Here is a 457,022-nt window from a genome sequence, read left to right on the forward strand (position 1 = left end):
ATGGGCCAACGCAGGACTCTCAGGCAGGTGGTCTGTGATGTCCGTGCTGATGAGACGGTGCAACGGGATGGCCGTGACAGGGAGGGCGGTGAGTCTCCATGTCTGACTTTGCCAGCCGCATGTGGGAGTCGATCAGGCAGGAGCGGTTCCTGGTCCAGGACCCGGAGCAACTGTGGGCCATGGTCGAGTCGGCCGACGGGGCGACGGTTAGCGGTCTCGGTGACCTGCTGACGGAGGCCGCCAAGACGATCAAGGAGATCGGTGGCGATCTGCTGAATCACAGTATGGCGGTCGAGTGGGAGGGCGAGGGTGGCGAGGCGTTCCGGACCTGGTGCCATCAAGCAGCGCTGACCACAGTGAGCCTGGGCGACTACAGCGAGAACGCGGGCAAGTGGCTGGGCCACGCGGCGGACACGCTGCACGAGGTCAAGCCGCAGCTTGAGATGCTGCGGAACCAGAGTGTCAGCGCGCGCTCGGTGCTTGACGCGCATGCGGCGAAGGCGACGGATGTCGGCAGCCACGACGGCGGTCCATCGGATTCCGCGGTGACGAAGGCCAAGACCCAGTACGCCAACACCCGTGCCGAGGCCGGCGGGCTGATGATGAAGCTCGCCCAGTCGTACACGGCGTCGACGGAGCAGATCCACGCGGTGGAGGCACCGAAGTTCCCGGAGTTGCCGGAACGGTTCGTGCCGCCCAAGATTTATGACGGAACGCACGTCTCCGCCCCGACCACACAGGGAAGCGCAGGTCCAGGGGCGGTTAGGCGGGTGAAGCCGAACACGCATGAGAGCGCCGCCGGCTCCCCTTCCGGCGGGACCGGCTCGGTGCCTCAGCCGTCCACGACGCATCGTCTGAAGGACTTGGTCGATGTCCCCCATCATGTGCCGCCGAGCGCTCATATTGATGTACCGAACACGGCGATCGACAGCACAGGAACCCTTCCGCCCGCCCCGACGGTGCCTTCCGAGCACTCGGCGCCGCCAGCTGGGCCGAGCGGCCCGGACGTAAGGACGCCGTCGGCGACAGGCGTGCTTCCACCCGTGTTCGGGGCTGGAAGAACACGGCCACCGAGTGTTCGGGAAGGTGGTGAGCGTCCCGTGTACAGAGGCCGGGGCCCAGTGCCCACACCATCGGGACCCGGCACCTCAGGGAGCCCGCGCATCCCGGGAAGCGGGCCTTTCGGTCCCAGCATGACTGGAAGCGAGCCCGCCCCTGAGCGCGGGCCGCTCAGCCCTGCCCCCGCCCGAGGCACCAACGGCATCACAGGCGGACGCCCGGTCTCACCATCGGCAGGACGGCCTGCTGGTGCGATTCCGCGCGGCAATGTCGTTGGCGGCGCTCCGAACCAGCAGCAGTCTCCAAGGGGTCGTGGTGCGGTGCCCGGAAGTCCTACTGCCAGGACGACGTCATCCCGTGGCGACAACTCCGCCGTGAACCGCGAGGGCGCATCGAGGGGGCGCATGCCTGCCACTTCCAACGGCATCGTGGGGGGACAGCCCAGACCATCTCGCGACCGTGGACGGGCAGGGACCACCTCGCGAGGCGTACGGTCCGCAAGTGAAGCAGCGGCAGAGGAGCCGCTGCCGCGCCGTGGTGGACGACCCCGCGGTGCTTCCGCCGCCGCCCCGAACCGCGACGACCGTCCCGCTCGCGACAAGCGCTCTGGCAGCCGCGCGACCGACCCGGCGGAGGACAAGGATCTCCAGGCAGAGGACAGGAACAACCGACCGGTCCCGCCTCCCCTGCCCAAAGGGCCTGATGGAGACATAGGACGAGAAGCATGATCACGCGCAACCGTAGCGAGCACGCCAGATGGCGCGCTCGAGCCGTATCCGCAACCGTCGGGGTCCTGTTGGCGGGCATCGCCGTCACACCCGCACACGCTGATACCGTCCGCGAGCGGCAGTGGCACCTCGATGCCATGCACGCCGATGAGATGTGGAAGACCAGCACGGGCAAGGGCATCACGGTCGCGGTGATCGACACCGGTGTCCAGGCCGACATCCCCGACCTGCGGGGCCAGATCGTGGCCGGCAAGAACTATTCCAGGCATCCCGGGGACGAACGCAGTGACTACGACGGCCACGGCACCGGCATGGCCGTCCTGATCGCCGGCACAGGCGACCGTGGCCCCGCCAACGGGTCCTACGGCCTGGCCCCGCGAGCGAAGATCATGCCGATCCGTATCCCGGACTTCATCGAGCAAAGCCGCGCCGATGGCAATCCGGATGATTACCCCACATACATGGCCAAGGCCATCCGGTTCGCGGCCGATTCGGATGCCCAGGTCATCAACATCTCGCAGGCGAGTACCGCACACTCCCAGGAGCTGACTGATGCTGCCGCCTACGCGCTGTCCAAGGGCAAGCTGATCTTCGCTGGTGTGGGCAATGATGGTGCTGCGCTCAACCAGGTGGAGTACCCAGCGGCTACACCCGGTGTGGTGGGTGTCGGAGCGATCGACAGAAACGCCAAGGCAACCCAGGAGTCCGAGCACGGCCCGCAGGTCGATCTGGTCGCGCCCGGCGAGGACATGGTCGCCGCGTGCATCGGCGGCACGGAACTGTGCAAGACGCACGGCACCAGCGACGCCACCGCCATCGCCTCCGCCTCCGCCGCCCTGATCTGGTCCGAGCACCCGAACTGGACCAACAACCAGGTCCTGCGGGTCATGCTCAACACCGCGAGTAAGCCGACGAGCGGCAAGGAGCGCACCGACTACCTCGGCTACGGCGCCGTCCGCCCCCGCATCGCGTTGACCAACCCCGGCGACCCCGGCCCGGCCGACGTCTACCCGCTGCCCGACTTCAAACAAGCGGCGTCCAAGGCACCCAACGGGTCCGCCACGGCCTCCGCGAAGGATGACAGCAGCCCATCGTCGGCAGCATCCACATCTGGGAGCGACGGCTCTGCACTGCCATGGATTCTCGGGGGTGCGGGAGTCGTCGTGGTTGCGGGTGGGGCTCTCGCCGCCGGGGCGGTACGCAGGCGCCGACGTGCAGCGGCGGTAGCCCAGGCGCAGGTAGCCATGCCGCCTGGGCCGGGGCAGACGCCGTGGTACGGCGACAGCGATTTCAGGGGGAGGCCCTGAGGTGGCGTGGGGCGAGTGGGAGCAGCTGAAGGCCGACGCGCTGGCCCGTCGGCAGAACGGGATGCGGCTGGACAGCGCTGCGGGTGCGGGAGTTCAGTGGCTGGCAGACCGGCTCCGGGCTGAAGGACGCCCACGCGGAATGGGAGTTGCAGGTCAAGAACCTGAAGGGGCGCCTGGGGCAGGACAAGGAGGAACTTCATCCCGGTTTACGGAGATGCTGCCCAGCGTGGAGCGGACGTGCTCACCAGCGCCTGGATCATGGATGAGCAGCAGCACCAGGCCGACAAGCTGACCAGCGACAGCCAGCAGACCTACCACCTGCGTCGCAATCAGCTCAATTCCATCGCCGATCAGTGGTATTCAGTCAACTCCGACTGGGCGTCCAGTCACGATCATCCCGGATGTTCACCCAATGACGGCGTGTACAAGCAAATCGAAGGCTGGGCCAATGATGGCGGTGCCCAGTTCCGTGGGATGGCGGGAATTCACTGATGGTGAAAACGTGGCACACTGAGCAATTGGCCCTTTGTGGGGCCGTTGTGCTCATGGTGGCGGGTTGCGGCAAAACGCAACCTGACATTCCAGCTAATTTCTGTCATGTCCCCGTCGATAATTCGGTCCTGGCGCCGCTGGTTCCGAATGGAGACAGTCTGGAGCAGAAATACACGCCCTTCGAGTCGCACCCCGGCGCACAGTGTGACCTGAGCGTGGACGGCCATGGTGTCCTGTCCGTCGCTGTGATGCGGATGGGATCGGGCGCCGGACCCGACGGACTGGAACAAAGTGGGGTCACCGTACAAGTACACTGCCCAACGAAAAGTCACATTCCCGGGACATGCGTCGATTGGAAGTGGCCGTGCGGTGGTCGAGGCGACGTGTAACACCAGGACCGCGTACGTGTCCGTCGTGGTGGACTTCTGGGGCGACCGCGTCGAGGACACTCTAACCGGCTACAAGAAACTCCAGCAATTCGTCAACGACGTTGTCCCACGTGAAACGAAGAAATTCGACTGCGTCAAATAGGTGACGTTGGGCGAAGTTCAGTAGGGATGCGTCGGTGGGTGACCTTATTTGATCAACCAGGAGAGATGGTCGTGAATGAGTGGGCTCAGGTATCGCAATCATCTGGTAAACCAGGTGGTGGGAAATTTCGGCGAGATGCTGACCATATGGAAAAGTGGTCGATGGTATGGGTGCTCGTGGCGATTTGCATGTGGGTTTGGTTTCTCTTCCTACTCCTTTTTGAATACAAGGCTGGCGGGGGAATAAAGTGCAAAGCGCCGCTGTTTCGCGACGCTGAGGGTTATGGGGCCTGTAACAGCGGCATGCGTCAGTGGCCCGCGCTCCTCGGCGTGCTTGCGCTGGCGGTGATTCCGACTGTACTTGCGGCGACCACAACGCTGTACTCAAGGCTCCTCTACCGTATGGCCGGTCTGGAGAATCAGAACGCGGATTCTTCTCCGGGGTCGTCTTTGTGACTTTACGGGAGGATGCTTGAAATCTCGCGGGACGCTGCTGCGTGGCAGGTGATGACGGAATTTTGGGAGACCAGTGGTGAAGTCGACGCGACGAGTCGTGGTGGCCGTGGTAGCGGCTGCCACGGCATTCTCGGCCACCGGATGCACCAGCAAGGGCCTGGACGTTCCCAAGACGTTCTGCGGTGCCACCGTCAAGAAGTCCACCTTGTCTCCGCTCCTGCCAGATGGTGACGACCTCAAGAACCTGCTGTTCGCGCCGACGCCGACCTCATTGGACTGTTCGCTGCACGTGGACGGGGTGGAAGTCCTGGACACGTCGGTCCGTTGGATCAATGAGCCGCTTGCGCCAGAGGACTGGAAGACCGCAGGGTCGATATACGCCAATGCATCGAAGCGAAGAGTTTCGCGAAGTGCGTGGGGGCGGTGCCGGACTTCCTGCTCTTCAACGTCATCTTCGATGGTGACCGTGTGGAGAAGTCCCAGGCCGGCGTCGCAAAACTCCAGCGCTTCCTGGAGAACTATGTGCCGGCCATGGCAAAGCATCTCGGCTGCACCAAATAGCGGGTCTTCGAACTCAGCGGGGAACGCCCAAGTCGGCATCCGGTTCGACGCGAACCCTCACCCCGGCCACCAGCCCCCACCCCACCATCACCCCGGCCTCCGCCTCCAGCACATGCCGTGCCCGCAGCCTCGGCCTGCCGAGCCGGCCCGGGTGCATGGTTCGTACGGCGATGACGCGCAGCCGCCGGTCGAGGTAGGCCACGTCGATCGGCATCCGCATCCGGAAGGTGTGTACCCCGCTCGCCGGTGAGAGCAGCATCGCCCCGTTGATCGAGTCGCGCCCCAGCAGGCCCTTCGTGCGGGCGCGGTACGAGACCGCGAGCTCCAGGGGCAGTGTGAGCGGCGTCCCGTCGCCCCGGTCCACGACCAGCCTCCCCGCACCGTCCCGCCAGCGCCGCCCCATGCCCGGCCCACCCCCGCCCTCCGCGCCGTAGCGCACGTCGACGAGCCGACCGTACCCACCAGCGCGCACCGGTGACCCGCCCTCGGCGTAAAGGAGTTGATCCATCCCGACGTGGCCGACTAGGAAGGCCCCATGACTGGACTAGGCGCGGTATTCCGACCCCAGCTGCCCCCCGAGCGGCTTCGTGACGTGGCCCGGCTCGCGGACCAGGTGGGGCTGGAGGAGCTCTGGCTGTGGGAGGACTGTTTCCTGGAGGGCGGTGTCTCCACGGCCGCTGCCGCGCTCGCCTGGACCGAGCGGGTGCGGGTCGGCATCGGACTGCTGCCCGTGGCGCTGCGGAATGTCGCCGCCACCGCCATGGAGGCCGCCTCACTGGAGCGCATGTTCCCCGGCCGGGCCGTCCTGACCGTGGGGCACGGGGTGCAGGACTGGATGGGACAGGTCGGGGTGCGGGCCGCCTCGCCTCTCACGCTGCTCGGTGAGCAACTCGATGCCCTGCGCGCGTTGTTGCGCGGGGAGCGGCTGAGCGTGCAAGGGCGGTACGTCCAGCTGGACGACGTCGGCCTCGACTGGCCCCCGCCGCAGGCGGTCGACGTGTTCGCCGGCGCCACCGGACCCCGTACGCTCCGCCTCTCCGGCGCCAAGGCCGACGGCACCCTCCTCACCGCCTCCACCTCGCCGGACGGCGTACGGCGGGCCCGGCGGCTCATCGACGAGGGGCGCAAGGAAGCGGGCCGCACCGAACCGCACAAGGTCGTCGTCTATCTCCTGGCCGCCACCGGGCCGGACGCCGCGTCCCGGCTGCGCGCCGAACTCGTCGCCGAGGGGCTGGAGTCGGCCACGGACGTCGGGGTCGCGGGCGACGCCGGTGCCGTGGCCGAGGCCGTGCGGCGGATGGCCGAGGCCGGCGCCGACACCGTCGTCCTTCAGCCGACGGCGGACGAGCCCGACCCGGAGGGCTTCGTGCGCTTCGTCGCGGAGGAGGTCCGGCCCCTGGTGCCGTAGAGGCCCAGGCGCGGTCGTGGAGGCAGAGCCGTTGTCAGTGGGCCCTGCCACACTCGCCACCATGACGGACGTGTACAGCGATGTGAGTCTGCGGCCGGTCCACGAGGAGGACCTGGAGCGCTTCCTCGCCTATGAGCACGACCCGGAAGCCGTCCGGCGGTCGAGGTTCACGCCCCGGCCGCGGGAGGACTTCCTGCGGCACTGGCGGGAGCGGGTGCTCGGCGATCCCGACTGTCTGGTGCGGACCGTCGTCGTCGACGGGGACGTGGCCGGGAACTTCGGATCCTGGACGCAGGACGGGCGGCGGTTCGTCGGGTACTGGCTCGGCAGACCGTACTGGGCCCGCGGCGTCGGCACCCGGGCCCTCGGTCTCTACCTGGAGCTGGAGCGGGTACGGCCCCTGTACGCCGACCCGTTCTCCGGCAACGCCGCCTCCGTGCGCCTGCTGGAGAAGCACGGCTTCGCGCGCTCCGGCACGGTCCGGTACGGGGAGGACGAGCATGTCGTGTTCGTCCTGGCCGAGCCCGACGGGTCCGGGCGGTGAGCTCCCCCCCCGAGCCGTGGCGGTTGCCCTTCGAGCTCGCCTGGGAAGCGCTGCGCGCCGGCAGCCGGCCGGTACGGATCTCGCGCACGCCGAGATCAACGCCCTGGCCCCGCTTCCGGCCGGCCGCCGCCACGTGGGCCACCGGCTTTGCACCATCCTCGAACCCTGTCCGCTGTACGGGGCTCGGGCGGCCCAGGAGCATCGGGGGCTGACCGTCGTCGTGCGGCTGCGGGCTGTCCGTGGCTCGTCGCGCAGTTCCCCGCGCCCCTGCGGACCTACGGAGTTTCCGCACAGCCCGCTCGAAAAGGCCGGTCCGCGAATCCCGCCGCCTCCTGGACGCCGGTCTCCTCGACGCGCCGGGTGTCCACGCGGCGTACGGTCTGATCAGTCCTTCTCCGCCTGCGTGACCGGCCGATGGGCCCCGGTCGCCCCGTCGATCAGCTCGCGCAGGATGTCCATGTGCCCGGCGTGCCGTGCCGTCTCCGCGATCATGTGGACGAGGACCCAGCGCAGTGAGACGGAGTGGTCGCGCCAGGTCGGGTGGCCCTGCGCGTCCAGGGGCAGCTCGGTGATCACCTGGTCGGCGGCGGCGCGGGCGCGGCCGTAGAAGGAGACGATCCGTTCCGTCGTCTCGCCGGGGGCGATGTGCATGTCCTCGCTCTCGTACGGGTCGAACCACAGGGGTTCCGGCTCGCGGCCGAACGTCTCCACGAACCAGCCGTACTCGACCGAGGCCAGATGCTTGACCAGGCCCAGCAGGGTCGTCCCGGTCGGTGTCATCGGCCGGCGCAGCTGCTCGTCGTCGAGCCCGTCCAGCTTCCAGAGCACGGCGTCCCGGTGCTGGTCCAGGCTCGTGTGCAGGATGTCCTTCTCTTCGGCGGTGTAGCCGGCGGCAGAGTTCCCAGAGGTCGTCATGCCCGCGGAAATTAGCAGGCCCCGCCGACAATGCCCTGCGATCATGACGTTCATGGCGGAGAACCGTTCCTTCGAAGACCTTGTGGCCGAGGGCGCCGCCGTGCCCACCGAGGGGTGGGACTTCTCCTGGTTCGAGGGACGGGCGAGCGAGGCACGGCCGTCGTGGGGGTATGCCCGGTCGGCGGGGGAGCGGCTGGCCCGGGCCGAGGCCGCGCTCGACATCCAGACCGGGGGCGGGGAGGTGCTCGACTTCGCCCTGGGCCGGGCCGAGCCGGATCGTCCGCCGCTGGTCGCGGCCACGGAGGGGTGGCCGCCGAACGCCGCCAAGGCGACCGCACTGCTGCGGCCGCGCGGTGTGGTGGTCGTCGCCGCTACGGACGACGCGCCGCTGCCGTTCGCCGACGGGGCCTTCGACCTGGTCCTCAGCCGGCATCCGGTGCGTCCCCGCTGGGAGGAGATCGCGCGGGTGCTGCGGCCGGGCGGTACGTACTTCGCCCAGCACGTCGGGCCCGCCAGTGTGTTCGAGCTGGTCGAGTACTTCCTCGGGCCCCAGTCGGACGCCGTGCGCGGCGGCCGTGATCCCGAGCTGGAGCGGGCCGACGCTCAGGCGGCGGGCCTGGAGGTCGTGGACCTGCGGGTGGAGCGGCTGCGGATGGAGTTCTGCGACATCGCCGCCGTCGTCCATTTCCTGCGCAAGGTGGTCTGGATGGTCCCCGGGTTCACGGTCGAGGCGTACGAGCCCCAACTGCGCGCCCTGCACGAGCGGATCGAGAAGGAGGGGCCGTTCGTCGCCCACAGCGCCCGGCAGCTCTTCGACGTCCGGAAGTGGACCCACTGAAGCACGGGGCGGAGGTGGCGTCGGCGCCGCTCGGTTCACCTGGAGTCGGCCCGCGGTTTCCACATCGTTATCGGCCGCGGTTCACATCCGTCTCATCCGTCACGTAAGTTCAGACCAAGGTAATTCACGCCAGCAAAGCTGTGCGGGTGGCACCGCGCAGTGGAGGGGGCTGCGCGGTGCCACGATGCCGCGCGGGTCCGTTCCGGAACCGTCAAGTCACCGTTCGCTGACCGGGTAGCCCTTCGGAGGGACCCCGGACAACTCGCCGACCGTTCCCCAAGACGGCGCAAACCCTCTTGATCTCTCCGTATGCGGACCGATTCCCTGGGAATCCGCTGTGAATCGGCCATGAAATGCCCCTGAATCCAGCGTTCCGTGCCCACCGGGGCGTCGTCGGCCGACTCCGGAGAGTAGTTGTGGCACGCCGATGCACCCACGATCCCTCACGAAGGGTTATGGTGGAAACCCCCCCTCGGGCCGGTCCGTCTCCCCCCCACGGACCGGCCCGTTTTTTCGTCCGCATCATCCGGGAACTTCGAAGCAGGGTCTCGGCGTCCTCACCTCCAGGGGTGCGGGGCTGTCGCGACATGCCGCTCCGCCGCGTGGGCGTGAGCAGCCCCCACCGGCCCGCACCTCTGCCGAAACCGCACCCACCCCGAACCCGGAACTCGGCCGAGCCCCCCGGCAGGGGTAGGCTCGGCCCCCGCGGTGACCGTACCCGCTCAATCCCGGAGGGCTCTGTGAACCTGCGCGAAACGCTGCGCAGCCTGCTCGTCAGGCTCTACGCACGCCGGGTGGAAGGCCACCTGGACCACGCTCAGGTGCCCAAGCACATCGGCGTCATCATGGACGGCAACCGCCGCTGGGCGAAGGCCGCCGGCTCCACCACGGTCCACGGCCACCGGGCCGGCGCCGAGAAGATCGAGGAGTTCCTCGGCTGGTGCAGCGAGACCGACGTCGAGGTCGTCACGCTCTGGCTGCTGTCCACGGACAACTTCGACCGTCCGCAGGACGAGCTGGTCCCGCTCCTCGGCATCATCGAGGACGTCGTGCGCACCCTCGCCGCCGACGGCCGCTGGCGGGTGCACCACGTCGGCACCCACGACCTGCTGCCGTCCGGGATGCAGAGCGTCCTCAAGGAGGCCGAGGAGACCACCGCCCACGTCGACGGAATAGTCGTCAACGTGGCCATCGGCTACGGCGGCCGTCAGGAGATCGCCGACGCCGTCCGCTCCATGCTGCTCGACGCGCAGGACAAGGGCGTGTCGATGGAGGACCTCGCCGAGTCCGTCGACACCGACATGATCGGGCGTCATCTCTACACCGGCGACCAGCCCGACCCGGACCTGGTGATCCGCACCAGCGGAGAGCAGAGGTTGTCCGGATTCATGCTCTGGCAGACCGCCCACTCCGAGTACTACTTCTGTGAGGTCTTCTGGCCGGCCTTCCGCAAGGTCGACTTCCTGCGCGCCCTGCGTGACTACGCGGCACGTCACCGCCGTTACGGCGGCTGAGGAACATCGCGAACGCCCCGTCGGTCACCAGGCCGACGGGGCGTTCGTTATATCCCTGTTGGGTTGGACGTAACAAGGAGTTCACCAGCGCGCTGTTGGCTGCTTTTGCATGGCAGTGCATGTTCGAGGGCATAAGGCAAGCAGGTCGATGCCCGAACCCCGGGCGTCGGATCTCAGCGGGCGGCACGGGGCCGTCCGCCCGGGAGGCCCTTTGCACCAGCCCGACCGTGCCGTCACTGCACGGAAGCAGCCGCGGAGGTCCGGTGTCCGGCCCGCCCTGCGCGGGGGCCGGGGACCGGTCGCAATGCTCCCGCCCTCCCGGCCCGGCTTCCACTTCGTCGCTCCCCGACCTCATCCGAGGGGGTACGTCCTTCCGTGGTGACCAGCACAAAGCGCCACAAGCCAGACCGGCGCACCTATGTTCTCGACACCAGCGTCCTGCTGGCCGACCCCAATGCCGTGACCCGCTTCGACGAGCACGAGGTCGTGCTCCCCATCGTCGTGGTCACGGAGCTGGAGGCCAAGCGGCACCATCCCGAACTCGGGTACTTCGCCCGCCAGGCCCTGCGCCTGCTGGACGACTACCGGGTGAAGCATGGTCGCCTCGACGCCCCCATCCCGATCGGGGAGCTGGGCGGAACCGTCCGTGTCGAGCTCAACCACTCGGACCCCAGCGTGCTGCCCACCGGCTACCGCCTGGGGGACAACGACTCCCGCATCCTCGCGGTGGCCCGCAATCTGCAGGCCGAGGGGTTCGACGTCACCGTCGTCTCGAAGGACCTGCCCCTCAGGATCAAGGCATCCTCCGTCGGCCTGCTGGCCGAGGAGTACCGCGCCGAACTCGCCATCACGGAGAACTCCGGCTGGACCGGAATGTCCGAGCTGACGCTCCCCGGCGAGCAGGTGGACATCCTCTTCGAGGAGGGGCATGTGTACGTTCCGGAGGTCGCCGACCTCCCCGTGCACACTGGCCTGACCATCCAGTCCGAGCGCGGCAAGGCGCTCGGCCGCATCACCTCCGAGGGCAACGTCCGCCTGGTGCGCGGCGACCGGGAGGCGTTCGGCATCAAGGGCCGAAGCGCCGAGCAGCGCATCGCGCTCGACCTGCTGCTCGACCCGGACGTCGGCATCGTCTCGATGGGCGGCCGGGCCGGCACGGGCAAGTCGGCGCTCGCGCTGTGCGCGGGTCTGGAGGCGGTCCTGGAGCGCCGCCAGCACCAGAAGGTGATGGTCTTCCGGCCGCTGTACGCGGTGGGCGGGCAGGAGCTGGGCTATCTGCCGGGCAGCGAGGCCGAGAAGATGAGCCCCTGGGCGCAGGCCGTCTTCGACACGCTCTCGGCGGTCACCAGCCGCGAGGTCATCGAGGAGGTCACCGCGCGCGGCATGCTGGAGGTCCTGCCCCTGACCCACATCCGGGGCCGTTCCCTGCACGACGCCTTCGTGATCGTCGACGAGGCCCAGTCGCTGGAACGGAACGTCCTGCTGACTGTTCTGTCCCGGATCGGCGCCAACTCACGGGTGGTTCTGACTCATGACGTGGCACAGCGGGACAATCTGCGCGTAGGCCGCTACGACGGTGTGGTCGCCGTCGTGGAGAAGCTGAAGGGGCATCCGCTCTTCGCGCATGTCACGCTGACCAGGTCCGAGAGGTCCCAGATCGCCGCCCTTGTGACCGAAATGCTCGAAGAAGGTCACATCTGAGTGGGTAGCTGAGCAGGCTCAGTTGGTGCCGTCCGGTGAAGGCGAAGAGCCTAGCCGGGCGGCGCCGTGGCGTGTGGGGCTTTCCAGAAATCCCCAGGGGCAAACGAGGTGTGAGCTTTCACACTCAACTCGGAATTGCCTCCCGGTGTCGGGTTACGGCAGAGTCTCAGTCCTGTCAGGCCCCGCATACGACACACCTGTACCCCCAGCGGTACGGCACCTCAGAAGCACCATCTTCAACTCCATAGAGTCGTCGTATGCCGCCCGAGCACCACACGGCCTCTCCCTCTCAGGAGTTGTCCACCGGGCCCGCGCCTCCCGTGACCCCGCAGTTGGGAGGCCAGTGCCAGGGGCACGATTGCGTCCGCCAGGGTCACCGAAGCGGGCGATGCTGGAAGGAAACCGTGTGAGCCGGATTTCGGTCCGGGGATTCGCAGTGGCCTCGGCCACCGCGGTCACCGCTGTCGGAAGCGTCGTCGGCGTTGCCTCGGGCAGCACCGCGCAGAACAACGACGCCGAGGCGACGGCAGCCGACGCCACGCTCCTCGCGGACATACCCGCGGGTCAGCAGGCCCAGGTGCAGACCGCGTCCCTGACTCAGCAGGCCGACGCACAGGCCATCGCCGCGGACGCGAGCGCCAAGAAGGACGCCGAGGAATCGGCCCGCAAGGCCGCCGCCGAGACCGCGGTCGCGAAGAAGGCCGCCGCCGAGAAGGCAGCCAAGGAAGCCAAAGAGCGCATCGAGGCGAAGTCCACGGCGGCCAGCCGCGACAGCACCCGTGACTCCTCCAGCTTCCCCGTGCAGACCAGCTACAGCGTCGCGCAGATCCAGGCGATGGCGCGTCAGATGGTCGCGGGCGGTCAGTTCCAGTGCTTCAGCAACATCGTGGACCACGAGTCCAGCTGGAACTACCAGGCGACCAACGCTTCCTCCGGTGCCTACGGCCTCTTCCAGGCCCTGCCCGCCGGTAAGTACGCCTCCGCGGGCGCCGACTGGCAGACCAACCCGGCCACCCAGATCAAGTGGGGCCTCAACTACATGAACGAGCGGTACGGCAGCCCGTGCCAGGCCTGGTCGTTCTGGTCGGCCAACCACTGGTACTAGGCGCTCCGCCGGGTTCGGCCGGCCGGGCACGTCCGGTGGGCCCTCTCAACCTTGCAAAGCCCCTCCCCGTCCTTAGGGGAGGGGCTTTCGCCCTGTACGGTCGTATGCGAACGGCTCCAGGGGGGAGTGGTGGCGAGCACGCGGGGACGCGGGGGAAGAGGACGGATCATGTCGCGAGTGCCAGGGTGGCTCGGCCGGCTCGGAGCCGGCCTCACCGAAGTGAGCGAGCGCCTGGACGAGCGTCGTGCCGAGGTGGAGAAGGAGACCGAGCCCGAGCCGGCCGCCCCGGTCGCCGTCGCGGACGAGGCGCCGCCCGCGCCCCGGCCCGCGCCGACGACCGGCCCCCGCCCCGATCCCGCCGAGGCCGTCCCCTGGGGTGTGCGGGTCGCGGCCGAGGCCGGGTGGCGGCTGCTGGTCCTCGCCGGCACCGTCTGGGTGCTGATGCGGGTCATCAGCGCCGTACAGCTGGTGGTCTTCGCCTTCGTCATCGCGCTGCTGATCACCGCGCTGCTCCAGCCGACGGTCGCCCGGCTCAGGCGCTACGGCGTGCCGCGCGGCCCGGCCACCGCGATGACCGCCATCCTCGGCTTCGTCATCATGGGCCTGATGGGCTGGTTCGTGACCTGGCAGGTCATGGAGAACATCGACAGCCTCTCCAACCAGATCCAGAGCGGCATCGACGATCTGCGCAACTGGCTCCTGAAGAGCCCCTTCCACGTCACCGACAAGCAGATCAACCAGATCGCCAAGAACCTCCGCGAGGCGATCGGCGCGAACGCCGACCAGATAACCTCCGCGGGCCTGGAGGGTGTTCAGGTCATCGTCGAGGCCCTGACCGGCATCCTGCTGGTGTTCTTCTCGACGCTGTTCCTGCTCTACGACGGCGAGCGCATCTGGCAGTGGTTCCTGAAGCTGGTGCCCGCCGCGGCCCGCCCGGGCGTGGCCGGCGCCGGCCCGCGCGCCTGGCGCACCCTGACGGCCTACGTCCGCGGCACCGTCCTGGTCGCCCTGATCGACGCCATCTTCATCGGCATGGGCATCTACTTCCTGGACGTGCCGATGGCCGTCCCGCTGGCCGTCTTCATCTTCCTGTTCTCCTTCATCCCCCTGGTCGGTGCCGTCGCCTCCGGCGCGCTGGCCGTGATCGTGGCGCTGGTGACGCAGGGCGTCTTCACGGCCGTCATGACCCTCATCGTGGTCCTCGCCGTCCAGCAGATCGAGGGCCACGTCCTGCAGCCGTTCATCCTCGGCCGCGCGGTCCGCGTCCACCCGCTCGCCGTGGTCCTCACGGTGGCGGCCGGCGGCATGGTGGCCGGCATCGGCGGCGCGGTGGTCGCCGTACCGCTGGTGGCGGTGACGAACACGGTGGTGGGGTATCTGCGGCAGTATTCGCTCGAGATGCAGAGCCGGCAAACGTCCGCGGCGGCCGAGGAAACGGCGGCCGAGCCGCATGCGGAAGACCCCGCCCACCAAGGGTGAGCGGGGTCTTACGGAAGCCGGGTCACTCGGAGAGGACCGCCTCGGCGTCGAGCGTGACGCCGACCGCCTGAACCACAGAGGCGATCTTGAACGCCTCCTGGACCACCTCACGGTCGACCCCGGCCTTGCGCAGCACCTGCTCGTGCGAGTCCAGGCACAGCCCGCAGCCGTTGATCGCGGAGACCGCGAACGACCACAGCTCGAAGTCGACCTTCTCCACGCCCGGGTTGCCGATGACGTTCATCCGCAGACCCGCGCGCAGGGTGCCGTACTCGTGGTCGGACAGCAGGTGACGCGTCCGGTAGAAGACGTTGTTCATCGCCATGACGGCGGCCGCGGCCTTCGCCGCGGTGTACGCCTCGGGCGTGAGGTTCGCCTTCGCCTCCGGCTCCAGCTCGCGCAGCACGATCGGGGAACGGGAGGCGATGGCGGTCGCCAGCACCGTGCCCCACAGCTGCTGCGCCGGCAGGTCGGAGTTGCCGATGACCGAGCCCAGGTTGAGCTTCAGGTCCTTGGCGTAGTCCGGGACGCGGGACTTGAGGGAGTCGAGGGACAACTCACTCACCGGCCAGCAGCGCGACCGGGTCCAGCGTCTCGTCGCCCTTGCTCCAGTTGCACGGGCACAGCTCGTCCGTCTGCAGGGCGTCCAGGACCCGCAGGACCTCCTTGGGGTTACGGCCGACGGAGCCGGCGGTCACCATGGAGAACTGGATCTCGTTGTTCTGGTCGACGATGAAGACGGCGCGCTTGGCGAAGCCGTCCTCGCCCTCGATGCCCAGGTCGCGCATGAGCTCGTGCTTGGAGTCGGCCAGCATCGGGAACGGCAGGTCGCGCAGGTCGTCGTGGTCCTTGCGCCAGGCGTGGTGGACGAACTCGGAGTCACCGGAGAAGCCGAGGACCTGCGCGTCGCGGTCGGCGAACTCGTCGTTCAGCTTGCCGAACGCGGCGATCTCGGTCGGGCACACGAAGGTGAAGTCCTTGGGCCACGCAAAGATGATCTTCCACTTGCCCTCGTAGGTCTTGTGGTTGATCGTCTCGAACTCCTTGCCCTTCTCCAGCGAGACACAGGCGGTCAGTTCGAACTCGGGGAACTTGTCACCGACAGTGAGCACGTGCTCTCCTTGCAGCGAAGAAAGACCCCTTTTGAGGGTATTTCTCGTATGGGTTGGACGCTGTCGATGTTGGCACAGGGTGCATTGATTAGGGAAATAGCTACACTTGGTCAAGTTGATCGGAGGTGGCTATCAGTGACCATCAGTAGCGGCAAGCGGAAGCAGCCCAGCCTGTCCCAGCTGCGAGCCTTCGCCGCCGTGGCCGAGCATCTGCATTTCCGGGACGCGGCGGCCGCCATCGGGATGAGCCAGCCCGCGCTGTCCGGGGCGGTCTCGGCGCTGGAGGAATCACTGGGCGTGACCCTTCTCGAGCGTACGACGCGCAAGGTGCTGCTCTCGCCGGCCGGTGAGCGGCTGGCCGTCCGGGCGAAGGCGGTGCTGGCCGCCGTCGGGGCGCTGATGGAGGAGGCCGAGGCGGTCCGGGCGCCGTTCACGGGGGCGCTGCGGCTCGGGGTCATCCCGACCGTCGCGCCGTACCTGCTGCCCACCGTGCTGCGGCTGGTGCACGAGCGTTATCCGCACCTCGACCTCCAGGTGCACGAGGAGCAGACCGCGAGCCTCATCGACGGCCTGAACTCGGGCCGGCTCGACCTGCTGCTGCTGGCCGTCCCGCTCGGCGTTCCCGGCGTCGTGGAACTCCCGCTCTTCGACGAGGACTTCATGCTCGTCACCCCGCTGGACCACTGGCTCGGCGGACGCGAGGGCATCCCGCGCGAGGCGCTGAAGGAGCTGAACCTGCTGCTCCTGGACGAGGGGCACTGCCTGCGCGACCAGGCCCTGGACATCTGCCGCGAGGCGGGGCGCAAGGACGCGCCGGTCACCACCACGGCCGCCGGACTCTCCACCCTCGTTCAGCTCGTCGCCGGCGGCCTCGGCTGCACCCTGCTCCCGCGCACCGCCCTCAAGCTGGAGACCACCCGCAGCAGCCAGCTCCTGACCGGCTCCTTCGCCGAGCCCGCCCCGAGCCGCCGTATCGCCCTCGCCATGCGCTCCGGCGCGGCCCGCGGCGCGGAGTACGAGCAGCTGGCGGCCGCCCTGCGCGAGGCGATGCGCCCGCTGCCGGTGCGGGTGTGGGACGGCAACGGCTGACAGCCCGGCGCCCCCATGTCGAAAACGTTCAAATGAGCTACGCGCAAAGCGAGTTGAACGGCATCAATCACCAACTTCAGCCAGCTGGGGACAGGTCGGAAAGACCTGGCTGAAACACGCCTGCGAACTGATACACATACCCCCTCAGTGCGACGCGTCAAGCGTCTGTGCGACCTGCCAAGGGGAGTGATGTCGGACGTTCGGGACGCCCTGGGCCGCGTCGGTCACGACCGGCTGGCGCACGCCCTCGCGGTCTGCGGGCAGGCGGAGTTCACCGGGGAGCTGCGGGTGTCCGGCCGGCCCGGCGGCGCCTTCCACCTGAGGGACGGACTCGTCGTCGCGGCCGAGAGCCCCGGCGCCCCCGGCCCCGACGTCCTGCTGCTGCGCACCGACCGCATCGACGCCGAGCGATGGGCCGGGCTGGTGCGGGAGTCCGGCGGGGCCCGCTGGCCGGCCGCGGCGCTGGTCGCCCGCGGCTACGCGGGAGCCGCTCAGCTCAGGGTGGTGTGCGTGATGGCGCTCCAGGACGCCGCCTTCGCCATCGCCGCGGGCCGGGTGGACGGCTGCGAACACCTCGCCGGCACCGAACCGCACGCCCCGGTCGCCGTCGGCGAGGCCCCCGCCCGGCTGATGCAGGACGCGGCCCGCAAGCTCGCCGCCCTCGCCGCGCTGCCGTACCCGGTGGGCCCCGAGCGGGAACGCCCCCTGCCCGCCCCGTCGGCCGCCCGCCCGCTCACGCCCCTGCAGCAGGAGCTGCTCACCCACGCCGACGGCCGCCGCACAGCGCGGGACCTGGCCTTCCGTGTCGGCCGGGGCGTCTACACCGTCACCGTCGAGGTCGCGCGGATGCTGGCCGAGGGGTTCCTGGAGTGTCCCGGCACACCGGCCACGATCCCCGTCCGGCTGCCGCCGGAGGTACGGGCCGTGCGGCACCGTGAACCGCCGCCGGAGTCACCCCCCATGCCCACTGTCCTGCCGCGCCGTGAACCCGGCGCCAGCGGCATCACCGAAGCCCTCGCCCCGCCCAGGCACGGGACGAGCTGGAAGGGGTTCTTCCGGCTGCGGCACCAGACCGCCGAGTGAGAAGGGCGGACGGCCCGCCGCGACGGACGGACCCGAACGGAGAAAGAGGGAGTTCCACCAGATGAATCGCGAAGCGCTGGCGCTGGAGATGCGCGGGCTGCGGGAACGGGTGACCGGTATCACCGATACCGCCGTCGCGGCCGCGGACGGTCTGCTCATCGCGTCCGACACCGCCGAATCGATCGACCCGGAGGGGCTCGCCGCCCTCGCCGCGGCCGGACTCGGCCTCGCCCGCCGCACCACCCAGGCCACCGCGCGCGGAGCGCTGCGGCAGACCGTGGCGTACGGCAGCCACGGCTGTGCCGCGTTCTACGCCGTGGGCGACACGGCACTGATGGTCGTGCTCGGCGACGAGGGACTCGACCTGGAGAGCCTGCACCGGGCGACCCGGCCGGCCCTCGACCGCATCGGCTCGATCCTCACCGAAAAGACCACCGAAGGAGTGTGAAGGGATGGCGACGAAGCGTATGACCCCGGGTTTCTCCGACCAGGTGATGAGCCTGGTCAAGTCGCTGCGATCGAACGCGCCCGACTGCGTCGCGGCCGGCGTGGTCGACATGTCCACCGGCATGCTGTTGTCGTACGAGACCGTCGACAACCACCCGCCCGAGGTCCTGGACCTGCTGGCCGGAGCCACCCTCGACCTGTTCCAGGGGCGTACGGTCGTGATGATCGAGGACATCTTCAAAGAACGCCGTGGGGTCAGCGACGACTCCCACTTCTTCCAGGAGATCCTCGTCAACAGCGAGAACCTCACCCACCTTTTCGTGCGGATGAACGAGCAGCAGGACGTCGTCGCGGTCGTCGTCTGCCGTAAGTCGGTGAACGTCGGCATGCTGCTGGCCCAGGCGCGCAGGGTGGTGCGCGAGCACAGCCTGTGAGGAACGGGACATGGGCCCTTCCCGGCGGGAAGGGCCCATGCGAGGGGTGCGCTATTCGGTGCGCAGGCCCTCCGCGCGCATCAGCCGCAGCAGCGGCGGCAGGCTGAGCAGGGTGACCGCGAGGACGACTGCCGCGCCGACACCGGCCATCGCCAGCACGCTCGGCCAGTCCACGCCCACCGTCGTGCCCACCATCTTCAGCAGCACCACGCCCAGCGTCAGCCCCACGGCCGAGGCGAGCAGCAGCCCGAGCGCGATCGGGATCGCCGTCTGCCACAGCACCGACAGGCTCAGGGTGCGCCGCCGGGTGCCGAAGGCCACCAGCGCCGACAGGAGCTTCTTGCGCTCGCGCAGCTGCTCCAGCTGCGACACCAGCAGGCTCGCGCCGATCAGCGCCAGCACACAGGTGGCGCCGACGAACACCCCGGTGCGGATGGAGTTGAACTGCTGGGACCGCTCGGTGGACGACCACACCATCGTGTCCGCCAGCGGGTCCATGGCCGCAGCCGTGTTGCGGACGTACTCGTGCGCGTCCTTCACCGAGTCGTCGAGCTTGACGAACACCGATCCGCCCACCACGTGGCTCATCCGGGCGGGCACGGCGGACGGTGTCATCAGCACGCCGCTGTCCGTGGTCCCGTTCGGGCCGACGATCGCACGGGCCGGCTTCAGGCCGCCCGGTACCGTCCAGAACGCCTTCGGGCCCGGCATCCTGCCCTGGCTCGTGTCGATGCGGATCCTGTGCCCCGGCCGGATGAGCTTGGCCACCTCGGCGTCGCCGTCCCCGCCCCTCGCCAGGAACATGTCCCCGTCGCGGCAGGACGCGAGCCGCGCCACCTCCCGCAGGTTGTCGCAGGTACCGACGGTCACCAGGACCGTGGAGTCGCCCTCGCCACCCAGTTCGGCGCTGCCCAGCACGGTGGCCTCGCGCACCCCGTTGGTGGCGGAGAACTTCTTGGCGGCCGGGCTGAAGTCGATGCCCTGCGACAGGTTGACCTGCATCTGTATGCGGCCGGGGTCCTGCCCGGTGCGCTTGGTGAAGTTGCCCTGGATGCCCGCGAACAGCATCTGGAGCGCGATCGCCCCGGCCACCGCGACCGCGATGCCGTTCACCATGCGGGCCGCCGATCCGCTGCTCAGCTGCAGCCGCCGTACGGCGAGTTGCCAGGCGACACTGCCCGGGCCGAGCCGCGCCACCACCGCCTCGACGACCCACGGCAGCAGCGCGGTGACGCCGATGAGCAGCAGCATGACGCCGCCGATCACCAGGTACTCGTTGAAGTCGCCGTTCGAGTCGCCCTGGCCGATCATCGGGGCGAGCATCGCGAGCCCACCCAGGGGCAGCAGCAGCCGCCACCACAGCCGGCGGCGCGCGGGCTTGGCCGTACGGACCACGCCCAGCGGCTCGATGACCACTCCGCGCAGCGCGAACAGCGTGACCAGCACCGCCGCCGCCGGAACCGCGAGGGCCACCAGGGCGGCCAGCTCGGGCGAGGGGTCGAGATCGCTGGGGAACACACTGACGTCCATGATCTCGACCGAGCCCGCCAGCTGCCGGCCGAGCAGGAAGAAGACGGCGCCGAAGACCAGTCCGACCAGTGAACCGGTGAGTGCCTCGCCCGCCGCGATCCGCCGGGTCATCCGGCTGTCGGAGCCGACCAGCCTGAGCGCGGCCAGCCTCCGGTCGCGCCGCTCGCCGCCGAACCGTACGGCCGCGGCGATGAACACGGCGACCGGCATCAGCAGCACCACGAAGGCGACCAGCACCAGCAGGAGCAGGACCGGGTTCATCGGGTCCGACGTCGTCTTCTGCTCCGGCCCGTACGTGTTGATGCGGGCCGTCCGCCATCCGTCGATGCGCGGGGCCAGGTCCTTCGCGCCGGCGTAGTAGGAGAGTTCGCGCGAGCCGACCAGGCCGCTCCGGCCGATCGTCCCGACGATCCGGTACGGCAGCCGCTCACGCAGCAGCTTGCCGTCACCGGAGTCCAGCAGGTTCTTCAGCTCGGGGGAGACGAGCATCTCGCCCGGCGCCGGGTACCTGGACAGGCCCGGCGGGACCGGTGCCCGCGGGCCCTCGGGCTCGACCAGCCGGCCGCGGATGTCCTTGCTGTGGTACGACGAGTCGGCGTCCGAGATCACCAGGGTGTCGGCGGCCTTGGGCCGGGACGAGACGAAGGTGTGGTCGGCGCGGGCCTCGCTGCGGTCGTTCCGCGTCGCCAGCGCGTTCGGGATCGCGGTGGTCAGCAGCAGCAGGGCCACGCCGAGGCCGACCCCGACCGCGGTCAGCAGCACCCTGACCCAGCCCTCGCGCCCGCCCGTGAAGGCGAACCGGGCCCCCATGCCCAGGTCGCGAGCCCATTGACGGGCATTCATACGATGCGCTCCATGTCCCGGGACTTGCCGTCGCGCACGACGATCTCGCGGTCGGAATAGGCGGCCACCCGGGCCTCGTGCGTGACGAGGACGACGGCCGCGTTGGTGGAGCGGGCCGCGTCCGTCAGCAGCTCCATCACGCGCTCGCCGTTGAGGGAGTCCAGCGCGCCGGTCGGCTCGTCGGCGAACAGCACCCGGGGGCCGGTGACCAGCGCCCGCGCCACGGCGACCCGCTGCCCCTGGCCGCCGGAGACCTCGCCGGGCCGCTTGCCCCTGAGGTCGTCGACCTCCAGGCGCTGCATCCAGCCCAGCGCCGCCTTCTCGGCCTCCTTGCGGGAGGTGCCGTTCAGCCGGAGCGGCAGCGCCACGTTCTCCACGCAGGTCAGCTCCGGTACGAGCTGCCCGAACTGGAAGACGAAGCCGAACTCGCTGCGCCGCAGCGCGCTGCGTTCGGCGTCGGACATGGTCGCCAGCTCGCGCCCGTTGTACGTGATCGAACCGGAGTCGGGCGGCACGATCCCGGCGAGGCAGTGCAGCAGCGTGGACTTGCCGGATCCGGAGGGGCCCATCACGGCGACGACCTCGCCGGGGTGGATGGAGAACTCGGCGCCGTCCAGGGCGAGCGTGGGGCCGTAGGCCTTGCGCAGGTTCTGGGCGGCGAGCAGGGTGCCCGGGGGAGGGGTGACGCCGGTCATGCGGTCACCTCCGTGCGGAGCTTGTCGAGGCGGGCCGCGGTCAGCTCCAGCCAGCGCAGGTCGGCCTCCAGGTGGAACAGCGCGTGGTCGCAGATCAGCTGGTCCGCGAGGTCGCCCCGGCGCTTGCGGTCGGTCAGGATCCGCATGCTGCGCAGGTGCTCGGCGCGCTGGGTGTCGAGGATGACGGCCGCGTCCCGGTGGGTCAGCAGCGCGAGGACGACCTTGGTGTACAGGGTCGACTGGAGGTACTCCTCCGGCTTCTCCGGGGTCTGGAGCCACCGCTCCACATCGGTGATGCCGGCGTCGGTGACGGCGTACCGCTTGCGCTCGGGCCCGCCGCCCGCCTCGATCCCGTCGACTTCCACGAGCCCGTTCTTCAGCAGCCGGGACATCGTCGAGTAGACCTGGCCGTAGTGCAGCGGCCGGTCGTGACCGAACTTCTCGTCGAAGGCCCGCTTCAGGTCGTAGCCGTGTCGGGGGCCGGACTCCAGGAGCCCTAGGAGGGTGTGACCGATGGACATGAGAAGCACTCTACACACGGTGTATACGCCGCATGTATACGCGGAGTGTGTAGATCATGGCGGGGTGTGCGGAGGTGCTGGTGGGGGCCGATTGTCAAAGTTCGGTAACGACCATCGGCCCGTCCGGCGAGGGAGGGCGAGCCGTTCAGGCCGACGGGGGTTCGGGGGTGGAGCCCCCGGGCGGCCGCCCGCGGCGCGGCAGCGGTCCCGTGTCCCGCGGCAGCCGCCCGGCGTCGGCCAGCGCCTTGCGCAGCAGGAACTCGATCTGCGCGTTCGCGGACCGCAGTTCGTCCCCGGCCCACCGCGCCAGTGCCTCGTACACCGAGGGGTCCAGCCTCAGCAGCACCTGCTTGCGCTGCTGAGGCCGACGCTGGGGGGCTGAACCCCCGGAGGGTGTCGTCACTGGTAGAGCGTTCCGGTGTTCAGTACCGGCTGCGGTGCCCGGTCCCCGCACAGCACCACCATCAGGTTGGACACCATCGCCGCCTTCCGTTCCTCGTCCAGCTCCACGATGTCCCGCTCCGCGATCCGGGCGAGAGCCGCCTCCACCATGCCGACCGCCCCGTCGACGATCTCCCGCCGCGCCGCGACGACCGCGCCGGCCTGCTGGCGCTGGAGCATCGCCGAGGCGATCTCGGGAGCGTACGCGAGATGCGTGAAGCGCGACTCGATGATGCGCACTCCGGCCGCCTCCACGCGCGCGTGCAGCTCGGCGGCGAGCTTCTCGGTGATCTCCTCGGCGTTGCCGCGCAGTGAGAGGCCGTCCTCCTCGTGGGCGTCGTAGGGGTACTCGATGGCGATGTGCCGTACGGCCGTCTCGGTCTGTGTGGCGACGAACTCCGCGTAGTCGTCCACCTCGAACACCGCCTGCGCGGTGTCCTGCACCTTCCAGACCACGACCGCGGCCAGCTCGATCGGGTTGCCGTAGGCGTCGTTGACCTTGAGGACGGCGGTCTCGTGGTTACGCACCCGCGTGGAGATACGGGTCCGCGAGGTGAAGGGGTTCACCCAGCGCAGTCCGTCCTGGCGGATCGTGCCCCGGTACCGCCCGAAGAGCTGGACGACCCGCGCCTCGCCGGGCGCGACCGTGTTCAGGCCGCGCATCGCGATCACGGCGGCGAGGAAGACGAGGACGCCGCCGACGACGAGGCCGGCCTTGGCGCCGGAGGCGGAGGCCGCGGAGGAGGCGGCGAAGAGGGTGACGGAGACGGCGAGTCCGAGCAGGCCGAGGAGCAGGGCGAGTCCGCCGCCGATGCTGTGCGCCTGGACCTCCCGCACGCGCGGGGCGGGCATCTCGGGTATGTCGGCGGCCGTGGACGTGTCGTGTGTGGACATGGGTGTCCCCCCGTTCTGCTGGGCTTAGCTTCGTTCTAGCTAAGTGATATCACTTTAACGCCGCAGGCAACCTGCAGCCAGCCATATCCGTCGGTTCCCTTGGGGTGGGTGCTGATTGTCACGTCCGTAAAAGAGCGGATCGGACGTCCTTTGTCATATAGACGGGTGTTAGCTTTCGGAGCTGACCCCGAGACGGAAGCGGAGTGTAGGGACCCATGGGACGAGCGGAAGAGAGACGAGCGCGACAGCGCGGTGGCCACCGCGCGGCGCCCAAGAGCCGCCGCTCGCAGGCCCCTGCGTCATCGCCCGCCGCCACGACGGCGGCGGATGCCACGACGGCGGCCCGGTCCGCGGACGGCGCGACGGTGGTCGGCGGCAGGTCCGCCAAGGCCGCCAAGCCCCCCAAGGGCCGAATACGCAGGCTCTTCACCTGGAAGAAGATGCTCGGCACGTTCCTCGGGACGTGCCTGCTGGGCATCGCGGGCTTCGTCGCGCTGTACATGTACGTCGACGTGCCCCAGGGCAACGCCGTCGCCCTCCAGGAGAGCAACGTCTACAAGTTCAGCGACGGAACGGTCCTGGCCCGCGTGGGCAAGACCAACCGCGAGAGCGTGGACCTGGCCAAGGTGCCCACGGAAGTCCAGCACACCTTCGTCGCGGCGGAGAACAAGAGCTTCTACCACGACTCCGGCATCGACATGAGGGGCCTGGCCCGAGGCCTGTTCAACACGGTGACCGGCCGTGGCACCCAGGGTGGCTCGACGATCACCCAGCAGTACGTCAAGAACTACTACCTCAACCAGGACCAGACCGTCTCCCGCAAGCTCAGGGAGATGGTCATCTCCCTGAAGGTGGACCGGCGGCTGACCAAGGACGAGATCCTCGCGGGCTACATCAACACCAGCTACTACGGCCGCAACGCCTACGGCATCCAGGCCGCGGCGCAGGCCTACTACCACACCGACGCGAGCAAACTCACCGTCCAGCGGGGCGCCTACCTCGCCGCGCTGCTCCAGGCACCGAGCCAGTACGACTGGACGGCCGCGACCCCCCTGGGCAGGAAATTGGTCGAGGCACGCTGGAACTACGTCCTGGACAACATGGTCAAGCAGCACTGGCTCGACGCCGGCAAGCGGCAGGGGATGTCCTTCATGAAGGACGCGAAGCCGAAGGAGCCCAAGGGCACGCCCGGTGAAGAGGGCCAGAAGGGCTACCTGGTCCAGCTCGCCAACCAGCAGCTGGAAGACCGGCTGATGAAGACGCAGGGCATGACCCGGTCCCAGGCGGAGGCCGCGGTGGTGGAGCGCGGCTGGACCATCACCCTGAACATCGACAAGAAGAAGCAGGCCGCGCTGGAGAAGGCGGTCAAGTCACAGCTGACCAGCAAGCTGAACCCGAAGAAGCGCAAGGTCGACGGCAACATCCAGGCCGGTGCCGCATCGGTGGACCCCAAGACGGGCAAGATCGTCGCCCTGTACGGGGGCCAGGACTACTTCAAGCACTGGATCAGCAACGCCACGCGCCGCGACTACCAGCCCGCCTCGACGTTCAAGCCGGTCATCCTCGCCGCCGCGCTGGAGCAGAACGCCACGACCCAGACCGGCAAGCCCATCACCGCGGACACGATCTACGACGGCACCAGCGGCCGCCAGGTCCTCGACCACGGCAGCAAGGTCGGCTTCGGCCCGCCGAACGAGGACCACGTCGACTACGGACCCATCACCGTCCAGAAGGCGATGAACCAGTCCGTCAACTCGGTCTTCGCCCAGATGGGCGTCGACGTCGGCATGACCAAGGTCATGGACACCGCCAAGAAGCTCGGCATGGACACCGAGGGCATGCAGGCGGTGCCCGCGCAGACGCTCGGCTCGATGGGGGCGAGCCCGCTGGAGATGGCCGGGATCTACGCCACGTTCGCCAACCACGGCAACAAGGTGACCCCGTCCATCCTCAAGTCGGCCGAGCAGAAGAACAACTCGGTCGACATACCCGGCGCGATCGGCGGACCGGTCATCAGCCGCACGGCCGCCGACTCGGTGACCTCTGTGCTGACCGGTGTGGTCGACGACGGTACGGCCAGCGAGAACGTGGCGGGCAACTCGCTGCGCGACGGCCGGCAGGTGGCCGGCAAGACCGGTACCTCGGACAGCAACAAGTCCGCCTGGTTCACCGGCTACACGCCCGACCTGGTCACCTCCGTCGGCCTGTTCGGCGAGGACAGGAAGAGCCAGGCCCACGTGTCCATGATGGGCGCCACCGGGCTGCTCAAGTACCCCGGCCGCGTCAACGGCGGCACCTACCCGGCCATGATCTGGGCGGCGTACACCTTCGGGGTCGCGGGCGATGCCAAGTTCGACCTGAACACCACCCAGGGCGCGGGCGTGGAGCCGACACAGACCCCGACGTTCAGCCAGAAGCCGTCCCAGACCCCGTCGAACACGCCGAGCAGCGCTCCGCCGTCGTCGTCCGCGCCCCCGTCCAGGTCGCCGTCGCAGTCGCCGAGCCAGTCGCCGTCGCAGTCACCCAGCCAGACGCCCACCGGGACCCCGAGCACCGGGCTGCCGACGGGCGGTACCCCGGAGGATCCGCTCAATCCCGACGGCGGGCCGGACTCCGGCCAGTAGGCGGCGGGAGCCGGCGCACGAAAAGGGCGCCCGGGGAATTCCCCGGGCGCCCTTCGCGTCCTCAGGCCCGGTTCAGCTCGAACCAGACCACCTTGCCGGTGCTCAGCCGGGTCGCGCCCCAGCGCCGGGCCAGCCGGTTGACCAGGTACAGCCCGCGGCCGCCCTCGTCGGTGGCCCGGGCCTGGCGCAGCCGGGGCAGCTGGGGCACGTCGTCGCCGACCTCGCAGCGCAGCACGTCCGTGCGCAGCAGCCGCAGCGTGACCGGGCGGGAGGTGTACCGCACGGCGTTCGTGACCACCTCGCTGACCAGCAGCTCCACCGAGTCCGTCAGATCCTCCAGGTCCCAGCGGGCCAGCGCGCGCCGGGCCAGCCGGCGGGCCTGGCCGGGAGCCGTCTCCTCCGGATCCAGGGTCCAGTACGCCACATCGCTCGGCGCGATCCCGTCGAAGCGGGCCGCGAGCAGCGCGATGTCGTCGTCCCGGTCGCCCGGGCCGAGCATGTCGAGGACCTCGTCGCACAAGGCTTCCAGCGGCGGGGGATGGTCGGGACCGGTCAACTGGGCGGTCGCGGCGAGCTTTTCGCGCAGCTGCTCTATGCCGGTCCACACGTCCCGCAGCCGGGACTCCACCAGGCCGTCGGTGTACAGGAGCAGCGTGGCCCCGGCGGGCGCGTCCAGCTCGACGGCCTCGAAGTCCACCCCGCCGACCCCGATGGGCGCGCCGGGCGGCACCCGCAGCACCTCCGCACGGCCGCCCAGGTGCAGCAGCACGGGCGGCGGATGGCCCGCGTTGGCGATCGTGATGCGGTGCGTGACCGGGTCGTAGACGGCGTACAGACAGGTCGCCATGCGGTCGGTGCCCAGGCGCTGCGCCTGCTCGTCCAGGTGGTGCAGCACCTCCTGCGGAGGCAGGTCGAGACCGGCCAGGGTCTGCGCCGTCGTGCGCAGCTGGCCCATGATCGCCGCCGAGGTCATGGAGTGCCCCATGACGTCACCGACGACCAGTGCGACCCGGCTGCCGGGCAGCGGGATCGCGTCGTACCAGTCGCCGCCCACCCGCGCGGTCTCCGCGGCGGGCAGATAGCGCGAGGCCAGCCGCACCCCGGTCGGGCGGGGCAGCGTCTCGGGCAGCATGGTGCGCTGCAGCTCGTCGGCGATGTAGGCCTCCCGGCCGTACAGCACCGCCTTGTCGATGCCGAGCGCGCTGTGCGTAGCGAGCTGGGCGGCGACCAGCAGGTCGTCCGCCTCGAACGCGAGCCGTTCCGGACGGCGCAGGAAGAGCGCCGCGCCGATCACCCGGCGCCGGCCGCGCAACGGCGCGAGGATCGCGTGCTGCGCGCCCGGTACGAGTGCCTCGCCGCCCTCGCCGAGCAGTTCGGGCAGCGCGGCCCGGGCGGCGGGCGCGTCCGCGAACACCGGCCGCACCCCGCGCAGTACCTCGTTCAGGGCGCCGCCCGGGCGCACCTCGCACAGCTCGGTCGTCAGCGACGACAGCTCCGTCAGGGGCGAGGGATCCGGCTCCGGCTCGGGGAACGGCGGGAGCAGCAGCCCCTCGGTGTCCCGTTCGTCCGGTATCCGGTCGGTCCGGCGCAGCCGCAGCACCACCGGACCGGTGGGGCGCTCGTCACCGACCGGCAGCGGGTCGCGCAGATAGACCAGGATCGCGTCCGAGAACGTCGGCACGGTGGCCCGGCACAGCCCCATGACGATCTCGTCCAGGTCGATGCCACGGGCGATCCGCCGGGTCGCCGCGCCCACGAATCTGAGCCGGTCCCCGTCGCGCCGCATCGGCATCGGCCGCCCCGGCGGCAGTCCGCGCCCGGTACGGCGCTCCTGACCGCCCGGCGCCTTCTCCTCCTCGGCACCCGCCTGCGGCGGAATGCCGTCCGGCGCGGGACGCGGCCGGTGGGTGTCGGGTTCGGCGGTGGCGGGCTGGGAGTGTTCCGGGCCGTTGACTGGGGGCTCCTTCCCCTGGTTCCCCATGCCGCGGGGCGTGTTCGTCACCGGGCCGGACGGCGTCCCGTCCGCCCGGGCCTGGGCCGGTAAGGCCGGGTTGCCGAGCGGTTTCGGGGTACGCAGGAGCGCCCCGCGGGCCTCCGCGGGGTCGACGCCCGGCTGGGGGCGTTCGAAGGAGGTGGGCTGCTCCGTCACGCGTGTCGCATCCGTCCGTCCGGGGCTGCGCGCCGGGCGCGCAGAAGGTCCCGCCGAAATGCCGATACCCGGAATACGTGCCCCAGGAACGGAATTCCCGCGTGGTCAGAGGTTGTTCCTGTGCCACCCGCGAACCCTGCCGGGTCCGCGGTGGTGTTGCCCTCGTACCCCTCGCTCACGTCCTGCCGCCCCTCGGTGACGTTCGGTCAAGCCCTGCGCATGTTCCGGAAGTTGCACTGATGCACCCTTGCGGAGGACGATCCTACGGTTGTGCACCGGGGGCGCATCAAGGGTCTCATGAGGACACGTGCGCGGGCGTACGGTCCCAGTCCTCGGGGAGAGACGGTACCGTCCAGGAGGGATCCGGGCGCCAGTGCTGCCAGCCGTCCGAGAACGGCGGGCCCCAGGCCTCGATCGCCGCCACCGCGGCCTGCCCGGCCTCCCGCACCCGATCGGCCGTCCTGGAGTCCATCAGCCCGTCCCGCTGGGCCTGTGCGAACTCGTCCTCGTCCCGCCAGTGCCAACTGCGGTCCGGGTTGACGGAGATGTCCAGGAAGTAGTCCACGGAGTCCACCCCGCCGCCCCAACGGAGCAGCGGCCGTTCAAGGTTGACGTACCAGTTCTTGAACCGCCAGCCCGGGTCCCAGAACAGCCACACCGACCAGGGCTCGCCGGGCCGGGCCAGCTTCAGCACGCCCGTGCCGAACCACCGGTCCCGCTGCACCGCGCGCGGCTTGGTGTAGCGGGTCTCCAGCGGCTCCAGGTGCACGGGCGTCCCGTCGGCCAGCACCGGTTTGACGCAATCGGTACCCGGCGCCATCCACACCGCGAGCAGTTCCTCGTCGTCCCGGACGACGGTGACGGGCCGCGCGATGTGGAAGCCCTCACCGGCGTTCTCGCGGTACCGCCACAGGATCTGTGTCCCGGGAGCCCAGTACGTCGCAGGTCCACCTGCCACTCGCCTCACCGCTCCGTCGTCCGCCATGCACAGATATTAGGTGCCGTAGGCATACGACGCTGCGGCGGGCGTCACGGTTCGACCCGGCGCCGATTGTTGTTACGGACGCGTCATCCGCAGGACATCCAGGGCCTCGTCGAGCTGCTCCAGGGTGAGCTGGCCGCGCTCCACGTACCCGCCCTCCAGCACCACCTGGCGGATGGTCTTGCGCTCCGCCAAGGACTTCTTGGCGACCTTCGCGGCCTCCTCGTAGCCGATGTACTTGTTGAGCGGGGTCACCACCGAGGGGGACGACTCGGCGTACTCGCGGGTCCGTTCGCGGTCGGCCTCGATGCCGTCGACGGTCCGGTCGGCCAGCAGCCGCGAGACGTTGGCGAGCAGCCGGACGGATTCGAGGATGTTCTTCGCGATGACCGGGAGCATGACGTTCAGCTCGAAGTTCCCGGAGGCGCCGGCCGTGGTGATCGTCGCGTCGTTCCCGATCACCTGGGCCGCGACCATCAGCACGGCCTCGGGGATCACCGGGTTGACCTTGCCCGGCATGATCGACGACCCCGGCTGGAGGTCGGGCAGCCGGATCTCGGCGAGCCCGGTGCGCGGTCCGGACGCCATCCACCTCAGATCATTGGCGATCTTCGTCAGCCCGACCGCGACGGTCCTCAGCTGCCCGCTGGTCTCCACGATCCCGTCCCGGGCGCCCTGCGCCTCGAAGTGGTCCCGGGCCTCGGTCAGCGGCAGCCCGGTGACGCGCGTGACCTCCTCGATCACGGCGGCGGAGAAGCCGGGCGGGGTGTTGATGCCGGTGCCGACGGCGGTACCGCCGAGGGGAAGTTCGGCGAGCCGGGGGAGGGAGGCGCTCAGCCGCTCGATGCCGTAGCGGATCTGGGCGGCGTACCCGCCGAACTCCTGCCCCAGCGTGACGGGTGTGGCGTCCATCAGGTGAGTCCGCCCGGACTTCACGACGTCCGCGAACTCCTCGGACTTTCGGGTCAGGGAGGCGGCGAGATGGTCGAGGGCAGGGATGAGGTCGTGGGTGACGGCGGCGGTGGCGGCGATGTGGATCGAGGACGGGAAGACGTCGTTGGAGGACTGGGAGGCGTTGACGTGGTCGTTGGGGTGGACGTCCCGGCCCAGCCGCTCACTGGCGAGGGTGGCGATGACCTCGTTGGTGTTCATGTTGGACGACGTGCCGGATCCGGTCTGGAAGACGTCGATGGGAAAGTGGTCGTCCCACTTGCCCTCGGCCACCTCGGCCGCCGCCTCCTGGATGGCCTCGGCGATGTCCTTGTCGAGCACTCCGAGCTGCGCGTTCACCTTGGCGGCGGCGCCCTTGACACGCGCGAGGGCCTCGATGTGGGCGCGCTCGATGCGCTGGCCGGAGACGGGGAAGTTCTCGACGGCGCGCTGGGTCTGGGCCCGCCACTTGGCCTCGGCGGGGACGCGGACCTCGCCCATGGAGTCGTGCTCGATGCGGTAGTCGCTCATGGCGGTTATAGCGATTGGGGGTGTGGGATTGTTCCCGGGGATTACGCTAAGTGAGGGAGTGATTGCAAGGGGGTGCACTGTGGGGACTGCGTACGGTGACTGGCTTCGGGAGCAGCGGGCGGCGGCGGGGCTGACGCAAGAGCAGCTGGCGGAACAGGCGATCATGTCCCGCACGCATATCGCGCATATCGAGGCGGGGAGGCGGGTGCCGTCGAAGGAGGATGCGCGGAGGTTGGATCAGGTGCTCAACACCGGGGGCGCGCTGAGCAACTTCCGGCCGGGGAATGATCGTAGGCCGGTGGCGGCGCACTTCGAGGCGGCGCTGGAGTTGGAGCAGCAGGCGTCGATGATCCGGGAGTTCGCGCTGTCGTTCGTGCCCGGCTTTCTCCAGACCGAGGCATACGCGGATGCCGTGCTTCGGGACGCCTCGTTCCCGCCGTTGGTCAAGGAGGAGCGTGCCAAGGCAGTTGCCACGCGGCTCGATCGGGGACGAATTCTTGAGGATCCCCGTAGCCCGATGGTCTGGGCGTTGCTCGACGAGATGGTGCTGCGGCGCCCGATCGGCGGACCGGAGGTGATGGCTCATCAGATCATCTACCTCGTACGGCTGGTGGAGGACGAGAGGATCCGTCTTCATGTAGTGCCGCTCAGTCACGGGGGCCATCCGCTTCTCGGCAGCATGGTCACGCTGATGTGGTTCGAGGACCAGCCTCCGGTGGCCTATGAGGAAGGCGCCTTCGCGGGCACGGTGCACGACGAACCCAATCTGGTCCAGCGTATCCAGGCCGCCTACGCTCTCGTGCTGGGAGAAGCCCTGCCGCAGAAGGAGTCGCTGGACCTGATGCGGTCGATCGCGGAGGAGTACGGCCACCATGACTGAGCAGCACATAATCGCTGACGCCTCCACGCTGGACGGCTGGCGCAAGTCCACGTACAGCGGCGGGAACGAGGGCAGCTGCCTCGAAGTACTCGACAACCAGCCCCACGCCGTCCCCGTACGCGACTCCAAGGCCCCACACGGCCCGGCGCTGGTGTTCGGAGCGTCCGCCTGGTCGTCGTTCGTGTCCGCCGTACGGGAACGGTTCAGCTGACCACCCGCTTCCGGAAGCGTTCCGGAAGCGGGCGACGACTGTCGGCGGAAGCGGCAGTGGGCCTTGGCTGAGGGAGTGAGCAGATCAACGTACCGTGGCGGGCGGCGAGACCAGGCCCCGCTCGTCCGCACCCTGGAGGAACGCCTCGACCGCCGACAGATCGGTCCGCTCCAGGTCGCCGGCGCGCAGGACGACGCGCAACTCGGTGGAGACGGCGGGATCCTGCCGAAGGCTCTGGGTGAAGGTCTCGACGATCAGCAGCAGAAGCTGGGTGCGGTCGAGTTCGACGATCCGGGACAGACCCGCGCCGATCAGCGGTATCGCCACCGGTTTGAACAGGCCGTGCCGGGCGACCGACGGCCACAGCCGTTCCAGGCTCAGCCGCAGGTCGGCCGGGCCGGACCGGGCGCGCAGGTCGTTGCCCAGGCGGGAGTAGGCCACGGCGAAGATCCGGCGTCGGCCGGCCGGCACCGCCACCACCGTGCCGATGGGATAGCGGATGCGCCGACCGCGCCGCTTCGCCCGGACGCTCTCCGTGGCCAAGGGGGTGAACTCGCCGAGACCGCGCCGCAGCTGGTCGTCGAGGAGCTTGTGCCGGCCCGCGAAGAGACGGTCGACCAGCTGGCCCTGCACGCTCTCCCGGCTGATCACGATGTCGTCGGCGAAGGTGTCGAAGGTGTCGGAGAACCCCACGACCAGGTTGGCGTCGTCCTGCTCGAACAGATCACCGCGCACCACGACGACGTCCACCCGCAGCCCGCGCAGGGTGTGGCGCAGCAGTTCGCCGTCGTGCCGTTCGCGCAGCCGGGTGTTCAGCCGCGCGAGGGCGGCGGCGGCCTCGGCGTCGTCGGGCCGTTCCAGGACCGCCTGTTCGGCCGCCGGCAGGGCGAGGTCGTAGCGGCCCAGCGCCGTGTGTCCGGCGACCAGTTCGCGCAGGGCGGTCTCCCTGAGCTGGGTCAGCCGCCTCACCGGTGCGCTCGCGATCTCCTCGTCGTGCACCTCGGTCAGTGGCCGGCCGCGCCACAGCCGCAGTGCGTCCGCGAGCAGCCGGACGGCCGACGCCGGTGCCGCCCGCAGCGCGTCGCCGACCAGCCGGGTGAACTCGGCGCTGTCCAACTCGTCCTCGGACAGGGCCAGTTGGTAGGTGCTCTGGGTGCCGTGCCCGGACGGCAGCTGTCCCGTCCGGATGATCCGGGCGCCGTGACCCGGCCCGGCGAGGTCGAACGCGCGCCGCAGCTCCGAGATCCGTTTCTGCACCTCGTTGCGGTTGCGCAGTCCCTGGCGGGGCAGTTCGACGGTCTGCTGCCAGACATCCCGGTACAGCCGGCGCGCGGTCACGGCCTCGCCCTCGGCGGCGACCAGACGGACCAGCAGCCGGGCCGTCAGCGGGGTGAGGCGTACCGGAGAGCCGTTCACGTCCAGCCGGGCGGGGCCCAGGACGCTCACGCGTACGCGCGGTGTACGGGTCTGCACGCGCCTCGCCCCCTCCGCCGCGTGACTGTGCGTCAGCGTACCAAGGGGTCCTGGAGGGAATCATGCGATTGACCGGTCCGCTCCCGTCGTTCCGCCCCGCGCGTTTCCGGCTTCCGGGATCGCGGCGCGGGCGGCGGATGTTCGCGGGCAGTGTGCTGGCGGCCTTCGGTGCCGTGTCGGCCGTCGTGCAGTTCGTCGGGCAGCTGTTCCCCGGTGCGGTCTCCCGTCCCGGGCCGGTCCTGGCCGGTTCCGTCGCCCTGTGTCTGGCCTGGGGTCTCGCCCGGTCGCGTCCGCAGTCCGCCGTACGGCAGGAGTTCGGGCGTCCCGGCATGACGGTGGTGGTCGAGGAGGGCGACCTCTTCGACCGGCCGGGGCATCTGGTGGTGGGGTTCACCGACACCTTCGACACCCTCGTGGACGACGGTGTCGTCATCAACGACGGCAGTGTGCAGGGTCAGCTGCTCGCCCGCCGCTACGCGGGGGACGCCCGGCGGCTGGACGCGGCACTGTCCGCCGCGCTGGACGGGGTGGCTCCGGTGACGCGGGAGAGCGAGCGGGACAAGCCGCGGGGCAAACGGGACCGGTATCCGATCGGGACCGTCGCCGCCCTGGGCAACCGGCCGCAGCTGGTCTTCGCCGTCGCCTACAGCCGGATGGGCAACGACTGCGTCGCCTCCTCCAGCGTCCACGACCTGTGGTTCGGCCTAGACCGGCTGTGGGACGCCGTCCGCCGGCACGCCCAGCTCGAACGGGTCACCATGCCGCTGACCGGCGCGGGGCTCGCCCGGCTGCACGACCTCGACGAGAACAGCCTGCTGCGGCTGATCCTGCTGTCCTTCGTCACGCACTCGTGGGAGCGGATGGTCTGCCGCGAACTGCGCGTGGTGGTCCGTCCCGGCGAGCTGGGCCGGATCGACCTGCCCGAGACCGGCGCGTTCCTGGCCGGCCTGGCGGCGGGTGCCCGGCGGCACGTCTGACACCGGGCACCCGCCGGGCGTTCCCCGGCGCGGTTCGCCGCCGGGGATCCGCCGGTGAGGTACGGGCCCGTCCCCCGGCCATCGGGCCCGTACCGCGGCTCAGCGGGCCGACGGCGCTCCGCGCCCCGTGCGGGCATACGCCGACAGATGGCGGTACGGCCAGGTCTGACGCCAGTCGGAGCCGGTGTCGTTGACCCGGCAGCCCGCCAGCTTCAGTCGCTCGACGATCTTGCCCAGGGCGGTCGCCGAACCGTCGAACCGGATGACGTTCATGCCCCCGATGTCGGAGATCTGGCGCAGTGTGCCGATCTCCACCATCAGGGTGCGCTCCGGGTAGGCCATCAGCACCATGCCCAGTTCGATCAGCACGTTCGGCCGGGGCTGACCGGTCGGTTCGCTCTCGTACGGCGGCTCGTTCGGCCCCCGCAGGTCCGGATGGAGCTGGACGACGTCGTCCGGGGTGAGCAGGACCAGCGCCGCCTGGGCCTGGGCGGGGGCCTGCGCGATGACCTCACCGAGGAACGGCGCCGTCTTCCCGGTGGCTCTGACCAGGTCCTCCCATTCCAGCGGACGCAGATCGAGCAGGCGCAGCAGGTCGAACACCTTCAACCGCGCCTCCTCGTCCCGTCCGTGGACGACGAAGACGTTGCGACTGCGGTCCGGGGAGGGACCGGGGGAGCCCTGGACCGGCGCGGCCGGGTGGGCGGCCGGCCCGGCGGCAGGGCGGGTGGCCGGGTGGGGCGCGGCCGGGGCGCCGTCGTAGAAGTTCTGTGTTCCCGAGTTGACGGTGCCGCTGTTGTCGTTCACGAAGTTGTTGTGGTGCCCGGTTCCGTTCATGAGGTTCCCGCCCCCTGCCCGCCGTCGGAGCCGCGGTGGAAGTTCTGGGTCCCCGAGTTGACGGTGCCGCCGTTGTTGTTGTTCACGAAGTTGTTGTTGTTTCCGTAGGAGTTGAGGATGTTCGTCTGGCGGGCCTCGTGCTCCGCCACATCCACGTTGTGCTCGTGCAGGAAGTCCCGGACGACCTGCAGCAGCTGGCGCTCGACGATCTGCGTGTACTTGATCGTGTCCGTCTCCTGGAAGAAGACGTGGAAGTCGTCGCTGGTGGCCATCTCCCGGATGCTGGTGAGCGCCCCGCGGTTCAGCACGGTGTCCGCGTAGCGGCCGAGGCGGAACTCACTGGTGTCGAGCGGCTGCAGCACCTGGATCCGGGTCTTTCCCCACCGCCAGGGCAGCAGGCCGGGCAACCAGGTGCGCAGCCGGGTGAGGGCGGGGCGCAGCGCGGCCTCGGGCGTGCTCCGCAGGGTGTGCCACGCGACCCTGAGCAGCAGCCGGCCGCTCAGCGCGGCGGGCAGCCGGTCCACCAGGTGGAAGCTCGCCTGGATCGGCGCCAGCACATACGAGTAGAACTCGGTGTGCAGGGTGTTTCCCTTGAGGTCGAAGCCGACGAACGCCGTGGTGACCAGCTCCTGGTTCCACGAGCCCACCCGGACGCACAGATAGGCGCGTTGCGAGCCGTAGCCGTCCTCCCAGCCGCCGTCGCGGTTGTCCCGGGCCGGCTCCCACCCCCCAAGACGGGTCGTGACGGCCGTGGTGAACGTGCTCAGCTCGACGGCGAGTCCGTCGATCCGCTCCGCCTCACGTGCCCGGTTGCGCAGGTCGGTGGTCATACGGTCGGCGACATACGCGCTGATCTTCTCGGCGGTGAAGGCGATGACCTCCTTCCGCTTCGGCTCCTGGCCGTTCGTGACGTCGGCCGGGGGCAGGCCGGGGATGAACTGGTGCTGTTCGACGGCGGGCTCAAGCGCTCCGATCAGCAGCTCGGCGGTGGACCAGCGCCGCACCGGTTCGCCCGCGCCCACGAACGGCTTGTATCCGCCGTAGCGGACCACGCTGCCGTCCGACATCTGCTCCCGGTCGATCTTGGCCACCAGTTCGGCCGTCAGCCGGGGATGCTCGGGATAGGAACCGTCGAACCCGTTCGCGCGCCCCGCCGCGTCGGTGCGGCCGCGCAGCCGGGATATCAGGGTCTGCAGGGTGACGACCCGCCGTAGATACGCGGTGACCCACACCAGCCACAGCGCCGTCAGCCACCCGGCGTACGCGTTCAGGACGCCGGTGTCCATGAGGACGAACGTGACGACGAGGCCCGCACCGAGGGCGGCCAGCCGGGTCCGGTGCAGCCGGCGCGCCGCCAGGGCGTGCGCCAGTACGGGAACCGCGTCGTACCCGTACGACGGCGCCACCACCCGGAACCGGTGGGTCAGCAGCTCGCGGATGACGGTGGCCCGGTACACCGGGTCGAGGTAGGTGCCGGCGCACAGCAGCCGGGTGGCGTTGCTCGTGGCGTCACCGGACGTGCGGCCCGGGAACGGCCCCTTCGGCTCCGGCGGCGGAGCGGGGAGAGAGGAAAGGATGTCACTCGCCATGTCTTCGCTGCTCCGCTCTGCTCAGCCGGTGGGGGTCATCGAGGCGCCGGTGATGACCCCGTCGACGACGGTGTACCGGCCGCTGTACGACTTCTGCGTGCCGTCGTCCCGCGTGGCGACCAGGGTCACCGAGACGGTTGTGCCGTCGACGGGGTCGACGGTGGCGTCGTCCCGCTCGGTGTGGGCGAAGCCGGACACGAACGAGGAGTAGGAGGAGCCGAGGTTCTTGCCGCCGAGGTTCCAGGCGGTCCGGAAGTCGCCGTCGTTGATGGCGGCGAAGTAGTCGGTGACGGTCGTGGCGGGATCGCTCGCGCCCGTCGTGCCGGCCGGGCTCTGCGTGGCTTGCGTGTCGACCGGGTCCGGGGACGGGCCGGTGGCCGCGTCGGTGCCGGAGGTGGGCGCGTCGGGCGTCGCGCCGTACGCCGTGGAGATGTCCGGTGTCGCCGGATCCGTGGCGGAGGGCGGGGAGGCGGGCTGGTAGGAGTAACCGCCCTGACCGTCCACGGCCGTGCCCGTGGATCCGCCGCCGTCCGGGGCGGGTTGGGGCAGGGCGCCGGTCAGCAGGATCAGCAGAAGCGGGACACCGGCGATGATCAGCGCGTACGTCCGTTCCAGGCCGGCGGAGGGTAACAAGCTCGGTGGCTTGTAGGTGTGGTTCATGGGTCCTCGCAGCTCCCGGCAGTCCGCCGGGTCTCGCTCGTCTCTTCGGTACGAACGGAGCTACCTTGCCCGACAACCACCGGGCCTGTGCCTGTTTCGCCGCTTCCGATGCGCTTCCGATCCGGGTGGCGGCGGGCCGGGCCGCGAAGGCGACCGGGCCGTTCGGCCGAGCCGGAACGGGCTGAGCCCCTGACCGAAGGGCCAGGGGCTCAGCTTGAGGGCCGGTGGAAGCCACCGTTCAGCCCGTCCGGCGTTCGAGGACGAAACCGTTCAGGCCGGAGCGGGGTCTGGAGCGGCGGGGGCGAGATCCGCCTCCCGCCGCACCCGAGGCACTAGGCCAGCCCAGGCCCCCGCACAGGGATCGAGGTGAACGTCGGCGCCGGGGCGGGGTCCTGGAAGAAGTCGTTGCCCTTGTCGTCCACGACGATGAACGCCGGGAAGTCCTCGACCTCGATCTTCCAGACGGCCTCCATGCCGAGTTCCTCGTACTCGACGACCTCGACCTTCTTGATGCAGTCCTGGGCCAGGCGCGCGGCCGGGCCGCCGATGGAGCCGAGGTAGAAGCCGCCGTGGCTGTCGCAGGCGTCGGTGACCTGCTTGCTGCGGTTGCCCTTCGCCAGCATCACCTTGGAGCCGCCCGCCGCCTGGAACTGCTCGACGTAGGAGTCCATGCGGCCGGCCGTGGTCGGGCCGAAGGAACCGGAGGCGTAGCCCTCGGGGGTCTTGGCTGGGCCCGCGTAGTACACGGGGTGGTCCTTCAGGTACTGCGGCATCTCCTCGCCCGCGTCCAGCCGCTCCTTGATCTTGGCGTGCGCGATGTCACGGGCCACGACCAGCGGGCCGGTCAGCGAAAGCCGCGTCTTGACCGGGTACTTGGTCAGCTCGGCGAGGATCGTGTCCATCGGCTGGTTGAGGTCGATCCTGACGACGTCGCCGGCCTCGTCCAGGTGCTCGTCCGTGGTCTCCGGCAGGAAGCGTGCCGGGTCGGTCTCCAGCTGCTCCAGGAAGACACCCTCGGCGGTGATCTTCGCGACGGCCTGGCGGTCGGCGGAGCAGGAGACGGCGATCGCGACCGGGCAGGAGGCGCCGTGCCGCGGCAGGCGGACGACCCGTACGTCGTGGCAGAAGTACTTGCCGCCGAACTGCGCGCCGATGCCGATCTTCTGCGTCAGCTCGAAGACCTTCTGCTCCAGCTCCTTGTCCCGGAAGCCGTGGCCCAGCTCCGAGCCCTCCGCCGGGATCTCGTCCAGGTAGTGGGCGGAGGCGTACTTCGCGGTCTTCAGCGCGTACTCGGCGCTCGTGCCGCCGACGACGATCGCCAGGTGGTACGGCGGGCAGGCGGCCGTACCGAGCGAGCGGATCTTCTCCTCCAGGAACTTCATCATGGAGGCCTCGTTCAGGACGGCCTTCGTCTCCTGGTACAGGAAGGACTTGTTGGCCGAGCCGCCGCCCTTCGCCATGAACAGGAACTTGTAGGCGCCGCCGTCGGTCGCGTACAGCTCGATCTGGGCCGGGAGGTTGGAGCCGGTGTTCTTCTCCTCCCACATGGTGAGCGGAGCCATCTGCGAGTAGCGCAGGTTCAGCCTGGTGTAGGCGTCGTAGATGCCGTGCGACAGGTGCTTGGCGTCCTCGCCTTCGGTGAGGACGTTCTGCCCGCGCTTGCCCATGACGATCGCCGTGCCGGTGTCCTGGCACATCGGCAGCACGCCGGCCGCCGCGATGTTGGCGTTCTTCAGCAGGTCCAGCGCGACGAACTTGTCGTTGCCCGACGCCTCGGGGTCGTCGATGATGCGGCGCAGCTGGGCGAGGTGGGCCGGGCGCAGGTAGTGCTGGATGTCGTGGATGGCCTCCTCGGCCAGCTTGCGCAGGGCCTCCGGCTCCACCTTGAGGAAGGTCCGCCCGTCGGGCCCCTCGACGGTTGAGACGCCCTCGGACGTCACCAGTCGGTACGGGGTGGTGTCCTCACCCTGGGGGAGCAGATCGGTGTACGCGAACTCAGGCATCTCAGCCCATTCCTCACTCTGACGGACGGCCGCCCGCCGACGCTGGCGGGCCTCACCAGCCTAGAACCTGCCGCCGACAGGGAACCTGTGAGGTAAGGCTCAGTCGCCGGACACGCGGGGTGGCCACCACCCCTAGTCGCGATCTATCGCGTTTCGGTACGCTGCTGCCGTGGACCTACAGAAGCACCCCCAGCCGCAGGGCAGCGCGCCGCACCTGGCCGAGCTGCGCGCCTCGGACTCCGATCGTGACCGTGTCGCCGACATCCTCCATGAGGCCATGGCCGAGGGCCGGCTGACCGCCGACGAGCACGCCGAGCGCGTGGAGGGGGTCCTGAGCGCCAAGACGGTCGGCGAGCTGGAGGTCTTCATCAAGGACCTGCCGGCCGCCCAGCGCCCGGAGCCCGCCTACACGGGCGTCCCGTCCCGGCCCGCGCCCGGCGCGGTCCCGGCCGAGGCCGACGCCAACGTGGTGGCCGTCCTCAGCAGCGCGGTGCGCCGGGGACGCTGGCGCGCGGGGCGCCGGCTGCACGCCTACTCGATCTTCGGCAGCATCGAGATCGACCTGAGCGAAGCGATCTTCGAGTACCAGCAGGTTGTCATCAAGGCCGTCTCGGTCTTCGGCGACATCCAGATCCGTGTCCCGGAGAACGTGTCGCTGCGGGGCACCGGCGGCGGCGTGCTCGGCAACTTCGAGGTGGACACGCTGGATTCGGCCGACTCCCAGGCTCCGGTGGTCTACGTCGACGGGTGGGCCGTGCTCGGTAACGTCGAGGCGCGGCCCAAGCGGGGCAAGCTCGTGTCGGACATCATCCAGCGTGTGCAGGACAAGGTCGACAGGAAGTTGCGCAAACACCTGGACCGTTGACGGTCGCGAATCGCCGGTGCCACAAGGGCTGTGAGCCGGCCGCGACGGATGTCCGGGGGCGCGAACAAGCCGCCGCACGCCTGCGGTTGGAAACGCAGTGCATAGGCGCGCGCACAGCGGGTAGGCCTTGCTGCATCGTCGCTCACTCGCGAAGCCGTCGTCAGGAGTAGACCGTGCTGCAACCGCCGCATTCGTCCCTGCAGGTAGCTGCCGTTCCGGCCCAGCGGGTGCCAGTGCGAGACAGGGACCAAGACGCACCCTGGCACACCGAAGCGGTGTGCCGGCGCGATGAGGCCGGCCTGTTCTTCGCCCCGTCCAAGGAGCCGACGGCTGCCCGCCTGTCCCGTGAGGAAGCGGCCAAGCGTGTCTGCGCACGCTGTCCCGTGATGGTCGAGTGCCGCGAACACGCCCTCCTCCAGCCCGAACCGTACGGCGTCTGGGGCGGCCTGACGGCAGCGGAACGCCGAGTGGTCCTGGCCAGGCGCCGCAGGCGCGAACTGGAACTGAAGAAGGCGACACGAGCGACGGCGAACCGCATAGCGGGCTAGGCGCGAGAATGGGCGCCCTCTCCGCACAGAGGGCGCCCATCGTCCTTCGTACCCCGCTTCGAACAGGCGCTACTTGGCCTTGTCGAAGTCGATCGCGCTGTAGGCCCGCAGCTTGCTCAGCCGGTGCTCGGAGTCGATCCGCCGCACCGTCCCCGACTTCGACCGCATCACGATCGAGTCGGTGGTCGCGGTCTCCGACCGGTACCGCACGCCCCGCAGCAGCTCACCGTCGGTGATGCCGGTGGCGACGAAGAACACGTTCTCCCCGGTGACCAGGTCCTCCGTGGTCAGCACCCGGTCCAGATCGTGCCCGGCGTCGATGGCCCGCGCACGCTCCTCGTCGTCCTTGGGCCACAGCTTGCCCTGGATGGTGCCGCCCAGGCACTTCACGGCACAGGCCGAGATGATGCCCTCCGGCGTACCGCCGATGCCGAGCAGCAGGTCGATGCCCGTGCCCTCGCGCAGCGCCAGGATCGAGCCGGCCACATCGCCGTCGGTGATCAGCTTGATGCGCGCACCGGCCTCGCGGACCTCCTTGATGATGCCCTCGTGGCGCGGGCGGTCCAGGATGACGACGGTGACGTCCTCCGGCGCGGACCGCTTGGCCTTGGCGATACGCCGGATGTTCACGGCCACGGGGGCGTCGATGTCGACGAAGTCCGCGGCCTCGGGGCCGGTGACCAGCTTGTCCATGTAGAACACGGCGGACGGGTCGAACATGGCACCGCGCTCGGTGGCCGCGAGGACGGCGATGGCGTTGGGCATGCCCTTGGCGGTCAGGGTGGTGCCGTCGATCGGGTCGACGGCGATGTCGACCTCGGGCCCGGTGCCGTCACCGACACGCTCCCCGTTGAAGAGCATCGGCGCCTCGTCCTTCTCACCCTCGCCGATGACGACGACGCCGTTCATCGACACGGTGGAGACGAGGGTCCGCATGGCACGCACCGCGGCGCCGTCGGCGCCGTTCTTGTCGCCGCGCCCGACCCAGCGGCCCGCGGCCATCGCCGCGGCTTCGGTCACGCGGACGAGTTCCAGGGCGAGGTTGCGGTCGGGAGCCTCGGAGGGGACGTCCAGCTCGGACGGCAAGTGATGATGCTCGGTCATCGGAGCGCACCTTTCTGATACGACGACGGCCGGATGAGGGTGTGACTCCGACTCTATCGTTAGGCCGACAAAATGAGCAGGGGACCCCACGGATGAGCGCTCCGGGCACCTGCGACGATAGAGGGCGTGGCAGGTTCGAACGGCAAGCAGAAGACGGTCCGGGACATGATCCTCTCCCTGGCCCTCATCGGGTTGGCGGCGGGGTTCATCTATCTCCTCGTCCCGCACGACGATCACGCTCCCGACATCAAGCGGGTCGACTACCGCGTCGAGCTGCTCACGGCGCGTCGCGCGGCAGGCTACCCGGTGGCCGCTCCCGAAGGCCTGCCGGAGGCCTGGAAGGCGACCTCGGTGCGCTACCAGGGCGAGGACTCCGACCGCTGGCACCTCGGCTTCCAGGATCCCGAGGGTCAGTACGTGCAGGTCGAGCAGTCCACTCAGAAGCGCGCCGACTTCATCGACCAGGCCAGCCAGGGTGCCTCGGCGACCAAGCGGACCGAGAAGATCGGCGACCACACCTGGACCCGCTACTCCGGCGGCCGCTACGACGCCCTGGTCCTGGAGAACACTCCCGGCTCCACGACGGTGGTGGCCGGCACGGCCTCCTTCGACCAGCTGACGAAGATGGCGGCGGCGCTGAAGATGCAGTGAGAGCTGCCCCGGCGCCCGCACGCGCCACGCGCGACCGGCCCCGGACACGCAAGAGGCCCCCAGCGACGCTGCTGGGGGCCTCTTGGCGTACGCGGGGCCGGCTCAGACGGTCGTGACGACCTCGTCGTAGGCCAGGCGCGGCGAGCGCGGGAACCAGGCGTCGGGGCCCGGGCGGCCGATGTTGACGACCATCAGCGGGCTGTGGTCGTCGTCCAGGAACTCCTTGCGGACACCCTCGAAGTCCAGGCCGGTCATCGGGCCGGCGGCCAGGCCCGCGGCACGGACGCCGATGATGAAGTACGCGGCCTGCAGGGCGGCGTTCAGCGCGGCGGAGCCCTCACGGGCCGGGCGCTCGCCGAAGAACACGTCCTTGGCCTGCGGGAAGTGCGGGAAGAGGGCCGGCAGCTCCTCGTGGAACTCGTTGTCCGCGGCGAGGATCGCGACCAGCGGGGCGGTGGCGGTCTTCGCCTGGTTGCCCTCGGCCATGTGCTTCACCAGACGCTCGCGGGCCTCGGCGGAACGGACCAGGGTGATGCGCAGCGGGCTCTGGTTGAAGGCGGTGGGGCCGTACTTGACCAGGTCGTAGATCGCCTGGACGTGCTCGTCGGTCACCGGCTCGTCGGTGAAGGTGTTCGCGGTGCGGGCCTCGCGGAACAGCAGGTCCTGGGCGGCGGGGTCAAGAACGAGAGACATTGCGTGAACTTCCTCGGGGGGGGGCGTCCGATACGGACCGCGGTCCGTATCTGCTGACGACACTGACCGTACGACATGGAAGTTCAAGGTTCAACGAAAATGGGGGTGTGGTGATCCGCTTCACAGAGGAGACGGCCGCCGGCGCTACCCGCGGCCCTCTTCTTCCCCGGCCTCCTCCTCGGCCAGCGCGGCGTCCAGCCTGGCCCGGGCGCCCTCCAGCCAGCGCCGGCACACCTTGGCCAGCTCCTCGCCGCGCTCCCACAGCGCCAGGGACTCCTCCAGCGACGTGCCGCCGGCCTCCAGCCGCCGTACGACCTCGATCAACTCGTCCCGCGCCTGCTCGTACGAGAGCGCCTCGTTCACCTTGCCGGTCATTCGCCCACCTTTACCGTGAATTCACCGTCGGCGACCCGCGCCCGCAGCGCCTCGCCCTCACTCACCTCGGCCGGATCGCGCACCACGTGCCCGTCGGCCTTCTGCAGCACCGCGTATCCGCGCCTGAGCGTGGCGGCGGGGGAGAGGGCCACCACGCGCGCGTGCGTGTGCGTCAGCTCCGAGTCGGCGCGGTCCAGCAGATGGCCGAGGGTGCGCCGGCCGCGCTCCAGCAGGGCGGCCACGTGGTCGGCGCGCTCGTCGATCATCCGGTGCGGATCCTCCATCGAGGGCCGGGCCAGCGCATGCGCCAGCCCCCGCTCCTCCCGCTCCACGAACGCGCCCACGCACCGCCGCGCCCGGTCCCGCAGCATCCGCACCCGCTCGACCTCCTCGCCCACGTCCGGCACGACTTTCTTGGCCGCGTCGGTCGGCGTGGAGGCGCGCAGGTCGGCGACATGGTCGAGCAGCGGGTTGTCCGGCTCGTGCCCGATGGCGGAGACGACGGGCGTACGGCACTGGGCCACCGCCCGCACCAGCTGCTCGTCGGAGAACGGCAGCAGGTCCTCCACGCTGCCACCGCCCCGGGCGACGACGATGACGTCCACGTCCTCCATCGCGTCCAGCTCCTTGACGGCCTGTACGACCTGCGGCACGGCGTGCACGCCCTGCACCGCGACGTTGCGCACCTCGAAGCGGACGGCGGGCCAGCGGTGCCGGGCGTTCTCCAGCACGTCCCGCTCCGCGGCGGAGGCACGGCCGCAGACCAGCCCGATCAGCTGGGGCAGGAAGGGCAGCGGCTTCTTGCGCTCCGGCGCGAACAGACCCTCGGCCGCGAGCGCCTTCTTCAGCTGCTCGAGGCGGGCCAGCAGCTCGCCCACGCCCACGGGTCTTATCTCGGCGGCCCGCAGCGACAGCTGCCCGCGCGGTGCGTACCACTCCGGCTTGGCGAGCACGACGACCCGCGCGCCCTCGCCGACGACATCGGCCACGGCGTCGAACACCTGCCGGTAGCAGGTCACGCTGACCGAGATGTCGTACGAGGGATCCCGCAGGGTCAGGAACACGACTCCGGCCCCCGGCCGCCGCGACAGCTGCGTGATCTGGCCCTCGACCCACACCGCGCCGAGCCGGTCGATCCACCCGCCGATGAGCCGGGAGACCTCACCCACGGGGAGGGGCGCTTCGGGGGTAGTGTTCGCGGCCATGTCGCGAGCGTAATGGGCGGCACCGACATTCCTTTCCCGGCCCGTCCGGGGGCACCCCCTCCGGGGGACCGCGAGGACGGGGCCCGCTCAGGGGCGCTCGGGGGTCCGGGTGCACAGCCCCTACGATGGGTCCCATGACCGCTTCGCCTGGCCGCCGTGTCCTGCTCGCCGCCCCCCGGGGCTACTGCGCCGGTGTGGACCGCGCCGTGATCGCCGTCGAGAAGGCGCTGGAACAGTACGGCGCCCCGATCTACGTCCGGCACGAGATCGTCCACAACAAGTACGTCGTGCAGACCCTGGAGAAGAAGGGCGCGATCTTCGTCGAGCGGACGGAGGAGGTGCCGCCGGGCAACATCGTGATGTTCTCCGCGCACGGCGTCGCCCCGGTCGTGCACGAGGAGGCCAGGCAGGGCCGCCTCGCCACCATCGACGCGACCTGCCCGCTGGTGACCAAGGTCCACAAGGAAGCCGTCCGGTACGCCAACGAGGACTACGACATCCTCCTGATCGGGCACGAGGGCCACGAGGAGGTCATCGGCACCTCCGGCGAGGCCCCCGACCACATCCAGCTGGTCGACGGCCCCGCGGACGTCGCCAAGGTCGAGGTCCGCGACGAGTCGAAGGTCGTCTGGCTGTCCCAGACCACCCTCTCCGTGGACGAGACCATGGAGACCGTCGACGCCCTGAAGACGAAGTTCCCGGGGCTCGTCTCCCCGCCCAGCGACGACATCTGCTACGCCACCCAGAACCGCCAGCTGGCCGTGAAGGAGATGGGCGCCGAGGCCGAGCTGGTCATCGTGGTCGGCTCGCGCAACTCCTCCAACTCCAAGCGCCTGGTCGAGGTCGCCAAGCTCGCCGGCTCCCGCGAGGCCTACCTGGTGGACTTCGCCAGCGAGATCGACGAGGCCTGGCTGGAGGGCGTCACCACGGTCGGTGTCACCTCCGGTGCCTCCGTGCCCGAGGTCCTGGTCGAGCAGGTGCTGGAGTGGCTCGCCGAGCGCGGCTACGGGGACGTGGAGCTCGTCAAGGCCGCCGAGGAGTCCATCACCTTCTCGCTGCCCAAGGAACTCCGCCGTGACCTGCGCGAAGAGGCCGCGTCCCTGGTCGCCGAGCGCGGCGGATCGGGTACGTCGGACGCGTGAGCGTCGCTTCGCCCGGGGCGTGACTGTCAGTCGTCCGTCGTAACGTGGAGCCATGCAGATCTTCGGCGTGGACATCGGCGGATCCGGGATCAAGGGCGCCCCTGTGGACCTGGAGAAGGGCGACCTGGCCCAGGAGCGGTGCAAGGTGCTCACCCCGCACCCCGCGACGCCCGACGGCGTGGCCGACGGCGTGAAGCAGGTCGTCGACCACTTCGGCTGGACGGGCCCGGTGGGCCTGACCTTCCCCGGAGTGGTCACCGGCGGCGCCACGGTCCGTACGGCGGCCAACGTGGACAAGAGCTGGATCGACACGGACGCGCGCACGCTGTTCGGCGGCCGGCTCGGCGGCCTGCCGGTGACCGTGGTCAACGACGCCGACGCGGCGGGCGTCGCCGAGATGCAGTTCGGCGCCGGCCGGGGCCGGAGCGGCACGGTCATCCTGCTCACCTTCGGCACCGGCATCGGCAGCGCCCTCTTCGTGGACGGCGCCCTCGTGCCCAACACCGAACTGGGCCATCTGGAGCTGGGCGGCCACGACGCCGAGAAGCGGGCCTCCAGCAAGGCCAAGGAAGACGGCGAGCTGACCTGGGAGCACTGGGCCCGCCGCGTCCAGAAGTACCTCGCCCACGTCGAGATGCTCTTCTCGCCCGAGGCCTTCATCATCGGCGGCGGAGTGAGCCGCAAGGCGGACAAGTTCCTGCACTTCATCGAGGGCATCAAGGCGGAGATCGTGCCGGCCCAGCTGCAGAACAACGCGGGGATCGTCGGAGCCGCCATGCGTGCGGCGCAGACCCAGCCGTAGCACGCGGGGCGGAAAGCCGCAGGTCAGCCCCGGCGCCGGCGGCTCCGCACCCATCGCACCCGACGTACCAGCACGATCACCCCGGCGATCAGCGTCCCCCCGTACAGCCAGCCCGCCTGCGTGGCGAGCCCGGTGACCAGCCCCATCAGCCGGCCGAGCACCCCCCCGCTGCCGTCGGCGACGGGCAGGAGACCCGCGGCGAACCCGATCGGTACGACCACGGGCGCGGTGAGCAGGTCGCCCCCGCGTACCCACAGCGCGGTCAGCACGCACACCGGCACGAACAGCACCCCGTACAGCGTCAGGGACCCCCCGAACAGCAGCTGGTCCACGAAGCCGAGCAGAACCATCGCGGCCGCGCAGAAAAGCCCCCCGCCGAGCCCGGTGAGCCGGGGACCCGGAAACCCGCCCGGCGACAGCTGCGGGGCGACCCGGAACGGCCGCCCGGCCCGCTCCGCCCCCGGCGCGGGCCTGCGCCCGCCCGCCCCCCGCCGCGCCTGAGGCGGCAGCGGTGTGCGCGGCGCGCCGCGCCGCCGTCCGCCATTCGGGGGTCGTGATCTGTGTTGCTCCATTGGACCAACTTAGGTCTGCTTATGTGCTCAATCGGCCCACAGACACGCCGGTGGAGAGAGCTTGGCCGGGCATTCGACGCTCCCGCGAGCCCGCCGGCCCGGACGCCGTAAACTGGGGGATCGGTCAGTGTCGGTCTCTGGCCCCTGGCACCCCCTGGCCCACTCATCTACGGGAAGTCGCAACGTGTCGCTCACGATCGGAATCGTCGGCCTGCCGAATGTCGGCAAGTCGACCCTGTTCAACGCCCTGACCAAGAACGACGTGCTGGCGGCCAACTACCCGTTCGCCACGATCGAGCCCAACGTCGGCGTGGTCGGCGTCCCCGACGCCCGTCTCGCCCAGCTGGCCTCGATCTTCAAGTCGGAGCGGATCCTCCCGGCCACGGTCGACTTCGTCGACATCGCGGGCATCGTGCGGGGCGCCTCCGAGGGTGAGGGCCTGGGCAACAAGTTCCTCGCGAACATCCGCGAGTCCGACGCGATCTGCCAGGTCATCCGTGCCTTCAAGGACGAGAACGTCGTGCACGTCGACGGCAAGGTCTCGCCGAAGGACGACATCGAGACGATCAACACCGAGCTGATCCTGGCCGACCTCCAGACGATCGAGAAGGTCCTGCCCCGGCTCCAGAAGGAGTCGCGGATCAAGAAGGACATCGCGCCGAAGGTCAAGGCGGTCGAGGAGGCCAAGGAGATCCTGGAGAAGGGCGACACGCTCTTCGCGCACGGCATCGTCCAGGGCACCGAGCGCAACGAGCTCCTGCACGACCTGCACCTGCTCACGACGAAGCCCTTCCTCTACGTCTTCAACGTCGACGAGGACGAACTGATCGACGAGGACTTCAAGAACGAGCAGCGCGCCCTGGTCGCCCCCGCCGAGGCGATCTTCCTGAACGCCAAGCTGGAGGCGGACCTCGCCGAGCTGGACGAGGAGGAGGCCCTGGAGCTGCTGGAGTCCGTGGGCCAGCACGAGCCGGGCCTCGCGACCCTCGCCCGCGTCGGCTTCGACACCCTCGGCCTGCAGACCTACCTCACGGCCGGCCCGAAGGAATCCCGCGCCTGGACCATCAAGAAGGGCGCCACCGCCCCCGAGGCGGCCGGTGTGATCCACACCGACTTCCAGAAGGGCTTCATCAAGGCCGAGGTCATCTCCTTCGCCGACCTGGTCGAGACAGGCTCGGTCGCCGACGCCCGCGCCAAGGGCAAGGCCCGCATGGAGGGCAAGGAGTATGTGATGCAGGACGGGGATGTGGTGGAGTTCCGGTTCAACGTGTGAGCAGGTGAAATAGCACCACGTCGGCGACCTGGCGAACATGCAGGTCAAGTGGGGTCGGCTCCTCCGGGTGCCGGCCCCTTGCTGTTTCCCGTGCTGGGATGGGCCGCGAGTGGTACGTTATTCGGTACCACTTGAGGTAGGGAGTCAGCTTATGTCGATAACTGCGAGCGAAGCCCGCAAGGCTCTCTTTCCGCTGATCAAGAAGGTCAACGACGACCACGAGGCCATCGAGATCGTCTCCAAGCATGGCAACGCCGTGCTTGTCTCGGCCGAGGACTACGCGGCGCTGCGCGAGGGCTCGTACCTGCTGCGCTCGCCTGTGAACGCACGGCGACTGCTCAAGGCGTACGAGAATGCCCTGAGCAACGTCAACGTGTCGGAGCGCGAGCTGATCGATCCAGATGCGGCGGATCCTGCTGCGGGTGACGCGTGAGGCTTGTCTTCGAGGATCAGGGCTGGGAGGACTACACGTCCTGGCTCAAGAACGACCGCAAGATGCTCGCTCGGATCAACAAACTCATCGAGGACGTCAAGCGTGACCCCTTCACGGGGATCGGCAAGCCCGAGCCGTTGAAGTACCACTTGCCCGGGGCGTGGTCGAGACGGATCGACGATGAGCACCGCCTTGTGTACCTGGTCACGGACAAGGAGATCGTGATCCTCGCGGCTCGCTATCACTACTGAACGCAGGGTGTCCGTTTTGCATTGCCGGTCTCGTGCGGGGTGGTGGGAGAGAGCTGCGCCACCCTCGGGCCTGCCGCCGACGGGCTCGGCGTTCCGTGCCAGACGAGGGTTAGTGGATCACACGGCAGCGAGGCTTGCGGTCGCGCCGGTCAGCTCCCGCAGCTTTTCGCGTGTCTCGGCATCGGTTGAGTACACCACCGTGCCGATCATTCCCCGCATCAGCAGCACCTTGTACGTGTTGCGGATCAGCCGGTCCACATCGGCGTCCGGGGTGGACTTCTTGAAGACCGGATCCTTGGACGCTGAACGATCGGTGACCCAGCGGTCGCCGCGCCACACCAGGTCGGGGCCTATGATGACGCCACTCCAGTCGTACTCGAAGCCCTGCGCGGTGTACACGCAGCCCACTTGCCCGAAACCGGCCGGATCGGTTGCCCACAGCGCGGCCGGAGGCGCGCCCCCGACGGACCGATCACCGAAGACGTTCCAGGGCCGTTCCCACTCCCCGATGACGACGTCCGCGGGCAGTGCCTGCCCGGGTGGCACCTTCTTCGTCCACTTCCAGCAGTAGCCTGCGGACATACGCGCGCTGTACCCCTGCGAGCGGCGGTTGTCGAGGAACGCCTCCAACTCCTGAGGGCTGTCCGCGACCGTGAGGTGCATCTTGTCGTCGGGTTCCCATTCCACCGGGCCGCCTGGCTCAAGGCCCAACAGCCGTACCACCCAGCGCAGATATGCATCGCTGCCACCGCACCGGAACTGGCTGTCCAGCGGCACCACCCGACATTGGAGCCCCTTCTTCGCGGCGGCTGCCTTGATCTCCGCGACCGTGCCCATTTCGCCGGGCCGAACGACCTGATGCTCGTCGAGTAGGAAGACCGGGACGCGTGCCGCGTCGATGAGTTCCTCGATCTGGGCTTTGCCGGTGCGGTTCGACGCCGGTGTGTAGCGGTTGGCGGATGTCTCCCGGATGCGATGGGCCTCGTCGCAGATCAGGACATCGAGGCTGTTGCGCTCGGCGGTCATGAAGCTGTTGAAGTATTTGAAGAGGTCCTGCACCTCACGCTTCCGGGCCCCAGCGACCTTCCTCATGGTCGTCGTGAACGAGTTGGAGCCCGTCGCGTGCAGCGCGGTGGTGCCCTGCCGGTACAGCTCGCCGAGGAGCGACAAGGCGATGACGCTCTTGCCGGTGCCGGGCCCGCCGGTGACGATCACGACCTCCTTGTGGTCGGATCGCCTGGCGCGGCGGACGGCGTTCAGGACAGTGCGGTACGCGATCTGCTGCTCGTCCAGCAGGACGAACTGCTCGCGTTCACGGACCTCTTGGGCGGCCACCGCCATGAGTTGCTTGGATGGCCCGATCTTCCCGTTGACGAGCTCGTCCGCGGCCGAAGCGCCTGACTCCGGCGCCAGCTTCGCACGCAGGTAGGCGATGAACTCGCTGCGTCGCGCACCGATGAAGAGCTGGCCGTACTGGTCTTGCTCCGCCTCGAAAAGCCCGCTGACGCCGAACTCGGTGGCGTTGTGCAGGTATGCGGCGCCGTTGACGCGTTCCGGGTGCTTGGCCAGGGCTCCGTTGAAGGAGACGAGGTACTCGCAGTAGCCGCGTACCTGGTCGACTGGATTCAGTACCGCCCGAGCGTACGAGTCGATGCGGCACAGCGACGGATCGTCGTCGTCCGGCTCCGCGCTGCTCCACTGCTTCAGCTCCACGATGACGTAAGACGGCAGCCCGGTCTTGGGGTGCACACCGGCCAGCACGGCATCGGCCCGCTTGCTGTTCAGCGGCAGTCCGTACTCCAGGAGCACCTCCACCTGCCCGAGACCGGCATCGTTGAGCGCGCTCGCGAGCACGGGGATGCTCCGCTCCCACGAGCGGACTTCGGACGGACCGGGCTTGTGGCCGTGCACGTGCACGAACTGCTCCGTCAAGCGGAAGAACAGGGCACCGGAGTGGCACTCGGCGGCGACCGCTGTGGCAGAGTCGCGGAACAGCAAGACATGCCCCCAGGCAGCACGAAGAAACTCGTGCGGGTGGGGGCATGTCCTTCGTGACTCCGCCAGGCGGAGCGGAAGCCCGGCGGGCCGCAGCTACGTCGGGATCAAGGTTACCTGTGCCGTCTGCGGTGGGCAGGTGGCAGCTGTGATCCTTCAGCGGTGAGCTTCGGCTGGGCGCCGTCGTAGTGCTGCATGCCGATGGCGCCCGTGATGAGCCGGCGCAGTTCGTTGTGTGTCGCCGGGTCGACCGCGTAGACCACGGTGCCGACCACGCCGCGGGTGAGGAGCACGTGGTAGGCGTTGAGGACGCACCGGGTGACGATCGTGTCGTCGATTGGATCCCGGAAGGCGGGATCGCAGGAAGCACTCCGGTCCACCTTGAACTTCCCCTCACGGAAGAGCAGATCGGGTCCGATGATGACGCCGTTCCAGTCGTACTCGAAGGTCTGTGCTGTATAGACGCAGCCGATCTGGTCGACACCACGGCGATCGGTCGACCACAGGTCCGACCGTGGTGCGTTCGGGACACTGTGCTCCGGCTTCACGTTCCAAGGCCGGCGCCAGTCCCCGATGTGTACGTCGTCGACAAGCTGTTCTCCGTCCGGGTTGCTCCACGGCCAGCAGAAGCCCGCGGTGATACGGGCCGTGGCCCCTTCCAAATGGCGTTCCCGGATGAACCGCTCCATCTGCTCGGGGGAGTCGGCGACCGTCAGCGTCATCCTCCCGTCCGGTCGCCAGGCCACCGGATCGGAGGCGTCAAGGCCCAGCAGTTGTTGGACCCAGTGCTGGTACCGCTTGCTGCCGCCCGCTCGGAACGTGCCCTCCAGATCGGTCACTTCGACATCGCAGCCCATGTCCTCGGCGAGCTCTTTGAGATACCTGGCAGTGCCCACCTCGTCCGGGCGGATCGACTGGTGATCGTCGAGCAGGAAGATCGGCACTTTCGCGGCTCTTATCACCTCGGTTGCCTGCGGCCGGTCGTCGTCTCGCAGAATCTTCGGCATCCAACGGTATGTCGAGCTGCGTCGCATGCGGTGCGCCTCGTCGCAGATGAGGACGTCGATGCTGTCCGGTGGGCTCTCGCTGAAGCTGTTGAAATAGCGGTACAGCCTGTTGGCTGCGCGGCGCTTGTCCGCTGTCTGCCCTCGGCGGGCCGTGCTGAGCATGATCTCGCGCAGAGTCTCCGTGTAGGCGTGAGAGCCGCTTGCCAGCACGGCTTCGCGGCCCTTGAGTCCGAGGGCACGCTGCAACTCGAGGGCCACTGCGCTCTTGCCGCTGCCAGGGCCGCCCCGCAGGATGTAGACGCGCTTGACGCCCGGATCGGGAGCCGGGCTGTGGGCGGCTTCGGCGTCGTAGAACAACCCGACGTCGAAACCGGTGAAGTGGGTGGTCTTCTCCAGGTGCCGGGTGATCCGGTCGACCGCGACGTACTGCTCGTCGAGGAGTGTAAGACCGCCACCGACGACAGAGCGCTGACGGGCCACATCGGTGACCTTGAGCAACGGGTCCTGGCGGGCCTGCTCCAGTGCGGATGCCGCCCGTTTCCCGGACGCGGCTGTGAATCTCGAAGTAAGTACTCGTCGGAAGCGATCCAGATCATCGAGCGTGTAGAGGAAGCCGTGGTCGGTCTCGGGCATACCGAACAGCGCCTCCACGTCCGCGTCACGTGCGTTGTGGAGCAGTGCCACACCCATCAACTGGTCCTCGTTCTCACGAAGATGGGGTAGGTAGCGCAGCATGTACTCGCAGTAGCGCTGGATCTGCCGCACCGGATGCAGCTTGTTCTTCCCGTCGCCGAACCCGAGATCGACGGCGATGGGGCACAGAGGGTCCACCGTGGCGTGCCGTACCTGCTTCAGCTCAACCGCAAGGTATGAATCCGTCCCCGTGCCGGGGTGTCGGCCGCACAGCACCAGGTCGACGGCGGAGTTGGTGTGCGGCAGGTCGACCTCGACCTGCACCTCGACTTCGTCGAGGCCGCAGTCCAGCAGAGCTTTGACCACTACGGGGACGCTGTTGTTCCAGGAAGCGATGTCTCCCTGGCCGGCCGGTCCTCCCTTGATCCGGGAATGCTCGTGAATCAGTTGCTCGGTGAGCGGAAGGTGCGCAGATCCGGCTCGGGCCACGATGAGTCGGCCGAGCTCGGCTGCGGACAGTTGCAGGAGCACGAAGGGTCCCCAGGCACGAGATGACTCGTGCGGGTGGGGGCATGTCCTTCGTTACTTCGCCGAAGCGGAGCGGAAGCCCGTCGGGCCGCAATGACGTTCTGCAGATTACCCGGCCGTAAATGAAGGAGGGCGGGCCCCTGGAGGCCCGCCCACCGCCCGGCTCAGCCGAGGCGGTGCACCACGACCTGCGCCAGAGCCCACGTCAGGTTCGAGCCGAGGCTCGCCGCGATGCCAACCAGGACATCACGGACCCAGGTGCGGCGCTTGGGCATGTACTCGACGGCAACCACAGGAATGCGTCCCCTTCGGTTTGATCGGTGACGGCGCCGGATGGCTCCCGCCGGGAGCGCACCATGGAGCTGAGTCACCGAACCGAAGGGCATTGCGTACTCCCCGGGGCACGTCGCGTACACCCTCCGGGGAGGGCACGCGGTGCATGGCAACGGTAGTCCACGACTGGACAGCGTGGGCAAGGAGTTAATACACAGGCACTGACGAGCCGGTGGTGCGAGGGGGATGGACGGATTGAGGAAGATCGGTCGGGCATCTGAGCTGCCCATGGTGCCGGGATAGAACGCCCGTGCCGGGATCGTGCTGGGATGACCCCCGTCAAACCCACGTTTCCGCAGGTGGGAGCTCTGCGCTACGGATTCCGCTTCAACGCGTGACCGCCAACAGCAGAAAGGGGCCGGGCTCGGCTGAGCCCGGCCCCTTCCGCGTTCCCGTGTTCACCCCGGTGGGCGGACTCGGGCGAGACGACCTCGATGACGAGCTGGACCTCTTCCGGCGCGTACCACGTGCGGGGCGAGGCGCCTCGGGAAGGCGGTCCAGGTCCTCCGCGAACCAGCCTTCCGCGCGCGGCGGGCGCATCCAGTCGGGCGGTGCGGTCATGGCTCGACCGTAGCGACTCGCCGAGGCCGGGGCCGCGAGATCGTCAAGGGCGTCACCCCCGTCAGAGGCCCGTCACCCGCGCCACCGTGAACGGCGTCTGAGGCACGCCCGGACCCATCGGGCCGCCCTTCTCGAACTGGGAGCGGACGACCAGGAGGCCCTGGGGGGTGTGGGCCAGGGTGGTCGGGGTCTGGAGTGCGGGGTCGGTCAGGCGTCGGTGGACGCGGGCCGTGGTGCCGGCCGGGTCCAGGTGCCAGCGGGTGAGGGTGTTGGTGGCGTTGTGCGCGGCCCACAGCGTGCGGTGGTGCAGTTCCAGGCCGTCGCCGTGGGTCAAGTCGCCGCCTTGCAGGGTGACTTGGCTCGTGGCGCCGGTGGCGGTGTGCACGCGGTAGAGGCCGCCGCCCGTCATGTCGACGACGAACAGCAGGCGTCCGGTGGCGTCCGCGACGATGCCGTTGAGGGTGTACGTGCCGGACGGGCGCGGGGGCAGGGCGTCGGTCAGGTCGTAGTGCGCGGTGAGCGGTGCGCGGCCGCCGCGGGCGCGGGTCACCTCGTCCGGGGTGACCCGGTAGATCACCGGCCGCAGGCTGTCGGTGGCGTAGGCCGTGCCGTCCGCGGCGATCACGAGGTCGTTCACGAAGCGCGAGTCGCCGCCCGGCACCTCGAAGCGGGCGACGAGGGAGCGGTCGCGCAGGTCGTAGACGTCGATCCCGGCGGTCGAGTCGATGACCCACAGGCGGCCCGCGCGGTCGACCTTCAGCCCGTTCGCCGTCGTACGGCCGTCCGTGCCGGCCGGGAGGTAGACCTCCGCCGCGCGGCTCCCGGCGGCGGCGCGGTAGACGGCTCCGGTCGTGTACGAGCCGACGTACGCGTCCCCCGTGCGCACGTCGAGGGCGATGCCCTCGGGATAGGCGCGGTCGCCGGGGAGGGTGAAGGCCGTGGAGATGCGGGGCCCGGTGGCCGCCCGGGCGGGAGAGGGGGCCACGGTGACGGCCAGGGCGGTGGCCGCGGTCGCGGTCAGGAACGTACGGCGGTGAATCGAACGGGACACGGCGGTGCCTCTCGGTTCGGCTACTCACTATATGGCAGGTTCGAATCTAGATTAGAGCTCTAATCATCGCCAACGCATTAATGTGGGCCAGGTGACCTCCATGCCCGCCTCCGAGCGTCTCGGTTCCCACCTCAAGCGGGCCGAGCAGGCCCTGAACGCGACCAAGACCGCGGTCCTGAAGCCGGCGGGCCTGACGGTCGCGCAGTACGCGGCCCTGCTTCACCTTGCCGGCAACCCCGGCATCTCGGCCGCCGCCCTGGCCCGGCTGTGCGGGGTCACCCCGCCCACGATGAACACGGTCCTGAAGAACCTCCAGGAGCACGACCTCATCGCCCGCACCCCGCACGAGTGGCACAAGAACGTCCTGGAGACCCGCCTCACGGACGAGGGTCGCGCCGTCCTCGCCGACGCCGACGTCCGTGCCGTACGCGTCGAGCGCGCTCTGGCCGCCGAGTTCACCGACGAGGAGCGCGACGCCCTGACCGGGCTGCTCGCCCGTTGTGTGAGGGTGCTCGAGGAGCAGCGCCCCTCACCATGACGGCCTGACGGGATACGGTGCCGGGTCCGTCACCCAGCCCGCCATCAGCACCAGCCGGGACTCGCGGTCGACCGCGAGGAAGCCGAAGGGGCGGTCGAAGGTCGCGCGGACGACCGTCGTCTCGTAGCGGTACTGGGGGGCGGCGCCGGCGCCGTACGGCACGAACGCCGTCACCGCCGCCGCCCGGAAGCCCAGCGCGCCGAACCGGGCCAGGACGGACTGGCGGGCCGCGCCCATGGCGAGCGGGAACGCGCTGACGCCGGGGAAGTGGGCCTGGCGCAGGTCCTGCGCCGTGGCGAGTCCGAAGAGGCCGGGCGTCTCCAGCAGGTCGTGGTCGGCCCGCACCTCGTACGCCACCGTCCGCACGTCCAGCGCGATCGGCTCCGGCGCGACGGAGGGCTGCCGTTCCACATGCAGGCCGGGGCCCACGTGCCCGAACGGGAGCGCGCCGCCCCCGGTGACCGCGAGCGCGCGCTCCACGACCCCGACTCCTGCGCCGAGCACCTGACCGGGCGTCATCCGCTCCTCGCCCAGCACCAGATGGACGTCGACGCCGTTGTCGCCGGGCACGGTCAGCGCGGTGACGAAGCCGCCCGGCGTACTCGTCAGGGCGATCCGGTCCGGCCGTATGCTCCTGCGATGCAGTCCGAGCAGCGAACGGCCCTGCCAGGGCCCGGCGTCCGGACGCAGCATCGTCTCGGTGAACGGCTGCCGCCAGTCCGTGCGCAGGGCGAAGGCACCGGCCAGCACCATCCGTGCCTCCCGGGTCAGCGTCACCGGCATGCGCTCCACGAGGCCGCCGGTCCGCTCGGCCGCCCAGGCGTCCAGCCGCTCCTGCGCGCCGACGAGGTCGTCGCCGAACATCCCGTGCGTCCGGGCCGGCAGTCCGGCCCGCCATTCCTCCCGCAACTGCAGCGTGTGGTGCGTCCACAGGCCGAGCGCCGCGTCCAGTCCGGAGACCGGCTCCAGCGCGGACAGCAACTCCCGTGCGGCGGCGGCCGCCCGGTCCGCGGGCACGCCGAGCGCCTCGGCCAGCTCCGCCCGCGCGGCCCCCGTCGCCCCGTCGGCCAGAAAGGCCAGCAGGGGCCAGACCCCGGCCGCCGAGAAGGCCGTGCCGTCCGGGGCCGTGTGTGCCGCCCACCGTGCGGTGAGCCCGTTCACCGCCCGTACGGTGACGCTGTCCACCCCGCTTCCCGCTCGGTGTTCCACCCTCATGACGCCCCCACTCGTGCCCCGCTTACGATGCGGCCAGTCGTACGTCAGTCCAGCCGCCGGGCCCTCGCCCGGCCTGCGCTGCCGCCGCCCTACCCAGGAGCACGGTACCGGTGTCCATACCTCCGCCCTCCGGCCCCCACCAGCCAGAAGGGCCGAACCAGTCGCCCCGGCCGCCGTACGGGCAGGAGCCGCTCGGGCTGCCGGCCCACCCACAGGGCTCCTACGGGCCGTCGGCGTACCAGCCGTGGGCGCAGGGCTACAGCCCCTACAACCGGCCGGCGTCCGTCAACGGCTTCGCCATCGCCTCCCTCGCGCTGGGCGTCGTGTGCTGTGTGCCGGGCGTGGGGCTGGTGCTCGGCCTCGTCGCGCTGCGGCAGATCCGTCGGCGCGGCGAGCGCGGTACCGGGCTGGCGGTCGGCGGTTCCGTGCTGTCCGGGATCGGGCTCGCGCTGTGGGCGCTGCTGCTCAGCACGGGCAGCGCGTCCGACTGGGAGTGGTTCCAGCAGGGCGCGCGCGACGGCGTGACCGGCTCGCTGGTCAAGGGTGAGTGCTTCAACGCGCCGGACGGTGAACTGAGCGGCGACACCTACGGCATCGACAAGGTGCCCTGCTCCGGCGAGCACGACGGCGAGGTGTTCGCCTCCTTCAGCCTGGAGAAAGGGGCCTATCCCGGCGACGACTCGGTGGCCGGCACCGCCGACAAGCGCTGTTACGGCCTCCAGGACAGCTACGCGATGGACACCTGGGCCGTCCCCGACGACGTCGACGTCTACTACCTCACGCCCACCGAGCTCAGTTGGTCGGGCGGCGACCGGAAGGTCATCTGTGTGTTCGGCAACGCGACCGAGGGCAGGGACCTGACCGGCTCGCTGCGCAAGGACGAGACGGTCCTGAACGCCCACCAGGTCGCCTATCTCAAGGCCGCGCACGTCCTCAACACGGCCCTGGAGTCCGTCCCGGACACGCGGTACGCCGAGGACGACCTGCCGGGACACAAGGCGTGGGCGGGCCGGGTCTCGGCCGCGCTGGCCGAGCAGCGGCGGCTGCTGCGGGCCCATGAGTGGCCCGCGGGTGCGCGGGAGCCGGTCGCGGTCCTGGCCGGACGCCTCGGCAAGGCGCGCGAACGGTGGGCCGAGGCCGCGAAGGCGCCGGACGTGAAGACCTTCTACGAGTACTCCGGGGACGGCGTGCGACTCATCGACCCGTCGCAGTCGATCACCGCGCGCAAGGCGCTGGGCCTGGACACCACCCCGCCCTCGGACGGCGGCGACACGGGCTCGGACGACGGCGACCAGGGCCCGGGCGGCGGCGGAGGCGACGTCGGCATGGAGGTGTGAGCGCGGCCATAGCGGGGAGAAAGTGCCTGGTAAAGACCTCCCCGGCCACTTGTCATCACATCGAGTGATTCTCTGGCCTCTACTTGCGTGGCACAACCCACGGTTGCCAGGCTGTTGCTGTCTGTACAACCTGATGGGAGCGGCCCGTGACTTTCGGTGAGCAGCCGGCGTACCTGCGTGTCGCGGGTGATCTCCGCAAGAAGATCGTCGACGGTTCACTGCCTCCCCACACCAGGCTCCCTTCTCAGGCCCGCATCCGCGAGGAATACGGAGTGTCCGACACGGTCGCCCTCGAGGCCCGCAAGGTGCTGATGGCCGAAGGGCTGGTCGAGGGCCGCTCCGGCTCGGGGACGTATGTGCGCGAGCGGCCGGTGCCCCGGCGGGTGGCCCGCTCCGGGTTCCGGCCGTCCGCGGGTGCCACGCCGTTCCGGCAGGAGCAGGCCGACGCCTCGGTGCGCGGCAGCTGGGAATCCAGCAGCGAGCAGGCCGAGGCCGGGATCGCCATCGCCGAGCGGCTCTCCATCGAGCCCGGCGACCGGGTCATGCGCACCAAGTACCTGTTCCGGGAGGCCGGGGAGCCGATGATGCTCTCCACCTCCTGGGAACCCCTCGCCGTCACCGGCCGCACCCCCGTGATGCTGCCGGAGGAGGGGCCGCTCGGCGGCATGGGGGTCGTCGAGCGCATGCGGGCCATCGACGTCATCGTGGACAACGTCACCGAGGAGGTCGGCGCCCGCCCCGGCCTCGCCGAGGAACTGCATGTCCTGGGCGGCGTCCCCGGCCATGTGGTCGTGGTCGTCCACCGCACCTACTTCGCCTCGGGGCGCCCGGTGGAGACCGCCGACGTCGTGATCCCCGCCGACCGCTACCGGGTCGCGTACCACCTGCCCGTGAAGTAGCGCACACCCTCGCACGCCCCTCGGGCGGGTGCCCCGTCCCGTGATCCATGTCCCGGCTCCGGGCGGTGCGCCGCAATCCGGCCGTTTTCCCAGGTGGCCCAAGGTTCGTCCGATATGCCCCGACGCACGACACCGGCATGCGGGGCGGCGCGTTCGTCATCGTGCGCCCCCCGAGTTCTGGCCGGTTGCGTACCTCTTTGTGAAAAGGCGTATTCGCTCCGTGAAGGTAGGGCGTACGCTCGGGCATATGCGGAATGCGGTTTCCTTAGGCGGGGCAGGGCGGGGGCCCAGGACGGGATGGGCGTCCCCCCGCGCTGGAGGTCCCTCGCGCAAGAACGCAGTCGACCGTGGGGGAGCAGCCGAGCGTGGAGGAGCAGTCGAGACCGGGGGAGGGCGGGGCAGTGCGAGAAGGAACGGTGGGGGCGATGGGTGAGGGCACGGTCTCCCTGCCCTGGATCGTGATACGGCAGGACGACAACGGCAATCGCTACCGTGTGGGGCGGTACGCGACCCGGGCCGAGGCTCAGAAGATCGCCGACAGCCTCGACGGCAGCGGTCACAAGCAGCTCTACTGGGTGGAGCGCATCGGCCAGAACGGGGACGGCACCCAGAACTGACCGGCGAACGGGGACGGCGGCGCGCGGAACTGACCCTCTGTGCGCTCCCGTAGGCTCCGCTCCATGACCGAACGGATCGTGGTGGTGGGAGCCGCCCTGCTCGACGACGGCCGACTGCTCGCCGCTCGTCGTAGCGCGCCCCCCGAGTTGGCCGGGCGCTGGGAGCTGCCCGGCGGCAAGGTCGAGGCCGGAGAGCGGCCCGAGGATGCCCTGGTGCGTGAACTGCGCGAGGAACTCGGCATCGACGCCGAGCCGGTCGAGCGCGTGCCGGGGGAGTGGCCCCTGGGATCCCCCTACGTCCTGCACGTGTGGACCGCCCGCCTGTGCCCCGGCTCCGCCGCCCCCCAGCCCCTCGAGGACCACGACGAACTGCGCTGGCTCACCCCCGACCGGCTCTGGGAGGTGCCCTGGCTCGACCAGGACGTCCCGGCGGTCCGTGAACTCGCGGCACGGCTGGGCGCCGGGGCGCACTGAGCGGGCTTGTCGGTGCGGGGTGGGAGCTCACCGAGCTTTCCATACGCCGTTCGTGCCACAGTGCGCCCTCGCGCACGGTAATGCTCCCCTGATACCGGGTATGTCCCCATTAACCCCATGAAACCGGACATGGGTGCGCTCGCTGGCCCGGGAAGTGATCGGCGTGATCGACACCGAAGGCGACTGTGTCGAGTGGACCTTTCCCGCGGAACCGGGTGCCGTGCGCACCGCCCGCGCCGCGGTCCGGGAACAGTTGCACGGCTGGGACCTGGACTCCCTCTGCGATCTCGCGGCCTTGCTGGTCAGTGAGTTGGTGACCAACTCCCTGCGGCACGCCACCGGCCCCATCGGTGTACGGCTGGTACGCCCGGCCGGGCTCGACGATGTGCTGCTGGTGGAGGTGTCCGACCCGCTGCCGGACCCGCCGCGCGAACGTGTCGCCCATCCCGAGGACGAGAGCGGCCGTGGTCTGCAGCTGGTCGCCGGCTCCTCGCGCCGCTGGGGCACCCGGCCTGGGGATACCGGAAAGACCGTCTGGTTCGAGCTCGCGGTGCCCGGGTGAGGCGGTGTACATCCCGCCGGACGGCGTCCACCGTGCGCCCCGGGCCGAAGGTGGGGTGGGGGTGCGTGATTCGAGGGCGTGTTCCCTGGTTAGAAGACTGGGAGTGTTGTCGCGGCCCGGTCCGAAAAACGCCTGGACCGAGCTGTGATCGTGAACACCGTGTCGTGCGGCGCCGTAGTGCTGGATACTGCGGGCAGCCGCCCCCGGTGACCGGTGCCGGGTGCGGTGAGCTGGAGGGGACGGTTCGCGTGAGCGAGATACCAGCGAAGGCCACGGAGTCCGAGGACCCGTCGGACGGCGCGAGGGACCAGGCAGTAACGGCCGCGGCCACGCCCGGCGACGCCATGTGGCAGAGCAGCCCGCCCGGCTCGATCTACGACTACATCAAGGTCGCGTCCTTCTCCATCGGCCCCGGCGGGCTGGTCGACCAGTGGAGCCTGCGTGCCGAGCAGCTCTTCGGCATCCCCGCCGAACGCGCCGTCGGCATGGACCCCATAGAGGCCTTCATCGACCCCGACCTGCGCGAGCGCGGCCAGCGGAAGATGGCCGAAATCCTCGACGGACGGGAGTGGACCGGGTCGGTCCCCTTCCGGATGCCGGACCGGCCCGACGGGGCGCGCGGCGAGGACGGTCTCGCCGAGGTCTACGTCATGCCCACCCGGACCGCGGAGGGCGAGAGGGCCGCCGTCTGCATCGTCGTGGACGTCCGCACCCTGCGCAGCATCGAGACCGACCTCGCCGCCTCGCAGGCCATCTTCGGCCAATCGCCCTTCGGTTTCCTGCTGATCGACCCCGACCTCAGGGTGCGCCGCGCCAACATGCGTTTCGCCTCCACCTTCGGCGGAACCCCGGACGACCACCGCGGCAAGGGAGTTCACGACTATCTGGCGCGTGGCGAGGCCGATCGGATTTCGGCCACCCTGCGCAGGGTCCTGGAGAGCGGCAACTCCATCACCGACATGCATGTGACGGGCTTCGTCCCCGGCTCCGAGGAACGACGGCACTGGTCCGTCAACCTCTACCGCGTGCACGGCGGCACCGGGCGCCCGATCGGCATCGCCTGGCTCGGCACCGACATCACCGCCCGCCGCGCCGCCGCCCGCGAGGCCGCGGCCGCACGGCGCAATCTCGCCCTGCTCAACGAGGCCGGCGCCCGCATAGGGAACTCCCTCGACCTGGAGACCACCGCACGCGAGCTGCTGGACGTCGTCGTCCCGGGCTTCTGCGATCTCGCCACCGTCGACCTCTACCAGGGCCTGCTCGCCGGCGACGAGACCCCGCCCGGCCTCGCCGACGGCAGCGCGGAACTGCGCCGCGTCGCCTTCGCCAGCGCCGTCTCCGACGCGCCCTTCAGCGGCTCCGACGAAGCCGTCGCGGTCGGCGCGGTCCACCACTTCCCGTTCAACTCGCCCTGCGCGGACGCCCTGCGCACCGCCCGCCCGCAGCACGTCCCCGCCGAGGACGGCGGGCTCGTGCAGTCCACGCTGGCCGTGCCGATGGTCGCCCACGACACCGTCGTGGGTCTCGCGCAGTTCGCCCGCACCAAGGGCAGCGAGCCCTTCGGAGACCGCGACCGTGACCTCGCGGTCGAGCTGGCCGCACGCGCCGCCGTCTGCATCGACAACGCCCGTCTGTACCGGCGCGAGCACGAGCGCGCGCTCATCCTGCAGCGCTCGCTGCTCCCGCCCGGCGATCCCGAGGCCTCCGGCCTGGACATCGCCTGCCGCTATCTGCCCGGCAACGCGGCCACGGAGGTGGGCGGCGACTGGTTCGACGTCATCGAACTCCCCGGCCATCGCACGGCCTTGGTGGTGGGCGACGTCATGGGGCGTGGCCTGCGCGCCGCCGTGGCGATGGGTGAACTCCGCACCGCCGTACGCACGCTGGCGCTGCTGGACCTCGAACCGGCGGAGGTTCTCTCCGCGTTGGACGAGATCGCCCGTGGCCTCGGTACCCCCGGCGGCGTCCAGCAGGCCACCCGCGCGGCCCGTCAGCCGCGCGACGCCGACCTCTCCGAGGTCTACCTCGCGACCTGTGTGTACGCGGTCTACGACTCCGTGACCAGACGTTGTACGTTCGCCAACGCCGGCCACCTGCCCCCGGTGCTGGTGGAACCCGGCGAGGCGGCCCTGATGCTCGATGTGCCGCCGGGGATGCCGCTGGGCGTGGGCGGCGAGCCCTTCGAGGAGGTGGAGGTCGAACTCCCCGAGGGCGCCCTGCTCGCCCTCTACACCGACGGGCTGGTCGAATCCCGCGACCACCCCCTGGACGAGGGCCTGCAGGCGTTCGTGGGCGCGCTGACCGATCCCTCCCGGCCCCTGGAGGACGTCTGCGACCACGTCCTCAACACCCTCGACACCCACCACGGCGAGGACGACATCGCCCTGCTGATGGCCCGTGTCCAGGGGCTGCCCGCGGACTCCGTCGGGGACTGGACGCTGCCGCGCGAGCCGCGCAGTGTGGGGCGGGCGCGGGAGTACGCCCGGGCGCAGCTGCTCAGCTGGGGCATGGAGTCGCTGGTCGACACGACGGAGCTGCTGGTCAGCGAGCTGGTGACCAACGCCCTGCGGTACGGCGAGGGCGAGATCAGGCTACGGCTGCTGCTGGACCGCACGCTGGTGTGCGAGGTGTGGGACTCCGGTCTCGTGCAGCCCCGACGGCGGCGGGCCCGGGACACGGACGAAGGGGGCCGGGGGCTGCAGTTGGTCGGGCTGCTCAGCGCGGCGTGGGGCTCTCGGCGGACCCCTCGGGGCAAGACGGTGTGGTTCGAACTCCCGCTGCCCGGCTGCGAGAGCGGCCTGACGGATCCGGCGGAGGCACTGCTGAGCCTCTTCTGACCAAGCCCCGCACACCCGGCTCGACCGGCTGCGAAAGTGCCGTCGAAGGACGTTCTGGCTGTGCGCGGCTGTCCGCCGGGGTCAGGTCACGGCAGGTGGCGGCGGGCTCGGGTTGATGGGCCGCCGTAGCTTGTCGGGGGGCCCGCGTCGGGGTCCTCGGCCAGGAGGATTCCGCCGAGGACGGCGCCCGCCAGGCCCACGGTGGGGCCGTCCTGGGCGTAGGGAGTCCCGTGCGCCAGTACGTCCCGTTCGGCCAGCTCGCGGGCCTGGCGGGCCGCTCGGTCCGCCTCGTCGGCGGCGTCCGAGCCGAGCGCCCGTATCGCCTCGGCCAGCCGAGCCCGCGCCTGCGCACCCACCGCCCCCCGGTGCACGCCGACGAAGTCCTCCGCCTCGCCGACCGTGCCGCGCGCCACCAGCAGTGCGGCCGCCCGCACCACCCCGGACCGCCTCACCTCCAGCCGCTCCACGGCCCGTGCGATGCGCCGCAGGGAGTCCAGCGGGTCGTACGGCCCTCCGGTCAGCTCCGTACGTACGGCGGCGAGCACGCCGTCGGCATGGGCGAGCCGGGCGTGCGACTCACCGGCGGTCAACGAGGCCGACCGGGCCTTGCGGGCCTCGGCGATCTCCGCCTCTCCTCCGGTCAGCGCGGCCGGCACCAGCACGGACGCCTCCCGCAGCTGTGCCGAGAGCCGCTCGACCCCGCGGATGAGGACACCGGCCTGGGCGACGGCACCCTCGGCCGCGCGCAGATGCCGGGCCGTCCGCGCCCCGTCCTGCGCATCGGCGGCCTGGCGGGCTTCGTTGAGCCGTGACGTGGCGAACACCAGCCGGTCCTTGGCCTGTTCGACATACCCGGTGACGGGGGCCGTGGCCGAGGGCGCGTACCGCCGGTGCAGCTCCGCCGCCGTGTCCTGGGCTTCGGCCGTTCGTGCGGTCAGTTCCCGGAACCGCCCCTCGGCGACCTGGAGTGCCGCACCCGCACCCTCCTCCTCCAGCCCCCGCAGCCGGTCCAGCGCCGGCGCCTCGGCGTCCAGTCGCCGCCCCGCCTCCGCACAGCGCCCGATCACCCCCACCAGCGCCTGCCGCCGGGCATCCTGGTCCCCCGGAATCCCCTCCTCGTATCGCCGCCAGATCGCGAACGCGGCCGAGAGCTCGGTCCGTGCGGCGAGCAGGGCATGCGTGAACGGCTCGATCGTCTCCTCGTCGAACAGCTCCACGACGAAGGAGAGTTCCTCCTCGCTGCCGCGCACACAGTCGTCGGCCAGCACCAGAGCGGCACGGGCCTGCCGCTCGGACTCCAGCGAGGTGGGCACCGGCGGCGCCGACGACACCACGCCAGGTGTCGTCCGGGTCCTGGCCCGCCGGGTGCGCCGCAGGTACCCGTATCCGGCCAGCGCCCCGGCCACGCCGAGCGCGACGAAGGGCATGACGAGGTCGGTCGCGGACGTCCCGTCGTGCTCCGCCGCGGCGGCACCGGCGACCGGCCCGACCGCACCCCCGGGAACCGGATCCCGCTCACCGACCGTCATCACCGGCAACATCAGCCACCCTGCCCCCACGAGTGCACCCACCACGGCACGCGCCACCCGCACCCGTATGCGGGCCGTGGCATGCCGGGGTCGGCCCCGAATCAGGGAGGACGTCACATTTTGGAGCGTATGGCCAGGTAGGCGCCTTCGCGAGCGGGATGGATACGGGTGGGGGAAGAGAAGGGCAGGGGGCAGAAATGGACGAGAATCCGAAGGAACGGCAGGAGCAGGGGCGGGGGCAGGAGCGCCCCGCACCCGCTGATGCCGAGCAGGCCGCCCCGACGCCACCCGCACCCGTCGGCGGCGAGGACGCCGCACAGAGGCCACTCGTACTCGACGACGAAAGCCGCACGGGTGGTGCGGGTGGGAACACGAAGGCTGATGGCGGAGCCGAGGCGAAACGCCGCCGCCCCCGCCGCCGCACGCTCCTCACCACTGCCGTACTCCTCCTGCTCCTCCCCTTCCTCAGCGCGGAGACAGCCCTCCGTCTCAACTACACCGGCACCCCGAAACCCGGCACCCACACCCGCCACAAAGACGCCCTCTGGCTCGGCCACGCCTGGCTCGACGGCCGCAAGACCGACGCGGACGTCAAAGCCCTGGCCCACCGTCTGAAAGACACCGGCATCCGAGACCTCTACGTCCACGCAGGCCCCTTGGAGCACGACGGGACCCTGCCGAAGTCGGCCTACCCCAAGGCACGTTGGCTGATATCGGCCCTGCACGGCGCGGCGCCCCGCGTCCGCGTCCAGGCCTGGCTCGGCGACAGGCTGGCGAGCGAGAGCCCCGACGGCCTGCACCTGGAGCGTGCCGCCACCCGCACCGCCATCGTCGCCTCGGCCCGCCAGATCCTCGCCACCGGCTTCCAGGGCACCCACTTCGACCTGGAACCCCTCCACTCCGGCGACCGCGACTACCTCTCCCTCCTGGACGACCTGCGCACCCTCACCCGCGCCCACCACGCCGCGCTCTCCGTGGCCGCCCACCAGATCGACCCGCTCCCGGCCTTCCACTCCTTCTGGGGCGCGACCACCGGCCACCCCAAGTGGTGGTCACAGGCCTACTTCGGGCAGGTGGCCCGCCGCGTGGACCAGATCGCCGTGATGTCGTACGACACGATGCAGCCGCTGCAGAGCCTGTACGGCGGCTATGTGGCAGAGCAGACCAGCCTCGCCCTGGAGGTCACCCCGCGGACCACCGACCTGCTGATGGGCCTGCCCTTCTACCACGACGACACCGTCGGCCACTGGGCCCGCGCAGAAACCGTCCCGGCCGGCGTACGCGGCGTCCGCCTGGGCCTGTCCCGCACGGACGCCGACCGTGCCCGCTTCGGCGTCGCCCTGTACGTCGACTTCGCGGCCACGGAAGCGGACTGGCGGGGGTACCGCGAGGACTGGGTCGGATGACTTCCGAGGCGGGCCTTCCGGTGGGACGATGATCGTCATGCACATGTACTTGGTGGTGGCGGCATGGCTGGCCGTGGGGCTGCTCGCGGCGTGCGGCATCGCGTCCGTCGTGGCGGAATGGGTGCCGTGGCCCGCCCGCCGCCGGGTGATGCGGCCGCGGCTGTTCGGGTACGGCACCCTGGTGAGCACGCTCGGGCTGGGCCTGTTCATGTTCCTGGGGCCGTTCGAGGACGCGGGGTTCAGTGTCGTCCCGATGATGGGGTGGTGCCTGTTCCTGGTCGGTTCGTTCGTCCAGCTCCTCGCCCAGCGCCCCGGCCGGGACACTACGAAGACCGCCTCCTGATCTTCGACCCCAGCCACACCAGCGGGTCGTACTTGCGGTCGACCGCGCGTTCCTTCATGGGGATCAGCGCGTTGTCCGTGATCTTGATGCCTTCCGGACAGACCTCCGTGCAGCACTTGGTGATGTTGCAGTAGCCGAGGCCGTGTTCGTCCTGGGCCGTGCGTTTGCGGTCCAGCCCGTCCTCGGCGGCCGCGTCCAGCGGATGCATGTCCAGCTCCGCCACCCGCATCAGGAAGCGCGGGCCGGCGAACGCCGTCTTGTTCTCCTCGTGGTCGCGCACCACATGGCAGGTGTCCTGGCACAGGAAGCACTCGATGCACTTGCGGAACTCCTGCGAGCGGTCCACGTCCTCCTGGAACATGCGGTACTCGCCGGGTCCGAGTCCGGGAGGCGGTACGAAGGACGGGACCTCCCTGGCCTTCTGGTAGTTGAAGCCGACGTCGGTCACCAGGTCGCGGATCACCGGGAACGTCCGCAGCGGGGTGACGGTGATCGTCTCCTCGCGCGTGAACACCGACATCCGGGTCATGCACATCAGCCGCGGCCGCCCGTTGATCTCCGCCGAGCACGAACCGCACTTGCCCGCCTTGCAGTTCCAGCGCACCGCCAGGTCGGGGGCCTGGGTGGCCTGGATACGGTGGATGATGTCCAGCACCACCTCGCCGTCGTTCACCTCGACCCCGAAGTCCTCGAGGCCGCCGCCCTCGACGTCACCCCGCCACACCTTGAAGCGGGCCTCATAGCTGCTCACTGGTAGAGCTCCTCCTCGGCGAGGTACTTGACCAGCTCCTCCTTCTCGAAGAGGGCGAGCAGGTCCGGGCGGATGGGATCGGTGGTCTCGCGGGTCAGGCGGATCTGGCCCCGGGCCGGGTCGGCCGCGGCGAGGCCTCCGCTCGGGTCGGCCAGCGCGCACAGCAGGTTCACGTTGCGCCAGGCGCGGTCCATCGTCGGGTGGTCCTCGCGGGTGTGCCCGCCGCGTGACTCCGAGCGCTCCAGGGCCGCCCGGGCCACGCATTCGCTGACCAGGAGCATGTTGCGCAGATCGAGGGCGAGGTGCCAGCCCGGGTTGAACTGGCGGTGTCCCTCGACACCGGCCCGGCGGGCGCGTACTCGCAGCTCGGCCAGCTTCTGCAGGGCCTGCCCCATCTCGCCCTCACGGCGGATGATGCCGACCAGGTCGTTCATGGTCTGCTGGAGTTCCTGGTGGAGGGTGTACGGGTTCTCCGGCGGGCCCGTCTCGCCCTCCGTCTCCGCGGAGAAGGGCCGCAGGGCCTCCGCGGCGGCCGTGTCGACCTCGGTGTCGGCGACCTCGGGGCGCGTGCCCACGCCCGCCGTGTACTCGGCCGCGTGCCAGCCCGCGCGGCGTCCGAACACCAGCAGGTCGGACAGCGAGTTGCCGCCGAGCCGGTTGGAGCCGTGCATGCCGCCCGCGACCTCACCGGCCGCGAACAGCCCCGGCACCCCGCGCGCCGCCGCCGTGTCGGACTCGACCGCGATGCCGCCCATCACGTAGTGACAGGTCGGCCCGACCTCCATCGCCTCCGCCGTGATGTCGACGTCCGCCAGCTCCTTGAACTGGTGGTACATGGAGGGCAGCCGGCGCCGGATCACCTCGGCGGGCATCCGGGTGGACACGTCCAGGAAGACCCCGCCGTGCGGCGAGCCGCGGCCCGCCTTCACCTCGGAGTTGATCGCGCGGGCCACCTCGTCGCGGGGGAGCAGCTCAGGGGGGCGCCGGTTGTTGTCCGGGTCCTCGTACCACCGGTCTCCCTCGTCCTCCGACTCGGCGTACTTCTCCTTGAAGACGTCCGGGATGTAGTCGAACATGAACCGCTTGCCGTCGGAGTTCCTGAGCACCCCGCCGTCCCCACGGACCGACTCCGTGACGAGGATGCCCTTCACCGACGGCGGCCAGACCATGCCCGTCGGGTGGAACTGCACGAACTCCATGTTCAGCAACGGTGCCCCGGCCAGCAGCGCGAGGGCGTGTCCGTCGCCGGTGTACTCCCAGGAGTTGGAGGTCACCTTGAAGGACTTGCCGATGCCGCCGGTCGCGAGGACCACGGCGGGGGCTTCGAGGACGAAGAAACGGCCGCTCTCGCGGTCGTACGCGAAGACCCCCGAGACCCGGTCTCCGTCCTTCAGGATCCTGGTGACCGTGCACTCCTGGAACACCTTCAGCCGGGACTCGTAGTCCCCGGTCTCCTTCTTGTCCTCCTGCTGCAGCGCGACGATCTTCTGCTGGAGGGTGCGGATCAGCTCGAGGCCCGTACGGTCGCCGACATGGGCCAGCCGCGGGTACTCGTGGCCGCCGAAGTTGCGCTGCGAGATCCGGCCGTCCTTCGTGCGGTCGAACAGCGCGCCCCAGGTCTCCAGTTCCCACACCCGGTCCGGGGCCTCCTGCGCGTGCAGCTCGGCCATCCGCCACTGGTTCAGGAACTTGCCGCCGCGCAGGGTGTCGCGGAAGTGCACCTGCCAGTTGTCGTGCTCGTTGGCGTTGGCCATGGCCGCCGCGATGCCGCCCTCGGCCATCACGGTGTGCGCCTTGCCGAAGAGCGACTTGCAGATCACCGCCGTACGGGCGCCCCGCTCCCGTGCCTCGATCGCGGCCCGCAGCCCGGCGCCGCCCGCACCGACCACGACGACGTCCCACTCCTGCCGGTCCACCACGGACATCAATCAGTTCCTCACTAGAAGAAGCGCGGATCGTCGAAGACCCCGGACGCGACCAGATAGACGTAGAAGTCGGCGAGCGCCACGCTCAGCAGCGACGCCCAGGCCAGCTGCATGTGGCGGGCGTTCAGCCTTCCGACGAACTGCCAGGCCCGGTAGCGCACGGGGTGCTTGGAGAAGTGCTTGAGCTTGCCGCCGACGATGTGCCGGCAGGAGTGGCAGGAGATCGTGTACGCCCAGATCAGGGTGATGTTGACCAGGAAGACGACCGTGCCGAGGCCCATGTGGCCCCAGCGGTAGTGCTGGTCGCGGAAGGACAGCACGGTGTCGTAGGTCAGCACGCAGGCGACCAGCAGGGCGGCGTAGAAGAAGTACCGGTGGAGGTTCTGCAGGATCAGCGGGAAGCGGGTCTCACCGGTGTACTTCGCGTGCGGCTCGGCGACCGCGCAGGCCGGCGGGGAGGCCCAGAAGCTGCGGTAGTACGCCTTGCGGTAGTAGTAGCAGGTCAGGCGGAAGCCGAGCGGGAAGATCAGGATGATGATCGCGGGGGAGATGCCCCACCAGCTGCCGAAGAGGTCGGCGTTCGGCCCGGCGTGCATGGTCTCGCAGTTCTGGGCCAGGCACGGCGAGTAGAACGGGGAGACGTACGGCGCCGCGTAGTAGTGCGCGTTCGCGAAGGCCCGCCACGTCGAGTAGACGATGAACGCGAACAGACCGGCCGCGGTGACGGCGGGCGCCAGCCACCAGCGGTCGGTCCGCAGATGCGGGACGGCGATCGCGGCGCGCGTACGGGCGCGTACGCCGCCGCTGTTCTGTTGATGTTCCGTACCAGTCGCCAAGGGAGCACTCCGGTCGGTTCAGGGTTCGGGGCGTGCCGGTCGCACGCGCCCGTCAGGGGGCGTGCCGGTCGCGGGCGCCCAGACCCTCGTCGTCCGAGTCCGTCCACAGGCTGATGTCGTACGGCGTGTCGGAGATGGTGACGAGGTCGGGCCGGTTCGGGGCGGCCCCGGTGGCCGCCGCTTCCCGCAGCAGCGCCACGCTCTCGCGCAGATGGTCGGAGTCCGTCCGGACCCGGCGCATCTCCAGGCCACCGCTGCCCAGCTGGGTCTCCAGGCGCCCCAGCGACCGGTGAAGGTCGTCGAGACAACGCTGGACCGATGTCAGTTCGTCGTGCACGGACATGACTTGCCCTCACTTCCACGGGTCTCGCGGGCCCTGGGTGGCAACGTTCATGCGCCTTGGAGTGTTGCGCCTCACACCTGTCGCTGTGAAGAGATGTGCACCGATTGGCCGAGGCGTACGGATGCACATTCGGGTGTGTTGCGCCGCACGGGTGGCTTACCGACCGTTGCCGCCGTGTCGCCCGCTCTCGCCGGATCCTTTCCTCTTCAGTGGGCGCATAGATCTGATCAGCTCCATATACCGCCAAAAGTGATCATAACGCCCGAGGGTTCCCGGAGGTAGCAGAGATGTCCCACCACGGCGTCGGACCTAACGCGGTGATGCGCTCGGTCGCCTTCCTCACCGCCGGCGCCCTCGTGATGCCTCTCCTCGCGGGCTGCGGGTCCGACGACGACGCGGCGGGACACCCTCTGGCCGGGCAGGACATCGTTCCCGTCGCGCGCGATCAGGTCGCTTCGGGCGGCACCCTGAAGTGGGCCGTGGACGCCGTACCGGAGACCCTGAACACCTTCCAGGCCGACGCCGACGCGGGCACCACCCGCGTCGCCCAGGCCGTGCTGCCGTCGATGTTCCGCATGGACCCCGCGGGGCGCCCGGTGGCGAATCCGGCCTACCTGGAGTCCGCCGAGGTCATCGAGACCGAGCCACGCCAGGTCGTCCTGTACAAACTGAACCAGCAGGCCGTCTGGAGCGACGGCCGGGAGATCGGCGCCGCCGACTTCGTCGCCCAGTGGCGTGCCCTGTCCGGCAGGGACAGCGCCTACTGGACCGCCCGCAACGCCGGCTACGACCGCATCGAGAAGATCGAGCGCGGTGCGAACGACCTCCAGGTCCGGGTCACCTTCGCCCGCCCCTACGCCGACTGGAAGTCGCTGTTCTCCCCCCTGTACCCCAAGGACGTCATGGGCACCCCGGACGCCTTCAACGACGGCGCCCGCCGCAAGCTGAAGGTCACCGCGGGCCCCTTCGACCTGCAGAAGGTCGACACCGCCGCGAAGGACGTCGTCCTCACCCGCAACCCGCGCTGGTGGGGCAAGCCCGCCAAGCTCGACGAGATCGTGCTGCACGCCGTGCCCCGCCAGCAGCGGGCCGCGGCGCTCGCCGACGCGAGCGCGGACCTGGCCGACATCGACCCGTCCGACGCCGAGCGGATCATCCTCGCCACCCGCCAGAAGGGCACCGGCACCCCGCTGCAGGGCGGCGGGAAGACCTCCGTCAAGAAGCTGCGCTCCTGGGCGCTCGCCCACGGCCTCGACTCCGACGAGGTGCACGCCGGCAAGAAGAAGCTGCGCAGGGCCATCACCCGGTACCTGGAGCAGCAGGAGGAGCTGCGCGCCTTCGACGTCCGCAAGTCGCTGGAGCCCGCCTACACCCAGCTCGCGCTCAACGGCGCCGGCGGCCCGCTCGCCGACGACCGGGTGCGCCGGGCCGTCGCCCGCGCGCTGAACCGCGAGGAACTCGCCAAGCTCGTGCTCACCCCGCTGGGCCTGCCCGCCGTCCCGGTCGGCAGCCACCTGGCCCTGTCCGGCCAGGCCGCCTACGCCGACGGCAGCGGCGCGCTCGGCGGCCAGGACACCGAGGAGGCGCAGGCGTTGCTCACGGACGCCGGCTGGGTGGCCGGGGGACCGGTGAAGCAGGAGAAGAAGGGCTCGAAGGCGGCCGGCGCCCAGAGCGGCGAGAAGGACGAGGAGGAGAAGTCCGAGGGCGGCACGGACGGCGAGTACATCGTCGGCGAGGACGACAAGGGCAAGCACCACGAGTCGGCCGAGGAGAAGCGGGAGAAGGGCGACGAGGGCGGCAAGCAGCTCGCGCGGGACGACCGGCAGTACTCCGGCGCCGACCCGAAGCGGGGCGGTGCGCCGGGTGCGTACGCGCCGAAGGGCACCGCGGCGCCGGCCGGCGCCGTGACCGCGCCGCTCGCCAAGGACGGCAAGGCGCTCGCGCTGCGCTTCGTGCTGCCGTCGGGGCCCGGCTCCGAGACGCTGAACACGGTCGCCGAGCGGATCTCCGCGATGCTGGAGAAGATCGGTATCGGCACGACGATCACCAAGGTCTCGGACGAGAGCTACTTCAAGGACCACATCGCCGCCGGTGACTACGACCTCGCCCTGTACTCGTGGCCGTCCACGGCCTTCCCCGCGACCGACGCGCGGCCGATCTTCGCGAAGCCGGTGCCGGCCGCGGACGGGTCGGTCAGCGTCGAGCAGAACTACACGAGGGTCGGTACGGATCAGGTCGACCAGCTCTTCGACCAGGCGGCGGGGACGCTGGACGAGGACGAGGAGCGGGATCTGATCCGGAAGGCGGACTCTCGGATCTGGGCCGCGGCGGGGTCCGTTCCGCTGTACCAGCGGCCTCAGCTGGTGGGGGTGCGGAAGAATCTCGTCAATGCGGGCGCCTTCGGCTTCCAGACGCCGATCTATGAGGACATGGGCTTCTTGAAGAAGGGGGCGAAGATCTCGCCGAGCCCGAGCAAGGGGTAGGCGGGTCTCGCGGTCGGGTGCGGGTGCGTTTTGGCTGGTCGCGCCCGCGGCGGAGCCGCATATCGATACGGCTCCGCGCCCCTTGAGGCTGGCCCGGGGAGCCCTCGCTGCGAAGTCCACGTACCATGGGGTGAGGCCGTGGCGTGTCAAGCCCGGCAGGCCCGCGTCACACGGACGTACGCAGTAGGGCCTTTCTCACCACTCCGGGAGTTCGCCGCACTATGGCCACGCGCCACGACATCCGCAACGTCGCCATCGTCGCTCACGTCGACCACGGCAAGACCACCATCGTCGACGGCATGCTGAAGCAGGCCGGCGCGTTCGCCGCCCACCAGCTCGACCAGGTCGACGACCGGGTCATGGACTCGAACGACCTGGAGCGTGAGAAGGGCATCACGATCCTCGCCAAGAACACGGCGGTCAAGTACCACCCGAAGGACGGCGGGGACCCGATCACCATCAACATCATCGACACCCCCGGCCACGCCGACTTCGGCGGCGAGGTCGAGCGCGGTCTGTCGATGGTCGACGGTGTCGTGCTGCTCGTCGACGCCTCCGAGGGCCCGCTCCCGCAGACCCGCTTCGTGCTGCGCAAGGCCCTCCAGCAGCGCCTGCCCGTCATCCTGTGCATCAACAAGACGGACCGTCCGGACTCCCGCATCGACGAGGTCGTCAACGAGACCTACGACCTCTTCCTGGACCTGGACGCGGACGAGGACCAGATCGAGTTCCCGATCGTCTACGCCTGCGGCCGTGACGGCGTCGCCTCGCTGACCAAGCCGGACGACGGCACGGTCCCGGCCGACAGCGACAGCCTGGAGCCGTTCTTCTCCACGATCCTGGAGCACATCCCGGCCCCGACCTACGACGAGGCCGCCCCGCTCCAGGCCCACGTCACCAACCTGGACGCCGACAACTTCCTCGGCCGTATCGCGCTGCTCCGCGTCGAGCAGGGCGAGCTGCGCAAGGGCCAGACGGTCGCCTGGATCAAGCGCGACGGGTCCATCAGCAACGTCCGCATCACCGAGCTGATGATGACCGAGGCGCTCACCCGCAAGCCCGCCGAGGTGGCCGGCCCGGGTGACATCTGCGCCGTCGCCGGTATCCCGGAGATCATGATCGGCGAGACCCTCGCCGACACCGAGAACCCGGTCCCGCTCCCGCTGATCACGGTGGACGAGCCCGCGATCTCCATGGTCATCGGCACCAACACCTCCCCGCTGGTCGGCCGCGGCGGCACCGGCAAGGGCGCCGACGCGAAGGCGGCGGTCAAGGACCGCAAGGTCACCGCCCGCCAGGTCAAGGACCGCCTGGACCGCGAGCTGATCGGCAACGTCTCGCTGCGCGTCCTGGACACCGCGCGTCCGGACGCCTGGGAGGTCCAGGGCCGTGGTGAGCTGGCGCTCGCCATCCTGGTCGAGCAGATGCGCCGCGAGGGCTTCGAGCTGACCATCGGCAAGCCGCAGGTCGTCACCAAGGATGTCGACGGCAAGACCTACGAGCCCGTCGAGCGCATGACGATCGACGTGCCCGAGGAGCACATGGGCGCCGTCACGCAGCTCATGGGTGTCCGCAAGGGCCGTATGGACAACATGTCCAACCACGGCTCCGGCTGGGTGCGCATGGAGTTCGTGGTGCCCTCCCGCGGTCTGATCGGTTTCCGTACCGAGTTCCTGACCCAGACCCGCGGCACGGGCATCGGCCACTCCATCCACGAGGGCTTCGAGCCGTGGTTCGGCACGCTGCAGACCCGTAACAACGGTTCGCTCGTCGCCGACCGCTCCGGTGCCGTCACCGCGTTCGCGATGACGAACCTCCAGGAGCGCGGCGTGCTGTTCACGGAGCCGGGCACCGAGGTGTACGAGGGCATGATCGTCGGCGAGAACTCGCGCTCCGACGACATGGACGTCAACATCACCAAGGAGAAGAAGCTCACGAACATGCGGTCCTCGTCGGCCGACTCGTTCGAGGCCATCGTCCCGCCGCGCAAGCTCTCGCTGGAGCAGTCGCTGGAGTTCTGCCGCGACGACGAGTGCGTCGAGGTGACCCCGGAGGCCGTGCGCATCCGCAAGGTGAACCTGGACGCCCGTGAGCGCGCCCGCGCCGCGAGCCGCGCCAAGCACGGCTGACCGAGGGCCGGATCCGGCCCCATAACACGGCCGGACTCGACTCCATAGCAACGCACCCGAGCCCGGGCACCCCCATGGTGGGGGTGCCCGGGCTTTGTGCAACCGGTTTTCGGGCCGTCGGCGACCCGGGATCGGCGACTCTTGTCCGTAATGCGGAGATCTCAGACCGATACCCATGTAACACGTCCGTTTCGCGGCCTTCTACCGGCGAACAGTTTGTCCAGTTATTGGAAGATGTTCGCTCCAGCTGTGACTGAATTGAGATTTAAAGACGGTGGTCGGCACCTGGCTCATGGCAGATAGTTAGCCGCGTAGCGCTCGGGTCAATGGGTCTCGCGCTGTGGGGACAGCGCCGACTCACGAGCACCAGGGGGTGTCTGACCCTCCGTCAGGGGTGTCGGAGGGAAGACGGAAACCCTCTCCTGTTGGTGAACACGTGAAGTCATGAGGAGGAACCCCCATGCGCGGTGTCACGCACACCAGATGGGTCAGTTCGTCGCTTCCAGCGGTGTGATTCGGCCGTAGAACTACGCGCGTCCGGCTGCGGATTCGCGCGTCTTCGGAGTACCCGAAAACTCTCACACCCATACCCGTGAAACGGACGAACCGTGACAAGTCCTATCGACATCGAGGGCGGCGGGGCTTCGGTCGTGGTCGACGGCGAACCAGGGCCGGAGACGCAATCCGAGGCCAAGAGGCTCCAGGGCCGGTCCCCCGGCCAGCTGATGTGGATCCGCTTCAAGCGCGACCGGACCGGCGTCATCTGCGCCGTCGTGGTCATCGGCTACTTCGTCGTGGCCCTGCTCGCACCACTGCTCGTGAAACTGCCGGGCACCGATCCGTACACGCTCTACGGCCAGGATCCCACCTACGCGGACAAGCCCGTGCTGGACCAATTCGGGCTGCCGCTCGGCTACTTGGGCGGCGTGTCGGGCGACCACTGGTTCGGCGTCGAGCCGCAGTACGGCCGTGATCTCTACGCCATGCTGCTGTACGGCATGCGGACCTCGCTGTACATGGCGCTCGGCATCACCGTCCTGGTCATGGTCACGGGTGTCGTCGTCGGCCTGATCGGCGGCTACTTCGGCGGCCGTACGGACTACTGGATCGGCCGGGCCACCGACTTCTTCCTCTCCTTCCCGCAACAGCTGTTCTTCATCGCCTTCATGCCCGTGGTGACCTCGTTCTTCGTGGACCCGCGGGAGGAGACCCCGACGTACTTCCGCGCCCTGGCCATGCTGATCGTGCTGTGGCTGCTGGGCTGGATGGGCATGGCCCGCCTGGTCCGCTCCACCGTACTGTCCCTGCGCGAGCGGGAGTTCGTCGAGGCGGCCAAGGTCTCCGGCGCCTCGCCCTGGCGGATCGTACGCAAAGAGATCCTGCCCAACGTCGTCACCCCGATCCTGGTGCAGTTCACCTACACACTGCCCAGCACGATCCTCAGCATCGCCTTCCTCTCCTTCGCGGGCGTCGGGTTCGTCGAGCCGACGCCGGACTGGGGACGCCTCTTCGCGGCCGGCGCCCGGTACGCCGAGCAGGACCCGGCGTTCATGTTCTTCCCCGGAGTGGCACTGGTGATCTTCGTCCTGTCCTTCAACCTCCTCGGGGACTCCGTACGGGACGCGTTCGACCCCAAGTCCGGGCGATAGTCCGTCCGTTGGGTGGGGGTGGCTGCCGCCCCCGCCGGCCCGTCAGGCCGGCTGCCGGCAGAACTCACGGATAACAACACCGACAGGTAGGTGGATTCGCCACATGTTGTCTCAGAGCACACGCAGAGCGCGCGCCGTCGTGATTGCCCTCGCGGCCGGCTCCCTGGTCCTGACGGCGGCCTGCTCGAAGAACACGGGCGGGAAGTCCGGGGAGGACTCCAAGAAGGACCAGAACCAGGCGGCGGTCCAGTCCAAGGCGGTCACCTACGTCGACGCCGCCGGTTCGACCGGCCCCGCCAAGGACGTCCCCGGTGCCCGGAGCGGCGGCGCCATCACGATCTACCAGGAGGCCGGCCTCTCCCATCTGGACCCGGGCCAGATCTACGTCTCCGACGCCGGCCAGGTCGCCAACCTGCTCTTCCGCCGGCTGACCCAGTTCCAGGAGGACGACAAGGGCAACGTCTCGGTCGCCGGCGACCTCGCCACCGACTCCGGGAAGTCCTCCGACGGCGGCAAGACCTGGACCTTCACCCTGAAGGACGGCATCAAGGACGAGAACGGCAACCCCATCACCTCGGCCGACGTCCGCCACAGCATCGAGCGCCTGTACGCGAAGTTCATCTTCGACGGCCCGACCTATCTGCAGACCTGGCTGAGCGGCGCCGACTACCGGAAGGCGCTGCCCGGCGGCGGCTTCGACGGCAAGCACCTGCCGGCCAAGGTGCTGGACACCCCGGACGACAAGACGATCGTCTTCCACTTCGACACACCGCGTCAGGACCTGCCGCAGACGCTCGCCATGGCCGGTTACGCCATCGTCCCGGCGAAGACCGACACCAAGGAGAAGTACGAGAAGAAGCCGGTCGCCACCGGCCCGTACAAGATCGCCGAGAACAAGGCCGGCAAGCTGCTGAAGCTGGTCAAGAACACCAACTGGGACCCGAAGACCGACTCCGTGCGCCACCAGTACGTGGACGGGTTCAACATCCAGTTCGGCGTCACCGAGTCGACCCAGACCAAGCGGCTCATCGCCGACGAGGGCGACAACAAGAACGCCATCCAGCTCACCAACGGCGTCGAGGCCACCCAGATCCAGGACGTCATCAACAACGCCGAGGCCAGCAAGCGCACGGTCAAGGGCTACCAGCCCTACGTCATGCAGCTGACCTTCAACCTCGACCGGGTCAAGGACATCAAGGTCCGCAAGGCCGTCGCCTACGCGGTCAACTCCAAGTCCCTCATCGCCGGCGAGGGCGGTGCCTACGGCGGCGACGTCGCCCCGAACTACTTCGCCCCGACGCTGCCCGGCTACGAGCCGGCCTACGACCCGTACGGCCGCCTGAAGACCCCGCAGGGCAACATCGCCAAGGCCAAGGAGATCCTCAAGGACGTCCCCGCGTCCGAGAAGAAGCTCGTCTTCGCCTACGCCAACAGCGAGGCAGGCCAGAAGCGCAAAGTCGCCATCGGGGACGCGCTCACCAAGGTCGGCTTCAACGTGGTCTCCAAGGAGGTCGACGCGGCCAGCTACTACGAGCAGATCGGCAAGCTCAAGAACCCGTACGACATCTACATCAGCGGCTGGGGCCAGGACTGGCCGTCCCCGGCCACGGTCGTCACGCCGATCTACGACGGTTCGCAGGTCTTCGACGGCTCCGCGAACTACTCGCACGTCAAGGACCCGAAGGTCGACGCCCTCATCAAGAAGGCGCTGACCCAGCAGCCGGCCGAGGCCGCCAAGACGTGGAAGGAAGCGGAGCACTACCTGCTGGAGAACGTCGTCCCGTCGGCTCCGCTGTGGTACACGAAGCAGTTCCAGATCTCCGGTTCCAACGTGGGCGGGGCCCGCTACGGCTCGGTGTCCAGCCTTCTCGACATCACCCGGGTGTACCTGAAGTCGTGACCCACGGCTGACGGCGGGGGCACGCACCACACGAGCGTGCCCCCGCGAGCGAACCCTCCCACCGTCCGACCAGAGAGCAGTCAGCCCGCCATGCTTCAGTTCATCATCCGGCGCACGGTCGGCGCCTTCGTCACGCTCTTCCTCATCGGTGCGGCGACGTTCTTCCTGTTCGTGGCCGCACCCTCCGACTACGCGTCCCTGGCCTGCGGCAAGGACTGTTCGCCCCAGCGACTGGCTGACATCCGGCAGGCCCTGGGCCTCAACCTTCCCCTCGCCCAGCAGTTCTGGCACTTCATTTCCGGCATCGTGACGGGCCGTGACTTCCCGACCGGCCACTGCTCGGCTCCCTGCCTGGGCGTGTCGTTCTACTCGGGGGACATGGTCTGGAGCACCATCATGGACCGTTTCCCGCTGACCCTCACGCTGACCGTCGGCGGCGCGATCGTCTTCCTGATCATCGGCATCGGCGCGGGCATGATCGCCGCCTACCGGCGCGGAACCGTCGTGGACAAGGTGGCCACGGGCACGTCCATGGTGCTGAGTTCCTTCCAGATCTACTTCCTCGGCCCGGTCGTGCTGACGATCCTCGTCTACAGCACCGGCTGGATGGAGGACCCGAAGTACGTCCCCATCACCCAGGACCCGGTCGGCTGGTTCGTCGGCATGTCGATCCCGGTCTGTGTGATGGCGACCATCTTCACCGCGCAGTACACCCGTATGGCCCGCTCCTCGATGATCGAGCAGCTGGCCGAGGACCATGTGCGCACCGCCCGCGCCAAGGGCATGTCCCGCAAGTACGTCTTCTTCCGCTACGCCTGGCGCGGCTCGCTCATCCCGATCGTCACCGTCTTCGGCATCGACCTCAGTTCCCTGATGGGCGGTGCCGTGGTCACCGAACTGACCTTCTCGCTGCAGGGAATCGGCCGGCTCGCCGTGGACGGCGCGGTCAACAAGGACCTGCCGCTGACGATGGGCGTCATGCTCTTCGGCGCCTTCTTCATCCTGCTCCTGAACATCCTGACCGACATCACCTACGCGTGGATCGACCCGCGCATCCGGCTCTCCTAGGAAGATCCAGCATTGTGACCACCATGACCAAGGCCGCGGGCACACCGGCCCCGAGCGGGCCGGACGGCTTCCTGGCGGTACGCGACCTGCAGGTGACGTTCTCCACGGAGGACGGGCCGGTCAAGGCCGTCGACGGACTCTCCTTCGACCTGCACCGCGGGAAGACCCTCGGCATCGTCGGGGAATCGGGCTCCGGCAAGTCGGTCACCAACCTGACGATCCTGGGCCTGCACGACCCGATGTTCACCACGATCGACGGCGAGATCCTGCTCGACGGCAAGGAACTCATCACCGCCACCGAGAAGGAGATGGAGAAGCTCCGCGGCAACCGCGTGGCGATGATCTTCCAGGACCCGCTGACCGCCCTCTCGCCCTTCTACTCGGTGGGCCGGCAGATCGCCGAGCCGTACATGAAGCACCGGGGCGCCTCCAAGAAGGAGGCGTGGCAGCGCGCGGTGGAGATGCTCGCCAAGGTCGGCATCCCCAACCCCAGGGAGCGGGCCCGGGACTATCCGCACCAGTTCTCCGGCGGTATGCGCCAGCGCGCGATGATCGCCATGGCCCTGGTGTGCGACCCGGACCTCCTGATCGCCGACGAGCCCACCACGGCCCTCGACGTGACCGTCCAGGCCCAGATCCTCGACCTGCTCAAGGACCTCCAGCAGGAGTTCGGCTCGGCGATCGTCTTCATCACCCACGACCTCGGCGTCATCGCCGACATGGCCGACGACATCATGGTGATGTACGCGGGCCGCGCGGTGGAACGCGGCACGGTCGGCGAGGTCCTCCGCTCCCCGCAACACCCCTACACCTGGGGCCTGCTGAACTCGATGCCCCGGCTGGACTCCGACCTCGCCACCCCGCTGTCGCCGATCCCGGGCTCCCCGCCCTCGCTGCTGACCCCGCCGCCCGGCTGCCGCTTCCACCCCCGGTGCACCTTCCGGGACCGGGTCGGCGGCACCCGCTGCGCGACCGAGCGCCCCCTGCTGGCACCGGACCGCGCCTCCGCCTGCCACCTCACGGCGGAGCAGAAACGGACCATCTTCGTGGAAGAGATCAGGCCCCGACTGGGCTAGGAGGACATCAAGATGAAAGAGGACCTGGTCCTCCCGGCCGGCCGCAGGGCCACCGAGGGCACGGCCGCCGGGCCGCTGCTCGAAGTCTCCGGCCTGACCAAGTACTTCCCGGTCAGGGGCGGCTTCCCGATCCGCCGTACGGTCGGCCATGTCCAGGCCGTGGACGGGATCGACCTGACCGTGCACGTCGGCGAGAGCTTCGGCCTGGTCGGCGAGTCGGGCTGCGGCAAGTCGACGACGGGCCGCCTGATCACGCGGCTGCTGGAGCCGACGTCCGGTTCGATCTCGTACCGCGGCCGGGACATCGGCCACGCCACCCGCAAGCAACTGGCGCCGATCCGCTCCGAGATCCAGATGATCTTCCAGGACCCGTACTCGTCGCTCAACCCGCGGCAGACGGTCGGCAAGATCATCTCCGGGCCGATGGAGATCAACGGGATTCAGCCGGAGGGCGGCCGCGAGAAGCGCGTCCGCGAACTCCTGGAGATCGTCGGCCTGAACCCCGAGCACTTCAACCGTTTCCCGCACGAGTTCTCCGGCGGCCAGCGCCAACGCATCGGCGTGGCCCGCGCACTCGCCCTGGAACCGAAGCTGATCGTGGCGGACGAGCCGGTCTCGGCGCTCGACGTCTCGATCCAGGCGCAGGTCGTGAACCTGTTGCAGGAGGTGCAGAAGGAACTGGGCATCGCGTTCCTCTTCATCGCCCACGACCTGGCGGTGGTCCGCCACTTCTCGCAGCGGGTGGCCGTCATGTACCTCGGCAAGATCATCGAGGTCGGCGACCGCGAGTCCATCTACGAACGTCCGCGCCACCCCTACACCCACGCCCTGCTGTCCGCGGTCCCCGAGGTGAGCCTCACGGAGGACGAGGACGCGCCCCAGCACGAGCGCATCCGCCTGGCCGGCGACGTACCGTCCCCCATCAACCCGCCTTCCGGCTGCCGCTTCCGCACCCGCTGCTGGAAGGCCCAGGACAAGTGCGCGAGCGAGGAGCCGCCGCTGGTCCAGATCTCCGGCAACCGCACCGGCCACCTGACGGCCTGCCACTTCCCGGAGGAACCGACGACGGAGGCCCGGGACGAGGACATCGTGCTGGATCCGGCGCTGGCGGCGCTGGAGGAGGATTCGGCCGACTAGCTTCGCTCGGCCACGGTGATGATCTCCGGGCCGGCGGGGGTGAGCGGCCCCCGCCCCCAGTCCCCGTACTGCTCCACGACCCTCAGGCCGGCATCGGCGAGGAAGGCGCCCAGTCTCGGGCGGTCCAGGAAGCGCAAGGTCGCCGTGCTGACCCGGGGCCGGTCCCAGCCCTCGCTCTCGAAGGTCTCGGTGAAGGTCACCCGGTCCCCGACGAGCCCGCCCCGGACCTCGTGCCGGACGCGTACGGCCTTGCCGTCCGCGTCCGTCACCTCATGCACCCGGTCCGGCGTCCAGCGCTCCCAGGCCCGGGCGGCCGGATTCCGCGTCTCGAAGACGAACCGCCCTCCGGGGGTGAGCGCGTCCCGGACGGCGGCGAGGCAGGTACGCAACTCCTCATCCGTGAGCAGTACTTGAAAGGCGTGCCCGGTCATGACGGCGAGGTCGAACTCGGCCTGCCACAGCCGTGACCGCAGGTCCCCGAGCACCCACTCGACGCCCGGCTCAGCCCGCCGCGCTTGTACGAGCATGGCCGCCGCCGGATCGAGCCCCATCAGCCGCCCCTGGTGCCCCTCGGCCCGCGCCTGCCGCAACAGCCGCCCGGTACCGCAGCCGACGTCCAGCACAGAGTCGGCGGATCTCACCAGCTCCAGGTAGAAGTCATCACCCGGACCCCAGGGATTGAGGCTGTCGTAGAGCGATGCGAGCGAGAGATCGGCGAACGAATGATCTACCACCGCGGCAGTGTGACACACGATGCTGAACGGTGCGTCAGTTTCCGGGCTACTTCATGAACGACTCTCAGGTTCCGGGGACTTGAGGGCTTCGACACAGGGCGCCCAAAGCCGGTTGAGCTGGTGCCCTGCGTTGGGGAAGGGTCTGTGGTCATGGAGTTCTTCTGTTACCACCGTGACCGGGTCGGCTCCGTGCCGCTGCGCGAGGAGTTGTTGGAAGAGCACTGGTCCTACATGGACCGGTACGCGGCGGAGATGATCGCCCGTGGGCCGACCTTCGCCGACGACGGCGAGACGCCCACCGGTAGCGTGCACATCGTCGACCTGCCCGATTCCGCCGCTGCCCGCGCGTTCGCCTTCGACGAGCCCAACTACCAGGCCGGCGTGTACCGGGACGTGCTCCTGCGCCGGTGGCGCAATCTGCTGGGGCGCACCATGTGGGATTTCCCCGGCGGCCGGACCGGCGGGAATCGGTACTTGGTTCTCGGTCTCGGCCCGGGGCAGGGCGCCGACCTCGCCGTGCCGCCCGACCGGGACGAACTGATCGCGTTCGGGCCACTGCTGTCGGACGACGCCGTCACCTGGCTGGGTACGGCGGCGCTGGTCCGGGCCCCGGACCCGGACGAGGCACGCGCGGTACTGGCCCCGGACCGGTACGCGGTGGTGGAGGTCCACGGTTGGGAGTCCGGCGGGCGACGGTGATGAACCGAGGGTGCCCGTGAGAAAGGGCCGCACCTGGGAGGTGCGGTCCTCGTCAACGGCTCTCAGCTTCCGGGGACTTGAGGGCCTGGATGAAGGGGGCGAAGGCTTCGGGCGGGAAGGCGAGGGTTGCCCTGGTCGGGGTTTTCGAGTCGCGGATGGCTATGTGAGAGTCCAGGTCTGCGACTTCGACGCAGGCGTCACCCTCGTCGCCACCGGAGAAGGAGGACTTCCGCCAGGAGTGGGGGGTCAGCATGCTCACAGCTCCTTCGCCAGCCGGTGGATGAAGTCCCGCGAATGGTCCGGGTCCAGTGACACTGTCTCTACCCTACGGAATCGCGTTCGATATCGGTTGAGCTGGACTTCGGTATCGATGTAGACCGGCCCGCCGGGGCCGTCGCGGACGACGGTGTCCAGCTGGGGGACGGAGCCGCCGGCATACACCATCGCGCTACCGGCCCCGCCGAAGCCGTCCAGATCGAAGGGGATGACGCGTACGGTGACGTGATCGGCTTCGGAGATTTCCAGGACACGGGCGAGCTGAGCCCGTGTCGTGGATCGGTCGCCGACCCTGATGCGCAGCGCTGCCTCGTGGATTACGGCCTCGTACGGGACCGGGTCCGGACGTTCGATGATGACCCGGCGCTTCATCCGGTGATCGACCCGCCGCTCGACATCGCTCGGTGGGAACTCCGGGTTCACGTACGAGAAGAGGAACCGAGCGTAATCCGCGGTCTGAAGAAGACCCGGGACATGCAGGAACTCCACGTCCCGGCGGAAACGGGAGTGATGCTCCAGCTCGGGCAGATCCATGAACGGCGCGGGCAGCTGATCTCGGTACTCCTCCCACCAGCCACGGGTGCGGTCGGTCGCCATGGTCACGAGCGCGTCGATCAACGCCTCGTCTGTACAGGCGTAGTGGGACGCCAGGCGTCGTACGCGCTCGGCGCTCACACCGGCGACAGCGGACTCGATCTGGCTGATCTGCACGGAGTCGACTCCGAGCAACTCCGCTGCTTCGCGAGCCTTCATGCCTGTCGCCTCGCGCAGTCTGCGCAGTTCTGTGCCCAGCCGCACCCTGCGGACTGTGAGTTGCCTTTTCGGCGGCACCGTCAGCCCTCCTGTCGCAACTGCCCCGTGGGTGTAGCTCGTTCGGGGCTCAGGATACGGCAACGGCTTGCGGCTTCCTAAGTTTAGGAAATACCGTCGGTGACGCGACGCACACACAGCGGAAGCGCACTGCTCCGTCCTGCCATGACGGCTGCGGCAATGCCACCGCACGCGCAATCCCCACTCACCGAATGGAGTTGAAGACGCATGCCCGAAAGCGAAGCCTGGGACTACACCCTCTACATCCCCAACGACCTCAGAGCCGTCACCGTCTGCCGCCGCACCCTGCGCCTGATCCTGACCCTGCACGGCCTGATCGGGCTCCTGGACACCGCTGAACTGCTGGCGACGGAGCTGGTCTCCAACGCCGTACGGCACACGAAAGGGCCCGCCGCACTCAGGGTGCGCCGCTCCCCGGAGGGCGTGGTCTGGATCGGCGCGTGGGACACGGATCCCGAGCCACCGGAGCCGCCTCGGCCGTTGGAGCAGGTGGGTGAAGTGGAGGAAGAGGGGCGGGGGCTGGGGCTGGTCAGGGCGTGCGCTGACTACTGGGGCTGGCAGCCGTCGGCGCGGTTCGGGAACCGGGGCAAGTACGTGTGGTGTGAGCTGGGGGCGGCGTGATGGCGGGCCCCGCGCCCGTGGGCGGCCATTTCAGGGCAGGGAATTCAATCACTCCGCAGAATAGCTCCGCCGCAGCGTCACTTCATGGCGAGGAAAGCGGTGGCCAGTATTTCGCTCATTCGGTCGATCATCGTGGGTGAAGGAGTGGCCGAAACGGGACGAGACTGCCGCTCGCCCACACGGCCAGGGAGATAAGCGGAGCTGGCATAATCGGAGGTATTGTATGAATGACCGCAAGGATTCCGGCGGGCTGCCTCGGCGTCAATTCGTCGCAATCTCCGGTGGAGTCGGTGCAGCGGCGCTCATGGCCGGTGCGGGAGCGGTCGGGAGCGCCGCAGCAGCAGCCCGTCCCGCGCACGGAGAACCCTCATCCGGCCCATGCCCCTGCTGCCCTCCAGGCGCAAGCCCGAACCCCTGCCCCCCAACTCGCCTCCAGGCCGTCTGTGGCGACCCGGCTGACAAAGAGCCGCTGTGGAATGACGTCCAGTACTGCACCCACGGGAAAACGCCACCGTCGCCGCAGCCCAAGCCGGACTGCCTGAAAACAGCTCCCAATTACGTCGTGCTGCACGGCAAGCCCGAGAACACGCACGATTATCTACTGTCTCCCAGTTGTCGAATCACGGGTATCGAATGCCCGTTTCTTGAGACCTCTGAGGCGGCGAATTACTGGAACGATGCATGGGAGAACGCGAGGCGTGGAGGCGGCGTCCCCGTGGTGTACCCCAATATCGGGTTGGGGATGAACTCACAGGCTGCCCGGCGCTTCAACCAGATGCACATTCATATGGCCGGCATCAGGGAGAGCACGCAGAAGCGGCTCCAAGGCCTCGAAACGGAGGGCCGCGTCGCTGCCCAGCCTTCACAATGGAATGAACCGCATTACCAGGTGGCCATCTCGGGACCCCAAGGCCAAGGGGATCGCACGTATCGAGCACTCATGCTGCCCAGCCTGGGGCAAAATCTTTTCGCCCTGTTGGATCGGTATGTGGTGGCGCCGTCCGGGCTGGAGATGGCGAAGCAGACGTTGATCGTGGTACCGAAGATGACAGCCGCGGGATTCGCTGGAACTTTCTATGTCTTGAACAGTGACGAGTCACTGCACGACGGTACGAACACGTGCGACTACTTGCTTGTGTACGACTGAGGCCGCCCCCATGCGAAGGGCCCGCACATGCAGAGATGTGCGGGCCCTCATTCCCCTGGATCGGACGTTCATGGGCTCGGGTCAATGGGCCGAGAAAGTCCGTTCCGTAAGGGGGCGGCTGACGGAAAGGGGTGCGTTATCTCACGACCCTAGGGTTGAGGCTGTCGCGAAGCATGGCAAGTGGGAGGCTGAACTACCACCGTGGTCGTACGGCAAAGGCGGCACGGGCGGCGGAATTTGTTGAAGCTCCGTTGAGAGGAGAGGGTCTGTGTCGTGGGGTCCGCTGGCGGCCCGTTAGTACCTTGGTGGAGTGCGGGCATGGTGGGACATCTAGTTGTGCAGTCCCTGGACACAGTTGCGAGTGCGGGCTCGCCGCCCGCCTGAGAGTGAGCCGTCCCGCTGGGGTGACTGGGGTGGGTACGTTTCCGGCCGCCGTACTGATTGCGTTGCTCAATGCTCGGGCCCCGGTGTGGCTGATCAGCGCGTCTGTACTCGGCCGTCGGCATCGTGAATTCCGTCTTCGGTATTCCTGTGACTGAGCGTGTGGCTTTGATTGGCCGGGCCGCCACGGTAGCCCTGTCCTCGGCAAGTGAACTTTCGGACAGTCCGAATGCAGCCTTTGGCGCGTCAAAGATCAGCGATGAAGCTCAGAACTACCTCAAATGAGTGATCGATTTAGTGCGGAGAGTGATTGGATGGTTTCGCCAGTCACTCCGGACTGGAATCGATGAAGCGGGGAGTTCATGAGGTTCGCTCGCAAATCGGGCGCCGTCGCTTGTGCGACTGCGGCGTCCATCATGTTCGGTGTCGTAGGTACCGCTTCTCCGGCGCAGGCATCTAGTACATTGTGGTTCAGGCTCAGGAATGTGACCACCGGTCAATGTCTGATGTACAACGGTGACGGCAAGGCAGTCACTCAGGCTAAGTGTCAAGTGGTCAAGAAACAGCTCTGGGCGCGAGCCGGGCAGAATATCGTAACCGCGAACGACCGGATCCCGGGCCTCACGTGCTTGACAAGTGCAAACGGGCACGAAAAGCCGGTAACGGTCATAGATTGCAGTAAATCCGATATCACCCACAATGGGTGGACGATCCGGACTACAACTCTGCATCAGAAGACCATTGTGGGGGGGCCTTCGTGCGGCTACCTCAAGGTAGTCTCCGGAAAGGTGATCTGCGGTAAGAGGATGCTTGATAGCGACAGGGACTACTGGGAGATCTACTAGCGGATTTCCGTCATTAGACCCGAAGGCTGCCCGGGCCCCCTCAGTCGATGACGCTCGCAGTACCCGCTTTCAGGGAAAGTGAAAGCCCGTGGCACGCAACTGCGCGCCACGGGCTTTCTTTTCCCCTGGATCGGACGTTCATGGGCTCGGGTCAATGGGCCGGTGAAGGTCCGTTCCGTAAGGGGGCGGCTGACGGAAAGGGGTGTGTCAGGCCGCCGCCTCGGGGTCCTTGGAGAGGCGGGGAGCCGGGACGGTCTCCGACGTCTCAGGGTAGTGGCAGGCGGTCAGGTGGCCGGGCTTGTTGCCGTCCGCCTCGACCAGCGGCGGGGCTTCCGTGGCACACTTCTCCGTCGCCTTCCAGCAACGGGTGCGGAAGCGGCAGCCGGAGGGCGGGTTGATGGGGGAGGGCACGTCGCCGGCCAGGCGGATGCGCTCGCGCGGCTCCTCGTCCACCGTCGCCTCGGGCACGGCGGAGAGCAGGGCCCGGGTGTAGGGGTGGCGCGGGTTCTCGTACAGGTCCTCGCGGTCGGCGATCTCGACGATCTTGCCGAGGTACATGACCGCGACGCGCTGCGAGAAGTGCCGGACGATCGCCAGGTCGTGGGCGATGAACACGAACGCGATGCCGAGGTCCTTCTGGACCTGCTGGAGCAGGTTGACCACCTGGGCCTGGATGGAGACGTCCAGGGCCGAGACCGGCTCGTCGGCGACGATCAGCTTCGGTTCCAGGGCGAGTGCGCGGGCCACGCCGATGCGCTGGCGCTGGCCGCCGGAGAACTCGTGCGGGAAACGGTTGAAGTGCTCTGGGTTCAGGCCGACGATCTCAAGGAGTTCGCGGACGCGCTTCTCGCGACCACCGGCCGGGTTGATGTCGTTGATCTCCATCGGGCCGGAGATGATCTTGCCGACCGTCTGCCGCGGGTTCAGCGAGGCGTACGGGTCCTGGAAGATCATCTGGATCTCGGAGCGGACCGGCGCCAGCTCCTTGCGGCCCGCGTGCGTGATGTCCTGGCCGCGGTAGGTGATCTTGCCGCCGGTCGGCTCCAGCAGGCGGGTGATCAGCCGGCCCGTGGTCGACTTGCCGCAGCCGGACTCACCGACGAGGCCCAGGCTCTCGCCCTCGGCCACCTGGAAGTCCAGGCCGTCCACGGCCTGCACCGCGCCGACGGTGCGCCGGATCGGGAAGCCGCCCTTGATCGGGAAGTGCTTGGTCAGCCCCGAGACGTCCAGGAGGGGGGTTGTGTTGCTCATGGTCGTGAAGTCCCGTCTCGTGTCCGTCAGTTGCGCCGGGTTCCGGCAAAGTCGGCGAAGAGGTCCTGCTTCTGCTCCTGGGTGAGGTGGCAGGCGGAACCGCGGCCCTCGACGACCTCAAGGGTGGGCCGATCGCTGGAGCACAGCCCGCCGGACACCTTCTCGGCGAAGGCGCAGCGCGGGTGGAAGCGGCAGCCGGACGGCGGGTTGAGCAGCGAGGGCGGCGAACCGGGGATCGGCGTCAGCGGCACGTCCACCGACCCGTTGAGGGTCGGCATCGAGTTCATCAGGCCCAAGGTGTAGGGGTGGTCCGGCGCGCGGAGCACCTCCTTCTTGGTGCCGCGCTCCACGCACCGGCCGCCGTACATCACCAGCACGTCGTCCGCGATGTCGGCGATCACGCCGAGGTCGTGGGTGATGAAGATGATGGCGGTGCCGAACTCCTGCTGGAGGTCCTTGAGCAGGTCCATGATCTGAGCCTGGACCGTCACGTCGAGAGCCGTGGTCGGCTCGTCGGCGATCAGCAGCTCGGGGTCGCAGACCAGCGCCATCGCGATCATCGCGCGCTGGCGCATACCGCCGGAGAACTGGTGCGGGTACTCGTCCACGCGGACGTCCGGCTGCGGGATGCCCACCCGGCGGAGCATCTCCACCGCGCGTACCCGGGCCTCCTTCTTGGTGCAGCCGGTGTGCTTGCGGTACGTCTCCGCGATCTGCACGCCCACCGTGTGGTACGGCGACAGGGAGGCCAAGGCGTCCTGGAAGATCATGGACATCTTGTTGCCGCGCAGCTTCTCCAGCGTGCGCTCGGACGCCGTCAGCAGCTCCTGGCCGTCGAGGATGATCTCGCCGTCCATGGTGGTGCGCTCACGGTTGTGCAGACCCAGGATCGACAGGTTGGTCACCGACTTGCCCGAGCCGGACTCGCCGACGATGCCGAGGGTCTTGCCCTTCTCCACGTCGAAGGAGAGCCCGTCGACGGCCTTGACCAGGCCGTCCTCGGTGGAGAAGTGCACGCGCAGGTCGCGAACGGAGAGGAAGGGGGTGCTCATGAGATCTCTCCTTACGCGAGGCGGACGCGCGGGTCGATGAGGGCGTACAGGGCGTCGACGATGATGTTGAAGACCACGATCGCGGCGGCGGCCACCAGAGTGACGCCGAGCAGCACCGGGAGGTCGTTGTTGTGTACGGCCTTCACCGAGACGGCGCCGATGCCGTGCAGGCCGAACGTCGCCTCCGTGATGATCGCGCCGCCGAGCAGCGTGCCGAGGTCCAGGCCGAGGATCGTCACGATCGGGCCCATCGCGCCGCGCCAGGCGAACCGGAAGAACACCGTGCGCGCGGACAGGCCCTTGGCGCGTGCCGTGCGGACGTAGTCCTCGCTCAGAGTCTCGACCAGCTGGGAGCGGGTCATACGCGTGTAGTTCGCAGTGAAGATGATCGCCAGTACGAACCACGGCAGCAGCAAGCCCGAGAACCAAGCCCCGGGGTCGTCCGTGAAGCTGGAGTTGTCGTTCGGGCGGGGGAGAATGCCCCACTCGTCGGAGAGGTAGAACATCGCCACGATGCCGACGATGTAGATCTGCAGCGACGAACCGATCAGCGAGGCCGAGGAAGCGATCTTGTCCAGCGCCTTGCCCTGCTTGACGGCGGCGATCATGCCGGTGCCGACGCCGAAGATGACGAACACGACCGCGCTGCCCAGGGCGAGCGAGATGGTGGTCGGGAAGCGGTCCTGGATCAGGCCGAGCACCGGCACGCGGTTCTGGAACGAGTAGCCGAGGCACGGCGCGTTGCAGTGACCGAAGGAGCCGTAGTCGCGGCCCACGAAGACGCCTTCGAGCCAGTGCCAGTACTGCACCGGCAGTGGATCGTCGATGCCCAGGTTGTGCTTGACCAGCGCCAGAGTCTGTGGCGTGCAGACCTTGCCGCAGGCGACCCGGGCGGGGTCACGCGGCGCGACATAGAAGAGAAGGAAGGTGATGGCACTGATGATCAGCAGGATCACCGCTGCGCCGAGTATCCGGCGGATGAGAAAGCGGAACATGGCGATGGGATTCCCTGGGCGACGCCGTGGTGGGGGCGGAAGGGGGGTGGGCGGGGCGCCGGTGTGCGGCGCCCCGCCCCTGGACTGGCTGGTGCTTACGCCTTCACGTACAGCTTGTACATGACGAACGCCGAGAACAGCGGGTCGAACAGCGCGCCGCCGACCTTCTCGCCGTACAGGTAGAACCGGCGCTGGAAGGTTTCGGGGATGATCGGCGCCAGCTCGGTCATGATCTTCTTGTCCAGCGCCTCCCAGGCGTCGCCGGCCGCCTTCGGGTCGGCGATGACCGCGTTCTTCTTGATCGCGTCATTGACCCAGCTGACGTTCAGCTGCGAGACGTTGTTGGAGCCGTTGGCGATCGTGCCACCGTCGAACAGCGGCTGCATGACGGTGTAACCGGTCGGCCAGTCCGGGGACCAGCCGAACCACATCACGTCGAAGCTGTTGTCGACCTGCTGAACCTGGTCGTAGTAGCTGCCCTGGTCCACCGGCTTCACGACCGGGTCGAAGCCCGCCGCCTTCAGGGCGTTGACGATGACGACCTTGGTCTTCTCGTAGGCGTCGTTGCCGCCCTTGGGGTAGGTGTAGACGATCTTCTGGCCGACCTTGCCGGCCTCCTTCAGCAGCGCCTTGGCCTTGACCGGGTCGCCCTGCGGCTTCTTCGCCTTGTCGTAGACGTCCTGGTGCGCGTAGCCGAGGATGTCGGGGCTGATGATGGAGGTCGCGTAGTCACCGGCCGACTCGCCGCCGTAGATGCGGCGGATCTGCTCCAGCGGCCAGGCGTAGTTGAGCGCCTGGCGCACCTTCGGGTCGGTGATGCGCTTGCAGTTGATGGCGTAGTAGTACAGACCGCTGAGCAGACCGTTGATGGTTCGCTTCTTCAGCTGGGCGTCGCCCAGCACCTTCTGCAGACGCTCGGCGGGCACACCGCTGTAGGCCATGACCGAGTACTGGTCGCCGCCGCTCTGGGCGATCAGACGGTCGGTGGCGGGCAGGGACTCGGTGCCGAACTCGAAGGTGAAGCTGTCCGGGTAGGCGTTGCGGATCGCGTCCGTCTTCGGGTCCCAGTGCGGGTTGCGGACCAGCTTCATCGACTTGTCGATGGAGTGCTGTGCGATCTTGTAAGGACCGGAGGAGACCGGGTCCTTGTCGTACTTGTCCTTGGTGTCGTGGCCGACGGGCACGGCGCCGTAGGAGTGCATCGCCATCGTGAAGTTGAGGTCCGGGCGGGCCTGCTTCAGCTTCAGCGTGATGGTCTTCTTCGCCTTGTCGGTGACGATGGAGTCCAGGTGCTTGCCGCTGAACGGGCCCTTGTACTTCGAGCGGAAGTCGGTGGAGCCGACGAGCGCGGTCTGGACGTACTGGGCGCCCTCGGTGGTGAAGCTGGCGAAGCCGCGCTCGATGCCGTGGCGGACGTCCTCGACGGTCAGCTCGCTGCCGTCGTCCCACTTCAGACCGTCCTTCAGGGTGAAGGTCCAGGTCTTGCCGCCGTCGCTCATGGTGCCGGTGTCGGTGGCGAGGTCACCGACCAGCTTCATGGTGCCGTCCATGGCGATCTTGTAGCCGGTCAGCGCACGGATGTAGAGGTTGCCGACGGAGGAGTTCCAGGCGAAGTAGATCCGCTGGGGGTCCAGGTGGGAGAAGTCGCTCGGGCCGAGGCCGGTGATGTTGCCGCCCTTGCGCGCACCGGGGATCTCGGGGGCGGGGCCCGTCGAGTCCTCCTTGGTGCCGACCGTCACGTGGCCCGTGTACTTGTCGGTGCCGGCGTGGCCGGTGTTACCGCTCTTCCCGCCCCCGCTGCTGCACGCGGAGAGGACCATGGAGCCGCCGGCCGCGACCGACGTGGCGATGACGAAGTTTCTGCGGGAAAGGGACATGGCTTCCTGCTCTGCTGGAGGAGGGATACGGACTGCTCCGGCGGGCCCCGTCGCCCGGGCCGGAAGTATGGAGAGGGAGGTTCAGCGACCGGCCTTGGGGTCCAGCGCGTCACGCACCGAGTCACCCAGGAGGTTGAAGGCGACGACGAAGATCACCATCGTCACGCCCGGGAAGAGCATGAATGTGATGTCGTCCTGGTAGGTCTTGGCCGCGTTCTGGACCATGACGCCCCAGTCCGGCGTGGGGTCGGACAGGCCGACGCCCACGAAGGCCAGACCGGCCTCGGTCGTCACGTACATGGGAAGAGCCAGGGTCGACTGGATGAGGATCGGCGTCCACAGGTTGGGCAGCAGCTCCTTGAAGATGATCCGGGCCGGGGACGCGCCCGTCACCTTGGCGGCCTCGACGAACTCCCGCTCGCGCAGGGCGAGTACCTCACCGCGCAGCAGACGGGCGATGGGGGCCCAGCCGAACAGCGTCATGATGACGATCAGGGAGATGACGATGAGCCAGGTCGGGGTCGCTTCGGTCGGCGCGACGAGGACCGTGATCATCACCGGGAAGAAGCTGATGAAGAACAGCATCTGCGGGAAGGCCAGCAGGATGTCGATGATCCGGCCGACGAAGTAGTCGGTCTTGCCGCCCAGGTAGCCGGCGGTGACGCCGATGACCACGCCGAAGAAGGCCACCAGCAGGGTCGTCGCCGTCGCGATCAGCAGCGAGTTGCGGATGCCGTAGAGCAGGAACGTGAAGACGTCACGGCCCAGCCCTGGGTCGATGCCGAACCAGAAGTCCCCGCTCATGCCGCCGTTGGGCGCGATCGGGAAGCCGAAGTCGTTCATCAGACTCGGGTCGTTCTGCCCGTACGTCGTGTACGGGTCCTTGCCGTACACCTTGGCGATCAGTGGTGCGCAGATGCCGGCGACGAAGAAGAAGATCACCACAAACGCGGATATGACACCCGTCCGGTCCCGCTTGAAGCGGGTCCAGGCCAGCCGTCCCGGAGAGCGGCTCTCGGTGCCCTTGAGGGTGGCGGGCTTCGCCGATGCGGCGCTGTCTTCGTCGGTCACCTCGAGTGGGGTGGCCTGGGAAGGAGTAGGGGGGGTCATGACGCTCCGTGCCCTGTGGTCAAGGCTCCGCAGGGCGGTCCCTACGGGCTACGCCGGACTTTTTCAACGCAATTCATTCAAGGTCAATAAATTCTCGGTCCCCTTGGTTGTCTATTTACCTTTTTTACTCTGGCTTGACCAATCTGTAGCTACGCGGGTAGCACGCCGTAATCATCTCGTGCTTCACATCGGACAAATGGAACTATTCGCGCAACGCGTTCGATATGCGGACGGTGGTGTGTCGAAATGCGTACATCGACCCGTCGTAATCCAACGTTTCAGCATCGTTGCGCAGAGATCCATTGCGCCGTGGGCGCAAGATCGCCAAGACCCCTCGCGGGGGCTGCCTGCATTCGGATGACGTGTCCCCCTAAAGGACCTTCAATCGGGCGGCGGGCATGCGATGTGCACCGTATGTGCGGATATTGACCGGTAACGGCTCGGTGACCACGGAGGAGGCACGCCATGCGGGGAACCACGCACGCCCTAGGGGCAGCAGGCGCGGTGGCGGTGGCGCTCGCGGCGGCCGGCTGCGGGGGCGGGGGTGGGGGCGGCGGTGGCGGCGCCGGGGTGCTCAGCTCCTCCTGGGGCGACCCGCAGAACCCGCTGGAGCCGGCCAACACCAACGAGGTCCAGGGCGGCAAGGTGCTCGACATGGTCTTCCGGGGCCTGAAGCGCTACGACCCGAAGACCGCCCAGGCGAAGGACATGCTCGCCCAGAGCATCGAGACCAAGGACTCCCAGAACTTCACCATCAAGATCAAGGGCGGCTGGACCTTCTCCAACGGAGAGAAGGTGACCGCCAGGTCCTTCGTGGACGCCTGGAACTACGGGGCGAGCCTGAAGAACAACCAGAAGAACGCCTACTTCTTCGGTTACATCGACGGTTACGACAAGGTCCACCCCGCCAGCGGCTCGCAGAGCGCCGATACCCTCTCCGGTCTGAAGGTCGTGGACGACCGCACCTTCACCGTCAAGCTCAACCAGAAGTTCTCCAGCTTCCCGGACACCCTCGGCTATGCGGCCTTCGCCCCGCTGCCCCGCGCCTTCTTCACCGATCACGCGGCCTGGCTGAGCAAGCCGGTCGGCGACGGGCCCTACACCATCGAGTCCTATACGAAGGGCTCGCAGATGGAGCTGAAGAAGTGGCCCGGCTACCCCGGCGACGACAAGGCCCTGAACGAGGGCGTGACCCTGAAGGTCTACACCGACAGCAACACCGCCTACACCGACCTCATGGCCGGCAACCTCGACCTCGTCGACGACGTCCCCGCCTCGCAGCTGAAGAACGTCAAGAAGGACCTCGGCGGCCGCTACATCAACACACCGGCCGGCATCATCCAGACCCTCGCCTTCCCCTTCTACGACCCGGCCTGGAACAAGCCGGGCCTGGAGAAGGTGCGCACGGGCCTGTCCATGGCGATCGACCGCAAGCAGATCACCGACACGATCTTCCGGCAGACCCGCACCCCGGCCACCGACTGGACCTCGCCGGTGCTCGGTCCGGAGGGGGGCTTCAAGGCCGGCCTGTGCGGCACCGCCTGCGACTACAACCCCACCGAGGCCAAGAGGCTGATCAAGGAGGGCGGCGGGCTCCCCGGCGGCCAGGTGAAGATCACGTACAACGCGGACACCGGCTCGCACCGGGAGTGGATCGACGCGGTGTGCAACTCCATCAACAACGCGCTCGGCAATGACAAGGCGTGCGTGGGGAACCCGGTCGGCACCTTCGCCGACTTCCGCAACCAGATCGGGCAGCACAAGATGCCCGGCCCGTTCAGGGCGGGCTGGCAGATGGACTACCCGCTCATCCAGAACTTCCTCCAGCCGCTCTACTACACGGGCGCCTCCTCCAACGACGGCAAGTGGTCCGACAAGGACTTCGACAAGCTCGTCGACCAGGCCAACGCCGAGACCGGCCCCGCCAAGGCCGTCTCCACCTTCCAGCAGGCCGAGGGCGTCGTACGGGACAACATGGCCGCCATCCCGCTCTGGTACCAGAACGGCAGCGCGGGCTACTCCGAGCGCCTGTCCGACGTGGCGCTCAATCCGTTCAGCGTCCCCGTCTACAACGAGATCAAGGTCAGCTGAGCCGGCATGGGGCGCTATGTCCTCCGGCGGCTGCTCCAGATGATCCCGGTGTTCATCGGGGCCACGCTGCTGATCTTCCTGATGGTGAACGTGATGGGCGATCCCATCGCGGGGCTGTGCGGCGAGCGGGCGTGCGATCCGGCGACGGCCGCCCAGCTGAAGAAGGAGTTCGGCTTGGACAAGCCGGTCTGGCAGCAGTACCTGACCTATATGGGGAGCGTCTTCACCGGAGACTTCGGTACGGCGTTCAACGGTCAGCCGGTCACCGAGCTGATGGCCACGTCGTTCCCCGTCACCGTCCGGCTGACCATCGTGGCCATCCTCTTCGAGATCGTCATCGGGATCACGCTCGGCGTCCTGACGGGCCTCAGGCGCGGACGCCCCGTCGACACGGGCGTGCTCCTCACCACCCTGGTCGTGATCTCCGTACCCACCTTCGTCACCGGCCTGCTGCTGCAGCTGCTGCTCGGTGTCCAGTGGGGCTGGATCAGACCGTCCGTCTCCCCGGACGCGGCCTTCGGCGAGCTGATCGTGCCGGGCCTGGTCCTCGCCTCCGTCTCGCTCGCCTACGTCACCCGGCTGACGCGTACCTCCATCGCCGAGAACAGACGGTCCGACTACGTCCGTACGGCCATCGCCAAGGGCCTGCCCCGCCGCCGGGTCATCACCCGGCACCTGCTGCGCAACTCCCTCATCCCCGTGGTCACCTTCATCGGCGCCGACGTCGGCGCGCTGATGGGCGGGGCGATCGTCACCGAGCGGATCTTCAACATCCACGGCGTCGGCTACCAGCTCTACCAGGGCATCGTGCGCCAGAACACCCAGACCGTCGTCGGCTTCGTGACCGTCCTCGTGCTGGTCTTCCTGATCGCCAACCTGCTCGTGGACCTCCTGTACGCCGTACTCGACCCGAGGATCCGCTATGCCTGAGCAGCCGTACGAGTCCGACCGGGCCATCGCGGGGACGGGGGCGGGCGGCGCCATGGACCTGGCGGCGAGCGAGGCGCAGACCCTGGAGAAGACTCCGGGCGGGCCGGAGGGCACGGGACCACAGGGCAAGCCACGCTCGCTCTGGTCCGACGCCTGGCGGGACCTCAGGCGCAACCCCGTCTTCCTGGTCTCCGCGCTCGTCATCCTCTTCCTGGTCTTCATCTCGCTGTGGCCCTCGGCGATCGCCTCCGGCAACCCCCTCAGCTGCACCCTGTCCAAGGCCCAGGACGGCCCCGGGCCGGGCGCCCCCTTCGGCTACGACGGCCAGGGCTGCAACGTGTACACGCGGACCGTGTACGGGGCCCGTACGTCCGTCACGGTGGGCGTGTGCGCCACGCTCGGGGTCGCTCTCCTCGGGTCCGTGCTCGGCGGGCTCGCGGGTTTCTTCGGCGGCGTCTGGGACTCGCTGCTGTCCCGGACGACCGACATCTTCTTCGCCATCCCGGTCGTTCTCGGCGGTCTCGTCCTCCTCTCGGTGGTGACGAGTAATACGGTCTGGCCGGTCATCGGGTTCATGGTGCTGCTCGGCTGGCCGCAGATCTCCCGTATCGCGCGCGGCTCGGTCATCACCGCCAAACAGAACGACTACGTGCAGGCGGCCCGCGCCCTCGGCGCCTCCAACTCCCGCATGCTGCTGCGGCACATCGCGCCCAACGCGGTAGCGCCCGTGATCGTCGTGGCGACCATCGCCCTCGGTACCTACATCGCGCTGGAGGCGACCCTGTCCTACCTCGGCGTCGGACTGAAACCGCCGAGCGTCTCCTGGGGCATCGACATCTCCGCCGCCTCCCCCTACATCCGCAACGCCCCGCACGCCCTGCTGTGGCCCTCCGGCGCGCTGGCGGTCACGGTGCTGGCCTTCATCATGCTGGGCGACGCGGTGCGCGACGCTCTCGATCCGAAGCTGAGGTGACGGTGCCATGCTGCTCGAAGTGCGCGATCTGCACGTGGAGTTCCGTACCCGGGACGGGGTCGCCAAGGCCGTCAACGGCGTGTCGTACGCCGTCGACGCGGGGGAGACCCTGGCGGTGCTCGGCGAGTCGGGCTCCGGGAAGTCGGTCACCGCGCAGGCCGTGATGGGCATCCTGGACATGCCGCCGGGGCGGATCACCGAAGGTGAGGTCTTCTTCCAGGGCAAGGACGTGCTGAGGCTGAAGGAGGAGGAACGGCGCAGGCTCCGGGGGGCCGGGATGGCGATGATCTTCCAGGACGCGCTGTCGTCCCTCAACCCCGTGCTGTCGGTGGGCGACCAGCTCGGCGAGATGTTCGTCGTACACGCGGGGATGTCGAAGAAGGGCGCGCGGGTCAGGGCGGTCGAGCTGATGGACAGGGTGCGCATCCCCGGCGCGGCCCAGCGGGTCCGGGACTATCCGCACCAGTTCTCCGGCGGCATGCGGCAGCGCATCATGATCGCCATGGCGCTGGCGCTGCAGCCGGCGCTCATCATCGCCGACGAGCCCACCACGGCCCTGGACGTCACCGTGCAGGCCCAGGTCATGGATCTGCTCGCCGAGCTGCAGCGCGAGTACCACATGGGGCTGATCCTCATCACCCATGATCTGGGGGTCGTGGCGGACGTGGCCGACCGGATCGCCGTGATGTACGCGGGGAAGATCGTCGAGACGGCCCCCGTGCACGACATCTACAAGGCGCCGGCCCACCCCTACACCCGGGGCCTGCTGGACTCCATCCCGCGCCTGGACCAGAAGGGGCAGCAGCTGTACGCCATCAAGGGCCTGCCGCCGAACCTGATGGACATCCCGCCCGGCTGCGCCTTCCATCCGCGCTGCCCGATGGCCCAGGACGTGTGCCGCACGGACGTGCCGCCGCTGTACGAGGTCTCCTCGGAGCGCGGCAGCGCCTGCCACTTCTGGAGGGAGTGTCTGCATGGCTGAGCCGATCCTGGAGGTCAGCGGCCTCGTCAAGCACTACCCGCTGATGCGGGGGATCCTCTTCAAGAAGCAGATCGGCGCGGTGAAGGCGGTCGACGGTGTCGACTTCACCCTCGGCAAGGGCGAGACCCTGGGCATCGTCGGCGAGTCGGGCTGCGGCAAGTCGACGGTGGCGAGGATGCTGTGCAACCTGGAGCGGCCGACGGCGGGCTCGATCAGGTTCAAGGGCGAGGACATCACCCGGCTGTCCGGCAGGGCCCTGAAGGCCGTCCGGCGCAACATCCAGATGGTCTTCCAGGACCCTTACACCTCCCTCAACCCGCGGATGACGGTGGGGGACATCATCGGGGAGCCGTACGAGATCCACCCCGAGGTGGCACCCAAGGGCGACCGGCGCCGCCGGGTGCGAGAACTCCTCGACGTGGTCGGCCTCAACCCCGAGTACATCAACCGTTACCCGCACCAGTTCTCCGGCGGCCAGCGCCAGCGCATCGGCATCGCCCGGGGGCTGGCGCTGCGCCCCGAGGTGATCGTCGCCGACGAGCCGGTGTCTGCCCTGGACGTCTCGGTGCAGGCGCAGGTGATCAACCTGCTGGACCGGCTCCAGTCGGAGTTCGATCTCTCCTACGTCTTCATCGCGCACGACCTGTCGATCGTGCGGCACATCTCGGACCGGGTCGGGGTCATGTACCTGGGCCGGATCGTGGAGATCGGCAGCGACGCCGAGATCTACGAACACCCCACGCACCCCTATACGCAGGCGCTGTTGTCGGCGGTCCCGGTGCCCGACCCGGAGGCCCGCGAACACCGCGAGCGGATCATCCTCACCGGCGATGTGCCGTCCCCGACGGCCATCCCCTCGGGCTGCCGCTTCCGCACCCGCTGCTGGAAGGCCCAGGAGCGGTGCGTCCAGGAGGTCCCGGCTCTCGCGGTCCCCGCGGAATTCCGGCAGGCGGGCGGCCCCGCGGCCCATGACTCGGCCTGCCACTTCGCCGAAACCCTGCCGATCGGGCGCTCGGCGCCGGGGCTGCCGCCGGCCCCGGAGGAGTCGCCGAAGCCCGCGCGGAACGGCAACGGGCCGGGATGACATGACGCATCCCGGCCCGTTCACGGCACCCGCACGGCCGTACGATGTTCAGCCTCGCGCGTCCGTATATCGGTGCCGCTTCCGTGAAGTTGCCTATGTGTAAACGCGGTTCACGATGGTTCGGCCTGTTGTGCCAGCGAACGCTTGAGGAAGTCCACCTGGAGCAGCAGCAGGTTCTCCGCGACCTGTTCCTGCGGGGTCATATGGGTGACGCCGGACAGGGGGAGCACCTCGTGCGGGCGGCCCGCGGCGAGGAGTGCCGAGGACAGGCGCAGGGTGTGGGCGGCCACCACGTTGTCGTCGGCCAGGCCGTGGATGATCATCAGCGGGCGGTGCGGTTCGGCGGGGGAGGACAGGCCCTCGTCGGTGACCAGGGAACTGCGCAGGTAGGCCTCGGGGTCCTCGCCGGGGTCGCCCAGATAGCGCTCGGTGTAGTGGGTGTCGTACAGGCGCCAGTCGGTGACCGGGGCGCCGGCGATGCCCGTGTGGAAGACGTCGGGGCGGCGCAGCACGGCGAGGGCGGCCAGGTAGCCGCCGTAGGACCAGCCGCGGATCGCCACCCGGGACAGGTCCAGCGGGTAGCGCTTCGCCAGGTCCTGGAGGGCCTCGATCTGGTCGTCCAGGGAGACCGTGAAGTCGCGGTGGACCGCCTTCTCCCAGGCCGGTGAGCGGCCGGGGGTGCCCCGGCCGTCGGCGACGACGACCGCGAAGCCCTGGTCGGCGAACCACTGCGAGGTCAGGTGCGCGTTGTGCGCGGCCACCACGCGGGGGCCGTGCGGGCCGCCGTAGGGGTCGAGCAGAACGGGAAGGGGCGTGTCACCGGGGTAGTCCGTAGGCATAAGCACGGCGCACGGAATTCGGCGTGCGCCCCCCTCGGTGAGTGTCACGCCGGGGGACAAACCAGGATCTTCGGCGTGTGACAGGACAGTCACCGCTGGTTTTCCGTCGTTTTCTTCACGCAGTACCTGGACGCGCGTGCCCGACCGGTCGAGGGTCGCGGACATCAGGACCGTCACGTCCCCGGCCCGCACCGCCGAGTGCACGCCGGGCTCCCGCGACACGCGCTCCACGCCGAGCTCGTTCACCCGGTAGACATGGACCTCGCCGGTCCGCGGGGACTCCGCCTCCTCGCCCGCCGAGGCCGTGACCAGCACATCACCGGGGCCCACGTCCAGCACCGCACGGATGTGCAACTGCGGCCCCGTCAGCGGGCGTTCGCCCACCGCGAGCACCCGTGCGCCGCCCTCGTCCACGATCCGGACAAGCTGCCCGGACGGGTTCCAGCAGGGCACACCAGCGAAAAGTTCCAGCCATGTTGGATCTTCATCGGCGTGCACCATCCGGGTCGCCCCGGAGTCCGGGTCCACCGCCAGGAACAACTGGCTGCGCTGGTCCCGCGCCTGCACCAGGAGCAGCGGCGCCCCCGCCTCTGACCAGTGCACACGTGCCAGATACGGATAGCGTGCGCGGTCCCAGACGACCTCCGTGCGCCCCCCGTCGAGACCGATCACGAACAGCCGTACGTCCGCGTTTTCCGTCCCCGCCGCCGGGTAAGCGATGTGGTTCGGCTCACGCTCGGGGTGGGCCGGGTCCGCGATCCACCACCGCCGCACCGGCGTGTCGTCCACCCGCGCCACGAGCAGCCGGTCCGACTCCGGGGCCCACCAAAAGCCCCGCGAACGCCCCATCTCCTCGGCCGCGACGAACTCGGCCAGTCCATGGGTGACCGTCTCCGACTCCGGCTCGGCCAGCGCCCGGTCGCTCTCGCCCTCGGCGCCGACCACCCGCAGCGCGCCCCCGGTCACATACGCCACGTGCCGCCCGTCGGGCGAGGGTCGCGGGTCGATCACCGGTCCCGGGACGCGGAGTTCGCGTGCCGTACCGGCCCGCAGCTCGGCCGTGAAAAGCCGCCCCGACAAGGCGAAAGACGCCAACTCCACGGCCGCGTCGGTGGCATAGCCGACGATGCCGGCGCCGCCCTCCCGGCTGCGCTCCCGGCGCGCCCGCTCCTCGGGCGAGAGCTGTTCCGAGGCGCCTTGCAGGAGAGTGAGCGGGTCGGCGGCGAGCCGCTCCGTGCCGTCCGCAGGATCAAGAATCCACAGGGAGTTGGCCCGGTCCGTGCCCGAGCGCGAACGCAGGAACACGACACGTGAACCGTCGGGTGCCACGGTGAACGCACGCGGCGCGCCGAGCGTGAACCGCTGCGTACGGGCGTGCCGACGGGGGAAGGAGTCAGCCTCGGTCGTCATACCCCTGACCATATTGGCCATGCGCCCCCTTGTGCGGCCGTGCGCCGAGCGATGCGCGAGTACGGATAGTTATGATCACTACCGCTGAGTGGGTATGAACCTGCTGGCGTATGCATGGACTTGCTGTGCTGATCTACAACCGAGTCACAAGCCCCCTAGTCCGAACCCCCCGAGTACCCGGGATCTTTGGAGGTGAGCCGCCGTGGCACTCTCGATTTCGGCGGTGGTGCTGCTGGCGATCATCGTCTCCCTGCTGATCAAGAAGTCAGGACTGAAGAGCGGCCACGCGGTCGTCTGCGTCCTGCTCGGCTTCTACCTCGCCTCATCGACCGTCGCACCCACGATCAGCCAGCTGACGACCAGCGTCGCCAGCATGATCAGCAACATCAAGTTCTGAGGGCCGACCCGGTGCGGACCTCGTAGGGTGGTCCCATGACGGAACTGCCAGCCCGGCGTCTGCTGCTGGTGCACGCGCACCCGGACGACGAGTCGATCAACAACGGCGCGACCATGGCCAGGTACGCGGCCGAGGGCGCCCATGTGACCCTGGTCACGTGCACCCTGGGCGAGCGCGGAGAGGTCATCCCGCCCGAGTCACGGCATCTCGCGGGCGCCGCCCTCGGCGCGCACCGGCGGGCCGAGCTGGCCGCGGCCGTGCGCGAACTGGGCGTGAAGGACTTCCGGCTGCTCGGCGGCGCGGGCCGCTACGGCGACTCCGGGATGATGGGCATCGAGGACAACGACGACCCGGCCTGTTTCTGGCAGGCCGACGTGGACGACGCCGCCCGGTCCCTCGTCGAGGTGATCCTGGAGATCCGCCCTCAGGTCCTGGTCACCTACGACGACAACGGCGGGTACGGCCACCCGGACCACATCCAGGCCCACCGCGTCGCCATGCGCGCCGTCGACCTGGCCGCCGAACGGGGTCACCGGATCGCCAAGGTCTACTGGAACCGGGTGCCGCGCTCCGTCGCCGAGGCGGCCTTCGCCCGCCTGGAGGACGAGCTGCCCACGCTGCCGTTCGAAAAGTCGGGCTCCGTGGCCGACGTGCCGGGCGTGGTCGACGACGAGCGGATCACCACCGCCGTGGACGGCACCGCGTACGCCGCCGCCAAGGTCGCCGCGATGCGTGCCCACGCCACCCAGATCGAGGTGGCCGAGCCGTACTTCGCGCTCTCCAACGAACTGGCCCAGCCGCTGTTCACCACCGAGTACTACGAGTTGGTGCGCGGCGAGGCGCGGCCCGGGGAGACCGACCTGTTCGCGGGCGTCGAGGAGGCGTCATGAGCACGGACGGACGCGGCTCCCTGCTCGCCCAGCCGCTGCGGCCCCCCTCGCCCGGGCGGGCGGCCGCCTACCTCGGGCTGTTCGTGCTCGGCGCGCTCGTGGCGCTCGCCGGGGCCCTCACGCAGGCCGCCTGGTTCCCGGGCGGGCTGCTGCTCGCCCTCGCGGGCGCGGCCGGGCTGTTCGTCGGCGGATCGTACGCGCTCGGCGGCCGGGGCGGGGCGGTGGCGCCGGTCGTCGGCTGGATCGTCACCGTCATGCTGCTCACCGCCAGCCGCCCGGAAGGCGACTTCCTCTTCGGCGCGGGAGGCGGCTCCTACCTCTTCCTGCTCGGCGGTATGGCCGTGGCTGTGATCTGCGCCACGCTTGCTCCGGGACGGCAACCCGGTGGCGGCTCCGCCCGACTTGGCAAGTGACGTACCACTTCGCCGTGCGGCGCAGGTGCGAGTCCGGTGTGGGTTTCCGCAGCGGTCATGGGATACGCACCAGACGCGGACAGTATGGTGGTGCGCGCCGCCGAGCTGCCCGCTGAGGTCGTAACGGGCGGCGGAGCCAACCGGGAGAACCTGCCTTGAGTCGTGAAACTGACACTCCGTCCTCCGGGCCCGACGGGCGCGGCGGAGCCGCATACCCCTCGGGGACGCCCCCGTACGGGACCCCCGTGGCTTCCGACGCCGGTACGGACGCGGGCCGTTCGGCCGCCCAGCCGGAGGAACGCAAGACCGAGACCACACTGACGACGCGGATCCGGATCAACATCCCCGGATCGCGGCCCATCCCGCCGGTCGTCGTGCGCACGCCCGTCGCCGAGAGCGAGGGCGCCGGGGACGACACGGCCGCCGAGCAGCGGCCGGCACCCGCCGCCGCACCGCCCAAGAGCGCGGCTGAGCCGCCCGCCGAGCCCGGGCCGCAGGCCGAGGAGAAGACCAGCGACTGGTTCGCGCCCCGCAAGTCCGGCGCCCCCAAGGGCGGTCCGGGCGGCGGCGGCCCGAACGGCGCCGGAACGCCGGGCGGTTCCGCGACCGCCCCGAGTACGCCGAGCCCCCGGCCGAGCAGTCCGGCCGGCTCCGGTGCCTCCAGCGGCCGCCCCGGCGGCGTGGTCGGCTCCATGAGCGCGCCGGGCGCCCGTCCCGGCGGTACGAACGGCTCGGGCCTGCCCGGCGCCACCGGCGGCCCCGTGGCCCCCGGCCACGGCGGCGGCACCGGCTCCTTCGACGTCACCGAGGCACTGGCGGCGGGCCCCCGCGGCGGATCCCGTCCCGGTGCGTCCGGCGGCGGCGAGCCGAGCCGCGACGATCTGCCCTACTTCGCGGAGAACGGCGGCCAGAGCGGCTTCGGCGGCGGTACCGGTGCCGCGACCGGCCAGGGCGGCCCCGGCGGCCCCAGCGGCTTCAACGGGCCGAAGGGCAACGGCGGCCCCGGCGGCCCGCAGGGCCCCGCAGGCCCGACCAGCGGCCCCGTCACCGGCGACGGACCGCTCGTCCCGCCGGTCAGCGCGCTCAGCGACCTCGTCGGCGAGGCCTTCGACGGCCCCGGCGGCTACGGCGGCCCCGGTGCGGGCGGACGTACCGGCCAGGGCGGCCCGCTCGCCCCTGGCGCCCTCGCGGGACCGGGCGCTCCCGGCGCCCCGGGCGGCGGACTGAGCGACGACACCGCGATCCTCACCCCGCAGAAGCCGGCCCCCGAACCGGTCGTGCCCGGATACCGCTCCCCGGACAACGTCTCCGGACATACCGTCACCAGCGGCATCCCGATCGTGCCGGCCGCCGGGAACTCCCCGTTCGGCACCGGTGCGAACTCCGAGGGACCGGTGCCCCACACGGCGCCCAAGCTGCCCGATCCGGCCCCGCAGCCCAAGGCCCAGGCCAAGCCCAAGAAGAAGGGCCGCAGCAAGCTCGTCCTGCTCGGCGTCGGCGTGTTCGTCGTCGTGGGCGGTGCCTACGGCGCCGGGCTGCTGATGAACCACACCGACGTGCCCAAGGGCACCACCGTGCTCGGCGTGGACATCGGCGGCGGCACCCGCGACGACGCCGTCAAGAAGCTCGACGACGCCTTCGCCAGCCGGGTGAACAAGCCGCTGAAGCTGTCCGTGGGCGGCCGGACCGTCTCGCTGACCCCGGACAAGGCCGGCCTGCAGTTCGACTTCCAGACGACGGTGAGCCGGGCCGCGACGAGCGACTACAACCCCGTCTCCGTGATCGGCTCCCTCTTCGGGCAGAACCGGGTGGTCGAGCCGGTGATGCCGGTGGACGAGGAGAAGCTCCAGGCCGCGCTCCAGCAGACCGGCGGCGGCTCCGGGTCCGGCTCGGTCACCGACGGCACCATCAAGTTCGAGGCCGGCAAGGCCGTGGCCGTCTACGGCAAGGCGGGCAAGGCCGTCGACGCCGCCCAGTCGACCCGCACGGTCGAGCAGGCCTATCGCACGATGGTGGAGACCGGCACGGCGAACCCGGTCACCGTGCCTACGGCCACCCAGCAGCCGACGGTGTCGAACGCCGAGGTCGACCGGGAGATGAAGGAGTTCGCCGAGCCGGCGATGTCGGGCAGGGTGACGGTGCAGGCCGACGCCGGGCACACCCTCCAGATGAGTCCGGAGAAGTCGCTGTGGAAGTTCCTCCGGGTGACGGCCGTCAACGGCAAACTGGTCGACAAGCCGGACTTGGCCGCCCTGAAGCAGCTGTATGGCAAGGCCTTCGACGGCGTACTCATCACCCGCGGTAACGGCGAGAAGACACCCGTCACCCCCGAGGACGTCTACGCCGCCCTCCGCCAGGCTCTGATCAGCAAGACCAACCGGGTCGCGGTCATCTCCACCAACCCGAGCTGACTCCGGGGCGCCCGAACAGCGAACGCGTGAAGGCCCGCCCCAGGAGGGCGGGCCTTCAGAGTTTCACCCAGTCACGGACGCGTGATGCGGTACAGGGCTACGTAGCCCTTGATGCCCTGGTAGTTGATCGGGGCGAGTCGCCGAGGTCGGCAGCCCCGGGCCGACACGTGCGGAGCGGTGCACGACATGACATCTGTCATCCGGCACTCAGGACCCCCGACACTGCCCGGTCAGGGGTCCTCTCCGCGAGCATGGTGGGCATGACAACGACAGCGGCACCGGCCACCACCACACCGGTGGTCGGGTTCGACCAGGTGACCAAGACGTACGGGAGCGTGCGGGCCGTCGACGGGCTCTCGCTCCGGCTGTACCCGGGGGAGACCGTCGCCCTCCTCGGCCCGAACGGGGCCGGCAAGTCCACCACCCTGGACCTGCTGCTCGGCCTCAAGCAGGCCGACACCGGCACGGTGAGCCTGTTCGGCGGCACCCCGCGCGAGGCGATCGTCGCCGGGCGGGTCGGGGCCATGCTGCAGAGCGGCGGGCTGATGGACGAGGTCACCGTGGCCGAGCTGGTGAAGCTGGCCTGCTCGCTGCACCCGAAGCCGTACAAGGCCGCGGACGTCATGGCCCGCGCGGGCATCACGCAGATCGCCGACCGCAAGGTCAACAAGCTCTCCGGCGGCCAGGCCCAGCGCGTCCGCTTCGCCCTCGCCACCGCGGGCGACAGCGACCTGATCATCCTGGACGAGCCGACCACCGGCATGGACGTCTCCGCCCGCCAGGCCTTCTGGGCCACCATGCGCGAGCAGGCCGACCAGGGCCGTACGGTCCTCTTCGCGACCCACTACCTCGAAGAGGCCGACGCCATCGCCGACCGGGTCCTGGTGCTGCACCGCGGCCGTCTCCTCGCCGACGGCACGGCCGCCGAGATCAAGGCCAAGGCGGGGGACCGCAGGGTCTCCTTCGACCTGGAGGGGGAGATCGACGAGACGGCCCTGCGCGGGCTGCCCTTCCTCACCTCGATCACCGTGTCCAACAGCGGCTCCGCCGCGGGTTCCGGCCAGACCGTGCGCATCCAGTCCTCCGACGCCGACGCCACCGTCCACGCCGTGTACGGCCTCGGTGTATACCCCCGCAACCTCGAAGTCGCCGGCCTCGGCCTGGAGCAGGCCTTCGTCGCCATCACGGAGGCCGAGGAGGCCAAGCAGTCATGAACGCCCTGATCAAGCTCGAACTCGCCCGCTCCCTGCGCAACAAGAAGTTCCTGTTCTTCTCGGTGCTCTACCCCTCGATCCTCTACCTGATCTTCTCCAGCAGCTCCGGCTCGAACGAGAAGGTCAGCGACACCGGACTGACCGTCGCCACCTACCTGATGGTCTCCATGGCCTCCTTCGGCGCCCTGACCGCCGTCCTGATGGGCAACAGCGAGCGGATCGCCAAGGAGCGCGAGAGCGGCTGGGTACGGCAGCTGCGGCTCACCTCGCTGCCCGGGCGCGGCTACGTCCTCGCCAAGACGGCCGGCGCGGCCGTGGTCAGCCTGCCGTCGATCATCATGGTGTTCGGGGTCGCCGCCGCCGTGAAGCACGTACGCCTGGACGCCTGGCAGTGGCTCGCCCTCGCCGGTGTCATCTGGGCGGGCAGCCTCGTCTTCGCCGCCCTCGGCGTCGCCATCGGCTACGTCGCCTCCGGGGACGCGGTCCGCCCCATCACGATGATCGTCTACTTCGGCCTGTCGGTCCTCGGCGGTCTGTGGATGCCGTCCACGAACTTCCCGCAGATCCTGCAGGACATCGCGAAGTGGCTGCCCACCCACGCGTACGCTGCTGTGGGACGGGCGATCGAACAGAGCCAGGCCCCCAGCGCGACGGACGTCGCCGTCCTCGCCGTCTACTTCGTCCTCTTCTCGGGCGGCGCGGCCTGGCTGTACCGGAAGGACACGCTGAAGGCGTGAGCACGATGACGGAAGACCCGCAGGCCCGTGAGCAGCGACCGGAGACGCAGGTACGGATCGGCCAGGGCCCCGGCAACCGGCGCGAGCTGCTGGTCAAGATGCTGTGGATCGGCGTCTGGCTGATCTTCCTCAGCTCTCCGATCAAGGATCTGACCTCGGGCACCCACACCACGGGCGCCACCGTGGCCGGCGCGCTCGGCCTGACCGCCTTCGTCGGCACCTACCTGACGCTGGTCTTCCGGAACATGGGCCGCCCTTTCGCGCCGCGGACCGTCATGTCGATGGTGTCGGTCCTCGCCGTCCTCGCCCCCGCCCTGGCCTACAGCCTGGGCAGCTCCTGGCTCGGGCTCTTCGTCTACCTCTCGGTCGCCTGCGGAGCCACCCTGCCGCTGCGGACCGCGGCCTGGGCGATCCTGTCGACGGCCGTGGCGTTGTACCTGGTCGCGGTGCACGACGGCGAGACGAGCTGGGACGACTCCCTGCTCCTCGTCCCGCTCATCGGGTTCGCGATGGTCGGCGTCGGTCAACTCGTGCGTACGACGAACGAGTTGCGCAAGGCCCGAGCCACCGTGGCCCATCTCGCCGCCAACGAGGAGCGCCTCCGCCTCGCCCGTGACCTGCACGACCTGCTCGGCCACTCCCTCTCCCTGATCACGCTGAAGAGCGAGCTGGCCGGCCGGATGCTGCCCGAGCACCCCGACAAGGCGGCCCAGCAGGTCGCCGACATCGAACAGGTCAGCCGCCAGGCCCTGGTCGACGTCCGGGAGGCCGTCACCGGCTACCGGCGCCCCCGGCTCGCCGCCGAACTCGCCGGCACCCAGGTCGCCCTGACCGCCGCCGGAGTCGTCGCCGAGGTCCCGGCCGAGCCCGACCTCACCGGCGTGCCCGAGGAGTCCGAGGCGGCGCTCGCCTGGGCGCTGCGCGAGGCGGTCACCAACGTGGTCCGGCACAGCGGCGCCGACAAGTGCCTCGTCCAGCTCACGCACCGCCAGACCCTGGACGGTCCGGTGCTCGAACTCTCCGTCGAGGACAACGGATCCGGCGGCAGCGGCAGCGGACCCGGCAACGGTCTGACCGGCCTCACGGAACGGCTGGAGAAGGCCGGCGGCACTCTGGACGCGGGCCGGATCAAGCATGGATTCCGGCTGGTCGCCCGCGTACCCACGGCCACTTCGGTGGACGTAGGATCCGGGGCATGACGAGCACGATCAAGGTTCTTCTGGCCGAGGACCAGTCCATGGTCCGGGAGGCGCTGGCCGCGCTCCTCGGCCTCGAGGACGACATCGAGGTCGTCGCCCAGGTCGCCCGCGGGGACGAGGTGCAGGCGGCCGTCGGCGCGCACGGCGTCGACGTGGCGCTGCTCGACATCGAGATGCCCGGCTGCACCGGCATCGAGGCGGCGGCCCGGGTGCGCCGGGAGTTCCCCGCGGTCAAGCTCGTCGTCCTCACCACGTTCGGCCGCCCCGGCTATCTGCGCAGCGCCATGGAGGCCGGCGCCGACGCCTTCCTCGTCAAGGACGCGCCGGCCGCGCAACTGGCCGACGCGGTCCGCAAGGTGCTGGCGGGGGAGCGGGTCATCGATCCCACCCTGGCCGCGGCCGCCCTGGCCGAGGGTGCCAATCCCCTCACCGAGCGCGAACGCGAGGTGCTGCGCGCGGCGGCCGACGGCTCCACCAACGCCGAGCTGGCCAAGGCCCTCCATCTCTCCCAGGGCACGGTCCGCAACTACCTCTCCACGGCCATCCAGAAGCTGGCGGTGCGCAACCGGGCGGAGGCGGTGCGGATCGCGCGGGAGAAGGGGTGGCTGTGAGCGGGTCCGCCGTCCGGTTCGGCCGGCGGTTCAGTTGAGCATCGCGCGCGCCGAGTGGGCCTGCTGCCGTATCCGACGGGCGGCCGGTTCGTCGACGACCTCGATCAGATGGGCGTACGCGTCCAGCTCCTCGGCCCCCTGCACGAACTCGCCCCGCTGCACCAGCAGCTGACCGCGCTCATAGCGCAGCCGAGCCGGATGCGCGGGCAGCAGCAGCGCCAGCTCCACGGCCCACAGCCCCACGTCCGAGCGCTCGGGCCGGGTCGCGGCCCAGGCCCGGATGTTGTTCAGGATCCGCTGCACGACGTCCAGCGGCGCCGCGGGCACCAGCATCGAGGGCTGCAACGGCGCCCCGGTCGCCCCCACCACGAGCAGCTCGGCATCGGTCCCGGTGAGCACCCGGCCCCCGTCGAACGGATCGGCCAGCACCTGCTCCTCGGCGGCCCCGAACCCGACCACGAAGTGCCCCGGCAGCGCGACCCCGTACACCGGTGCCCCCGCCCGCCGGGCGACCTCCAGCCACACCACCGACAGCAGGATCGGCAGGCCGCGCCGCCGCCGCAGCACCTCGTGCAGCAGCGAGGACTCCAGCCTGTCGTAGTCCCCGGCCGACCCCGAGAACCCGTAGCGCTCACCCAGCAGCCGGCTCAGCGCCCGGGCCCACGCCTGCGGGCCGCCCGGACGGTACGGCAGCTGCCCGGCCAGCTCGTCCAGCTCCATCTGGGCCGCGTCGATCCCGGCCTCGTCCAGCGAGCCGTCCGCCTCCGCGCCGATCAGCAGGCACAGCGCCGACAGATCCGGCCGCTCGGACCGCGCCTCCTCGGCGAACCGCCGCCGCACCTCGGCCGACCGCTCGGGCGGGGGCGGATACGGGGGAGGGAGACGAGGGTGCCGCATGCCTGGCTCATGCCCTTCCACGACGGTTCCTACGACCGTCCGGGGCCGCGGGAGGCGTCCGGCTCCCGGTAGTGGTGGTAGGCGTGGTGCGGGGCGAAGCCGAGCCCGGCGTACAGGGCCCGGGCGGCCTCGTTGTCCTCCTCCACCTGCAGCCAGGCCGCCGAGGCGCCCTCGTCCAGGGCACGCCGGGCCAGCGCGGCCATCACCTCGGTGGCCAGCCCCTGCCGGTGCCGGCCCGGATCGACCTCGACGGCGGCGAACCCGGCCCATCGCCCGTCCACGACACACCGGCCGATCGCCGCCACGGGCTCACCGGCGGCGGCGCCCGGCACGGTCGCGAACCACACCGACGGGCCTTCCCCGCTTCCGGCTTCGCCCGGACGGGTGGACCCCCGCCCGAGCACCCGCAGAGCCACCTCGCTCACCCCTTTGTGCCGATACCGGGCGAGCCACGCCTCGTCCGGTTCACAGGACAGCGTCACCCCCGCGCCTTCGGCCCGGTCCGCGACCGGCGCCAGGGCCCCGATCCACAGCTCGGCGGTCACCTCCCGCACCCAGCCGCGCCGCTCCAGCTCCGCGCACAGCAGCTCCTGCGTGCCCTCGGCACCGGTGGCGGCCTGCACATAGGCGGGCAGGCCACGCTCGTGGTACCAGCGTCGTACGGCATCCAGGGCCGCGTCGAGCGGAAGCCCCGGATCACCGAGCGGCAGCACACTGTTCGCCCGCCGCGTGAAGCCCACCCGCCGCCCGGCCGCCACCCCCCACGGGCGCGCTTCGCGCGGCACCTCCTGGACCGCGGCCCTCAGCTCCCACTCCCCGAGCCGCTCGCTCTCCACCGGACGCCACGCGCGCGCGGCGACGCGCGCCAGCTCCGGGTAGCTCGCGGCGGGGCCCCGGCGGCGCGCCGGAGCGGCCGGTACGACCTTGCCCGCGACCAGCGCGGACTCCGGGATCCGGACACTCCGCCCGTCCCGCTGTGTGATCATGAGCACGCCGTCGTCCCATGATGTGAGAACACCCACCGTGTCGGTGAACTTCTCTTCTGTCACCCCAGGTACGTTCAACCGCCGTACGGAGACCCGTTTGCCCACGTCAGCAGCGGTGATACGGACCTCGAGGCGTCCATGCGCCGATATTTCCACTGGTCAGTTCACCCCTCCTGTACGGATCATGCCCTGGAACGGAGATACTAGGGGCGGGCATCGACGACGCCGCGCTCCCGCGCGCCAGGCGGCGGAGCCTGAGGAGGCCCGCCAGCGCCCTATCGAGGAGGAACGACAGCGTGACCTACGTCATCGCGCAGCCTTGTGTCGACGTGAAGGACAAGGCGTGCATCGAAGAGTGCCCGGTCGACTGCATCTACGAGGGCCAGCGGTCCTTGTACATCCACCCGGACGAATGCGTCGACTGTGGTGCCTGTGAGCCGGTCTGCCCGGTCGAGGCGATCTTCTACGAGGACGACACTCCGGAGGAGTGGAAGGACTACTACAAGGCGAACGTCGAGTTCTTCGACGAGCTGGGCTCCCCCGGTGGAGCCAGCAAGCTGGGGCTGATCGAGCGCGACCACCCCTTCGTCGCCGCGCTGCCGCCGCAGGGCGAGTGACCGTATCCGCGGCCTAGCGGCGCGCATCCTCCCCCACTCTCGGCCTCGCCCGAGCGGGGGGACCCCCATCGCCTCGGTCCCGGACGGCCCGATCGTCTTGATCGCCGCCGTACGGGACCGAGGCGTTCGCCGTTCCGACGAAAGTGAGCCACTCCGTGTCCGCAGTCTCCGACCGTCTTCCGACCTTCCCCTGGGACAAGCTGGAGCCGTACAAGAAGACGGCCGCCGCGCACCCGGACGGCATCGTCGACCTCTCCGTCGGCACCCCGGTCGACCCGGTCCCCGAGCTGATCCAGAAGGCCCTGATCGACGCGGCCGACTCCCCGGGCTACCCGACGGTCTGGGGCACCCCCGCACTGCGTGAGGCGATCACCGGCTGGCTGGAGCGCCGCCTGGGCGCCCGCGAGGTCACCCACCGCCACGTTCTGCCGATCGTCGGCTCCAAGGAGCTGGTGGCCTGGCTGCCGACCCAGCTGGGCCTCGGCCCGGGCGACAGGGTGGCCTTCCCGCGCCTGGCCTACCCGACGTACGAGGTCGGCGCCCGCCTGGCCCGCGCCGAGTACGAGGTCTACGACGACCCGCGCGACCTGGACCCGGCGAACCTGAAGCTCCTCTGGCTGAACTCGCCGTCCAACCCCACCGGCAGGGTACTGGGCAAGCAGGAGCTGACGGAGATCGTCGCCTGGGCCCGCGAACACGGCGTGCTGCTGTTCTCCGACGAGTGCTACCTGGAGCTGGGCTGGGAGGCCGACCCGGTCTCTGTCCTGCACCCGGACGTCAACGGTGGCTCCTACGACGGCATCGTGGCCGTCCACTCCCTCTCCAAGCGCTCGAACCTGGCCGGCTACCGCGCCGCCTTCCTGGCGGGCGACCCGGCCGTCCTCGGCCCCCTGCTGGAGATCCGCAAGCACGGCGGCATGATGACCTCGGCGCCGACGCAGGCGGCGGCGGTGGCGGCCCTGGGCGACGACGAGCACGTCCGTGTGCAGCGCGAGCGCTACGCGGCCCGTCGTACGCTCCTGCGCGACGCCCTCCTCGGCCACGGCTTCCGCATCGAGCACAGCGAGGCGAGCCTCTACCTGTGGGCCACCCGCGACGAGTCCTGCTGGGCCACGGTCGCCCACCTGGCCGAGCTGGGCATCCTGGTCGCCCCCGGCGACTTCTACGGCGAGGCGGGCGGGAAGTTCGTACGCGTGGCGTTCACGGCGACGGACGAACGCGTCCGGGCGGCGGTGGCCCGCCTCACGGCGTAGGCGCCGACGACAGGACGACAAAGCGAGGGGGTCCAGGGAACTTCTCCCCGGACCCCCTCGCCGTCAGGTCAACGGCGCCGGACCTCAGTGACCCAGCGGCAGGCTGCTGGTCGACAGGCCGCCCGGCGCGAGGGAGCCCGTCGACAGGCCGCCCTTCGCCGTGTCGGCCGCGGCGTTCCCGATGACACTGCCCGCGGTTCCGGCGGCCTCTCCGGCGGCCTTCTGGACGGCGGGCGTCGTCTTCTTCACGGTGCCGGTACCGGTCTTGGTCGCGACCGGGGCCGCCTTCTTGACGGCCTGGGTGCCCGCGTTGCCCGCGAGGTCGGTGGCCTGCTGCGTGGCGTTTTCGACGGTGTTGCCGACGCTGTTCGTGTCCAGGGCGCTCACGCCACCCAGGTCCGGGGTTGCCGGCAGGTTCGTGGCCGCGCCGGCAGAGCCGGCCGCACCGACCCCGGCAGCCGCTCCCGCTGCGACAAGCAGCGCGGCACGAGCGATCCGGCGGGTCAGGGGGAGGGACATGATGCTCCATTCGACGGGTAGAGAACGTTGGTGTGTCCGACTCGGACGCCGTGACTACCGCTCGAAGCCGACGAAGGTTGCGGACGTCGAAGGTAAAGAATGGATAACGCATCGCATTATCGGTTGTGGATAAAAACGGGCAAAAGGCTCCCGCTTGACGCCCAGAAGAATCCTTACGGCCCTTGATTTTCCAGGGGTTTCGCAATCACGTCGAAACTCCCTGGAAAACACGCCCGCCCCGAGGCCGCGCAACCCGGTCGGGTGAGAGGCCGTACTACTGTCCGGTCACGATCCGGACCGTGCCCACGGATCTCTCCGCACCACCAGCCACTTCCGCGCCGGTAGTGCGCCACTTCCCGCCGCCGTTCCCGCCGGTCCACTCCCGGCCCGCGTACGCCACCCGGTCGATGTGCAGCGCCGAGGAGTTGGCCACGGCCCAGTGCGCCAGCTGCCAGCCCCGCTCCCGCTCGTCGCGCCCGGTCGCGTCCGTCCTCGCGCCCTGGGGCACCGGTACGGTCACCGTCCGCCCGCGCGCGGTCGCCGTCACACTCGGCGACGGGGACGGCGACGGGACCGCCGTACCGCCCACCTCCGCGCCGGTCTCCTGCAGGGCGTCCCGCCCGAAATCCCGTACCAGCGCGGCCCGTACCGCGTCGGGACCGGTCGCCGTAGCCGTGTGCTCCGGGCGGCCGTCACAGGTCAGCGTGGCCGCCGCGTGCCCGGTCAGGGCCGCCGCGAGCAGAGTGGCGTCCGGCTCGTGCTTGGCGTACGCCTCCGGATAGCCGCTGCGCTGCACCTGCTGCGCGGCCTGGGTCAACGGCAGATCGGTGTAGTTCGGCACCCTGGCCAGGTGCGCGTAGAACATGCCCGCCGCGTAGTCCGGGTCCATGATCTCCTGCTCGCTGCCCCAGCCCTGCGAGGGCCGCTGCTGGAACAGGCCCAGCGAATCCCGGTCGCCGTGCTCGATGTTGCGCAGCCCCGACTCCTGGATGGCGGTCGCCAGCGCGATGGCCACCGCCCGCTCGGGCATGCCCCGCCCGCTGCCGACGGCGGCGATGGACGCCGCGTTCGCCGCCTGCTCGGGCGTGAACTCGTACGACGTTCCGTCGCCCGTGCCGGAGACCACCTTGCAGCCGCGCGCACCCCCGCCCCCTGCGACGTACTGCACCACCAGGTAGGCGACGACGGCGGACAGGACCAGCAGCGCCGCACTGAAACGCAGGAGGCGGCCGCGGCGCTTGGGGCGAGTGGGGGACGGCTCTGGCACTCGTACAAGGTACTGGAGCCCTTCACGGGCCTCGCGCCCGGTCCTTGGAGCTGTGCGGCCCAGGTCCGCGCGAGCCGCGCGCTAGGGTCGAGGCCATGGCCGACACCTCGCTTGACCTCACACTCGACGCCGCCGAGCTCACCGCGCAGCTGGTCGACTTCCGCTCCGAGAGCGGCACAGAGAAGCCCCTCGCGGACGCGATCGAGACCGCCCTGCGCGCCCTGCCGCATCTCACGGTGGACCGGTTCGGCAACAACGTGATCGCCCGGACCGACCTCGGCCGTGCGGAGCGGGTGATCCTGGCCGGCCACATCGACACGGTGCCGATCGCCGACAACGTCCCCTCGCGGCTGGACGAGGACGGCGTGCTGTGGGGCTGCGGCACCTGCGACATGAAGTCCGGCGTGGCGGTCCAGCTGCGCATCGCGGCGACGGTCCCGGCCCCCAACCGCGACCTCACCTTCGTGTTCTACGACAACGAGGAGGTCGCCGCCGAACTCAACGGCCTCAAGCACGTCTCCGAGGCCCACCCCGAGTGGCTGCGGGGCGACTTCGCGGTCCTGCTGGAGCCCTCCGACGGGCAGGTCGAGGGCGGCTGCCAGGGCACCCTGCGGGTGCTGCTGAAGACCGCCGGCGAGCGGGCCCACTCGGCCCGCGGCTGGATGGGCTCCAACGCGATCCACGCGGCGGCCCCCGTCCTGGCCCGGCTGGCCGCCTACGAGCCCCGCCGGCCGGTGATCGACGGACTGGAGTACCGCGAGGGCCTGAACGCGGTGGGCATCTCGGGGGGAGTGGCGGGCAACGTCATCCCGGACGAGTGCGTGGTGACGGTCAACTTCCGCTACGCCCCCGACCGCACCGAGGAGGAGGCGATCGCCCACGTCCGCGAGGTGTTCGCGGACTGCGGCGTGACGGAGTTCGTGGTCGACGACCACAGCCCCGGCGCGCTGCCCGGCCTCTCCCACCCGGCCGCGGCGGCCTTCATCGAGGCGGTGGGCGGCACGCCGCTGCCGAAGTACGGCTGGACGGACGTCTCCCGCTTCTCCGCGCTCGGCGTGCCCGCGGTCAACTATGGACCGGGCAATCCGCACTTGGCGCACAAAAGGGATGAACGGGTGGAGGTTGCGAAGATCCTCGCGGGCGAGGAGCGCCTGCGGAACTGGCTCACGGCGTAAGGATCCCGTACGGCGCTTCATGGCGGACATGCGTACGTCCCCCCTACGTAACCCGCGTAGATCTAGTCTGAGGTCGAACTACCGGCAAGCGGAGGGAGCGCACATGGCTACCGGAAACCCCGAGGGGAAGAAGCAGCCGCCGGACGAGCAGCGGCTCGGACCGGTCCTCCGACGGCGTGGCCAGGTCACGGCGAGTACGACCGACCAGCGGCTGCTGGACGCCGGAGGACCCTCGGACTGGGTTCACACGGACCCCTGGCGTGTCCTGCGCATCCAGTCGGAATTCATCGAAGGCTTCGGCACGCTCGCCGAACTCCCTCCCGCCATCAGCGTGTTCGGCTCCGCGCGGACGACGGTGGACTCGCCGGAGTACGACGCCGGGGTGCGGCTCGGCCGGGCGCTGGTGGAGGCCGGCTGGGCCGTGATCACGGGCGGCGGGCCGGGCGCCATGGAGGCGGCCAACAAGGGCGCGTGCGAGGCGGGCGGCATCTCGGTCGGCCTCGGCATCGAGCTGCCCTTCGAGCAGGGGCTGAATCCTTACGTCGACATCGGCCTCAACTTCCGCTACTTCTTCGTCCGGAAGATGATGTTCGTGAAGTACGCACAGGGCTTCGTCGTGCTTCCCGGCGGCCTCGGCACCCTCGACGAACTCTTCGAGGCCCTCACCCTGGTGCAGACCCAGAAGGTCACGCGCTTCCCGATCGTGCTGTTCGGCAGCGAGTACTGGGGCGGGCTGGTGTCCTGGCTGCAGAACACGCTGGTGGCCCAGGGCAAGGCGTCCGAGAAGGATCTGCTCCTGTTCCACGTCACGGACGAGGTGGACGAAGCGGTGGCCCTGGTCTCCAAGGAGGCGGCCCGCTAGCGCAAGCCTCCTGCCCCCGCTTTCCCACCCACCCACCGCCTCGGCGAGCTGAGAAGTCAGGGGCGGGTTTGGTGGGTTGGGGGGCGGGGCCGGCCGGGGGGGTCAGGCCAGGCCCCGGCGAGCCACAGCGGGCGGACGGTGCCCGGCGATCGACGCCACCATCTCCAGCACCTGCCGAGTCTCGGCAACCTCATGCACCCGGTACACCTGCGCCCCGAGCCACGCCGACACCGCCGTGGTCGCCAACGTCCCCACCAACCGCTCCTTCACCGGCCGGTCCAACGTCTCCCCCACGAAGTCCTTGTTGGACAAAGACACCAGCACCGGCCATCCCGTGGCCACCATCTCGTCCAGCCGCCGCGTCGCCTCAAGACTGTGCCGCGTGTTCTTCCCGAAGTCGTGCCCGGGATCGATCAGCACCGACTCCCGCGGCACCCCCAGCGACACCGCCCGCTCCGCCAGCCCCAGGGTGACCTTCAGGATGTCGTCGACGACGTCGTCGTACGTCACCCGGTGCGGCCGGGTACGCGGCTGCACACCCCCCGCGTGCGTGCACACCAGCCCCACCCCGTACCGCGCCGCGACCTCCGCCAGCCCCGGGTCCACCCCACCCCACGCGTCGTTCAGCAGATCCGCCCCGGCCTCGCACACCGCCTCGCCGACCTCGGCCCGCCAGGTGTCCACGCTGATGATCACGTCGGGGAAGCGCCGCCGTACCTCCGCGACGAAACCGACCGTCCGCCGCGCCTCCTCCTCGGCCGTGACCTCCTCGCCCGGCCCGGCCTTCACCCCGCCGATGTCGATGATCGCGGCCCCCTCGGTCACCGCCTGCTCCACGCGTGCGAGCGCGGGCTCGTCGCGGAACGTGGCCCCCTGGTCGTAGAAGGAGTCCGGGGTCCGGTTCACGATCGCCATGATCACCGGCTCGTGCGGCCCGAATTCCCGCCTGCCCAGCCTGAGCATCCGCTGTGACCTCTCCTAGTACGTTTCTCGGTACGGCCGCCTGCGACCCTAACTGTCAGACTCGCATGGCACGATCGGACTCCGAGAGATTCAGCTTCCGGCACATCGAGCGTGGGGACCTCTAGCGATGGTTATGTTCTTGTTCCTGGTCGTCGCCCTCGCCGTCGTGGTGGCCGCGGTGACACTCGCCGTGGTGGGCGGCGGCGAGAGCGGCCCGCTGCCCGAGGTGGACCCGGAGCGGCTGCAGGACCCGCTGCCCCCGGACCGCCCGGTCCACAGGGCGGACGTGGAGAGCCTGCGCTTCCCGCTCGCCCCGCGCGGCTATCGCATGGCCGACGTGGACGACGCGCTCGGCCGTCTCGGCGCGGAACTGGCCGAGCGGGACGCCCGTATCGCCGACCTGGAGTCCGCACTGGCCGGCGCCCGCGCCGCCGCGGCGCACGCCCGGCTGGACAAGCACGGCCATGAGGAGCAGCGATGAGCGACGGAGCGGCCCTCGCCGGTCCCGACGGCGCCCTGCGCTGCCCGTGGGCCCTGTCCACCGAGGACTACGTCTCGTACCACGACGAGGAGTGGGGCCGTCCGGTCCACGGCGACGACGCCCTCTTCGAGCGGATCAGCCTGGAGGCCTTCCAGTCGGGCCTGTCCTGGATCACGATCCTGCGCCGCCGCACCGGCTTCCGCGCGGCCTTCGCCGACTTCCGGATCGAGAAGGTCGCCGCGTTCACGGACGAGGACCGCGAGCGACTGCTGGCCGACCCGGGCATCATCCGCAACCGCGCCAAGGTCGACGCGACACTCGCCAACGCGCGCGTGCTCGCCGACTGGGCCGACGGCGAGCTGGACGAGCTGATCTGGTCCCATGCCCCGGACCCGGCAACCCGCCCGGCCCCGAAGACCCTCGCCGACGTCCCGGCCGTGACCCCGGAGTCCACCGCCCTCTCCAAGACCCTGAAGAAGCGCGGTCTCAGATTCGTCGGCCCGACGACGGCGTACGCGTTGATGCAGGCGTGCGGCCTGGTCAACGACCACTTGGAGACCTGCGTGGCCAGAAGCGCCCTGTAGGGGCGCGGGGAACTGCGCGACCAGCCACAACGATCCCGCAGTCTCCCCGAGGCTCACGCCCCCCGGCTCAGCGCCCCGAATACTTCGGCTTCTCCTTGTTCACGAACGCCTGCACCGCGATGGTGTGGTCCTCGGACTGCCCCGCCCGCGTCTGCAGCTCGTCCTCCTTCTCCAGCGTCTCGGCGAGGGAGTGCGTCAGCCCATAGGCCACTGCCTCCTTGATCGCCGCGTACGCCACCGTCGGGCCCTCGGCCAGCGCCCGCGCCACCTTCTCGGCCTCGGCGCGCAGCTCGGCGGCGGGCACCAGCCGGTTGGCGATGCCCAGCTCCAGCGCGTCCTGGGCGCTGATGCTGCGCGGGAAGAGCAGCAGATCGGCGGCGCGGCCCGGTCCGATGACCCGGGGCAGCGTCCAGGAGATGCCGGAGTCCGCGGTCAGGGCGACGCCCGCGAAGGAGGTGTTGAAGGCCGCCGTGTCGGCGACCACCCGGTAGTCCGCGGCGAGCGCGAAGCCGAAGCCTGCCCCGGCCGCCACTCCGTTCACCCCGGCGACCACCGGCTTCGGTGCCCCGGCCAGCGCCTTCACGATCGGGTTGTAGTGCTCCTTGACCGTGGTCATCGTCTGCCTGGACCCGGTCTCGCGGTCGGTGGCGAGCAGCCCGATGTGCTCCTTGAGGTCCTGGCCCACGCAGAACGCCCGGTCCCCGGCGGCGGTCAGCAGGATCGCCCGTACGGCGGTGTCCCCGGCCGCGGATTCCGCCGCCTCCCGGAGAGCGGCCTTGGTCGCGATGTTCAGCGCGTTCATCGCCTCGGGGCGGTTCAGCGTGATCGTCGCGAGTCCGTCGCTCACCTCGTAGAGCACGGTGTCGGCCATGGCGCATCCTCTCCGGTTCACGGTAGGTGACGTACCGCTCAGTACGTCGCTGTCCGAGGACAGCATGGCGGAGATCGCCGGCCAAGGGCCGGACCGGACATGTGACCTGCGTCAAAGAAATCCGGAGCGGAGTCGGCCGGACGGTGTTCCGGGGGTGGCGCAGTATCGCAGTCACATCGCCGAATTGAGTGGTTTTGCTCGCGCGCGTTGCCCAAGCGATGCCGACTGATGTTGGTCATCGGGTCCTGTGATGCGGGATAATGGCTTGGAAGCAATGTGTTCGATGCCGGTGTCGCGTGTCCGTTGCGGACCGTGGGTGCCCTGCCAGGGGGCCGTCGGCAGACGATGAGCTGGTTTCAGGAAGGGGAACGAGCATGGCGGCCATGAAGCCGCGGACGGGCGATGGCCCGCTCGAGGTGACCAAGGAGGGGCGGGGCATCGTCATGCGCGTTCCGCTCGAAGGCGGCGGTCGGCTCGTCGTCGAGCTGACCCCTGACGAGGCCGAGGCACTCGGCGACGCCCTCAAGAAGGTCGTCGTCTGACGCGCCCGCGATCCTGTCATTCCGGCTGCCCCGGCATCGTCATGCGGTGCCGGGGCGGTCGCGTTCCCGGGCCCCGCCTTCCGAGGACGGCCGTCCGGCGACTTCGACGGCTTCGACGGCTTCGAGGGGTCACCGTTTGACGGCGCACAACAATCCGTCGCCCACCGGCAGCAGCGACGTCACCAGCTCCTGGCTCTCGCGCACCGTGCGCAGCAGCTCCCGCAGCCGCAGCACCTCGGTCGGCTGCGGCCCCGAGTCGACCGTACGGCCGTTCGCGAAGACCCCCTCGAAGACCACCAGGCCCCCCGGGCGCAGCAGGCGCAACGATTCAGCGAGGTAATCCGAGTACTCCTGCCGGTCCCCGTCGCAGAAGACGAGGTCGTAGCCGGCGTCCGCGAGCCGCGGCAGCACCTCCAGGGCGCGGCCCGGGATGAACCGGGCCCGGTTGCTGGCGAACCCGCAGGCCCGGAACGCCTGCCGGGCGAACTGCTGGTGCTCCGGCTCCGGATCGACCGTGGTGAGCACCCCGTCCGGGCGCATCCCGTGCAGCAGATGGATTCCGGACACTCCGCAGCCGGTGCCGATCTCCGCGACCGCCTTCGCGTCCACGGAGGCGGCGAGCAGTCGCAGCGCGGCGCCCGCGCCGGGCGACACCGAGCGCAGCCCTGCCTCCCGGGCCCGGTCACGTGCCCAGCGCAGTGCTTCGTCCTCGGCGACAAAGGCGTCGGCGAACGCCCAGCTCGTCTGCCGGTTGCCGGTAATGACCCTCTCCTGTCCCCCTATGGATGCCTGGGCGTGACTGTATCCGTTGGTGCCGGGAACCCGCAGATGGGACTGGGCGTTTAAAGGGATGAGCCGGTGGCCCGGGACGCGACGGGGGGTAAGAGGTGGATCAGGACGCCGAGCACATGCTGACGCAGCCGCATCAGCACGTATCAAATTCTCGTAAAACCGCTTATCCGGAGCTAACGGGCGAGGTGGCTATGGTAGGGGCTCCACTGGACACCACCAGAGCCGACAGGGGAGGTGCGGCCGCGCCTGTGGATCGGGGAGGAGTGCTACGGCGCTTTCTCGGATCGGCAGGGAAGCCGAAATCCGTGAACGACACCGCTGACAGCCACGCCACCGGTTTTGCCGCCGGCGACACCCAGACCGCGACCTTCTCCACCGACGCGGACGGGCAGGCATGGACTCCGCCCACGTGGGAGGAGATCGTCAGCACGCACAGCGGCCGTGTCTACCGGCTCGCCTACCGCCTCACGGGCAACCAGCACGACGCCGAGGACCTCACCCAGGAGGTCTTCGTCCGCGTCTTCCGCTCCCTGTCGACGTACTCGCCGGGCACCTTCGAGGGCTGGCTGCACCGCATCACCACCAACCTCTTCCTGGACATGGTCCGGCGCAAGCAGCGCATCCGCTTCGACGCCCTCGGCGAGGACGCGGCCGAGCGCCTGCCCAGCCGCGAGCCCACCCCGCAGCAGGTCTTCAACGACGCCCACTTCGACGCGGACGTCCAGCAGGCCCTCGACACCCTCGCGCCCGAGTTCCGCGCCGCGGTCGTCCTGTGCGACATCGAAGGACTGTCCTACGAGGAGATCGCCGCGACCCTCGGCGTGAAGCTCGGCACGGTCCGCTCCCGTATCCACCGCGGCCGCTCCCAGCTGCGCAAGGCCCTGGCCCACCGTTCACCCGAGGCGCGGAAGGCCGAGCGGCGTTCCTTCATCCCCCGTGTCCCCGCTCTGGGGGGAGGGGGCGCGACCGCGTGAGTGGATCACGACCGAAACCTGCTCAGGCGCAACTCGCGGAGCAGCACCTGGGAGACCGGCTCTCCGCCCTGGTGGACGGAGAGCTGGGTCATGAGTCGCGCGAGCGTGTCCTCGCCCACCTGGCCACGTGTGCCCGGTGCAAGGCGGAGGCGGACGCCCAGCGTCGGCTGAAGAACGTTTTCGCGGAGGCCGCCCCGCCGCCGCCGTCGGAGAGCTTCCTGGCCCGTCTCCAGGGCCTGCCCGGGGGCGGTGACGCCGACGGCGACGGCACGCCCTCCGCCGGGGGAGGACTCTTCGGACGAGGCCCGGACGCCGGGGTCTTCGGACTGAGGCGCGGCGAGCGCTTCGAGTTCGGCTATGTCCCCGTCGGCCCGCACGCCGGTGCCGCTCCCGCCTCCGGTGCCGAGGAACGCGGCTTCCGGATCCATCCCGTCGGCCGGTCCGACGCCGACCGCTCCGCCTCGCGCGGACTGCGGTTCGCGTTCGCCGCCGCCGGTGCGGTGTCATTGGCCGCCGTCGCCCTCGGCGGCGTGACCACCGCCATCCCCGGCGACATGGCCGCGGACGCCCGCGGCGGCTCCGGCTCCGGCAATGTGGTCCCGGCGCGCTCGTCGGGTACCGGCGCGGGGGCGGCCACGTCCGACACCCAGCGTCGCCGCCCGCTGGGACCGCTGCTCGCCCAGGGCAGCAGCCTGCTCGGCCAGACCCCGGTGGCGCCGACCTCCATGTCCGCGCCCCTGCTGCCCGGAGTGCCGGACCCGGGCAACGGGCAGGTCCACGACGCCGTGCACGACGTGACCACTCCGGTGATGGCCGGTGCGGCCGCGGTCTCGCCTCTGATACGTCCGCTGAGCGAGATCTCGCCGTTCTCCCTGACCTCCTGGACCGCGACCCCCGGGGCGACCGGCTCCGGCCCGCTGCCCGACCCCGTCCCCGACACAGCCTCCGCTCCCTCGGCCTCCCCTCCCGTCTCCTCCCACAAGACGCCCTGACCGGCCTCTGCGCCACGTTTCCGGAACCTGGTTGAATCCTGTGAGGCCGTGCCCGCGGCGGTGACCCGGGCACGGAGTTCGATGTTCCGTGGCCACCGCCGACGCGCGCGGCCGCGGCCAGCCGTGGGGAGAGCATGAACGAGGGGAACCCGACGCACGTCCCGCCGGGGGAGCAGCAGGAGTCGGCGTCGGCAGGGAAGGCGCCGCTCAGGCCCGCCGAAAGGGCCGAGCCGCTCGCCGACGGCGACTTCGAGCTGGCGAAGCCCGCGCCGGTCGCATCGGGAAGCGCGGAGAACGGTGTGCACGCGAGCGGCGTGGACGCGAGCGAGGCTGCCGTGCCGGGTACGGCCGAGCAGGTTGTAGCCGGGCCTGTGGTGGCCGAGTCCGGGCCGGACTCGCTCGGTGAGACGTGTGGGGCTGGTGTTCCGGGCGCGTCGGCTGCCGCGCGGCCCAAGCCTCTGCACGACCCCGATCCCTACAGCACCCCGCCCTACGGCGAACCGGGTCCCTGGGCGCCCGCGCCTCCGGTCCAGCATCCGGCGGCGGCCCCGGCGCAGGGGACGGCCCCGACGCCACCGGTGACCGCGCACGCACCGGCGCAGCCGACTCCGCCCGCGCCGGTGCATTCCGCCCCGCCTCAGGCCGTACCGGCCGCCGCCCCGGCCCCCGCGCCCGTCCCCGTGACCCCGCCCCCGGCAGGACCGGCCGAGCCGGGCGTCTCGACACCCGGGGCCGCGGGCGTGGCCGGGCCGGGACCGGATGCCGGTTCCGTTCCGTCGCCCGCACCGGCTGGCGACCCCTGGCAGGGCTATGACCCCTGGGCCGCTCCCTCGGCCGGACAGCCGCCCCTCGCGCCCGGACCGCTGCAGCAGACCGGTGCCGCGGTGCTCACCGAGCAGCAGCGCCGTAAGCGGGGACGGCGGATGCTCCTCGTCTGGACCCTGCTCGTCGCCGTCGTCTCCAGCGGCATCGGCGGGCTCGTGGGCGCCTATGTCGAGCGTGAGGGCGTGGGGGACGTACATCTGCCGCAGGCCGGAAAGGTGCCCGCCGACCGCGCGCCGAACAGCGTGGCCGGGATAGCCGCCCGGGCGCTGCCCAGCGTCGTGACGCTGCATGTACGCGGGTCCGACGAGGCGGGTACCGGCACCGGCTTCGTCCTCGACACCCGTGGGCACATCCTCACCAACAACCACGTCGTCCAGCCGGCCGCGTCCGGCGGCGACATATCCGTGACCTTCAGCAGCGGCGACACCGCCAAGGCCAGGATCGTCGGCCACGACAGCGGATACGATCTCGCCGTCGTCCAGGTCAGAGGTGTCCGCAGGCTCACCCCCATGCCCCTCGGCAACTCCGACGGAGTCCGGGTCGGCGACCCCGTCGTCGCCATCGGCGCCCCCTTCGACCTGGCCAACACCGTCACCTCGGGCATCATCAGCGCCAAGGAACGGCCCATCACGGCAGGCGGCGAGAAGGGCGACGGAAGCGATGTGTCCTACGTCGACGCCCTGCAGACCGACGCCCCGATCAACCCGGGCAACTCCGGCGGCCCCCTCCTCGACTCCCGGGCCGAGGTCATCGGCATCAACTCCGCCATCCGCTCCGCCGACGAGGGCTCCGACTCCGAGGACAGCCAGGCCGGCTCGATCGGACTCGGCTTCGCCATCCCCATCAACCAGGCCAAGCGGGTCGCTGAGGAACTGATCAACACGGGTCATGCGACCCACCCCGTCATCGGCGTCACCCTCGACATGGGCTACACCGGCGACGGCGCCCGCATCGACACCAAGGCCGGTGACGGCGGCCCCTCCGTCATCAAGGGCGGCCCCGGAGACCGGGCCGGCCTCAGGGCGGGCGACGTGATCACCGAGGTCGACGGGCAGCGTGTCCACTCCGGTGAGGAACTGATCGTCAAGATCCGCGCCCACCGGCCCGGCGACCGGCTGCGCCTGAAGGTCGAGCACGGTGACGAGCGGGAGGTCTCACTCGTGCTGGGCGCTTCGGAGCAGAACTGACAGAAGTCTCACCTCGGGACGGTACCGGTCTGCCTCGTACGCCGGGTACCGTTGAGCGACCGAGAGCATCGCAATGGGAGCGTCAGGTGTTCAATGACATAGGACCACTCGAGCTGGTGACGATCATTGTGCTCGCCGTGCTCGTCTTCGGTCCGGACAAACTCCCGAAGGTCATCCAGGACGTGACGCGCACGATCCGGAAGATCCGCGAGTTCTCCGAGAGCGCCAAGCACGACATCCGTAGCGAGCTGGGCCCGGAGTTCAAGGACTTCGAGTTCGAGGACCTCAACCCCAAGACGTTCATCCGCAAGCAGCTGGACAACGACGATCTGGGGCTGAAGGAGATCCGCAACGGCTTCGACCTGAAGAAGGAGATGGCCGAGGTCACGGACGCCGTCAACGGCCGCGAGAGCGAGACCTCGGCCTCCTCCGCGTCCCCCTCGTCCTCGGCGCCTTCGGCGGGCGGGCGCATCGACATGACCAAGCAGCCCGAGGAGCCCGGCAAGGACGACCGTCCGCCTTTCGACGCGGACGCCACCTAGCGGGTCCCGTCATGTGGGCCGAGCCGCCTACGTGACGCGTTTCATAGCGCGCGCCCACCGCACACGGCGCGAAAGGGCCGTCGGCGCGACCCACGCGCCGGGCGCTTTCCCTGCCGCTCTCAGCGGTGTGGATATGCTGCCGAGTTGTTGTGCGGACCGGACGAGTACGCCCGAAGGGGGGCGGGCCGCCCCGGTCCGACGAGAGCGAGGAGGCGTCCGGGCAGATGGAGACGACGAGTCGGGTGGGCGCGCAGACGCCGGCCGCGGAGGGTGGACAACCGTTTGCCTCCGTCCGGCGTACGGTCGACGGTTACCTGCGGGCGCCTTTCCCGTGGTACGGCCTCGACGAGGCGTTCACGGGGGCGCGCTGGCTGATGCAGGTCGGCACGGCGGCCGACGGTGCAGTCGAGCACGGTTCGATCGGGCACGGTGACGAGCCCTCCGTACGCAATGAGTATGTCGCCGGGTCCGCGGACGAACCGCGGGGGAAGTTCGCGGCCGTGGTGACCGTGGCCGCGAATCCGTCCCGCAGGAGTGCGGACGGTACGGGCCTGCTGGAGGCGACATCGGTGTCCTCGGCGGCGTGGCTGGCGGGGGTGGGACTGCTGTCGTTCACCTGGCCCGGGCAGATGGACCACAGCCTGCGGGACGACTGGCTGGAGCAGCAGACGGAGACCGCGTGGGCCCTGGCCGACGACCTCGAGGGGCCCGAGTGGTCCACGCTGTCCCTTCCGGTGGACGGGGTACCGGCCTCGTTCCATTACCGGGAGTCGGAATTCGGGTGGGTGCTGGCCGGTACCACCGAGGCGGGGGTGCATCTGGGGGCTTACGGGCGGGGGATGAGTGCGTACGGTCTCGGGTTCGCCGTGGTGAAGGACATCAGCGCCTACTCCTAGGGCACGGGTCTGTGAGGAGCGCCGCCGCGACGACGTGGCGGCGCTCCTTTTGTCTTTCTATTTGGGGACCAAGTCGCGATAGATGGCGGCAACGGCCGTGACTTGAGTAAGAAGCAACGCGATTTGTCCGGAGAAGCCTCGTACCTGGTAGAGCGACAGGAGCAGGGTGAAGCGACTGGGCCAGAACTCGCGCTCCTCACTGAAAGTAGCCGTATCCATCCAGATGCCGGTGAGCGTCAGGATGGTGAGCATGAGCAGGGAAAAGAGGAGTAGATACATGGAGCCCGAGTTGGAGAGGCGGATGAAGTCGGTGAGCCTGATGAACAGGAAAACCAGGCCTGCGGGCAGGGCGTAGGCAACGGTCACACTCCATGCGCGCACGGTACCTCGGCGGCCGGGCAGCAGCCGCCATAGTGCGCCAAGGACGAAGCCGGCGCCTGCCCACGCCACCTGATAGGAGATCGCACTCACGACGACCTCCGGAATCCTGACTGGCTCAAAGAGAATTCGTGTCCAATTAAAGGAACCCCGCACGTTCAGAAATACCAGGGAGGCGCTGGCCGGGAGTCCGAACCAGAATGCCAGGCGCGCGGCACGCGACGCGTTGGACCACCAATGGTCTTCTGGCCCCCAGGACAGGGCGACATCCAGTACCGAAATCTGGTTGGGTGGGCATTTCTTGGAGCCGCATCCGTCAACCAGCCACTGGCGTAGTTTATGGAGGCGATCCTCCAATTGGTAGGTCGTGATGCCAGTGGCGCGCCCGTGGTCCAGCAGGTAGGCCTGGTGATTCAGATTCCGGTACTGATGGGCTTTTGCCATCAGCTCTTTCCGATGCTTATCGGTGTCCAGCCTCTGAGTGTAGAAGTGCCGTCCCAGCTGTCTCAGCACTGACCGTTTCCTTCCCACGACAAGAACCATGACCAGCGAGCAGATGTTCAGCAGGAACCAGGCCGCGTACTGCGCGTTGACGCCCACGAACGTGGCACCCCTGAGCCCCACGGCGAAGGCGAAGATCGCTACCGTGAGTACCAGCTCTGGCCTGTTCGGTCCCAATGAGAACTGCTCCTGTTCATGGCCGGGTCGGGTGCGTTGGGCCTGGACACGAAAACGCAGCAGGGAGATGAGCATGATACCGGTCAGGAACCAGCTGCAGGAGAAAATCCAGAGGAGGTCGGTGAAGGAGAATCTGATCAGTCTGTCATCGATGTAATGGCGCTTCGAGGCTGGGCTCTGGTCGGTGAGCCAGTAGATGCGTTCCAACTGGCGTTCGATTGTCTTCCAGATGCACCAGAGCAAGGCTCCAGCAATTCCGCCCAACAACACCCCGACAGCTACGGTCCAGCGGACCGGCGCCTTGTCGTATTTCAGGACCCAGCGCGCGCGGACCAGCCCTCCCTCCCGCGCGAAGCGCCATGCCCACGCGACCATGGCTGCCAGCCACAACCACACTGTCGCCAGACCCTTCAGCGCGAGTCCGGTTCGGCCCAAGGCGAGCGATTCCCGTGGCTCCAGGTGCTGCGACAGGCCGAACAAGCCTGGGGACAGGACTACGAGCAATCCGATCGCTGCCACCGTCGATGCGGTGACGATGACGGCGCGAGCCTGGCGACGCTGGTCAGGGTCGGGGCCGGTGGCCTCGTCCGCCCTGACGTCGGGAGCTTGTGATTCCATGCCGCGTGACCACGGGCGGGCGACGAGGACCAGAGCCAGGCCGGCCAAGATACAGAGGAGTACGCGCCATCGTGGTTCGAGGAGTTTCGGCATCTTGATGAGCAGAATCAGCGTCAGGGCCACTGTCCCGCTGAACAGGGCCCACTGCAGAACTGCCCGCACAAGGCCTTCGTTGCGCCAACCGCCGATGAATCCGACTCGCCACCCTGATCCTCGCATGCCCGACGCCGGTGATGCATAAGCTCGTTGGGCGTAGAACGCGGCCAGTGCGATCGCAATCGAGGCACACACCCACCATGCGGCGACACCTACCGAACTCCAAGGAGACTGGTCGTAGCTGAGGATCCACCAGCGCTGCCACGGTAGTTCGACGTCGAAAAGGACGTGACTCGGTGGCTGATTAAGCCAGGTCAGACTTTGGTTTTCGATAGATGACGAATGGCTAGAGCTATCACTGAACTTGAGGTCGCTGAGATCGGCAGTGACCTTGGTCCAGGGAATATTTTGCAACGTCGACGGCGGCTTTAGGCAGACATTCCATGTATCTCCCTTGAACTTCTGGATCTCCCAAGGGCCGAGCTGGATGAGTTTGTAGCTCTTGATCCAGGCGTAGGATTCGTACTGCACCGTGACCTTGTCGTCCTCGGTGGTTACCTTGGGGCCATGGGAGCGCCATTCCTGGTCGTGTGGCTGATGTTTCTGCCCGCGCAGCAGACAACGCATCGCCTTCCGGTAGTCATCAGACTTCGTGCTGAACGTCAGGGGTCTTGCCAGACTCCATTCCATGGGTACTGACACGGTCATTTCTGAAACTACTCTGATGAATTCTTCGTCATGCGGCTTGAAATGGATCGTTGCTTCCGCGTGGCCGGTATCGAGTTGATCCGCCCGGCACTCGGTGTAGTGATTCTGCTGCGCCTGAGCCGTCGAGCATCCCCACCACATCACCGCCACAGCCACCAGCGACAGTAGCCGCCACCACCGGATCCCCGTCATTGTGTGTCGACACCTCCTGCCCAACTAATTTAGACAGGCGTTCTACGTGTCACACCCAGACACACAAGAGAACCCCGAACACCCACCCCATCGCCCCAGTCTGCGGAATTGCAGGAAAACAGTCAGTGGCTGATAATGGAATCCGATGACCGTCAACTATTTGCGACCGTCAACTATTTGACGGAGGGGTCATGACTGAAATAAACGTTTCCGCCCGGAGGGCGTCACTTCCCCGCTTCGAGGAAGCCGAAGGCCTGGGCCCCCGAGACGCGGAGTTCGTCCGGGATCTGGTGGCGGTGCTGGCCAGACACGGGAATCTGGACCGTTTCGGCCTGTGTCTGCTCCACGATCATTTCCCGCTCGCCGACGACGAGGTGCTGGTGGAGACGAACGACTCCGGGGCCCGCACGCTCCAGGCCCACGTGGAGAAGACGGACGGCACACGGCACACCAAGGCCTCGCAATGGCGGTTCCTGTCGCATGCCGAGGGCGGGCGGGGAGCGGAGCCCGACGACGCTGCCTACCAGGTGCTCCAGCTGTGCACCACGCTGGACCTGTGTCCGGGGCGCGAGCACGAGGAACCCATGGAGAACGACGGAGGGGGCGCCGTCCGTTGAAGACGGCGCCCCCTCCTCGTGGCAGTCCTAGAACTTGTTCTTCGGCGTGATCCCCAGCGACAGCCCGGAAAGGCCCCGCTGCCGCCCCCCGAGCTTCCCCGCGATCGCCCGCAGCGCGGACCCCGCCGGGGAGTCCGGGTCGGTCAGGACGACCGGCTTGCCCTCGTCGCCGCCCTCGCGGAGGCGGACGTCGATCGGGATGTTGCCGAGGACCGGGACCGTCGCACCCGTGGTGCGGGTCAGGCCGTCGGCGACCAGCTGGCCGCCGCCGGTGCCGAAGACGTCGACCATCTCGCCACAGTGCGGGCAGGGCAGGCCGGACATGTTCTCGACCACGCCGACGATCTTCTGGTGGGTCTGGACGGCGATGGCGCCGGCCCGCTCGGCGACCTCGGCCGCCGCCTGCTGAGGCGTCGTGACGACCAGGATCTCGGCGTTCGGGATCAGCTGGGCCACGGAGATCGCGATGTCGCCGGTGCCGGGCGGGAGGTCGAGGAGCAGGACGTCGAGGTCGCCCCAGTAGACGTCGGCGAGGAACTGCTGGAGGGCGCGGTGCAGCATCGGGCCGCGCCAGACGACCGGCGCGTTGCCCGGGGTGAACATGCCGATGGAGATGACCTTCACGCCGTTCGCGGACGGCGGCATGATCATGTTCTCGACCTGGGTGGGACGGCCGTCCACGCCGAGCATGCGCGGCACCGAGTGGCCGTAGATGTCGGCGTCCACGACGCCGACCTTCAGGCCGTCGGCCGCCATCGCCGCCGCCAGGTTCACCGTCACCGAGGACTTGCCGACGCCGCCCTTGCCGGAGGCGACCGCGTAGACCCGGGTGAGGTTGCCCGGCTTGGCGAAGGGGACCTCGCGCTCGGCCTGGCCGCCGCGCAGGGCCGTCGCCAGCTCCTTGCGCTGCTCGTCGCTCATCACGTCCAGCGTGACGTCGACGCGGGTGACGCCCTCGACCCGGGAGACCGCCTCGGTGACACGCTGGGTGATCGTCTCGCGCATGGGGCAGCCGGAGACCGTCAGGTACACGGTGACCGCGACCGTGCCGTCCTCCCCGATCTCCACCGATTTGACCATCCCGAGTTCGGTGATGGGTCGGTTGATCTCGGGGTCGTTCACCGTCGCCAGTGCCTCGCGCACCGCGTCTTCCGTAGCCATAAGGACGATGGTACGGCGCTTCGAGGGGCCTCCGGGTAGCCCCTCAACGGTCGTCTGTGTCACGTCCCGGCGACCGTTCCGCCCTTTCTGTCGGGAATACGACATGACCGTCGTGCCGCCGCCGCTCCTCCAGCTCCTTGGCCACGTCCTGCAGCTCGGAGCGGATCCAGTCGCGGGTCGCCACCTCGCCCAGGCCCATGCGCAGCGCGGCGATCTCCCGGGTCAGGTACTCGGTGTCGGCGATCGACCGCTCGTTCTGCTTGCGGTCCTGCTCCAGGTTGACCCGGTCGCGGTCGTCCTGCCTGTTCTGCGCGAGCAGGATCAGCGGGGCGGCGTAGGAGGCCTGCAGCGACAGCATCAGGGTCAGGAAGATGAACGGATAGGTGTCGAAGCGCAGGTTCGCCGGCGCGACGATGTTCCACAGCACCCACAGGATGATGACGACCGTCATCCAGACGATGAAGCGTCCCGTGCCCAGGAAGCGGGCGATCTTCTCCGACAGCCGGCCGAAGGCCTCCGGGTCCCACTCGGGCAGGATCCGGCGCCGGGGCGGGCGCGGCTGGTCCAGACGGGGTGTCCGGTGCCGGGTGGCGGCCGTGGCGCCCGCCGGGGTGCGCTCGCGGGCGCTCTCGCGCTCAGGAGCCATGGGTACGCGCCCCCTCGTCGGCCGTCCCGCTCTCGTCGTGCAGGTGGAACTCCGTCTCCCGCCAGTCCTCGGGCAGCATGTGGTCGAGTACGTCGTCCACGGTCACGGCGCCGAGCAGTGAACCGGACTCGTCCACGACGGGCGCGGCGACCATGTCGTACGTGGCGAAGAACCCGGCGACGACGGGCAGCTGGGCGTCGGGGTCCAGGGCCTGCAGATCGTCGTCGACGAGCGAGCTGACCAGGGTGTACGGCGGGTCGCGCAGCAGTCGCTGGAAGTGCACCGTGCCCAGGTACTTGCCGGTCGGGGTCTCGTCGGGCGGGCGGCAGACGTAGACCTGGGCGGCGAGGGCGGGGGAGAGGTCCGGGTTGCGGACCCGGGCGAGCGCGTCGGCGACGGTGGCGTCCGGGCGCAGCACGATCGGCTCGGTGGTCATCAGACCGCCCGCGGTGTGCTCCTCGTACGACATCAGGCGCCGCATCTCGGCCGCGTCGGCGGGCTCCATCAGGCTCAGCAGCCGCTCCTTGTCATCCTCCGGCAGTTCGGCGAGCAGGTCGGCCGCGTCGTCGGGGTCCATGGCCTCCAGGACGTCGGCCGCGCGTTCCTCCTTCAGCTTGCCGAGGATCTCGATCTGGTCGTCCTCCGGCAGCTCCTCCAGGACGTCGGCGAGGCGGTCGTCGTCCAGGGCGGCGGCGACCTCGGCGCGCCGCTTGGCGGAGAGGTGGTGCAGGACGTTGGCGAGGTCGGCGGGGCGCAGCTGTTCGAAGGTGGCGAGCAGGCTCTCGGCGCCCTGTCCGTGCTCCTCCAGCGAGAACCCGGTGACGGCCGACCACTCCACGGTCAGCGTCTCGCCCTTGGCCCGCCTGAAGGCCCCGCCCTTCTTCCCCCGGCGGACGAAGACGCGGTCGATCTCCCAGTCCCGGCGCGCGGGCAACTGCTGTACGGCCAGGTCGAGGACGGTGACCTCCTCGCCGGTCTCCACCAGCTTCACCCGGCGGTCCAGCAGCTCCCCGAAGACCAGCCGCTCGGTGGGCCGCTGTTCGAAGCGGCGGACGTTGACCACGCCGGTGGTGATGACCTGCCCGGACTCGATGCCGGTGACCCGGGTCATGGGCAGGAAGATACGGCGCCGGGTGGACAGCTCGACGACCAGTCCGAGGACGCGCGGGGGCCGTCGTCCGACGCGCAGCATGACGACCAGATCGCGCACGCGGCCCACCTGGTCGCCCGTCGGATCGAAGACGGGGACCCCGGCGACGTGCGAGACGAAGATCCGGGGGGCGCCGGCTGCCATGGCTGTGCTTCCTTTGCGTGAGGATCGTATGGATTGCTCGGATCTGACCGCTCGGGTGCGCTTCAGGCTAGCCCGTCCTGTTCGGATGCGCCCTGGTGGGCAGTCCGGACGGACCGGCTCCGCTGGGCGGCCGGGGCCCCGGTACGCTGCGGTACGCCGCTCAGGAACCGTCAGAAAGGCAGTGCCACCTGTGACTGCGATTCCCCAGGGCCGTACCCGCCGGGCCGCGCTGGCGACCGCGGCATGCGCGCTGGCCGCGACGGGAGCGATGGCGCTGACGGGGTGCAACGAGGATCCGGACGCGGGGACCAACGGGGTCGGCAAGCTGTCCGCCGACCGGATCCAGGCGAAGACGCGGGCCGCGGCGCAGGCGGCGCCCGCGGTGCGGCTGTCGGGGACCGTGGTCACCAGCGGCCGTACGTACACGCTGGACATGCGGCTCAAGGCCGAGGGCGGTACCGGATCGGTCACCTCCCAGGGGGCCACGTTCCGGTTGCTGCGGGTCGGCAAGCAGCTGTATCTGAAGGCCGACGCGGACTTCTGGAATCACGCGGACGGCAGCGACGGTGCCGCCGGCAAGCTGGACGGCAAGTACGTGAAGGTGCCGCAGGGGGATCCCGCGTACAAGAAGTTCAGCGGCTTCACGGACAAGGACGTGCTTCTCGGCGGTCTGCTCACGCTGCACGGCAAGCTGGCGGCGGACGGCCACCACGAGGAGTCCGGCACCCGCACGATCCGCATCACCGGCGACGCCGGCTCCGGCGGCACCCTGGACGTCTCCCTGGAGGGCAAGCCGTATCCGCTCAGCCTGGTGCGCGGCGGCAGCGCGGGCACGCTCCGCTTCTCGGACTGGGGCAAGGACTTCGCCGTGACCGACCCCGCGACGTCGGAAACAGTGGACTACGGCAAGCAGCTGCCGACGTCGTAAGGTCGCTGGGGCCCGGTCTACAGATTGGTGCTGTCGGCGGGGCAGTGAGGCCGGCGAGGCGGCGTGGCCGGCCGTCGCTGTTCTCCGGTCACGGGGCTTCTCTGCCGCGACGGTGATCGGCCGGCCTTCGTTTCCGGCGGTGCCGTACTCTCCTCGGCCCCCGGCCTCACTTCTTGCGGCGCTTCGCCAGCAGCTTCGGCAGGCCCGGCGGGATCGGGCGGCGGGTTGTCGCCGGGGTCGGAAGCGGGCGCTCGGCCAGGCTGTGGGAAGGCAACGGCGCGGAAGATCCCGCCGGCACCAGGCGGAGCACCCTGCACTCGCGGGCCCAGCGGTCCGGCATCTGCTCACCGTCGGGGGCGTTCAGCCGCTTGCCCTTCAGCTCGGCGACCGCCGCCTCCCACTCCGGCGAGCCCGGGGCCAGCTCCGACACGGTCGCCGGCCAGCTCACCAGCCGGCCCCCCTTGTCCTTGCTGCGTACGGTCACCTCGGCAAGGCCGCCGTCGGCCAGACCGGGCAGCGGCTGCTCCCCGGGCCCGTCGCCGACCAGGCACACCGCACCCTCGTGCCACACGTGCCACAGCGCACGCGCCGCAGGGGCTCCGGCGCCCCTGACCCAGATGAGGCCGGACTTCTTCGTGGCCTCCTCGACGAGGGCCTGGTCGAGAAGGGCCTGGCCGAGCAGCTCGCTTGTCATGCGTCCAGCCTATCCAGCCCCGCTCACAGCCAGCCGTTGCGCTTGAGCGTGCGGTGGATGCCCATGCACAGGACGACGGTGATGCCCATGATCACCGGGTACCCGTACTTCCAGTGCAGCTCGGGCATGTACTTGAAGTTCATGCCGTACACCCCGCACACCATCGTCGGCACGGCGATGATCGCCGCCCAGGCGGTGATCTTGCGCATGTCCTCGTTCTGCGCGACCGACGCCTGCGCGAGGTTGGCCTGGAGGATGGAGTTGAGGAGTTCGTCGAAGCCCAGCACCTGCTCCTGGACCCGGGCGAGATGGTCGGCGACGTCCCGGAAGTACTTCTGGATGTCCGGGTCGACCAGCCGCATCGGCCGCTCGCTCAGCAGCTGCATCGGCCGCAGCAGCGGGGCCACCGCCCGCTTGAACTCCAGTACCTCACGCTTGAGTTGGTAGATCCGCGCCGAGTCCACACCCCGCGAGACACCACCCCGGCGGCCCGGTGAGAAGACCTCGGTCTCCACCTCGTCGATGTCGTCCTGCACCGCGTCGGCCACCGCGATGTAGCCGTCCACGACATGGTCGGCGATGCCGTGCAGCACGGCCGAGGGGCCCTTCGCGAGCAGTTCGGGCTCGTCCTGCAGCCGGTGCCGCAGCGCCCGCAGCGAGCCCTGGCCGCCGTGCCGCACGGTGATGAAGAAGTCCCGGCCGGTGAAGCACATGACCTCGCCGGTCTCGACCACCTCGCTGTTGGCGGTCAGCTCGTCGTGCTCGACGTAGTGGATGGTCTTGAAGACGGTGAAGAGCGAGTCGTCGTACCGCTCCAGCTTGGGCCGCTGGTGGGCCTGGACCGCGTCCTCGACGGCCAGCGGGTGCAGCCCGAACTCGGCGGCGATACCCGCGAACTCCGCCTCGGTCGGCTCGTGGAGGCCGATCCATACGAACCCGCCGTCACGGCGCACCTGCCGCATCGCCTCGTGCGGGGTCAGCGGCTTGGCGCTCGGGACACGCGAACCGTCGCGGTAGACGGCGCAGTCGACGACGGCCGAGGGCGTCGCGGGGTCGCGCGTGGTGTCGTACGACGCGCTCGTCTCCTTGCGGAGCGAGGGACGGGACGACGTACGGACCACGGCGCGCAGGTCGCGGATCATCGACATGGGCAGGCTCCTTCGCGGGCGGGCAGCGACGGCGCGCGGCGAACGGGTGGAACTACCCGGAATGGGGACGTCCTGTCGGGTCTCCCCGCCCTTGGGGCAGGAAGGATGTTTGGCACGTCCACAAAGCGGGGAGCACCGCACCGTTGCGGTGGCGACTTCGCCGCTGATGCAGAAACTGATTCAGGTCAGACAGCTCAGGCAAAGCGAAACGAAGTGCTCTTCCGAACGGCGACGCGAACGGGAAGGTGGCAGCCAGCCGGGAACTACTTCAGCAGCCGGAAGAGCGAGTGGTACTGCACGGTCGACTTCGATCCATGACAGCCCCACCTCCTCCGGCCGGTCCCTCGTAAGGGAGTCTCATCGGCGTCGGGACTCGATCAGCGACGCTTCTGCGTGCTACCCCGAACCACCGGCTCAGCGTAGCAGTCACCCGAAGTGTCAAGGTGCCGCTTTGCCCGCTGCTGACGAGATCTATGCTCACGGCATGGTTGATGTTCTTCCTCTGGTCGAGGCACGGTTGAGCACCGCGCTGGGCGCACCGGACGCGCGCGCCGCGGTCACCTTCCTCGGCACGGACCGCATCGAGGTGCTCCGCTTCCGGGATTCCGATCAAGAGGGAGCCGTGGTCCGTTACGCCACGCTCGGCATGTCCGCGCACCCCATGACGGACCCCACGGCGATGCTCGCCGACCCCGTCAAGGGCCCCCGCGCCGAGCTGGTCCTGACGGTCCGCGCGGGCCTCGCGGAGACCGACAAGGTACTCCGCGCGCTCGCCGTACTCGCCGCGTCCCCGCAGGTGGAAGGCGTGGTGGTGGCCCCTGGCGCCTCCCTGGACGTGGGTGACCCACTGTGGCCCGGCGCCCCCTTCTCCTCGGTCCTGGTGGGCGAACCCGGCGGTCTCGTCGAGGACCTGGAGCTGGACGCGCCGATGGATCCCGTACGGTTCCTGCCGCTGCTGCCGATGACCGCGAACGAGGCCGCCTGGAAGCGGGTGCACGGCGCGCAGGCCCTCCAGGAGCGCTGGCTCACGAAGGGCACGGACCTGAGGGATCCGGCCCGCAAGTCCGTCCCGCTCGACTGACCCGGACGTGACCGATCTCACCAACGCGGGGACGGTATCGGCCAGTTGGCAAAGGCGGCGACACTGTCCTCGGCGGCGCCGTCTCCCGCTCCTCGGCTGCGGTCCTACCGATCCTCCAGCAGGCGTTGTACGTCCCGCGGGGAGGGGATTCGTGTGCCGTCGGACGGAGCGGCACAGCACGCGAGGCCCAGGTCTCCCGCGTGCGAACGATATTTCGGTGTGAGAACTGTTGCGCCTGCTTGTAATGGGCAACGCCCACCGGAGCCGGTGCGTGCGCCGGTCGGGTGATCGTCCTTGACGTAACGGGACAGGGGTAGGACCGTGGAGCCCTATGAGGGGCGAACCCAGTTGCCCGAAGTGTGGTGGCCGGGTCAGGGCTCCCGGTCTCTTCGCCGATACCTGGCAGTGCGATGTTCACGGGTCGGTGCATCCGCTGCAGCCCGTGATCCCGCCCAGCGTCGAGGCGCTCAATGTCGTGGTGCATCGCACGCAGGTCCCCGTGTGGATGCCGTGGCCGCTGCCGGTCGGATGGCTGTTCACGGGGGTGACCTACGCGGGCGACGACCGCAGCGGCGGCCGTGCCACCGCCGTGGCCTGCTCCGGGCCCGGCCCGCTCGGCGGCATGGGCGAGCTGATCCTGGTCGCCGAGGAGCTCGGCGTCGGCCTCGGAGCGCGGTACGCGGGCATCGACGGCCCGGATCCAGGGGCGTACATGAACGTCGAGAAGCCGCCTCAGGCCAAGGTCCTTGCCGCCGGCCGCCCGACCCCGCTCTGGCACGTCTACCGCACTCCCGACGACCGTGCCGTCTTCGCCGGTGAGGCGCTCGGGATGTGGCTGTGGGCGGTGATGTGGCCCGAGCAGGCGGGCTTGCTCATGTACGACGAGCTGGTGCTGACGGATCTGCGGGATGCGGGGGCGGAGTTGGATCTGGTGCCTTGTGGGGCGCTTTCGCCGCGCTTGCTCAAGCCGTGACGCCGCGCTCGCTTCGGCCGTAGTGCCCACTGGGGTGGGGCGTGCTGTCCGAGGGCGGGTGTGGGGTGTTCGGGGTTGCTCGTGCAGTTCCCCGCTCCCCTCAGGTGGGTTTGTGTAGGGGGCGCTGATCGGGTGCGGGTGTGACATGGCGTCGCTGTCCTGACGCTATCCTTAGGTGTCCCCTTCCGTCCGTCACCGCCTGGAGTACGCGTCGTGCGCATCGACCTGCACTGTCACTCCACGGCCTCCGACGGTACGGACACCCCGGCCGAGCTGGTGCGCCATGCCGCCGCGGCCGGTCTGGACGTCGTCGCGCTGACCGACCACGACACCACCCGTGGGTACGCCGAGGCGATCACCGCGCTGCCCGAGGGGCTCACGCTGGTCACCGGTGCCGAGCTGTCCTGCCGTATCGACGGCATCTCCATGCACATGCTGGCCTACCTCTTCGACCCCGAGGAGCCCGATCTGCTCGCCGAGCGCGAGCTGGTCCGGGACGACCGGGTGCCGCGGGCCCAGGGCATGGTCACCAAGCTGAACGCGCTCGGCGTGCCGGTCGCCTGGGAACAGGTCGAGCGGATCGCCGCCGGCGGTTCCGTGGGGCGTCCGCATGTCGCCAGCGCGCTCGTCGAGCTGGGTGTGGTGCCCACGGTCGGCGACGCGTTCACCGAGGAGTGGCTGGCCGACGGTGGCCGGGCCTTCGTGGCGAAGCACGAGACCGATCCCTTCGAGGCGATCCGGCTGATCAAGGGCGCGGGCGGCGTGGCCGTCTTCGCGCACCCGGCTGCCGCCAAGCGTGGCCGTACGGTGCCGGAGTCCGCGATCGCGAAGATGGCGGCGGCCGGTCTGGACGGCATCGAGGTCGACCACATGGACCATGACGCCGACGCCCGGGCCCGGCTGCGGGGCCTCGCGAAGGAACTGGGGCTGCTGGTCACGGGGTCCTCGGACTACCACGGCAGCCGCAAGAGCGTGTCGCTCGGCGAGTACACGACGGACCCCGAGGTGTACGGGGAGATCATCCGGCGGGCCACCGGCGCGTTCCCCGTCCCGGGGACCGGCGGGGCCTGAGACCCTCAGGGGTCGACTCCGCGCCACCTCACGCCCACTTTTCTTCTTCCCGCAAGGCTTGTACTTCCCTCATGTTCGACGTCGCTGTCTTCGGCTCCCTCTTCCTGACCCTCTTCGTCATCATGGATCCCCCAGGGATCACCCCGATCTTCCTCGCGCTGACCGCGGGGCGCCCCGCCAAGGTGCAGAAGCGGATGGCCTTCCAGGCCGTCTGTGTGGCGGGCGGGGTCATCGCGACCTTCGGTGTGCTGGGCCACCAGATCCTGAACTACCTGCACGTCTCCGTCCCCGCGCTGATGATCGCGGGCGGTCTGCTGCTTCTGCTGATCGCGCTGGACCTGCTCACCGGCAAGACCGACGAGCCGAAGCAGACCAAGGACGTGAACGTCGCCCTCGTGCCGCTGGGCATGCCGCTGCTGGCGGGGCCCGGTGCCATCGTGTCCGTGATCCTTGCCGTGCAGAAGGCCGGCAGTGTGGCCACACAGGTCTCCGTGTGGTCCGCGATCCTCGCGATCCACGTGGTGCTGTGGCTGGTGATGCGTTACTCGCTGCTGATCATCCGGGTCATCAAGGACGGCGGCGTGGTCCTGGTGACGCGGCTCGCGGGCATGATGCTCTCCGCGATCGCGGTGCAGCAGATCATCAACGGTGTCACTCAGGTGATCCGGGGGAGCTGAGACCTGGCCTCGGCTCCCCCGGAAAGCTTGAGTGTCGCCGCCCGTTACGAGGCCGGCGTGTGCTCGGCCGGGCGGATCCACAGGCGCTGTCCGATGGCGGCGGCCTGCTGAACTATCCGGTTGACGGAGGCGGCGTCCACGACGGTGCTGTCCACGGTGGTGCCGTTGACCTCGTCGAGTCGCATGATTTCGAAGCGCATGGCTTCTCCCTTCGTCTGGTCATCCTCCTGCGGAGAACTACTGGGTGTGACCTTGTGTCGTAGGAGTCAACGGCTTGCGTGTTACAAACATTCCCTACGCTAAAGAAATTTTTCGAACAGCTAATTACTGACCGGTAAGCGGGGGTGGCGGGACCGACCGGGAGCGGTTGTGTTCGCAGCGTGACCGCCGGGACAATGGAGGCGATGAACGACGACCTGGCGGCCCTCTCCGCCCGCATCGACCACACCAACGAGCTGCTGCAGCGCATGCTCGCCGAGGTCGCCAAGACGCCCTCGACCCACGCGATCTTCGTCGACGCGGGCTATCTGTACGCGGCCGCGGGCCGGCTGGTCGCCGGGACCGAGGACCGCCGGGCCTTCGACCTCGACGCCGAGGGCCTGATCGACGCGCTCATCGACAAGGCCCGCACGATCTTCGCGGACAGCCGCCTGCTGCGCGTCTACTGGTACGACGGCGCCCGCCGCCGTATCCATACCGCCGAGCAGCAGTCCATCGCCGAGCTGCCCGACGTCAAGGTCCGCCTCGGCAACCTGAATGCCAACAACCAGCAGAAGGGCGTCGATTCCCTCATCCGCTCCGACCTGGAGTCCCTCGCCCGGCACCGCGCGATCAGCGACGCGGCCCTGCTCGGCGGCGACGAGGATCTGGTGTCGGCGGTGGAGGCGGCCCAGGGCTACGGCGCGCGCGTCCACCTGTGGGGCATCGAGGCACCCGAGGGCCGCAACCAGGCCGAGCCGCTGCTCTGGGAGGTGGACAGCCAGCGCACCCTCGACCTGGAGTTCTTCAAGCCGTACGTCGCCCGCCGCACGGCCGCCGCCTACGAGGCCGCCGCCGGGACCCGTCCCACCCGCGACGACGTCCGCTTCGTCGGCGCCCAGATCGCGGCGAAATGGCTGGCCGCCCGGGGCCGCGAGTCCCTGGTCGAGCTGCTGCCCGGCCACCCCCGACTGCCCGGCTCCGTCGACCAGGACCTCCTGGTCGAGGCCGAACGCCTGCTCCAGTACTCGCTACGCGGCCAGGGAGACCTGCGTCACGCCCTGCGCGAAGGCTTCTGGGAGCACCTTCAGACGCAGTACTAGCCCGTCGGCCGCTACCGGCGTGCCCGGTCCGGACGCTCGTCCCAGAAGCCGGCTATCGCGCGTGCCGTGGCGAGCGGCTGGTCGGTGTTGGGCGAGTGCTCGGCGCCCTCGACGACCGTCCGCCGTGCCTTCAGCCGCCGCGCCATCTCGTCGAGCAGCGCGAGCGGCCAGGTGTCGTCCAGCGCGCCCGACAGGACGTGGAACGGCAGCGGTACGGCGGCCAGTTCGGCGACGCGATCCGGTTCGCCGCACAACTGGCGGCCGGTGGCGAGGAGTTGGGCGGGCTTGTTCCCCAGCCAGCGGCGGCGCAGATCCTCCCGGTCGTCCAGACCGCCGTCGAGTCCGCCCGCGTCGGTCTCCTCGGGTGCATCCATCGCCCGCATCGCGTCCCACACCTCGGCCATCGTCATCACGGCGAGCGCGTCCCGCAGCAGCTTCACGCGCTGCTGCTGGGAGGCCGAGATCTGCGCCGGGCCCGAGGCCATCAAGGTGAGCGACAGGAACGGGGAGTGGTCGATCAGCACGGCCGCGCGCGAGATCTGCCCGCCGAGGGAGTGTCCCAGCAGATGCACGGGCCCGCCGACGGCCTCCGCCTGTGCCAGCACGTCCCGCGCCAACTCCTCCTGCGCGTAAGCGGATTCGTCGTGCTCGGGACCGTCCGACTCGTACTGCCCGCGCCCGTCCACGGCCACGGTCCGGTACCCGCGCTCGGCCAGCGGCACATGCAGCGGATTGAAGTCCTCCTTGCTCCCGGTGAACCCCGGCAGCAGCAGAGCGACGCCCCTGGGCTCGACCCCGGCGGCCACGGGCGCGTCGACGACGGCGAATTCACCGCGCGCGGTGCGCAGGGAGTACGCACGGGCGCCGGGGGGCGGGACGAAGGTGGCAGGCCTGCTCATGGGGAGAGGCTATCGGGCCTGTCGAGCACGGGAACGAGGTGGGGATGCCGACGGCCCGGTCCCACCGAGGTGGTCCGGGCCGTCGGGGTGACGCCTTTGCGCTGTCCGGCCGGTGAGCCGAAGCGCCGATCAGGCTTCGGTGGCCTCCACGGTCGCCGTCGCGGCCTTGCGGGTACGGCGGCGGGGCTTGACCTCCGGCTCGTCGGTGGCCTGCGCCGGAATCTCCGCAGTGGCCGTCTTGGCAACGGCCTTACGGGTCCGCCGCGCCTTCGGCGCAGCCGCTTCGGCCCCGTCCACCGCGGCTTCGACGGCGGCAGCCGCCGTCTTGCGGGTACGGCGCGGCTTGACCTCGGCCTCGGCCTCCGTCGTCTCCGGGGCGGCGGCGGCCGTCTTCCGCGTGCGGCGCGGCTTGACCTCGGCCTCGGCCTCTGCCGTCTCCGGGGCGGCGGCGGCCGTCTTCCGCGTGCGGCGCGGCTTGGCCTCCGTGCCCTCGGCCGTGTCCGCGGCGGCCTCGGCAGCGGCGGTGGTCTTGCGGGTCCGGCGCGGCTTGGCCTCCGGCTCCTCGGCGGCCTCTGCCACGACCGTCTCCGGGGCGGCCGCGGCCGTCTTGCGGGTGCGGCGGGGCTTGGTCGCCGGGGCTGTCTCGTCCGTGGCCTCGGCCGTCGCGACCGCTGCTTCGGCGGCCGGTTCGGCCGTCTTGCGGGTACGGCGGCGCGGCTTGGCCTCCGCGGCCTCAGCCTCCACGGCCTCAACCTTTTCCACCGCTTCCGGAGCGGCGGCGGTCTTGCGGGTGCGGCGCGGCTTGGCCTCCGCGGTTTCGGCGGCGTCGACCACCGCCTCCGCGGCGGCCACGGCCGTCTTGCGAGTACGGCGGCGCGGCTTGGCCTCCGGCTCCTCGGCGGCCTCTGCCACGACCGTCTCCGGGGCGGCCGCGGCCGTCTTGCGGGTGCGGCGGGGCTTGGTCGCCGGGGCTGTCTCGTCCGTGGCCTCGGCCGTCGCGACCGCTGCTTCGGCGGCCGGTTCGGCCGTCTTGCGGGTACGGCGGCGCGGCTTCGGCTCCGTCGCTTCGGCGGTGGCCTCGGGCTCGGCGGCCACAGGCGCGGGCTCGACCACCGCGGTCGCCTCGGCCTGGGTCACCGGTGCCTCGGTCAGCGGCGCTTCGGTCAGCGGCGCTTCGGTCACCGGCGCCTCAGCAGCCTGCGCCGACTTGCGCGTGCGGCGGCGGCGCGGCTTCTCCGGAGTCTCCAGGGCCCCGGAACCGTCCACCGTGTCCACCGTCTCCACGGCGGCCTCGGGGGTCGCGGTCGCGGCAGCGGTCGTCAGCGCCTCGGAAGCGGCTCCGGCACGCGTACGGCGACGGCGGCGCGGGGTGCGGGCCGCCGTGGACTCCTCTGCGGTGCCGGTTTCTTCGGCCGGCGCCGTGGTGGCCGTAGCGGGGGAGGCGTCCAGCGGAGTACCGCCGCGCGTGCGGCGACGGCGGCGCGGCGTGCGCGCCGGGCGCTCGCGCTCGGCGGGCGCGTCGGCGGCGGACTCGGCACGGCCACCGCGGCCGCCCCGGCCACCACGACCCCGCGCACCACGGCCGCCGGTCTCGCCGAGGTCCTCCAGCTCCTCCGCGTCGAGCCCGGCGCGGGTGCGCTCCGAGCGCGGCAGGGTGCCCTTGGTGCCCTCGGGGATATCGAGGTCCGTGAACAGGTGCGGGGAGCTGGAGTACGTCTCCGTAGGGTCGTTGAAGCCCAGCTCCAGCGCCTTGTTGATCAGCTGCCAGCGCGGGATGTCGTCCCAGTCGACGAACGTGATCGCCGTACCCTTCGCGCCCGCGCGGCCGGTACGGCCGATGCGGTGCAGATACGTCTTCTCGTCCTCGGGGGACTGGTAGTTGATGACGTGGGTCACGCCCTCCACGTCGATGCCGCGCGCGGCGACGTCGGTGCAGACGAGGACGTCGACCTTGCCGTTGCGGAAGGCGCGCAGGGCCTGCTCGCGGGCGCCCTGGCCGAGGTCGCCGTGGACCGCGCCGGAGGCGAAACCGCGGCGCTGCAGCTGCTCGGCGATGTCGGCCGCCGTCCGCTTCGTACGGCAGAAGATCATCGCGAGCCCGCGGCCGTTGGCCTGCAGGATGCGGGCGACCATCTCCGGCTTGTCCAGGGAGTGCGCGCGGTAGACGAACTGCTTGATGTTCGCGACCGTCGCGCCCTCGTCGTCCGGCGCGGTGGCGCGGATGTGGGTGGGCTGCGACATGTAGCGGCGCGCGAGGCCGATGACCGCGCCCGGCATGGTCGCGGAGAACAGCATGGTCTGGCGCTTGGCCGGCAGCATGTTGATGATCTTCTCGACATCGGGCAGGAAGCCCAGGTCGAGCATCTCGTCGGCCTCGTCGAGGACCAGGCACTTGACGTGCTTGAGGTTCAGCTTCTTCTGGCCGGCGAGGTCGAGCAGGCGGCCCGGGGTGCCGACGACCACGTCGACGCCCTTCTTCAGGGCCTCGACCTGGGGCTCGTAGGCCCGGCCGCCGTAGATCGCCACCACGCGCACGTTACGGACCTTGCCGGCCGTGAGCAGGTCGTTCGTCACCTGCGTGCACAGCTCGCGCGTGGGGACGACGACGAGCGCCTGCGGGGTGTCGGTGAGGGCCTCGGGCCGGGCGCGGCCCGCCTCGACGTCGGCGGGGACGGTCACGCGCTCGAGGAGCGGGAGGCCGAAGCCCAGCGTCTTGCCGGTGCCGGTCTTGGCCTGGCCGATGACGTCCGTGCCGGAGAGGGCGACGGGGAGCGTCATCTCCTGGATGGGGAAGGGAGTGATGATGCCGACGGCGTCCAGGGCCTCGGCGGTCTCGGGAAGGATTCCGAGTTCTCGAAACGTCGTAGTCAGGGTTATGCCTCTTCTGTGTGCGCGGCGCGAGGCGAGCGCGGGGGTCATGTCTGACCGTGCCGGGGACGTCGGCTGCCGTACGGACGAACCACTCGGGCAAGCCGTATGACACGGGACCTCTGCCGACGCTCTAGCGCTCGTACCGCTGAGGGTGTCCCTCCGGTCGTCGTACGTACAGTCCGTACGGCCAGGGAGGGCTGTCGGGTCGGAGCCGATCGGGCCACCGACCGGGCATCCTCATGCGTGCGCCCTGTCGGAACACGTCGAACATCGTCGACGCACTCAGCAGGCGCATTACCACCATACCCCGGATTCACGCACATGCGATGGCCGATTTGGTCACGTAGTCGTGGTCACAGTGATCGGCCAGGCTCTTCCGAGGCACGCCAAGCGGGCTATTGTGCGCCTCATGACTAGCTCTGACAAGCCTGAGAACGCGTCCGCCGCATCCCCCGAACACACCGGTGTCGCCGCCCAGGACTGGGCGCAGGCCTCCGCCGACCCGCACTACCGTGCCGCGGTCGTGGACCTGCTCGGCGCGCTCGCGTACGGGGAGCTGGCGGCGTTCGAGCGGCTCGCGGAGGACGCCAAGCTGGCGCCCACCCTCGCGGACAAGGCGGAGCTGGCGAAGATGGCCTCGGCCGAGTTCCACCACTTCGAGCGGCTGCGGGACCGGCTGGCCGAGATCGGCGAGGAGCCGACCGCGGCGATGGAGCCGTTCGTCGCGGCCCTGGACGGCTTCCACAAGCAGACGGCGCCCTCGGACTGGCTGGAGGGCCTGGTCAAGGCCTACGTCGGCGACTCGATCGCCAGTGACTTCTACCGGGAGGTCGCGGCCCGTCTGGACTCCGACACGCGTGAGCTGGTCCTCGCGGTCCTCGACGACACCGGGCACGCCGGTTTCGCGGTGGAGAAGGTGCGTGCGGCGATCGACGCCGATCCGCGGGTCGGCGGGCGGCTGGCGCTGTGGGCGCGGCGTCTGATGGGGGAGGCGCTGTCGCAGTCGCAGCGGGTTGTCGCCGACCGGGACGCGCTGTCCACGATGCTCGTGGGGGGTGTGGCCGACGGGTTCGATCTCGCGGAGGTCGGCCGGATGTTCTCACGGATCACGGAGGCGCACACCAAGCGGATGGCTGCGCTGGGCCTGGCCGCGTAGCGCTCTGTGGGGCTGGGTTCGGCCGTCTCGCGGCTGTGGGTTCGTCGTGGCCGGGTCCGCCCACGCGGCGGAGCCGCGTATCGGACACAGCCCCGCGACCCTTCGCTACGCCGTCGCTGATCGTCGGCGCAGGCGGCCCGCCGGGCGCAGGAGCAAGGAGAGCGAGGCGGCCGAGACGATCGCGGCGCCCAGGAGGCTCAGCAGGGGGCTGCCGGGGCCCAGGGCGCTGTGGGTGACGAAGTCGCCGAAGAGGGCTCCGGCGATGCCGGTCGAGAAGACGAGCGGGCGGGCAGGCAGGCGGTGCGCGAACCGGTGCGTCGCCGCCCAGGCCAGGATCAGACCGAGCAAGGCGGATCCGATTGCTTCCAGGATCATGTCGGGGTCCCTCCCACGGCCGGCCCGTGCTTCACGGTCGTAGCCCGTCATACCCGTGACCTGCGGATTGCAATCCACCCCTGTGGGGGGTCTGTGCTCCGTCTGTGCGCACCCTCCACAGGCGGAAGGGCCCGGCGGCACAGTGCCGCCGGGCCCTTCTCCGGACTGTCCCTACAGCGTGCCGAAGCCCACCTTGCGGACGGTCGGCTCGCCGATCTCCACGTACGCCAGGCGGTCCGCCGGGACCAGGACCTTGCGGCCGCGCTCGTCCTCGAGGCTCAGCATCTGCGACTTTCCTGCCAGCGCCTCGGCCACCATGCGCTCGACGTCCTGGACGCTCTGACCGCTCTCCAGAACGATCTCGCGGGGCGCGTGCTGCACGCCGATCTTGACCTCCACGGCTATGTCCCTCCGACGGTCAGTGATGTGCGCGATCTTCCGCGCCGTACGCAGCACACATTAGCCCGGTGAGGGGACGTACACGCTGTGGGAGGGAACGCCAACAGCGAACACCCCACGGGAACAAACGGCCGTCAGTGGTGCTCGGTGCCGTGCAGCGGGAATCCGGCGATGCCCCGCCAGGCCAGCGAGGCCAGCAGCTGCACCGCCTGGTCGCGCGGCACGCTGCGGTCGCTGTGCAGCCAGGAACGGGCGACCACCTGGGCGAGGCCGCCGAGACCGGAGGCGAGCAGCATCGACTCGGCGCGCGAGAGGCCCGTGTCCTCGGCGATGACGTCGCAGATCGCCTCGGCGCACTCGTTGGTGACCTTGTCGACGCGCTCGCGCACCGCGGGCTCGTTCGTCAGGTCCGACTCGAAGACCAGGCGGAAGGCGCCGCCGTCGTCCTCGACGTACGCGAAATAGGCGTCCATGGTCGCCCGCACGCGCTGCTTGTTGTCCGTCGTCGAGGCGAGCGCACCGCGCACGGCCTGGATCAGTGACTCGCAGTGCTGGTCCAGCAGAGCGAGGTAGAGGTCGAGCTTGCCGGGAAAGTGCTGGTAGAGCACCGGCTTGCTGACACCGGCGCGCTCGGCGATGTCGTCCATCGCCGCCGCGTGATAGCCCTGTGCGACGAAGACTTCCTGGGCGGCGCCCAGCAGCTGATTCCGTCGGGCACGGCGCGGCAGACGGGTGCCACGCGGGCGTGCCGCCTCAGTTTGCTCGATGGCTGTCACGCCGCCTCCCAAAGTCGTCCACATGCGGTGTCGGCCGCGCGGCCATCGTACTTTTCGGTAACCGTGGTGTGCGCGGTGCGAGCGCAGAATTTCACGTACCGGACGGCGACGATAGCCGCGATGGCCGCCTTACGCGTTCGGACCAGCGGTCGGCGGGGTCCCGCGCCGTCAGCGGTAGTCGTCCTCATCGAGTGACACCACGCGCGCCTGTTCGATGAGATCGGCCTCGTTCGCTCGGCTCGGGTCCACTCCGGTCAGGGGGTCGTCGTGATCCGGTGCGATGCCGGCGTGCTGCTCGACGGCGTCCCCCTCGGGGGCCTCGACGTCGATCTCCGGGGTGTTCTCGGCCTCCCGCTCCTCGATCGTGTCGGGTTCGATGGGGTCATAGGCCATGGTGGGCTCCCTTCCTACGAACGTCCCTGGAATCGGCAGGGGCTACATTCGGGTGCCCTCTGTACGAGCCTAGGAGACAGCTGATTCGGACGCCATGCCGTGGACGCCTGTTCGCCGCGCGGTTCCGCCGCGCGCTCGAGCCGCGCGGTCACACGGTCCGGTGGGCGACACGGCGAGCCCCACCTGTGACGGCGAACACATGAATCACAGCGTGATCGTCTCGTAACATTGCCGCATGTCTTCGACCGAGTCACCCTCCGTACCGGCTGCGAGTGTGCTTCCCCGGGTGGGGCCCGTCCGGGTCGGTGAGGGTGAGCGGCTGCGGTCGGTGGGGCTGCCGGGGGTCACCCTGTCGGTGCGCTCGCGCCGCCCCGCGCGCGAAGGCCTGCCGCCCGCGTTGTACGTGCACGGGCTCGGCGGTTCCTCACAGAACTGGTCGGAGCTGATGGCGGAACTGGACGGCCTCGTGGAGAGCGAGGCCGTCGATCTGCCGGGCTTCGGTGATTCCCCGCCCCCGGACGACGGCGACTACTCCGTCACCGGGCACGCGCGCGCCGTCATTCGCTACCTCGATGCCGCCGAGCGCGGCCCGGTCCACCTTTTCGGCAACTCCCTCGGCGGAGCGGTCGCCACGCGCGTCGCCGCCGTGCGCCCCGACCTGGTCACCACGCTCACGCTGGTCTCGCCCGCCCTGCCGGAGCTGCGCGTGCAGCGGACCGCGGTACCGACGGCGCTGCTGGGTGTGCCCGGCATCGCGATGCTGTTCAACCGGCTCACCCAGGAGTGGACGGCCGAGCAGCGCGTGAGCGGCGTGATGGCCCTGTGCTACGGCGATCCCGGGCGGGTGTCGGCCGAGGCGTTCCGGCATGCGGTGGAGGAGCTGGAGCGGCGACTGCAGCTGCCCTACTTCTGGGACGCGATGGCACGCTCGGCCCGCGGGATCGTCAACGCCTACACGCTCGGCGGCCAGCACGGGCTGTGGCGTCAGGCCGAGCGCGTGCTCGCGCCGACCCTTCTGATCTACGGCGGCCGTGACCAGCTGGTCGGCTTCCGCATGGCTCGCAAGGCCGCCCGCTCCTTCCGTGACTCGCGCCTGCTGACCCTGCCGGACGCCGGGCACGTGGCGATGATGGAGTACCCGGAGGTGGTGTCCGGAGCGTTCCGGGAACTTCTCGCGGAAGTGGGGGAGTTGGGCGACGTGGGCGCGGCGCGGGGCGCCGGCGGGGCCACGGTGCCCGGTGCCGGTTCCGCCGGGGGTGGCGACGTCGCCCCCACGGGTGCGAGGAGCTGAGGGCACAGGTGGGACGCCACAGCCGCCGCGGACCGGCCCCCAAGGGCGACTCCTCGGACATAACGCACATAGCGGGACAGAGGGAAGAACGGGACCCGGCCTCCGGCCCGCCCCGTACGGCCCAGCGGCCCACCCTGCCCGGTCAGCGCCAGGCGCCGGGAGGCGGCACGCTCGACTACGGGCCACCGCGCACCGCCCGGAGCGCACCCGGGTTCCCGCCGGGCACCCCCGTACAGGGAGTGCCTCGCCTTCCCGACGGGACTCCGGCTCCTGGGGTGCCGCGGTACGCCGACGGCACGCCTGCCCAGGGCGTTCCGCTGCTTCCTGACGGCACGCCCGTGCGTGGTGTGCCCAGGCTTCCCGACGGCACCCCCGCTCACGGCGTACCGCGGCTCCCCGACGGCACGCCCGTGCACGGTGTGCCGGGGATCGCCGGTGGTGCTCCGGGCGCTCGCGGCGGGCATCCCGAGCAGCGTGAGGGCGGGGGTGGTTGGGGCGGGATCGCGGGACCGGCCGGTGGCGGGGACGGTGTCGCCTCCGGGGTGAGGCGGAGTGCGGGCGGGCCCGGCGTCACCCTTCCGCGGCAGCGGCAAGGGCAGGGTCGGCAGCAGGGCCGGACCGATGGTTCGAGCCGCGGACCTCGGCAGGACTACCTCGACGCCTTCGGGGAGGACGTCGACGTCTTCGCGCCCCGTTCCGGCGGCGGAAGCGCCGAGGTGCGGGAGTCGCGCAGCCCGGCCGTGGATACGGCTGCCGCCGGGGCCGGTGACGGCGCGCCGCCCGCCGGGGTGCCCGCGCAGCGCACGGGCGGCAAGGGGCGGGCCTTCACGGGTATCGCGGCCGCCGCCGTGACCACCGTGCTCGCGGTCGTCGTCGCCGGGCAGGTGGCCGACGACCGGGACGGCCCGGGCGCACGGTCGCAGTCCGCCACCGACCAGGCGCGGGACGCCCGTGGGCACGGGGAGGCGACCCCCTCCGCCCCGCCGAGCGTGGCGACACTGACCTACGAGCAGAAGATGGACCGGAAGTACCCGCTCGGTGCCACGCTGAAGGGCTCGGGGAAGTTCGAGGCCGTCCCGGGCTTCGACAAGGCGCCAGGCAAGGGACAGAAGTACACCTACCGCGTGGACGTCGAGCAGGGGCTCGGTCTGGACGGAGCGCTGTTCGCCGAGGCCGTGCAGAAGACGCTCAACGACCGGCGCAGCTGGGCCCACGGCGGCGCCCGCACCTTCGAGCGGATCTCCTCCGGCAAACCCGACTTCGTGATCACGCTCGCCAGCCCCGGCACCACCGGGAAGTGGTGTGCCAAGTCCGGCCTGGACACCACGGAGGACAACGTCTCCTGCGACTCGGCGTCCACCGAGCGCGTGATGATCAACGCCTACCGGTGGGCGCAGGGCAGCAAGACATACGGCGACAAAATGTATGCATACCGGCAGATGCTCATCAATCACGAGGTCGGCCACCGGCTCGGCCACGGCCATGTGACGTGCCAGAAGGACGGCGAACTCGCCCCGGTCATGCAGCAGCAGACCAAGTTCCTCGACCACGACGGAATCCACTGTCTGCCCAACCCCTGGCCCTATCCCGGGAGTTGACAGCTGCCGCTGACGCCACATTGACATGAGTCGATGGTTCATTCATATTTTTGCGCATGTGGTCTAGTCATGCCGTCTCCGGCAGCGCCGCCATCGAGCTGGCGCTGATCGGCGTGACCGCGCTCTGTGTAGCCGACGTCCACTGTCGCTGACGCCGCCTCCTGGCGTTCGCGTCGCGACTTCTTCTCACATCCCACCGTGACCGTGTCACGGGTTTTTCGACGACCCGACGCCGGGGCCCACGTCTGTTCACAGGCGTCTCACTCCTCGTCCACTTGTCTCAGTATCCGAGAGGTCGTCATTCCAATGCGTCAACCGTCCGTCATAGCGCGCCGTGTGGCAGCGGCATCCGTCAGCCTTGTCGTGGCAGCGGGTGCCGCCGCCTGCGGCCCGAAGGGCAACGATGCCAAGGGCTCCGGTGGCGACTCCGCGCCGCACAAGGGCGGCACGCTCACGGTTCTGAACTCCGAGCCGCAGACCGACTTCGACCCCGCCCGTCTCTACACCTCCGGCGGCGGCAACGTCCCCTCGCTCGTGTTCCGCACGCTCACCACGCGCAACCGTGAGAACGGTGCGGCCGGCGCCAAGGTGGTCCCGGATCTGGCCACCGACACCGGGCGCCCCAGCAAGGGCGCGACCGTGTGGACGTACACCCTGAAGAAGGGCCTCAAGTACGAGGACGGCACCCCGATCACCTCGGCCGACATCAAGTACGGCATCGAGCGCTCCTTCGCCCCCGAGCTCTCCGGCGGCGCTCCCTACCTGCGCGACTGGCTGGTCGGCGCGGCCGACTACCAGGGCCCGTACAAGGACAAGAAGGGCCTCCCGGCGATCGAGACGCCCGACGAGCGGACCATCGTCTTCCATCTGGACAAGCCCGAGGGCGAGTTCCCGTTCCTCGCCACGCAGACGCAGTTCGCCCCGGTCCCGAAGGGCAAGGACACGGGCACCAGGTACGAGGAGCACCCGGTCTCGTCCGGCCCCTACAAGGTCGTCAAGAACGAGAACGACGGCGAGCACCTCGTCCTCGAGCGCAACCCGAACTGGTCCGCCGCCGTCGACGCCGAGCGCAAGGCCTACCCGGACACCATCGACGTACGCTCGGGCCTCGACTCCTCCGTGATCAACCAGCGGCTGTCCGCGTCCCAGGGAGCGGACGCGGCCGCGGTCACCACGGACACCAACCTCGGGCCGGCCGAGCTCGCCAAGGTGACCGGCGACAAGGAGCTCGCCGCGCGCGTGGGCACCGGCCACTTCGGCTACACCAACTACATCGCCTTCAACCCGAAGGTGAAGCCGTTCGACAACCCCAAGGTGCGCCAGGCGATCGCGTACGCGATCGACCGCTCGTCCGTCGTCAACGCGGCCGGCGGCTCGGCGCTCGCCGAGCCCGCCACCACCTTCCTGCCCGACCAGAAGTCCTTCGGCTACACGCCCTACGACCTCTTCCCGGCAGGCGGCACCGGCAACGCGGCCAAGGCCAGGGAACTGCTCGCCCAGGCCGGTGACAAGAGCGGGCTCACCGTCACGCTCACGCATTCCAACGACAAGAACTTCGAGACCAGCCCGGAGATCGCCACCGCGATCCAGGACGCCCTGAAGAAGGCCGGCATCACGGTCAAGCTCCAGGGCCTGGAGGACAACGACTACCGGGACAAGATCCACAGTGTGAAGACCGAGCCCGGCTTCTTCCTCGCCCACTGGGGTGCCGACTGGCCCTCCGGCGGCCCCTTCCTCGCCCCGATCTTCGACGGCCGCCAGATCGTCAAGGACGGAGCGAACTTCAACACGGGCCTGCTGGACGACAAGTCGGTCAATGACGAGGTTGACGCGATCAACAAGTTGACCGATCTTGACGCGGCCGCCAAGCGTTGGGGCGCACTGGACAAGAAGATCGCCGAGCAGGCCCTCGTCGTGCCGCTGTTCCACCCGGTCTACAAGCGCCTGTACGGCTCGGACGTGAAGAACATCGTCATCAGCGACTGGACCGGCGTCCTCGACATCTCCCAGGTAGCGGTGAAGTAGCGCCGTGAGCGAGGCACTTGTCGCCTCCCGGACCCCCAGGACGGACACCGCCGTCCCGGGGGCTTCGGGGGCCCGTCAGTTCTGGCGGCGGCTGCGGGCGCAGCGCGCCGCCCTGGTCGCCGCGGCCGTCGTCGCGCTGCTCGTCCTGGTCGCGCTCGCCGCGCCGCTGTTCACCGCCCTGGAGGGCCAGGACCCGACCACGTACCACCCCTCTCTGATCGACTCCGCGCGCGGCGGCGTGCCCATCGGCTCCTTCGGCGGTGTCAGCGCCGACCACTGGCTGGGCGTCGAACCGCAGACCGGGCGCGACCTGTTCGCGCGGCTGGTCTACGGAGCCCGGGTCTCCCTGGCGGTCGCGCTGGGGGCCACCGTGCTGCAGGTCTTCCTCGGCATCGTGATCGGCGTGGCCTCCGCACTCGGCAGCCGATGGGTTGATCAACTGTTGAGCCGTGTCACGGACATCATCGTGGCCCTGCCGCTGATGATCATGTCGTTGGCGCTGCTGGCGATCGTGCCGTCGAGCTTCCCGCGGCCCGTGCTGGTCAGCCTGGTCATCGGCCTGATCGCCTGGGGCAACGTCGCGAAGATCGTGCGCGCCCAGACCCTCACGCTCAAAGGCCTCGACTACGTCTCGGCCGCCCGGCTGAGCGGCTGGGGCGCCTGGCGGATCGCCCGCCGCGAGCTGCTGCCCGGCCTCGCCGCACCCGTCATCACCTACGCAGCGCTGCTGGTGCCCACGAACATCTCCGCCGAGGCGGCCCTGTCCTTCCTCGGCGTCGGTGTGAAGCCGCCGACGCCCTCCTGGGGACAGATGCTCACCGCCGCCGACGTCTGGTACCAGGCGGCCCCGCAGTACCTGCTGCTGCCGGCCGGCGCCCTGTTCGTCACCGTCCTCGCCCTCACCGTCCTCGGCGACGGCGTGCGTACCGCCCTCGATCCACGCGCGGCTTCCCGCCTGCGCGTCGGCACCGGCAGAAGGAACGAGGGCGGCAGCGGCAAGGAGGAGACCTCATGAACGGCTTCGGCGGATTCCTGCTGCGCCGGGCAGTCGGCACGGTGGTCACCCTGCTCGCCATCTCGGTGCTCATCTACGTCGTCTTCTACGCCACCCCCGGCAACGTCGCCCAGATCACCTGCGGCCCGCGCTGCTCGCCGGAACAGGTGCGCCAGGTCGCCGGGCAACTGAAGCTCGACGACCCGCTCTACCTGCGCTACTGGCACTTCCTGGAGGGCATCTTCGTCGGCCGGGACTACTCGACGGGCACCTCGGTGGCGCACTGCCCGGCACCCTGCCTGGGGCTGTCGTACCAGAGCGACCGGCAGGTGACGGACATCATCCTGACCAAGCTGCCGGTCAGTCTGTCCCTCGTGCTCGGCGCGATGGTGCTGTGGCTGGTGATCGGAGTCGGCACCGGTGTGCTGTCCGCCTGGCGGCGCGGCCGGTTCTCCGAGCGCGTGCTGACCGCCGTCACGCTCGCCGGCTGGGCCACCCCGGTCTTCGTCCTCGGCCTCGTCCTGATGATCGTCGTCTGCGGCGAACTCCAGCTGCTGCCGTTCCCGCAGTACGTGAACTTCGCCGACGACCCCGAGCAGTGGGCGTGGAACCTGCTGCTGCCCTGGCTGTCGCTCGCCCTGATCGAGGCGGCCGCCTTCGCCCGGCTCACCCGCGCGTCGATGCTGGAGACGCTCGCCGAGGACCACATCCGCACCTTCCGCGCCTACGGCGTGGGCGAGCGCGCGATCGTCGGCCGGCACGCCCTGCGCGGTGCCCTGGCGCCCGTCATCGCACTGAACGCCAACAACGTCGGCTCGGCCGTCGGCGGCGCCGTCCTCACCGAGACCCTCTTCGGCCTGCCCGGCATCGGCCAGGAGCTGGTGCACGCGGTGAAGGTCGTCGACCTGCCGGTCGTCGTCGGCATGGTCCTGGTCGTCGGCTTCTTCGTGGTCATCGCCAATGCCGTCGCGGACGTCCTGTACGCGGTGGCCGACCGACGGGTGGTACTCGCATGAGCCTGGTGGAAGTCACCGACCTGACCGTGGAGTTCGGCTCGCTGCGGGCCGTGGACGGGCTCTCCTTCCGCTTGGAGGAGGGCGCCGCCCTCGCGCTCGTCGGCAAGTCCGGCTCCGGCAAGTCCACGGTCGCCGGCGCCCTGCTGGGCCTGCACCGGGGCACCGGGGCGCGGGTCGGCGGCTCGGTCCATGTCGCCGGCACCGACGTCCAGCGGGCCTCGGACGGGGAACTGCGGCGGCTGCGCGGCGCCGAGGCCGCCATGGTCTTCCAGGATCCGCTGTCCTCCCTCGACCCGTACTACGCGATCGGCGACCAGATCGCCGAGGTGTACCGGGTGCACACGCGCGCGTCACGCCGTGCCGCACGCGCGCGTGCCCTCGAGGTGCTGGAGAGGGTTGGAATTCCGGACGCACGACGCAGGTCCCGGTCCCGCCCGCACGAGTTCAGCGGAGGCATGCGCCAGCGCGCCCTCATCGCCATGGCCCTCGCCTGCTCGCCCGGGCTGCTGATCGCCGACGAGCCCACGACGGCCCTCGACGTCACCGTCCAGGCCCAGATCCTCGACCTGCTGCACACGCTGCGCGAGGAGACCGGCATGGGCCTGCTGCTCGTCACCCACGACGTGGGCGTCGCCGCCGAGAGCGCCGACGAGGTGCTGGTCATGCGGCACGGCAAGGCCGTCGAACACGGCCCGGTCGGCGCGGTCCTCGGGGCGCCCGCGCAGGCGTACACCCGCGACCTGCTCGGCGCCGTCCCGCGCGTGGACGCGCCGCGCGCCGTCGCGGCCGAGGCGTCCGAAGAGATCGTCCTGGAGGCCACCGGCCTCCGGCGCGAGTTCGGGCGCGGCAAGCAGGCCTTCACGGCCGTGGACGACATCTCGCTGACCGTCCGCCGGGGCGAGACCCTCGGGGTCGTGGGGGAGAGCGGCAGCGGAAAGACGACACTGGGCCGCATGCTGGTCGGGCTGCTGCGGCCCACCGCCGGGGACATCCGCTACGACGGGCGCCCGCACACCGACGTGAACCCGGCCGTGCAGATGGTCTTCCAGGACCCGGTCTCCTCCCTCAACCCCCGCCGCACCGTGGGCGAGTCCATCGCCGACCCGCTCCGCGCGCGGGGGGAACGCGGCGAGGAGCGCATCCGGGAGCGCGTGCTCGAACTGCTGGAGCGCGTGGGACTCGAGGCGGCGCACTACGCCCGCTACCCGCACGAGTTCAGCGGCGGGCAGCGCCAGCGCGTGGGCATCGCGCGGGCACTCGCCGCCGATCCGCGCGTCATCGTCTGCGACGAGCCCGTCTCCGCGCTCGACGTCACCACGCAGGCCCAGGTGGTCGCCCTGCTCGGCGAGTTGCAGCGGGAGCTCGGCCTCGCGCTCGTGTTCATCGCGCACGACCTCGCCGTCGTCCGTCAGGTCAGCGACCGGGTCGCGGTGATGCGCCGCGGGCAGGTCGTCGAGTCCGGGCCCGTCGACGAGGTGTACGACGCCCCGCGCGAGCCGTACACCAGGCAGCTGCTCGCCGCCGTGCCCGCGCTCGACCCGGAGCTGGCGGGCAGGCGGCGGGCCGCCCGGCGGGAGCCGGCCGTGACGTAACGTTTCGTAAGCGAACGATCGCTCTGTGATCCCCTACCGCGACGGAACGCGGTCCGCACGCGAAAGTTACGACCGTTCACCCCTTTTGGTGGTGCGATGGACAACCGTCCGTCGCGCCACCGCCTTGTCCGCATACGTTCTTCCCGCTGCGGAGCCGCCGGGACCAGGGCGGCTCCCACTCACGGGAGATCGGGGGTGCACACGTGCGCATCGGACTGCTTACAGAGGGTGGCTATCCATATGTGAGCGGTGACGCCGGACTCTGGTGCGACCGGCTCGTGCGCGGGCTCGCACAGCACGAGTTCGACCTCTACGCGCTCAGCCGCAGCCGGCAGCAGGAGGACGCGGGCTGGGTCCCGCTCCCGCCACAGGTCGGCCGGGTGCGTACGGCGCCACTGTGGACGGCCGAGGGCGACGCGGTCCCTTACGGGCGGCGCGCGCGCCGGCGCTTCACCGAGTGCTACGGGGAACTGGTCGCGGCGGTGTGCGCCGGATCCGACGCGGTGTTCGACGCGTCCTCCCGCGCGGCGTCCCCTCACCTGGCGGACCGTTTCGGCAATGCGCTCTACGGCCTCGCCGAACTCGCCCGCGACCAGGGCGGACTGGTCGGCGCACTCCGCTCCGACACCGCCGTACGCACCCTGGAACGAGCCTGCCGCGCCCCCGGCGCGCTGCGCACGGCGCGCGAGGCGCGCGTACCCGATCTGCTCACCGTCGCCGCGCATCTCGAACGCGCCCTGCGCCCCCTCTCCCTCGACTGGTACGGCGACGACGGCCTCGGCGCGGCCGACCTCTGCCACGCCACCGCGGGCGGCCCGGCCGCCCTGACCGGACTGCTCGCCCGGCACTTCTGCGAGGTACCGCTGCTGGTCACCGAGTACGGCGTACAGCTGCGCTCGCACTATCTGGCCCTCGGCCCGGACGCCGCGGCCCCCGCCGTACGCGCCCTGCTCGCCGCCTTCCACGGCCTGCTGGCCGCCGAGGTCTACCGGCGCGCCGCGATCCTCACGCCCGGCAACGCCCACGCCCGCCGCTGGCAGGAACGGTGCGGCGCCGAGCGCGCAAGGATCCGCACCGTCCATCCGGGCATGGAGGCCTCCCGCTTCGCGGAGGTCGGCGAGTCCCCGGACCACGCCGACCCCGACACGCTCGTCTGGGTCGGGCGCGTCGAACCCGCCAAGGACCTGGTGTCCCTGCTGCACGCCTTCGCCGAGATCCGCAAGGAGGAGCCCAGGGCCCGCCTGCGGATCGTGGGCGCACCCGCGGGGCCCGAGGGCGAGGCCTACCTGGGCCACTGCCGGGTGCTGGCCGCCCAGCTCTTCCCGGACGAGGCGGAGGGCGTGCACGCCGTGGGGGACAATCCGGTCTCCTTCGAGGAGATCGGCGACCCCGAGGCCCCGACCCTGCCCGACGCGTACGCCGACAGCGCCGTCGTCGTCCTCTCCAGCCTCGTCGAAGGCTTCCCGATCACTCTGGTCGAGGCCATGTTCTGCGGCCGCGCCACCGTGTCCACCGACGTCGGCGCGGTGGTGGAGGCCATCGGCGGCACGGGCCTCGTCGTGCCCCCGCGCAATCCGCGGGCGCTCGCCGAGGCATGCGTGGCGCTGCTGCGCGACCCCGAGCGCCGTGAGCGCCTGGGCGCCGCCGCCCGCGCCCGCGCGCTCGAACTGTTCACCGTCGAGCAGAACATCGCGGCGTTTCACTGCATCTACCTGGAGATCGTCTCGCACTGTCCGGTCCGCCGGGTGGTCCTGGACGCAGCAGGCGAACCCCTGCCGTTCGCCACCCCGCCCGAGGCCCACGTCCCCGGCCGCTGGACCGGCCCCACGGCCCCCGCACTGCCCCGGGGTGTTCCCCGCTGGGCAGCGGGCGGCCCGGTCCGTGCGACCCCGCTGGCGACTCCGGAGGGGGCGCGATGAACGGCTCCGGCGCGGCGGAGGGCGCCCGTGACGAGGGAAGAACGGCGATGAACGGGGCGGGTGGCCCGGGCGCCGTGCGCGAGCCGGGCGGACCGGAGAGCCCCGGCATGCCGATCGGCGCGGACGCGTGGGGCGCGTGGCCGGGACAATGGCCGACGGGGGAGCGCCGCGTGCCCGAGAGCGCTGCCGATGGCCCGGACCCCGGGCCCAGGGCGGCCTCCACGGCTCCCGCGGCCTGGGCCGCGCCGTCCGACGCGGGCGTTCCCACACCCGCGGACGCACCGCAGGCCTTCGCGGCGTCCTCGCTTTCGGCAGCCAAGGCTTCGGCGGGTTCCGTCGGCGGGATCCGGCCGCCGACGTCGGCGGCATCGGCGCGTTCCCGAGCGGCCCGGACGCCGGCGCCCTCGGCCCCGGTGCCTGGCGGAGCGGGCGCCGAGCCCGGCAGGAGCCGCAGAACCGCACCCCGGCGCGGCACCGCGGATCCCGTGAAGGCCCTGTTGCACCGTCACCGGAAGCTGTGCGAACGGGCCGTGGATCCGCTGGAGATCGCCGCCGGCCTCGAGGCGCTCGGCATGACCGACCGGACCGCCGCCCGCTTCCGCCACCGCGACGTCTTCTCGCTCGCAGAGGAGCTGTACGCGCGCGTGCCCCGCGACGGAGCAGCGCGTCCGCACCCCGAGCCCGTGTGCGCCCCCCGCGTCGGCGCCGACTGGATCCTGCTCACCCTCCTGCCCGGGGCGCTCGGCGCGGCCACCCTCGCCGGACTGCGCCTCGCCCACGGCCACAGCCGCCCCCTCGTGGCCCTCGGCGGACTCCTCGCCGTCGGCCTCGCGATCCGCGCGGCCCTGCGCCGCGGCCCCCTCGCCGCCACGCCCGGCGCACCAGCGTGGCGGACCGGATCGGCCACGCGCGCGTGGACCCTCTGTCTGCTCGGCTACGCCCTCCTGGGCGACGGACTCCTGCGGGCGATCCTGGCCGGAGGCCCCGACGCCCTGCCCACCGGTGCCCCGGACGGACCCTGGCCCGCTTCCGCCGCGCCCGTCCTGGCACTCACCCTGGCCTGCGCCCCGGCCGCCTGGTGCACCTACCTCTTCGCCGCGGGCGCCCGCCGCAGGCTCGCCGGCAGCCGCGGCCTGGAGGACTTCACGGCCGCCACCCGGCCGCTGCTGCTCGGCACCGTCGCCCTGTTCCTGGGCGCTCTCACCGGTCTGCTCGCCCTGTGCGGCGCCGCCCTGCACGAGAGCGCGCACTATCCGCAGACCCTCACCCTCGGCGCCCTGCTCCTGCTCGCCCGCCTCCTCACCGTGCACCACCGCCGGCACGCCCCAGCCCTCGTCCTCGGCGCGGCGGCGGCCACCGAGGCCGCGGCCCTCGCCCTGCCCCTGGCCGGCCGGCTGCCCGGCTGCGCCTTCCTGGCGACCCCCGTCCAGACCCTGGTGGACGCCTGGGGCACCGCCGGTGTCCCCGCGCTCGCCTGTGGCGCAGCGGCCCTGACCCTGCTGGTCCATGCCCAGCGCACGCTCACCCGGGCCTCGGCCCACGCGCCCACGGGAGCACCTGAGTGAACCTTCCGCCACCGGCCCCCGGCCGCAGCCGCTCGCGCCCGGCCCACCGCCGCGGGAGCCCGCACCACGCCTTTGACGCCGCAGGCAACTCGCACCACCCCTTTGAAGGAGAAGACCAGATGAGTACCTCCCGACACGGAGCGCCCGGAGCGTCCGGAGCCTTGGGAGCAGCCGGAGCGCACACCCCGGGAGCCGCACGATGAGGGTCCTGCTGATCGGAGCCAACGGGTACATCGGCCGCTTCGTCGCCGACCGCCTGCTCGCCGACCCGGCCGTCCAGCTCACCGCGCTCGGCCGCGGCGACGACGCCGACGTCCGCTTCGACCTCGCTACCGGCAGCCCCGGAGCGCTCACCCGCTTCCTGGACGCGGTCCACCCCGGAGTCGTCGTCAACTGCTCCGGCGCCACCCGCGGCGGCGCCCGCGAACTCACCCGGCACAACACCGTCGCCGTCGCGACCGTCTGCGAAGCCCTGCGCCGCAGCGGCTGCGGCGCCCGCCTGGTGCAGATCGGCTGCGGCTCCGAGTACGGCCCCAGCCAGCCCGGCTCCTCCACGGCCGAGGACGCCGTGCCCCGCCCCGGCGGGCCGTACGGCGTCAGCAAACTCGCCGCCACCGAACTGGTCCTCGGCTCCGGTCTCGACGCCGTCGTCCTGCGCGTCTTCTCACCCGCCGGACCCGGCACCCCGGCCGGCTCCCCGCTCGGCCGGCTCGCCGAGGCCATGCGCCGTGCCATGCAGTCCGGCGACGGGGAACTCAAACTCGGCGGCCTCGGCGTCCAACGCGACTTCGTCGACGTCCGCGACGTCGCCCGCGCCGTGCACGCCGCCTCCCTCTCCGCCGCACAGGGCGTCATCAACATCGGCTCCGGCCGCGCGGTCCGTCTCCGCGACGCTGCCGCCGTCCTCGCCCGGGTCGCCGGATACGGCGGCGCCCTCCACGAACTCGACGCCCCTCCCGTGCCGTTGCGCAGCCCCATCGGCCACCCCCGCGTCGACTCCGACCACGCGGCCCCGGTCGCATACCCGTACCCGGACGGCTGCGGCAGCTGGCAGCAGGCCGATGTACGCACCGCCCGCGACCGGCTCGGCTGGCGGCCCCGGATCAACCTCGAAGAATCCCTCGCCGACATCTGGATGGAGGCGGCATGCCGCATCTGACCAGCACCACAGCGCGCACCCCGCGCACCGGCACCCGTACCGCCCTGGGCATCCCCGGTTACGCCCACCCGCTCGTCGCCCCCGACCAGTGGGCCGAACTCGCCCGCCCCGGCACCCCACTGGACTGGGTCGTCCTGAACGTCGCCTCCGGACCCGGCACACGCCCCGACCCGCACTGCCTGCAAGCGGCCGCCCGGCTGCGCTGCGCCGGGGTGCGCGTCCTCGGTCATCTGGACCTCACCCACGGTGCCCGGGCCCTCGCCGACCTGCTCGGCGACGCGCACCGCTACCTCGACTGGTACCGGACCGACGGCTTCCTGCTGGACCGCTGCCCCACCGAGCGCACGGTCCTTCCCGAGGTCCGCCGCGCGATCACCACTCTGCGGTCGATCAGTGAGACCGCCCACATCGTCCTCGGCCACGGCAGCCACCCGCACCCCGGATACGCGGAGGACGCCGACCAGCTGGTGACCTTCTCCGGCTCCTGGTCCGACTACCGCTGGTCCCAGGTGGCCGAGTGGACCGCCGACTACCCGCCCGATCGCTTCTGCCACTTCGTGCACGGTGTGCCCGGGGGCCATCTGGAAGAGGCGCTGCGCATCGCCCGCTGGCAGGGCGCGTCGACGATCTACTTCACGGACCGCACCGACCACGGTGGCCGCACGGACCCGTGGGAGACGATGCCCGGCTACTGGGACGACATTGTCTCGCGTATCGGAACGGGTGTCTCGGAATGAAGAAGGCCGTGGCAGTGTTACGGACAGAACAACCGTAGTGATTGACCGACCAACGGAGTCCCCGTGTCGCTGCCACCCCTGGTCGAGCCAGCTGCTGAGCTCACCGTAGACGAGGTCCGCCGGTACTCCCGCCACCTGATCATCCCCGACGTCGGGATGGACGGGCAGAAGCGGCTGAAGAACGCCAAGGTGCTCTGTGTGGGCGCCGGCGGCCTGGGCTCGCCGGCGCTGATGTACCTGGCCGCCGCAGGCGTGGGCACGCTGGGCATCGTGGAGTTCGACGAGGTCGACGAGTCGAATCTGCAGCGCCAGATCATCCACAGCCAGTCCGACATCGGCCGTTCCAAGGCCGAATCCGCGCGTGACTCGGTCAAGGGCATCAACCCGTACGTGAACGTGATCCTTCACGAGGAGCGGCTGGAAGCCGACAACGTGATGGACATCTTCAGCCAGTACGACCTGATCGTCGACGGCACGGACAACTTCGCGACCCGCTACCTGGTCAACGACGCGTGCGTGCTGCTGAACAAGCCGTACGTCTGGGGCTCGATCTACCGCTTCGACGGCCAGGCCTCGGTCTTCTGGTCCGAGTACGGCCCCTGCTACCGCTGCCTCTACCCGGAGCCCCCGCCGCCGGGCATGGTCCCCTCCTGCGCCGAGGGCGGCGTGCTGGGCGTGCTGTGCGCGTCCATCGGCTCCATCCAGGTCACCGAGGCGATCAAGGTCCTCACCGGCACCGGCGAGCCGCTGGTCGGCCGTCTGATGATCTACGATGCGCTGGAGATGCAGTACCGCCAGGTCAAGGTCCGCAAGGACCCGAACTGCGCGGTCTGCGGCGAGAACCCGACCGTCACCGAGCTCATCGACTACGAGGCCTTCTGCGGCGTCGTCTCCGAGGAGGCCCAGGAGGCGGCCGCCGGTTCGACGATCACTCCCAAGCAGCTCAAGGAGTGGATCGACGAGGGCGAGAACATCGAGATCATCGACGTCCGTGAGCCGAACGAGTACGAGATCGTCTCCATCCCGGGCGCCAAGCTGATCCCGAAGAACGAGTTCCTCATGGGCACGGCCCTGCAGGGCCTGCCGCAGGACAAGAAGATCGTCCTGCACTGCAAGACGGGTGTCCGCAGTGCGGAAGTCCTCGCCGTCCTGAAGTCCGCGGGCTTCTCGGACGCCGTCCACGTCGGCGGAGGCGTCATCGGCTGGGTCAACCAGATCGAGCCGGAGAAGCCGGTCTACTAGGCCTACGCCGTCCACGGTCCCGGAGGGGCTCGGCACCACGGGTGCCGGGCCCCTTTCCGTTGCCCGCTGTCCGCGTGTCCGCCCTACGAGCAGACCTTGCCGTCCCTCGGCACCGTCCCCTGCAGCAGGTAGGCGTTCACGGTCGAGTCGACGCAGGCGCTTCCGTTGCCGTACGCCCCGTGTCCCTCGCCCTTCCAGGTGAGTTCGACTCCGACGCCCTTGCCCAGTTCGTCGGCCATCCTGCGGGCACCCTCGTACGGCGTCGCAGGGTCCCCGGTGTTGCCGACCAGCAGGATCGGTGCCGCACCCGGCGCGCCGGCCTCGGGGGTGTCGAACTGCCCGGGCACCGGCCAGTCGTGGCACCAACCGGCCGTGTCCCAGCCCAGGAAGTCGCCGAACACCGGTGAGATCCGCTCGAACTCGGGCAGCAGCCTCTTCGTCTGCGCGGGCGTGGGCCGCTGCTTGTCGTCCAGGCACGATATGACCCGTTGGGCGTGGCTCGTCGTGCCGTAGTGTCCCGAGGCGTCCCGCTCGTTGTAGTCGTCCGCGAGCGCCAGCAGTGGGGAACCGTCGCCCTTCTCCGCCGAGTTGAGCGCACTGGTCAGCCGCGGCCAGCCGGCCTCGCTGTACAGCGGCAGGATGATTCCGGTGACCGCGAGCGTCTGGGTCAGCTTCCGGCCGGACGAGGTGGGCAGCGGCGTCGCGTCGATCCGCCGCAGCAGGTCCACGATCTTCCGCGAGCCCTGCTTCGGGTCCTGGCCGGTGGACTTCAGATAGTCGTCCAGAGCGCGCTGGAAGCCACGGGCCTGGTTCTCGGCGTGGCCCACCGCGTCCGCGGTCGGGTCGACCACCGCGTCGAGGATCAGCCGGCCGACCCGCTTCGGGAACAAGTGGGCGTACACGCCGCCCAGTTCGGTGCCGTAGGAGATGCCGAAGTAGTGCATCGTGCGATCGCCGAGCACATGGCGCATCAGGTCCATGTCGCGTGCGGTGTCCGTCGTCGACACGTGGGCCAGCAGCTTGCCGGCGGCCTTCTGGCAACCCTTGCCGAAGTCGGTGGCGTCGCGCAGGTACGCCTTCTCCTCGGCAGGGGTGTCCGGGGTGGCGTCCACTGCTTCGGCCGCTTCGACGTCCCGGTCGCCGCGGCAGCGGACGCCCTCGCTGGCGCCGACGCCGCGCGGGTCCCAGCTCACCAGGTCGTAGCGCTCGCGCAGCTTGGAGACGGTGGCTCCGTAGTACGGCATCATCGACACACCCGAACCGCCGGGGCCGCCGAAGTTGAAGAGCAGCGAGCCGATCCGGTCGCTTCCGGTCGCCCGTGCGCGGATGAGGGCGAGATCGATCGTCGTCCCTCCCGGCTTCGACCAGTCCAGCGGCACCTTGAGCGTGGCGCACCGCCAGTCGTCGCCCGGCGCTGCGGAGTCTCCGGTGGCCTTGCAGCCGTGCCAGTCGAGCTTCTGCGAGGTGAGCGAGGAGGGGAGGTCCACCGTGGAGGGTGAGGCCGGCGCGGAAGCCGGCCCGTTCTTCTCGGCCGGGCCTGTTCCCTTGCCTTCGTCATGGCCCCCGCCCGACGAGCCGCCACCGCATCCGGCCACCAGCAGCGCTGCGGCCGCTGCGGCCGTCCACCGCAGGAATCGCGACATGTGCACCCCCCCTCGCAGGCCCTCCGCGTCGTGCCACGGCGGGCGTTCAGGCCATGGTAGGCGGAGCCGGCTCCGCCCATGACAGCCTGTGGATAACGCTCTGACCTGCGACTTCGCGGCGAATTCGCTAGGTGCAGACCGTACCGGCCTTCGGCACCTTCCCGTCCAGCAAGTAGCTGTTCACCGCGTTCTGCACGCATTTGTTCTTGCTGTCGTACGCACCGTGTCCCTGGCCCCGGTACGTCAGTTCGACGCCGACGCCCTTGCCGAGGGCCTCCACCATCTTCCTCGCGCCCTCGTACGGGGTGGCCGGGTCGCCGGTGTTGCCGACGACGAGGATGGGCGCCGATCCCGGTGCGCTGACGTCGGGATGGTCGGCGGCGCCCGACACGGCCCAGTTGGCGCAGCTGACCATGCCCCAGGCCAGGTAGTCCCCGAACAGCGGGGAGGCGGCGCGGAATTCGGGGAGCCTTCGCTGGACGAAGTCGCCGCTGTACCGCGGCTTCTCGTCGGCGCAGTTGATGGCGATGTTCGCCGCGGTGATGTTGCTGTACTCGCCGCTCTCGTTGCGGCCGTTCATCGAGTCCGACAGCAGCATCAGGACCCTGCCGTCGCCCTCGTACGCCTGCTGGAGTCCCTCGGTGAGGTACTCCCAGAAGTCCTTGGAGTACAGAGCCTGCGCGATGCCGTTGGTCGCCGCGGTCTGGGTCAGCTCACGCGGGACGATGCCGGGGATCGGCTTCTTCTCCAGGTCGTCGAGCAGTTTGGCGATACGGTCCTTCACGTCCTGCGGCGTGTCGCCGATCGGACAGTCGGTCGTCTTCGACGTGCAGTCCTCGGCGAAGTTGTCGAGCGCGAGCTGGAAGCCCCTGGCCTGCCCGAGCGCGCTCTGTTCCGGGTTCAGCGTGGGGTCGACCACCGCGTCGAGGACCGCCCGCCCGACGTTCTTGGGGAACAGGTGGGCGTAGACGCCGCCGAGTTCGGTGCCGTAGGAGATGCCGAAGTAGTGCAGCTTGGCGTCGCCGAGCACCTGGCGCATCAGGTCCATGTCGCGGGCCGCGTCGGTGGTGCGCACATGCGGCAGGATCGACCTGGAGTGCTTCTCGCAGGCGCCGTTGAACTGCTTGGTGCGCTCCAGCAGCTGGGCGCGCTCGGCGCTGTCGTCGGGTGTCGCGTCCTGCTGGAAGAAGTCGTCGAGCTGGGCGTCGTTCTCGCACTGGACCGGTTTGCTGCGACCGACCCCTCGCGGGTCGAAGCTCACCAGGTCGTAACGAGTGCGCAGGGCTGCGTAGTCCTCGCCGAACGCGGGCAGGGTGGTGACGCCGCTGCCGCCGGGGCCGCCGAAGTTGAACACGAGCGAGCCGATCCGCTTGCCGGGACCGCCGCTGGCCTTGGCGCGGATCAGGGCGATGCCGATGGTCTCGCCCTTGGGGTTGCTCCAGTTCAGGGGCGCCTTCATGGTGGCGCACTGCCACTGGGTGCCGCCCGGCAGCGGGGACGGGGAATCGCCGCCGCCCTCCGCCTCGGACGGCGCCGGGCAGTCCTTCCAGTCCAGTTTCTGTGCCGTGATGTCCCCGTCCTTGGCGCCGTGACTGCACCCGGCCAGCAGGGCGGCCAGCAGCATGACGCTGGTGGTCAGGGCGGCGGCACGCGGCCGGGAGGGGTTCGCCATGCTCCCATCGTGGGGGCGCGCCCGCCGGGGCGCTCGGGGCGCGGGCCGTACGAGGTACGTCCCCTGGCCCATGCCGGACCGGGCTACAGGGCTCCCTTGCGGGTGAGGTGGTTGAAGGCCAGCCAGCCCGGCAGCACCGGCAGCCACAGGGTCAGCAGCCGGAACAACAGAACGGCCGGGGCGGCGACCTCCTTGGGCAGGCCGAAGGCGATCAGGCCGAGCGTGAGGCTCGCCTCCACAGCGCCCACACCGCCCGGGGTGGGCGCCGCGGAACCGAGCGCGTTGCCGGCGAGGAAGACGACGGCGACGCTGGCGATGCTCAGCGAGGCCGTACCGTCGCCGAACGCCCGGATGGAGGCGTCCAGGCACATCACGAAGCAAGCGGTCAGCAGCAGCATGCCGCCGATGCCGGTGACGAGCTTCTGCGGACGCTGCAGCACGTCGAGCATGCGCGGTACGACACCGGCGAACAGCGACCTCACGCGCGTGACGACGAATTTCCGCAGGAACGGCACCGAGGTCACCACGAGGACGAGTACCGCCACGGTCAGCAGACCCGCGATGACCGTCCGGGACGGTGACAGCGAAGGCGTCTTCTCGGTGCCGGTCAGGTAGCCGAAGGACAGCAGCATCAGGATGTGACAGCCGAGCCCGAACAGCTGCGACGCGCCGACACTCGCCACCGCGAGTCCCGGGCGTACGCCGGTGCGCTGCAGGAAGCGCGTGTTCAGGGCCACACCGCCGACCGCGGCCGGCGCCACGATCTTCACGAAGGAGCCCGCGACCTGTGCCGCCACCGTACGCAGGAACGGCACCCGCTCCGGCACGAACCCCAGCAGCGCCATCGCGGCGGCCACGTAGCTCAGCGCGGAGAACAGCACCGCGCCGGCCACCCAGCCCCACTGGGCCTGCGCGAACAGCGTGCCGAACTGGATGTGGGTGAGCTGGGTCAGCAAGTAGTACGCGCCGATCGCACCGGCGATGAAGCTGATCAGCGTGCGCGGGCGCACCCGTTCCAGACGGGCCGGCTCCACGGGCGCCTGGGGCCTGATCCGCAGCACCTGGTGCCGGATCTGCGTGAGCAGGTCGTCCTCGCGTGCCTCTTCGAGGGCTTCGTCGATGGCCCGCCGCTCCGCGCGCTGCTCGGCGCGGACCGTTTTCTTGTCGGGCTTTTCGAGGACGGGCGTCGTCGTCTCGGAGGCATCCTCCAGGCGAGCCTGCTTGGCCTGCCGGGACGCCTCCAGGACCGCCTCTCGTTCGCGCTGCGCGCGCTCCCGGGCCAGTCGGCGCAGGGTCGCGCGCGTGGAGCGCGTCAGTGCGATGGGCTGGAGCATCGGCAGGCAGTCGGCGACCGCGTCCGGGCCGAGCACACCGACGGCCGAGGCCACGGCCCGTTCGGCGCCGACCCGCAGGCCGAGCGTGGTGACCAGCTGCGCGACGTCCATGCGCAGCAGCAACTCGCCGGCCGCGATCTCGCCGCCGCGCAGCTCGGTGAGAATCACCTTGCCGGAACGATCCACCAAAATCGCGTCACCAGCTAGCCTGCGGTGCGCGATGCGCCGTGACTGCAGCGCCTGCACCTGGTGCCAGGTATTGCGCAGCAACTCGTCGGTGATGTCCTCGTCGGCCAGTGAGTCCAGCGTGCGCCCACCGGTGTGCTCGTAGACGAGCATCACCGCGTCGGGGCCGAGCTCGGAGGTGGCGATCAGCTTGGGCGCGTTGGCGCCGGCCGCGATCGCCGCGTACGCCAGCAGCGCTTCCTGCTCCAGTGCCTGGCGCAGCGACTGGAGACTGGAGCGGGTGGCGAAGCCGCGCAGGGTCAGATTGCGCCACGCCCGGTAGAAGAAGCCCTGGGCCTGCTGTTCCCGGTCGACGACCGTGACGTCCAGGGGCGGGCCGTCCTCCAGGGTGACGAAGTAACGCCTGCCCCGGTCGCCGCTCTCCGTGTCCGAGACGTCCTCGCGGGCCGCGCTGACCGGGTGGAAGCCGACGTGCCTGAGGCCCGCCATCAGGGTCCGCCCGGTGGGCCGGATGTTGGGCGAGCCGACCGCGTACAGCGTGCCGTAGGCGATGGTCCAGCCGATCAGGACCGTCAGGATGATCGAGAACGGGGTCGTGTAGCCGGTGACCAGCATCGAGAACGCGTCGAGCAGCAACACGATCCACAGCACCGCACGCCACCGGGGTCTGCGGGACATGCCGACGGCCGTCATATAGGCGATGACGGGCGCCAGATAGCCGTGCACCGGGTCGGTCAGGGCGTGGATGTCACCTGGTGAGGGCTGGGTGAGCGCCTCCTGGATGGAGTCCGGGGCGCCTCTGGCGACCCACAGGTCGGTGGCGAGGGTCACCCCGTGCGCGAGGACGGCCGCGAGCACGCCGTCGGCGATCCGCAGCCCGTCCCGTTTGATCAGCCGCTCGATCGCGAAGGCGACCGGCACCAGGAGGATCGCGATGCTTGAGGCCAGTCCCGCGATCTTGATGAGCAGGTCGGGGGCCTGGCCGGTGCCCTTGTTGATGTCCTGTTCGAGGCCCGAGGTGGTGCCGTGCGCGAACGCGGCGATGGCGAGCAGGACGACGATGGCCAGCACGCCCACCAGCAGCCGCATGAGGTCGGAGGGACGGTGCACGCGCGCGGGAAGCAGCGGTTCGTCGCCCTCGACCTCGTCCGGGTGGAGCTCGCCGTCGCCGGTGCCGTCCGGCCCCGTCCCGGTGGGCGGGTTCTCGGGGACATGCGCCCCCTCGGCGGGCTCGGCCGCGTCCTCACGCGCGCGCGTGGAGGACCGCTGCGCACCGTCGTCCGCGTTCGCGGAGCCGGGGTCGCCCTGGCCCGCACGGGCGGTGTCGGGGCGCGCGGCCGCGCCAGGGGTGCCCTCCGCGTCATCGGGGTGCACGCCCTGCTGCTTCATGGTCTCTTCTTGGTCTCGTATCACCAGTCACCGCCCGCACGATGGTGGCATGTCCCACCGACACACACGGCCATCAGGGTGCGGATGCGCGGGCGGACAGTCTGCCGGAAGCGCCGCCCGAGGGCGAGGGGACCGCCCTGTGCCAGCCGTGCCGCGTTGTCGGCGGGGTGCGGCAGGATGGGGCGAATGAGCGAGCAGAGCCCTGCCGAGGACACCCGAGAGGGGTACGCGGACACGTTGCCGGAGTACGCCGAGCGGGTCCTGGAGGTCGCCGAGCGGATTCCGCCCGGACGCGTCATGACGTACGGCGATGTCGCCGAGTGGCTCGAAGAGGGAGGCCCGCGCCAGGTCGGCCGGGTGATGGCCCTGTACGGCGGTGCCGTCCCCTGGTGGCGCGTGGTGCGCGCCGACGGAGTGCTGCTGCCCGGCCACGAGCTGCGCGCGCTCGACCACTATCGCGCGGAGGGCACGCCGCTGAAGGGGGCGGTCAGGAGCGCCGAGGGCCATCTGCCGCGGCTCGACATGCGGCGGGCGCGCTGGGACGGCGGCGCGGGCACGGAGGGTCACACCTGACAGCTTCCGCCATCGGATGCCCTCGAGGGGAACCTGTGGCCCGTACGAGGGACACGGGGGACGTCCGTGGCATGACGTACGTTCGTGAGGTGAGGGACGCGCGTGGCGCGAGGGCCGTGAGCGCCGTGAGGGAAGAAACGGAAGCCCTGCTTCCGCACGGTGCGGCGGCGTAGCGTCGGCTGCACGTGTCCCCCTCACCCCGCGGCCACCGCCTCGCACGCGTGACCGCCCGCCCACCAGCACAACCACCAGGACCGGCGAACCACGTGAGCTCCTCTTCCTCCACCAGGCGCCTGCCGCACCCCCCGGTGCGGCAGGGGAACCGTGGCGCTTACCGACTGGTCCGTACCCCGCCTGCCGACGTCGATCCCCCTCGTCTGGACGCCACACAGCGCGCCGTGGTTGATCACCGGACCGGGCCGCTGCTCGTCCTCGCGGGGCCCGGCACCGGCAAGACCACCACCCTGGTGGAGTCCGTGGCCGCACGCATCGCCCGCGGCGCGGACCCGGAACGCGTCCTGGTGCTGACCTTCAGCCGCAAGGCCGCCGTCGACCTGCGCGACCGCATGGCCCTGCGCATCGGCGCGGCCCGCGCACCCCGGGCGACCACCTTCCACTCGTACTGCTACGCCCTGGTCCGGGCCCACCAGGACAGCGGTCTGTTCGCGGAGCCGCTGCGCCTGCTGTCCGGTCCTGAGCAGGACGTCACCGTCCGAGGGCTGCTCGCCGGGCACCCCGAGCTGGAGCGGCTCGGCCTCGACCACGTGCGCTGGCCGGACGAGCTGCGTGCCTGCCTGACCACGCGCGGCTTCGCCGACGAGGTCCGCGCCGTCCTCGCCCGCAGCCGCGAGCTCGGCCTGTCACCCGGTGCCCTGGACGCCTTCGCCCGCCGCATCGGCCGCCCCGACTGGCGGGCCGCGGCCGCCTTCCTCGCCGAATACCTCGACGTGCTCGACCTGCAGGGCGTCCTCGACTACGCGGAACTCGTCCACCGCGCGGTGCTGCTCGCCCGCCGCCCCGAGGTCGCGGCCCACCTCGCCGCCCGGTACGACGCCGTCTACGTCGACGAGTACCAGGACACCGACCCCGCCCAGGTACGGCTCCTGCAGGCCCTGGCCGGCAATCAAGGGATGCGGCCCGAAGGACCTTCCTACCCCGAAGGACCTTCTTACAAGGGTGGTGGCGGGCGGGGGGCAGGCCGGACCCTGGTCGCCTTCGGCGACCCCGACCAGTCGATCTACACGTTCCGCGGAGCCGACGTGAACGGCATCCTGGACTTCCCCGAGGCCTTCCCGCGCGCGGACGGCCGCCCCGCCCCCGTCGAGGTGCTGCGCACCTCCCGCCGCTCCGGCGCCGCCCTGCTGGCCGCGACCCGTCTGATCACCCAGCGCATGCCGCTGCCCCGGCTGCCCGCCGAGAAGGTGCGCGCCCACCGGGAGCCGGCCGCCGTACGGGACGGCGGCCGGATCGAGGTCTACACGTATCCGACGCCCGGCACGGAACTGGACAACATCGCCGACATCCTGCGCCGCGCGCACCTGGAGGACGGCGTCCCCTGGAGCGACATGGCCGTCCTGGTGCGCGCCGGCTCCCGGACCATCCCGACGGTGCGCCGCGCCCTCACCGCGGCCGGCGTCCCGCTGGACATCGACGGCGACGACCTGCCCCTGCGCCACGAGCCGGCGGTGGCACCCCTGCTGACGGCCCTCAGGGCCGTGGCCTCGGCGGAGGCCCACCGGCGTTCCGGCGAGGACGTGCCCGGCGAGGTGGTGGAGTCCTCGGCGGAGGCCGGCGGGCGTTCCGGCGGGGAAGTGTCCGGCGGAGCGGTGGAGTCTTCGGCGGAGACTGCCCGGCGACCCGTTGGGGAAGTGTCCGGCGGGGTGGAGGAGTCTTCGGCGGAGGCCGGCGGCGGAGCGGGGGAGTCTCCGGCGGAGACCGCCCGGCGACCCCTCGGGAAGGCGTCCGGCGACGCCGAGGAGCCCTCGGTTCTCGAAGCCGGCACGGAGGTGCCTGCCGGCGAGCAGGCCGCCGACTCGCACTGGCTCGACGTAGAGACCGCACTCACCCTGCTCGCCTCCCCCCTCGCCGGCATGGACGCCGCCGATCTGCGCCGCCTCGGGCGCGCCCTGCGCGAGGAGGAACGAGCCGCCGGGAACCCCCTGCCGCCGCCCTCCGACGAACTGCTCGCGCGGGCGCTCGCCGAACCCGAACGGCTGGTGGCGCACGACCCCGCGTACGCGCGCGGAGCGCAGCGCCTCGGCGCGCTGCTCCGCAAGGCCCGCGAGCGCCTCGCCGACGGCGGCACCGCCGAGGAGGCGCTGTGGGACCTGTGGGACGGCACGCCCTGGCCCGTGCGCCTGGAGCGCGCCGCCCGGCGCGGCGGCGCGGCCGGCCGCAACGCCGACCGCGACCTGGACGCGGTGTGCGCGCTGTTCGCCACCGCCGCGCGCGCGGAGGAGCGCACCGGAGGCCGCGGCGCACTCAACTTCCTGGAGGAGATCGAGGCCGAGGACATCGCCGCCGACACCCTCACCCGCCGCGCCGTGCGCCCCGACGCCGTCCGCCTGCTGACCGCCCACCGCGCCAAGGGCCTGGAGTGGCGGCTGGTCGTCGTCGCAGGCGTCCAGGAAGGCCTGTGGCCCGACCTGCGCCGCCGCGGCTCCCTCCTGGAGGCCGACCGCATCGGCCGCGACGGACTCGCCGAACCACTCACCCCGGGCGCGCTGCTCGCCGAGGAACGCCGCCTGTTCTACGTGGCCGCCACGCGCGCGCGTGAGCGCCTCGTGGTGACCGCGGTGCAGGCACCGGCCGACGACGGCGACCAGCCCTCCCGCTTCCTGACCGAACTGGGCGTCGAGCCCCGGGACGTCACCGGCCGCCCCCGTCGCCCGCTGTCCGTGGCCGCGCTCGTCGCCGAGCTGCGCGCCACCACCGTCGACCCGCGAGCCTCGGCCACCCTGCGGGAGGCCGCCGCCCGTCGCCTGGCCAGGCTCGCCGCACTCGCCGACGAGGACGGCCGTCCGCTGGTGCCGTCCGCCCACCCCTACCGCTGGTGGGGCATGTTCGAGCCGACCGAGAGCAAGGTGCCGCTGCGCCACCGGGACCAGCCCGTCGTGCTCTCCGGCAGCGCCCTGGACCAGCTCGCCAACACCTGCGCACTGCAGTGGTTCCTCGGCCGCGAGGTGAAGGCCGACGCGCCCGCCACCACCGCCCAGGGCTTCGGCAACGTCGTCCACGTCCTCGCCGACGAGGTCGCCTCCGGCCGCACCGCCGCCGACCTCGACGTACTGATGGAACGCCTGGAGTCGGTGTGGAACGCGCTCGCCTTCGACGCGCCCTGGAAGTCGGCGCAGGAGAAGGACAACGCGCGCGCGGCACTCGAGCGCTTCCTGAACTGGCACGTACTGGACCGCACCGGCCGCACGCCGGTGGCCAGCGAGCAGGACTTCGACATCACCCTCGCGACGGGCGACTACGAGGTGCGCATCCGCGGCCAGATGGACCGTGTCGAGACGGACGGCGACGGCCGCGCCTACGTCGTGGACTTCAAGACCGGCAAGCAGACGCCCAGCGGCGCCGAGGTGACCCGCCATCCGCAGCTCGCCGTCTACCAGCTCGCCGTCCGCGAAGGCGCCGTCGACACCGCCTTCGACGGCGTACGCCCCGACCCGGGCGGCGCCGAACTGGTGCACCTCAGACAGGGCGCGGCCAAGCGGGACGGCGGCGAGACCCTGCCCAAGGTGCAGGCCCAGGAGCCGCTCACGGGGGAGTGGGTCGGCGAACTGCTGGCCACCGCCGCCGGAAAGGTCCTCGACGAGCGGTTCACTCCCAGCGCCGGCCAGCACTGCACGCACTGCGCGTTCCGCGCCTCCTGCAGCGCGCGGCCCGAGGGGCGGCACGTGGTCGAGTGACCTGCCGAAGACCCCGGGACGACGTACTGCGGATACGGACGACGTACTGCGGATACAAGCGTGACGTACGGCACCACAGGTGCTGACCTGCGCATCTTCCACCCCGAGCGGTCGATCCGTCCTCGATTGTCAGTGCCCGCCGCTAGCCTCTGTCCACATGCCCGCCCGTATCACCGACCCCGAGCAGCTCAAAGAGCTCCTCGGCATCCCGTTCACCCCGGAGCAGACGGCCTGCATCACCGCGCCGCCCGCCCCGCAGGTGATCGTGGCCGGAGCCGGGTCGGGCAAGACCACCGTGATGGCGGCCCGAGTGGTCTGGCTGGTCGGCACCGGGCAGGTCGCCCCCGAACAGGTCCTGGGCCTGACCTTCACCAACAAGGCCGCAGGCGAACTCGCCGAACGCGTCCGCAAGGCGCTGATCAAGGCCGGCGTGACCGACCCCGATGCCATCGACCCGGACAACCCGCCCGGCGAGCCGGTCATCTCGACGTACCACTCCTTCGCCGGCCGTCTGCTGACCGACCACGGCCTGCGCATCGGCCTCGAACCCACCTCCCGGCTGCTGGCCGACGCGACCCGCTACCAGCTCGCCGCGCGCGTGCTGCGCGAAGCCCCCGGCCCCTACCCCGCGCTCATCCGTTCCTTCGCCGACCTCGTCAGCGACCTCCTCGCCCTCGACTCCGAACTCGCCGAACACCTCGTGGACCCCGCCCGGCTGCGCACCTGGGACGCCGGCCTGCTGCACACCCTGGAGGGCGCCAAGCTCACCAACGCCGACCTGCGCAAGGTCCCCGAGGCCGCGGCCGCCCGCCGCGAACTCGCCGACCTCGTCGTGCGCTACCGCGCCGCCAAACGCGAACGCGACCTGCTCGACTTCGGCGACCAGATCGCCCTGTCCGCCCGTCTCGCCGGCATCCCCGACGTGGGCCGGCTGCTGCGCGAGGAGTTCCGTGTGGTGCTCCTGGACGAGTACCAGGACACCTCCGTGGCCCAGCGCGTCCTGCTGTCGGGCCTGTTCGGCGGCGGTACGGGCCACCCGGTCACCGCCGTGGGCGACCCCTGCCAGGCCATCTACGGCTGGCGCGGTGCCTCCGTCGCCAACCTGGACGACTTCCCCGAGCACTTCGCCCACGCCGACGGCCGCCCCGCCACCCGCCAGGCGCTCAGCGAGAACCGCCGCAGCGGCGGCCGCCTCCTCGACCTCGCCAATGGCCTCGCCGAGCCCCTGCGCGCCCTGCACGCGGGCGTGGAGGCCCTGCGCCCGGCCCCCGGCGCCGAGCGCGACGGCACGGTCCGCTGCGCCCTGCTGCGCACTCATGCCGAGGAGACCGACTGGATCGCCGACTCCATCGCCCACCTCGTCCACACCGGCAAGGCCCCCGGCGAGATCGCCGTACTGTGCCGCACGGCGACCGACTTCGCCGAGATCCAGGCCGCCCTCGTCGCCCGCGACATCCCCGTCGAGGTCGTCGGCCTGTCCGGGCTGCTGCACCTGCCCGAGATCGCCGACCTCGTCGCCGTCTGCGAAGTCCTCCAGGACCCCGGGGCCAACGCCTCGCTGGTCCGCCTGCTGACCGGCCCGCGCTGGCGCATCGGCCCCCGCGACCTCGCCCTCCTCGGCCGCCGCGCCCGACTGCTGGTCGCCCACGCGCGCGCGGGCGACACCGACGACCCCGACCGCCGGCTCGCCGAGGCCGTCGAAGGGGTCGACCCGTCCGAGGTGATATCGCTCGCGGACGCCCTGGACACGTTCCTGGAAAGCCCCCTGGACGAGGACGCGGACGACGACGGGTTGCCGTTCTCCCCGGACGCGCGCGTGCGCTTCGCCCGCCTCGCCACCGAACTGCGTGACCTGCGCCGTTGCCTGTCCGACCCGCTGATGGACGTCCTGCACCGCGTCCTCGCGGTCACCGGCCTGGAGGTGGAGCTGTCGGCGTCCCCGCACGCCCTGGCCGCCCGCCGCCGCGAGACCCTCTCCAACTTCCTGGACATCGCCGCCTCCTTCGCGGCCGGCGACGGCGAGGCCACACTGCTGGCCTTCCTCGGATTCCTGCGCACCGCCGCCCAGTACGAGAAGGGCCTCGACAACGCCCTGCCCGGCGGCGAGAACACCGTCAAGGTCCTCACCGCGCACAAGTCCAAGGGTCTGGAGTGGGACGTCGTCGTCGTGCCGGGACTGGTCAAGGGCACCTTCCCGAGCGCCCAGGGCCGCGAGAAGTGGACCGCGCAGGCCAGGGTGCTGCCGCACGCCCTGCGCGGCGACCGCGACACCCTGCCCGACGCGGGCACCTGGGACTCCCGGGGCATGAAGGCCTTCCACGAGGCGATGAAGGAGCACCAGCACACCGAGGAACTCCGCCTCGGCTACGTCACCTTCACCCGCCCCCGCTCCCTCCTCCTCGGCTCGGGCCACTGGTGGGGGCCGAGCCAGAAGAAGCCGCGCGGCCCCTCCGACTTCCTCCAGGCCCTCCACGACCACTGCGCCGCCGGGTACGGCGAGATCGAGGCGTGGGCCGACGAGCCCGCCGAGGACGAGGAGAACCCGGCCCTGCACACGGCCACCGCCGACCAGGTGTGGCCGCTGCCCCTGGACGACGCGGCGCTGGCCCGCCGCCGCGCGGCCGCCGAGACCGTCCTCGCCCACCTGGACACCCTGGCCGCCCGCCAGGACAGCCACCCGCCCGCCACCCACGACCCCGACACCTTCGACGACCCCGACTGGCCCTCACCGCCGGACGACGAGGACCCCCACGCGGGGGAGTATCCGTACGGCGAGGACGGTCCGTACGGCGAGGACGGTCCGTACGGCGAGGACTTCCCGTACGACGAGGATTCGTACGCCGACGATGCCGCCCCGCAGCCGGAGGAGCCCGGAGACTGGGACTCCTGGGGCGCCGGCCGGCCGGCCGTACCTCACCAGGCGCCGCCCCCCGCCGACCCCGCGCATTTGCGGCCCCGTGCCCGCGAGGACACCACAGAAGGCAGCCTCAAGGTCACCCCTGAGGTCACCCCTGAGGAGGCCCGCACCATCGCTTCCTGGGACCGCGACCTCGACGCGCTCACCGGCGAGCTGCAGCGCTCCCGGCAGAGCGGCACGGACGTCCCGCTGCCCACCACACTGACCGCGTCCCAGTTGCTGCGTCTCGCCGAGGACCCGGACGGGCTCGCGCAGGAACTCGCGCGCCCCATGCCGCACCCTCCGCAACCCGCCGCGCGCCGGGGCACCCGATTTCACGCCTGGGTCGAAGCGCGCTTCGAGGAATTGACTCTGCCCATGCTGGAGCCCGACGAGCTGCCCGGCAGCGAAGCCGAGATCGCCGACGAACACGACCTGGAAGCGCTCAAGGACGCCTTCGAACGCACCGATTACGCCCACCGCACTCCCTACCGCGTCGAGGCGCCCTTCCAGCTCACCCTCGCCGGCCGGGTCGTACGCGGGCGGATCGACGCCGTCTACAAGAACGGCGACGGCCACGGAGCCACCTACGAGATCGTCGACTGGAAGACCAGCCGCTCCCGCACCGCCGACCCCCTCCAGCTCGCCGTGTACCGGCTGGCCTGGGCCGAGCAGCAGGGCGTGCCGCCCGAATCGGTCACGGCCGCCTTCCTGTACGTGCGCAGCGGCGAGACCGTACATCCCGAGGGACTGCCGGACCGGGCAGCCCTGGAGCGGCTGCTCAGGGGAGACGACCCGGGCGACACGGAGGGCGTACGCGGGGCGAGCCGAGTGTGACGAACCGCCCGCCGAGGATGTCGGTGCGGGCCGATAGGCTCGTGAACATGAGCCAGACCCCGGACAGCGCCGTCCGCACGCACATCGAGCAGCACCGCGCCGCCTTCCTCGACGACCTCGCCGCATGGCTGCGCATCCCCTCCGTGTCCGCCCAGCCCGATCACGCCCCCGACGTACGGCACAGCGCGGACTGGCTCGCCGCCAAGCTCAAGGAGACCGGCTTCCCGACCGCCGAGGTCTGGCACACCCCGGGCGCCCCGGCCGTCTTCGCCGAGTGGCCCTCGGGCGACCCGGACGCGCCCACCGTCCTCGTCTACGGCCACCACGACGTGCAGCCCGCCGCCCGCGAGGACGGCTGGGACAGCGAGCCCTTCGACCCCGTCATCCGCGAAAACCGGCTCTACGCGCGCGGGGCGGCCGACGACAAGGGCCAGGTGTTCTTCCACACACTCGGCGTCCGTGCCCACCTCGCCGCCACCGGCCGCACCGCCCCCGCCGTCAACCTGAAGCTGCTGATCGAAGGCGAGGAGGAGTCCGGCTCCCCGCACTTCCGCAGCCTCGTCGAGGAGCACACCGAACGGCTCACCGCCGACGCCGTGATCGTCTCCGACACCGGCATGTGGTCCGAGGACACCCCGACCGTCTGCACCGGCATGCGCGGCCTCGCCGAGTGCGAGATCCGGCTGCACGGCCCCGACCAGGACATCCACTCCGGATCCTTCGGCGGCGCCGTACCCAACCCGGCCACCGCCGCCGCCCGCCTCGTGGCCGCCCTGCACGACGAGCACGCACGCGTGGCGATCCCCGGCTTCTACGACGGCATAGTCGAGCTGACCGACCGCGAACGCGAACTCTTCGCCGAGCTGCCGTTCGACGAGGAACAGTGGCTGCGCACCGCCAAGTCGTCCGCCACCCACGGCGAGGCCGGACACACCACCCTGGAGCGCATCTGGGCCCGCCCCACCGCCGAGGTCAACGGCATCGGCGGCGGCTACCAGGGCCCCGGCAGCAAGACGATCATCCCGTCCTCGGCGATGGTGAAGCTGTCCTTCCGGCTGGTCGCCGGCCAGGACCCCGACCACATCGAGAAGGCCGTCCGCGCCTGGGCCGCCAAGCAGGTGCCCGCCGGGATCCGGCACGAGATCAGCTTCGGCTCCGCCACGCGCCCGTGCCTGACCCCGCTCGACCACCCCGCGCTGCAGTCCGTGGCCCGCGCCATGAGCCGCGCCTTCCAGAGCCCGGTCCGCTTCACCCGCGAAGGCGGATCCGGACCCGCCGCCGACCTCCAGGAGGTCCTCGGCGCCCCCGTCCTCTTCCTGGGCATCTCCGTTCCCTCCGACGGCTGGCACGCCCCGAACGAGAAGGTCGAACTCGACCTCCTCCTCAAGGGCGTCGAGACCAGCGCCTACCTGTGGGGCGACCTCGCCGAGAACTGGCGTCACGCCCCCTGACCCGAAAGCGCCGTACGGGACGCCACCGCGCGCGGGGCACACTGGGAGAACCGCCCGCAACCTGCCGCGCCCGCCCCGGTGCCCTGCCGCCCTACGACCCGCAGAACCATCCGCCGAAACGAACCGTTCCACTGGGGGAGTTGGAAGCACCCGTGACCACCTGGACCGACCACACCGCCGACCGACCCATCTCCCTGACCGCCCCGAGCGGCATCGACCGCGCCGCCCACCACCGGCTCGACGAGGCCTGGCTCGCGGCGGCGTGGAGCCACCCCACGACCCGCTGCTTCGTGGTCTCCGGCGGCCAGGTCCTCATCGACGAGACGCCCGACGGCCGTACCGAACTGGTCATGACGCCTTCCTTCGAGGCACCGCTCACCGAGGCCCACCGCTACTTCCTCGGCACCGACGACGAAGGCGTCAGCTACTTCGCCCTCCAGAAGGACGCACTGCCCGGCCGCATCGACCAGTCCGCCCGCCCGGCGGGCCTGCGCGAGGCCGGACTGCTCCTGTCACCACGCGACGCGGGCCTCATGGTGCACGCGGTCGGCTTGGAGAACTGGCAGCGCACCCACCGCTTCTGCTCCCGATGCGGCGAGCGCACGGTCATCGCCGCCGCCGGCCACATCCGCCGCTGCCCGGCCTGCGGCGCCGAGCACTACCCGCGCACCGACCCGGCCGTGATCATGGCCGTCACCGACGAGGACGACCGGATCCTGCTCGGCCGCCAGGTCCACTGGCCCGAGGGCCGCTTCTCCACGCTCGCCGGCTTCGTCGAGCCCGGCGAGTCCATCGAACAGTCGGTACGCCGCGAGGTCCTCGAGGAGGTCGGCGTCACCGTCGGCGCGGTCGAGTACGTGGCCAGCCAGCCCTGGCCCTTCCCGTCCAGCCTGATGCTCGGCTTCATGGCCCACGCCACCTCGACCGACATCGACGTCGACGGCGACGAGATCCACGAAGCCCGCTGGTTCTCCCGCGAGGAGCTGCACGCGGCCTTCGAGTCCGGCGAGGTGCTGCCCCCCTACGGCATCTCCATCGCCGCCCGACTGATCGAGATGTGGTACGGCAAGCCGCTCCCGACGAGGAGCTTCGTCTGAGCCCGAGCCGGGCGTAAGACCGCCGGCGCCGGACGCCGGTGTGGGACACGACACAAAAGGCGGCTCTTGAGGCACACAGCCTCAAGAGCCGCCTCTTCCGCAGGCGCGCACCGACCTCGTCAGGCGGCCAGCTTCTGCTTCACCTGAGCCAGCGACGGGTTCGTCATCGTGCTGCCGTCCGCGAAGAGCACGGTCGGAACCGTCTGGTTTCCGCCATTCGCCTTCTCCACGAAAGCAGCGGACTCCGGGTCCTGCTCGATGTTGATCTCGGTGTAGGCGATGCCCTCCCGGTCCAGCTGGCTCTTCAGCCGGCGGCAGTAACCGCACCAAGTCGTGCTGTACATCGTCACAGTGCCCTGCATGTCTCTCGCGCTCCTCAGGCAACTCGGGGAAGGTCGTCCAGGATGGGAACGTAAGGTATCGGCCCGGCATTCCCACCCGGGGTATCCACACACACTGTGACGCCTGCCGCATTCATACGACTATCGACACCCGCCTGTGGACAACCGGCCCGGCAGCCACAGACGACCTGGCAGCATGGCGGTGTGACAGCAGCAACGCACTCCACCCTCTTCCCGCAGGCACCGGACACGGCCGACGCGGTGCTCGAAGGGCTCGACCCCGAGCAGCGCGAGGTGGCCACCGCCCTGCACGGCCCGGTGTGCGTCCTCGCCGGAGCGGGCACCGGCAAGACCCGGGCGATCACCCACCGCATCGCCTACGGAGTACACGCAGGCATCCTCCAGCCGTCCAGCGTGCTCGCTGTCACCTTCACCAACCGGGCCGCAGGCGAGATGCGCGGCCGCCTGCGCCAGCTCGGCGCCAACGGCGTACAGGCCCGTACCTTCCACTCCGCCGCACTGCGCCAGCTCCAGTACTTCTGGCCGAAAGCGATCGGCGGCTCCATGCCCCGGCTCATCGACCGCAAGTTCCAGCTCGTCGCCGACGCGGCCGCCACCTGCAACCTCCGCCTCGACCGCGGCGAGCTGCGCGACGCCATGGCCGAGATCGAATGGTCCAAGGTCACCCAGACCATCCCCGCCGACTACCCGTACGCGGTTGCGAAGGCCGACCGCGAGGCCCCTCGCGACCCGGTCGAGATCGCCCACCTCTACGCCGCCTACGAAGACCTCAAGCGCGACCGGGCGGTCATCGACTTCGAGGACGTCCTGCTGCTCACCGTCGCCGTCCTCCAGGACCGGCATGACATCGCCGAGCAGGTCCGCGCCCAGTACCAGCACTTCGTCGTCGACGAATACCAGGACGTCAGCCCCCTGCAGCAGCGGCTGCTGGAACTGTGGCTCGGCGACCGCGACAGCCTGTGCGTCGTCGGCGACGCCAGCCAGACGATCTACTCATTCACAGGAGCAACGCCCGACCACCTCCTCGACTTCCGCCTCCGTCACCCCGGCGCCACCGTCGTCAAGCTGGTCCGCGACTACCGCTCCACCCCCCAGATCGTCCACCTCGCCAACGGTCTGCTCACCCAGGCCCGCGGACGCGCCGCCGACCACCGGCTGGAACTGGTCTCCCAGCGCCCCGCCGGCCCCGAACCCGTCTACGCCGAGTACACCGACGAGCCCGCCGAAGCCGAGGGCGCCGCCCGCCGCATCCGCGAACTGATCGACGCCGGCGTCCCCGCCGCCGAGATCGCCGTCCTCTTCCGCACCAACTCCCAGTCCGAAACCTACGAACAAGCCCTCGCCGACGCCGGCGTCCCCTACCAGCTGCGCGGCGCCGAGCGCTTCTTCGACCGCCCCGAAGTGCGCAAGGCCGGCATCGCCCTGCGCGGCGCCGCCCGCTTCGGCGGCAACGACTCCCTGCTCGACGACGTCGTCGACCTCCCCTCACAAGTACGTGCCGTGCTGTCCGGAGAGGGCTGGACCAGCGAGCCACCGGCCGGCTCCGGCGCCGCGCGAGAACGCTGGGAATCCCTGGCCGCCCTGGTCAGCCTCGCCCACGACTTCGCCGCCGCCCGGCCGGGAGCCACCCTCGGCGACTTCGTGGCCGAGCTCGACGAACGGGCGAACGCGCAACACGCCCCGACCGTCCAGGGCGTCACCCTGGCCTCCCTCCACGCGGCCAAGGGCCTGGAGTGGGACGTCGTCTTCCTGGTCGGCATCGCCGAGGGCATGATGCCGATCACGTACGCCAAGACGGACGAACAGGTCGAGGAAGAACGCCGCCTCCTCTACGTCGGCGTGACCCGTGCCCGAGAACGCCTCCACCTCTCCTGGGCGCTGTCCCGCTCACCCGGCGGCCGCCCCAACCGCAGGCCCAGCCGTTTCCTCGACGGCCTGCGCCCCGGCTCCACCGCCACCGTCGGACGCACCGGGACGGCAGCCACCGGAGGCATCGAACGCGGCGCCCTCGCCGGCGCCCCGGCCGTCCGTCGGCGTACCCAGCGCACCCCGGCCCGCTGCAGGGTCTGCGGCCGCACACTCACCGACGCGGGCGAAATGAAGCTGATGCGCTGTGAGGACTGCCCCTCGGACATGGACGAAGGCCTCTACGAGCGGCTGCGCGAGTGGCGGGCCGTCCAGGCGGAGCACAGCGGACAGCCGGACTTCTGCGTCTTCACCGACCGGACCCTGATGGCCATCGCCGAAGCCCGGCCCGACAGCCCGGCCGAACTCTCTCGCATCCCCGGCGTCCTCAGCCGCAAGCTGCAGCGCTACGGAACCGACGTTCTGGCCATCTGCGCAGGCCAGGAGGGTGTGGAAGGCGACGAGAGCGACTGATACGAACTCGTCGCAAAAATAGTTTGCGCATGCCCCAGCAATCCCCATAGGTTCTAGGCACGGAAGCAACGGCCTTCTCGAAGGCCGGATTCCGTGTTGTACTTGCATATCCGAACGGACTGGTTCACCCCAGTCCCCAAGACGCCGAGAGGAGGCGAGTCCAGTGATCAGCATCAACATCAGCACGGCCAAACTGACCGATCGCTCGGCCGTCTCCACGTGCATGCTCGGCGCCTCGAACCAGGGCACCGGTCTGTCCGGCATCCGTGCCGCCCGTCCGGCGTCCTCCCTGTCTCTCGCGGGTCTTCCCATCCGTGAGCGCAATGAGCGACCGACCAAGGCACTGGAAGCGGTAGCGGCACAGGCACATGCCTATGCCTTTGCGGCGGCCGGTGCCGGATTCCGGAAGCAGACGAAGCAGCACCACCTGATGTGGGCCTTCCGTGGGCCAGAACCCTGGAGTGATCCAGCCTGATCCGATCAGGCCGGCGCCTTCAGGGCCGCGGAACCCCACCCGGGATCCGCGGCCCTTCTGTTTGCCCCGAACGGGGACAACGAAGCGAAGGGGCCTCGGGACAAGAAAAGAACCCGGTACCACGCCGACACCCGGTCAACCGGCCGGACCGACCAGACGAGGAAGACCAACCGTGCAACTCGAAGCGCACGCCCCGTCCGTACCGCCTTCACAGACGATCCCCCCGCCCGGCCTCACGGAGGACTCCACCTTGACCCCCCTCACCGCGCTCACCGCGCTCGACGACGCCATCGAGAACCTCGGCGTACCCGTCCCCTGCCGCTCCTACGACCCGGAGGTCTTCTTCGCCGAGTCGCCGGCGGACGTCGAGTACGCCAAGTCCCTCTGCCGCACCTGCCCGCTGATCGAGGCCTGCCTCGCCGGCGCCAAGGAACGGCGTGAGCCCTGGGGCGTCTGGGGCGGCGAGCTGTTCGTCCAGGGTGTCGTCGTCGCCCGGAAGCGGCCGCGTGGTCGCCCGCGCAAGAACCCGGTCACGGCATGAACACCGCAGGAACGATCGACCGCCCCCTCACGAACGACCCCAAGAAGCAGGCCCCGATGAAGCCGTCCACGAGCGAGCCCGCAGGCTCCGCGACCCCAGACTTCACCCCCAGCGGCGCGACCGGCTCGCGTCAGAACAGGACCCGAGAGATGCAACTCATCCCAGAAGCCCTGGCTCGTGCGCATATGCACGACCGACTGCACGAGGCCGCCCGGGAACGCCGGGCCGTGCGCCTGGCGACCGCCCAGCGGATGCAGCGCCGGGCGGAGCGCGCCTCGATGCGCGCCCGCCGTGCGCTCGCCATGGCCGTGATGCAGTAACCGAACACACCGACGCGGTGGTCTTCCCGCCCAGGAAGGCGAAACCTTGCCCGCGGGGGCCGGTCCGTCCGAACGGACCGGCCCCCGCGGTGCGTTGTGCCGCGCGATCCGCCGACCGGAGAGTTATGGTCGGCGGATGACGAGTCCTCCCGGAGGAAGTGATCAGGACGGCTCCACCAGGGAGCCCCAGCCTTTCGTGTGCGCACGCTGCGGCATCCCCGCCGGTGACTCCCAGCCGGCCACCTGGACCTGCTCCGTGGAGAACGGCACTCGTCAGTACTTCTGCGACGTGTGCTCCCGGCAGAATCTGAGGGCGATCGAGGGGCGGTTGGATTCCGCCTGGTGGTGAGAACGATTCTCAGAGGGGCCCCCTCCCCCCTCCCCCTCCCCACCCCGCCCCTCGCAAACTTCAGGCAGCCACAGACTCCATGGCAACCCGGACTCCATGGCAACCGGACTCCCCGGAAGCGCCGGACTCCATCAGCCCCGGAACGTCACCTCGGCCCCCGGTTCACGCCTCCGCCGCTGGTTCCTCCTCGATCGAGTCGGCTTCGGGGACGAATCCCGGGAGCCATTCCTCCAGTTCCTCTCGCAGCCGTACCGAGGCTCCCAGCTGGCACAGCACGCCGATCGTGCTCAGCGTCACCCGGTGTATCAGCAGATAGGCCGGCGGCAGGTTGAGCCTCTTGCCCAGCTGGTAGGCGGGGGAGCGGGGGTCGGCGATGCGGGCGGCCTGGCTGCGCATCCAGGAGCGGGTGAAGGTGAACGCCTCGACCCGGGCCGGTTCGATGATCGGCAACAGGTAGTCGAGGACCGCGTCGGGGTCGAGCTCGATGGATTCCTTGACGAATCCCTCCGTGCACAAGAGCTCGTAGACCGTGTCCGCCTCGCCGTCCAGGGTCATCCGCAGCGAGATGCCGATCGGTGTCGGCAGGCCGCCCGGGAGCCGGTCGACCGTGCCGAAGTCCAGGACGCCCAGGCGCCAGTCCTCATCGCCGTCCGGGCCGCCGGGCAGCAGCCGGAAGTTGCCCGGGTGCGGATCGGCGTGCAGCAGGCCGGTGCGGGCCGGACCCGAGAAGAGGAATCGGGCCAGGAGCTGGCCGGCCCGGTCGCGCTGCTCCTGGGTGCCGTCCGTGATGATCTCCGACAGCGGTATGCCCTCGATCCACTCCGTGACCAGGACCTGTTCGCTCTGGTGCACCACGGCGGGGACCACCACGTCAGGGTCGTCCGCGAACTCCTGCGCGTGCGCGTCCTGGGCCTGTGCCTCCAGCGCGTAGTCCAGCTCCTCCGAGACTCGGTCCCGCATCTCGGCGATCAGCGGCTTGATGTCCATGCCGGGGATGAGCGGCCCCAACAGGCGGGCGAACCGGCTCAGTTGGCTCAGGTCGGACAGCAGGGCCTCGCCCGCGCCCGGGTACTGCACCTTGACCGCCACCTCACGGCCGTCGTGCCACACCGCCCGGTGGACCTGTCCGATGGAGGCCGCGGCCGCCGGCTTGTCCTCGAATTCCAGGAACAGGTCACGCCAGCCCGCCCCCAGCCGTTCCCCGAGCACCGTGTGCACCGTGCGGGTCGGCATCGGCGGTGCCGCTTCCTGGAGTCTGGTCAGGGCCGCGCGGTAGGGGCCGGCGACCTCCTCGGGCAGGGCGGACTCGAAGACGGAGAGGGCCTGCCCGAACTTCATGGCACCGCCCTTGAGCTCCCCGAGAACCTTGAACAGCTGCTCAGCCGTGCGCTGTTGCAGTTCCCGGCCGACGATCTCCGCGGACTCGCCCACGATCCGCTTGCCCAGCCCCCAGGTCGCCCGGCCGGCGAAGCCGAGCGGGAGCGCGGCGAGCTTGGCGGTACGGGTGACCGCCTTCCGGGGAAGATCAGACATGCGCCCTCCAAGTCCCAGTCGGCCGCGCCGCGCCTGCCTCGCGTCGTCGCTCCGTCGACGGCCGTTGCGCCTCCATTGTGGCGCGTGGCTCCCCGCTGGTTGAGGCGTGCTCCCCCTTACCTTTCTCCACCGCCCCGCACTCGCATTTCGGGTGTGGCCACACGGGCCGGGAGTTCCAGTTCAGGCCGGGCAGGGACGCCTCCCAGCGTGCGCCCGTGCTGGACGGCGAGCCTCCGTCGAGGAAGGCCAGGGCGTGTGCGGCGGCCAGTCCCGCCACCGCCGTGGCGAGGGCCAGGTCGCAGGAGGCGACCTGGCGGGCCTTTCCGGAACGCCACTGGGCGACCAGGCGGGGCCAGACCGGGTCCCGGTCGGTGCGGCCGTGGTGCAGACAGCCGGCGCAACTCGTCTCGCCGGGCAGGACGAGCGGGCCGACGACGCCGGTCGCCTCCGCGACCCCCGCATAGAGGTGGGGTGTTCCGGAGGCCAGGAGCGGTTCGGCGGCGAACGGGTCCGGTGCGTGCACGGCGACGTCGTCCCGTGGGGCGAGGATCACCAGGGAGAGTCCCGGGTTCTCCGTGCTGCCGGGGGAGGAGTGGGTGCGGCGTGGCGGGCGGTCCGGTGCGGCGCGGCGGACGGCTGCCCGGGCCGCGTCCGCCCGGCGCTCGCGGACCGACTCGGCGGGCAGCCCGCCCGGGGCCACGTCCCACGGTTCCACGCGTCCCACATCGCGTACGTCGACTTCGCCCACCCCCGCGCCGGACAGCACCGAGGCGAGTATGGTCCCGACCCGTCCCGCGCCCCGTACCTGTACGCGCAGGGAGCGGCGGGCGGCGAGCCGGCCGAGTGCGCTGCCGGGCTCGGGGGTGGTCAGGGAGAGCGAGGCGAGGTCGGGGCGCAGCCGCTCCAAGACGTCTTGTCTTTCCCGCAGCGCGTCCGCGGCTGGTCCGCCGCCGCGTGTGTCGTCGATCAGGCCCGCGTGGGCCAGTCGCTCCACCAGTGTGTCGACATGGCCGTCCGGCAGGTCCATGTGCCGGCCCTCCTCGCGCAGCAGGGGCAGTCCCCGGGTGCCGTTGAGCAGGTCCAGGAAGCTGCCCGTGGCGGTGTCCACCGGGCCCAGTGTCATCGCGTGCGCCGGAGTCATGCCGAACTGCACGGTGTTGAGGTCGCGCCAGCCGCGTCGTAGCGCGGGCTTCACCATCGGATGCATGACAGGCCCCCGTATCCGTCGAATTCACCCGGAACATCCGGTGAGTCATCGGTGTCGTACGTTGTCGGTGGAGTCGGCCGTGCTCTGCCGACGCCTGCCAGCATGCCGGGCGGTGGTGGCGGGTGGGGGAGGTTGTCCACAGGCCGGGGGTATTCGTCGTACAAATCGGCCATGGCGGCCGGGCATATCGGTCGTACAAATCAAACGCATGGTGGGCATCGGCTTCGAACCGTCCCGGAGCCGGGACTTCGGCCTTGCCCAGCGGGTAACGTCGGGGCGTGCCCGCCGACCCACTGCACCGCGCCGGACAGTCACAGCGCAGCACGACGAGCCAGCCGCCGAGCGGCTCAAAGGCGAGCGCGATCGAGGTCCGCAGGAGTGCCCGGCGCCGCCGGACGGTCTCCGCGTACCGTGAGGGCGATCGCACCGTCGTGCTCATCCCCGCCCGGATGTCCGAGGCGGAGGAGCAGCGCTGGGTGACCGTCATGCTCGACAAACTGGCCGCCCAGGAGAGCAGGCGGGTGCTGGGCGATGCCGAGCTGACCGAGCGGGCCGAGCGGCTGTCGGCCCAGTACTTCGACGGCCGGGCGCGCCCCGCCTCTGTGCGCTGGGTCACCAACCAGAACACCCGCTGGGGTTCGTGCACTCCGGCCGAGGGGAGCATCCGTCTCTCGCACCGGCTGCAGGGGATGCCGGAGTACGTCGTCGACTACGTCCTCTGCCATGAGCTGGCGCATCTGCTGGTGCCCGGTCACGGGCCCGATTTCTGGCGGCTGCTGGAATCCTATCCGCGCACCGAGCGGGCCCGCGGTTATCTCGAAGGGGTGGTGGCCGCCGACCGGCTGCCGCATGTGCCCGGTGCCCGGGGTGGGTGAACGGCTGCCCGTGTGAGTGGCGGGGCGCGGTTGTGTACCGGGTCTGTACCGGCTGCGTCCGATGTCGGTGTTTGCCGTTAGCCTGGCGCGACGCACTCACATTCGGGATGGGGGACGGTCGTAACGCATGGCCAGGGAATTCCAACGCGGCCACAAGGCCAGGGTCAGTGATCTCACGGCGGGCACGGATCTGTACGTAGGCGTGCAGATCTCCGCTCCTGGACTGACCTTCGACATCAGCTGCTTCGGTCTGGACGCCGACGAGCGCCTTTCGGACGACCGGTACTTCGTCTTCTTCAACCAGCCGAAGTCCCCTGAGGAGTCCATCCAGTTGCTGGGCGCCCAGGCGGGCGATACGGAGTCGTTCCGGGTCACGCTGGACCGGATCCCCTCCCAGATCCGCAAGCTCTCCTTCACGGCGACCCTCGACGGCACCGGGCAGATGTCGCAGATCAGTCCCGGATACCTGCGCATTGTGGCCGGTGGCGAAGAGGTCGCCCGCTACTCCTTCAACGGCTCGGAGTTCTCCACCGAGCGGGCCGTGATGCTCGGTGACTTCTACTTCAAGGACGTATGGCGGTTCGCCGCGGTCGGTCAGGGCTTCGACGGCGGTCTGGAGGCGCTGCTGAAGAACTTCGGCGGAGAGGTGCTGGAGGAGGAGGCGCCCGCCGCCCCGCAGCAGCCGCAGACCGCCGCCGCTCCCGGCTTCGCACCGCCCGCATTCGGCGCCCCGGCGGCACCCGCGCCCGCACCTGCACCTGCACCCGCCCCTGTTCCGGCGCCCGCTCCGGCTCCTGCCGAGCAGTCCGCCGCCCAGGGCTTCGCCTCGCCGCCCGGAGCCACACCGCCCGGAATCACCCCGCCTCCGGCCCCGGCGCCCGCGCCGAACGTGCACGCGGCCCCGACGGTCATCGCCCCTCTGGCCCCGCCCGCCGGCGGCACGGTCCATCCGCCGGCCCCGGCGCCCGCGCCCTACGGCCAGCCTCCGCAGCAGCAGCCGTACGGCGGCCAGCCCGGCGCGCCGATGCCTCCGGGCTACGGCCAGCAGCCCTCCTACGGCGGTCAGCCGGGCGCGCCGATGCCTCCGGGCTACGGTCAGCAGCCGCAGTACGGTCAGGTCCCCGGCCAGCAGCCGGCCGCGTACGGAGTGCCGCAGGGCGCCCCCCAGGGCGGTGCCGGTGTGATGGCAGCGCTCCAGGCGTTCAAGGAGACGCCCACCGGGCAGCGCTGGACGCAGCAGAACAAGAAGCTCATCCGGGTCGACCTCGGCATCGGCGGGCAGCCGGTGCTGGCCCGGCAGGGCAGTATGGTGCTCTACCAGGGCAAGGTCGACTTCAGCTACAAGGGCGCCGGGTTCGCCGGGCGGATCGTCGGCAGCGCGACCGGCCAGGAGATGCAGCTGATGCGCTGCACCGGCAACGGCCAGGTGTTCCTCGCCGAGAACTCCACCCATCTGCACCCCATCGAGCTGCAGGGCGACGCGATCTGCGTCTCCGCCGAAAGCGTCCTCGCCTTCGACGAGAGCCTCCAGCACGAGATCCGCCGCATCGAGGGGCACGGCATCCCGGGCGGCGCGCTGTTCACCATGCAGTTCCAGGGCACCGGAACGATCGTCGTCAAGACGCACGGCACACCTGTCGTGCTGCCCGTGACACCCACGACCTTCGCCGACTGCAACGCGGTGGTCGCCTGGTCGGCCGCCTCCCAGGTGATCGTCTCCAGCCAGGTGCGGATGCGCCGCAACGCCTACCCGGGCGACACCGGGGAGAGCGTCAACCTCCAGTTCCGGGGCGCGCCCGGGAACTTCATCGTCGTCCAGCCCTACGAGGTCTGAGGGAGCCCGTCATGAACCAGCCGCTCGCGGGCTACGCCCCCGCACCCATCACCGCCCGCATGGAGAACCACGGCAGCCACATGCTGAAGGTCGCCATGCAGACCGGAAACGACCTCCTCGCGCGCGTGGGGTCGATGGTCGCCTACGAAGGCTTCATCCAGTACGAGCCCAACCCGCCGGCCGTCCGCCAGATCGCCCGCGACTGGATCACCGGCGAGGGCGCGCCGCTGATGAAGTGCACCGGCGACGGCCTGCTCTACCTCGCCGACTACGGCGCGAACGTCGTCGTGATCAACCTCAACGGCGACGGCATCTCCGTCAACGCCACCAACCTGCTCGCCTTCGACGCGCACCTTCAGTGGGGCGTCGAGCGCGTCAAGGGGCTCGCCAAGTTCGCCGGGCAGGGCCTGTGGAACACGAAGATCTCCGGGCAGGGCTGGGTCGCGCTGACCTCCCGGGGCAAGCCGATCGTCGTCGACTGCGGAGGCGGTGAGGACGAGACCTACGTCGACCCCGACGCGCTCGTCGCCTGGTCCCCGAACCTGAAGGTGAAGGGCAAGCGCAGCTTCAAGGCGCAGTCACTGATCGGCCGGGGCAGCGGCGAGGCCTACCAGATGGCCTTCTCCGGCCAGGGCATCGTCGTCGTCCAGCCCAGCGAGGACAGCACCGACCGCATCCGGATCCGGGGCTGAGGGGGAGCCAGAAACACCATGCAGAGCCCGCTTTTCGCGCACAACGACCTCCAGACGCAAGAGCGCTGGAGCATGCAGAACGCGCAGATGCTCCGCGTCACCCTGGAGGGGCACGACGACATCCTCGCCCGCAAGGGCACCATGATCGCCTACCAGGGTCTCGTGGAGTTCGACGCCGAGTACCGCAGCAACAACCAGGCACGCGCGCGTGCGCACACCGGCGAGGGTCTGGACCTGATGCGCTGCCACGGGCAGGGCACGGTCTACCTCGCCAACCTCGCCCAGCACGTGCACGTCATGGACGTCGAGCAGGACGGGCTGACGGTCGACAGCAGCTACGTCCTCGCCATGGACTCCTCGCTGCACCACGAGGTCATCGCCGTCGACAGCCTCTACGGCATCTCCGGGTCCGGGAAGTACCAGCTCAACATCACCGGGCGCGGCAAGGTGGCCCTGATGACCTCGGGCGCGCCGCTGCTGATGCAGGTCACGCCCGACAAGTACGTCAACTGCGACGCCGACGCGATCGTCGCCTGGTCCACGGGGCTGCGTGTGCAGATGCAGGCCCAGACGCACTCCTCGGGGGTGTGGCGGCGGCGCGGCAACACCGGTGAGGGCTGGGAGCTGAGCTTCATGGGCTCCGGGTTCGCGCTCGTGCAGCCCAGCGAGCTGCTGCCGCCGCAGAACGCGGTGATCGGCCAGGGCCTCGCCGCACAGTTCGGCATGGGGCAGCAGGGGGCGCGCGGTCAGAACCAGGGCAACGTCTGGAGCTGACCGTCCGGAAGACAAACGTAGGGGGCGGCCGCCCCCTGCACGTTCAGAGCCTGGCTCGGGTCGCGTCCAGTAGGCGTACGACCGACTCGTCGGCCACGTCCGGCACCTCGTCGTAGGCGAACCAGCGCACGTCCAGCGACTCGTCGCTGATCACATGCTGGGCGTCGCGCGGGGCCAGCGCCGCGTACTGCACGTCGAAGTGCCAGTGGCAGGGCGCGGGGATCGGGTGCCGGTCCAGGCGCACCGGACCGCCGGACAGCAGCGTCAGCCCCGGGACGCCGGACTCCTCGGTCGCCTCGCGCAGGGCCGCCGCGGCCACCGAGACGTCGCCCTGCTCGCAGTGGCCGCCCATCTGCAGCCACATCCGCAGCTTCTTGTGCAGCGTGAGCAGCACCCGGCCGCGCTCGGGGTCGATGACCAGCGCACTCGCCGTGATGTGGCCCGCGTGGCAGGCCTTCCACATGGCGTCCGGGTGGGCCGCCAGATGGTCCAGATAGGCCTGGCGCAGGTCTTCCTGGTCCTCGTAGCCCTTCAGCACGAGGACCGCGTCGTCGTGAAGGCTCACTCGGCGTCGTCGCCCTTGGACTCGTCGTCCTTCTTCAGGTTCGGCTTCTCGCCGGAGCCGCTCGCCGCCTCGCCGAGCATCTTGTCCAGCTCGGAGAAGTCCAGCTGCTCGCGGTGGACGAAGCCGTCCGGGTCGTCCAGGTCGGTGGCGGTCGGCAGCATGTCCGGGTGGGCCCACAGGGCGTCCCGGCCGTCGACCCCGCGCGCGTCCGTGAGCGAGGCCCACAGACGGGAGGCGTCGCGCAGCCGGCGCGGGCGCAGCTCCAGGCCGATCAGCGTGGCGAACGTCTGTTCCGCCGGGCCGCCGGTGGCGCGGCGGCGGCGCAGGGTCTCACGCAGCGCGTCCGCGGACGACAGACGCGGCTTCGCGGCCGCGTGGACCACCGCGTCCACCCAGCCCTCGACGAGCGCCAGCGCGGTCTCCAGACGGGCCAGGGCCGCCTTCTGCTCCGGCGTGTCCTCCGGCTGGAACATGCCCTGCTGCAGGGCGTCCTGCAGCTGCTCCGGGTTCTGCGGGTCGAACTGGCCGACCACGTCCTCCAGCTTGGCCGTGTCGACCTTGATCCCGCGCGCGTACCCGTCGACCGCGCCGAACAGGTGCGAGCGCAGCCACGGCACATGCGCGAACAGGCGCTGGTGGGCGGCCTCGCGCAGGGCCAGATAGAGCCGGACCTCCTCCTTCGGCACACCGAGGTCCTTGCCGAACGCCTCCACGTTGGCGGGGAGCAGCGCCGCCTTGCCGACCGGGCCCAGCGGCAGGCCGATGTCGGTCGAGCCGACGACCTCGCCCGCCAGCACGCCCACGGCCTGCCCGATCTGCGTGCCGAACATGGCGCCGCCCATCGAGCGCATCATGCCGATCAGCGGGCCCGCCATGGCCTGCATCTCCTCCGGCAGGACGTCGCCCATCGCCGCGCCGACCCGCTCGGCGACCGGGTCGACCAGCTCCTGCCACGCGGGCAGCGTCGCCTCGACCCACTCGGCGCGCGACCAGGCCACCGCCGATGCGGCGCCCGACGGCAGGGACGTCGCATCGTCCAGCCACAGATCGGCCAGGCGCACGGCCTCCTCGACAGCGGAGCGCTCGGCGGTGCCGACGCTCGCGTCCTTGACGCCGTCCTGGGTGCCCTGGGCGACCGTCTGACGGGCGATCTGCTTGGCCATGTCCCAGTTCACCGGGCCGCCCTCGTAGGAGAGCATCTGGCCCAGCTGCTGGAACGCGGCGCCCAGGTCGGTGGGGTTCAGAGAACCGAACATGGCCGCGAGCGGATTGTCGGCGCCGGGGCCGCCAAAGCCTCCGGCCCCGGGCAGCCCGAAACCGAACGGGTTGGCCGGTCCCTGCCCACCACCGCTCTGCTGGTCCTTCTCCTTGCCCTCGTCGCCGTCTTCCGGCTCCTCCGGCGGAAGGCCGAATCCGAATGGGGTGTCACTCACGGGATTCCTCGGCTGGTAAGGCCACCGGATCTCTCCGGCGGCGCGGCTGCCCGACATCACCACCCAGCGTAGACACCCGAACCCGATCGGGCCTCGGTGCTTCGCCCACGCAAGGGCTGCGGCAGGATGGATGCACCTGGTACGCACGCGTCACTCGCGCCCGTACTGAAGACAACCTCTGGAGACGCCCGGTGAGTTCCCCAGATCCGCAGGTTCGCGCAGCGCGAAACCTTTCAACCCCTCCTGCCGTGCGCGGGCCCGTCGTCGCGGTCACCGGTGCCGCGACCGGAGTCGGTGCCCTGCTCACCGAGAGGCTCGCCGCCTGCGAGGAGATCAAGCAGGTCATCGCCATCGACGAGCGGCGCGGGGAGTGCGCCGACGCGCAGTGGCACATCCTCGACGTGCGCGACCCGGCGATCGCGGACAAGCTGCGGGGCGCGGATGTGGTGGTGCATCTCGCCCTCGACCTGGACCTCGGCAGCGACGCCGCCGCTCGTACCGCTTACAACGTACGGGGGACGCAGACCGTGCTGACCGCGGCCGCGGCCGCCGGGGTGCACCGGGTCGTGCTGTGCACGTCCTCGATGGTCTACGGAGCGCTGCCGGACAACGAGCTGCCCCTGTCGGAGGACGCGGAGCTGCGAGCCACGGCCGAGGCCACCGGGGTCGGGGATCTGCTGGAGATCGAGCGGCTGGCGCGGCGCGCACCGCGCGCGCATCCGGGGCTGAACGTCACCGTCGTGCGCCCCGCCGTGCTGGTCGGCGGCACGGACACCGCGCTGACCAGGTACTTCGAGTCTCCTCGGCTGCTGGTGGTCGCCGGGTCGCGGCCGGCCTGGCAGTTCTGTCACGTCGAGGATCTGTGCAGTGCCCTGGAGTACGCCGTCCTGGAGAAGGTCGACGGGGAGCTCGCCGTGGGCTGTGACGGGTGGCTGGAGCAGGAGGAGGTCGAGGAGCTGAGCGGGATCCGGCGGATGGAGCTGCCGTCGGCGGTCGCGCTGGGCGCCGCGGCCCGGCTGCACCGGATCGGCCTCACTCCGTCTCCGGCCGGGGATCTGGCGTACACGATGTACCCCTGGGTGGTCAGCGGGAGCCGGTTGCACGATGCCGGGTGGCGGCCGGGGTGGACCAATGAGGAGGTGCTGGCCGAGCTGCTGGAGGAGGCTTCCGGGCGGCACACGGTGGCCGGACGGCGGCTGGGGCGGAAGGACGCGACGGCGGCCGGGGCCGCGGGGGCGACGGTGGCGCTGCTGGGTGCCGCCGCTGTCGTACGGCGGGCTCGGAAGGCCCGGCGACGACTCTGAGCACCGGATCCGCCCCTTGCCCCTCCCGCCGAGGGGCTCCGCCCCTCCATGTGGCTGTAGGAGACTCCAAACCGCGCCGTGCGTGTGCCTGGTGAAAGTCGTATTCCGGGATGTCGGAGGCGTGCGGCACCATGGGGGCATGGCACCCATGAACGATCACCCCGGTGAGCAGGCGGCGCGGGATCCCATCAAGCTGATCGGTATCCGGGAGACCGCGCTGTCCGTGGACGAGGTCTTCCGGGCCGTCGGGGACGACGCCGCCGGTGGTGTCGCACTGTTCGTGGGGACCGTGCGGAACCACGACTCGGGTGCCGACGTCGATGCGCTCGGGTACTCCTGCCATCCCAGCGCCGAAGCCGAGATGAGGCGGATCGCCGAGAAGGTCGTCGCCGAGTATCCGGTGCGGGCGCTGGCCGCCGTCCACCGCGTGGGCGACCTCGCCGTCGGCGACCTCGCCGTCGTCGTCGGGGTGTCGTGCCCCCACCGCGGCGAGGCCTTCGAGGCGTGCCGCAAGCTCATCGACGACCTGAAGCACGAGGTGCCCATCTGGAAGCACCAGAAGTTCTCCGACGGGACCGAGGAATGGGTCGGGGCCGGCACCTGCTGACGGCGGTCGCACCTTCCCTCACCTTCGGCCCATCACCCACTCCGGTTGCGTAACCACCCCCCTCGCGTGAGCGTTGTCAGAGCGAATGGTTAATCTGCTGATCAGTCGGTTGCGGACGCTCATGGGGTTGGGAGGTCGGCATGGCGGCGCTCGCCTGGTTGCTGATACCGCTGATCGCGGCGGTCGGTGCCGGTCTGTGGGGCAGCTGGGCCAATCGGACACGGAAGACACGCGGCGACGGACCCGAACTGGACGGGTACGCGCGATTCCGCGAGGCCATGGAGAAGTCCCCTCCGGGTGCGCGCGGCGCCTGACGGGGGTGGCCCTGACGGTGCGCTGACAGAGGCGTCCCGTACTGTCGTGGCATGCCACGCCGCACCGCGACGATGCTCGCCTCCACCCTGATGCTGATCGCGCTCCTGTGCGCGGGAGTTCTCATCCCCGTGCCGTACTCGGAGATGTCCCCGGGGCCGACCGTGAACACGCTCGGGGAGCACGGGGGCGAGCCGGTGCTGCAGATCTCGGGGCACAAGACCTACCCGACGGACGGGCATCTGAACATGACGACCGTCCGGGTCACCAGCGCCGACTTCCGGATGAACCTGGTCGAGGCCGTCTACGGCTGGCTGGCGCGCGACAGCAAGATCGTGCCGCATGACACCCTCTACCCGGACGGCAAGACGGAGGAGCAGTCCACCCAGGAGAACGCCGAGGAGTTCAGCCAGTCCCAGGAGAGTGCCAAGGTCGCCGCCCTGAAGGAGCTGGGCGTCCCGGTGAAGTCCTGGGTGATCGTCTCCACCGTCGTCAAGAACTCCCCGGCCGAGGGCAGGCTGCACGCCGGCGATGTGATCAAGGCCGTGGACGGTGCGGCGGTCAAGCAGCCGTCCGATGTCGCCAAGCTCGTCACCAAGCACAAGCCGGGTCAGAACGTCGTCTTCACCGTCGTCCCCGCCAAGGAGCAGGCCGCCGCCGAGAAGGAGCACAGGACGGCGACCAAGACGCAGGACGTCACCCTCACGACCAAGACCTCCGACGACACCGGCGCCAAGCGGGCCATCGTCGGGATCTCCGCCGGGACCGATCACACCTTCCCGTTCGGCATCGACATCAAGCTCGCCGATGTCGGCGGCCCCAGCGCCGGTTTGATGTTCGCGCTCGGCATCTACGACAAGCTCACCCCGGGGAGCCTCACCGGCGGGAAGTTCGTCGCCGGCACCGGCACCATCGACGACAAAGGCACGGTCGGGCCGATCGGCGGCATCGAGATGAAGACGGTCGGCGCGCGCGGCAAGGGCGCCCAGTACTTCCTGACGCCCGCCGACAACTGCGCGGCCGCCGCCAAGGACACCCCGAGCGGGCTCACCCTGGTCAAGGTCAAGACCATCGGCGACGCCCTCGGCGCGCTCAAGGACATCCGCAGCGGGGACACCGCCGCCCTGCCGAAGTGCACCACCAAGGGCTGACCGGCAGACCCGTCGCACGCGGCTGGGGGCGCCCCCGAAGGCAGGGGCGCCCCCATCGCCGTACCGCCGAAGGTCAGTCCTCGAAGGTCGCCGCCAGGGCCTCGACCAGATTCGGCACCAGGTCGGGGCCCGTCAGCACCTCCGTCGGGGAGTCCTTCTCGCGCAGGCGCAGCGCCGACTCGCGGCTGCCGTCGCGCAGGACCGCGACCGTCATACGGACCTCCTGGCGCTCGGGGTGGTTCGCCACCCACTTGGCCAGCTTGGCCTCGCTCAGGCCCTCCGGGACCTGTGCCTCGGCCGACGGAGGCAGCATCAGGCGCTCCACCGTGAGCGCGCAGCCGGCCACCGCGTCCGGCCAGGCGATGGTGCCGAGGAACTCGTCGAGCGGCTTGCCCGTGGGGATCTCGTCCTGCTCGATCGGGGTGAGACCGGTGGTCTCGGGCTCGTCCTGCAGGCCGAGCTGGGTGGCGAGCGAGGGTTCCTGAGCCCGCAGCCGTGCGGTGTCTACAAGGGCGAAAAGGCGAGCGGGCTGGTTCCAGCCGAGGCCGGAGGCGTACTCGTCGATCTCGAGTACGGCCCGGGTGAGCGGGTTCGCTGCCATGGGAGTGTTGGACATGGTCACAATCCTGCCTCGTTCACGGCCGGAACCGGGAACCGAGTAAACCGTCAGTAAGTTGCATAGGTGTGGGCCCGCGATCACGGGGGGCCACGGCGGGCCCGCGAACACGAGGGCCTGACGGATCGACAGCGAACTTCGAGGTGCGCACCTTGGCTTTCCAGATGCCGGACCGCGGCGGAGGCCCGACGGGGCCGCGGATCAGAGCGGGCCGCCCGTCCCGGCGCGCCCGGACCCTGCTCATGACCCTGGGCGTCCTTGCCGTCCTCGGCATGGCGTTCACCATGTTCGCGGGCTTCTGGACGGACTGGCTGTGGTACCGGTCGGTGCACTACTCGTCCGTGTTCACCACCACCCTGTCGACCAAGATCGGGCTGTTCTTCGTCTTCGGCCTGCTGATGGCGCTGGCCGTGGGCTTCAACATCTGGCTCGCGCACCGGCTGCGGCCCCCGTTGAGCGCCATGTCCATGGAGCAGCAGAGCCTGGACCGCTACCGGATGGGCATCGCGCCGTACAAGACGTGGCTGCTGCTCGCCGTCACCTCCCTGGTCGGCCTGATCGCGGGAGCCTCGGCGGCCGGCCAGTGGCGCACCTGGCTGATGTGGGTCAACGGCGTGCCCTTCCACCAGAAGGACCCGCAGTTCCACCTCGACGTCTCCTTCTACGCCTTCGACCTGCCCTGGTACCGGTTCCTGCTGGGCTTCGGCTTCGCCACCGCGATCCTGTGCCTGATCGCCGCCGCGCTCACCCACTACCTGTACGGCGGGCTGCGCGTCACCAGCCCCGGCGCGCGCGCCACCGCCGCCGCGACCGGGCACCTGTCCGTGCTCCTCGGCATCTTCGTGGCGCTCAAGGCGGTCGCGTACTGGCTCGACCGGTACGGCCTCGCCGTCAAGTCCAGCGACTTCAAGGCGACCGGCGACTGGACCGGCCTGCGCTACGTCGACGCCAACGCCTATCTGCCGGCCAAGACGATCCTGTTCTGCATCGCCGTCATCTGCGCGCTGCTGTTCTTCGCCACCCTGTGGCGGCGCACCTGGCAGCTGCCCGTCATCGGCTTCGGCCTGATGGTCCTGTCCGCCATCCTGATCGGCGGCCTGTACCCGGCCATCGTGCAGAAGTTCCAGGTGCAGCCCAACGAGCAGGCCAAGGAAGCCCCGTACGTCCAGAAGAACCTCAAGGCGACCCGCGAGGCGTACGGCATCGACGACACCAAGGTCACCGAGTACGCGGGCAAGTCCGCCACCACGGACAAGACCAAGCTGCGCGACCAGGTCGACGACACGGCCAGCATCCGCATCATGGACCCGAACGTCGTCTCGCCGACGTTCCAGCAGCTCCAGCAGATCCGGAACTACTACGGGTTCCCGACCAACCTCGACGTCGACCGCTACACCAAGGACGGCAGGGACGGTAAGGACGGCAAGGACCAGGACACCGTCATCGGCCTGCGCGAGCTGAACCTGGACGGCATCCCGAAGAACAACTGGATCAACGACCACTTCCGCTACACGCACGGCTACGGCGTGGTCGCCGCCAAGGGCACCGAGGCCGACGACGAGGGCCGCCCGGTCTTCACCGAGAAGAACCTGCCGTCCAAGGGCGACCTCGGCACGTACGAGCAGCGGATCTACTACGGTGAGAAGACCGGCACGTACTCCATCGTCGGCGGTCCCCAGAAGGAGGTCGACTACTCCGACGACCAGGGCGAGAAGACCACCAGCTACACCGGCAAGAGCGGGGTCAACCTCGACAACCCGATCAACCGGGCCGCGTACGCGGTGGCGTTCAACGAGCCGCAGATCCTCTACTCCGGCGCGATCGGCAAGGGCTCGCGGATCCTGTACAACCGCACGCCCAAGGAGCGCGTCGAGGCGGTCGCCCCCTGGCTGACCATTGACGGCGACGCCTACCCGGCCGTGGTGAACCACCGGATCCAGTGGATCGTGGACGCGTACACGACTACGAACGGATACCCGTACGCCTCCCGTACGACCCTCGGTGACACGACCGCCGACTCGCTGACCGCGACCAACAACTCCCGCGCGGTGGTGGCCCAGCAGAACCAGGTCAACTACATCCGCAACTCGGTGAAGGCGACCGTCGACGCGTACACCGGCGAGGTCAAGCTCTACCAGTGGGACACCAAGGACCCGGTGCTGAAGACCTGGATGAAGGCCTTCCCCGGCACGGTGAAGCCCCGCGCGGACATCTCCGGGGACCTGCTGGCGCATCTGCGCTACCCGCAGGACCTGTTCAAGGTCCAGCGAGAGCTGCTCAGCCGCTACCACGTCACGGACGCGCAGACCTTCCTCAGCGGCAGCGAGGTGTGGCAGGTCCCGGACGACCCGACCAACGACTCCGGCAGCGCGGTGCCGCCGTACTACCTGAGCATGAAGATGCCGGACCAGAGCGCCCAGGCGTTCTCGCTGACGACGACGTTCACACCGAACGGGCGGGACAACCTGAGCGCCTTCATGGCCGTCGACTCCGATCCGCGTACGAGCGACTACGGCAAGATCAGAATCCTGAAACTGCCGACCAGCACGACCGTCGACGGGCCCAAACAGGTCCAGAGCCAGTTCAACTCACAGGCCGACATCGCCGAGGCCATCAGCCTGCTGAGCAGAGGCCATTCCAAGGTCGAGTACGGCAATCTGCTGACCGTACCGCTGGACGGCGGCCTGCTGTACGCGGAGCCCGTCTACGTCCGCGGCGGTGAGCTCAAGTACCCATTGCTGCGCAAGGTGTTGGTCACCTACGGGGGCAAGACCGCCTTCGAGGACACCCTGGGCGCGGCGCTCGACAAGGTCTTCGGGGTGAAGGGGTCCACCACACCACCGGACACCGGCACCACCAACCCGCCCGGTTCCGGCAATCCGACGGTCCGGCAGGCGCTGGAAGACGCTCAGAAGGCCTTCGACGCCGGGCAGGAAGCCCTGAAGAAGCCGGACTGGAGCGCGTACGCCAAGGCGCAGGACGATCTGGAAGCCGCGCTCAAGAGGGCCGAAGAAGCGCAGGCCAAGGCCGACAGGACCGGCGCCGGCAGTGACAGGAACGGTGACAGGGACACCAGCAAGGACACCGGTAAGAACACAAGTAAGAACACCGGTTGATCAAGTCGGCTCCGCACCGTGGTACGGTTGCCAGGCAACGGCGCGGGGTGGAGCAGCTCGGTAGCTCGCTGGGCTCATAACCCAGAGGTCGCAGGTTCAAATCCTGTCCCCGCTACTGAAGTCGAAGGCCCGGATCCTGACAGGGATCCGGGCCTTCGTGGTGTGCGAACTCATGTACAGACAGGAGGGACGGCCGCGCCGCCGTGGGGAGTTGGGCGAACTGTGTTTGACTTATCTCTCTGTGGGCATGTCGACAAAACGCTGAAGTGACCTCACGGGCTGCGGTATACCGGGTGTACCCAGGTTGCAGGTGGTGCGACGATGGACGTTATGGGGGACAAGGCAACTCTGTTCGAGACAGGGCGATTTGTGCAGCCTTCGAGTGAGGAGCCGACCCGGGACGAGATGGGCGACATGGGGGAAGCCGCCGACGAAGTACGCCTCAGGCTCGCCGCTCAGGCCGGCGACGCCGAGGCCTCCAGCGTCCTCGGAGCCGTGCTGCTGCGCCGCGGCGACCTCGACGGAGCCGAAGCCCCTCTGCGGGCCGCCACCGCGGCCGGAGACCGGGCCGCCGCCAACAACCTCGGTGTCCTGCTGCACCAGCGCGGCTATGCCGACGAAGCCGCCGGCTGGTGGCGGATCGCCGCCGTCGCGGGCTCGGCGGCCGCCGCGCACGCGCTGGGCCGGCACCACCGCGAGCGCGGGGACGAACCCGCCGCCGAGTACTGGCTGCGCCAGTCCGCCGAGCAGGGCCATGTGCTGGGCGCCTACGCGCTCGCCGACCTGCTGGAGCACCGCGGAGACGCCGGCGCGGAGCACTGGATGCGGGCCGCCGCCGAACGAGGGCACCGCGAGGCCGCCTACCGGCTGGCCCGCGCGCTCGACCGCAGGGCCGCGCACGAGGACGAGGCCGGAGCCGACAACGCTGTCGAGGAGATCGAGCAGTGGTACCGGCAGGCCGCCGCGCGCGGCCACCGGCGGGCCGCGCTGCATCTCGGGGCCATCCTGGAGAAGCGCGGGGACCTGAAGGAGGCCGGCCGCTGGTACCTGACCTCCGCAAAGGACGGCGAGGCACGCGCCGCGTGCGCACTCGGATTCCTGCTGCGGGACGCCGGGGACACCGAGAGCGCGGCCGTGTGGTGGCTCAGGGCCGCGCAGGACGGCGACGGCAACGCGGCCAACGCGCTGGGCGCACTGCACGCCGAACGCGGGGAGACACAGACCGCCGAGCGCTGGTACCGGGCGGCACTGGACGCCGGGGACGACAACGGGGCCTACAACCTCGGGCTGCTCTCCGCCGAGCAGGGCCGCACCGCGCAGGCCGAGCAGTGGTACCGGCGGGCCGCCTACGCCGGGCACCGGGAGGCGGCGAACGCGCTGGCCATCCTGCTGCTCCAGGGCGGCGACACGACCGGTGCCGAGCCGTGGTTCTCCAAGGCGGCCGAGGCCGGGAGCGTGGACGCGGCGTTCAACCTCGGGATCCTGCACGCCGGGCGCGGCGAGGAGGCGGTCGCCCTGCGGTGGTACGAGCGGGCGGCCTCCGCCGGGCACACCGAGGCCGCGCTCCAGGTCGGCATGGCCCTGCTGCGCGAGGGCGACGAGCAGGAGGCCGAGCGGCACCTGCGGTGCGCGGCGGGCGGCGGCAGCGCGGAGGCCGCGTACCGGCTGGCCGCCGTGCTGGACGCGCGCAGGCCGCCGGAGCCCGCGCACGAGCTGGGCGAGATCGTCCACGAGAAGACCGAGTGCGAGGAGTGGTACGAGCGTGCCGCCACCCAGGGGCACCGGCGCGCGCAGGTGCGGGTGGGCATGCTCGCGGCGGCCCGGGGTGACGTGGTCGAGGCGGCGCGGTGGTACCGGGCGGCGGCCGAGGCCGGATCGCGCAACGGAGCGTTCAACCTCGGGCTACTGCTGGCCCGGGAGGGGAGCGAGCCGGAGGCGGCGGTGTGGTGGACCCGTGCCGCCGACGCGGGGCACGGGCGCGCGGCACTTCGGCTGGCCCTCGTCTACGCGCGTCGCGGTGAGCTGGCGGAGGGGCAGAAGTGGGCCGACCGGGCCGTGGCGCTCGGGCCCGCCGAGGTCGCCGAGCGGGCTGAGCGGCTGAGGGACGCGTTGCGAGAGGAACTCTCCGCGTGACGCTGCGCCGGGCTGCGGCGGATTTCTGCCCACTCGTCCGCCCGACTCGGCTGGACGCGAAGTGACCCCGGCCACGCGACCGGCAACGGATTTGCCTCGGCGGACCTCCCTCGCGTAATGTCGTGTTCACCGACGCGGGGTGGAGCAGCTCGGTAGCTCGCTGGGCTCATAACCCAGAGGTCGCAGGTTCAAATCCTGTCCCCGCTACTGAAGGCCGAGGGCCGGAATCCAGAGATGGATTCCGGCCCTCGGTGCGTTCACGGTGGGTTCGAGTTCGAGAATGAAAGCGCAAGAGAACGAAAAAGGGGGCTTACGCCCCCTTCATTGCGATTACGCCTTCGTCACGCGCCAGCGCAGTTCGGGCACAGCCCCCGGTATGTGACCTCGACGTCCGAGACCGTGAAGCCGAAGCGCTCGGTGTCGGGGAGATCGGCGAGCGGGTTGCCCGTGGGGTGCACGTCACGGATCGCGCCGCACTGGGCGCAGACCAGGTGGTGGTGCGGCCGGTGCGCGTTCGGGTCGTACCGCTTGGCGCGCTTGTCGGTGCTGACCTCGAGCACCTCGCCGAGGGAGACCAGCTCACCCAGCGTGTTGTAGACGGTCGCCCGGGAGATCTCGGGCAGCTTCGCGACAGCCCGGGCGTGGACCTCGTCGGCCGTCAGATGGACGTGATCGCCGTCGAGGACCTCAGCCACGACGCGCCGCTGCGCGGTCATCCGCCATCCGCGTCCGCGCAGCCGTTCCAGAAGGTCGCTCATGGAGACCAGCGTAACAGCATGGAGACCAGGTTCCGAATAGGTGTGACTTTGGAATTATAGTTGACTTGGACAAAGTCTAAGTCTCAGAGTGCGGGCGCCGGCACCCGGGCCGGGGCCCAGCAGCGGATGATGTCGCGGACCGAGACGATGCCGACGGGCTCGGCGCGGTCGAGGACGACCAGGTGCCGGAAGCCGCCGTGGGCCATGGCCCGGGCCGCCTCCTCCAGGGTCCAGGTCGGTGCGGCGAAGACGACGTCGGTGGTGGTGTGGGCGTGGGTGCGTTCCGTGTCCGGGTTCTGGCCCAGGCCGACGGAGTTGAGGATGTCGCGTTCGGTGAGGATGCCGATGCCGCCGGCGTCGGGGTCGAGGACCACGGCGGCGCCGACGCGGCGGGCGGACATCAGGGCGGCTGCCTGGCGGAGGGTGTGGGCGGGGCCGACGGTGAGGATCACGGTGCTCATGGCGTCGCGAACGAGCATGGCTGAAGCCACCTCCTACGGATCTCCCGCGCGTGTGGCCCGGCGCCGGAGGCGCCTATGAGGCACTGCACAAGTTCACAAGCGGGGTGGCCTCAGAGTGCCAGGTAAAGCGCAGGTCAACAAGAGGGCGCGCGTGGCCAGTTGAGGGCGCGCCGCGGCTTTCCCGTGCTGCTCAGTAGCGCCCGTATTGAACAGTGCTTCCGCGGGCGGCGGTGTTGCCTCGCCCCCCGCCCGAGAGCCGCATGGTTGCCGTCGATCCTGTTGTCTTTGGTCGTCATCGGCCCCCTCGGACGGCCCGCAGACGGCCCGGCGTCGTAGGTGGGAACGCCCTCTGTCGCGGAGGACGCCCGGGAGCAGAACCTTGGCCGCATGGACCGGACGGCACCGGGACGAGCAAGCTCGGGCGCGGGACCGGCAACCCTGTGAGGCCCGACGGGAACACTTTCGCGTTTGTCAGCAGCGCTTGTCCGAAGCCATGCGCGCTGACCTGGCCGCAAGGGGCTCCGAGCTGCTGCCGATGCCTCAGCGAGGCCGGAGCGGTCGCTGAAGTGTGACGGTTTCCAAGAGGGCTGCGCGGTCTCGGTCAGCCGTCGTTGTCTGCTGTTGTTGGCGTACGCCGACGCGGCCGACATCTCAGCCAGTTCGGAGAACTCCAACTGGCGGCAGGGCTCATCGTCCGGTCGTTCACCTGAGCTTGTAGGCGGCCACCGTCTCGGCCGTGCTCCCGTCCGGCACCGCCACCACCTTGATCGTTCCGCCGGAGCAGCAGAGGTCCCGCCCCAGGGCGATCTTCTCCGCCTCGATCTCACCCCTGTCATTCACCCGGACAAGATGGTGTTCGATCTTGTCCTGCGGCAGCTTGACCCCCTGCCCCGCCTCAAGCCTCACCCAGACATCGGAGCCGGGCTCGAAGCCCTTGCCGCTCAGCACAAAAGATCCGCCGGCCCGTCCGGCCGCCGGCTTGACCGTGATTTCGGACAGCGACGTCCGCGGTATGTCCCTGGACGCGGCCGTCGCTCGACGCGAGGCCGTGGCCTCGGGTTTCAGGCCGCCGCTGGTGGCCCCGGGCCGCGGTGTCCCCGTCATCGCGTCATCCTTGACCCAGTTCGGTACGTTCACGATCAAGGCCACGACGATCGGGACCGCCATGCCGAGCAGAGTCAGTTTCTCGGCCCGCCTCCAGGGTTCCCGGGCGTCCTCTGTCAGCAGGATGTAAGTCGTGAAGTGCCGCCGGGTGACGCAGGTGACCAGGAGGGCGATCACGGAGGCGCAGGTGGCGCTGACCGCTGCCACCCAGCCGACCAGCAGCGACGTCAGCAAGATGGCGGTCACGGCCAGGACCCCTTCCACCGGCAGGCACCAGTCGAGAATGCGCCGTGTGGGGGGCGGCAGGGCTCGGTGCAGCCGTGAGGTGCGACCTTTCAGGATCCCCATGACTTCATGGGAGAAGCCGACGGGGAAATGTTGGCCGCCTCCTTTGGTTGTGATCTTGATACGGTCCGGCTTGGCCTCGAAGAAGAAGGACTTGTGCCCGGCCTTATCAGAGATCGTCAAGTTTCTGACCACTGGTGGCCGACCCGCCTCCTGCCTGACAACATCGAGGCGCGGGTCCTTATAGACCTCACCGTCGGCAGCGGCTATCGAAAACTTGCGGTCTGAAGATGACGGAAACTCACGTTCCACGGCCTCGACGAGACGTTCCAACTGGTCCTTGGAGATCAGACGTCCGGAGAGCTCGCGCGAAACCTCACGCGCCATTGAACCGTTGAACCCTTCGCTCGTATCGCCCGTATGACGAGTTCGAGTGGCATCCCCGGGTGGGAGGACTCACCGGGTGGCGCACTCGTAGAAGTACTCGCGGAGGCGCAGAACGTGGGCCGCCTTGAGTTAAGAGCGAGGTTAGTGCATTCGGGCCGACTTGGTGGCCCCACCTACATCATCGGCATGGCAACATATCGAGACTTCGCGACAGTTTGCATCAGGCACACAAATCTATGGCCAAAGCAGAATCGTTTATGCGTCCGTTCAAATAAAGCCAAAGGTGACATTCCTCATCGCCACTCTCTCAAGCCCCTCAACGATGTGGCGCAAAAATCAACAATTCCGATCTCTGGGCGCGACACGCCGAGGATTCTCATTCCTCGCCCGAACGGGCTAGCTTGTCCCGCCCGCCGAGAGCCCCTGGGAGTCTGTCGACGACCCCGCCTTCAGTAGCGTCCGTTGACATACCCCAGCAACTCGTCGTGCAGCAGGCCGTTGGACGCGGCCGCGTTGCCGCTGTGCGGGCCCGGGCGGCCGTCGAGGCCGGTGAAGGTGCCGCCGGCCTCGGTGACGATGATCGCGTTGGCGGCCATGTCCCAGAGCGAGAGCTCGGGTTCGGCGCACAGGTCGACGGAGCCCTCGGCGACCATCATGTAGGGCCAGAAGTCGCCGTACGCGCGCGTGCGCCACACTTCGCGGGTGAGGTCGAGGAAGCCGTTGAGGCGGCCCTGCTCCTCCCAGCCGCTGAGCGAGGAGTACGCGAAGGAGGCGTCCGTCAGCTTGCCGACGCCGGAGACGTGGATGCGACTCGCGGAGGACAGGCTGCGGCCCGTGTAGGCGCCGTGGCCCTGCGCGGCCCACCAGCGGCGGCCGAGGGCCGGGGCGGAGACGAGGCCGACGACGGGCTGGAAGCCGCCCTCGCCCGCCTCCATCAAGGAGATGAGCGTCGCCCAGACGGGGACGCCGCGGACGTAGTTCTTGGTGCCGTCGATCGGGTCGATCACCCAGCGGCGGGGGCCCGTGCCCTCGATGCCGTACTCCTCGCCGAGGATGGCGTCCCGGGGGCGGGCGCGCTGGAGCTGGCCGCGGATGAGTTCTTCCGCCGCCTTGTCCGCCTCGCTCACCGGGGTCATGTCCGGCTTCGTCTCCACCTTCAGGTCGAGGGCCTTGAAGCGGGCCATGGTGGCGGCGTCGGCCGCGTCGGCGAGGACGTGGGCTAGACGGAGGTCATCGAGGTAGTCCGGCATGTGACGAACGGTATCTGCACCGGTCGGCATGGTGCTACAGGGAACCTTGGGGGGCGAGTCGGTTGGGCCGGATGGAGGGGGTGTGTCCCGGAGGGGCCGGGTGCGTGGTGGCCGGAGCGCGCCCCCTCGCACGCCCGAGAACCCTTGACAGTGCATGTACGCGCGTCAAATCTGGGCGCAGTGCCGCTTGCCCCAGGGAGGCGATGATGCCTGCAGCCCGGGAGTCCCTACTGGACGCCGCCCATACGGCCCTCGCTCGCCGGCCGTGGTCCGCCGTGCGGATGGTCGACGTGGCCGCGGCGGCCGGTGTGTCCCGGCAGACGCTGTACAACGAGTTCGGGAGCAAGGACGGGCTGGCCCGGGCGCTGGTGCGACGGGAGGCCGACGGGTATCTCGCCGGGGTCGATCGGGCGCTCGCCACGCACGCCGACCCGCGCGACCGGCTCACTGCCACCGCCGAGTGGATGGCGTCGGCCGCCCGGGACAACGCGCTGGTGCGGGCCATGCTCACCGGCTGCTGGAGCGAGCGCCTGCCCGCGCCGACGCTCGCCGCCGTGCCGTCCTCCTCCGCCGTTCCCGCGCAGCGCAGGGCGGACGGGCCGCTGCCCTCGCCCGGCGACTTCGTGCGGATCGTGCGGGACCGGGCGGTGACGGTACTGCGCGGAACCGACACGGTGAAGCCCGGCGGTGCCGAGCTCGCGCGTTCCTGTGAGTACGTCGTGCGGCTCGCGCTGTCCTGTGTGGCCGCGCCGCCGGGGGAGGGGGGCATCGCCGAGCTGGTACGAGAAGCGCTCCCCGGACAGCTGATCTGACACGTCGTGCCGCTCGAAGTCGGCGGCGTGGCGGTGGACTTCGGCGGCGGAGCACTCGTACGGGGCTTCACCCCCACGCTGGAGCGGCCGGAGTGGCCGGAGAGAGGTGAAGCCCCCGGCCTGGTCGCCGAGTCGGGGCCCCGTCGGTCGACCACGTTCTCCGAACCGCTCGAACTCGCCGTACCTGAAGGGGAGTCGGGGCCGTCTAGTGGGTCGATCCGGACAACTGCAGGCCGATCACACCGACGATGACCAAGGAGATCGACACGATCTTCAGCGTCGACACCAGGTCACCGAGGAAGACCATGCCGTAGATCGCCGTGCCCGCCGCGCCGATCCCGGTCCACACGGCATACGCGGGGCCGACGTCGAGCTTCTTCAGCGAGAGGGTCAGCAGGCCGAAGCTGCCGAGCGCGAAGGTGGCGAAGGCGAACGTCGGCCACAGGCGGGTGAACCCGTGCGAGAGCTTCAGGCACACGGCGAAACCGGTCTCCAGAATCCCGGCCACGATGACCAGCAGCCACGCCATGCGCTGTCCTCCCGTAGGTCCGGATCACCGGCTCGGTGCGATTATGCACTTACCGGACTCGGGCCCCCGCAAACAACGCGGTGCTCAGTCGCCTTCCTTGCGCTCCCGCGTGGCCAGCAGCCGGCGCAGCGAGTACAGCCGCGACGGGTCCGCGTGACCCTCTTCCACCCACGCGTCCAGCGCGCAGTCCGGCTCGTCGTGACTGCACGCGCGCGGGCAGCCCTCCGTGCCCGGTTCCAGGTCCGGGAAGGCGTGGATCACCCGGGACGGGTCGATGTGCGCGAGGCCGAAGGACCGTACGCCGGGGGTGTCGATGACCCAGCCGTCCGTGGTGGTCAGGGGGAGGGCGAGCGCCGAGGTGGTGGTGTGGCGGCCGCGGCCGGTCACCGCGTTGACGTGGCCCGTCGTACGGCGGCGGTCCTCCGGGACCAGCGCGTTGACCAGGGTCGTCTTGCCCACGCCCGAGTGACCCACGAAGGCGGTGATCTTGCCGTTCAGGTACTCGCGCACCCGGTCCGCCGCGTCGCCGTTCTCCAGCTCCTCGCGGCTGGTGACGACGTAGGGGATGTCGAGGTGGCCGTACAGCTCCAGCAGCTTGTCCGGCGGGGCCAGGTCCGACTTGGTCATCACCAGCAGCGGCTCCAGACCGCCGTCGTAGGCCGCGACCAGACAGCGGTCGATCAGGCGCGGGCGCGGCTCCGGGTCGGCGAGCGCGGTGACGATCGCCAACTGGTCGGCGTTGGCCACGACCACCCGCTCGTACGGATCGTCGTCATCGGCCGTACGACGCAGCAACGAGCTGCGCTCCTCGATGCGCACGATCCGCGCGAGCGTGTCCTTCTGGCCGGACAGATCGCCGACCAGGGCCACCCGGTCGCCCACCACGGCCGCCTTGCGGCCCAGTTCGCGGGCCTTCATCGCCATGATGGGACGGTCTTCGACCAGGCAGGTCAGTCGGCCCCGGTCGACGGTGAGGACCATGCCCTCGGCCGCGTCCTCGTGCTTGGGCCGGATGTTCGTGCGCGGCCGGTTGCCCTTGCGGTTGGGGCGGCTGCGGATGTCGTCCTCGTCGGTGTGCTTGCCGTAGCGGCGCATGGTCCCAGTCCGCCCGTCAGTTCCCCAGCATCCCGGTCCACAGGTCGGGGAAGTCGGGCAGGGTCTTCGCCGTCGTCGCCACGTTCTCGATCCGCACACCCTCGACCGCCAGGCCGATGATCGCTCCGGCCGTTGCCATACGGTGGTCCTCGTAGGTGTGGAAGACGCCGCCGTGCAGTGCGCGCGGGCGGATGTGCAGGCCGTCGGCCGTCTCGGTGACATCGCCGCCGAGTTCGTTGATCTCCTTGGTGAGCGCGGCCAGCCGGTCCGTCTCGTGCAGCCGCAGGTGGGCCACGCCGCGCAGGGTGGAGGGGGAGTCCGCGAGGGCGGCCACCGCCGCGATCCCCGGGGTCAGCTCGCCCACGTCGCCGAGGTCCACGTCGATGCCGTGGATGGTGCCCGAGCCGGTGAACTCCAGCCCGTACTCGGTCAGTTCGCAGGAACCGCCCATCTCGGTGAAGATCTCCCGCAGCCGGTCACCCGGCTGGGTGGTGCGGGCCGGCCAGTCCGGGATCAGCACCTTGCCGCCGGTGACCAGGGCCGCCGCCAGGAACGGCTGGGCGTTCGACAGGTCCGGCTCGATCGTCAGGTCCCGGCCGAGCAGCGCGCCCGGCGTCACCCGCCAGACGTTGGGCTCGCCGCCCGACTCCGGGGTGTCCACCTGGGCGCCGACCGCGCGCAGCATGTCCACGGTCATCCGGATGTGCGGCATGGAGGGCAGGCTCGCGCCGGTGTGACGCACCTCGACGCCCTGGTTGAACCGCGGGCCGGACAGCAGCAGCGCCGACACGAACTGGGAGGACGAGGAGGCGTCGACCGACACCGGGCCGCCGTCCAGGGCACCGCCGCCGTGCACGGTCAGCGGCAGCGCGCCCCGGCCGTCGTCGTCGATCCGGGCGCCGAGCACACGCAGCGCGTCGATCACGCCGTTCAGCGGGCGCTCGTACGACCGCGGGTCCCCGTCGAACCGGATGGGGCCGTCGGCCAGCGCGGCCACGGGCGGCAGGAAGCGCATCACCGTGCCGGCGTTGCCGACGTCGACCGTGGCCGGACCGCGCAGGCCCGTGGGCAGCACCCGCCAGGCCTCACCGGAGCCGTCCGGGCCCACCCCCTCCTCGATCTCCACGCCCATGGCCCGCAGGGCACCGGCCATCAGCAGCGTGTCGCGGGAGCGCAGCGGGCGGCGCAGCCAGCCGGGCTCGGAGGCCAGGGCGGCGAGCACGAGGGCGCGGTTGGTGACCGACTTGGACCCGGGCACGTGGACCGTCGCGTCGACGGCTCCGCTCGCGTGCGGGGCGGGCCAGAGGGCAGGGGCGGTGTTCGGGGCCATAGGGCAACTTTATAAGCAGGGCCGCGGGGCCGTTCTTCGTCCGCGGCTGAGTGGGGCCCGGCCGCCCCGCCCGGAGTCTCGGCTCCGCTCACACCCGGGGGACCCCGATTGCGGCGGAGCCGCATGTCGGCACGGCCCCGCGCCTCTGATGCCGGTGCGGCGCACCGGCATCAGCCGGTCAGCAGCCAGCGCCCCCCGCCGGCCACCGAACACAGCGACACCGCGTAGAACAGGAACAGCCACAGGCCCGCCGGTACGTGCGTCAGCCGCGCCAGCTGGTCCGCGTCCGAGTCGCCCGCCTGTCCGCGGACCCGCTTGGCCTGGAGCTCGAAAGGCGGACGCACGCCGCCGAACAACAGGAACCACACCACCGTGTACGCGAAGGCGGCCTGGACCTGGGGACCCGCCAGCCAGGACACCAGCAGGAAGGCGCCCCCGGCCAGGACCACGGTCAGGACCCCGTACGCGTTGCGGATCATCACCAGCATCGCCACGAGCAGGGCCGTCGCCGCCCACAGCAGCAGCGTGATGCGGCCCGCCGCCAGCAGGGCGGCTCCGCCCATGCCCAGCAGCGAGGGCGCCGTGTACCCGGCGGCCGCCGTGAGGATCATGCCCAGGCCGTACGGCTTGCCGCGGCTGACCGTGAGGCCGCTGGTGTCGGAGTGCAGGCGGATGCCCGTCAGCTGCCGGCCGGTGAGCAGGGCCACCAGACCGTGGCCGCCCTCGTGGGCGATGGTGATGGCGTTGCGCGATATGCGCCACAGGGCGTGCGGGGCGACCACGGCGAACGCGACCGCGGCCGTGGCGATCACCACCCAGGTGTCGGGGTCGGGCTGGGTGCCGGTGAGCCGGTCCCAGAGACCGGGCAGCGTGGTGGCGGCGAGGCTGTCCATATGTCCGAGCGGCTCCCTGTACTGGTGATCGATACGGTTCGGCGTGAAGCGCCGTCGTCGAGGGGTGGTGGTCGGGTGACGGGTGGGCCTGGCAGTGTGGCATGCATGTGCGGACGGTATGCATCCAGTCGTAGGCCCGAGGATCTCGCAGGAGTCTTCGAGATCGAGAAGTGGGAGCCGGAGGCGCCCTTGGAGCCGGACTACAACGTGGCTCCGACCAAAGAGGTCTACGCCGTCCTGGACCGTCCCGTGAAAGACGCGGACTCCCCCCGCCCGGTTCGCCAGCTGCGCAAGCTGAAGTGGGGACTGGTGCCCTCCTGGGCCAAGACGCCGGAGGGCGGAGCCCGGATGATCAACGCGCGCGCGGAGACCGTCCACGAGAAGCCGGCCTACCGGCGCGCTTTCGCCGCCCGGCGCTGCATCCTGCCCGCCGACGGCTACTACGAGTGGGTCACCGGCACGCAGGAGCGGGAGCTGGAGGTCGAGGGGAAGAAGAAGCGGCCGCGCAAGCAGCCCTACTTCGTGCTGCCCGCCGACGGCTCGGTGTTCGCGATGGCCGGGCTGTACGAGTTCTGGCGGGACCGGACCCTGCCCGACGACCACCCGCAGGCCTGGTGGGTCACCTGCTCGGTGATCACCACCGAGGCGGAGCGGACCCCGCTGGCCGTCGCCCCCGCCGAGGGTCCGTACTCCCTCGCCGACATCCATCCCCGGATGCCCCTCATGCTCACTCCGGACCGCTGGGACGCCTGGCTGGACCCGGGCCGTACGGACCCAGACGGCCTGCGCGAGCTGCTGGCCCCGCCCGGGCCCGGCCTGATGCGCGCCTACCCGGTCTCCACCGCCGTCAGCAACGTCCGCAACAACGGCCCCGAGCTGCTGGAGGAGCTGGAGGCGCCGGAAGAGAGCACACTCTTCTGACGTGACCGATGTGACCGATGTGACCGGCATGACTGATGTGACTGGCGTGACTGATGTGACTGGCGTTACTCAAGAGATCACCGAGACCGAGACCGAGACCGAGGCCGGGCCCGCCCGCATCACCTGGCACCCGGCGAAGCGGGCGCGGCTGGTGCTCGCCGTCAGCCATGGGGCCGGCGGCGGCATCGAGGCCCGGGACCTGCAGGCTCTCGCCCGGGTGCTGCCCGGGCACGGCGTGACCGTGGCCCTGGTCGAGCAGCCCTGGCGGGTCGCGGGCAAGAAGGTCGCGCCCGCGCCGAAGACCCTCGACACCGGCTGGCGCGGCATCTGGCCCGAGCTCGCCCGGCCCGGGCTGCCGGTGGTCTCCGGCGGTCGCAGCGCCGGCGCCCGGGTCGCCTGCCGGACCGCCACCGAGCTGGGCGCGCACGCCGTGCTCGCGCTGAGCTTCCCGCTGCACCCGCCGGGCAAGCCGGAGAAGTCCCGCGCCGACGAGCTGCTCGGTGCCGGGGTGCCCACGCTGGTCGTGCAGGGCGGGAACGATCCCTTCGGGAAGCCGGAGGAGTTTCCCGAGGGCGCGTACGAGCTGGTCGAGGTGCCCTACGGCGATCATGGGTTCGCCGTGCCGAAACGTGCGGAGATCACCCAGGAGCGGGCACTGGAGATCATCACCGAGGGTGTCCTGAAGTGGGTCGCGTCACTCGGGTGAGGCCCGGGAATGTCGCACGGCGCAGTGCTGTTGTGGCGGACAGGAGTGCTGAAGCAGTGGCACCGACGTCGTAGAGAGGGAGTCCGCCGCATGGGTTCGACCATCTGCCCGCCCGTCGCCCACCACCCCGTGGACGGGCTTGGCCCGGCAGAGTCCGATTCGAGCCGCAGCAGCCGCACTGACCTGGACTGGACGGTGCTGCACGCGGGCAGGACCGCTCCTATTCGAGGGGCGGCGGGCACGGGTCGTGTTCTATCCTCCGAAACGAGTGGGATCGGTTTCGGTCCTGCCCGGGATCTTGAGGAGGTGGGTCCGGTCACTGGGACCGACGCAGGGACCGACAACGGCCAGGCGGAGCTGCCCGAGGGCCAGGGCATGAGCGCGGAGGCGAGCAGGGAGACCAGCTCCGAGTCGACCGCGGAGCGCAGTGCGCGCTTCGAGCGGGACGCGCTCGAATTCCTCGACCAGATGTACTCGGCCGCGCTGCGCATGACGCGCAACCCGGCCGACGCCGAGGACCTGGTGCAGGAGACGTACGCCAAGGCGTACGCGTCCTTCCACCAGTTCCGCGAGGGCACCAACCTCAAGGCGTGGCTGTACCGGATCCTCACGAACACGTTCATCAACTCCTACCGCAAGAAGCAGCGCGAGCCCCAGCGCAGCGCGGCCGAGGAGATCGAGGACTGGCAGCTCGCCCGTGCCGAGTCGCACATGTCGACCGGTCTGCGCTCCGCCGAGTCGCAGGCTCTCGACCACCTGCCCGACTCGGACGTGAAGTCAGCCCTGCAGGCGATCCCCGAGGAGTTCCGCATCGCCGTCTATCTCGCGGATGTAGAGGGCTTTGCGTACAAGGAGATCGCGGACATCATGGGGACACCCATCGGTACGGTGATGTCCCGGCTGCACCGGGGCCGCCGTCAACTGCGCGGCATGCTGGAGGACTACGCCCGCGAACGCGGGCTGGTTCCGGCCGGCGCCGGGGAGTCGAACGAAGCGAAAGGCTCGGGCTCATGAGCTGCGGAGATCCGCACGAGACGGACTGCAGTGAGGTCCTCGACCATCTGTACGAGTTCCTCGACAGCGAGATGCCGGACGTCGATCGCGACAAGTTCCAGCACCACTTCGAGGAATGCTCTCCGTGCCTGGAGAAGTACGGCCTGGAGCAGGCCGTGAAGAAGCTCGTCAAGCGGTGCTGCGGGCATGACGACGTGCCCGCCGACCTGCGCGCCAAGGTCATGGGGCGGATCGATCTGATCCGCTCCGGCCAGACCGTCCCCGAGCACGACGTGACCGCCACGCCGCACGAGGGCTGAGCGGCGCCGTTCGCACGACTCGCACGGTCCGAGCCGCACGACTGCATGACTCCGAGCCGTACGACTCGCACGATCTGGGTCGCGCGCTCGCCTCTGGGTCGCGCGCTCACCTCTGAGACGTGCGCTCGACATCGCCGAGCGCCAGGCGTCACCCGAATGTGCTAATCCTCGGGTCATCATCCCCGTACCCTCCGATTCCCGCCCTAGGCTCCGAGCCTGGAGCGGCATGGTCGGGAGGGGCGTGATGGAGGCGGTTCCGGCGCGGGCACGCGGCTATGTCGCCTGTGTTGCCCTGCTGGCCGTGCTCTGCGTCCTGCGCCTGCCGGCCATCCGCACACCCTGGTGGGCGCTCGCCCTGCTCGCCGCGCTGTACGCGGCCTGCGAGCACGTCGTACGGCGCCGCCTGAGCGGCACCTGCACCTTCTACCCCGTTCTGCTCGCCGGGGCGTTCCTGCTGCCCCCGCCCGCCGCCGCGCTCGTCCCGCTGCCGGCCGCCCTGTTGGCCCGCGTCGAGCAGCGGCCCGGGTGGCCGCGCCGGGTCTGGCGGGCCGCGCAGCCCTCGCTCGCGGTGTGGGCCGCGGCCCGGGTGCACTGGGGGCTCGGCGGCCGGGACGCCGTCGTGCGCTGCGACTTCCCCTACGCCCTCGTGCCGGCCGGGGCGGCCGTCCTCGCCTTCTGCCTGGTGCTCGCCGCGCTCGACGGCGGGATCCTCGCCGCGGCCGAGCATGTGCCGGTGCGCAGGGCCTGGCGCGGGCTGCTGTCCCGCTCACTGGCACCGGTCGCGGTGCACGGGCTCGCCGGGCTGATGATGGCCGTGCTGTGGCGCAGCCCGTACGGACCCGTCGCCGCGTTGCTCGTGCTGCTGCCGATGTGCGTCTCCTGCTGGGTCTTCGCCCAGTACCACCGGGAGAGAGCCGCCCACCAGGCCACCATCCGCGCACTGGTGCAGGCCGTCGACATCAAGGACGGCTACACCCGTGGCCACAGCGAGCGGGTCGGACAGGCCTCCGTGATGATCGCCCGCGAACTCCGCATGGACGACGAGCGCGTCGAGGTGCTGCGCTTCGCCGGCATCCTGCACGACGTCGGCAAGCTCGGCGTCCCCACCCGGCTGCTGCGCAAGGACGGCGCGCTGACCCCCGAGGAACGGCGGATCATCGAGCTGCACCCCGAGTACGGCCACGAGATGGTCCGCGGGATCTCCTTCCTCGGCGAGGCCCGCACCGCGATCCTGCACCACCACGAACGGCTCGACGGCAGCGGTTACCCCTACGGGCTGGCGGGCGGTCAGATCCCCGAGTGCGCACGGGTGGTGGCCGTCGCGGACGCCTTCGACGCGATGACCTCCACCCGCACCTACAGCAGGGCCCGCCCCGTCGAGGCGGCCGTCACGGAGCTGGAACGGTGCGCCGGAACCCAGTTCGACCCACGTATGGTCAGCGCGCTCGTCCGAGCCCTCGACCGCCACGGCTGGCACCCGGCCGTCACGGCCGACGAGACGCCCCGCGGGCTCCCGCCCCAGCAGCCGGTCGCCGGCAGCCGCAGCGGGACACCCCGATGACCGCCCTGCGGCTCATCCACGGCTCCGCCGCCCTGGTCGCGGCCCTCTGCCTCGCCGTCACCCTGTGGACCGGCATGCACGAGCGGGGCGTGGCGCTCTCCTTCGGCGTGCTCATAGCCGTCGGCGAGCTGACCCGGTGGAGCGGCGCCCAGACGCGCCGGGCCGCGCCGCTGGGCACCGCCGGAGCACTGTCGTACGCCCTGCTGGGAGCCGACGCGGGACAGCCCACCCAGCACGACGCCTTCCAGGTCGTCACCGTAGTCCTCGCCGCCTCCCTGCTCGGCGGCGTCCCGCACATCTGGCGCGGCCGCAGCCCCACCCTCGACCACCTCGCCCGCCGCCTGCTGACCGTCGGCTTCGCCGCCGTCTGCTTCCAGCCCCTCTACAACAAGGGCGTCTTCACGCGGTGGAGCGGTCCCGCCTACGCCGTGCTTCTCGTCGCGATCCTCGTGGTCACGGCCCTGTGCGACGCCGTCCTGGCCGCCGCCCTCGCCCACTCCCGCACCCGCTGGCCCTTCGGCCCGCTGCTGCGCGACGAACTGCGCGGGCTGCTCGGCATCGGGTCGGCGGTGTGCGCGACCGGCGCGGTGATGGCGCTCGGGGCCGCCGTCGTCGGACTGTGGGCGCTGCCGGTGTTCTGCCTGCCGTTGCTGCTCACCCAGCTGTCCGTGCGCCGCTACGCCGCCGTGCGCGCCACCTACCGGCAGACCATCGCCTCCCTCGCCCGGGCCACCGAGATAGCCGGGTACACCCCCGCCGGGCACGCCCGCCGCGTCGCCGCGCTCAGCGTGGCCGTCGGCCGTGACCTGGGCCTGGCCGGAGCCGAACTGACCGTCCTGGAGCACGCGGCCCTCATGCACGACATCGGCCAGCTCAGCCTGGTCGACCCCGTCCCGGCCGGCGCCACCGCCGCCCTGCCCGCCCAGGAACAACGGCGCATCGCCCTGCTCGGCGGGGCCGTCGTACGGCAGACCGGGGTGGACGCGGCCGTCGCCGTGGTCGTGGAGCGGCAGGCCGACCCCTGCCGGGAGCAGCCGCTCGCCGCCCGGGTCGTCAGAGCCGTGAACGCCTACGAGGAGAAGGCCCGCGACGCCGGGTCCGACGGGCCGCTGCGGGCCCTGGAGGAGCTGCGCCTGGCCACCGCCGGGGACTACGCTCCCGAGGTCGTGGAGTCGCTCGCCCGGGTTCTGTCCCGGGACATCGGCGGCGCGACGGGAGTGCCCCCGGGTGTTCAGCTCCGGGGGAGCCTCGTGCAAGGGTGGTGGTGGGAGACGGGTGGGCCTGACCCTGCCCGCGGCGGGGTAACCCATGGGTAATGAGCGCCCTTCCCGGCGTACGTGGTTGGATGCGAGGGAGAGGGTGTCCGGGGGCACAAGCCAGCCCACTGTGCGGAACTGGAACTGGCAGGCGGGAATCGTGAGGATCTTCGGCAAGGGACGGCACCGGCCCTCCGCCTCCTGGCGGCAGGCCACCGACCGCGCGTTCACGCTCATCGGCGACGGGCGGTACGAGGATGCGGGCGAGCTGCTGACACGCGCCGCCGACCTGGAACCCTGGCTGTCGGAGTCCTGGTTCAACCTCGCCCTGCTGCACAAGTTCCGGCACGACTGGGAGCAGGCCCGCGCCGCCGGACTGCGTGCGGTGGCCCTCCTCGAACGGGAGAGCGGCGCCCCCGACTGGTGGAACGTCGGCATCGCCGCCACCGCCCTGCAGGACTGGCCGCTGGCCCGCCGCGCCTGGCAGGCCTACGGGCTCAAGGTGCCCGGGGGCGCCTCCCGCCCGAAGGCCGGAGCAGGTGCCGGCGCCTCGGGCGAGCCGCTCGGCATGGAGCTGGGCAGTGCCGCCGTGCGGCTCTCCCCGGAGGGCGAGGCCGAGGTCGTGTGGGGCCGCAGGCTCGACCCGGCCCGGATCGAGGTGCTGTCCATCCCGCTGCCCTCGTCCGGGCGGCGCTGGGGCGAGGTCGTACTCCACGACGGAGTCCCGCACGGCGAGCGCACGACGTCCACGGGGCACAGCTACCCGGTCTTCGACGAGATCGAGCTGTGGGCGCCCTCACCCGTGCCCACCTGGGTGGTCCTGCTGGAGGCGGCCACCGAGGCCGACCGGGACGCGCTGGAGCAGCTGGCCGCCGACGCGGGGTTCGCCGCGGAGGACTGGTCCTCCTCGGTGCGGCTGCTGTGCCGGATGTGTTCGGAGTCCCGGATGCCTTCCGACGAGGGTGAAGGGGTGCACCTGGACCCCCATGATCACAGCGAGCCTGGTCACCCCGGGCCGCTGGGCCACCGGACGGACGGGCAGCTGTGGGTGCCCGAGCGGGAGTGCGGGGTGGCTGCGCCGGCTGCGCTGGTTCGTGGGCTGCTGGACGGTTGGGTTGCGGACAGTCCGGATTCGCGTGACTGGCGGGATCTCGAAGAGGTGTGCTGAGGCCGTCCGCCGGCCGCGGCGCGTTGTGGCCGTTCGCGCCCACGCTGCGGAGCCGCATATCGGCAGAGTCCCGCGCCCCTTCAGGGGCGCTACACGTACCCTGTATCAGCATTCACACCCAGGTTTTTGTGCAGGAAGGCTTACGTCGGTCATGGCGCAGCAGGACACCGATCAGCAGCACGAGGGCGTGCTCCCCGTCGACGACGAGGGGTATGTCGTCGACACGGAGGACTGCGAGGAGCGCGAGCAGGCCTGGCGCGAGCGCGGTACCTCACGGCCGATCACGGTCGTCGGCAACCCGGTGCTGCACAAGGAGTGCAAGGACGTCACCGAGTTCGGCGAGGAGCTGGAGAAGCTGGTCGCGGACATGTTCGCCAGCCAGCACACCGCCGAGGGCGTGGGCCTGGCCGCCAACCAGATCGGTGTGGACCTGAAGGTCTTCGTCTACGACTGCCCGGACGACGAGGGCGTCCGCCACACCGGCGTGGTCTGCAACCCCAAGCTGGTCGACCTGCCCGCCGACAAGCGCCGTCTCGACGACAGCAACGAGGGCTGCCTCTCCGTACCCACCGCGTACGCGCCGCTCGCGCGTCCCGACTACGCCGAGGTGACCGGCCGGGACGAGAAGGGCAACCCGATCAAGGTCCGCGGCACCGGGTACTTCGCAAGGTGTTTGCAGCACGAGACCGACCACCTCTACGGCTACCTGTACATCGATCGTCTGTCCAAGCGCGACCGCAAGGACGCGCTGCGGCAGATGGCCGAGAACGAGCCACGCTACCCGGTGGTCGCCAACGACTGAGACGTCCAGCCGAGACGTACGGCGACCCTGCGGGAGCAGCAACGACGTCCCCTGCGACGCCCGGTCGGGATCTCTCCCGACCGGGCGTCGTTCGTTTGTTCGTCGTAAGAATCCCGGCATCTTGGGGTGGTGATGGGAGCAAATCCGTTCCCAGAGCGGTCAGTTGTGGTGCTGAATGGGAAGGGCGGGGATACGCAACGGCGCGCGCCCGGTACGGATCGGAGGGGTGGGCGCTTCAGGCGGCTGAGAGGGGACTGTTCGTGCACGCTTTCTCACACGGCACCACATCGTCGACAGCGGTCGCTGTACCGCCGTCTCTCGCCCTCCCGGTGATCGAGGACGTGTTTCCCCGACAACTCCACACGTATTGGCCGAAGCTTCAGGAGAAGACCCGCCAGTGGCTCCTGGAAAAACGGCTCATGCCGGCGGACAAGGTACGGGAATATGCCGACGGACTTTGCTACACCGACCTCATGGCGGGGTACTACACCACCGCCCCCGACGAGGTCCTGCAGGCCATAGCCGACTACAGCGCCTGGTTCTTCGTCTGGGACGACCGGCACGACCGTGACGTCATCCACGGCCGGCTGGCCGACTGGCGGCGCCTGAGGTACCGCCTGCACGCTGCCCTCGACTCCCCACGGCACCATCTGCACCATCCGGCCCCCCTGGTGGCAGGGTTCGCGCACAGCGTGCTGCGGCTGTACTCGTTCCTGCCGCACACCTGGAACCGGCGGTTCGCCCGGCACTTCCACGAGGTGATCGAGGCCTACGACCGCGAGTTCCGCAATCGGACCGCGGGGTATGTCCCGAAGGTCGAGGAATACCTCGCCCTCAGGCGGCTCACCTTCGCGCACTGGATATGGACGGACCTGCTGGAGCCGAGTGTCGGATGCGAACTTCCGGAGGCCGTCAGGAAACATCCGGCCTATCGCCGCCCGGCGCTGTTGAGCCAGGAATTCGCCGCTTGGTACAACGACCTGTGCTCGCTGCCGAAAGAAATAGCGGGCGACGAGGTGCACAATCTCGGAATCAGTCTCATCACCCATCAGGCGCTGACCCTCGAAGAAGCGGTGGATGAAATCAGGCGGCGCGTCGAGAAATGCATCCATGACTTCCTCGACGCCGAGCGGGACGCCCTGCGATTCGCCGACGAACTCGCCGACGGCACGGTGGCCGGAAGGGAATTGAGCGCCGCCGTGCGCGCCTGCGTCGGCTCCATGCGGAACTGGTTCAGCTCCGTCTACTGGTTCCACCACGAGTCCGGCCGGTACATGGTCGACAACTGGGACGACCGGTCCACGCCCCCGTACGTCAACAACGAAGCGGCAGGTGAGAAATGACCGTCGAGTCTGTGAAGCCCGTGACCGCCGAGACGGCCGAACCGCGCGAGGCGCCCCTCGCCGGCGGCGCCGTCCCGGTCCTCGGCCACGGCCTGCAACTGGTCCGCGACCCGCTCGCGTTCATGTCCGGACTGCGCCGGCACGGCGACGTCGTGCGTCTCAAGCTGGGCCCCAAGACGGTGTACGCCGTCACCGCACCGGCGCTCACCGGCGCACTCGCCCTCAGCCCCGACTACAAGATCGACGGACCGCTGTGGGAGTCCCTCGAAGGGCTGCTCGGCAAGGAGGGCGTCGCCACCGCCAACGGCCCCCGGCACCGCCGCCAGCGGCGCACCATCCAGCCCGCGTTCCGGCTCGACGCGATCCCCGGGTACGGACCGGTCATGGAGGACGAGGCGCATGCGCTGACCGAGCGCTGGCAGCCCGGCCGGACCATCGACTGCACCTCGGAGTCGTTCCGGATCGCCGTGCGGATCGCGGCCCGCTGCCTGCTGCGCGGCGACTTCATGGACGAGCGAGCGGAGCGGCTGAGCATCGACCTCGCCACCGTCTTCCGCGGTATGTACCGCAGGATGGTCGTCCCGCTCGGGCCCTTGTACCGGCTGCCGTTGCCGGGCAACCGCGAATTCAACCGCGCGCTGGCCGATTTGCATCTGCTGGTCGACGAGATCATCGCCGAGCGGAGGGCATCTGGTCAAAAGCCGGACGATTTGCTGACGGCATTGCTGGAGGCGAAGGACGACAATGGCGACCCCATCGGGGAACAGGAGATCCACGATCAGGTGGTCGCGATAGTCACCCCCGGAAGCGAAACAGTCGCCTCCACGATCATGTGGCTGCTCCAGGTCCTCGCGGAACATCCGGAACACGCCGAGAAGGTGCGCGCCGAGGTCGAATCGGTGACCGGCGGCCGACCGGTCGGATTCGCGGACGTGCGGGCGCTCAGGCACACCAACAATGTCGTCGTGGAGGCCATGAGGCTGCGGCCCGCCGTATGGATATTGACGCGGCGCGCGGTGACCGACACCACGCTCGGCGGCTATCGCATTCCGGCGGGTGCGGACATCGTCTACAGCCCCTACGCCATCCAGCGCGACGGCCGCTCCTACGACCGCCACCTCGACTTCGACCCCGATCGCTGGCTGCCCGAGCGGGCCAAGGACGTACCGAAGTACGCCATGAGCCCCTTCAGCGTCGGCAACCGCAAGTGCCCGAGCGACCACTTCTCCATGGCCCAGCTGAGCCTGATCACCGCGGCCGTCTCGGCGCGGTACCGCTTCGAGCAGGTCAGCGGCTCGAACGACACCACCCGCGTCGGCATCACGCTCCGGCCCCACCGGCTGCTGCTGAGGCCGGTGCGCTGGTGAGCGGCGCCCCCGGTCGTCCGGCGCGCGTGCCGGGGCCCTCGAGCCCCGGCACGCGCGCCGGCAGGACACCGATGTGACCTCGGTGGACTAGAAGTCCTCGTCCAGGTCGACGGTGCCCTCCACCGCGACCTGGTACGCCGACGGGCGGCGCTCGAAGAAGTTCGTCAGCTCCTGGACGCCCTGCAGCTCCATGAAGGAGAAGGGGTTCTCCGAGCCGTACACCGGGGCGAAGCCGAGGCGCGTCAGGCGCTGGTCGGCGACGCACTCCAGGTACTGCCGCATCGACTCGGTGTTCATGCCCGGCAGGCCGTCACCGCACAGGTCGCGCGCGAACTGCAGCTCGGCCTCGACGGCCTCCCGCAGCATGTCGGTGACCTGCTGCTGCAGCTCGTCGTCGAAGAGGTCCGGCTCCTCCTTGCGGACGGTGTCGACCACGTCGAAGGCGAAGGACATGTGCATCGTCTCGTCGCGGAACACCCAGTTGGTGCCGGTGGCGAGACCGTGCAGCAGACCCCGGCTGCGGAACCAGTAGACGTACGCGAAGGCGCCGTAGAAGAACAGGCCCTCGATGCACGCGGCGAAGCAGATGAGGTTGAGCAGGAAGCGCCGGCGGTCCGCCTGGGTCTCCAGGCGGTCCAGCTTGTCCACCGAGTCGATCCACTTGAAGCAGAACTCGGCCTTCTCACGGATGGAGGGGATGCTCTCCACGGCCGCGAAGGCGGCGGCGCGGTCGTCCGGGTCGGGAAGGTAGGTGTCGAGCAGCGTCAGATAGAACTGGACGTGCACGGCCTCCTCGAACAGCTGGCGCGACAGGTACAGGCGCGCCTCCGGGGAGTTGATGTGCTTGTACAGCGTCAGCACCAGGTTGTTCGCGACGATCGAGTCGCCCGTGGCGAAGAAGGCCACCAGACGGCCGATCAGGTGCTGCTCCTCCGGCGACAGTTTCGCGAGGTCGGCGACGTCCGAGTGGAGGTCGACCTCTTCCACGGTCCAGGTGTTCTTGATGGCGTCCCGGTAGCGCTCGTAGAAGTCCGGGTAGCGCATGGGGCGGAGAGTCAGCTCGAAGCCCGGGTCGAGGAGATTGGTGTTACGGGTCATCACAGTCGGCGCGAAGCGCCGTCCTCCAGGGGTGGTGGTCGGGTGGCGGGCGGGAATTACTGGCAGGCCTCGCAGGACTCGGGGTTTTCCAGGGAGCAGGCGACGGCGTCGGGGTCGGCCACCTGCTGGACGGGGATGGTCGGCTGAGCCTGCGCCGCGCGGGCGATCCGGGTCGCCGGGCGCGAGCGCAGGTAGTACGTCGTCTTCAGGCCCGACTTCCAGGCGTACGCGTACATCGAGGAGAGCTTGCCGATGGTCGGCGTCTCCAGGAACAGGTTCAGGGACTGCGCCTGGTCCAGGAACGGGGTGCGGGCCGCGGCCATGTCGATCAGGCCGCGCTGCGGGATCTCCCACGCCGTGCGGTACAGCGCCCGCACATCGGCCGGGATCCACACGAAGTCCTGGACGGAGCCGTTGGAGTCTCGCAGTGCCTCACGGGTGCGCGCGTCCCAGACGCCGAGCTCCTTCAGGTCCTTCACCAGGTACGAGTTGACCTGGAGGAACTCGCCGGACAGCGTCTCGCGCTTGAACAGGTTGGAGACCTGCGGCTCGATGCACTCGTACACGCCCGCGATGGAGGCGATGGTCGCGGTCGGGGCGATCGCGAGGAGCAGCGAGTTGCGCATGCCGACCGCGGCGATCCGCTCGCGCAGGGCCGCCCAGCGCTCGGGCCAGTTCAGCTCGACGTCGTAGTGGTCGGGGTGCAGGACGCCCTGGGCGGTACGGGTCTTCTCCCAGGCCGGCAGCGGGCCGTTGCGCTCGGCGAGGTCGGCGGAGGCCTCGTACGCGGCGAGCATGACGCGCTCGGCGATCCGCGTGGACAGGGCCTTGGCCTCGGGCGAGTCGAAGGGCACGCGCAGCTTGAAGAAGACGTCCTGCAGACCCATGGCGCCCAGGCCCACCGGACGCCACCTGGCGTTGGAGCGGCCCGCCTGCTCGGTCGGGTAGAAGTTGATGTCGACCACCCGGTCGAGGAAGGTGACGGCCGTGCGGACCGTCTCGTCCAGGCGCTGCCAGTCGATGTCCCCGTCGCTGACGAAGGCACCGAGGTTGACCGAGCCCAGGTTGCAGACCGCGGTCTCCCCGTCGTCCGTGACCTCCAGGATCTCCGTGCAGAGGTTGGAGGAGTGGACGACATGGCCCGCGGTCGCCGTCTGGTTGGCCGTGCGGTTGGCGGCGTCCTTGAAGGTCATCCAGCCGTTGCCGGTCTGCGCGAGGGTGCGCATCATGCGGCCGTACAGATCGCGGGCCGGGATGGTCTTCTTCGCGAGGCCCGCCGCCTCAGCCTTGCGGTAGGCGGCGTCGAACTCCTCGCCCCACAGGTCGACCAGTTCCGGCACGTCCGCCGGGGAGAACAGCGACCATTGCGCGTCGGCGTTGACCCGGCGCATGAACTCGTCCGGGATCCAGTGCGCGAGGTTCAGGTTGTGGGTACGGCGGGCGTCCTCACCGGTGTTGTCCCGCAGCTCCAGGAACTCCTCGATGTCGGAGTGCCAGGTCTCCAGGTACACGGCCGCGGCACCCTTGCGCCGGCCGCCCTGGTTCACCGCGGCCACCGAGGCGTCCAGGGTCTTCAGGAACGGGACGATGCCGTTGGAGTGCCCGTTGGTGCCGCGGATGAGCGAACCGCGGCTGCGGATACGGGAGTAGGACAGCCCGATGCCGCCGGCGTGCTTGGAGAGGCGGGCGACCTGGTGGTAGCGGTCGTAGATGGAGTCCAGCTCGTCCAGCGGGGAGTCCAGCAGGTAGCAGGAGGACATCTGCGGGTGGCGTGTACCGGAGTTGAAGAGCGTGGGGGAGGAGGGCAGGTAGTCGAGGCGGCTCATGAGCCCGTAGAGCGCCGCGACCTCGTCCACCGCGCGGGCGCTGTCGTCCTCGGCGAGGCCGGCGGCGACGCGCAGCATGAAGTGCTGGGGCGTCTCGATGACCTGGCGGGTGATCGGGTGGCGCAGCAGGTAGCGGCTGTGCAGGGTGCGCAGGCCGAAGTAGCCGAAGCGGTCGTCGGCCGCCCGGTCGACCAGGGAGTCCAGGCGGGCGGCGTGCAGCCGGGCGAACTCGGCGGTCCGGTCGGCGATGAGACCCTCGCGGTGGCCCACGGCGACGGACTCGGTGAAGGACGTCACGCCCTGCGAGGCGGCCTCCGCGCGGATGGAGAGGGTCAGCAGCCGGGCGGCCAGCCGGGAGTAGGCCGGGTCCTCGGAGATGAGACCGGCGGCCGCCTCCGTGGCCAGCTCGCGCAACTCCGCCTCGTCGGCCCGGGCGGACCGGCCGCGCAGCGCGGCCGCGGCGACCCGGCCGGGGTCCGCGTCGGGGAGATCGGCGGTCAGCTCGGTCAGGGTCCGCAGCAGCGCGGTACCGGGACCGTCCGTCTCCACCGGGGCCTCGGTAGCCTGGATGGCTGAAGCCGGGTCGGCTGGCGCGATGGTCACGTGGGGCTCTCCCTCGCTCGGCACGGGGCCTTGCGGAGGGCAGGGGGCAGCACGAGCGCGCGGGGCGTCGCGTCCACCGACCCGCTCCACGAGGCCCGGACGTCTCAAGGCACCCGCGCCGGACGGCCGGGTGCGCGCTGCCGACAGGTCCTCGGACTGACACAGGCGTGCGGATGCACGCAAGTACACCGTTGCGGGACAGTTCCGGATTCGCACCGGATTCCCCTGCGGCGACAGCGAGGACGAGCATACATCTAGTGCCGGGCTGTCGTGTCACCCCCAGATGTTGTGTCTGTTGCGTGTTGTGGCGGCTTCAGAGTGTCAACAGCGGGCCGCCGTGGTACTTGTTGTCGGCGGCCCGCTGCGGGTGGATCGTGGTTGCTCGCGCAGTTCCTCGCGCCCCTTCAGGGCGCGTTTCAGTGCCCGGCGTCCGCCGTGGCCGGCGGGAGTTCCACCTGAACTCCCGGCTCGCCCGCGTCCGCCGTGTAGTCCTCCGGGCGGGTCTCGTCGAGCCCCTCGGGGGCCTTCAGGGCCTTCAGGACGACGGTGAGGACCAGCGTGACGAGGACGTTCAGGACGAAGGCCGTCAGGCCGATGTAGCCGATCTCGCCGATGCCCGGGATCTCCTTGGCGTTGCCGCCGAAGTGCTTCTGGGTCGGGGAGGCGATGCCGTACGCGGCGAACGTGCCGTACACCATGCCGACCGCCCAGCCGGCCAGCAGCGCCCAGCGGTGGAACCAGCGGGTGAACAGGCCGCCGACCAGGGCCGGGAAGGTCTGCAGGATCCAGATGCCGCCCAGCAGCTGGAAGTTGATGGCGACTGTCTTGTCCATGGTCAGCACGAAGACCAGGGCGCCGACCTTCACCAGCAGCGACACGAACTTGGAGACCTGGGCCTCCTGCTTCGGCGTGGCGTCCGGCTTGATGAAGTCCTTGTAGATGTTGCGGGTGAAGAGGTTCGCCGCCGCGATGGACATGATGGCCGCGGGCACGAGGGCGCCGATGCCGATCGCCGCGAAGGCCACGCCCGCGAACCAGTCCGGGAACATGTCCTCGAACAGCTGCGGGATGGCCAGCTGCCCGTTGGTGACCTTCACCCCGGCCGCGACCGCCATGAAGCCGAGGAGGGCCAGCAGGCCCAGCATCAGCGAGTACAGCGGCAGGATCGTGGTGTTGCGCCGGATCACCTCACGGCTCCTGGACGACAGCGTCGCGGTGATCGAGTGCGGATACATGAACAGCGCGAGCGCCGAGCCGAGCGCCAGCGTGGCGTACGTCCACTGGCCCGCCCGAGGCGGGGCGAGCACGCCGCGCGGCTTGCCCGTCGCCGGGTTGACTTGGCTGAAGGCGTGGCCCGCCTTGGCGAAGACGTCGTCGAACCCGCCCAGCTTGATCGGGATGTAGATGATCGCCACCGTGATCACGATGTAGATCAGCGCGTCCTTGACGAACGCGATCAGGGCGGGGGCGCGCAGACCCGAGGAGTAGGTGTACGCCGCCAGCACGCCGAAGGCGATCAGCAGGGGGAGGTCCTTGACGAACCAGTTGGTGTTCTCGCCGCCGCCCACGCCCATCACGTCCAGCACGGCCTGGATGCCGACGAGCTGGAGCGCGATGTACGGCATCGTCGCGAGGATGCCGGTCAGCGCCACGGCCAGCGACAGGCCCTTGGAGCCGAAGCGGCCGCGCACGAAGTCCGAGGTCGTCACGTAGCCGTGCTTGTGGGACACCGACCACAGGCGCGGCAGGAACGTGAAGATCAGCGGGTAGACGAGGATCGTGTACGGGACGGCGAAGAAGCCCGCCGCGCCCGCCGCGTAGACGGCCGCGGGCACGGCGACGAACGTGTACGCCGTGTAGAGGTCGCCGCCGAGCAGGAACCAGGTGATCCAGGTGCCGAACGACCGTCCGCCCAGGCCCCATTCGTCCAGGGAGTGCTCGTTGTCGGCCCTGCGCCAGCGGGCGGCCAGGAAGCCCATGACCGTGACGGCCAGGAAGAAGAAGATGAAGACGCCGAGCGCGACGCCGTTGACGCCGTCCTTCACTTCGCCGCACCCCCGTTCGCGCCCTTGCGGGCGCGCTGGTCACGCTGCCACAGCCGGTACGCCAGCATCGTGAGCGCGGTGGAGATCAGCACCCACAGCATCTGGTACCAGTAGAAGAACGGGATCCCGATGAAGGCGGGATCCGTCTTGGCGTACGAGCCGACCCACAGCATCGCCACGAAGGGTGCGACGAGGCACAGGCCGATGATCACGCGGGCCGGTGTCACGACCGGTGGTCTCACTTCAGGCGTTTCGGACATGCCACGGCTCCGTCCCCTCACTGATCACCTGTGTAATGCGCAGGCAATCTAGGTGACGGTGTCATGGATGCGGAAGACCTCGTCCGCATGTCGGTATGTCGATTTGGAGGTTGAGTCGTGAAGACCTCAACTCCGCCTAGTCCTGCGGGCGCTTGAGTCTCGCCACGAACTTGTACCGGTCGCCCCGGTAGACGGACCGTACCCACTCCACCGGCTTGCCCTCGCGGTCCAGGGAATGGCGGGAGAGCATCAGCATCGGCAGGCCCACGTCGGTGCCGAGCAGGCCCGCCTCGCGCGGGGTGGCCAGCGAGGTCTCGATGGTCTCCTCGGCCTCGGCGAGATGGACGTCGTAGACCTCGGCGAGGGCGGTGTAGAGGGACGTGTACTTCACGAGCGAGCGCCTGAGGGCCGGGAAGCGCTTGGCCGACAGATGGGTGGTCTCGATGGCCATCGGCTCGCCGTTGGCCATGCGCAGCCGCTCGATGCGCAGCACGCGTCCGCCGGCCGTGATGTCGAGCAGTTCGGCGAGCCGGTCGTCGGCGGTGATGTAGCCGACGTCCAGGAGCTGCGAGGTGGGCTCCAGGCCCTGGGCGCGCATGTCCTCGGTGTAGGAGGTGAGCTGCAGCGCCTGGGACACCTTCGGCTTCGCGACGAAGGTGCCCTTGCCCTGGATGCGCTCCAGGCGCCCCTCGACGACGAGCTCCTGCAGGGCCTGGCGGACGGTGGTGCGGGAGGTGTCGAACTCGGCCGCCAGCGTGCGCTCCGGCGGGACCGGAGTGCCCGGCGCCTTCGTCTCCGTCATGTCGAGCAGGTGCTTCTTCAAGCGGTAGTACTTGGGCACACGCGCGGTACGGACCGTCGTCCCGGCCTCGTTCTCCGCACTGCCGACGTCGGTGCTCATGCTCTGCCTTCCCGGCTCCTGATGCCGAAAGCGACCGACATCCCATCGGCCACGGCTCACATCGTGGCACGGCTTCGTGGGTCAGGGCTCCACCCGCACGCTCCGTGATCTCCTCTATATACCGTCGGACCCGTTGCTGGTCTAGTCCAACGGGGTGGGCGCCGGCACCAGGGCCGGCACCCCCGCCCTAGATCCCCTGCCACTCCGGCTTGTTCGTGTAGGTGTGCCGGAAGTAGTCGGCCAGCTTGAGCTTGGACGCGGCGGCCTCGTCGACGACCACCGTGGCATGCGGGTGCAGCTGGAGCGCGGAGGCCGGGCAGACGGCCGCGACCGGTCCCTCGACGGTCGCGGCGACCGCGTCCGCCTTGCCCTCGCCCGTCGCGAGCAGCACCAGGTGGCGGGCCTCCAGGATGGTGCCGATGCCCTGGGTGATGACGTGGTGCGGCACCTGTGCGATGTCGCCGTCGAAGAAGCGCGCGTTGTCGATCCGGGTCTGCTCGGTCAGCGTCTTGATCCGGGTGCGCGAGGCGAGCGAGGAGCACGGCTCGTTGAATCCGATGTGCCCGTCCGTCCCGATGCCCAGCAGCTGCAGGTCCACCCCGCCGGCCCCGGCGAGCGCCCGGTCGTACGCCTCGCACGCCGCCTGGACGTCGGCGGCGGTGCCGTCCGGGCCCATGAACGCGTCCATCCGGACACCCAGCGGCTCCAGCACCTCGCGGCGCAGCACCGAACGGTAGGACTCCGGGTGCTCGGCGGGCAGTCCCACGTATTCGTCGAGCTGCGCTATTCGGGCCCGCGTCGCGTCCACGGCGCCGGAGCGGACCTTGGCGGTCAGGGCCTGGTAGATGGGCAGCGGAGTGGAACCGGTGGCGACACCGAGCAGGGCGTCGGGCTTGCGTCGCAGCAGCTGGGTCATGGCCTCGGCGATCAGCTCGCCGCCCGCCGCGGCGTCCGGAACGATGACAACTTCCACGCTGGGCCTGCCGTTCTGAAGTCGCTATGTGGTTTAGACCAATCTAACAGAATCGGGCCCGGAGGGGCACTGGGCGGCGCGGTTCCGCAAACCCGCCGACATTTCTCTAGGGAGCGCTATAAAATGTCTTCCATGGTGACCGGCCAGGAGGCGAATCAGCAGGTCAGGGCGTCCAGGTCGCGCGGCCGTCCGCGCTCCTTCGATCGCGCCACCGCGCTGGAGAAGGCGCTCATGGCCTTCTGGAAGCACGGCTACGAGGCGACCTCGGTCTCCGACCTCACCCGGATCATGGGCATCGGCGCCCCGAGCCTGTACGCGGCCTTCGGTGACAAGCGGACCCTGTTCGAGGAGGTCGTCCGGGTCTACGCCGACACCCACGGCGCCTTCGGCGACCGCGCCCTCGCCGAGGAGCCCACCGCCCGCGCCGCCGTCGAGCGCACGCTGCGCGAGGCCGCCGCCGAGTACACCGACCCGGCCCATCCCTACGGCTGTCTGGTCGTCCACGCGGCCACCAACTGCACCAGCCCCGAGATCGAGCAGCTGCTGCGGGAGCGGCGCAACGCCGGCATCGGTGCCCTCGAATCCCGTATCCGGGCCGATGTCGCCGAGGGGCGACTGCCGGCCGGCACCGACGCCGCGGCCCTCGCCCGACACGCCGGAGCGATGATCCAGGGCATGTCCCAGCAGGCCCGGGACGGGGCCGGTCGGGCGGAACTGGAGGCGCTCGCGGAAATTGCCATGGCCATCTGGCCCCGTGACTGAGCCGGGCGGGCTAGGCTGCGTGGCATCGCGTGCCCTCAGACTTCAATGCATACCCGCACGCGCATGGACACGCCATCGTGGTCTAGTCCACAATGTACAACGTGCCATTGTAGGAAATCTCAAGAACTTCCGCCTTCCCCGCACAGGAAGGCGGACCGAGGAACCGGAGCTCTCTGCCCTGACTGCCCCGGCTCCTCGACCTTCGGCCGGACGGGACCGCACACCCCGCGGCCGATGATGCTCCGGGCTGCGGTGCCGGGAGGGTTGAGGGTCCCTCTCAGGCGCCGCGGCCCGCGGGTGTTTTCCGGCCATGTGCGAGCCCCGGGTACGCTCGCAGACGTGCCCTCCATGAACGAACTCGTACGCCAGCACACGGCCCTCGACGACTCCGATCTCGAGTGGCTCCACCTGCTGGTCTCGGAGTGGCAGCTGCTCTCCGACCTCTCCTTCGCCGACCTGGTCCTGTGGGTCCCCACCCGTGACGGCACCCGGTACGTCTCGGTCGCCCAGATGCGCCCCAACACCGGCCCGACCTCCTATCAGGACGACATGGTCGGCCACCTCGTCCCGCGCGGCCGGCGGCCCATGCTGGACGCGGCGCTGGACGAGGGCCGGATCGTGCGCGAGGGCGACCCGGAGTGGCGCGAAGAGGTCCCCGTACGGATCGAGTCGATCCCCGTACGGCGTGAGGGCCGCGTCCTCGGCGTCATCGCCCGCAACACCAACCTGCTGACCGTCCGCACCCCGAGCCGCCTCGAGCTGACCTACCTCCAGAGCGCCTCCGACCTCGCGCAGATGATCGCGGCAGGATCGTTCCCCTTCCCCGGCCAGCAGGTCGACATGGACGCCTCCCCGCGCGTCGGCGACGGCCTGATCCGGCTGGACGCGGACGGCATCGTCCAGTACGCGTCCCCGAACGCGCTGTCCGCCTTCCACCGCATGGGCCTCGCCGCCGACCTGGTCGGACAGCACCTGGGGCAGACCACGGCCGAACTCGCCCCGACCCGGGGTCCGGTGGACGAGGCGCTCGCCAAGGTGGCGAGCGGCTGGGCGCCGCGCGAGTTCGAGATCGAGGCGAACGACGGTGTGATCCAGTTCCGGGCCATCCCGCTCAAGCCCAAGGGCACCCGCATCGGTTCCCTGGTGCTGCTCCGGGACGTCACCGAACTCCGCCGCCGCGAACGTGAGTTGATCACCAAGGACGCGACCATCCGGGAGATCCACCACCGGGTGAAGAACAACCTCCAGACCGTCGCGGCCCTGTTGCGTCTGCAGGCCCGGCGTATCGAGTCCGAGCGCGGCCGGGAGGCTTTGGAGGAGGCCGTACGCCGTGTCGGCTCGATCGCGATCGTCCATGAGACGCTGTCCCAGAACCTGGACGAGCGGGTGGAGTTCGACGACATCGCCGACCGGGTTCTCGCGATGGTCGCCGAGATCTCGCCGGGCAAGGTGACCGGCCGGCGCAGCGGGCGGTTCGGGATCCTCGACGCCGAGATCGCCACCCCGCTGTCGATGGTCCTCACCGAGATCCTGCAGAACGCCCTGGAGCACGGCTTCGGCGAGGGCGACACCGGCACGGTCGAGGTCTCCGCGGTCCGTGGCGGCACCACCAAGGAGGCCCGCCTCCTCGTCACCGTCCAGGACGACGGCGTCGGCCTGCCCGAGGGCTTCGACCCGCACCGCTCGGGCAACCTCGGTCTGCAGATCGTACGAACGCTGGTGGAGGGCGAGTTGGGCGGAACCTTCGACATGGTGCCGGCGCCAGGACGGGGGACGCGGGTGATCCTGGACGTGCCGGTGCGGGCACAGAAGTAGGAAATACCCGGACGGCCCAACCGAAAGCACCCCGAACGGCCCCGAACAGCATTGAGCCCCGGGCCACTTGGTGGCCCGGGGCTTAAGCTCGTTGCTGCTCTGCTATGTCGCTAAGCGCATCGGGGGTACTGCGCGCTGCGGCTCGGGGGCGGGAGATGCGTACTCGCTGTACGCGCCGCCAAGCTCAGGCTGTCAGCAGGGTGGGAGTGTCAGGCGGAGGCCTGACGGGCCCGGTTGCGGGCGGCGCGGCGCTTCATGGCGCGGCGCTCGTCCTCGCTGAGACCACCCCAGACGCCGGAGTCCTGACCGGACTCGAGCGCCCACTGCAGACACTGCTCGATCACCGGGCAGCGACGGCAGACGGCCTTGGCTTCCTCGATCTGCAGCAGCGCAGGACCGGTGTTGCCGATGGGGAAGAAGAGCTCGGGGTCTTCCTCGCGGCAAACGGCGTTGTGACGCCAGTCCATGGCTGCTACCTCTCCTTGGTATTACATGCAAGTTGCTTGTGAATGTGAACGCTTTCACGAATCCCTCAACAAGTGAAGGGCCGACCGCCGAGTCTTCCCCGGCGTGGTCCTGTGTCTGAAGAGGGGTTCCGGTGATCAGTGGAGGCCGGTGTTGCGGGCCGTCCCGATCGCCACGTAGAGACTCGCAAACCTCAGCGACGGATACAACCCCTTCCGGAAAGTTTTTTTTGATTCCTCGGTGTCGACTGGGTCACAGCCGTACTTCCATGGGGTGGATCCTGGCCTAAACGTTCGAGTGAAAGGACTTTCGCCCGTTCCGCTCACACAATCACACGCAGTGCGCGGCGTACGCCTGTGAACGTCACGCTGGTACGCAGTCCCAGGTGGTCGCCGTCCATCTGAAGGGGGAGGGGGACCTTCGAATGCAAGGTGAACTGGTCCAGGTCGTGCAGAGAGAGCACGTGCTTGCCGTGGGGTCCTCGCTCGGGGGACGAAGTGAGCAACTGCGTGCCATACCGGGCAACGGCGGCCGTCGAGAGACGGCTGAGACCGAGTACGTCGACGCCCGTATCGAACGACGCCTTAGGTGACGTGTACATCGGGCGATTGCCGAGATACGTCCAAGGGGACGTGTTCGAGACTATGGCGACAACCAGATCGTGGACCGGGTCCGCGCCGTGCCGTTCGAGGGTGATCGGGCCGTGCCGGCGGTGCTGCTCGCCGAGGAACTGCCGGATCACCTGTCGTACGTACAACGCGTGCGTCGACTTCTTGCCCAGCTCGCGCTGCTGCTCGACCCGGCCGACCACGCCCGCGTCGAAGCCGAGCCCGGCGTTGAAGGTGAACCAGCGGTCCGGCACCGCCTCGTCCTCGGTGCCGGGCGTGCCCGAGGTCAGACCGAGTCCGACCAGCCGCTCGCTGCCCTCGCGCAGGGCGTCCAGCAGGGCGCCGGTGGCGTCGACGGGGTCGTTGGGCAGGCCCAGCGCGCGGGCGAAGACATTGGTGGAGCCGCCGGGGACCACGGCGAGGCCGGGCAGGCGGTCCGGGTCGGGGCCGGCGTGCAGCAGGCCGTTGACCACCTCGTTGACGGTGCCGTCGCCGCCGAGGGCCACGACCAGATCGATGTCGTCGCTCTCCGCCGCCTGCCGGCCCAGGTCGCGGGCGTGGCCGCGGTACTCGGTGGTGACCGCCTCCAGCTTCATCTCGCTGGCCAGCGCGTGGATCAGCACGTCACGCCTGCGTGCGCTTGTGGTGGTTGCCGCCGGATTGACCACGAGAAGTGCACGCATGGATGGCAGCGTACCTACTGGGGGGTACCGGGCCCAGCTCGAGGTAGGGATCCGGTAAGAGGAAGGGGCGTGAGCCTGGACACTTCACGCTGGTCGCGGGAGGTCGCAGTGGGGTTGGGGGCGGGGTTTCGGGTGCGGGTTCGTCGCGGCCGGCCGCGCAGTTCCCCGCGCTTCCTGGGGGAGGCACACCCTGCCGGCGCCGACAAGCGTCCCCGTCCCGGCCCGCGAGTGGCCGACGGCTACCCTGCTGGGGTGAGCAGTGAGCAGAACCCCGCCCAGGACATCGCTGACGCCGGCACAGCCGGGCCGCGCCCGCGTCGGCTGACGTACGCGGCCGCGCTGGCCGCGCTGGAGGGGGCCGCCCTGGTGGCCGGGGGCGTGTGGATCCTCGTCCTCGGGCTCACCGGCGACCCGGACGGCCGGCAGCAGGCCGTGACCGGCGGGATCACCCTGGTGGCGCTCGCACTGCTGCCGTTGCTCGCCGCGCGGGGCCTGCTGCTCAGGCGCAGCTGGAGCCGCGGCCCCGCCGTCATCACGCAGATCATGGCCCTCCCGGTGGCCTACAACCTGCTCAAGGCCGACAGTATGGCCATCCCGGGCGGCATCGCCCTCGCGGTCATCGCCGTGGCCGCGCTGGTGCTGCTGGTGAGCCCGGCGACGACCCAGGCCCTCGGGATCAAGGGACCGGGCCGGGCCGAGTAGGTCTCACTCCTCGACCAGCAGCTTCTCCCGCAGCTGGGCCAGGGTCCGGGCGAGCAGCCGTGAGACGTGCATCTGGGAGATGCCGACCTCCTGCGCGATCTGCGACTGCGTCATGTTCCCGAAGAAGCGCAGCAGCAGGATCCGCTTCTCGCGCGGCGGCAGGTCCTCCAGCAGCGGCTTGAGGGACTCGCGGTACTCCACACCCTCCAGCGCCTCGTCCTCCGCGCCGAGGGTGTCGGCGACCGCCGGGGACTCGTCGTCGGTGTCGGGGACGTCCAGGGACAGCGTGGAGTACGCGTTGGCGGACTCCAGGCCCTCCAGGACCTCCTCCTCGGAGATCGCGAGCTTCTCGGCCAGCTCGTGGACCGTGGGGGAGCGGCCGTGCAGCTGGGACAGCTCGGCCGTCGCCGTGGTCAGCGCGAGCCGCAGCTCCTGCAGGCGGCGCGGCACGCGGACCGCCCAGCCCTTGTCCCGGAAGTGCCGCTTGATCTCGCCGACGACGGTCGGGGTGGCGTACGTGGAAAACTCCACGCCCCGCTCCGGGTCGAAGCGGTCGACGGACTTGATCAGGCCGATCGTGGCGACCTGGGTGAGGTCGTCCAGGGGCTCGCCGCGGTTGCGGAAGCGGCGTGCCAGGTGCTCGACGAGCGGCAGGTGCATACGGACCAGCTGGTTGCGCAGCTCCGCGTACTGGGGGCTGCCCTGATTCAGCTTGCGCAGCTCGATGAACATCGCACGTGCCCCGCTGCGGTCCTGGGGGTCGTGCTGGGTGGCCTGCACGGCCTCCGCGCCCAGCGCGTCGTCCTCGGCGTATCGCTCGTGCTCGCTCATCGTCCCGCCCGTAGCCCTTCCCCGAGCCCTCGCCTCCGCGCGGGCGGCGGACTCGAACCCGCCGCCTCTCTCCGAAGGCGCGCCCTGCACGGCACCGTCCCGGCCGTCCTGCGCGGAGTCGTCCTCCGGATGCGGTCTGGCCTGCTCGGGGATGCCGTCGATGCCGTCCGCCATGCGTCGGGAGCCGTCCGTGGGGCCCGTGGCCCCCGTCGGCAGCTCCCGTGTGCCGCGCTCTTCGTCCCGCACCGGCCCGTCCCCGTTCCTCACGCCGGGCCGGGGCCCGCGCCGCGCTGTTTGTAGAGGCTGATGGACACGGTTTTGTCCTCGTCGACGGCGGACGAGACCTTGCCCGCGAGGGCCGAGAGCACCGTCCAGGCGAAGGTGTCCCGTGAGGGGGCGTGGCCGTCGGTGGTCGGCGCCGACACCGTGACCTCCAGCGAGTCGTCGACGAGCCGGAAGACGCAGCTGAGGACGGAGCCCTCCACGGCCTGCTGAAGCAGGATCGCGCAGGCCTCGTCCACGGCGATGCGCAAGTCCTCGATCTCGTCGAGGGTGAAGTCCAAGCGGGCCGCCAGACCGGCCGTGGCCGTCCGCAGCACCGACAGGTAGGCACCCGCAGCCGGCAGCCGGACTTCCACGAAGTCCTGGGTCGCGGGCTCGCCTGCGATCTGGGACACCCTCACCTCCATGGTGGTACAAGCTTTACGGGGCCGAGGGTCGCCCCCCGGGGTAACGCGTACGTGGTTCCGCGGTGACGCTATCGCGCTCCGAACGGTCCTGTCCCCGGGACCCCAACCCCCTGGCGTCACTCACAGTAAAGCTGTGGATACGCTCCGTGTCTAGAGGGTTTGTGAACCCAAATGGGAAGAGCGCGCGCCGGATTGACGTACCCCGATGTCAGACGCCCGAACCGTCGTCGACCACGGCCGTATACCGCGTCAGTGCAGTGTCACACGAGAACGTGGTCGACGAAGCACCACCGCCAGTCCTCGCCGGGCTCGAACGTCCGCATCACCGGGTGACCGGAGGTCTCATGGTGCTCCGTCGCGTGCCTTCCCGGTGAGGAGTCGCAGCAGCCGACGTGGCCGCAGGTCAGACAGATCCGCAGTTGCACCGGATGCGTTCCGGTGGCGAGACACTCCGGGCAGGTCTCGCTGCGCGGGCCCGGTTCCGGCTGCGGCAGCGCGTCGGCGTGCGTGCACTGTTTCATGATTGCCAGATTACGACGGGCGTGCGGATGACCGCGCGGAAAAAGAGGGCGGGCGAGAACCATGGATGTGATGCCGCTGCTGTTGCTGGTGGCGGGCAGTGCCGCGGTGGCGGGGGCCGCCCGGCGCGGCCCGGTGCCCGCACCGCTGCTACTGGTCGCGGTCGGCCTCGCGGTCTCGTACCTCCCGGGAGTCCCGCACTACACGCTCGACCCAGAGATCGTCCTGCCCCTGGTGCTGCCCCCTCTGCTGTACAAGGAGGGCACCGAGAGCTCGTACCTCGACCTGCGGGCCCAGATGCGGCCCGTGGGGCTGCTGTCGGTCGGGTACGTGCTCTTCGCGACCTTCGTCGTCGGCTGGGCCGCCTACCTGATCGTTCCGGGGCTGCCGCTGCCCGCGGCCCTGGTGCTGGGCGCCGTGGTGGCGCCGACGGACGCGGTCGCGGCCGCGGCGATCGCACGCCGGGTCGGACTACCGTCACGGATCACCACGATCCTCCAGGGCGAGTCCCTGCTGAACGACGCCACCGCGATCACCGCCTACAAGGTGGCCCTCGCCGCCGCGGTCGGCGAGGGCGCCACCTGGGCGGGCGGGATCGGTGAATTCCTGCGGGCGGCGGTCGGCGGCGTCGCCGTCGGACTGGTGCTCATGGTGCCGATCCACTGGCTGCGCACCCACCTCAAGGAGGCGCTGCTCCAGAACACCCTCTCGCTGCTGATCCCGTTCGTCGCCTACGGCGTCGCCGAGCAGCTGCACGGCTCCGGCGTCCTCGCGGTCGTGGTGGTCGCGGTCTACCTCGGACACCACGCGTGGGAGGTCGACTTCGCCACCCGCCTCCAGGAGGACGCGGTGTGGCGGATGGTCGCCTTCCTCCTGGAGTCGGCGGTGTTCGCGCTGATCGGCCTGCAGCTGCCCCGGGTCCTCAAGGGCCTCGGCGAGCACGAGGGCGCCACCGCCACCTGGTACGCGGTCGTCGTCTTCCTCGTGGTCGTCGCGGCCCGGTTCGTGTGGGTGTACCCGGCGACCTTCCTGCCGCGCCTGTTCTCCGAACGCATCCGGGAGCGCGAGGAGAACCCCACCTGGCGGGCGCCGGCCGTGACGTCCTGGGCCGCCATGCGCGGCGTGGTCTCCCTGGCCATCGCCTTCTCGATCCCCGCCACGGTGCACGGGGGCGGCGCGTTCCCGCAGCGCAACCTGATCCTCTTCCTGACCTTCACGACTGTCATCGGCACGCTGGTCGTGCAGGGCCTCTCGCTCCCGGCGGTGATCCGCCTGATGCGCTTCCCCGGCCGCGACCGGCAGGCCGAGACGCTCACCGAGGCCAACGCCCAGGCGCAGGCGTCCCGGGCGGCCGAGAGCTGCCTGGACGACCTCCTGGCCGACGAGCGCAACGCCCTTCCGCCCCCGCTCGCCGACCGCCTGCGCAACGTCCTGGAGCGCCGCCGCAACGCCGTCTGGGAACGGCTCGGCCAGGTCAACGCCGTCACCGGCGAGTCCGTGGACGACACCTACCGCCGTCTGTCGCGCGAGATGATCAGTGCCGAGCGCGAGGTCTTCGTCAAGCTCCGCGACCACCGCTACATCGACGACGAGATGCTCCGCGCGCTCCTGCGCAGGCTCGATCTGGAGGAGGCGGCCGCCTACCGGGAGGCCGATTAGGACTCGGGGAACGGCCGCCCCGTGACGACCGCCGCGACCGTCCTTCCGCGGGCGAAGGCGCCCTCCTCGGCCAGGGTGACAAGCCCGTAGAGCAACTTGGCGACATAGAGACGTTCCACGGGCAGTCCGTGCCGCTGCTCGAAGTCCTCGGCGAAGGTCTCGAGCGCGGGGGTCGTCCGGGCGTAGCCGCCGAAGTGGAAGCGGTCGTCGAGGGACCAGACGCCGGTGCGGGCGCCGAAGGCGCGCTCCTGGAGCGCCCGCACCTCGTCCGCCAGGAAGCCGCCCTTGAGCACCGGTATGCCGAGCGCGCACTGTCCCGCGTCCAGCCCGGCGGCGAGTCCGGCGAGCGTGCCGCCGGTGCCGCAGGCGACGGCGACGACATCGGCGCGGCCGCGCAGCTCCTCGCCGAGGGCCCGGCAGCCGCGCACGGCCTCGGCGTTGCTGCCGCCCTCCGGAACGACGTACGCGCCCTCGGCACCGGCCGCGCGCAGGATCGAGGCCAGGGTCTCCGGCTCGCTCTTGTGCCGGTACGTCGACCTGTCGACGAAGTGCAGCCGCATACCGTCGGCCGCGCACCGGGACAGGGACGCGTTGAGCGGGCGGCCGGCCAGCTCCTGGCCGCGGACCACGCCGGTGGTCGGCAGCCCGAGCAGCCGGCCCGCGGCCGCCGTGGCCCGCAGATGGTTGGAGTAGGCCCCGCCGAAGGTGACCAGTGCCCGGCCGCGTGCCGCCTCGATGTTCGGCACCAGCTTGCGCCACTTGTTGCCGACCAGCTCCGGGTGGATCAGATCGTCCCGCTTGAGCAGCAGCCGGACGCCGTGCCGGGAGAAACGGTCGTCCCGCACCTCCTCCAGGGGAGAGGGCAGGTGCGGGGCGAGCGGGTCGGTGCTGGTCACGCCCTCATTGTCGCCCGGCTCCGGGCCGCGGTTACGCCTCCTGCAGCCGCTTGCCGATCCGCTCCCGCAGCGACTCCATCGTGAACCCGCGCGGGTCCACCTTGCCCGGCTGCCACTCCAGATGGCCGATCACCGACCGCGCCGACCACGCGTGGCGCCGGCACAGGGCAGCGGCGGCGCGCACGATCGCCTCCAGCTGCGCCTCGGGCCAGGGGTCCTCGCCGTCGCCCATGTTCTCGCACTCGAAGCCGTAGAAATGCCGGTTGCCGTCGGTGTTCGCCTCGTTGTCCGGCGGCAGCGCCTGCTCGGCGATCACCGCCCGCAGGACGTCGTCGTCGCCGGCGCCCGCGTGGTTGGCGCGGCCGTAGCCGACCAGGTGGACCGTGCCGTCCTTGGTGATCACGCCGTGGCACAGCGGGCCCGGCAGATCCGTGCGGCCGTCCCGGCAGATCGCCACGGTCCGCGCGCCGCCGTTGGTCACCGTGTGGTGGATCATCACGCCGTGGACGGGCCCCCAGGGGCCGATGTGGTTGCGGTTGTGGTTCTGCCAGTCGCCGACCTCGACGACGGTGATGCCCTCCGCTCGAAGCGAGTTGAGGAACCCGCTCGCGGACATGGGTGGGGCCATGGCCGCCTCCTTCGCGCTCGTGTGCCCGGTGGCCGCCGGTCGCGGCCCCCTTGTACTGCCGCTTCTACCGAAAGCGGATGTCTCTGACTAAACCGTTCGCATACTGTGCGAGCCGATCCGGACAGGAGCGGACATCAGGGCGGAAGGTGGACAGGGTCCCTCTTTCTGCCCAGTAGTGAGATGATCCATTCCCGCTCTTTCGGGTAATGGTGCGGGTGCGCAGCGTGATGGAAGGCTCGCTCGTGAGACCGGTGTGCGATTCGGCGCCGGCATACATGAGAGGGCATTTTCTTATGTCGGTAGGCGATGAGGTCCGCACCGAACAGGGCAAGCCGCAGCAGTCTCTCGGCACCTCGGCGGCGCGGAACCTGGCCACCACGACCAAGTCCGTTCCGCAGATGCAGGAAATCAGTTCCCGCTGGCTGCTGCGGACGCTGCCCTGGGTGGACGTGCAGGGCGGAACATACCGGGTGAACCGGCGGCTGACGTTCGCTGTCGGCGACGGCCGTATCACCTTCGTGAAGACCGGCGACCAGGTCGAGGTCATCCCGGCCGAGCTCGGCGAGCTGCCGGCCCTGAGGTCCTACGAGGACGACGAGGTGCTGACGGAGCTGGCCCGCCGCTGCCGCCAGCGCGACTTCGCGCCGGGCGAGGTGATCGCCGACTTCGGCAACCAGACCGATGAGGTGTACCTGCTGGCCCACGGCAGGGTCGAGAAGATCGGCACGGGTCCGTACGGCGACGACGCGGTCCTCGGAGTCCTCGCCGACGGCGCCTACTTCGGTGAGCAGGCGCTGCTGGACCCGGACGCCATCTGGGAGTACACCGCCCGCGCGGACACGGCGTGCACGGTGCTGATCCTCAGCCGCCAGGACTTCGAGCAGGTCGCCGAGCGCGCCGACTCGCTGCGCGAACACCTCGCCCAACTGCGCTCGGCTCCCGAGCGGCAGACCAACAAGTACGGTGAGAAAGAGGTCGCGCTCGCGGCCGGCCACAGTGGTGAGCCGGACATCCCGCACACCTTCGTGGACTACGAGGCCCGGCCGCGCGAGTACGAACTGAGCATCGCCCAGACCGTGCTGCGCATCCACACGCGCGTGGCCGACCTGTACAACCAGCCGATGAACCAGACCGAGCAGCAGCTGCGGCTCACGGTCGAGGCGCTGAAGGAGCGCCAGGAGCACGAGCTGGTGAACAACCGGGAGTTCGGGCTGCTGCACAACTGCGAGTACGACCAGCGGATCCAGCCGCACGACGGCGTGCCCAGCCCCGACGACATGGACGAACTGCTCAGCCGCCGGCGCAGCACCAAGCTGTTCCTGGCCCACCCGCGCGCGATCGCCGCGTTCGGGCGCGAGCTGAACAAGCGCGGGCTGGTCCCGGAGAGCGTCGAGATCGGCGGCAACCGCATCCCCACCTGGCGCGGTGTGCCGATCTACCCGTGCAACAAGATCCCGGTCACCGAGGCCCGTACGACCTCGATCATCGCCCTGCGTACCGGCGAGGCCGACCAGGGCGTCATCGGGCTCAGGCAGTCCGGCGTCCCGGACGAGATCGAGCCGAGCCTGTCCGTGCGGTTCATGGGCATCAACGAACAGGCCATCATCAAGTACCTGGTGACGGCGTACTACTCGGCCGCCGTGCTGGTGCCCGACGCGCTCGGGGTGCTGGAAAACGTCGAGATCGGCCGGTGGAGGTGACGTTTCCGCACTTCGCGGCCGTGTCCCCGCCCTTCGGGGCGGGTACATCCTCGGGGTATGCGTCCAGCCGGAGCGGAAGCGCCACGGTCCGCGGACTGTGCGAGGGGGACTCATGGCCGAGTTCATGACGGAGACCAAGCAGCGCTCACCCGGGGAGACCGGGTCCGCCGGGGCGGGTGATGAGCCCGCGCCACCCGGGCCGGGCGGCCGGCGGGAGGCCGCCGGTGACGCCGGGGCCGGTCCGCTCGACGGGCAGGAGGCGGTGGCACTGCTGGAGCGGACCCGGGCCCTCGTCGACCCGGAGCTGCGGGCGGCCGTCGACTCCCTGCCCGGTTCGATGCGCCGCATCGCGCTCTACCACTTCGGATGGGAGCACGCGGACGGCACCCCGGCCGCGGGCAACGCGGGCAAGGCCATAAGGCCCGCCCTGGTGCTCGCCGCGGCCGCCGCACTGGGCGGGCCGGGGGCGAGGGCGGCGGCCGTCCGGGCCGCCGCCGCGGTCGAACTCGTCCACAACTTCACGCTGTTGCACGACGACGTGATGGACCGGGACACCGCCCGCCGGCACCGGCCCACCGCATGGACCGTGTTCGGCGTCCCCGACGCGATCCTCGCCGGTGACGCCCTGCAGGCGCTGGCCCTGCGGCTGCTCGCCGAGGACCCGCACCCGGCCTCCGCCGCGGCCGCGGCCCGGCTCGCCGACTGCGTCGTGGAGCTGTGCGCCGGACAGCACACCGACACGGCGATGGAGCGACGCGCTCCCGACGAGGTCACCCTGGACGAGGTGCTCGCCATGGCCGAGGCGAAGACCGGCGCACTGCTGGGCTGCGCCTGTGCCCTCGGCGCGCTCTACGCGGACGCCCACGACGAGGACGTGGCCGCGCTGGACGGCTTCGGGCGCCAGGCGGGGCTCGCCTTCCAGCTGATCGACGACGTGATCGGCATATGGGGCGATCCGCGGCGCACCGGCAAGCCGGCCGGTGCGGATCTCGTGGTCCGCAAGAAGTCCCTGCCGGTGGTGGCGGCCCTCGCCTCCGGCACCCCGGCGGCGGCCGAACTCGCCGCGCTGTACGGGAAGCCGTACGTCGAGGGGGAGGCCGGGGACGGCGGTGAGATCGCCCGCACGGCACTGGCCGTCGAGCGGGCCGGCGGCCGGGACTGGGCGCAGGCCGAGGCGGCCGACCGGATGGCGCTGGCGATGCAGGAGCTGGCCCGTGCCGTGCCCGTGCCGGAGGCGGCGGGCGGCCTGCTGGCCCTGGCCGAGTTCGTGACCCGACGCACCAGCTGAGACCGCCGCTCCGGGCGGTCGGCGGCGGCCGAGACCGCCTGCCCGGAGGGCGAGAAGGACCCCGGAGCCACCGGGGCCGTACGGCTCCTGACCCCGCACGGCCACAGGTGGCTCCGGCCCGGCGCGCCCCGCACATCCCCACGTGTGCGGGGCGCGCCGCATGTCCCGCCCGCCGCTCCGCTCGGCCCGCCATGCGGAATCCCTCCTCCCACTTCTCCCTGTCCGGGAAGTCGCCCCGGAAAGGACTTGCAACCACTACATTCGGAGTACTACAACTGCAGTACAAAATCCGAGGCGGTCGACCAGCCGCCCCGCAACCGACGAAAAGAGACCAGGCTTGCGCAAGCTCACGTACTTCATCGCCTGCTCGCTCGACGGCTTCATCGGTGACGAACACGGCGATGCCACCGCGATGCTCCGCTTCATGGACGAGGAGTACTTCGACTTCCTCAAGACGGAGTTCCCGGAGACCCTGCCCACCCACGGCCGCAGGCCGCTGGGCCTGGACCACCTGGAGAACCGGCGGTTCGACACCGTCGTCCAGGGCCGGGCCAGCTACGAGGTGGCCCTGAAGGAGGGCATCACCAGCCCCTACGCCCACCTGCGCGAGTACGTCGCCTCGCGCACCCCGGGCCCCTCGCCCGACCCGCACGTCGAGATCATCGACGGCGATCTGACCGGCCGGATCCGCGAACTCAAGGCGGAGGACGGCGGGTTGGGCATCTACCTGTGCGGAGGCTCGAAGATCGCGGGGGCCCTGCTCGACGAGATCGACGAACTCGTCATCAAGACCTACCCGATCGTCTACGGCACGGGCATGCCGATGTTCGGCACCGGCCTCGACATCAAGGAGTTCGCCCTGGACTCGGTGCGCACCTTCGGCAACGGCGTGCTCGTGCGGACGTACCACAGGAAGCGCTGACCCCCGGCCCGCCCTACCCTGAGGGCATGGACAGCGAGGAACACGTCTGTCCCGCCTGCGGACAGCCCGTCGAAACGGTCGTCGGACGGCGCAAGACACTGGGCGCCTGGGTGCCGGTGTGGGGCGCCGGCCCGTGCCGCAACCCCGGCTGCGCGGCCTACGGGGAGCAGGCCGACCCCGACGGCACGGCTTCCGGTCCCGCGAACCCGCACCCCGGGGAATCCGCCGCGGAAGAATCCTGAGCCCGTGTCGAGTATCCAGGCCCGGCTCCGACGTCCCCTGTGGGAGCCGCCCGGAAGGGCGGCCCCGAGCCGAAGGAGCGGACCATGAAGTACCTGGTGATGGTGCAGGGCACGCAGGCGGACTACGACGCGATGCGCGGCAAGCCCTCCGCGCGCTCCCCGGCCTGGACCGAGGCGCAGCTCAAGGCCATGTACCTGTACATGGGCGCGATCAGCGACGACCTCGCCGAGTCCGGCGAACTCGTCGACGCCCAGGGCCTGGCCGAGCCCGCCCGGACCCGGCTGGTCACCCGCGGCAAGGACGGTGAGACCGTGATCGCCGACGGGCCGTACGGCGAGACCGAGCAGCTGGTCGCCGGCTACTGGGTGGTGGACTGCGCGAGTCTGGAGCGGGTCACCGAGATCGCCGAGCGCGTCACCCGCTGCCCCGGCCCCGAGGGCCTGACCGAATACCCCGTGGTGATCCGGCCCATCATGGACGGCGCCGGGGACATCGGCGCCGAATGACCGCCACCACCGGCGCGTCCGGCACCGGGGACCTGCTGCGCCTCGTCTCCAGCTGGACGCACCGACGCCCCCCGCGCCGCGCGCGGCGATCGCCGCCGTGCACGACAGGAGCGCGGGGGCCTGCGACCCTGCCCGCGACGCCTGGGCGCCGGCCGTCGCCGGGACGCTCGGCCTGCCCGGACGGCGCTGTTCGCACGAGGCCGGAACGGCGCTGTTCGCACGAGCGCGCGGCCCCGCTGAGGCCGTAGCGTGACCGCATGCCGAAACTTCCGTACATCGTCCACATCACCGAACGCTCCCTGTGGGAGGCGGCCCGCGAGCGCGGCGCCTACGAGGTGTCCACCCGCGGCCGGACCCTCCAGGAGGAGGGGTTCGTCCACTTCTCCACCCGCGAGCAACTCCCGCGCATCGCGGCCTTCCTGTACGGCGACTACGAGGGCCCGGACGAACTGGTGGTGCTGGTCGTGGACCCGGTCAGGCTCGATGTCCCGCTGAAGTACGAGGCCATGCCGCCGAACGGCGAGGAGTTCCCGCACGTGTACGGGCCGGTGCCGGTGGACGCCGTGGTGGACGTGGAGCCCTGGGGGTGAGCCGGCACGGGGGCGGGCGGCGGCGCCGGTGGTGGCGCTGGACCGCCTGCTCCCGGGCCGTGGTGGCGGCCGCCGGGGCCGGGCTCACTCCGTGGCTCCAGGACTCGGCCCGGCCGCGGGAGCCGTACGTCCGGGAGAACGGGGACGGGGCGACACCGAGCGATCCGCGCGGCGGTACGCCCCGCCCGCTCCGCGCGTCGGACGCCGGCGGCCACGGGTGTCCGCCGAGCCCGGAGCCCGAGCCGGCGCCGCGGCCGACCCGGACGGCCGTCGTCTGCGACTACGCGCTCACGATTCCCTGACCGCCGCGGGCAGTGCGCCCGTCCCGGGGTCCCGGCCCGTCAGGCAGTACGTGCCGCCGGCCGGGTCGCGCATCACCGCCCAGTGCGGGCCCTGGTGGACGCGGACGGCGCCCAGACGCTCGTGCCGGGCCCGGGTCGCCGCGATGTCCGCGCAGGCCAGGTCCAGGTGGGCGGAGGCCGGGCGGTCGTCGCCGAGCCGCTGGAGCAGGATCCGCACGGGCAGGCCCGCGGGCGGCCGGAGCACCCGGAACTCCGGCAGGGAACCGTCCTGGAGGTCCCAGCCGGTCAGCGTGGCCCAGAAGGCGCTCTCGGTGTCGTACCGGGAGGGCGGGACGTCCAGGCACACCTGGTCCAGGCGGCCGCCCTCGACCACCGGCGGCCGTACCGTCTCGCCGTGCCACGGCACGGCGCAGAACAGCTGCCCGGCGGGCGAGCGCAGCACCGCCCAGTCGCCGTGGTCCGCGACCAGGCCCGCGCCGAGTTCCCGGGCCGCCCGGGCCAGGGCCGCCGGGTCGTCGACGCAGAGGTCGAGATGCGCCCCGCCCGCGCCCTCGGTGACTCCCTGGAGCTTCACGCAGGCGTCCGTCCCGTCGGACAGCAGCGTCATGAACTCGCCTTGTCCACCGCGCGGTTCGGAGGGCCGGGTGCCGGTGACGGCCGTCCAGAAGGCGCGGGCGTCGGCGAGGCGGGCGGCGGGGCGGTCGACGAAGGCGTAGGTCCAGCGGATGGTGTCCATGGCGGGGATCGTAGGCAGCCGTCCCCGCCGCACCGGCGGAATTTCAGTCCGCGGGCCGCTGAAGGAACCGCAGCATGTTCCCGGCCGGGTCCCGGAAGGCGCAGTCGCGCACCCCGTAGGGCTGGTCCGTGGGCTCCTGGAGCACATCGCCGCCGGCCTCCCGGACCCGCTCGTACAGCGCGTCGCAGTCGGCGGTGGTGAAGATGACACCGCGCAGCAGGCCCTTGGCGAGCAACTCGGCGATCGCCTGCTTGTCGGCTGGGGAGATGTCCGGGCTCGCGCCCGGCGGCTCCAGCACGATCTCCACGTCCGGCTGGAGCGGCGAGCCCACGGTGACCCAGCGCATCCCCTCGAAGCCCACGTCGTTGCGGATCTCCATGCCGAGCACGTCACAGTAGAAGTGGAGCGCCTTGTCGTGGTCGTCCACGGCGATGAAGCACTGCTTGAGTTTCAGATCCATGGCTTCACGCTAGGCCCAGCCCGGCCGCCCTGCGCGGGAGCCGGTGCTTCAGTACGGCCTGCGGCGCGGGCGGGTGAACGAACGGGCCACACAGGAGGGGATCACCGCGCTCTCCTCGTGGGAGGCGGCCCGATAGGCGCTCGGGGTCTGGCCGACCAACTCGGTGAACCGGGAGCTGAAGGAGCCGAGGGAGGTGCAGCCGACGGCGAAGCACACCTCGGTCACGGTGAGGTCGCCGCGACGCAGCAGCGCCTTGGCCCGCTCGACCCGGCGCGTCATCAGATAGCTGTACGGCGTCTCCCCGTACGCCTTGCGGAAGCTGCGCTGGAAGTGACCCGGCGACATGTGGGCGCCCCGCGCCAGCTCGGTCATGTCGAGCGGCTCGGCGTACTCGCGGTCCATGCGGTCACGCACCCGCCGCAGCCGTACCAGGTCCTCCAGGGTCATTCCCCCAGCCTGGCACAGGGACTTTCACCCGGGCAGCGGACCGATCGCTTCCGCACGGACCGGGTATTGAACGCTTTCGCACAGGACCACACAACAGAGTCCGCCGAATTCGACACGCCGTTCGCCTTCGGTTAGCCCGGCATTGGCCCGTGCTTGCTTTCCTCGGGGGATGGACCACATCACGTTCCTCGTGGCGGTCGTCATCGTCACGGCGCTGGCCTTCGACTTCACCAATGGGTTCCACGACACGGCGAACGCGATGGCGACATCCATCGCGACGGGGGCGCTGAAACCACGGACGGCCGTTCTGGTGAGCGGCGTGCTGAACATCGTGGGTGCCTTCCTGTCCACCGAGGTCGCCAAGACGATCTCCGGCGGGATAGTGGACGACACACTGGTCACCCCAGCGATGATCTTCGCCGGACTGGTCGGGGCGATCCTGTGGAACCTCGTGACCTGGCTCGCCGGGCTGCCCTCCAGCTCGTCGCACGCCCTGTTCGGCGGGCTCATCGGGGCCGTCTGGGTCGGTGCGGGGTCCGACGGTGTGCACTTCGACAAGGTTGTCGAGAAGGTGCTCATCCCCGCCGTGGCCTCGCCGATGGTGGCGGGCGTCGCGGCGCTGATCGCCACCTACCTCACCTACAAGCTCACCGAGCGGGCCCGCAAGGAGTCGGTCACCAAGGGCTTCCGGATCGGCCAGATCGCCTCGGCCTCGCTGGTCTCGCTGGCGCACGGCACCAACGACGCGCAGAAGACGATGGGCGTCATCACCCTCACCCTCATCTCGGCGGGCGCCCTCGGGCACGAGGCGGGGCCGCCGGTCTGGGTGATCGGTGCGGCGGGCGTCGCCATCGGCCTCGGCACTTACCTGGGCGGCTGGCGGATCATCCGCACCATGGGCAAGGGCCTCACCGAGATCCAGTCCCCGCAGGGCTTCGCCGCCGAGACGGCCTCCACGACGGTGATCCTCACCTCCGCCCACCTGGGCTTCGCCCTGTCCACCACCCAGGTTGCCTCAGGCTCCATCCTCGGCGCCGGTCTGGGCCGGCGCCTGGCGGAGGTCCGCTGGGGCGTCGCCGGCCGCATGGTGGCCGCCTGGCTGATCACCCTGCCCGCCGCCGCGCTGGTCGGCGGGCTCGCCGCGAGCGTGGTCAAGCACGGCGGCAACGTCGGTACGGCGGTGATCGCCCTGGTCGCGGTCGCCCTCGCGACGGTCATCGTCCTCGCCTCGCGCCGCAACCCGGTGCACGCGAACAACGTCAACGACGACCACGAGGTCACCCTCACCACCGCCCCGGCCCACGTCGACACGGCCGCCTGAGCCAAGGAGAGCCCCCATGCATCTCGACTGGACCGCACTCGGCCAGGTCACCGCGGTGAGCATCGGCGTCACCGTCGCCGTGGTCGCCGTCTTCGCCCTCGGCGTCCTCGGCCTCGCCCGGATCGACGACCCCCGCGAACACGCCGACGGCGCCCGCGCCTTGGGCCTCACCCAGGCGGCGCTGTGCTTCCTGGCGTGCGCGGCGGTGGTGGCGTACGGGATCTATCTGATCGTTCCGCAGTTCCATTGAGGCAGCCGAAGGCGGACGCGATGACCCCTCTGATGACGGAGGGCCTGCGGGTCGACTACACCGACCACGACGACCCCGTACTGATCAGGCCCGACGGCACTCCGGTGGACACCTGGCGGGAGAACTACCCGTACGGGCAGCGGATGGAGCGCAAGGAGTACGAGTGGCACAAGCGGCTCCAGCAGATCGAACTGCTGAAGCTGCAGGGCTGGATCAAGGAGACCGGCCGCCGGCTCGTCATCGTCTTCGAGGGACGGGACGCGGCGGGCAAGGGCGGCACCATCAAGCGGTTCACCGAGCATCTGAACCCGCGCGGCGCGCGCGTGGTGGCGCTGGAGAAGCCGACCGAACGCGAGCGCGGGCAGTGGTACTTCCAGCGGTACGTCGAACACCTGCCGACCGCCGGCGAGATCGTGCTCTTCGACCGCTCCTGGTACAACCGGGCCGGTGTGGAGCGGGTGATGGGTTTCTGCACGGACGACGAGTACCGCCGGTTCACCCGCCAGGCTCCGCTCTTCGAACGAATGCTGGTCGACGACGGAGTGGACCTGGTCAAGTTCTGGTTCTCGGTGTCCCAGGGCGAGCAGCGCACCCGCTTCACGATCCGTCAGGTCGACCCGGTACGGCAGTGGAAGCTCAGCCCGATGGACCTGGCCTCGCTGGACCGCTGGGACGACTACACCGCGGCGAAGGTCGCCATGTTCCGTGAGACGGACACCGACCACGCCCCCTGGACGGTGGTCAAGAGCAACGACAAGAAGCGGGCCCGGGTCGAGGCGATGCGCAGTGTGCTGGCGCGCTTCGCGTACGCCGACAAGGACGACGAGGTGGTCGGCACGCCCGACCCCCGCATCGTCGGCGCGGCGGCGGGCCTGCTGGAGGCCGGCGAGGACGACCGGGACGGGACGTAGCGGCGGGCACCCTCGGGATGAGCCGGCGCCCCGCGGTGACGGCTGCCGCGGGTCGCCGGCGCTTCCGCGTCGAAGTGCGCGGCCACTCCACGTGCGGTGAGTGAGCAGGCCGTTCCAGAGGCACTGAGCTCGGTGTTGTGCACCATGCCCGCGACCTTGAGGCAGTCGATGAGGGTGACCAGGCCATCACCGCCGGGGGGGATGCCAGAAAGGCTTGCGTGTCGCCGTTGGACTCCCCTGGAATGCTTGGTCGTGTCTCTCAACTCCGGTGGGGCATGAGGGGCTTCGCCGATGCTCGTAGACTCATGACGTGGCATTCATGAGCACCCCGCACTGCTGCTTCCTGTGATCGGAAGGCGTTGAGGGCGATGCCAGACGGCATCGCCCTCCTTGGCGTGCCTGCTGCGTGAACGCTCTGAGCGCGCGTGCAGGCACGGTCTCTTCCCTTCATCCTTGCCAGGAGTGCCTCGTGCCCGTGTCGCTTCCCCCTGCCCTCGAACTGTCCCTCGACCTGCTGCGCTGCCCAACGTGCCGCACGCGTCACCTGCACCCCGACCACGGCGCACTGCGCTGCCCGGTGGGCCACACCTTCGACATCGCCCGCCACGGCTACGCCGGCCTGCTGACAGGCACCCGCGCCACCAGCGGTGACGATGCGGCCATGGTCCAGGCCCGGGACCGATTCCTGTCCACCGGCACTTACGCGCCCATCCGCCAAGTCGGGGCCGGCCTGGCGGCCGGCGCCGTGTCTGAGCAGGCCACGGTCGTGGACGTGGGGTGCGGCACCGGCTACTACCTGGCCGGCGTACTCGACCAGCTGCTCGGCGGCCGTGGTCTGGGTCTGGACACATCGGTGCGCGCGCTACGCTCGGCAGCCCGTGCGCACGACCGAGCCGCCGCGGTGGCCTGGGACGTCTTCCGTTCCTTCCCGCTGGCCGACGGGGTGGCCGATGTCGTGCTGAACGTGTTCGCCCCGCGCAACCCGGCCGAGTTCCACCGGGTGCTGCGCCCGACCGGCCGGTTGATCGTGATCCGTCCCACCGGGCGGCACCTGGCCGAGCTGCGCGGCCGGTTGCCTGCGACGGTCACGATCGACCCGGCCAAGGAACAGCGCCTGCACCGGACGCTGGGCCCCTTCTTCGAGGCCGCCGTCACCGAACAGGTGGAGTACCCCGCGACCCTGACCAGGCTGGATGCCCTGGACCTGGTGGCGATGACGCCGAGCGCACGCCACGTGAGCCGTGCAGACCTGAACGATGACGGCCTCCTGCCCGATCAGGTCACCGTCTCCGTGCTGGCCACCGCCTACCAGCCTCGGTGACCACGAGCGGGCGCATGCGCCTGCTGAGCGACGAGCAGTGGCCTTCTGGTCCCGAGGCAGTCCCCAGCGGGAGATCTTGATGGCCAGGGCACCGAGGGCCTCCTTCTCGGGGCCGTGGATCGTGCGGATGCCGGCGAGCTGCTCGTCACGGGCGGCGGTGGGGTTGACGTTTGCCGGGCCTTCGCCGTCGAGCGTTCCCGCCCCGCGTACCCCAACTTCGAGGCCCAGTTGCGAGGTAGGGGCCGTGGTGGAGGCAGACGGCGGTCACCTGCGCGGCCTCTCGGTTGAGCGGGCCGTCCGCACCGCCCGGACTCGGCCACGCGTCCGCCGTCATCACGCCGCGGATCTACGCCCATCTGTGGCCGGGGGAAGAAGACCGCACCCGGACCGTCATGGACGCCGTGCTCGGCGGCCTGCGGACCGGGTGCGGACAGGTAGACACTGCAACGAAAGAAATCGCAGGTCAGAGGGCGTAAAAGGAGATCACGCCTTCTTGGTCTCCCAGAAGATGCGGTCGATCTCGGCGATGAGCTCCAGCGCCGCCTCGCCCGTCTTCGGGTCGGTCGACGCCTTGGCGGCCGACAGGGCCTTCAGGGTGTCGTTGACCAGCTGGTGCAGCTGCGGGTACTTCTCGAAGTGCGGGGGCTTGAAGTAGTCGCTCCAGAGCACGGAGACGTGGTGCTTGGCCAGCTCCGCGCGCTGCTCCTTGATGACGGTGGCACGCGCCTGGAAGTGCGGGTCGTCGTTGGCGGCCATCTTTTCCTGAACGGCCTTCACCGACTCCGCCTCGATGCGGGCCTGGGCCGGGTCGTACACGCCACAGGGCAGGTCGCAGTGGGCGCTGACCTTGACCTTGGGGGCAAACAGGCGGGAAAGCATGGAGCATTCCTTCCTCGTGATCGTCTTCTCAGGTGGGACATTACTCCCTGAGGGACGGGTTTTCGCGAGTGCCCCCTAGGGCTTAGGACAAAAGTCCAGGGTCAGACTGAGACTGGTGGAGGAACGGACCGGGGAGGTGCCGGGGATGCCGGAGCTGTCGCAGGAGACCGAGCGGGGGAGGGCGGGGGCGCTCTTCGGACTGGCCGAGGTGACCGGCCCGTCCATGGTGCCCACGCTGCGTCACGGGGACCGGCTGCTGGTGCAGTACGGGGCCGCGGCCAGGCCGGGGGGCATCGTCGTCCTGCGTCACCCCTTCCAGCAGGACCTGCTGGTCGTCAAGCGCGCCGTGGAGCGGCGCGAGGGCGGCTGGTGGGTGCTCGGGGACAACCCGTACGCGGGTGGGGACAGTACGGATTACGGAGTCGTGCCCGACGAGCTGATCCTCGGCAGGGCGCTGCTGAGGTACCGGCCGCTCGCCGGCGGTCAGCGCTCGCCGGCGGCGCTGGCGCGCTGGATCTTCTCGGCCGCGAGGCCGCTGCTGCCCGTCCGGTCGGCCTCCAGGCGCTTGCGGGCCCGGTAGGCGGCCACGTTGGCGCGGGTCGCACAGCGGTCCGAGCAGTAGCGCCGGGAGCGGTTCGTGGACGTGTCGAGATAGGCGTTGCGGCAGGGCGCCGCCTGGCACAGGCCCAGGCGGTCGACGCCGTATTCGGTCAGGTGGAACGCCAGGCCCATCGCCGCGATCGCCGCGTAGCCGGCGGTGGCGTTGGACGGGTGGTCGGCCAGGTGCATGTGCCACAGGGGGCGGCCGTCGTCGTCCCGGTAGTCGTGCCCGGAGATCTGGGGGCTGACCGGGAACTCCAGGAGCAGTGAGTTGAGGAGGTCCACGGCGAGCGTCTCGTCACCCGTGTCCGCCGCCTCGAAGACCGCGCGCAGCCTGCCCCGTACCGAGCGGAAGCGCGTGACGTCGGCGTCGGTGGCGCGGCGGGCCGCCGACGCGTTGATGCCGAAGAGGTCGCGGACGGCCTCGACCGAGGTCAGCGAGTCCTTGCCCCGGGCCGGTTCCTCGCTGTTCACGAGACGTACGGCGTAATCCGAGTAATAGGCCAGTTCCACTATTAGTCCTTACGGAGGCGCTCTATGGTCATGTCTGCGGTCGGGTAATAGCCGGTTGTGCTTCCAGGGTATTACGTGCCGGTGAGGAGGCGGGGATTCCATGGCCACCACGGCCGGAACCGACTGGGCCGCCTGGCCGGAGAGCTGGGACCGGCAGCAGGAGTGGTACATGCCGGACAGTGAGGAGCGGTTCACGATCATGCTCGACATGGTCGAGGCGCTCGCCGGCACGGACCCGCGCGTGCTCGACCTCGCGTGCGGGACCTTCGAGGGCGACGAGCGCGTCTCCTTCGTCACCGCCGACCTCAAGGACCCGCGGTGGACGGCGGAACTGTTCAGCAACGGGTCTCAGCTTGCCATCGCCGGCCGCCTCGCCGGTTAGCCGTCATGTTGTCGGCTCGGCTTCGTCAGATACCGCTGCTCCCTCCCCTGGCGGAAGACTTTCACGGGCGCGCACCATGTCGGCACGCGCATGAACAAGGAGAGCAAGTGCCTTCAGAACAGCTGCGATGCTGAGGCCAACGGCTGTCGTCAGCCCGCCGATCGCAGTAATGATCTGCGCGGTGTCCGACGGGCTGAACTGCCCGTGCTGGATGCTTTCCAGCACGCTGCGTGTGGCAAAGGCCGAGATGACGTACCCGACCACCGCCAGGGCAAAGAGCCCAGCCACAGCGCAGGCTTCCGCCCTCCCGACGGCTTTGCGTACTCGTCGGAGGCGCCGCACCCGCTCACGCTGCCTGGTCTGCTCCTCCTCCCGCTGTGCTTCACGATATTGGCGGGCTACAACGGCAGACCACACGAGATCGCCTGATCCTGACGGAAGGCTGAGCCATGTCATGCCGTTTGACGACGCATCACCTTGGACGCGGTCCATCTCCAGCTCGACCTCCGTGCCGCCCTCCGGCACCGCGCGCAGCCGCGCCGTGCCGCCGTTGCGCTGCATCCGGCCGATGATCGATTCTCTGACGCCCATGCGGTCGGCGGGTATCGAGTCGAGGTCGAAGCCCGGGCCGCGGTCACGGACGGACACGAAGACGGTCCTGCCCTCGACTTCCGCGTAGACCTGCACGGCGCCGCCCTTGCCACCGTGCTTGGCGGCGTTGGTCATCGCCTCACACATGGCCTGCATCTGCGCATTGAGCTTCTCGTCCAGGACACAGTCACCGACGACCACGACCTCGATGGGGACGCCGTAGTGGCCCTCGACCTCGGCGGCGAGCAGCCGCACCGCTTCGCCCAGCGTCTCCGGCCCCTCGCCCCGGCTTCCCATGCCGCCCATCATGCCGCTTGACCGTGACTGGTGGCAGCGGCCTTGAGCACCGTGACGAAAGGGCTCTTCCGCCCGGGTGTTCAGCGGAATTGGGCGATCTGACGCCCAGACAGCTGCAAGGTGACGTTGACCTGCAAGGACGCGAGTGGCCAGAGCGAATGCGCTGCAGTGGCTCTGTTCGCGAGATCGGGCAGGGAGGCGATGGCACGGAGCAACGCGATGTCCGATCTGCAACAGGGGTGCCGTGCAGGCCATGGCGGGCCTTGGTGACAGCACGGTCAGAAGCCGGGGGCGGAGCCGACGAAGAACCACAAGGCGGCTGTGTACCACAGCAGTGCGATGGCGGTGACCAAGGCGCCGCCGACGGCCGGAAGCGCCCAGCCGGGCAGTCGGCGGCTGCGTACCACCAGCACCTTGGCGACGAACACGCCGTACAGGACGCAGCCCGCGATGGAGTGCACCGCCACTCGGCTGTTCGTGAAGTCGACTCCGTAGGCGGTGATGCATTGGTAGGCGATGGGCAGCGACAGCAGAAAGGCAATAAGGCCGATGAGCCGGTGTGTGGGCGGCACCCGGTGCGGCGCGGCCCCCGCTCCCGGTAGGCGCCGGTACATCCACAGCCCGAGCAGCAGTTGGACGACCGCGAGTGCCATCAGAGCGCTGCCCAGGCGCGCCTTGAGATCGACGACGGCGACGCCGTGCTCCCCGAACAGGCCCTTGGTGTAGTCGGGTGTGTGCGTGCGGCCGAACACATATACCCCCACCGTGACCGCGACCGGCAGCAAAGCAGCCAAAAGGACCGCCACCGTTCGTGTGGGGCGCCGCTTCTGCGCGCCCGTGTGCCCGGTCATCAGTCCCCGATCGATCGGGTTCGACCTTGCTGCCGGATGCCTTTACGACGTACCACCGTGGCGCCGCACGTGATGCCGTTGGAGCGCTTCGAGGTGCTGAGTTGGCTGCTCCTGGCGAACGGGGCCGCCTTGGGGGTGCCGGAGGTGAGCGGCGGCGGCCAGCCACACGCGCATGCTCCGCCGCCGGCCGGTGCAGTCGACTCGATGCATACGGGAATGCCCGCTGACATCGCTCCGGACGTGGGCGTGGCGCAAGCGGACGAGGCCGTCCGGCTGGGACGGCCGCGTGCGGCAGCAAGCGGCACGGCGGAAACCGCCGGCACAATCGCCGCGGCCGTTCCTTTCATGAGCACTCCATGCTGTCGGACGGCGCATCGGTGCAGCCGCGGGAAACGACCCCAGCGGACCTCTTCTCCCAGTTGGCCCCGGGTGCTCGGGGCCTGTCCACTCCAATTGGTCCGCCTGGGCAGTCGCTGCTCCATTGGTGAGGCCCCCGTCGCTGACGAGCGGCGCGACGCGAAGGGCGGTACGGAGAGCCCGTACCGCCCTTGTCACGGTCGAGAGTCAGAGCACCTTGGAGAGGAAGGCCTTCGTCCGGTCGTGCTGGGGATGGGCCAGTACCTCACGCGGATGGCCGGACTCCACGACCACGCCGTCGTCCATGAAGACCAGCGAGTCGCCGACCTCGCGGGCGAAGCCCATCTCGTGCGTGACGACGATCATCGTCATGCCGTCCTCCGCGAGGTCCCGCATGACGTCGAGCACCTCACCGACCAGCTCGGGGTCGAGCGCCGAGGTCGGCTCGTCGAAGAGCATCAGCTTGGGCTCCATCGCGAGGGCCCGGGCGATCGCCACGCGCTGCTGCTGGCCGCCGGACAGCTGGGCCGGGTAGTGGCCGGTCCGGTCACCCAGGCCCACACGGTCCAGCAGCCGCTGCGCGCGCTCCCGCGCGACGGCCCTGCTCTCCCGCCTGACCTGCACCGGCGCCTCCATGACGTTCTCCAGCGCCGTCATGTGCGGGAAGAGGTTGAAGCGCTGGAACACCATGCCGATGTCCCGCCGCTGCGCCGAGACCTCCTTCTCCTTCAGCTCGTAGAGCTTGTCGCCGTGCTGCCGGTAGCCGACCAGGCGGCCGTCCACGTACAGCCGGCCGGCGCTGATCTTCTCCAGATGGTTGATGCACCGGAGAAACGTGCTCTTGCCGGAACCGGACGGGCCGATCAGGCAGAACACCTCCCGCGGGTTCACCTCCAGGTCGATGCCCTTGAGGATGTGCGCGTGCCCGAACGACTTGTGCACGCCCTCGGCCCTGACCATCGGGTGGCCGCCGGGGACGACGTCCTTGGAGAACTTGGTCATCGGGCCACCTCCGGGCGGCGGAACGAGCCGAAGATGCGGAGGTTCTTCCGGAACCGCTGCAGCGGGGTCGGCGGCAGGTTGCGCGACGAACCGCGGGCGTAACGGCGCTCGATGTAGTACTGGCCGATGCTGAACACCGTGGTCAGGATCAGGTACCAGATGCAGGCCACGAAGTACATCTCGACGACCGCCAGCGAGGTGCTGGAGATGTCCGTGGCCTTCTTGATCAGCTCGGGGAGCTGGACCGAGTAGGCCAGCGCCGAGGTCTTCAGCATGTTGATGAACTCGTTGCCGGTCGGCGGGACGATGACCCGCATGGCCTGCGGCAGGATCACCCGGCGCAGCGTCTGGGCCTGGGTCATGCCGAGCGCGTGCGAGGCCTCCGTCTGGCCCTCGTCGACCGACTGGATGCCGGCCCGGACGATCTCCGACATATAGGCGGCCTCGTTCAGGCCGAGTCCCAGCAGCGCCGTCAGGACCGGCGTCATCACCTGGTTCATCTCGTTCTTGTAGAACCCCAGGTTCAGGATGGGGAAGACGAGCGAGATGTTGTACCAGAGCAGCAGCTGGACCAGGACCGGGGTGCCGCGGAAGAACCAGATGTAGAACCAGGCCACCGTGCTGGTGACCGGGTTCGACGACAGCCGCATCACGGCGAGGATCACGCCGAGTACGACGCCGAGCACCATGGCCAGCACGGAGATGTACAGCGTGGTCCAGGCGCCGGAGACGATGTCCGGGTCGAAGACGTAGTCCGGGATGACGCTGTAATTGATCTTCGCGTTGGAGAAGGCGACCCCGATCAGCGCCACCAGGGCGAGGACCACGGCGCCGGCCACCCAGCGGCCGTAGTGGCGCACCGGGATGGCCTTGATCTGCTCCGGCGGCGCCGGAGCCTTGTCGACGGTGTCGGTCACGGTGACTGCCTTTCAGTGCCGCGCGAGGCTCAGGAGCCGCCGTTGATCTTCGACTCCGTCAGCGCGCCGTCCGTGACGTTCCACTTCTGCAGGATCTTGGTGTACTCGCCGTTCTTGATGATCGCGGCCATGGCGGCCTGGAGGGCGTCGCGCAGCTGGGTGTTGTCCTTGCTGACCGCGATGCCGTACGGACCCGCCTCGATCTGGTCGCCGACGACCTCGAAGTCCTTGCCGCCACCGGAGGTCTTCGCGTTGTAGGCGGCCACCGGGAAATCGTTCAGGTCGGCGACGGACGCGCCCTGCTTCAGACGCAGCAGCGCCTCGGGGTCGGTGTCGAAGGTCTGCAGGTCGATGGCCTTCTTGCCGTCCTTGGTGCACTTCTTGCTCTGTGCCTTGGCGATGCCCTCGGACGTGGTGCCCTTCTGCAGGGCCACGACCTTGCCGCACAGGTCGTCCAGGGACTTGACGCCCTTCGGGTTGCCCTTCTGGACGAGGATCGACGTACCGGCGGTGAAGTAGTCGACGAAGTCGACGCCGTTGCCGACCTTCTGGCCGTTGTCCGAGTTGATGCCGTTCTGGCGGTCCTTGGTGTCGTTCATCGCCGACATGATCACCTGGAAGCGCTTGGCCTGCAGGCCCACGATCAGGTTGTCGAACTTGCCGTTCTGGAAGTCGAACGTCACGCCGAGCTGCTTGCCGAGGGCGTCCGCGAGGTCGGGGTCGATGCCGACGGCCTTGCCGTCCTTCATGTACTCGACCGGCGGGTAGGCGATGTCGGAGCCGACCTTGATGACGCCCGCCTTGCGGATGTCCGCGGGCAGCTTGCCGGCCAGCGGGGCGGAGCCGGACGACGAGCTGGAGCCCGTGCCGCTGTTCTTGTCCGTGTGATCACCGCAGCCGGTGAGCAGCAGGGCGCCGGCGGCCGCGACGGCACCGACGGCGGCGAGCCGGGAGTGGGCGGCGGTCGTACGAGGCGTGGAGTTTACGGTCATCGTGGTTCCTCCGACTGATGGGAAGAGATGCCGATGGGTCGACGGAAACGCGCACCTTCGGGTGCCGCGACCTCGTGGGTTTACGGCATCTTGCCATTCGGGCTAGGCCATTCAGGGGCGTCGCTGTGTCAAAATCGCATAACGGGTGACCCCCGAATCGCAGTCAGGTCCCGCCAGGACGGGACCCCAGGACCGCAGATCTGCGGAAATCCATCACTCAGGCCGGAAAATCTTCGGGCCATCTCACGATGTGGTCCATCGTTGCGGTCCATCGCCGCGCGCGCCGGACAACCGGTCGCGCGTCGCCGCCGGGTCACGGCCGTGTCGCATCCATGTCAGCCGTGCGTCATCCGGGTGTGGCTTTCTGGTCCCGTGATGTGACCTTGCACCTAATGGACTCGTCGTGAGCGCCGTCCGTCCGGTAAGAAGGTTCTTTACACCCCTCATCCGGGGCTCAGGGCGCGTGTGCGGCGCGCCCGTCGCGTATGTGCTCGTACGTATCAGCAACCGGGCCGTACGCGGTGCCCGCCCACCCCTCACCAGGAGTGGTCGACCCTCAAACCATGCATAGCTAAGGGGTAAAACAAAGTGGCAGCGGAGATCGTCAATCCTCGCAGCGACAGCAGTACGGATCAGGACGGCGGGGCCGAGCCCCTCGATTCCTTCGATCCGGTGTTCGCGCTGCACCGCGGCGGCAAGATGGCCGTGCAGGCCACCGTGCCGGTCCGTGACAAGGACGACCTTTCCCTCGCGTACACGCCCGGCGTCGCGCGCGTGTGCACCGCGATCGCGGAGCAGCCGGAGCTGGTCAACGACTACACATGGAAGTCCTCGGTGGTCGCCGTCGTGACCGACGGCACGGCCGTGCTCGGGCTCGGGGACATCGGTCCCCAGGCCTCCCTCCCCGTGATGGAGGGCAAGGCGATCCTGTTCAAGCAGTTCGGCGGCGTGGACGCGGTGCCGATCGCGCTCGACTGCACGGACGTCGACGACATCGTCGAGACCGTGGTCCGGCTCGCTCCCTCCTTCGGCGGAGTGAACCTGGAGGACATCTCGGCACCCCGGTGCTTCGAGATCGAGCGCCGGCTGCAGGAGCGCCTCGACATCCCGGTCTTCCACGACGACCAGCACGGTACGGCCGTCGTGACGCTGGCGGCGCTGCGCAACGCGGCGCGGCTCAGCCGACGAGAGATCGGGCAGCTGCGCGCCGTCATCTCGGGCGCCGGCGCGGCCGGTGTCGCCATCGCCAAGATGCTGGTCGAGGCCGGCATCGGGGACGTGGCGGTGGCGGACCGCAAGGGCGTCGTGTCCGCGGACCGCGAGGACCTGACGCCGGTCAAGCGGGAGCTGGCCGGTTTCACCAACAAGGCGGGCATCACCGGCTCGCTGGAGAAGGCCCTCGCGGGCGCCGACGTCTTCATCGGCGTCTCCGGCGGTACGGTCCCGGAGGAGGCCGTCGCCTCCATGGCTGAGGGCGCCTTCGTGTTCGCGATGGCCAACCCGAACCCGGAGGTGCACCCGGACGTCGCGCACAAGTACGCGGCGGTCGTCGCGACCGGGCGCTCGGACTTCCCGAACCAGATCAACAACGTGCTGGCCTTCCCCGGGATCTTCGCGGGCGCGCTGCAGGTGCGGGCCACGCGGATCACGGAGGGCATGAAGATCGCCGCCGCGGAGGCGCTGGCCGCTGTGGTCGGGGACGACCTCGCCGCCGACTACGTCATTCCGTCGCCGTTCGACGAGCGGGTCGCTCCGGCCGTGACCGCGGCTGTGGCTGCTGCCGCTCGTGCCGAGGGCGTTGCGCGTCGCTGACGTTGCGCCGAATGGCCCCGTCCGTTCGGGCGGGGCCATTTTCTTTGCCCGCCCGCCCGTTCGAGTGCCGCGAGGGCGCCCTTGAGGGCGTGGGTGCCGGGCTGCGCCGCATGGGTGCCGTCACGCAAGAGGGCATGTGTCACAGCGCCGTGCGGTTCCGTCCGCTGCGCGGCGCACCTATCGTCGAGCCCATGTTCGCTGTCTACGCTGCCCGGATCGACCGCGACCAGCCGCTCTCCGGCCTTGAGTTGGGGGAGCGTCCGGCTCCCGAGGCCCGGCCCGGCTGGAGCACCGTCACCGTGCGGGCCGCCTCCCTCAATCACCACGACCTCTGGTCCCTGCGGGGCGTCGGGCTCCCGGAGGACCGGCTGCCGATGATCCTCGGCTGCGATGCCGCCGGGATCGACGAGGACGGCAACGAGGTCGTCCTGCACTCCGTCATCGGCCAGAGCGGCCACGGCGTCGGCCCGAAGGAGCCCCGCTCCATCCTGACCGAGCGCTACCAGGGCACCTTCGCCGAGCAGGTCGCCGTGCCGACCTGGAACATCCTGCCCAAGCCGAAGGAGCTCTCCTTCGCGGAGGCCGCCTGCCTGCCGACGGCCTGGCTGACGGCGTACCGGATGCTGTTCACCAACGCCGGGGTGCGGCCCGGTGACTCGGTCCTCGTGCAGGGCGCGGGCGGCGGTGTCGCCACGGCCGCGATCGTGCTGGGCAAGGCGGCCGGCCTGCGGGTCTTCGCCACCAGCAGGGACGAGGCGAAGCGGAAGCGGGCGCTGGAGCTCGGGGCCGTCGAGGCGGTGGAGCCGGGGGCCCGGCTGCCGCAGCGCGTGGACGCCGTCATCGAGACCGTGGGTGCCGCCACCTGGTCGCACTCGGTGAAGTCCCTGCGGCCCGGCGGCACGATCGTCATCTCCGGCGCCACCAGCGGCGACCGTCCCTCGCACGCCGAGCTGACCCGGATCTTCTTCCTGGAACTGAAGGTCGTCGGCTCCACCATGGGCACCAAGGACGAGCTGGAGGACCTGCTCGCCTTCTGCGCCGCCACCGGTGTACGGCCCGTCATCGACGAAATGCTGCCCCTGGACCGGGCCCGCGAAGGCTTCGAACGGCTCGCGTCCGGTGAGCAGTTCGGGAAGATCGTGCTCACCCATTCCTGAAGTCCCTTCGGGGGTGCGCCGACGGCGGGTCCGGATGCCGGGCCCGCCTTTTCCGAACCCTTGGCGTCAACCAAGGTTGACATGACGCGAGGTGTCAACGTAAGTTGACACCATGACCGAGGCAACGGATCTCGCCCAGCGTGCCGGTGACCGCGATCCGCGGGTCGGGCTGCGGGCCGTGGCCGCGCTCCGCAGGCTGCTGGAGCAGCTGGAGGCGGTACAGGTGCGCAGTGCGCGCAATCAGGGCTGGTCGTGGCAGGAGATCGCCGCGGAGCTGGGTGTCAGCAGGCAGGCCGTGCACAAGAAGTACGGGAGGCAGTGATGTTCGAACGCTTCACCAAGGACGCGCGAGACGTCGTACAGGGCGCTGTCGAGCACGGGGAACGCGAGGGGGCGCGGACCGTCGGTGCCGAGCATCTGCTGCTCGCCCTCCTCGACCGCGAGGCGAGCCGTGCCTCCTTCGCGCTGGCCGCGCTCGGTGTCGCGGAGCGCAAGGAGTCCGTACGGGAGGCACTGAGTGAGGCGCGGCGGCGGGGAGGCCTGTCCCGGGCCGAGGTGGACGCCCTCGCGGGACTCGGCATCGACGTCCCGGAGATCGTCTCCCGGGTCGAAGAGGCGCACGGTGCCGGGGCGATGACCGGCGATCGCCAGGGCAGGGGCCGGCGGCCGGGACGCCGTTCCTTCGGCCGGGGCGCCAAGGACGTCCTGGAAGGGGCGTTGCGCGCCGCCGTCGGCCGCCGTGACGGTCGCATCGGCGACGAGCACCTCTTGCTCGCCCTGACCGTGCGGCCCGGAGTGCCCGCCGAGGTGCTCGCCGACCACGGGGTGACCTACGAGTCCCTGCGACGCGTGCTGTACGGCGAGGGCACGGCTCAGGCCGGCTGACGGCCGCGGCGCCGGGAGACTCGGGCCGATGGTCCGCGTGGCCGGTCCGGGCGGACCGCTCCGGCGGTGCGCCTCCGTCGGGGGCGGGCGCACCGCCGTTCCGGGACGGCTCAGACCTTCGGGCGGCGCAGTATCGCCCCGATGCGGGCCGCCGCCGACGACAGATGGCGGCGGGCGTCATCGAGCTGGTCGGTGCTGACGCCGTGGTCGCGGGCCGCGTCCCGGATGTCGTCGCGGAAGCGGTCGAGCAGGCGGTCCAGGTCACGGGCCGGGTCGCCGGTGGGGTCCTCGTGGGCCCAGGCCGGCTCGTACTCCGCCGGGAAGTCCTCCGGGGTGGCGGAGTAGTCCGGGATGGTGGAGTGGTCCGGCGCGGCGGAGTGGTCCGGGGCGGTGGTGTGGTCCGGCTCCGCGGTGGGGGCGGACCCGGCGGGGCCCGGGGCCGGCTCTTCGGTGTGGCGGCCGAAGCCCCAGTCCTTGCCGAACCCCTTTCCGTAGTCCTTTCCGAACTCGCCGAACTCCTTGGCGAGTTCGGTCAGGCCCTCGCGTACACCGGTCGGCCAGTCGCCGCGGACGAAGTGGTCCTGGACCCGGTCCTGGACGTGGCGGGCGATGCGCTGCATCTCCTCCTGCGCCTGGGCCCGTGCCCGCGCCTGGGCCTCCTGGGCCTGATGGCGGGCCCGCTGGGCCTCCTCGCGGGCCCGGCGGCTCTCGTCCTTGGCGCGGCGGGCCTGCTCCTTCCACTCCTGCTTGACCCGGCGCATCTCCTCCTTGGCGGCCCGCCAGGCCTCCTTGTCGCCCAAGTCGCCGTGCTCCCCGACGGGGCCCGCCTCCCGGGCGCCGGCCCTGCCGCCGTTACGAGCCTCCGAGGCGGCCGCGCGCATCTCGCGGCGCAGGTCGCCGGCCGCGCCGCGCACATCGGCCCTTATCTCGGCGGCGAGTTCGGCGACGGACTCGCGGATCTCCAGCTCCAGGTCGGCCAGCTCGCCGCTGCGGTCGGCCAGTTCGGCCCGGCCGGCGTCCGTGATGGCGTACACCTTGCGGCCGCCCTCGGTGGTGTGCGTGACCAGGCCCTCCGCCTCCAGCTTGGCCAGCCGGGGGTAGACCGTGCCCGCCGAGGGGGCGTACAGGCCCTGGAAGCGCTCTTCCAGGAGCCTGATCACCTCATAGCCGTGGCGCGGGGCCTCGTCCAGCAGCTTGAGCAGATAGAGGCGGAGGCGGCCGTGGGCGAAGACGGGCGGCATGTCAGAGCACCTTCTTGTCGGTCGTACCGTCGGCCCGGGCGCCGGTGGCGTCGGCGTCCTGGCCGGAGACGGAATTGTCCCCCGGGCGGGCCTCGGCGCCGACGGGGGGCTCCGTCTCCCACGGGGTGTCCTTCTCGTCCTCCCCCGGTGGGCGGCGCAGCAGGGCGATGGAGCCGGAGATCGTGGTGGCTCTGAGCCTGCCGTTGCCCGCGCCGAGCCGGCCGGTGATCTTGTGGGCGCCCCACTGGCCGTGCACCCGCAGGCCGTCGAAGGCGTTGGAGATCGTGCCGCTCGCGGTGTTCGCCTCCACGTCGGCGTCCGCCGGGTGCGGCATGCGGATCGCGATCTCGCCGGAGACGCTGGTCAGCTGGACATCGGTGGGGCCGTCCGGGTCAAGGTCGATGATCATGGAGCCGCTGAGGGAGTCGGCGTGGACCGACGAGCCCGAGCCCTCGACCACGGTCAGGTCGCCCGAGATCGAGTGGAACCGCAGGTCGCCCGTGACGGCCTGGGCCTCCAGGTTCCCGGACACGGTGTCGGCGCGGACCGGGCCGGAGAGGCCCACGAGGGTCGTGTCGCCGCTGACGCCCTTGACCGCCGAGGGGCCGCTGATGCCGGAGACGACCGCGCCGGCGCTGACCACGCCGACCTCCACCCGCGTGTCGGCGGGGACCGCGAGGGAGACGACGGCGCCGCGCCGCCAGCCCTTGCGGTCGAGCCACTTCAGGAAGCCCTTCCAGGGCAGGTCGTCGTAGGCCACGGTGAGGGTGCCGCCCTGCTGTGTGACGGTCAGGGGCGGGCCGTCGATCTCCGAGACCTCCAGGCGGGCGGAACCCTCGTCCGTGCCCACGACGTTGACTGTTCCGTCGACGATGCGTACGTGGAGGTCGCTCACGGGGGCTTCGAAGGTGAGCTTTCGGGGCTCGGCGACGGACCACTCGGGCATGGGGGACCTCCTCGACCGGACGCGGCCGCGACGCCGCGACACGCCATATCGCGTCTTCTGTGAAACACGATATATCGTGGTCACGGAAAGTCAAGACACCCTTTCGTGGGGAGGGCGGGGGCCGGGTCGCTTCGACGGCCCGCGGCCGGGTGGGGTGGGGTGCGGTCGGACGCGGTGCCGCGGCGGCCCCTCGGTGGCGCGAGTGCGCATAGGCTGTCCCTGGATTCTTCATCCGCATGGACGTATACGCAGGAGAGGCAGCTCATGTACTTCACCGACCGCGGTATCGAGGAGTTGGAGAAGCGGCGCGGCGAGGAAGAGGTCACCTTCGAGTGGCTTGCCGAGCAGCTGCGCACGTTCGTGGATCTCAACCCGGACTTCGAGGTGCCCGTCGAGCGGCTCGCGACCTGGCTCGCCCGCCTCGACGACGAAGACGACGAGTAACTCCGCCGACCGCGCGAAAAGGGCCCGGCCCCGAGTTCCTGCGAACTCGGGGCCGGGCCCTTTCGTGTGCGGTGCCGGAGGCCTTACGCCTCGAACACCTCACGCACCAGCTGCTCCTGCTCGGCCTGGTGGCGCTTGGCGGAGCCCACGGCCGGGGACGAACCGTGCGGACGCGAGATGCGCCGCAGACGCTCGCCGTGCGGGACGTCCGGGCCGACCGCCAGGTCCAGGTGGTCGATCAGGTTGAGCGCGATGAACGGCCAGGCACCCTGGTTCGCCGGCTCCTCCTGGACCCACAGGTACTTCTCGGCGTTCGGGTACTTGTTGACCTCCGCCTGGATCTCCGCACCCGGCAGCGGGTACAGACGCTCGAGGCGGATGATCGCCGTGTCCGTGGCGCCGCGCTTCTGACGCTCGGCCTCCAGGTCGTAGTAGACCTTGCCCGCGCAGAAGACGACCTTCTTCACGGCCGCCGCGTCGGTGATCGACGCGTCGCCGATGACCGGGCGGAACTCGCCGCTCGTGAACTCCTCCGCCTTCGAGGCCGCCGCCTTCAGACGCAGCATCGACTTCGGGGTGAAGACGATCAGCGGCTTGTGGTGCGGGTTGTGCACCTGCCAGCGCAGGAGGTGGAAGTAGTTCGACGGGAGCGTGGGCATCGCGACCGTCATGTTGTTCTGCGCGCAGAGCTGCAGGAAGCGCTCGACACGGGCCGAGGAGTGGTCCGGGCCCTGGCCCTCGTAGCCGTGCGGGAGGAGGAGGGTGACGCCGGACGTCTGGCCCCACTTCTGCTCCGCCGCCGAGATGTACTCGTCGACCACCGTCTGCGCACCGTTGACGAAGTCGCCGAACTGCGCCTCCCACATCACGAGCGCGTCGGGACGGGCCAGCGAGTAGCCGTACTCGAAGCCCATGACCGCGTACTCGGACAGGAGGGAGTTGTAGACGTTGTACCGCGCCTGCTCCTCGGCGAGGTACATCAGCGGCGTGAACTCCTCGCCCGTCTCGCGGTCGATGAGGACCGCGTGGCGCTGGCCGAAGGTGCCGCGCTGGGAGTCCTGGCCGGACAGGCGGACCGGGGTGCCCTCCAGCAGCAGGGAGCCGACGGCCAGGGTCTCGCCCATGCCCCAGTCGATCGTGCCGTCCTCGACCATCGTCGTCCGGCGCTGCAGCTGCGGCAGCAGACGCGGGTGGACGGTGAACTGGTCGGGGATGTTGACCTGGGACTCGGCGATGCGCTTGACGACCTCCGAGGAGATCGCGGTCGGGACCGCGACCGGGAAGCCGTCCTGCGGCGCCTGGACGTCTGCGGCGGTCGGCTGGGACGTGGCCTCGCGGACCTCGGTGAAGACCTTCTCCAGCTGGCCCTGGTAGTCCTGCAGCGCCTGCTCGGCCTCTTCCAGGGTGATGTCGCCGCGACCGATCAGGGACTCGGTGTAGAGCTTGCGCACCGAGCGCTTCTTGTCGATCAGGTCGTACATCAGCGGCTGGGTGAAGGCCGGGTTGTCCGACTCGTTGTGACCGCGGCGGCGGTAGCAGATGAGGTCGATCACCACGTCCTTGTTGAACGCCTGGCGGAACTCGAAGGCGAGCCGCGCGACGCGGACCACGGCCTCCGGGTCGTCGCCGTTCACGTGGAAGATCGGGGCCTCGATCATGCGGGCCACGTCCGTCGCGTACATGGAGGAACGCGAGGACTCGGGGGCCGCGGTGAAGCCGACCTGGTTGTTGATGACGATGTGGACCGTGCCGCCGGTGCGGTAGCCGCGCAGCTGCGACATGTTCAGGGTCTCGGCCACCACGCCCTGGCCCGCGAAGGCCGCGTCGCCGTGCAGCGCGACCGGCAGGACGGTGAAGTCCGTGCCGCCCTTGTTGATGATGTCCTGCTTGGCGCGGGCGATGCCCTCGATGACCGGGTCGACCGTCTCCAGGTGGGACGGGTTGGCGGCCAGCGAGACCGTGATCTGCTCGCCGTCCAGGCCGGTGAAGGTGCCCTGGGCGCCCAGGTGGTACTTCACGTCGCCGGAGCCGTGCATCGACTTCGGGTCGAGGTTGCCCTCGAACTCGCGGAAGATCTGCGCGTACGACTTGCCGACGATGTTGGCGAGGACGTTCAGACGGCCGCGGTGGGCCATGCCGATGACGACCTCGTCCAGGCGCGACTCGGCGGCGCTGTCGATGACCGCGTCAAGCAGCGGGATGACGGATTCGCCGCCCTCCAGCGAGAAGCGCTTCTGGCCGACGTACTTCGTCTGCAGGAAGGTTTCGAAGGCCTCGGCGGCGTTCAGCCGGCGCAGGATGCGCAGCTGCTCCTCGCGCTCCGGCTTGGTGTGCGGGCGCTCGACGCGGTCCTGGATCCACTTGCGCTGCTTGGGGTCCTGGATGTGCATGAACTCGATGCCGATGGTGCGGCAGTACGAGTCGCGCAGGACACCGAGGATGTCGCGCAGCTTCATCAGGGACTTGCCGGAGAAGCCGCCGACGGCGAACTCGCGCTCCAGGTCCCACAGGGTGAGGCCGTGCTCGGTGATGTCCAGGTCGGGGTGCTTGCGCTGGCGGTACTCCAGCGGGTCGGTGTCGGCCATGACGTGGCCGCGGACCCGGTAGGAGTGGATCAGCTCGAAGACGCGGGCGGCCTTGGTGACGTCGTCGTCGTGCGAGGCGTCGATGTCCTTGAGCCAGCGGACCGGCTCGTAGGGGATGCGCAGCGCCTTGAAGATGTCGTCGTAGAAGCCGTTCTCGCCCAGCAGCAGGTTCGAGACCTGGCGCAGGAACTCGCCGGAGGCGGCGCCCTGGATCACCCGGTGGTCGTAGGTCGACGTGAGCGTCATGACCTTCGAGATGCCGAGCTTGTTCAGGGTGTCCTGGCTGGTGCCCTGGAACTCCGCCGGGTAGTCCATGGAGCCGACGCCCATGATCACGGACTGGCCGGGCATCAGCCGCGGCACGGAGTGGACGGTGCCGAGGCCGCCGGGGTTGGTCAGGGAGACCGTGACACCGGTGAAGTCGTCCATCGTCAGCTTGCCGTCGCGGGCGCGGCGGACGATGTCCTCGTAGGCCTGCCAGAACTCGAAGAAGTTCAGCGTCTCGGCCTTCTTGATGGCGGCCACGACGAGCTGGCGGTCACCGTTCGGCTTGACCAGGTCGATGGCCAGGCCGAGGTTGACGTGCGCCGGCTTGACGAGGGTCGGCTTGCCGTCCTTCTCGCCGAACGACCAGTTCATCGACGGCATGGCCTTGATGGCCTGCACCATCGCGAAGCCGATCAGGTGCGTGAAGGAGATCTTCCCGCCCCGGGCGCGCTTCAGGTGGTTGTTGATGACGATCCGGTTGTCGAACAGCAGCTTCACCGGGACCGCGCGGACCGAGGTGGCCGTCGGCAGCTCCAGGGAGGCGTTCATGTTCTTCGCGACCGCGGCGGCCGGGCCGCGCAGCGTGATCAGCTCGGGGCCCTCCGGGGCCGCCGCGGCGGCGGGTGCGGCGGGCGCGGCCTTCGCCTTCGGCTGAGCGGGCGCCTGTGCGGGCGTCGCCGGCTTGGCCGGGGCGGGAGCGGGAGCCTTCGCGGGCGCCGGGGCCGGAGCGGCCGCCGCGGGCTTCGGAGCCGCGGGAGCCGGTGCCGGGGCCGCCGGTGCCGGGGCCGCCGGAGCCGCGGGCTGGGCCTGCGGAGCCGTGGTGGCGGTCTCTGCGGCCCCCGCGGCCGCAGCCGGCGCACCCGGCTTGTAATCGGCGAAGAAGTCCCACCAGGCACGGTCTACCGAATTCGGGTCCTGGAGGTACTGCTGATAGATCTCGTCGACGAGCCACTCGTTGGGACCGAACGCAGCAGCGGGGTTCTTCCCGGCTTGGTCATCGGTCGAGATGCTCGAGTTACTGGGGGACTGTGGCGACACGGCGGCAACCGCCCTCTTCCGCTTCACAAGGTGATGGACAGCGGAAATAAAGGCTACGCCCCCAAGAGCGTGAAGGTCAGGTCAGGCCGGTTCATCGTCGCGTAAGTCACATCAGAAATCTTGTTTCAGGGCTTGATATGGCGGGAAACAAGCGTGGTTCCGCATGTGTGCCGAGGTGTGTGGGATCGCCGAGCGGGGCCCGGCGCGACGGCGACCCGGGCCTGTCCCTGATCACACGTGTCCGACTGCGCGGACGTCTGTGGATCTTGTGGCTCCGGTTCGGACTTTACGTCAACCTGGGACGGAAGTCAGTCCCGGGAGAGTGACGATGATCCGGCAGCCCCGGTCGGATTCGGCCACGCCGATCCGGCCGCCGTGCAGATCCACCGCCCAGCGGGCGATCGCCAGGCCGAGCCCCGTACCGCCGTCGCTGCCCGGCCCGTGCGGCCGGGTCACCGCGCCGCGGTTGAACCGCTCGAACACCCGGTGCCAGTCGGACCGGGGGATTCCGGGGCCCTCGTCCAGGACCTCCAGCACCAGGGACTCCGGCTGCGGCCCGCGCCGCGCCTTCACGGTCACGCGCCCGTGCGGCGGGCTGTGCTTGACGGCGTTGTCGATCAGGTTGGCGACGACCTGGTGGATGCGCTCCGGGTCCGCGTGCGCGGTGAGCTCCGGCGGGGACACGTCGAGGTGCAGATGGACGTCCGTACGCGTGTGGCTGCCGGATCCGGACGCTATGCCCGCGCGCGCGGAGGCGACCATGTTGGCCTCCTTCAGCACGCCCGAGAGGTACGGCCACACCTCGAAGCGGCGCATCTTCAGCGGTACGACGCCGTTGTCGAGCCGGGAAAGGTCCAGCAGGGTCTCCACCAGGCGGCCGAGCCGCTCGGTCTGCTTGAGGGCCGTCCGCATGGTCTCCGGGTCGGCCTCGGTGACCCCGTCGACGATGTTCTCCAGCACCGCGCGCAGCCCCGCGATCGGAGTGCGCAGCTCGTGCGAGACGTTCGCCACCAGCTCTTTTCGCTGCTGGTCCTGTGCTTCCAGCTCGTCGGCCATGACGTTGATCGTCTGGGCCAGGTCGCCCAGCTCGTCGCGGCGGTTCTCGCGTACGCGGCGTGTGTAGTCGCCCTGCGCGATCGAGCGGGCCACCGCGTTCATCTCGTCCAGCGGCGAGGTGAGTGAATGCGCCACGAACTGCGTAATCAGGAGTGTGGCGATCATCGAGAAGACCGTGATGAAGCGGAGCTCCGTCTTGGTGTGCACCGCGATCATCGACAGACCGGTGGTGATCAGCACCGAGATGACGACCAGCGTGCCCAGCTTGGTCTTGATCGAGAACGGCCGTACGCCGCCCCAGGGGTCCTCTCCGAGGGTCCCGGGGCTCCTCCGTGCGGCCTCCCGCCCCTCGATCATGGCGTCGGTGTCTCCAGCGCGTAGCCCACACCGTGCACGGTGCGGATCCGCTCGGCGCCGATCTTCCGGCGCAGCGCCTTGATGTGGCTGTCGACGGTCCGGGTGCCGGAGGCGTCCGCCCAGTCCCACACCTCGGCCAGCAGCTGCTCACGGGAGAGCACCGCGCGCGGGGTGTTCGCCAGGCACACCAGCAGGTCGAACTCGGTCGGCGTCAGGTGGACGTCCTCGGACTTCACCCGGACCCGGCGCTGTGCGTGGTCGATCTCCAGCTCGCCGAGCCGCAGGATGCCGGAGCGGGGCGTGGACGCGGCGACGACCGCGCGCTCCACGCGCCGCAGCAGGACGTGCACCCGCGCGGCCAGCTCGCGCATCGAGAACGGCTTGGTCATGTAGTCGTCGGCGCCGACGCCGAGCCCGACCAGCATGTCGGTCTCGTCGTCCCGGGCGGTGAGCATCAGCACCGGCACCGGCCGCTGCGCCTGCACCCGTCGGCACACTTCGAGTCCGTCGAAGCCCGGCAGCATGATGTCGAGGATGAGCAGGTCGGGCTGCCAGGCCTCGGCCGTGTCGACCGCGGCCGGACCGTCGGACGCGGTCTGCACGAGGAAACCCTCGGCGCGCAGCCGGGCCGCGATGGCATCGACGATCGTGGGGTCGTCCTCGACGACCAGCACCCGGCGCTGTGCGCCCTGGGTGTTCGTGGCCGCGCCGCTCTGGGAGGTGTGTGTCTGCTCCATCGCCCGCCCCTGTTGCTTTCCGGAACCAGTGGGGTGATCCCATGACTGCGATTGACGCTTGAATGATCCGCGTCAGGGCAGCACATTACGGGGACTCACCGTGCCGTCGCTATCCAGGGCGGACGGCGAGGTGCACGGCGTCCGGAACGCCCCGGGCAACGGCCACCTCTTCGGTACGCACCTGCCGGAACCCGGCATTCCGCAAGGATCCTTCAAATTCCGGAGAGGGCTCGGCCGACCATACCGCCAATACCCCGCCGGGTCTCAACACCCTTGCGCAGGAGGCGAGTCCGCCCGGCGCGTAGAGGCCGTCGTTGCCCTCGGTGACGGTCCAGGCGGGCCCGTTGTCGATATCGAGACACAGGGCGTCGAACGTGTCAGATGTCTCATTGACGTAGGTCACGAGATCCATTTCGACGATCTCGGTCCGCGGATCGGCGAACGCGCCGCGGGACAGCTCCGCCAGGGGGCCGGTCCGGTGCCAGTCGATGACGGCGGGCTCGCGCTCGACGACCGTGATCCGCCCCCATCTGCGGTCCGCCGTCGCATGTGCAAGCGAGAATCCCACGCCCAGCCCTCCGATCAGCACATCCGGCGCCGGACGCCCGTCCAGTGCGTCGTGCGCGGCGTCGACCAGCAGCTGCTCCGAGCGTCCGTCGGACGTGTCCATCAGGAAGCAGCCGTTGGCGATGATCTGCAACAGGGCACCGTGCCTGCGCAGCACCACCTCTCCGTACGGGCCTTCGCGACGGTCCAGGACCACGGGAGAGTCGTACGCGGCAGTCATGCACCCATCTTGGTGGAACGGAGAGTGGGGTTCACGGGAATTCACGGAGAAGGAGAGGGGGACGGGGGGATCGTGAAGGACGGTCCGGTCGGTGCCGCGCGCCGGGGCCGCCGCGGCGCGCGCCGTCTCCGTGCGCCTCGCGCTCCGCGCCGGTGGGCCGAACGGCCGTGCGGCGGCGCGCGTCCCGTCGGCGGTCGGTCCCCGGACAACAGGCCGCGCACGCCCGGGAGGTGGGCCCGCCGCGGTCGTGGACCGGGCCCGGCCGGACGCGTAAGGACGTTCTGAGGTTGCTATGAATCCGCTCTCGCGTGGCGTCGGTCATAGACAGCGGCCCCGGGAACACGAAGGGTGGGGCGCAACGGAAGGAGCGCCTCACGTGGAACGGATCGTGACCGGCCCTGCGACGGCCGCGTCCCCGCCCCTGGGCACGCCTTTTCCCACCGGTTCCCTGCCGGACGTCGCCGGACTGCTCGACGGTGTCCCACGCCAACGCGAGCTGCCCGCCCCGGCCGTTCCGGCCCCGGCCCCGGCCGCCGCCGCGCCGGCCCCGGCCAGGACCCGCTTCTCCTTCCGGCCCTGGCACCTGCTGCCCGGCCCCGTCCGCACGCCGTTCACGTTCGCCTACACGGCCGTCCTCGCCGTCACCTCCCTGATCGCCGCCTACGCCGCACCCGGCCTCATGTACGCGCTGTACCAGGACTCCAGCACCGACGTCGCCCACCTGGTGCGCACGCCCGTGCTGGTGCTGCTGGCGAGCGCGCTGTGGATCGCGGGCGGGGTCCTCTCGCCGTACGCGGTCGCCTTCGTGCTGGTGCTGACCGCGCTGGAGCGGCGGATAGGCGGGGCACGGGCGGCCTGTGTCTTTCTGACCGGGCATGTTCTGGCCACCCTCGCGACCGAGGTGCCGGTGGGCCTCGCGGTCCTGTTCGGCCATCTGCCCACCACCTCGCTGCACCGCCTGGACTACGGCATCAGCTTCGGCGTCGCCGCCAGCGTCGGCGCCCTGGCCGGCCTGCTCACCCCCTGGGTCCGCTGGCCCGTGCTCGCCCTGGCCGCGGGCATGCTCGTGAACGACCTGATCGCCTTCCAGGACCCGATGACCAACTGGGGTCATCTGATCGCCCTCGGCCTCGGCGTCGCCGGCTGGCCGCTGGTACGGAGCTGGCGGCTTCCGGCGCTTTCCCCTGTTTCCGTGTGAACGCCCCGCCGATGGTGTAGCGATGAACCCGGCCGCGGCACGGGGTCACGGCCGGGGAACGGGGAGGTCGTCATGACCGGTGTGGTGGCACGGATCGAACGGGCGGTGGAGGTCACCGGCCGCGTCGTGAACGGCGTGAGCGACACCGGGTGGAGGACCGCGACGCCCTGTGCGCCGTGGGATGTCCACACCGTCCTCAACCACGTGGTGGGCGGCATGCACATCGTCGCGGCTCTGCTGAACGGTGCCGATCCGGGCCGCGCGCACGAGGACGACTGGCTGGGCGAGGACCCCGAGGCGGCCTACGCGGCGGCGGCCGAGGCCGACCTCGCGGCCTGGACCCGGCCCGGCGCCCTGGACGCCACCGTCCGCCTCTCGTTCGGCGCGCTGCCGGGCCCCTTCGCGGCGCTGGTCCACCTCACCGAGGTCTGTGTCCACGGAGCCGACATCGCGGTCGCCACCGGCGCCCAGTCCCTCCTGGACGAGGACCTGTGCGACCACCTCCTGACGGCGATGCGCAACACGCCCGGGTTCGATTCCTTCCGGGCGCCGGGATTCTTCGGCCCGGAGACTCCCGCACCGGCGGACGCCCCACCGCACACCCGCCTGCTGGCCTTCCTCGGCCGCCCGGCCGGCGCCGGCTGAGCCGACCCGAGGCGCGGGGCCGTATCGAGATGCGGCTCCGCCGCGCGGGCGCGACCGGCCACGCGAGACCCGCACCCGCGCACGATCCGCGCCCCATCCCCCTCAGGCGCCCCTGCCTGCGCAAACACACCGGTCACCACCTGATCGCTCACAGCGAACGAAGACCTGGGAACAACAGCGGAGCGCCGTGCATTGAGTCGGCATAGCTCAAGTTGACTGCCTAAGGGGAGATCATGGCTGCTGAGTCCACGGCGTTCACGCTCGTGCTGCCCGTGCTGCCGCTCGACGACGAGGTCGTGCTGCCCGGGATGGTGGTTCCGCTGGATCTGAGCGACGCCGAGGTGCGCGCCGCGGTGGAGGCCGCACAGGCCGCCGCCCGGTCCGAGCCGGGCAAGCCCAGGGTCCTGCTGGTGCCGCGCATCGACGGCACCTACGCCAAGACCGGTGTGCTCGGTACGGTCGAGCAGGTCGGCCGGCTGGCCGACGGTGACCCGGGGGCCCTGATCCGCGGCCGCGGCCGGGTGCGGATCGGTGCCGGTACGACGGGTCCGGGCGCGGCGCTGTGGGTCGAGGGCGCGCGGGTCGAGGAGACCGTGCCGGAACCACTGCCCGGCCAGGTCGCCGAGCTCGTCAAGGAGTACAAGGCCCTCGCCACCAACTGGCTGAAGAAGCGCGGCGCCTGGCAGGTCGTCGACCGTGTCCAGGCCATCGACGGCGTCTCCGCGCTCGCCGACAACTCCGGCTACTCGCCCTTCCTCACCATCGAGCAGAAGGTCGAACTGCTGGAGACCGCCGACCCGGTGGACCGCCTCAAGCTCGCCGCGCAGCAGCTGCGTGACCATCTCGCCGAGCAGGACGTGGCCGAGACCATCGCCAAGGACGTCCAGGAGGGCGTCGACAAGCAGCAGCGCGAGTTCCTGCTGCGCCGCCAGCTGGAGGCCGTGCGCAAGGAGCTGCGCGAGCTGAACGGCGAGCAGGAGGGCGAGGAGTCCGACGACTACCGGGCCCGGGTCGAGGCCGCCGACCTGCCGGAGAAGGTGCGCGAGGCCGCCCTGAAGGAGGTCGACAAGCTGGAGCGCGCCTCCGACCAGTCGCCCGAGGGCTCCTGGATCAGGACCTGGCTGGACACGGTCCTGGAGATGCCGTGGAACGAGCGGACCGATGACAGCGCCTCCGCCTACGACATCCAGGGCGCCAAGGCGATCCTGGACGCCGAGCACGCGGGCCTTGAGGACGTCAAGGAACGCATCACCGAGTACCTGGCCGTGCGCAAGCGGCGCGGCGACCGGGGGCTGGGCGTCATCGGCGGACGGCGCGGCGGTGCCGTGCTGGCCCTGGTCGGGCCGCCCGGCGTCGGAAAGACCAGCCTGGGGGAGAGCGTCGCGCACGCCATGGGGCGCAAGTTCGTCCGGGTCGCGCTCGGCGGCGTCCGGGACGAGGCGGAGATCCGCGGCCACCGGCGTACCTACGTCGGCGCGCTGCCCGGCCGTGTCGTGCGTGCCATCAAGGAGGCGGGGTCGATGAACCCCGTGGTCCTGCTGGACGAGATCGACAAGGTGGGCTCCGACTTCCGCGGCGACCCGTCCGCGGCCCTGCTGGAGGTGCTGGACCCCGCGCAGAACCACACCTTCCGGGACCACTACCTGGAGGTGGAGCTGGACCTGTCCGACGTGGTCTTCCTCGCCACCGCCAATGTCCTGGAGGCCATCCCGGAGGCGCTGGCCGACCGCATGGAGATCGTCCGCCTGGACGGCTACACCGAGGACGAGAAGATCGTCATCGCCCGGGACCACCTGCTGCCGCGCCAGCTGGAGCGGGCCGGCCTGGCCGAGGACGAGCTCACGATCGACGAGGGCGCGCTGCGCAAGCTCGCCGGCGAGTACACCCGCGAGGCGGGCGTGCGCACCCTGGAGCGGTCCATCGCACGGCTGCTGCGCAAGGTCGCGGCCCAGCACGAACTCGGCGAGCGGGAGTTGCCGTTCACCGTCCGTGACGAGGACCTGCGCGCGCTGATCGGGCGCCCGCACCACGTGCCCGAGTCCGCCCAGGACCCGGCCGAGCGCCGTACGTCCGTCCCGGGCGTGGCGACCGGCCTCGCGGTCACCGGAGCCGGCGGCGACGTGCTCTTCGTCGAGGCGTCCCTCGCGGACCCCGAGACGGGCGGGGCCGGCCTGACCCTGACCGGTCAGCTGGGCGATGTGATGAAGGAGTCCGCGCGGATCGCGCTGAGCTTCCTGCGCAGCCACGGTGCCGAACTGGAGCTGCCGGTGGCCGATCTGAAGGACCGGGGCGTGCACATCCACTTCCCGGCGGGCGCGGTCCCCAAGGACGGCCCGAGCGCGGGCGTCACGATGACCACGGCCCTCGCCTCCCTGCTCTCCGGGCGGCTGGTGCGCACGGACGTGGCGATGACCGGCGAGGTCTCGCTGACCGGCCGCGTCCTGCCCATCGGCGGCGTGAAGCAGAAGCTGCTCGCCGCCCAGCGTGCCGGGGTGACCACCGTGATCATCCCCAAGCGCAACGAACCCGACCTGGACGACGTCCCGGCCGAGGTGCTGGACAAGCTCGACGTCCACACCGTGACCGACGTCCGCCAGGTCCTGGAGCTGGCGCTCGCGCCCGCCGTCAACGGCGCGGCGCCGGAGGTTCCGGTGGCGGCGTGACGGACGCCGCCGGATGAGGCAAGGCCCGGGCCCCGTGAGGGAGACCCGGGCCTTCGCCATGCGGTGCGCGGGTGCGCGGATGGATCAACTGGATAGAATTCGGGCGTGAGCGGGCAGATGGTGCACCCCTCCGCCCTGATCGGGACGGAGATCGCCGGCTACCGGGTGGAGGGCGAGCTGGGCCGAGGCGGCATGGCCGTCGTGTACCGCGCGAAGGACCTGCGTCTCGGCCGCACCGTCGCCCTCAAACTGCTCGCCCCCGAGTACACCCGCAACGACGCCTTCCGCCGCCGCTTCGTCCAGGAGTCCCGGGTGGCCGCCGCCATCGAGCACCCGCACATCGTGCCGGTCTTCGAGGCCGGCGAGACCGACGGGATCCTGTACATCGCCATGTGCTACGTCACCGGGCAGGACCTGCGTGCCCTGCTGGACCGGAACGGTCCGCTCCCGGTGCCGGCCGCGCTGCGCATCGCCGGCCAGCTGGCGTCCGCGCTCGACGCCGCCCACGAGCACGATCTGGTGCACCGGGACGTCAAGCCCGCCAACGTCCTGGTCGCCAGAGGCGTCGACGGCGACCACCCCGAGCACGTGTACCTCACGGACTTCGGGATCGCGAAGAAGTCCCTGTCGCTCACCGGGTTCACCAGGGCGGGCGAGTTCGTCGGCACCCTCGACTACGTGGCGCCGGAGCGGATCACGGGCCGCCCCGTGGACGGCAGATCCGATCTCTACAGCATGGCCTGTGTCGTCCACGAGACCCTCACGGGCGCCCCGCCCTTCCGGCGGGACGACGACCTCGAACTGCTGTGGGCCCACCAGTACGACCCGCCGCCCGCGCTGAGCGTCGAGCGGCCCGGAATCCCGGCGGCCGCCGACGAGGTCCTGAGGAAGGCGCTGGCGAAGACGCCGGACGACCGTTACGGCTCCTGCCTGGAGTTCGTCGCGGCGCTGCGCACCGCCATGGCCGAGGCGGGCCCGCGCGGCCGCACGCCGACGCTGGTGGATCCCCACGTGCCTGGCGCCCTCCCCGCCGCCGGTCCGGTGCCCGACCCGCCGGCCTGGGCGGGCCCGGTCCTCGGGGGACCGGCGTGATTCCGGGCGTCTTTGTCAGGCGACAGGCAGTGACTGCTCGGCCCACACGGTCTTGCCGACGCGGTCGTGCCGGGTGCCCCAGCGCTCGGCGAGCTGGGCGACCAGGAGCAGGCCCCGGCCCCCTTCGTCGAAGATCCGGGCGCGCCGCATGTGCGGGGTGGTGCCGCTGGCGTCGTAGACCTCGCAGATCAGGGCGGAGCCCCGGTGGATGAGGCGCAGCCGGATGGGCGGCCGGCCGTAGCGGATGGCGTTGGTGACCAGCTCACTGACCATCAGCTCGGTGGCGAACGCGGCCTCGTCCAGCCCCCACGCGGCCAGCTGGTCGCCCGTGTGCTTGCGGGCCCGGGCCACCACGGTGAGCTCGCTGCCCAGCTCCCACACGGCGACCCGGTCGGCGTGCAGCGCCCGGGTGCGGGCGACGAGCAGGGCGATGTCGTCGTCGAGGTGGTGGCTCAGCAGCTCGGAGAGCACCCGGTCGCACACCGAGTCCAGCGTCGGCGCGGGGCGGCTCAGCGCGGCGAACAGCTTGTCCAGGGCCTCGTCTATGTCGTGGTCGCGGGCTTCGAGCAGTCCGTCGGTGTAGAGGGCGAGCAGGCTGCCCTCGGGCAGTTCGGTCTCGAAGGCCTCGAAGGGCAGTCCGCCGAGCCCCAGGGGCGGGCCGGCGGGCACGTCGAGGAAGCGGACGGCGCCGTCGGGGGTGACCACGGCGGGCGGCGGATGGCCGGCCCGGGCGAGCGTGCACCGGCACGAGACCGGGTCGTAGACCGCGTACAGACAGGTGGTGCCGATGCCGCCGGCGGTCTCGGCGGCGGGGTCCCCGCTGCCCTCGTCGGCGGCCAGCCGCAGGACGAGGTCGTCGAGGTGGGTGAGCAGTTCGTCGGCGGGCAGGTCGACGTCGGCCAGCGTCCGCACCGCCGTGCGCAGCCGGCCCATGGTGGCGGAGGCGCGGATGCCGTGGCCGACGACGTCACCGACGACGAGGGCCACCCGGGCGCCGGACAACGGGATCACATCGAACCAGTCGCCGCCCACGCCGGCCTTGCCGGCGGCGGGCAGATAGCGGGTGGCGATCTCCAGCGCGTCCTGGGCGGGCAGGGTGTGCGGGAGCAGGCTGCGCTGCAGGGCCATGGTGGTGGTGCGGGCCAGGGAGTACCGGCGGACGCTGTGCAGGCCGGCGGCCGCCCTCGTCGTGAGGTCCTCGGCGAGCCGGAGATCCTCCGGGCCGAACGGCTCCGGGCGCCGGTGGCGGCCGAACAGGGCGATCCCGAGCGTGCAGCCCTCGGCGAGCATCGGCACCACCATCAGCGAGTGAGTGCCGTACGCGCGCAGCCAGGCGGCGGCCCGGTCCACGGCCGCCCACCCCGCGACCACGGGATCCGTGACGTCGTACAGGACCGACTGGCCCGAGACCAGGCAGCCGGCCGGCGGTGAACCCGGCTCGTAGGCGACGGCCTCGCCCACCCGGGCCCCGGCCTCGGAGCCCTCGCCGCCCCGGGCGGTCCGTAGCGCGGCGCGGCGCAGGACGACCGGGCTCGCCGTGGTGTCGGACGGGCCGGGCGGACCGGTCGTGTTCCGGGGGGAGTCGAGCAGGTCCACGGCGATGAAGTCGGCGAGCCGGGGGACCACGGCATCGGCGAGTTCCCGTGCGATCCCCCTGAGGTCCGAGGCCGGGCCCGCGCGCGAGTCCGTCTCGTCCGGAGGGCGCTGCTCGGCGGCGGAATCCTGGGCGCGTCGGTTCGTGGCGAGGCAGACGGCGCGCACCCTGCCGGTGCCGTCCTTGAGCGGGGTGAGGACGGCGGACGGGCCGAGGTCCGGGCCGAGGCCGCCCTGGACCTCCCGGGGCGCACCGCTCTCCAGCACCCGGCGCATCGTCCGGTCGGCCTCCTCGCTCGCGGGGCCGGGCACGATGTACGGCAGGCGCAGCCCGCGCATCGCCGACTCCGGCAGGGAGAGCGCCCGTTCCAGGCGGCTGTTGGCGCGGATCAGGCGCAGCTCGCCGTCGAAGACGGCCAGCGGGAAGGGGGACTGGATGAACGCCCATTCCTCCAGCGGTTCGCCCCGGGGCGGCTGGGGCCGGTCCGCGACGGCGGTCACCACGAGCCAGTCGGTGCCGCCGGTGCGCGAGGTCCGGCGGTGGGCGAGCAGTCCCAGCTCCAGACACCGGCCGTCCCGGTGCCGCAGCGGTACGGTGCCGTGCCAGCGGTCCCGGGCGGCCAGGGTCCGCCGTACCGCCCCGGCGTCGGCGGCGAGCAGAGCGGCGGCGGGCCGTCCGACGACCTGCGAGGCCTCGTGGCCGAGCAGCCGCCGGGCGCCTTCGCTCCAGCCGGTCAGGATGCCCTGCTCGTCGATGGTGGCCGTGGCTGTGTACGTCGACTGTCGCTCCATCGCCATTTCGCCCTTGCTCAGCAGGCTCCCCCGACCAGCATCGTCCTGGGCGGCGCGGAGCACCAACGCAGGCATCCGCCCGGAAACGGCGGCCGCCCGCAGCGGACGGCCGCCGCACACACACCCTCGGTGCCGGCCGTCGACGAGTGCCCGCACCCGGTCCAGCGCCTCGTTGTCGCTGTGCCTGTCCGGGGCATCGCAGCCGACAGCGGCCTCCGGCCGCGGGCCGGACCCCCGGCCGGATGCGCGCCGAGCTAGCCGTCGGCCAGTGCCCGCACCCGGTCCAGTGCCCCGTTGAACTTGTCGTGGTCGCCGACGGTCGGGCCGGAGGACGTGTACTGCCACATCGTGTAGTACGGCCATCCCGCGGGCAGCGTCCCGGGATCCGAGGCGTAGCGGGCGATCCACAGCGGGTTGTTCGCGGCGAAACCGCCGTAGTTGCCGGTGCACTGGGTCCACCAGCTGGAGGCCGTGTAGATCACGGCGTCCCGGCCGGTACGCGCCTTGTAGGTGTTCAGGAAGTCGGCGATCCAGCCGGCCAGCGCACTGGCCGACTTGCCGTAGCAGGCGGCGCCGTAGGGGTTCCACTCGATGTCGAGCGCGCCGGGCAGGGTCTTGCCGTCCCGGGACCAGCCGCCGCCGTGGTCGACGAAGTAGTTGGCCTGGGTGGCGCCGCTCGTGGTGTTCGGCGTCGCGAAGTGGTACGCGCCGCGGATCATGCCGACGTTGTAGGAGCCGTTGTACTGCTGGGCGAAGTACGGGTTGGTGTAGTACGTGCCTTCCGTGGCCTTCGTGTACGCCCAGCGGACGCCGCTGCTCCACAGCGTGCTCCAGGAGACGTTGCCCTGGTAGGCGGAGACGTCGACGCCCTCGGTCTGGGTGACGTCACTGGTGCTGGGGGTGCCGCTTCGGCCGTCGTGGGCGAGGACACCCATGCCCATGCGGGCGGAGCCGCGGGTGGGGGTGGTCGCGGCGTGGGCGGTGGTGAGGGGAAGAGAGAAGGAGAGCGCGGCGAGCAGGGCCGCGGCGAGGACGGCGAGGGGACGCGGGCGGATGGAACCGGGTCTGTGCACGGGCATGACGTGCCTCCGAGGAGTTCCGAGGAGTGAGGTGGGGGGAACCACGGATGACCCACATGGGCGTGGGCATGCCATTCATTGCCTGCTAAAGAAGCTACGCACGTAGATGACGGCGTGGGAAGGGGGTCCGGATGCTGCCGTTGGTCTACGCCTGCGAAATACTTACAGAGCTGCGGCAATGACGTCGTTTGACAGAAACTTTCAGGACCGCGAAACCGATCAGGGGTGCTGACGTGCACGAGGACGAGAACGGCGACCGACATCATGTCGCCGCTCAGGTGACACCGAGTGGTGCAGACCAGGAATTCCTGGCGCTGGAGCGCGAGTTGACCGTGCTGCTCAGGCGTGCCCGGGCCAACCAGGGCGAGATGGCCCGCGAGGTCCACCCCGATCTGGAGTCCGCCGCGTACGGCCTGCTCATCCGCCTCGACGAACTCGGTGGCCAGCGCGCCACGGAACTCGCCGGCTACATCGGCGTCGGCAAGGCCACCATGTCCCGCCAGCTGCGCGCCCTGGAGGAGCTGGGCCTGATCGCCCGCGAGCCCGATCCGGCCGACGGCCGCGCCTGGCTGGTGACCCTGACCGACGAGGGCCGCTTCCGCGTCGGCAAGGTCCGCGAGGCCCGCCGCGCCCGCTACGTCAGCCAGCTCGCCCACTGGGACCGCCGCGAGGTGGCCGAACTGGCCCGGCTGCTGAACCAGTTGAACCGGGTCATGGAGAAGTAGGCCGAGCCTCCCGGAAGAGTCACAGCTCCACGTGCACCACCGTGGCGTCGTCATGGGTCTTGCTGCGGCCCAGGAACGCCCGCTCCTCGCGGTCCGCCGTCTCCAGCTCCCTCACCCGGTCGACCAGACGGCGGGCGCCCTCCTTGGCGACCAGGTCGAACAGGGCTGTCCAGTCGCCCTCGTGGAACTTCTCCGTCCAGCGGGTCGCACCGTCCGTCAGTGCGGCCAGGGCGCGCACCTCGCGGCGGGGGAGGGCGCCGGTCACCGCGCGGGCGGCGACCGCGGGGTCGGCGGCGGCCGTGAAGAACCCGCCGTCCTTGTTGCGTAGACGGGCGTCGATCAGGGCGTCGGTGGCCAGGGCGGAGCGGGGCAGGCGGGCGAGCCGGTCGTCCTGGACGGCGCTGACCGTGCCGTCGGGGGAGCGCAGGAGCAGTGTGGAGTCGGACAGGACCAGGTACTCCACGGTGTCTGCTGACCAGCGGGTCAGGACGACGGTCGCCTGAGGGGTGCGTGGGTGAGAAAGCTCACAGGTTTGAGCGTGGGTCTCGGCGGTTCGTGCGATCGCCCGCGCAAGGATCTCCGAGAGTGTCAGATCTCGGCCGGAAACGGTCAGTTCGGTCAACGTGCCGCCGAGCCGCGCGGTGAACCAGGGGACGGAATGCAGACACCCCGTCGCCCCGTCCCGCGGCGGTGTCACCCCGTCCAGCAAGATCACGCAACCTCCCTGACCGGAGGCGGGTAGTCCGACACCGGCGAAGTCCTCGTTGGGGCGGGTCGTGTCGCCGGGTTCCGTAACGAGATCAGTGCGCATCCGGCCAGTCTGCACGATGCCTTCACAGGCTCCGCCAAAGGCTGGCAAGCGCCGCCGAATTGGCACGCTCCCCCTGGTCAGGCGCCTGGTTTGGGGGTAAATGAGGCACTCCGGGAAGGCGTGGTGGCGAATACTGCCAAAGCCTGCCGCGCGCGTCCAACCGGCCCGCCGTACAGGGGCGCCGCACGCGCCAGAGGAACTTGCCCGCCAACTCCCCTCCGATGTTCACTCCTTCGGGTGGCGGGTCAGGTGATGCGCGACCACTGCCCACCGGCGCTGGGAGGGTCGGGAACCGTACGAACCGGGTGTACGCACCACTTGGCACCAAGACCACGGGGCGCCACCCGGGCCCTCGGGTAGACGAGTTCAGGATTGCGAGCACCGGTGCAGAAGAAGCGGCCTCGGCGCACAGGCAGGCAGACGGCCCCCGAGGGGGCCGCCGAGCAGACCCCCGTGGGCAGCGGCCGTCGCACCCATGTGCGCACCCGGCTGATCGTCGCCGTGGCCGTGGTGGCCGCGGCCATCGCCGGAGCGGGGGCACCCGCGCTGCTGACCGCCTCCCAGGACCTGAGCGACTCGCAGGACCTGGTGACGCTGGCCGCCCGCACCCAGGACGCGATCGCGCTCGCCCACTCGCTGGCCGACGAGCGCGACGAGGTCACCTCCTACGTCGCCGCCGGCCGGCCCAAGTCCAAGGCCCCCTCCGAGCAGCGCAGCGCCCGGGTCGACCGTCAGGTCCAGGACCTGCGCGCCGAGAGCGACACCCCGGCCGGGCTGCGCGGCGACCTCGACGGGATCTCCGCCGTCCGCCGCGCCGCCCTCACCGGCAAGACGAACGCGCTCCAGGCCCACCAGGCCTACTCCGCCACGATCACCGAGCTGCACCGGCTCGCCGACGACCTGGCCGAGCAACTGCCCCCGCGGGCCGGCTCGGGCGTCCACGCGCTCGCCGAACTGGACTCCGCCGTCCAGCAGTCCGCCGCCGCGCGGGGCCTGCTGCTTGCCGCGCTCAACATCCCGGCCACCACCCGGACGGTGGTCAACCCCGTCACCGGCCTGCCCACCACGACCAGCGCCCCGAGCGAGGCCGACCGCAAGCAGCGCGACGCGCTCACCGCCGCCGCCCAGCAGGCCCGGCTGCGCGCCGACGCGGCCCTCGCCGACTTCCGGGACACCGCGCCCAAGGCGGCCGTCGACTCCTACGACTCCACGGTCACCGGACCCGAGGTCAACTCCGCCGAGCAGTACCTCGCGTCCCTCACCGACCAGCCGACGTTCACCGACGGCGAGGCCGGCACCAGCGCCAAGAAGCTGGACGCGGCCCTGTCCGCCCGTGTGGACCTCATGCGGGGCGCGGAGTCGGCCCTCTACGACCACCGCGGCAAGGACCTCGAAAAGCTCCGGGACGACGACGTCACCGCCCTGGAGATCCGGATCGCCGTCCTCGGCGCCCTGATGCTGGCCGCCGTCGGCATCGCCACCGCCATGGCCCGCACCCTCACCCGACCGCTCTCCGTCCTGCGGCGCGGCTCGGCCCGCCTGGCCGAGGCGGCGGACCCGACGGCCCAGGAGCCGATCACCTTCACCGGCCGCAACGACGAGTTCGCCCAGGTAGTCCGCTCGGTCAACGCCCTGCACACGCACGCCGTCGCCCTGCACGAGCGCGTGACCACCCTGGAGACCGACCGCAAGCACCTGGTCGGCCAGCGGCAGAAGATGGCCGACGCCCGCGAGGAACTGCGTGCCGAGCTCGATGCGTCGGCCGCCCATCTCGAACGGCTGCGCACCAGCATCGGCGGCACGTTCGTCAACCTCGCGCTGCGCACCCTGGGACTGGTCGAGCGCCAGCTGGCCGTCATCGAGGGCCTGGAGGAGCGCGAACAGGACCCCGACCGCCTGGCCACGCTCTTCAAACTCGACCACTTCGCCACGGTCATGCGCCGCCACAGCGAGAACCTCCTGGTCCTCGCCGGCACCGAGCACGTCCAGCAGCACCACGGCCCGGTCCCGCTGGTCGACGTGGTCCGCGCGGCGGTCAGCGAGATCGAGCGCTACGAGCGTGTCCGCATCGCCGCCCTGCCCCCGCACGCCCACGTGGCGGGCTTCGCGGCCGACGACCTCTCCCATCTCCTCGCCGAACTCATGGAGAACGCCACCTCGTTCTCCCCGCCGGACCTGCCGGTGGAGGTCTCCGGCTGGCTGCTGGAGAGCGGTGAGGTGATGCTGTCGGTCCAGGACGAGGGCATCGGTATGGCGGCGGACCGCCTCGACCGTCTCAACTCCCGCCTGACCGCGTTCGATCCGGAGTCGCCGTACGACCAAGAGGGCGAGGCAGGTCTCGGCCTCGGCCTGTACGTCGTGGCCCGCCTGGCCCACCGCCACGGCGTCCGCGTCCGGCTGCGCGCACAGAAGCAGGGCGGAGTGGCGGCGGTCGTCGTCCTCCCCCAGCCCCTCCTCACCGAGGCCGCACCCGTCACGCCCCCGCCCGCCGTCGTCCTCTCCGAGACCACCCAGACCTTCACCCTCCCCGGCGCCGACGCCGAGGCCAACTCCAACGTCCTCCATCCCCGCCCGAAGCACCGGGACCCCTTGGTGGCCCTGGCCGAGAAGACGGCCCGCGAGGCGGAGAACAAGGCCCCGGAGACAGAACGGACCACCCCGGAGCCCGAGGGCGACACACCACAGCCGGATCCCGCCGACACCGAGCCGCCCCTCGACAGCACCGCACCGCAGGCAGAGGCCGGCGTGGCCGGGCTGGACTTCGAGAGCGCCGCGCCGTGGGCCCAGTCAGTTGCGGATGTCCCGGAGTCCGGGAACAGCGAGCCGCATGCCGAGGCGCCTGCGGCCGGGCTGGACCACCGCACGGGGACGCACCCCGACACAGGTCCGGACGGGCTGGAGTCCTGGGGTGCCAGGACGCACAGCGACGCGGGTCTGGGCGGGCCGGAGCCCGGGGAGGCCGAGACGCACGTCCGGGCGGAGGCCCCGGAGCTGGGCGTGGTGGAGTCGCCGACCCGGCCGAAGGAACCGGCGGAGACCTTCCCCGAGACGGCGATGGAGCCGGTGCAGTCCTTCGCCGAGACGGTGAAGGAGCCGGTGGAGTTCTTCGCCGAGACGGCGATGGAGCCCGTGGAGACCCTTGCCGAGACCACGATGGAGCTGTTGCTTCCGGAGGTCTTGACGGAGGCCGCGGTCGCCGACGGCGGGGACGCCCCACAGGGGCCACCCGCACCCGGCGACGAGAGCCGCACGGGTGGTGCGGGTGGGAGCGAAGACGCCGAAGGCGAAGCCGAGGCGGTCACCAGCAAGGGCCTCCCCAAGCGCACTCCCAGGATCACCACGCCCACCGCCCCGCCCCGCCAGCGCAGCGCAGGCGTGGACGCGGAAGCCCTCCGCCGCAGACTGGGCGGCTTCCGCCAAGGAGCCCAGGCCGGCTACCGCGACGTAGAGGCAGAGATCTCAGCACGCACCGAACCAGCCACGGGGGGCACAGCCGAGGAGGCAAGCAGTTGACCGCGCCCAGTACCTACGGCCTGAGCAGTGAAGCCCGCAATCTGCACTGGCTGCTGACCAACCTGGTCGAGGAAGTACCCGGCATCCAGTCCGTCGCGGTCGTCTCCTCCGACGGCCTGCTCCTGCTCTCCTCCGACCCCGCACGCACCGCGGAGTCGAGGGAGAGGCGCCGCCCCAAGGGCCCCCGAGGCTCCTCCGCCGACCTCGCCACCATCGTCTCCGGCATCGGCAGCCTCACCGTCGGCGCCGCCCGGCTGATGGAGTTCGGCGGGGTCAAGCACACGATGATCGCGATGGACGAGGGCAGCCTCTTCGTGATGTCGATCAGCGACGGCTCACTGCTCGGCGTACACGGCTCCGCGGAGTGCGACATGAGCGTGGTGGCGTACCACATGGCACTGTTCGTCGGCCGCGCCGGCCACGTCCTGACCCCGGAACTCCGCAGCGAGCTGCGGAAGTCCATGGAGGCCGAGTCGACCCGGAGCGCCCGATGAGCGGCCCGGCTGCCGGCAGGCAGCAGCTCCCCGTGCGCGGCGGCGACCGCAAGCCCGCCCGCGTCCGCCCCTACTCGCTCACCGGTGGCCGTACCCGCTTCGGCCACGTTCTCCTCGTGGAGACGTTCGTGTCCAGCACGGCCGCGCTGGAGGCTCCCGAGGAGCGCAAGGAGCTGACGAACAGCTCTCCGACGACCCGGGTCATGCCGGAGATGAGGGCCATCGTCGAACTGTGCCGCCGTATGCGCACGGTGGCCGAGATAGCCGCGCTGCTGAGAATGCCGCTCGGCGTGGTCCGCGTCCTGCTGAGCGATCTCGCGGACCAGGGAAAGATCCGTGTGTACGGCACCGGGACCGGTCACGGCACCGGCCGCCCGGACCGCGCTCTGCTGGAAAGGGTGCTCAGTGGACTCCGCCGTCTCTGACGTCACCGGCGTCACCCCTCTCGTCTCCGGTTTCGCCGAGCCCGACGAGGACCTGAAGGCCTGGCAGCTGGACCGCAACCGGGCCCCCGTCGCCACGAAGATCGTGGTCGCGGGCGGCTTCGGCGTCGGCAAGACCACCTTGGTCACGACCGTCTCGGAGATCACGCCGCTGCAGACCGAGGCGCTGATGACCGAGGCGAGCGAGGGCACCGACGACCTCTCCGCCACACCGGGCAAGCTGACCACCACGGTGGCCATGGACTACGGCCGCCTCACGCTCGACGACGATCTGGTGCTCTACCTGTTCGGCACGCCGGGCCAGCAGCGGTTCTGGTTCATGTGGGACGACCTGGTGCGCGGCGCGATCGGCGCCGTCGTCCTCGCCGACACCCGCCGGCTGAAGGACTGTTTCCCCGCACTGGACTACTTCGAGAGCTGCGGGCTGCCGTACGTCGTCGCGGTCAACCACTTCGACGGCAGCGAGCTGTTCGAGCCGGAGGACGTGCGCGAGGCACTGACGATCCCCGCGCACATCCCTGTCATGATCATGGACGCGCGGCGCCGGATCTCGGCGATCGAGACCCTCCTGGCCCTGGTGGGTCACGCGCTGGACGAAACCCCCGAGTAGTCCCCAGCCCCGTAGGAGAAACACCCGTATGCGGAAGATACTCGTCGTCGGAGCCGGCCAGTCCGGACTCCAGCTCGCCCTCGGCCTGCAGTCGCACGGCTACGAGGTCACCCTGATGTCGAACCGGACCGCGGACGAGATCCGCTCCGGCCGCGTCATGTCGACGCAGTGCATGTTCGACACGGCCCTGGAGCACGAGCGCGATCTCCAGCTGAACTTCTGGGAGTCCCAGGCCCCGAAGATCGAAGGACTCGGCGTCTCGGTCGCGGCCCCCGGCTCGCACGACCCCGGTCCGACCCAGCGGGCGATCGACTGGGTGGGCAGGCTCGACGGGTACGCGCAGTCGGTCGACCAGCGGGTGAAGATGGCCGGCTGGATGGAGACCTTCGCCGAGCGCGGCGGCCAGCTGGTCATCCACGGCGCGGCGGTGGGCGACCTCGACTACTTCTCCCGCACCTACGACCTCGTCCTGGTCGCGGCGGGCAAGGGCGAACTGGTGTCGATGTTCGCCCGTGACCCGGAGCGCTCCCCGTACACCGAGCCGCAGCGCGCTCTCGCGGTGGCGTACGTGCACGGACTCGGCCCGCGCGCCGAGCACCCGGACTTCCACGCGGTGCGCTGCAACGTGGTGCCCGGCGTCGGTGAGCTGTTCATCATGCCGACGCTCACCACCTCCGGGCCGGCCGACATCCTCTTCTGGGAGGGCATACCCGGCGGCCCGCTCGATGTCTTCAACGGCGTCAAGGACCCGGCGGAGCACCTCTCCCTGACCCTGGAACTCATGGAGAAGTTCACTCCCTGGGAGTATGCGCGGGCGTCGAAGGTCGAACTGACGGACGCCGGTGGCACCTTGGCCGGCCGCTACGCCCCGACCGTCCGCAACCCCATCGGCCGGCTGCCCTCCGGCGGGCTGGTCCTCGGCGTGGCCGACGTGGTCGTCGCCAACGACCCGATCACCGGGCAGGGTTCCAACTCCGCGTCCAAGTGCGCGGCCGCCTACCTCGCCTCGATCCTGGAGCGGGAGGACAAGCCGTTCGACGAGGAGTGGATGGACAGCACCTTCGAGCGGTACTGGGCCACGGCACAGCACGTCACCAAGTGGACCAACGCGATGCTGGCACCGCCGCCGGAGCATGTGCTGAACCTCCTCGGCGCGGCGGGGCAGCTGCCGACGGTGGCCGACCGTTTCGCCAATGCGTTCAACGACCCCTCCGACTTCGAGAACTTCTTCTACGACCCGGAGAAGACAGCCGCCTACCTGGCCTCGGTCGCCGGCGCGTGACAGGCCCCTGACCTGCGGTCGGGCTCTCGTTGTCGGTCGTCGTCGGCGCTGTGGCTGGTCGCGCCCGCGCGGCGGAACCGCATGTCAAGCGGGGTCCTGCCTCCCTGAGTGGTTGTCCGGACGTACGGCGCCGAGTACCGGAAACGACGCCAGAGGTGAGAGCTTGATCTTCTCGCCCGTTCTGGGGGCCTGTACGACCTCTCCGTCGCCCACGTACATCGCCACGTGGGTGGCCTCGGGGAAGTAGATGATCAGGTCGCCGGGGCGCAGGGTGCTCAGGGGGACTCTCTTGAGCTGAGCCCATTGTTCCTGGCTGGTGCGGGGGATCGGGGTGCCCGCGTGGTCCCAGGCCTGGGAGGTCAGGCCCGAGCAGTCGTAGGAGCCGGGGCCCTGAGCGCCCCACTGGTACGGCTTGCCGATCTGGTCCATGGCGTAGCGGACCGCACGGTTCCCCTCGGGGGTCGGGGGCCGGCCGTCGTCGCCCAGGGCGCCCGAGGCCGTCAGCTTCTGCTGGGCGTCGGCGACCCCCTGCCGCTCCAGCCCGGTCACCGCGCTCATCTGTTCCGGAGTGAGGGCGGCGAGGAGCCGTTCGACGCCGGAGAGCCTGGCCCTGACGTCGTCGCGCTCCTTCTTCTGCCGGTCGGCGAGGGCGAGCTGCGCGTCCAGGACCTTGCGGGCCGACCTGGCCAGCGCGTCCTTCTTCTTCTCCGCGCCGGTCAGCCGGGCCACCGTCTCGACGCGCTCGCGGGCCAGCCGTCCGATGACATGGCCCTCGTCCAGCGCGTGCTGCGGGTCGCGGGCGAGCAGCAGCCGGACGTAGGGGGAGAGTTCGGTGCTGTTCTGGTACTGCTGCCGGGCCAGGCGTCCGGCCTGGATGCGGCTGTCCTGCAGGGCCAGCCGGGCGCGGGCCAGTTCGCCGTCGACGCGGGTCACTTCGGCCCGCCGGCGCTTGAGCTGCTCCGCGGTGGCGTTGTAGGTCTCGGTGGCCTGCTCGGCCTGCCGGTACAGCTGTTGAAGGTCCGTCAGCAGCTGGGCGACGGACCGCTGCGGCACGGGTGCGGCCGTGGCGGGTACGGGTGCGAGGACGGCCTGGGCCGCCACCGTGGCCGTACACGCCAGGCGCAGCAGCACTCCTGACACGTCATCACCTCCGATGCGGGGCGAGCGGACCCTCCGCCCGCCTTCGCATCGTGATAATCAGACGTGTCCCCGCGGTGTGCGCAGCATCGATGCGCCGTCCGGCGCAACCTTCTCACCCGGTCGGGTCATCCGACTTGCGGGACTTCGTATTGTCGGGCTTGGACCAGGGCCACCTGACGCGCCCGCCTCGGCCCCCCGTGTCGCCCTCGGCGGCATACTGGTACTTCCACCCCTGCACCAGGCCCAGCTTGCCGCTGTGCCCCCTCGGCACACGGCGATAGACCAGCACGGTGGGCGGGCCGCCGGCCGCGTCCGGGACGGGGATGCGGTACGTCTTCGGGGGGTGGCCGGTCATGCCCAGCAGCACGGGCAGCACGCGCCCGTCCATGGGGCCGCCCTCGAAGGGGGTGTCCTGACTCTTCACGGTCTCAGTCTCGGCCATCCTCGGTGAGCTCGCCGACGAGGGCTGCCGTCTGCGGGTCGCGGGCCGCGGTCACCGTGAGGACGGCCACGAACTGCTCGACCAGCCAGTCGCGCAGCTCCTCGGCCGGGGGCTGCTTGTCCTCGTCCAGCCAGATCAGGGAGGCCGCCTCCACCGCCGTGATCCACATCCGTACGGTCATCCGCAGCCGCGGGCCCGGCTCCGAGACGCCGAGATGGCTGAAGATGTGCTCGGCGGCGGCCCGGCGCACCCCGTCCACCGTGGCCGTGGTCCGGGACGTCTCCACCACACTGCCGCCCTGGAGCAGCGCGCTGAAGCCGGTGTCGTGCTCGTCCACGAAGGCCAGATAGCGGTCGAGGGCGTGGGACAGGCGGGGCAGCGGGGGGCCCTCGCGGGGCTCGTCGAAGCACTGGCGCAGTTCCTCGGCGGCCGAGCTCAGAGCGGCTTCGTACAGCTGCTGCTTGCCGCCGGGAAAGTACCGGTACACCAGCGGACGGGAGACTCCGGCCGCCTCCGCCACGTCGTCCAGGGACACGTCCTCCGGTGCGCGGTGCGCGAAGAGAGTGAGCGCGGCGTCGAGGAGCTGACTTCGTCGCTCCTCGACGCTGAGCCGACGGTAGGCGGGGGAGGCGGCCGGGGTCATGGCCAGCAGCCTAATCGCCGTGGGGGTCCGGGGTGGCGGCCCACGACCGCTCGCGGCCCGTGTCAGGCCAGCAGCCCCGACGCCCTCCACAGCCGCCGTCCCACTCCCCTGAGCACCCCGATGTCGTCCAGGAAGTCGGTCAACCGCTTCGCGCCGTTCTGCATGACCTCCCGCCGGTGCCCGCTCGCCTTCACCTGGGCCATCGCCTCCCGCTTGTCGAGGCCCACGTTGGTGTACACCTCGGGATTGACGAAGGCGACCGAGAACACCCGGGCGAACTCGCCGGACGTGACCCGGGTGAACTCCTGCGACCACTTCGGGGCCGTCAGCATCTGGCGGCGCAGTTCCTCGCGGGCGTAGCGGACGTGCCGGGCCTCCTCGACCACGTGGATGCGGGTGACGCCGCGGACCAGGGGCTGTATCCGCTCGTCAGGGAAGGTCAGCCGCTGCATCCAGTCCAGGACCTCCTCGCCGAGCAGGGTGGCCGTGAAGGAGCCGGGAGTGGTCGAGACGGTCTTGAACAGACGGCCCAGGTTCCGGTGGGCGCGGCTCACCGGGTACCACGGGGCGTCACCCCGTGCGATCAGCCGCGCGAACATCTTCGAGTGCCGGCACTCGTCCTCGATCTCGGTCAGGGCGTACCGGACGTGCGCGCTCGTCGCGGCCTTGTCGTAGATGTGCCGGACCAGCAACTGCATCAGGATGATCTCGAACCAGATGCCGAGCGAGGCCAGCGCGGCCGACTCGTGCTGGGAGAGCAGGATCCGCTGCTCCTCGCCCATCCGCCGCCACAGCGGAGTGTCGTAGAGCGAGACCAGTTCCGGCGGCCAGAACCACTTGCCCTCCTCGAAGGGCGCCTCCCAGTCCAGTTCCTCGTCCGGGTCGAAGGAGTGCTTGGCGGAAGAGGCGAGCAGTCGCTCGGCCACCTGTTCGCGGTCCTTGAGCAGACCGAGCGCGTCGCGCAGTCCCTCCAGCGCGTCCGCTTCCGTCAGGGTCGTCATGGCTCCCTCACCTCGTTACCCGGCGGTACAGATTCCGCTCCTTATGAGACTGCCTGTCAGCAAGCTCGTCAATCCCTTGCACATGACTTGTTGACTCGGCGTCTACGTGTGAGCCTGCGAGGTATGCCGACCTATGACCTGTACGCCAACGAGCCCCAGGACTCCCCCTGGCAGGTGCCCGCGAGCGGCGCGGCCCGGTTCAGCTGGGAGTACGACGAGGGCCGTGACCGCCTGCTCGCCCTGTACCAGAAGGGCAAGGACAAGCAGTGGGACGGGCAGAAGCGCATCGACTGGGACCTGGAGGTCGACCCGTACGACCCGCTCGGCACCCCCGACGAGTCGATGGCGCTCTACGGCACCCCGTACTGGGCCAAGCTCACCGACAAGGACAAGGGCGACCTGCGCCGGCACTACGCCTCCTGGCAGTTCAGCCAGTTCCTGCACGGCGAGCAGGGCGCGATGATCTGCGCGGCGCGGATCGTGGAGTCGGTGCCCGACATGGACGCCAAGTTCTACTCGGCGACCCAGACGATGGACGAGGCCCGGCACGCCGAGATCTACGGCCGCTTCCTGCACGAGAAGGTCGGGATGCTCTACCCGATCAACGACAACCTGCAGTCCCTCCTCGGCGACACGCTCCGCGACAGCCGCTGGGACATGCCCTATCTGGGCATGCAGGTCCTGATCGAGGGGCTGGCCCTCGCCGCGTTCGGCATGATCCGCGACACCACCACCAAGCCGCTGCCCAAGCAGATCCTCGCCTACATCATGCAGGACGAGGCCCGGCACGTGGCCTTCGGTCGCATGGCGCTGCGCGACTACTACCAGCAGCTCACCGACGCCGAACTGCGTGAGCGCGAGGAGTTCGTGATCGAGGGCTGCTACCTGATGCGCGACCGGCTGCGCGGCGTCGAGGTCCTGGAGAACTTCGGCATCCCGAAGGCGGAGGCCGGGCAGCTCAGCGAGAACTCCGAGTTCCTCCAGCTCTTCCGGCGCCTCCTGTTCAGCCGCATCGTGCCCTGTGTGAAGGACATCGGCCTGTGGGGCAAGCGGCTCCAGGAGGCCTATGTCGACATGGGCGTCTTCGAGATGGGCGACTCCAACCTGGATCTGCTGATGGCCCAGGACGAGGAGATAGCCGAGCAACTGGACGCGGAGCGGTTCGCGGCGGAGGAGCGGGAGCGGGTGGCGGAGGTGCGGGAGGCGATCGAGTCGGGGGCGGCCGAGGCCTGAGTGTCACTGATGTGCAGTAACGTGCTGGCGTGTCCATGCCTCCGCCGCCACAGCAGCCGCAGTACCCGTACGCTCAGCAGCCTCCGCAGGCTCCGGGACCGTACGGGCAGCAGCCACCGGGTCCGTACGGCTCCCCCTACCCCCAGCAGCAGCCGTACCCCGCGCAGCCGTACCCCCCGCAGCCCTATCCGCAGCAGCCCTACCCTGCGTGGGGCATGCCGCCCATGGGACCGCCGCCGAAGAAGAGGCGGGTCGGGCTGGTGCTCGGGATCGTGGGCGGTGTCGTGACCGTCGGCGTCGCGGGCCTGGTGCTGATCGGGGTGCTGGTCGAGAGCGGCTTCCCCGCGGCGAAGTCGAAGCTCACGCTGCCCCACACGTTGGTGGACGAGGAGTACGTGTTCGCCGAGGACCTCTCCGCCTCCCAGCGCCAGAAGATCGAGAACGACGCCAACAGCGACCTGAACGCCAAGGACGTCCACGCCGTGGCGGGCCGCTACAGCCCGGGCGGCGACAGCACCAAGGGCACGCTGCTGGTGTCGGGCATGTACGGCCGCTTCAAGAACCTCGGGACGGTACGCAGCGACATGCTCGAGGGTGCCGCCGACGTCTCCGACGTGACGGTGGACGAACCCGCGAAGGACGTCACCCCGTCCGGCGCCGGTACAACCGTCAGCTGTGAGGTGCTCACCCAGAAGCGGGCCCTGGTGACGCTGACCTATCCGGTCTGCGCCTGGGCGGACGGCAACACGGCGGCCGTGGTCGCCGAGGTCGACGCGTCGACGACCGATTCCGCCGACGTGGACCTCAAGGCCGCAGCCGAGCACACACTCAAGGCCCGCTCCGAGATGATCAAGCCGATCGGCTGATCGTCAGGCGGCCGGCGCGACCCGTCTCACAACCCGAGAACGGCCCGCATCACGTTCTTCGCGATCGGTGCCGCGTCCCCGCCGCCGCTGATCTCGCCCCGGTCCGCCGAGGCGTCCTCCACCACCACCGCGACCGCGACCTTCGGTTCCAGGTCGGCGTCGGCCTGCGCCCAGGAGACGAACCAGGCGTAGGGCACACCGGAGTTGCCGAGGCCGTGCTGGGCGGTGCCGGTCTTGCCGCCGACCGTGGCACCGCGGATGGCCGCGTTGGCGCCGGTGCCCTCGCGGACCACGTCGGTCATCAGCTCCCTCAGCCGTACGGCCGTCGACGGACGCATCACCTGCCGGTCGGGCCGCACCCCGTCGCCGGTGAGCGTCTCGCCGCCCTGGCGGACGGTCCGCTCCACCAGGTACGGCGTCCGCAGCCGGCCGCCATTGGCCACGGCCGCCGCGACCATCGCCATCTGCAGCGGGGTCGCCCGCGTGTTGTACTGCCCGATCGAGGACAGTGCCAGCTGCGCCCGGTCCACATGGGTGTCGAAGGTGCTGGGGGAGACGGAGAACGGGATCCGCAGCCGGTTGTCGTTGAAACCGAACGCCTCGGCGGTGGCCGACATGCCGGCCACCCCGACGTCCACGCCCAGCTTGGCGAACACCGTGTTGCACGACCACTCGAAGGCGTCCCGCACGGAGGTGTCGCGGCAGCCGTCGCCCTCGTTGGTCAGCCGGGTGGTGGTGCCGGGCAGCCGGTAGGGATCGGGGGAGTCGGTGCGCGCGTCCAGATCCCTGACCACACCCGCGTCCAGCGCCGCCGCCGCGGTGACCACCTTGAACGTCGACCCCGGCGGATAGGTCTGGCGTACCGCCCGGTTGAGCATCGGCTTCTCCGGGTCGTGGTTGAGCCGCTCCCACGCCGAGGCGGTCGCCTCGCTGTTGCCGGACAGCGCGGCCGGATCGTACGACGGCGTCGACACCAGGGCGAGGACGCGGCCGGTGGCCGGCTCGATCGCGGCCACCGCGCCCTTGCGCCCGGCCAGCGCCTGGTACGCCGCCCGCTGCGCGTTCTTGTCCAGCGTGGTGACCACGTCCCCGCCCGGGCTGGGCCCCCGCGTCACGTCGTTCCACAGGGGGAAGGGCGTGAGCATCGGGTCGCTGCCGGAGAGCACCCCGTCCTCCGCGTCCTCCAGGAGCGTGGTGCCGTACATCTGCGAGGAGAAGCCGGTGACCGGGGCGTACAACGGGCCGTCCCGGTAGGTGCGTTCGTAGCGCAGCTGCTCGCGGGTGTCCGTGGAGCCGGTGACCGGCTCGCCGCCGACCAGGATGTCGCCGCGCGGCTGGTGGTAACGGGCGATCGTGGGGCGGCGGTTGGCCGGGTTGGCGTCGTAGGAGCCGGACTGGACGATCTGTACGCGGGCGGCGTTGACGAGGAGGGCCACCAGCAGCAGGGCGCAGAACGCCCAGGCGCGCCGGATGTACCCGGCCATCGGCCGGCCGTTCCCGTACTCGGTCACGGGGCCTCCCGCCCGTCGTACTGGCGGCGGGCCGAGTCGCTCACCCGGATCAGCAGGGCCACGATCGCCCAGTTGGTGACGACCGAGGAGCCGCCCTGGGCGAGGAAGGGCATCGCCATGCCGGTCAGCGGGATCAGGCCGGTGACCCCGCCCGCGATCACGAACACCTGGAGCGCGAGGATCGAGGCGAGCCCGACGGCGAGGAGCCGGCCGAAGGGCTCGCGCAGGGCGAGGCCCGCGCGGTAGCCGCGCTCCACGAGCAGGGCGTAGAGCAGGAAGATCGCCGCGAGACCGGCCAGGCCCAGTTCCTCGCCCGCCGTCGCGAGGATGAAGTCCGACTTGGTGGCGAAGCCGATGAGGATGGAGTGGCCGAGCCCCAGCCCGGTGCCGAGGACACCGCCCGCCGCGAAGGCGAACAGCGACTGGGAGAGCTGGTTGGGGCCGAGACCGGCCTCGATCGTCGCGAAGGGGTGCAGCCAGTCCTGGATCCGGCCGCCCACGTGCGGCTCCAGGTGGCCGACGGCCACGGCGCCGAGCGTGGCGAGCACCAGTCCGACCGCGATCCAGCCGGTGCGGCCGGTGGCGACGTACAGCAGCACCACGAACAGCCCGAAGTACAGCAGCGAGGTGCCGAGGTCCCGCTCCAGGACCAGCACCCCGACGCTCAGCAGCCAGATCGTCACGATCGGGCCCAGCACCCGCCCGGTCGGGAACTGCATCCGCCACAGCCGGCGGCCCGTGTACGCCAGCGCGTTGCGGTTGGCGGCCAGATAGGCGGCGAAGAACACCGCGAGCAGCACCTTCGCGAACTCGCTCGGCTGGATGGAGAATCCGGCGATCCGGATCCAGATGCGGGCGCCGTTGACCGCCGGGAACAGGATCGGCAGCAGGAGCAGGACGAGGGCCGCGACCACACAGACGTAGGAGTAGCGCTGGAGCACCCGGTGGTCGCGCAGCAGCAGGACGACGATGATGAACAGGCCCACCCCGAGCGTGGACCACACCAGTTGGGTGGGGGCCGCCCGCTCGCCCGGCGTCTCCAGGTCCAGCCGGTAGATCAGCACCAGACCGAGGCCGTTGAGCAGCACGCCGATGGGCAGCGGGAGGGGGTCGCCGTACGGTGCCCGCAGCCGCACCGCGCCGTGCGCGAGCAGGGCGAGCACCCCGAGCCCGGCGCCGTAACCGGCGGCACCGGGCGGGACGGTGCCGGTCCGCGCCAGGCCCACCGCGCAGTAGCCGTACACGGACAGCAGGACGGCCAGCACGATCAGGGCGAGCTCGATGCCGCGGCGCCGGCGCAGGCGTACGGCGGGAGCGGACGCCTGCGCCGCCGTGACGGTTCCGGCCTTGGTCATGTCCGGAACCTACCCAAACAGGGCAGTCCAGCTGGGCAGGCGCCCCGGGCGCACGGAGCGCCTCGAGGGGCGCGGGGCCGTATCGATGTGCGGCTCCGCCGGGTGGGCGCGGCCGGCCGTACACGACCGGCACCGCACGGATCACCCGCGGCCCCGAGCTCTAGGCGCGCTCCTGCGTCAGGGGCAACGTCAGGGTCGCCACCGCCCCGCCGTCCGCCGCGTTGGAGAAGTACAACCGCGCCCCCAGAACCTCCGCCTGCCCCAGCGCGATGGTCAGCCCCAGCCCGTGCCCCCTGGACCCGCCCTCCGTGCGGAACCGCTGCGGCCCGTGAGCCACCAGATACTCCGGATACCCGCCCCCGTGATCCTGCACGGTCACCACGGGTCCGTTCACCGTCACCACCACCGGAGGGCTCCCGTGCTTGTGCGCGTTGGCCACCAGATTCCCCAGCACCCGCTCCAGGCGCCGCCGGTCCGTCTCCACCCGCACGTCCCGCACGATCCGCACCTCGGTGTCCGTGCCCGAGGCCCGCACCACCCGCTGGGCCAGCGCACCCAGCTCCTCGTTGTCCACGGCCGGCTTCTCCCGGCCGGTGTCCAGCCGGGAGATCTCCAGCAGGTCCTCGGTGAGTGTGCGCAGCGCCGCCACCCGGTCCCGCACCAGCTCGGTCGGCCGCCCCGGCGGCAGCAGCTCGGCCGCCGCGTGCAGCCCGGTCAACGGGGTGCGCAGCTCATGCGCCACGTCCGCGGTGAACCGCTGTTCGCTCAGCAGCTTGCTCTGCAGCGTCGAGGCCATGGTGTCCAGCGCGGCCGCCACCGAGGCCACCTCGTCCTGGGGGCGGGTCCGGTCCTTGGTCCGGGGGTCGTCCACCCGGGCGTCCAGATCGCCCGCGCTGATCCGCCGGGCCACCTGCGCGGTGCCGCGCAGCCGGCGTGTCACCCGGGTCACCGCGAACGCGCCGACCAGCACCGTCGCCCCGATCGCCAGCCCCGCCGACCAGAGGATCGAGTGGTCGAGACCGGCGATCGTGCCGGACTGCTGCGAGTAGTCGACCTCCACCGCGAGCGCCCGGCGGTCCTCGGCCGGGCCCGCCGCCCACATGGTCGGGCGGCCCTGGTGCGAGGAGACCATCGTGCCGCGCTTCCCGGCCACCGCGAGCGCCCGCAGCGGCGTGGGCAGTCCCTCGGGGTCCACCCCGGCGCCCTGCTGCAGCGCGTCCCCGGCCTCGTACGCCGCGGTGGCGTCCTGCAGCCGGGACAGCGCCAGGTCACGGGCCTGGCCGACGGTCTGGTTGGTCACCGACACATGTACCAGGACGCCGAGCAGCGCGGCCAGGGCGCAGCACATCACCGTGATGAACGTGGCGGCCTTCACCGCGAGCGTCCCGGTCCACCGGGGCACCGTGAACCTCATGGCGTGCTCGCGGAGGGCGTCGTGGAGGGCGACGGCGTCGTGGACGGCGACGGGGACGGTGTGTGACCGCGCGGGCCCTTGCCGGTGCGCAGGAACTCGTCGCGGGAGAAGACCATGGCGCGCTGGTCCGGGTCCCAGGTCCAGGTGGTGCGGTACTCGTAGCCGACGATCCCGGCCGGAGAGCGCTCGATCAGGGCCCGGCCGGCCAGCTCCACCCCGATGATCGCGTCGTTGTCGGCCAGCACCTGGACCAGCTTGTGCTTCTCGACCGTGTAGACCCGCACGGCCGTCTGGTTGGTCGGGTAGAGCCGGAAGCCGAGCGTCATGTCGTCCCGGCCGTCCCCGGTCAGGTCACGGTAGTACGCCTTCAGCAGCGGGCACCGCGCCCGGTTCCCGCCCGGACCGCACTCCTTCATCCGGTCCACGGTCGCGTGGTACGCCCCCTTCGAGCCGTAGTCGTCCGGATGCGCGGCGATCTCGGCCTCCACCACGTCCACCGGATCGACCTTCCGGATGTCGTCGCCGGGCACGGTCACGCCCTTGACGGTCTCCCTGGTCGCCACGTCGTAGGGATAGGCCGGGCTGGACGCCGGCCTCAGGTCCGGCCAGAGCTTCGCGGGGCTGATCGCGGTCGGGGTCGACCCGGCCCCCTCCAGGCCGCCCGCGTCCCCGCAGGCCGCGGCCGTCGCCCAGAGCAGGGCGACGGCGGCCGCGACGAGGGCGGTGCGCACGGGGCGACGGGCTGACACGGTGCTCCTGGGGCTTCGGGGACGTTCGCGGCCCCGTACACCTTATTCGTAGGGAAGTCCTTTTTGCGCATCAAGGAGGTGCTGGAGCAGAGGCTACTCGGCCAGTTCCTCGAGCAGACGGGCGGTGGCCAGTCCCGCGCGCAGATAGTCGACGAACAGCTCGTTGTGCAGCGCCCAGGGGGAGCGCCTGGCCCGGATCAGGGCGATCGCCTCCTCGGGGGTGCGGCCCCGCCGGACCAGGGCGTGCGCCACCACCAGACCCGAACGGTTGTACCCGTGGTAGCAGCGCACCAGGACGGAGCGGCCGCAGTCCAGCGCCTCGTTCGCCGCCCGTGCCAGCCGCATGACCCCGGCGAGCTGCGTCCCGTCCAGCGGGCCGTCCGGAATCGGCCAGACATGGTGCTCGGCCCTCGGGCCGGGCCCGTACCCGGGCAGCCGCAGCAGCGTCTGGACCACATCGAACTCATCTCGTACGAGGGCGAACTCCAGCCGTCCCGAACGGCCCCGGAACTTGTGCCCGCCCATCCACAGGCCGGGCTCGATCTCGCTCCACGGGCGGTCCGGAGCCGGTACACGGTGCTGCTGTTCGTGGGTCCGCAACGCTGCCTCCCCAACTCCCCCTGTACAGGGCCACCCTCCAAAGTAACGGGGTTCTTGCCCCATGAGCACCCCTCCTGTTCCCATGGTCGAGGGGTGATGGCGCATGAGCGGACTGCGCGTGGTGCCGACCTTTCGGCACGGCCGGGAACGGCTGTACGTCTGCGGCCCGGACGGAGGCAATCTCGCCTGGTACGACCGTGAGACCTGCCGGGTCAACCTGATCGGCGAGGACCGCCGGGAGGACGTGCTCGAGGCCCTGAAGCCGTTCCTGACCGGCCCGGTGACCGTGGGGCCGCCACCGGTGCCCACCCCCGCCGAACTGGCCCGGCTGACCCTGCACCCGGACGACGACCTCGCGCCCAACCGGCCCGGCGAGGCGCTGATCGTCGCCCTGGACCGCGACCCGGGCCCCGCGCACCGGCTCCGCCCCGACCCGCGCCGGCGCGCCCTGAGCGCCGAGCAGACCGTCGGCGAGGCGCTGGACGGGCTGGAGGGGGCGGGCTGGCACACCCTGCACTCCGTCCCCCTCTCCGGCGGGGACCGCGTCCACCATCTGCTCATCGGGCCCGGCGGCCTCTTCGCCGTCCACGCGCTGTACGCCCGCAAACAGCGGGTCCTGGTGGCCGACCCGATGGTCACCGTGGGCCGCCGCGAGGCCGAGCCGCTGCTGCGCCGCGTGCGCGCCGCCGCCGACCGCGCCTCCTACGCCCTGACCGCCGAGGTCCACCCGGTCCTGGCGCTGGCGGGCCCGGCCGATCTGAGGATCACGGCCGCCCCCCGCGGCGTACGCGTCCTCCAGGACCCGGAGCTGCCGTCTCTCGCCCGGCCGGGCGGCGTACTGAAGCCGGCGGACGTGGAGGCGCTGCACGCGATGGCGAGGGACCGGAACACATGGGGGAGGGTGTAGGAGCTCAGGGGAGCGGCGCCGTCCGTCCGGGATCCAGCAGTCCCGCCAGCAGGTCTCCATGGTCCTGGACCCGGGGCGCGATGTCCTCGGCCAGGAACTCCAGCTGCCCCGGAGCCCGGCAGTCCCCGACCTCCTCCCACGTCACCGGGGTCGAGACCAGGGGGACCCGGCGGGCGCGCAGCGTGTAGGGCGCCGCGGTCGTCTTGCGCCCGGCGTTCTGGCTCCAGTCGACAAACACCTTCCCCGGCCTCAGACTCCTCGTCATCCGGTGCACCACCAGCCGCGGCATCGCCCGCTCGGCCTCGACCGCGAGCGCCTTCGCGTACTCGCTCGTCCGCTCGGACGAACTCCCGCGCACGGCCGCCAGCAGATGCAGCCCCTTCGACCCGGCCGTCTTCGCGTACGCCTCGATCCCGTCCGCCGCGAGCCGCTCACGCAGCCACAGGGCGACCTCGCAGCAGTGGACGATCGTCGCGGGCGCCCCGGGATCGAGGTCGAAGACCAGCCGGTCGGCCTCGTCCGGCGACCCGACGAGCCACTGGTGGGTGTGGAACTCGGTCACCAGATTGGCCGCCCAGACCAGACTCGGCAGGTCCTGCACGACCACCATCCGGGCCGGCCCCTCGGACCGCGCGACCTCGGCCGTCGTCACCCACTCGGGCGTGCCCGGCGGCACGTTCTTGGTGAAGAACACCTGTCCGTCCGGCCCGTCCGGATAGCGCAGGAAGGACACGGCGCGGTCCCGCAGATGCGGCAGCAGCACCCCGGCGGTGGTCGCGTAGTAGTGCAGCAGCTCCCCCTTGGTGAAGCCGCTCTCCGGATACAGCACCTTCTCCAGGTTGCTGAGCGCGACCCGCTGCCCCTCCACCTCTGTGATAGGCGTCATAGGATGACAATCTCAGACATTCGCCGATGTAACACCAGAAATTGACCAAGTAATGCCGGAAACCGGAAGGAAGGCCGCTGCACGTGCGATCCATTTGGAACGGCGCCATCTCCTTCGGTCTCGTCAGCATCCCGATCAAGCTGGTGAACGCCACCGAGAGCCACTCGATCTCCTTCCGCCAGATCCACACCGAGGACAACGGCCGCATCCGCTACCGCAAGGTGTGCGAACTGGAGGACCGTGAGGTGAGCCAGGCGGAGATCGGCAAGGGGTACGAGGACGCGGACGGCACGATCATCCCGATCACCGACGAGGACCTCGCCCACCTCCCGATCCCGACCGCCCGCACGATCGAGATCGTCGCCTTCGTGCCGGCCGACCGGATCGACCCGCTCCAGATGGACGCGGCCTACTACCTCGCCGCGACCGGAGCCCCCGCAGCCAAGCCGTACACCCTGCTGCGCGAGGCCCTCAAGCGCAGCAACAAGGTCGCCATCGCCAAATACGCGCTGCGCGGCCGGGAACGCCTCGGCATGCTGCGTGTGGTCGGCGACGCGATCGCCATGCACGGCCTGCTGTGGCCGGACGAGGTACGCGCACCCGAAGGCGTGGCGCCGGACGTGGACGTCACCGTCCGCGACAAGGAACTGGATCTCGCGGACGCCCTGATGGACACCCTCGGCGAGGTCGACCTGGACGATCTGCACGACGAGTACCGCGAGGCGCTGGGGGAGGTCATCGCCGCGAAGGCGGCCGGTGAGGCCCCGCCCGAGCTGCCCGAGCCCGCCGCCGGGGGCAAGGTGCTCGATCTGATGGCGGCCCTGGAGAGCAGCGTGCGCGCGGCCCGGGAGTCCCGCGGCGCGGAACCGGGCAAGGAGGCCGAGGTCAGGACCCTGGCCCGGAGCCGTACCACCCCCAAGGAGACGGGCGGGAAGAAGACGACGTCCGCGGCGGCGAAGAAGGCCGCCGCCAAGAAGACCGCGACCCCCAGGAAGTCGACGGCCGCCAAGCAGACCCTGCATCGGACGACGGCCAAGACGACGGCCAAGACGACGGCCAAGACGACGGCCAAGACGACGGCCAAGACGACGGCGAAGACGGCCGGCAAGACGGCGGCGGCCGCGAAGACGACGGCGAAGGCGACGGCGAAGAAGGCGGGGGAGAAGAAGACGGCCGCGAAGAAGACGGCGGCGCGCAAGCGCTCGGCGTGAGCGGGGGGTGCGTCACGAGCCCGGAATTCCCGCCACTGAAGTGCGGTGATTCGGGCACGATGAGGGGGTGACATACGTGGTGACCGTGGCCATGGCCCCTCCCAAGGGCACACCGGAACTCGACGTGCTGCAGCGGGAGGGCGTGATCTTCCTGCTGCGGAAGGGGTTCGACTCGCTGGAGGCGATCGAGGGACCCGACGGGATGGAGATCGAGTTGATGGACGACGTCATCGCCGCCCATCCCGGAGGAGTCCTGCTGAAACTCTTCGTGGACGCACCGGCACTGGAATTCGCGGAGGGCGCCGCCCGCGAGGTGGTGGCCGAACTCCTGGAACGAACCGAACCGCTCACCGACTGGCAGATCACCCGCTGCGCGGTCGAACTCAACTCCGAACTGCTCCAGGAGAGCCTGGACGCGGCCGACGGCCCCGACGCCCCGCCCTCCGACCCGGCGGAGCGCGCACGGCGCCATGCGGCGGCGCCCCCCGCGGCGCCCGGTGGCCCGGACGCGGCCGAGGCGCAGGCCATGCGCGCCACCCTCCGCGCGCTGGCCCCGAGCCTGCGGGCCTTCCCCCTGGACGCCTTCGGCCACTCCTCGGTCCCCGAGCAGCAGGCCGTCGGCCGGGAGGCGGCGGAAGTCGCGGCCGGTGCCGTCATCTATGCCATCGACCTGCTGATCGACGAACTCTTCACGGACCTGGCCGCACTGGAGGAGGAGGGTCCGACGGTCGCGGACAGCGACACCGCCTTCATGATCCTGGACGATCTGCCGCCGCAGTTCGCCGTCGAGTACACCGTCCTGTTCGTCCGCCGCCTGGTGGTCACCGCGGTGTCCCTGACGGGCCGCCTCACCCAGCCGCAGTTCGGCCAGGTGAACTGTGTGGCCGAGGAACTGCTGCTGGGGCTCCTGCTCACGCAGGCCGAGGTGACCGCCGACATGTACGGCCTGCTCACCGACGAGGTCACCGTCGCCCTGGAAACCTTCGCGGACGGCGTGCACGAGAACACGGCCCTCGACGACCTGGATGTCGTACCCACACGGGCGGGGGACTGGTTCACCCCCCTCGACGACGAACGATCCGTCCATCCGTACGCCGCGAACGAGGAGGAGGAGTCGCTCCAGGGACTCGCGGAGTAGCGCGCACGGCAAGAAGAGCGGGCCGGCGCGCGCTGTCGGGCCGACCCGACCCGACCATGCCGTCCACCGCCCGTACGGTGACCGTCCGCGCGTCGGCAGGCGCGAGGAGGAGGGCGAGTTCGCGGTCCCGGCCCGTGAAGTCGCCTGTTTCGACGGGCAGTTCATGGCGCACCCGGCCGGCCGCGGCACGGGAGTGCCGCGGCCCCGGACGGCCTGATCCCGAACCGGGCCGAGCAGAGCGAATCGAAGCTGTGGATGCGCGTCCGTGGACAACTCGCGGATCATCGGCCCGCGGGGAGCCCAGAGGAATTCCGCCCACCGGCGGCGACCGCCACAGGGCCTGCGCCCGTCGCGTACGGCGGCCCCACATGCTCGCTGTTTCGGGCATGCGGGGGACATGCCTGGACAGAGCCGTGCCTTTCGATTTTCCCGATCGTTACGGTGGGCATGCGAAAGATCATCATCACCGCCGCGGCCGCCCTGGCCACCATGGCCATGGCCGCGCCCGCCCACGCCGACAACGTCTCCAACATCGCAGGTGCCGTCACCACGGCCAACAACTGGGAGTTCAACCCGGGCTCCGTCTGCCTCGAAAACGCCGTCACGGTGCCCGTGGTGCCCGTCCTGAGCGCCCTCGCCCACTACCCCAACGCCTGCTGAAACGGCAGCGCCCTCCCCAGCTCCCTCCCGTACGCCATGGGCCGCATCCGCTCGGCTCCGCCCGGGGCGATGGCGTACGGGACGGGAGCATCCGCGCGCGCTGCTACGTCGGCCCGGCGCGCCCGCGAGGCACGGCAGGGCGCCGCATCAGATCCGACTCGGCCCACGGATCGCCGCCCTTCGGGCCGTGACCACACAGCACTGCGACCAGGCAGCCGCGGCCGTTCGAATGCGCGCAGCCGGTGCCCGACGCGGCACCGGCGGGACGCGACCCGGTCTCGCGGGCCCAACCGGCGCCCACTCTCACTGATCTGACGCCGCACCACCCGCCGTGCGGAGATCCGCACCGATGGCGCGCCGCGCGCGATGGCCGGGAACCCGGGTGCGGGGGACGGATGCCGGGCCCACCGTTTTCCGGACCGTCGAATGGTGAGCCCCGGCGCACCGCCGGACGACTGTCAGTCGGGGAGTACTTCCCGCCCCTTCCCGGTGGCCTCCGCGGCAACGGTGCGCGGCCTCGACGACGCCTCGGCCTTCGTGAGCATGGGCGGCTCGGCCGACGTGGACGCCCCTTCCTGCGCCGCCTCTTCACGTCCGGCGCGGGTCTCGGCCTTGAGGATGCGCAGCGATCTCCCCAATGAGCGCGCCGTGTCCGGCAGCCGCTTCGCTCCGAACAGAACCATGACGACCAGAGCGATGATGATGATTTCGAGCAGACGGTTTTCCAGCATCACGACCTTCTTCGGCTGGGCGGACGAATCGTTCTCGCGACGCGACGGCATGTTCACCGTCACATGTGCCGGGGTTCTACCCGGTTGACCGGCGACCGCTGGGTGCGGTTCACCTGTTGGATGCAGGGCAGGTCAGGTGCACTCTTTCGGCGGATCAAGACAACGCCAAGTTGCCCCGAGGCTATTAGCCGCAATACATAAAGCGCTGGAGGGGAAACAATCGTGCCGTTCTTGGTCCCAGGCGCCGGAACGTCGGCAGCAACCTGCGGCGGGCTGCGTTCTCGTGTCGCCCGGACGATGCAACAGGACCTGCGGCAGGTTGATTTCGGAGTACGCCGGTTCAGGCTCCGCTCGGGCCCCGCCCGAAATCGTCTCGAGGATTCCGGAAGAGCTTTTCTCGAGGGATTCAACCACTCGGTGGATGCCCGGAATACGGATGCGCTCGGCGCGGCACTCGACGGTGTCGCCGAAGAACTCAGGGGGTTCGCCTTCGAAGGCGCGGGCATGGGCTGCGCGCTGCTCGATCTGCTGACCCTGTCCCGGGGACGCAGGCTGCGCGAACTCCTCGAAGGAGCCGGTGCCGACTATCCGCATCTCATCCATGTGGGTGCCGGCTGGGCCTTCGGCAAACTGCGCCTGCGCCCCTGGCACGCACTGCGCGCGGGCGATCCCCTGCTGCACTGGCTCGCCTGGGACGGATTCGGCTTCCACCAGGGGTTCTTCGACTCGGATCGCGTCGTGGCGGGGCAGCGGTGGGAGCGGGGCCTCGATGCGCGGCAGCGTGCCGTGCGGGACCAGGGGCTCGGGCGGTGCCTGTGGTTCCACGAATGCGCGGAGCCCGAGGCGCTGGGCCTCAGGGTGGCCGAGTTCCCGCCGTGGCGGCGGGCGGACCTGTGGAGCGGGATCGGCCTCGCGGCGGCGTACGCGGGGGGTGCGGACCAGGACGAACTGCGCGCGCTGGCCGAGGCCGCGGAAGGCCACCGGGCCCACCTCGCCCAGGGCGCGGCCTTCGCCTGCGCGGCCCGGCTGCGCGCCCCTACGCCCCTGCCCGAGCACTGTGGCAGTGCGGCCCTGGCCCTCACGGGGGTGCCGCCCGAGACCGCGGCCGACTGGACCGACACCGCACTCGCGGACCTGGGTCCCGGCCCTCACACGGAACAGCACTACGAGCGGTGGCGGGCCGGGATCAGGCGGCTGTGGGCGGCCCACCACGGCTGCGACTCGACCGGTGACCCCGCGCGGCAGCCCGCCGAGGGCTCCTGGACCACCGAGGCCGCCGAGGTCGCCGAGGCCGCGCCCCGCTCCCGGAGGAGCCGATGAACTCCCTCGCCCGTCATCTGAGGGCGCACGCCGCCAAGGCCGCGGCGCTGTGCTGCTGTCTCACGGCCTTCTCCCTGGCCCAGCCGGACGCGGTGTCCGCGGACGGCCGGTCGCGGGCGGCCGCGCCCTTCCACTTCACCGCACACCCGCTGAACGCACCGGACCGGCCGGGCGAGCGCCGGGTGCGCCCGGTGGCGCCGGCCTACGCCCACATCCGGTCGTGGATCTCCTCGGTCGGGGCCGGCGCCGGGCTGTTCGCCGCGGACGGCGGGACGGTCTCGCACGACGTGTGCCTGGTCGACCCGCGCACGGACTCCGTCACCGTCCGGCCGGCACCCGGCACCGGGAATCGCTACCGTCCCTTCGCCCTTGAGGCGAAGAGCCTGTCCATGCCGTCGTACGCGGCCCCGATGGGCTGTATGCCGGCCGACCTGAACCAGGACGGCCGGCAGGACGTGGTGGTCTACTACTGGGGCCGCTCGCCCGTGCTCTTCCTGCGCCGGCCCGGTGCCGCACCCTCCCGGGCCGCCTTCGTGGCGCGGGAACTGGTGCCCGGCCACCCGGTGTGGAGCACCAACGCCATGACCCTGGGCGACTACGACGGTGACGGTCACCCGGACCTGGTGGTGGGAAACTACTTCCCCGACGGCGCACGGGTCCTCGATCCCACCGCCCGGCAGTCCTCGCTGCAGATGCCGTCCTCGCTGTCCGCCGCGCACAACGGCGGCAGACTGCGCTTCTTCCGGTTCGCCCAGGGACGCTCCGGCGGCAAGCCCCAAGCCCGCTTCACCGAGGTCCCTGGCGCCTTCGGTGCTGAGCCGCCGCACGACTGGACCCTGGCCCTCGGCACCCAGGACCTGGACGGCGACGGGCGGCCCGATCTCTACCAGGCCAACGACTTCGCCCCCGACCGGCTGCTGGTCAACGAGTCCCGCCCCGGTGCCCCGAAGTTCCGCCTCGCCACGGGATCGCGCCACTTCACCACCCCCAAGTCCAAGGTGGTGGGCAAGGACTCGTTCAAGGGCATGGGGGTCGCCTTCGCCGATCTGGACCGAAGCGGAGCACCGTCGATCCTGGTCGGCAACATCACCGAGCCGTACGCGCTCCAGGAGAGCAACTTCGTCTACCGGCCCACCGCTTCGGGCAAGCGGCTGGGGCGGCTGCTGCACCGCGGCGAGGCCCCGTACGACGACCACAGCGAAGACATGGGTCTCGCCCGCTCCGGCTGGACCTGGGACCTGGTCGCCGCCGACTTCGACAACTCCGGCTATCCGCAGGTGATGCACGCCACCGGGTTCGTCGCGGGCCGCACCGACCGCTGGGCCCAGTTGCAGGAGGCCGCCATGTCCAACGACCTGATTCTGCGGCACCCCGAGCTGTGGCCCGACGTGAAGCCCGGGGACGACCTGTCCGGCCATGACCCCAACACCTTCTTCGCCCGCACCCCGCAGGGCCGCTATGTGAACGTCGCCGCGGAGGCCGGCGTCGCCTCCACCGCCGTCACCCGGGGCTTCGCCGTCGGCGACGTCGACGGCGACGGGCGGCTCGACTTCGTCGCCGCCAACCAGTGGGGACAGTCGGTGTTCTACGCCAACCGCTCCGAGGCCGCGCCGTTCCTCGGCCTGCGCCTCAGGCTGCCGGCGGGCAGGGCCGGCGCGAGCACGCCGGCCATCGGTGCCGTCGCCCGGCTGCGGCTGCCCGACGGACGGGTCACACAGCAGCAGGTGTACCCCGCCAACGGGCACGGCGGCGTCGCCGCTCCCGATCTGCTCTTCGGGCTGGGCGGACAGAAGACCGCGGGCCCGCTCCGCGTGGACGTCTCCTGGCGGGACTCCGGCGGAACACCGCACCGGCGCACCGCCACCCTCCGGCCGGGCTGGCACGACCTGAAGCTCAGCGCCGACGGAACCATCGCGGAGGTCCCCGCATGACAACAGATCACACCTGCGCCGTCGACTCCGGCACACCCTGCGGCGCCTGCCGCCGCAGCAAGGCGCTGCGCCGCTTCGCGATGTCCATCACGGCCGCGACGGTGCTCGGCCACACCGTGCTCGGCTTCGAACAGGCCTATGCCACACCGCTGTTGTCCGTCGTGGCAGCGGTCTGCACCGAACTGCTGCTGGAGACGGTCGAGGCCTGGAGCAGGCGGCGCACGCCCCGCTACCGGCGGCCCGTCGGCGAGGCGGTCGACTTCCTGCTGCCCGCATACATCGGCGGCCTGGCCTGCGCCATGCTGCTGTACGCCAACAGCCGGCTGTGGCCGACGCTGCTGGCCGCGGTGGTCGGCGTCTGCAGCAAGTACCTGATCCGGGTGAGGGTGAAGGGCACGGCCCGGCACGTGCTCAACCCCAGCAACTTCGGCATCGTCACGGTGCTGCTCCTGTTCCCCTGGGTGGGCATCGCGCCGCCGTACGAGTTCAGCGAATGGCTGGGCGGCTGGGCCGACGCGATCCCGCCGCTGGTGGTGCTGGTCCTGGGCACCCTGCTCAACGGCAAGCTGACCGGCAAGCTGCCGCTGATCCTCGGCTGGGCGGGCGGCTTCGCGGTGCAGGCCCTGATGCGCGGCGAACTCACCGGTGTCGCCACCCTCAGCGCCCTGCTGCCGATGACCGGTCCGGCCTTCGTGCTGTTCACCAACTACATGATCACCGACCCCGGAACGTCACCCTGGCGGCGGCGCAACCAGGTCGTCTTCGGCGCGACCATCGCGGCGGCGTACGGGGTGCTCGTCCAGCTGCACATCGTCTTCGGCCTGTTCTTCGCCCTCGTCATCGCCTGCGTGCTGCGGGCGGTGCTGCTGGCCGTCCTGTCCGGGCGGGGCCGGGGCAGTGTCCCGGTCCAGCGGCGGGAAGCCGGACGGACCGGGGCCCGGCCGGTTCCCGCCGGGGCCGCCTCCGGCGCCGCGGGCTCTGCCGCCGAGGCCCCCTGAGGAGAGCGCAGTTGTCCGTGAACGAGACGCACGACACGGCCCCCCACGACGGCATCGCCGTCGTGGGGATGGCCTGCCGCTACCCCGATGCCGACGATCCCGCGCAGCTGTGGGACCTCGTCCTGCGCAAGCGGCGCGCGTTCCGGCGGCTGCCCGCGGAACGCCTCGCCGTCGAGGACTACGCCGACCCGACACGCCGCGACCCGGACAGCATCTACGGGACCAGGGCCGCCCTGCTGGAGGGCTGGCACTTCGACCGGAGCGCCTTCCGCGTTCCCGGCGCCGTGCACCGCGCCACGGACCCCGCCCACTGGCTCGCGCTGGAGACCGCGGCGCGCGCGCTCGAGGACGCGGGGGTCCCCGGCGGCGCAGGCCTCGACCGGGACCGGGTCGCGGTGGTCATGGGCAACACCCTCACCGGAGAGGTCACCCGCGCCCGCACCATGCGGCTGCGCTGGCCGTACGTGCGGGCCGTGCTCGACGCCGTCCTGGCGGAGGAGGGACTCACCGGGACACAGCGCGAGAAGGTGCTCGCCCGCACCGCCGAGCGCTACCTGGAGCCGTTCCCCGCACCCGACGACGAGTTCCTGGCCGGAGGCCTCGCCAACACCATCGCGGGCCGGATCTGCAACCAGTTCGACTTCCACGGCGGCGGATTCACCGTGGACGGCGCCTGCGCCTCCTCGCTGCTCGCCGTGACCACGGCCTGCGGGCGGCTGCGTGAGGGCAGCGCCGACCTGGTGCTGGCCGGAGGCGTGGACATCAGCCTCGACCCGTTCGAACTCGTCGGGTTCGCGCGGCTCGGCGCGCTGGCCGAGGACCGGATGCGGATCTACGACAAGGAGGCCACCGGCTTCCTGCCCGGCGAGGGATGCGGGGTCGTCGCCCTGATGCGCGGCCGGGACGCGGCCGCCGCCGGGATCCCCGTCTACGCGGAGATCCGCGGCTGGGGGATCTCCTCGGACGGCGCGGGCGGCATCACCCGCCCCGACCGGCGGGGCCAGCTCCTGGCGCTGCGCCGGGCCTACGCGCACGCGGGTGTCGACCCGGCCGCCACCGGGCTGGTCGAGGGCCACGGAACCGGTACGGCGGTGGGCGACGCGATCGAGTTGCAGGCGCTGTGCGCCCTGCGCGCCGGGTCCGCGCGGCCGGCGGCGCTCGGATCGGTCAAGGCCAACATCGGCCACACCAAGGCCGCGGCCGGACTGGCCGGGCTGATCAAGGCGTGCCTGAGCGTGCACGGCGGTGTGCTGCCGCCGACCACGGGATGCGACAGCCCACGGGACGAACTCGCCGGCGAGGACGCGGTGCTGCGGATCCTCGCCGACGCGGCCGAGTGGCCGCCCGGGCCGCGCGTCGCCGGGGTGAGCGCCTTCGGGTTCGGCGGCATCAACACCCACGTGGTGCTGGGCGAGCCCCGGCACCCGGGGCCGCGGGTCACCGCGCTCCCGGCCCTGCCCCGCGCCCGCCGGGCCGACCCGGAACAGGAGCTGATCCTGCTCAGCTCGGACAGCCCCGAGGAACTGTCGGACCGGCTGCGACGTCTGTCACGGCTGGCCCCGCGGCTGTGCGACGCCGAACTCCACGACCTCGCCTGCGCATGGGGCCGCGAACCCCACCCCGGATCGGTCCGCGCCGCCCTGATCGCCGCTTCCCCCGAGCAGCTCGCCCGGCGCGCCGAGGCCGCCGCGGACGCCCTCGCCGAGACCGCGCCGGGCACGCTGGCCCGGCGCCCCGGCGTATGGGCCGCAAACGCCTGCCCGGGCCGGGTCACCCTGCTGTTCCCGGGCCAGGGGGCCCCGCTGCCCGCCGGCCCGGGGGCGATCGGCGCCGACCTGGCCGAGGACGGGGCGAGCGGGTTCCCGGGCGCCTCCGGCCCCCGCCCGGTCACCGGCACCGCCGCCGCCCAGGCGGTCGTCCACCGGGCCTCGCTGACGGGCCTGCGCTGGCTCGAAAGACTGGGTGTACGGGCCGAGGCGGCGCTGGGGCACAGCCTGGGCGAGTACGCCGCGCTCGTCTGGGCGGGCTGTCTGGGCGTGCGGGAGAGCCTGGATCTGGTGGACCGGCGCGGCCGGACGATGGCCGAACTCTGCGCTCCCGGTACCGGGATGCTGGCGCTGACCGCCGACGTCGCCGTGGTCGAGGAGCTGTGCCGGGGCACCTCGCTGACGGTGGCCGCGTACAACGGGCCGCTGGCCCAGGTGGTCGCCGGGCCCGCGGGCGCACTGGCCGCGCTGGCCCGGCGCGCGGCCGAGCGCGGGATCGACGCGCGGCCGCTGCCCGTGGCGCACGCCTTCCACTCGCCCGCCGTCGCCGCCGCGGCCGAGGAGTTCGCCCCCCTGGTCCGCGCCACCGCGTTCGCGGCGCCCCGTGGCACGCTGCTCTCCGGCGTGAGCGGTGGCGTCTGCCGCACCGGGGGAAGGGAGCTGCGGGAACTGCTGTGTGCGCAGATGACGGCACCGGTGCGGTTCTGGGAGGCGGTCCGAACGGCCGCCGACCGGACGGACCTGTTCTGTGAGGCGGGCCCGGGCCGCGCCCTCGCGGCGCTCGCCGCTCCCAGCGGTGTGCCCACGGTGTCCCTGGACGTCGGGGCGCCCGGGCCGGGACCCCGTGCCCAGACGGCGGCCGCGCTCTTCGCCTGCGGTGCGCTCGCCTCGGCCGAGGCGCTGTTCGAGGGCCGCGAGAGCCGCCCCGTGGACCCGTGGCGGGAGCGGGTGTTCATCGGCAACCCCTGCGCCCGGCCAGCGTCCGGGACCGGCACCGCACCGGCCGGCCCTGCCGCACCGGCCACATCGGCCGGATCTGCCGGCCCTGCCGGGCGGGCGGTGTCCGCCGAGCGGGCCGTACGCGCCGAACGGGCCGTACCCGCACAGCTGTCCGCACCGGCCGAGCCGTTCGCCCTCGTACCCGCCGAGCGGAGCGCACCGGCCGGGCCCGCCGGACGGGCCGAGGCCGTCGGGGCGGTCGTACCCGCCGAACGGCCCGCGCGTGCCGAGCCGTTCGCCTCCGTCGTGCCCGACGAGCCCGTCGTCCGCCCCGCCGGGGAGGACATCGCCGACATCGTCGTGCGCCTGGCCGCCCGGGCCACGGAGTTCGACCCGGAGGCACTCACACCGGACCAGCGTCTGCTCAGCGACCTGCACCTGTCGTCGCTCAAGGTCACCCAGATGGTCGCCGAGGCCGCCCGCGCGGCGGGCCGTGAGCCCCCGGCCGCACCGCTGACCCTGGCGGACGCGTCGCTCGCCGAGATCATCGAGGTGGTGCGCGCGCTCCCCGGAGCCGGCAGCGGCGACGAGCCGGAGGCGATCGTGACCGGGATCGCGCCCTGGATCCGCTGCTTCGCCGAGCAACTGCGCCCCGTGGCGCCGCCGGCCCCGGACCCCGCCGACCGCCCGGGCCGGATCACCGTCGCGGCACCGCCGGGAGCGGCGCCCGGCGCCGACGCCCTCAGGCCGCCGCCAGGCGAGCCGACGGGCCGGGCCGAACTGCTCTACGTCCCCGACGCGGAGGCGCCCGAAGGGCTCGCCGGGATCCTCGGCGCGGCCCGCGCCGCCCTCGCCGGTGACGGCCGGCTCGTCCTGGTCACGCACGGTTCGGGCCTGTCCGGCTTCGCGGGCAGTCTGCACCAGGAACACCCGGAGCTCGGCATCACCGTGCTCCGGGTCCCGCCGACCGAGGCCGGCCTGGCGGCGGCCGCCGCCGTCGCGGGCGCCGAGCCCGGAGTGCTGCGGGAGCTGGTGGTGCGCGAGGACGGCACCTGCGCCGAGCCGGTCGCCGTGCCGCTGCCCGAACCGGCCGCCGCCGAACCGGTACTCGGCCCGGGGGACGTACTGCTGGTCAGCGGCGGCGGCAAGGGGCTGGGCTTCGAGGCCGCGGCCGCCTTCGCCCGGACGACGGGTGTCCCGCTCGCCCTGCTCGGCCGCGCCGATCCGGCCCGGGACACGGTGCTGCGGCGGAACCTGGAACGGCTCGCCGAACTCGGCACCACGGTCCGCTATCAGCGGGCGGACGTCACCGACCCGCACGCCACCGCGCACGCGGTCGCCGAGGTGGAGCGCGAACTGGGCCCGGTCACCGCCGTGCTGCACGCCTCCGGGATCAACCGGCCGCGGCGCTTCGACGACCTCACCGAGGCCGACGTACGGGCCCACCTGGCACCGAAGACCTCGGGTCTGGCCCATCTGCTGGCCGCGGTGGACCGCGGCCGGCTGCGCCTGCTGATCGGATTCGGCTCGGTGATCGGCCGCTACGGACTGGCGGGCGAGTGCCACTACGCGCTCGCCAACGGGCGGCTGCGCCAGATGCTCCAGGACGAGGCCCGCCACCTGCCCGGATGCCGCACCCTGGTGCTCGACTGGTCGGTGTGGGCCTCGGTGGGCATGGGTGAACGGCTCGGTGTGCTGGACCAGTTGGCCCGAAAGGACGTCACACCGATCCCCGTGGAGCGGGGCCTGGACCTGCTGCTGCGGCTGGCCGCCGCTCCGGGCCTGCCCACGGCGGTGACCGTGCACGGACGCATGGGACTGCCTCCGCGCCCCCTGCCCGCCGACGCGTGCGGCCCCGCGGCCCGGTTCCTGACGCGTCCGCGCATCCACTACCCGGGCGTGGAACTCGTCGTGGACAACGTGCTGACCGAGGCCACCGACCCGTATCTGCGCGACCACCGCGTCGACGGGCTGCCGGTGCTGCCCGCCGTCGTCGGCCTGGAGGCGATGGCCCAGGCCGCGTCCGTCCTGGCGGGCCGGCCGCTGCGCCGCTGCCGCGAGGTGACGTTCGATCAGCCCGTCACCCCGGCGGCCGGGGCCCCGCGCGTCCTGCGGCTGTGCGCGCTCGCCGAGGACGGTGCCGTCACCGTGGCCCTGCGCAGCGACGAGACGGCGTTCGGGGCGGACCACTTCCGCGCCGTGTTCCCGCTGCCGGACGGCGCGGAACCGGCCGACGCGCCGTCCCTGTCGCCGGTGACCGGCGACGACCCCGAGGTCCTGGCCGCGGACCTCTACGGGCCGCTCTACTTCCACACCGGCCGCTTCCGGCGGGTCGAGCGGCTGGGCGGCCTGCGGGCCCGGCAGGTCAGGGCCCGGCTCGGCACCGCCGTCGAGGCGGGCTGGTTCGCCCGGGGACTGGCACAGGGCCTGCTCCTCGGCAGCCCCGGACGCAACGACGCGACCATCCACGCGCTGCAGGCCTGTGTCCCGGGCCGGCGGCTGCTGCCCGTGGGCTGCGAGGAGTTCCAGGCCGCCGGACAGGTCCCGGCCGGTGCGGACGGTGACGTCACCGTGCATGCCCGGGAACTCTGGTGCGGGGGCGGCGCGTACGAATGGGACGTCGAGGCCGTGGACACCGACGGGCGGGTCCTGGTCCGCTGGCACCGGCTGCGGCTGCTGGACGTGGGCCGGCTGCCGCGCCGGGAGCGCTGGATCCGGCCGCTGCTCGCGGTGCACCTGGAACGCGGCGCGCTGGCGCTCGGCCTGGACCCCGCCCTGACGCTCGGCATCGAGTCGGGCGCACCGCGGGAACGCACCGTCCCTCCGGTGCGGCCGCCGCACGGGACCTCGCGCAGCCACTGCGGTCCGCTGACCCTGACCGCCACGGCCCCGGGCGGTGTCGCCGTGGACTGGCAGCGGATCGCCCCCGCCGAGGCCGACGGGGTGCGCTCGGCGCTCGGCCCCCCGTACGAGGGCCTGTGGACGCAGCTGCGCCTCGCGCTGGACGAACCGGACCACGCCATCGCGGCACGGCTGTGGGCGGTGGCCGAGTGCGGCGGCAAGGCTGGGTACGGCCCCACCGCGCCGGTGACCGTGGACGGGGTCTTCGAGGACGGCTGGGTCCGCTTCCGCAGCGGGCGTTCGCTCGTCGCGACCACGGTGGTCCCGGACCGGCTGGCGCCCGAGGGCGTGCCGGAACCGGAGCCGGGCACCGGCGACGGGCCGGGCCCGGTGATCGCCGTGGCCGTGATGACAGGAGCGGGAGGCACACATGTGGCAGCGCGACACGTACAACCACCGGCATCTGGTGATGCTGGAGGAGACGAACCTCGTCGGGAACGTGTACTTCAGTAACTACTTCCTGTGGCAGGGGCATTGCCGCGAGCGCTTCCTGGCCGAGCGGGCGCCGGGAGTGCTCAGGGCCCTGAGCGAGGACTTCGCCATGGTCACCGTCTCCAGCCGCTGCGACTTCCTCGCCGAGCTGTACGCCGCCGAGGAGGTGGAGGTGCGGATGTCGCTCGGCGCACGCGAGTCGAACAAGGTCACCATGCGCTTCGACTACTACCGGCTGCGGGACGGGACGGCTCAGCTGGTGGCCCGGGGAGAGCAGACCATCGCCTGTATGCGGCGCGGCGCCGAGGGCATGGAGCCGATCGACGTGCCCGAGGAACTCGCCGAGGCGCTGCGCCCCTACGAGCGGGAACCCGCGCTGGCGGTGGCGCGGAGTGTCTGAACCGGACATCCGCCCCGGCCGCGACGGATCCGCGGCCTCGCCGCTGCCGGCCCGCACCGCCGTGGTGGGGTGCGGACGCATGGGGTCCGCTCTGGTGCACGCCGCGCTCCGGCAGGGCCTTCAGGTGCTGGCCGGTGTGCGCGAGCACCGTCGCAGACGGCCCGGTGTGCCGCCGGAGGTGGTCCAGCTGGCGCCCGGGGAAGCCGCGGCGGCGGCCGAGCTGGTGGTGCTCGCGGTGCCGCCGGGCGAGCCGCTGCGGCAGGTGGCCGAGCAGCTGGAGGCGGTGCTGGCCGGCAAGGTGGTGCTGGAGCTGTCCAACCCCGCGATGACCCGGCGCGACATGCCCGCACAGCGCGGGCCCTGGGGGCCGAGCGAAGCGGAGCTGCTGGCCCGGCGGCTTCCCCGAACGCGCGTGGCGAAGGCGCTGAACACGGTCTCGGCCAAAGCCCTCGGGCGACTTGGGTCCGTGCCCTGCGGGGAGTGGCGCCGGCCGAGCGTACCCGTCGCCGCGGACGATCCGTCGGCGCAGCGGCTGGTCTGCGCCTGGGTGGAGGCGCTGGGCCTGGAGGCGGTGCCGGCCGGACCCCTCGCGCATGCCCGCTCGCTGGAGCACCTGGCCCAGCTGCTGTGCCACATCGACGCGCAGTCGGGGCGCACGGGGCTGGTGGGCTGCCGGATCCTGCGCCCCTGAACGTCGCGGACCGTCCTCGGACAGCCCCTTGATCCACCGACCGCCGACAGCCTGAAGGAGGGCACCCATGTCCGAAACGCTTGACTCCGACCGCGGGGACGCAGACGTGCGGACCGTCATCCCCCTGCTGATGCCCGCTCCGCACGGCCCGCTCGCGGGCGTCGAGATCCGCCGCCCGGGTCCGTCCGGCCCCCACTGGAACGGCAGCAGAGCGGCGCTGGTCTCCGGAGCGGGGGGCGCCAAGGAGGACTTCCTGCCGCTGATGCACCGTCTGGCCGAGGAGGGACACCGGCTCTTCGCCGTCGACCTGTGCGGCCAGAACGAGACCCCCGGCCCCGACGACCCCGCCGCGTACGGCATCGACGCGCTCGCCACCGACCTGGCCGTCGCGATGACGGCGGCGTGCGCCCGCAAGCCCGTGCACCTCGTCGGCCACGGTGCCGGCGCCCTGGTGGCGGCCACCGCCGTGCTCCAGGCCCGCTCCCGGGAGAGGTTCGCGCCGTCGACGTACCGCAGCCTCACCCTTGTCGCCCCCTGCTGGGACGGGCTCCTGACGGCCGATGACGCGGTGTCCGCCGACTGGGAGCGGCGGATGGCGCGGCAGCACCGCGGCGGCCTCCTCGCCGGCGAGCGCCGTGCCGTGATCCGGCAACGGCTGGCCCGCAGCCACCCGATGAACCTGGAGCACCTGGCCTCGGCCATCGCCGGACCGGAGCTCGCCGCCGGGCTGCGCGCCGCCGGCATCCGGATGCTGGTGGTGGGCGGGGCGGAGGACCCGCTGGTCCCGGTGGACCGCACCGGGGAACTGGCTCGGCACCTCGGCGCGCGCCACGGTGTCGTCCCCGGGGCCGGACATCTGCCGCACCAGGACAACCCCGGTGCCCTCGCCGGCGTTCTGACGGCGTTCTGGGCGGAGGACGGCGCGTGACGCGTGCAACGTGTGCGCGGCTCAACGAGTGAATCCCCGGTCGCATAGCGCCCGTTTGAGATGATATGTGGTGTAAATGTCGTTATGACAGGTGTTCGCCGGATCCAGCGACCTCGCTGTACCTCTTGGAGTGATGGTGTTCAACCTGAGCCCGTTCACCCTGGTCGCTCTCGCACTGATCGCGCTGTTCGTCTACGGCCCCGACAGGCTTCCCAAGGCCGTCGGGGAAGCGGCGCGTGGCCTGCGCAGGCTGCGCACGGTGCTGCGCGGCGCCACCGACGGGGTCCGGCGGGAGCTGGGTCCCGAGTACCAGGATCTGCGCCTGCGCGACCTCAACCCGCGGGCGTTCGTCACGAAGCACCTGCTGGAGGACGGCGAGCCCTGGGACCCGCCGGAGCCGCGGTGGCAGCCGGGTCCGAAGCCCGAGGGCTGGCCGGAGCACGTGCCGTTCCCCTCGGCCGCCGAGATGGGCATGGACGAGGGGGCGGACCCGTTCAGAGCCCCCATTCCGCACGACCGGACCTCGCCGCCGGCACGGGACACATCGGCGGACGCGGCGCCCGCTGAGCAGGCGTCGCGGACGTCCGCCGACCATACGTCCGCGCCTGAGCGCGGCGCGGGCGTACGGATGCACGACCGCTGATCTCGTCGCTCACGCAAGAGGAGTTCCGCCCCCGTGGACACGACCAGACTCGACAAACCCCGGACCCCGGCCGTGCAGGGCGGCCGGATGCCTCTGCGCGAGCACCTGCGCGAGCTGCGCAACCGCTTGGCGAAGGTCCTGCTCCTCGTGTTCCTCGGCACGGCGGTCGGCTGGCATCTGCACCCCTGGATCATCACCGAACTGACCGGCCCCAGCTGCCACCTGCCCGGCCTGCACGGGATCGCTCCGGCCACACCCGCCTGTCCCAACGGGCTGATGGTGATGCAGGGCGTGATGACCCCGCTGACCTTCACCTTCAAGGTGGCCCTCGCCGCCGGAGTGGTGATCTCCAGCCCGTTCTGGTCGTACCAGCTGTGGGCCTTCGCGGCGCCGGGGCTGCACCGCCACGAGAAGCGCTACGCGCTCGGGTTCGTCGCCGCCGCCGTGCCGCTGTTCCTGTCCGGGGCAGGGCTCGCCTACTGGGTGTTCCCGCAGGCCCTGCGGATCCTGCTCGGATTCACGCCGGGTGCCTTCAGCAACTCGCTGCAGGGCGATCAGTTCCTGGATTTCTTCATCAGGATGATCCTGGTGTTCGGCATCTCCTTCGAGATGCCGCTGCTGCTCGTGCTGCTCAACTTCACGGGCGTGGTGAGCGCCGGGAGCCTGCTGGCCCGCTGGCGGACCCTCGTCATGCTGATCTTCGTGTTCTCGGCCCTCGCCACCCCCACCGGCGACCCGCTCACCATGATGGTCCTCGCCGTGCCGATGACCGCCTTGTTCGCCCTGTCGCTGGCCGTGATCGTCTGGCGCGACCGGGTGCGCGCACGCAGGGCGGGACAGGCGGCGCTCTCGCCCGACGAGGCGTCCCCGCTCGACCTGACGCCGTCGCGGACCGAGGTTCCGGCGAGAAGCGGGGACTGACACGCCGCCTCCCCCCACCAAGAAGCCGTCTCGGAGCCATCTATGAACACCGACACCGTCCGGCCGCACGCCGACCCGGCCGCCACCGTCCCGCGCCGTGTGCTCGTGGGACGCGCGGCGGCCGTCCTGCTGATCCTGCTGCGCGGTGGTGCGGCATTCGCCGGACACACGGCCGCCGGGGTCCTGCGCCGCGACCTCCGTACTCGCCGGGACCGCTGGCTGGTTGACCTGGTCACCCGGCTCGGCCCCGCCTTCATCAAGGCCGCCCAGCTGCTGGCCACCCGGGTGGACGTGCTGCCGCCCCGCGTGTGCGCCGCGCTCGCCCGCCTGCACGACGGCGTCCGGCCGGTGCCGCTGACGGGCGCGGCCGGCGAACTGCGCGACACCGGACTCGTACTGGACCGGGGCACCGACGGGATCGCCCGCCCGGTCGCCGCCGGCAGCATCGCCTGCGTCTACCGTGCGACCGCTCCCGACGGCCGGAGGGTCGCGGTGAAGCTACGGCGCCCCGGAGTCGCCCGGCAGCTGGCGGTGGACCTGGAACTCATGCGCAGGGGCACCCGGCTGGTGGCCCGGCTGCCCCGGATGCGCGGTCTGCCGGCCGTCGCGGTCGTCGACCAGATGGCGCAGGCGGTCCACGGCCAGCTGGACTTCGTGAAGGAGGCGCGCTTCCTGGAGGAGTTCCGGGAGAACATGGCGCAGGAGTCCGGTCTCCGGGTCCCCGCCGTGCACCGGGAACTGAGCCACGACGGCGTTCTGGTCATGGAGTTCGTGGAGGGCCTGCGACGCCGTGAGCCCCACGAGTTCCCCGAGGGAACCCGTGAGCGGGCGGTGCTGTCGACGCTGCGCGGGATCTACCGGATGCTCTTCATCGACGGGCTGGTCCACTGCGACCTGCACCCCGGCAATCTCTACTTCCTGCCGGACGGTGACGTGGTGCTGGTGGACGCCGGCTTCACCGTGCGCCTGGACGAGCAGACCCGCGCCACGTTCGCCTGGTTCTTCCTGCAGATGTCCATGGGGGACGGGGAGGCCTGCGCCCAGATCGTCCTGTCCACGGCGACCGCCGGGCCGCACGCCGACACGGACGGCTTCACGCGCGAACTCGCCGCGCTGGTAAGGGCGAACACCGGGGTGTGCGCGGCCGCCTTCGACCTGGTGACGTTCGGCTCCTCGCTCTTCGACATCCAGCGCCGTCACGATCTGTACGCCGCACCGGAGTTCGTGTTCCCCCTGCTGTCCCTGCTGGTGCTGGAGGGCACCGTACGAGCCTTCGCCCCGAAGGTGGACTTCCAGAAGGAGGCCAGGCCGTATCTGATGAAGGCCCTGTTCGGCGACGCCTACCGGCAGACGGCCTGAAGCGGCTCACCTCCCCGGGGCGCGGCGGTGAGCCGCGGGCGCGCGAAGGCCGAGCCCCGCCCACCCGGCTGGTGGACGGGGCTCGGCCTGCCCGGTTCTCAGGCGCTCTGGTTGACCGTGACAGGGAAGCCCTGCAGCTCGGCGGCCTGGTTGCCGTTCTTGTCGAGGAGCGGCACGTTGCCGCCCAGCGTGTACCCCTGGTTGGCCGGCGGGAACGCTTTGAGCACACCCGAGCTCAGCGAGGCGGGGTTGTTCGGGTCGGTGGACAGGACCAGCGGGGCGCTGCCGTCCTTCCGGTCGATCGTGAGCGTGAAGAGCAGCTTGATGAGCATCTCCGGGAAGGGCGGGACCGGAGGGATCGCTGTCGGGTTGCCGGGGTTCATCTGCAGCAGGCTCAGCGGGGTGATCGTGGTGTCCGACTGCTCGATGGTGACCATGAGGTTGGGGGTGTCCGCGACCACCTTGTGGCCGATGACCTCGATGACGAGACCGGTCTCGTTGCTCGTACGGACGCAGACGTCGATGCCGCCCTTGAAGTCGAGGTTGACGACCCCGGTGTCGATCTTCAGCGGCACGTTGGAGGCGTAACAGCTGCACGGGATGTCCACGCCCACGGGCGGCAGCGCGAACGGGAACGGTTGGGCGGCGGCTCTCTCCGCCGCCTCGGCCTCCGCGGCACCCGGTACCAGAACTCCGGCGCCGACCGCTGCGGCGGTGACCGCCGCTCCCTTCATGAATCCGCGGCGGTCGCTGCCGCTGATCTCAGCAGACTCAGTCATCCGACTGTTCTTCCTTTCTCCACGGTGAGTGGGCAGCACATGGGCCGTCATGGAAGGCCGCTGCCACCCTGGTCGCGCATGCCTGGGTCTTACGGCAGCGTCGAGTCACCTATACCGCAGTGAAAGTGACGAACCATCATAATCGTTTCATTTCCTTCGATTGGGTCCGTTTGTCCTGACTCCGCACTGATGGGTTCGCGCACGAGGAGCCTTGCGTGGGGCCGAACGGGGGAGCGGCGCTTCCTTCATTTGCCGCCGTTCGCCTTCTCCGGAATGCGCGCGGTGGCTCGGCCACGGCGCGCCGTCACGTCTATTTCCCTTATCCATCCACACTTTTGAGACAATTGACGTCAAATCATATTCGCTGGGGTCGAATGGCGGCGGAGCCGTCGCGGCCCGCCCAGGGCAAGGGAAAGGCTGTTCCTCATGACGGGTGGACAGGGACCGGCCGGGACCGGGAGATTCGGCCCGCCGGCGCGCCGAGTCGGAGCCGGCCGGGTCGGAACGTGGTGCGCCGCGGCCGTGCTGGCGGGATCGGCGACGGCCATGGGCGCGAACCCGGCGGCGGCCGCCGGGAAACCGCATCCCGTGCTGGTCGACCGTCCGCAGAAGCCGCCCGCCGTCATCGCGCCCGGGCATTCGGGCCGGGCGCTGATCCGGCTCGAGAACACCGGCCGGGCGAACTCGGCCAACAACGGGCGCATGTACATGGAGATCTGGGCCCCCTACGGCACCCGCTTCACGGACACCAAGCTGACCCCGCTCCACGGGGCACCCGGCGGATGGTCCTGCAAGGGCGACGCGTACCGGCCGGGCGTACCGTACGAGAGCACCGTCCTGCGCTGCGTCTCCGACCACCACGGGCCGGTCGTCCGCGCGGGCCGAACGGCGGTCTGGCAGCTGAGGATGAAGGTCGAGCCCGGCACACGGGCCGGAACCACGTTGTCGGCCACCCCCAACAACTATGGAGCCGCGCTCCACTACAGCTACCACGGCAAGTCCGTCTGGAAGACCCTGTCCCTGGCGGTCAGGACCCCCGGCGGACAGGTGAACCGGGCGGGTGGGCCGGCGCACCACCAGCGCCACGGCGGATCGCCGGGCCACCACCGCACCACGGCACGAAAGGGGCACATCCGGTGACGGCGGCGCACCCCGCGCGGACCGCGGTGCGTCCCGCTCCGCCGCGGCACCTCGACCGCGTGGTGCCTGCCGCCTGCCGTTCCCGGTGACCTCCCCCTGCCCCACGGCGTGAAGCGCGCGGCCGGATGCGGTCCGCTCCACGGAGCGGACCGCATCCGGCAGGGCCTCGGCCCGGGGCGGGGACGCCGTCAGGGCGCCGGCGTACGGGCTTCCAGGCTCATCGAGTTCGAGTCCCACCAGGTGTCGCGGTCGCGGTCCGGGGAGTGCAGCCGCAAGGCCGCCCAGCCGTTGGCGCTCCTGGTGCCCGCCGGCAGCTCCGCGGGCGCCGCGATGTTCACCTTCCAGTGCCATTCCTCGGCAGGCGGCGGCCCGCTGTAGCTGGACGTGCAGATCATGTGGGTGCCGTTGTGCTCCATGGGGGTCATCCCGTGGAACATCCGGCAGGACCACCCTCCCGGCGCCGTGCCGACCGGGGTCACCTTGGTGTCAGCCAGCCGCATGAGCTCCGGCGAGTACACCGCCAAGGTCAACTTGTCGACGCGGGAGGGCAGATTCCCCGTCTTCTTGATCCCGAACGTCACCGGCGCGGACGAGCCCGGCTTGATGAGGGTGGCGGGACTCTGGGGGCGGTCCGTTCCCCAGTACGGCTGCGGGGTGCCCGTCCTCGGCGCGGCGGTGGCCGGGACGGGGCCGGCGCCCAGGGTGAGTGCGGCGCTCGCCGCAAGGACCGCGGCGCACCACTTCCCCGCGCGCCGAAGCACGCCCCGGCGGACGGACAGAGGGCGTTCGGCGCCGGGACGCGCCGGCGCCCCGGCCGGCCGTCGCACATCGGTCATCATCTGTGCCTCTTCCTCGCTTCTGGCGGGTGTAGGTCTTCGATCCGACGGGGGGCACACACGCCGCGCCCCCCGTCGGATCGGATACTCATCCCTCCCGTGGCCGCTTCCCGCCGTCCACGCACCGACATGCCGAAGCCTCACCTGATCGCCACGCGTGCCGACGGCCGGACACGCCCGCGTGTCCGGCGGGCGGCGGCGAGACGGCTCACGCCGACGTGTCTTCGGCCACCCGCCGGGTGACCTCCAGCAGTACCCCGTGGGCCGTACGCCGCAGGCCGCGCCGTACGTCCTCCCCTCGCGCGCCTTCGCCGCCGGCCCGGGAGGTTGCCGGGCCGGCGGCGAAGCAACGCGGGGGTGTCGTCAGGGCTGGAGGGGCACGGCTTCGCGGTAGCCGTGGACGGTGATGTGATCCGCCATCTCGGAGTACGCGGCGGGCTGGTCGGGAGCGATGGTGGCCAGGCCGTCGACGTAGCGGTTGTACATGCAGAACGCCGCCGCGATCAGGACGGTGTCGTGGATCTCCGTGTCCGTCGCCCCCGCAGCGCGGGCGGTCTTGATGTGCTCGTCGGTGACCGCCCGGCCGCTCTCCTGGACCGCGTCGGCGACGGCGAGCAGGGCTTTGAGCTTGTCGGAGACGGGCGCCGCGGCCGGGTCGGTGCGCACCTGGTCGACCAGGGGCATGCCCTGGTCCAGTTGGGCGGCGGCGAACGCGGCGTGGCAGTTGGTGCAGAAGCGGCAGCTGTTGAGGTGGGAGACCCGGGCGGCGATCAGCTCCCGCTCGCCCCGGCTCAGCGTGCTGGGCCCGCGCAGCAGGATCTCGGCCAGCTCGTTCAGCGGTGCGGCAGTCTCCGGCCGGAACGCGAACAGCGACACGATCCCGGGCAGGTCATTGCCGAGCTCGATGTGCGGCATACATACCTCCTTCAGTCGGTTGCGTTTCGGCCGTCCGGCCACCGGTCCCGCCGCCGACACCCGTGTGGCGATCGTCCCGCCCGACCGGACGGAGCACGACGGGACCGCCCACCACACCGCACCGCTCCGCAGGGGCACGGGGCGGTGTCGACATACGGCGTCATCATGTGGGCGCGACCAGCCACCCGCGACCCTCGGTCGGCCTACTTCGCTTCCGTCGGAACGCCGAGCGCCTGGGAGGCCAGGCCGGTCCCCCGCACGCGTGCCGCGATCTTGGCGAAGGCCAGGTCGCGCGAGGTGGACGTGTCGTCGGCGAACGGCGAGAAGCCGCAGTCGTCGCAGGTGCCCAGCTGGTCCACCGGGATGTGACGGGCCGCGAGCAGCACCCGGTCACGCACCTCCTCCGGGGTCTCCACCCTGGGATCGACGGGATCGGTCACCCCCACGAACACCCGGATGCCCGGGCGCAGTTGATCGGCGATGATGCCGAGGACCCGCTCGGGATCGGCCTCGCTGGCCAGCTGGATGTAGAAGTTGCCCACCTCCAGCCGGAAGAGCTTGGGCAGCAGTCCGGCGTAGTCGACGTCCAGGCTGTGGGTGGAGTCGTGGTCGCCGCCGGGGCAGGTGTGCACCCCGAGGCGGGCCCGCTCCGCCTCGCCGAACCGGCCGAGCACCTCGTTGTTCAGGGCGATGAAGTCGTCGAGGAGCGCGCCGCTCGGGTCGAGCTTGAGCGAGAGGCGGCCCTCGGTGAAGTCCAGCTGGACCACGTGTGCGCCCGCCTCCAGGCAGCCGCGGATGTCGGCCTCCGCCTCGTCGGCCAGGTCCCTCAGGAACGCCTCGCGGGAGTACCCCGCGATGGACTCGGCCGGGTAGAGCAGGCTGAGCGCCGAGGGCGCGATGACCGCCTGCTTGAGGGGGCGGTCGGTGTGCCGCCGGGCGTCGCGCAGATACGACTCGGCGCGGACCTGGTAGCGGAACGGCCCCTCGGTCAGATGCGGCAACTGCCGGACGTGGCCGTCGCTGAACGGGATGGTGACACCGTGCGGGGCGAGGCCGGCCAGGCCGGCGATCGGGTAGGTGGCGAAGCTGGGCTTGGCCTGCTCTCCGTCGACCAGGACGGGACAGCCCAGCTCCTCGAGACGGGCAAGCGTGTCCGCCGCCGCCTGTTCCTGGAGTTCGGCCAACTCCTTGTCGCTCAACCGGCCTTGGGCGTGCTCACCGAGGGCCTGCTGCAGGGCGCGAGGACGGGGGATGCTGCCGATCGGCTCAGTGGGAATGCTCATAATCCGGAACCATAGGAAGCCCCTTGTGCCCCGACAAGAGGCCTTGTGCCCCGACAAGCGAAAATGATCACGCTACACGGCTCTGCTCCCGCTCGGAGGCACGGACGGCCCCACCGCCAAGATCCGCATCACCGCAGGTCACCAGAGCCCCGGCAGGACCCGGAAGCCGACTCCCGCGGACATCGGCAGACCTGCGGCGCCTCTGCGGGTTCACCAGTTCGAGATGCCCGTCCGCGCGTCGGGTTGACCCGGGACGCACCCACCCGTGGTCGTCACGCGGGGTTGTCGTCTGTGGTCGTCATCCGTGGTCGTCACCACCGGGATCGTCCTACTGCCTCGAACCGTGCGGCGGTTCACTCCGGGTGTCACGAGCGCCCGGATCGGCCCGCTCCCGTTCCCCCTGCCACTGGGCTCGTGCCGCTCGCTGCTGCCGGTCGAAGTCCGCTGCCAGGGCCTTGGCTTGCGACCGCTGGGGCAACACCGGTGCCGACAACGTGCCCACCACGCCGAACATCGCGGCGAACGGCGTCATCATCGCGCTACTCACAGCCGCCCCTTCAGGTGCAGGCGATCGAGAAATGGACAGCCGCCGAGAGCCCGTGCGCCGGACCGGGGCCATACAGTCGATCAAAGATCTTCCTCGCGTTGTGCAAGTACCGCGCCCGATCTGTCACATATCGACCACGTCTGGTCGACACGTCGAACCGGCCCGCTCACAATGCGCCCCTCTTGCCCGCCGATGACTGTCCGTATTGGATCTAGTGCGTTTAGTGACGATCTCTTTATGGTCAAAGCGATGCCAACGCCCCTATCCCTGGAGGATTCGTGGCAAGCTTCCGCACTCGTCTGGCCACTCTGTGCTCGGCCGCGGCTCTCGCCGCAGGCGCCCTCGTCCCCGCACAACTCGCCGCGGCGCAACCCGCCGCCGCGGCGTCCTACGACTGGGTCGCCCTGGGCGACTCCTACACCGCCGGGGTCATCCCCGCCGCGGGCGACACCTTCGAAGTCCCCCGCGACGGCTGCGAGCGCACCGACCAGTCCTACCCGCAGGTGATCGACCGCGACCTCGGCTCGCTCTTCGACCTGACCAACGTCAGCTGCGGCGCCGCCACCATCGAGAACGTCACCTTCAGGGCCCAGGAACCGATCGGCCGCCACCTGCCGCCCTTCTCCGAGGACCCGGACTACCCGTTCCCCCCGGTGCCTCCCCAGTCCGCCGCCGTGGGACGGGGCACCGACGTGGTCACCGTCGGCGTGGGCGGCAACACCCTCGGATTCGCCGACATCCTCTTCCAGTGCCTGCAACTGGGCGCCGGCAGCGGCGGCGAGGGCACCCCGTGCCGGGACGACCTGGCCGCCGACATCCCCGGCCGGCTGAACAAGGCGAGCAGGGACTACGACGAGATGCTCACCGTGCTCCACGAGCGCGCCCCGCACGCGAAGATCCTGACCGTCGGCTACCCCACGGTCATCCCCGAGGACACCTCCAAGTGCCGGTACAACGACCTGGAACAGTTCGGCCCGATCACCCAGGGCGACCTGGACTGGCTGCGCCAGGATGTCCTGCAACCCCTCAACAAGGTCATCGAGAAATCAGCCGGCACACACGACTCCGCCCGCTTCGTCGACCTCTACGACTCCTCCCGGCACCACAGCGTCTGTGACACCGGCAAGTGGGTGGAAGGCATCTTCACCCGCGTCCCCGACCAGCCGGCCCTCGTGCACCCCAACGCCCGCGGCCACCGCAACGCCGCTGATCACGTCGCAGCGGCGATGCTGGACGCCATCGGCGTGAGCTGACCCGCACACGGCATCCCCGCCCTCGATCCCGCGGCGAACCGCCTCCGGCACCCAAGCCGGAGGCGGTTCCGTGCACCGGTCGAACTCCGGACCCGGCTGAACCTCAGCACGCCGAGGGTTATCGGGGATCCACCCACAGCGCCGAGGCGACCGCGCAAAGGTCGCCCCCCGCCGTCGCCAGAGCCACACCCATCCGGTGCTTGCGTCCTTCCTCCGAGAGGACCCACGCGTACGACACCAGCCGTGAGGAAACCGGTACCGGCCGGAGCAACCGTGCCGTGAGCGAGGCCGTCACCGCCCCCTCCCGCAACCCTCCCCGCAGCCGTCCCGCCGCGTTCCCGGGGCAGTCGAGCGCTCCCCACACCAGCTCCGTCCGCAGCATCCCCTCCGTGTCGGCGAGCGCGGGCCCGGGCGTCCACGCGGCGGCCACCAGATCCCGCCCCGGCACGACTCCGCAGTGCTGGCGCAACCCGGTGTCGGGCGTGCGGTCGAGCCCGCACCCGAAGCAGTCCACAGTCCCCTCCGGCGGAGCCGCGCGGTACGCCTCGGCCGCCGCCGACGCCTCGTCCCAGGAGGGCGGTTCGGGGACTTCGAGGTCCAGCTCGTCGGGCGTGGCCACCGCGAGCACCCCGTCCGCACCGGTCAGCACGGCCCCGCCGTCGGCGGTCTCCGCGATCTCTACCGGTACCTCCACCGGGGTCGGCCGTCGGAAGTCCACCCGTACGGTCTTGGCCGCCGCCCGCCCGGCGAGCACCCCCGCCACGTATCCGCCGAACGCCACCCCGGGATACCCCCGCAAATGGCCGGGCACCGTGATCGTCTCGATGTCGGTCATGGCCCCACTCCACCACACCCCCGTCCCCGACGGCCGGGGGGACGGGGTACGTTCGACGTCTCAGCTCGCTTCAGCTCGCCCCGGCTCGCCCCGAGAGGAACCCGCCATGACCGTCGAACGTATCGGCCCGCCCCTGTTCGGCACGGAGCGCGAGACGCTGCGGGCGTTCCTGGACTTCCACCGGGCGACCCTGGCGATGAAGTGCGAGGGCCTGACGGAGGAGCAGCTCAAGGAACGGTCGAGCCCACCGTCGACCCTCTCCCTGCTCGCCCTGGTCCGCCACATGGCCGAGGTCGAACGCGCCTGGTTCCGCCGGGTGTTCGACGACAACACCGCCCCGATGGTCTGGTCGGAGAAGGAGTTCGACTTCCAGGCCGCGTACGACACCACGGGCGCGAGCGCCGAGGAGGCGTTCGCGGTGTGGCAGGCCGAGGTCGAGCACTCGCGTCGCATCGAGCGCGAGGCCGAGTCCCTGGACCTCGCCGGGCACCAGCCGCGCTGGGAAGAGGACGTGTCCCTGCGGATGGTCATGCTCCACATGATTCTGGAGTACGGCCGCCACAACGGCCACGCGGACTTCCTCCGCGAGGGCGTGGACGGCACGGTCGGCGCCTGACCCGGGCGCCCGCCACGACTACGCGCGGCGCCCGGCTCCCGCCGCGGACCGCCCGCCAGGACCGTACGGCGCTCAGGAAACCCTGACGCGACGCGGTCTCCGCCGACGCGCCTCCCTGGGTTGGGGTGGCATCTCGACTCTGCGGCGCATCGCGATCGCGAACCGTCATCGACTCATTACGCATGGCGCAAGTCGGGGTGTTCAAGTACGAATCGCACCTTGGCGCCGACTCGCCGTGTCGCATCACGCAAGGCGTTGACCTGCATGATCACGATGTGCCGCCAAGTCGAGTGGCATGGGAGGCAGCGGCGGGCCAAGATTGGCGGCAACTGCAGGTCGCCGTCGGCGTCACCGGGGGTCCGGGCTCAGAGCGAGAAGGGGCTACCGTCACAGTGATCGACACGGACGAGCTAGCCAAGCGGAACGCCAGGTTCGCCGACGGCGGATCATTCGCCGACCTGAAGCTCATGCCCATTGGCAGTCTGACGGTCATCGGATGCGTCGACCCTCGTGTCGACCCGTCCGACGTGTTCGGGCTCAAGCCCGGCGAGGCAGCGGTGATCCGCAACGTCGGGGGGCGGGTCACGCCCACGACACTCCGGACGCTGGAGATGCTCTCGAAGGTCGTCCAGGCCCGCACGGGCGGCCCTCGCCCGGGCGACGTCCACTATGCGGTCCTGCACCACACCGACTGCGGGATCACGGACCTCACAGCGTTCCCCGAGCTGCTGGCCGATTACTTCGGGGTTCCGGCCGGAGACCTGGACGCCAAGGCGGTCACCGACCCGGTCGCCGCCGTCCGCGTCGACGCCGAAATCCTCAAGCAGAGGCTTCCGGCCGGAGTCTTCGTCTCAGGGCTCGTGTACGACGTGGCCACCGGGCTCATCGACGTCGTCGTCCCGTCCGCGCGAGTGGAAGCATGACACCGCGCGGCGCCTGCGGCCGGCGTGACCGCCGTGGGCGGCCTGCGGCTTGTACCGGGATCTGCTTCCCTGGCCGGTCGAATCGGCGGGGAGGCGCTTTCTAGCATGTGCGACGATCACGGGCACTCGGTGGCCGAGGCGGCGTGGTCAGCGCCTCGCGCCGCGGAGGGACCGGCTGTTGACCCGGTGACGCTGCCCGACGTCGACGAGGTCAGGGTCACGACGATGGTCGACAACACCTTCGACGCCCTGCTGGCCTCTGCCGAAGGCGTCACCCGGGCGCCGATGGGCGCCGGGCGGACCGCCGCGCGGCAGTTCGCCGGCGGCGAGGCCCTCGCGGGGCTGCGTGCCGAGCACGGCTTCTCCGCCCTGGTCACTGTCCAAAGCGGGAACGCGAGCAGCACGCTGCTGTTCGATACCGGCGCGTCGCCGGACGGGCTGGCGGTGAACGCCGAGCGTCTTGGCATCGATGTCGGCGACCTGCAGGGCGTCGTGCTCAGCCACGGACACTTCGACCACGCGGGCGGCTTCGACGGCCTGGCCCGGCTGCGCGGGCGCTCTGGCCTTCCGCTGACCGTCCACCCCGCGGTCTGGACGCGCCGCCGCCTGGCACTACCCGCCGGCCAGGCTCTGGAGATGCCCACGCTGTCACGGGGTGCCCTGGAACGCGAAGGGTTCGAGGTGATCGAGCGGCGGCAGCCGTCGCTGCTGGCCGGCGGCATCCTGATCACCGGCGAGGTGGACCGTGTCACCGAGTTCGAGCACGGCATGCCGAAGGCACACCAAGCCTGGGACGGGAACGGCTGGCGACACGACCCCGCCGTCATCGACGACCAGGCACTCGTCATCAACGTGCGCGGCCGGGGGCTTGTCATCATCACCGGGTGCGGCCACGCCGGAGTGGTCAACATCATCCGCCACGCCATGAGACTGACCGGCGTCAGCAAACTGCTGGCCCTCATCGGCGGCTTCCACCTGAGCGGCCCCGCCTTCGAGCCGGTCATCGGCCCGACGGTGGCCGCGCTCACCGAACTCGCACCCGAGCTGATCGTCCCCGGTCACTGCACCGGCTGGCGCGCCCAGCACACCCTCGCCGCAGCCCTCCCGGACGCATGGGTGCAGACCAGCGTCGGAACCACCGTCACGCTCACCGCCCCACAGGCGGGTCATGCCTGATCCCGGCTCAGCAGTCCCAGCTCAGGCGCCTTCGAACATCTCGATGGCAGCTGGGATGGCGCCGCACTCTTCGAGACAGGTGCGCCGGCCCGACCGCCCCTTCCGTGAGGGCCATTCGGGATTATTGGCGACATCGCGGGCGAGGTAGGCAAATGCCACTCTCACGATCGGCTTGGGTCTTCAACCACGCTGTGAAGCTCATCGGTTTGGGCATGCCCACATCTTTCTGCACAGCTGCCCGACGTCGTCAGGGGTGCCCTACGGGTGAGTGCGTCGAAGGTGTGTCGCGCGTATCGCAGATGGTGCGCGGACAGTGAGAGACAACGAGAAAGAGCGAGAGTCAGTGAGACTGACTCCCGCTCTCTCAAGTCGGCATTCGCGCTGGTCAGAGCTTGATTCTTGCTGGCTGACCGGCGAGTGCCCCCGGCAGGATTCGAACCTGCGCACACGGCTCCGGAGGCCGTTGCTCTATCCCCTGAGCTACGGGGGCGTGTCGGGCGCTTGGCTTCTTGCTCGCGGCGACGGATAGAACCCTAGCAGGTCTTCCGGGGTGATCAGGAACGGGTTTCCCGGGGCTCGGTGGGGGAGGGTCCCCCGGTGGGGGTGGAAGTGGGGAAAACCCGGACGCGGTGACCGGAGCGGACCTACTCTCGACTTGTGCCAGGCGCGTCGGGGCGGGTGCTTGTTGTGGACGACAACAAGGTCATCCGGCAGCTGATCAGGGTCAACCTTGAGCTGGAGGGGCTTGAGGTCGTGACCGCGGCCGATGGTGCCGAGTGTCTGGATGTGGTGCATCAGGTCCAGCCCGATGTCGTGACACTCGATGTCGTCATGCCCCGCCTGGACGGACTGCGCACGGCCGCCCGGCTCCGGGCCGATCCCCGTACCCACCACCTTCCCCTCGCCATCATCAGCGCCTGCACGCAGTACGAGGTGGAGACCGGTCTCGACGTCGGCGTCGACGCCTTCCTCGCCAAGCCCTTCGAACCCGCGGAACTCGTCCGGCTCGTCAAGCATCTGATCGAGCGGAGGCCGGGGGGTAGTAGGAGCGGGAAGGGAAATAAAGGTGAAGGTGATGAGGAGGGCGGGGGCGGGGGCGATGGGGAGGACGGCGAGAGCGGTGAGGGCGGTCAGGGCCGCGGGGTGGCCGGCAGGCTTCCCGGCCTGGTGACCAAGATCACCGACTCGACCGTGGCGACCGATGCGGCCTTCGTACGCGACGCTGCCGTGGCGACCGATGCGGCCTTCGCGCGCGACTCGACCGTGTCGACTGATGCAGCGGTCGTGACCGACACGGCCGTTACGACCGACACGAAGGTCGTCACCGACACGAAGGTCGTCACCGACAGGTCCGCCGTACCCCGCTCGACAGCCGCCACCGACGCGACCGCGGTACCCGACACCGCCATGGTGACCGACACCGCCATGGCCACCGACACGGTCGAAGTGACCCAGGCGACCCAGGCCACCCACGTGGCGCAGGTGCCCCAAACGGCCCAAGCGACCCAGGCCACCCACGTGACGCAGGTGACCCAAGCGACCCAGGCGACCCACGTGGCGCAAGCGGCCGACGGAGTTTCCTTCGGCGGATAGCGCCGCCCCCGCACAAACCACCTCGCATACCCACCCCCCTCCTCCCCTACGCTTGTCCCGTGACCCCCGTTGAGCTCTCCCGTACCGTGCTGTGCGCGGTGCGGTGTGCTGTTGAGCAGGGGGAGCTGAGTGTGACCGTGCCGGAGCGGGTTGTGGTGGGGGTGCCGGGGGCCGGGGGGTGCGGGGACTACGCCACCGGTGTCGCGCTGCAGCTCGCCGGGCCGGCCGGCCGGACGCCGCGGCAGGTGGCCGAGATTCTGCGGGCGCATCTCGTGCGTGCCGAGGGGGTCCGGGACGTCGTCGTCACCGGGCCCGGGTTTCTCAACATCAGCCTCGAGGAACAGGGCGACCTCGTCGCCGGCCTGGTGGGGGACATCCGTGAGCGCGGTGCCGCGTACGGATGCGGTGACGCGCTCGCGGGGCAGGTCGTGGTGTTGCGCGTGCCCTACGAGGCGCGCGCCGAGGTCGTCGCCGATGCCGTCGTGCGGATCGTCGCGACCCAGGGCGGTCGCGGTGAGGTCGAGCACGGTGAGCCCGTGAACCTGCGGCCCGTTCCGGCGCCGGAGGACCCCGCGCCGCTCGGCGCCGACGCCGCCCAGTGGGCCCTGCTGCACCCCGCCGCGCACGACCGGCCCCGGATCACCGCCGATCACCTCGTGCAGCGGGAGAGCAATCCGCTGTTCCGGGTGCGGTACGCCCACGCCCGTGTCCGGGCACTGACCCGCAACGCCCGGCGCCTCGGGTTCGGCGGCGAACCCGGGCCCGTGGCCGTGCACGAAGAGGTGCGTGAGCTGCTCACCGCCCTCGCCGACCACCCCCGTATCCTCACCGCGGCCGCCACCCATCGCGCCCCGGACCGGCTTGCCCGGCATCTCGTCACCGTCGCCGATGCCGTCCTGCCGCTGCTGCCCTCCGTGCTTCCGCGCGGCGAGGAGAAACCCTCGGCCGCCCACCGCGCCCGGCTGGCCCTCGCCGAAGCCGCCGGGACGGTGCTGGCCGGTGGCCTGTCCCTGCTCGGCATCGACGCACCCGAACACCTCTGAGGGCCAAAGGACGCACACATGAGGCCCCGGAGAGAGACAGAGAGTCTGAGAGCAACGTCATGAGCCGTTCCGCGCATCCCGCCGGACCCCGTCACGCCGACGTCCTTCCGGAGGGGCACTACGCCGCTCCGCCCACCGACCTCAACACCCTCGACCCGAAGATCTGGGCGCACACCGTCGGCCGGAACGCCGACGGTGTCCTCACCGTCGGCGGGATCACCGCGACCCGGCTCGCCGAGGAGTTCGGCACCCCCGCCTACATCCTCGACGAGGCCGACTTCCGCGCCCGGGCGCGCGCCTGGCGCACCGCCTTCGGCACGGACGCCGACGTGTTCTACGCCGGGAAGGCGTTCCTCTCGCGTGCCGTCGTGCGGTGGCTGTACGAGGAGGGGCTCAATCTGGATGTCTGCTCGGGTGGGGAGCTGGCCACCGCGCTGTCCGCCGGCATGCCCGCCGAGCGCATCGCCCTGCACGGCAACAACAAGTCCGTCCAGGAGATCACCCGGGCCATAGAGGCCGGTGTCGGGCGGATCGTGCTCGATTCGTTCCAGGAGATCGTGCGGGTCGCGCACATCGCCCAGTCCCTCGGCAAGCGGCAGAAGGTCCAGATCCGGATCACCGTCGGCGTCGAGGCCCATACGCACGAGTTCATCGCCACCGCCCACGAGGACCAGAAGTTCGGGATCCCGCTGGCCGGCGGGCAGGCCGCCGAGGCCGTACGGCGGGCCCTCCAGCTCGACGGGCTCGAACTGATCGGGATCCACTCCCACATCGGGTCGCAGATCTTCGACATGTCCGGGTTCGAGGTCGCCGCGCACCGGGTCGTCGGGCTGCTCAAGGACATCCGGGACGAGCACGGGGTCGAGCTGCCCGAGATCGACCTCGGCGGCGGGCTCGGTATCGCCTACACCAGTGACGACGATCCGCGCGAGCCGCACGAGATCGCCAAGGCACTGACCGAGATCGTCAGCCGTGAGTGCGACGCCGCCAGGCTGCGCACGCCGCGGATCTCGGTCGAGCCCGGGCGCGCCATCGTCGGGCCCACCGCCTTCACCCTCTACGAGGTCGGCACCGTCAAGCCCCTCGACGGGCTGCGGACGTACGTCTCCGTGGACGGCGGCATGTCCGACAACATCCGGACCGCCCTCTACGACGCCGAGTACAGCGTCGCCCTCGTCTCCCGCGCCTCCGACGCCGGGCCGGTGCTCGCCCGCGTCGTCGGCAAGCACTGCGAGAGCGGGGACATCGTGGTGAAGGACGCCTTCCTGCCGGCCGATCTGGCACCCGGTGACCTGATCGCCGTACCGGCCACCGGCGCCTACTGCCGGTCCATGGCCAGCAACTACAACCATGTGCCGCGGCCGCCCGTGGTCGCCGTGCAGGACGGCGAGGCCCGGGTGATCGTCCGCCGTGAGACGGAGGAGGATCTCCTGCGTCTCGACGTCGGCTGACCGAGTGACTCCAGGGGTGGAAGATCTGCGGTCTTCCACCCCTGCACAAATGAAATAGATGTCTCACGATCCGGACCAAGGGTAGAAACGCCCGTCCGGTGAGTGAGACTGGTCCAACCGTAGGTATGAGGAAACGAGGTCGGATGATGCGTACGCGTCCGCTGAAGGTGGCGCTGCTGGGCTGTGGAGTGGTCGGCTCAGAGGTGGCGCGCATCATGACGACGCACGCCGACGACCTCGCCGCCAGGATCGGGGCCCCGGTGGAGCTGGCGGGGGTCGCCGTACGGCGGCCTTCCAAGGTGCGTGAGGGCATTCCCGCGGAACTCGTCACCACCGACGCCACCGCCCTCGTCAAACGCGGTGACATCGACGTCGTGGTGGAGGTCATCGGCGGGATCGAGCCCGCCCGGACCCTCATCACCACCGCCTTCGAGCACGGCGCCTCCGTCGTCTCCGCCAACAAGGCGCTGCTCGCCCAGGACGGTGCGGCCCTGCACGCGGCGGCGGAGGAGCACGGCAAGGACCTCTACTACGAGGCCGCCGTCGCCGGTGCCATCCCGCTGATCCGGCCGCTGCGCGAATCGCTCGCCGGTGACAAGGTCAACCGGGTGCTCGGCATCGTCAACGGCACCACGAACTTCATCCTCGACAAGATGGACAGCACGGGGGCGGGCTACCAGGAGGCCCTCGACGAGGCCACCGCCCTCGGGTACGCGGAGGCCGACCCGACCGCCGACGTCGAGGGGTTCGACGCCGCCGCCAAGGCCGCCATCCTCGCCGGCATCGCCTTCCACACGCGGGTGCGCCTGGACGACGTCTACCGCGAGGGCATGACCGAGGTCACCGCCGCCGACTTCCGCTCGGCCAAGGAGATGGGCTGCACCATCAAGCTGCTCGCCATCTGCGAGCGCTCCAAGGACGGCGCGTCGGTCACCGCGCGTGTGCACCCCGCCATGATTCCGCTGACCCACCCGCTCGCCTCCGTGCGCGGCGCGTACAACGCCGTCTTCGTGGAGTCCGACGCGGCCGGACAGCTCATGTTCTACGGCCCGGGCGCCGGCGGTGCGCCCACGGCCTCCGCGGTCCTCGGCGACCTGGTCGCCGTCTGCCGCAACCGGCTCAACGGCGCAACGGGGCCCGGTGAGTCGGCGTACGCAGCCCTGACCGTCTCGCCGATGGGTGACGTCATCACGCGTTACCACATCAGCCTTGACGTCGCGGACAAACCGGGCGTACTCGCCCAGGTCGCGACTGTCTTCGCCGAGCACGGGGTGTCGATCGATACCGTTCGGCAGCAGGGCAAGGACGGCGAGGCCTCCCTCGTCGTCGTCACCCACCGCGCGTCCGACGCATCCCTCACCGGGACCGTCGAGGCGCTGCGCAAGCTCGACACCGTGCGGGGTGTCGCCAGCATCATGCGGGTTGAAGGAGAGTAACCAGCAATGACCCACCAGTGGCGCGGAATCATCGAGGAGTACCGGGACAGGCTGCCGGTATCCGACACCACTCCGGTCGTGACGCTCCGCGAGGGCGGCACCCCCCTCGTGCCCGCGCAGGTGCTCTCCGAGCGCACCGGCTGCGAGGTCCACCTCAAGGTCGAGGGCGCGAACCCGACGGGGTCCTTCAAGGACCGCGGCATGACCGTGGCCATCTCCAAGGCCAAGGAGGCGGGGGCGAAGGCCGTCATCTGCGCCTCCACCGGCAACACCTCCGCCTCCGCCGCCGCGTACGCGGTGCGGGCCGGCATGGTCTCGGCCGTCCTCGTGCCGCAGGGCAAGATCGCGCTCGGCAAGATGGGCCAGGCGCTCGTGCACGGCGCGAAGATCCTCCAGGTCGACGGCAACTTCGACGACTGCCTCACGCTCGCCCGCGCGCTGAGCGAGAACTACCCGGTGGCGCTGGTCAATTCGGTCAACCCGGCGCGCATCGAGGGCCAGAAGACGGCCTCCTTCGAGATCGTGGACATGCTCGGCGACGCCCCCGACATCCACATCCTCCCGGTCGGCAACGCGGGCAACATCACCGCCTACTGGAAGGGCTACAAGGAGTACGCCGCCGACGGCGTCGCCACCAGGACCCCCCGTATGTGGGGCTTCCAGGCCTCCGGCAGCGCCCCGATCGTGCGCGGCGAGGTGGTCAAGGACCCCTCGACCATCGCCACCGCGATCCGCATCGGCAACCCGGCCTCCTGGAAGTACGCGCTGGCCGCGCGGGACGAGTCCGGCGGTGTCATCGACGAGGTGACGGACCGTGAAATCCTGCGCGCCTACCGGCTGTTGGCCGCGCAGGAGGGCGTCTTCGTGGAGCCCGCCTCCGCCGCCTCCGTGGCCGGTCTGCTGAAGGCCGCCGAGCAGGGCAAGGTGGACCCGGGCCAGAAGATCGTGTGCACGGTCACCGGCAACGGTCTGAAGGACCCCGACTGGGCCGTGGCCGGCGCCCCGCAGCCGGTCACCGTCCCGGTCGACGCGGCCACCGCGGCCGAGCGCCTCGGCCTGGCCTGATCTGACCCCTGACCGGTCACTGATCTGACCCCTGACCGGTCTGAGCAGGGGCAAACCCCGACGGGGTGCACAGGGGGCATACGACACGCATCGTGCGCCTCCTGTGCGCCCTATGTCGCCGCAGAACCTTCCTTCGATAGGCTGTACTCAACCCGCCCACCGCATATGCCCCCGCGTGTGGCACGGCGCCGCGTCGTCTCCGCGGCCCGACGGGTCTTCGTACATCATCGAAGTACATCATCGGATGTCCATCGAGTGTCATTCGACAGTCCCGCAGCTCAAGGAGAATCAACGAGCGATGGCCGGTCCAGCGTTCCGCGCCGCCGCCGTCCGGGTGCGCGTTCCCGCCACCAGCGCCAATCTCGGCCCGGGCTTCGACGCCCTGGGCCTCGCGCTGGGGCTCTACGACGACGTGGTCGTCCGGGTGGCCGATTCCGGGCTGCACATCGACATCGCGGGTGAGGGCAGCGAGACCCTTCCCCGGGACGAGAGCCATCTGCTCGTCCGCTCCCTGCGCACCGCCTTCGATCTGCTGGGCGGGCAGCCCCGTGGCCTGGAAATCGTCTGCGCCAACCGCATTCCGCACGGCCGCGGCCTGGGTTCCTCGTCCGCCGCCATCTGCGCGGGCATCGTCGCCGCGCGCGCGGTGACCATAGGCGGGGAGGCCAGACTGGACGACGCCGCCCTCCTTGAACTGGCCACCGAGATCGAGGGTCATCCGGACAATGTGGCGGCCTGTCTGCTCGGCGGCTTCACCCTGTCCTGGATGGAGGCCGGCGCCGCCCGGGCGATCAGGATGGAGCCGAACGATTCCATCGTTCCGGTGGTTTTCGTGCCCGGAAAGCCGGTCCTGACCGAGACCGCGCGCGGCCTGCTCCCGCGCACCGTGCCGCACGTCGACGCCGCCGCCAACGCGGGCCGCGCGGCCCTGCTCGTCGAGGCCCTCACCCGGCGCCCCGAGCTGCTGCTGCCCGCCACCGAGGACCGCCTCCACCAGGAGTACCGCGCCCCGGCGATGCCGGAGAGCATCGCGCTGGTGGAGCGGCTGCGGGCCGACGGGGTCCCGGCCGTCATCTCGGGCGCCGGACCCACCGTCATGGCCCTGGCCGACGCCGGCACCGCCGACAAGGTGGAGGCCCTGGCCGGCGCCGACTGGGCCGCCAACCGGCTGAGCCTGGACGTCCAGGGAGCGAGCGTGCTGCCGCTTGCGACCTGAGACACGGTTGCCGGATTTGGAGAGGGGGAATGTTTGTTGGATCCGGTAGTGTTAACCTCAAGTCTGCACCCGACCCCACCATGGCGAGGTGCTTCGTGTCCCCGTCCGGGACAGACCTTCTTCCGGGAGCCTCCCGAGCCACTCCGTGTTCCGTGCGCCGTACCTGGGCAGTACGACGTATGCGGACACTGAGCGGGACACCGGGCACGCTCCGGAATCGGTGCTACCACGCCACGTGACACTGGGTGCCACGGCTCGCGGAAGCGCCATCACCAGAAATCTGTTCCGCCGCCTTTGGCGGACCACCGCCCCGGCACGGTTCACACAGACAGGACCGTATCCGGACAGCACAACCGGTCGCCGAGCCAGAAGGCCGACGTCCGCTCCAGGGAAGGACCCTTCGTGAGCGACACCACCGATCTGATGGGCGCACGTGTCGAGGAGACCGCTGCCGCGCCCGCCACGGACGCCTCCGCGCCTGCCACCGGTGCCGGCTCCCGGCGGCGCCGCGGTACCGGCCTCGAGGGCATGGTGCTGGCCGAGCTGCAGCAGGTTGCCTCGGGCCTCGGCATCAGGGGCACCGCGCGCATGCGCAAGAGCCAGCTGATCGAGGTCATCAAGGAGGCCCAGGCAGGAGGGGGCGCCGCCCCCAAGGCCGAGGCCGCCACCGAGACCAAGCCCAAGCGCCGGGCCACCTCGAAGGCCCGTACGGGCGAGGCCGCCGCCGAGAAGAAGGCGGAGAAGGCCGCGGAAGCCCCCGCCGAGAAGGCCGTGGCCCAGCAGCAGATCGAGATCCCCGGCCAGCCGGCCGGCGGCACCTCCCGCGACGGAGGCACCTCCCGCGCGAGCGCAGCCGAGCGTGGGGCGGAAGCCGAGCGTGGGGGAGACGACGCCCCGACCGAGCGCCGCCGCCGTCGCGCCACCGCCGAGGCGTGCAGCCCGGCCGCGGGCGGCGCCGAGACCGTTGTCGCCGAGGCCAAGGCCGAGCCCAAGGCCGAGACGCCCGCCCAGCAGCCGCAGGGCGAGGCCCGCGGCGACGCCGGTGACGGCGAGGGCCGTGGCCGCCGCGACCGCCGCGAGCGCGGCCGGGACCGCGACCGCGACCGCCGGGGCAAGGGTGACGAGCAGCAGGGCCAGGGCGGCCAGCGCCAGCAGCAGGGCCAGCAGCAGGGCGGCGGTCGGCAGGACCGCAACGCCGGTCCGCAGGACGACGACGACTTCGAGGGCGGCCGCCGTGGCCGTCGCGGCCGCTACCGCGACCGCCGGGGCCGTCGTGGCCGTGACGAGATGGGTGTCGAGCCGCAGCTCGCCGAGGACGACGTCCTGATCCCCGTCGCGGGCATCCTCGACATCCTCGACAACTACGCGTTCATCCGGACCTCCGGCTACCTGCCCGGTCCGAACGACGTGTACGTCTCCCTCGCCCAGGTCCGCAAGAACGGTCTGCGCAAGGGTGACCACATCACCGGTGCGGTCCGCCAGCCCAAGGAAGGCGAGCGGCGCGAGAAGTTCAACGCGCTGGTCCGCCTGGACTCCGTCAACGGCATGGCGCCCGAACACGGCCGTGGCCGCCCGGAGTTCAACAAGCTGACCCCGCTCTACCCGCAGGACCGCCTCCGCCTGGAGACGGACCCGGGCGTGCTGACCACCCGCATCATCGACCTCGTGTCGCCGATCGGTAAGGGCCAGCGCGGTCTGATCGTGGCCCCGCCGAAGACCGGCAAGACCATGATCATGCAGGCGATCGCCAACGCGATCACGCACAACAACCCCGAGTGCCACCTGATGGTCGTCCTGGTCGACGAGCGTCCGGAAGAGGTCACCGACATGCAGCGGTCGGTCAAGGGCGAGGTCATCTCCTCGACCTTCGACCGTCCGGCCGAGGACCACACCACGGTCGCCGAGCTCGCCATCGAGCGCGCCAAGCGTCTGGTGGAGCTGGGCCACGACGTCGTCGTGCTGCTCGACTCGATCACGCGTCTGGGCCGTGCGTACAACCTGGCCGCGCCGGCCTCCGGCCGCATCCTGTCCGGTGGTGTCGACTCGACCGCCCTGTACCCGCCGAAGCGCTTCTTCGGTGCGGCCCGCAACATCGAGGACGGCGGCTCGCTGACCATCCTCGCCACCGCGCTGGTGGACACCGGGTCCCGCATGGACGAGGTGATCTTCGAGGAGTTCAAGGGCACCGGCAACGCCGAACTCAAGCTCGACCGGAAGCTCGCCGACAAGCGCATCTTCCCGGCGGTGGACGTGGACGCGTCCGGCACCCGTAAGGAAGAGATCCTGCTCGGCAACGAGGAGCTGGCCGTCGTCTGGAAGCTGCGTCGTGTGCTGCACGCGCTGGACCAGCAGCAGGCCATCGAGCTGCTCCTCGACAAGATGAAGCAGACCAAGTCGAACGTCGAGTTCCTCATGCAGATCCAGAAGACGACGCCGACTCCGGGCAACGGTGACTGAGTGCCGTTGAGGTGACTGTCGTCGGCCGGCCGCGTCCGCGCGGCGGAGCCGCACATTGAATACAGTCCCGCGCCCCCAGGGTGCTGAGGCCGCCCCCCGTCAAGAAGTGACGGGGGGCGGCCTTTTGGCGCTGAGGGGTACGGGAGCGCAACACGCGCCCCACCTGTCTCACCTCTTTCTTGGGGAACTCCCTTGCTCATGCCCCTGCCCGGGCGGCACAGACGGCGTATACGTCTTGCCCTGCCCCTCACCGCGGCCGGTGTCGCCGCCGCCGTGACCGCCGCGCTGATGACGACCTCCGCCGGTGCGGCCACCGTGCTGCCGACGCCGACCCCCCGGCCCGTCATCAGCCAGCCGTCGCAGGCCACCCTGGAGAAGCGCATCGCGGGCGCCTCCGGCACCGACGCGTCGACGAAGACCAGCAGCCCCTCCGCCGTCTCGCCGAAGATCATCGGTGGTACCGAGACCACCATCCCCTCGGCGCCCTGGATGGCCCAGCTCTGGTACTACGACGACAGGAACACCACCGACACCAGCGATGATGTGAGCTTCTTCTGCGGTGGCTCGGTCGTCTCGCCGACGAAGATCCTGACCGCCGCCCACTGCCTCAGGAACGACAACAGGGACTACAACTGGCAGGCCCACGGCGCCGTCGTCACGGGTACCGACCAGTTGCCCACCACCGACTCCACCGGCACCACGGACCTGCACGGCGGCCAGGCCACGGCCGTGCAGCGCCAGTGGTGGCAACCGGGGTACGACCCGGTGGACAGGAAGGAGGGGAGGAACCAGGACGACCTCGGCATGCTCACCCTGGCCGTCCCGGTCAAGGCCACGCCGATCCGCATGGTCGGCTACGGCGACACCGCCTCGTACGCCGCCGGCACCCAGGCCACCGTCTACGGCTGGGGCCGTACCAGTTCCACCAGCCAGGACATCTCCCAGACGCTGAAGACGACCACGCTGACCCTGCACTCCGACAGCACCTGCTCCAGCGTCTACGACACGGGCTTCGTCGCGGGACGCATGGTCTGCGCGGGCACGCAGAGCGGGAGCGACACCGGTACCAGCGCGACCTGCAACGGTGACTCCGGTGGCCCGCTCGTGGTGGGCGGCCGGATCGTCGGAGTGGTCTCCTGGGGCATCCAGGACTGCGTGGAGAAGGGCTACTACAGCGTCTTCACCAAGGTCGGCTTCTACGCAGGCTCGGCCTACCACCAGATCGACGACACCAACCTGAGCCTCTTCAACAACAAGCCCGACGGCAAGGCCGACCTGTTCGTGCGGGAATCCTCCACGAAGACCGGCTACGAGAAGGACTCAAGCGGCAGCTCGTTCGGCACCCGGGCCTCCTGGGGCAACTGGAGCGGAGTGAACCTCGTCCTCCAGGCCGACCTGAACCGGGACGGCTACCAGGACCTGGTCTACCGGGTCAGCTCCACCGGTGACGTGTACTGGGACCACTTCGCGCTCAACAGCGCCCGCACCGATGGCTCCTGGGCCACGACGAAGATCTTCAGCGGCTGGGGCACGCGCAAGCGGATCATCGTCCCGGGCGACCTCACCGGCGACTACAAGCCCGACGTGCTCTCCGTCGACTCCGGCGGCACGCTGTGGCTCTACCCGGGCAACGGTAACGGCACCTTCGGGTCGCGGGTGAGCGTCGGAACAGGCTGGAACCAGTACAACATGGTGCGCGGCCACGGCGACTTCACCGGCGACGGCAAGGCCGATCTGCTCGCCCGCCAGTCCAGCACCGGTGATCTGTACCTCTACAAGGGAACCGGCAAGTCCGGTTCCGGTGTGTTCTCGGCCCGGGTCAAGGTGCGCAGCGCCTGGACCGGGTACAACGCCTTCGACGCGGTCGGCGACGTGAGCGGCGACGGCCTGGCCGACTTCCTGGCGCGTACCCCCAGCGGCACGCTCTACCTGTACAAGGGCACCGCTAAGGCCACCAGCGAGATCTTTGCCACACGTGTCTCGGTCGGTACCGGCTTCCAGCAGTACGACCTATTCGGCTGAAAACGCAGGTGAGCGGGGATCGTCCCGGTTAGGTAACTACGCAGAGTGCCCATCGCCGCACGCGGTGGGCACTCTGCGTTGTGCAACTCTTTCCCGAGTTTCTCCGTCTGACGTGACGGAGCGACGATGGTGCGGTGATGCCCGCACCCGACCCTGAAAGCAGGGGGTAGCCGACCGGACGAGACCTAGGAGTGATGTGTCCGCCGAGAGCACGCCGGAGCCCGGCATACCGGAGCCGACCACCATCGGCACCCCGAGCCGTGGCAAGGGCCGTCGCCGCAAGACCCGCAGCAAGCGCCGTCAGGCCCTGCTCGTCTCGGCCTGGGCGGCCGCGGGCGTGGTGGTACTGGGCGGTACCGGGGCCGGATACGTCTACTTCAAGCTCAACGGCAACATCAAGAGTGTCGACATCAACCAGGCACTCGGTGCCGACCGCCCGACGAAGGTCGACAACGGCTCGCAGAACATCCTCGTCCTGGGCTCGGACTCCCGCTCCGGCGGCAACAAGAAGCTCGGGGGCGGCGTCGACGACGGCAGTGCCCGCTCCGACACGGCGATGATCGTCCACATCTACAAGGGCCACAAGAAGGCCAGTGTGGTCTCCGTCCCGCGGGACACCCTCATCGACCGCCCCGTCTGCACCGACACCAAGGGGCGTACGTACCCGGCCGCGTCGGGCGTGATGTTCAACTCGGCCTACTCCACCGGTGGCGCCGCCTGTGCCGTGAAGACGGTCGAGTCCCTCACGGGCATCCGTATGGACCATTACCTGGAGGTCGACTTCGCCGGCTTCCAGAAGCTCATCGACGACCTCGGCGGGGTTCAGGTCACCACGACCAAGAACATCGACGACCCGCAGAGCCATCTCAAGCTCAAGGCGGGCACCCACACGCTGGACGGGCAGCAGTCCCTCGGTCTGGTCCGCACCCGGCACGGTGTCGGCGACGGCTCCGACCTGGGCCGCATCCAGCTCCAGCAGGCATTCGTCAAGGCGCTGATCGACCAGGTCAAGCAGGTCGGGGTCCTCAGCGATCCCAAGAAGCTCTACGACCTCGCCGACACCGCCACCAAGGCCGTCACGACCGACTCCGACCTCGGCTCGGTCAACTCCCTCGCCGACTTCGCGAACGGCCTCAAGGGCATCAGCTCGTCCCACATGAAGATGGTCACGATGCCGGTGCGCTACGACCCCGCCGACCCCAACCGGGTCCTGTTGGAGAAGTCCAAGGCCCGGCTGATCTGGACCGCCCTGAAGAACGACCGCAAGATCCCGGCGTCGGCGACCACGGGCACGGCCCTGGGCGAGGCCAAGGGCGTCGTCACCACGCCGTAGCGACCCGGCTCGCCCGAGCCGCGCCGCCCTGTGCCGATGACGATCCGGCCCGACCGCGCGGAACTCGTCCGACGACGGACACGGGCACGGCGAGGCGAAGGGCGTCCTGACTCCCTGGCCCGGTGGCTCCGTGCAGGTGCGTACCCGGGCCTGGTGGCGCCCGTGCCGATCACATGGCACCCCCTCGGGCCCGTCCGTCCCCCACCCCAGGGAATAGACAACGCTGCCCCCCGGTTTTGGGGGATGGCGCCAGTCCTGGCAGACTGGTACGTCGGCTCCGGTTCACGCTTTCGCATCCCGCGGCGGCGACCCGGCGCCCTCCCGGAATCTAGGAGACACCTTGAAGCGCGACATCCACCCCGCGTACGTCGAGACGCAGGTCAGCTGCACCTGTGGCGCGTCGTTCACCACCCGTAGCACCATCGAGTCCGGCACCATCCGGGCCGAGGTCTGCTCCGAGTGCCACCCGTTCTACACGGGCAAGCAGAAGATCCTCGACACCGGTGGCCGTGTGGCCCGCTTCGAGGCCCGCTTCGGCAAGGCTGCCGCCGGCTCCAAGAAGTAGCGAGCCCGATTTCGCCGGTCCACGGTCACGCCCTCCCCGGGTGTGCCCGGGACCGGCGTTTTTGGTCGCCCGCCAGCCGTTCACCCGCAGTACAGGAGCCGAAAGATGTTCGAGGCCGTCGAGGAACTCGTCGCCGAGCACGCCGATCTGGAGAAGAAGCTCGCCGATCCGTCGGTCCACGCCGACCAGGCGAACGCGCGCAAGCTGAACAAGCGCTACGCCGAGCTGACCCCGATCGTCGCCACGTACCGCTCCTGGAAGCAGTCGGGCGACGACATCGAGACCGCACGTGAGCTCGCCGCCGACGACCCCGACTTCGCGGCCGAGGTCAAGGAGCTGGAGAAGCAGCGCGAGGAGCTGACCGAGAAGCTGCGCCTCCTGCTGGTTCCGCGCGACCCGAGCGACGACAAGGACGTCATTCTGGAGATCAAGGCGGGTGCCGGCGGTGACGAGTCGGCGCTGTTCGCCGGCGACCTGCTGCGCATGTACCTGCGCTACGCCGAGCGCGCCGGCTGGAAGACCGAGATCATCGACTCCACCGAGTCCGAGCTGGGCGGCTACAAGGACGTCCAGGTCGCGGTGAAGACCAAGGGCGGCCAGGGCGCCACCGAGCCCGGCCAGGGCGTGTGGGCCCGGCTGAAGTACGAGGGCGGCGTGCACCGCGTGCAGCGCGTGCCGGCCACCGAGTCCCAGGGCCGCATCCACACCTCCGCCGCCGGTGTCCTCGTGACCCCCGAGGCCGAGGAGGTCGACGTCGAGATCAACCCGAACGACCTTCGCATCGACGTCTACCGCTCCTCCGGCCCGGGCGGCCAGTCGGTCAACACGACCGACTCCGCGGTGCGCATCACGCACCTTCCGACCGGAGTCGTCGCCTCCTGCCAGAACGAGAAGAGCCAGCTGCAGAACAAGGAGCAGGCTCTGCGTATCCTGCGCTCCAGGCTGCTCGCCGCGGCGCAGGAGGAGGCCGAGCGGGAGGCCGCCGACGCCCGGCGCAGCCAGGTCCGCACGGTCGACCGCTCCGAGAAGATCCGCACCTACAACTTCCCGGAGAACCGGATCTCGGACCACCGCGTCGGCTTCAAGTCGTACAACCTGGACCAGGTCCTGGACGGCGACCTCGACGCGGTGATCCAGGCCTGCGTCGACGCCGACTCGGCGGCGAAGCTGGCAGCTGCATAAAGGCACGTACGAGTACCACACGGAGGACTTGCGTGAACCTGCTGCTCGCAGAGGTGGCCCAGGCCACCCAGCGGCTGGCCGACGCCGGCGTGCCCTCGCCGCGCACCGACGCGGAGGAGCTCGCCGCGTTCGTGCACGGCGTGAAGCGGGGAGCGCTGCACTCCGTGAAGGACTCCGACTTCGACGCCCGCTACTGGGAGGTCGTCGGCCGGCGTGAGCAGCGCGAGCCGCTGCAGCACATCACCGGGCGGGCCTACTTCCGGTATCTGGAGCTCCAGGTCGGGCCGGGTGTCTTCGTGCCCCGGCCCGAGACCGAGTCCGTGGTCGGCTGGGCCATAGACGCCGTGCGCGCCATGGACGTCGTCGAGCCCTGCATCGTCGACCTGTGCACCGGCTCCGGCGCGATCGCGCTGGCCCTCGCCCAGGAGGTCCCGCGCTCCCGCGTGCACGCCGTGGAGCTGTCCGAGGACGCCCTGGTGTGGACCCGCAAGAACGTGGCCGGCTCCAGGGTCGATCTGCGCCAGGGCGACGCCCTGACCGCCTTTCCCGACCTCGACGGCCAGGTCGACCTGGTCATCTCCAACCCGCCGTACATCCCGCTCACCGAGTGGGAGTACGTCGCCCCGGAGGCCCGCGACTACGACCCGGAGCTGGCCCTGTTCTCCGGCGAGGACGGCCTCGACCTGATCCGGGGCATCGAACGCACCGCGCACCGGCTGCTGCGCCCCGGCGGTGTCGTCGTGATCGAGCACGCCGACACGCAGGGCGGCCAGGTGCCGTGGATCTTCACCGAGGAACGGGGCTGGGCGGACGCGGCCGACCACCCCGACCTGAACAACCGCCCCCGGTTCGCGACCGCCCGCAAGGCGCTGCCGTGACCGCCCCGACGGCAGTGATTCCTGAAGTCCCGCATTACGTGTACGAGGAGGCCCGCTAGACATGGCACGGCGATACGACACCAACGACGCGACCGACCGCGTGACGGGTCTGCGCGAGGCCGCGTCCGCCGTCCGCCGGGGCGAACTGGTGGTGCTGCCGACCGACACGGTCTACGGCATCGGCGCCGACGCGTTCTCCTCGGAGGCCGTCGCCGATCTGCTCGCCGCCAAGGGCCGGGGCCGCAACATGCCCACCCCCGTCCTCATCGGGTCCCCGAACACCCTGCACGGACTGGTCACGGACTTCTCCGAGCTGGCCTGGGAACTGGTCGACGCGTTCTGGCCGGGCGCCCTGACGCTGGTCGCCCGGCACCAGCCGTCCCTGCAGTGGGACCTGGGCGACACCCGTGGCACGGTTGCCGTGCGCATGCCACTGCACCCGGTCGCCATCGAGCTGCTCACCGAGGTCGGCCCCATGGCCGTGTCCTCGGCGAACCTCACCGGCCACCCGGCGCCGGAGGACTGCGACGCGGCCCAGGAGATGCTCGGCGACTCCGTCTCCGTCTACCTCGACGGCGGCCCGACCCCCGGCATCGTGCCCTCGTCCATCGTGGACGTCTCCGGCGCGGTGCCGGTGCTGCTGCGCGAGGGGGCGATCTCCCCGGACGAGCTGCGGAAGGTCGTACCCGACCTCGAGGTGGCGAATTGACGGCCCCTGAGGCGGGGCGTGGCATAGGCAACGGGGAACGTGAGGCGGAGCAGACCACGACGTTCGGGTTTCCGCGCGACACTTTCCGCATCCTCCACGTCAGCACCGGCAATGTGTGCCGCTCGCCCATCACCGAGCGGCTGACCCGGCATTTCGTGACGGAGCGGCTCGGCGTGCTCGGCGGCGGGCTGATCGTGGAGAGCGCGGGCACCTGGGGCCATGAGGGCGCGCCCATGGAGGCCAACGCGGAGGCCGTGCTGGGCGAGTTCGGCGCGGACGCCTCCGGGTTCGTCGGCAGGGAGCTGCTGGACGAGCACGTGATCATGGCCGACCTGGTGCTGACGGCCACGCGTGACCACCGGGCGCAGGTGATCTCGATGGGGCACTCCGCGGGGCTGCGGACGTTCACCCTGAAGGAATTCACCCGTCTGGTCCGTGCGATAGATCCGGCCACCCTGCCGCCGCTGGACGGCGGTGTGGTCGCGCGTGCGCGTGCGCTGGTCCGTGCGGCCGCGGCCCTGCGCGGGTGGCTGCTGGCGCCCAGCGCCGACGCGGACGAGGTGTACGACCCCTACGGTGCGCCGCTGCCGTTCTTCCGGTCGATCGGGGACGAGATACACGACGCGCTGGACCCGGTCGTCACGGCGCTCACCGGCGTCCCCACGAGGACCTGACCACCGCGCACCCCCTCCGCCCCGGGCCTACATTGGACCTACGTCACCGTCGACCGCCCGGAGCCCGTCATGTCGGTCACACCCGTCCTAGAGACCGATGTCCTGCGGCGGCAGGACCCGGAGATGGCCGAGATCCTGCACGGGGAGCTGGAGCGGCAGTCGACGACGCTTCAGCTGATCGCCGCCGAGAACTTCACCTCGCCCGCCGTGCTCTCGGCCCTGGGCTCGGCGCTCGCCAACAAGTACGCCGAGGGCTACCCCGGCGCCCGGCACCACGGCGGCTGCGAACTGGTCGACGTCGCCGAACGCCTCGCGGTCGAGCGGGCCAAGGCGCTCTTCGGCGCCGAACACGCCAACGTCCAGGCCCACTCGGGCTCTTCGGCCGTCCTGGCCGCCTACGCCGCCCTGCTGCGCCCCGGCGACACCGTCCTCGCCCTCGGGCTGCCGCACGGCGGTCATCTCACCCACGGCTCGCCCGCGAACTTCTCCGGCCGCTGGTTCGACTTCGTCGGCTACGGCGTCGACGCCGAGACCGGGCTCGTCGACCACGACCAGGTGCGCCACCTGGCCCGCAACCACCGGCCCAAGGCCATCGTGTGCGGCTCCATCGCCTATCCCCGTCACTTCGACTACGCCTTCTTCCGCGAGGTCGCCGACGAGGTGGGGGCCTATCTGATCGCCGACGCCGCGCATCCGATCGGCCTGGTCGCCGGGGGAGCGGCGCCCAGCCCGGTGCCGTACGCGGACGTCGTGTGCGCCACCACCCACAAGGTGCTGCGCGGCCCGCGCGGCGGGATGATCCTGTGCGGCGGCGAGCTGGCCGAGCGCGTGGACCGGGCGGTCTTCCCGTTCACCCAGGGCGGCGCCCAGATGCACACCATCGCCGCCAAGGCCGTCGCGTTCGGCGAGGCGGCGAAACCGGCGTTCCGCGTGTACGCCCATCAGGTGGTCGCCAACGCCCGGGTGCTGGCCGGCTGCCTGGCCGCTGAGGGAGTCGCGGTCACCACCGGCGGCACGGACACCCACCTGATCACCGCGGACCCGGCCCCGCTCGGCGTGGACGGCCGCACCGCGCGCGGCCGGCTCGCCGCCGCCGGGATGGTCCTGGACTGCTGCGCGCTGCCGCACGGAGAGGGCCGCGGGCTGCGTCTGGGGACGGCCGCGGTGACCACCCAGGGCATGGCGGAGCCGGAGATGGTCAAGATCGCCGCGCTGATGGCGTCCGTCCTGCGCGGTGACACGGAACCGGCAAGGTCGCGGGACGAGGTGCGCGAGCTGACCGGTAGATTTCCGCCGTATCCCAGGTGAGAGGGGGTAGGCGCACGTCCGTACACCCCCGTGTGACCGTCGTGCACAGCCACCCGTGCAACCATCGTCGCTACCCGGAAGTCCTCATCCATATGCGTCCGTCGCTAGGGTGTGAGGCTGTGATGGCCAGCGAGACCTGTGGGGAAGCCCGTGCGTGAATACCTGCTGACGCTCTGCATCACGGCCGCGGTGACGTATCTGCTGACAGGGCCGGTACGGAAGTTCGCGATCGTGGCCGGAGCCATGCCGGAGATCCGGGCACGTGACGTGCACCGGGAACCCACTCCGCGCCTCGGCGGGATCGCCATGTTCTTCGGCCTGTGCGCGGGCCTGCTGGTCGCGGACCACCTCACCAACCTCAACGAGGTCTTCGCCAAGTCCAACGAGCCGCGGGCGCTGCTCTCCGGAGCGGCCCTGATCTGGCTGATCGGCGTCCTGGACGACAAGTTCGAGATCGACGCGCTGATCAAGCTCGGCGGACAGATGATCGCCGCGGGCGTCATGGTCATGCAGGGTCTGACGATCCTGTGGCTGCCCATCCCGGGCGTCGGCAACGTGGCGCTGACCCAGTGGCAGGGCACGCTGCTGACGGTGGCGCTGGTCGTCATCACGATCAACGCGGTGAACTTCGTGGACGGCCTGGACGGCCTCGCGGCGGGCATGGTGTGCATCGCAGCCGGCGCGTTCTTCCTGTACTCGTACCGGATCTGGTACTCGTACGGCATCGAGGCCGCCGCTCCGGCCACGCTGTTCGCGGCGATCCTGATGGGCATGTGCCTGGGCTTCCTGCCGCACAACATGCACCCCGCGCGGATCTTCATGGGCGACTCGGGCTCGATGCTGATCGGCCTCGTCCTGGCGGCCGGCGCGATCTCGATCACGGGCCAGCTGGACCCGGACGCGCTGGCCCTGTTCACCGGCTCGGAGAAGGCGGCCGTGCACCAGACGGTGCCGGTGTACATCCCGCTCCTGCTCCCGCTGACGATCATCGCCGTACCGGCCGCGGACCTGGTGCTGGCCATCGTGCGCCGCACCTGGCGGGGCCAGTCCCCGTTCGCCGCGGACCGTGGCCACCTGCACCACCGGCTTCTGGAGATCGGCCACTCGCACAGCCGGGCCGTGCTGATCATGTACTTCTGGTCGGCACTGATCGCCTTCGGCGCGCTCGCGTACTCGGTGAACTCGGCGTCGATGTGGATCGTGCTCGGCGTGGTCTTCCTCAGCGCGATCGGCCTGGTCCTGCTGCTGCTCCCGCGCTTCACGCCCCGCGTGCCGCTCTGGGCCCAGCACTTCGTACCGCCGCGCTACCGCAGGCGCCGCAGGCCCGCCGAGCTGCCCGCCGGGGCCTGCGCGGAGGCCGCCGGGACCACCCCGGTCGCCGCCGCGGCCACGGCTTCGGCGGACGCGGAGCGGCCCCCTGTCACCGCCGGTGTGACAGGCGTCAACGGGGCGACCGCCATCGGCCCCCGTTCGCGTATCGGCAAGGCCACAAGGTAAGAATCTGACTAGAGCATTGCCAACTCGTGGGGGAGCAAAGTCCCCTAATACCAGACAAGTGGGCGCGGTTTTTGCACAGACGGGCACTGTCACTCTCATGTGTGACAGCAAGCACACCCAACAGGTAAAGACCTCATCAAATAGTTTGTGATACGGTTCACGAGAACCCGGGATAGAACCGAAGGACCGTAGTGCGACGGTCCATTGGTGTGAGGTCTCGATCACTCAGCCCGGGACTACGCTCGTCCATGACGACACCCTGCCCCCTTGTGAAAGCGGAGTTGCCGCCATGCCGTCCAATGACGCCCGGATCCTGGCTCAGGCCGCCGTACCCACGGCTGTCGCCGGCGCGATTGCCGCCGTCGTCAGTGGTGTGGTCGCCGGTGGCAAGGGAGCCATCGGGGCCGTCGTCGCGACGCTGGTCGTGATCCTGTTCATGGGGGTCGGCCTCTACGCTCTGCAGCGCACTGCCAAATCATTTCCGCAGCTGTTCCAGATGATGGGCCTGATGCTCTATGCGGCCCAGCTTCTACTGCTGTTCATTTTCGTCGCCGCCTTCAAGAACACGACGTTGTTCAATCCCCGGGCCTTCGCCATCTCTCTCGTGGTCACCACCCTGACGTGGATCGCCGCGCAGACGCGTGCCCACATGAAGGCCAAGATCCTCTACGTCGAACCCGATTCGTCCTCCTCCTCCCATGACGGAAAGCCCCACAAGCCGGGGCACTCGTCGTGAGAGGTAGGGCCGGGATAAAGCCGCATGAGAGATCCTGCTATCGTCCGGTGCCAACTGCGGCATCGCGGGCGCGGGCATCCGAGCTGACGCCTGCTCAATCGCGAGGCGAGATGCCCCACAGCCGCCCCCACATCCGTAACACCAGTCCCGTGCCGAACCGCGGCCGCACGCCGCGCCGACACAACGAGGTTGCCGTACCCATGCGCCACGCTGAAGGAGTCCGCGGTGAGTGCTGACCCGACGCAGACGCTCGCTTTCGACACGAGCTGCCACCTGTTCAACGGGTGTGGCTTCGACACTGTCGCTCCGGGCCTGCACTCGTTCCTGTTCAAGCCTCTCTGGGGCGACGGGGACAGCAACGTGTACTTCAACAAGACGATGCTGCTGGCGCTGCTCGGTTCCATCATCATCGTCGGCTTCTTCTGGGCCGCGTTCGCGAAGCCGAAGGTCGTGCCGGGCAAGCTCCAGCTGGTGGCCGAGTCCGGCTACGACTTCATCCGCCGTGGTGTCGTCTACGAGACGATCGGCAAGAAGGAAGGCGAGAAGTACGTCCCGCTGGTCGTCTCGCTGTTCTTCTTCATCTGGATGATGAACCTGTGGTCGGTCATCCCGATCGCCCAGTTCCCGGTCACGGCGATCATTTCGTACCCCGCCGTACTGGCCATCGGGGTCTACATCCTCTGGGTCTCGCTGACCTTCAAGCGGCACGGGTTCGTCGGGGCCTTCAAGAACTTCACCGGCTACGACAAGTCGCTCGGCGGGGTCCTCCCGCTGTCGATGACGATCGAGCTGTTCTCGAACCTGCTCGTGCGGCCCTTCACCCACGCCGTGCGACTCTTCGCGAACATGTTCGCCGGTCACACCCTGCTGCTGCTCTTCACCGTCGCCAGCTGGTACATGCTGAACGGCATCGGCATCGCCTACTCCGCCGTCTCGTTCACGATGGTGCTCGTCATGACGGCCTTCGAGCTCTTCATCCAGGCTGTTCAGGCGTACGTCTTCGTACTGCTGACCTGCAGCTTCATTCAGGGCGCGCTCGCCGAGCACCACTGAGCTCCCCGACCACCCACCCAGACATCCGGTGGCCAACCCCCACCGGTCATTGAAAGAGAAGGAAGAACCGGCATGTCCGTTCTGCACGAGACCCTGGCCGCTGTCCAGATCAAGGGCAACCTCGGCTCCATCGGTTACGGCCTCGCCGCGATCGGCCCGGGCGTCGGCGTCGGCATCATCTTCGGTAACGGCACCCAGGCCCTCGCCCGCCAGCCCGAGGCGGCCGGCCTGATCCGCGCCAACCAGATCCTGGGCTTCGCCTTCTGTGAGGCGCTCGCCCTGATCGGTCTGGTCATGCCGTTCGTCTACCCGGCCTCCTGACCCGACCTTCGCCCTTTAGACGAAAGGCACTGATATGAGCCCCCTGGTTCAGCTGGCGGCTGAGGAGGCCGAAAACCCCCTCATCCCGCCGATCCCAGAGCTCGTCATCGGCCTGATCGCCTTCGTCATCGTCTTCGGCTTCCTCGCCAAGAAGCTCCTCCCGAACATCAACAAGGTTCTGGAAGAGCGCCGTGAGGCCATCGAGGGCGGTATCGAAAAGGCCGAGGCCGCGCAGACCGAGGCCCAGAGCGTCCTTGAGCAGTACAAGGCTCAGCTCGCCGAGGCCCGGCACGAGGCCGCGCGCCTGCGCCAGGAGGCGCAGGAGCAGGGTGCCGCGCTCATCGCCGAGATGCGGGCCGAGGGCCAGCGTCAGCGCGAGGAGATCGTCGCCACCGGTCACTCCCAGATCGAGGCCGACCGCAACGCCGCCGCTCAGGCGCTGCGGCAGGACGTCGGCAGGCTCGCCACCGAACTGGCCGGCAAGCTCGTCGGCGAGTCCCTCGAGGACCACGCCCGCCAGAGCCGCGTCATCGACCGCTTCCTCGACGAGCTCGAGGAGAAGGCCGAGGCCACGCGATGAACGGAGCGAGCCGCGAGGCCCTGGCAGCCGCACGTGAGCGTCTCGACGCGCTGACGGACTCCACGTCCGTCGACGCCGCGAAGCTCGCCGACGAGCTGGCGGCCGTCACCGCGCTGCTCGACCGCGAGGCCGGCCTGCGCCGGGTTCTCACCGACCCGGCGCAGCCCGCAGAGGCCAAGGCCGAACTGGTCCGGCGCCTGATCGGCGGGCAGGTCAGCGGCGAGACCGCCGACCTGGTGGCCGGTACCGCCCGCGCCCGCTGGTCGCAGCCGCGCGACCTGGTCGACGTGCTGGAGGAGCTGGCGAACACCGCCGACCTTACGGCCGCGCAGACGGGCGGCACGCTCGACGACGTGGAGGACGAGCTGTTCCGGTTCGGCCGGATCGTCTCCTCGAACCTCGAGCTGCGCACCGCGCTGACCGACCGCAGGGCCGCGGCATCCGCCAAGGTCGACCTGCTGCACCGGCTGCTCGGCGGCCGGGCCAAGCCGGCGACCGAGCGTCTGGTGACGCGCCTGGTGACCGCGCCGCGTGGTCGTAGCCTGGAGGCGGGACTGGAGTCCCTGTCCAAGCTGGCCGCCGAGCGCCGGGACCGGGTCGTCGCGGTCGTCACGTCGGCGGTGCCGCTGAGTGACGCGCAGAAGCAGCGCCTGGGCGCCGCCCTCGCGAAGCTCTACGGCCGCCGGATGCACCTCAACCTGGACGTGGACCCCGAGGTCCTCGGCGGGATCCGGGTGCAGGTCGGTGACGAGGTCATCAACGGCTCCCTCGCGGACCGGCTGGACGAGGCCGCCCGCCGCATGGCGAGCTAGCAACTCAAAAGCAGTACGTACTGATGACGGCCCTGGTTGGGCCGTGCAGAGGATTCACCTCCTAATGGGGGGAGTCCCCATCCCCCCAAAGTGAAACTTCGGGCCCAACAAGGAGAGCAGGGAACCCAGATGGCGGAGCTCACGATCCGGCCGGAGGAGATCCGGGACGCGCTGGAGAACTTCGTCCAGTCGTACAAGCCGGACGCGGCCTCGCGCGAGGAGGTCGGCACCGTCACCTTCGCCGGTGACGGCATCGCGAAGGTCGAGGGCCTCCCCTCGGCCATGGCCAACGAGCTGCTGAAGTTCGAGGACGGCACCCTCGGTCTCGCCCTCAACCTCGAGGAGCGCGAGATCGGTGCCATCGTCCTCGGCGAGTTCAGCGGCATCGAGGAGGGCCAGCCGGTCACCCGTACCGGTGAGGTCCTGTCCGTCGCGGTCGGCGAGGGGTACCTCGGCCGTGTGGTGGACCCGCTCGGCAACCCGATCGACGGCCTCGGCGAGATCGAGACCGAGGGCCGCCGCGCCCTCGAACTGCAGGCCCCCACGGTCATGCAGCGCAAGTCGGTGCACGAGCCGATGGAGACGGGCTACAAGGCCGTCGACGCCATGACCCCGATCGGCCGCGGCCAGCGTCAGCTGATCATCGGCGACCGCCAGACCGGCAAGACCGCCCTGGCCGTCGACACGATCATCAACCAGCGTGACAACTGGCGCACGGGCGACCCGAACAAGCAGGTCCGCTGCATCTACGTCGCCATCGGCCAGAAGGGCTCCACCATCGCCGGCGTGCGCCGCGCGCTGGAGGAGAACGGCGCCCTGGAGTACACGACCATCGTCGCCGCTCCGGCGTCCGACCCGGCCGGCTTCAAGTACCTGGCGCCGTACACCGGCTCCGCCATCGGCCAGCAGTGGATGTACCAGGGCAAGCACGTCCTGATCATCTTCGACGACCTGTCGAAGCAGGCCGACGCCTACCGTGCCGTTTCCCTGCTGCTGCGCCGCCCGCCGGGCCGCGAGGCCTACCCGGGTGACGTCTTCTACCTGCACTCCCGTCTGCTGGAGCGCTGCGCCAAGCTCTCCGACGACATGGGCGCCGGCTCGATGACCGGTCTGCCGATCGTCGAGACCAAGGCCAACGACGTCTCGGCGTTCATCCCGACCAACGTCATCTCCATCACCGACGGCCAGTGCTTCCTGGAGTCGGACCTGTTCAACGCCGGTCAGCGTCCCGCGCTGAACGTCGGTATCTCCGTCTCCCGAGTCGGTGGTTCCGCGCAGCACAAGGCGATGCGCCAGGTCTCCGGCCGTCTGCGGGTGGACCTCGCCCAGTTCCGTGAGCTGGAGGCGTTCGCCGCCTTCGGTTCCGACCTGGACGCGGCCTCCAAGGCCCAGCTGGACCGCGGTCAGCGCATGGTCGAGCTGCTGAAGCAGGCGCAGTACGAGCCGATGGCCACCGAGAACCAGGTCGTCTCCGTCTGGGCCGGCACCACCGGCAAGATGGACGAGGTCCCGGTCGTGGACATCCGTCGCTTCGAGAAGGAGCTCCTGGAGTTCCTGCACCGCAAGCACCAGGGCCTGCTCACCTCCATCAAGGAGGGCGGCAAGATGTCCGACGACACGCTGCAGGCCATCGCGGACGCGATCGCGGAGTTCAAGAAGCAGTTCGAGACGTCGGACGGCAAGCTGCTCGGCGAGGACGTCCCGGCCACTTCGGGCAAGTGACGACGGAAGGGACCTGACTCATGGGAGCCCAGCTCCGGGTCTACAAGCGTCGCATCAAAACCGTCTCCGCGACCAAGAAGATCACGAAGGCGATGGAGATGATCGCCGCCTCGCGCGTCGTCAAGGCGCAGCGCAAGGTGGTGGCCTCCACGCCGTACGCGCAGGAACTGACCCGCGCGGTCACGGCGGTCGGTACCGGGTCGAACACCAAGCACCCGCTCACCACCGAGGCGGAGAACCCGACCCGGGCCGCGGTCCTGCTCCTGACGAGCGACCGTGGTCTGGCCGGTGCCTTCAACTCCAACGCCATCAAGGCGGCGGAGCAGCTGACCGAGCGCCTGGAGCGCGAAGGCAAGCAGGTCGACTCGTACATCGTCGGCCGGCGTGGTGTCGCGCACTACAACTTCCGTGAGCGCAAGATCGCGGAGTCGTGGACCGGTTTCACCGACGAGCCCTCGTACGCGGACGCCAAGAAGGTCGCGGCGCCGCTGATCGAGGCCATCGAGAAGGAGACGGCGGACGGCGGCGTGGACGAACTCCACATCGTCTACACCGAGTTCGTCTCGATGATGACGCAGACGGCGCTCGACGCACGGCTGCTGCCGCTGAGCCTCGAAGAGGTCGCGGAGGAGTCCGCCCCCAAGGGCGAGATCCTTCCGCTGTACGACTTCGAGCCCTCGGCGGAGGACGTCCTCGACGCCCTGCTGCCGCGTTACGTGGAGAGCCGCATCTACAACGCGCTGCTCCAGTCGGCCGCTTCGAAGCACGCCGCCACGCGGCGCGCGATGAAGTCGGCGACGGACAACGCCGGTGAGCTCATCGAGTCGCTCACCCGGCTTGCCAACCAGGCCCGCCAGGCCGAAATCACCCAGGAAATCAGCGAGATCGTCGGTGGCGCGAGTGCCCTGGCCGACGCGACCGCGGGGAGTGACAAGTAATGACCACCACTGTTGAGACGGCCACGGCGACGGGCCGCGTCGCGCGGGTCATCGGCCCGGTCGTCGACGTGGAGTTCCCCGTCGACGCGATGCCGGAGATGTACAACGCCCTCCACGTCGAGGTCTCCGACCCGGCCGACGCGGGCAAGAAGAAGACGCTGACCCTGGAGGTCGCCCAGCACCTGGGTGACGGCCTGGTCCGCGCCATCTCCATGCAGCCCACCGACGGTCTGGTGCGCCAGGCCCCGGTGGTCGACACGGGCACGGGCATCAGCGTCCCGGTCGGCGACTTCACCAAGGGCAAGGTGTTCAACACCCTCGGTGAGGTGCTGAACGTCGACGAGTCCTACGACGGCGAGCGCTGGTCCATCCACCGCAAGGCCCCCGCGTTCGACCAGCTCGAGTCGAAGACCGAGATGTTCGAGACGGGCCTGAAGGTCGTCGACCTGCTGACCCCGTACGTCAAGGGCGGCAAGATCGGTCTGTTCGGTGGCGCCGGTGTCGGCAAGACCGTGCTGATCCAGGAAATGATCATGCGTGTCGCCAACCTCCACGAGGGCGTCTCCGTCTTCGCGGGCGTCGGCGAGCGCACCCGTGAGGGCAACGACCTCATCGCGGAGATGGAAGAGTCCGGCGTTCTGGACAAGACCGCGCTGGTCTTCGGCCAGATGGACGAGCCCCCGGGCACCCGTCTGCGCGTCGCCCTGGCCGGTCTGACGATGGCGGAGTACTTCCGCGACGTCCAGAAGCAGGACGTGCTGTTCTTCATCGACAACATCTTCCGCTTCACCCAGGCCGGTTCCGAGGTCTCCACGCTGCTCGGCCGTATGCCCTCCGCGGTGGGTTACCAGCCGAACCTGGCCGACGAGATGGGTCTCCTCCAGGAGCGCATCACCTCGACCCGTGGTCACTCGATCACCTCGATGCAGGCGATCTACGTCCCCGCGGACGACCTGACCGACCCGGCGCCGGCCACCACCTTCGCCCACCTCGACGCGACGACGGTTCTGTCCCGTCCGATCTCGGAGAAGGGCATCTACCCGGCCGTGGACCCGCTGGACTCCACGTCCCGGATCCTGGACCCGCGCTACATCGCGCGGGACCACTACGACGCGGCCATGCGGGTCAAGACGATCCTGCAGAAGTACAAGGACCTGCAGGACATCATCGCGATCCTCGGTATCGACGAGCTGGGCGAGGAGGACAAGCTGGTCGTCCACCGTGCCCGTCGTGTGGAGCGCTTCCTGTCCCAGAACACCCACGCCGCCAAGCAGTTCACCGGCGTGGACGGCTCGGACGTTCCGCTGGACGAGTCGATCGCCGCGTTCAACGCGATCTGCGACGGTGAGTACGACCACTTCCCCGAGCAGGCGTTCTTCATGTGCGGTGGTCTTGAGGACCTCAAGAACAACGCCAAGGAGCTGGGCGTCTCCTGAGCCCCGCGCTCGTGTGAGGGGGCGGGTGCGTCCCGCCCCCTCTCCCACGCCTACTAGAATTGACCCCAACACCCGGCACTACCGCCGGGTGGTGACCCGAGGAGCCACCCTTGGCTGCTGAGCTGCACGTCGAGCTGGTCGCCGCCGACCGCCAGGTCTGGTCCGGTGAGGCCACCCTGGTCGTCGCGCGCACCACGTCCGGCGACATCGGCGTCATGCCCGGTCATCAGCCGCTGCTCGGTGTGCTGGAGTCGGGCCCGGTGACCATCCGTACGAGTGATGGTGGAACGGTCGTCGCCGCGGTGCACGGCGGTTTCATCTCGTTCGCGGACAACAAGCTGTCGCTGCTGGCCGAAGTCGCCGAGCTTTCGGACGAGATCGATGTCCAGCGCGTGGAGCGTGAGCTGGAGCGCGCGAAGGCGGAGGACGACGCGGAGGCCGAGCGCCGCGCGGATGTCCGTCTGCGGGCGGCGACCGCGGCGCGTTGATCCCACGCGCCGTGTGAAGACGTCACTCAGCCGCGGCCGGCCCGGAGCAATCCGGTGCCGGTCGCGGCTGAGCCAGATGTGGGTGTCTTTTCCGTTTCATTACCCTGTTTTGGACTCAGTTCCATTGCCTAGGAGACGAGGAGGTCGGTGCCGATGGTCCTCGCTCTGACTGTGTGCGGGATCGTGGTCGCGCTCGTGGTGGTGGGGCTGTTCCTGTTCGGACTGCGGCGCAGACTCATCCAGCGCTCCGGCGGTACCTTCGACTGCTCCCTGCGCTGGGACGTGGCCGAGAAACCGGACGCCAACGGCAAGGGCTGGAGCTACGGCGTCGCCCGCTACAACGGCGACCGCATCGAGTGGTACCGCGTCTTCTCCTATGCCCCCCGCCCGCGCCGGGTCCTGGAGCGCTCGCAGATCGAGGTGGCCGGCCGCCGGCTGCCCGAGGGCGAGGAGGAGCTGGCGCTGCTGTCCGACGCGGTGGTCCTCGCCTGTACCCACCGGAGCACGCGCCTCGAACTCGCGATGAGCGAAGACGCGCTGACCGGTTTCCTCGCGTGGCTGGAGGCAGCCCCGCCCGGTCAGCGGGTGAATGTGGCGTAGCCACATTCACCCGCTGGGTGGGGGTCCCCCCGGACGAAGTCTGGGGGAGCGTCAACGTCGCTTAGTGGCTGTTACTTCTCCGAACGGTCCTAAGACAGTCCGCTGCTGAGCGCGCTCACCAGCTCGCCGTTGCCGGTGTCACCGCTGAACTCCCAGAAGAACGCGCCGCCAAGCCCCTGGGACTTGGCCCAGCTCATCTTCCCGGCGATGGTCGCGGGGGTGTCGTACGACCACCAGTTGCTGCCGCAGTGGGCGTACGCCGTACCCGCGACGGTGCCGGTGGCCGGGCAGGACGTCTTGAGGACCTTGTAGTCCTCGATGCCCTGCTCGTAGGTGCCGGCCGCCGGGCCCGTCGCCGTGCCGCCCGGGGCGTCCTGGGTGACGCCGGTCCAGCCGCGGCCGTAGAAGCCGATGCCGATGAGCAGCTTGCTCGCCGGGACGCCGATCGCCTTGTACTTGGCCATCGCGTCGGCGGTCGTGAAGCCCGCCTTCGGGATGCCGCTGTACGAGGTGAGCGGGGAGTGCGGGGCGGTCGGGCCCTGGGCGTCCCAGGCGCCGAAGAAGTCGTACGTCATCACGTTGTACCAGTCGACGGACTGTGCGGCGCCCGCGTAGTCCGCGGCCTCGATCTTGCCGCCGGAGGAGCCGTCGGCGGTGACCGCTGCCGTGACCAGGGCGTTCGAACCGAACTTGGCGCGCAGCGCGGCCATCACGTTCTTGAAGGCGGCCGCCCCGCTGGTGTCACAGCTGAGCCCGCAGGCGTTCGGGTACTCCCAGTCGATGTCGATGCCGTCGAAGACGTCGGCCCAGCGCGGGTCCTTGACCAGGTTGTAGCAGGACTGCGCGAAGGCGGTCGGGTTGGCCGCCGCCTGCCCGAAGCCGCCGGACCAGGTCCAGCCGCCGAAGGACCACAGCACCTTGATGTTCGGGTACTTGGCCTTCAGCTCGCGCAGCTGGTTGAAGTTGCCGCGCAGCGGCTGGTCCCAGGTGTCGGCGACGCCGCTCACCGACTGGTCGGCGGTGAACGCCTTGTCGTAGTCGGCGTAGGAGTCGCCGATGGCGCACTGGCCGTTCGTCACGTTGCCGAAGGCGTAGTTGATGTGCGTGATCTTCGAGGCGGAGCCCGACGTCACCAGGTTCTTGACGTTGTAGTTGCGGCCGTAGATGCCCCACTCGGTGAAGTAGCCGAGCTTGACCTTGTCGCCGGTGGTCGGGGGAGTGGTGCCGCCGCCGGTGGTGTGCACCTTGACCGCGCCGCTGACCGGTCCGGTCTGGTCCGCGGTGTCGCGGGCCTGCACGGTGTAGGAGTAGTCGGTGCCGGCGGTGAGGCCGGTGTCCGTGTACGACGTGGTCGTCACGGTGCCGACGACCTTGCCGTCGCGCAGCACGTCGTAGTTCTTGATGCCCTTGTCGTCGGTGGCCGCGCTCCAGCCGAGCTTCACCGAGGTGTCGGTGACGCCGGAGGCGGTCGGGGTGCCGGGCGCGGAGGGAGCCGCGTCGCCCGGGGCCGTCGTACCGTCACAGCTGTCGCCGTTCAGCTTGCAGTTCGACGGGGAGCCGGAGCCGGCGCCGTTGAATCCGAAGGAGACGGAGGCGCCGGGGGCCAGGGTGCCGTTGTAGGACTTGTTCTTGGCGGTCCAGTGGGTGCCGGAGTTCGTGACGTCCGCGTCCCAGGCGGAGGTGACGGAGGTTCCGGAGGGGAAGTCCCACTCGACGGTCCAGGAGCTGATGCTGCTGGTACCGGTGTTCTTGATGGTCCACTGACCGCCGAAGCCGGTTCCCCAGTCGCTGGTCTTGGTGTAGGTGGCGGTGGCGTTCGTGGCGGCCTGGGCGGGGCTCGCGAGGCCGACCAGGCCGGCCAGCGGGAGCAGCAGGGTCGCGAACCCTGCCGCGGCTCTGTGTCTGAAGCGCATGCTGCGCCTCCCTCGTGTAGGGGGTGGTTCCCCAGGGATGTCAGGGGCATGACTGAGCCATCAGGGGCATGACTGAGCCTTCACGCCCACGGTGCCGCGAGAATAGAAAGGTCTGGACCACAGGTCAATAGGTCTGGACCACTCGCCCGGTGGGCCCGCTAGATCCCCAACTCCTGTGCCAGCACGGCGGCTTGGACCCGGCTGCGCAGCTCCAGCTTGTTCAGGAGACGGCTGACGTGCGTCTTCACGGTCCCCTCAGCCATCTCCAGACGCCCGGCGATCTCGGAGTTCGACAGCCCCTCGCCGATGCAGGACAGCACCTCGCGCTCGCGCCGGGTCAGCGGCTTCAGCACGGCCGGGTCGGCGCTCGGCCGGCGCACCGGGCCGGCCGCGAACTCCGCGATCAGCCGCCGGGTGACGGCCGGTGCGACGATCCCCTCCCCGCGTGCCACCGTCCGTACCGCCTCCAGCAGGTCGCGGGCCTCGGTGTTCTTCAGCAGGAAGCCGGCCGCCCCCGCCCGCAGCGCCCCGAACACGTACTCGTCAAGATCGAAGGTGGTCAGCACGAGGACGTCCGCGAGCTGCTCCGTGACGATCTGCCGGGTCGCCGACACCCCGTCCAGGCGCGGCATCTGCACATCCATCAGGACGAGATCCGGCCGTAGTTCCCGGGCCAGTTCCACCGCCCGCTCGCCGTCCGCCGCCTCCCCGGCCACCTCGATGTCGGGCGCGCTGCCCAGGATGAGCACCAGTCCGGCGCGGACGGCGGACTGGTCCTCGGCGACGAGGACCCGGATGACGGGGCTCATACGGGGTCTCCTTCGGTGAGCGGAAGGGTGGCGTGCACGGCCCATCTGCCGTCCTCGGGCCCGGCCTCGAAGCTGCCGCCGAGCAGCGCGGCCCGCTCTCCCATCCCGGCGAGACCGTGGCCCGAGCCCGGCGCGCGCGGGCGGTCCCCGGGACGGTAGGGGCTGGTCACCTGGACGTGCAGGCTGTCGCTCCGCCGGCTCAGACAGACTCGCACATGTCCCTCGGCCGCGTGTTTCAGCGCGTTGGTCAGCGACTCCTGCACGATACGGTAGGCGGCCAGTTCGACCGGGGCCGGCACCTGGGCGGGGCCGGCGTCGGCGTCGGCGTCGGGGCCGGTGTCGAGGCTGATGTCGAGGCCGTTGGTGCGGAAGCCCGCGACCAGGGCGTCCAGGCTGTCGAGGGTGGGGGCGGCGGCCGGTTCGCGGTCGCCGGAGCTGTCCCGCAGGATGCCGATCAGCCGGCGCATCTCGGTCAAGCCCTCGACGCTGTTCTCGCGGATCACGGTGAGGGCGTCCCGAGAGGTGCGCGGGTCGTCGATGGACAGCGCGGCGGTGGAGTGGATGGCGATCGCCGACAGATGGTTGGCGATCATGTCGTGCAACTCCCGGGCCATCCTGGCCCGTTCGGCCGTCACCGCCTGCGCGCGGTCCATCTCGGCGAGCAGCGCGGTCTGTTCCGCGCGCAGCCGGGCGGCCTCGGCCGCGTCGCGGTGGTTGCGCACCACCCAGCCGGTCCCGGCCGGCGCGAGCGCCACCACGCCGACGCCCACCCCGATCAGCAGGCCCTGCGGATCGCGCCAGAGCGCGGCGGGCACGACTCCGCCGAGGACCGTGAGCAGCGCGGTGATCACGGGGATGCGGCGGGCGGCGGCCGCGCTGCCGTACAGGACGGCGGCGTACATCAGGTCGGTGTACATCACCACGGTGACGACGTTGCCCAGAGTCACCGTGTCCAGGACCAGCGCGGCCGTGCCGATCAGCAGGCCCACCCGGGGCCGGATGCGACGCAGCGGCTCGCAGACGACGGTCAACGCCAGCGGCACCAGCGGAGCCCAGGGCGCGTGCCACAGCACGAGGGTGTCCGAGGCCACGCGCGGGTGAAGTCCGAGCGCCCACATCACCACCCCGCCGAGCAGTCCGCACAGGGCGATACGCAGGTCGTCGCGGTGGGGGCGGGGAAATGCGCGGGCCATGACTCCATCCAACACGGTCGTCGGCCCGTCCGCCTGCTCCCCCAGAAGGGTCCTGGACTGCAACTTTGGATTACGGCGAGTTCGCCCGCGACGACGACGAAACCGGAAGGGCCGGCGGCCAGCCTGGAAGGGTGACGGGAAGGAGCGAGCCGTGATCGTCGGGTTGATCGTCGCCTGTGAGGTGGCCTTCTGGGTGTTGCTGGCCGCCGGGCTGGTCTTTCGGTACGTGTTCAAGATGCCGCGTCTGGGTCTTGCCCTGCTGCTCTGCGAGCCGCTTCTCGAAGTCGTGCTGTTCACCGTGACGGCGATCGATCTCAAGAACGGCGCGGATCCCGACTGGCGGCACGGCCTGGCCGCCGTCTACATCGGCTTCACCGTCGGCCTCGGCCACTCCACCGTCAAGTGGGCGGACGCCCGCGTCGCCCACCGCTTCGCCGGTGGCCCGCCGCCCGTCAGGCCCCCGAAGTACGGCACGGCCCGCGCCGTCCACGAGTGGAAGGTCGCGGGCCGCTGGATCCTGGCCGCGCTCGTCGCGATCGCGCTGTTGCAGGGCGCGGTCTGGTACGTCGGGGGCGAGGGCGCGACCGGCTCGCTGCGGGCGTGGCAGGAACGCATGCTGTGGCTGATCGGCATCAACGTGGTGATCGCCGGCAGCTACACGCTGTTCCCCAAGCGGGAACGCTGACGCCCCCACCGGGCAGCCACAGCACGCCCCCGCCCTCGCCGGGATGCCGTTCAGCCCGGGGACAACCCCCGGACTCCCGGCCGGGAGGGCGTTTCACCCGCGTTCGCCGCCAGGCACCCACAGGACGTCGCCCGCATCCTTGTTCGCGCCCCTCGCCAGGATGAACAGCAGGTCGGACAGGCGGTTGAGGTAGGTGGCGGTGAGCGGATTCATCGTCTCGCCGTGCACCTCCAGCGCCGCCCAGGTGGAGCGCTCGGCCCGGCGGACGACCGTGCAGGCCTGGTGCAGCAGGGCCGCGCCGGGCGTGCCGCCGGGGAGGATGAAGGAGCGCAGCTTCTCCAGCCGCTCGTTGAAGCGGTCGCAGTCCGCCTCCAGCTTGTCGATGTAGAACTGCTCGACCCTCAGCGGCGGGAACTCCGGGTTCTCCACCACCGGTGTCGACAGATCCGCGCCCACGTCGAACAGGTCGTTCTGGACACGGGTGAGGACCTTGACGACCTCCTCGTCGAGACCGCCCAGCGCGATCGCGGTGCCGATCACCGCGTTGGCCTCGTTGGCGTCCGCGTACGCGGAGATCCGCAGGTCGGTCTTGGCGACCCGGCTCATGTCGCCGAGGTTGGTGGTGCCCTGGTCGCCGGTCCTGGTGTAGATGCGCGTCAGATTGACCATATGGCCAGCGTAGTTATGCTCCGGCCGTCCGGAACACCCGTGTGCCCACCGTCACGGCCAGCGCGGTGAAGCCCACGGACACGAGCGAGCCGTACAGCATGTGCGTGCTCGCGTAGTGGCCGACGTACGCGTCGCGCACCGCGTCCACCAGATAGCGGAACGGGACGAAGTGCGAGAGCACGTCCAGCCAGGCGGGCGCGAGGGTCATCGGGAGCATCAGGCCCGACAGCAGCATCGACGGCATCGACACCGCGTTGATCAGCGGGCCGAACTCCTGCGGGGTGCGGACCTTCATCGCCATCGCGTACGACAGCGAGGCCAGCGAGAGCGTGAGCAGGGCGACGAACGCGAACCCGATGAGGATGCCCGGCAGGGGCGCGCGCAGGCCCATCACCACCGCCGCGAGCACCAGCAGCACCGCCTGGAAGACGAAGACCGTCGCGTCCCGCAGCACCCGGCCGAGGAGGAGGGCGAGGCGGCTGACGGGGGTGACGCGCATCCGCTCCACCACCCCCTGGGCGTTCTCCATGATGATCGTGAAGCCCGCGAACAGCGCGCCGAACAGCCCGAGTTGAAGCAGCAGTCCGGGCACGAGCACCTGCCACGAACTGCCCTGCTCGCCCAGGTGCAGATCGGTGAGCAGAGGGCCGAAGAAGAGCAGATACAGGAGCGGGGTGAGCACGCCGAAGAGCAGGGCGAAGCGGGAGCGAAGGGACTGGCGTAGGTAGCGGCCGTAGATCAGGGCCGTGTCGTGGAGAAGCATTCCGGTGGTCCTATACGGCTACGGGGGCGGGGCCGGCCGGGGCGGGGCGGCGGCCGGTGATGGCGAGGAACGTGTCCTGCAGGGTGGCGTCGACCGAGCCGCCGTGCGCCAGCTTGAGCGCGCTCGGCGTGCCCTCGGCCACGACCACGCCGTGGTCGACGATCACGAGCCGGTCGGCGAGGGCGTCGGCCTCGTCCAGGTAGTGGGTGGTCAGGAAGACCGTGGTGCCGTACGTGTCGCGCAGCCGGCGGACCAGGTCCCACAGATCGGCTCGGCTGCCCGGGTCGAGCCCGGTCGTCGGCTCGTCCAGGAACAGCACCTTCGGGCGGTGGGTGAGCGCCATCGCGATGTCCAGGCGGCGGCGCTGGCCGCCGGAGAGGGCTGCCGTCTTCCGGCCGAGCAGCCCGGTGAGGTCGAGGTCCCGGGCGAGCTCGGCGGTGCGCGCGATCGCCTCGGCCTTCGGAAGGCGGTACATCCGGCCCTGGGTGACCAGCTCCTCGCGGACGGTGATCTGCGGGTCCACCCCGCCGGACTGCGCCACATAGCCGCAGGCCCGGCGCACCGAGGCCGGGTCGGCCGCCAGGTCGTGGCCCGCGACGGTGGCCGCGCCGCCGGTCGGCTTCAACAGGGTGGTGAGCATCCGCAGGGTGGTCGTCTTGCCGGCGCCGTTGGGCCCGAGGAACCCGAGGATCTCGCCCTCGCGGACGGTGAGGTCGATACCGCGCACGGCCTGAACGGGGCCGCTTCTGGTCTGGAAGGTGCGGGCCAGTCCGGCCGCGCTGATGACTGCTGCCATGCCCACAGAAAAACAGAGACGCTGAAATTTTGCAATGACACCAAGTTTTCAGCAGGTCCAGCGAAGTTAGGATGCGGGCATGGCTGAGGGGCTCAGGGAGCGGAAGAAACGGCAGACCAGGCAGTACATCTCGGATGTCGCCACGGGACTGTTCCTCGAACGCGGCTTCGACGCGGTGACGGTCGCGGAGATCGCGGAGGCGGCGAACGTCTCGGTCAACACCGTCTACAACTACTTCCCGGCCAAGGAGGACCTCTTCTTCGACCGGTCCGCCGGCCTCGTCGACCGGCTTGCCCGCTGGGTGCGCGGACGCAACAAGGGCGAGTCCGCGGCCGCGGCCGTGCTGCGCGAGCTGCGCGAGGAGGTCGAGGCGGTTTCGCCCCGGGTCGGCCTGATCTCCGGATATGCGAGCTTCATGCGGGTCATCGAGGAGGCCCCCGCGCTGCGCTCCCGGCTGTGGGCCATCGGCCAGGAGGTGCAGGCCGGCCTGGAGCAGGCGCTGCGCGAGGAGACGGGCGCGGCCGACGACGACGAGCTGCCGAACCTGATGGCCGGTCAGATCGGCTGGGCGCACAGTACGGTCATGGCGGTCATCGGGCGCGAGATGGTCAAGGGGCGCGAACCGCGCGAAGTATCACGAGAGGTACTCGTCCTGCTGGACGACATCGAGGACCTGTTGAGCGAAAAGGTCCTCAACTACGCCGTCCGTGGCGCACCCTGACCCCTGCCGGTGTGATGTCCGTCAATTGAGACGTGACGCGCGTTACTTACCGGTCACACAGCGGCTCCAGAGCGCTATGGTCCGCCGAAGAGGCAGACGTCACCAGCGTTCAGGGAGTGGGAGTGGCAGGGAAGCTCGCCGTCATCGGAGCCGGTCTCATGGGATCCGGTATCGCCCAGGTCGCCGCACAGGCGGGCTGGGACGTCGCCCTGCGCGACGTCACCGACGAGGCACTCAAGCGTGGCACCGACGGCATCAAGGCCTCCTACGACAAGTTCGTCGGCAAGGGCAGGCTGGAGGCGGCCGAGGCCGAAGCCGCCCTCGGTCGCATCACCGCGACCACCGACCTGGACGCCGCCGCCGACGCCGACATCGTCGTGGAGGCCGTCTTCGAGAAGCTGGAGGTCAAGCACGAGATCTTCCGCGCGCTCGACAAGATCGTGCGCCCGGAGGCCGTGCTCGCCTCCAACACCTCCGCCATCCCGATCACCAAGATCGCGGCGGCCACCGAGCACCCCGAGCGGGTCGTCGGTGTGCACTTCTTCTCGCCGGTGCCGATGATGCAGCTGGTCGAGCTCGTCCGCGGCTACAAGACCAGCGACGAAACCCTCGCCACCGCGCGGGAGTTCGCCGAGTCCGTCGGCAAGACCTGCATCGTCGTCAACCGGGACGTGGCCGGCTTCGTCACGACCCGGCTCATCTCGGCCCTGGTGGTCGAGGCCACCAAGCTCTACGAGTCCGGCGTCGCCACGGCCGAGGACATCGACCTCGCCTGCAAGCTGGGCTTCGGCCACGCCATGGGTCCGCTCGCCACCGCGGACCTGACCGGCGTGGACATCCTGCTGCACGCCACCAGCAACATCTACACCGAGTCCCAGGACGAGAAGTTCGCCCCGCCGGAGCTGATGCGCCGGATGGTGGATGCCGGTGACATCGGGCGCAAGAGCGGGCAGGGCTTCTACAAGTACTGATCCGTCCAGACCGGAGGCACGCCCCGGGGGGATCACTCCCGGGGATGAATTCGGTATCGGTTCGCTTACAAGCAGCAACCGCACTGCCACCCAGGCAGTCAGACGTTGCACAGCACCGTCACGGAGTACGCCACCGCATTCAACGGGGAGCGCATATGTACATCAGGGGCGACCACGCCGAGCTGGTCGTCGGGGGCCGCCTCGACGTCCGCAGCGCGGCGGACGCCCGTACGGCCCTGCACTCGGCGGTCGACGACGGAGTCGGCGACCTGGTGCTCGACCTGTCCGAACTGGACTCCTGGGACGCCACCGGACTCGGGGTGATCATGGGAGCCCACCGGCGGGCCGGCCGCTGCGGTCGCCGCCTGGTGCTGCGCGGCGTCCCGCCGCAGATGCAGCGCCTCCTGGTGGCCACGCGGCTGCACCGCATCCTCGCCATCGAGGGCGGCATCGGGGCGGAGTCGGCGCCCCGCGTGTAAGGCGACGATCGGGTGTGAACCGGGCGACGGGTGAGACCCGGACGCAGCCGCCGAACCGTACCTCGGGGGCAATCCTCACCGGACTGTGACGTCTCGGACGGCGTGGCACCCCGCCCTGTCGGAGATACTGTGCGAAGGTTTAGGGTTCGCTCGCCCGCTGCCTCGCGACCCTCGATCGAGCGGGCCCGGACCAGAAGCGACAGCGCGGTGTGCAGCAAGGCCGGGAGGGGCCGGTATGTCAGGGCACACGACGCTTTTGGGGGCTTGAACCTATGGACCCGATCACTCCGGGACCCGAGGAGCACGGCCAGGCTCCGGGCCGCCGCCCTCCTCGGGAATCCCTCACCTCCGACTTCGGCCAGAGCGCACCCGCGCTCGCCCGTACGGCGCAGCTCGTCACCGGCGACTTCCTGCTGACCATCAACCCCGTCGACGGCAGCGAGATAGAGCCCTGCCCGCCCGGGGACACCTCCCGCTCGAGCGGATTCGAGAGCGGGGGAGAACGGCCGGGCCGGCCCCGCAAGCGCACCGCCGCCGAGCGCGCCGAGACCGAGCGCGCCGCCCGGCCGCCCGTACCGCCGGGCCCGGCCCAGCCGACGCTCGCTCTCCTCGAACGCCAGGACGAGCGCGAACGCCTGGTCCGGCTGCTCGCCCGCGGCCGCTCCGTGCGGCTCACCGGCCCCGGCGGCTCCGGCCGCACCGCCCTGCTCGACCTCGTCGCCGAGGACTGCTTCGACCTCGCCCCCGACGGCGTGGTCCGGCTGAGCGGCTTCCACCGCACGGCCTCCGACCTCCTCCACGACCTCTTCCACGCCGTCTACGAGGCCCCCCGGTACCGGCCCGAACGGGACCGACTGCTCGAACTGGTCCGTGAGATCGGTGCGGTCGTGGTCGTGGACGACCTGGAGCTCGGCGGCGCCGCCCTGGACGAACTGCTCGACGCCACCCCCGAGTGCGCCCTCCTGCTCGGCGCCACCCCGGACGTCCCCGCGCCCTCCGCCGACTCCGAGGTCGAGGAGATCTTCCTCGCCGGCCTGGACCGCGCCTCCGGTGTGGAGATCCTGGAACGGGCCGTGGGCCGTGTCCTCACCGAGGAGGAGGCCAACTGGGCGGGCGACCTGTGGTTCGAGTCCGAGGGGCTGCCCCTGCGCTTCGTACAGGCCGGTGCCCTGCTCCGGCAGCGCGACCAGCTGCGGGCCAGCACCGGGGCGGTGGACGAGTACGGCGTCTTCGAGGACGTACGCCCGCCCGTCGAGGAGCCCCTGGACGCGGCGCAGGCGCAGGACGTTCCGCTGCCCTCCCTCGGCGAGGCGGCGGCGCCCGCCCCGCTGCTGGCCTCCCGGCTCAGCGCCTCCGCCCGCGCGACCCTGCGCTTCGCGGTCGCCCTCGGCGGCGAGGTGCCGCACCAGGCACACTTGCCCGCGCTGGTCGGCGACACCCACGCGGATGCCGCGCTCGGCGAACTCGCGGGCTGCGGACTGGTCTCCCCGGTCGGCTGCCGCTACCGCCTCGCGTCCGGCGTACTGACCCAGCTGGAGGCCGCCGGCTACGACGCCGAGGCCACCGCCGAGGCCCACACCGCCGCCGAGCACTACGCCTGGTGGGCCGGCCACCCCTCGGTCGCTCCGGAGCGGGTGTGCGCCGAGGCCGACGCGGTCCTCGCCGCGCTCGCCCTGGTCGTGCCCGGCACGACTCCTCCCGTCGAGGGCGAGGAGAGCGGTACCGTACGGCTCGCCCGCACGGCCGCGCCCGCCTTCGCCGCCGGACTGCACTGGAGCGCCTGGGAACGGGCGCTGCGCTGCGGCGCGGAGGCTTCCCGGCTGTCCGGCGAGGTCTCGGAACAGGCCTACTTCCACCATGAGTTGGGCATCCTCGCGCTGTGCGGAGGGCAGCTCGACCGGGCCCGTGCCGAGCTGGAGACATCCGGCGGCCTGCGCGGCGCGCTCGCCGACAAGCGCGGCGGTGTCGCCGGGCGCCGCGCCCTGGCGCTGGTCGCCGACCTCGCGGGCGACGTGCCCGGGCCGATGGCGGGCGAGGAGATGCCGGACGCCCGCCACGAGGAGTCGGCGCCGCCTTTCGGCGGCACGCCCTACCAGCCGCTGTACGGCATCCCCGACGAGACCCTGGTCACCCACCAGCCCCCGCCGCCCAAGTCCATGGGCGGCATCCGCCGTCTGGCCCGCCGCAACATGGTCGCGGCCGGCTCCGGGGCCCTGCTCGCCGCCGTCCTCGGCACGGTCGTCACGCTCGGCATGACGTCCCACCAGGACGCGGACAAGAACCCGGCCGGCACGGTCGGCGTCAACCCGTCCGCGAGCCAGGGCCTGGGCGACGGCAGCCTGGGAGCGGATCCGAAGAAGGACGACGGCTCGGGCGGCCGCACCCACACCCCCGCGGGTACCCCGACGGATCCGGGCCCCGACGGCAGCTACGGCACCTCGGACGACCCGACACCGCCGGCGACGACGCCTTCGGCGGGCCCGAGCGGTACGAAGAGCACGGGCGGCGGGGCTACGACTCCGACACCGACGAGGTCCAGGCCGACGAGGCCGGGCACACCGTCCCCGAGCAAGTCGAGCCCGTCCAGCCCGCCGTCCCACTCCTCGCCCCCGCCCACGCCCTCGACGACCCCCACACCGTCCCCGAGCCAGTCGGCATCCACCAGTCCGTCCACCACCGACACGGCCGGCGGTCCGACGACGTCGACCAGCTCGGCGGGCGCGACGCGCAGCGGCGGCACCGGGTCACCCGGCAGCTCCGGCGCGGTCGTCTGACAAGGCAGCACCACAGCCCGACGGCATACACGTGTCCGCCGCGGCGGTGCCCGACCCATCGTGGTCGGGCACCGCCGCGGCGGATGTAGAGGTGCGGGTCGGCGTGAAGGTCAGAACAGGCGGAGCTTGTCGTCCTCGATACCGCGCAGGGCGTCGTAGTCCAGGATCTGGCAGTTGATGCCGCGGTCCGTGGCGAGGACTCGGGCCTGCGGCTTGATCTCCTGGGCGGCGAAGACGCCGCGGACCGGCGCCAGGTGCGGGTCACGGTTGAGGAGTTCGAGGTAGCGGGTGAGCTGCTCCACGCCGTCGATCTCGCCGCGTCGCTTGATCTCGATGGCGACGGTCCGGCCCTCGGCGTCCCGGCACAGGATGTCCACCGGCCCGATCGCCGTCATGTACTCGCGGCGGATGAGCGTGTAGCCCTCGCCGAGGGTCTCGATGCGGTCGGCGAGCAGTTCCTGGAGGTGCGCTTCCACGCCGTCCTTGATCAGACCGGGATCCACGCCGAGTTCGTGCGAGGAGTCGTGGAGGATCTCCTCCATGGTGATGATCAGTTTCTCGCCCGCCTTGTTGACGACGGTCCAGACGCCCTCGTCCTCGCCCGTGCCCTCCTTCAACGTGCAGGGCGGCGACATCCAGTTGAGGGGCTTGTAGGCCCGGTCGTCCGCGTGGATGGAGACGCTGCCGTCCGCCTTGACCAGGATCAGGCGGGGCGCCGAGGGCAGGTGGGCGGTGAGCCGGCCAGCGTAGTCGACCGAGCATCGGGCAATGACGAGACGCATGGTCGGCAACGCTACTCGACACACGCGGGTGGGCGCGATTCGCCCTCGCCCCGCCCCTCCCCGACAGCCCCCGGCGCCCACTGGGCCACCCCATTTATCCCTGGAAACTCTTGTTCATCCCTGGCCGATTGTGCGCCTAAAGGGACCGTTCCATATACGCATTCTGCTGGTGCCGTCACCGACGGTTGCCTACCGTAGGGAACGGGAGGTCGCGATGTGTGTACTGAGCGTGTTCGATATCGCGAACTCCCCCGTCTGTCCGGCAACCCCTGCTCATCGGGGGTGCGAGAGGAGAACCCATGTCGCTCGACGTCTCACCGGCCCTACTCGAACAGGCCGAGCGAGGCGAGGTCGACGAAGCAGCATTCGTCGACTGCGTCCGGACCTCCCTGCCCTACGCGTGGGAGATGATCAGCTCTTTGGTGGCCCAGCTGAAGGTGGACGGCGGACCCTTCGCCGACAACCAGACGCCCCCGCCGGACGAGCAGGCACGCGGTCAGCTGCTGCGTGCGCTCGCGAGTGACGCCATCCGCGGCGCGCTGCAGCGGCACTTCGGGGTGCGGCTGGCCTTCCAGAACTGCCACCGGGTGGCGGTGTTCCCTCTGGACGCCTCGGTGGACGAGACGCTCGCCCGCTTCACCTCGGTGCGCGGCCAGCTGCTGAACCAGTCGCCGGAGCTCCGGGACTGCTGACGCGCGGCGTCCACGCTGCCCGGGCAGCGGGCCGCTTGCTTGCCGCTCCATCTCGCGGGAGGTGCATTCAGTACTGGGGCGGCAAGCCCTGCATGAGGAAAGGGAGTCGGCGACCGGTCAACGCAGCTGGGGCAGCACCTCGGCACCCAGGCGCCGCAGGTTCTCCTCCGTCGCCGCGAGGTCGCCCGAGCCCTCGACGAGCAGGGCGAAGCGGGAGATGCCGGTGCGCTCCGACGTGGCCGCGAGCCGGTCGGCGCACAGCCGCGGTGTGCCCACCGGGTGCAGGCCGCAGAGCAGTTCGGTGTAGGCGAGAGGGTCGCGCATCGCGCGCGTGCGGCCGTCCACGGTCACATGGGCCTGGAGGCCCTGCCTCAGCCAGCCCGGCATCGCCTTCAGCAGCGTCTCCGCCGCGTCGGTGCGCCGGTCCGCGATCTGGCAGACCCCGGCGGAGACATGGGCCGCGTCCGCGATCTCCTCGGGCGAGTGGCCCGCGGCCCGCGCGAACTGCCGCCACAGGGCGACCATCTCGGCCTTTTCCTCGTCCCCGACGTGCATGCCCAGCAGCATCGGCAGTCCGCGCTCGGCGGCCAGCCGGACGCTGGCCGGAGAGGTACAGGCCACCACGACCTCGGGACCTGGCATCTCCGTCAGCGCCTCCGAGGGGCGGGGCACGACGGGCACCTCACGGAAGGAGAACCGTTCACCCGAGGCCGACACGGACGGTTCGCGCAGCCAGCGCACCAGCAGATCGAGTGATTCCGGGAACCCGTGCTCGTACGCGCCGAGGCCCGCGCCGAACACCTCCAGGTCCACCCAGGGCCCGCCGCGTCCGACGCCCAGCGTGAACCGTCCGCCGCTCGTCACATGCAGCAGTGCGGCCTGTTCGCCGAGGGCCACCGGGTGCACGGTGGGCAGTACGCTGACCGCCGTGCCGACGCGGATGCGCCGGGTGCGGCCGAGCAGTAAGGCGGCCAGGGTGACCGCGGACGGACATGTGCCGTACGGCACGAAGTGGTGCTCGGCCAGCCATACCGTGTCCAGCCCGGACTCCTCGGCGACCTCTGCCGAACGGACCGCCCGGTACAGGGCTTCCCCGGGGCCCTGGCCCGGGAACTGGGCCGCCAGCACAAAACTTCCTACGCGCATCGCATTTCCTGCTTCCTTGGCTCCGACCCGGAGCTCCCCCAACCCGCATAACCGTCTGACACGTGCCGAGGACACGGCCTGGCGGGGAGATTTGCGGATTGTCTGCAGAATGGGCCGCCCCGAGAGGGGACTTGTACGGGTTGGTGCGCTACGCGTACCCCTGCGGGTGCCGCGTACGCTGGATACGGCCCGTGCTTCCTGTATAGCTCCGAGAGGTGTCCCGTGTCCCCGCGTCGCAACCGACCGAAGGCAGCCGGATCGTTCGGCCGCAGCGCCGAGGACGACCCGGCCGGCCGGTACGGCGGCTGGCAGTCCACGGAGAGCTGGCAGGGCGAGGAGTGGAGTGTGCGCCATGTCGCCGGGACGAGCGCCGAGGGCAAGACCTACCGCTGCCCCGGCTGCGACCAGCTGATCCCCTCCGGTGTCCCGCACGTGGTGGCCTGGCCGGGGCGCGCGGGCGTCGACGACCGACGCCACTGGCACAAGGCCTGCTGGAACGCGAAGGACCGCCGCACCACGAGGGTGCAGCGGTCCCGTAACGCGCCGAAGTACTGAGCTAGACGTCCCGGCTCTGCAGCAGCGCGTAGGCACCCGCGAACGCGGCGGCCGTCACGCCCAGCATGATCCACAGCGGGTCCCAGCCGGACGGGCCGGAGTCGCTGAGGGAGTTGGCGTAGAACACGCTGAGCTGGTTCGGGATCGAGTACTCGAGGAGCGCCTGGCGCACGCTCTCCAGCGACGAGGCGAACATGAACATGGCGATCACCAGCGGGGCGAGCACCGTGGCGATCATGATGGTGATGGCGCCCGCCGAGTGCCGGATGATCGAGCCGACGAGCAGCGAGAGCAGCCCGAGCAGCGCGATGTAGAAGCTGACGCCGACCGTGCCCTTCAGCCACTCCCCGGTGGTCGGGGTGCGCGCGCCCTGGCCCTCCAGCAGGGACGTCTGGACCATCGCCACGAAGGAGGCACAGGCCAGGGTCACCACGAAGGCGAGGGCGAAGAACACGATCGCCTTGGCGGCCAGCACCCGCCCGCGGCTCGGGCACGCGGTCATCGTCGTACGGATCATGCCGGTGCCGTACTCGGAGGCGGTCGTCAGCACGCCGAGCGTGATGATGCACATGTTGCCGAGCAGCAGGCCGAAGAAGCCGAGGGACAGCGGATTCTGGCCGGACAGGTCGCCGGAGCCGCGCACCGCCACGCCGGCCATGATGCCGATGCCGACCACGAGCAGGATGAACACGCCGAGCGTCCACATCGTCGAACGCACCGACTTGATCTTGGTCCACTCGGAGGCCAGCGCGTGTCCGAGGTGGGTGCGCACGATCGGGATCGGCGAGTGGTAGCCGGAAGGCATCCCGCCGGGCGCCGCCTGCCAGCCGGGCGCGGACGGGGAGGGTGCCTGCGGCATCGGGGGCTGCTGGGTGCTCATCGGGCGTCCTCGGGCTGGGTCGGGTCGGCGGGGGCAGGGGCGGCGGGCGGCTGCGCCGGAGCGGCCACCGGGGGCTGCCCCTGCGGGGCCTGCGGCGCGGCGTACGGGTTGGGGGCTCCCGCGCCGGGAGCGCCCGGAGCGCCGTACGCGCCCCCGGGAGCGCCGCCGTACGGGCCCGAGGGCGGCGTCGGCATCGCGAACGGCTGCCCGCCCTGCTGGGGCGGCGGCGGGGCGTACCAGCCCGGCTGGCCCTGGCCGGGGACCGGCATGGGCGGTTGGGCACCCGGCGGCAGGGGCTGCTGGAGGCCCGCCTTCTGGTCGATGGTCGAGCGGTAGTCGACGGCGCCCTGCGTCATCCGCATGTACGCCTCCTCCAGCGAGGCCTGGTGCGGCGACAGCTCCCACAGCCGTACGTCCGCCTCGTGCGCCAGGTCGCTGATGCGGGGCAGCGGCAGCCCGGTCACCCGCAGCGCGCCGTCCTGCTCCGGCAGCACATGGCCGCCCGCCTCGGTGAGCGCGGAGGACAGCTTCTCGCGCAGCTGGGGCTCGGTGTCGGGCGTGCGCACGCGCGCGAAGTCGGCGGAGTTGGCCGAGATGAAGTCGGTCACACTCATGTCGGCGAGCAGCTGTCCGCGCCCGATCACGATGAGGTGGTCGGCGGTCAGCGCCATCTCGCTCATCAGGTGCGAGGAGACGAAGACCGTACGGCCCTCGGCCGCGAGGGCCTTCATCAGGTTGCGGACCCAGAGGATGCCCTCGGGGTCGAGGCCGTTGACCGGCTCGTCGAACAGCAGCACCTGGGGGTCGCCGAGCAGCGCGGCGGCGATGCCGAGGCGCTGGCCCATGCCGAGCGAGAAGCCCTTGGAGCGCTTTCTGGCCACGTCCTGGAGGCCGACGACCCCGAGCACCTCGTCCACCCGGCGGGCCGGGATGCCCGAGAGCTGGGCGAGGCTGAGCAGGTGATTGCGCGCGGCCCGGCCGCCGTGCACCGCCTTGGCGTCGAGCAGCGCGCCGACCTGGCGGGGGGCGTTGGGCAGCTTGCGGTACGGGTAGCCGCCGATGGTGACCGTGCCGGACGTCGGGTTGTCCAGCCCGAGGATCATCCGCATGGTCGTCGACTTGCCCGAGCCGTTGGGCCCGAGGAAGCCGGTCACGGCTCCCGGCCGCACCTGGAAGGAAAGGTTGTGCACGGCGGTCTTGTCGCCGTAGCGCTTCGTCAGGCCTACAGCCTCGATCATGCTCCGCACCCATCGAAAGGTTCAGGACAGCGGGGCACACGCCCCCGTAAGGGTTAGGAGGATATCCGGGCGCTGACGGTTCCGCCCAAGAGAATGCAAAGCCAGAGCAATACGCAGCGTGGACGGCCCCTCACTGGGCGTCCCGGCGCTTGAGCAGGACGTAACCGCCCGCGATCGCGGCGACCACCCACAGCGCCATGATCCCCAGCCCGCCCCAAGGGCCGTAGGGGGTGTCGTCACCGATCCTGGGCACCACCTGCATGATCCGGTTGCCGGCCTGGTCGGGCAGGAAACGGCCGATCTTCTTCGTGGCGTCCACGTTGCCGAGGATGCTGGAGATCAGGAAGAAGAACGGCATCAGGATGCCGAGCGACAGCATCGGCGAGCGCAGCATCGCGGCCACGCCCATGGAGAACATCGCGATGAGCGTCATGTAAAGCCCGCCGCCGATCACCGCGCGCAGCACCCCGGGGTCGCTGATCCGGGTGCCCAGGGAGCCGAGCATCGCCTGGCCGAGGAAGAACGCCGCGAAGCTGGTGACCATGCCGACGGCCAGCGCGAGCGCGCCGGCCACGGCGATCTTGCTGAACAGGAAGGTGCCGCGCTGCGGTACGGCGGCCAGCGAGACGCGGATCATGCCGGTGCTGTACTCGTTCGACACCACCAGCACCCCGAACACGATCATGGCGAGCTGGCCGAGCGTCATGCCCGCGAAGCTGATGACGGTGGGGTCGAAGGAGAGCCGCTCCCGGATGGGCATCCTGTCGTACTGACTCCTCGACAGCGCGGAGATGAGCGTTCCGAGGGCGACGGTGACCACCACGGCCAGCGACAGCGTCCAGACCGTGGACGCCACGGACCGGATCTTGGTCCACTCGGACCGGATGACCTGTACGGCCGCCATGGCTCAGGCCCCCTTCCAGCCGGCGCCCCAGTCCTGCGGGGCGGGAGCGGGTGCGGCGTGCGCGTGGTACTCCACCGACTCCGCCGTCAGCTGCATGAACGCCTCCTCCAGCGAGGCCTGCTGGGGGCTCAGCTCGTGCAGCACGATCCCGGACCGCGCGGCCAGCTCCCCGATCCGTTCCGCCTTGCCGCCCTCCACCTCCAGCGTGCCGCCGCCCGCCTCGACGACGGTGATCCCGGCCTCGTGCAGCACATCCATGAGCCGCTCGCGCTGCGGGGAGCGGATCCGTACATAACTGCGCGAGTTCTTCCGGATGAATCCGGCCATGGAGGTGTCGGCCAGCAGCCGTCCCTGTCCGATGACCACCAGGTGATCGGCGGTCAGCGCCATCTCGCTCATCAGATGGCTCGACACGAACACCGTCCGGCCCTGCGCGGCCAGCGATTTCATCAGGTTCCGGATCCAGTGGATGCCCTCGGGGTCGAGGCCGTTGACCGGCTCGTCGAACATCAGGATCCGTGGATCGCCGAGCAGCGCGCCCGCGATGCCGAGCCGCTGGCCCATGCCGTACGAGAAGCCCTTGGCCTTCTTCCGCGCCACGGCGCTGAGCCCGACGGTGTCCAGCACCTCGGCGACCCGCCGCTCCGGGATCCCGTTGCTCTGCGCGAGGCACAGCAGATGGTTGTAGGCGCTGCGCCCTCCGTGCACGGCCTTCGCGTCCAGCAGCGCCCCGATGTACTTCAGCGGGTCCTTCAGATGGTCGTAGTGCCTGCCGTCGATCCGGACGTCACCGGCGGTGGGCCGGTCGAGCCCGAGGATCATCCGCATGGTGGTGGACTTCCCGGCGCCGTTGGGCCCGAGGAATCCGGTCACGATGCCGGGCCGCACGGAGAAGGTGAGGCCGTCGACCGCCACCTTCTCGCCGTACCGTTTGGTCAGCCCCTCCAGCTCGATCATGCGGTCACGCTAAGACGGCGGCCGGTGACCTGCCACTCGGACGGGGCGCCCCGCTCACCGGGACGCGGGGGAAGCGGCAGCGTGACGCAGACGGCGAGCAGGGTGAGGACCATCGTCCACAGGAAGGTGTGGGCGAAGGCCCGCATCCCCGAAGAGGGATGCGGGCCTCGGTCGTACTGCCGTGCCGCAGCCGTTTACCGGGTCTGCTGCGCCGGAACGCCCCGGGAGATCGGCTCGTCCTCGGCGGGGGAGCCGGCCGCGGCCACCGCGGCACCGGTCAGCGTGGCGAGCATCTCGCGGACGTTCGTCAGCTGGGCGTTGATGCTGTCGCGACGGTTGGTGAGGGCCGCGAGCTCGCGCTCGGATTCCGAGCGGATGCGGTCGGCCTTGGCGTTGGCGTCGGCCACGATGTCCTCGGCCTGGCGCTGGGCCGTCTCCACCGTCTGGCGGGCGCGGCGCTCGGCGTCGGTGCGCAGCTTCTCGGCCTCCAGGCGCAGCTGCTCGGCGCGGTGCTCGATCTCGGCGAGGCGCTTCTCGGCCTTCTGCTGACGCGAGGCCAGGTCGCGCTCGGACTGCTCGCGGCGCTTGGCCAGGTTCGTCTCGAAGTCGGCGGCGGCCTGCGCGGCCTTGGCGCGGGTCTCCTCGAAGAGGGCGTCCGCCTCCTCGCGCTTGGACTGCGCGTCCTTCTGGGCCTCGGCACGCAGCTGCGAGGCGTCACTCTTGGCCTTCTCGACGATCCGGACGCCCTCGTCCTCGGCCTTGGCCTTGCGCTCCGCAGCGAACGATTCTGCGTCGTTGCGTACCTGCTGGGCCGCCGACTCGGCGAGCTCGCGGTGCTGCTCGGCCGCGCGCCTGGCCTCCTCGCGCAGATCCTTGGCCTCTTCCTCGGCGAGGCGCAGGATCTTCTCGACACGCGCACCGAGACCGGCGTACGACGGCTCGGCGTCGGTCACCTGGGCCTGGGCGTTCTGCGTCTCGAGGTGGAGCTCCTCGATGCGCTTTTCCAGAGCGGTGATGCGGGCGAGAGCGCTGTCACGGTCGGAGACGAGCTTGGAGATCCGTTCGTCCACCTGAGCGCGGTCGTACCCACGCCGCACAAGCTCGAAGCCGTAGGGGGAAGTGTCGCTCATGGGGTTCCTGTCGAAAGAGACCGGTGAGGTGATAGGGGGAATCCTAGGGGCCGAAGCGGTGTGTCATCGAGCGGATACGTGTTTGATCTGGAGAATGAGACCCCTTTTGAGTGGCTGACGGCTGGATAGCTTGCAAAGAGTCGGGCAAAGCCCCCAGAAGACACCGGAAACCGGTTCGACCGCTAGCCCTCTGGCGACTTGCCACCCGATCGGGGGGCGCCCACCGTGGCGCCCGCCTTGACTCCGCCGTCCTTGCCGGACGACGGTGCCTCGAAGGACTCCAACGCTTCCAGGACGTCCTGGACACGGGAGATCTCGGCGTTGATGTCCTCGCGCCGGCGCACCAGGATCTCCAGTTCGCGCTTGCCCTCCTCGACCGTGCGCCGGGCCTCGCGGATCGCCTCGGCCTTCAGCTCCTCGGCCTCCCTGACCAGGCTGGCCTTCTTCAGCTCGGCCTCCTTGAGCAGCCCCTCCGCCTTCTTGACGGCGGCGATGCGGACCTTGCCCGCCTCGGAGTTGGCATCCGACACCAGTTCCTTGGCCTTCGCCTCCGCCTTGGCCAGCTGCTCCTCGGCGGCCACGATGAGCGCGTCGCAGCGATCGCCGGTGGACTTCATCGTCTCGGCGACCTCGCGGCGGGCCCGCTCGTGCAGCTCCTCGATCTCGGTCGTGATGCGCTCGCGCAGCTCCTCCGCGCGCTCCCTTATGGCGGTCGCGTCCCGGCGGGCGCCGACCAGCAGCTCGTCCGCGTCCGTACGGGCCTTCTCCACCAGAGTGTTGCCCTCGACGGTCGACTCGGAGACGATCCGCTCGGCCTCGCTGCGGGCCGCGCCCACCATCGTGTCGGCCTGCGACTCGGCGTCCGCGGTGGTCTTCAGCGCCTGCTGCTGGGCCTCGGTGAGCAGCTTGTCCGCCTCGGCGGTGGTCTCCGTGATCAGCGTGTCGACCTGCTCGGCCGCTTCCGAACGCCGCTTGTTGGCGTCCTTGCGGGCCTCGTCCAGGGTCCGCTCGGTCTCCTCGCGCGCGGAGTTGACGAGCCGCTCGGCCTCCGCCTGCGCATCGGCCTTGACCCGCTCGGCCTCGCCGCGCAGCCGCTCGGCGTGCTGCTGGGCGGAGCCGACCGTCTCGGCGGCCTCGGCGCGCAGCCGCTCGGCGCCCGCCAGTGCCTCGGCACGGACCCGGTCGGCCTCGGCGACGGTCTCCGTCTGCAGCCGCTCCGCCTCGGTACGGGCCTCGGTGATGAGCGTGTCCGCCTGGGTCGCCGCGTCCGAACGGATGCGATTGGCGTCCTCGCGGGCGTCCGCCCGGGTGCGGGACGCGGCCTGGTCGGCCTCGGCCAGCGCGTCCGACGCCTCCGTACGCACCCGCTGGGCGTACTCGGCCGTGTCCGAGCGCAGCCGCTCGGACTCCGCGATCGCCTCGGCGACCGTGCGCTCGGCGAGCGTCCTGGCGGCCTCGGCCTCCTCGTTCGCCTCCCGCCGGGTCCGCGAGGCGTCCTCGCTCGCCCGCTCCCGCTCGGCGTAGGCGTCGGTGCGGACCCGGTCCGCCTCCTCCTCGGCCTCCCTGCGGGTACGGTCCGCCGCGTGCTCGGCGGCCGAGCGCAGCCCGGTGATCTCCTCCTGCGCCTGCTCGTGCAGCCCGGCGACCGAGTCCCGTACCTGCTGGGCGTGCTGCTCGGCGGCGGACACCATCTCGGTGGCACGCCGGTCGGCCTCCTCGACCAGCCGGACCGCCTCGGCCTGCGCGTCCTCCACCCGCTTGCGCGCCGAGGCCAGCAGCTCCTCGCTCTGCTCGCGGGCCCGCTCGCGCTCCTGGTCGGCCTCGGCGCGAGCGGCACCGAGGAGTTCCTCGGCCTCGCGGCGGCGCCGGGCCGCCTCCTCCTGGGCGGCGGCCAGCGTCTCGGACGCCTCGGCGCCGAGCCGCTCGGCGGCGGCCTGCGCCTCGGCGCGGACCCGGTCGGCGGTGTCCTGGGCCTCCGCCTTGAGCCGCTCGGCCTCGGCGGCGGCCTCCGAACGCAGCCGTACGGCGAGGGCCTCGCCCTCGGCCCGCGAGGCGGACGCGTCCGACGCGGCCTCCGTACGCAGCCGTTCGGCCTCGTCCTCGGCCTGCTGCTGGAGCGTACGGATCCGGTCGGCGGCCTCGGCGCGCTGGCGCTCGCTCTCCTCGGCGGCCTCCCGGCGGATCCGGGACGCCTCCTCGCGGGCGTCGGCGAGCGCCTGCTCGGCCGCCGCCAGCCGCTCCTGGGTCTCGGACTGCAGCCGGGACAGGTCCTCGGCCGCCTCGGTGCGGCGCGCCTCGACGGCCCGCTCGGTCTCCTCGCGCAGCTCGCGCGCGGCCGTCTCGGCGTCCGCCTTGACCGCCTCGGCCTGCTCGGTGGCCTCGGCGCGGTGCCGCTCGGCCTCCTTGCGGGTGCGCTCCAGGGTCTCCTCGGCCTGCCGGCGCAGGGTGGTGGCCCGCTCGATGGCCTCGGTGCGGACCTTCTCGCTGTCCGTCGTCGCGGTCTTGCGCAGCTCGTCGGCGTCCGCCTTGGCCTTGGCCAGCAGCTCCTCGGCGGACTTGGCCGCCTCCTCGATCTGCGCCACCGCCTCGCGGCGGGCCTCGGCGCGGATCGACTCGCCCTCGGCGACCGCGTCGGCGCGCAGCTGCTCGGCCTCGCCGCGCAGCCGACGGGCCTCCTCCTGCAGCTCGACCGTCTTGGCGCGGTACTCCTTGGTGTCGTCCTTCGCCGCGCCCTTGAGCTGCTCGGCGATGTCGTGCGCCTCGGCGCGCAGCCGGTCCGCCTCGGCCTCGGCCTCCGTGCGGATCCGTTCGGCCTCCTCGGCGGCGGCCTTGGTGGTGTTCTTGGCTTCCTCGGACGCCTTGTTCAGGACGTCCTCGGCGGTCTTGGCGGCCTTGGAGAGCTGGGTCGCGCTCTCCTCGGCGGTGACCGTGCGGGCCTTCTCGGAGGCCTCCGCGACGATCTTCTCGGCCTCGGCGCGCGCGTCGGCGACCAGCTGCTCGGCCTCGGACTTGGTGTTCTCGGCCTCCTTGGTGGCCTCTTCGACCAGCCGGGCGACCTGCTCCTTGGCGGTGCGGGTACGGGTCTCGTTGGCGGCCTCGGCGCTCGACAGCGCCTTGGTGGCGGCCTGCTCGGCCTCGGTGACCAGCTTCTCGGCCTCGGACTGCGCCTTGCGCAGCGCCTCCTCGGCCTGCGCCATGCGCTCCTCGGCGGCCCGGCTCAGCTCGGCGGCCTGGCGGCGGGCGGCGTCCGACTCCGTGACGGTGCTGCTGCGCAGCTGCTCGGCGTGGTCGGTGGCCTCCTGGGCCTGGGTGGAGGCGGCGTTCAGCAGCCGCTCGGCGTCCGTGCGGGCGCGGCGCAGGATCTGGTCGGCCTCGGTGCGGGCCGTCTCGGCGTCGCTCTGCAGCCGCTCCCGGGCCTCCCGGGTCAGCCGCTCGGCCTCCGCGCGGGCGGTGGCCATCGCCTGCTCGGACTCGGCGCGGGACTCGTCCAGCAGCCTGCGTGCCTGGGACTCCGTGCGGGCGCGCAGCTGCTCGGCCCACGCCACGTTCTCGTTGACGTGCGACTCGACGGTCTGCCGGCGCTCGGCCAGCTCCTGGTCCAGCTGCTGGCGGCGGGTGACCGCCTCCTGGTGCAGTTCGGCCTGGAGCCGGGCCGCCTGTTCGGCGTGCTCCTGCAGGATGCGCTGGGTCTGCGCGCGGGCCTGGCTCAGCTCCCGCTCGGCGTCCTGGCGCAGCTGGTCGGCCTGGATCTGGGCATTACGCAGCAACTGTTCGGCCTGATAGCCGATGTCACCGCCGTCGTAGGCGGGCCTGGTCATCAGGGTGCGGCGCGCCTCGTGCAGCTTGGCGCGCAGCACCTCGACCTGGTAGCCGAGGTCCTCGGCGTGCTGGATCGCCTTTTCCCGCTCGGTCTTCAGCCGTTTCATCTCGGCCTCGAACCGAGAGAGGTGGTCGACGTCAGCCGCCGGCTCTCGCTCCTGGCTCTCGTAGCCCCGCACTGCGCGGTCCCATCCGTCCCCTGGTCGCAAGCTTCTCCAAACGAGCTCCGTCCATCCGCCGAACGGGGCCCCCGGGGAATGGTGTCAGATCAACGGCGGAGCACGGGCTGCTGCCCCGACGCTCGTCCCCCGAAACCCGGACCCCGGCATGCGGCCACCCGGCCTTGCGAGGGCGACCGCCCCCAACCCTACCGGCCCTTATGTACGGGGGTCAGTGCTCGGGCGACTCAACCGGGGCCGAAGTGACCAGTTCTGTCAGGACACCGTGGCAATCCTTGGGGTGCAGGAAGGTGATCCGCGACCCCATGGAACCGATCCTCGGCTCCTCGTACAGAACGCGTACGCCCTTCTCGCGGATGTCCGCGGCGACCCCGTCGACGTCCGCCGTACCGAAGGCGATGTGGTGGACGCCCTCCCCGTTCTTCGCCAGCCACTTGCCGACCGCGGAGTCCTCCCGGGTCGGCTCCAGCAGCTGGAGGTAGGAGGCGCCGCCGTCGGACGTCTCGTTGATCTTGAGCATGGCCTCGCGCACGCCCTGCTCCTCGTTGACCTCGGTGTGGAACACCTCGAAGCCGTACGTGGCCCGGTAGAACTCGATCGTCGCGTCCAGGTCGCGGCAGGCGATCCCGATGTGGTCGATTCGCGTCAGCATGGATTCAGTGCAGCGCTCCCGGGGTGGTTACGCAACGTGCGCGCGATCACACCGAAGGGCCGATGACGCGTGCAGTACCGGTCAGTACATTCGAAGTAAACCCTCGTTCACTCCTCGGCTGTGCAGGCCGGTAAGGGGATCGCAGCTCATGTCTTCTGGAACTTCCGGTTCGACCAGCTCGGTGATCGTCGCGGGCGCGCGCACGCCCATGGGACGACTTCTGGGATCGCTGAAGTCCTTCTCCGGAGCCGACCTCGGCGGCTTCGCGATCAAGGCCGCCCTCGACCGTGCGGGGATCGGCGGCGACCAGGTGCAGTACGTGATCATGGGCCAGGTGCTGCAGGCCGGGGCGGGGCAGATCCCGGCCCGCCAGGCCGCGGTCAAGGCCGGCATCCCGATGAGCGTCCCGGCGCTCACCGTCAACAAGGTGTGTCTGTCCGGTCTGGACGCGATCGCGCTGGCCGACCAGCTGATCCGCGCCGGCGAGTTCGACATCGTGGTCGCGGGCGGCCAGGAGTCCATGACCAACGCCCCCCACCTGCTGCCGAAGTCCCGCGAGGGCTACAAGTACGGCGCCGTCGAGATGCTCGACGCGATGGCCCACGACGGCCTGACCGACGCCTTCGAGGGCATCGCCATGGGCGAGTCCACGGAGAAGCACAACACCCGCCTCGGCATCCGGCGCCCCGAGCAGGACGAGATCGCCGCCCTGTCCCACCAGCGTGCCGCCGCCGCGCAGAAGAACGGCATCTTCGAGGCCGAGATCACCCCGATCGAGATCCCGCAGCGCAAGGGCGAGCCCGTCGTCTTCAGCAAGGACGAGGGCGTGCGCGGCGACACCACCGCGGAGTCGCTGGGCAAGCTGCGCCCGGCCTTCGCCGAGGACGGCACGATCACCGCCGGCTCCGCCTCGCAGATCTCGGACGGTGCGGCGGCCGTGGTCGTGATGAGCAAGGCCAAGGCCGAGGAGCTGGGCCTCACCTGGCTCGCCGAGATCGGCGCGCACGGCAACGTGGCCGGCCCGGACAACTCCCTGCAGTCGCAGCCGTCCAACGCGATCCAGCACGCCCTCGGCAAGGAGGGCCTCGAGGTCGCCGACCTCGACCTGATCGAGATCAACGAGGCCTTCGCCGCGGTCGCCGTGCAGTCAATGAAGGACCTGGGCGTTTCCACGGAAAAGGTGAACGTCAACGGGGGCGCGATCGCCCTGGGTCACCCGATCGGTATGTCCGGCGCCCGTCTCGTGCTCCACTTGGCGCTGGAGCTCAAGCGCCGGGGCGGCGGTGTCGGCGCGGCCGCGCTGTGCGGTGGCGGCGGCCAGGGTGACGCACTCATCGTGCGGGTACCCAAGGCCTGAGCTCTGCGTACGCCTGAGTTCTCTGTACGTCGGTGAAGTGAACGGAGCTGTTTGATGCAGGACGTCTCCTCTCTGGTGGCCCAGGCGAGGGAAGGCCGGCCGCGGGCCGTCGCCCGGCTGATCTCCCTGGTGGAGGGGGCGTCCCCGCAGCTCAGGGAGGTCATGGCGACGCTGGCCCCGCTGACCGGCAACGCCTACGTGGTCGGCCTGACCGGCTCGCCCGGTGTCGGCAAGTCCACCTCCACCTCCGCCCTCGTCACGGCCTACCGCAAGCAGGGCAAGCGGGTCGGCGTCCTGGCCGTCGACCCGTCGTCGCCGTTCTCCGGCGGCGCCCTGCTCGGCGACCGGGTCCGTATGTCGGAGCACTCCTCCGACCCCGGCGTCTACATCCGCTCCATGGCCACGCGCGGCCACCTCGGCGGCCTGGCCTGGGCCGCGCCCCAGGCGATCCGCGTCCTGGACGCGGCGGGCTGCGACGTGGTCCTGGTGGAGACCGTCGGTGTCGGCCAGTCGGAGGTGGAGATCGCCTCCCAGGCCGACACGTCGGTGGTCCTGCTGGCCCCGGGCATGGGCGACGGCATCCAGGCGGCGAAGGCCGGCATCCTGGAGATCGGCGACGTGTACGTCGTCAACAAGGCGGACCGGGACGGAGCCGACGCCACCGCCCGCGAGCTGAACCACATGCTGGGCCTGGGCGAGGCCCGAGGCCCCGGCGACTGGCGCCCGCCCATCGTCAAGACGGTCGCGGCCCGCGCCGAGGGTGTCGACGAGGTCGTCGAGGCCCTGGAGAAGCACCGTGCCTGGATGGAGGAGCACGGCGTCCTCGCCGAGCGCCGCCTGGCCCGCGCGGCCCGCGAGGTGGAGACCATCGCGGTCACGGCCCTGCGTGAACGCATCGGCGACCTGCACGGCGACCGCCACCTGGGCGCGCTCGCCGAACGCATCGTGGCGGGCGAACTGGACCCCTACCGGGCCGCGGACGAGCTGGTGGCGGGGCTGACCGAGGGCTGATCCCGGCCCTGTCGGAAAATGCCGTGGTCAGGCCGGGCCGCCCGCTGCTAGCTTGATCCGCATGTTCCTCTCCATGGCGTAGAGCGCACACCCGCGCCCGCGCCCGCGACCGACGCACGCCCGTCGGCCGGCGCGGCGCTCCGGTGTCCCCTCTTCCCGCCTCCCGATGAGGAATTCACGCATGTCCGCGTCCACTTCGTCGCGCCCTGCCCTGTCCGTGCGGCCCTCGTACGCCGCCGTCCTGCGCGTGCCGCACGCGCGCCGCACCTTCACCGCCGCGCTGACGGCGCGCCTGTCCTACGGGACGGTCTCGCTCGCGGTGATGCTGTCCGTCACCCGGGCCACCGGGTCCTACGCCGTGTCCGGTGCCGTGATGTCCCTGTTCGGCGCCACGACGGTCTTCCTGATGCCGCTGCGGGCGTCCGTCGTCGACCGGTACGGTCCGCGCCGCGCCCTGCTTCCGATGGCGGCGCTCTACGGCACCCTGCTGTGTGCCCTGGCCGCCCTGACCTGGCGACCCGGGGCCCCGGTGGCGGCCATCGGCACGGCCGCGGCCCTCGCGGGCGCCTGCGCGCCCCCGGTGGGCCCCACCATGCGTGCCGTGTGGTCCGAACTGATCGCCGACCGGCGCCTGTTGCAGCGCGCCTACAGTCTGGACGGCGTCGCCGAGGAACTGCTCTTCGTCTCCGGCCCGGTCCTGGTCGGCGTGCTCGTGGGCGTCGCGCCGCCGGCCTTCGGCATCGTGCTCAGCGCGCTGCTGATCGTCTCCGGCACGGCCGCCTTCGTCACCTCTCCGGTGATGACCGGCCCGCGCCCCAGGCCCCGAAGGGAGAAGCGGGGCGGCTTCCGTGGCCTGCCGGCACCGGTCGCCGGCGCCGCGGGCGTCGGTCTGGCCCTCGGCGGCATCGACCTGCTGGTGATGGCCTTCGCCGCCGAGTCCCAGGACACGGCTCTGGTGCCGTGGATCCTCGGGGCGCTGTCGGCGGGCAGCGCGCTGGGCGGCCTCGTGGGCGGGGCCATCGACTGGCGCCGGCCCGCCCGCACACGGCTGGCCGCCTTCGCGGCGGGCCTCGGCCTGGTGATCGCCGCGGCGGGCCTGGCCCCTGGCCTGTGGACCCTGACGGTGGCCATGGCCTGCGCGGGGGCGTTCATCGCCCCGACCCTGACGACGGCGTACCTGCTGGCCGACGAGACGGCCCCGGAAGACTCCCGCACCCAGGCCGGCGCCTGGGTGAACGCAGCGGTGAACGCGGGCGACTCGGCCGGCGCCCTGGCCACGGGTCTGCTGATCGGCGGGCTGCCGCTGGGGGTGTGCTTCGCCCTGGCGGGAGGTACCGCGCTGGTAGCCGCGGCCGCAGCGGCCGCGAGCGGGCGTGGCCGCCTCAGTGCCTGAAGGGCCTGAGGACCCCCGGGCGGCACGGGCGGGCAGTGAGTGGGGGAGGCACCCCGCCGGCGCGGGCAAGCGCCCCCACCCCCGCCCAGCCGCAACTCGTGAGGCTCCCGGCAGGCCTCAGGGACGTCCCCGCTGCCCCCTCAGATGATCAGCGATCGGCTTCAGAGCCTTGTCCAGCTCGGTCATCGCCTCCGGCGACAACAGATCGATGAAGTGGCGCCGCACCGACGCCACATGGTGCGGCGCGACCTTCTTCATCGTGTCCAGCCCATGCTCGGTCAGCACCGCGTACAGCCCCCGCCGGTCCGACTCGCAGTTCTCCCGGCGCACCAGGTTCGCGTTCTCCATGCGTGTGATCTGGTGCGAGAGCCGGCTCTTGGACTGCAGGGTCGCCGAGGCCAGATCGCTCATCCGCATCCGGACGTCGTCCGACTCGGACAGATTTACGAGGATCTCGTAGTCGTTCATCGTCAGGCCGAACGGCTGCAGATCCTTTTCGAGCTGGTACGTCAACAGCCTGTTGACCTCCAGGTGGGTGCGCCAGGCGCACTGCTCCGCATCGGTCAGCCAGCGCGTGGCCGTCTCGGTCTCCATGAATGAAGTCTACCTAAGAAGTTGAATGACGAACTACTTCGGGTGGTGTGACAGTGCGCACGCGTTCGACGTCACACTCCGCAGACTACCGCTCACAGCCCGAAGCGACGCTGGAGGTCCCCCAGCTGTCCGGGAAGGCGCGGTGTGCCCGACGATTGCGGACCGTGTCCACCCGGTACCGCTGAGCCACCGCCGGGCACCCCCGGCTCGGCCGGAACCGCCCCCGTTTCCGGTTCGGCCATGAGGGTCTCGCTGGACTGCAGCAGGACCGTCCCGGCGCCCACGAACTCGAACTGATGCTCCTCGCCGGAGACCCCTCCGAGGCCTGTCATCGCACGTAGACCGCCCAGGACACCCGTCAGGTACCCGTGGTCGTAGTGATGGCAGGGGGACGGGCAGTCGGCCCACCCGACCAGTGCCTGAGGGTCCACCCGGATGGGAGGTTCCATGAACACCACCGGGCCGTTAGATGCGGCCACAAACTTTCCGGTTCCGATAAGGGTCAGAAAACCCGGCACGATCGATTGTTTGAGCGCGAGACTTGGCTGAAAAGCGAGCAGGTTGCCCGCGCGAATGGTCAAGTTCCCGTCGTCCAGGTCGTAGGAGTTGACGTCGAAGGCCCGGTCGGCCAGCAACATCTTCCCCGAGCCGGCCGCCACGACCCAGTCGCTCGCGTGCAGTGGCGAATGAAACGAGGTGCGGACAAGTCGGTCGAGTCGCCCGTGCCCGATGCCGTTGAACTCGATCGCCCCGTAGTAGGCGATCATCTTCCCCTTCTGCAGGAACCACTCCCCGCTCTTGAGCTCGACACAGAACGTGTACTTGTTCACGTTGTCGTCGGCGGGCAGCGTCATCGGGTCGAACACCACCGGGCCGCCGGGGGTTCCGTACGCGCTCACAGCTTCTCCTCCGAGGCCTGGACGTACACCGTGCCGCTGCCGCTGAGCTCCAGCTGGAACGCCTCGCCGGAGCCTCGGCCCACCATGTCGCGCCAGCCGAGCGCGGTGGACAGCTTGTTGCGGACCTCGCCGTGGTGGGCGACGTACGCCTGCGGGTCCACATGGACCGGGCGCTGGGGGGTGATCGGGATCTCGAAGACGCCGCCGTGCGCCATCACGGCCACGGACCCGTGGCCCTTCAGGGTGGTGGTGAACAGCCCCTGCCCGGTGACCTGCCCCCGCACCAGGCCCATGACCCCGCCCTGCGACCCCATGAACATCGTGCCCTGCTGGAGGGTGCCCTCGAAGGCGAGCAGCCGGTCGGCCTCCACGTACAGGGTGTCCCCGGTGAGGCCGATGACGTGTACGTGGTGGCCGCCGTGCCCGAAGAAGACGGTGCCGCTGCCCTCGACGGTCATCAGCGGAGTCGCCTCGCCGGCCGCCCGCCGCCCGATCATGGACATCAGGCCGCCCTGGCCGCCCTGGATGTTGGGCGTGAAGGACACGTCCCCCTTGTAGGCGAGCATCGCCCCGCGCTGGCTGAACAGCCGCTGCCCGGGCAGCACGGTCGCCTCGACCATCTTGGAGTTGATCTCCCGGAAGCTCATCTCACAGATCCCCCGCGATCGTGTTCCGCTCGCTCGGCTGCACATAGACCAGTCCGTCGCCCTCGAAACGGATCTGGAAGGCCTCGCCGCCGCCCTCCCCGAAGAACGTGCGGAACGTCACACCGGACTGGAAGGACTGCCGTACGTTCCCCTGATGGGCGATGTACGCGCCCGGGTCGACGGTCAGCGGATACTGCGGACTGACCCGGAGCACCACGGCCGGGCCGTCCGACATGATGGCCGCCTGCCCGTGTCCTTCGACGGTCGTGGTGAACAGTCCGTTGCCCTGCGAGGCGCCGCGCAGCCCGGTGAACGTCGTGCCCGTTCTCAGTCCCGCGTCGGTCACGAGGAGATTGCTCGACTCCACGTAGAGCTTGTCCCCCTGGAGCTGGACGAGATTGATCTCCGAGGCGCGGTCCGCGAACCAGCAGGTCCCCCGTCCTCTCACCTCCATCACCGTCATCTGTTCGCCGGTGAGCCGCCGGGTCACCATCCCGCGCAGCCCCTCGCCGCCGCCTGTCAGCTTCTTGAAGGCCATCTGCCCGTCGTACGCGACCATCGAGCCGTTCTTCGCCTTCACGGCGTCCCCGGTCATGTCGACGGCGAGCACCTTGCTCCCTTGGAGTCGGAACATCGCCACGCAGCGAAAGTAACGGCGGGACGGGTGGGCGGAACAGAGCCCCCGGGTGGAGAGCGACCCTGAGCGCACCCCTAGGGATGTCGTTTGCCACAATGGGCGAACGCTTGTGCTTCCGTTCACAAAGCGGATCACGAAGCCGATCGGCGAAGCGACCCGCCCTCAGCGACTCTCCCACCGAAGGTGACCCGTGGACATCAAGACCGCATCCGCCCTCCGCCGCCTCCGCCTGGTCTCGGCGCCCGAGGCCGTGTCCTTCCTCATCCTGCTCGTGTGCTCGGTCCTGAAGCGGACCACGGACTTCAATGCGGCGCCCGTGATGGGCGCGATCCACGGTGTGCTGTTCGTCCTGTACGTCATCTTCTGGGCGGACGCCTGGAACCGCACGAAGTGGGGCTTCGGCACGGCGGCCCTCTACTTCGTCCTCTCTGTGCTGCCCACCGGCGGCTTCTTCGCCGAGCGCAAGCTGCGCCGCGAGGCCGAGGACGCCGTCATCGCCGCCCGCGCCCGCAAGGAAGGGGTCGTGAACGCGTGATCGTCGCCTTCTCCGTGACGCCCCTGGGTGTCGGCGAGGACGTGGGGGAGTACGTCGCCGACGCCGTCCGGGTGGTCCGTGAGTCGGGCCTGCCCAACCGCACCGACGCCATGTTCACCTCCGTCGAGGGGGAGTGGGACGAGGTCATGGACGTCGTCAGGCGGGCCGTCGCCGCCGTCGAGGAGCGCGCGCCGCGCGTGTCCCTCGTCCTCAAGGCCGACATCCGGCCCGGCGTGAGCGACGGGCTCACCTCCAAGGTCGAGACGGTCGAGCGGCACCTGGCGCGGTAGCGCCGGCCGTCAACCGCCCGTGAACCCCGGCCCCATGAGGGCCGGGGTTTTCTCAAGCCCTTTCTTTGAGCGATCGCTCAAAGGGGTGTACTTTTCCCTCCCAGACAGTTTGAGCGCTCGCTCAAACGCCACTCTGACGTGGGGGAACATCATGGGTCTCTACATAGAGACACATATCCGCGCCGACCTGGACGACCTCTGGACGCGCACCCAGGACCCCGCCCAGCACCAGCGCTGGGACCTCAGGTTCACGGAGATCCGGTACCTCCCGCGCACCGAGGGCGAGCCGCAGCGCTTCCGGTACGCCACGCGCCTGCTGCCGTTCCTCACCGTCTCGGGCACCGGAGTCGCCGCCGGCGAGAAGGAGCGCCCCGACGGCACCCGCACCTCCGCCCTGCGCTTCGCCTCCCCTCACCCCCTCTCCCCACTCGCCAAGGGCTACGGCTACTGGCGGTACGTGCCCGACGCGCACGGCGTCCGCTTCCTCACCGGTTACGACTACCGTCCCCGCTGGGGCGCCTTCGGCACGGTCGCCGACCGGCTGGTGTTCCGGCCGCTGATGGGCTGGGCCACCGCCTGGTCCTTCGACCGGCTGCGGCTGTGGCTGGAGCGGGGCATCACACCCGAGCGGGCCCTGGCCAACTGGCTGGCCGAACTCGCGGTCCGCGCGCTGGTGCTCACCGTGTGCTGCACGGGTCTGGGACTGGAGTCGGCCATTCGCGTCTTCGGCCGGTTCGCGGCCACCGTGGCCTTCCTGTGCCCGCTGCTGCTCATGGTCGCGATCTCGCTCGCCCTCCTCAAGGCGCCGCTCGCCTGCACCCCGGCCGCCCGGCGCTGTCTGCGCGCCCCGGTCACCCAGGCGCGCGCACCCCGTGTCCTGAGCACCCTGGAGAAGCACGGATGACCCGCACACAAGCACGTGCGACCGCCGCGGCCTCGATGTTCCGCACCGTGATGGGCGACGCCTTCGACCGCCTCCACCCCCAACTCCAGCGCCGGTTCTCGGTGGGCCTGGCGAGCGGGGAGGCCTGCACGGGCCGGGGCGTCATGCACCGGATCTGGCACGGCCCGGCGTTCGTGAAGCCGTTCCTGGCCCTCGGCGCCACCCGCAACATCCTGCTTCCGCGCCCCGGCCGTGACATCCCGTTCGTCATCGAGAACGTGCCGTACACGGACACCCACGGGCGTGAGACGGTGACCTTCGTGCGCACCTTCGACCTGCCCGGCCGGCCCCGCCGCTTCGACGCCCAGATGGTGCTCAGCCCCAAGGGGGACCGCATCCTCGACTATCTGGGCACCCATCAGCACCTCGCCAGCGAACTCCACTTCAGCGCCGAGCCCGACGGCTCGCTGCTCATCCGCTCCGGTGAGCACCGCTTCCGGGAGGGCCCGGTGGACGTCCGGGTGCCCGGACTCGTCGGCGCCACGGCCGAGGTGCGCGAGTCCTACGACGACACCGCGGGCCGCTTCCGCGTCCGGGTGAGCGTGGTGAACCGCTATGCCGGACCGCTCTTCGGCTACGAGGGCTCCTTCACGGCGTCGTACACGGACATCCGCGCCAGCGGGGTACGGCCGGGGCTGCGCCCGGTGCGGGAGGAGGCGCGCGCATGAGCGCGGAGACGGCGAAGTCCCTGGAGACGAAGAACAAACTCCTGGAGGGCGCCCTGCGCACCCTCACCGAGCAGGGCATCGCCAAGACGTCGGCCCGTTCGGTCGCGTCGGCGGCCGGAGTCAACCAGGCGCTGGTCTTCTACCACTTCGGATCGGTGGACGAACTGCTCGCGGCCGCCTGCCGTTATGGCGCGGAGCAGGCCGTGGCCAGGTACCGCACCCGGCTCGCCGCCGTCGGCTCGCTCTCCGAACTCCTCGCCGTCGGCCGCGAGATCCATGAGCAGGAACGCGCCGGCGGCCATGTGGCGCTGCTCGGCCAGCTCCTGGCCGGCGCCCAGACCCATGCCGCCCTCGGCCCGGCCACGGCCGCCGGGCTCGACCTGTGGATCGCCGAGATCGAGCAGGTGCTGCGGCGGGTGCTCGCCACGACCCCGCTGGGCGAGTTCGCCGACCCGGCCGGGTTCGCCCGCGCCCTCGCCGCGTCCTTCGTCGGCATCGAACTGTACGAGGGGGTCGACGAGGGCGGCGCCCATGCGGCGCTGGACGCGCTCGAGCAGCTCGGGGCGCTGGTCGCGGCGCTGGAGGAGCTGGGGCCCGTGGCTCAGCGGGCGGTGCGGCATCGTCTGCGGCGCGTGGGCAGGGGGGCGCCGTAGGGGTGCGGGTGCTTTGCCGGGTGCGGGTGCGTTGTGGCTTGTCGCGCCCACGCGGCGGAGCCGCATATCGATACGGCCCCGCGCCCCTGGGGCGGCCGCTCTGCCCGGCGTCGACCTCGTGCCCGGCGCGTCAGGTTCAGCCCCCTGACGCCAGAGCCATCCCCAGCGGTGTCCGCTCGTACAAGACCTGGTGGCCGTAGCGTCGTGCCGTCAGCAGGCCCGCGTCCCGCAGGACCGTCAGGTGTGCCGACACCGACGAGGGGGCCAGACGCAGGCGGTGGGCCAGGGCGGTGGTCGTCGCCGGTTCGTCGAGTGCGCAGAGTACGGCGGCGCGGTTGGGGCCGAGCAGGCGGACGAGTGCCTGCGGGGTCCGGTCGGCGGGCTCGGCCCACAGTCCGGCGATGCCCCGGGCGGGGTAGACGACCGTGGGCTGCCACGGGGGCTCGAAGCCCGTGATCACGTCGGGCCAGGAGAACACGCTCGGCATCAGCACCAGGCCCTGGCCGCCGAGGTCGCGCGCGTACTCGCCGTGCCGCGCCAGCGTCAGCGTCCGGCCGTTGAAGGACAGCCGTGCGTCGAGCTCCGGCAGCAGCGTGCCGAGCCCCACCTCGGCCAGCCGCCGCGAGTGGAAGGCCACGTCCGCCTCCAGCAGCGCCCGCAGCCGGGGCCACTCGGGCTCGACCAGGACCCGCCAGGCCTCCTGCATCGCGTCCGCCAGCTCCCGGACCATCCGCGCCGGATCGGCGAGCCATGCCCGGCCCCGCGCCGACTCCAGGGCGCCCGGGGTGCAGGCGAGCGAGAGGGCGGTGTCCTCCCGGGCCGCGTCCGGGTCGGCCCCGCGCACGGCCGCGATCTCCTCCTCGAAGGTGGCCGCGGGGCCGATCGGCGGCGGGCCGAGCCAGTCGGGGGAGTGTCCCCGGCGGGGCATGAGCAGCCACAGCGGTGTCAGGTCGAGACCCGCCGCGGCCGCACGGATCCGGCGCAGCCAGGGCACGTGATAGCCCTGCCGGTCGGGCCGCTTCAGGGTGCGCACCGCCTCCTGCGTCTCCCACAGGGGCGAGACGGCGAACCGGCAGCGCAGAAAGTCGTCCTCACCGAAGTGGAGACGTGAGGCCACGGCGATCCCCCCGGTCGGACACAGGCACCTTGAGCCTCGGACATTCGGCCTGGGCCGAAACTCTACGCCGCACGGTGCCGGCGCGGGCACGCTGCCCGGCATGTCCACATCGCCCGAGGCCACCTCCGAAGCCCCGGCGCCCGCGCGCGCCGGGTACGGCGGCGTCCTCGCCGTACCCGAGTTCCGGGCCGTCTTCGCCGCCCACATCCTGTCCATGTTCGGCGTGATCGTCAGCGAGATCGCGCTGTCCGTCCTCGTCTACGACCTCACCCGCTCGCCCCTGATGAGCGCCCTCACCTTCGCGCTCGGTTTCCTGCCCTACGCGGTGGGCGGCACCCTGCTCGCCCCGCTCGCCGACCGCTTCCCGGCCCGGCGGGTGCTCGTGACCTGCGACCTGGTGTGCGCGGGGTGCGTGGCGCTGATGGTGGCCCCGGGCGCGGACGTCGGCGTCCTGCTCGCGCTGCGCTGCTGCCTCGCCGTCGTCGCCCCGGTGTTCGCCGGGACCCGGATGGCCACCCTCGCGGACGTCCTCGGCGACGGCGAGCCGTTCGTGCTGGGCCGCTCCCTGCTGCGGATCGTCGCGCAGAGCGCGCTGCTCGTGGGATACGGCCTCGGCGGTCTGCTCCTGACGGTCGTCGGCCCGCGGCACGCGCTGCTGATCACCGTCGGCACCTTCCTCGCCTCGGCCGCGCTGCTGCGCTTCGGCACCCGCGGCCGCCCCGCCCGCGCCCGGCGGCCGGGGGAGCCCCTGCCCGGCGCCCGCCGCCTCTTCGCCGACCGGCGCGTCCACGTGCTGCTCCTCCTGTTCTGGGTGCCCGCGATGTTCTCCGTCGTCCCCGAGGCACTGGCCGCCCCCTACGCCGACACGCTCGGCGCCGGATCCGCGGGTCTCGGCCTGCTGATGTGCGCCCTGCCCGTCGGCACGGTGGCCGGGGAGCTGTACGCCGGGGCGCGGCTCGGCCCCGCCGGCCGGGAACGGATCGCGCTGCCGCTGCTCTGTCTGACCCTGCTGCCGTACCTCGGCTACGCGTTCCACCCCGGTCTCGCGCTCTCCCTGCTGCTCCTGCTGCTGTCCGGGGCGGGATCGGCGTACACCCTGGGCCTGGACCAGTGGTTCGTCCGGGCCGTGCCCGAGGAGCTGCGCGGGCGGGCCATGACCGTGCTCAGCGCGGGGCTGATGACGATCCAGGGCGTCGGCATGACGCTGGCGGGCGTCGCGGCCCAGGTCATGGGGGTGCGGGCGGCCGTCGCGGGGGCCGGGGTGCTCGGCGTGCTGTGCTGCGGCGGGCTCGCGCTGGCCTGCCGGGCGACCGAAAGCCGAGACGGGGCTGACCGGCATATGACCGGCCGGTAGGGTCTGATGACGTGCCCAAGCCTCTCAGCCTTCCCTTCGACCCCATCGCCCGTGCCGACGAGCTCTGGAAACAGCGCTGGGGAAGCGTGCCCTCGATGGCCGCGATCACCTCGATCATGCGGGCGCAGCAGATCCTGCTGGCCGAGGTCGACGCCGTGGTCAAGCCGTACGGCCTGACCTTCGCGCGCTACGAGGCACTGGTGCTGCTCACCTTCTCCAAGGCCGGTGAGCTGCCGATGTCCAAGATCGGCGAGCGGCTGATGGTGCACCCCACGTCCGTGACGAACACCGTGGACCGGCTGGTGAAGTCCGGGCTGGTGGCCAAGCGTCCCAACCCCAACGACGGCCGCGGCACCCTCGCCGTCATCACCGACAAGGGCCGCGAGGTGGTCGACGCGGCCACCCGCGACCTGATGGCGATGGACTTCGGCCTCGGGGTCTACGACGCCGAGGAGTGCGCGGAGATCTTCGCGATGTTCCGTCCGCTGCGGATCGCGGCGCACGATTTCGACGAGGATTGACCCGGGGCAAGATCTCCCGGAACGGACGGTTACGCTCGACCGCATGAAGAAGAGCGTGCTGACCCGCTACCGCGTCCTGGCCTATGTCACCGGTGTGCTGCTGGTCCTGCTGTGCTTGAGCATGATCGCGAAGTACGGGTTCCACATCGACGGTGCCGCCGACGTCACCCGGGTCGTCGCCATCGCGCACGGCTGGCTGTATGTCGTCTACCTGATCTTCGCCTTCGACCTGGGCTCCAAGGCGAAGTGGCCGGTCGGCAAGCAGCTGTGGGTGCTGCTGGCGGGCACGATCCCGACCGCCGCCTTCTTCGTCGAGCGGAAGATCAGCCGCGAGCTGGAGGCCAAGGCCGCCGGTCCGGCCCCGGCCGTCGCCAAGGTCTAGGTTCCACCGCGCTTCCACCGCGCTTCCACCGCGCTTCCACCGCGCTTCCACCGCGCTTCCACCGCGGTTCCACCGCCGTACGGCCCCCGTACGGCGGTTGCCCATCGACATTTACTAGGACGTCCAAGTAAATTCGAGGGTATGGACGCTCACGCCATCGAGGAGGGCCGCCGGCGCTGGCAGGCCCGCTACGACGCCGCGCGCAAGCGCGACGCAGACTTCACCACGCTCTCCGGCGATCCCGTGGAGCCGATGTACGGGCCCCGACCCGGGGACACGTACGAGGGATTCGAGCGGATCGGCTGGCCCGGGGAGTACCCCTTCACGCGCGGGCTCCATCCGACCGGCTACCGCGGGCGTACCTGGACGATCCGGCAGTTCGCCGGGTTCGGCAACGCCGAGCAGACCAACGAGCGCTACAAGATGATCCTCGCCGCGGGCGGCGGTGGTCTGTCCGTGGCCTTCGACATGCCCACGCTCATGGGCCGCGACTCCGACGACCCGCGCTCGCTCGGCGAGGTCGGGCACTGCGGAGTGGCCATAGACTCCGCCGCCGACATGGAGGTCCTGTTCAAGGACATCCCGCTCGGCGACGTCACGACCTCCATGACCATCAGCGGGCCCGCCGTGCCCGTCTTCTGTATGTACCTGGTCGCCGCCGAGCGGCAGGGCGTGGACCCGTCGGTGCTCAACGGCACGCTGCAGACCGACATCTTCAAGGAGTACATCGCCCAGAAGGAGTGGCTCTTCCAGCCCGAGCCGCACCTGCGCCTCATCGGCGACCTCATGGAGCACTGCGCGGCCGGCATCCCCGCCTACAAGCCGCTGTCCGTCTCCGGCTACCACATCCGCGAGGCCGGGGCGACGGCCGCGCAGGAGCTGGCGTACACGCTCGCGGACGGATTCGGGTACGTCGAGCTGGGGCTGTCGCGCGGCCTCGACGTGGACGTGTTCGCGCCCGGCCTCTCCTTCTTCTTCGACGCGCACGTCGACTTCTTCGAGGAGATCGCCAAGTTCCGTGCGGCGCGGCGCATCTGGGCCCGCTGGATGCGGGACGTGTACGGCGCGAAGAGCGACAAGGCGCAGTGGCTGCGCTTCCACACCCAGACCGCGGGTGTGTCGCTGACCGCACAGCAGCCGTACAACAACGTGGTGCGTACGGCCGTGGAGGCGCTGGCCGCGGTGCTCGGCGGGACCAACTCGCTGCACACCAACGCCCTGGACGAGACCCTCGCGCTGCCGAGCGAGCAGGCGGCGGAGATCGCGCTGCGCACGCAGCAGGTGCTGATGGAGGAGACCGGGGTCGCCAACGTGGCCGATCCGCTCGGCGGCGCCTGGTACGTCGAGCAGCTGACGGACCGGATCGAGGCGGACGCGGAGAAGATCTTCGAGCAGATCAAGGAGCGGGGCCTCAGGGCGCACCCGGACGGGCGGCACCCGATCGGGCCGATCACCTCCGGGATCCTGCGCGGGATCGAGGACGGCTGGTTCACCGGGGAGATCGCCGAGTCCGCCTTCCGCTACCAGCAGGCGCTGGAGAAGGGCGAGAAGCGGGTCGTGGGCGTCAACGTCCACACCGGGTCGGTCACCGGGGATCTGGAGATCCTGCGGGTCAGCCATGAAGTGGAGCGGGAGCAGGTCCGCATCCTGCGCGAGCGCAAGGGGGCGCGCGACGACGCCGCGGTGCGGGGCGCGCTCGACGCGATGCTCGCCGCCGCCCGGGACGGCTCCAACATGATCGAGCCGATGCTGGACGCGGTACGCGCGGAGGCGACACTCGGCGAGATCTGCGACGCGCTGCGGGACGAGTGGGGCGTGTACACGGAGCCGGCCGGCTTCTGACGGCGTTCACCGACGTGCCGCGCACCGGCCCGGGGGCCGGCGCGCGGCACGTTGTCGTGGTGCGAGGGCGCGGGACCGAAGGGGGATGGCTGCAGTGGGGTACGAGTTCACCGTCCGTGAGAACGACGACGAGTGGGTGTGGGCGCCGGGAGCGATGACCGGCGGGCTGTTCATGGGGGCCGCCACCGCGCTCGGCTCGGTCCTGAACATGCCGACCGGGCTGCGGGAAGTGCCCTTCAACTGGGTGAAGATCGACCCCGGCCCGTACGCCGCGTTCGTCGACACGGCCCTGGAGATGAGGTGCGAGCGTCCCCACGGCGAACTGGGCTCTCTGCTGGGCGGTGTCGTCCCGCTGATGATCATGCTGGCGGACAACGCGGGAGTCCGGCTGACCGTCGACACCGAGGAGAAGCACTCCTACGTGGAATGGGTCCGCATCCAGCCGTTCGGCGAACGGGGACGCCGCAAGACGTGACTCCCCGAACGGAGGGGCGCCGGGCCTAGGGCTCGGCCGGTGCCGCGGTGAGGCCGAGCAGCAGCACCCTGGTGAAGCTGCGCACCCATTCCTCGTCCGCCGGCTTCCCGCTCACCAGCGTGCGGTGGACGACGGCTCCCGCCACCATGTCGAAGATCAGGTCGACCGTGCGGGCGGCCTCCGCCTGGTCCGGTTCCGGCGGGAGCTCGCCGCGGCACTGGGCCCGGGCGCGGCCCTCCAGGACCAGGCGCATCTGGCGGTCCACGATGGACGCACGAATGCGCTCGCGCAGCGCGTCGTCGCGGGTCGACTCCGCGACCACCGCCATCAGGCCGCTCCTGGCCTCCGGACGCGCCAGGATCGCCGCGAACTGCAGGACCACACCCTCGATATCGGCGGCCAGGCTGCCGCGGTCCGGCAGCTCCAGCTCGTCGAAGAGTTCGGCGACCGCGTCCACCACCAGCTCGTGCTTGCCGGCCCAGCGGCGGTAGAGCGTCGTCTTCGCAACCCCGGCCCGCGTGGCCACGTCCCCCAGGGTGAGCCTGGACCAGCCCAGCTCCACCAGCGCCTGCCGCGTCGCCGCCAGGATCGCGGCGTCCGCGGCCGCGCTGCGCGGGCGTCCGGTACGGGTGGCGGGGGTGCGGCTCTGCATCCCACGACCATAACCGGCCGTTCTCGCGGAGTCGTGAGAGAGATCACCGGGGTGTGGTGTCGCGGGAGCCCCGCATGGCATTACGCTACGACTCGTAGCGAAAGCTCGCGAGGGACGTACGCGAGCGAAGAACACCGGCGTGGGGTGGGGACCCGGCGCCGTCCACCACGCTTTTTCCTTCATACGCGGGAACGGGGGAGGATAGACGCATGCAGCCACGGAACATGTCCATGAGCGGCGTCGTCGACCTCGCCGCGGTGAAGGCGGCCCAGGAGGCCAAGACCAAGGCCGAGCAGGTACGCGCCGAAGCCGCCCGGCAGGGCGGGGCGGGGGCCGTCTCCCCGGCCGATCTCGTCATCGACGTCGATGAGGCGGGATTCGAGCGCGATGTCCTGCAGCGCTCCGCCGAAGTACCCGTCGTCATCGACTTCTGGGCCGAGTGGTGTCAGCCCTGCAAGCAGCTGAGCCCGGTCCTGGAGCGCCTGGCCGTCGAGTACAGCGGGCGCTTCCTGCTCGCCAAGATCGACGTCGACGCCAACCAGATGTTGATGCAGCAGTTCGGGGTACAGGGGATCCCGGCCGTCTTCGCCGTAGTCGCGGGGCAGGCGCTGCCGCTCTTCCAGGGGGCCGCCGGCGAACAGCAGATCCGGCAGACCCTCGACCAGCTGGTGCAGGTCGCCGAGGAGCGCTTCGGCCTGACCGGCCTGACCGTCGACCCGGACGCGCAGCCGGGCGAGGGCCCGCGCGAGGCGGTGCCGGCCGGACCGTACGACGCCCTGCTGGAGGCCGCCGTCCAGGCGCTGGACGCGGGAGACCTGGGCGGTGCCGTCCAGGCCTACCGGAACGTGCTGAGCGACGATCCGGCCAACACGGAGGCCAAGCTGGGTCTCGCGCAGGCCGAACTGCTCCAGCGGGTGCAGGGAATGGACCCGCAGCAGGTGCGCAAGGAGGCGGCCGAGAAGCCGGCCGACGCCGCCGCGCAGATCGCCGCCGCCGACCTCGACCTGGTGGGCGGTCATGTCGAGGACGCCTTCGGGCGGCTCATCGAGACCGTGCAGCGCACGGTGGGTGACGACCGGGATGCCGTACGCCGTCGGCTCCTTGAGCTGTTCGAGGTCGTAGGACCCGAGGACCCGCGCGTGGTCGGGGCGCGCCGGGCGCTGGCGCGGGCGCTGTTCTGACCAGTTACTAAACGCCACGGCTTGTGATGCCGGGGTGAAAGATTTGCCGACGAGACGTCAGGGCGGCTTCGCTTTACCAAATCTTGGTAATCGCGACTGCTGTTACTCGGAGTAAATCAGGGCCGTTGATCTGTCTGGTTTTGTCCAGGGGTCAACGGCTTTGCTCTGCCCTTAGGTGACACCGAGTGTGTCACTCCGAGACCGCTGGGTCGTTGTTCGGTTATCCGGCCGTTACTAGCCAGTAACGAACCCCCTTGTGCCCGGCGCGAGAATGCACCACGATCGGCGACGCTCGGTCCATTCCCGCACCCCGGCAACCGGTCGGGTCACGGGAGACTCTGGGTCCCCACCGAGCAGAGCCGACGGCAGTGGCGCCGGCTCTAGGGCAGGGGGGTCTTTGCCGAAAGGCGAAGCCTGTCCAGGTTGTGCGTGATGCGTGTCAGGCGCGACCAGTGGTTGTCGCTCGGGGGTGATCGCCGGTGATTCGGGCGCGGTTCGCGCCTGCGAGTACGGGCGCTCTCCTTACCGAGGACGTAGCACTTCTCCCATCCCTGCCTGGCTGAGCCGCCGACTGGGGCGAGTCCGGGCCAGGAGATGTACGTCCGAGAAGGAGGAAATATGGAGTCCCAGGTGCGTGGCGGGACCAGATGGAAGCGGTTCGCTGTGGTCATGGTGCCCAGCGTCGCCGCTACGGCCGCGATAGGTGTCGCCCTCGCGCAGGGCGCTCTCGCCGCTTCGTTCAGCGTCTCCGGGCAGTCGTTCAAAGTGTCGGCCGATGAACTGGTCGGTACCGGCTTCGAGCAGTACGGCGCCATCGACAGCGGTTACACGCTGGACGGCAAGAAGACGGCTCACCCGGTGGCCGTCTCGGCGTTCAAGCACGCCGACATCACCAACCTGTGCCAGTCCGTGGTCACCCCGGACGTGCCGATCTTCGGTTCGGTCAGCCTGATCCTGAGGGCCGGCGGCGAGGGTCACGACAAGGTCCAGGCCGACAACATCTACATCGATGTCGCCGACCTCAACGCCGACGCGACGTTCGACAACATCGACATCGGTGTGGCTGCCAAGGACGCCGCCAAGGGTCCGGGTATGAAGGGCGGGGGCGAGCAGTCCAACCCGTACGGCTTCGCGCAGCAGGCCGACAAGGCCACGCTGGTGGGCGTGAAGCAGACGGCGTGGGCCACCACCGCCGGAACCTTCAAGCTGAGCGGCCTGAAGATGTCTCTGTCGACGGGATCGCACGAGTGCTACTGAGCGCTCGCTGATGGGCGGGGGAGCCGGTGGCGCCCCCGCCCGTCCACACTCCGGCCGCGTCTTCGCGAGCCGCACACATCACCACCACAGCAACGCCGCACCAGGGAGCTGTTTTCCATGAGCGCCGAGACTCCTGCCGCAACCGGCCAGTTCACCGCCCGGAGGCTGCAGTTCCGCGCATGGCGGGGCACCCGTCCGTTCTGGGCCGGTCTGTACGTCCTGCTCAGCGGTCTGCCGATCATGTACTTCCCGTACTTCCATCTCCAGCTCGGTCATCTGACGCTGGCGATGGCGACCACCGCCGGAGCGGGATCCCTGATCATCGGCGTGCTGCTCATCGTCCTCGGCGTCAGCCTCTGGTTCCAGAAGCACGTACGGACCTTCGCGGGCGTCGCCGCGATCCTGCTGGCGCTGGTGTCCCTGCCCGTGTCCAACTTCGGCGGTTTCGTCATGGGCTTTCTGCTCGCCCTCATCGGCGGAGCGATGGCCGTGGCCTGGGCGCCGGGCGCCCCGCCCCAGCCGGAGCCGCCGGCGAGTGCCGCACCGGGCGAGGGCGGTGCCCCCGAGACCGCACCGCTGCCGTACCAGGACGCGGACGGGGTGAGCGCGACGACGAGTGACCTGTCAGGAACGAGCCCGGCCAACGGGGCGAACGGGAGGCACAGTGCCGGCTGACGAGGTGGCCCACGGGACCGATGTGGACGGGTCCCGTGCGAGAACCGGGCCCCGCCACGCGGCACCCAAGAAGCCGCTGTTCACCAGGTTCCATATGCCGGCCGGCAAGGCGATAGCCTCCGTGGCGATGCCCACGGCGGTACTCATGGGCATGGGCTTCACATCGAGCCTCGCCCTCGCCGACAACGGCGGCTCGGCGACGTCCAACAGCCAGAAGGCCGCGGAGTACAAGGACTGCGTCAAGGCGCTGGACGGCTCCAAGGACGCCTCGGCCTCGCCGTCGCCGTCCGCGAGCGAGTCCACCGGCACGGCCACGCCGACCCCCACGGCCTCCGCCGACGGCCAGGACGCGAAGGACACCACCGGCTCGGGCAAGGCCTCTTCGTCGGATTCAGGTTCCGGCGACACGGCCACGCCCAAGCCCACGCCGTCCTCCGGTTCGGGCTCCGGCTCGGGCTCCGGTTCGTCGGACTCCGGCAGCGGCGGCACGGCCACGCCGGCCCCGTCGGCGAGCCAGAGCGGCGGTGGCGGCCTGCTGGACACCATCGGCGACACGATCGGTGACATCGGCAACGTGCTCACCGGCGGCACGAAGGACTCCGGCACGTCCGCGAGCCCGGCACCGTCGGCGTCCTCGTCGCCTTCGCCGTCCTCGTCGGGTACGCCGTCCTCCTCGGGCGGCTCCGGGGCCTCCGACACCGCCAAGAAGGCCACGGACACCGTCAAGGACACGGTCGACAAGGCCACGGACACCGTGAAGGACACCACCGGCACGGTCTCCAAGACGGCGGGGGACGCCACCCAGGCGGCCAAGGACGCGGCCGCGTCGGCCACGCCCAGCCCCTCCGCGAGCTCCACGAAGTCCGCGGACGACTGCCAGGCGGCCACCGACGACGAGGGCGGTGTCGACAACAAGGTCCCGGTGGCGGACGACCCCTGGTACCTGAACGCCAGCTCGCTGCTGCTCAAGGGCGCCGACTACCAGGGCATCGTCGAGGTGAAGACGGCCGACGGCACCAAGAAGAAGGTGCTGAAGTACGTCATCTCCGGCGGCACGGACATCGGTGACCTGCACCAGACGGTGAACGACAAGCAGTCCGGCAAGGTCTATCACGTGCAGGCCTCCAAGGGCTCGACGTCCACCATCCGCAACGGCGACACCGTGATGTACACCCAGAGCATCTCGGGCAACCTGTTCGGCCTGATCCCGGTGACGTTCAGCCCGGACAGCCCGCCCCCGCTCAACATCCCGCTGATCTACTTCACCAATGTGAAGGTGGTCCAGGCGGCTCAGTTCGGCGGATCGCTGCACGTGCCCGGCATGCACGTGTACACCACCGACTGAGCGGCCGCACAAGCCCGTTCGGGAGCCGCACAGACTGAGGGCGCCCCCTGAAACCAGGGGGCGCCCTCAGCGCCGTACAGGGCCCTTGCGGGGCCGTCAGTCGGACTGGCCGCCCAGGTGGTGCACCCGGACCATGTTGGTGGTGCCGGGGACACCGGGGGGCGAGCCGGCGGTGATGATCAACGTGTCACCGGGGTTGAAGCGGCCCAGCTTGCCCAGCTCCTGGTCGACCATGTCCACCATCTCGTCGGTGCTGTTCACGAACGGCACGACGTTCGGCTCCACGCCCCAGCTGAGGGTCAGCTGGTTGCGGGTGCCTTCGTCGGTGGTGAAGGCAAGGATCGGCTGGGCCGCGCGGTAGCGGGACAGCCGGCGGGCGGTGTCACCGGACTGGGTGAAGGCGATCAGGCCCTTGCCGCCGAGGAAGTCGGCGATCTCGCAGGCCGCGCGGGCGACCGAACCGCCCTGCGTGCGCGGCTTCTTGCCGGGGACGAGGGGCTGGAGGCCCTTGGAGAGCAGCTCCTCCTCGGCCGCCTTCACGATCTTCGACATCGTCTTGACGGTCTCGACCGGGTACGCGCCCACGCTCGACTCGGCCGACAGCATGACCGCGTCCGCGCCGTCCAGGATCGCGTTGGCCACGTCGGAGGCCTCGGCGCGGGTCGGACGGGAGTTGGTGATCATCGACTCCATCATCTGGGTCGCCACGATCACCGGCTTGGCGTTGCGCCGGCACATCTCCACCAGGCGCTTCTGCACCATCGGGACCTTCTCCAGCGGGTACTCGACGGCGAGGTCACCACGGGCGACCATGACGGCGTCGAACGCCGCGACGACTTCCTCCATGTTCTCGACCGCCTGCGGCTTCTCCACCTTGGCGATCACCGGGACCCGGCGGCCCTCCTCGTCCATCACGCGGTGGACGTCCTGCACGTCCTTGGCGTCCCGGACGAAGGACAGCGCGACCATGTCGCAGCCCATGCGGAGGGCGAAACGCAGGTCCTCGATGTCCTTCTCGGACAGCGCGGGGACGTTGACCGCAGCGCCCGGCAGGTTGATGCCCTTGTGGTCGGAGACGACGCCGCCCTCGATGACGATCGTCTTCACCCGCGGGCCGTCGACGTCCAGGACCTTCAATTCGACGTTGCCGTCGTTGATCAGGACCTGGTCACCGCGCGAGACGTCGCCCGGCAGCCCCTTGTACGTCGTACCGCAGATCTGCTTGTCACCCGGCACGTCCTCGGTCGTGATGACGAACTCGTCACCGCGCTCCAGCTCGACCGGACCCTCGGCGAAGGTCTCCAGACGGATCTTGGGGCCCTGCAGGTCGGCGAGGACACCGATGGCCCGGCCGGTCTCCTTCGACGCGGCCCGGACGCGGTCGTACCGCGTCTGGTGCTCGGCGTGGGTGCCGTGGCTGAAGTTGAACCGGGCCACGTTCATGCCGGCCTCGATCATCGAGACGAGCATCTCGTGGGAGTCGACCGCGGGGCCGAGAGTACAGACGATTTTCGAACGGCGCATGGGGCGATCCTATCGGTTTGTTTCGCTGCGGAATATTCCGTCTGGCGGAAGATACAAATGGGCGGACATGCGCTCAGGCGTGTTACTGCCGTGTATTACTCAGTTCCCACGCGGCGGAGCCGCATATTGTCACTGCCCGACCAGCGCGTACGTCTGTGTGGCGATCTCCAGTTCCTCGTCGGTCGGCACCACGGCGACCGCCACCCGCGCGGAATCGGGCGAGATCAGCCGCGGCTCGTCGCTGCGCACGGCGTTCAGCTCGCCGTCGACCGCCAGGCCGAGCGCCTCCAGGCCCGCGATCGCAGCCTCCCGCACCGGGGCCGCGTTCTCACCGACCCCCGCCGTGAACGCGACCGCGTCCACCCGGCCGAGCACCGCGTAATAGGCGCCGATGTACTTCTTGAGCCGGTGAATGTAAATGTCGAAGGCGAGCCGGGCCTGCTCGTCGCCCTCGTCGATCCGGCGGCGGATCTCGCGCATGTCATTGTCCCCGCACAGGCCGAACAGACCGCTCGTCTTGTTGAGAAGAGTGTCGATCTCGTCCATGGACATTCCGCCAACACGCGCCAAATGGAAGATGACCGCCGGATCCAGATCACCGGATCGCGTCCCCATCACCAGCCCCTCCAAAGGCGTCAGCCCCATGGAGGTGTCCACGCACCGGCCCTTCTCGACCGCCGACGCCGAGGCGCCGTTGCCGAGGTGCAGCACGATCACGTTCACCTCCGACGGGTCCTTGCCCAGCAGCCGCGCCGTCCGACGCGAGACGTACGCGTGCGAGGTGCCGTGGAAACCGTAGCGGCGGATGCGGTGCCGGTCCGCGATCTTCGGGTCGATCGCGTAGCGCGCCGCGGACTCCGGCATGGTCGTGTGGAACGCCGTGTCGAAGACGGCGACCTGCGGCAGATCGGGGCGCAGCGCCCGCGCGGTGCGGATGCCCGTGAGGTTGGCCGGGTTGTGCAGCGGCGCGACCGGGATCAGCCGCTCGATCTCGGTGAGCACCTCGTCGTCGACGACGGTGGGCTCGGTGAAGAACAGGCCGCCGTGCACCACCCGGTGCCCGACCGCGGCCAGCTCCGGCGAGTCCAGGCCCAGGCCGTCCCGGGACAGCTCCTCGGCGACCGCCTTGAGGGCCGCGTCGTGGTCGGCGATCGGGCCGGTGTGCTCACGGGTGTCGCCCGTCGTGACGAGGGTGTGCCTGAGCCGCGAGGTCTGCTCGCCGATGCGCTCGACCAGACCCACCGCCAGCCGGCTGCTGTCCCGCATGTCCAGCAGCTGGTACTTCACCGACGACGAGCCGGAGTTGAGGACGAGGACACGGGTGGGGGAGGTCACTGCTCGGACGCCTTCTCGCTCGGGTTCTGGGCCTGGATCGCCGTGATGGCGACGGTGTTGACGATGTCCTGGACGAGCGCGCCGCGGGACAGGTCGTTGACCGGCTTGCGCAGGCCCTGCAGGACCGGTCCGACGGCGATCGCGCCGGCCGAGCGCTGCACGGCCTTGTAGGTGTTGTTGCCGGTGTTGAGGTCGGGGAAGATCAGCACGCTGGCCTGTCCCGCGACCTCGGACCCGGGAAGCTTGGTCGCGGCCACCGAGGGCTCCACGGCCGCGTCGTACTGGATCGGCCCCTCGATCTTCAGATCCGGCCGCCGCGAGCGCGCCAGTTCGGTCGCCTCGCGCACCTTGTCGACATCGGCGCCCGAGCCCGACGTACCGGTGGAGTACGACAGCATCGCGATCCGCGGCTCCACGCCGAACTGCGCGGCGGTGCCCGCCGACTGGACGGCGATGTCCGCCAGCTGCTGGGCGTTCGGGTCCGGGTTGACCGCGCAGTCGCCGTAGACCAGCACCTTGTCGGCCAGGCACATGAAGAAGACCGAGGAGACGATCGAGGACTCCGGCTTGGTCTTGATGATCTCGAAGGCGGGCCGGATGGTGGCCGCGGTCGAGTGCACCGAGCCCGACACCATGCCGTCGGCCAGGCCCTCCTGGACCATCAGGGTGCCGAAGTAGTTCACGTCGGAGACGACGTCGTAGGCCAGCTCCACGGTCACGCCCTTGTGGGCGCGCAGCCCGGCGTACCGCTCGGCGAAGGAGTCGCGCAGCTCGCTGGTGGCCGGGTCGATCAGCTGGGTGTCGCCGAGGTCGATGCCCAGGTCGGCGGCCTTCTTGCGGATCTGGTCGAGGGGGCCGAGCAGGGTCAGGTCGCACACCCCGCGGCGCAGCAGCACCTCGGCCGCGTGCAGCACCCGCTCCTCGGTGCCCTCGGGGAGAACGACCCTGCGCCGGTCCGAGCGGGCCTGTTCGAGGAGCTTGTGCTCGAACATCATCGGGGTGACCCGGTCGCTGCTCGGCGTCGAGACCCGCCGGGCCAGGTCGGAGGTGTCGCTGTACCGCTCGAACAGACCGAGCGCGGTCTCCGCCTTGCGCGGGGTGGCCGCGGTCATCTTCCCCTCCATGGAGAAGAGGTGCTCGGCGGTGGGGAAGCTGGTGCCGGAGACCGAGATCACCGGGGTGCCGGGGGCGAGGCGGGCGGCCAGCGTGAGGATCTCCTCGCGCGGCACCTCGTCCAGGGTGAGCAGCACACCGGCTATCGGCGGGGTGCCGGCACTGTGCGCGGCCAGCGAACCGACGACCAGGTCGGCGCGGTCGCCCGGGGTCACGACCAGGCAGCCCGGGGTCAGGGCGCCCAGGAAGTTCGGCAGCATCGCCCCGCCGAAGACGAAGCCCAGCGCGTCCCGGGCGAGCCCGGAGTCGTCGCCGAGCAGCACCCTGGCGTCGAGGGCCTGGGCTATCTGGGCGACCGTCGGCGCGGACAGCGCGGGCTCGTCGGGCAGCACGTACGTGGGCACCGGCAGACGGTTCGCGACCCGCTCGGCGATCTCGTCGCGGTCCTCGCGGGCCACCCGGTTGGCGAACATCGCGAGCACGTCGCAGCCCAGCCCGTCGTAGGCCCGGTAGGCGTTGCGCGTCTCGGCCTGCACGGACTCGGCCGTCTGCCCGCGGCCGCCCACCACCGGGATCACGGAGGCGCCGAACTCGTTGGCCAGGCGGGCGTTCAGGGACAGCTCGTCGGGCAGCTGGGTGTCGGCGAAGTCGGTGCCGAGGACGAGGACGACGTCGTAGTCCCGGGCCACCAGATGGAAGCGGTCGACCAGCGTGGAGACCAGCTCGTCCGTGCCCTGCTCGGCCTGGAGCGCGGACGCCTCGTGGTAGTCCATGCCGTAGACGGTCGCCGGATCCTGGGAGAGGCGGTACCGGGCCCGCAACAGTTCGAAGAGCCGATCGGGAACGTGGTGCACGAGCGGACGGAACACCCCCACCCGGTCGACCTGCCGGGTCAGGAGTTCCATGACTCCCAGCTCGACGACCTGGCGGCCGTCGCCGCGGTCGATCCCGGTCACGTACACGCTGCGCGTCACGTGTGCACTCCGTTTCCTGTGTCTCGGCGGTGGTGTCTCGTCTGCGGCATAAAAATCGCCCACCAAGGTGAGCAGAACCCTCTTGACAATACCCCCGGTGCCGGATAAGGCGCCCGTCAGGACCTCACCTCCCCGGCGGACGTGGAACAATCGGCAATGGCTCACCGGCACCGACAGCGAGCAGGAGACACAGCACGATGCGCATCGGAGTTCTCACCGCAGGCGGCGACTGCCCCGGCCTGAACGCCGTGATCCGGTCGGTGGTGCACCGGGCGGTGGCGCAGTACGGCGACGAGGTCATCGGCTTCGAGGACGGCTACCGGGGTCTGCTCGACCGTCACTACCGCTCCCTCGACCTGGACGCGGTCAGCGGCATCCTGGCCCGCGGCGGCACCATCCTCGGCTCCTCCCGTCTGGAGCGCGACCGGCTGCGCGAGGCCTGCGAAGGCGCCGCCGACATGGTCGAGGAGTTCGGCATCGACGCGCTGATCCCGATCGGCGGCGAGGGCACCCTGACCGCGGCCCGCATGCTCTCCGACGCCGGCCTGCCGGTCGTCGGCGTCCCGAAGACCATCGACAACGACATCTCCTCCACCGACCGCACCTTCGGCTTCGACACCGCGGTCGGTGTCGCCACCGAGGCCATGGACCGCCTGAAGACGACGGCCGAGTCGCACCAGCGCGTGATGGTCGTCGAGGTCATGGGCCGGCACGCCGGCTGGATCGCCCTGGAGTCCGGCATGTCCGCCGGCGCCCACGGCATCTGCCTGCCCGAGCGTCCCTTCGACCCCGCCGACCTGGTCAAGATGGTCGAGGAGCGCTTCGCCCGCGGCAAGAAGTTCGCGGTCGTCTGCGTCGCCGAGGGCGCCCACCCCGTCGAGGGCACCATGGACTACGGCAAGGGCGAGATCGACCAGTACGGCCACGAGCGCTTCCAGGGCATCGGCACCGCGCTCGCCTACGAGCTGGAGCGGCGCCTCGGCAAGGAGGCCAAGCCGGTCATCCTCGGCCACGTCCAGCGCGGCGGCGTCCCGACCGCCTACGACCGCGTCCTCGCCACCCGCTTCGGCTGGCACGCGGTCGAGGCCGCGCACCGCGGCGACTTCGGCAGGATGACCGCACTGCGCGGCACCGACGTCGTGATGGTGCCGCTCGCGGAGGCGGTCACCGAGCTGAAGACGGTCCCCAAGGACCGGATGGACGAGGCGGAGTCGGTCTTCTAGCCGTCCCCGCTCTCGACGGCCGCCCAGAAGTTCTCGACGATCCGGTCGAGGAAGTCCCGCCCGGACTCACTGGCACCGCTGCTGCCGCCACCCCAGCTCAGGGTGGCGGCCATGTGCCCCTGGTAGTCCTTGTGTAGCTCCTGCAGCACGTCCTCCACGACGGCTTTGTCCAGGGGCGCCACCTTCATCACCGGTCGCACATAGGCCTGCCAGCGGGTGGTCACGGCGCTGTGCAGCAGTTCGGCGAGTTTCGCCTCGCGGCCCGTGACGGCGACGAAGTCGGGCAGGGCCAGCTCCAGTACACGCGCGAGCGCGGCCGACTGACGTTCGCTCCCCGGCCACTGCTCGCTCTCCTCCGCCCGCAGGTACGCCCGCAGGTCCATGCCGACGGCGTGGGCGACGTCCTCGGGTGCGACGGCCCGGGTGATCCGGTGTTCGCGCAGGCTCCGGGGCCGGCCGAGGAGTTCTCCCGGCGAACACCACAACACGCCGGCGAGGGCGGTGAGTTCGGGGTTGCTGGGGGCGGTGACCCCGCGTTCCCAGGCGATGACGAGGTCCGGGGTGACGTACGGCAGCCCGTACGAGGCACGCATGCCGTAGGCGACGTGCTCGGGCCCCATGCCGAGGGCGGCGCGGAGCCTGCGGGCGGCCGGGGCGTTGAACGGGGGAGCTGAGGGTTGGCGCACCCCGCACAAGCTAGGGGCGCCGCGACCCCGTGGCTACGGTCTGTTCGGACAGGATCACAGGTTGTAGGAACGTACGGTTCCGGCCGTTCGGTATGTACCGGCCGTTCGGAATGTAACGGACGTATCACCCCGGCACCTCATCCCTTGACCGCCCCGCCCAGCGCGAACCCACCCCCCAGCCGCCGCGCCACCAGCACGTACAACAGGATCACCGGCGTCGAGTAGATCACCGAGAAGGCGGCGAGCTGCCCGTACGCCACCATCCCCCGGTTGCCGAAGAACTCGTTGATGCTGACCGAGGCCGGCATCTGGTCCGGCGTGAGCAGGAGCATGAAGGGGACGAAGAAGTTCCCCCACATCATCACGAACGAGAACACGGTGACGACGGCGAGGCCCGGCCCCATCAGCGGCAGCACGATCCGCACGAGGGACTGCAGCGACGATGCCCCGTCCGTCCAGGCCGCCTCCTCCAGCTCCTTCGGGACCCCGTCCATGAAGTTCTTCATCAGCCAGATGGCGAAGGGCAGCTGGGAGGCGGCGAAGAAGAAGATCGTCCCCTGCGGGGTGTCGATCAGATCCACGCGGACGAACAGCGCGTAGACCGGCACCATGATCGCGGTGATCGGCAGACTCGTCGCGAACAGGATCGTCAGCAGGAACGGCCGGTTCAGCCGGGACCGGAAACGGGACAGCGGATAGGCGGCGAGGGCCGCGCAGACGACGGTCAGCGCGGTGGCTCCCCCGCACAGGATCAAGCTGTTGAGCAGCGGGGTGTACAGGATGTCCGGGGTCAGGACCGCGTCGAAGTTGCCGAAGGTGAGCCCGTCGGGAACCTTGACCTTCAGATCGGGGTGCGGGTCCACGCAGGACAGCAGCACCCAGGCGAGCGGCAGCGCGAAGGCGAGGGCCACGGCGATCAGCTCGGCATCGGCGGCGAGCCGGCGGGAGGGACGGCTGCGGGACATGGCTGCTCCTACACCTCCGTCCGCAGCAGACGCAGATAGACGACGGAGAACAGGGAGCCGACGAGCAGCAGGAGCAGGGCGACGGCGGTGCCGTACCCGATCATGCTGTTCTGGAAGGCCTGTTCGTACATGAACAGCGGCAGGGTCTGGCTCTTGTCGCCGGGCCCGCCCCTGGTCATCACCCAGATCAGCCCGAACACGGAGAGCGTCTGCAGGGTGTTCAGCATGAGGTTGGTGCCGATCGACCGGCGGATCATCGGCAGGGTGATGTGCCACAGCCGCCGCCACCCGCCCGCCCCGTCCACCTCGGCGGCCTCCGTGATCTCGCTCGGGATCTCGTCCAGCGCGGCGGAGTAGACGAGCATCGAGAACGCCGTACCGCGCCAGACGTTGGCGAAGGAGACGGCGAGGATGGGCAGGGTGAACAGCCAGTTCTGCCGCGGGAGATGGAGCCAGTGCAGGATGGCGTTCAGGGTCCCCTCACGCCGGAAGAACGCGTACAGCAGAAAGCCCGCGACGACCTCCGGCAGCACCCAGGCGGTGATCACGACCCCGCCCGTCAGGGTGCGCACGGGCTTGGAGGCGCGCTTCATCAGCGCCGCGAGGGCCAGCCCCAGCGTGTTCTGCCCGACCAGCGAGGACAGCACGGTGAACACCAGGGTCAGCCAGACGGCGTTCAGGAACGCGTCGTCCCGCAACGCCCTGCGGAAGTTGGCGAAGCCGACGAACGAGGAGTGCGCCTGGCCGGTGAGCTGCAGATCGGTGAAGGCGATGTAGACGCAGTAGGCGATGGGGCCGGCGAGGAAGAGGAGCAGCAGGACCAGGGCAGGGGCGACGGGCAGGGCCCTGCTGATCCGCCGGTGCGGCCTCATTTCCGGATCACTTGGCCGTCGGTGACGTCCTTCAGTGTGGCGTCGTAGCCGCTCGCCGCCTTCTCGGCGGACTGATCACCGGTGGTCACTCCCTCCATGGCCTCCTGGACGGCGGTCGACACCTTCGGGTACGCGGGATAGGCGGGCCGGTAATGCGTGCTCGCGACCAGATCGGTGAAGAACTTGATGCCGGGCTGGGCGGTCGCGTACGCCGGGTCCTCCGCCACGTCCTCGCGTACGGAGATCCCGGAGTCGGCGACGTACCAGGCGCGGGCGTTGTCCTTCGTCTGCAGGGTCCTGACGAAGTCGAAGGCGAGGTCGGGATGGGCCGCCTTGGCCGGGACGGCCCAGGTCCAGCCGCCGGACATGCTCACCTTGCCGGGGGCCTGGCCGTGCTGGGTGGGCATGTAGGCCAGTCCGAGCCGCTTGGACCAGTCCTTCCACTCGTGCCCGCTGCCCGGCAGCCAGGCCTGCGGGAGCCAGGAGCCGTCGAGGTCGATGCCGAGCTTGCCCTGGGGGAGCAGCTCGCCGTTGACGGTGGTGGCGAAGTTGGGATCGAGGGCGTCGGAGACGTCGGGGCCGAGCTTCTCCTTGTACACGGTTTCGACGAACTTCAGCGAGTCCTCGAAGCCCTGGCTCCCGGCGATCCACTTCTTGCCGCCGCTGTCGTACAGGGGGTCCGACGTCCCGTCACCGGTGCCGTACAGGAGCATTTCGAACCCCTGCATGGTGGCCCGCTCACCCGCCGGTTTGCCGGTGTAGACGTTGAGGGGGGTGACGCCCGGGACCCTCTTCTTGATGGTCCGGGCGGCGGCGAGGACGTCGTCCCAGGTTCTGGGCTGCCAGTCGGCGGGCAGGCCGGCCTTCGCGAAGACGCGCCTGTCGAACCACAGCCCCCGGGTGTCGGTGCCGTCCGGGACGCCGTACGTCTTCCCGTCCGCGCCCTTGGCGGAGTTCTTGGCGGTGCCGATGAACCGCTGCCAGTCCGGCCACTTGGCGAGGTAGGGGTCGAGGGGCTTCAAGTAGCCGCTCGTGATGTCCGAGTTGATGAGGAAGGTGTCCTCGTAGACCAGGTCCGGCGCGGTCCTCGGCGAGCGCAGCATCTGCTGCAGCTTGGTGTAGTACTCCGAGTCCGGTGCCTTGATCGGGACGAACTCCACCTTCTTGCCGGGGTACTTCTTCTCGAACTGCTTCTTGATGCCGGCGAGATAGGTGTCCATCACCTTGATGGAGTTGTCGGTCGACTGCTTGTAGGAGACCTTGAGGGTGTTCGGACTGCTGCCGGATCCGTTGCCGCAGGCGGTGAGGGCGGTGGCGGCGAGAGCGGCGGTGAGGAGGGTGGTGAGGGCGGCGGTGGGGCGCACGGGCATGACCTCCTGCGGGCGCACTTCTTGGTGGCGTGGCGTGGAGATGGCTGCCGAGTGAACGTAAGAGGAGTGGTCTAGTCAGGTCAATGCGTGTGCGACAGATCGGGCCTCGGCGCGAGCCCGGGGCCGGACTCGGCGAGCTGGTAGTACTCGTCGTCGAGGAGGGGCTGAGCCAGGCCGTTGGAGAGTGCGAAACAGCCGTCGGCGACCAGGTCTATGCGGCACCGAGGTCCAAACGGAATTCCGGCTGAGCCGCCCGCCGGTATGCGAGCGTGGCGATCCGGTGTGCCTGCACATGGTCCGGGTGTCCGTAACCACCGGTGGGATCGTATGTGACCAGCGCCTCGGGGCGGATCTCCCGTATGACGCCCACGAGATGTGTCGCGGCCTCTTCGACGTCGGCCCGGCAGAGGGCCTTCGGATGCCGGCCCGCGGCCGAACCCGTCATTCCCGAGTCGCGATAACGTCCTGAGCCGCCCAGGAACCTGTGGTCTCGCACGCCCAGTTCGTCCATGGCGGCGGCGAGTTCATGTGTCATACGCTTCATAAACCCCTGCTCCTCCGGGGTAGGTGTGCGGGTAGATTTCGCTGGTGTTTGACTATCTCTCGCGGACTCTCGCCGCCTACGAGCACAGCCCCCTCAAGTACGAGACGGCCACGCGGGGCATGATTCCGGACAGGGAACTCGACCGGTTCACCTCGATGCTGCCGGAAGAGACGGGACCCGTTCTGGACGCCGGGTGTGCTTTCGGCCGTGACACGGCTCTCCTTGCCGACCGGGGTGTGACGGTGATCGGCATCGACCTCAGCGACTCCTTTCTCTCCCGGGCCCGTGAACTGCATCCGCGACTCGACTTCCGGCGCATGGATGTGTGCGCACTGGACTTCCCCGGGCGGAGCTTCGCAGGCGTCTGGTGCCAGGCGACGCTTCTCCACCTCAGGGACGACCATGTGCGGGTGGCCCTGTCCGAGTTCCATCGCGTGCTCCGGCCCGGCGGAGCCCTCTTCGTCAGCTTCAAGGAGGGCGAGGGAGAGGAGGAATTCGTGGAGTCCTTCAGCGCGGACGCGGCCCGGTTCTTCCGCTACCAGACAGCCGACCGGGTCCACGGCCTGCTGGCCGATGCCGGGTTCGTCCGGCCCGTGGTCCGCGCGGTCAACGAACGCGAGCGGTACGGCGAGGGCCATCGCGATCTCACCTGGCTGACGGCCTACGCGCACAAGACCTCCTGACCGCCTCTCGGGGCCGCCGTCGTACTCAGCCCCCGGGGGAGTGCCCGACGGGCGCGAGTTCTCCTCCGGCGACGGCCGCCAGCCGGGCCACCCGGTCGGCGGCCAGCGCGGCTTCCCGCGCGTCGAGGCCGGTGAACGCCAGGCGCACCGATCCCTCCGCCGCGTCGAAGGCGGAACCCGGTCCCACCTTCAGTCCCTGTTCGGCGAACCGGGCCGTCACGCATTCCTCGGAGGCACCCCGCCAGTGCAGCACCAGTGACATGCCTCCGCCCGTGAACCGCCATCCGAGCAGCTCACCGAGACGGCCGGTGAAGGCCCGCCGGGCCTCCAGCGTGGGTTCCACACACCCCTGGCGCAGCGCGGCGAGCGTGCGCCCGTCCAGGAAGCCGGCCCAGGTCCGCTGCCAGACGGTGGCGGGCCCGCCCGCGCGCAGGGGCGTCGGCAGCTCCTCGCCCTCCGGCATGACGGCCCAGCCGATGCGGCTGCCGCCACCGCACAGCTTGGCCAGCGATGTGACCGACCAGCAGCCGGCAGGCGGGTTCTCGGGAGGGGCGAACCATCGATAGACCTGGTTGACCACCACCTGGTGGCCTTCACCGGCCAACGCCGCCAGGGCCGCCCGCTCGGCGTCGTTCAGCGACCGCCCGTCCGGATTGCGCTGCGGGCTGGTCACCCACACCGTGACCGGTTCGGCGTGGCCGCGTGCCGCGCCGGGCAGCTCCTCCCAGAACACGGGACGTACCGCACAGGCTCCGGACAGGACCGTCTCGATGTCGGCGAAGCCGGGCCGCTCCACCAGCGTGGTGCGGGTACGCCCCGACCACGCACCGGCGAACTGGCGTACCCCGCCGGTGATCACCGTGCGCTCCGCCGGGGCGGCGAACAGCTCCTCCAGCGCCGCCCGCAGGGCCGGATCGCCCTGGGGCGGCGGCGTGTCCCAGCACCCCGGCCGGTTCAGCGAACGGTCGTGGGCCTCGGCGAACCGGCGGACCAGGCCCTGCGGCCACGGGCGGGGCGGACCGGAGAGATCCAGCATCATGCGGAGGGCGCCGCGACCCGGCGGGCCCCGGAGATGAGCTGCTCGGGCAGCTCGTAGCCGACCGTCGCCAGGAAGGTCTCGTCCTCGATCCGGACGTACTGCCCCGACGGGACGTCGATCCGCTGAATGCCGGGGTCGATCCTCAGCGCCTTGGGACGCGCGGGCGCTGCCGCGGCTGTGCCGGGCCGGCCGGCGAGGAGGCCCTCGGCGATGTCCACGGGCACCAGACGGACACAGGTCCACGGGTTCAGGGCGAACGGAGCGGCGTCTTCCGGGCCCTGCCACGGCACCGCACCGAGCGCGAGCCGGTCCCGGTAGTAACCGTAGGCGTCGACGGCCTCCCGTACCGCGGAGACGAACCCGCCCCGCCGCCACCCCGTCCCGAAGGCGTGCACCGTGGTTCCCCGGCAGCGCCGGGTCCAGTCCGGCTCCCGCGGATCGGGCACCGGCTCCAGGGTCCGCACGGCGGGCATGCGGCACAGCCGCTCCTCCTGCGCCGCGGTCAGGGCCGTACCCGCCCGGAGCTGGTCCACGATGAAGCCGAAGAACCCTTCCAGACCGGCCCGGCGCAGCCGCGCGGCGAAGCGCGGGACGTCGAACTCCGCAAGGGTCAGCGCCATGAGGAGGTCGTTGGTGTCCTTGGCCGTCACGAAGTAGTCGCCGGCCGCGTTGTTCACCACACAGGCGAGGTTCTCCTCCGGGGCCAGCACCCGCAGCCCCGGATCCCCGGCGGGCAGGTGCGCGGTCAGGCCCAGCCGGCTGCTGTGCCGGACCGAGTAGTCGCCGAAGTGGATGTCCACGTTCAGCAGGTCGTCCGCGCCCTCCGGGACCACCAGCGGGAACTGGCCGTAGACGAGTTCCTCACTGGGGTCGTACTTGATCCAGGGGAGCTCCGCCTTCAGGTACTGGTAGCCGAACTCCCGGCGCAGCGCACGGACCAGCACACTCGCCTCGGCCCGGGTCCGGACGAACACGTCCAGGTCGCTGAAGTCCCGGACACCCGGGTCGGAGTAGGTCACGCGGGCGCCCAGGCCCTTGATCGCGAAGAACTGGAGTCCCGCGTCACGGGCGATCCGGTCGAGCATGCCCAGATTGGCATCCAGCACCTTGTGCATGTGCCGGATGCTCTCGGCCTTCGGCCGCATCACCTCCATGCACTGCCGCACACCCGGCTGGTCCTCGTACGGCGCCAGCCTGGACATCACGAGCGTGCGCATGCGCAGCGTCTCCAGGAAGCGGCCCGCCGCCTGGGCTCCCAACGACGCGATGGCGGCCAGCGACCGCTCCATGGTGTACAGCGGTTGCAGGCTGGACAGGCTGCGCAAGGCCGCCAGATCGTCCAGGATGGATGACTCAAAGCCCATGATGGTGTGTCCTCGTCGTCTTCTCGTGCCGGGGCGTTCCGTGTGCGGCCAGCGACTGGTTGAGGTAAGCGGCCACTCCGGTGACTTCCTCGCCCAGCCAGGCGGGCGGCGCGTACCGCCGCGCGTGTTCGGCGGTGGGGAACTCGACCTCGGCGGTGCACAGGCCGCTGAGCGCACCGCCGTACACGTCGACGACGACCGTGTGCGGCCCGTCCGGGATCCGGTAGCGGTCCTTGGTGAGCCGCGCCGCCTCGGTCGCGGGCCACAGCGCGTCGAACTCCTCGGCGCTGATCTCCCGCTCCACCTCCACCCGTGTGAGGCCGAGTCCGTGTTTGACCGTCAGGGTGTGCCGGCCGGAGGCCCGTCGCACCCGTACCTCGGTGCCGTCCTCGGTGATGGCGGCGTACCCCTGCTGGACGCGTTGCGCGGTCGCGCTCGCGGGCGGCACGAAGCCGTGAACGAGGAACTTCCGCTCAATCTCGTAGATCATCGTCGCTCCTTGTGCCGGCGCCGGCCCCGGCCAGCAGCCGGGGCAGCTCCCGCATGTCGTCGAACACCACGGCGCCCGCCTGCCGCAGGCGCTCCGGTGGCGTCAGCCCGCCGCCGTATCCGAAGCAGCGCATTCCGGCGGCACGGGCCGCCTGCACCCCGAAACCGCTGTCCTCCACCACGGCGCAGGCTTCGGGCGCCACTCCCACCCGCGCCGCCGCGTGCAGGAACAGGTCCGGCGCAGGCTTGCCCCGGGACACGTCGCCGGCGCTGAAGACACGGCCCGCGAAGCGCTCGTACAGACCCACGTGGCGCAGCGAGTGGCGCAGTTTGGCGTGGGTGCCGCTGGATGCCACACAGATGGGCAGCCGAAGCCGGTCGAGGGCCTCGACCACTCCGTCCACCGGGCGCAGTCCGGTCTCGAAGGCGTCCCTCAACCGGCGGTGGAACTCCTCGTCCCACGCGGTCGCGGTGGCCTCCCCGAGCCGGTCGGCGATGATGGTCCTGATCGACGCCGCCGACTTCCCCATGAAGAGGTCCACGACCTCCGACGGACCGAGGGGCCAGCCGAACTCGGCGCCGAGCCGGGTGTGGATCCGGACCGCGATGCGCTCACTGTCGACCAGCACCCCGTCGCAGTCGAAGATGACCAGTTCGACGGGGACGGGCACCGGGTGGTGTCGTTCCTTGTCCATGGTCAGCGGATGACGCCCTGACGCACGAGCAGGTCGCGGATGCCGGTGACCTTCTCCGCGCCGAGCCGGCGCCGGGCGATCTCCGCCTCGTCCTCGACCTGGTGTCCGTACTGCCACCAGGCGTCGCCCGTCTCGTTGTTCATCACCACGAATCGGTCCTTGGCCGCCGGACCGCGGACGATCAGCGACGTGGTGTCCGGCACCGCGGCGACCGAGTGCACCAGGGTGTGACGGATCACGTAGCCGGTGCCGGGCGTCTCGTCCCGCACCAGACAGGGCCGGCCGATCTTGGTGTGGGTGGTCAGGTCCTCGTAGTCCCCGTAGAGATAGTGGCGGTAGCTGCCTGCCAGCACCCGGTTGCCGAAGGTCCAGCGGTGGTTGTGCGGGCGGTCGAACTCCCGCTGCCGGAAGACGTGGAGCCGCACCCGTACGCCGCTCGCCGCGTCGTTGACCAGGACCACCCGGTCCAGTTCCTGCAGCCGCTCGCTCTGCACCAGCAGCTCGGGCGTCGCCAGCACCTGGTCGAAGGCGGCGCTGAGCCACTCGGACGTGGCCAGCTCGTCCAGCAGTCCCGAGAGCTGGTCGTGCAGGACCGCGAGATCCTCCCAGTCGAGTTTGGCCAGCCGGGCCGGATCAATCAGTTCGTTGCCTGCGGTCATGCGATCTCCTCCACTCTCTCCGCGGCCGTCGCGCGGGGGTCGCCTTGTTCGTGCACGCGGTGCGTCCGCCGTTGCAGTTCGATCCAGTCCCGCGCCTTCTGCTGGATCTTGGGGAGCATCTCGGGGGCCTCCAGCATCCGGGGCAGCAGCTCGCGCTCCGTGGTGATGGCCCGGAGCATCAGATTCACCGTGATGCCGTGCCCCGGCCGCTTGATCACCTCGATGGCCTCACCGGGTGACACGGCCCCCTCGGTGAGGACCCGTAGGTAGGCACCCGGAGCGCCGTGTGCGATGAACCGTTTCACCAGGTCGGGGACGTCCCAGAAGCCGGCGAAGACCCGGCAGGGCTTGCGCGGGCGGATCACCTCGAACACGGCTTCCCCGATCCGCCACTGTTCGCCGATCTCGGCGCCGGTGATGTCGATGCCGACGGTGGAGAAGTTCTCGCCGAAGTTTCCGGGGCCGACGGTCCGGCCCAGCTCCTTCTCCCAGAAGACCGCGTCCTCGCGCGCGAACGCGTACACCGCCTTGTCGACACCGCCGTGGGCCTTCGTGTTGACGATCAGATCCCCGTCCAGGCCCGTCGCCCGAGCCCACACGGGACCCGGCACCGGCCGCTTGTCGATGCCGCTGCGCCCGTTGGAGGTCCAGGGTCCGGTGCGCTCCACGCCGAGGTTGACGGTGAGCAGCCGGGCCTGGCCCGTCATCGGGGTCCGCCCCACTCGGCCGTCACGTTCGGCACACTCGGGCTGAGCCCGGGGACGTTCATGACCTTCAGCAGGTGTGTGATCACCGTCAACAGGTCCCAGCGGTGGGGGTCTTCGTACGACACACCCTGCGTGACGGTCATCACATCGGTCACGGTGATGTCCTCGCCGGCTGCCCGGCGCGCCGCGAGCCGGCCCGGGGCTCCGGGCGCCCCCGCCAGCCGTTTCCAGCTCAGCCCGTAGTCGAAGTCGTGCGCCGGATGCCTGCGTTCCAGAGCGTCGAACAGGGCCAGGACCTCGGGAAGGGCGTCGTGGTCGCCGAGGATCCGCTCGCGCATGAGGTCCCGCCGTGCGTCGTCGCACAGGACCGCGATCTCCCGGAACACGTCGATCGGCTCGTCCGAGCAGTGCATGAAGTTGAACAGGCCGTTGACCACGCCCAGTTGATGCCGCAGGTGCTGGGGCAGGCGCTCGCCCGGGTCGGCCGGTCCCTTCAGGGAGTTGAGCCGGATGGCGGCGGGCATGCGTCCCGGCTGCCACTCGGTGTCCTTCAGGACCAGGCACACGGTGTCGGTGGTGGGAAGGATCAGGTCCATCGCCTCGACCCGTTCCGGTGTCGCGAGGTTGAAGTGATGGCGCCACACTTCCCGGATGGTCAGCCGGTCGTGGCGGAAGGCCACCACGTCGACGGGCCGAAAGCCCGCGCCGGCGAGCGCCCGGACCGCGGGGCGCAGGCGCCGGCCCGCGGTGGCCTCGGCCTTGAGCATGCACAGAGTGATGCCCAGCATCCGTGGAAGATCCCCGCCGAAGGTCCAGCACGCCTCGCGGAAGTACTGTTCCACGGCGTACATCCGGGCCTTCTCGGACGACCAGGTGACCTGTTCCAGAATGTCCTGGCCGACCTCGCTCAGGGGCTCCTGGTCCGGCAACACGTCGGACAGCACGTACTCCACTCCCTTTCTCTTCAGGACCTCGAAGCGCCCGCCGGCACACCACGGACACCCGCCGGGTCACCGAACGCCGCGAGGAGGAACGCCACCTCGGCCTGGCGGTGATATCCGTTGGGCTCGGCGTGCCCGGCGTACGGCCACACACGGATCTGCTTCGGCCCCGCGTAGTGCTGATAGGCCGCCGCCACGGAGGCGGGCGAGCAGACCTGATCCCGCAGCGCGAGCGAGAACAGTGCCGGGCATGCGGCGCGAGAGGCCATCGCGACCCCGTCGAAGTGGGCCAGCGTCGTGAGCGCCCGATCGGTGTGGTGCGGATGGAACTGGCAGAACCGCAACAGCTCGCGATAGGGCTGCCGGTCGGGAAACCTTGTGTGGTCGGCCACGTCGCACAGGAAGGGGGACTCCACGAGAGCCGCCGCCACCCTGCCGTGCAGCGCGGCTGCCGCGAGGGCCAGCAGACCACCCTGGCTGCACCCCGACACGGCGACGCGCTCCGGATCCACCGCCTCGTGCGCGAGGGCCGTCTCCACCGCCCGTACGGCGTCGACGTAGGCGTCCCGGTAGTAGTACGCGTCCGGATCGAGCAGGCCGCGGGTGATGAATCCGGGTACCTGCGGCGGCCGGACACCCACCGGGTCGGGGGTGTTTCCGGGCCGGAGGTTCGCCCCGCCCTGTCCGCGCGTGTCGACCACCAGGGTCGCCATGCCGACGGCGGGCCACAGCAACCAGTCCAGCGCCGCGCCACGTCCTTCGCCGTAGCCCAGGAACTGGACCACGCACGGCACACGGGTCCGCGTGCCCGGGGCGGGCCCGGCGGGCCGGGGCACGATCAGCCAGGCCGCGATGCGATGGCCGTGCGCGCCCGCGAAGGACACATCGTGGACCGTGGCGGCCGCGAGGGGGCCGGGTGTCTCGGCGAAGACGGGATCCAGAGGGTGCGCCTCCGACGCCAGGGTCCGGCGCCAGAAGGCATCGAATCCGGCCGGCGTCCGGTGCGCGGCCCGCCTCGTGGCCAGTTCCTCCGGCAGCTCGTTCATGCGCCGACCGCCGCGGTGTCCTGCCAGGCGGAGAGCAGCACGTTGGCGAAGATGCGGCCGATGCCGGGCTCGTTGAAGCGCAGGGTGTGCGTCAGCACGCTGAGCAGGTCCCAGTGGTGTGCGGGACCGGCCGAACCGTCCCTGACCGCCCGGGCCACGGCCCGCACGGGGATCTCCTGTCCTGCGGCACGGGCCCGTGCCAGGTCACCGACGTGCCCAGGGGCCTGGGCGAGCCGCCGCCAGCTGTTCTCCAGGTCCAGATCGTGCTCGGCGACCTGCGCCTCCAGGTCGTCGAACGCGTCCGCGGCCTCGGGGAGGGCGTCGTACCCGTCCAGGACCCGGGCGCGCAGCAGCTCGCGGCGCTGCCCGTCGCACACGATGGCGATCTCCCGCATCACGTCGATGGGCTCGTCCGAGGTGTGGGTGAAGTTGAACAGGCCGTTGACGGCGCCGAGTCGGCTCCGCAGGTGTTCCGGCCTGCGCTGGGCGGGGTCGGAGGGCCCCTTCAGAGCGGTGAGCCGGACGGCGGCCGGCACCCGGCCCGGGGCCCACCGCTCGTCCTTCAGGACCAGGAGCACGGAGTCCGCCGAGCCCAGGACCAGATCCATCGCGTCGATGCGCTCGCCGCTGGCGAAGTTCAGCTGGAAGCGCCAGGTCTCCCGGACGGTGAGCCGGTTGTGCCGGAAGCGGACCACGTCGACCGGTCTGAAGCCGTTGTCCCGCAGCGCTTCGAGCGCCCGGCGGTAGCGGCGGCCCGCCGCGGCCTCGGGCTTGAGCACGCACAGCGTGATGCCCAGCACCGCGTCCAGGTCGTTCCCGAAGAGCCGGCTGCTCTCGCGGAAGTAGTTGTCCACGCCGTACAGCCGCGCCTTCGTGGCCGAGCGGGTGACCGCCGCGATCAGTGCCGGGGGGATGTCGTGGAACGCGTCGGTCGCGTGCGCCGTGCCGAGGCTGGTCTGCGTGTTCACCGCGGTGCGGTCCTTCCGGTTCGGTCAGGTGCTTACAGTGCGAGCCCGGCGGTCAGCCCGGCGGCGTGAAAGGCTTCGCGGGTCGCCGGTTCGTCCAGGGCGCCGACCTCCGCGAAGTAGCGGATGGTGGTCCGGCTCGCCTCGGCGACGGACGCGCGCACGCTGTCGCCCGGATACGACTCGGCGAGCACCGTCTCCGCCTCGGTGCCGGTGAGCCCGGCCGTCAGCAGCGAGTCGCGGATCGCCCCGTAGTCCGGTTCGAGGAACGTGACGACCAGCTCCGGCAGCCACGGGCCGAGCCGGCTTCGCTGACGGGGACTCAGCGAGTGCCAGAAGTACTTGAGGACGCTGCGGAAGTAGGCGTGGTGCTTGCCCTCGTCCTCCGAGTGGTCGCGGACCATCTCGCGCACGGCTTCGGGCAGTCTGCGGTCCTGCGGGAGGTCGGCGAGGATGGCCGAGATCAGCGTCTCGCTGACGATGCAGAAGGCCAGTGACTGGACCCCGCGCAGCTCCGCCTCCATCGCCTCCCGGATGACATCGAGCCGCCGCACGAAGGAGGGCTCGGTCAGGTGGAGGGGGACCGCGGTCTCGGCGGCCACCTGGGCCATCAGGTCGTAGGAGAACTGGGCGTGCCACGCCTCGTCGGTGGTGATCTTGAAAGCGTCCTCGCGCATGGCGGCGGTCAGCCGCAGGTCGTCCTGGCCACGGCTGAGGCTCAGCGTGACGGGCAGCACGGCGACGGACTCCAGCTCTGTTGTGAAATGCAAGTACTGGTAGAGCCGCTGCACGAGCAGGTGCCGCACCAGCCCCGGCTCGCCCGCCCGCACGATCGGATGCGACACCACAGGCACGAGTTCAGGCGGGAAATACACCTGCTCATCCGGCACCCGACCGAGTACGCGGCGCGGTTTGACTCGTACGCTCGCTCGCCGGTCCCAGTTTGCAAATTTGCTTCTGTAGTCGTCGACGACTGCAGACTCCGGACCTGCAAATAGTGACCGTTTTGCAGACATGGCCAATGACACTAGGTCAAGCTCCGCGCGCAAGTAAAGGGAATTCCGGTGACCTGCTAATAACCCAGGAACCGGTATCCCCGATTCCGGGACTGCTCTCGATGAGTTTTTAGTCAAGGAGGTGGCGATTTTGGGAGGCCTGTGGCCAATCGGACATAAGGGCGTTGGTCGCGAATTTACCTCCCGGCAGGGTGTTGACTCCCCGCTTCGTGATCGAATAGAAAGGTAACGAAGCGAGTTCGGATATACCTCCGGACTTGCCAGGCACGGGGGTTAGGCCACCGCTGGTTCGCTCGTTCTCTGGGCGTTGCGGGTTGTGCTGATCGGTGTTGTTCGGACAAGGGTGAACTCCGCCCCTGACCCGGCTCGTTGACGGGCCGGCGACACACCTGTGTGGATGAGCCCCCTCCGATTGAAATGGGGAGGTGAAGAGCCATGAAGAAGTACATCAAGCCGTCCGCCAAGAAGGTGGGCACGGGCACCATCCTGTCGAACGCCGTCTGATCTCGGATGACGCTTTGACAGTTGTGCGTCACGCCCGGAAACGGGCGTGACGCATCGCCGCGTGGTGGCTGGTTTGACGTGGCGGAAATTCGTGCCTTCGGTATTGCATGGGAGCGAGGTAAAAGGAGTGTGCGGCATTGCTGGCATAGCAAGGATTGATGGGAACGATCTGTCCCAGGAGGCCGACAGTCTCCTCGCGGCATTCGCGCACACACTCGCTCACCGAGGCCCCGACGACCGCCGCATCCTCCGCGAGGGGCCGGTGGGGATGGCGTTCAACCGACTCTCCCTGGTCGACCCCGATAATGGCGCCCAGCCCCTGGTCAGCGCAGATGGAAAAGTCGTCCTCATCGCCAATGGTGAGGTGTACAACCATCGCGAACTCGCCGCCGGTCTGCCGGGTGTCCGGCTGAGCACCGGTTCCGACTGCGAGGTCCTTCTCTACCTGTACCAGCGCGACGGTCTGCGCTTCCTGGACCAGGTGAACGGCATGTTCGCCTTCGTCCTGTGGGACAAGGAACGCCAGGTGCTGCTGCTGGGGCGCGACCGCTTCGGCATCAAGCCCCTGTACTTCCACCGCAACCGTGCGCGCGTCGTCTTCGCCTCGGAGATCAAGGCCCTCTTCTCGGACGCCGCCACCCCGCGACGCCTGGACTGGAACCGTGCGCTCGGCGAGTACGACATGAACGCGACGCCCGTGTTCGCGCACGGCCGCGTCACCACCTGGTTCGAGGACATCGAACTCGTCCCGCCCGGCGTGATCGTCGAGCTGAGCCTCAAGGACGGCACCTCCGCGGAGCACCGCTACTGGCAGCTGCCCCAGCCCGACGCGACGTCGGACCTGTCGGACGACGAGTACGCCACCGTCTTCCGGGACCTGCTCGCGGCCTCCGTCGCCGACTGCGCCACCGCCGACACCGATCTCGGCCTCTTCCTCAGCGGCGGCATCGACTCCGCCGCGGTGGCGGCGCTCGCCCCCGGCAGCACACTGCAGACCTTCACCGCCCTGACACCGGGCACCGTCCTCAACGGTGACGCACGCGGCGGCCACCGCACCGCCGAACTGCTGGGCCTGCCCAACCACCAGGTGCTCATCGGATCCGACCGGCTTCCCGGACCGCAGGAATGGCGCGATCTGGTGTGGCTGGCCGAGACCCCCCTGGTCGGGCCGGAGATCTTCTACAAGTCCGAGCTGCACCGGTTCGCCCGCCGGCACTTCCCGGACATCAAGGGCATGCTGCTCGGTGCCGCCGCGGACGAGATCAACGGCGGGTACACCCCGCAGTTCGCCGGCGAGGGCGGCGACTGGGACGACTTCGAGTCCAACCTCCGCGATCTCTACCGACGGCAGGCCCTGGAGCGCAACCCGAAGCTCGGACACTGGTGGGAGCACAACGGCGTTCCGCTCCTCAACGACGCGGCCATCGACCCCTCGACGCCCTACGCGGACGACCCCTACACCGGCTACTTCACCTGGCAGTACCGCACGCTGGAGCAGTACAACGTCTGGCACGAGGACCGGACCGCCGCGGGCGTCGGGACCGAGGCCCGCGTCCCCTTCCTCGACCACCGCCTGGTCGAGCTCGTGGCCCGGATCCCCGCGCGGCGCAGGGCCGCGCTGGTGTGGGACAAGCGGATCCTCCGCGAAGCGATGAAGGGCGTCCTGCCCGAAGAGGTGCGCACCCGGCCCAAGGGCTACTTCTTCTACGGCGAGGGCGCCCGCCACACCAACCGGTTCTTCACCCGTCTCCTCGCGCAGAACGGCGCCGAGTTGCTGGAGCAGGCCCTCTCCACCGAGAACGCCCGCCGTCACCTGGACGCCGACGGCATGCGCACGGCTCTCGGCGAGCTCTCCCGCAGCCCCAACACCAACAACGTGGAGCTGTTGCTCAGGCTCGTCAACCTCGGCCTGCTCGACGTCATGACCGCACAGCTGCCGGCGCCGCCCGTCGAGGCCGCCCCCCGTCCGCAGCCCGTGGAACTCAGGGTGACCGACTGGGATCAGGAGGCGCGGGACATCGTCGCGCAGGTGGTCACGGAGCCGGAGATCCCCCGGCAGACCGTCTACGCGCTCGCCGACAACGCTCTCCTGGTCACCGCGCCCACCCTGCCGGACACCTGGTTCGTCGTGGTCGACGGCGGCTTCGAGTACGAGATCTCCGCCACGGACGACGCCGCATGGCTCGCCCTTCTCCGGACTCTCGACGGCACCCTCACGCTGGCCGAGGCCCTGACGAAGACGGGCGTCGAGTTCACCGACGTGGCCGAGCTGTTCCACGAGGCCCTGGCCGTCGGTCTCGTCACGGCGCGGTCCGACGACGGGGAACCGGCGAAGCGATGAGCACCGCGCCCGCGACATCCCCCGCCGCCGACGGCACCGGTCCGCTCGCGCACGCCTTCGACCGCGCGGCCTGGCCGCCGCGTCCCGTCCGCCTGCTGTCGGCAGCCGTCATGGTCGCCTTCGCCGTTGCCCTGTGGCACCTCGGCGGCACCTGGCGGGCGGGTGCCGGGCTGGTCCTGGCGGACGCGCTGGCGGGGCTGTTGCCCTGGCGCATGCCGCGCACCCTGCGCAAAGGGGCCGCGTACTGGGGTGAGAACGCCATCGCCCTGGGCGTGCCGATCGCCTTCGTCGCCGTCGCCGCGGGCACCGGCGCTCCCTGGCTCACCCAGGGGACGGCCTGGTGGTGGTACGGCGTGGCACTCGCCCTGGCCGTGGTGCTGCTGCTCGCCGGCGGAATGAACTTCCGCCTGCTCTTCTCGGGGGATCTCGCCTTTCTGCTGGGGCCCAGCACTCCGCTGCAGGCCAGAACGCGGGCTCTCACGGGGACGCTGACCCCGTTCGGCGAGGAGGCGCTGTACCGGTCGCTGGCCGTCACCGCGTCCGGCCCCTTCGGCGTCCTTGCCTCGGTGCTGGGCGCCGCGGCCTTCATCGCCCGTCACCACGTCGGCGACAGCAAGTGGCGCACGGCCCCGCGGGTCCTGGCGACGGAGCTGCTGGCGGCCCTGTCCCTGCTGGCGCTGGTGGCGTTGTCGGGGTCGGTCTATCCGGCGCTCGTGGCCCACCTGATCAACAACGCGCCGTCCGTACTGCTCGAACTCCAGCGCTCACAGAAAGACAGCCATGACTGAGACATCGTCATCCCAACTGGCCGAGTTGCGCGGCCAAGGGCTGCTCCCGGCGGAGCCTCTCTGTATCTTCCAGGCCGGCTCCATCGTGCGGGGCTGGGGGAATCCGACCAGCGACGTGGATCTGTTCGTCATCACCGACGGAGCATGGAGCGCATCGGTCGACACCGCCCCGATCCCGCTGGGTGCCGGCTTCTTCCAGGCGGTGGAGGCGTACCTGGACGGGACCCGCTGCGACATCCGGCTGCTGACCGATGATCAGATCGATGCCGTGCTGGCCAAGGTGTCCCACGAGGCGTTCGAAAGCGCCGTGGGGGAGGGCGTCCAGCTCGACCGCCAGGAAACGGTGCTCCTGGAATGGCTCCGGCACGGCGTGGCCGTGGAGAACGCGGAGTGGCTGAAGCGGCGCGCGGACCAGCTCACCTCCTCGGCCTTCGGCGCCGTACTGGTGCAGCGTGGCCTCAATTACGCCGACTCCCGCGTCGAGGACGCCGTCGGGCAGATGTCGGTCGGCGACCTGGAAAGCGCGGTGCTGTCGGCGCACGGGGCGCTCGGCTATGCCGTCGACGCGCTGCTCGCTTCCTACGGCGAATACGGCCAGAACCCGAAATGGCGGGCCAGGCGATTCCGCGCCGTGACGCAGTCCGTGCTCTCCTTCGACGCGTACTGGGCGCTGGAAACCATGCAGACCTTCGACCCCGCTGATCCGGCCGCCTGGGTCGACGAGGTCCTTCCCGTGTGCCGCAAGATCTCCATGGAGGTGGTCCTCTGATGACGGACAACCCGGAACTCTCCGGCGACCAGGTCCCCTCGTGCCGCCCCGACGTCCGGGTGCGCAACGTACGGGGAACGTTCCTGGTGGCCGTGGCCAACAACGCGTTCGAGCTGTCCGAGAGCGCGGGCTTCATCTGGAAGCACATCGACGGGCGCCGATCGATAGCCGATATCGCCCGACTGCTGGCCGGCGAATACGGCATCGACGAAGAGGCGGCACTTCTCGACACCAAGGAGATGTTCGAGTTTCTCGCGGCCAACGGTTCGGTCCGGTTCTGATGCCATCGGCCGGCCGCCACAGCAGCCGCGGCATTTGTTTGATTGGAGCACGATGAAAACTTCCGTACTCACCGCACATGAATGGCTGACGCCACGTGGGACCGAATCCTCCTCCGTGATCTGGAACGAGGGACGGCTCACGGTCGCCGAGCCGGCCGCGGCCGACGTCGCGGGTTCCGACGGCTACTTCGTGCCGAGCCTGCCGGTCGAGGTCCACTGCCACGGCCTGGGCGACGTCGACTTCTCCGACTTCAGCCGGATGGACCTGAAGCAGCTCAACGAGGCCGCCCGGGGCGAAGGGATCGTCTGCATCCCCACGCTCTACCTCCGGCAGGAGCGGCTCGACGACTTCGTCGTGTTCATGCGCGAGTTCTCGCAGATGCGCGACGACGGCACGCTTCCGTACGTGGGAGCCATGGCCCTCGAGGGGCCGCTGGTCGCCAGCTTCGGGGGCACCCCGGCCAGCTCCGTGTGGGCGCCGTCGCGCGAGGAGTGGGCCAAGCTGGCCTCCTGCGGTCCGCTCGGCCTCGTCTATCTGATGCTCTCGCCCGACGCCCTGACCCCGGGATCGTACGTCGCACCTTCGCTGCCGGCCGGCTACCCGGACCTGGAGTGGATCGTCACCACCCTGGTCGAGGCCGGAGTGCGTCCGGCGCTGGGCCACTTCACCCGCGAGGACCCCCAACTGGGCGCCGACTGCGTGGAGACGGCGATCGGCGCGGCGGAGGCCGCCGACTTCCCCGGCGACGGGGTCCGCGTGATCACGGACCACCTGTTCAACGAGATGCCGCTGCTGATCAAGCACGCCTTCCGCACCTCCCGGGCCAAGGCCGAACGCGACCGCGTCATCGCCTCGTACGACCTTCCGTCGTGGAACCTCGCCGACCTGCACGAGCAGATCGGTCCGGTCCCCGCGACGATCATCCGGGCCGCACACGCCGGCCGGATCACCGCCTGCCTCAACTTCGACGGCGAGCACGTGGACTTCGCCATCGCACGACGAGCCGTCGAGCTGGCCGGGCCCTCGAACATGATGCTCATGACCGACCGCAGCGACACCGCGAACCTCGGCGGCCAGCACCTGCACCGCGAGGCGGAGAACTCGCTGTGGTACCAGCACGAGGGTGTCGTGGCCGCCGGTACGCAGCCCATCGACAAGCAGATCGCCAACGTCCGGAGCCTCGGTGTGCCGGAGTCCGACATCTGGCACCTGGTCTCCTTCACGGCCCACCGCACCTTCTTCCCCGAGGCGGACCTGCTCAGCAAGGCCCCGGAGCGCGGCTGCTTCGTGCTGGGGGACGGCAAGCGGATCGCCGTGGGCTGAACCACCGTCCAGAAGGGACAGGCCGGTTGCGATGCTCGAACCCGATCCTGACTGCGTCGTGTGTGTCTGCCACTGCGTGTCCGAGGCCGAGATCGTCTCCGTCATCCGTGACGGGGCACGCTCGGCCTCGGACATCGGCGAGCGCTGCCTGGCGGGCACGGGGTGCGGCCATTGCGTGGAAGACCTCCACGAACTCATCGACGACTTTCAGCCCGCACAGGGACACTAGATGGTGACGACCCCGACGGTTCTCTCCGACTTCATGATCAAGCTGCCGCCCACGGCCCATGTGCGGGTGGCCGAGTTCACCCACGGCAGCCCGGATCTCGACGCGGCCCGGCTCACCGCGACACCGACGCACTACGAACACGTCACCGGCCACCGCCCGACCATCACCCTGCACCACGCGGAGCTGGGTGCGACGCCCTTCGGGGACGAGGCCCTGAACGGCATCTGGTGCGCCCGGCCGCCGGTGTTCACCTCCCCCGAGGACGCGCTCGGTGCGCTCCGCGTCTTCCACCGGTCGCTGATGGGGCACGGCCTGCTGTGCCTGGACGCGGGCCATCCCGACTGGCAGGGCATCGGAACCGCCGACGACGTCCTCACCGCCCTCGGCGAGACGGGGTTCTCCTTCGTGCGCGTCCGCGACGAGCAGGGGCACCGCCGCGTGCTGGCCGTGAAAAAGCTGCGCTGCTGTGAAAGCGGCCGCCCGTTCCACGATCGACGAACAGTTCTCCGGGAGTTCCGATGACCAGCTCGCAGCCGTCCTCCGGCCGGGACGGTTCTGCCTTCTGGCGCCTGTGGACCGCGCACGGTGTCAGCGCCTTCGGCACGGCCGTCACCACGGTCGCGATGCCCCTGGTGGCTGTGCTCGAACTGAAGGCCAGTACGTTCGAGACGAGTCTGGTCAGTGCCGCGTCCATGTGTGCGTGGCTGCTGTTCGGTCTGCCGGCCGGAGTGCTCGTGCATCGCTTGCCCCTGCGTCCGGTGCTGGTCGCCGCCGACCTGATCAGAGCCCTGACGCTGCTCTCCGTCCCGGTGGCGGTGTTCATGGACGTCCTGTCGCTCGGACAACTGGTCGTCTCGGCCTTCGTGCTCAGCGTGGCGAGCGTGATCTTCGACGTCGGCTACTCGACGTACCTGCCGGCGGTGGTCAGCAAGGACCGGCTGACAGCCGGCAACAGTCTCCTCCAGGGCAGCGAATCCGTGTCCCAGGTGGCGGGCCCGGGGCTGGGCGGCAGCCTGGTGCAGGCGTTCGGCGCCGCGTACAGCCTGATCGCCGACGTCGCGAGCTACGTCGTCTCGGCGATCCTCCTGCTGACCGTGCCGGCTCCGCGCACGGAACGGAGCGAGAAGGCGAAGAGCGGTGCGTTCGCCGAGATGCGGGAGGGGATCGATTTCGTCCGCCGTCATCCGGTGATCCGTCCCTTCGTGCTGGTGGGCACCGGATTCAACTTCGCCACCGCGGCCTTCGAAGCGATCACCGCGGTCTTCCTGATCCGCACGGTGCACGCCGACTCGCTGGCCGTGGGCCTCCTGGTCGCCTGCTTGGGCCTGGGCGGCGTCATCGGCGCGGCCGTCACCACGCCCCTGGTCAACCGGCTGGGCACCACCCGGGCCGCGCTCGCCCCCCTGCTCCTCAGCCCGGTCAGCGCCCTGTTGATGCCTCTGGCCACGTCCGGTGCCGGCGCCTTCTTCTTCGGTCTCGGCAGCCTGGGCTGGGGTGCCTGTACGGTCACCTTCGCCATCGTCGGGCGCACCTACCGCCAGACCGCCGTCGCTCCGGAGCTGCTGCCCCGGGTCATGGCGACGGTCCGCTTCGTCTCCTGGGGTGTCTTCCCCATCGGTGCGCTGCTGGCGGGCGTTCTCGGCCAGGCCGTGGGCAACAGGGCCGCCCTGCTGGTCTTCTCCCTGTGCACGCTGCTGATACCGGTTCCGGTGCTGCTTTCCCCGATCCGCAGGACCCGCGACCTCCTCGACGCGGACACGGACACGGACACGGACACGGGCACGGGCACGGACACGGTGCGAGCCTGAGCCCGCCCCTCACCGCCCCGCCGACGCCCCCCGAACCCACCGATAGACCAGCTCCGGCCGCCCCACCTGCCCGTACACCGGCTTGCGTTCGGCCCGCCCCGCCTCCACCAGATGCTCCAGATACCGCCGGGCGGTGATCCGCGAGATCCCCACCGCGTCCGCGACCCGCGCCGCCGTAAGACCCTCCTCCGCCTCCCGTACAGCCGACGTCACCCGTTCCAGGGTGGGCGCGCTCAGCCCCTTGGGAAGCGCCGCGGGCCCCGGCGCGCGCAGCACCGCCAGGGCCCGGTCCACCTCGTCCTGGCCGCTCGCCTCTCCGGCCGCGCCCCGGAACTCCGCGTACCGCACCAGCCGGTCCCGCAGGGTGGCGAAGGTGAACGGCTTCAGGACGTACTGGACGACGCCCAGCGAGACGCCCTCCCGTACCACCGTCAGATCCCGCGCCGACGTCACCGCTATGACGTCCGCGTGATGCCCCGCCGCCCGCAGTGACCGCGCCAGCTGCAGGCCGTGCACGTCCGGCAGATGCAGGTCCAGCAACAGCAGGTCCACCGCCGTACGGTCCAGGAACCTGCGCGCCTCCGCCCCGGTGTGCGCCTTGCCGACCGCGACGAAACCCGGCACCCGCCCCACGTACAGCACATGCGCGTCCGCGGCGACCGGGTCGTCCTCCACGACGAGGACGCGGATCGGCTGCTGCTCGTCCGTCATCCGCCGTCACCCACCGCCGTGCCCAGCGGCAACCGCACCTCGAACACCGCACCGCCTTCCTCGGCCTCCGCGACCGTCAACGTGCCCTCGTCGCGGGTGACCGCCTGTCGGACCAGGGCCAGTCCGAGGCCCCGCCCGCCGGGCCCGGCCGGCTTGGTGGAGAACCCCCGCTGGAATACCAGGTCGGCGTGGGCCGCGTCGACACCCGGGCCGGTGTCCGACACCCGCAGCACCAGTTCGCCGCCGGATGCGTACGCGGTCACGGTGACCCGCGCCCGCGCGCTTCCCTGCGCCGCGTCCACCGCGTTGTCGATCAGATTGCCGAGGATCGTCACCAGGTCGCGGGCGGACAGGTCGGACGGCAGCAGGCCGTCGTCGAGGCGGCTGTCCGCCGACACCACCAGCTCGACGCCCCGCTCGTTGGCCTGAGCGGTCTTGCCCAGCAGCAGGGCGGCCAGCACCGGCTCGCTCACCGCCGCCACCACCTGGTCGGTCAGGGCCTGGGCCAGCTCCAGTTCCGCCGTCGCGAACTCCACCGCCTCCTCGGCCCGGCCCAGCTCGATCAGCGAGACCACCGTGTGCAGACGGTTCGCCGCCTCGTGCGCCTGTGAGCGCAGGGCCTGGGTGAAGCCCCGCTCCGAGTCCAACTCGCCCATCAGGGACTGGAGTTCGGTGACATCGCGCAGGGTGACGACCGTACCCCTGCGCTCTCCTCCCGACACCGGGGAGGTGTTCACCACCAGCACCCGCGACGCCGTCAGATGCACCTCGTCCACCCGGGGCTCCGACGACAGCAGCGCCCCGGTCAGCGGGGCCGGCAGGCCGAGATCCGCGACCGACGCGCCGATCACGTCCCGCTCCCCGCCCACCCCGAGCAGCTCCCGGCCGCCGTCGTTGATCAGCGCCACCCTGTACTGCCCGTCCAGCATCAGCAGCCCCTCGCGCACCGCGTGCAGGGCCGCCTGGTGGTAGTCGTGCATCCGGCTCAGTTCGCTCGCGTTCATGCCGTGGGTGTGGCGGCGCAGCCGGGCGTTGATCACGTAGGTGCCGACCGCGCCCAGCAGCAGGGCTCCGCCCGCGACCGCGAACAGCGCCGTGACCTGGTCCTGGACCCGTTCACTGATCGCCTCGACCTTGATCCCGGCACTGACCAGGCCGATGATCCGGCCGTCGTCCGTCACCGGGGTCACCGCGCGCACCGAAGGGCCGAGCGTGCCGGTGTACGTCTCGGTGAAGGTGTGGCCGTGCCGGGCGGGACCGATGCGGCCGAGGAAGCGCTTGCCGATCTGCTTCTGGTCGGGGTGGGTCCAGCGGATGCCGTCCGGATTCATGATCGTGACGAAGTCGACGTTCGTGTCCCGCATGACCTGGAGCGCGTACGGCTCCAGGGCCTTGGTCGGCTCGCGCGTGTGGATCGCCGAGCGGACCGAGGGGGAGTCCGCGACCGAGCGGGCCACCGCCGTCACCTGGCGGACCGCGGCGTCCTCGGCCTGCCGCTGGTCGCTGACGTAGGTGAACAGCGCGTACCCGGCCACGACCACCGCTATCAGCACGGCCTGCACGGCGAAGAGCTGGCCGGCCAGGCTGCGGGGGCGGGGGAGGCACCGGAAGCGCATGCCAGCAGTGTGCCTCTCGGGTTAAGCATGAACTAAATGAACGGAAGGGTGACCGCCCTCACAGACCGGGAGATAGTCACGGCATCCCCCACAACCCCCGGACGTGAGCCGCACGCCGGTAATGCCGACGAAGACGTCAAGGAGGGCAGCCGTGGCCGCCACTTCCCCCGATACGGCACCTGCCGCAGCCCGTGTGAAACGGGACCGTACCCACTATCTGTACATCGCCGTCATCGTGGCGGTCGCGCTCGGTATCGCCGTGGGGCTCATCTGGCCCGATGCCGCGGTCGAGCTGAAGCCGCTGGGCACCGGCTTCGTGAACTTGATCAAGATGATGATCTCGCCGATCATCTTCTGCACGATCGTGCTCGGGATCGGCTCCGTACGGAAGGCCGCCAAGGTCGGCGCCGTCGGCGGTATCGCACTCGGCTACTTCACGGTGATGTCCCTCGTCGCGCTCTCCATCGGGCTCGTCGTCGGCAATGTGCTGCACCCGGGTGACGGGCTGCACCTGACCGAGGCGCTCAAGCAGACCGGACACGCACAGGTCTCCAGCGATGCGCTGCCGCCCGTCGACTTCGTGCTGTCGATCATCCCGACCACGTTCGTGTCCGCCTTCACCCAGCAGCAGGTCCTGCAGACCCTGCTGGTCGCCCTGCTCACCGGGTTCGCGCTGCAGGCCATGGGACCGGTCGGGCAGCCGGTGCTGCGCGGCGTCGAGCACATCCAGCGGCTGGTCTTCCGCATCCTGTCCATGGTCATGTGGGCCGCGCCGATCGGCGCCTTCGGCGCGATCGCGGCCGTCACCGGTTCCGCGGGCCTGGACGCGCTGAAGAGCCTCGCCGTACTGATGCTCGGCTTCTACGTGACCTGCTTCCTGTTCGTCTTCATCGTGCTCGGCGCCGTCCTGCGGCTCGTCTCCGGGCTGAACATCTTCTCGCTGTTCAAGTACCTCGCCCGTGAGTTCCTGCTGATCCTGTCCACCTCCTCCTCCGAGTCCGCGCTGCCGCGGCTCATCGCGAAGATGGAGCACCTGGGCGTCAGCAAGCCCGTCGTCGGCATCACCGTGCCGACCGGCTACTCCTTCAACCTCGACGGCACCATGATCTACATGACCATGGCCTCGCTGTACATCGCGGACGCCCTGGGCACGCCGATGTCCGTCGGCGAGCAGATCCCGCTGCTGCTCTTCCTGCTGCTGGCCTCCAAGGGCGCGGCGGGCGTCAGCGGCGCGGGGCTCGCCACGCTGGCCGGCGGTCTGCAGTCGCACAAGCCCGCGCTGGTCGACGGTGTCGGTCTGATCGTCGGTATCGACCGGTTCATGAGCGAGGCGCGTGCGCTGACGAACTTCGCGGGCAACGCGGTGGCCACCGTGCTGATCGGTACCTGGACGAAAGAGATCGACAAGGCGCGGGTCGAGCAGGTCCTTGCCGGTGAGCTGCCGTTCGACGAGACGACGCTGCTGGACGAGGATGCCGTTTCTTCGGAGGTTCCGGAGAAGGAGCTGGCGAAGGCGTAATCGATCGTCCGCGAGGGTGCGGGGGCTGGTCGCGCCCACGCGGCGGAGCCGCACATCGATACCGCCCCGCGCCCCTGATGGGAAGCCCTTCGCGCCCCCGTCCCTCAGCTCCGGACGTCCGGCCCCGCCTGAACCGGGGCCGGGCGTCCGGCCGAAGCCGCCGGGCGGCTGGGTCTCTCCCCCCTGTATCTCAGCCGCCCGGCTTCTCACTCACCCTGGCCACCAGACCGGTGGCCGAGGAGGCGGGTACGCCCGCCGCGGTCAGGACCGTGACCGTGGCCGAGCGGCCCGCCTCCTGTGCTGCCACCAGGCCGTCGTTCACCGCCTCCATCACCGCGAACAGCATCTGCTCGTGCACGTACGCGAGGGCCTGCGCGGGCAGCGGTGAGCTGAAGACGCCCTCGTCCAGGCCGCGTTGCAGCAGTCGCACCTTGTTCTCGCGCAGGGGTGCGAGGCGTTCGCGGATGCCCTGCACGGTGACCGTGCGCTGGGCCAGGGCGACCAGCAGCCGGTAGCGGTCGGCGATCTCCCAGATCGCGAGCACCGACCGGGCCACCGCCTCCGCCGGGTCCGCCACCCCCTCGCGGGCTCCCGCGTCCACGTCCGCCAGCGACTGGACCGCCTCGTCGACGAGCGTGCTGATCAGCGCCTCACGGCTCGGGAAGTGCCCGTACACGGTCCGTCGTACGACCCCCGCGGCGCGCGCGATCTGGTCCATGGAGGCATCGGGGTCGCGCAGCAGCTCGGCGAGGGCGACGTCGAGGATGCGGCGCCGGTTGGCGTCGGCGCGGCTGGTGCTACCCGTGGTCATGACCGTCATTCTGCACGCCCGCCCCGACTTGCACAGGGCTGTGCAACGCCGTACATTGCACATGGCTGTGCAATTGCACGGCGCTGTGCAAGTTCTCGTCGCGCATCGAGGAAGGCGATCCCTGCCATGCGACTCGTCATGAACGAACCGGTCGAAAGCGCGGACCGCCCCTACGCCCGGCGCTGGTGGGCCCTCCTCGTGCTCTGCCTGAGCCTGCTGATCATCGTGATGGCCAACACCGCCCTCACGGTCGCGGCGCCCGACATGACCCGGGACCTCGGGCTGTCCAGCGCCGACCTGCAGTGGGTGATCGACGGCTACACCGTCCCGTACGCGGCGCTGATGCTGCTGCTCGGCGCGATCGGCGACAAGTACAGCCGTCGTGGCGCCCTGGTCCTCGGCCTCGTCGTCTTCGGCGGCGGAGCGATCGCCGGCTACCTCGCCGGCAGCTCCACGGCGGTCATCGCGGCCCGCGCCGTGATGGGCGTCGGCGCCGCACTGATCATGCCCGCCACCCTGTCCCTCCTGGCCGCGACCTTCCCGCGCGCCGAGCGCGCCAAGGCCATCACCCTGTGGACCGCCACCGCAGGGCTCGCCATCGCCGCCGGACCGGTGGTCGCGGGCGCCCTGCTGCGCGACCACGGCTGGTCCTCGACCTTCCTGATCAACGTGCCCATCGCCGCCGTCGCGATCGTCGGCGCGCTGATCCTCGTACCACCGTCCAAGGCGGGGCACCACGACAGGATCGACTACGTCGGCGGTCTGCTGTCCGTGGTGTGGACCGGCTCGCTGGTCTACATGATCATCGAGGGGCCGCACTTCGGCTGGGGCGTCAAGGCCGTCACCGCCGCCGTCGTCGCGGGCGCGGGCCTGATCGCCTTCGTGGCCTGGGAGCTGCGCCACCCGCGCCCGATCCTGGACGTGCGCCGCTTCACCAACCGCCGCTTCGCGGGTTCCAACCTCGCCGTCTCCCTGTTCTTCCTCGCCGTCTTCGGTGCCTTCTACTACCTCACCCAGCACCTGCAGTTCGTCCTCGGCTACGACGCCCTGCAGACCGGCGTCCGGATGCTGCCGCTGGCCGGCGCGGTCTTCGTCGGCTCGGCCCTCACCGGCTGGCTCACCCCGCGCGTCGGCATGAAGTGGACGGTCACCGCGGGCATGGTCGGCGGCACGACCGCGCTCGCCCTGCTGACCCGGGTGGACGCGGGCTCGACGTACGGCGACTTCGTGGCGCCCCTCGTCATCCTCGGCCTCGCCATCGGCCTCGCGCTCTCGCCCTGCACCGACGCGATCATGGGCGCCTTCCCGGAGTCCGAGCTGGGCGTCGGCGGCGCGGTCAACGACACCTCGCTGGAGCTGGGCGGCTCGCTCGGCATCGCGATCCTCGGCTCACTGCTCGCCACCTCGTACGGCAACCACCTCACCGACGCCACCGCGGGCAGCAAGCTCCCCGCGAGCGCCCTGGAGACCGCCCAGGACTCGGTCGGCGCCGGATACGCGGTCGCGCAGGGCATCGGCGAGAAGGCCCACCAGGCGGCCGCACAGGCCGCACACACGAGCGACCCGCAGCAGGCCGCACAGCTCAAGCAGCAGGCCGCGCAGCTGGCCTCCGGCGCCCGGCAGATGGCGGACGCGGTCGGCTCCGCCTTCTCGGACGCGGTCGCCCACACCAGCCTGGTCGGCGCGGTGATCCTGGGCATCGGCACGGTCCTGGTGGCCGTCCTGCTGCCGCGCCGCGAGGCCGCCGTAACGGAGATCCCGGAGGACGAGCGGGAACTGGCGGACAGCACCGCGCGCTGACCCCTGACGGCCTCGGCTCACCCGTATCCACTAACGTGCCGCTCCGGAACCGGAACGGCACGTTCGTGCGTGTTCCCGAACGAGTATGGAGGCACGGGGGATGAAGATCGACTGGGACCGGCGGACCTGCGCGCGCAAGGGTCACGTGACGTACACACCCGACGAAGCCTTGCTGCGGGACCGGCTGCATGCCCGGACCGCGCTCGGGGACGCCTGGCGCTGTCTGCGCTGCGGCGACTTCGTGCTCGGTGAGCCGCACGGCTCGGGACCTGCCTCCGACGCCCCGCTGGTGCCGCGCGGCAAGGTGCTCCGGGACCTGTTCATCCTGCGCTTCCTGGCGATCGAGCGGGCGGTGCGCGGCGTTTTCATCGTCCTGGTCGCGGTGGCCGTCTGGAAGTTCAGCAACAGCCAGGACGCGGTACGCAAGCTCTTCAACGAGAACCTGGACGTCTTCCGCCCGGTGTTCCGCCACTTCCACTACGACCTCGACCACTCACCGGTCGTCGGCTCCATCCAGAAGGCGTTCGGCTACAAGCACTCCACGCTGATGCTGGTGGCGGCCCTGCTGCTGGCGTACGCGCTGATCGAGCTGATCGAGGCGGGCGGCCTCTGGTACGCCAAGCGCTGGGCGGAGTACCTGACGGTGGTCGCCACCGCCGCCTTCCTCCCGCTGGAGATCTACGAACTCACCGAGAAGATCAGCTACCTGAAGATCGCGACCCTCGTGCTGAACATCCTCGCGGTCCTCTACATCGCCGTCGCCAAGCGCCTGTTCGGCCTGCGCGGCGGCCGCAGGGCCTTCGAGGAGGAGCGGCACAGCGCCTCGCTGATGGAGGTCGAGGAGTCGGCGGGGGTCACTGTCTAGATCTCGCGTGGGCCGGCCTCAATTCCTTTGACCCGCCCCTGCGTTCGGCACCAGGCTGAAGGCCTCGACGTGACCGGTCGAACGCAGGGAGGCGGACATGGGGGAGTCGAGCGAAGTGAGGGTCACGATCTCCACCGGGTACGAGGACACGTACGAGGCGGAACGGGATCCGTGACCGCTGTCGATCGACCAGATCAACGAGCTGTTCCAGCAGTTCCTCATGGCGGTGGCCCGGCCCCGTCGGACCGAGCGGGACGACAGCCGCGACCTCACCAAGCGGCTGCGCGACCACCTGGGCACGGCCCCCACCGACCGTCCGGTGGTGAAGGCCGCGTACCCGCCCTATGACCTGCCCAACGTCCACCTCGCCCTGGAACGCTGGTTCGCCACCGACGGCCGATCCTACGAACTGGTCGGCATGCGCGGCGCCCAGCACCACGGCGACCTCACCCTCGGCGACATCCTCGAAGCCGCCCACCGCTACGACCGCTTCGTGATCGGCGCGGTCGACTACGCCCACCCGCCGATCTCCCCCGACGAGGAACTGGCCTGCGTCTCCTGCGGCTTGTACCTCGGCACGGACGGTGACGAACGCTTCGCGCTCCTCCTGCGCGGCCCGGCCGACGAATACGGGCGCAACAAGGTCGAGATCGAGGTCCTCGCCCAGGAGAAGGAGTTCGCCGACCGGCTGCTGGCCGAGATCGACGCCCTCGTGCGCGAGCACAACGTCTTCCGTGGCCAGGTGCTCTCCTTCGAGGGCTCGGAGTTCGGACACGGCCTCGGCCCGTTCCGCTTCCACCGCCGCTCCGGCATTACCCGCGAGGACATCGTGCTTCCGGCGGGCCTGCTGGAACGGGTGGAGCGCCAGGTGGTGGGCGTGGCCAGGCGCCGCGAACAGCTCCGCGCGGCCGGCCAGCACCTGCGCCGCGGCCTCCTCCTCTACGGCCCTCCCGGCACCGGCAAGACCCACACCATCCGCTATCTCCTCTCCCACCTCCCGCAGTTCACGGCCGTCATCCTGTCCGGGACCAGCATCCAGGCCATCGGCCCCGCCTGCGCGCTCGCCCGCATGCTCCAGCCGGCGCTCGTCGTCCTGGAGGACTGCGACCTGATCGCCGAGGCCCGCGACTACGGCGGCGGCGAGCAGCCCCTGCTCTTCCAGGTGCTGAACGAGATGGACGGCCTCGGCGACGATGCGGACGTCGCCTTCCTTCTGACCACCAACCGCGCCGACCTCCTCGAACCGGCCCTCGCCCAGCGCCCCGGCCGCGTCGACCTCGCCGTGGAGATCCCCCTCCCGGACGCCGAGAGCCGCGCCCGCCTCCTCACCCTCTACGGCTCCGGACTCGGCCTCGGCAAGGAGATCACCGACCAGGTGGTGACCCGCACGGAGGGCACGACGGCATCCTTCACCAAGGAACTGGTCCGCCGTTCGGTCCTGATCGCGGCGGAACGCGAGTCCGCGCGGACGGAGCCGGAGGACGTCCGCGCCGCCTTGGACGAACTCCTCTCGGACCGGGACCAGCTGACGCGCAGGCTGCTCGGGGTGCGGGGGGACGAGGAGGGGCCGACAGGGGCGGACGACGACGAGGACGACTAGGACCTCGGAGAGCGCATCAGGCTCGCTTGGGGCCTGTGATGTTGTCCCCGATGACGAAGCCCTTGGCGGGGCCCTTCGGGAGGTGCACGTCCGTTCCGTAGGGGACGCTCGCGACACCCAGCCAGTCGGCCCTGTCGGGCTGGGGCTCGGTGAGAACGGTGACGGTGCCCTGCTTGTCGCAATCGTCGATGATCACGTAGACGGGGATGCCCGCGCGGGCGTATTCGCGCCGCTTCTTGACACGGTCGCGGTCCTGGCTGCGCTTGCCAGGCGAGACGACCTCGAACACAACCCGAACGCCTGCGGCCGCGAGGCCGAGACCGTCGTCCGTCACGTAGCGCTCGGCATCCCTGGCGACGATGAACAAGTCGGGCACCCACGCGCGGTTCTCATGGATGATGTTCGTGTCGTTCCGGGCGGCGAAGTCCCCACCTCGCAGGAACTCTCCCAGAGCCTCCTTGAGAAGAAAGACGATCTGGCTGTGTGAATAGCGACCGGTGGGCGACACCTCGATGGCTCCCTCGATGATCTCAGCGCGGTAGCCCTCGGGGAGTTCCATGGCCTTCCATGCCTGCCACACGACCTCGTCAAGGTCGCGGCCGTCCTCGGCCAGGGACACGGACTCGGTCCTGATCTCAGGCATGGTCTCGGGCCTCTCGTGCGCAAGAGCGGTCATGGCGGCGTCACCTCCTCAAGTGTGGGCTGGGCGTGCCTCAGGCACAAGCAACGCGATCACGGTAGGCATGGCGATACGGCTGACCAGGGAAAATGCCTCTGAGTCACCCGAACGGGTGGGCGTGATTGGATCTTCGGGGACCAGTCCTTCACGACAGGAAATGGGGAACATGTGTAAGACGGCTGTGGGTGCGATCGTGCTCGTCGCGACGGCGACGTTGCTGACGGGCTGCGGCAGCGGCGACACCGGCAAGGACGCGGGCAGAGGGAACGGCAAGGCGCATGCGTCGAAGAGCGCTGCCGCCCCGACGGCAGATTCGGACGCAGCGACCCGCACGGTGACGCTGCAGGTGTCGGGTACCGGCACCACCCAGATCTTGTACAACACGGGCGACAGCAACGGTTTCGGGAACCAGAAGCTCCCCTGGACCAGGACGGCGACTCTCCAACTCGACGAGGTCGACCGGAAGGTGGGCGTCCTGGTGTCGGTCGTCCCCGGCTCGGTCCAGGCGGCCAACGGAATGCTGAAGATGGCCTCCTGTGTGATCAAAGTCGACGGCAAACAAGTCGCCGACAACAACGGGGGCAAGGACGGCAAGCCCTGCGAGTACAAGGTCAGATAGTCGTGTTGCCGTAGATCGGCCGGATCTCGCCGTGCGGCGGTCAACCGCGTTGCGTCCGCAACCCCACATGCGACAATGCGTTCGAAGTCGGGGCACGTAAGTGACGTACGGGGGTGGACTGATGAAGTTCGACATGGGATCGACGACGCTTGCGACGCTGAGGAAGAGCACGGGTGGGTCCAGTGACGATCTGGGCACGCTGATCCAGCAGTTGATCGCCGCGGCACAGCCGTTGGAGGGGAAGTTCAACGGCGAGGGCAAGGTCATGTTCGACTCGTTCAAGCGGCGCGCGGACGAGATCACCGCCGAGCTGAACGGGTCGTTGCGGTCGATCCTGGGCGGCCAGTCTGGTATGGACACCGCGTTCACCACCGGCGACCAGGAACAGGCCGACAACGCACACCAGACGATGAGCGCCGCGAACTTCGACGCGGCCCGCTTCCGCGGCTGACACCGGCCGAATCCGCGGCTGAACAGGGCCGGACCACGAGGGGGATGTGAGCATCATGGCCAACCAGGACCGTCGCTCGTACGACACCGGTGCCTCCGCCGACGTACAGACCAGCCTGCAGGGGATCATCGGCCGCCTGGAGACCGTGCTGGGCGACCGTGAGCGCGCGGTGAAGGCCGCGATGGCGGACTACCAGGCCGACGGCGTCTCGGACGAGTACCACGGCAAGGAAGCCCGCTGGCACAAGGCGGCAGGCGAGGTCCGCGACATCATCCGGCTGGTGCGTACCACGCTGGAGCAGAACGACGGGACGGCGCAGGCCACGCTGGCCAAGGCGAAGGCGGCGGTCGACAACATCGGGTGATCCGGCGGCAGTTGCGGGGACGAGGGGGGACTGTTGTGACGGCTTGGGACATCGATCCGGCCGGTGTGCACAGTGTGCTGTCCAGGACAAGGACTGCGGCGAAGGGCCTGGCGGAAACGGGCACGGCCATGCAGGGCAATCTGGAGGAGGCGGCCTCGGCGGCGGGCAGGCTGACCGAGCAGGAGTTCGGCCCGTACGTCACGGCCGGGTTGGTCGGTTCGGCGCTGGCCCAGTTCGCGAACCACTGGAACCGGGATCTCCTGTACATCGCCAAGCGGACGGCGCAGTCCCTGAACGGGGCGGGCCAGGCCACCGCCTGCTACGTGGCCGGCTCCCTGGAGCAGGCGGCGAACGCGCAGCAGGCGGCGGCCAAGGAGCCGAAGGTGGATCTGCCCGGCAAGGGTGAGGCAGGGCGTCGCACGGGGGGCCGGTAGCGGTGGGCGACGAGAAGAAGCTCATCGACCCGTCCGGCATCCCGCACTTCATAGGTGACCTGGCCACGCTGGACACCGACGTGATGCTGCTGACCGCGGACGCGGGCCAGTTCCGCGCCTCCGGCTCGGACGTGCACACCGAGTTCCAGGGCCTGTCCGCGTTCTACAAGGCACCGGAGGCGGAGCAGCTGTTCGCCACCACGCTCCCGGTGAAGCAGAAGTCGGACGCGTTCGCGGACGACTTGGAGAAGGTCGCCTCCGCGCTGTCGGAGTACAGCGCCGAAGTCCAGCCACTGGTGAAGAAGCTGGACGCGCTCAAGGCCGACGCCACCGCGTTCGTGAACTCGGTGGCCGGAGACGATCACTGGCGCAAGGACCAGGACAAGGTCGACCACAACAACGATCTGTGGCACGACGTCAATCACACGGTCACCGCCTTCCAGGACGCCGAGCGGGCCGCCTACAACAAGATCATGGCGCTGATCGGCGGAACCAGACTGACCGCCGACGACGGCTCGCACGGCGAGAACATGTACGGCTTCCGCGCCGACGATCTCGACCACGCCAAGGAAACCCCCTGGGGCGTGCCGGCCGAGCGGGAGTACGAGGGCTGGGCCTGGCTGGCCCATCAGGGCAAGCAGGTGTGGGACGGCGTCTGGCACGACGGTGTGATCGGCACGGTCAATGGCCTGGGTACCCTGTTCGGCGCGGACGGCGGGCACGCGGCCGGCGAGGCCTGGAAGAGCCTCGCCAAGCTGAGCACGGCCTCCGGCCTCACCGGTGCCACGATGGGCGCCTGGTGGCTGGTCCCCGAGGACAAACTGCCCTCCTGGCTGCGTGATGCGCGCACGGTGCACAAGGAGGCGGCGAAAGGTTTCGTCGCCTACGACCAGTGGAAGACCAACCCGGCCCGTGCGGCGGGCGCGGCCGGCTTCAACGTCCTGACGGTGGTCGGCACCGAGGGCGCCGGCGCCGCGGTAAGGGGGGCTGGCGAGGCGGGTGCGGCGACCCGCGCTCTGTCGGTGATCGGCAAGGTCAGCCGGGCGGCCGATCCGATGACGTACGTCGGCGAGGCGGGGAAGTTCGCGTTCGTCAAGGTCGGGGATACGTTCACCAGGCTGAAGAATCTGCAGAGCGGGGCGTATCTGGATCTTCCGGAGAAGTATGGGTTGCCGGAATCTGCGCGCCGGATTCCTGAGGATGCCATTCCGGATGTCGACGCTCACGGGAACACTGTCTATCTGACGGCTGACGGCCACATCCTCAATGCGGATGGGAGTTTGCGGCAGCGCGTCACGCAGGCTCCGGTCGAGGCGTCTGCCACCGACCGAGCGCGGATGGACGCCGTGGATGGCGGGGCACACAACCCCGAACGGGTGGGGGCGCATACCGCGACCAATTCGGCATCGGATACTGGCCCGACGGCTGCTGGTCATGCCGGTGGTGGGGCGGTCCGGGATCTGGGACCGGGCATGCCAATGGGGCGCGCAGAAACCGGTTTTACGCATGGCGGGAGCGGGGGCGGACACGGGCTGCCCGACGGGCCATCCGGGCCTGGATCAGGCTATGAACTGCCGGGGCAGCGCGGCAGCGACGTGCGTCCGACGGGGAAGGACTGGTACGACGACCTCGATCCGCACCAGATCAAGGATGTACAAGTCTACCGAGCCAATCACGAGCCGGGCTACCGCGAGAGGTACTACCAGAAGAACGGTCACCGCTTGCGTGTCGCGATTCCCGACGAGAGCGGCTTCGCTCCACCTCAATTGGCCGAGGACCCGCATCACCCTGGGACGTGGATCGCGGCCAAAGACAAGGCTGCACCGATCCCGGAGAAGTACGTTCCCGGTTCCAAAGTCGAACGGGGGCCTGACACCGTACAGACGAGGGAGGATTTCGACGCCATCAGCGACAAGGCGCTCCGGCGTCATACCTCTGTGACGGCCGACAATGCGTGGCACGGTCCAGTGAAGGAAGCGAAGCACGCCTACAAGGCAGACCCCGCCCCGGACAACCTTGAGGCCTACAAGGAAATCAAGGCCGAGCACGCCCCGTTCCATCGGGCCATGAGCGAGGACAGTGAGGCATTCGGAGAAGCCGTCGCGCGGCACCATGTCATTCCAGAGCACTATGATGGTGCCAAGATGGAGACGTTGGCGGGGCCCAAGAACGGGAACGATCAGTTCGACCAGCTGTGGAGCCTGACGGGCAAAAACGGAAACAAAAAGTTCGTCGTCGTCGAGTCCAAGAGTACCGTCACTACGGATCTGGGGAAGAGGACGCTTCCGAACGGTTTCGACGCCCGGCAAGGTTCGATAGAATACTTCCTCGATATTCTACGGGAAATGAAGGAACGGGGAAATTTGGGCAATGAGAACGAGAAACGGCTATATAAGGAGCTGACCAAGGCTCTGAAGCAGGGGAATGTCGAATATATTCTGGTCAAGGGAAGGGTCACTTCGACGGGCGAGTACGCTGGCTACCAAAAATGGACCTTCGACATACGCTGAGGAGAGGTATCGGTGACTGAGACAGTGGCTCGGCATCGCAGGCTGAACGCCCTGGACGTGGCCGACGTCCAGGAGATGGCTGAGGAGCTGGAAGACACGGTTCAGAGCCTGGGCACCTCGGCCACCGTCTTCGGGCTCGCCCTAAATGAAGCCCTCATGCAGGTGCAAGCCCGTCTCTTCATTGATCCGAGGGCGTCGGAGCTGCCGACATGGCGAGCAACCGTGTCGGCCATGCAGGTCGGCCATGCCGCCTTTGCCGCGGCAGTGGCGAACGAGGGAACGGTGGAGTGCCGGATCATCGACGAGATCCGTTCTCTCTCCGCGACAGGGCCGCGGTTCTATGCCAACGCGGGAAACTGGCTCACCGCCTTCTGGTTCACCATCATCTGCCGCGATCAGACTCGCATGACGCAGATGTGCGGTGTTCCGCTGGAGGTTCTCCGTGCGTCGGGTGCGAGGGGGGACGAATACGTCTACAACTGGGTTGATGCGTTGCAGACGTATTGGCTTGAGCGTCCGGGGCTGGTGGAAAAGTTGTCCATCACGATCGACAATTCATTCCCGGAAGTCGCAACGATTGCTCCCCGGGATCTTCTCCAGAATGTCCTGTACCCGCCGATCAATCTCTTCTATCAGTTCCTGCGTAAGGACCATGACGCCTTCAACGAGGCCTTGGCTGAAGCATTGCAACTCCACAAGGGCTACTGGACTGCTGACGAAAAGCGCGTGAACGACCTCGGCGGCTCTGTAGCCCTGGGTCCCTTGGCCATTTCCTGCCTTGCATATGATGCGGGCTTCCCGATCAACGTGGAGTCGGACTACCTTCCGAAATATCTCCTCGAACGTGAGTGGGTAGGGGAGTTCGAAGTCTGAAGCTGATGGGAGGCGGGTGTTGTTCACTCGGCACGTCTGCCGTACCAGCGATCTGATGCCGATGTCGCTTTCGTGCCTCAACCGAACCAGCCCACCTGCACGACCACGATCCGCTCGCCACGGACGCCGGTCAGGTAGGTGAGCATGAGCGGCCCCCGGCTCTCGGTCCGCACGCCTGGCTCCGGTCCGGTGTAATCGGCTCCCTTCAGAAAGACCACCGATTCGCGTACGGCGATCTCGGTGGCGAGCCGCTCGGTCTCGCCGCATGCAGTGTCCGGGAGCCCGTCCAGCAGGTCGTCCTGGAACAGCTCTCAGTGCCAGTCAGCCACCCGCGGCCTCGCGGTGGGCCGCGCGTACGATCTCCCCGGCCTCGCGGATGGCGCGCCCGCGCACGTCCGGGTCGGCGCTGCTGATGGCCTGCTCGGCGGCGTGTAGACGGCGGGCTGTTTCGGGGCGCCGCTCGATCTCGACCACGACGGCCCACTGCCGGTAGAACATCCGGATGGGTACAACGCTGTCCTCATCGCCTGCGCGGATGAACGCCTTCTGAAGGTCTTCGAAGAACTCGGGCAGACGGGAGGGGGCCACTGTCGCCACAGCCTGTCGTAGAGCCGATAGCGTCAGCTCGGACGGGGGAATGAGTGGACCGTCTCCGTCCGTGTGCGGCGTGGTCATCGGCCGCCCCTTCCACTCGTCCAGTGCCCTTTCGGCACGGGCCCACGCTAGTGCCATTCCTGTGTCGGCGAGCGGATAGCTACTGCAGAGGGTGAGGTCGAGGATCCACTCCGCCCCACGGTCTTGCCCCCCTGCACCTTGGGGCGGCCAGCTGATCCCGACTCAGGCGTTCGGTGCGACGTAACAAACGGACGGAACGGTCTGGCCCACTCCGAAGCGATGAGTGGTCTCGCCGATCTTGCGCCATCCGAGGCGTTCGTAGAGCCGCATCGCGGCGACGTCCTTCGCCATGACGTCGAGCACCAGGCGGAGATTGTTGGCGAGGGCGTGGCCCATTGCCGCTGCCATCAGGCGTCTTCCTGTGGCGCGTCCGCGCGCGGCCTGGAGCACGAACAGCCTGGCGAGGACCGCGACGTGTGCCTCATCCTCGCCGTTCTGTCGGATCCACAAGGAGGCCGCGTCCGCACCGTCGGGGCGCATGATGGCCACGTGGCCCACGATGACCCCGTCCGCTTCGGCCACCCACGCCGCCAGCACCTGTTCCGACCTCAGCCACGCCTGTGGGTCATCGACACCTTCGACCGGGTATCCATCGGTCTCGTGGACCTCGACGAGCGCCCTGGCGGCCCCGAGCAGATCAGCAGCTGCGAAGGGGCGCACGATGACAGGTTTCACCAGCAAGTCCCTACCCTTCTACGGGGAGTTCGTAGAGCAATCCGGTTCGGTCGGCCCGGTGCACGTAGCGGGACACCTCGAAGGGCACACCGTCCTGATCGAAACTCGTGTGCAGCACTTCCAGAACCGGTACGCCCGGCAGGAGTTTCAGCGTCGTGGCCTCCGCCGGTGTGGGCATCCGTGCGCTGATCTCGTCCCGCACTCGCGTCATCGTGTGCCCGAGCTCTTCAAGCCGGCCGTAGATGCCGTCCTTTCCCGTCCTGCTCTGCATCAACAAGGTTCCCTGTACCTCGTTCCAGCGCAGGTACGTCGAGACGATCTGCACCGGTTCGTCGTCCGCGAAGTAGTGATTCTCGCGATGGACGACGCTCTCCTCGTCCGGAGACACCTGCAATCGTTCGGCGATGTCCGTCGGCGGCCGTTCCCGGGTGATCGAGGGCACTTCGATCCTGGCGACCTTGCCTTGTCGCTCGGCTTCGAGTCGGAACGGTGTCAGTCCCGTTTCCCGGTTCCTGACCGAGTAGCGGTCGCTGCCCAACCGGAACAGCTTCTGAGGCTCTCGGACGAAGACGCCTTTTCCGTGCTTGGCCGTGACAAGCCCTTGCTCAGTGAGCAGGCGGATGGCCTCGCGTGCGGTGTTACGGGCAGCGCCGTACTGCTCCGCCAGTGCGCGCTCGGACGGCAGCTTGTCACCGCTGCGCAGTTCCCCGCTCTCGATCCGACGACGGAGATCACCGGCGATACGCCGGCTCGGAGGTTGCTGCATCGATGAGGCGGACCCAGTCATGCGACGAGTCTAGCAACTGGCTTGAGCCAGTGACTTGACCGGTTGCGGACGGCATGCTCAACTGGCCTGGCACACAACTGGCTTGAGCCAGTCGGTTCGCAACGCCGGTGCCCAAGCCGGTCACTGCGAAGACGGGTGAGCATGCGAGACCCCCGCGACGGGTGCCGCCGTCCGGGGGTGCGGCCACCAGCACAAGCGATCGGAGCCGATGACATGACCGACCTTATCCGCCGACTCGCCGCCTGGGTCTTCCTCCCGTTAGGACGACGCGACGCGGACCTGCGGCCGAGGCCTCCGGCATTACGCCTGCGGATCGACCATCCCCAGTGGCACGACACGCCCCTCCCGCCCCACCGAAGTCCGTATGCCCTGGACGTCGCTCCGCTGGACGCCACGGCCGTCAGGTCCGTACGCCCCTACCTGACCGCTTGCGAGCAGCGTCAGCGTCGGCGTGAACTGGCCCTGGCCGCACTGGGCCAGGATGTCCCCGGCTCGTTTTGGATTCACGGGTTGGAGGTGGCGTGATGGAGCAGGAGCCCCGCCTGCTTCCCTGGTCCGGAGCCGATGGCAAGCACTGCTACCTCATCTCCGACGATGTCAGTGGCCCGGTGTCCCGGCTGGCCGACGCCACGGAGTCGATTCAGCTCGGCATGGGGAAGGAACTCCTTGGCCACGCTCTCCACTTGCTTGCTGAGTCTCCGCCCGGTGAACTCCGCTTCCTCGCTGAGCGCCTGACGGAGACACTTCGGGACGTCCTCCGCATCGCTGAGCGCCGAGGCCGACGCCTGAATCGTCTGAACTGACGGGCTGGCGGTTGGACGAGCGGCCCCGGATCTCCTCGGGCCGCTCGTTGCCGAGCTGCGTCGCCGTGGTCCTGCGTCGGTCACTGGCCGCACAGGTCAGTGTCAGTGGCTTGCCCTAGGTTCGTCCCATGAGTTCTTCTCTGAGTGTCTACCTGCTCGATGTGGCCGCTACGCGTGCCTTGGTCGGCTCCCGTGACGACCAATTGCTGGAGGTGATCCGCGACAACTTCGGGGACGACCTGGCCCGCGATGACGACTACTTCAGCCATGAGATCGAGCAAGGCGCTCCCACGGCATACGAGGCCCTGCACGCGGTCGTTCACGGCGGGCCTTTCAGTGAGGACAAGGAGCACGCCTTCCAGTACGGCTACGCCTACAAGCGGCTGTGTTCGCTCACCGGCTCGTTTCTGGACAACGACTGTTTTACACCGCACCGAGGTGACTGGCTGTCGGTGGTCGACCAGGGCCTGAACGCTCTGGGCATCACCGCCGTGTCCGTCGAAGACTTCAGCTACGGTGATCTGCCCGCTCCTTTGCCGAACACATTCACACCAGGCTGCGGCGAATGGACGCCCGACCACATAGCCCAGGCGCTGGAGCAGTTCGAGGCCACCAAGCGGGCGGTCGACGAGTCGGGCCAGGCGCCGCCGCTGGAGCCAGAAGTCGTGGAGGCCGTCATGCAGTGTCTCGGCTGGATGCGGGACGCGGTCGGACGGCCGGGCTACGGCGTTATCGGCTTCCGTTCCTGAAGCCTCGGAGGGCCGCCCCTCCGGATGCTCATGAGTGAGATCTCGCCACTCCAGACCATGCAGCGCACAACGTAGTGGAACATTTGTAGATCCACTAAGACGCGTACCCCGTACCCAGCGAACTGGAATCAAGCCATGTCAGCCCAGGACTACGACAGCCGGCTACTGGAGTCCGTCTCTGTTCGGCGGCGGCGCCTGCGCGATGCCGTGCTGTTCGGTGGGCTGCGGCAGCGGCGTACCGTCGATGAGCGGCTGGGCAAGGCGTTTGCGGGTGTGGTGATCGCTGCGGTGATGTGTGCCGGGTGCGTGGGGTGGTCGTTCGTTTCGCATCGGGTGGTCGGCGGGACGTCGAGTCCCTACGGGCCTTCGGCCACGGTGCCGGCCTCGCCCCCGGCCGAAACACCGACCAGTGCCTCCTCTGCCCGGTGATAGGTTCGAACACGTGATAGCTACGGGGGCATCGAGCCGTACTGGACTGGCGTTGAGCCGGGTCACACTGGTGGGGGAGCATCGGCGGGTCGACCTTGTGCTGCCGTCGCAGGAGCCGATCGGGCTGCTGCTTCCGGAAGTGATGCGGCTGCTGGGCGATCAGGTGGGTGCGCGTCCGCAAACGCGTCATCTGGTGGCCGGTGACGGCAGTGTCCTGGACCCGGACGATTCCCTGGAGTCGGCCGCCGTGGCGGATGGTGCCGTGCTGCGGCTCGTGCGCATCGAGGAGGCGGCCTCGGCGGCGGGCAGGCTGACCGAGCAGGAGTTCGGCCCGTACGTCACGGCCGGGTTGGTCGGTTCGGCGCTGGCCCAGTTCGCGAACCACTGGAACCGGGATCTCCTGTACATCGCCAAGCGGACGGCGCAGTCCCTGAACGGGGCGGGCCAGGCCACCGCCTGCTACGTGGCCGGCTCCCTGGAGCAGGCGGCGAACGCGCAGCAGGCGGCGGCCAAGGAGCCGAAGGTGGATCTGCCCGGCAAGGGTGAGGCAGGGCGTCACACGGGGGGCCGGTAGCGGTGGGCGACGAGAAGAAGCTCATCGACCCGTCCGGCATCCCGCACTTCATAGGTGACCTGGCCACGCTGGACACCGACGTGATGCTGCTGACCGCGGACGCGGGCCAGTTCCGCGCCTCCGGCTCGGACGTGCACACCGAGTTCCAGGGCCTGTCCGCGTTCTACAAGGCACCGGAAGCGGAGCAGCTGTTCGCCACCACGCTCCCGGTGAAGCAGAAGTCGGACGCGTTCGCGGACGACTTGGAGAAGGTCGCCTCCGCACTGTCGGAGTACAGCACCGAAGTCCAGCCACTGGTGAAGAAGCTGGACGCGCTCAAGGCCGACGCCACCGCGTTCGTGAACTCGGTGGCCGGAGACGATCACTGGCGCAAGGACCAGGACAAGGTCGACCACAACAACGATCTGTGGCACGACGTCAATCACACGGTCACCGCCTTCCAGGACGCCGAGCGGGCCGCCTACAACAAGATCATGGCGCTGATCGGCGGAACCAAACTGATCGCCGACGACGGCTCGCACGGCGAGAACATGTACGGCTTCCGCGCCGACGATCTCGACCACGCCAAGGAAACCCCCTGGGGCGCGCCGGCCGAGCGGGAGTACGAGGGCTGGGCCTGGCTGGCCCATCAGGGCAAGCAGGTGTGGGACGGCGTCTGGCACGACGGTGTGATCGGCACGGTCAATGGCCTGGGTACCCTGTTCGGCGCGGACGGCGGGCACGCGGCCGGCGAGGCCTGGAAGAGCCTCGCCAAGCTGAGCACGGCCTCCGGCCTCACCGGTGCCACGATGGGCGCCTGGTGGCTGGTCCCCGAGGACAAACTGCCCTCCTGGCTGCGTGATGCGCGCACGGTGCACAAGGAGGCGGCGAAAGGTTTCGTCGCCTACGACCAGTGGAAGACCAACCCGGCCCGTGCGGCGGGCGCGGCCGGCTTCAACATCCTGACGGTGGTCGGCACCGAGGGCGCCGGCGCCGCGGTCAGCGGCGCGGGCAAGGCGGGCGCGGCGACCCGCGCCCTGTCGGTGATCGGCAAGGTCAGCCGGGCGGCCGATCCGATGACGTACGTCGGCAAGGCGGGGAAGTTCGCGTTCGTCAAGGTCGGGGATACGTTCACCAGGCTGAAGAATCTGCAGACCGGGGCGTATCTGGATCTTCCGGAGAAGTATGGGTTGCCGGAATCTGCGCGCCGGATTCCTGAGGATGCCATTCCGGATGTCGACGCTCACGGGAACACTGTCTATCTCACGACGGATGGCCACATCCTCAATGCGGATGGAAGTTTGCGGCAGCGCGTGGATGCAGCGGCGCACGAACTCTCTGCGAACGACCATGGTGAGTTGGATGCTGCTGCCCGTGACGATCACTCGCATGAGCTGGTCGGGGCCGGTGCACGGGCGGAACACGGCGCTGACGCCACTCGGCCCGGAGGGCAGGAGCCGGGGCAGCCAGGGAGGAACGTCGGCGACCATGAGGCTTCGAGCGAAAGCCGCTCCGACGGGCCCTCTGGGGCAGGTTCAGCCGAGCGGTCCGGGGCCGACGGCGGGACAGGGCAACACGGTTCCGTAGGGGCGAGACACAGCGACGGCGAGTCCCAGCAGTCAGGTCATACGGCCGCGGGGGCTGCTGAGTCTTCTTCGGGGCACAGTCGCGATATCCCTCACGGGACAGGCGCGGCGCACTCGCACACTTCCGTGCCGGCCGGTGGTGGCGGTGACGATACGGGTCTGCTGGTCGGCGGAGATACGCGTGTACCCGACGGTCCTATGGAGCCCCGGGGTAATCTCGTCGACGGCTCATGGGAAGGACCACAGGGGCTGAGACTCAGTCCGGAAGAGAATGCTGCCACTGAACACTTCATGCGTCGGGCCTTGGCGACGGAGCCGCGCATCACGGACGCGATTGAAGCCGCTGCAGGCCATGTCGAGCACGGAAAGCTTAACGGTCTTGAGTACCGTCTGAAAGGCGAGGATTCCCTCAAACGCAAGGTCGCCACGGCCCTGCTCGAAGACGTCCGACTGGCGCCGGAGCGAGCTCTGGCCAACATTAGAGACTCCCTTCGGTACACGGTTGAGATCCCCACCAAGGAATACTCACACGGCGTGCAGCAGGCAGTCGGGGAACTGCGTGCCCGGGGGTTCGAGAATGTCACGTTCAAGAATACTTGGGGCGGATCTGGCTATAAGGGTATTAATTCGACATGGCGGGACCCTTCGAGTGGTCAGGTCTTCGAGGTGCAGTTCCACACCCCTGAGAGCTTCGTCGCCAAAATGGACACCCATGTCCTCTATGAGAAGGGGCGTCTTCCCGGAATCTCCAGCGATGAATTCTCCGCTATTCAGGCTGCGCAGAACGATCTGTTCGACAAGGTTCCTGTTCCACGCGGAGCTGACTCAATCAGTCTGGATCACGATCTTCATGGCGGAATATCCGCACACGCTCACGACGCTGACCTGGGACGGCGCGGTGACGAGTCTGTGCACGGGAACGGGCCGCCGCCGGAACTCACCCCTGAGCAGCGCGCAGCTCACGATGCACACCTGAATGATCTGGCACAGCATTACAGTGATGACTTCGACCAGCTGAAACAGGACCCTGATCACAAGGGTAAGGTGAAGCCGTCGGAGATGGACGAGGCCCGCGTTGCATTGGACCTACGCGAAGACAGGAAAGTCCCGACCGATATTCGGCGGCCCCCCGGCGCCAACCAGGGAGATCTCTATTCGCCGAGCACCGGTGAGTTCTACGACATCAAGGGAGTGCACTCGGACTGGCCGCCACTCAACAACGTCCGTGACAAGACGCTGCCGTTCAAGGGAGCCTACGACCCGGCGAACAACCAGGGATGGGTTCGTAAGCTTGAGGATCAGATTGTCACCAAGGGGCGCATGGTTATCCTCGACATGCGCAATGCCAACCAAGCGGCGATCGACGATGTCAAGTCGATCGTCGAGCAGCACGGGTGGAGTGATCGAGTTGTCTGGTATCCGTGACGTGAAGCGAATCGTCCGGAAGATGCCGCCTGACGCGGAGGCCGCTGCCGTTCTACAGGCGTGGGCCGCGCAAGCGGACTCGCTTCTGGACGTCTCGGCACTCGACCTGTCCGGGGCTGACCTGTCAGGTGCGGACCTTGCCATGGCGCTCTTGGCGCAGACTGTCCTCCGAGGCACCGAACTCGTCGGGGTCGACCTCTATCGGGCCCATCTTGAAGGCGCTGTGCTCGATGATGCCAACCTCTCCGGGGCGTCGCTGGTCAAGGCTGAGCTCGATGAGGCTTCCCTGTGTCGTGCCACCTTGGACGGAGCAGACCTGGGAA

General features: G+C 70.3%; 424 protein-coding genes, 3 tRNA genes, 6 pseudogenes and 1 riboswitch (2 of these 434 only partly in view). Of the genes and pseudogenes, 256 read left to right on the top strand and 177 right to left on the bottom strand.

What is annotated here, in order from left to right:
- Positions 1–38 carry the final stretch of a hypothetical protein gene (locus AVL59_RS05890; protein WP_067300126.1) on the top strand. It extends 520 nt beyond the left edge of the window, so 38 of the gene's 558 nt are visible here — the last part of the coding sequence; its start codon lies beyond the left edge, outside the window; the stop codon is at positions 36–38.
- 332 nt (positions 39–370) lie between these two features.
- Here the strand turns inward: AVL59_RS05890 and AVL59_RS05895 are convergent, their stop codons facing one another.
- Positions 371–700, bottom strand: coding sequence for a hypothetical protein (locus AVL59_RS05895; protein WP_067300127.1), 330 nt, complete (start codon positions 698–700; stop codon positions 371–373).
- A gap of 1,083 nt (positions 701–1,783) precedes the next feature.
- Between AVL59_RS05895 and mycP the strand changes: the two genes are divergently transcribed.
- From mycP to AVL59_RS52010, 4 genes are all read left to right on the top strand, one after another.
- Positions 1,784–3,094 carry a type VII secretion-associated serine protease mycosin gene (gene mycP / locus AVL59_RS05900; RefSeq protein ID WP_067300128.1) on the top strand — a complete coding sequence of 437 codons (1,311 nt, stop codon included), beginning with the start codon at positions 1,784–1,786 and terminating at the stop codon, positions 3,092–3,094.
- A gap of 237 nt (positions 3,095–3,331) precedes the next feature.
- Positions 3,332–3,586, top strand: a complete 255-nt coding sequence (locus AVL59_RS05905; protein WP_067300129.1) for a hypothetical protein — start codon at positions 3,332–3,334, stop codon at positions 3,584–3,586.
- Positions 3,587–4,155: 569 nt separating this feature from the next.
- Positions 4,156–4,572 carry a hypothetical protein gene (locus AVL59_RS52005; protein ID WP_159399866.1) on the top strand — a complete coding sequence of 139 codons (417 nt, stop codon included), beginning with the start codon at positions 4,156–4,158 and terminating at the stop codon, positions 4,570–4,572.
- A gap of 423 nt (positions 4,573–4,995) precedes the next feature.
- Positions 4,996–5,133: a hypothetical protein gene (locus AVL59_RS52010; protein WP_159399867.1), complete on the top strand. Its 138-nt coding sequence runs from the start codon at positions 4,996–4,998 to the stop codon at positions 5,131–5,133.
- 13 nt (positions 5,134–5,146) lie between these two features.
- Here AVL59_RS52010 and AVL59_RS05910 read toward each other — a convergent pair whose 3' ends face one another.
- Positions 5,147–5,536, bottom strand: a complete 390-nt coding sequence (locus AVL59_RS05910) for a DUF192 domain-containing protein (protein ID WP_067316940.1) — start codon at positions 5,534–5,536, stop codon at positions 5,147–5,149.
- Positions 5,537–5,668: 132 nt separating this feature from the next.
- Here AVL59_RS05910 and AVL59_RS05915 point away from each other — a divergent pair, with 132 nt between their 5' ends.
- Together AVL59_RS05915 and AVL59_RS05920 are read left to right on the top strand one after the other, a co-directional pair.
- On the top strand, positions 5,669–6,541 hold the full coding sequence (locus AVL59_RS05915) for an LLM class flavin-dependent oxidoreductase (protein WP_067300130.1): 873 nt from the start codon (positions 5,669–5,671) through the stop codon (positions 6,539–6,541).
- Positions 6,542–6,602: 61 nt separating this feature from the next.
- The gene (locus tag AVL59_RS05920; RefSeq protein WP_067316942.1) at positions 6,603–7,085 is read left to right on the top strand and encodes a GNAT family N-acetyltransferase; all 483 of its coding nucleotides are present in this window, start codon (positions 6,603–6,605) and stop codon (positions 7,083–7,085) included.
- Positions 7,086–7,469: 384 nt separating this feature from the next.
- On the opposite strand, the gene AVL59_RS05925 is transcribed toward AVL59_RS05920, so the two are convergent.
- Positions 7,470–8,000 carry a DinB family protein gene (locus tag AVL59_RS05925; protein WP_067300131.1) on the bottom strand — a complete coding sequence of 177 codons (531 nt, stop codon included), beginning with the start codon at positions 7,998–8,000 and terminating at the stop codon, positions 7,470–7,472.
- A gap of 52 nt (positions 8,001–8,052) precedes the next feature.
- Between AVL59_RS05925 and AVL59_RS05930 the strand changes: the two genes are divergently transcribed.
- From AVL59_RS05930 to AVL59_RS05950, 5 genes are all read left to right on the top strand, one after another.
- Positions 8,053–8,838 (top strand): class I SAM-dependent methyltransferase, encoded by a 786-nt coding sequence (locus tag AVL59_RS05930; protein WP_099053263.1) that lies wholly within the window; start codon positions 8,053–8,055, stop codon positions 8,836–8,838.
- A gap of 740 nt (positions 8,839–9,578) precedes the next feature.
- Positions 9,579–10,352, top strand: a complete 774-nt coding sequence (locus AVL59_RS05935; RefSeq protein WP_067300133.1) for an isoprenyl transferase — start codon at positions 9,579–9,581, stop codon at positions 10,350–10,352.
- 375 nt (positions 10,353–10,727) lie between these two features.
- Positions 10,728–12,053, top strand: coding sequence for a PhoH family protein (locus AVL59_RS05940; RefSeq protein ID WP_067300134.1), 1,326 nt, complete (start codon positions 10,728–10,730; stop codon positions 12,051–12,053).
- A gap of 406 nt (positions 12,054–12,459) precedes the next feature.
- Positions 12,460–13,158, top strand: a complete 699-nt coding sequence (locus tag AVL59_RS05945; RefSeq protein WP_237281445.1) for an aggregation-promoting factor C-terminal-like domain-containing protein — start codon at positions 12,460–12,462, stop codon at positions 13,156–13,158.
- Positions 13,159–13,326: 168 nt separating this feature from the next.
- On the top strand, positions 13,327–14,637 hold the full coding sequence (locus AVL59_RS05950) for an AI-2E family transporter (protein ID WP_067300136.1): 1,311 nt from the start codon (positions 13,327–13,329) through the stop codon (positions 14,635–14,637).
- Positions 14,638–14,659: 22 nt separating this feature from the next.
- On the opposite strand, the gene AVL59_RS05955 is transcribed toward AVL59_RS05950, so the two are convergent.
- Together AVL59_RS05955 and AVL59_RS05960 are read right to left on the bottom strand one after the other, a co-directional pair.
- A complete protein-coding gene (locus AVL59_RS05955) occupies positions 14,660–15,193 on the bottom strand; it encodes an alkyl hydroperoxide reductase (RefSeq protein WP_067300137.1) in 534 nt (177 codons plus the stop codon).
- Between the two features lies 1 nt (position 15,194).
- Positions 15,195–15,749, bottom strand: coding sequence for a peroxiredoxin (locus AVL59_RS05960; RefSeq protein WP_067300138.1), 555 nt, complete (start codon positions 15,747–15,749; stop codon positions 15,195–15,197).
- Between the two features lie 141 nt (positions 15,750–15,890).
- Between AVL59_RS05960 and AVL59_RS05965 the strand changes: the two genes are divergently transcribed.
- The 4 genes from AVL59_RS05965 (at position 15,891) to AVL59_RS05980 (ending at position 18,802) form a co-directional block, all read left to right on the top strand.
- Complete coding sequence (locus AVL59_RS05965) at positions 15,891–16,838, top strand: LysR substrate-binding domain-containing protein (RefSeq protein ID WP_372450360.1); 948 nt, start codon at positions 15,891–15,893, stop codon at positions 16,836–16,838.
- Positions 16,839–17,027: 189 nt separating this feature from the next.
- Complete coding sequence (locus AVL59_RS05970) at positions 17,028–17,921, top strand: hypothetical protein (protein ID WP_067300140.1); 894 nt, start codon at positions 17,028–17,030, stop codon at positions 17,919–17,921.
- Between the two features lie 61 nt (positions 17,922–17,982).
- Positions 17,983–18,369, top strand: coding sequence for a roadblock/LC7 domain-containing protein (locus AVL59_RS05975; RefSeq protein WP_067300141.1), 387 nt, complete (start codon positions 17,983–17,985; stop codon positions 18,367–18,369).
- Between the two features lie 4 nt (positions 18,370–18,373).
- Positions 18,374–18,802: a hypothetical protein gene (locus AVL59_RS05980; RefSeq protein WP_067300142.1), complete on the top strand. Its 429-nt coding sequence runs from the start codon at positions 18,374–18,376 to the stop codon at positions 18,800–18,802.
- Between the two features lie 51 nt (positions 18,803–18,853).
- On the opposite strand, the gene AVL59_RS05985 is transcribed toward AVL59_RS05980, so the two are convergent.
- The 5 genes from AVL59_RS05985 to AVL59_RS06005 form a co-directional block, all read right to left on the bottom strand.
- Positions 18,854–21,175 (bottom strand): ABC transporter permease, encoded by a 2,322-nt coding sequence (locus tag AVL59_RS05985; protein ID WP_067300143.1) that lies wholly within the window; start codon positions 21,173–21,175, stop codon positions 18,854–18,856.
- Positions 21,172–21,870 carry an ABC transporter ATP-binding protein gene (locus AVL59_RS05990; protein WP_067300144.1) on the bottom strand — a complete coding sequence of 233 codons (699 nt, stop codon included), beginning with the start codon at positions 21,868–21,870 and terminating at the stop codon, positions 21,172–21,174. The genes AVL59_RS05985 and AVL59_RS05990 overlap by 4 nt, the downstream gene beginning before the upstream one ends.
- A complete protein-coding gene (locus tag AVL59_RS05995) occupies positions 21,867–22,391 on the bottom strand; it encodes a PadR family transcriptional regulator (RefSeq protein ID WP_067300145.1) in 525 nt (174 codons plus the stop codon). The genes AVL59_RS05990 and AVL59_RS05995 overlap by 4 nt, the downstream gene beginning before the upstream one ends.
- 145 nt (positions 22,392–22,536) lie before the next feature.
- A complete protein-coding gene (locus tag AVL59_RS06000; RefSeq protein ID WP_067300146.1) occupies positions 22,537–22,794 on the bottom strand; it encodes a type II toxin-antitoxin system antitoxin in 258 nt (85 codons plus the stop codon).
- A complete protein-coding gene (locus AVL59_RS06005) occupies positions 22,791–23,726 on the bottom strand; it encodes an SPFH domain-containing protein (RefSeq protein ID WP_067300147.1) in 936 nt (311 codons plus the stop codon). The genes AVL59_RS06000 and AVL59_RS06005 overlap by 4 nt, the downstream gene beginning before the upstream one ends.
- Before the next feature lie 215 nt (positions 23,727–23,941).
- Between AVL59_RS06005 and AVL59_RS06010 the strand changes: the two genes are divergently transcribed.
- Positions 23,942–26,350: a transglycosylase domain-containing protein gene (locus tag AVL59_RS06010; protein ID WP_067300148.1), complete on the top strand. Its 2,409-nt coding sequence runs from the start codon at positions 23,942–23,944 to the stop codon at positions 26,348–26,350.
- Between the two features lie 61 nt (positions 26,351–26,411).
- Here AVL59_RS06010 and AVL59_RS06015 read toward each other — a convergent pair whose 3' ends face one another.
- The 3 genes from AVL59_RS06015 to AVL59_RS06025 form a co-directional block, all read right to left on the bottom strand.
- The gene (locus AVL59_RS06015; RefSeq protein WP_067300149.1) at positions 26,412–28,499 is read right to left on the bottom strand and encodes an ATP-binding SpoIIE family protein phosphatase; all 2,088 of its coding nucleotides are present in this window, start codon (positions 28,497–28,499) and stop codon (positions 26,412–26,414) included.
- A 295-nt stretch (positions 28,500–28,794) separates the two neighbouring features.
- On the bottom strand, positions 28,795–29,484 hold the full coding sequence (gene fomD, locus AVL59_RS06020) for a cytidylyl-2-hydroxypropylphosphonate hydrolase (protein ID WP_208870316.1): 690 nt from the start codon (positions 29,482–29,484) through the stop codon (positions 28,795–28,797).
- Positions 29,485–29,556: 72 nt separating this feature from the next.
- A complete protein-coding gene (locus AVL59_RS06025) occupies positions 29,557–30,942 on the bottom strand; it encodes a class II fumarate hydratase (RefSeq protein WP_067300151.1) in 1,386 nt (461 codons plus the stop codon).
- A 79-nt stretch (positions 30,943–31,021) separates the two neighbouring features.
- Between AVL59_RS06025 and AVL59_RS06030 the strand changes: the two genes are divergently transcribed.
- Both AVL59_RS06030 and AVL59_RS06035 read left to right on the top strand, forming a co-directional pair.
- Positions 31,022–31,822, top strand: coding sequence for a helix-turn-helix domain-containing protein (locus AVL59_RS06030; protein ID WP_067300152.1), 801 nt, complete (start codon positions 31,022–31,024; stop codon positions 31,820–31,822).
- A complete protein-coding gene (locus AVL59_RS06035; protein ID WP_067300153.1) occupies positions 31,815–32,033 on the top strand; it encodes a DUF397 domain-containing protein in 219 nt (72 codons plus the stop codon). Before AVL59_RS06030 ends, AVL59_RS06035 begins: the two co-directional genes overlap by 8 nt.
- Positions 32,034–32,117: 84 nt before the next feature.
- Here AVL59_RS06035 and AVL59_RS06040 read toward each other — a convergent pair whose 3' ends face one another.
- Positions 32,118–33,506: a macro domain-containing protein gene (locus AVL59_RS06040; RefSeq protein WP_237281446.1), complete on the bottom strand. Its 1,389-nt coding sequence runs from the start codon at positions 33,504–33,506 to the stop codon at positions 32,118–32,120.
- Positions 33,507–33,568: 62 nt separating this feature from the next.
- On the opposite strand from AVL59_RS06040, the gene AVL59_RS06045 reads away from it, so the two are divergent.
- Complete coding sequence (locus AVL59_RS06045; protein ID WP_237281447.1) at positions 33,569–34,483, top strand: macro domain-containing protein; 915 nt, start codon at positions 33,569–33,571, stop codon at positions 34,481–34,483.
- Positions 34,484–34,582: 99 nt separating this feature from the next.
- Here the strand turns inward: AVL59_RS06045 and AVL59_RS06050 are convergent, their stop codons facing one another.
- From AVL59_RS06050 to AVL59_RS06065, 4 genes are all read right to left on the bottom strand, one after another.
- Positions 34,583–35,320 carry a TIR domain-containing protein gene (locus AVL59_RS06050; protein ID WP_067300155.1) on the bottom strand — a complete coding sequence of 246 codons (738 nt, stop codon included), beginning with the start codon at positions 35,318–35,320 and terminating at the stop codon, positions 34,583–34,585.
- On the bottom strand, positions 35,317–36,909 hold the full coding sequence (locus AVL59_RS06055) for a hypothetical protein (RefSeq protein WP_067300156.1): 1,593 nt from the start codon (positions 36,907–36,909) through the stop codon (positions 35,317–35,319). The genes AVL59_RS06050 and AVL59_RS06055 overlap by 4 nt, the downstream gene beginning before the upstream one ends.
- 21 nt (positions 36,910–36,930) lie before the next feature.
- Positions 36,931–37,569 (bottom strand): hypothetical protein, encoded by a 639-nt coding sequence (locus AVL59_RS06060; RefSeq protein WP_067300157.1) that lies wholly within the window; start codon positions 37,567–37,569, stop codon positions 36,931–36,933.
- A gap of 332 nt (positions 37,570–37,901) precedes the next feature.
- Entirely contained in the window at positions 37,902–39,572 is a 1,671-nt protein-coding gene (locus tag AVL59_RS06065) for a fumarate hydratase (protein ID WP_067300158.1), read from the bottom strand.
- A gap of 169 nt (positions 39,573–39,741) precedes the next feature.
- On the opposite strand from AVL59_RS06065, the gene AVL59_RS06070 reads away from it, so the two are divergent.
- Both AVL59_RS06070 and AVL59_RS06075 read left to right on the top strand, forming a co-directional pair.
- Positions 39,742–40,437, top strand: coding sequence for a DUF1707 SHOCT-like domain-containing protein (locus AVL59_RS06070; RefSeq protein WP_067300159.1), 696 nt, complete (start codon positions 39,742–39,744; stop codon positions 40,435–40,437).
- A 173-nt stretch (positions 40,438–40,610) separates the two neighbouring features.
- The gene (locus AVL59_RS06075) at positions 40,611–40,985 is read left to right on the top strand and encodes a WhiB family transcriptional regulator (protein WP_079146544.1); all 375 of its coding nucleotides are present in this window, start codon (positions 40,611–40,613) and stop codon (positions 40,983–40,985) included.
- Between the two features lie 69 nt (positions 40,986–41,054).
- Here the strand turns inward: AVL59_RS06075 and glpX are convergent, their stop codons facing one another.
- Entirely contained in the window at positions 41,055–42,089 is a 1,035-nt protein-coding gene (gene glpX / locus AVL59_RS06080; protein ID WP_067300160.1) for a class II fructose-bisphosphatase, read from the bottom strand.
- A 126-nt stretch (positions 42,090–42,215) separates the two neighbouring features.
- On the opposite strand from glpX, the gene AVL59_RS06085 reads away from it, so the two are divergent.
- Complete coding sequence (locus tag AVL59_RS06085; protein ID WP_067300161.1) at positions 42,216–42,740, top strand: DUF4245 domain-containing protein; 525 nt, start codon at positions 42,216–42,218, stop codon at positions 42,738–42,740.
- 102 nt (positions 42,741–42,842) lie between these two features.
- On the opposite strand, the gene AVL59_RS06090 is transcribed toward AVL59_RS06085, so the two are convergent.
- The 3 genes from AVL59_RS06090 to xseA all read right to left on the bottom strand — a co-directional run bounded on the left by AVL59_RS06090 (position 42,843) and on the right by xseA (position 45,013).
- Positions 42,843–43,433 carry a malonic semialdehyde reductase gene (locus AVL59_RS06090; protein ID WP_067300162.1) on the bottom strand — a complete coding sequence of 197 codons (591 nt, stop codon included), beginning with the start codon at positions 43,431–43,433 and terminating at the stop codon, positions 42,843–42,845.
- 144 nt (positions 43,434–43,577) lie between these two features.
- Complete coding sequence (locus AVL59_RS06095; protein WP_067300163.1) at positions 43,578–43,808, bottom strand: exodeoxyribonuclease VII small subunit; 231 nt, start codon at positions 43,806–43,808, stop codon at positions 43,578–43,580.
- The gene (gene xseA / locus AVL59_RS06100) at positions 43,805–45,013 is read right to left on the bottom strand and encodes an exodeoxyribonuclease VII large subunit (RefSeq protein WP_067300164.1); all 1,209 of its coding nucleotides are present in this window, start codon (positions 45,011–45,013) and stop codon (positions 43,805–43,807) included. Before xseA ends, AVL59_RS06095 begins: the two co-directional genes overlap by 4 nt.
- 125 nt (positions 45,014–45,138) lie before the next feature.
- Between xseA and AVL59_RS06105 the strand changes: the two genes are divergently transcribed.
- Both AVL59_RS06105 and ppgK read left to right on the top strand, forming a co-directional pair.
- The gene (locus AVL59_RS06105) at positions 45,139–46,155 is read left to right on the top strand and encodes a 4-hydroxy-3-methylbut-2-enyl diphosphate reductase (RefSeq protein WP_099053008.1); all 1,017 of its coding nucleotides are present in this window, start codon (positions 45,139–45,141) and stop codon (positions 46,153–46,155) included.
- A 52-nt stretch (positions 46,156–46,207) separates the two neighbouring features.
- Positions 46,208–46,957, top strand: coding sequence for a polyphosphate--glucose phosphotransferase (gene ppgK, locus AVL59_RS06110; protein ID WP_067300166.1), 750 nt, complete (start codon positions 46,208–46,210; stop codon positions 46,955–46,957).
- A gap of 23 nt (positions 46,958–46,980) precedes the next feature.
- On the opposite strand, the gene AVL59_RS06115 is transcribed toward ppgK, so the two are convergent.
- Positions 46,981–47,529 carry a DUF6542 domain-containing protein gene (locus AVL59_RS06115; protein ID WP_208870317.1) on the bottom strand — a complete coding sequence of 183 codons (549 nt, stop codon included), beginning with the start codon at positions 47,527–47,529 and terminating at the stop codon, positions 46,981–46,983.
- 184 nt (positions 47,530–47,713) lie between these two features.
- Between AVL59_RS06115 and ychF the strand changes: the two genes are divergently transcribed.
- The 3 genes from ychF (at position 47,714) to AVL59_RS06130 (ending at position 49,486) form a co-directional block, all read left to right on the top strand.
- Positions 47,714–48,802 carry a redox-regulated ATPase YchF gene (gene ychF / locus AVL59_RS06120; RefSeq protein WP_067300167.1) on the top strand — a complete coding sequence of 363 codons (1,089 nt, stop codon included), beginning with the start codon at positions 47,714–47,716 and terminating at the stop codon, positions 48,800–48,802.
- A gap of 151 nt (positions 48,803–48,953) precedes the next feature.
- Positions 48,954–49,235, top strand: coding sequence for a type II toxin-antitoxin system Phd/YefM family antitoxin (locus tag AVL59_RS06125; RefSeq protein ID WP_067300168.1), 282 nt, complete (start codon positions 48,954–48,956; stop codon positions 49,233–49,235).
- On the top strand, positions 49,232–49,486 hold the full coding sequence (locus tag AVL59_RS06130; protein ID WP_009321768.1) for a Txe/YoeB family addiction module toxin: 255 nt from the start codon (positions 49,232–49,234) through the stop codon (positions 49,484–49,486). The genes AVL59_RS06125 and AVL59_RS06130 overlap by 4 nt, the downstream gene beginning before the upstream one ends.
- Before the next feature lie 117 nt (positions 49,487–49,603).
- Here the strand turns inward: AVL59_RS06130 and AVL59_RS06135 are convergent, their stop codons facing one another.
- The 4 genes from AVL59_RS06135 to AVL59_RS06145 form a co-directional block, all read right to left on the bottom strand.
- Positions 49,604–51,484, bottom strand: a complete 1,881-nt coding sequence (locus tag AVL59_RS06135) for a DUF2075 domain-containing protein (RefSeq protein WP_067300169.1) — start codon at positions 51,482–51,484, stop codon at positions 49,604–49,606.
- A 110-nt stretch (positions 51,485–51,594) separates the two neighbouring features.
- Positions 51,595–53,652, bottom strand: a complete 2,058-nt coding sequence (locus AVL59_RS06140; protein ID WP_067300170.1) for a DUF2075 domain-containing protein — start codon at positions 53,650–53,652, stop codon at positions 51,595–51,597.
- A gap of 161 nt (positions 53,653–53,813) precedes the next feature.
- The gene (locus AVL59_RS55515; protein WP_234376191.1) at positions 53,814–53,942 is read right to left on the bottom strand and encodes a DUF6408 family protein; all 129 of its coding nucleotides are present in this window, start codon (positions 53,940–53,942) and stop codon (positions 53,814–53,816) included.
- A gap of 662 nt (positions 53,943–54,604) precedes the next feature.
- Positions 54,605–55,594, bottom strand: a complete 990-nt coding sequence (locus AVL59_RS06145) for an SMP-30/gluconolactonase/LRE family protein (protein ID WP_237281448.1) — start codon at positions 55,592–55,594, stop codon at positions 54,605–54,607.
- Between the two features lie 100 nt (positions 55,595–55,694).
- Between AVL59_RS06145 and AVL59_RS06150 the strand changes: the two genes are divergently transcribed.
- A complete protein-coding gene (locus tag AVL59_RS06150) occupies positions 55,695–56,132 on the top strand; it encodes a MarR family winged helix-turn-helix transcriptional regulator (RefSeq protein WP_067316950.1) in 438 nt (145 codons plus the stop codon).
- On the opposite strand, the gene AVL59_RS06155 is transcribed toward AVL59_RS06150, so the two are convergent.
- Positions 56,124–57,347: a serpin family protein gene (locus AVL59_RS06155; RefSeq protein ID WP_067300171.1), complete on the bottom strand. Its 1,224-nt coding sequence runs from the start codon at positions 57,345–57,347 to the stop codon at positions 56,124–56,126. The genes AVL59_RS06150 and AVL59_RS06155 overlap by 9 nt on opposite strands.
- Before the next feature lie 110 nt (positions 57,348–57,457).
- Between AVL59_RS06155 and AVL59_RS06160 the strand changes: the two genes are divergently transcribed.
- The 6 genes from AVL59_RS06160 (at position 57,458) to AVL59_RS06185 (ending at position 64,073) form a co-directional block, all read left to right on the top strand.
- Positions 57,458–58,684, top strand: a complete 1,227-nt coding sequence (locus AVL59_RS06160; protein ID WP_079146545.1) for a DUF4190 domain-containing protein — start codon at positions 57,458–57,460, stop codon at positions 58,682–58,684.
- 146 nt (positions 58,685–58,830) lie between these two features.
- Positions 58,831–59,583, top strand: a complete 753-nt coding sequence (locus tag AVL59_RS06165) for a GntR family transcriptional regulator (protein ID WP_067300172.1) — start codon at positions 58,831–58,833, stop codon at positions 59,581–59,583.
- A 425-nt stretch (positions 59,584–60,008) separates the two neighbouring features.
- Complete coding sequence (locus AVL59_RS06170) at positions 60,009–60,200, top strand: SPOR domain-containing protein (protein ID WP_067300173.1); 192 nt, start codon at positions 60,009–60,011, stop codon at positions 60,198–60,200.
- Positions 60,201–60,263: 63 nt separating this feature from the next.
- Positions 60,264–60,674, top strand: coding sequence for a (deoxy)nucleoside triphosphate pyrophosphohydrolase (locus AVL59_RS06175; protein ID WP_067300174.1), 411 nt, complete (start codon positions 60,264–60,266; stop codon positions 60,672–60,674).
- Positions 60,675–60,807: 133 nt separating this feature from the next.
- Entirely contained in the window at positions 60,808–61,236 is a 429-nt protein-coding gene (locus AVL59_RS06180; RefSeq protein WP_067300175.1) for an ATP-binding protein, read from the top strand.
- Positions 61,237–61,484: 248 nt separating this feature from the next.
- On the top strand, positions 61,485–64,073 hold the full coding sequence (locus AVL59_RS06185; protein WP_067300176.1) for a SpoIIE family protein phosphatase: 2,589 nt from the start codon (positions 61,485–61,487) through the stop codon (positions 64,071–64,073).
- A gap of 86 nt (positions 64,074–64,159) precedes the next feature.
- Here AVL59_RS06185 and AVL59_RS06190 read toward each other — a convergent pair whose 3' ends face one another.
- Entirely contained in the window at positions 64,160–65,719 is a 1,560-nt protein-coding gene (locus AVL59_RS06190; protein ID WP_067300177.1) for a hypothetical protein, read from the bottom strand.
- Between the two features lie 80 nt (positions 65,720–65,799).
- Between AVL59_RS06190 and AVL59_RS06195 the strand changes: the two genes are divergently transcribed.
- Both AVL59_RS06195 and AVL59_RS06200 read left to right on the top strand, forming a co-directional pair.
- Positions 65,800–67,008 carry a glycoside hydrolase family 18 protein gene (locus tag AVL59_RS06195; protein WP_237281449.1) on the top strand — a complete coding sequence of 403 codons (1,209 nt, stop codon included), beginning with the start codon at positions 65,800–65,802 and terminating at the stop codon, positions 67,006–67,008.
- 37 nt (positions 67,009–67,045) lie between these two features.
- Positions 67,046–67,351 (top strand): hypothetical protein, encoded by a 306-nt coding sequence (locus AVL59_RS06200; protein ID WP_208870318.1) that lies wholly within the window; start codon positions 67,046–67,048, stop codon positions 67,349–67,351.
- On the opposite strand, the gene AVL59_RS06205 is transcribed toward AVL59_RS06200, so the two are convergent.
- Genes AVL59_RS06205 through AVL59_RS06220 form a run of 4 tightly spaced genes read right to left on the bottom strand, consistent with a single transcriptional unit; the run spans position 67,332 to position 71,206 of the window.
- Complete coding sequence (locus AVL59_RS06205; RefSeq protein WP_067300179.1) at positions 67,332–68,102, bottom strand: succinate dehydrogenase/fumarate reductase iron-sulfur subunit; 771 nt, start codon at positions 68,100–68,102, stop codon at positions 67,332–67,334. The genes AVL59_RS06200 and AVL59_RS06205 overlap by 20 nt on opposite strands.
- Positions 68,099–70,027, bottom strand: coding sequence for a fumarate reductase/succinate dehydrogenase flavoprotein subunit (locus AVL59_RS06210; RefSeq protein ID WP_067300180.1), 1,929 nt, complete (start codon positions 70,025–70,027; stop codon positions 68,099–68,101). Before AVL59_RS06210 ends, AVL59_RS06205 begins: the two co-directional genes overlap by 4 nt.
- 14 nt (positions 70,028–70,041) lie before the next feature.
- Positions 70,042–70,863, bottom strand: a complete 822-nt coding sequence (locus tag AVL59_RS06215) for a hypothetical protein (protein WP_067300181.1) — start codon at positions 70,861–70,863, stop codon at positions 70,042–70,044.
- 52 nt (positions 70,864–70,915) lie between these two features.
- The gene (locus AVL59_RS06220) at positions 70,916–71,206 is read right to left on the bottom strand and encodes a hypothetical protein (protein ID WP_067300182.1); all 291 of its coding nucleotides are present in this window, start codon (positions 71,204–71,206) and stop codon (positions 70,916–70,918) included.
- Between the two features lie 287 nt (positions 71,207–71,493).
- Between AVL59_RS06220 and AVL59_RS06225 the strand changes: the two genes are divergently transcribed.
- From AVL59_RS06225 to AVL59_RS06255, 7 genes are all read left to right on the top strand, one after another.
- Positions 71,494–73,689 carry an ABC transporter family substrate-binding protein gene (locus AVL59_RS06225; protein ID WP_067300183.1) on the top strand — a complete coding sequence of 732 codons (2,196 nt, stop codon included), beginning with the start codon at positions 71,494–71,496 and terminating at the stop codon, positions 73,687–73,689.
- A gap of 221 nt (positions 73,690–73,910) precedes the next feature.
- Complete coding sequence (gene typA / locus AVL59_RS06230; protein WP_067300184.1) at positions 73,911–75,818, top strand: translational GTPase TypA; 1,908 nt, start codon at positions 73,911–73,913, stop codon at positions 75,816–75,818.
- A 608-nt stretch (positions 75,819–76,426) separates the two neighbouring features.
- On the top strand, positions 76,427–77,467 hold the full coding sequence (locus AVL59_RS06235) for an ABC transporter permease (protein ID WP_067300185.1): 1,041 nt from the start codon (positions 76,427–76,429) through the stop codon (positions 77,465–77,467).
- A gap of 103 nt (positions 77,468–77,570) precedes the next feature.
- On the top strand, positions 77,571–79,367 hold the full coding sequence (locus AVL59_RS06240) for an ABC transporter substrate-binding protein (RefSeq protein WP_067300186.1): 1,797 nt from the start codon (positions 77,571–77,573) through the stop codon (positions 79,365–79,367).
- Between the two features lie 90 nt (positions 79,368–79,457).
- Positions 79,458–80,435, top strand: coding sequence for an ABC transporter permease (locus AVL59_RS06245; protein ID WP_067300187.1), 978 nt, complete (start codon positions 79,458–79,460; stop codon positions 80,433–80,435).
- 14 nt (positions 80,436–80,449) lie between these two features.
- On the top strand, positions 80,450–81,511 hold the full coding sequence (locus tag AVL59_RS06250; RefSeq protein WP_067300188.1) for an ABC transporter ATP-binding protein: 1,062 nt from the start codon (positions 80,450–80,452) through the stop codon (positions 81,509–81,511).
- 12 nt (positions 81,512–81,523) lie between these two features.
- The gene (locus AVL59_RS06255) at positions 81,524–82,648 is read left to right on the top strand and encodes an ABC transporter ATP-binding protein (RefSeq protein WP_067300189.1); all 1,125 of its coding nucleotides are present in this window, start codon (positions 81,524–81,526) and stop codon (positions 82,646–82,648) included.
- Here the strand turns inward: AVL59_RS06255 and AVL59_RS06260 are convergent.
- Positions 82,645–83,382 (bottom strand): class I SAM-dependent methyltransferase, encoded by a 738-nt coding sequence (locus AVL59_RS06260; protein ID WP_067300190.1) that lies wholly within the window; start codon positions 83,380–83,382, stop codon positions 82,645–82,647. The two genes, AVL59_RS06255 and AVL59_RS06260, sit on opposite strands and share 4 nt — an antisense overlap.
- Before the next feature lie 150 nt (positions 83,383–83,532).
- On the opposite strand from AVL59_RS06260, the gene AVL59_RS06265 reads away from it, so the two are divergent.
- Entirely contained in the window at positions 83,533–84,081 is a 549-nt protein-coding gene (locus AVL59_RS06265) for a YciI family protein (protein WP_067300191.1), read from the top strand.
- A gap of 52 nt (positions 84,082–84,133) precedes the next feature.
- Here AVL59_RS06265 and AVL59_RS06270 read toward each other — a convergent pair whose 3' ends face one another.
- Positions 84,134–84,334: a DUF397 domain-containing protein gene (locus AVL59_RS06270; protein WP_067300192.1), complete on the bottom strand. Its 201-nt coding sequence runs from the start codon at positions 84,332–84,334 to the stop codon at positions 84,134–84,136.
- 2 nt (positions 84,335–84,336) lie between these two features.
- Positions 84,337–85,155, bottom strand: coding sequence for a helix-turn-helix domain-containing protein (locus tag AVL59_RS06275; RefSeq protein WP_372450354.1), 819 nt, complete (start codon positions 85,153–85,155; stop codon positions 84,337–84,339).
- 240 nt (positions 85,156–85,395) lie between these two features.
- Here AVL59_RS06275 and AVL59_RS06280 point away from each other — a divergent pair, with 240 nt between their 5' ends.
- From AVL59_RS06280 to AVL59_RS56265, 3 genes are all read left to right on the top strand, one after another.
- Positions 85,396–85,809 (top strand): ATP-binding protein, encoded by a 414-nt coding sequence (locus tag AVL59_RS06280; RefSeq protein WP_067300194.1) that lies wholly within the window; start codon positions 85,396–85,398, stop codon positions 85,807–85,809.
- A gap of 469 nt (positions 85,810–86,278) precedes the next feature.
- The gene (locus tag AVL59_RS06285) at positions 86,279–86,956 is read left to right on the top strand and encodes a CDP-diacylglycerol diphosphatase (protein ID WP_067316955.1); all 678 of its coding nucleotides are present in this window, start codon (positions 86,279–86,281) and stop codon (positions 86,954–86,956) included.
- A 797-nt stretch (positions 86,957–87,753) separates the two neighbouring features.
- Positions 87,754–88,182, top strand: a complete 429-nt coding sequence (locus tag AVL59_RS56265; protein WP_418361200.1) for a ricin-type beta-trefoil lectin domain protein — start codon at positions 87,754–87,756, stop codon at positions 88,180–88,182.
- 207 nt (positions 88,183–88,389) lie between these two features.
- Here AVL59_RS56265 and AVL59_RS06290 read toward each other — a convergent pair whose 3' ends face one another.
- From AVL59_RS06290 to AVL59_RS06310, 5 genes are all read right to left on the bottom strand, one after another.
- Entirely contained in the window at positions 88,390–89,433 is a 1,044-nt protein-coding gene (locus AVL59_RS06290; RefSeq protein ID WP_067300195.1) for an ABC transporter ATP-binding protein, read from the bottom strand.
- A 26-nt stretch (positions 89,434–89,459) separates the two neighbouring features.
- Positions 89,460–90,485 (bottom strand): ABC transporter ATP-binding protein, encoded by a 1,026-nt coding sequence (locus AVL59_RS06295; RefSeq protein ID WP_067300196.1) that lies wholly within the window; start codon positions 90,483–90,485, stop codon positions 89,460–89,462.
- 11 nt (positions 90,486–90,496) lie between these two features.
- A complete protein-coding gene (locus tag AVL59_RS06300; RefSeq protein ID WP_067300197.1) occupies positions 90,497–91,480 on the bottom strand; it encodes an ABC transporter permease in 984 nt (327 codons plus the stop codon).
- Positions 91,481–91,575: 95 nt separating this feature from the next.
- Entirely contained in the window at positions 91,576–93,357 is a 1,782-nt protein-coding gene (locus AVL59_RS06305) for an ABC transporter substrate-binding protein (protein ID WP_067300198.1), read from the bottom strand.
- Positions 93,358–93,438: 81 nt separating this feature from the next.
- Positions 93,439–94,467 carry an ABC transporter permease gene (locus AVL59_RS06310; protein WP_079146549.1) on the bottom strand — a complete coding sequence of 343 codons (1,029 nt, stop codon included), beginning with the start codon at positions 94,465–94,467 and terminating at the stop codon, positions 93,439–93,441.
- A 465-nt stretch (positions 94,468–94,932) separates the two neighbouring features.
- On the opposite strand from AVL59_RS06310, the gene AVL59_RS06315 reads away from it, so the two are divergent.
- The 5 genes from AVL59_RS06315 to AVL59_RS06335 are packed head-to-tail and all read left to right on the top strand — an operon-like array spanning position 94,933 to position 100,527.
- On the top strand, positions 94,933–96,558 hold the full coding sequence (locus AVL59_RS06315) for a peptide ABC transporter substrate-binding protein (RefSeq protein WP_067300200.1): 1,626 nt from the start codon (positions 94,933–94,935) through the stop codon (positions 96,556–96,558).
- A gap of 6 nt (positions 96,559–96,564) precedes the next feature.
- Positions 96,565–97,488 carry an ABC transporter permease gene (locus AVL59_RS06320; RefSeq protein ID WP_067300201.1) on the top strand — a complete coding sequence of 308 codons (924 nt, stop codon included), beginning with the start codon at positions 96,565–96,567 and terminating at the stop codon, positions 97,486–97,488.
- On the top strand, positions 97,481–98,461 hold the full coding sequence (locus AVL59_RS06325) for an ABC transporter permease (protein WP_067300202.1): 981 nt from the start codon (positions 97,481–97,483) through the stop codon (positions 98,459–98,461). Before AVL59_RS06320 ends, AVL59_RS06325 begins: the two co-directional genes overlap by 8 nt.
- 7 nt (positions 98,462–98,468) lie before the next feature.
- On the top strand, positions 98,469–99,443 hold the full coding sequence (locus AVL59_RS06330; RefSeq protein WP_067300203.1) for an ABC transporter ATP-binding protein: 975 nt from the start codon (positions 98,469–98,471) through the stop codon (positions 99,441–99,443).
- Positions 99,436–100,527 carry an ABC transporter ATP-binding protein gene (locus AVL59_RS06335; protein WP_067300204.1) on the top strand — a complete coding sequence of 364 codons (1,092 nt, stop codon included), beginning with the start codon at positions 99,436–99,438 and terminating at the stop codon, positions 100,525–100,527. Before AVL59_RS06330 ends, AVL59_RS06335 begins: the two co-directional genes overlap by 8 nt.
- A gap of 110 nt (positions 100,528–100,637) precedes the next feature.
- Here the strand turns inward: AVL59_RS06335 and AVL59_RS06340 are convergent, their stop codons facing one another.
- Entirely contained in the window at positions 100,638–102,776 is a 2,139-nt protein-coding gene (locus AVL59_RS06340; protein WP_067300205.1) for a S9 family peptidase, read from the bottom strand.
- A 202-nt stretch (positions 102,777–102,978) separates the two neighbouring features.
- Here AVL59_RS06340 and AVL59_RS06345 point away from each other — a divergent pair, with 202 nt between their 5' ends.
- From AVL59_RS06345 to AVL59_RS06380, 8 genes are all read left to right on the top strand, one after another.
- Positions 102,979–103,173, top strand: a complete 195-nt coding sequence (locus AVL59_RS06345) for a hypothetical protein (protein WP_067300206.1) — start codon at positions 102,979–102,981, stop codon at positions 103,171–103,173.
- Between the two features lie 35 nt (positions 103,174–103,208).
- On the top strand, positions 103,209–104,063 hold the full coding sequence (mshB, locus tag AVL59_RS06350; RefSeq protein WP_067300207.1) for an N-acetyl-1-D-myo-inositol-2-amino-2-deoxy-alpha-D-glucopyranoside deacetylase: 855 nt from the start codon (positions 103,209–103,211) through the stop codon (positions 104,061–104,063).
- Positions 104,060–104,476, top strand: coding sequence for a DUF6113 family protein (locus AVL59_RS06355; protein WP_067300208.1), 417 nt, complete (start codon positions 104,060–104,062; stop codon positions 104,474–104,476). The genes mshB and AVL59_RS06355 overlap by 4 nt, the downstream gene beginning before the upstream one ends.
- 155 nt (positions 104,477–104,631) lie before the next feature.
- Positions 104,632–106,887, top strand: coding sequence for a hypothetical protein (locus tag AVL59_RS06360; RefSeq protein ID WP_067300209.1), 2,256 nt, complete (start codon positions 104,632–104,634; stop codon positions 106,885–106,887).
- Between the two features lie 260 nt (positions 106,888–107,147).
- Positions 107,148–108,101, top strand: coding sequence for an ABC transporter ATP-binding protein (locus tag AVL59_RS06365; protein ID WP_208870319.1), 954 nt, complete (start codon positions 107,148–107,150; stop codon positions 108,099–108,101).
- The gene (locus AVL59_RS06370; protein ID WP_067300211.1) at positions 108,098–108,838 is read left to right on the top strand and encodes an ABC transporter permease; all 741 of its coding nucleotides are present in this window, start codon (positions 108,098–108,100) and stop codon (positions 108,836–108,838) included. The genes AVL59_RS06365 and AVL59_RS06370 overlap by 4 nt, the downstream gene beginning before the upstream one ends.
- Positions 108,839–108,843: 5 nt before the next feature.
- Positions 108,844–110,037, top strand: coding sequence for a sensor histidine kinase (locus AVL59_RS06375; protein ID WP_067316957.1), 1,194 nt, complete (start codon positions 108,844–108,846; stop codon positions 110,035–110,037).
- On the top strand, positions 110,034–110,648 hold the full coding sequence (locus AVL59_RS06380; RefSeq protein WP_067300212.1) for a response regulator transcription factor: 615 nt from the start codon (positions 110,034–110,036) through the stop codon (positions 110,646–110,648). Before AVL59_RS06375 ends, AVL59_RS06380 begins: the two co-directional genes overlap by 4 nt.
- Before the next feature lie 30 nt (positions 110,649–110,678).
- Here the strand turns inward: AVL59_RS06380 and AVL59_RS06385 are convergent, their stop codons facing one another.
- Both AVL59_RS06385 and AVL59_RS06390 read right to left on the bottom strand, forming a co-directional pair.
- A complete protein-coding gene (locus AVL59_RS06385; RefSeq protein WP_067300213.1) occupies positions 110,679–111,545 on the bottom strand; it encodes a SirB1 family protein in 867 nt (288 codons plus the stop codon).
- Between the two features lie 29 nt (positions 111,546–111,574).
- Positions 111,575–112,687 (bottom strand): GNAT family N-acetyltransferase, encoded by a 1,113-nt coding sequence (locus AVL59_RS06390; protein ID WP_067300214.1) that lies wholly within the window; start codon positions 112,685–112,687, stop codon positions 111,575–111,577.
- Positions 112,688–112,827: 140 nt separating this feature from the next.
- Between AVL59_RS06390 and fdxA the strand changes: the two genes are divergently transcribed.
- Both fdxA and AVL59_RS06400 read left to right on the top strand, forming a co-directional pair.
- Positions 112,828–113,148: a ferredoxin gene (gene fdxA, locus AVL59_RS06395; RefSeq protein WP_030746389.1), complete on the top strand. Its 321-nt coding sequence runs from the start codon at positions 112,828–112,830 to the stop codon at positions 113,146–113,148.
- Between the two features lie 155 nt (positions 113,149–113,303).
- Complete coding sequence (locus AVL59_RS06400) at positions 113,304–114,401, top strand: bifunctional succinyldiaminopimelate transaminase/glutamate-prephenate aminotransferase (protein ID WP_067300215.1); 1,098 nt, start codon at positions 113,304–113,306, stop codon at positions 114,399–114,401.
- Between the two features lie 84 nt (positions 114,402–114,485).
- Here the strand turns inward: AVL59_RS06400 and AVL59_RS06405 are convergent, their stop codons facing one another.
- Both AVL59_RS06405 and AVL59_RS06410 read right to left on the bottom strand, forming a co-directional pair.
- Positions 114,486–114,920: an ATP-binding protein gene (locus tag AVL59_RS06405; protein WP_067300216.1), complete on the bottom strand. Its 435-nt coding sequence runs from the start codon at positions 114,918–114,920 to the stop codon at positions 114,486–114,488.
- A 274-nt stretch (positions 114,921–115,194) separates the two neighbouring features.
- A complete protein-coding gene (locus tag AVL59_RS06410) occupies positions 115,195–116,187 on the bottom strand; it encodes a VldE C-terminal domain-containing protein (protein WP_208870320.1) in 993 nt (330 codons plus the stop codon).
- A gap of 95 nt (positions 116,188–116,282) precedes the next feature.
- On the opposite strand from AVL59_RS06410, the gene dapE reads away from it, so the two are divergent.
- Both dapE and AVL59_RS06420 read left to right on the top strand, forming a co-directional pair.
- Complete coding sequence (gene dapE, locus AVL59_RS06415; RefSeq protein ID WP_067300217.1) at positions 116,283–117,362, top strand: succinyl-diaminopimelate desuccinylase; 1,080 nt, start codon at positions 116,283–116,285, stop codon at positions 117,360–117,362.
- A 103-nt stretch (positions 117,363–117,465) separates the two neighbouring features.
- A complete protein-coding gene (locus AVL59_RS06420) occupies positions 117,466–118,224 on the top strand; it encodes an LOG family protein (protein WP_067300218.1) in 759 nt (252 codons plus the stop codon).
- A gap of 102 nt (positions 118,225–118,326) precedes the next feature.
- Here the strand turns inward: AVL59_RS06420 and folP are convergent, their stop codons facing one another.
- Positions 118,327–119,187 carry a dihydropteroate synthase gene (gene folP, locus AVL59_RS06425; RefSeq protein WP_067300219.1) on the bottom strand — a complete coding sequence of 287 codons (861 nt, stop codon included), beginning with the start codon at positions 119,185–119,187 and terminating at the stop codon, positions 118,327–118,329.
- A gap of 127 nt (positions 119,188–119,314) precedes the next feature.
- On the opposite strand from folP, the gene AVL59_RS06430 reads away from it, so the two are divergent.
- Together AVL59_RS06430 and AVL59_RS06435 are read left to right on the top strand one after the other, a co-directional pair.
- Complete coding sequence (locus AVL59_RS06430; protein WP_067300220.1) at positions 119,315–119,668, top strand: DivIVA domain-containing protein; 354 nt, start codon at positions 119,315–119,317, stop codon at positions 119,666–119,668.
- Positions 119,665–120,252: a DNA-3-methyladenine glycosylase I gene (locus AVL59_RS06435; RefSeq protein ID WP_067300221.1), complete on the top strand. Its 588-nt coding sequence runs from the start codon at positions 119,665–119,667 to the stop codon at positions 120,250–120,252. The genes AVL59_RS06430 and AVL59_RS06435 overlap by 4 nt, the downstream gene beginning before the upstream one ends.
- Before the next feature lie 67 nt (positions 120,253–120,319).
- Here AVL59_RS06435 and chcB read toward each other — a convergent pair whose 3' ends face one another.
- Positions 120,320–121,123 carry a 2-cyclohexenylcarbonyl CoA isomerase gene (chcB, locus tag AVL59_RS06440; protein WP_067300222.1) on the bottom strand — a complete coding sequence of 268 codons (804 nt, stop codon included), beginning with the start codon at positions 121,121–121,123 and terminating at the stop codon, positions 120,320–120,322.
- A gap of 374 nt (positions 121,124–121,497) precedes the next feature.
- Between chcB and AVL59_RS06445 the strand changes: the two genes are divergently transcribed.
- On the top strand, positions 121,498–121,665 hold the full coding sequence (locus tag AVL59_RS06445; protein WP_018544333.1) for a DUF3117 domain-containing protein: 168 nt from the start codon (positions 121,498–121,500) through the stop codon (positions 121,663–121,665).
- A 129-nt stretch (positions 121,666–121,794) separates the two neighbouring features.
- On the opposite strand, the gene AVL59_RS06450 is transcribed toward AVL59_RS06445, so the two are convergent.
- Positions 121,795–122,448 (bottom strand): O-methyltransferase, encoded by a 654-nt coding sequence (locus AVL59_RS06450; RefSeq protein ID WP_079147359.1) that lies wholly within the window; start codon positions 122,446–122,448, stop codon positions 121,795–121,797.
- A gap of 272 nt (positions 122,449–122,720) precedes the next feature.
- Here AVL59_RS06450 and sigE point away from each other — a divergent pair, with 272 nt between their 5' ends.
- The 5 genes from sigE to AVL59_RS06475 all read left to right on the top strand — a co-directional run bounded on the left by sigE (position 122,721) and on the right by AVL59_RS06475 (position 127,873).
- The gene (gene sigE, locus AVL59_RS06455; protein ID WP_079146550.1) at positions 122,721–123,431 is read left to right on the top strand and encodes an RNA polymerase sigma factor SigE; all 711 of its coding nucleotides are present in this window, start codon (positions 122,721–122,723) and stop codon (positions 123,429–123,431) included.
- Positions 123,428–124,423 (top strand): anti-sigma factor family protein, encoded by a 996-nt coding sequence (locus AVL59_RS06460; protein WP_079146551.1) that lies wholly within the window; start codon positions 123,428–123,430, stop codon positions 124,421–124,423. Before sigE ends, AVL59_RS06460 begins: the two co-directional genes overlap by 4 nt.
- A gap of 134 nt (positions 124,424–124,557) precedes the next feature.
- Positions 124,558–126,435, top strand: coding sequence for a trypsin-like peptidase domain-containing protein (locus AVL59_RS06465; protein ID WP_079146552.1), 1,878 nt, complete (start codon positions 124,558–124,560; stop codon positions 126,433–126,435).
- Between the two features lie 86 nt (positions 126,436–126,521).
- A complete protein-coding gene (locus AVL59_RS06470) occupies positions 126,522–126,977 on the top strand; it encodes a sec-independent translocase (RefSeq protein ID WP_067300230.1) in 456 nt (151 codons plus the stop codon).
- A 224-nt stretch (positions 126,978–127,201) separates the two neighbouring features.
- The gene (locus tag AVL59_RS06475; RefSeq protein ID WP_067300232.1) at positions 127,202–127,873 is read left to right on the top strand and encodes a hypothetical protein; all 672 of its coding nucleotides are present in this window, start codon (positions 127,202–127,204) and stop codon (positions 127,871–127,873) included.
- 57 nt (positions 127,874–127,930) lie between these two features.
- On the opposite strand, the gene AVL59_RS06480 is transcribed toward AVL59_RS06475, so the two are convergent.
- A complete protein-coding gene (locus AVL59_RS06480) occupies positions 127,931–130,543 on the bottom strand; it encodes a DUF6185 family protein (RefSeq protein WP_067300235.1) in 2,613 nt (870 codons plus the stop codon).
- A gap of 191 nt (positions 130,544–130,734) precedes the next feature.
- Here AVL59_RS06480 and AVL59_RS06485 point away from each other — a divergent pair, with 191 nt between their 5' ends.
- Positions 130,735–131,160, top strand: coding sequence for a hypothetical protein (locus AVL59_RS06485; RefSeq protein ID WP_067300236.1), 426 nt, complete (start codon positions 130,735–130,737; stop codon positions 131,158–131,160).
- A gap of 27 nt (positions 131,161–131,187) precedes the next feature.
- On the opposite strand, the gene AVL59_RS06490 is transcribed toward AVL59_RS06485, so the two are convergent.
- From AVL59_RS06490 to AVL59_RS06500, 3 genes are read right to left on the bottom strand one after another with little or no spacing between them, the layout of a single operon-like run.
- Positions 131,188–132,321, bottom strand: a complete 1,134-nt coding sequence (locus AVL59_RS06490; RefSeq protein ID WP_067300240.1) for an Mrp/NBP35 family ATP-binding protein — start codon at positions 132,319–132,321, stop codon at positions 131,188–131,190.
- Between the two features lie 43 nt (positions 132,322–132,364).
- Entirely contained in the window at positions 132,365–132,967 is a 603-nt protein-coding gene (locus tag AVL59_RS06495; protein ID WP_067300242.1) for a DUF1003 domain-containing protein, read from the bottom strand.
- Entirely contained in the window at positions 132,957–134,261 is a 1,305-nt protein-coding gene (locus AVL59_RS06500) for a magnesium transporter MgtE N-terminal domain-containing protein (protein WP_067300244.1), read from the bottom strand. Before AVL59_RS06500 ends, AVL59_RS06495 begins: the two co-directional genes overlap by 11 nt.
- Before the next feature lie 190 nt (positions 134,262–134,451).
- Here AVL59_RS06500 and AVL59_RS06505 point away from each other — a divergent pair, with 190 nt between their 5' ends.
- Entirely contained in the window at positions 134,452–135,189 is a 738-nt protein-coding gene (locus AVL59_RS06505; protein ID WP_067300246.1) for a hypothetical protein, read from the top strand.
- 166 nt (positions 135,190–135,355) lie between these two features.
- Here AVL59_RS06505 and AVL59_RS06510 read toward each other — a convergent pair whose 3' ends face one another.
- Entirely contained in the window at positions 135,356–135,883 is a 528-nt protein-coding gene (locus tag AVL59_RS06510; RefSeq protein ID WP_067300248.1) for a hypothetical protein, read from the bottom strand.
- A gap of 23 nt (positions 135,884–135,906) precedes the next feature.
- Positions 135,907–137,031, bottom strand: coding sequence for a magnesium and cobalt transport protein CorA (locus AVL59_RS06515; RefSeq protein ID WP_067300250.1), 1,125 nt, complete (start codon positions 137,029–137,031; stop codon positions 135,907–135,909).
- 484 nt (positions 137,032–137,515) lie between these two features.
- Here AVL59_RS06515 and AVL59_RS06520 point away from each other — a divergent pair, with 484 nt between their 5' ends.
- The 4 genes from AVL59_RS06520 (at position 137,516) to AVL59_RS06535 (ending at position 140,833) form a co-directional block, all read left to right on the top strand.
- Positions 137,516–138,112: a suppressor of fused domain protein gene (locus AVL59_RS06520; protein ID WP_067300251.1), complete on the top strand. Its 597-nt coding sequence runs from the start codon at positions 137,516–137,518 to the stop codon at positions 138,110–138,112.
- 331 nt (positions 138,113–138,443) lie between these two features.
- The gene (locus AVL59_RS06525) at positions 138,444–139,085 is read left to right on the top strand and encodes a DUF6758 family protein (RefSeq protein WP_067300253.1); all 642 of its coding nucleotides are present in this window, start codon (positions 138,444–138,446) and stop codon (positions 139,083–139,085) included.
- A gap of 213 nt (positions 139,086–139,298) precedes the next feature.
- Positions 139,299–140,156 (top strand): PHP domain-containing protein, encoded by an 858-nt coding sequence (locus tag AVL59_RS06530; protein WP_067300255.1) that lies wholly within the window; start codon positions 139,299–139,301, stop codon positions 140,154–140,156.
- Positions 140,157–140,227: 71 nt separating this feature from the next.
- Entirely contained in the window at positions 140,228–140,833 is a 606-nt protein-coding gene (locus AVL59_RS06535; protein WP_067300257.1) for a MarC family protein, read from the top strand.
- 44 nt (positions 140,834–140,877) lie between these two features.
- Here the strand turns inward: AVL59_RS06535 and AVL59_RS53165 are convergent, their stop codons facing one another.
- Positions 140,878–141,033: a hypothetical protein gene (locus AVL59_RS53165; protein WP_099053010.1), complete on the bottom strand. Its 156-nt coding sequence runs from the start codon at positions 141,031–141,033 to the stop codon at positions 140,878–140,880.
- Between the two features lie 195 nt (positions 141,034–141,228).
- On the opposite strand from AVL59_RS53165, the gene AVL59_RS06540 reads away from it, so the two are divergent.
- Positions 141,229–142,134 carry an NYN domain-containing protein gene (locus AVL59_RS06540; RefSeq protein WP_208870578.1) on the top strand — a complete coding sequence of 302 codons (906 nt, stop codon included), beginning with the start codon at positions 141,229–141,231 and terminating at the stop codon, positions 142,132–142,134.
- Positions 142,135–142,145: 11 nt separating this feature from the next.
- On the opposite strand, the gene AVL59_RS06545 is transcribed toward AVL59_RS06540, so the two are convergent.
- Together AVL59_RS06545 and AVL59_RS06550 are read right to left on the bottom strand one after the other, a co-directional pair.
- A complete protein-coding gene (locus tag AVL59_RS06545) occupies positions 142,146–143,033 on the bottom strand; it encodes an alpha/beta fold hydrolase (protein WP_079146554.1) in 888 nt (295 codons plus the stop codon).
- A gap of 129 nt (positions 143,034–143,162) precedes the next feature.
- Complete coding sequence (locus tag AVL59_RS06550) at positions 143,163–145,811, bottom strand: DEAD/DEAH box helicase (protein ID WP_067300261.1); 2,649 nt, start codon at positions 145,809–145,811, stop codon at positions 143,163–143,165.
- 502 nt (positions 145,812–146,313) lie between these two features.
- Here AVL59_RS06550 and AVL59_RS06555 point away from each other — a divergent pair.
- Entirely contained in the window at positions 146,314–147,060 is a 747-nt protein-coding gene (locus AVL59_RS06555; protein WP_067300266.1) for a ferritin-like fold-containing protein, read from the top strand.
- Positions 147,061–147,165: 105 nt separating this feature from the next.
- Here the strand turns inward: AVL59_RS06555 and AVL59_RS06560 are convergent, their stop codons facing one another.
- The 4 genes from AVL59_RS06560 to AVL59_RS06575 all read right to left on the bottom strand — a co-directional run bounded on the left by AVL59_RS06560 (position 147,166) and on the right by AVL59_RS06575 (position 149,003).
- Positions 147,166–147,435, bottom strand: a complete 270-nt coding sequence (locus tag AVL59_RS06560; protein WP_067316964.1) for a hypothetical protein — start codon at positions 147,433–147,435, stop codon at positions 147,166–147,168.
- Positions 147,436–147,606: 171 nt separating this feature from the next.
- A complete protein-coding gene (locus AVL59_RS06565; protein WP_067300267.1) occupies positions 147,607–147,834 on the bottom strand; it encodes a DUF3107 domain-containing protein in 228 nt (75 codons plus the stop codon).
- Between the two features lie 134 nt (positions 147,835–147,968).
- Positions 147,969–148,610: a TetR/AcrR family transcriptional regulator gene (locus tag AVL59_RS06570; RefSeq protein ID WP_030787897.1), complete on the bottom strand. Its 642-nt coding sequence runs from the start codon at positions 148,608–148,610 to the stop codon at positions 147,969–147,971.
- Between the two features lie 168 nt (positions 148,611–148,778).
- Entirely contained in the window at positions 148,779–149,003 is a 225-nt protein-coding gene (locus tag AVL59_RS06575; protein ID WP_067300269.1) for a hypothetical protein, read from the bottom strand.
- A 235-nt stretch (positions 149,004–149,238) separates the two neighbouring features.
- Here AVL59_RS06575 and AVL59_RS06580 point away from each other — a divergent pair, with 235 nt between their 5' ends.
- The 12 genes from AVL59_RS06580 to moeZ all read left to right on the top strand — a co-directional run bounded on the left by AVL59_RS06580 (position 149,239) and on the right by moeZ (position 164,141).
- A complete protein-coding gene (locus AVL59_RS06580; RefSeq protein ID WP_067300271.1) occupies positions 149,239–150,294 on the top strand; it encodes an alpha/beta fold hydrolase in 1,056 nt (351 codons plus the stop codon).
- A gap of 8 nt (positions 150,295–150,302) precedes the next feature.
- Positions 150,303–151,892 (top strand): DUF3152 domain-containing protein, encoded by a 1,590-nt coding sequence (locus tag AVL59_RS06585; RefSeq protein WP_079146556.1) that lies wholly within the window; start codon positions 150,303–150,305, stop codon positions 151,890–151,892.
- 56 nt (positions 151,893–151,948) lie between these two features.
- Complete coding sequence (locus tag AVL59_RS55960; protein WP_335743736.1) at positions 151,949–152,044, top strand: Ms4533A family Cys-rich leader peptide; 96 nt, start codon at positions 151,949–151,951, stop codon at positions 152,042–152,044.
- Positions 152,045–152,198: 154 nt separating this feature from the next.
- Positions 152,199–153,917: an ABC transporter substrate-binding protein gene (locus AVL59_RS06590; protein ID WP_067300274.1), complete on the top strand. Its 1,719-nt coding sequence runs from the start codon at positions 152,199–152,201 to the stop codon at positions 153,915–153,917.
- A gap of 4 nt (positions 153,918–153,921) precedes the next feature.
- Entirely contained in the window at positions 153,922–154,932 is a 1,011-nt protein-coding gene (locus AVL59_RS06595; RefSeq protein WP_067300275.1) for an ABC transporter permease, read from the top strand.
- Positions 154,929–155,927, top strand: coding sequence for an ABC transporter permease (locus AVL59_RS06600; RefSeq protein WP_067300276.1), 999 nt, complete (start codon positions 154,929–154,931; stop codon positions 155,925–155,927). Before AVL59_RS06595 ends, AVL59_RS06600 begins: the two co-directional genes overlap by 4 nt.
- Complete coding sequence (locus AVL59_RS06605; protein WP_067300277.1) at positions 155,924–157,519, top strand: dipeptide ABC transporter ATP-binding protein; 1,596 nt, start codon at positions 155,924–155,926, stop codon at positions 157,517–157,519. The genes AVL59_RS06600 and AVL59_RS06605 overlap by 4 nt, the downstream gene beginning before the upstream one ends.
- 242 nt (positions 157,520–157,761) lie before the next feature.
- Positions 157,762–159,438: a glycosyltransferase gene (locus AVL59_RS06610; RefSeq protein WP_067300279.1), complete on the top strand. Its 1,677-nt coding sequence runs from the start codon at positions 157,762–157,764 to the stop codon at positions 159,436–159,438.
- Positions 159,435–161,003 (top strand): hypothetical protein, encoded by a 1,569-nt coding sequence (locus AVL59_RS06615; protein WP_372450353.1) that lies wholly within the window; start codon positions 159,435–159,437, stop codon positions 161,001–161,003. The genes AVL59_RS06610 and AVL59_RS06615 overlap by 4 nt, the downstream gene beginning before the upstream one ends.
- Positions 161,004–161,202: 199 nt before the next feature.
- Positions 161,203–162,162: an NAD-dependent epimerase/dehydratase family protein gene (locus AVL59_RS06620; protein WP_067300282.1), complete on the top strand. Its 960-nt coding sequence runs from the start codon at positions 161,203–161,205 to the stop codon at positions 162,160–162,162.
- Positions 162,150–162,899, top strand: coding sequence for a spherulation-specific family 4 protein (locus AVL59_RS06625; protein ID WP_067300283.1), 750 nt, complete (start codon positions 162,150–162,152; stop codon positions 162,897–162,899). Before AVL59_RS06620 ends, AVL59_RS06625 begins: the two co-directional genes overlap by 13 nt.
- Positions 162,900–162,962: 63 nt before the next feature.
- Positions 162,963–164,141, top strand: coding sequence for an adenylyltransferase/sulfurtransferase MoeZ (gene moeZ / locus AVL59_RS06630; RefSeq protein WP_067300284.1), 1,179 nt, complete (start codon positions 162,963–162,965; stop codon positions 164,139–164,141).
- An 83-nt stretch (positions 164,142–164,224) separates the two neighbouring features.
- Here moeZ and AVL59_RS06635 read toward each other — a convergent pair whose 3' ends face one another.
- From AVL59_RS06635 to AVL59_RS06645, 3 genes are all read right to left on the bottom strand, one after another.
- Positions 164,225–165,784 (bottom strand): alpha/beta hydrolase, encoded by a 1,560-nt coding sequence (locus AVL59_RS06635; RefSeq protein ID WP_067300285.1) that lies wholly within the window; start codon positions 165,782–165,784, stop codon positions 164,225–164,227.
- A gap of 127 nt (positions 165,785–165,911) precedes the next feature.
- The gene (locus AVL59_RS06640; protein WP_067300287.1) at positions 165,912–167,456 is read right to left on the bottom strand and encodes an alpha/beta hydrolase; all 1,545 of its coding nucleotides are present in this window, start codon (positions 167,454–167,456) and stop codon (positions 165,912–165,914) included.
- A gap of 83 nt (positions 167,457–167,539) precedes the next feature.
- The gene (locus AVL59_RS06645; RefSeq protein WP_067300288.1) at positions 167,540–170,365 is read right to left on the bottom strand and encodes a lysylphosphatidylglycerol synthase transmembrane domain-containing protein; all 2,826 of its coding nucleotides are present in this window, start codon (positions 170,363–170,365) and stop codon (positions 167,540–167,542) included.
- Between the two features lie 186 nt (positions 170,366–170,551).
- Here AVL59_RS06645 and AVL59_RS06650 point away from each other — a divergent pair, with 186 nt between their 5' ends.
- The 5 genes from AVL59_RS06650 (at position 170,552) to nudC (ending at position 181,130) form a co-directional block, all read left to right on the top strand.
- Positions 170,552–170,938 carry an MGMT family protein gene (locus AVL59_RS06650; RefSeq protein ID WP_067300292.1) on the top strand — a complete coding sequence of 129 codons (387 nt, stop codon included), beginning with the start codon at positions 170,552–170,554 and terminating at the stop codon, positions 170,936–170,938.
- A 266-nt stretch (positions 170,939–171,204) separates the two neighbouring features.
- Positions 171,205–174,849: an ATP-dependent helicase gene (locus tag AVL59_RS06655; RefSeq protein ID WP_079146558.1), complete on the top strand. Its 3,645-nt coding sequence runs from the start codon at positions 171,205–171,207 to the stop codon at positions 174,847–174,849.
- A gap of 157 nt (positions 174,850–175,006) precedes the next feature.
- Positions 175,007–178,582 (top strand): ATP-dependent DNA helicase, encoded by a 3,576-nt coding sequence (locus AVL59_RS06660; RefSeq protein WP_067300296.1) that lies wholly within the window; start codon positions 175,007–175,009, stop codon positions 178,580–178,582.
- Positions 178,583–178,629: 47 nt separating this feature from the next.
- Complete coding sequence (locus AVL59_RS06665) at positions 178,630–180,033, top strand: dipeptidase (protein WP_067316968.1); 1,404 nt, start codon at positions 178,630–178,632, stop codon at positions 180,031–180,033.
- Positions 180,034–180,185: 152 nt separating this feature from the next.
- Positions 180,186–181,130, top strand: coding sequence for an NAD(+) diphosphatase (gene nudC / locus AVL59_RS06670; RefSeq protein WP_067300298.1), 945 nt, complete (start codon positions 180,186–180,188; stop codon positions 181,128–181,130).
- A gap of 119 nt (positions 181,131–181,249) precedes the next feature.
- Here the strand turns inward: nudC and AVL59_RS06675 are convergent, their stop codons facing one another.
- Positions 181,250–181,492 (bottom strand): mycoredoxin, encoded by a 243-nt coding sequence (locus AVL59_RS06675; RefSeq protein ID WP_067300300.1) that lies wholly within the window; start codon positions 181,490–181,492, stop codon positions 181,250–181,252.
- A gap of 183 nt (positions 181,493–181,675) precedes the next feature.
- Here AVL59_RS06675 and AVL59_RS06680 point away from each other — a divergent pair, with 183 nt between their 5' ends.
- From AVL59_RS06680 to AVL59_RS52015, 5 genes are all read left to right on the top strand, one after another.
- Positions 181,676–183,871 carry an ATP-dependent DNA helicase UvrD2 gene (locus AVL59_RS06680; RefSeq protein WP_208870321.1) on the top strand — a complete coding sequence of 732 codons (2,196 nt, stop codon included), beginning with the start codon at positions 181,676–181,678 and terminating at the stop codon, positions 183,869–183,871.
- 163 nt (positions 183,872–184,034) lie between these two features.
- Complete coding sequence (locus AVL59_RS06685) at positions 184,035–184,346, top strand: hypothetical protein (protein ID WP_067300302.1); 312 nt, start codon at positions 184,035–184,037, stop codon at positions 184,344–184,346.
- A 172-nt stretch (positions 184,347–184,518) separates the two neighbouring features.
- Complete coding sequence (locus AVL59_RS06690) at positions 184,519–184,887, top strand: WhiB family transcriptional regulator (RefSeq protein WP_023546912.1); 369 nt, start codon at positions 184,519–184,521, stop codon at positions 184,885–184,887.
- Positions 184,884–185,207 (top strand): hypothetical protein, encoded by a 324-nt coding sequence (locus AVL59_RS06695; RefSeq protein ID WP_067300303.1) that lies wholly within the window; start codon positions 184,884–184,886, stop codon positions 185,205–185,207. Before AVL59_RS06690 ends, AVL59_RS06695 begins: the two co-directional genes overlap by 4 nt.
- A 136-nt stretch (positions 185,208–185,343) precedes the next feature.
- Entirely contained in the window at positions 185,344–185,556 is a 213-nt protein-coding gene (locus AVL59_RS52015) for a hypothetical protein (protein ID WP_159399869.1), read from the top strand.
- 162 nt (positions 185,557–185,718) lie between these two features.
- Here AVL59_RS52015 and AVL59_RS06700 read toward each other — a convergent pair whose 3' ends face one another.
- Positions 185,719–187,089 carry an ABC1 kinase family protein gene (locus tag AVL59_RS06700; RefSeq protein WP_067300305.1) on the bottom strand — a complete coding sequence of 457 codons (1,371 nt, stop codon included), beginning with the start codon at positions 187,087–187,089 and terminating at the stop codon, positions 185,719–185,721.
- Entirely contained in the window at positions 187,082–188,296 is a 1,215-nt protein-coding gene (locus AVL59_RS06705) for a TOMM precursor leader peptide-binding protein (RefSeq protein WP_067300307.1), read from the bottom strand. The genes AVL59_RS06700 and AVL59_RS06705 overlap by 8 nt, the downstream gene beginning before the upstream one ends.
- A 278-nt stretch (positions 188,297–188,574) precedes the next feature.
- Between AVL59_RS06705 and AVL59_RS06710 the strand changes: the two genes are divergently transcribed.
- The 4 genes from AVL59_RS06710 to AVL59_RS06725 all read left to right on the top strand — a co-directional run bounded on the left by AVL59_RS06710 (position 188,575) and on the right by AVL59_RS06725 (position 192,471).
- Entirely contained in the window at positions 188,575–189,171 is a 597-nt protein-coding gene (locus AVL59_RS06710) for a M48 metallopeptidase family protein (protein ID WP_067300311.1), read from the top strand.
- 127 nt (positions 189,172–189,298) lie between these two features.
- On the top strand, positions 189,299–191,005 hold the full coding sequence (locus AVL59_RS06715; RefSeq protein ID WP_067300313.1) for a TerD family protein: 1,707 nt from the start codon (positions 189,299–189,301) through the stop codon (positions 191,003–191,005).
- 11 nt (positions 191,006–191,016) lie between these two features.
- Positions 191,017–191,697 carry an AIM24 family protein gene (locus AVL59_RS06720; RefSeq protein WP_067300314.1) on the top strand — a complete coding sequence of 227 codons (681 nt, stop codon included), beginning with the start codon at positions 191,017–191,019 and terminating at the stop codon, positions 191,695–191,697.
- 18 nt (positions 191,698–191,715) lie between these two features.
- Positions 191,716–192,471, top strand: a complete 756-nt coding sequence (locus AVL59_RS06725; RefSeq protein ID WP_067300316.1) for an AIM24 family protein — start codon at positions 191,716–191,718, stop codon at positions 192,469–192,471.
- A 43-nt stretch (positions 192,472–192,514) separates the two neighbouring features.
- Here AVL59_RS06725 and AVL59_RS06730 read toward each other — a convergent pair whose 3' ends face one another.
- Entirely contained in the window at positions 192,515–193,036 is a 522-nt protein-coding gene (locus AVL59_RS06730; protein WP_067300317.1) for an NUDIX hydrolase, read from the bottom strand.
- The gene (locus AVL59_RS06735) at positions 193,033–194,469 is read right to left on the bottom strand and encodes a zinc-dependent metalloprotease (RefSeq protein WP_067300319.1); all 1,437 of its coding nucleotides are present in this window, start codon (positions 194,467–194,469) and stop codon (positions 193,033–193,035) included. The genes AVL59_RS06730 and AVL59_RS06735 overlap by 4 nt, the downstream gene beginning before the upstream one ends.
- Positions 194,470–194,660: 191 nt before the next feature.
- Here AVL59_RS06735 and AVL59_RS06740 point away from each other — a divergent pair, with 191 nt between their 5' ends.
- The 4 genes from AVL59_RS06740 (at position 194,661) to AVL59_RS06750 (ending at position 197,843) form a co-directional block, all read left to right on the top strand.
- Entirely contained in the window at positions 194,661–195,773 is a 1,113-nt protein-coding gene (locus AVL59_RS06740) for an SDR family oxidoreductase (protein WP_067300321.1), read from the top strand.
- Between the two features lie 139 nt (positions 195,774–195,912).
- The gene (locus AVL59_RS06745; protein WP_067300325.1) at positions 195,913–196,380 is read left to right on the top strand and encodes a molybdenum cofactor biosynthesis protein MoaE; all 468 of its coding nucleotides are present in this window, start codon (positions 195,913–195,915) and stop codon (positions 196,378–196,380) included.
- 140 nt (positions 196,381–196,520) lie between these two features.
- Complete coding sequence (locus tag AVL59_RS53170; RefSeq protein WP_167549293.1) at positions 196,521–196,694, top strand: hypothetical protein; 174 nt, start codon at positions 196,521–196,523, stop codon at positions 196,692–196,694.
- Positions 196,695–196,745: 51 nt separating this feature from the next.
- A complete protein-coding gene (locus tag AVL59_RS06750; protein ID WP_208870322.1) occupies positions 196,746–197,843 on the top strand; it encodes a YlbL family protein in 1,098 nt (365 codons plus the stop codon).
- Between the two features lie 73 nt (positions 197,844–197,916).
- Here the strand turns inward: AVL59_RS06750 and AVL59_RS06755 are convergent, their stop codons facing one another.
- The gene (locus AVL59_RS06755) at positions 197,917–198,459 is read right to left on the bottom strand and encodes a PPA1309 family protein (protein WP_067300327.1); all 543 of its coding nucleotides are present in this window, start codon (positions 198,457–198,459) and stop codon (positions 197,917–197,919) included.
- A 164-nt stretch (positions 198,460–198,623) separates the two neighbouring features.
- Between AVL59_RS06755 and AVL59_RS06760 the strand changes: the two genes are divergently transcribed.
- The 4 genes from AVL59_RS06760 to AVL59_RS06775 all read left to right on the top strand — a co-directional run bounded on the left by AVL59_RS06760 (position 198,624) and on the right by AVL59_RS06775 (position 203,915).
- The gene (locus tag AVL59_RS06760; protein WP_208870579.1) at positions 198,624–201,575 is read left to right on the top strand and encodes a UPF0182 family membrane protein; all 2,952 of its coding nucleotides are present in this window, start codon (positions 198,624–198,626) and stop codon (positions 201,573–201,575) included.
- A 41-nt stretch (positions 201,576–201,616) separates the two neighbouring features.
- Positions 201,617–201,690 (top strand) — tRNA-Met (locus AVL59_RS06765).
- A gap of 206 nt (positions 201,691–201,896) precedes the next feature.
- Positions 201,897–203,708, top strand: coding sequence for a tetratricopeptide repeat protein (locus AVL59_RS06770; protein WP_208870324.1), 1,812 nt, complete (start codon positions 201,897–201,899; stop codon positions 203,706–203,708).
- A gap of 133 nt (positions 203,709–203,841) precedes the next feature.
- A tRNA-Met gene (locus AVL59_RS06775) sits at positions 203,842–203,915 on the top strand.
- Positions 203,916–204,049: 134 nt separating this feature from the next.
- Here AVL59_RS06775 and AVL59_RS06780 read toward each other — a convergent pair.
- The 4 genes from AVL59_RS06780 to hisN form a co-directional block, all read right to left on the bottom strand.
- The gene (locus AVL59_RS06780) at positions 204,050–204,466 is read right to left on the bottom strand and encodes a Fur family transcriptional regulator (RefSeq protein ID WP_067300331.1); all 417 of its coding nucleotides are present in this window, start codon (positions 204,464–204,466) and stop codon (positions 204,050–204,052) included.
- A gap of 83 nt (positions 204,467–204,549) precedes the next feature.
- Positions 204,550–204,945 carry a CBS domain-containing protein gene (locus AVL59_RS06785; protein ID WP_067300332.1) on the bottom strand — a complete coding sequence of 132 codons (396 nt, stop codon included), beginning with the start codon at positions 204,943–204,945 and terminating at the stop codon, positions 204,550–204,552.
- Positions 204,946–205,629: 684 nt separating this feature from the next.
- The gene (locus AVL59_RS06790) at positions 205,630–206,703 is read right to left on the bottom strand and encodes a hypothetical protein (protein ID WP_159399870.1); all 1,074 of its coding nucleotides are present in this window, start codon (positions 206,701–206,703) and stop codon (positions 205,630–205,632) included.
- A 449-nt stretch (positions 206,704–207,152) separates the two neighbouring features.
- On the bottom strand, positions 207,153–207,953 hold the full coding sequence (gene hisN, locus AVL59_RS06795) for a histidinol-phosphatase (protein WP_067300334.1): 801 nt from the start codon (positions 207,951–207,953) through the stop codon (positions 207,153–207,155).
- Between the two features lie 203 nt (positions 207,954–208,156).
- Here hisN and AVL59_RS06800 point away from each other — a divergent pair, with 203 nt between their 5' ends.
- Positions 208,157–208,765: a TetR/AcrR family transcriptional regulator gene (locus AVL59_RS06800; protein WP_208870325.1), complete on the top strand. Its 609-nt coding sequence runs from the start codon at positions 208,157–208,159 to the stop codon at positions 208,763–208,765.
- Between the two features lie 205 nt (positions 208,766–208,970).
- Here the strand turns inward: AVL59_RS06800 and AVL59_RS06805 are convergent, their stop codons facing one another.
- The 4 genes from AVL59_RS06805 to AVL59_RS06820 form a co-directional block, all read right to left on the bottom strand.
- Positions 208,971–209,294, bottom strand: coding sequence for a DMT family transporter (locus tag AVL59_RS06805; RefSeq protein WP_067300339.1), 324 nt, complete (start codon positions 209,292–209,294; stop codon positions 208,971–208,973).
- Between the two features lie 84 nt (positions 209,295–209,378).
- Complete coding sequence (gene rsgA / locus AVL59_RS06810) at positions 209,379–210,389, bottom strand: ribosome small subunit-dependent GTPase A (protein ID WP_067300342.1); 1,011 nt, start codon at positions 210,387–210,389, stop codon at positions 209,379–209,381.
- Between the two features lie 16 nt (positions 210,390–210,405).
- A complete protein-coding gene (gene aroA / locus AVL59_RS06815; protein ID WP_067300345.1) occupies positions 210,406–211,719 on the bottom strand; it encodes a 3-phosphoshikimate 1-carboxyvinyltransferase in 1,314 nt (437 codons plus the stop codon).
- Positions 211,720–211,889: 170 nt separating this feature from the next.
- Positions 211,890–212,612 (bottom strand): M50 family metallopeptidase, encoded by a 723-nt coding sequence (locus AVL59_RS06820; protein ID WP_067300347.1) that lies wholly within the window; start codon positions 212,610–212,612, stop codon positions 211,890–211,892.
- Between the two features lie 105 nt (positions 212,613–212,717).
- On the opposite strand from AVL59_RS06820, the gene AVL59_RS06825 reads away from it, so the two are divergent.
- The 10 genes from AVL59_RS06825 to AVL59_RS06870 all read left to right on the top strand — a co-directional run bounded on the left by AVL59_RS06825 (position 212,718) and on the right by AVL59_RS06870 (position 223,049).
- Complete coding sequence (locus AVL59_RS06825; RefSeq protein WP_067300348.1) at positions 212,718–213,533, top strand: SOS response-associated peptidase; 816 nt, start codon at positions 212,718–212,720, stop codon at positions 213,531–213,533.
- A 28-nt stretch (positions 213,534–213,561) separates the two neighbouring features.
- On the top strand, positions 213,562–214,239 hold the full coding sequence (locus AVL59_RS06830; protein WP_237281450.1) for an alpha/beta hydrolase family protein: 678 nt from the start codon (positions 213,562–213,564) through the stop codon (positions 214,237–214,239).
- 306 nt (positions 214,240–214,545) lie between these two features.
- Positions 214,546–215,253, top strand: coding sequence for a sigma-70 family RNA polymerase sigma factor (locus tag AVL59_RS06835; protein ID WP_067300350.1), 708 nt, complete (start codon positions 214,546–214,548; stop codon positions 215,251–215,253).
- Positions 215,250–215,552, top strand: coding sequence for a mycothiol system anti-sigma-R factor (rsrA, locus tag AVL59_RS06840; RefSeq protein ID WP_067300351.1), 303 nt, complete (start codon positions 215,250–215,252; stop codon positions 215,550–215,552). The genes AVL59_RS06835 and rsrA overlap by 4 nt, the downstream gene beginning before the upstream one ends.
- Positions 215,553–215,796: 244 nt before the next feature.
- Positions 215,797–217,113 (top strand): HD-GYP domain-containing protein, encoded by a 1,317-nt coding sequence (locus AVL59_RS06845; RefSeq protein ID WP_067300352.1) that lies wholly within the window; start codon positions 215,797–215,799, stop codon positions 217,111–217,113.
- Positions 217,110–218,429 carry an HD-GYP domain-containing protein gene (locus AVL59_RS06850; protein ID WP_067300353.1) on the top strand — a complete coding sequence of 440 codons (1,320 nt, stop codon included), beginning with the start codon at positions 217,110–217,112 and terminating at the stop codon, positions 218,427–218,429. The genes AVL59_RS06845 and AVL59_RS06850 overlap by 4 nt, the downstream gene beginning before the upstream one ends.
- A gap of 100 nt (positions 218,430–218,529) precedes the next feature.
- On the top strand, positions 218,530–219,537 hold the full coding sequence (locus AVL59_RS06855) for a tetratricopeptide repeat protein (RefSeq protein ID WP_067316979.1): 1,008 nt from the start codon (positions 218,530–218,532) through the stop codon (positions 219,535–219,537).
- A gap of 151 nt (positions 219,538–219,688) precedes the next feature.
- On the top strand, positions 219,689–220,339 hold the full coding sequence (def, locus tag AVL59_RS06860) for a peptide deformylase (protein ID WP_067300354.1): 651 nt from the start codon (positions 219,689–219,691) through the stop codon (positions 220,337–220,339).
- Positions 220,340–220,599: 260 nt separating this feature from the next.
- Entirely contained in the window at positions 220,600–221,682 is a 1,083-nt protein-coding gene (cyc1, locus tag AVL59_RS06865) for an epi-isozizaene synthase (RefSeq protein WP_099053013.1), read from the top strand.
- Complete coding sequence (locus AVL59_RS06870; RefSeq protein WP_067300357.1) at positions 221,679–223,049, top strand: bifunctional albaflavenone monooxygenase/terpene synthase; 1,371 nt, start codon at positions 221,679–221,681, stop codon at positions 223,047–223,049. Before cyc1 ends, AVL59_RS06870 begins: the two co-directional genes overlap by 4 nt.
- 87 nt (positions 223,050–223,136) lie before the next feature.
- On the opposite strand, the gene AVL59_RS06875 is transcribed toward AVL59_RS06870, so the two are convergent.
- From AVL59_RS06875 to nagB, 6 genes are all read right to left on the bottom strand, one after another.
- The gene (locus tag AVL59_RS06875) at positions 223,137–224,147 is read right to left on the bottom strand and encodes a ribonucleotide-diphosphate reductase subunit beta (RefSeq protein ID WP_237281451.1); all 1,011 of its coding nucleotides are present in this window, start codon (positions 224,145–224,147) and stop codon (positions 223,137–223,139) included.
- Between the two features lie 56 nt (positions 224,148–224,203).
- On the bottom strand, positions 224,204–226,576 hold the full coding sequence (locus AVL59_RS06880; protein WP_067300362.1) for a ribonucleoside-diphosphate reductase subunit alpha: 2,373 nt from the start codon (positions 226,574–226,576) through the stop codon (positions 224,204–224,206).
- A gap of 125 nt (positions 226,577–226,701) precedes the next feature.
- A riboswitch (cobalamin riboswitch) is annotated at positions 226,702–226,826 on the bottom strand.
- Positions 226,827–226,992: 166 nt separating this feature from the next.
- Entirely contained in the window at positions 226,993–228,621 is a 1,629-nt protein-coding gene (mctP, locus tag AVL59_RS06885) for a monocarboxylate uptake permease MctP (protein WP_067300363.1), read from the bottom strand.
- Positions 228,618–228,881 carry a DUF3311 domain-containing protein gene (locus tag AVL59_RS06890; RefSeq protein ID WP_067300366.1) on the bottom strand — a complete coding sequence of 88 codons (264 nt, stop codon included), beginning with the start codon at positions 228,879–228,881 and terminating at the stop codon, positions 228,618–228,620. The genes mctP and AVL59_RS06890 overlap by 4 nt, the downstream gene beginning before the upstream one ends.
- A 136-nt stretch (positions 228,882–229,017) precedes the next feature.
- Positions 229,018–229,782 (bottom strand): GntR family transcriptional regulator, encoded by a 765-nt coding sequence (locus tag AVL59_RS06895; RefSeq protein WP_067300367.1) that lies wholly within the window; start codon positions 229,780–229,782, stop codon positions 229,018–229,020.
- A 187-nt stretch (positions 229,783–229,969) separates the two neighbouring features.
- Positions 229,970–230,755, bottom strand: a complete 786-nt coding sequence (gene nagB, locus AVL59_RS06900) for a glucosamine-6-phosphate deaminase (RefSeq protein WP_067300369.1) — start codon at positions 230,753–230,755, stop codon at positions 229,970–229,972.
- Positions 230,756–230,878: 123 nt separating this feature from the next.
- Here nagB and AVL59_RS06905 point away from each other — a divergent pair, with 123 nt between their 5' ends.
- Both AVL59_RS06905 and AVL59_RS06910 read left to right on the top strand, forming a co-directional pair.
- Positions 230,879–231,517, top strand: coding sequence for a TetR/AcrR family transcriptional regulator (locus tag AVL59_RS06905; protein WP_372450402.1), 639 nt, complete (start codon positions 230,879–230,881; stop codon positions 231,515–231,517).
- 339 nt (positions 231,518–231,856) lie between these two features.
- Positions 231,857–233,332, top strand: coding sequence for a sensor histidine kinase (locus tag AVL59_RS06910; protein WP_079146559.1), 1,476 nt, complete (start codon positions 231,857–231,859; stop codon positions 233,330–233,332).
- Between the two features lie 209 nt (positions 233,333–233,541).
- Here AVL59_RS06910 and AVL59_RS06915 read toward each other — a convergent pair whose 3' ends face one another.
- Positions 233,542–233,799 (bottom strand): WhiB family transcriptional regulator, encoded by a 258-nt coding sequence (locus AVL59_RS06915; protein WP_003992873.1) that lies wholly within the window; start codon positions 233,797–233,799, stop codon positions 233,542–233,544.
- 320 nt (positions 233,800–234,119) lie between these two features.
- Positions 234,120–235,088 carry a diacylglycerol/lipid kinase family protein gene (locus tag AVL59_RS06920; RefSeq protein ID WP_067300378.1) on the bottom strand — a complete coding sequence of 323 codons (969 nt, stop codon included), beginning with the start codon at positions 235,086–235,088 and terminating at the stop codon, positions 234,120–234,122.
- A 252-nt stretch (positions 235,089–235,340) separates the two neighbouring features.
- On the opposite strand from AVL59_RS06920, the gene AVL59_RS06925 reads away from it, so the two are divergent.
- Positions 235,341–235,790 (top strand): hypothetical protein, encoded by a 450-nt coding sequence (locus AVL59_RS06925; protein WP_067300379.1) that lies wholly within the window; start codon positions 235,341–235,343, stop codon positions 235,788–235,790.
- Between the two features lie 3 nt (positions 235,791–235,793).
- Here AVL59_RS06925 and AVL59_RS06930 read toward each other — a convergent pair whose 3' ends face one another.
- The 3 genes from AVL59_RS06930 to AVL59_RS06940 form a co-directional block, all read right to left on the bottom strand.
- The gene (locus tag AVL59_RS06930; protein ID WP_208870326.1) at positions 235,794–236,867 is read right to left on the bottom strand and encodes an RNA polymerase sigma factor SigF; all 1,074 of its coding nucleotides are present in this window, start codon (positions 236,865–236,867) and stop codon (positions 235,794–235,796) included.
- 17 nt (positions 236,868–236,884) lie between these two features.
- Positions 236,885–237,298, bottom strand: a complete 414-nt coding sequence (locus tag AVL59_RS06935) for an ATP-binding protein (protein ID WP_067300380.1) — start codon at positions 237,296–237,298, stop codon at positions 236,885–236,887.
- A 272-nt stretch (positions 237,299–237,570) separates the two neighbouring features.
- Positions 237,571–237,831, bottom strand: coding sequence for a UBP-type zinc finger domain-containing protein (locus AVL59_RS06940; protein ID WP_067300381.1), 261 nt, complete (start codon positions 237,829–237,831; stop codon positions 237,571–237,573).
- A gap of 61 nt (positions 237,832–237,892) precedes the next feature.
- On the opposite strand from AVL59_RS06940, the gene AVL59_RS06945 reads away from it, so the two are divergent.
- Entirely contained in the window at positions 237,893–239,488 is a 1,596-nt protein-coding gene (locus tag AVL59_RS06945; RefSeq protein ID WP_067300382.1) for a Na+/H+ antiporter, read from the top strand.
- Here the strand turns inward: AVL59_RS06945 and AVL59_RS06950 are convergent.
- Both AVL59_RS06950 and AVL59_RS06955 read right to left on the bottom strand, forming a co-directional pair.
- Positions 239,485–240,384, bottom strand: a complete 900-nt coding sequence (locus tag AVL59_RS06950) for a 1-aminocyclopropane-1-carboxylate deaminase/D-cysteine desulfhydrase (protein ID WP_067300384.1) — start codon at positions 240,382–240,384, stop codon at positions 239,485–239,487. The genes AVL59_RS06945 and AVL59_RS06950 overlap by 4 nt on opposite strands.
- Before the next feature lie 31 nt (positions 240,385–240,415).
- On the bottom strand, positions 240,416–241,012 hold the full coding sequence (locus AVL59_RS06955; protein WP_079146560.1) for an N-acetylmuramoyl-L-alanine amidase: 597 nt from the start codon (positions 241,010–241,012) through the stop codon (positions 240,416–240,418).
- Between the two features lie 293 nt (positions 241,013–241,305).
- Here AVL59_RS06955 and AVL59_RS06960 point away from each other — a divergent pair, with 293 nt between their 5' ends.
- The 7 genes from AVL59_RS06960 (at position 241,306) to AVL59_RS06990 (ending at position 246,563) form a co-directional block, all read left to right on the top strand.
- On the top strand, positions 241,306–242,712 hold the full coding sequence (locus AVL59_RS06960) for a family 2B encapsulin nanocompartment shell protein (protein WP_067300389.1): 1,407 nt from the start codon (positions 241,306–241,308) through the stop codon (positions 242,710–242,712).
- Between the two features lie 112 nt (positions 242,713–242,824).
- Complete coding sequence (locus AVL59_RS06965) at positions 242,825–244,000, top strand: family 2 encapsulin nanocompartment cargo protein polyprenyl transferase (RefSeq protein WP_067300391.1); 1,176 nt, start codon at positions 242,825–242,827, stop codon at positions 243,998–244,000.
- A 337-nt stretch (positions 244,001–244,337) separates the two neighbouring features.
- Positions 244,338–244,922: a dihydrofolate reductase family protein gene (locus AVL59_RS06970; RefSeq protein WP_067300394.1), complete on the top strand. Its 585-nt coding sequence runs from the start codon at positions 244,338–244,340 to the stop codon at positions 244,920–244,922.
- Between the two features lie 26 nt (positions 244,923–244,948).
- Positions 244,949–245,164 (top strand): hypothetical protein, encoded by a 216-nt coding sequence (locus AVL59_RS06975; protein ID WP_067300397.1) that lies wholly within the window; start codon positions 244,949–244,951, stop codon positions 245,162–245,164.
- 84 nt (positions 245,165–245,248) lie between these two features.
- Positions 245,249–245,671, top strand: a complete 423-nt coding sequence (locus AVL59_RS06980; protein ID WP_067300400.1) for a YciI family protein — start codon at positions 245,249–245,251, stop codon at positions 245,669–245,671.
- Between the two features lie 257 nt (positions 245,672–245,928).
- On the top strand, positions 245,929–246,261 hold the full coding sequence (locus AVL59_RS06985) for a DUF952 domain-containing protein (RefSeq protein ID WP_067300402.1): 333 nt from the start codon (positions 245,929–245,931) through the stop codon (positions 246,259–246,261).
- Positions 246,258–246,563: a hypothetical protein gene (locus AVL59_RS06990; RefSeq protein WP_067300404.1), complete on the top strand. Its 306-nt coding sequence runs from the start codon at positions 246,258–246,260 to the stop codon at positions 246,561–246,563. Before AVL59_RS06985 ends, AVL59_RS06990 begins: the two co-directional genes overlap by 4 nt.
- On the opposite strand, the gene AVL59_RS06995 is transcribed toward AVL59_RS06990, so the two are convergent.
- The 3 genes from AVL59_RS06995 to AVL59_RS07005 are packed head-to-tail and all read right to left on the bottom strand — an operon-like array spanning position 246,550 to position 248,206.
- The gene (locus AVL59_RS06995; protein ID WP_067300406.1) at positions 246,550–247,299 is read right to left on the bottom strand and encodes a VOC family protein; all 750 of its coding nucleotides are present in this window, start codon (positions 247,297–247,299) and stop codon (positions 246,550–246,552) included. The two genes, AVL59_RS06990 and AVL59_RS06995, sit on opposite strands and share 14 nt — an antisense overlap.
- A gap of 43 nt (positions 247,300–247,342) precedes the next feature.
- Positions 247,343–247,759 carry a VOC family protein gene (locus AVL59_RS07000; protein WP_067300408.1) on the bottom strand — a complete coding sequence of 139 codons (417 nt, stop codon included), beginning with the start codon at positions 247,757–247,759 and terminating at the stop codon, positions 247,343–247,345.
- Positions 247,760–247,807: 48 nt separating this feature from the next.
- On the bottom strand, positions 247,808–248,206 hold the full coding sequence (locus AVL59_RS07005) for a helix-turn-helix transcriptional regulator (protein WP_067300409.1): 399 nt from the start codon (positions 248,204–248,206) through the stop codon (positions 247,808–247,810).
- A gap of 169 nt (positions 248,207–248,375) precedes the next feature.
- Between AVL59_RS07005 and AVL59_RS07010 the strand changes: the two genes are divergently transcribed.
- The 4 genes from AVL59_RS07010 (at position 248,376) to AVL59_RS07025 (ending at position 252,009) form a co-directional block, all read left to right on the top strand.
- Positions 248,376–249,527, top strand: a complete 1,152-nt coding sequence (locus AVL59_RS07010; protein ID WP_067300411.1) for an inorganic phosphate transporter — start codon at positions 248,376–248,378, stop codon at positions 249,525–249,527.
- A gap of 16 nt (positions 249,528–249,543) precedes the next feature.
- On the top strand, positions 249,544–249,777 hold the full coding sequence (locus tag AVL59_RS07015; RefSeq protein ID WP_067300412.1) for a hypothetical protein: 234 nt from the start codon (positions 249,544–249,546) through the stop codon (positions 249,775–249,777).
- Between the two features lie 20 nt (positions 249,778–249,797).
- Positions 249,798–250,688 (top strand): polyphosphate kinase 2, encoded by an 891-nt coding sequence (gene ppk2, locus AVL59_RS07020; protein ID WP_067300416.1) that lies wholly within the window; start codon positions 249,798–249,800, stop codon positions 250,686–250,688.
- 469 nt (positions 250,689–251,157) lie between these two features.
- On the top strand, positions 251,158–252,009 hold the full coding sequence (locus AVL59_RS07025) for a methyltransferase domain-containing protein (RefSeq protein WP_067300419.1): 852 nt from the start codon (positions 251,158–251,160) through the stop codon (positions 252,007–252,009).
- Between the two features lie 72 nt (positions 252,010–252,081).
- Here the strand turns inward: AVL59_RS07025 and AVL59_RS53955 are convergent.
- Positions 252,082–252,201 (bottom strand): annotated as a pseudogene (locus AVL59_RS53955) (ASCH domain-containing protein); the annotation flags it as partial.
- Positions 252,202–252,320: 119 nt separating this feature from the next.
- Between AVL59_RS53955 and AVL59_RS55965 the strand changes: the two are divergent.
- A pseudogene (locus AVL59_RS55965) lies at positions 252,321–252,485 on the top strand (tyrosine-type recombinase/integrase); the annotation flags it as partial.
- Positions 252,486–252,492: 7 nt separating this feature from the next.
- Here the strand turns inward: AVL59_RS55965 and sodN are convergent.
- Positions 252,493–252,888 carry a superoxide dismutase, Ni gene (sodN, locus tag AVL59_RS07030; RefSeq protein WP_067300422.1) on the bottom strand — a complete coding sequence of 132 codons (396 nt, stop codon included), beginning with the start codon at positions 252,886–252,888 and terminating at the stop codon, positions 252,493–252,495.
- A gap of 145 nt (positions 252,889–253,033) precedes the next feature.
- On the opposite strand from sodN, the gene sodX reads away from it, so the two are divergent.
- Positions 253,034–253,468, top strand: coding sequence for a nickel-type superoxide dismutase maturation protease (gene sodX, locus AVL59_RS07035; protein WP_079147364.1), 435 nt, complete (start codon positions 253,034–253,036; stop codon positions 253,466–253,468).
- On the opposite strand, the gene AVL59_RS07040 is transcribed toward sodX, so the two are convergent.
- A complete protein-coding gene (locus AVL59_RS07040; protein WP_067300427.1) occupies positions 253,372–254,001 on the bottom strand; it encodes a CGNR zinc finger domain-containing protein in 630 nt (209 codons plus the stop codon). The genes sodX and AVL59_RS07040 overlap by 97 nt on opposite strands.
- Positions 254,002–254,101: 100 nt before the next feature.
- On the opposite strand from AVL59_RS07040, the pseudogene AVL59_RS07045 reads away from it, so the two are divergent.
- Positions 254,102–254,335 (top strand): annotated as a pseudogene (locus AVL59_RS07045) (SAM-dependent methyltransferase); the annotation flags it as partial.
- Positions 254,336–254,860: 525 nt separating this feature from the next.
- On the opposite strand, the pseudogene AVL59_RS47560 reads toward AVL59_RS07045, so the two are convergent.
- The 5 genes and pseudogenes from AVL59_RS47560 to AVL59_RS07070 form a co-directional block, all read right to left on the bottom strand.
- A pseudogene (locus AVL59_RS47560) lies at positions 254,861–255,250 on the bottom strand (sensor histidine kinase); the annotation flags it as partial.
- Positions 255,251–255,549: 299 nt separating this feature from the next.
- Positions 255,550–256,122: a DUF6529 family protein gene (locus AVL59_RS07055; protein WP_067300434.1), complete on the bottom strand. Its 573-nt coding sequence runs from the start codon at positions 256,120–256,122 to the stop codon at positions 255,550–255,552.
- 564 nt (positions 256,123–256,686) lie between these two features.
- Positions 256,687–257,481, bottom strand: a complete 795-nt coding sequence (locus AVL59_RS07060; protein WP_067300436.1) for an amino acid ABC transporter ATP-binding protein — start codon at positions 257,479–257,481, stop codon at positions 256,687–256,689.
- Positions 257,478–258,398, bottom strand: coding sequence for an amino acid ABC transporter permease (locus AVL59_RS07065; protein ID WP_067300439.1), 921 nt, complete (start codon positions 258,396–258,398; stop codon positions 257,478–257,480). Before AVL59_RS07065 ends, AVL59_RS07060 begins: the two co-directional genes overlap by 4 nt.
- Positions 258,399–258,427: 29 nt before the next feature.
- Positions 258,428–259,390, bottom strand: a complete 963-nt coding sequence (locus tag AVL59_RS07070; RefSeq protein WP_067300442.1) for an ABC transporter substrate-binding protein — start codon at positions 259,388–259,390, stop codon at positions 258,428–258,430.
- Positions 259,391–259,978: 588 nt separating this feature from the next.
- Between AVL59_RS07070 and AVL59_RS07075 the strand changes: the two genes are divergently transcribed.
- The 4 genes from AVL59_RS07075 to AVL59_RS07090 all read left to right on the top strand — a co-directional run bounded on the left by AVL59_RS07075 (position 259,979) and on the right by AVL59_RS07090 (position 263,244).
- On the top strand, positions 259,979–261,202 hold the full coding sequence (locus tag AVL59_RS07075; protein WP_067300445.1) for an NAD(P)-dependent malic enzyme: 1,224 nt from the start codon (positions 259,979–259,981) through the stop codon (positions 261,200–261,202).
- Between the two features lie 191 nt (positions 261,203–261,393).
- Complete coding sequence (locus tag AVL59_RS07080) at positions 261,394–262,359, top strand: zinc-binding dehydrogenase (protein WP_067316983.1); 966 nt, start codon at positions 261,394–261,396, stop codon at positions 262,357–262,359.
- Between the two features lie 112 nt (positions 262,360–262,471).
- The gene (locus tag AVL59_RS07085) at positions 262,472–262,681 is read left to right on the top strand and encodes a helix-turn-helix domain-containing protein (RefSeq protein ID WP_067002878.1); all 210 of its coding nucleotides are present in this window, start codon (positions 262,472–262,474) and stop codon (positions 262,679–262,681) included.
- On the top strand, positions 262,681–263,244 hold the full coding sequence (locus AVL59_RS07090) for a Clp protease N-terminal domain-containing protein (RefSeq protein WP_067300447.1): 564 nt from the start codon (positions 262,681–262,683) through the stop codon (positions 263,242–263,244). Before AVL59_RS07085 ends, AVL59_RS07090 begins: the two co-directional genes overlap by 1 nt.
- A gap of 110 nt (positions 263,245–263,354) precedes the next feature.
- On the opposite strand, the gene AVL59_RS07095 is transcribed toward AVL59_RS07090, so the two are convergent.
- Positions 263,355–264,485: a PadR family transcriptional regulator gene (locus AVL59_RS07095; protein ID WP_067300450.1), complete on the bottom strand. Its 1,131-nt coding sequence runs from the start codon at positions 264,483–264,485 to the stop codon at positions 263,355–263,357.
- A gap of 1 nt (position 264,486) precedes the next feature.
- Positions 264,487–265,431: a DUF4097 family beta strand repeat-containing protein gene (locus tag AVL59_RS07100; protein WP_067300453.1), complete on the bottom strand. Its 945-nt coding sequence runs from the start codon at positions 265,429–265,431 to the stop codon at positions 264,487–264,489.
- A gap of 264 nt (positions 265,432–265,695) precedes the next feature.
- On the opposite strand from AVL59_RS07100, the gene AVL59_RS07105 reads away from it, so the two are divergent.
- A complete protein-coding gene (locus tag AVL59_RS07105) occupies positions 265,696–265,875 on the top strand; it encodes a DUF6104 family protein (RefSeq protein ID WP_003992906.1) in 180 nt (59 codons plus the stop codon).
- 83 nt (positions 265,876–265,958) lie between these two features.
- On the opposite strand, the gene AVL59_RS07110 is transcribed toward AVL59_RS07105, so the two are convergent.
- The 4 genes from AVL59_RS07110 to AVL59_RS07125 form a co-directional block, all read right to left on the bottom strand.
- On the bottom strand, positions 265,959–269,765 hold the full coding sequence (locus AVL59_RS07110) for a multifunctional oxoglutarate decarboxylase/oxoglutarate dehydrogenase thiamine pyrophosphate-binding subunit/dihydrolipoyllysine-residue succinyltransferase subunit (protein WP_067300456.1): 3,807 nt from the start codon (positions 269,763–269,765) through the stop codon (positions 265,959–265,961).
- Between the two features lie 291 nt (positions 269,766–270,056).
- Positions 270,057–271,178, bottom strand: a complete 1,122-nt coding sequence (locus AVL59_RS07115; RefSeq protein WP_099053015.1) for a HAMP domain-containing sensor histidine kinase — start codon at positions 271,176–271,178, stop codon at positions 270,057–270,059.
- Entirely contained in the window at positions 271,175–271,915 is a 741-nt protein-coding gene (locus tag AVL59_RS07120; RefSeq protein ID WP_067300458.1) for a response regulator transcription factor, read from the bottom strand. Before AVL59_RS07120 ends, AVL59_RS07115 begins: the two co-directional genes overlap by 4 nt.
- Before the next feature lie 109 nt (positions 271,916–272,024).
- Positions 272,025–272,702 carry a spermine/spermidine synthase domain-containing protein gene (locus AVL59_RS07125; RefSeq protein WP_067300461.1) on the bottom strand — a complete coding sequence of 226 codons (678 nt, stop codon included), beginning with the start codon at positions 272,700–272,702 and terminating at the stop codon, positions 272,025–272,027.
- Positions 272,703–273,078: 376 nt separating this feature from the next.
- Between AVL59_RS07125 and AVL59_RS07130 the strand changes: the two genes are divergently transcribed.
- The 4 genes from AVL59_RS07130 (at position 273,079) to AVL59_RS07145 (ending at position 278,300) form a co-directional block, all read left to right on the top strand.
- The gene (locus tag AVL59_RS07130) at positions 273,079–273,900 is read left to right on the top strand and encodes a rhomboid-like protein (RefSeq protein WP_067300464.1); all 822 of its coding nucleotides are present in this window, start codon (positions 273,079–273,081) and stop codon (positions 273,898–273,900) included.
- 72 nt (positions 273,901–273,972) lie between these two features.
- Complete coding sequence (locus tag AVL59_RS07135) at positions 273,973–274,545, top strand: TIGR03086 family metal-binding protein (RefSeq protein ID WP_067300467.1); 573 nt, start codon at positions 273,973–273,975, stop codon at positions 274,543–274,545.
- A 233-nt stretch (positions 274,546–274,778) separates the two neighbouring features.
- Positions 274,779–277,208 carry an endopeptidase La gene (gene lon / locus AVL59_RS07140; protein WP_067300470.1) on the top strand — a complete coding sequence of 810 codons (2,430 nt, stop codon included), beginning with the start codon at positions 274,779–274,781 and terminating at the stop codon, positions 277,206–277,208.
- Positions 277,209–277,325: 117 nt separating this feature from the next.
- Positions 277,326–278,300, top strand: coding sequence for a serine/threonine-protein kinase (locus AVL59_RS07145; protein WP_067300472.1), 975 nt, complete (start codon positions 277,326–277,328; stop codon positions 278,298–278,300).
- A gap of 15 nt (positions 278,301–278,315) precedes the next feature.
- On the opposite strand, the gene AVL59_RS07150 is transcribed toward AVL59_RS07145, so the two are convergent.
- Together AVL59_RS07150 and AVL59_RS07155 are read right to left on the bottom strand one after the other, a co-directional pair.
- Positions 278,316–280,685 carry a SpoIIE family protein phosphatase gene (locus tag AVL59_RS07150; RefSeq protein ID WP_067316987.1) on the bottom strand — a complete coding sequence of 790 codons (2,370 nt, stop codon included), beginning with the start codon at positions 280,683–280,685 and terminating at the stop codon, positions 278,316–278,318.
- 254 nt (positions 280,686–280,939) lie between these two features.
- Positions 280,940–281,764: a lysozyme gene (locus AVL59_RS07155; RefSeq protein WP_067300474.1), complete on the bottom strand. Its 825-nt coding sequence runs from the start codon at positions 281,762–281,764 to the stop codon at positions 280,940–280,942.
- A gap of 233 nt (positions 281,765–281,997) precedes the next feature.
- Between AVL59_RS07155 and AVL59_RS07160 the strand changes: the two genes are divergently transcribed.
- On the top strand, positions 281,998–282,489 hold the full coding sequence (locus tag AVL59_RS07160; RefSeq protein WP_067300478.1) for a MarR family winged helix-turn-helix transcriptional regulator: 492 nt from the start codon (positions 281,998–282,000) through the stop codon (positions 282,487–282,489).
- Between the two features lie 19 nt (positions 282,490–282,508).
- Here the strand turns inward: AVL59_RS07160 and AVL59_RS07165 are convergent, their stop codons facing one another.
- Positions 282,509–283,300: a protein phosphatase 2C domain-containing protein gene (locus AVL59_RS07165; protein WP_067300481.1), complete on the bottom strand. Its 792-nt coding sequence runs from the start codon at positions 283,298–283,300 to the stop codon at positions 282,509–282,511.
- A 384-nt stretch (positions 283,301–283,684) separates the two neighbouring features.
- Between AVL59_RS07165 and AVL59_RS07170 the strand changes: the two genes are divergently transcribed.
- The 5 genes from AVL59_RS07170 to AVL59_RS07190 are packed head-to-tail and all read left to right on the top strand — an operon-like array spanning position 283,685 to position 289,642.
- Positions 283,685–286,813: a nitrate- and nitrite sensing domain-containing protein gene (locus AVL59_RS07170; protein WP_208870327.1), complete on the top strand. Its 3,129-nt coding sequence runs from the start codon at positions 283,685–283,687 to the stop codon at positions 286,811–286,813.
- Positions 286,810–287,307, top strand: coding sequence for a roadblock/LC7 domain-containing protein (locus tag AVL59_RS07175; protein WP_067300484.1), 498 nt, complete (start codon positions 286,810–286,812; stop codon positions 287,305–287,307). The genes AVL59_RS07170 and AVL59_RS07175 overlap by 4 nt, the downstream gene beginning before the upstream one ends.
- The gene (locus tag AVL59_RS07180) at positions 287,304–287,732 is read left to right on the top strand and encodes a DUF742 domain-containing protein (protein WP_067300487.1); all 429 of its coding nucleotides are present in this window, start codon (positions 287,304–287,306) and stop codon (positions 287,730–287,732) included. Before AVL59_RS07175 ends, AVL59_RS07180 begins: the two co-directional genes overlap by 4 nt.
- Positions 287,713–288,360, top strand: a complete 648-nt coding sequence (locus AVL59_RS07185) for a GTP-binding protein (protein WP_067300490.1) — start codon at positions 287,713–287,715, stop codon at positions 288,358–288,360. Before AVL59_RS07180 ends, AVL59_RS07185 begins: the two co-directional genes overlap by 20 nt.
- A gap of 28 nt (positions 288,361–288,388) precedes the next feature.
- Complete coding sequence (locus AVL59_RS07190; RefSeq protein WP_067300493.1) at positions 288,389–289,642, top strand: styrene monooxygenase/indole monooxygenase family protein; 1,254 nt, start codon at positions 288,389–288,391, stop codon at positions 289,640–289,642.
- An 84-nt stretch (positions 289,643–289,726) separates the two neighbouring features.
- Here AVL59_RS07190 and AVL59_RS07195 read toward each other — a convergent pair whose 3' ends face one another.
- The 4 genes from AVL59_RS07195 to AVL59_RS07210 form a co-directional block, all read right to left on the bottom strand.
- A complete protein-coding gene (locus tag AVL59_RS07195) occupies positions 289,727–290,782 on the bottom strand; it encodes a C40 family peptidase (protein ID WP_067300496.1) in 1,056 nt (351 codons plus the stop codon).
- Between the two features lie 112 nt (positions 290,783–290,894).
- Entirely contained in the window at positions 290,895–291,224 is a 330-nt protein-coding gene (locus tag AVL59_RS07200; protein ID WP_208870328.1) for a hypothetical protein, read from the bottom strand.
- Entirely contained in the window at positions 291,211–291,867 is a 657-nt protein-coding gene (locus AVL59_RS07205; RefSeq protein ID WP_067300498.1) for a TetR/AcrR family transcriptional regulator, read from the bottom strand. Before AVL59_RS07205 ends, AVL59_RS07200 begins: the two co-directional genes overlap by 14 nt.
- A 62-nt stretch (positions 291,868–291,929) precedes the next feature.
- Positions 291,930–292,868 carry an AurF N-oxygenase family protein gene (locus AVL59_RS07210; protein ID WP_067300500.1) on the bottom strand — a complete coding sequence of 313 codons (939 nt, stop codon included), beginning with the start codon at positions 292,866–292,868 and terminating at the stop codon, positions 291,930–291,932.
- Positions 292,869–292,991: 123 nt separating this feature from the next.
- Between AVL59_RS07210 and AVL59_RS07215 the strand changes: the two genes are divergently transcribed.
- Positions 292,992–294,101, top strand: a complete 1,110-nt coding sequence (locus tag AVL59_RS07215; protein ID WP_067300502.1) for a ferritin-like domain-containing protein — start codon at positions 292,992–292,994, stop codon at positions 294,099–294,101.
- Positions 294,102–294,136: 35 nt separating this feature from the next.
- The gene (locus tag AVL59_RS07220; RefSeq protein WP_237281855.1) at positions 294,137–294,967 is read left to right on the top strand and encodes a hypothetical protein; all 831 of its coding nucleotides are present in this window, start codon (positions 294,137–294,139) and stop codon (positions 294,965–294,967) included.
- A gap of 26 nt (positions 294,968–294,993) precedes the next feature.
- Here AVL59_RS07220 and AVL59_RS07225 read toward each other — a convergent pair whose 3' ends face one another.
- From AVL59_RS07225 to AVL59_RS07245, 5 genes are all read right to left on the bottom strand, one after another.
- Positions 294,994–296,451, bottom strand: a complete 1,458-nt coding sequence (locus tag AVL59_RS07225) for a penicillin-binding transpeptidase domain-containing protein (protein WP_208870582.1) — start codon at positions 296,449–296,451, stop codon at positions 294,994–294,996.
- A gap of 23 nt (positions 296,452–296,474) precedes the next feature.
- The gene (locus tag AVL59_RS07230) at positions 296,475–297,833 is read right to left on the bottom strand and encodes an FtsW/RodA/SpoVE family cell cycle protein (protein ID WP_067300511.1); all 1,359 of its coding nucleotides are present in this window, start codon (positions 297,831–297,833) and stop codon (positions 296,475–296,477) included.
- A 160-nt stretch (positions 297,834–297,993) separates the two neighbouring features.
- A complete protein-coding gene (locus AVL59_RS07235) occupies positions 297,994–299,247 on the bottom strand; it encodes a sensor histidine kinase (protein WP_067300513.1) in 1,254 nt (417 codons plus the stop codon).
- Positions 299,244–299,996 (bottom strand): hypothetical protein, encoded by a 753-nt coding sequence (locus AVL59_RS07240; RefSeq protein WP_067300516.1) that lies wholly within the window; start codon positions 299,994–299,996, stop codon positions 299,244–299,246. Before AVL59_RS07240 ends, AVL59_RS07235 begins: the two co-directional genes overlap by 4 nt.
- A 93-nt stretch (positions 299,997–300,089) precedes the next feature.
- Positions 300,090–300,521: a protein-tyrosine phosphatase family protein gene (locus AVL59_RS07245; RefSeq protein ID WP_372450403.1), complete on the bottom strand. Its 432-nt coding sequence runs from the start codon at positions 300,519–300,521 to the stop codon at positions 300,090–300,092.
- 178 nt (positions 300,522–300,699) lie between these two features.
- Between AVL59_RS07245 and AVL59_RS07250 the strand changes: the two genes are divergently transcribed.
- Positions 300,700–301,503: a nuclease-related domain-containing protein gene (locus AVL59_RS07250; RefSeq protein WP_067300520.1), complete on the top strand. Its 804-nt coding sequence runs from the start codon at positions 300,700–300,702 to the stop codon at positions 301,501–301,503.
- A gap of 4 nt (positions 301,504–301,507) precedes the next feature.
- Here AVL59_RS07250 and ligD read toward each other — a convergent pair whose 3' ends face one another.
- Positions 301,508–302,389, bottom strand: coding sequence for a non-homologous end-joining DNA ligase (ligD, locus tag AVL59_RS07255; RefSeq protein ID WP_067300523.1), 882 nt, complete (start codon positions 302,387–302,389; stop codon positions 301,508–301,510).
- 83 nt (positions 302,390–302,472) lie between these two features.
- Between ligD and ku the strand changes: the two genes are divergently transcribed.
- From ku to AVL59_RS07270, 3 genes are all read left to right on the top strand, one after another.
- Positions 302,473–303,600: a non-homologous end joining protein Ku gene (ku, locus tag AVL59_RS07260; RefSeq protein WP_067300525.1), complete on the top strand. Its 1,128-nt coding sequence runs from the start codon at positions 302,473–302,475 to the stop codon at positions 303,598–303,600.
- A 67-nt stretch (positions 303,601–303,667) separates the two neighbouring features.
- Positions 303,668–304,738 carry a hypothetical protein gene (locus tag AVL59_RS07265; RefSeq protein ID WP_079146562.1) on the top strand — a complete coding sequence of 357 codons (1,071 nt, stop codon included), beginning with the start codon at positions 303,668–303,670 and terminating at the stop codon, positions 304,736–304,738.
- A gap of 447 nt (positions 304,739–305,185) precedes the next feature.
- Positions 305,186–305,398 carry a hypothetical protein gene (locus AVL59_RS07270; RefSeq protein WP_067300528.1) on the top strand — a complete coding sequence of 71 codons (213 nt, stop codon included), beginning with the start codon at positions 305,186–305,188 and terminating at the stop codon, positions 305,396–305,398.
- Between the two features lie 458 nt (positions 305,399–305,856).
- Here AVL59_RS07270 and tatA read toward each other — a convergent pair whose 3' ends face one another.
- Positions 305,857–306,192 carry a Sec-independent protein translocase subunit TatA gene (tatA, locus tag AVL59_RS07275; RefSeq protein ID WP_067300531.1) on the bottom strand — a complete coding sequence of 112 codons (336 nt, stop codon included), beginning with the start codon at positions 306,190–306,192 and terminating at the stop codon, positions 305,857–305,859.
- A 234-nt stretch (positions 306,193–306,426) separates the two neighbouring features.
- Here tatA and AVL59_RS07280 point away from each other — a divergent pair, with 234 nt between their 5' ends.
- The 10 genes from AVL59_RS07280 (at position 306,427) to AVL59_RS07325 (ending at position 321,358) form a co-directional block, all read left to right on the top strand.
- Entirely contained in the window at positions 306,427–307,449 is a 1,023-nt protein-coding gene (locus AVL59_RS07280) for a DUF1702 family protein (RefSeq protein ID WP_079146563.1), read from the top strand.
- Complete coding sequence (locus AVL59_RS07285; RefSeq protein ID WP_067300535.1) at positions 307,446–309,380, top strand: FG-GAP repeat domain-containing protein; 1,935 nt, start codon at positions 307,446–307,448, stop codon at positions 309,378–309,380. Before AVL59_RS07280 ends, AVL59_RS07285 begins: the two co-directional genes overlap by 4 nt.
- Positions 309,377–310,378 (top strand): enediyne biosynthesis protein UnbU, encoded by a 1,002-nt coding sequence (locus AVL59_RS07290; protein WP_067300538.1) that lies wholly within the window; start codon positions 309,377–309,379, stop codon positions 310,376–310,378. The genes AVL59_RS07285 and AVL59_RS07290 overlap by 4 nt, the downstream gene beginning before the upstream one ends.
- 17 nt (positions 310,379–310,395) lie before the next feature.
- The gene (locus AVL59_RS07295) at positions 310,396–316,437 is read left to right on the top strand and encodes a type I polyketide synthase (RefSeq protein ID WP_159399871.1); all 6,042 of its coding nucleotides are present in this window, start codon (positions 310,396–310,398) and stop codon (positions 316,435–316,437) included.
- Positions 316,355–316,816, top strand: coding sequence for an acyl-CoA thioesterase (locus AVL59_RS07300; protein ID WP_067316995.1), 462 nt, complete (start codon positions 316,355–316,357; stop codon positions 316,814–316,816). Before AVL59_RS07295 ends, AVL59_RS07300 begins: the two co-directional genes overlap by 83 nt.
- Complete coding sequence (locus AVL59_RS07305) at positions 316,809–317,507, top strand: NADPH-dependent F420 reductase (RefSeq protein ID WP_067300543.1); 699 nt, start codon at positions 316,809–316,811, stop codon at positions 317,505–317,507. The genes AVL59_RS07300 and AVL59_RS07305 overlap by 8 nt, the downstream gene beginning before the upstream one ends.
- Before the next feature lie 67 nt (positions 317,508–317,574).
- Positions 317,575–318,435, top strand: coding sequence for an alpha/beta fold hydrolase (locus AVL59_RS07310; protein WP_067300546.1), 861 nt, complete (start codon positions 317,575–317,577; stop codon positions 318,433–318,435).
- Between the two features lie 133 nt (positions 318,436–318,568).
- Positions 318,569–319,078, top strand: coding sequence for a twin-arginine translocase TatA/TatE family subunit (locus AVL59_RS07315; protein WP_067300548.1), 510 nt, complete (start codon positions 318,569–318,571; stop codon positions 319,076–319,078).
- Between the two features lie 33 nt (positions 319,079–319,111).
- Complete coding sequence (gene tatC, locus AVL59_RS07320) at positions 319,112–319,999, top strand: twin-arginine translocase subunit TatC (protein ID WP_067300550.1); 888 nt, start codon at positions 319,112–319,114, stop codon at positions 319,997–319,999.
- A gap of 42 nt (positions 320,000–320,041) precedes the next feature.
- Positions 320,042–321,358 carry an ABC1 kinase family protein gene (locus AVL59_RS07325; protein ID WP_067300552.1) on the top strand — a complete coding sequence of 439 codons (1,317 nt, stop codon included), beginning with the start codon at positions 320,042–320,044 and terminating at the stop codon, positions 321,356–321,358.
- 98 nt (positions 321,359–321,456) lie between these two features.
- Here AVL59_RS07325 and AVL59_RS07330 read toward each other — a convergent pair whose 3' ends face one another.
- Positions 321,457–322,137: a twin-arginine translocation signal domain-containing protein gene (locus tag AVL59_RS07330; RefSeq protein ID WP_067300554.1), complete on the bottom strand. Its 681-nt coding sequence runs from the start codon at positions 322,135–322,137 to the stop codon at positions 321,457–321,459.
- Positions 322,138–322,659: 522 nt separating this feature from the next.
- On the opposite strand from AVL59_RS07330, the gene AVL59_RS07335 reads away from it, so the two are divergent.
- Positions 322,660–323,277: a hypothetical protein gene (locus AVL59_RS07335; RefSeq protein WP_159399872.1), complete on the top strand. Its 618-nt coding sequence runs from the start codon at positions 322,660–322,662 to the stop codon at positions 323,275–323,277.
- A 188-nt stretch (positions 323,278–323,465) separates the two neighbouring features.
- Here the strand turns inward: AVL59_RS07335 and AVL59_RS07340 are convergent, their stop codons facing one another.
- The 4 genes from AVL59_RS07340 to AVL59_RS07355 all read right to left on the bottom strand — a co-directional run bounded on the left by AVL59_RS07340 (position 323,466) and on the right by AVL59_RS07355 (position 326,858).
- Complete coding sequence (locus AVL59_RS07340; RefSeq protein ID WP_067300558.1) at positions 323,466–324,116, bottom strand: hypothetical protein; 651 nt, start codon at positions 324,114–324,116, stop codon at positions 323,466–323,468.
- 360 nt (positions 324,117–324,476) lie between these two features.
- Positions 324,477–325,028: a carboxymuconolactone decarboxylase family protein gene (locus AVL59_RS07345; RefSeq protein ID WP_067300560.1), complete on the bottom strand. Its 552-nt coding sequence runs from the start codon at positions 325,026–325,028 to the stop codon at positions 324,477–324,479.
- Between the two features lie 203 nt (positions 325,029–325,231).
- Positions 325,232–326,311: a cobalamin-independent methionine synthase II family protein gene (locus AVL59_RS07350; RefSeq protein WP_067300562.1), complete on the bottom strand. Its 1,080-nt coding sequence runs from the start codon at positions 326,309–326,311 to the stop codon at positions 325,232–325,234.
- A 328-nt stretch (positions 326,312–326,639) separates the two neighbouring features.
- On the bottom strand, positions 326,640–326,858 hold the full coding sequence (locus AVL59_RS07355) for a hypothetical protein (protein WP_067300564.1): 219 nt from the start codon (positions 326,856–326,858) through the stop codon (positions 326,640–326,642).
- A gap of 278 nt (positions 326,859–327,136) precedes the next feature.
- Between AVL59_RS07355 and AVL59_RS07360 the strand changes: the two genes are divergently transcribed.
- Positions 327,137–328,111, top strand: a complete 975-nt coding sequence (locus AVL59_RS07360; RefSeq protein WP_067300566.1) for an SGNH/GDSL hydrolase family protein — start codon at positions 327,137–327,139, stop codon at positions 328,109–328,111.
- Positions 328,112–328,229: 118 nt separating this feature from the next.
- On the opposite strand, the gene AVL59_RS07365 is transcribed toward AVL59_RS07360, so the two are convergent.
- On the bottom strand, positions 328,230–328,946 hold the full coding sequence (locus tag AVL59_RS07365) for a PaaI family thioesterase (RefSeq protein ID WP_067300568.1): 717 nt from the start codon (positions 328,944–328,946) through the stop codon (positions 328,230–328,232).
- Positions 328,947–329,052: 106 nt separating this feature from the next.
- On the opposite strand from AVL59_RS07365, the gene AVL59_RS07370 reads away from it, so the two are divergent.
- The 3 genes from AVL59_RS07370 to AVL59_RS07380 all read left to right on the top strand — a co-directional run bounded on the left by AVL59_RS07370 (position 329,053) and on the right by AVL59_RS07380 (position 331,661).
- A complete protein-coding gene (locus AVL59_RS07370; RefSeq protein ID WP_067300570.1) occupies positions 329,053–329,562 on the top strand; it encodes a DinB family protein in 510 nt (169 codons plus the stop codon).
- Between the two features lie 197 nt (positions 329,563–329,759).
- Positions 329,760–330,485 carry a carbonic anhydrase gene (locus AVL59_RS07375; RefSeq protein ID WP_237281453.1) on the top strand — a complete coding sequence of 242 codons (726 nt, stop codon included), beginning with the start codon at positions 329,760–329,762 and terminating at the stop codon, positions 330,483–330,485.
- Positions 330,486–330,590: 105 nt separating this feature from the next.
- A complete protein-coding gene (locus AVL59_RS07380; protein ID WP_067300572.1) occupies positions 330,591–331,661 on the top strand; it encodes an MBL fold metallo-hydrolase in 1,071 nt (356 codons plus the stop codon).
- A gap of 418 nt (positions 331,662–332,079) precedes the next feature.
- Here AVL59_RS07380 and AVL59_RS07385 read toward each other — a convergent pair.
- Positions 332,080–332,151, bottom strand: a tRNA-Arg gene (locus AVL59_RS07385).
- A gap of 167 nt (positions 332,152–332,318) precedes the next feature.
- On the opposite strand from AVL59_RS07385, the pseudogene AVL59_RS07390 reads away from it, so the two are divergent.
- The 26 genes and pseudogenes from AVL59_RS07390 to AVL59_RS07515 all read left to right on the top strand — a co-directional run.
- Positions 332,319–332,774 (top strand): annotated as a pseudogene (locus AVL59_RS07390) (response regulator); the annotation flags it as partial.
- A 539-nt stretch (positions 332,775–333,313) separates the two neighbouring features.
- Positions 333,314–334,297 (top strand): ArgS-related anticodon-binding protein NrtL, encoded by a 984-nt coding sequence (gene nrtL, locus AVL59_RS07395; RefSeq protein WP_067300575.1) that lies wholly within the window; start codon positions 333,314–333,316, stop codon positions 334,295–334,297.
- 59 nt (positions 334,298–334,356) lie between these two features.
- Positions 334,357–335,748: a diaminopimelate decarboxylase gene (gene lysA, locus AVL59_RS07400; RefSeq protein ID WP_067300578.1), complete on the top strand. Its 1,392-nt coding sequence runs from the start codon at positions 334,357–334,359 to the stop codon at positions 335,746–335,748.
- A 143-nt stretch (positions 335,749–335,891) separates the two neighbouring features.
- Positions 335,892–337,184, top strand: a complete 1,293-nt coding sequence (locus tag AVL59_RS07405; protein ID WP_067300581.1) for a homoserine dehydrogenase — start codon at positions 335,892–335,894, stop codon at positions 337,182–337,184.
- A gap of 6 nt (positions 337,185–337,190) precedes the next feature.
- Positions 337,191–338,249 carry a threonine synthase gene (gene thrC / locus AVL59_RS07410; RefSeq protein ID WP_067300584.1) on the top strand — a complete coding sequence of 353 codons (1,059 nt, stop codon included), beginning with the start codon at positions 337,191–337,193 and terminating at the stop codon, positions 338,247–338,249.
- A 298-nt stretch (positions 338,250–338,547) separates the two neighbouring features.
- Entirely contained in the window at positions 338,548–339,465 is a 918-nt protein-coding gene (gene thrB, locus AVL59_RS07415) for a homoserine kinase (protein ID WP_067300587.1), read from the top strand.
- Between the two features lie 402 nt (positions 339,466–339,867).
- Positions 339,868–341,922, top strand: coding sequence for a transcription termination factor Rho (rho, locus tag AVL59_RS07420; RefSeq protein ID WP_067300590.1), 2,055 nt, complete (start codon positions 339,868–339,870; stop codon positions 341,920–341,922).
- 198 nt (positions 341,923–342,120) lie between these two features.
- Positions 342,121–343,944 (top strand): trypsin-like serine protease, encoded by a 1,824-nt coding sequence (locus tag AVL59_RS07425; protein WP_067300593.1) that lies wholly within the window; start codon positions 342,121–342,123, stop codon positions 343,942–343,944.
- A 196-nt stretch (positions 343,945–344,140) separates the two neighbouring features.
- Complete coding sequence (locus tag AVL59_RS07430; protein ID WP_067300595.1) at positions 344,141–345,277, top strand: LCP family protein; 1,137 nt, start codon at positions 344,141–344,143, stop codon at positions 345,275–345,277.
- A gap of 340 nt (positions 345,278–345,617) precedes the next feature.
- A complete protein-coding gene (gene rpmE, locus AVL59_RS07435; RefSeq protein WP_014675000.1) occupies positions 345,618–345,842 on the top strand; it encodes a 50S ribosomal protein L31 in 225 nt (74 codons plus the stop codon).
- Between the two features lie 105 nt (positions 345,843–345,947).
- Positions 345,948–347,024, top strand: a complete 1,077-nt coding sequence (gene prfA, locus AVL59_RS07440) for a peptide chain release factor 1 (protein WP_067300598.1) — start codon at positions 345,948–345,950, stop codon at positions 347,022–347,024.
- Positions 347,025–347,056: 32 nt separating this feature from the next.
- Positions 347,057–347,902, top strand: a complete 846-nt coding sequence (prmC, locus tag AVL59_RS07445) for a peptide chain release factor N(5)-glutamine methyltransferase (protein ID WP_067300601.1) — start codon at positions 347,057–347,059, stop codon at positions 347,900–347,902.
- A 61-nt stretch (positions 347,903–347,963) separates the two neighbouring features.
- Positions 347,964–348,611 (top strand): L-threonylcarbamoyladenylate synthase, encoded by a 648-nt coding sequence (locus AVL59_RS07450; protein ID WP_067300603.1) that lies wholly within the window; start codon positions 347,964–347,966, stop codon positions 348,609–348,611.
- Positions 348,608–349,285: an arsenate reductase/protein-tyrosine-phosphatase family protein gene (locus AVL59_RS07455; protein WP_067300605.1), complete on the top strand. Its 678-nt coding sequence runs from the start codon at positions 348,608–348,610 to the stop codon at positions 349,283–349,285. The genes AVL59_RS07450 and AVL59_RS07455 overlap by 4 nt, the downstream gene beginning before the upstream one ends.
- A 69-nt stretch (positions 349,286–349,354) precedes the next feature.
- A complete protein-coding gene (locus AVL59_RS07460) occupies positions 349,355–350,593 on the top strand; it encodes a serine hydroxymethyltransferase (protein WP_067300607.1) in 1,239 nt (412 codons plus the stop codon).
- A gap of 150 nt (positions 350,594–350,743) precedes the next feature.
- Positions 350,744–352,090: an MraY family glycosyltransferase gene (locus tag AVL59_RS07465; protein ID WP_067300610.1), complete on the top strand. Its 1,347-nt coding sequence runs from the start codon at positions 350,744–350,746 to the stop codon at positions 352,088–352,090.
- Positions 352,091–352,379: 289 nt separating this feature from the next.
- Positions 352,380–352,826 (top strand): hypothetical protein, encoded by a 447-nt coding sequence (locus tag AVL59_RS07470; protein WP_067300613.1) that lies wholly within the window; start codon positions 352,380–352,382, stop codon positions 352,824–352,826.
- Positions 352,827–353,051: 225 nt separating this feature from the next.
- Complete coding sequence (atpB, locus tag AVL59_RS07475) at positions 353,052–353,879, top strand: F0F1 ATP synthase subunit A (protein WP_067300616.1); 828 nt, start codon at positions 353,052–353,054, stop codon at positions 353,877–353,879.
- 72 nt (positions 353,880–353,951) lie between these two features.
- Positions 353,952–354,200, top strand: coding sequence for an ATP synthase subunit c family protein (locus AVL59_RS07480; protein ID WP_067003022.1), 249 nt, complete (start codon positions 353,952–353,954; stop codon positions 354,198–354,200).
- A 34-nt stretch (positions 354,201–354,234) separates the two neighbouring features.
- Positions 354,235–354,780: a F0F1 ATP synthase subunit B gene (locus AVL59_RS07485; RefSeq protein WP_067300619.1), complete on the top strand. Its 546-nt coding sequence runs from the start codon at positions 354,235–354,237 to the stop codon at positions 354,778–354,780.
- On the top strand, positions 354,777–355,592 hold the full coding sequence (locus tag AVL59_RS07490; RefSeq protein ID WP_067300622.1) for a F0F1 ATP synthase subunit delta: 816 nt from the start codon (positions 354,777–354,779) through the stop codon (positions 355,590–355,592). Before AVL59_RS07485 ends, AVL59_RS07490 begins: the two co-directional genes overlap by 4 nt.
- A gap of 129 nt (positions 355,593–355,721) precedes the next feature.
- Complete coding sequence (gene atpA, locus AVL59_RS07495; protein WP_067300625.1) at positions 355,722–357,314, top strand: F0F1 ATP synthase subunit alpha; 1,593 nt, start codon at positions 355,722–355,724, stop codon at positions 357,312–357,314.
- Positions 357,315–357,334: 20 nt separating this feature from the next.
- The gene (locus AVL59_RS07500) at positions 357,335–358,252 is read left to right on the top strand and encodes a F0F1 ATP synthase subunit gamma (RefSeq protein WP_067300627.1); all 918 of its coding nucleotides are present in this window, start codon (positions 357,335–357,337) and stop codon (positions 358,250–358,252) included.
- Entirely contained in the window at positions 358,252–359,688 is a 1,437-nt protein-coding gene (atpD, locus tag AVL59_RS07505) for a F0F1 ATP synthase subunit beta (protein ID WP_067300630.1), read from the top strand. Before AVL59_RS07500 ends, atpD begins: the two co-directional genes overlap by 1 nt.
- Positions 359,689–359,798: 110 nt before the next feature.
- Complete coding sequence (locus AVL59_RS07510) at positions 359,799–360,176, top strand: F0F1 ATP synthase subunit epsilon (RefSeq protein ID WP_067300633.1); 378 nt, start codon at positions 359,799–359,801, stop codon at positions 360,174–360,176.
- 153 nt (positions 360,177–360,329) lie between these two features.
- Positions 360,330–360,776: a DUF2550 domain-containing protein gene (locus AVL59_RS07515; RefSeq protein WP_067300635.1), complete on the top strand. Its 447-nt coding sequence runs from the start codon at positions 360,330–360,332 to the stop codon at positions 360,774–360,776.
- 89 nt (positions 360,777–360,865) lie between these two features.
- On the opposite strand, the gene AVL59_RS07520 is transcribed toward AVL59_RS07515, so the two are convergent.
- The 3 genes from AVL59_RS07520 to AVL59_RS07530 form a co-directional block, all read right to left on the bottom strand.
- A complete protein-coding gene (locus tag AVL59_RS07520; RefSeq protein ID WP_067300638.1) occupies positions 360,866–362,689 on the bottom strand; it encodes a glycoside hydrolase family 18 chitinase in 1,824 nt (607 codons plus the stop codon).
- Between the two features lie 158 nt (positions 362,690–362,847).
- Positions 362,848–363,498, bottom strand: coding sequence for a response regulator (locus AVL59_RS07525; protein ID WP_067300641.1), 651 nt, complete (start codon positions 363,496–363,498; stop codon positions 362,848–362,850).
- Complete coding sequence (locus AVL59_RS07530) at positions 363,495–364,691, bottom strand: sensor histidine kinase (RefSeq protein WP_067300644.1); 1,197 nt, start codon at positions 364,689–364,691, stop codon at positions 363,495–363,497. The genes AVL59_RS07525 and AVL59_RS07530 overlap by 4 nt, the downstream gene beginning before the upstream one ends.
- Positions 364,692–364,842: 151 nt before the next feature.
- Here AVL59_RS07530 and AVL59_RS07535 point away from each other — a divergent pair, with 151 nt between their 5' ends.
- Complete coding sequence (locus AVL59_RS07535; RefSeq protein ID WP_067300647.1) at positions 364,843–365,376, top strand: hypothetical protein; 534 nt, start codon at positions 364,843–364,845, stop codon at positions 365,374–365,376.
- A 93-nt stretch (positions 365,377–365,469) separates the two neighbouring features.
- Here the strand turns inward: AVL59_RS07535 and AVL59_RS07540 are convergent, their stop codons facing one another.
- From AVL59_RS07540 to AVL59_RS07550, 3 genes are read right to left on the bottom strand one after another with little or no spacing between them, the layout of a single operon-like run.
- Positions 365,470–366,045 carry a cob(I)yrinic acid a,c-diamide adenosyltransferase gene (locus tag AVL59_RS07540; protein WP_067300650.1) on the bottom strand — a complete coding sequence of 192 codons (576 nt, stop codon included), beginning with the start codon at positions 366,043–366,045 and terminating at the stop codon, positions 365,470–365,472.
- Positions 366,046–366,058: 13 nt separating this feature from the next.
- A complete protein-coding gene (locus AVL59_RS07545; protein ID WP_067300653.1) occupies positions 366,059–366,808 on the bottom strand; it encodes an ABC transporter permease in 750 nt (249 codons plus the stop codon).
- A 10-nt stretch (positions 366,809–366,818) separates the two neighbouring features.
- On the bottom strand, positions 366,819–367,604 hold the full coding sequence (locus AVL59_RS07550; protein ID WP_067316999.1) for an ABC transporter ATP-binding protein: 786 nt from the start codon (positions 367,602–367,604) through the stop codon (positions 366,819–366,821).
- Between the two features lie 79 nt (positions 367,605–367,683).
- Here AVL59_RS07550 and AVL59_RS07555 point away from each other — a divergent pair, with 79 nt between their 5' ends.
- From AVL59_RS07555 to AVL59_RS07570, 4 genes are all read left to right on the top strand, one after another.
- The gene (locus tag AVL59_RS07555; RefSeq protein ID WP_067300656.1) at positions 367,684–368,325 is read left to right on the top strand and encodes a TetR/AcrR family transcriptional regulator; all 642 of its coding nucleotides are present in this window, start codon (positions 367,684–367,686) and stop codon (positions 368,323–368,325) included.
- A gap of 122 nt (positions 368,326–368,447) precedes the next feature.
- On the top strand, positions 368,448–369,296 hold the full coding sequence (locus AVL59_RS07560) for a 3-hydroxyacyl-CoA dehydrogenase family protein (protein WP_067300659.1): 849 nt from the start codon (positions 368,448–368,450) through the stop codon (positions 369,294–369,296).
- 155 nt (positions 369,297–369,451) lie between these two features.
- A complete protein-coding gene (locus AVL59_RS07565; protein WP_067300662.1) occupies positions 369,452–369,775 on the top strand; it encodes an STAS domain-containing protein in 324 nt (107 codons plus the stop codon).
- A 272-nt stretch (positions 369,776–370,047) separates the two neighbouring features.
- A complete protein-coding gene (locus AVL59_RS07570) occupies positions 370,048–372,549 on the top strand; it encodes an ATP-binding protein (RefSeq protein ID WP_067300664.1) in 2,502 nt (833 codons plus the stop codon).
- Positions 372,550–372,659: 110 nt separating this feature from the next.
- Here AVL59_RS07570 and nucS read toward each other — a convergent pair whose 3' ends face one another.
- Positions 372,660–373,331 (bottom strand): endonuclease NucS, encoded by a 672-nt coding sequence (nucS, locus tag AVL59_RS07575; protein ID WP_067300667.1) that lies wholly within the window; start codon positions 373,329–373,331, stop codon positions 372,660–372,662.
- Between the two features lie 299 nt (positions 373,332–373,630).
- Between nucS and AVL59_RS07580 the strand changes: the two genes are divergently transcribed.
- Positions 373,631–374,023, top strand: a complete 393-nt coding sequence (locus tag AVL59_RS07580; protein ID WP_067300670.1) for an SCO5389 family protein — start codon at positions 373,631–373,633, stop codon at positions 374,021–374,023.
- 117 nt (positions 374,024–374,140) lie between these two features.
- On the opposite strand, the gene AVL59_RS07585 is transcribed toward AVL59_RS07580, so the two are convergent.
- Positions 374,141–375,169, bottom strand: a complete 1,029-nt coding sequence (locus AVL59_RS07585) for an LLM class flavin-dependent oxidoreductase (RefSeq protein WP_067300673.1) — start codon at positions 375,167–375,169, stop codon at positions 374,141–374,143.
- 222 nt (positions 375,170–375,391) lie between these two features.
- Between AVL59_RS07585 and AVL59_RS07590 the strand changes: the two genes are divergently transcribed.
- Positions 375,392–375,724 carry an ATP/GTP-binding protein gene (locus AVL59_RS07590; protein WP_067300676.1) on the top strand — a complete coding sequence of 111 codons (333 nt, stop codon included), beginning with the start codon at positions 375,392–375,394 and terminating at the stop codon, positions 375,722–375,724.
- Between the two features lies 1 nt (position 375,725).
- On the opposite strand, the gene AVL59_RS07595 is transcribed toward AVL59_RS07590, so the two are convergent.
- The 8 genes from AVL59_RS07595 to mce form a co-directional block, all read right to left on the bottom strand.
- A complete protein-coding gene (locus tag AVL59_RS07595; RefSeq protein ID WP_067300679.1) occupies positions 375,726–376,604 on the bottom strand; it encodes an ABC transporter permease subunit in 879 nt (292 codons plus the stop codon).
- On the bottom strand, positions 376,601–377,842 hold the full coding sequence (locus AVL59_RS07600; protein ID WP_067300682.1) for an ABC transporter ATP-binding protein: 1,242 nt from the start codon (positions 377,840–377,842) through the stop codon (positions 376,601–376,603). The genes AVL59_RS07595 and AVL59_RS07600 overlap by 4 nt, the downstream gene beginning before the upstream one ends.
- Before the next feature lie 130 nt (positions 377,843–377,972).
- On the bottom strand, positions 377,973–378,746 hold the full coding sequence (locus AVL59_RS07605; protein ID WP_067300685.1) for an ABC transporter permease: 774 nt from the start codon (positions 378,744–378,746) through the stop codon (positions 377,973–377,975).
- A gap of 3 nt (positions 378,747–378,749) precedes the next feature.
- Positions 378,750–379,703, bottom strand: coding sequence for an ABC transporter ATP-binding protein (locus AVL59_RS07610; protein ID WP_067300688.1), 954 nt, complete (start codon positions 379,701–379,703; stop codon positions 378,750–378,752).
- Positions 379,700–379,849, bottom strand: coding sequence for a hypothetical protein (locus AVL59_RS52020; protein WP_159399873.1), 150 nt, complete (start codon positions 379,847–379,849; stop codon positions 379,700–379,702). Before AVL59_RS52020 ends, AVL59_RS07610 begins: the two co-directional genes overlap by 4 nt.
- Before the next feature lie 48 nt (positions 379,850–379,897).
- Positions 379,898–380,833: a coiled-coil domain-containing protein gene (locus AVL59_RS07615; protein ID WP_067300691.1), complete on the bottom strand. Its 936-nt coding sequence runs from the start codon at positions 380,831–380,833 to the stop codon at positions 379,898–379,900.
- A gap of 182 nt (positions 380,834–381,015) precedes the next feature.
- Entirely contained in the window at positions 381,016–384,831 is a 3,816-nt protein-coding gene (scy, locus tag AVL59_RS07620) for a polarized growth protein Scy (protein WP_067300692.1), read from the bottom strand.
- Positions 384,832–385,042: 211 nt separating this feature from the next.
- On the bottom strand, positions 385,043–385,483 hold the full coding sequence (mce, locus tag AVL59_RS07625) for a methylmalonyl-CoA epimerase (RefSeq protein WP_067300695.1): 441 nt from the start codon (positions 385,481–385,483) through the stop codon (positions 385,043–385,045).
- 148 nt (positions 385,484–385,631) lie between these two features.
- Here mce and AVL59_RS07630 point away from each other — a divergent pair, with 148 nt between their 5' ends.
- The 3 genes from AVL59_RS07630 to AVL59_RS07640 all read left to right on the top strand — a co-directional run bounded on the left by AVL59_RS07630 (position 385,632) and on the right by AVL59_RS07640 (position 389,244).
- Entirely contained in the window at positions 385,632–386,840 is a 1,209-nt protein-coding gene (locus AVL59_RS07630) for an acetyl-CoA C-acetyltransferase (protein WP_067300698.1), read from the top strand.
- A gap of 54 nt (positions 386,841–386,894) precedes the next feature.
- The gene (meaB, locus tag AVL59_RS07635; protein ID WP_067300701.1) at positions 386,895–387,851 is read left to right on the top strand and encodes a methylmalonyl Co-A mutase-associated GTPase MeaB; all 957 of its coding nucleotides are present in this window, start codon (positions 386,895–386,897) and stop codon (positions 387,849–387,851) included.
- 181 nt (positions 387,852–388,032) lie between these two features.
- Positions 388,033–389,244 (top strand): MFS transporter, encoded by a 1,212-nt coding sequence (locus AVL59_RS07640; protein ID WP_067300704.1) that lies wholly within the window; start codon positions 388,033–388,035, stop codon positions 389,242–389,244.
- A gap of 117 nt (positions 389,245–389,361) precedes the next feature.
- On the opposite strand, the gene AVL59_RS07645 is transcribed toward AVL59_RS07640, so the two are convergent.
- The 4 genes from AVL59_RS07645 to AVL59_RS07660 form a co-directional block, all read right to left on the bottom strand.
- Complete coding sequence (locus tag AVL59_RS07645) at positions 389,362–389,838, bottom strand: MarR family winged helix-turn-helix transcriptional regulator (RefSeq protein ID WP_067300707.1); 477 nt, start codon at positions 389,836–389,838, stop codon at positions 389,362–389,364.
- Between the two features lie 92 nt (positions 389,839–389,930).
- A complete protein-coding gene (locus AVL59_RS07650) occupies positions 389,931–390,737 on the bottom strand; it encodes an AIM24 family protein (protein ID WP_067300708.1) in 807 nt (268 codons plus the stop codon).
- Positions 390,734–391,384, bottom strand: a complete 651-nt coding sequence (locus AVL59_RS07655; RefSeq protein ID WP_067300711.1) for an AIM24 family protein — start codon at positions 391,382–391,384, stop codon at positions 390,734–390,736. Before AVL59_RS07655 ends, AVL59_RS07650 begins: the two co-directional genes overlap by 4 nt.
- A gap of 1 nt (position 391,385) precedes the next feature.
- On the bottom strand, positions 391,386–392,018 hold the full coding sequence (locus AVL59_RS07660) for an AIM24 family protein (RefSeq protein ID WP_067317001.1): 633 nt from the start codon (positions 392,016–392,018) through the stop codon (positions 391,386–391,388).
- A gap of 193 nt (positions 392,019–392,211) precedes the next feature.
- On the opposite strand from AVL59_RS07660, the gene AVL59_RS07665 reads away from it, so the two are divergent.
- The 5 genes from AVL59_RS07665 (at position 392,212) to AVL59_RS07685 (ending at position 395,110) form a co-directional block, all read left to right on the top strand.
- The gene (locus tag AVL59_RS07665; protein WP_067300714.1) at positions 392,212–392,556 is read left to right on the top strand and encodes a DUF3817 domain-containing protein; all 345 of its coding nucleotides are present in this window, start codon (positions 392,212–392,214) and stop codon (positions 392,554–392,556) included.
- Entirely contained in the window at positions 392,553–392,846 is a 294-nt protein-coding gene (locus AVL59_RS07670; protein WP_067300716.1) for an MTH1187 family thiamine-binding protein, read from the top strand. The genes AVL59_RS07665 and AVL59_RS07670 overlap by 4 nt, the downstream gene beginning before the upstream one ends.
- Before the next feature lie 151 nt (positions 392,847–392,997).
- Positions 392,998–393,750 carry a hypothetical protein gene (locus tag AVL59_RS07675; protein ID WP_067300719.1) on the top strand — a complete coding sequence of 251 codons (753 nt, stop codon included), beginning with the start codon at positions 392,998–393,000 and terminating at the stop codon, positions 393,748–393,750.
- Positions 393,747–394,457, top strand: coding sequence for a DUF4166 domain-containing protein (locus tag AVL59_RS07680; RefSeq protein WP_067300722.1), 711 nt, complete (start codon positions 393,747–393,749; stop codon positions 394,455–394,457). The genes AVL59_RS07675 and AVL59_RS07680 overlap by 4 nt, the downstream gene beginning before the upstream one ends.
- Entirely contained in the window at positions 394,454–395,110 is a 657-nt protein-coding gene (locus tag AVL59_RS07685; protein WP_067300725.1) for a TetR/AcrR family transcriptional regulator, read from the top strand. The genes AVL59_RS07680 and AVL59_RS07685 overlap by 4 nt, the downstream gene beginning before the upstream one ends.
- 136 nt (positions 395,111–395,246) lie before the next feature.
- Here the strand turns inward: AVL59_RS07685 and AVL59_RS07690 are convergent, their stop codons facing one another.
- The gene (locus tag AVL59_RS07690; protein ID WP_067300728.1) at positions 395,247–396,227 is read right to left on the bottom strand and encodes an ArsR/SmtB family transcription factor; all 981 of its coding nucleotides are present in this window, start codon (positions 396,225–396,227) and stop codon (positions 395,247–395,249) included.
- Between the two features lie 100 nt (positions 396,228–396,327).
- Between AVL59_RS07690 and AVL59_RS07695 the strand changes: the two genes are divergently transcribed.
- The 5 genes from AVL59_RS07695 (at position 396,328) to AVL59_RS07715 (ending at position 400,801) form a co-directional block, all read left to right on the top strand.
- Complete coding sequence (locus AVL59_RS07695; RefSeq protein WP_067300730.1) at positions 396,328–397,581, top strand: MFS transporter; 1,254 nt, start codon at positions 396,328–396,330, stop codon at positions 397,579–397,581.
- An 11-nt stretch (positions 397,582–397,592) separates the two neighbouring features.
- Positions 397,593–398,102 (top strand): MarR family winged helix-turn-helix transcriptional regulator, encoded by a 510-nt coding sequence (locus AVL59_RS07700; RefSeq protein WP_067300733.1) that lies wholly within the window; start codon positions 397,593–397,595, stop codon positions 398,100–398,102.
- A 43-nt stretch (positions 398,103–398,145) separates the two neighbouring features.
- The gene (locus tag AVL59_RS07705) at positions 398,146–398,484 is read left to right on the top strand and encodes a DUF3817 domain-containing protein (protein ID WP_067300736.1); all 339 of its coding nucleotides are present in this window, start codon (positions 398,146–398,148) and stop codon (positions 398,482–398,484) included.
- A gap of 141 nt (positions 398,485–398,625) precedes the next feature.
- Positions 398,626–400,326, top strand: a complete 1,701-nt coding sequence (locus AVL59_RS07710; RefSeq protein WP_067300739.1) for an acyl-CoA mutase large subunit family protein — start codon at positions 398,626–398,628, stop codon at positions 400,324–400,326.
- A gap of 85 nt (positions 400,327–400,411) precedes the next feature.
- On the top strand, positions 400,412–400,801 hold the full coding sequence (locus tag AVL59_RS07715; protein ID WP_159399874.1) for a DUF6086 family protein: 390 nt from the start codon (positions 400,412–400,414) through the stop codon (positions 400,799–400,801).
- A 25-nt stretch (positions 400,802–400,826) separates the two neighbouring features.
- Here AVL59_RS07715 and AVL59_RS07720 read toward each other — a convergent pair whose 3' ends face one another.
- Entirely contained in the window at positions 400,827–401,453 is a 627-nt protein-coding gene (locus tag AVL59_RS07720) for a TetR/AcrR family transcriptional regulator (protein WP_067300744.1), read from the bottom strand.
- 209 nt (positions 401,454–401,662) lie between these two features.
- Here AVL59_RS07720 and AVL59_RS07725 point away from each other — a divergent pair, with 209 nt between their 5' ends.
- From AVL59_RS07725 to AVL59_RS07740, 4 genes are all read left to right on the top strand, one after another.
- The gene (locus AVL59_RS07725) at positions 401,663–402,634 is read left to right on the top strand and encodes a tetratricopeptide repeat protein (RefSeq protein WP_067300747.1); all 972 of its coding nucleotides are present in this window, start codon (positions 401,663–401,665) and stop codon (positions 402,632–402,634) included.
- A 618-nt stretch (positions 402,635–403,252) separates the two neighbouring features.
- Positions 403,253–403,891, top strand: a complete 639-nt coding sequence (locus AVL59_RS07730) for a DUF6230 family protein (protein ID WP_067300749.1) — start codon at positions 403,253–403,255, stop codon at positions 403,889–403,891.
- Between the two features lie 117 nt (positions 403,892–404,008).
- On the top strand, positions 404,009–404,566 hold the full coding sequence (locus AVL59_RS07735) for a DUF6114 domain-containing protein (protein ID WP_067300752.1): 558 nt from the start codon (positions 404,009–404,011) through the stop codon (positions 404,564–404,566).
- Positions 404,556–405,911 carry a hypothetical protein gene (locus tag AVL59_RS07740; protein WP_208870329.1) on the top strand — a complete coding sequence of 452 codons (1,356 nt, stop codon included), beginning with the start codon at positions 404,556–404,558 and terminating at the stop codon, positions 405,909–405,911. The genes AVL59_RS07735 and AVL59_RS07740 overlap by 11 nt, the downstream gene beginning before the upstream one ends.
- A 96-nt stretch (positions 405,912–406,007) precedes the next feature.
- Here the strand turns inward: AVL59_RS07740 and pyk are convergent, their stop codons facing one another.
- The 3 genes from pyk to pta all read right to left on the bottom strand — a co-directional run bounded on the left by pyk (position 406,008) and on the right by pta (position 410,857).
- A complete protein-coding gene (gene pyk, locus AVL59_RS07745) occupies positions 406,008–407,435 on the bottom strand; it encodes a pyruvate kinase (RefSeq protein ID WP_067300754.1) in 1,428 nt (475 codons plus the stop codon).
- 129 nt (positions 407,436–407,564) lie between these two features.
- Positions 407,565–408,770, bottom strand: coding sequence for an acetate kinase (locus AVL59_RS07750; protein WP_067300756.1), 1,206 nt, complete (start codon positions 408,768–408,770; stop codon positions 407,565–407,567).
- Complete coding sequence (gene pta, locus AVL59_RS07755) at positions 408,767–410,857, bottom strand: phosphate acetyltransferase (RefSeq protein ID WP_067300759.1); 2,091 nt, start codon at positions 410,855–410,857, stop codon at positions 408,767–408,769. Before pta ends, AVL59_RS07750 begins: the two co-directional genes overlap by 4 nt.
- A gap of 197 nt (positions 410,858–411,054) precedes the next feature.
- Between pta and AVL59_RS07760 the strand changes: the two genes are divergently transcribed.
- A complete protein-coding gene (locus AVL59_RS07760; RefSeq protein WP_067300762.1) occupies positions 411,055–412,080 on the top strand; it encodes an ATP-dependent 6-phosphofructokinase in 1,026 nt (341 codons plus the stop codon).
- Here AVL59_RS07760 and AVL59_RS07765 read toward each other — a convergent pair.
- From AVL59_RS07765 to AVL59_RS07785, 5 genes and pseudogenes are all read right to left on the bottom strand, one after another.
- Positions 412,077–412,766 (bottom strand): DNA-binding protein, encoded by a 690-nt coding sequence (locus AVL59_RS07765; protein ID WP_067300764.1) that lies wholly within the window; start codon positions 412,764–412,766, stop codon positions 412,077–412,079. The two genes, AVL59_RS07760 and AVL59_RS07765, sit on opposite strands and share 4 nt — an antisense overlap.
- 137 nt (positions 412,767–412,903) lie before the next feature.
- Entirely contained in the window at positions 412,904–413,731 is an 828-nt protein-coding gene (locus AVL59_RS07770) for a carbohydrate ABC transporter permease (protein ID WP_067300766.1), read from the bottom strand.
- Positions 413,732–413,739: 8 nt separating this feature from the next.
- Positions 413,740–414,603 (bottom strand): carbohydrate ABC transporter permease, encoded by an 864-nt coding sequence (locus AVL59_RS07775; RefSeq protein WP_067300769.1) that lies wholly within the window; start codon positions 414,601–414,603, stop codon positions 413,740–413,742.
- Positions 414,600–415,973: an extracellular solute-binding protein gene (locus tag AVL59_RS07780; RefSeq protein ID WP_099053019.1), complete on the bottom strand. Its 1,374-nt coding sequence runs from the start codon at positions 415,971–415,973 to the stop codon at positions 414,600–414,602. The genes AVL59_RS07775 and AVL59_RS07780 overlap by 4 nt, the downstream gene beginning before the upstream one ends.
- A gap of 217 nt (positions 415,974–416,190) precedes the next feature.
- Positions 416,191–416,541 (bottom strand): annotated as a pseudogene (locus AVL59_RS07785) (PIG-L family deacetylase); the annotation flags it as partial.
- 20 nt (positions 416,542–416,561) lie between these two features.
- Here AVL59_RS07785 and AVL59_RS07790 point away from each other — a divergent pair.
- On the top strand, positions 416,562–417,200 hold the full coding sequence (locus tag AVL59_RS07790) for a class I SAM-dependent methyltransferase (protein WP_067300773.1): 639 nt from the start codon (positions 416,562–416,564) through the stop codon (positions 417,198–417,200).
- 25 nt (positions 417,201–417,225) lie between these two features.
- Here the strand turns inward: AVL59_RS07790 and AVL59_RS07795 are convergent, their stop codons facing one another.
- Genes AVL59_RS07795 through AVL59_RS07840 form a run of 10 tightly spaced genes read right to left on the bottom strand, consistent with a single transcriptional unit; the run spans position 417,226 to position 426,121 of the window.
- Positions 417,226–418,239 (bottom strand): aminotransferase class I/II-fold pyridoxal phosphate-dependent enzyme, encoded by a 1,014-nt coding sequence (locus AVL59_RS07795; protein ID WP_067300776.1) that lies wholly within the window; start codon positions 418,237–418,239, stop codon positions 417,226–417,228.
- Complete coding sequence (locus tag AVL59_RS07800) at positions 418,236–419,603, bottom strand: nucleotidyltransferase family protein (protein WP_067300779.1); 1,368 nt, start codon at positions 419,601–419,603, stop codon at positions 418,236–418,238. Before AVL59_RS07800 ends, AVL59_RS07795 begins: the two co-directional genes overlap by 4 nt.
- Complete coding sequence (locus AVL59_RS07805; RefSeq protein ID WP_067300782.1) at positions 419,593–420,093, bottom strand: CYTH domain-containing protein; 501 nt, start codon at positions 420,091–420,093, stop codon at positions 419,593–419,595. Before AVL59_RS07805 ends, AVL59_RS07800 begins: the two co-directional genes overlap by 11 nt.
- Positions 420,077–420,787 (bottom strand): HAD family hydrolase, encoded by a 711-nt coding sequence (locus AVL59_RS07810; protein ID WP_067300785.1) that lies wholly within the window; start codon positions 420,785–420,787, stop codon positions 420,077–420,079. The genes AVL59_RS07805 and AVL59_RS07810 overlap by 17 nt, the downstream gene beginning before the upstream one ends.
- 2 nt (positions 420,788–420,789) lie before the next feature.
- Positions 420,790–421,446, bottom strand: a complete 657-nt coding sequence (locus AVL59_RS07815; RefSeq protein ID WP_067300788.1) for a hypothetical protein — start codon at positions 421,444–421,446, stop codon at positions 420,790–420,792.
- Positions 421,443–422,153: an MOSC domain-containing protein gene (locus AVL59_RS07820; RefSeq protein WP_079147368.1), complete on the bottom strand. Its 711-nt coding sequence runs from the start codon at positions 422,151–422,153 to the stop codon at positions 421,443–421,445. Before AVL59_RS07820 ends, AVL59_RS07815 begins: the two co-directional genes overlap by 4 nt.
- Positions 422,150–423,097, bottom strand: a complete 948-nt coding sequence (locus tag AVL59_RS07825) for a nucleoside-diphosphate kinase (protein ID WP_159399875.1) — start codon at positions 423,095–423,097, stop codon at positions 422,150–422,152. The genes AVL59_RS07820 and AVL59_RS07825 overlap by 4 nt, the downstream gene beginning before the upstream one ends.
- A 20-nt stretch (positions 423,098–423,117) precedes the next feature.
- Positions 423,118–424,140 (bottom strand): acetylxylan esterase, encoded by a 1,023-nt coding sequence (locus tag AVL59_RS07830; protein ID WP_067300794.1) that lies wholly within the window; start codon positions 424,138–424,140, stop codon positions 423,118–423,120.
- On the bottom strand, positions 424,137–425,108 hold the full coding sequence (locus AVL59_RS07835) for a nucleoside-diphosphate kinase (protein WP_067300797.1): 972 nt from the start codon (positions 425,106–425,108) through the stop codon (positions 424,137–424,139). The genes AVL59_RS07830 and AVL59_RS07835 overlap by 4 nt, the downstream gene beginning before the upstream one ends.
- Positions 425,109–425,140: 32 nt before the next feature.
- A complete protein-coding gene (locus AVL59_RS07840) occupies positions 425,141–426,121 on the bottom strand; it encodes a diiron oxygenase (protein ID WP_079146566.1) in 981 nt (326 codons plus the stop codon).
- Between the two features lie 631 nt (positions 426,122–426,752).
- Here AVL59_RS07840 and asnB point away from each other — a divergent pair.
- The 8 genes from asnB (at position 426,753) to AVL59_RS07880 (ending at position 434,165) form a co-directional block, all read left to right on the top strand.
- Positions 426,753–428,966, top strand: coding sequence for an asparagine synthase (glutamine-hydrolyzing) (asnB, locus tag AVL59_RS07845; protein ID WP_159399877.1), 2,214 nt, complete (start codon positions 426,753–426,755; stop codon positions 428,964–428,966).
- A complete protein-coding gene (locus AVL59_RS07850) occupies positions 428,963–429,754 on the top strand; it encodes a CPBP family glutamic-type intramembrane protease (RefSeq protein WP_079146568.1) in 792 nt (263 codons plus the stop codon). The genes asnB and AVL59_RS07850 overlap by 4 nt, the downstream gene beginning before the upstream one ends.
- Positions 429,747–430,523, top strand: a complete 777-nt coding sequence (locus tag AVL59_RS07855; protein ID WP_159399878.1) for a hypothetical protein — start codon at positions 429,747–429,749, stop codon at positions 430,521–430,523. The genes AVL59_RS07850 and AVL59_RS07855 overlap by 8 nt, the downstream gene beginning before the upstream one ends.
- Complete coding sequence (locus AVL59_RS07860; protein ID WP_067300809.1) at positions 430,523–430,804, top strand: PqqD family protein; 282 nt, start codon at positions 430,523–430,525, stop codon at positions 430,802–430,804. The genes AVL59_RS07855 and AVL59_RS07860 overlap by 1 nt, the downstream gene beginning before the upstream one ends.
- A gap of 115 nt (positions 430,805–430,919) precedes the next feature.
- A complete protein-coding gene (locus AVL59_RS07865) occupies positions 430,920–432,128 on the top strand; it encodes a hypothetical protein (RefSeq protein WP_237281455.1) in 1,209 nt (402 codons plus the stop codon).
- Positions 432,129–432,159: 31 nt separating this feature from the next.
- The gene (locus tag AVL59_RS07870) at positions 432,160–432,357 is read left to right on the top strand and encodes a (2Fe-2S)-binding protein (protein WP_067300814.1); all 198 of its coding nucleotides are present in this window, start codon (positions 432,160–432,162) and stop codon (positions 432,355–432,357) included.
- The gene (locus AVL59_RS07875) at positions 432,358–432,879 is read left to right on the top strand and encodes a hypothetical protein (RefSeq protein WP_067300817.1); all 522 of its coding nucleotides are present in this window, start codon (positions 432,358–432,360) and stop codon (positions 432,877–432,879) included.
- Positions 432,876–434,165, top strand: a complete 1,290-nt coding sequence (locus AVL59_RS07880) for an MFS transporter (protein ID WP_067300819.1) — start codon at positions 432,876–432,878, stop codon at positions 434,163–434,165. Before AVL59_RS07875 ends, AVL59_RS07880 begins: the two co-directional genes overlap by 4 nt.
- A gap of 9 nt (positions 434,166–434,174) precedes the next feature.
- On the opposite strand, the gene AVL59_RS07885 is transcribed toward AVL59_RS07880, so the two are convergent.
- Both AVL59_RS07885 and AVL59_RS07890 read right to left on the bottom strand, forming a co-directional pair.
- Positions 434,175–434,876, bottom strand: a complete 702-nt coding sequence (locus AVL59_RS07885; RefSeq protein ID WP_067300822.1) for a response regulator — start codon at positions 434,874–434,876, stop codon at positions 434,175–434,177.
- Positions 434,873–436,492: an ATP-binding protein gene (locus AVL59_RS07890; protein ID WP_067300825.1), complete on the bottom strand. Its 1,620-nt coding sequence runs from the start codon at positions 436,490–436,492 to the stop codon at positions 434,873–434,875. Before AVL59_RS07890 ends, AVL59_RS07885 begins: the two co-directional genes overlap by 4 nt.
- A gap of 151 nt (positions 436,493–436,643) precedes the next feature.
- Here AVL59_RS07890 and AVL59_RS07895 point away from each other — a divergent pair, with 151 nt between their 5' ends.
- On the top strand, positions 436,644–438,011 hold the full coding sequence (locus AVL59_RS07895; RefSeq protein ID WP_067300828.1) for a cation:dicarboxylate symporter family transporter: 1,368 nt from the start codon (positions 436,644–436,646) through the stop codon (positions 438,009–438,011).
- A 190-nt stretch (positions 438,012–438,201) separates the two neighbouring features.
- Here AVL59_RS07895 and AVL59_RS07900 read toward each other — a convergent pair whose 3' ends face one another.
- On the bottom strand, positions 438,202–438,831 hold the full coding sequence (locus AVL59_RS07900) for a TetR/AcrR family transcriptional regulator (RefSeq protein WP_067300830.1): 630 nt from the start codon (positions 438,829–438,831) through the stop codon (positions 438,202–438,204).
- A gap of 117 nt (positions 438,832–438,948) precedes the next feature.
- On the opposite strand from AVL59_RS07900, the gene AVL59_RS07905 reads away from it, so the two are divergent.
- From AVL59_RS07905 to AVL59_RS07915, 3 genes are all read left to right on the top strand, one after another.
- Positions 438,949–440,622, top strand: coding sequence for an MFS transporter (locus AVL59_RS07905; protein ID WP_067300833.1), 1,674 nt, complete (start codon positions 438,949–438,951; stop codon positions 440,620–440,622).
- A gap of 100 nt (positions 440,623–440,722) precedes the next feature.
- The gene (locus AVL59_RS07910; protein WP_067300836.1) at positions 440,723–441,487 is read left to right on the top strand and encodes a DUF2127 domain-containing protein; all 765 of its coding nucleotides are present in this window, start codon (positions 440,723–440,725) and stop codon (positions 441,485–441,487) included.
- A 220-nt stretch (positions 441,488–441,707) separates the two neighbouring features.
- Positions 441,708–443,087 carry an AAA family ATPase gene (locus AVL59_RS07915; RefSeq protein WP_167549294.1) on the top strand — a complete coding sequence of 460 codons (1,380 nt, stop codon included), beginning with the start codon at positions 441,708–441,710 and terminating at the stop codon, positions 443,085–443,087.
- 16 nt (positions 443,088–443,103) lie between these two features.
- On the opposite strand, the gene AVL59_RS07920 is transcribed toward AVL59_RS07915, so the two are convergent.
- Positions 443,104–443,706 (bottom strand): Uma2 family endonuclease, encoded by a 603-nt coding sequence (locus AVL59_RS07920; RefSeq protein ID WP_308281862.1) that lies wholly within the window; start codon positions 443,704–443,706, stop codon positions 443,104–443,106.
- 226 nt (positions 443,707–443,932) lie between these two features.
- Between AVL59_RS07920 and AVL59_RS07925 the strand changes: the two genes are divergently transcribed.
- The 6 genes from AVL59_RS07925 to AVL59_RS07950 all read left to right on the top strand — a co-directional run bounded on the left by AVL59_RS07925 (position 443,933) and on the right by AVL59_RS07950 (position 449,017).
- Positions 443,933–444,385 carry a hypothetical protein gene (locus AVL59_RS07925; protein WP_067300842.1) on the top strand — a complete coding sequence of 151 codons (453 nt, stop codon included), beginning with the start codon at positions 443,933–443,935 and terminating at the stop codon, positions 444,383–444,385.
- Positions 444,386–444,506: 121 nt separating this feature from the next.
- A complete protein-coding gene (locus AVL59_RS07930) occupies positions 444,507–444,836 on the top strand; it encodes a hypothetical protein (RefSeq protein WP_067300844.1) in 330 nt (109 codons plus the stop codon).
- 52 nt (positions 444,837–444,888) lie between these two features.
- The gene (locus tag AVL59_RS07935; RefSeq protein WP_099053268.1) at positions 444,889–445,200 is read left to right on the top strand and encodes a pore-forming ESAT-6 family protein; all 312 of its coding nucleotides are present in this window, start codon (positions 444,889–444,891) and stop codon (positions 445,198–445,200) included.
- A 35-nt stretch (positions 445,201–445,235) separates the two neighbouring features.
- Complete coding sequence (locus AVL59_RS07940; RefSeq protein ID WP_067300847.1) at positions 445,236–445,634, top strand: DUF6507 family protein; 399 nt, start codon at positions 445,236–445,238, stop codon at positions 445,632–445,634.
- Positions 445,635–445,636: 2 nt separating this feature from the next.
- Complete coding sequence (locus AVL59_RS07945; RefSeq protein WP_067300850.1) at positions 445,637–448,144, top strand: hypothetical protein; 2,508 nt, start codon at positions 445,637–445,639, stop codon at positions 448,142–448,144.
- A 12-nt stretch (positions 448,145–448,156) separates the two neighbouring features.
- Positions 448,157–449,017, top strand: a complete 861-nt coding sequence (locus tag AVL59_RS07950) for an immunity 49 family protein (RefSeq protein ID WP_067300853.1) — start codon at positions 448,157–448,159, stop codon at positions 449,015–449,017.
- 321 nt (positions 449,018–449,338) lie between these two features.
- Here the strand turns inward: AVL59_RS07950 and AVL59_RS07955 are convergent, their stop codons facing one another.
- The 3 genes from AVL59_RS07955 to AVL59_RS07965 all read right to left on the bottom strand — a co-directional run bounded on the left by AVL59_RS07955 (position 449,339) and on the right by AVL59_RS07965 (position 451,154).
- Entirely contained in the window at positions 449,339–449,692 is a 354-nt protein-coding gene (locus AVL59_RS07955; RefSeq protein ID WP_067300855.1) for a hypothetical protein, read from the bottom strand.
- A gap of 162 nt (positions 449,693–449,854) precedes the next feature.
- Positions 449,855–450,367: a GNAT family N-acetyltransferase gene (locus tag AVL59_RS07960; protein WP_099053020.1), complete on the bottom strand. Its 513-nt coding sequence runs from the start codon at positions 450,365–450,367 to the stop codon at positions 449,855–449,857.
- Between the two features lie 10 nt (positions 450,368–450,377).
- A complete protein-coding gene (locus AVL59_RS07965) occupies positions 450,378–451,154 on the bottom strand; it encodes a GntR family transcriptional regulator (RefSeq protein WP_067300860.1) in 777 nt (258 codons plus the stop codon).
- A gap of 524 nt (positions 451,155–451,678) precedes the next feature.
- Between AVL59_RS07965 and AVL59_RS07975 the strand changes: the two genes are divergently transcribed.
- From AVL59_RS07975 to AVL59_RS08000, 6 genes are all read left to right on the top strand, one after another.
- Positions 451,679–451,957 (top strand): hypothetical protein, encoded by a 279-nt coding sequence (locus AVL59_RS07975; RefSeq protein ID WP_067317010.1) that lies wholly within the window; start codon positions 451,679–451,681, stop codon positions 451,955–451,957.
- Between the two features lie 128 nt (positions 451,958–452,085).
- The gene (locus AVL59_RS07980) at positions 452,086–452,706 is read left to right on the top strand and encodes a DUF7691 family protein (protein ID WP_067300865.1); all 621 of its coding nucleotides are present in this window, start codon (positions 452,086–452,088) and stop codon (positions 452,704–452,706) included.
- Positions 452,707–452,841: 135 nt separating this feature from the next.
- Positions 452,842–453,135 carry a hypothetical protein gene (locus AVL59_RS07985; RefSeq protein WP_067300868.1) on the top strand — a complete coding sequence of 98 codons (294 nt, stop codon included), beginning with the start codon at positions 452,842–452,844 and terminating at the stop codon, positions 453,133–453,135.
- Between the two features lie 46 nt (positions 453,136–453,181).
- Positions 453,182–453,709: a DUF6507 family protein gene (locus tag AVL59_RS55520; RefSeq protein WP_281065401.1), complete on the top strand. Its 528-nt coding sequence runs from the start codon at positions 453,182–453,184 to the stop codon at positions 453,707–453,709.
- A gap of 2 nt (positions 453,710–453,711) precedes the next feature.
- Positions 453,712–456,699 carry an ICP22 family protein gene (locus tag AVL59_RS53475; protein ID WP_067300872.1) on the top strand — a complete coding sequence of 996 codons (2,988 nt, stop codon included), beginning with the start codon at positions 453,712–453,714 and terminating at the stop codon, positions 456,697–456,699.
- Positions 456,674–457,022 carry the 5' portion of a pentapeptide repeat-containing protein gene (locus AVL59_RS08000; protein WP_237281456.1) on the top strand. It continues 539 nt past the right edge of the window, so the window shows 349 of its 888 coding nt (coding positions 1–349); it begins with the start codon at positions 456,674–456,676; the stop codon falls past the right edge of the window. The genes AVL59_RS53475 and AVL59_RS08000 overlap by 26 nt, the downstream gene beginning before the upstream one ends.

Source organism: Streptomyces griseochromogenes, from assembly GCF_001542625.1.
Classification (GTDB): Bacteria; Actinomycetota; Actinomycetes; order Streptomycetales; family Streptomycetaceae; genus Streptomyces; species Streptomyces griseochromogenes.

Bases quoted from the DNA above. Each gene is read 5' to 3' on its own strand.
- AVL59_RS06265 (WP_067300191.1), top strand. From the start codon at position 83,533: ATGGAGTTCTTCTGTTACCACCGTGACCGGGTCGGCTCCGTGCCGCTG.
- lysA (WP_067300578.1), top strand. From the start codon at position 334,357: ATGAGCCGTTCCGCGCATCCCGCCGGACCCCGTCACGCCGACGTCCTT.
- AVL59_RS07520 (WP_067300638.1), bottom strand. From the start codon at position 362,689: ATGCGCTTCAGACACAGAGCCGCGGCAGGGTTCGCGACCCTGCTGCTC.
- AVL59_RS06155 (WP_067300171.1), bottom strand. From the start codon at position 57,347: ATGAGGGTGGAACACCGAGCGGGAAGCGGGGTGGACAGCGTCACCGTA.
- AVL59_RS07550 (WP_067316999.1), bottom strand. From the start codon at position 367,604: ATGGCAGCAGTCATCAGCGCGGCCGGACTGGCCCGCACCTTCCAGACC.
- AVL59_RS07250 (WP_067300520.1), top strand. From the start codon at position 300,700: ATGAGCGGACTGCGCGTGGTGCCGACCTTTCGGCACGGCCGGGAACGG.
- AVL59_RS07985 (WP_067300868.1), top strand. From the start codon at position 452,842: ATGTCAGCCCAGGACTACGACAGCCGGCTACTGGAGTCCGTCTCTGTT.
- AVL59_RS07500 (WP_067300627.1), top strand. From the start codon at position 357,335: ATGGGAGCCCAGCTCCGGGTCTACAAGCGTCGCATCAAAACCGTCTCC.
- AVL59_RS07215 (WP_067300502.1), top strand. From the start codon at position 292,992: ATGCCGACCTATGACCTGTACGCCAACGAGCCCCAGGACTCCCCCTGG.
- AVL59_RS07015 (WP_067300412.1), top strand. From the start codon at position 249,544: ATGCATCTCGACTGGACCGCACTCGGCCAGGTCACCGCGGTGAGCATC.
- AVL59_RS05995 (WP_067300145.1), bottom strand. From the start codon at position 22,391: ATGTCCATCGGTCACACCCTCCTAGGGCTCCTGGAGTCCGGCCCCCGA.
- AVL59_RS07290 (WP_067300538.1), top strand. From the start codon at position 309,377: ATGACAACAGATCACACCTGCGCCGTCGACTCCGGCACACCCTGCGGC.
- AVL59_RS06615 (WP_372450353.1), top strand. From the start codon at position 159,435: ATGAACGGCTCCGGCGCGGCGGAGGGCGCCCGTGACGAGGGAAGAACG.
- AVL59_RS07830 (WP_067300794.1), bottom strand. From the start codon at position 424,140: ATGAACGAGCTGCCGGAGGAACTGGCCACGAGGCGGGCCGCGCACCGG.
- atpD (WP_067300630.1), top strand. From the start codon at position 358,252: ATGACCACCACTGTTGAGACGGCCACGGCGACGGGCCGCGTCGCGCGG.
- AVL59_RS06525 (WP_067300253.1), top strand. From the start codon at position 138,444: ATGAGGGGCGAACCCAGTTGCCCGAAGTGTGGTGGCCGGGTCAGGGCT.
- AVL59_RS07490 (WP_067300622.1), top strand. From the start codon at position 354,777: ATGAACGGAGCGAGCCGCGAGGCCCTGGCAGCCGCACGTGAGCGTCTC.
- AVL59_RS07280 (WP_079146563.1), top strand. From the start codon at position 306,427: ATGCAACAGGACCTGCGGCAGGTTGATTTCGGAGTACGCCGGTTCAGG.
- AVL59_RS06385 (WP_067300213.1), bottom strand. From the start codon at position 111,545: ATGCGGCACCCTCGTCTCCCTCCCCCGTATCCGCCCCCGCCCGAGCGG.
- lon (WP_067300470.1), top strand. From the start codon at position 274,779: ATGGCTGCTGAGTCCACGGCGTTCACGCTCGTGCTGCCCGTGCTGCCG.
- AVL59_RS07145 (WP_067300472.1), top strand. From the start codon at position 277,326: ATGGTGCACCCCTCCGCCCTGATCGGGACGGAGATCGCCGGCTACCGG.
- AVL59_RS06575 (WP_067300269.1), bottom strand. From the start codon at position 149,003: ATGGCCTATGACCCCATCGAACCCGACACGATCGAGGAGCGGGAGGCC.
- AVL59_RS07630 (WP_067300698.1), top strand. From the start codon at position 385,632: ATGTCTTCTGGAACTTCCGGTTCGACCAGCTCGGTGATCGTCGCGGGC.
- AVL59_RS07165 (WP_067300481.1), bottom strand. From the start codon at position 283,300: ATGCGCACTGATCTCGTTACGGAACCCGGCGACACGACCCGCCCCAAC.
- AVL59_RS06945 (WP_067300382.1), top strand. From the start codon at position 237,893: ATGGATGTGATGCCGCTGCTGTTGCTGGTGGCGGGCAGTGCCGCGGTG.
- AVL59_RS05915 (WP_067300130.1), top strand. From the start codon at position 5,669: ATGACTGGACTAGGCGCGGTATTCCGACCCCAGCTGCCCCCCGAGCGG.
- AVL59_RS07515 (WP_067300635.1), top strand. From the start codon at position 360,330: ATGGTCCTCGCTCTGACTGTGTGCGGGATCGTGGTCGCGCTCGTGGTG.
- AVL59_RS07570 (WP_067300664.1), top strand. From the start codon at position 370,048: ATGGACCCGATCACTCCGGGACCCGAGGAGCACGGCCAGGCTCCGGGC.
- sodN (WP_067300422.1), bottom strand. From the start codon at position 252,888: ATGCTTTCCCGCCTGTTTGCCCCCAAGGTCAAGGTCAGCGCCCACTGC.
- AVL59_RS07875 (WP_067300817.1), top strand. From the start codon at position 432,358: ATGGTGACGACCCCGACGGTTCTCTCCGACTTCATGATCAAGCTGCCG.
- AVL59_RS06965 (WP_067300391.1), top strand. From the start codon at position 242,825: ATGGCCGAGTTCATGACGGAGACCAAGCAGCGCTCACCCGGGGAGACC.
- AVL59_RS07210 (WP_067300500.1), bottom strand. From the start codon at position 292,868: ATGACGACCCTGACGGAAGCGGACGCGCTGGAGGGACTGCGCGACGCG.
- AVL59_RS06005 (WP_067300147.1), bottom strand. From the start codon at position 23,726: ATGTCCACACACGACACGTCCACGGCCGCCGACATACCCGAGATGCCC.
- AVL59_RS06225 (WP_067300183.1), top strand. From the start codon at position 71,494: ATGTCCCACCACGGCGTCGGACCTAACGCGGTGATGCGCTCGGTCGCC.
- AVL59_RS07000 (WP_067300408.1), bottom strand. From the start codon at position 247,759: ATGGATCTGAAACTCAAGCAGTGCTTCATCGCCGTGGACGACCACGAC.
- AVL59_RS53165 (WP_099053010.1), bottom strand. From the start codon at position 141,033: ATGCGCTTCGAAATCATGCGACTCGACGAGGTCAACGGCACCACCGTG.
- AVL59_RS07080 (WP_067316983.1), top strand. From the start codon at position 261,394: ATGTTCGCTGTCTACGCTGCCCGGATCGACCGCGACCAGCCGCTCTCC.
- AVL59_RS06335 (WP_067300204.1), top strand. From the start codon at position 99,436: ATGGCTGAGCCGATCCTGGAGGTCAGCGGCCTCGTCAAGCACTACCCG.
- AVL59_RS06805 (WP_067300339.1), bottom strand. From the start codon at position 209,294: ATGGCGTGGCTGCTGGTCATCGTGGCCGGGATTCTGGAGACCGGTTTC.
- AVL59_RS07820 (WP_079147368.1), bottom strand. From the start codon at position 422,153: ATGACGGGCCAGGCCCGGCTGCTCACCGTCAACCTCGGCGTGGAGCGC.
- AVL59_RS06300 (WP_067300197.1), bottom strand. From the start codon at position 91,480: ATGTTCCGCTTTCTCATCCGCCGGATACTCGGCGCAGCGGTGATCCTG.
- AVL59_RS06405 (WP_067300216.1), bottom strand. From the start codon at position 114,920: ATGTCCCTCCCCCTGACCCGCCGGATCGCTCGTGCCGCGCTGCTTGTC.
- AVL59_RS05990 (WP_067300144.1), bottom strand. From the start codon at position 21,870: ATGACCGGCGTCACCCCTCCCCCGGGCACCCTGCTCGCCGCCCAGAAC.
- AVL59_RS06915 (WP_003992873.1), bottom strand. From the start codon at position 233,799: ATGGACTGGCGTCACAACGCCGTTTGCCGCGAGGAAGACCCCGAGCTC.
- AVL59_RS06940 (WP_067300381.1), bottom strand. From the start codon at position 237,831: ATGAAACAGTGCACGCACGCCGACGCGCTGCCGCAGCCGGAACCGGGC.
- AVL59_RS07225 (WP_208870582.1), bottom strand. From the start codon at position 296,451: ATGGCCGGGTACATCCGGCGCGCCTGGGCGTTCTGCGCCCTGCTGCTG.
- AVL59_RS06550 (WP_067300261.1), bottom strand. From the start codon at position 145,811: ATGACGCTCCCCGTCGCCCTCTCCGGCACGGACGTCATCGGCCAGGCC.
- AVL59_RS07915 (WP_167549294.1), top strand. From the start codon at position 441,708: ATGGCGGTGGCCCGGCCCCGTCGGACCGAGCGGGACGACAGCCGCGAC.
- sodX (WP_079147364.1), top strand. From the start codon at position 253,034: ATGCCGGAGCTGTCGCAGGAGACCGAGCGGGGGAGGGCGGGGGCGCTC.
- AVL59_RS07010 (WP_067300411.1), top strand. From the start codon at position 248,376: ATGGACCACATCACGTTCCTCGTGGCGGTCGTCATCGTCACGGCGCTG.
- AVL59_RS06695 (WP_067300303.1), top strand. From the start codon at position 184,884: ATGAACACCGCAGGAACGATCGACCGCCCCCTCACGAACGACCCCAAG.
- AVL59_RS07930 (WP_067300844.1), top strand. From the start codon at position 444,507: ATGAAGTTCGACATGGGATCGACGACGCTTGCGACGCTGAGGAAGAGC.
- AVL59_RS06320 (WP_067300201.1), top strand. From the start codon at position 96,565: ATGGGGCGCTATGTCCTCCGGCGGCTGCTCCAGATGATCCCGGTGTTC.
- AVL59_RS06370 (WP_067300211.1), top strand. From the start codon at position 108,098: ATGAACGCCCTGATCAAGCTCGAACTCGCCCGCTCCCTGCGCAACAAG.
- AVL59_RS06375 (WP_067316957.1), top strand. From the start codon at position 108,844: ATGACGGAAGACCCGCAGGCCCGTGAGCAGCGACCGGAGACGCAGGTA.
- AVL59_RS06035 (WP_067300153.1), top strand. From the start codon at position 31,815: ATGACTGAGCAGCACATAATCGCTGACGCCTCCACGCTGGACGGCTGG.
- AVL59_RS07850 (WP_079146568.1), top strand. From the start codon at position 428,963: ATGAGCACCGCGCCCGCGACATCCCCCGCCGCCGACGGCACCGGTCCG.
- AVL59_RS52015 (WP_159399869.1), top strand. From the start codon at position 185,344: ATGACGAGTCCTCCCGGAGGAAGTGATCAGGACGGCTCCACCAGGGAG.
- glpX (WP_067300160.1), bottom strand. From the start codon at position 42,089: ATGACCGAGCATCATCACTTGCCGTCCGAGCTGGACGTCCCCTCCGAG.
- AVL59_RS07245 (WP_372450403.1), bottom strand. From the start codon at position 300,521: ATGGGCGGGCACAAGTTCCGGGGCCGTTCGGGACGGCTGGAGTTCGCC.
- AVL59_RS06195 (WP_237281449.1), top strand. From the start codon at position 65,800: ATGGACGAGAATCCGAAGGAACGGCAGGAGCAGGGGCGGGGGCAGGAG.
- AVL59_RS07805 (WP_067300782.1), bottom strand. From the start codon at position 420,093: ATGATCTACGAGATTGAGCGGAAGTTCCTCGTTCACGGCTTCGTGCCG.
- AVL59_RS06620 (WP_067300282.1), top strand. From the start codon at position 161,203: ATGAGGGTCCTGCTGATCGGAGCCAACGGGTACATCGGCCGCTTCGTC.
- AVL59_RS06540 (WP_208870578.1), top strand. From the start codon at position 141,229: ATGGAGGCGATGAACGACGACCTGGCGGCCCTCTCCGCCCGCATCGAC.
- rsgA (WP_067300342.1), bottom strand. From the start codon at position 210,389: ATGCGCCGCTACGGCAAGCACACCGACGAGGACGACATCCGCAGCCGC.
- AVL59_RS07900 (WP_067300830.1), bottom strand. From the start codon at position 438,831: ATGACGGTCATGACCACGGGTAGCACCAGCCGCGCCGACGCCAACCGG.
- AVL59_RS06380 (WP_067300212.1), top strand. From the start codon at position 110,034: ATGACGAGCACGATCAAGGTTCTTCTGGCCGAGGACCAGTCCATGGTC.
- AVL59_RS07705 (WP_067300736.1), top strand. From the start codon at position 398,146: ATGAAGAAGAGCGTGCTGACCCGCTACCGCGTCCTGGCCTATGTCACC.
- AVL59_RS06625 (WP_067300283.1), top strand. From the start codon at position 162,150: ATGCCGCATCTGACCAGCACCACAGCGCGCACCCCGCGCACCGGCACC.
- AVL59_RS06845 (WP_067300352.1), top strand. From the start codon at position 215,797: ATGGAGGCGGTTCCGGCGCGGGCACGCGGCTATGTCGCCTGTGTTGCC.
- AVL59_RS05980 (WP_067300142.1), top strand. From the start codon at position 18,374: ATGGCGACGAAGCGTATGACCCCGGGTTTCTCCGACCAGGTGATGAGC.
- AVL59_RS06960 (WP_067300389.1), top strand. From the start codon at position 241,306: ATGTCGGTAGGCGATGAGGTCCGCACCGAACAGGGCAAGCCGCAGCAG.
- AVL59_RS07595 (WP_067300679.1), bottom strand. From the start codon at position 376,604: ATGAGCACCCAGCAGCCCCCGATGCCGCAGGCACCCTCCCCGTCCGCG.
- AVL59_RS06515 (WP_067300250.1), bottom strand. From the start codon at position 137,031: ATGTCGATGATCCGCGACCTGCGCGCCGTGGTCCGTACGTCGTCCCGT.
- AVL59_RS06420 (WP_067300218.1), top strand. From the start codon at position 117,466: ATGGCTACCGGAAACCCCGAGGGGAAGAAGCAGCCGCCGGACGAGCAG.
- AVL59_RS07450 (WP_067300603.1), top strand. From the start codon at position 347,964: ATGGCACGGCGATACGACACCAACGACGCGACCGACCGCGTGACGGGT.
- AVL59_RS07545 (WP_067300653.1), bottom strand. From the start codon at position 366,808: ATGCTTCTCCACGACACGGCCCTGATCTACGGCCGCTACCTACGCCAG.
- AVL59_RS07565 (WP_067300662.1), top strand. From the start codon at position 369,452: ATGTACATCAGGGGCGACCACGCCGAGCTGGTCGTCGGGGGCCGCCTC.
- folP (WP_067300219.1), bottom strand. From the start codon at position 119,187: ATGCTCAGGCTGGGCAGGCGGGAATTCGGGCCGCACGAGCCGGTGATC.
- AVL59_RS07055 (WP_067300434.1), bottom strand. From the start codon at position 256,122: ATGACCGGGCACACGGGCGCGCAGAAGCGGCGCCCCACACGAACGGTG.
- AVL59_RS07710 (WP_067300739.1), top strand. From the start codon at position 398,626: ATGGACGCTCACGCCATCGAGGAGGGCCGCCGGCGCTGGCAGGCCCGC.
- AVL59_RS06330 (WP_067300203.1), top strand. From the start codon at position 98,469: ATGCTGCTCGAAGTGCGCGATCTGCACGTGGAGTTCCGTACCCGGGAC.
- AVL59_RS06790 (WP_159399870.1), bottom strand. From the start codon at position 206,703: ATGGCGCGTGAGGTTTCGCGCGAGCTCTCCGGACGTCTGATCTCCAAG.
- AVL59_RS07925 (WP_067300842.1), top strand. From the start codon at position 443,933: ATGTGTAAGACGGCTGTGGGTGCGATCGTGCTCGTCGCGACGGCGACG.
- AVL59_RS06675 (WP_067300300.1), bottom strand. From the start codon at position 181,492: ATGCAGGGCACTGTGACGATGTACAGCACGACTTGGTGCGGTTACTGC.
- AVL59_RS07810 (WP_067300785.1), bottom strand. From the start codon at position 420,787: ATGGACAAGGAACGACACCACCCGGTGCCCGTCCCCGTCGAACTGGTC.
- AVL59_RS07855 (WP_159399878.1), top strand. From the start codon at position 429,747: ATGACTGAGACATCGTCATCCCAACTGGCCGAGTTGCGCGGCCAAGGG.
- AVL59_RS07730 (WP_067300749.1), top strand. From the start codon at position 403,253: ATGGAGTCCCAGGTGCGTGGCGGGACCAGATGGAAGCGGTTCGCTGTG.
- AVL59_RS06170 (WP_067300173.1), top strand. From the start codon at position 60,009: ATGGGTGAGGGCACGGTCTCCCTGCCCTGGATCGTGATACGGCAGGAC.
- AVL59_RS07675 (WP_067300719.1), top strand. From the start codon at position 392,998: ATGGGTCTCTACATAGAGACACATATCCGCGCCGACCTGGACGACCTC.
- AVL59_RS07100 (WP_067300453.1), bottom strand. From the start codon at position 265,431: ATGCCCGAGTGGTCCGTCGCCGAGCCCCGAAAGCTCACCTTCGAAGCC.
- AVL59_RS06645 (WP_067300288.1), bottom strand. From the start codon at position 170,365: ATGAAGCAGCAGGGCGTGCACCCCGATGACGCGGAGGGCACCCCTGGC.
- AVL59_RS06820 (WP_067300347.1), bottom strand. From the start codon at position 212,612: ATGGACAGCCTCGCCGCCACCACGCTGCCCGGTCTCTGGGACCGGCTC.
- AVL59_RS07090 (WP_067300447.1), top strand. From the start codon at position 262,681: ATGTTCGAACGCTTCACCAAGGACGCGCGAGACGTCGTACAGGGCGCT.
- AVL59_RS06365 (WP_208870319.1), top strand. From the start codon at position 107,148: ATGACAACGACAGCGGCACCGGCCACCACCACACCGGTGGTCGGGTTC.
- AVL59_RS07135 (WP_067300467.1), top strand. From the start codon at position 273,973: ATGACCGGTGTGGTGGCACGGATCGAACGGGCGGTGGAGGTCACCGGC.
- AVL59_RS07800 (WP_067300779.1), bottom strand. From the start codon at position 419,603: ATGGGCTTTGAGTCATCCATCCTGGACGATCTGGCGGCCTTGCGCAGC.
- AVL59_RS06660 (WP_067300296.1), top strand. From the start codon at position 175,007: ATGCCCGCCCGTATCACCGACCCCGAGCAGCTCAAAGAGCTCCTCGGC.
- AVL59_RS56265 (WP_418361200.1), top strand. From the start codon at position 87,754: ATGTTCGGTGTCGTAGGTACCGCTTCTCCGGCGCAGGCATCTAGTACA.
- mycP (WP_067300128.1), top strand. From the start codon at position 1,784: ATGATCACGCGCAACCGTAGCGAGCACGCCAGATGGCGCGCTCGAGCC.
- AVL59_RS06985 (WP_067300402.1), top strand. From the start codon at position 245,929: ATGCCGAAACTTCCGTACATCGTCCACATCACCGAACGCTCCCTGTGG.
- AVL59_RS07425 (WP_067300593.1), top strand. From the start codon at position 342,121: ATGCCCCTGCCCGGGCGGCACAGACGGCGTATACGTCTTGCCCTGCCC.
- AVL59_RS06045 (WP_237281447.1), top strand. From the start codon at position 33,569: ATGCGATTGACCGGTCCGCTCCCGTCGTTCCGCCCCGCGCGTTTCCGG.
- AVL59_RS06975 (WP_067300397.1), top strand. From the start codon at position 244,949: ATGGACAGCGAGGAACACGTCTGTCCCGCCTGCGGACAGCCCGTCGAA.
- AVL59_RS06605 (WP_067300277.1), top strand. From the start codon at position 155,924: ATGAGCCTGGTGGAAGTCACCGACCTGACCGTGGAGTTCGGCTCGCTG.
- chcB (WP_067300222.1), bottom strand. From the start codon at position 121,123: ATGGCCGACACCGTGCTCTACGAGGTGAGCGACGGACTCGCGACGATC.
- AVL59_RS06150 (WP_067316950.1), top strand. From the start codon at position 55,695: ATGCCCGCCTCCGAGCGTCTCGGTTCCCACCTCAAGCGGGCCGAGCAG.
- AVL59_RS07325 (WP_067300552.1), top strand. From the start codon at position 320,042: ATGAACACCGACACCGTCCGGCCGCACGCCGACCCGGCCGCCACCGTC.
- AVL59_RS07155 (WP_067300474.1), bottom strand. From the start codon at position 281,764: ATGCCCGTGCACAGACCCGGTTCCATCCGCCCGCGTCCCCTCGCCGTC.
- def (WP_067300354.1), top strand. From the start codon at position 219,689: ATGGCGCAGCAGGACACCGATCAGCAGCACGAGGGCGTGCTCCCCGTC.
- AVL59_RS06535 (WP_067300257.1), top strand. From the start codon at position 140,228: ATGTTCGACGTCGCTGTCTTCGGCTCCCTCTTCCTGACCCTCTTCGTC.
- AVL59_RS06875 (WP_237281451.1), bottom strand. From the start codon at position 224,147: ATGACCCGTAACACCAATCTCCTCGACCCGGGCTTCGAGCTGACTCTC.
- mce (WP_067300695.1), bottom strand. From the start codon at position 385,483: ATGCTGACGCGAATCGACCACATCGGGATCGCCTGCCGCGACCTGGAC.
- AVL59_RS06725 (WP_067300316.1), top strand. From the start codon at position 191,716: ATGCAGAGCCCGCTTTTCGCGCACAACGACCTCCAGACGCAAGAGCGC.
- AVL59_RS07115 (WP_099053015.1), bottom strand. From the start codon at position 271,178: ATGATCGAGGGGCGGGAGGCCGCACGGAGGAGCCCCGGGACCCTCGGA.
- AVL59_RS07205 (WP_067300498.1), bottom strand. From the start codon at position 291,867: ATGACCCCGGCCGCCTCCCCCGCCTACCGTCGGCTCAGCGTCGAGGAG.
- AVL59_RS06590 (WP_067300274.1), top strand. From the start codon at position 152,199: ATGCGTCAACCGTCCGTCATAGCGCGCCGTGTGGCAGCGGCATCCGTC.
- AVL59_RS06445 (WP_018544333.1), top strand. From the start codon at position 121,498: ATGGCGGCCATGAAGCCGCGGACGGGCGATGGCCCGCTCGAGGTGACC.
- atpA (WP_067300625.1), top strand. From the start codon at position 355,722: ATGGCGGAGCTCACGATCCGGCCGGAGGAGATCCGGGACGCGCTGGAG.
- AVL59_RS07610 (WP_067300688.1), bottom strand. From the start codon at position 379,703: ATGATCGAGCTGGAGGGGCTGACCAAACGGTACGGCGAGAAGGTGGCG.
- AVL59_RS06050 (WP_067300155.1), bottom strand. From the start codon at position 35,320: ATGAACGGAACCGGGCACCACAACAACTTCGTGAACGACAACAGCGGC.
- AVL59_RS06995 (WP_067300406.1), bottom strand. From the start codon at position 247,299: ATGGACACCATCCGCTGGACCTACGCCTTCGTCGACCGCCCCGCCGCC.
- AVL59_RS07230 (WP_067300511.1), bottom strand. From the start codon at position 297,833: ATGACCAAGGCCGGAACCGTCACGGCGGCGCAGGCGTCCGCTCCCGCC.
- AVL59_RS06755 (WP_067300327.1), bottom strand. From the start codon at position 198,459: ATGTCCAACACTCCCATGGCAGCGAACCCGCTCACCCGGGCCGTACTC.
- AVL59_RS07680 (WP_067300722.1), top strand. From the start codon at position 393,747: ATGACCCGCACACAAGCACGTGCGACCGCCGCGGCCTCGATGTTCCGC.
- AVL59_RS06665 (WP_067316968.1), top strand. From the start codon at position 178,630: ATGAGCCAGACCCCGGACAGCGCCGTCCGCACGCACATCGAGCAGCAC.
- AVL59_RS07715 (WP_159399874.1), top strand. From the start codon at position 400,412: ATGGCTGCAGTGGGGTACGAGTTCACCGTCCGTGAGAACGACGACGAG.
- dapE (WP_067300217.1), top strand. From the start codon at position 116,283: ATGGCCGACACCTCGCTTGACCTCACACTCGACGCCGCCGAGCTCACC.
- AVL59_RS07005 (WP_067300409.1), bottom strand. From the start codon at position 248,206: ATGACCCTGGAGGACCTGGTACGGCTGCGGCGGGTGCGTGACCGCATG.
- AVL59_RS06830 (WP_237281450.1), top strand. From the start codon at position 213,562: ATGACTGATGTGACTGGCGTGACTGATGTGACTGGCGTTACTCAAGAG.
- AVL59_RS07615 (WP_067300691.1), bottom strand. From the start codon at position 380,833: ATGAGCGACACTTCCCCCTACGGCTTCGAGCTTGTGCGGCGTGGGTAC.
- AVL59_RS06290 (WP_067300195.1), bottom strand. From the start codon at position 89,433: ATGAGCAACACAACCCCCCTCCTGGACGTCTCGGGGCTGACCAAGCAC.
- AVL59_RS05970 (WP_067300140.1), top strand. From the start codon at position 17,028: ATGTCGGACGTTCGGGACGCCCTGGGCCGCGTCGGTCACGACCGGCTG.
- AVL59_RS07980 (WP_067300865.1), top strand. From the start codon at position 452,086: ATGAGTTCTTCTCTGAGTGTCTACCTGCTCGATGTGGCCGCTACGCGT.
- AVL59_RS07365 (WP_067300568.1), bottom strand. From the start codon at position 328,946: ATGACCGACATCGAGACGATCACGGTGCCCGGCCATTTGCGGGGGTAT.
- AVL59_RS07085 (WP_067002878.1), top strand. From the start codon at position 262,472: ATGACCGAGGCAACGGATCTCGCCCAGCGTGCCGGTGACCGCGATCCG.
- AVL59_RS06770 (WP_208870324.1), top strand. From the start codon at position 201,897: ATGGACGTTATGGGGGACAAGGCAACTCTGTTCGAGACAGGGCGATTT.
- AVL59_RS06480 (WP_067300235.1), bottom strand. From the start codon at position 130,543: ATGACGGGGATCCGGTGGTGGCGGCTACTGTCGCTGGTGGCTGTGGCG.
- AVL59_RS06495 (WP_067300242.1), bottom strand. From the start codon at position 132,967: ATGGCTCCTGAGCGCGAGAGCGCCCGCGAGCGCACCCCGGCGGGCGCC.
- AVL59_RS07300 (WP_067316995.1), top strand. From the start codon at position 316,355: ATGTGGCAGCGCGACACGTACAACCACCGGCATCTGGTGATGCTGGAG.
- AVL59_RS07150 (WP_067316987.1), bottom strand. From the start codon at position 280,685: ATGGAGCGACAGTCGACGTACACAGCCACGGCCACCATCGACGAGCAG.
- AVL59_RS07310 (WP_067300546.1), top strand. From the start codon at position 317,575: ATGTCCGAAACGCTTGACTCCGACCGCGGGGACGCAGACGTGCGGACC.
- AVL59_RS07405 (WP_067300581.1), top strand. From the start codon at position 335,892: ATGATGCGTACGCGTCCGCTGAAGGTGGCGCTGCTGGGCTGTGGAGTG.
- AVL59_RS06090 (WP_067300162.1), bottom strand. From the start codon at position 43,433: ATGTCTCTCGTTCTTGACCCCGCCGCCCAGGACCTGCTGTTCCGCGAG.
- rsrA (WP_067300351.1), top strand. From the start codon at position 215,250: ATGAGCTGCGGAGATCCGCACGAGACGGACTGCAGTGAGGTCCTCGAC.
- AVL59_RS07555 (WP_067300656.1), top strand. From the start codon at position 367,684: ATGGCTGAGGGGCTCAGGGAGCGGAAGAAACGGCAGACCAGGCAGTAC.
- AVL59_RS07760 (WP_067300762.1), top strand. From the start codon at position 411,055: ATGCGCATCGGAGTTCTCACCGCAGGCGGCGACTGCCCCGGCCTGAAC.
- AVL59_RS07350 (WP_067300562.1), bottom strand. From the start codon at position 326,311: ATGAGCATTCCCACTGAGCCGATCGGCAGCATCCCCCGTCCTCGCGCC.
- AVL59_RS07645 (WP_067300707.1), bottom strand. From the start codon at position 389,838: ATGGAGACCGAGACGGCCACGCGCTGGCTGACCGATGCGGAGCAGTGC.
- AVL59_RS05950 (WP_067300136.1), top strand. From the start codon at position 13,327: ATGTCGCGAGTGCCAGGGTGGCTCGGCCGGCTCGGAGCCGGCCTCACC.
- prfA (WP_067300598.1), top strand. From the start codon at position 345,948: ATGTTCGAGGCCGTCGAGGAACTCGTCGCCGAGCACGCCGATCTGGAG.
- AVL59_RS07600 (WP_067300682.1), bottom strand. From the start codon at position 377,842: ATGATCGAGGCTGTAGGCCTGACGAAGCGCTACGGCGACAAGACCGCC.
- AVL59_RS06325 (WP_067300202.1), top strand. From the start codon at position 97,481: ATGCCTGAGCAGCCGTACGAGTCCGACCGGGCCATCGCGGGGACGGGG.
- ppgK (WP_067300166.1), top strand. From the start codon at position 46,208: ATGCAGATCTTCGGCGTGGACATCGGCGGATCCGGGATCAAGGGCGCC.
- AVL59_RS06980 (WP_067300400.1), top strand. From the start codon at position 245,249: ATGAAGTACCTGGTGATGGTGCAGGGCACGCAGGCGGACTACGACGCG.
- AVL59_RS07485 (WP_067300619.1), top strand. From the start codon at position 354,235: ATGAGCCCCCTGGTTCAGCTGGCGGCTGAGGAGGCCGAAAACCCCCTC.
- AVL59_RS06310 (WP_079146549.1), bottom strand. From the start codon at position 94,467: ATGACCCCCCCTACTCCTTCCCAGGCCACCCCACTCGAGGTGACCGAC.
- ppk2 (WP_067300416.1), top strand. From the start codon at position 249,798: ATGACCCCTCTGATGACGGAGGGCCTGCGGGTCGACTACACCGACCAC.
- AVL59_RS06065 (WP_067300158.1), bottom strand. From the start codon at position 39,572: ATGCCTGAGTTCGCGTACACCGATCTGCTCCCCCAGGGTGAGGACACC.
- AVL59_RS07200 (WP_208870328.1), bottom strand. From the start codon at position 291,224: ATGGCCGAGACTGAGACCGTGAAGAGTCAGGACACCCCCTTCGAGGGC.
- AVL59_RS53170 (WP_167549293.1), top strand. From the start codon at position 196,521: ATGGCGGCGCTCGCCTGGTTGCTGATACCGCTGATCGCGGCGGTCGGT.
- AVL59_RS06510 (WP_067300248.1), bottom strand. From the start codon at position 135,883: ATGACAAGCGAGCTGCTCGGCCAGGCCCTTCTCGACCAGGCCCTCGTC.
- AVL59_RS06355 (WP_067300208.1), top strand. From the start codon at position 104,060: ATGAGCACGGACGGACGCGGCTCCCTGCTCGCCCAGCCGCTGCGGCCC.
- AVL59_RS07685 (WP_067300725.1), top strand. From the start codon at position 394,454: ATGAGCGCGGAGACGGCGAAGTCCCTGGAGACGAAGAACAAACTCCTG.
- xseA (WP_067300164.1), bottom strand. From the start codon at position 45,013: ATGGCCGCGAACACTACCCCCGAAGCGCCCCTCCCCGTGGGTGAGGTC.
- typA (WP_067300184.1), top strand. From the start codon at position 73,911: ATGGCCACGCGCCACGACATCCGCAACGTCGCCATCGTCGCTCACGTC.
- AVL59_RS07795 (WP_067300776.1), bottom strand. From the start codon at position 418,239: ATGATGCTGGATCTCTCCGGTCCGCCCCGCCCGTGGCCGCAGGGCCTG.
- thrB (WP_067300587.1), top strand. From the start codon at position 338,548: ATGGCCGGTCCAGCGTTCCGCGCCGCCGCCGTCCGGGTGCGCGTTCCC.
- AVL59_RS06280 (WP_067300194.1), top strand. From the start codon at position 85,396: ATGCCCGAAAGCGAAGCCTGGGACTACACCCTCTACATCCCCAACGAC.
- AVL59_RS06520 (WP_067300251.1), top strand. From the start codon at position 137,516: ATGGTTGATGTTCTTCCTCTGGTCGAGGCACGGTTGAGCACCGCGCTG.
- AVL59_RS07815 (WP_067300788.1), bottom strand. From the start codon at position 421,446: ATGACCGCAGGCAACGAACTGATTGATCCGGCCCGGCTGGCCAAACTC.
- AVL59_RS07070 (WP_067300442.1), bottom strand. From the start codon at position 259,390: ATGACCGTAAACTCCACGCCTCGTACGACCGCCGCCCACTCCCGGCTC.
- AVL59_RS06905 (WP_372450402.1), top strand. From the start codon at position 230,879: ATGTCTTCCATGGTGACCGGCCAGGAGGCGAATCAGCAGGTCAGGGCG.
- AVL59_RS06060 (WP_067300157.1), bottom strand. From the start codon at position 37,569: ATGAACCACACCTACAAGCCACCGAGCTTGTTACCCTCCGCCGGCCTG.
- AVL59_RS07480 (WP_067003022.1), top strand. From the start codon at position 353,952: ATGTCCGTTCTGCACGAGACCCTGGCCGCTGTCCAGATCAAGGGCAAC.
- AVL59_RS05985 (WP_067300143.1), bottom strand. From the start codon at position 21,175: ATGAATGCCCGTCAATGGGCTCGCGACCTGGGCATGGGGGCCCGGTTC.
- AVL59_RS06485 (WP_067300236.1), top strand. From the start codon at position 130,735: ATGACTGAAATAAACGTTTCCGCCCGGAGGGCGTCACTTCCCCGCTTC.
- AVL59_RS06850 (WP_067300353.1), top strand. From the start codon at position 217,110: ATGACCGCCCTGCGGCTCATCCACGGCTCCGCCGCCCTGGTCGCGGCC.
- AVL59_RS07735 (WP_067300752.1), top strand. From the start codon at position 404,009: ATGAGCGCCGAGACTCCTGCCGCAACCGGCCAGTTCACCGCCCGGAGG.
- AVL59_RS06255 (WP_067300189.1), top strand. From the start codon at position 81,524: ATGAAAGAGGACCTGGTCCTCCCGGCCGGCCGCAGGGCCACCGAGGGC.
- AVL59_RS06760 (WP_208870579.1), top strand. From the start codon at position 198,624: ATGCCGGACCGCGGCGGAGGCCCGACGGGGCCGCGGATCAGAGCGGGC.
- AVL59_RS07695 (WP_067300730.1), top strand. From the start codon at position 396,328: ATGTCCACATCGCCCGAGGCCACCTCCGAAGCCCCGGCGCCCGCGCGC.
- AVL59_RS07640 (WP_067300704.1), top strand. From the start codon at position 388,033: ATGTCCGCGTCCACTTCGTCGCGCCCTGCCCTGTCCGTGCGGCCCTCG.
- AVL59_RS07460 (WP_067300607.1), top strand. From the start codon at position 349,355: ATGTCGGTCACACCCGTCCTAGAGACCGATGTCCTGCGGCGGCAGGAC.
- pyk (WP_067300754.1), bottom strand. From the start codon at position 407,435: ATGCGCCGTTCGAAAATCGTCTGTACTCTCGGCCCCGCGGTCGACTCC.
- AVL59_RS06895 (WP_067300367.1), bottom strand. From the start codon at position 229,782: ATGAGCACCGACGTCGGCAGTGCGGAGAACGAGGCCGGGACGACGGTC.
- AVL59_RS06720 (WP_067300314.1), top strand. From the start codon at position 191,017: ATGAACCAGCCGCTCGCGGGCTACGCCCCCGCACCCATCACCGCCCGC.
- AVL59_RS06745 (WP_067300325.1), top strand. From the start codon at position 195,913: ATGGCACCCATGAACGATCACCCCGGTGAGCAGGCGGCGCGGGATCCC.
- AVL59_RS06245 (WP_067300187.1), top strand. From the start codon at position 79,458: ATGCTTCAGTTCATCATCCGGCGCACGGTCGGCGCCTTCGTCACGCTC.
- AVL59_RS06500 (WP_067300244.1), bottom strand. From the start codon at position 134,261: ATGGCAGCCGGCGCCCCCCGGATCTTCGTCTCGCACGTCGCCGGGGTC.
- AVL59_RS07840 (WP_079146566.1), bottom strand. From the start codon at position 426,121: ATGTCTGCAAAACGGTCACTATTTGCAGGTCCGGAGTCTGCAGTCGTC.
- AVL59_RS07180 (WP_067300487.1), top strand. From the start codon at position 287,304: ATGAGCGGCCCGGCTGCCGGCAGGCAGCAGCTCCCCGTGCGCGGCGGC.
- AVL59_RS06315 (WP_067300200.1), top strand. From the start codon at position 94,933: ATGCGGGGAACCACGCACGCCCTAGGGGCAGCAGGCGCGGTGGCGGTG.
- AVL59_RS06560 (WP_067316964.1), bottom strand. From the start codon at position 147,435: ATGATCCTGGAAGCAATCGGATCCGCCTTGCTCGGTCTGATCCTGGCC.
- AVL59_RS07315 (WP_067300548.1), top strand. From the start codon at position 318,569: ATGGTGTTCAACCTGAGCCCGTTCACCCTGGTCGCTCTCGCACTGATC.
- AVL59_RS06010 (WP_067300148.1), top strand. From the start codon at position 23,942: ATGGGACGAGCGGAAGAGAGACGAGCGCGACAGCGCGGTGGCCACCGC.
- AVL59_RS06220 (WP_067300182.1), bottom strand. From the start codon at position 71,206: ATGTCCGTGCACGACGAACTGACATCGGTCCAGCGTTGTCTCGACGAC.
- AVL59_RS06635 (WP_067300285.1), bottom strand. From the start codon at position 165,784: ATGTCGCGATTCCTGCGGTGGACGGCCGCAGCGGCCGCAGCGCTGCTG.
- AVL59_RS06175 (WP_067300174.1), top strand. From the start codon at position 60,264: ATGACCGAACGGATCGTGGTGGTGGGAGCCGCCCTGCTCGACGACGGC.
- AVL59_RS06270 (WP_067300192.1), bottom strand. From the start codon at position 84,334: ATGCTGACCCCCCACTCCTGGCGGAAGTCCTCCTTCTCCGGTGGCGAC.
- thrC (WP_067300584.1), top strand. From the start codon at position 337,191: ATGACCCACCAGTGGCGCGGAATCATCGAGGAGTACCGGGACAGGCTG.
- AVL59_RS06055 (WP_067300156.1), bottom strand. From the start codon at position 36,909: ATGGCGAGTGACATCCTTTCCTCTCTCCCCGCTCCGCCGCCGGAGCCG.
- AVL59_RS06920 (WP_067300378.1), bottom strand. From the start codon at position 235,088: ATGCGTGCACTTCTCGTGGTCAATCCGGCGGCAACCACCACAAGCGCA.
- AVL59_RS06785 (WP_067300332.1), bottom strand. From the start codon at position 204,945: ATGCTCGTTCGCGACGCCATGAGCACCGTGATCCTCACCGTCGGCCCC.
- AVL59_RS07235 (WP_067300513.1), bottom strand. From the start codon at position 299,247: ATGAGGTTCACGGTGCCCCGGTGGACCGGGACGCTCGCGGTGAAGGCC.
- AVL59_RS06025 (WP_067300151.1), bottom strand. From the start codon at position 30,942: ATGAGCGACTACCGCATCGAGCACGACTCCATGGGCGAGGTCCGCGTC.
- AVL59_RS07720 (WP_067300744.1), bottom strand. From the start codon at position 401,453: ATGCAGAGCCGCACCCCCGCCACCCGTACCGGACGCCCGCGCAGCGCG.
- AVL59_RS06105 (WP_099053008.1), top strand. From the start codon at position 45,139: ATGGGTCCCATGACCGCTTCGCCTGGCCGCCGTGTCCTGCTCGCCGCC.
- AVL59_RS06490 (WP_067300240.1), bottom strand. From the start codon at position 132,321: ATGGCTACGGAAGACGCGGTGCGCGAGGCACTGGCGACGGTGAACGAC.
- AVL59_RS06210 (WP_067300180.1), bottom strand. From the start codon at position 70,027: ATGTCCGTGGTGGACCGGCAGGAGTGGGACGTCGTCGTGGTCGGTGCG.
- AVL59_RS07270 (WP_067300528.1), top strand. From the start codon at position 305,186: ATGCGAAAGATCATCATCACCGCCGCGGCCGCCCTGGCCACCATGGCC.
- AVL59_RS05925 (WP_067300131.1), bottom strand. From the start codon at position 8,000: ATGACGACCTCTGGGAACTCTGCCGCCGGCTACACCGCCGAAGAGAAG.
- AVL59_RS07885 (WP_067300822.1), bottom strand. From the start codon at position 434,876: ATGACGGACGAGCAGCAGCCGATCCGCGTCCTCGTCGTGGAGGACGAC.
- meaB (WP_067300701.1), top strand. From the start codon at position 386,895: ATGCAGGACGTCTCCTCTCTGGTGGCCCAGGCGAGGGAAGGCCGGCCG.
- AVL59_RS06825 (WP_067300348.1), top strand. From the start codon at position 212,718: ATGTGCGGACGGTATGCATCCAGTCGTAGGCCCGAGGATCTCGCAGGA.
- AVL59_RS06650 (WP_067300292.1), top strand. From the start codon at position 170,552: ATGAGCGAGCAGAGCCCTGCCGAGGACACCCGAGAGGGGTACGCGGAC.
- AVL59_RS07890 (WP_067300825.1), bottom strand. From the start codon at position 436,492: ATGCGCTTCCGGTGCCTCCCCCGCCCCCGCAGCCTGGCCGGCCAGCTC.
- AVL59_RS07975 (WP_067317010.1), top strand. From the start codon at position 451,679: ATGGAGCAGGAGCCCCGCCTGCTTCCCTGGTCCGGAGCCGATGGCAAG.
- AVL59_RS07345 (WP_067300560.1), bottom strand. From the start codon at position 325,028: ATGCCGCACATCGAGCTCGGCAATGACCTGCCCGGGATCGTGTCGCTG.
- AVL59_RS06295 (WP_067300196.1), bottom strand. From the start codon at position 90,485: ATGAGCACCCCCTTCCTCTCCGTTCGCGACCTGCGCGTGCACTTCTCC.
- AVL59_RS05920 (WP_067316942.1), top strand. From the start codon at position 6,603: ATGACGGACGTGTACAGCGATGTGAGTCTGCGGCCGGTCCACGAGGAG.
- AVL59_RS06435 (WP_067300221.1), top strand. From the start codon at position 119,665: ATGAGCGACGGAGCGGCCCTCGCCGGTCCCGACGGCGCCCTGCGCTGC.
- AVL59_RS52020 (WP_159399873.1), bottom strand. From the start codon at position 379,849: ATGCGGGCCTTCGCCCACACCTTCCTGTGGACGATGGTCCTCACCCTG.
- AVL59_RS06115 (WP_208870317.1), bottom strand. From the start codon at position 47,529: ATGGAGCAACACAGATCACGACCCCCGAATGGCGGACGGCGGCGCGGC.
- hisN (WP_067300334.1), bottom strand. From the start codon at position 207,953: ATGCCGGACTACCTCGATGACCTCCGTCTAGCCCACGTCCTCGCCGAC.
- AVL59_RS07770 (WP_067300766.1), bottom strand. From the start codon at position 413,731: ATGTCCCGCAGCCGTCCCTCCCGCCGGCTCGCCGCCGATGCCGAGCTG.
- AVL59_RS07725 (WP_067300747.1), top strand. From the start codon at position 401,663: ATGCAGCCACGGAACATGTCCATGAGCGGCGTCGTCGACCTCGCCGCG.
- AVL59_RS07060 (WP_067300436.1), bottom strand. From the start codon at position 257,481: ATGACCAAGTTCTCCAAGGACGTCGTCCCCGGCGGCCACCCGATGGTC.
- AVL59_RS07860 (WP_067300809.1), top strand. From the start codon at position 430,523: ATGACGGACAACCCGGAACTCTCCGGCGACCAGGTCCCCTCGTGCCGC.
- AVL59_RS07905 (WP_067300833.1), top strand. From the start codon at position 438,949: ATGCGACTCGTCATGAACGAACCGGTCGAAAGCGCGGACCGCCCCTAC.
- nucS (WP_067300667.1), bottom strand. From the start codon at position 373,331: ATGCGTCTCGTCATTGCCCGATGCTCGGTCGACTACGCTGGCCGGCTC.
- AVL59_RS07380 (WP_067300572.1), top strand. From the start codon at position 330,591: ATGTGCGACGATCACGGGCACTCGGTGGCCGAGGCGGCGTGGTCAGCG.
- AVL59_RS07105 (WP_003992906.1), top strand. From the start codon at position 265,696: ATGTACTTCACCGACCGCGGTATCGAGGAGTTGGAGAAGCGGCGCGGC.
- AVL59_RS06555 (WP_067300266.1), top strand. From the start codon at position 146,314: ATGACTAGCTCTGACAAGCCTGAGAACGCGTCCGCCGCATCCCCCGAA.
- AVL59_RS07965 (WP_067300860.1), bottom strand. From the start codon at position 451,154: ATGACTGGGTCCGCCTCATCGATGCAGCAACCTCCGAGCCGGCGTATC.
- AVL59_RS07220 (WP_237281855.1), top strand. From the start codon at position 294,137: ATGCCTCCGCCGCCACAGCAGCCGCAGTACCCGTACGCTCAGCAGCCT.
- AVL59_RS07605 (WP_067300685.1), bottom strand. From the start codon at position 378,746: ATGGCGGCCGTACAGGTCATCCGGTCCGAGTGGACCAAGATCCGGTCC.
- AVL59_RS07540 (WP_067300650.1), bottom strand. From the start codon at position 366,045: ATGGTCAATCTGACGCGCATCTACACCAGGACCGGCGACCAGGGCACC.
- AVL59_RS07340 (WP_067300558.1), bottom strand. From the start codon at position 324,116: ATGATGACCGATGTGCGACGGCCGGCCGGGGCGCCGGCGCGTCCCGGC.
- AVL59_RS07120 (WP_067300458.1), bottom strand. From the start codon at position 271,915: ATGGAGCAGACACACACCTCCCAGAGCGGCGCGGCCACGAACACCCAG.
- AVL59_RS07880 (WP_067300819.1), top strand. From the start codon at position 432,876: ATGACCAGCTCGCAGCCGTCCTCCGGCCGGGACGGTTCTGCCTTCTGG.
- AVL59_RS07125 (WP_067300461.1), bottom strand. From the start codon at position 272,702: ATGACTGCCGCGTACGACTCTCCCGTGGTCCTGGACCGTCGCGAAGGC.
- AVL59_RS07660 (WP_067317001.1), bottom strand. From the start codon at position 392,018: ATGTTCCGACTCCAAGGGAGCAAGGTGCTCGCCGTCGACATGACCGGG.
- AVL59_RS07655 (WP_067300711.1), bottom strand. From the start codon at position 391,384: ATGAGCTTCCGGGAGATCAACTCCAAGATGGTCGAGGCGACCGTGCTG.
- AVL59_RS55960 (WP_335743736.1), top strand. From the start codon at position 151,949: ATGTGGTCTAGTCATGCCGTCTCCGGCAGCGCCGCCATCGAGCTGGCG.
- AVL59_RS07955 (WP_067300855.1), bottom strand. From the start codon at position 449,692: ATGACCACGCCGCACACGGACGGAGACGGTCCACTCATTCCCCCGTCC.
- AVL59_RS06240 (WP_067300186.1), top strand. From the start codon at position 77,571: ATGTTGTCTCAGAGCACACGCAGAGCGCGCGCCGTCGTGATTGCCCTC.
- AVL59_RS07870 (WP_067300814.1), top strand. From the start codon at position 432,160: ATGCTCGAACCCGATCCTGACTGCGTCGTGTGTGTCTGCCACTGCGTG.
- AVL59_RS05910 (WP_067316940.1), bottom strand. From the start codon at position 5,536: ATGGGGCGGCGCTGGCGGGACGGTGCGGGGAGGCTGGTCGTGGACCGG.
- AVL59_RS06955 (WP_079146560.1), bottom strand. From the start codon at position 241,012: ATGGCCCCACCCATGTCCGCGAGCGGGTTCCTCAACTCGCTTCGAGCG.
- AVL59_RS07285 (WP_067300535.1), top strand. From the start codon at position 307,446: ATGAACTCCCTCGCCCGTCATCTGAGGGCGCACGCCGCCAAGGCCGCG.
- AVL59_RS06700 (WP_067300305.1), bottom strand. From the start codon at position 187,089: ATGTCTGATCTTCCCCGGAAGGCGGTCACCCGTACCGCCAAGCTCGCC.
- AVL59_RS05930 (WP_099053263.1), top strand. From the start codon at position 8,053: ATGGCGGAGAACCGTTCCTTCGAAGACCTTGTGGCCGAGGGCGCCGCC.
- AVL59_RS06465 (WP_079146552.1), top strand. From the start codon at position 124,558: ATGAACGAGGGGAACCCGACGCACGTCCCGCCGGGGGAGCAGCAGGAG.
- AVL59_RS06545 (WP_079146554.1), bottom strand. From the start codon at position 143,033: ATGAGCAGGCCTGCCACCTTCGTCCCGCCCCCCGGCGCCCGTGCGTAC.
- AVL59_RS06200 (WP_208870318.1), top strand. From the start codon at position 67,046: ATGCACATGTACTTGGTGGTGGCGGCATGGCTGGCCGTGGGGCTGCTC.
- AVL59_RS06705 (WP_067300307.1), bottom strand. From the start codon at position 188,296: ATGCATCCGATGGTGAAGCCCGCGCTACGACGCGGCTGGCGCGACCTC.
- AVL59_RS07525 (WP_067300641.1), bottom strand. From the start codon at position 363,498: ATGAGCCCCGTCATCCGGGTCCTCGTCGCCGAGGACCAGTCCGCCGTC.
- AVL59_RS06715 (WP_067300313.1), top strand. From the start codon at position 189,299: ATGGCCAGGGAATTCCAACGCGGCCACAAGGCCAGGGTCAGTGATCTC.
- AVL59_RS06095 (WP_067300163.1), bottom strand. From the start codon at position 43,808: ATGACCGGCAAGGTGAACGAGGCGCTCTCGTACGAGCAGGCGCGGGAC.
- AVL59_RS07580 (WP_067300670.1), top strand. From the start codon at position 373,631: ATGTCGCTCGACGTCTCACCGGCCCTACTCGAACAGGCCGAGCGAGGC.
- ligD (WP_067300523.1), bottom strand. From the start codon at position 302,389: ATGACGCCTATCACAGAGGTGGAGGGGCAGCGGGTCGCGCTCAGCAAC.
- AVL59_RS07910 (WP_067300836.1), top strand. From the start codon at position 440,723: ATGAAGATCGACTGGGACCGGCGGACCTGCGCGCGCAAGGGTCACGTG.
- AVL59_RS07190 (WP_067300493.1), top strand. From the start codon at position 288,389: ATGCGGAAGATACTCGTCGTCGGAGCCGGCCAGTCCGGACTCCAGCTC.
- AVL59_RS07330 (WP_067300554.1), bottom strand. From the start codon at position 322,137: ATGACTGAGTCTGCTGAGATCAGCGGCAGCGACCGCCGCGGATTCATG.
- AVL59_RS06640 (WP_067300287.1), bottom strand. From the start codon at position 167,456: ATGGCGAACCCCTCCCGGCCGCGTGCCGCCGCCCTGACCACCAGCGTC.
- AVL59_RS07775 (WP_067300769.1), bottom strand. From the start codon at position 414,603: ATGAGGCCGCACCGGCGGATCAGCAGGGCCCTGCCCGTCGCCCCTGCC.
- AVL59_RS06890 (WP_067300366.1), bottom strand. From the start codon at position 228,881: ATGTCCGAAACGCCTGAAGTGAGACCACCGGTCGTGACACCGGCCCGC.
- AVL59_RS06340 (WP_067300205.1), bottom strand. From the start codon at position 102,776: ATGACGACCGAGGCTGACTCCTTCCCCCGTCGGCACGCCCGTACGCAG.
- fomD (WP_208870316.1), bottom strand. From the start codon at position 29,484: ATGGCGGACGACGGAGCGGTGAGGCGAGTGGCAGGTGGACCTGCGACG.
- AVL59_RS07780 (WP_099053019.1), bottom strand. From the start codon at position 415,973: ATGCCCGTGCGCCCCACCGCCGCCCTCACCACCCTCCTCACCGCCGCT.
- AVL59_RS06430 (WP_067300220.1), top strand. From the start codon at position 119,315: ATGGTTATGTTCTTGTTCCTGGTCGTCGCCCTCGCCGTCGTGGTGGCC.
- AVL59_RS06475 (WP_067300232.1), top strand. From the start codon at position 127,202: ATGGAGACGACGAGTCGGGTGGGCGCGCAGACGCCGGCCGCGGAGGGT.
- AVL59_RS07370 (WP_067300570.1), top strand. From the start codon at position 329,053: ATGACCGTCGAACGTATCGGCCCGCCCCTGTTCGGCACGGAGCGCGAG.
- AVL59_RS07585 (WP_067300673.1), bottom strand. From the start codon at position 375,169: ATGCGCGTAGGAAGTTTTGTGCTGGCGGCCCAGTTCCCGGGCCAGGGC.
- AVL59_RS06580 (WP_067300271.1), top strand. From the start codon at position 149,239: ATGTCTTCGACCGAGTCACCCTCCGTACCGGCTGCGAGTGTGCTTCCC.
- AVL59_RS06800 (WP_208870325.1), top strand. From the start codon at position 208,157: ATGATGCCTGCAGCCCGGGAGTCCCTACTGGACGCCGCCCATACGGCC.
- AVL59_RS06780 (WP_067300331.1), bottom strand. From the start codon at position 204,466: ATGAGCGACCTTCTGGAACGGCTGCGCGGACGCGGATGGCGGATGACC.
- AVL59_RS06125 (WP_067300168.1), top strand. From the start codon at position 48,954: ATGTCGATAACTGCGAGCGAAGCCCGCAAGGCTCTCTTTCCGCTGATC.
- mshB (WP_067300207.1), top strand. From the start codon at position 103,209: ATGACGGAACTGCCAGCCCGGCGTCTGCTGCTGGTGCACGCGCACCCG.
- AVL59_RS06750 (WP_208870322.1), top strand. From the start codon at position 196,746: ATGCCACGCCGCACCGCGACGATGCTCGCCTCCACCCTGATGCTGATC.
- AVL59_RS07095 (WP_067300450.1), bottom strand. From the start codon at position 264,485: ATGCCGCCCGTCTTCGCCCACGGCCGCCTCCGCCTCTATCTGCTCAAG.
- AVL59_RS07470 (WP_067300613.1), top strand. From the start codon at position 352,380: ATGCCGTCCAATGACGCCCGGATCCTGGCTCAGGCCGCCGTACCCACG.
- AVL59_RS07530 (WP_067300644.1), bottom strand. From the start codon at position 364,691: ATGGCCCGCGCATTTCCCCGCCCCCACCGCGACGACCTGCGTATCGCC.
- AVL59_RS05975 (WP_067300141.1), top strand. From the start codon at position 17,983: ATGAATCGCGAAGCGCTGGCGCTGGAGATGCGCGGGCTGCGGGAACGG.
- AVL59_RS06600 (WP_067300276.1), top strand. From the start codon at position 154,929: ATGAACGGCTTCGGCGGATTCCTGCTGCGCCGGGCAGTCGGCACGGTG.
- AVL59_RS06305 (WP_067300198.1), bottom strand. From the start codon at position 93,357: ATGTCCCTTTCCCGCAGAAACTTCGTCATCGCCACGTCGGTCGCGGCC.
- AVL59_RS06870 (WP_067300357.1), top strand. From the start codon at position 221,679: ATGACCGTCGAGTCTGTGAAGCCCGTGACCGCCGAGACGGCCGAACCG.
- aroA (WP_067300345.1), bottom strand. From the start codon at position 211,719: ATGGCCCCGAACACCGCCCCTGCCCTCTGGCCCGCCCCGCACGCGAGC.